The sequence below is a fragment of the Corallococcus sp. Z5C101001 genome (assembly GCF_007352635.1).
In the GTDB taxonomy this organism is placed as follows: domain Bacteria; phylum Myxococcota; class Myxococcia; order Myxococcales; family Myxococcaceae; genus Corallococcus; species Corallococcus silvisoli.
Genome location: NZ_VKLU01000009.1, coordinates 169,596 through 509,371 on the forward strand (window position 1 = coordinate 169,596; position 339,776 = coordinate 509,371).

Consider the following 339,776-nt stretch of genomic DNA (forward strand, 5'->3'; position numbering starts at 1 on the left):
CACGTGGATTGGTGGACGGGGCTGGTGGAGAAGGTTCCGCTGCTGGAGTACTCGCCGCGTGAGCCCGCCTCCCCGGTGTACGACCCGGAGAGCAAGAACGTCATCGCGCAGACGCGCGACGGCTTCATCCACGCGGTGGGCCCGGACGGCCAGGAGCGCTGGTCCTTGCGCACCGGCGCCCGGGCGCTCGCGGGGGCCATGGCCAGCGAGGGCGTCATCTACGCGCCCGGCGGCGACGGCGTCCTGTATGCACTGGACGGCCGCACCGGCGCGGTGAAGTGGAAGTACGCCACGAACGAGTCCCTGGCCACGGTGCCCGTGCTGGCGGACGGGCTGATCCTGGTGGCCACGGACACCGACACGGTGTTCGCGGTGAAGGCGACGGACGGCACGTGGGTGTGGCAGTACCGCCGCGATCCGCCGTCGGGCTTCACCATCCGGGGCGCGTCCGCGCCGAGGGTGGACCAGGGCACCGCGTACATCGGCTTCTCCGACGGCTTCGTCGTCGCCCTCAAGGTAGATGACGGCGGCGTCGTCTGGGAGAAGGCGCTGTCGGGCACCGGGACGGAGTTCCTGGACGTGGACACCACTCCGGCCATCGATTCGGCGGGGCGGCTCTACGTGGCCTCGTACAAGAACGGCCTGTACGCGCTGGAGGCGGACTCGGGCGCTGTCATCTGGAACACCAGCGTGGGCGGCCTGACGTCGCTGCTCTCGCGGGGTGAGGTGGTGTTCGCCAGCGGCGACGGCCGCGTGGACGCCTACCTGGGGGAGACAGGGAAGCTCATCTGGTCGCTTCGCCTCAAGGATAGGACGGCGCTGGCTCCGGTGTTGGCTCGGGGAATGCTGCTGATCCCCAACGAGCGCGCGTTGCTGTTCGTGGACCCGACGACGGGCAAGACGCGCATGTCGTGGAACCCCGGCGTGGGTGTCTCCGCGCCGCCGTTCGTCGTGGGCTCGCGGGTGTACGTGCTGTCGAACAACGCGTACCTGTACTCGCTGGACATGAACAAGGTGAAGCTGGGGCCGCGCGGGTGACGCGCGCCGTGCCCCGGACGGTGCGGGTGGTGGCGGCGCTGATTCCCCGGCCCGGTCCGGAAGACGGCGGGCCGCGGTACCTGGTGCAGCAGCGCCTTCCTGGCGGAAGCCGGGCGCTGCTCTGGGAGTTCCCCGGCGGCAAGGTGGAGGCCGGCGAGACGGACGAGGCCGCCCTGGCGCGCGAGTGCCGCGAGGAGCTGGACGTGGAGCTGTCCGTGGGCCGGCGCCTGTGGGAAGGGCGGCACACGTACCCGGACCTCACGGTGGAGCTCATCCTGTACGCGGCCACGCTGGTGTCGGGTGAGCCGAAGCCCCTGGGCGCGCATCAGCTGGCGTTCCACACGCCCACGCAGATGCAGGCGCTGCCGTTCTGCGAGGCGGACGTGCCGCTCCTGGATGATCTGCTGGCGGGAAGGCTGGGTGCGCTCGATTGATGCTTCAGCACACGTTCCAGCACATCCCGGGCGTGGGGCCGTGGCGCGAGAAGGACCTGTGGTCCAAGGGCATCCGGACCTGGGATGACTTCCCGGACGGCGGCATCGTCATCAGCCGCAAGGCGGACGCGGTGGCCCGCCAGCGCATCGCGGAGGCCCGCGAAGCCCTGGCCCGGAAGGACCTGAAGGAGCTGGCCCGCCTGGTGCCGCCGCGCGAGCACTGGCGCCTGTTCCCGGAGTTCCAGGAGGACGCCGTCTACTTCGACATCGAGACGGACGGCAGCCAGACGCAGGTGCCCACGGTGGTGAGCCTGTTCGACGCCGCGGGGCTGCACGTCTTCATCCAGGGCCGGAACATGGACGCGCTGCCGGAGGCCATGGCGGCGCGGCGGTTGTGGGTGACGTTCAACGGTTCGTGCTTCGACGTGCCGGTGCTGAAGGAGTACTTCGGCGCGAAGCGCTTCCCGGTGCCGGAGGCGCACATCGATCTGCGCTTCGTCACGCGGCGGCTGGGGATGGGCGGCGGCCTGAAGGAGATTGAAGACAAGCTGGGCGTGGGCCGGCCGCCGCACCTGAAGGGCGTCAACGGCTACGACGCGGTGCTGCTGTGGCGCGCGTACCTGCGGCGCGGCGACGTGGAGGCCTTGCGCTACCTGGTGGAGTACAACCTCTACGACTCGTTCCAGCTGCGGTCACTGATGGACCTGTCCTACAACAAGGGCGCGGACGACCTGAATCTGGACGTCCCCCGGCTGAAGGTCTTCGAGCGCGGGGATCTCTTGTACGACGTGAGCCGACTGCTGTTGGAACTGGGCCCCACCGAGCGCGACGTGGACACGCTCGCGCGCGTGCGGGCCATGGAGCAGGATTCCTGAGCGGCCAGGTGGTCCCCTGGGTCGGCCGGCCGCGGCCCGGCGCCCCCTGGGGCATTCCCAGCCGTCGCGTGGCGCTCACCCGGCTCACGGCCCTGCCGGTGACGGACGCGGACTGGGCCGGGGATGGCTTCATCCTGAGCCCCACGGGCGAGGCCCTGGGATTGGCCCTGGGCGCGCGACGGCTCGCGGTGCTGGGGGCCGGGGACGCGTGGCCTCCCGAGCGTTCGCTGGAGCTGCCCCGGACGGCGCAGCTGGTCGCGCTGCATCCGTCGCTCCAGGGCGTGGCGGTGCTCGGGCCAGGGTGGATTGAGATGATGGGCCTGGGGCCGGACGCGGACTCGGTGGGCACGACGGCGCGCACCTGGACACGGCCCACGCAGGCGCTGGGCTTCGATGTTACCGGTCAGGGGTTGTGGACGAGTGACGTGGTGGACGGAAGGGCGTCCGTGCGGGTGGTGGACGCCCGGACGCTGTCGGACGTCGCGGGGATGGAGACGGGGCTCGACGCGCCCCCGCTGGGCGAGGACGACCTGGATGGCCTGCATGAATGGATGCCGCACCCGCGCCTGCCGGTGATGGGCGTGTCGGTGAGCCGGGGGCAGGACGGCACCTGGCTCACGCTGGTGGAGCGCGGCCCGGCGGGGCTGATCCGGGGCGCGGTGGTGGCGTCCGTGGACGCGCCGTTCTATCCGGCGGGCTTCGTGCCGGACGGCTCGGGGTTCATCGGCGTGGGTGGCACCTGGGTGCGGCGCTGGACGTACCCGGAGGGGACGCAGGCGGCCGAGTTCCTGCTGCCGGAACAGGGAACGCTCGCCACGGGGTACTCCGGGTTGGTGACGGCAGGGGCGGTGCTGGTGGCGGTGGAGGACCTGTTGGCGGCGGGGGAGTGGTACCTGCTTCAGCTGGACCCCGTGACGCTGCGGCCCGTGTGCGCGTGGGAGCTGCCGCTGTCCACGGAGACCGTGACGTCGGTGCACCTGCTGCCCGGTGGCTTCATCCTTTCGCCCGAGGATGGCCAGCTCTGGCGCCTGCCCGACGAAGTCCTTTCGGCCGTGTCCGAGCCCGCCACCGTCCTGTGAACAGAGTCCCTGGGGATTGTTCAGGGCCGCGTGGAATGGCCTGGAAGGCTGTCTGTAAGGTCCGGGACCATGAGTGATCCAAACTTCGTGAACGCGCCCCCTGGAGGAGTCCCACCGCCGCCGGAGGCCGAGCCGCCAAAGACGCCTTCGCGCGGCAAGGTGCTGGGCATTCTGGTCGCGTTGATGGTCGTGGCGTTGGCGGCTTCGTATTTCGGCCTGAAGCGCCAATCCGAACCGGAGCCCGTGGCGGCGGCCCCGGTGGTGGACGCGGGCGTGGAGGCGGCACCGCCGGAGGTGCCACTGGCGGAGAGCGACAGCCGGGTCCGGGACGTGGTGGGCAAGCTGTCGGTGGACCCGGAGCTGGCGCGATGGCTCCAGGAGCGTGACCTGGCGCGCCGGTTCACCGCGTCCGTGAGCAACATCGCCGACGGCGAGAGCCCCCGGGCCTCGCTGCTGTTCATGGCCCCCGTGGGGGCGTTCCAGGTGGGCGAGGCGGCCGCGAACGGGCGGTCGGAGATCGCTCCGCTGAGCTACGCGCGCTACGACGTGGTGGCCCGGGTGCTGGGCTCGCTGGACGTGTCCGGCGCGGCGATGGTGTACCGGGAGCTGAAGCCGCTCGTCGATCAGGCCTACGGGGAGATCGCGCCGCCGGGACAGCGCTTCGAGACGGCCTTCGGTCGGGCCATCCAGCACCTGTTGGTGGTGCCGGTGCCGCGGGGGCCTGTCGAGGTGGAGTCCAAGGGCGCGCTCTATGTCTACGCGGCGCCGGAGCTGGAGGCGCTGAGCAAGGCCCAGAAGCACTTGCTGCGGATGGGGCCCGGGAACATGCGGCTCATCCAGGCGAAGCTTCGGGAGGTCCGGACGGCGCTGAACCTGCCGACCCCGGCGCCCGCGACGCCCGAACCGTTGCCGGATCAGGCGCCGGGGCAGTCGCAGACCGAGGAATGACGGCTACTTGTGCTTCTTTTTGCCGCCCTTGGCGGGCGCCGCCGGCGGCTTTGGCTTTTCCTTGTCGCCGGCGATCTGGAACGCGGCCCGGAGGTCGTCCACGTCGCGGCCGCGCGAGTCCTGGAACGCCGTGCCTGTTTGGGCGTCCACGACCAGCGTGTACGAGTAGCCGGTCTTGAGCGGCTGCGGCAGGTGGATGCGGTAGACGAGGCCGTCGTCGGACTCGGTCACGGAGTCGTCGGAGACCATGGCCCGGTCGGCTTCGTCCATCAGCCGGACGCGGTAGTTGCGCAGGGGCAGCGTGCTGCGCAGCTCCAGGTCCGAGGTGGACTCCACCAGGGGTTTTTCCTCCAGGGACAGCGGGATGAGCGCGAGCCCGGCGTCCGGAGCCTGGTACTGGAGCGTGAAGGCCACGGCCTCGGGGGCCGCGTCCGGGGTCGCCGTGGCCCTGGCGGGACCGCCGTCCGCGGTGGCCTGGGGCGTCTTGTCGGGGCAGCCCGTGAGCAGGGCCGCGGTGAGGCCGCAGAGCGCGGCGAGTCCGGTTCGTCGGAGGAGACGCATGGGGCGGCAACGTATGTGCCAGACACGGACTCGGGAAGCCCGAGATCACGAGCCTGAGAGCCCGCCGGGCCGGTTGCGCGGACGTCCACGAAGGCCGGGGGACAGCGCCGGAAGCACCTGGAATCCTTCAGGATGCCCTGGCAATGACGTCTGATAAGAAGCGTTATGTAAACTAAGCCTCTGGGGTCCCAGGGGCGCATTCGTGGGACCACTTCCCCGTTTCCTTTTGGACGGCGTCCCTGCCCGCCGTCGTGTTGGCGCGCGATGGGCGGCATGGGATCCGTTCGCACATGCGGAATCCCGGTCGCCGTGACGTCGTGTCCGCCGTGCTGTTGGGGAGCCTTGGCGTCGCCGCGACCGCCCTTTCCGCGGCGCCCAGGCCCCGGGGAAAGCCGCTGGCGGTCAACGCCACCGAGGACCTGATGCGCGAGCACGGCGTCATCCGGCGCACCCTTCTGGTCTACGACGAACTCGCGCGGCGCCTGCGGACCCCTGGGGAGACCGCTCCTGCCGAGGTGCTCTCCCAGGCCGCGGGCCTCATGGCCCGGTTTGGCGAGGGCTACCACGAGAAGCTCGAGGAAACCGAGGTGTTCCCACCCCTGGTCAAGGCCGGCCAGCAGAAACCGCTCGTCGACGTGCTCCTCGCGCAGCACGCGGCCGGCCGCGCACTGACCCAGGGCTTCCTCGCGGCGGCGAACAGCCCGGACGCCCTATCGAAGCCGGACTCCCGCTCGCGCGTGGCCCAGCAGCTCACGCAGTTCACCCGCATGTACCAGGCCCACGCGGCGCGTGAGGACACGGTGCTCTTTCCCGCCTTCCGGTCGCTCTTCGCGGCGAAGGACTTCGAGGCGCTGGGAGATCGCTTCGAGGAACAGGAACACCGCCTGCTCGGGAGCGATGGCTTCGAGAAGGCGCTCGACGAGGTCGCGCGGCTGGAGCGCGCCCTGGGCATCCACGACCTGGCTGGGTTCACCCCCAGGACTTAAGGCGTCGTGGCCACGGGCTCGCCGGGCGCCGTGTCGTTGCGGTGGATCACGCCCTCCTTCATCACGAAGAGGACCTTCTGGGTGACGCGGATGTCCTGGAGGGGGTTGCCGGGCACGGCGACGACGTCCGCCAGCTTCCCCGGCTCCAGCGTCCCCAGCCGGTCCGACACCCCGAGCAGCTCCGCCGCGTTCACGGTGGCGGTGCGCAGGGCCTCGGCGGGCGCCAGGCCGGCGTCCACCATCAGCCCGAACTCCTCCGCGTTGCGCCCATGGGCGAATACGCCCGCGTCCGTGCCGAACGCGATGCGCACCCCCAGGGAGATCGCCTTGCGCATCACCTGCTCTCGCCTCACATTCACGGCGCGCAGCTTGATGACGGTGGCCGGCGGCAGGCTGCCCTTGTCCGCCAGCTCCTTCACTCCGTAGAAGGCCAGGACTGTGGGCACGTACCAGGTGCCCTTGCTCTTCATCAGCTCCAGCGCCTCGTCGTCCATCAACGTGCCGTGCTCGATGGAGTCCACGCCCGCGCGGATGGCGCGCTTCGCCCCTTCCGCGCCGTGCGCGTGCGCGGCCACCTTGCGCCGGCGCGAGTGGGCTTCGTCCACCACCGCGTCCAGCTCCGCCTGGGTGAACTGCGGGGCGTCCGCGTCTCCGTTGAGGCTCAGCACGCCGCCCGTGGCGCACACCTTGATGACGTCCGCGCCGTACTTGAGGTTCTCTCGCACGAGGGCGCGCAGCGCGTCCGGGCCATCCGCCACGCCTCGGCTGGCGTCATGGGCCATCAGCCCCTTGCGCCAGGAGTTTCCGTGGTCACAGTGGCCGCCCGTGGTGCTCAGGGCGGACGTCGCGGCCAGGATGCGGGGCCCCACGACGGTGCCTCGCGCGATGGCGTTGCGCAGGCCCACGTCGATGAAGTCCTCCGAGCCCAGGTTGCGCACCGTGGTGAACCCCGCCATCAGCGTGGCACGCGCCCGCGGCAGCGTGTTCAACGTCTGCTCGGGGATGGTGCGCTGGAAGTTGTCGATGATGTCCTTGCGCCAATCGGGCCCGGGCTCCGCGCTCAGGTGCGTGTGCGCGTCCATGAAGCCCGGCAGGAGCGTGGCGTCGCCCAGGTCCACGACCGTCGCGCCTTCCGGCACGGGCGCCTTCGGGCCCACGCCCACCACCTTCCCCTCCGCCACCACCACCACGCCCGGGCTGACGATCTTCCCCGTCTTCGCATCGAAGAGCCGCGCCGCCTTGAGGACCTGGGTCGTCGTCCGGGCGGGCTCGGTGGCTTCGGCGGAATGGGACAGCGACAGCAGGAGGGAGCCAAGGAGCAGAGCGGGTCGCACGGTCCGCCGATGCTACCGCAACGCCATCACGGCGTGACCGCCCGGCGGACGGCGGGGCGCTGCGTGTGACGCGTCACGTAGTCCACCAGCCGCGGGTGCCCTTCCAGGAGCTTCAGCGTGTGGGCCAGATGGAGGATCGAAGCCATCACCACGTCGGCGGCCGTGAAGTGCGCCCCCACGAGGAACTCCCGGCCGTCGAGCCGCGAGTCCACGACCGCGAGCACCGCGTTCAACCGCTGCCGGGACAGCGGCGCTTCCGCCTGCTGTCCCTCCGGAAGCCGCGCGTGCCGGAAGAAGTCCAGCACCACCGGCTCCACGGTGTCCTCCGCGACGGCGATCCACTGGTAATACGCGGCGCGTTCGGCGGAGCCCACGGGGGGCGCCAGGTGATGCTCCGGGAACCGGTCCGCCAGGTGCATGCAGATGGCCGAGGACTCGAACAGCGTCACGTCCCCGTCCACCAGCGTCGGGACCTGGCCGAAGGGATTCAGCGCCAGGTACTCCGGCGTCGACGTGTCCCCCTTCGAGGGCTCCACCTTCACCAGCTCGTACGGCACCCCGAGCTCCTCCAGCAGCCAGCGGGCGCGGGTCGCTCGGGTCCTGGGCGTGAAATAGAGCTTCATGGGCGCACCTCCGAACAGGTCCGCCCCGAGTGCTATCACGCGGCCCCGTGTGCGGGTCCACCGCGCAGCCGCTCGAACTCCACCGCGCAGTGCGCGGAGAACACCTTCACTTCGTGCCCATGCGCGCGCACCAGCTCGCGCAGCCGCTCCTGGTTCGCGAGCCGCGCGGCGTTGTCCACCGACCTCAGCCGCTGGAACAGCGCCACGCCCCACGGGCTCCGCGGCGCCACCGGATCCACCTCGTGGTGGCTGAAGTACGCGTCTCCCGCGTGCAGCACCCAGCCCCCGGGGCCCTTCACCGCGACGCCGCAGTGGCCGGCCGTGTGTCCCGCCAGCGGCACCAGCAGCACCTCCGCGTCCAGGCCCGGAATCACCCGGACGGACTCGAAGCCGAACCAGCGCTCGCCGTCCACGGCGTACCGGTTCCACTTCGGCCCGTGCTCCCACTGCACCGGCCGGTAGCCGAACATCGCGCCCGGCTTCGGCGGCACCAGGGCCGCGTCGTGCTCGTCCCCGAACACGTGGACCTGGGCCTCCGGGAAGTCCGCCAGCCCGCCAATGTGGTCCAGGTCCATGTGCGTCGGCACGATGTGCCGCACGTCCCCGCGCTGGAACCCCAGGCGCTCCACCTGGGCCAGCGCCGTCTCGGCCAGCTCCAACCGGGGCGCGTTCCGGGCCACGAACCGCCCGCCCAGCCGCTGCTTCGCGTCCTGGACATCCCGGGTCCCCAGCCCCGTGTCCACCAGGACGAGCCCCCGTGGCGTCTCCAGCAGCAGGCAGTGGCAGACCATCCGGGCGCGCTCGAAGAGCCCGCCGTCGCCCGTGACGAACCGGGCGCTGGAGGGACACAGGGTTCCGCAGTTCAGGTGATGGATTCGCATGCCCGTCACTGTACGAATCCACCCCACGGGCCCGATTGGAGGAATCGGCCAGAGTCCGGTGGCCCGCGCCCGGACCGGGTTGCTGCCCGGGGCCCGCCGCGCCATGGTTGCCGGCGCATGGCCTCCCCGTCCGAGCACACGCTGACCCCGCGGGCCGACCTGTCGCGCTTCGTCCAGCGGGCACGGCTCCTCTGGCGGGGCCCGTCCCCGGACGCCTACGTCCGCCTCCCGGACGGCACCGTCGAGCTGGTGGTCCGCGTCACGGCGTCGTCCTGCGACGTGCACGCGCTGGGGCCCCGGGAGCACGTGCTGCGCAAGGCGCCGTCGGAGGTGCCGCCCGACACGCTGGGCCTCCAGTTCAAGCCCGGGGGCGCGTATCCGTTCTTCGGTGTGCCCATGTCGGAGCTGGCCCGCCGGTCGCTTTCCATCGACACGCTCTGGGGCCGGGCCGACGGCGCGAGGCTGCGCGCCCAGCTCGCGGAGGCCCGCTCCCCCGAGGCCCGCCTGCGCGCGCTCGAGGCCGCCCTCGCGGACCGGCTCCAGCGGGATGACGTCTACGAGCCCGCCGCCGCGTACCTCGTGCGGCGCGGCATCCGCCTGCTCACCGACGCGGTGGAGATTCCCCGCGTGGCCGGCCTGGCCCGTACGCTGGGCGTGAGCGAGCGGCACCTGCGCCGCGCCTTCGACGACGTGCTCGGCATGGGCCCCAAGGCCTTCGCGCGGCTCGTGCGCTTCCACCGCGCGCTCCGGGCCTCCAGTGTCCAGGGCGCACGGCCGGACTGGGGCGCCATCGCGGCCGGTGCTGGCTACTATGATCAGGCCCACCTCATCGCGGACTTCCGGGCCGTCACGGGCAGCACCCCGGGTGCATGGGTGCGGGCCCGGGTGGCCTGAGCCCCCTGCCCGTCCGCGTCGGACGCGGCGCGTCGGGATGCTGCGGGGCGGCGGATCCAGCTGCCTGGTGGGCCTCCTGGGAATCGAACGGGCGGCTGTGCGTTGTGCAGGAGGCGTGGGCGTTTTCCCCGCTTGACCGCCGCAGGGGCATCCCTCACAAACGCCCCGTCCCCGCGGGTCTCCGTTCCCGCGGCCCGAAAGGATCCCATTCATGAAGCGATTGATGGTCATCGCCGCCCTCGTGGGTGCCGCTCCGGCGCTCGCCGACGAAGGCATGTGGACGTACAACAACTTCCCCGCCGCGAAGGTGAAGCAGAAGTACGGCTTCGAGCCGGATCAGCAGTGGCTGGAGAAGCTGCGCCTGGGCGCGGTGCGTCTGGCTGGCGGCTGCTCCGCGAGCTTCGTGTCGCCGGACGGCCTGGTGATGACGAACCACCACTGCGCGCGCGGCTGCATCGAGCAGCTGTCCTCCGCGAAGCAGGACTACCTGGCCAACGGCTTCTACGCGAAGACGCAGGCCGAGGAGAAGCAGTGCCCGGCGATGGAGGTGAACCAGCTCGTCGAGATCACCGACGTCACCGACGCGCTGAACAAGGCCACCCAGTCGCTGTCCGGCAAGCAGTACTCGGACACGCTGAAGGCGGAGATGGCCAAGGTGGAGAAGGCCTGCGCCAACGGCGACGACAAGGTGCGTTGTGACGTCGTCACGCTGTACCAGGGCGGCAAGTACAACCTCTACAAGTACCGCCGCTTCCAGGACGTGCGCCTGGTGTTCGCCCCGGAGCACGCCATCGCCTTCTTCGGCGGTGACCCGGACAACTTCGAGTTCCCCCGCTACGACCTGGACGTGTCGTTCGTGCGCGTCTACCAGGACAAGCAGCCGGTGAAGACGCCGGACTACTTCAAGTGGTCCGAGCACGGCGCCAAGGAGAACGAGCTCACGTTCGTGGCCGGCAACCCGGGCCGCACCTCGCGCCAGCTGACCATCGCGGAGCTGGAGTACATCCGCGACGTGTCCATGCCCAAGTCGCTCATGTACCTGTCCGAGATGCGGGGCATGCTCACGGAGTTCCAGAAGCGCGGCCCCGAGCAGAAGCGCATCTCCAGCAACATGCTCTTCGGCGTGGAGAACGGCCTGAAGGCGTCCAAGGGCCGCCACGAGGCGCTGCTCGACAAGCAGTTCTTCGCGCAGAAGGTCGCCGCGGAGCAGGAGCTGCGCAAGAAGGTCGACGCGAACCCCGAGCTGAAGAAGAAGTACGCCGGCGCCTGGGATGAGATCGCCAAGGCGGAGGGGCAGCTCGTCAACCTCCGCAAGGACCTGAACTACATGGAGCAGGGCCAGGGCCTGTCGTCCTCCATGTACGTCATCGCCCGGACGCTGGTGCGCGCCAGCGAGGAGCTGCCCAAGGACAACGGCCAGCGGCTGCGTGAGTACAACGACGCCAACCAGCCCGCGCTCAAGGCGCAGCTCTTCAGCCCCGCGCCCATCTACCCGGAGCTGGAGATCGCCCGCCTGACGTTCAGCCTCACCAAGCTGCGCGAGGAGCTGGGCGCCAAGCACCCCTTCGTGAAGAAGGTCCTGGGCAAGGAGTCCCCGGAGCAGGTCGCCACCCGCGTGGTGAAGGGCAGCAAGCTGGCGGACGTCAAGGCGCGCCAGGCGCTCTTCGACGGTGGCAAGAAGGCCGTGGAGGCGTCCAAGGATCCGATGATCCAGCTGGCCCTCCTGGTGGACCCGGACGCCCGCGCCATCCGCAAGAAGTTCGAGGACGACGTGGAGTCCGTCATCCGGAAGAACAGCGAGCTGGTCGCCAAGGCGAGCTTCGACATCTACGGCACCAACCAGTACCCGGACGCGACGTTCTCCCCGCGCGTGTCCTTCGGTTCGGTGAAGGGCTACACGGAGAACGGCGCGCAGGTGGCGCCGTTCACCCAGATGGCTGGCACGTTCGAGCACGCCACGGGCCAGGAGCCGTTCGCCCTGCCCAAGTCGTGGGTGAAGTCGGAGAAGGTCATCAACGGCGCCACGCTGATGAACTTCGTCACCACCAACGACATCATCGGAGGCAACTCCGGTTCGCCGGTGCTGAACCAGAACCGCGAGGTCGTGGGCCTGGTGTTCGACGGCAACATCCAGTCGCTGGGCGGTGACTACGGCTTCGACGAGTCCGTGAACCGCACCGTGGCGGTCCACTCGGACGCCATCATCGAGGCGCTCCAGAAGATCTACGGCGCCAACCGCGTGCTGGAAGAGCTGCGCCCCGGTAGCACGAAGGTGACGCCGGTGAAGGCCAACCCGGCGGGGTAGTCTCCCCTTCCGCGGGCTGAAGTCCCCGAGGCTGCCTGGTTCGCGCCAGGCAGCCTCTTCTTTCATCCGCGCCCGCGAGGAGCCCTCACCCTGAACGGGGCTCCGCGGACGCCCTCCGGCTCACTCCCACTCGATGGTGGCGGGCGGCTTGGAGGAGATGTCGTAGACGACGCGGTTGATGCCGCGCACCTCGTTGGTGATGCGCGAGGAGATGCGCTCCAGGATGGGGAACGGGATGCGGGCCCAGTCCGCCGTCATCCCGTCCACGCTGGTGACGGCGCGCAGCACGCAGGTGGACTCGTAGGTGCGCTCGTCGCCCATCACGCCCACGCTCTGCACCGGCAGCAGCACCGCGAACGCCTGCCACACCTCGCGGTACAGGCCAGCCTTGTGGATCTCCTCCTGGACGATGGCGTCCGCGCGGCGCACCAGGTCCAGGCGCTTCTCGTTCACCTCGCCCAGCACCCGGATGGCCAGGCCCGGCCCCGGGAAGGGCTGGCGGGAGACCATCTCGTCCGGCAGACCCAGCTCGCGGCCCAGGGCGCGGACCTCGTCCTTGAAGAGCTCGCGCAGGGGCTCCACCAGCTTGAGCTTCATCTGCTCTGGCAGGCCGCCCACGTTGTGGTGGCTCTTGATGGTGACGGAGGGGCCCTTCCAGGACACGGATTCAATGACGTCCGGGTACAGCGTGCCCTGCGCCAGGAAGCCCGCGTCCTGCACGTCGCGCGAGGCCTCCTCGAACACGGCGATGAACTCCCGGCCGATGATCTTCCGCTTCTGCTCTGGATCGGTGACGCCGGCCAGCTTGGACAGGAAGCGCTCGCGCGCATCCACCGTCTTCAGGGGGACGTGGAAGCGGTCCACGAAGAGGGCCTCCACCTGCGCCCGCTCGCCCTGCCGCAGGACGCCGTTGTCCACGAAGATGCACTGGAGGCGCGGGCCGATGGCCCGGTGCAGCAGCAGCGCCGCCACGGAGCTGTCCACGCCGCCGGACAGCCCACAGATGACCCGGCCCTCCTCGCCCACCTGCTTGCGGATGGTCTCCACCGCCTCGTCGATGAAGCCCTTCATCGTCCAGGAGCCGGTGACCTTGCAGTCGTTGAAGAGGAAGGCGCGCAGCATCGTCTTGCCCTGCGGCGTGTGGACCACCTCCGGGTGGAACTGGAGGCCGTACCAGGGCTTCGTCGCATGGGCCGCCGCCGCGAAGGGCGAATTGCCGCTGCGGCCAATGGCCTCGAAACCGGGCGGCAGCACGTCCACCCGGTCCCCGTGGCTCATCCACACCTGCACCTGGTCGCCCGGATGGAACTCCGCGAACGGGCCGCGCGCGGTGAGCACCTCCACCGCCGCGCTGCCGAACTCCCGGTGCGCGCCCCGGTCGATGCGGCCGCCCAGCAGCTTGGAGATGAGCTGGAGGCCGTAGCAGATGCCCAGCACGGGGACGCCCGCGTCGAAGACGTAGGGGTCGCAGCGGGGGGAGCCAGGGGCCTCCACGGAGGCCGGGCCGCCGGACAGGATGATGCCGCGCGGCGCGAACTGGCGGATGTCGGCGGCGGGGAGGTCGGGGCGGTGTATCTCACAATACACCCCCAGCTCGCGCACCCGGCGGGCGATGAGCTGGGTGTACTGGCTCCCGAAATCAAGGATCAGGATCTTCTCGGAGTGCAGGTCCACCGGCGATTCTCCCAGGGGGCGTCGTTGACGGGTGGGGGCCCTTATCGCTACAAACTTCGGGAAATCAACGCTGAAAGGCCGTCAATTGTTCGTGCGCCGCCTGTCCGCTTCCACTGCAGCAGCCATGCTCCTCCTGTCCTCCTCGGGGTGCGTGAAGGAGATCTCCTCTGACGAACGTCTGGAGAGGGATACCCGCAGCGTCGCCGTGAAGGATGCGCCCGGCGTCACCGAGCTCTCCAAGCTCACCTGTGACGACACCACGGCGCCCCTCAACAAGGCGCGGGACGTCAACCGTCCGGAGTCGGACCGGCTGGTGGACTACGTCCAGCTCTACTCCTCGCTCCGGGAGCGCACCCACACCTTCGAGGACGCGATGGCCCGCAACCCGGACCTGAGCTACCGCGAGGGCAGCCAGAACCTGGTCAACGCCAAGGACACCTGCATCCAGCAGACGGCGGACGTCCGGGTGGAGTTCGAGATCTACCTGCGCGAGCTGGTGGACGTCCCCACGGTGCAGGAGATCAAGGGCGGCAACACCGTCACGGTGGCCCGCCTGGACTTCGGCACCATGAAGAAGGCCATCGAGACGCTGGACCCGGACGACCGCGAGCAGCTGCTCCAGCGCGTGAACGCCGCGGAGAAGCGCGTGTCGGCCGCGCCGGCCCCCGCGGAGGAGACCCCCGCCGGCGGCAAGCGTCGCGGCAAGTAGTCCCTCGCGGGCCTCCCCTGGGTGCGTCCCAGGGGAGCCTCCCCTGCCCCGGAGCTTCCTCCGGGGCGGGAAGCCCTACTCCATGCGGTAGTTGGGCGCTTCCTCGGTGATGATGACGTCGTGCACGTGGCTCTCCTTGAGCCCGGCGGACGTGATGCGCGTGAAGGTGGCCTTCGTGCGCAGCTCCTCGATGGTGGCGCACCCCACGTAGCCCATGCCGCTGCGGATGCCGCCCAGCATCTGGTGCACGTTCATGGACAGGCTGCCCTTGTACGGGACGCGGCCCTCGATGCCTTCGGGCACCAGCTTCACCGCCTCCACGTCGGACTGGAAGTAGCGGTCCTTGGCGCCCTGCTTCATCGCGCCCAGGCTGCCCATGCCCCGGTAGCTCTTGTAGCTGCGGCCCTGGTACAGGATGACGTCGCCAGGGGACTCCTCGGTGCCGGCGAACAGCGAGCCGATCATCACGGAGCTGGCGCCCGCGGCCAGGGCCTTGACGATGTCGCCCGAGTACTTGATGCCGCCGTCGGAGATGATGGGGATGCCGTGCTTGTCCGCTTCGCGGGCGCAGTCATCCACCGCCGTCACCTGGGGTACGCCCACGCCGGCCACCACGCGCGTGGTGCAGATGGAGCCCGGGCCGATGCCCACCTTCACCGCGTCCACGCCCGCCTCGATGAGCGCGCGCGTGCCTTCCGCGGTGGCCACGTTGCCGGCGATGAGGTCGAACCCGCGGAAGTTCTTGCGGGTGTCGCGCACGCCCTCCAGCACGCCCTTGGAGTGGCCGTGCGCGGTGTCCACGACGATGACGTCCACGCCCGCCTTGAGCAGCGCGTCGATGCGGGCCTCGCGGTCGGCGGACACGCCCACGGCGGCGGCGCAGAGCAGGCGGCCCTTCGCGTCCTTGGCCGCGTAGGGGTGGGTGCGGCGCTTCTCGATGTCCTTGATGGTGATGAGGCCCTTCAGCTCATAGGCCTCGTTCACGACGAGGAGCTTCTCGATGCGGTGCTCGTGGAGGAGCTTCTGGGCGTCGTCCTGGGAGATGCCCTCGCGGCCGGTGACGAGCTTCGTCGTCATCACGTCCTCGACCTTCTGGGTGAAGTTCTTCTCGAAGCGCACGTCGCGGCTGGTGACGATGCCCACCAGGCGCTTGCCCTGCACCACGGGGACGCCGGACACGCCGTGCGCCTTCATCAGCTCCAGCGCGCGAGAGAGCGGCGCCTTCGGTTCGATGGTGACCGGATCCACCACCATGCCGCTCTCGAACTTCTTGACCTTGAGGACCTCCAGCGCCTGCTGCTCGGGGGTCATGTTCTTGTGGATGACGCCAATGCCACCTTCCTGGGCCATGGCGATGGCCGTGCGGGCCTCCGTCACGGTGTCCATGGCGGCGGACAACAGGGGCACGTTGAGCCGGATGTTGCGCGTCAGGCGGGTCGTCAGGTCGGCATCACGGGGCGTGACGGCGCTCTCGCCGGGCAGCAGGAGCACGTCGTCGAAGGTGAGGGCCAACCGGATATCGGGGTTCAACATGGGGGCTCCCGGAGGCCCCGCGGGGCACCAGCGCCCGGCGGGTGCGTGTCCATACGGTTTACGCGGCAGCCGCGCAACGGAAGAAGGTTTTTTGCCGCCCGTTCCCTAGGACTTCGGGTGATACTCGGCGTCCCACACACACGACTTGGGACTTGGACCGGGCCTTGGCGGATTCGAATCAAGCGGGGGCGGTCGGGCTGGTGGTGAAGCTGCCCTTCGCCACCCCCGAGGAGTTCCTGGCGAAATACGGGGGCAACATCACCCGGGGGGGCATCTATTTGCGCGCCAAGGCCGTCCGCCCTCCGGGCACGGCCGTCACCCTGGACCTCCGCCTGGCGAGCGGCGACCGGCTCCTCTACACGGCGGCCATCGTCCACTTCGTCACCGGTCAGCAGGGCCAGGGCATCTCCGGGATGGGCCTGAGGTTCGGGGAGGCGGACGCACCGACCCGCCGGTTCCTGGACGCCGCCGTGGCCATCCTCCCCCACGCCCAGTCGGACGTACCGCCCGTGCCCAACGGGGTGGGCCCGGCGGACTTCACCGTCCCTGGCCCCGCCGCCGCCCCCGCCCTCCCCTCCGCCGCGCGCGCCGAGCCCGGCCCTGGCGCCGCCCGGGGGGACGGAGCTGATGTGCCCGGCGCTCCCACCGCACCCGCGCTGGAGATGGTGACGGCGGAGTCGTTGGATCTGAACACGGCCGAGCCACCCCGGGCCGGCCCTGTCATCGGCATCGACCTGGGGACGACGAACTCGTGCGCCGCGTTCGTGCGCGGCAACAAGCCGGGGGTGCTGCCCAGCCGCGAGGGTCACAACACGGTGCCCTCCATCCTGGCGTTCAACCAGCGCGGCAGGCTGGTGGTGGGCCACCCCGCCAAGGGGCAGATGCTCACCAACCCGCGCCAGACCGTGTACGGCGCCAAGCGGCTGGTGGGCCGGCCCTACGCGTCGCCCATCGTCGAGCAGATCAAGGGCCGCTTCCACTACGAGATCGCCGCGGGCCAGGCGGGCGAAGCGGCGGTGCGGCTGGGCGATCGCATCTACTCGCTCCAGCAGATCTCCGCGCTGATCCTCCGGGAGGTGCGCGAGGTGGCGCAGAACCAGCTGGGCCAGCCCATCTCCCGGGCGGTCATCACGGTGCCCGCCTACTACAACGACAACCAGCGGCAGGCCGTCCGCGAGGCGGGCAAGCTCGCGGGGCTGTACGTGGAGCGCATCCTCAACGAGCCCACGGCGGCGGCGCTGGCGTACGGCTATGGCAAGAAGCTCAACCAGCGCGTGCTGGTGTACGACCTGGGCGGCGGCACGTTCGACGCGTCGGTGCTGGAGCTGCACGACACCGTCTACGAGGTGATCTCCACCGGCGGCGACACGTTCCTGGGCGGCATCGACTTCGACAACGCCATCGTCGAGTCCCTGCTGGAGGAGTTCGAGCGGCAGACGGGCCGCGCCTTCCAGGGGGACCGGGTGGCCCTGCAGCGCATCAACGACGCGGCGGAGCGGGCCAAGTGCGCCCTGTCCGAGCGCTCGGAGATGCGCGTGCACGTGGCCTTCGTGACGATGATCGACAACAAGCCGTACGACCTGGACGTCACGCTCACGCGGCAGAAGTTGATCGCCCTGACGGAGAAGCTGGTCGACCGCACGGTCCAGGTCTGTGAAGAGGTGCTGCAGGCCAAGGGGCTGGGGCCCAAGGACATCGACGAGGTGATCCTCGTCGGAGGGCAGAGCCGCTTCCCGCTGGTGCACGAGAAGATCACCCAGTTCTTCGGCCGGCCGCCCAGCAAGGGCGTGCACCCGGACGAGGCCGTGGCGCTGGGCGCGGCGCTCCTGGCGCACAGTCTGGGGCAGCTGGAAGGCGTGGTGCTCATCGACGTGCTGCCCATGGCCATTGGCGTGGGGCTGCCCGGCGGGCGCTTCAAGCCGGTGCTGGAGCGCAACGTGTCGCTGCCGGCCTCCAAGGTCCACACGCTCTCCACGCACCGCGATGGACAGACGGAGCTGGAGCTCACCGTGTTCCAGGGTGACTCCGACCGGGCGCAGGACAATGAGTACCTGGGCACGTTGCGGCTCGCCGGCCTGCCAAAGCGTCCGCGCGGCGCGGTGCAGGTGACCGTCACCTTCGAGGTGAACAACGAGTCGCTGCTGAAGGTGACCGCGCGCGAGGGCACGACAGGTCGCGAAGTGGTCAGCACGTTCACCACCCGCGACACGCCGGAGGCCGTGAAGGCGCGGCTGTCCCAGCCGGAAGCGCCCGCGGTGCTGGTGCCTCCGACGTTGGCACCCGCGGCCTCCACCGGAGGCGCGCACTCCGTCAGTGCCGCGCGCAACCTGGCCGCGGCCGCCGCGCAGGGCGTGACTCCGGAGGTCGCGGGGGTGTCGAAGCCGAAGGGCTTCATGGGGTGGTTGAAGGGGTTGTTCGGCCGCGCTTGAAACTTTCACGCATCCCCGCTTCTTGAGTGAGTGGGTGGGTGATGCGCGCAGGGTCTCGTCACCGAGAGTGGCTGGAGGGTTCGAGCGTCGGGGCTGTTAAGAAGTGTCGACATTGTTTCGACACATGGATGGCCCCCCGTGAACGACTTCTCGCGAACCCTTCCCGGCGTCCTGTTGAAGCTTGCCTCGGGTCCTTCCGCTCAGGTGCCGCGGTACACCTTCCTGGGTGACGCGGAGGGGGAAGAGGCGCATTGGAGCGCAGTCGACCTGGACGCGCGCGCGCGGCGGATCGCCACGGCGCTGCGGGCTCGGGGCGCGGTGGGCGAGCGCGTGCTGCTCCTGTATCCCCCGGGGCTGGACTACGTCGCGGGGTTCTTCGGGTGTCTGTACGCGGGCGCGGTGGCGGTGCCGGCGTACCCGCCGGATCCGATGCGCCTGGAGCGCACCCTGCCCCGCCTGCGCGCCATCATCCAGGACGCGCAGGCATCGGTGGTGCTCACCACGTCTGGCATCCTGGAGCTGTCGGACTTCGTCTTCGAACATGCGCCGGACTTCCGCGCACTGCACTGGATGGCGACGGACGCGCTTCCGGAGGGGGGCGAGCGGGACTGGGTGGCGCCAGAGGGCGTGGGCGCGGAGTCGCTCGCGTTCCTCCAGTACACGTCCGGGAGCACGGGCACGCCGAAGGGCGTGATGCTCACGCACGCGAACCTGCTGCACAACCTGGAACTCATCGCCGGAGCGTTCCAGGTGCGCCGCGACAGCGTGGCCGTCATCTGGCTGCCGCCGTACCACGACATGGGGCTCATCGGCGGCATCCTGGAGCCGCTGTACGGCGGGTTCCCGGCGGTGTGGATGTCGCCGATGACGTTCCTCAAGCGGCCCATGGCGTGGCTGGAGGCGGTGTCCCGCTTCGGAGGCACCCTCAGCGGCGGGCCAAACTTCGCGTTCGACCTGTGCGTGCGCAAGAGCACGCCGGAGCAGCGGCGGGCGTTGGATTTGAGCCGGTGGGAGGTCGCGTTCTGCGGCGCGGAGCCCATTCGTCCGGAGACGCTGGAGCGCTTCGCGGAGGCGTTCGAGCCGAGCGGCTTCCGGCGCGAGGCGTTCTACCCCTGCTACGGCCTGGCGGAAGGGACGTTGATCGTCTCAGGCGGCCAGCCGGCGGCGCCTCCGGTGTTGGCGACGCTCTCCGGGGACGCGCTGGAACAGCACCGCGCGGAGGACTTGGGCGCGGACGAGCCCGGGGCGCGGGTGCTGGTGGGCTGCGGACGCACGCTGGCGGAGCAGCGCATCGCCATCGTGGAGCCGGACACGCTCGCGCGGCGCTCGCCCGGCGAGGTGGGCGAGATCTGGGTGTCCGGTTCGAGCGTGGCGCGGGGCTACTGGGGCCGCGAGGAGGCGACGCGGGAGACGTTCCAGGCGCGCATCGCGCACGAGGACTCGGGGCCGTTCCTGCGCACGGGGGATCTGGGCTTCCTGCGGCCCGACGGTGAGCTGTACGTCACCGGGCGGCGCAAGGACCTCATCATCCTGCGTGGCCGGAACCACTACCCCCAGGACCTGGAGGCGACGGTGTCGGCGGCCCACCCTGCGCTCCGCCCCGGTGGAGCGGCGGTGTTCGCGGTGGAGGTCGCGGGCGAGGAGCGGGCGGTCGTCGTGCAGGAAGTCGACGTGCGCCGGCTGGGAGACCTGCGGAGGCAGTTCGCGGAGGCGGACGCGGCGGCCGGTGCCATCCGGCAGCGGCTGGCGGAGTCACATGAAGTGCAGGCCCACGCGGTGGTGCTCATCGAGCCGGGGAGCCTGCCGAAGACGTCCAGCGGCAAGGTGCAGCGGCATGCGTGCCGTGCGGGCTTCCTCACGGGGACGTTGCAGGAGGTGATGACGTGGCGGGAGGAGCCGCCCGAGCCTCCACGCAGTCCAGGGTCCGGTGCCCCGGGTGCGGTGGACTCCGGTGGTCTGCCCCCTTCCCACGCGGTGGAGGCGTCGAACGGCGCGAGTTCCTCGGCCTCTGGCATGCCCCCAGGCGGTCCACGGTCCGGAGCTTCGGGGACGGTGGAGTCCGGTGGTGTGTCCCCTTCCCTTGCGGTGAATGCATCGACCGGCGCGGACTCCGGCGGAACCCCGACGGCTTCATGGAGGCCATCCGTCGGGCCGTTCTCCGCGACTCACGGAGGGCTTGGGCTGGACGCACCGGCCCTGGCACCGGACGCGGAGGCGCTGGTGGCGTGGCTTCGCGACGTCGTGGCTCGGCATGCGCGCATGCGCCGCGAAGAGGTCGAAGTCCTGGCCCCGGTGACGCGTTACGGGCTGGACTCACTGGGCGCGGTGGAGCTGGCGCACGAGGTGGGCACGGCCATGGGCCTGACGGTGCCCATGGAGTGGCTGCTCGAAGGTCCGAGCATCGCGTCGCTCGCCACGCGGCTGCTCACGCTCCGTGATTCCTCCGGCCACGCGCCGAGCACGCTCCGACGCCGGGACGCGGCGGGCGACCGCGCGGTGTCCTTCGCGCAAGCGCGCCTGTGGTTCATGGACCGGTATGCGCCCGGTGACGCGACCTACAACCTGCCCGCCGCGATTCGACTGGACGGGCAACTGGATGTGCCCGCGCTGGAGGGCAGCCTCGCGGCGCTCTCGGCCCGGCACGACGCGCTGAGGACCACCTTCCGCGAGGAGGACGGCCGGCCGCTCCAGGTCATCGCCCCGGCCGCGACGCTGCCGCTCACCCGCGTGTCGCTGGACTCCCTCCCGGCCGAGGCTCGCGAGGCCGAAGCCTCCCGGTGGGCCCACGAAGAGGCCCGCCGCCCGTTCGACCTGTCGCGCGGACCGCTCGTGCGCGCCTCGCTCCTCACGCTGGATGCGGGCACGCACGTGCTGGTGCTGGTCATGCACCACGCCGTGTCCGACGGCGCCTCCATGGCGGTGCTCGTGCGCGAGCTGTCCTCGCTCTACGCGGCGCTGCGCGAGGGACGGCCATCCCCCCTGCCCGCCCTGCCGCTGCGGTACGCCGACTTCGCCGAATGGCAGCGGGCTTCCTTGAACGGAGCCGCGTTGGCTTCGCGGTTGGACTTCTGGCGTGAGCAGCTGACGGGCGCCCCGCCGCTGTTGGAGCTGGCCACCGACCGGCCACGCCCGGCCGAACGAAAGTCGACCGGCGCGCGGGTGCCGGTGGTGTTGGACCGCCGGCTGGCGGATGCCGTGCGCGCGCTGGCGGTGCGCGAGGGCGTGACGCCCTTCATGGTGCTGCTCGCGGGCTTCCAGGCGGTGCTCGCGCGCCGTTCGGGACAGGACGACGTCAGCGTGGGCACGGCCATCGCGGGCCGAAGCCGCGCGGAGCTCCAGGGACTGGTGGGGCTCTTCGTCAATACGCTGGTGATGCGCACCCGGCTGTCTGGCGCGCCCACGTTCCGGGAGCTGCTGGGCCGTGTCCGGGTGACGGCGATGAGTGCGTATGCGCACCAGGATGTGCCGTTCGAGAAGCTGGTGGAGGCGCTTCAGCCCAATCGCGAGCGCGGGCACACGCCGCTGTTCCAGGTGATGTTCATCCTCCAGGGCGCGCAGGTGGGCGCTCCGGTACTGCCGGGCCTCCAGTCGCGCCTTCTGGACGTTCACACCGGCACCGCGATGTTCGACCTGACGTTGTCCCTGGCCGAGTCCGCCCGGGGCTTCGAGGGCTGGCTGGAGTACGCCACCGACCTGTTCGACGCTGGCTCCGTGATCCGGTTGGCCGGGCACCTGCGCGTGCTGCTCGAGGGCGCGGTCGCGGACCCCTCGTGCCGGGTGGATTCGCTCCCGTGGCTGGATGCCGCGGAGTCAGTACGGCTGCTGCGACTGGCCCGTGGCCCGGACTCCGACTTCGCTTCCAAGGCCACCGCGTCCTCGCTGTTCGCGGCCCAGGCGGCGCGCACGCCGGACGCCGTGGCGCTCGTCGTGGGCGAGACACGGGTGACGTACCGGGAGCTTCTCCATCGCTCCCGGCTCGTGGCGCATGCGCTTCGCCAGCGGGGCGTGGGACCGGAGTCCGTGGTCGGGCTGTGCGTGGAGCGCTCGGTGGAGCTGGCGGTGGGGTTGCTCGGCATCCTCGAAGCGGGAGCGGCCTACCTGCCATTGGATCCCGCATATCCGGCGCAGCGGCTCTCCGCGATGTGGGCGGACTCGGGGGCTCGGGTCCTCGTGAGCATGCGTCACCTGCAGGGCGTGCTCGACGTGCGTGCGTCGCGGCGGCTCTTCCTGGACGCGCTGGACCCCTCGGCGGGCCAGGACCTCGTGGCGCCTCCGCGCGATGCGGGGTCGCTCGCGTACGTGCTCTACACGTCGGGTTCCACGGGGCGGCCCAAGGGCGTGGCGGTGCCGCACACGACGGTGACGAACTTCTTCCACGCGATGGACGCGCACGTGTCTCCGCGTCCGGGCACCTGGCTCGCGGTGACAAGCATCTCGTTCGACATCTCCGTGCTGGAGCTGCTCTGGACGTGGACGCGGGGCTTCCAGGTGGTGCTCGCGCCTTCAGGGCTGGAGCCTGTCGCGCTCGCGGACCTGCTGGAGCGGCACGGCATCACCCACTTGCAGTGCACGCCGTCCTACGCACGGGCGCTGGTGGAGGATCCCCGCGCCCTGCGCGCGTTGGGCAACCTGCACCAACTGTTGGTCGGCGGTGAGGCGTTCCCGGGGGAGCTCGCCGCGCGGTTGCGGACACGGGTTCCGGCGCTGCTCAACATGTATGGCCCCACCGAGACGACGGTGTGGTCGTCGCTGCACCCCGTGGAGGCGGAGTCGGCCGGGACGGTCCCCCTGGGGCGGCCGCTGGCGAACACCTCGCTGTACCTGTTGGACGCGCGCCTCACGCCGGTTCCCGTGGGCGTGCCCGGGGAGGTGTTCATCGGAGGCGAAGGCGTCGTGCGCGGCTACCTGGGCCGGACGGACCTGACCGCCGAGCGCTTCCTCCCGGATGCGTTCCGGGACGAGCCTGGTGCACGGATGTATCGCACGGGCGACCGGGCGCGGTGGCGCGCGGACGGGACGCTGGAGTTCCTGGGCCGTGTGGATCATCAGGTGAAGGTCCGTGGCTTCCGCATCGAGCCGGGGGACATCGAAGCCGCGCTCCGCTTGCATCCGGACGTCCGCGAGACGGTGGTCGTCGTCCGCGAGGACGTGCCCGGTGAGTCGCGGCTGGTGGCCTACGTGGCCCCAGCGACCCTGGAGGCCAGCGCCCTTCGTGAGCACCTGCGCTCCCATGTCCCCGAGTACATGGTGCCCACCGCCTTCGTCGGCCTGGACGCCCTGCCACTGACCCCCAACGGGAAGGTGGACCGCCGCGCCCTTCCCGTCCCCAGCGCCACGTCGGCCGCCGGCTCAAAGGACGGTGCGCCTCGGACGCCCCTCCAGCAGAAGCTGGCCTCGCTGTTCCAGGACGTGCTGCATGTGGAGCACGTCGGCGTGGACGATGACTTCTTCGCGCTCGGCGGGCACTCGCTGCTGGCCACCCAGCTCATCGCCCGTATGGCGGTTCGGTTCGGCGTGGACCTTCCCGTGCGCGCGCTGTTCGACGCCCCCACCGTGGCGCGGCTCGCGGAGCGCATCCAAGAAGTCCCTTCTTCTGGGACGCCTGTTTCACCCATCCCCGTCGTGTCCCGTGTCGGGGACCTGCCGCTGTCGTTCGCGCAGCAGCGCATGTGGTTCCTGGAACAGATGGATCCGGGACAGGCGCTCTACAACATCCCCCTGGCCATGTGGCTGAGGGGCCCCGTGAACGCGGAGGTGCTGCGCCGCGTGTTCGCGGAGGTCGTCCGCCGGCATGAACCGCTGCGCACCACGTTCCATGAGCGCGACGGCGAGCCATCCCAGCGCATCCACCCCACGCCCTCCGAGTGGCCTCTCCCGGTGGAGGACCTGCCGGGAGGCGCGGCTCGCGAGGACGCCCTGCGGCGCCACCTGCGCGACGACGCGGCCCTGCCGTTCGACCTGAGCACCGGCCCGTTGCTGCGCACGCGACTGCTGCGGATCGCGCCCGAAGAACATGTGCTGCTCCTGTGCATGCACCACATCGTCACGGATGGCTGGTCCATGGGCGTGCTCGTGCACGAGGTGGGCAGCCTCTATGAGGCGTTCACCGCGGGCCGGTCCTCACCGCTGCCCGCCCTGGAGGTGCAGGCCGCGGATGTCGCCGCATGGCAGCGCCAGGAGGGAGCGTCGGACGCGACGCGGGCCCACCTGGAGGCGTTGAAGGAGTCCCTGAAGGAAACGCCGGTGTTGGCGCTGCCTGGACAGAGCCTGTCCGGGGCCCGGACGACGCGGGGAGGCAGCCTTGTCTTCACGCTGCCGGCGCCCCTGGTGCGCGCGCTGGAACAGGTGGGCCGTGACCGCGACGCCACGCTGTTCATGGTGCTGATGGCTGGTTATCAGGCCCTGCTGTCGCGCTACTCCGGGCAGGAGGACTTCGCCGTGGGCACGCCGGTGGCCCACCGCTTCCGTCCAGAGCTGGAACCCCTCATGGGCGTGTTCCTCAACACGCTGGTGCTGCGTGCTCGCCTGGACGGCGCCCCGCGCTTCCATGAGCTGCTGGCGCGCGTGCGCGAGTCCTCGCTGGCCGCGTACGCACGGCAGGACGTGCCCTACGAACGGCTCGTGGAGGCGCTGGGTCCGGCGCGCGGCGGCGAGCGCGCTTCGCTGTTCCAGGCGATGTTCGTGCTGCAGAACACCCCGCTGCCCGCGCTCGCGCTGCCTGGGGTTCACATGGAGCGGCTGCCCACCACGACCGGGACGGCGCGCTTCGATCTCCTCTTGTCGCTCACCGCGCGGGATGGCGGGCTGGAGGGAACGCTCGAATACAGCCGCGACCTCTTCTCCCGGGAGGCGGCGGCGCGGTTCGCCACCCACTTCGGGGTCCTGTTGGAGGCCGTGGCGCGCGACGCGATGACGCCCGTGGCCCTGCTGCCCTTGATGGACTCGGCCGAACGCGCACAGGTGCTCGGGACCTTCAGCGCACCGGAGTCTCGGCCGCTCCGGGAGGAAGACACCCTCCTGGGTCTCTTCGCGGCCCACGTCCAGCGGGCTCCTGGCGCCGTGGCCGTCGCGCACGAGGGCCGGAGCCTGACCTATGGGGAGCTGGATGCCCGCTCGAACCAACTGGCGCGGCACCTGCTATCGCGGGGCCTGCGTCCCGAGGGCCGTGTGGGGTTGTTCCTGGAGCGCGGCCTGGACCTCATCGTGGGCATGATCGGTGTCCTCAAGGCGGGCGGTTGCTATGTGCCGTTGGATCCGGCCTACCCCGTCGCGCGGCTCGCGTTCATGTTCCAGGACGCGGCGCTGTCCCTGGTGATCACGGAGCGGGCGCTGCCCCCCACCCTGCTCGGGCAGGGCTGGCCGACGGTGGTCCTGGAGACCGAACGCGCCGCGCTTTCACACGACAGCGCCGCCCCCGTGCGAGCGGATGCGCTGCCGGCGCAGCTGGCCTACGTGCTCTACACGTCCGGCTCCACGGGTACGCCCAAGGGCGTGGGCATCACGCATCAGTCCATCGTGCACCTGGTCCGGGACACGAACTACGTGCGGCTGGGGCCGGACGACCGCATGGTGCAAGCGGGTACGCCCGCGTTCGATCTGGCCACCTTCGAGATCTGGGGCGCGCTGCTCAACGGCGCCCGGCTGGTCATCGTTCCGCGCGAGGTGATGCTGGCCCCGGCGGAGCTGGCGCGAACGCTTCGCGAAGTGGGCGCCACCACGGCCTTGCTCCCCACGGCCCTGTTCCACACCGTCGCGCGTGAGGTTCCGGACGCTTTCGCCACGATGCGGGTGCTGCTCTTCGCGGGTGAAGCGGCGAACGCGGACGCGGCTCGCGCGGTGTTGCGGGCGGGGGCGCCGGGCCGATTGGTGAACCTGTATGGCCCCACGGAGACGACCGTGGGCGTCACCACGCACGACATCGTGGACCTGCCGGAGCACGCCACGTCGGTGCCCATCGGCCGGCCGATGACGCGGGTCCACGCTTATGTGCTGGATGCGCACGGCCAGCCCGTTCCGGTGGGCATCCCGGGCGAGCTGTACCTGGGCGGCGACGGACTCGCACGCGGCTACCTGGGCCGCCCCGCGCTCACGGCGGAGCGCTTCGTGCCCTCGCCGTTTGGCGATGTGCCGGGCGCGCGGCTGTACCGCACGGGCGACCGCGTGCGGTGGCTCGCGGACGGCACGTTGGACTTCCTGGGCCGCATGGACACGCAGGTGAAGCTGCGCGGCTTCCGCATCGAGCTCAGCGAGGTGGAGGCCGTCGTCCGTCAGCACCCGTCGGTGAAGGCCGTGGTGGCCGGCGTGTTCGATGACGGCGCGGGTGATCCACGCCTCGTGGCGTGGCTCGTCCCCGCTTCTCCGGTGGATGACGAAGCGCTCCGTGCGTTCGTCGCCGAACGGCTGCCCGCACCGCTGGTTCCGGCCGTGTTCGTGTCGCTGGACGCCCTGCCGCTCACGCCCGTGGGCAAGGTGGATCGAAAGGCCCTGCCTGCTCCGGTGGCACGCTCGGGCGTCGCGGAGCCCTCGAGGCCCCAGCGGATGACGCCCTTCCAGCAGCGGGTCGCCGGCCTGTTCCGCGAGGTGCTGCGGGTGGCGCACGTGGGGGTGCACGACGACTTCTTCGCCCTGGGGGGCCACTCGTTGCTGGCCACGCGGCTGCTGTCGCGGCTGCGCGCCACGTTCCAGGTGGAGGTGCCCATGCGGAGCCTCTTCGAGGGCGCCACCGTCGCTGATGTCACCGAGCAGGTGGAGGCTCGGCTCCTCTCGCGCAGCGACGCTCCCGCGCTGCCCGCGCTCCAGAAGGTGGCGCGGGACTTCGAGCCGCCCCTGTCCTTCGCCCAGCAGCGGCTGTGGGTGCTGGAACAGCTCCAGCCCGGAGTCACGCCGTACGTCCTGCTTGGCGCCGTGCGGATGGAGGGGGCCTTGGACGCGGAGGCCCTGCGCCGCGCGCTGGAGACGCTTGTCGCTCGCCACGAGGCCCTTCGCACCACGTTCACGCTGAAGGTCCCAGACCCCGTGCAGGTCATCCACCCCGCGAGCGGCTGGATGCTGCCGCTGACGGACCTGGGCGACGTGCCGCCCGGAGACCAAGAGGCGGAGGTGCGGCGGCTGGCGTTGGAGGAGGCGGGACGACCCTTCGACCTGGGCACGGGGCCGCTCCTGCGCACGCGGATCTTGCGGCTGGATGCGACGCACCACGTGCTGCTGCTGGGCATGCACCACATCGTCTCCGACGGCTGGTCCGTGGGCGTGGTGGTGCGAGAGGTCGCCACGGCCTACGCGGCCTTCGCTTCCGGACGGGCCCCCGCCCTGGATCCCCTGCCCATCCAGTACGCGGACTTCGCCGTGTGGCAGCGCGGATGGCTCCAGGGCGATGTGCTCGCGCGGGAGGTGGCGTGGTGGAAGGAACAGCTCGCCGGTGCGCCTCGGGTGTTGGAGCTGCCCACCGACAAGCCTCGGCCTCCGCGGCGCTCCGCGAATGGCGCGCTGTTGCCCGTGCACCTGCCCCGGGCCCTGGCGGAGCGGCTGGGCGCCCTTGCCCGACGCGAAGGGGCCACCTCGTTCATGGCGCTCCTGGCCGCGTGGCAGGTGCTGTTGTCGCGCTATAGCCGGCAGGACGACCTGCTGGTGGGCGCGCCCATCGCGGGCCGCAACCACGACGACGTGGAGGGGCTGGTCGGCTTCTTCGTCAACACGCTGGCGCTGCGTGCGCGCATCCGTCCGGAGGCGTCCTTCCGCGAGCTCCTGGCGCAGGTGCGGGACACGACGCTCGCGGCCTATGAGCACCAGGACCTGCCGTTCGAGAAGCTGGTGGAGGAGCTTCAGGTGCCGCGCGACCTGGGCCGCACGCCACTGGTGCAGGCCGTCTTCGCGCTCCAGAACGCCCCCGCTGGCGTGCTCGAGGCGCCGGGGCTGACGCTGGAGTTGCTGGACGTCGACTCGGGCACGGCGCACTTCGACCTGAGCCTCCTCCTCACGGAGACACCGGACGGACTGCGCGGCGCCATCGAATACAGCACCGACCTCTTCGAGCGCGACACCGTGGCCCGCCTCGCTGGACACCTGCGCGTGCTGTTGGAGGCCGCCGTCGAAGGCCCGGATGTTCCGCTGGCCCGGCTGCCGTGGCTCACGCCTCCGGAGCGCCAGCAGGTGCTCGTCGCGTGGAACGACACCGCCCGCCCCTACCCCGCCGACAGCACCGTGGCGGCGCGGTTCGCGGGGGAGGCCTCGCGGCACCCGGACGCGATCGCGGTGGAGGACGGCGACGAGCGCTTGACGTACGCGCGGCTGGACGCGCGGGCCAATCAGCTCGCGCACTTCCTGCGCGGCCAGGGCGTGGGGCCGGATGTGCCGGTGGCGCTGTGTCTGGAGCGCTCCGTGGGCTTCGTCGTCGCGGTGCTTGGAATCCTCAAGGCCGGCGGGGCCTACGTGCCCCTGGACGCGTCGTATCCCGCGCAGCGGCTGGGCTTCATGCTGGAGGATGCACGGCCGCACCTGTTGCTCACCACGCGCGAGCTGCGCGGACGGTTGCACCTGCCCGACGCATCCCTGCCCTGCCTCTTCGTGGAGGAGCTGTCGCTGGCCACCTGCCCTGTCTCCGCCCCGGTGACGGGCTTGGGGTCACGCCACCTGGCCTACGTCATCTTCACCTCCGGCAGCGGCGGACGGCCCAAGGGGGTGGGCATCGAACAGCGCGGCCTGCTGCGTCTCGTGCACGCGGCGCCGTATTCCCGGTACGGCGCGCGGGACACGGGGCTGCTCTTCGCGCCCGTGTCCTTCGACGGCTCCGTGCTGGAGCTGTGGACCCCGCTGCTTCATGGTGGCCGGCTCGTCGTCTTTCCGGGACAGGTGCCCGCGGGGGACATGGATGCGCTCGCCCGCGTGGTGGAGCGGCATGGCGTTACTTTCATCCACCTGCCGTCCGGCCTCTTCGCGCAGCTCGTGACGCACCGGCCGGAGCTGCTCGGGCGTCTGAACGAACTGCACGCGGGGGGCGACATCGTCTCCGCGCCGCACGTTCGCCGGGCGGTGGAGTCGCTGGGCCGTCCGTTCACCAACGCCTACGGCCCCACCGAGTGCTCCGTGGTCGCCACCACCTTCACGGTCGAGCGGCCGGAGCAGGCGGGCCTGTCGGTGCCCATCGGCGCGCCGCTCGCGAACACATCTGTCTACGTCCTGGACGCGGGGTTGGGCCCGGTGCCGGTGGGGGTGCCCGGGGAGCTGTACCTCGGCGGTGACGGCGTGGCGCGCGGCTATGTGTCCAGGCCGGACCTGACGGCGGAGCGCTTCGTCCCGGATGCGTACGGCTCGAACCCCGGCGCGCGGCTGTATCGCACCGGAGACCTGGTCCGCTGGCGCGCGGATGGGACGCTGGAGTTCCTGGGCCGCGTCGACCATCAGGTGAAGGTGCGGGGCTTCCGCATCGAGCTGGCGGAGGTGGAGGCGGCCCTGCGCGAGCTGCCCTCCGTGCAGGAGGTCGCGGCGGTGGTGCGGGAGGACGTGCCCGGCGACAAGCGGCTCGTCGCCTATGCGATGCCCAGCGCCGGGCAGGTGCTGGAAGCTTCGGCCCTGCGCGCGGCCCTGCGGCTGCGGCTGCCGGAGTACATGGTGCCGTCGGTGTTCGTGACGCTCCCCACCCTGCCCCTGAATCCCAGCGGCAAGGTGGACCGCAAGGCCCTGCCCGCGCCGGACGCCGCGTCCACCGGACGGCAGGGCCGCTTCGTCGAGCCCACCCATCCGTTGGAGCAGCGGCTGGCGTCCCTCTTCGCCCGGTCGCTGGGCGCCGACCGCGTGGGCGTCCAGGACCACCTCTTCGACGACCTGGGCGGCACGTCGCTGTCCGTGGTGCGGCTCGCGGCGGCCCTGCGCGAGGAGCTGGGCCGTGAGCTGCCCGTGGTGTGGCTGTTCGAGCACCCCACGGTGGAAGGACTCGTCCAGCGGCTGGAGCGCGAGGCCCAGGGGCCCGGGTCCACCGCCAGTCCCGTGTCTCAGGAGCCCGGCCACCGCCCTCGCGAGGCCCCGAGGTCGGGCACCTCCGGCGCCATCGCGATCATCGGCATGGCGGGCCGCTTCCCCGGCGCGATGACGGTGGCGGAGTTCTGGCGCAACCTGCGCGAGGGCGTGGAGTCCATCACGCGCTTCTCGCCCGAGGAGCTGGAGCACCTGCCCGGCCTGCCGGACGGGTTGGAGCTGTGGCACCACCCCGGGTTCGTCCCTGCCGCGGGAGTGCTAGACGGCGTGGACAAGTTCGACCACGCCTTCTTCGAGATGTCCCTGCGTGAGGCCCAGTTCACGGATCCACAGCAGCGCCTGTTCCTCCAGACGGCGTGGACCGCGCTGGAGGACGCGGGCATCGATCCGGATCGCTTCCCGGGCGCCATCTCGCTGTACGCGGGGGCCACGGGCTCTGGCTACATGGAGGCCGTGCGACAGGCGATGCCGCTGGACGCCGCGTCGTTCATGGAGCTGCACGGCACCGCCACGCACGAGAGCCTGGCGACGAAGACGTCCTTCAAGCTGGGCCTCACGGGAGAGAGCACGCTGCTGTACACCGCCTGCTCGACGGGGCTGGTGGCGGTGCACATGGCCTGCCAGAGCCTCCGGGTGGGCCAGTCCGACGTCGCGCTCGCGGGGGCGACGCGGCTGTCGCTGCCGCAGCGCACGGGCTACGTGCACCAGGAGGGGTTGATCTTCTCCCCGGATGGCCACTGCCGCGCGTTCGACGAGAAGGCGCAGGGCACGCTTTCGGGCAACGGCGTGGGCGCGGTGGTGCTCAAGCGCCTGGAGGACGCGCAGCGGGATGGGGACGCCATCTACGCCGTCATCCGGGGGTCGGCCCTCAACAACGACGGCCGGAACAAGTCCGGCTTCACCGCGCCCAGCGTTCAGGGGCAGGCGGCCGTCGTGCGGCAGGCGTTGGCGAACGCGGGCGTGGTGCCAGAGGCCATCGGCTACGTGGAAGCGCACGGGACCGCGACGCCGCTGGGCGACCCCATGGAAGTGGCCGCCCTGATGCGCGCGTATGGCCTGGGGCCGGCGCACCAGGGACGGATCGCGCTGGGGTCGCTGAAGACGAACGTGGGCCACCTGGACACGGTCGCGGGCCTCGCGGGGCTGATGAAGGCCGCGCTGTCCCTGCATCACGGCGAGATTCCGCCGAGCCTCCACTTCGAGCGGCCCAACCCGCGCATCGACTTCGACGCGGGGCCGTTCTTCGTCAACACCCATGCGCGGTCATGGCCTCGGGGCGAGACGCCCCGCTTCGCCGCCGTCAGCTCCTTCGGCATTGGCGGTACCAATGCCCACGCCATCCTCGAGGAAGCCCCCATGCGGCAGAGTGGTTCCACCCCGCGTACCCACCAGCTCATCCTGCTGTCCGCGCGCACGCCACAGGCGGTGGATGCGGCGGCGCGACAGTTGGAGTCGCTCGCCGCGGATGGGATGGACACGAGGGCGCTGGCGGATCTGGCCTTCACGCACGCCGTGGGGCGCAAGGTGTTCGAGTACCGCACGACGCTGCTCGTGAAGGACTCGGGCGAGCTGTCGCGGGTGTTGCGCAAGGGGGTGTCGGCATTCTTGAAGAGCCCGCCGCGCGCGCCGCGCGTGGCGTTCGTGTTCTCTGGTCAGGGCACGCAGCGGGTCGCCATGGGACGCGACCTGGCCCAGGCGTCGCCGAGGTTCCGGGCGCATCTGGACGCGTGCCTCGCGCTGATGGAGCGGCCGCTGCGCTCGCGGGTGGAGAGCCTGCTGTCACCTGCCGCGGGCTCGGAGGCGGAGGCCACGGCGGACCTCGCGGACACGCGCGTCGCGCTGCCCGCGCTGTTCAGCGTGCAGGTGTCCCTGGCGCGGCTCTGGATGGAGCTGGGGGTGACGCCGCACGCCGTGCTGGGGCACAGCTTCGGCGAGTACGCGGCGGCGTGTGTCGCGGGCGCGCTGTCCTTGGAGGACGCGCTGCGGCTCGCGGTGGCGCGGGGGGAGCTGATGCACCGCATGCCACCGGGGGCCATGCTCGCGGTGGGGCTGAACCGGGTGCATGTCGAGCCGCTGCTGTCTGGACGGATGACGATCGCGGCCATCAACGCGCATGACCAGTGCGTGGTGTCCGGACCGGTGGAGCACGTGGAGCGCTTGAGGGCGGAGCTGCGGAGCCGAAGGGTGAGCGCGGTGCGATTGCCCGCCCCGCATGCGTTCCATTCGGCGGACGTGGAACCGCTGATGCCGGAGCTGGCGCGGGTGGTGGGGACGTTGCGCCGCTCGGAGCCTGCGGTGACGTACGTGTCCAGCCTCACGGGGATGCGGGCCCGACCGGGGCAGCTCGCGGATCCAGCCTATTGGACGGAGCAGATGCGCCAGCCGGTGCGGTTCATCACCGCGGTGCGCACGCTGCAGGAGCAGGAAGGCTGCGCGTTGTTCCTGGAGGTCGGCCCGGGGCATGACGTGGCTTCGCTGGTTCGCTCGAACCTGATGTTGGATGACAATCGCGTCCATGCGCTGTCCTCCCTGCAACCGGGTGGGACGACGACGGAGCAGCAGTCGTGGCTCCGGACCGTGGGCGCGCTCTGGGAGGCGGGCGTCCCGGTGGACTGGCGCGCGTTCTACGCAGACGAGCAGCGCCTGCGGTTGCATCTGCCGACGTATGCCTTCCAGGATAAGACCGTCTGGGTGGAGCCGCGAGCACGCGCCCTCCCCTCGACGTTCATGGCGCCCTCCGACTCCGAGGACCGTGCGCCGCTCGATGCAGGAAGTCCGGCGCCCGTGGTGGTGAGAACGTCGGTGCCGGTGTCGCCCGACACCGAAGCTCCGACCGGGAGCGCTGCCTCGCTTCCGCCTCCGAGCACGAGCGCCAGGTCCTGGTGGGTGTCGCCGGTCGCCGACTCCACGGCCGATGCGGAGCCCTCCGAAGCCGGATCGGCCGTAGCCGACGCAGCACCTGAAGTCGCGTCCGCCCCGCCTTTGGCGAGCATCGGGGCTCCAGCCCCCACCTCATCGAAACCCGTCCGCGACGACGCTCCTCAAGGTGACGTGGAGGAGCGCGTGGCCGCGCTCTGGCGCGAACGCCTGGGCCTGGAGTTCGTCGGACGGCACGATGACTTCCTGGAGATCGGCGGCAACTCGCTGACCGCCGCCCAGCTCCTCAATCAGGTGCGCGATGCCTTCGGCGTCCAGCTCCCGCTGGCCGCCCTCTTCGAGGCCCCCACCGTCGCGGGTATCGCCGAGCGCCTGGTGCCGCTGCTGCGTCAGGCCCCGCAGGCCGCCGCCTCCGTGGAGCTCCCCCTGGTGCCGCTCGCGCGCACCACCGAGCTGCCCCTGTCCTTCGTCCAGGAGCGCGTCTGGCGCCTGGAGCAGCACCGGCCCGGCCTGTCCGCGTACAACATCCCCTTCGTCCTGCGGCTCGAAGGTGACGTGAACGCCGACGTGCTGGAGCGCGGCATCCAGGAGATCGTCCGGCGCCACGAGGCCCTGCGCACGACCTATGACGCCGTGGACGGTCGCCCCGTGCAGCGCTTCCACGCGCACATGCGCGTCCCGCTCGCCCGCTTGGAGCTCCGGGGGCCACTGGAGACCCGCGAGCCGGAGGCGCTGCGGATCGCCCGCGACGACGCCGCGAAGCCGTTCGATCTCGTCCACGGGCCCGTGCTGCGCACGTCCCTCGTCCGACTGGACACACGGCTGCACCTGCTGGTGGCGTCCATCCACCACATCGTCAGCGACACGCTCTCCATCGCCCTCTTCGTCCAGGAGCTGGGCCAGCTCTACAACGCCTTCCTCGCGGGCCGCCCATCTCCCCTGCCCCCCCTGCCCGTGCAGTACGCGGACTTTGGCGCATGGCAGCGCCGGAGCATCGCGGGGGGCCATCTGCCCGAACAGGACCAGGGCTGGCGGCAGCGGCTGGCGGGCATGCCGCGCCAACTGGAGCTGCCCACCGACCGCCCCCGTCCTCCGGAGTCCCCGCTCACCTCCGCGCGCATGTCGGTGGACTTCCCGCCCGCGCTCGCCCGCGAGCTGATGGCCTTCACGCGCCGCGAGGGCTTCACCGGCTACATGACCGTGCTGGCCGCATGGCAGACGCTGCTGCACCGCTACAGCGGCCAGACGGACATCATCGTCGGCACGCCCATCGCCAATCGCACCCGCCCGGAGCTGCTGCCGCTCATCGGCTATGTGGCGCACTCGGCCGCGTTCCGCACCCGCTTCACGGACGGGCTGACCTTCCGCGAGCTGCTGGAGCAGGTGCGCGGAGAGGTCGCGGATGCGCAAACGCGTCCGGACGTACCCTTCGAGTACCTGCTGGAGGCCCTCCTCCCGGGCCGGGATATCGGCCGGGGGCGGATGACGGACTCGGTGTTCGTCTACCACTCCGGCGCGGGCGCGGGCGCGGAGACGCTGGCGCTCACCGGCATGCGTGGCTCGCTGGTGGAGGTGTCCGGCACGCCCGTGCAATGGGGCGCCACCCTGTCGGACCTCACGCTCGTCCTCTCCGAGGCTCCCGGCCGCGTCCATGGCGCGCTGGAGTACGCGACGGAGCTGTTCGACGCCGCCACCGTGGCGCGGCTCGTGGAGCACTTCCAGGTGCTGCTGTCCGCCGCGATCGCCAGTCCCGAGACCCCCGTCTCCCGCCTGCCCCTGGCCACGGAGGCCGAGCGTCGTGCCTGGCCCGCGCCCCATGTCCCTCGGGGCTTCGCCTCCGTGCCCACCGTCCTCGCGGACCGGCGTGCGCGCCACCCGGACACGCTCGCCGTCTCGCGCGGCGAGACGCAGTGGAGCTGGGCGGAGCTGGGCGCGCGCGTGGACGCACTGGCCTCGCGGCTGAGGGACCTCGGCGTGACGGCCGGGACACCGGTGGCCGTGTGTCTGCGCTCGTCGCCGCAGAAGCTGGCCGCGCTGTGGGCCGTGTTGTCCGCCGGTGGCGCGGGCGTCGCGCTGGGCCCCGCGGACCTGGGGCAGCTGCCGGTCTACGCCTCCGACAGCGCCCGCGTTCCGGTGCTCGTCACCACGCGCGACCTGGTGGCCTCCGTCCGCGTGGAGGCCACGCGTGTCGTGTACGTGGAGGAGGTCGCCCCAGCCGTTGCCTTCATGAGCGCGGCGGTGGACGCGGAGGGCCTCGCGTGGCTCCTGCCTCCGGGCGCGGGGCAGCCCGCGTGGGCCCTGGGCCACCGGGAGCTGTCGGAGTTCTTCGCGGGCCTGGACGCGCGCCTGTCGCCGCCGGATGGGGGCGTGTGGCTGTCCGCGAGCGAGGCGTCGGCGGAGCGGCCGGAGCTGGAGTCGCTGTGGGCGCTCACGCGCGGGCTGCACGTGGTGTACCCGCCGGAGCAGGTCACGGCGCGGCTGGTGGGACTGCACGGCGGGGGGCCGCGCGCGAAGGCGATGGACCTGAGCCTCATCTACTTCGCCAACGACGAGGACTCGCTCCAGGGGTCGAAGTACGAGCTGCTGCTGGAGGGCGCGAAGTTCGCGGACGCGAACGGGTTCTCCGCCGTGTGGACGCCGGAGCGGCACTTCCACTCCTTCGGTGGCCTGTACCCGCAGCCGGCCGTGGTGGCGGCGGGCCTCGCCACCGTCACGCGCAACCTTCAGCTGCGCTCTGGCAGCGTCGTGCTGCCGCTGCATGATCCGCTGCTCATCGCGGAGCAGTGGTCCGTGGTGGACAACCTGTCGCGGGGCCGCGTGGGCCTGTCAGTGGCGACGGGCTGGCACGTGCAGGACTTCACCTTCGCGCCGGGCAACTTCGAGAAGCGGCGCGACATCCTCCTGGAGAAGCTGTCGACGCTGCGCGCCCTGTGGCGCGGAGAGAAGTTCCGGCGTCCGGGCGGCGCCGGCACGACGGTGGAGGTGGGGCTGCGGCCGAGGCCGGTGCAGAAGGAGCTGCCGGTGTGGCTCACCGCCACGGCCAACCCGGAGACGTTCCGCATGGCGGGCGAGCTGGGCGCGGGCGTCCTCACCGGCCTGCTGGCGCACTCACTGGAGGAGCTGAAGCCGAAGGTGGCGCTGTACCGCGAGGCGTGGCGTCGCAACGGCCACCCTGGCCGCGGCCACATCACCTGCATGCTGCACACGTACCTGGGGGATGACGATCAGGAGGTGTTGCGCACGGTGCGCCAGCCGCTGCTCGCCTACTTCCGCAGCTCGGTGGACATCGTCTCGTCGCTGCTGCTCACCCAGGGCTACCAGGGCGACATCCAGAAGCTGTCCCCGGAGGACATCGACGCGCTGCTCGAACACACCTTCGAGCACCACGCGAAGACCACGGGGCTCGTCGGCACGGTGGACGGTGCGCTGCGGCGCCTGCGCGATGTGCGCGCGGCGGACGTGGACGAGGTGGCGGCGCTCATCGACTTCGGGCTCGACACACCGGTGGTGTTGGACGGCCTGCGGCGGCTGGCCACGGTGCGCGAGACGCTGGATGCGGAGGCCGCCGTCCGCCAGGAGCAGGTGCTGGTGGAGGCCGACGCGGGAGTGGAGGGACTGCTGGCCCTGGCGCGCGCGTCGGGCGCGGTGCTGATGCACACGTCGGCCCGGCTGGCGCGCACGTTGACCGAGCTGCCGGATGTGCGCGGGTCCCTGGCCCAAGTGGGCACCCTCGTCCTGGAGGGCGCGTCGGTGGAGCTGGGCTCCGCGCTGCGCCGGGCCGCGGGCGTGGAGGTGCTCCTGTCCGGCGACGCGGGTGAAGGCGCGCTACTGCCCCGAGTCCCCGGAGAGCGCATCCCCGCGGAGCTCCAGGCATGGGTGCTGGACACGGCCGGACAGCCCGTTCCCGCGGGCGTGGTGGGCGAGCTGGCCCTGGCGGGCGCCGGGCTCCCCGGGCGCTTGTGGAAGGCCGGAGCCGACGAGCGCCAGCGCCTGATGCCGCATCCCCGGGAACCCTCCGCGCGGCTGTACCGCACCGGCCGCCATGCGCGTCTGCGCGCGGACGGCCAGGTGGAGGCGCTGACGACGCGAGTGCCCCCACCACCGGCTTCGCCCGTGGCGCGTTCTCCCGTCGACGGCCAGGTGGAGGCGCTGACGACGCGCCTGTCCTCGCTGGCTCCGCCCGTGGCGCGTCCTCCCGTCGACGGCCGGGTGGAGGCGCTGACGGCGCGACCGCCCCCACCGGCTCCGCCCGTGGCCGCGCCCCTCCCCGTCGCGCGCACCGCCGCCCAGGCGGGCCCCAGCGGGCCTCCGCCCATTCCGCTGACGCCCAGGGGTCGGCCGCTGCCGCTGTCCTTCGCCCAGCAGCGCCTGTGGTACCTCCAGCAACTGGAGCCCGAGAGCGGTGCGTACAACAACGCGTCCACGTTCCGGCTCACCGGAGCGCTGGACATCGCCGCGCTCCAGTCCGCGCTGGACGCGCTGGTGGCCCGGCACGAGGTGCTGCGCTCCACGTACGCGCTGGAGGGGGACCAGGCGGTGCAGCACGTCCATCCGGCGTCGGGCGTGCCCCTGACGCTGCTGGACGTGCCAGGGGACTCTCCCGCGGCCCGCGAGGCGGAGGTGATCCGGCTGTGCCAGGCCCAGGCGATCGTCCCGTTCAACCTGGAGCAGGAGGTGGTCCGCGCGAGCCTGCTGCGCGTGGAGCCCCAGGTGCACGTGCTGTCGCTCATGTTCCACCACGCCGTGTCCGACGCGTGGTGCAACATGGTCGTCGCTCGTGAGTTGACGGAGCACTACGCGGCGTTCACGCAGGGGCAGCCGTCGTCCCTGCCTCCGTTGCCCGTGCAGTACGCGGACTACGCCGTGTGGCAGCGCGCCTGGTTGGAAGGCGGCGTGATGGAGGCGCAGGTCGCGTGGTGGAAGCAGCACCTCCAGGGCGCGCCGGCGCTGGAGCTGCCCACGGACCGGCCGCGTCCCGCCATCCAGTCCTTCGCGGGCGCGCATCACCGCTTCGCGTTCCCTGCTGACGTCTCGGCGCCGCTGCTGGCGCTGGGCCGCCGCCAGGGCGCCACCCCGTTCATGGTGATGATGGCGCTCTACCAGACGGTGCTGGCGCGCTACTCGGGGCAGGACGACTTCGTCGTGGGCACCCCCATCGCTGGCCGCACGCGGCCGGAGGTGGAGTGGCTCATGGGCTGCTTCGTCAACACCCTGCCCCTGCGCACGCGGCTGGAAGGCACGCCGTCCTTCCGCGAGCTGCTGGGCCGCGTGCGCCCCCAGGCGCTGGAGGCCTATGCGCGCCAGGACGCGCCGTTCGAGCGCATCCTGGAGACGCTGGACCTGCCCCGGGACCTGAGCCGCATGCCGGTCTTCCAGGTCAGCCTCAACGTCGTCAACACGCCGGAAGCCCGGGCGCAGTTGCCGTCGTTGGAGTTGGGGCCGGTGGAGGTCCCCACCCACACGGCGAAGTTCGACCTGACGCTGGAGGTCCTGGAGAGCCGCACGGACCTCGCCTGCCGCATGGAGTACGCCACCGCGCTCTTCGACGAGGCCACCGTCGCGCGCATCGCGGATCACCTGGTGGGACTCGCGCGAGAGGTCGTCGCGGCCCCGGACGCGCCCCTCGCGACCCTGCCCCTGCTCGGCGCGGGGGAGCGTGAGCAGGTGCTGCGCGGCTGGAACGACACCCGCGCCCGCTTCCCGCGCGGCGCCACCCTGCCCCAGTTGTTCGAAGCCCAGGCCGCGCTCACGCCGGACGCCATCGCTCTCCAGTTCGAGGACCAGCGCCTCACCTACGCGCAGCTGGAGGTCCGCGCCAATCAGGTCGCGCACCATCTGCGCTCGCGCGGCGTCGGCGCGGAGACCCTGGTGGGAGTCTGTCTGGAGCGCTCGCTGGAGATGGTCATCGGCCTCCTGGGCGTCCTGAAGTCCGGCGCCGCCTACGTGCCGCTGGATCCGTCCACGCCCTCGGAACGCCTCGTGGACATGGTGGAGGACACCGGCACGCCCGTGCTGCTCATCCAGGAGCGCTTCCGGAGCGCGCTGCCCGCGCACGTCGAGCACGTCGTCGCGCTGGATGCCCAGTGGGATGTCATCGCGCGCGAGCCCACCGTCCGGCCCCTGCCGCTCGCCGGTGAGGACGCCCTCGCCTACGTCATCTTCACCTCGGGCAGCACGGGACGCCCCAAGGGCGCGATGAATGCTCACGCGGGTGTCGTCAACCGCCTGCGCTGGATGCAGGAGCGCTACGGCTTGTTGCCCACGGATACGGTGTTGCAGAAGACGCCGTTCAGCTTCGACGTGTCCGTGTGGGAGTTCTTCTGGCCCTTGATGGCGGGGGCGAGGCTGGTGCTCGCGCGGCCCGGCGGGCACCAGGAGCCGGACTACCTGGTGGCGCTGATGGCGCGCGAGGGCGTGACGACGGTGCACTTCGTGCCATCCATGCTGCGTGCCTTCGTGGAGGAGCCCGGCCTGGAGGGCCTGACGCGCCTGCGACAGGTGATGTGCAGCGGCGAAGCCCTGCCCGCCGACCTGGTGCGACGGGCCCAGGCCCGCCTGCCCCACGCGACGCTGCACAACCTCTACGGCCCCACCGAGGCCGCGGTGGACGTGACGTCATGGGAGTGCCCGCGCGACGAGGCCGGGCTCCGGGTCATCCCCATTGGACGGCCCGTGGCCAACACGGCGATGTACGTCCTGGATCGCCTGGGCCAGCTGGTGCCCGTGGGCGTCCCGGCCGAGCTGTTCATCGGGGGCGTGCAGGTCGGCCGAGGCTACTGGCGCCGCCCTGGCCTCACCGCCGAGCGCTTCCTCCCGGACGCCTTCAGCGACACGCCCGGTGCTCGCATGTACCGCACGGGTGACATCGCCCGGTGGCGCTCCGACGGCACCCTGGAGTACCTGGGCCGCGCCGACTTCCAGGTGAAGCTGCGCGGCTTCCGAATCGAGCCAGGCGAGATCGAGGCGGCGCTGCTTTCGCACGCGGATGTGCGGGAGGCCGTGGCCGTCGTGCGCGAGGACGCGCCCGGCGTGCGGCGCCTCGTGGCCTATGTCGTCGCCAGCCTGGCGCTGGAGCCGGCCTCGCTGCGCGCGCTGCTGCAACGGCGGCTGCCTGAGTACATGGTGCCCTCCACGTTCATCCCGCTGCCGGCCCTGCCGAGGACCTCCAGCGGCAAGGTGGATCGCAAGGCCCTGCCCGCGCCGGAGGTCCAGCGCGCCTCGAAGCGGGACTACGTCGCGCCCCGCACGGAGATGGAGCGGACGCTCGCGGCGGTCCTGGCGCAGGTGCTGCGCGTCGAACGCGTGGGCCTGGAGGACAACTTCTTCGAGCTGGGGGGCGACTCCATCATCAGCCTCCAGGCCGTCGCGAGGGCGCGGCAGGCCGGCGTGCGGCTGTTCGTGCGCGACCTGTTCCAGCACCCGACGCTGGGGGCCCTGGCGGCCGTGGCGCGTGTCGCCGAGGTCCGCCTCGCGGAACAGGGACCCGTGGTGGGCGAGGTGCCGCTCACGCCCATCCAGCGCCAACTGCTGGAACGCGATGCCACGCACGCCCACCACTTCAATCAGGCGCTGGTGCTCCGGGCGCGGCAGCCGTTGATGACGGCGCAGGTGGAGCAGGCGCTCCAGGCGTTGGTCCTCCACCACGACGCCCTGCGCATGCGCTTCGTGCGCGAGGACGGGCTGCCCCACGGGTGGCGTCAGCTGGACGCGGCGCCCGAAGAGATGGCCCCTGTCCGCCTGCTCCAGGTGGACCTGTCCGCGCTGCCCTCGGGAACGCGCGAGGCGCGGATGGAGGAGGAGGCCCAGCGACTCCAGGCGTCCTTCGAGCTGGCCCGGCCGCCCCTGCTGCGCGCGGCCCTCTTCCACTTCGGTCCTGGGCAGGACCCGCGCCTACTGCTCATCCTGCACCACCTCGTGGTGGACGCGGTGTCCTGGCGGGTGCTCGTCGAGGACCTGGAGGCCACCTACCTGCGGCTGCGCGCGGGACAGCGGCCCGAGCTCCCCGCCAAGACCACGTCGTTCCTGGCCTGGGCCCGTCGGCTGGAGGCCCACGCCCTCTCCGACGCCCTGCAAGCGCAGGCGGCCCTATGGCTCGACGAGGCCCGGAGGGACGTGGCCCCCCTGCCCACCGATGCCACCGGACCCGGCACCGTGGGCTCGCATCAAACCGTGTCCATCCACCTGGACGAGGAGGAGACCCGGCTGCTGCTCCAGGAGGCACCCGGAGCCTGGCGGGCGCGCATCGACGACGTGCTGCTGACGGCGCTCGCCATGGCCCTTCGCCAGTGGACGGGCCAGTCGCGCCTGCTCATCGACCTGGAGGGCCATGGCCGCGAGGAGCTCTTCGCGGACGCGGACGTGTCGCGCACCGTCGGTTGGTTCACGTCGCTGGCCCCCGCCCTGTTCCAGTTGCCGGAAGGCGGCTCCCCCGGGGACTGCCTGCGCGCGGTGCGCGACTCGCTGGGGGCGTGGCCGGACCGGGGCGTCGGTTACGGCCTCTTGCGCCACATGGGGCCCGCGGAGGTCCGGCAGCGGCTCGCGGCCCTGCCTCCGGCGGAGGTGATCTTCAACTACCTGGGGCAGCTCGACCGGGCGACCGGGGCCAGCACGCTCTTCGCCCTGAGCACCGAGTCCCCCGGCATGACGGTGGCGCCCCAGGCCGCGCGCGCGCACCTGCTGGCCGTCGACGGCTTCGTGGTGGATGGCCGGCTGCGGATGGACTTCGGCTTCAGCCGCGATCGGCACCACGCCGCCACCATCGAGTCCCTGGCCCAGGACTTCGCGAGCGCGCTGCGGACCCTCATCACCCAGCGCCACTCCCGTGATGCCCTCCGCAGGACGCCCGGTGACTTCCCGCTGGCCCGTCTCTCCCAGGCTTCGCTGGATGGACTGCTCGCCGCGCAGGGGCACTCGGTGGAAGACCTCTACCCGCTCTCGCCGGTGCAGCAGGGGATGCTCTTCCACGTCCTCTACGCCCCGGACACGGGCGTGTACTTCATGCAAACGTCCTGGTCGATCCACTCGCCCGTGGACATCGGGTTGTTCCAAAAGACGTGGCAGGCGGTGATCGACCGCAACACCGTGCTGCGCACCTCCTTCATCTGGGAGGGACTGGACGTCCCGCTCCAGGCCGTCCACGCGCACGCGCCCCTGCCGTTTGAACAGCACGACTGGCGCCACCTGTCCGCGCGCGATCAGGACGCCGGCCTCGCGCGGCTGGAGTTGGAGGCGCGCGCGCGGGGCTTCGACATCGCGAGGGCGCCGCTGATGCGAGTGACCGCGGTGCGGCTGGCGGACCTCCACTGGCGCTTCATCTGGAGCCACCATCACCTGCTCCTGGACGGCTGGAGCACCGGGCTGTTCTTCCAGGAGCTCTTCGCGCTCTACGACGCCTTCCGGACTGGAGCCACGCCGCCGCCCCTGCCGCGCGCTTCCTTCCGTGACTACATCGCGTGGCTGCATCAGGTGGATCGCTCGGGCGATGAGGCCTTCTGGCGTGGGCAGCTCGCCGGTCTGTCGACTCCCACGCCCCTGCCCTCGGAGCTGTCCGTGGCGGAGCGGCCCTCCGGCGTGGGGGGCCTGTCGGAGGCGTCGCTGGAGCTTTCGGAGGAGCGCACGGCGGAGCTGCAGGCGTTCGCGCGGCAGCACCACCTGACGCTCAACACGTTGGCGCAGGCGGCGTGGGCGCTGGTGCTGGCCCGCCACGGGGCGGAACGAGACGTCCTCTTCGGGACCACCCTGGCTGGCCGTCCCCCAGAGCTTCCGGGATCCGAGGCCATGATGGGGATGCTCATCACGACGCTGCCGGTCCGCGTCACGCTCCCCCCGGAGCACGCGCCCGTGTTGCCCTGGCTCCAGGCGATCCAGGTCCAGCAGCTGAGCATCCAGCAGCATCAGCACCTCCCGCTCGTCACCGCGCAGGGCTGGAGCGACATGCCGCGTGGCACGCCGCTCTTCCAGTCGCTGCTGGTCTTCGAGAACTACCCCGTCGATGAGGCCCTGCTGCGGCGATCAACAGTGCTGGACATGCGGGACCTTCGGAGCGGAGAGCCCACGAACTACGCGCTGCTGGCCGTCGTGGTTCCGGCCCGGAGGCTCCTGCTCCAATTGACGCATGACTCTCACCGCTTCCCCGCAGGCGCGGGTCAGCGGATCCTGGGGCACTGGCGTCAGGCGATGGAGACCCTGGCCCGGCCCGGCATCCGGCTGTCCGACGTGTCCCTCGTCACGCCCGAGGAGCGGACGTGGCTGCTGGCGGCCCGTGGCGACGACGCCGTGGCGTTCGACGCCCGTGCCACGCTGCACGCGCGCATCGAACAGCAGGCCGCGAGGACACCGGACGCACCCGCCGTGGTGTACGAGGAGACGGCGCTCACGTATCGGCAACTCGACACGCGATCCAATCAGCTCGCGTGGCACTTGCGCGCGCTGGGCGTGGGGGCGGAGTCGACGGTGGGCCTGTGCCTGGAGCGTTCGGCGGAGGCCATCGTCGCGCTGCTCGCGGTGCTCAAGGCCGGCGGTGCCTTCGTCCCGCTGGATCCGCGTGTCCCAGCCGCGCGCAAGGCGTCCCTGCTGCAAGCCGCTGGCGCCACCGTGCTGCTGACCACGGAGGCGCTGGCGCGCGCATGGCGGCCCGATGGGGTCCACGTCGTGTGTCTGGAGGTGGCGCAGGACGCCCTGGCGGCGCTCCCAGCGGATCCCCTGCCTCCGGTGGCCCACCCGGAGAACCTCGCCTACGTCATCTTCACGTCGGGCTCCACGGGCATGCCCAAGGGCGTGATGGTGCAGCACCGCTCGGCGCTCAACCTTCATCATTCGCTGAGTCGGAGCATCTACGCTGGACTGCCGCCAGGACAGCGCGTCACCGTCAACGCGCCGTTGCACTTCGACGCGTCCATCGAGCAGGTCCTTCAACTGCTCGATGGCCACTGCCTGTGCATCGCCCCGGAGGACGTGCGCCTGGATCCGGAAGGGATGCTCGGGTGGCTGGAGCGCCAGCGCATCGACACGCTGGACTGCACGCCCTCGCAGCTCCGGTTGCTGTTGGACGCGGGGCTGCTCGAACAGGCCCACGTCCCTGGTTTGCTCTCCGTGGGCGGCGAGGCCCTGGACGAGGCGACATGGCGGCGCCTCGCGGCGACGGAGCGCACGCGCGCCTTCAACGCCTACGGCCCCACCGAGTGCACCATCAACGCGACCACGTGGCCCGTCCACGGCGCCGCCCAGCGCGTGCCCGTCATTGGCCGGCCGGTGGACAACCTGCGCGCCTATGTCCTCGACGAGCACCAGCGCCTGGTGCCCGTGGGGGCGCCGGGAGAGCTGTGCTTCTCCGGCGAGGGCGTCACGCGCGGCTACCTGGGCCAGCCCGCGCTCACGGCGGAGCGCTTCCTGCCGGATCCATTCAGCGCCGAGCCCGGAGCACGGCTGTACCGGACGGGAGACAAGGCCCGGTGGAGGGAGGACGGGACGCTGGAGTTCATGGGCCGCCTGGACTTCCAGGTGAAGCTGCGCGGCTACCGCATCGAGCTGGGAGAGATAGAGGCGACGCTGCGCGCGCACCCGGGAGTGCGGGACGCGGTGGCGCTCGTGCGTGAGGATGTTCCCGGGGACGCGCGCCTCGTCGCGTATGTGGCGACGGAGGTGGACGGCGACGCGTTGCGCGAACACCTGCGCCGGCACCTGCCGGAGTACATGGTGCCGTCCGCCCTGGTTCCCCTGCCCGCCCTTCCGCTGGCACCCAGCGGCAAGGTGGATCGCAAGGCACTGCCCGCGCCGGAGGACTCCTCGGTCACCGGGCGTAAGGTCGAGGCCCCCGCGACACCGACGGAGGCCACGCTCGTGGCGCTCTGGCGTGAGGTGCTGCGCGTCCCCGCGGTGGGGCGGCATGACGCCTTCTTCGAGCTGGGCGGCCATTCGCTGCTGGCCACGCAGCTGGTGTCCCGTGTTCGCGCGCACTTCGGAGTGGAGTTGCCGCTTCGAGCCTTCTTCGAGGGCCCCACCGTGGCGGCGCTGGCCGTCCGTGTCGATGCGCTCCGAAGGCCGGAGGCCGCCGCGACCACGCTGCCCGCGCTGCTCCGGATGGAGAGGCCGGAGGTGCTTCCGCTGTCGTTCGCCCAGCAGCGGCTGTGGTTCATCGAGCAACTGGGCACGGCGGGCACCGCCTACAGCCTCCCGAGCGTCCTGCGGCTGGAAGGCACGCTGGACATCATCGTGCTGATGTCCGCGTTCGACGAGCTGGTGCGCCGTCACGAAGCGCTGCGCACCACCTTCCGCGCGCACGAAGGCACGCCGTTCCAGCTCATCCACCCGCCCTTCCCCATGCCCCTGCGGCACGTGGACCTGACGGCGCAGGAAGCGCGCGAGGCGGAGGCGTCGCGGCTGACGCGGGAGGAGATCCGCACCCCGTTCGACCTGGAACAGGGCCCGCTGTTCCGAGGCCTCCTGATGACGCTGGGGCCCACGTCGCACCTGCTGGTCCTGAACACGCATCACATCGTCTCCGATGGCTGGTCCACGGGAGTCCTGGTGCGGGAGATGGGCGCGCTCTACGCCGCCTTCTCGGACGGGCGTCCCTCGCCGCTGCCGGAGCTGACGGTGCAGGCCGTCGACCACGCGCTCTGGCAGCGCGACTGGCTCCAGGGCGACGTGCTCGATGGACAGCTCGCGTACTGGCGCGGGGCGCTGGACGGCGCGGCGCCATCCCTGGCGCTGCCCACGGACCATCCGCGCCCGGCCCGGCAGTCCTTCCACGCTGGCGTCCAGCCCGTGGCCCTGTCACGCGAGCTGAGCGAGGCGGTGGAGGCCCTGGCGAAGCGCGAGGCCGCCACGCCGTTCATGGTGTTGCTCGCGGCCTTCCAACTGCTCCTGCGCCGGTACTCGGGGCAGGAGGACGTGATCGTCGGCGCACCCATCGCGGGTCGCCGACACGCCGAGGCCGAAGCGCTCCTCGGCTTCTTCGCCAACACCGTCGCGCTGCGCACGCGGGTGCGAGACACGCTCCGTTTCCGCGAGCTGCTTGGCGAGGTGCGAGCCACCACGCTGGGGGCCTACGAGCACCAGGACCTCCCCTTCGAGAAGCTGGTGGAGGCCCTCCAGCCGGAGCGCGACCTGGGCCGCACCCCGCTCTTCCAGGTGACGTTCACCCTCCAGAACGCGCCGCTCCCGGAGCTCGCGCTCCCCGGTCTGCTCCTCAGGCCCGTGGAGGCCGCCCCCGAAGCCATCCTCTTCGATCTGCAATGCGTGTTGGTCCGCACGGCGGACGGGTTCGAGGGAGCTCTCCTCTACAACACGGACCTGTTCCAACCGGCCACGGTGGCCGGCATGAGCGAGCGCCTGCGGATGCTGCTGGAGGCGGCCCTGCGCGCGCCGGACGCGCGGCTGTCCCAGCTCCCCTGGGTCACGGAGGCGGAGCGCCAGCGGCTGCTCATCGAATGGAACGACACGACCCGCGACGCTCGACGGGACGCGTCCGTGCCCGCGCTCTTCTCCGAGCAGGCCGCGCGCACGCCAGACGCCATCGCGCTCAAGGCGGGCGCCTCACGGCTTACGTACGGGGCACTGGACGCGGCGTCGAGCCGGCTCGCGCACCACCTGCGTCGCCAGGGCGTCCGGCCTGGCCACCGCGTGGGCTTGTGCCTGGAGCGCTCGTTCGAGCTCATCGTCGGAATGCTCGGCATCCTCAAGGCCGGCGCGGCCTACGTCCCGGTGGACACGAAGGTCCCCGCGGAACGCATCACCTGGATGCTCCAGGAGGCAGGCGTCGGCGTGCTCGTCACGCAAGAGGCGCTGGCGGATGAGCTGCCGCAGGTGGTGGACCTCCAGGTCTTGATGGACGCGGACGCGGCCCAGCTCGCGAGGCAGCCGGAGACGGCGCTGGACGTGTCGGTGCCAGCGGAGGCGCTGGCCTACGTGATGTTCACGTCGGGAAGCACGGGGCGTCCCAAGGGAGTCTGCGTCCCCCAGCGCGGCATCACGCGCCTGGTTCGCGGCGCGGACTTCCTCCGCTTCGGTCCGGAGGAGGTGTTCCTCCACCTGGCCCCGGTGTCGTTCGACGCATCGACGCTGGAGATCTGGGGCGCGTTGCTGAACGGCGCCACGCTGGTGCTCGCCCCAGCGAAGCCGCTGTCCCTGGAGGAGACGGGCGCGCTGCTGAAGCGCGAGGGCATCACCACGTTGTGGCTCACCGCCGCCCTCTTCGAGCAGATGGTCCTCCGCCAGGGCGAAGCGCTCGCGGGGGTGCGGCAGGTGTTGGCGGGCGGCGACGTGCTGCCCGTCGAGCGCGTGCGTGACCACCTGGGGCGGATGGCTCCAGGCGCGGTGCTCGTCAACGGCTACGGCCCCACGGAGAACACCACGTTCTCCGCGACGCATACGCTGCGCGCGGGTGACTCCGTGGTCGGGTCGGTGCCCATCGGTCGTCCGCTGACGAACTCCACGGTGTGGGTGTTGGACGCGGCGCTCCAGCCCGTCCCTCCGGGTGTGCCGGGGACGCTCCACGTGGGCGGGGACGGCCTCGCCTGGGGCTACCTCCGGCGCCCGGACCTGACCGCCGAACGGTTCATTCCCCACCCCTTCGCCACGGCGCCGGGCGAGCGCCTCTACGACACCGGTGATCGCGTGCGCTGGCGGACGGACGGGACGTTGGAGTTCCTGGGCCGCACCGACTTCCAGGTGAAGCTGCGCGGCTTCCGCATCGAGCCGGGTGAAGTCGAAGCGGTGCTGCGTCAGCTGCCCCAGGTCGAAGAGGCGGTGGTGGTGCTGCGCGAGGATGTGCCCGGCGACAAGCGCCTCGTCGCGTACGTCGTGACCGACGGGGACGGCTTCGATCCGGTCGCGCTGAGGGCCGCTGTCCAGAAGCAGCTACCGGACTCCATGGTGCCCGCGTCGTTCGTGGCCCTGTCGTCGATGCCGCTGTCCCCCCACGGCAAGGTGGACCGCAAGGCCCTGCCCGTCCCGGAGGCCCCGCGCGCTTCCGGCGCGACGTCCTCCGCGCCCCGCGACGCCTTGGAGACGGCGCTCGCGGCCATCTGGTCGGAAGTCCTGCATGTGGACGCGGTGGACATCCACGGCGACTTCTTCGAGCTGGGCGGCCACTCGCTCCTGGCCACGCAGGTGGTGTCGCGCATCCGTTCGACGCTGGGCGTGGAGCTGCCGCTGGGAGACCTGTTCAGCGCGCCCACGGTGGCCTTGCTGGCGGAGCGGCTGATCAACGCCCGGCGCACCCAGGCGCCCCCGCTCGTGCGGACCGCCCGGACGTCCGCGCCGCCGCTGTCGTTCGCGCAGCAGCGTCTGTGGTTCATCGATCAGCTGGAGCCGGGCAGCAGCCTCTACAACATGCCGCTGGCGCTGACGCTCACGGGCGCACTGGACGCGGAGGCGTTGCGCGCGAGCCTGGACGCGTTGATGGCGCGGCACGAATCCCTGCGCACCACGTTCCGCATGGAGGCGGGCCAGCCCGTTCAGGACGTCCACCCAGAGGGCACCGTGCCCTTCGAGGCCGTGGACCTGACGGGCCTCTCCAACGAGACGGAGCGGCGCGCGGAAGCAGAGCGGCGGGGAATCGCCGAGTCCCGCCAGCCCTTCGACTTGACGCGAGGGCCGGTGATCCGCGCCCTGTTGCTGAAGCTCTCCTCCGAAGAGCACGTGCTGGTGCTGCACCTGCACCACATCGTGTCCGACGGCTGGTCGCTGGGCGTGCTGGTGCGCGAAGTGACGGCGTTCTACGAAGCATTCCATCAGGGACGGCCCGTGCCCCTGCCGGAGTTGCCGATCCAGTACGCGGACTACGCGGTATGGCAGCGCGGCTGGCTTCAGGGGGGCGTGCTGGAAGCGCAGGTGGCGTGGTGGAAGCAGCAGCTCGCCGGAGCGCCGCCCGCGTTGGAGCTCCCCACCGACAAGCCCCGGCCCGCGGTGGGCACGCAGCGGAGCGCCACGGTGCCCGTGCGCCTGTCGCGCGTCCTGGCCGAGCAGGTGGAGGCCCTGGCCCTGCGGGAGGGGGCAACACCCTTCATGGTGCTGCTCGCGGCCTTCCAGGCCGTGCTGCACCGTACGTCCGGACAGGAGGACGTGCTGGTGGGATCGCCCATCGCGAACCGCCGTCACGCGGAGACGGAGGGGCTCATCGGCTTCTTCGTCAACATGCTCGTGCTGCGCGGCCGCTTCAGCGACGGGATGAGCTTCCGGGAGCTGCTGGCCCAGGTGCGCGCCACCACGCTGGGCGCATACGAGCACCAGGACATCCCGTTCGAGAAGCTGGTGGAGGCCATCCAGCCCGAACGGGACCTGGGCCGCGCGCCCCTCTTCCAGGCGATGTTCGCGCTCCAGAACGCACCGCTGCCGGAGCTGTCACTGACGGGCCTCACCCTGAAGCCGGCGCCCTTCGACGGCAACGCCACCTCGCAGTTCGAGGTGGGCCTGGACCTGAGCCGTGACGCGGACGGCTTCGCGGGGAGGCTGACATACGCGACGGACCTGTTCGAACGCGCGACGCTCGAACGGTTCGGCGACCACCTGCGGATGCTGCTGGAAGCCGTGTGCGTCCAGCCCGGCACACCCCTGGCGAGCGTGTCCCTCGTCTCCGCGGACGAACATGCGCGGCTCTCGGCGCTGGCGAGCGGCGGAAGCGTGGACTTCGACCGCGACATCCCGCTGCATGCGTGCTTCGAACAGCAGGCCGCGAGAACGCCGGACGCGCCCGCCGTGGTGGACGCGGAGACGACGCTCTCCTTCCAGGAGCTGGACGCGAGGGCCAACCAACTCGCGTGGCACCTGCGCGCGCTGGGCGTGGGGGCGGAGGTGACGGTGGGCCTGTGCCTGGAGCGCACGGCGGAGGCCATCGTCGCGCTGCTCGCGGTGCTCAAGGCCGGAGGGGCCTTCGTGCCGCTCGACCCGAAGGCGCCGGCTGCGCGCAAGACGTTCCTGCTCCAGGACTGCGGCGCATCCGTGGTGCTGACCACCGCACGCCTGGCCGAGGACGGCTGGGCGGGCGGCACCCCCACGGTGTGCCTGGACACGGAGCACGTCGTCCTGTCGACGCAACCTCATGAGGCACCGCCGCCGCTCGCGAGGCCGGAGCACCTGGCATACGTCCTCTACACGTCCGGCTCCACGGGCACGCCCAAGGGCGTGATGGTGCGGCACCGCTCCGTGCTCAACCTGCACCGGGCGTTGAAGCGGACGCTCTTCGCGGGGTTGCCCGAGGGCCGGCGCGTCACCGTCAACGCGCCGCTGTACTTCGATGCGTCCATCGAGCAGGTCATCCAGCTGCTCGACGGGCACTGCCTGTACCTGGTCCCGGAGGAGCTGCGCCGGGATCCAGAGGCGATGATCGCGTGGCTGGAGCGGCACCGCATCGACGTCCTGGACTGCACGTCCGCGCAGCTCAAGCCGCTGCTGGACGCGGGGCTGCTGGAGCGCGCCTGGGTTCCCCCCGTGCTCGTGTCGGGAGGTGACACGCTGGACATGGCGTCCTGGCGCAGGCTCGCGGAGACGACGCGCACGCGCGCCTTCAATGCGTACGGGCCCACCGAATCCACCGTCAGCGCCACCTTGTTCCCCATCCAGGGCACCCTCCATCCGCGGCCCGTCATCGGCCGGCCGCTGGCCAACCTGCGCACGTACGTGCTCGACGCGAGGCAGCGTCAGGTACCCGCGGGCATCCCTGGCGAGCTGTGCATCGCGGGTGAAGGTGTCGCGCGTGGCTACCTGGGCCAGCCCGCGCTCACGGCGGAGCGCTTCCTGCCGGATCCGTTCAGCGCCGAGCCCGGAGCACGGCTGTACCGGACGGGAGACAAGGCCCGGTGGAGGGAGGACGGGACGCTGGAGTTCATGGGCCGCCTGGACTTCCAGGTGAAGCTGCGCGGCTACCGCATCGAGCTGGGAGAGATAGAGGCGACGCTGCGCGCGCACCCGGGAGTGCGGGACGCGGTGGCGCTCGTGCGTGAGGATGTTCCCGGGGACGCGCGCCTCGTCGCGTATGTGGCGACGGAGGGGGATGGCGACGCGTTGCGCGAACACCTGCGCCGGCACCTGCCGGAGTACATGGTGCCGTCCGCCCTGGTTCCCCTGCCCGCCCTGCCGCTGACTGCCAACGGCAAGCTGGACCGCCGGGCACTGCCCTCGCCCGAGGCGCTGCTGCGCGCGTCGCGCACCTACGAAGCCCCCGCGACGCCCGCCGAGGTGGCCCTGGCCGCGCTGTGGGAGGAGTTGCTGAACATCCCCGTCGTGGGGCGCAACGATCACTTCTTCGACCTGGGCGGTCATTCGCTCTTGGCCACGCAGCTCGTGTCCCGCGTGCGCGCCCGCTTCGGCGTGGACGTGGGGGTCCGAGCGCTGTTCGAGTCCCCCACCCTGGCGGCCCTCGCCCAGCGCCTCCCGTCCGCGCCGGCGGCCACCGTGCTGCCGCCGCTCAGGCCGGCCACGTCACCGGGGCCGCACCCGCTGTCGTTCGCGCAGCAGCGGCTGTGGTTCATTGATCAGCTGGACCCTGGCAGCCCGCTCTACAACATGCCCACCGCGCTGCGCCTGTCCGGCACGGTGGACGTGTCCGCGCTCCAGCAGGCTTTCGATGCCCTGGTCCAGCGCCACGAATCGCTGCGCACCACGTTCGTCGCCCACGAAGGCGAACCCCGCCAGCACGTCCACGCCGCGCCCACGGGAGTCCTGTCGGTGGTGGACCTCACGGCGCTTCCCGAGGACTCACGTGAAGCGGAGGCGCTACGGCTCGCGAGCGAGGACGCGCTCCGGCCCTTCGATCTCGCCGTGGGGCCGCTGGCGCGCCTCACCCTGCTGAGGCTCGCGGATCAGGAGCACGTGCTGCTCATGTGCCTGCACCACGCCATTGGCGACGGCTGGTCCGTGGCGGTCCTGGTGCGAGAAGTCACCGCGCTCTACGAGGCCTTCCGCCAGGGCCAGCCGCCGTCGCTCGCGCCGCTGGCGGTGCAGTACCCGGACTTCGCCGTCTGGCAGCGCTCCTGGCTCCAGGGCGAAGTGCTGGAGGCGCAGCTGAAGTGGTGGAAGCAGCAGCTCGCTGGGGCCCCGCTGGCCCTGTCGCTGCCCACGGACAAGCCCCGCCCGCCCCAGCGTTCGTCGCGCGGCGCGGCCTTCCCGGTGCGCTTGCCGTCGGGCTTGAGTGACGCCGTGGAGGCGCTGGCGCGGCAGGAAGGCGCCACGCCCTTCATGGTGCTCCTCACGGCCTTCCAGACGCTCCTTCACCGCTACTCCGGGCAGGACGACCTGCTGGTGGGCACATCCATCGCGGGCCGGCGTCACGCGGAGACGGAGGGGTTGATCGGCTTCTTCGTCAACACGCTGGTCCTGCGCGCGCGGTTCGACGGCCGGCCTTCATTCCGGGAGATGATCGCGCAGGCGCGCACCGTCACGCTGGGAGCGTACGAGCACCAGGACCTCCCGTTCGAGCGGTTGGTCGAAGCGGTGCAGCCCACGCGAGACCTGTCGCGCACGCCGCTCATCCAGGCCCTCTTCGTGCTCCAGAACCTGCCGGAGTCCGAGGTGCGCCTGCCGGAGCTGACGCTGCGCCCGGTGGAGGTGGACCTGCCCACGACGAAGTTCGACCTGGACCTGAGCCTGGTCCGCACGGAGCGCGGCTTCGAAGGCGTCCTCTCCTACAGCACGGACCTCTTCGAGCCCGCCACGGCCCGGAGACTGACGGAGCACCTGCTCCAGCTGCTGGAGGGCGCCGTCGCCGCGCCGGATGCCACGGTGGAGGCGCTGCCCCTGCTGACGGCCGAAGAGCGCCAGTGGGTGCTGGAGGAGTGGAGCGGCGAGACCGCCGACTTCGCGGGGGACATCCCCTTCCACACACGCTTCGAGCAGCAGGTGACGCGCACCCCCAAGGCCCCCGCCGTGGTGATGGGCGATACGACGGTGTCCTTCCACCAGCTCAACGTGCGCGCCAACCAGCTCGCGCACTACCTGCGCACGCTGGGGGTGGGCCCGGACGTGCCGGTGGCGTTCTGCCTGGAGCGCTCGCCGGAGGCCATCGTCGCGCTGCTGGGTATCCTCAAGGCGGGAGGCGCCTTCGTGCCCCTGGACCCGGCCGCTCCCGCCGCGCGAAGGGCCTTCATCCTGGAGAACAGCGGCGCGGCCGTGCTCCTCACCACCCAGGCCCTGGCACAAGCGTGGCAGCCGGCGGTGCGGCATCTGGTGCGGCTCGACGTGGAGGCACGCCGCATCGACGCGCTGTCGCCGGGCAATCCGCGCTCGGGTGTGCAGCCGGGGTGCCTCGCGTACGTCCTCTACACATCGGGCTCCACGGGCATGCCCAAGGGCGCGATGATCCAGCACCGCTCGCTGGCGCACCTGCACCGCGCGTTGATGGAGGACTGCTACGCCCGGGTGCCCCGGGGCATGCGGGTGAGCCTCAACGCGCCGCTCTACTTCGACGCGTCGGTGGCGCAGTGGCTCCTGTTGCTGGAGGGCCACTGCCTGTGCATCGTGCCAGAGGCGGTGCGCCAGGATCCGGAGGCGATGCTCGCGTGGTTGGATCAGCGCCGCATCGACGCGATGGACTGCACGCCGTCGCAGCTCAAGCTGCTCCTGGAGGCCGGGCTGCTGGAGCAGCCGCATGTGCCCTCCATCGCGTTCATCGGAGGCGAGGCGATGGATGAGGTCACGTGGCGCCTCCTCGCGGAGACGCCGCGCATGCGCACCTTCAACGCCTACGGCCCCACCGAGGGCACCGTGGTGGCGACCACCTGGTGCGTACAAGGGGCCCCGCAGGCGACGCCCGTCATCGGCAAGCCGCTGCTCAACGTGGGCGCCTTCGTCCTGGATGCGGCCCTGAACCCCGTGTCCGTGGGCGTACCCGGCGAGCTGTTCATCTCGGGTGAGGGGCTCGCGCGGGGCTACCGGAACCGGGCGGACCTCACCGCGGAGCGCTTCATCCCCCACCCCTTCAGCGCGGAGCCCGGAGCGCGTCTGTACCGCACGGGTGACCGGGTCCGGTGGAGGCAGGACGGCACGCTCGATTTCATGGGGCGCGTGGACTTCCAGGTGAAGCTGCGCGGCTACCGCATCGAGCTGGGCGAAATCGAGGTCATGCTGCGCACGCACCCGGGCGTCCGGGACGCGGTGGTCCTGGTGCGCGAGGACGTGCCGGGCCTGCCGCGCCTCGTGGCGTACGTGGCCCCGGAGGTGGATACCGCGCCGCTCCGGGTCCACCTCCAGCGCGCGTTGCCGGACTACATGGTGCCGGCGGCATACGTCGCGCTGGCCGTCCTGCCACTGACGCCCAACGGCAAGGTGGACCGCAAGGCCCTGCCCCGTCCCGCGGAGGACGTCGTGGGCATGGAGGCCCGAGTGGGGCCTCGCGACGCGCGAGAGGCCTGGCTGGAGCGGATCTGGTCCGAAGCGCTGGGGCTGTCGGCGGTGGACGTGCGGACCAGCTTCTTCGAACTGGGAGGTCACTCGCTGCTCGCGGTGCGCCTGATGGCGGCGGTGGCGCGGGAGACGGGCCGGAAGCTCCCGCTGTCGACCCTCTTCCAGGCGCCCAGCGTCGAGCGGTTCGCGGTCCTGCTGGGCGAGGCCGAGGAAGCGAAGCCCTTCACGCCGCTGGTGCCCTTCACGAAGGACGGGACGGGCGCCGCCCCGCCGTTCTTCTGCGTGCATCCGGTGGGCGGCAACGTGCTGGCCTACGCGGAGCTCGCGCGGAGGCTGGGCCCGGAGCAGCCCTTCTATGGGCTCCAGGCGCGAGGTCTGGACGGCGCGGCCGAACCGCTGGGCACCGTGGAGGCCATGGCCACGAGCTACGTACACGCGCTGAAGGAGGTCCAGCCCACCGGGCCCTACTTCCTGGGCGGCTGGTCCCTGGGGGGCGTCATCGCCTACGAGATGGCGCACCAGCTCCGAGCCGCGGGCGAGGTGGTGGCGCTGGTCGCGCTCGTTGATTCGTATGTCCCGGAGACCGTCCCGGCCCCGGAGCCGGACCTGGATCGCGCGCTGGCGGTGGGCCTGTTCGCGCAGGACCTGATGGGCGTGTCGCTGGAGCACCTGGACGTGGACACCGCGGAGCTGGCGGCGCTGGAGCCCGAGGCCGCGCTCGCGAGGGTGTTGGAGTCCGCGGCCCGGGCTGGCGCCCTGCCACCCGGAGTGGAGGCCTCGAATGCCACGGCCCTCTTCCGCGTCTTCGAAGCCAACCTCGAGGCCGCGCGGCGCTACCACCCGCCCGCGATGGATCAGCGCGTGCTGCGCTTCCAGGCGGCGGACCTCATCGAGGAGGCGAGGACCCTCGATGGCGGCTGGTCCGCGCTCGTCGGGGCGCGGCTGGAGTCGCACCCCCTGCCCGGCACCCACTACACGCTGCTGCGCGAGCCCGGGGTCCAGGCCGTGGCGGACATCCTGGCGAAGGCCCTGCGGGAGGCCTGAAGCACGTAGGCCCGCAACGACGAACCCCGCTCCCTCCAGTCGAGGGGGGCGGGGTCCGGTGTCCGCGGCGGAGGGGGCGCGGCGGCTACTTGTGCGCGTTCAGGTCCGGCTCGGACGGGGGCGCCTTGTCGGCGGGCACGTCGAAGAAGGTGTTGGAGCTGGGCGCGCGCGTCTGCGCCACGCTGTTGTTCTCCAAGGTCTCCGGCACGGGCGGCAGGGTCACCTGCGTCATCTGGGCCTTGGCCGCGGCCTCCGCGGCGAGCTTCGCGTTCCTCCGGCGGCGGTACACGAAGTAGCCCACCGCCAGCACCGCCAGCGAGCCCATCACGACGACCTGGCCGTCCTTCAGCTTGCGGATGACCATGTCCAGCTCGCCGCCGAAGTGGAAGCCGAGCCACACGAACACCGGCGCGGACAGCAGCGCCGCCAGCCCGTCCCACAGGATGAAGCGCCAGTACGCCATGTGGACGGAGCCCGCGGTGAAGTACGTCACCGCGCGCACGCCCGGCATGAAGCGGGCGATCATCACGATCTTCTGGCCGTGCGTGACGAAGAGCGATTCCACCTTCGCGCGCTTCTCCGGCGTGACGATCTTCGCGAAGAACCCTCCCCCCTTCGCATCCGGGTTGCGTCCCAGCCGCGTGCCCAGCCGGCGCCCCGCCAGGTAGATGAGGCTGTCACCCACCAGGATGCCGAAGAAGCCCACCGCCATCATCACGGGAAGGTGCGCCGCGCCCTTGTGCGCCAGGAACCCGCCGAGGATGAGCGAGATGTCCTCCGGCAGCGGCACACCCAAGCCGCATGCCACCAGGATGCCGAACACGGTGAAGTAGGCGAAGAGGCCCTGGGAGTTACCGAGCAGGTTGGTGAGAAAATCTTCCACGCGTCGTTCCGTCCAATCACTTCCCGAAGGGCCGCTCGGCAATCACCCGGGCCTGCCCGTTCAGCACCCAACCATCAACCGGGTGCGGCAGTTGAAAACTCCGGCCACCCAGCATCCCACCTCAAACGCTCCGGCCCCATCACGAAAGCCCTCGGTCCGCCGCCTACCCGCACCCACTGTGTGTTCCAGGGTGGGGCTGCAAGGGAGCATCCGGCGAGACAGTAACCACCTCCCGTACGGGTGGCAGGATCTCTCGTCCTTCCGGCCTCCTGGCAGGAGCCCCGCGACCGCCGCCCGACACCGGGACGGGCTCGGACGGGGGGACGGGCGGCCCCCTCAGCTCCCAGGGGCCCGCGCGACCAGGGTGCGCAGCATGTCCCGGTTGTCCCGCGCCTTCACGCCGAAGTGGCTGACGATGCCCATCAGCAGCTTGATGCAGGCCTGGGGCTTCTGGGCGAGCAGCTTCTGGAAGTCCGCGGCGCGGATCTCCAGCGCCATCACGTCCGTCTGCGCGGTGGCGGTGCACAGCCGCTCCCCCTTCTGCACGAGCGCCAGCTCGCCCAGGGGCTCCCCGACCGTGACCTCACCCAGCGGCACGTCCTCGCCGGTCGGGCTGCGGGCGCTCAGCCGCACGGTGCCCTCGCCGACGATCCACAGCGAGTCACCCGGCTTGCCCTCGGTGAACAGCGCCGTCCCCTTGGGAAAGGCGCGCGACACGGCGGCCGCCGCGAAGATGGAGATGCCAGTGTCGGTGAAGCCCTTGAAGAGCGGACAGGCCTTCAGGGTCGTCTCGGGCACGAGAGCCATGAGGTGTTCCTAACACGCACAACGCGGCGGCGTCAGCGGCTCGCGCGGTGTTCGGAGGCGGTGTGCACGTAGTGGAGGGCGGACTGGATCAAGAACTCGCGCTCGCCGTCGGTGAGGGGGCGCTTCACCTTGCCGGGAGAGCCCACCACCAGCGAGCCCGGGGGGACCTTCGTCCCGGGCGTGAGCAGCGTGCCGGCGCCGATGATGCAGTCGTCGCCCACCTCCACGCCGTCCATCAGGATGGCGCCCATGCCCACCAGCACCCGGTGGCCCACGGTGCAGCCGTGGAGGATGACCCGGTGGCCCACCGTGCAGTCGTCGCCCACCACCGTGGAGTCACCCTGGCTGGTGACGTGCACCATGGTGAGGTCCTGGATGTTGGTGCGCCGGCCAATGCGGATGGAGTTCACATCCCCGCGCAGCACGGAGTTGAACCAGATGGAGGAGTCCTCGCCCAGCTCCACGTCCCCCACCACCTGGGCGGAGTCCTCGACGAAGCAGCTGGGGTGGACGCGGGGGGACACTCCGCGAAACGGCCTCAACGGCATGGTGGAACCCTCCAACGGCGAGAGAACGGCGGGAGGCGTCAGGCCTCCGCCGGGACATGCAGCGGCACGGGCAGCTCCACCGCCGGCGGCGCCACGGTGGGGCCCTGGAGCACCGCCACCTGCCGGCCCGCCAGCTGGTTGGGCGTGGCGCGCTCCACGTGGACCTTCACCACCGAGCCCGCCGGGGCGTCGCCCTCGAAGTTGACGGTGCGGTTCTCCGGCGTGCGGCCGAAGCGCTTGGTGGCGTCGTAGCGCGAGCGGCCCTCCACGAGCACCTCCACGTCCAGCCCCACCTGCGCCTGGGTGTACTCGCCGCTGATGCGCCGCTGGACCTTCTGCAGGCGCTCCAGCCGGGCCACCTTCACCTCGTGCGGGATGGGGCCCCAGTCCTTCTCCCGCAGCGCGGCGCCCGTCTTGGGGCGCGGGCTGTACACGAAGGAGAACTGGTTGTCGTACTTCACCAGCTCGGTGAGCTTGAGCGTCATCTCGAACTCTTCCTCGGTCTCTCCGGGGAAGCCCACGATGATGTCGGTGGTGACGGCGATGCCGGGCCGGGCGGCGCGCAGCTTCGCCAGGCGCTCCAGGTACTGCTCCACCGTGTAGTCGCGGCGCATCATCTTCAGGATGCGGTCGCTGCCGCACTGCACCGGCAGGTGGAAGTGCGGGGCGATCTTCGGCTGCACGCGGAAGGCTTCGATCAGCTCGTCCGACAGGTCGTGCGGGTGGCTGGTGGTGAAGCGCACGCGCTCGATGCCCGGCACCTCCGCGGTGCGCAGGAGCAGCTGCGCGAAGCTGATGCCGCCCTGGTACGAGTTGACGTTCTGGCCGATGAGGGTGACTTCGCGCACGCCCACGCCCGCCAGGTCCGCCACCTCCACGAGCACGTCCGGGAACGCGCGGCTCACCTCGCGGCCCCGGGTGTGCGGGACGATGCAGAACGAGCAGACGTTGTCGCAGCCCTTCATCACGGTGACGAACTCCGTCACCTTGCCGCGGGACGTCTCCGCGTCGGCGCGCGGGAAGACGTACTCCTCGGAGTCCACGAAGGCCGTCTCCACCACCCGCTCGCGCGCGTCCTGCACGCGGGCGATGACCTCCGGCAGCTTCGCGATGTTGTCCGGGCCGAAGACGAAGTCCAGGTACGGGACCTTCTTCAGCAGCTTGTCCTTCTCCTGCTGGGCCACGCAGCCGCCCACGCCCAGGATGGCGCCCCGGCTGGCCTTCACCGCGCGGTAGCGCCCCAGCGCGGACAGCATCTTGTCCTCGGCCTTCTCCCGGATGGAGCAGGTGTTGAGGATGATGAGGTCGGCGTTGTCTGGCTCCGGCGTGGGCACGTAGGACATCTTCGACAACGCCTCGCTCATCCGCAGCGAGTCGTTGACGTTCATCTGGCAGCCGAAGGTGTGGATGAAGTAGCGCTTCATGGGTGGGCCTTGAAGGAAAACGGGCCGTTATGCGACGCCCGGACGCGGAATGCAACCGGGCGGACGGGCCGGGTCATCCCCGGCTGAGGACCTGGGTGAGCCGGGTGTGCAGCGCCACCAGCTCCGCCTCGCGCTCGCGCAGGAGCGCGACCGTCTCCACGCCGTACCGCCGCCCCAGGGCCTCCGTCTCCCGCTCCTGCTTCACCAGCTCGTCCCGGACGCGCTTGCGCACCTCCTCCGCCTCCGGGCCGCTGCGCGCCTCCAGCTCCGCGAGCTTCGAGCGCAGCCGCGACACCGTCCAACGCCGCCCGCCAAAGGCGCGCAGGACGGCGCTCCCCCACTCCGCCGCCTTCACGTCCAGGCCGCTGGCGCCCAGGGCGGCCGCCTGCGCCCGGGCCATGGCCTCCGCGCCGGCCTCCGCCTCCACGTGCGCCAGGAAGGTCTCCTGGTAGCGGACCAGCGCGTCGAGCATCGGCCTGTCGACCGGCCGGGACGCCATGCGCAGCGTGCGGTCGTCGGCGGCGTCGAAGTCCGGGCCGGTCTCCACGTTGGGGACGTCCTGGTAGTCGTCGAAGAGGGACGGAGCCATGGGGCACCTTCGGGCAAAGGGGTTCAGACGGGGACGAGCTGTTCGGCGATGCGGGCCAGGTCGGACACGGAGGTGACGACCACGGCCTGGGAGCAGTGCTTCTCGTAGGTGAGCATCTCGCTGTCGCCGATGCCCCAGTTGCCCCGCTCCTCGGGGCAGATCCACAGCACGCGCTTGGCCTTGCGGCGCAGGTCCTTGAGCGCCCACGCGTTGTTCGCGTTGTAGTTGTTGCGGCCGTCGCCAATGATCATCACGGTCGTGCGGCGCGTGATGCTGCCCAGGTGGTCGCGGCTGAAGTCCGCCAGCGCACGGCCGTAGTTGGAGTTCGCGCTCATGGACACGGTGCGCCCGGTGGTCGCCGCGTCGATGGCCTCGCTCACGTCCAGGTCCTTGAAGTACTGGGTGACCTCCCCCACGTCGGACACGAAGACGAACGAGCGCACGCGCACGAACAGCGACTGCATCGTGTGCATGAACAGCAGCATCATCCGGGACGCGTTCCTCACGGAGTCGGAGATGTCGCAGAGCACGACGAGCTCCGGGCGCTCGGGCCGGCGGGTGCGGAACACGGGCACCATGGGCACGCCGTCCCACGGCATGTTCCGGCGCAGGGTGCGCTGGACGTTGAGCGAGCCCCGGCGGTGCGAGCGCTGCTTGCGGATCATCCGGCTCTTGAGCTTCTCCGCCAGCGTGCGGACGGCGGCCTCCATCTGGTCCACCTCCGCCTGCGTGAGCAGGTGCAGCGGCTTCTCCTTCACGGAGTCCGTGCGGCGGCGGATGCGGGCCTCGGACTGGCGCTTCACCTCCTGGCGCGCGGCCTCTTCAATCTTGCGCATCGCCGCGGCCACGTGGCGCGAGACGATCTCCACGCCCTCGGTGTGGAGCCCGCGCGCCTTCAGCTCGTCCTCCAGCGACTTGAGGTCGGAGCGCGCCCGCTCCATGCCCGCGCCCGCCAGCAGCCGCCGCGTGAAGAACCCCGTCTGGAGCGGGCTCTCCAGCTGGCCCAGGTCCAGCTGCAGCGACGCCTGCCGGAAGAGCTGCGCCAGCCGCGCGCGGTCGCCCGCGAGGATGGCCTGGGCCAGCGGGGACATCTCCGGCGCCAGCAGGTTCATCTGGTAGATGACCATCTTCAGCAGGTCGCCTTCCAGGTAGCCCTCGTCCTCCAGCTGCTTCGCCAGCGACGCGTCAATGGCCTCGAACGTGCGGGCCGCGCCGGAGAAGAAGAAGTCGAACGCGCGGCGGAAGGTCTCCACGTCCAGCTCGCGCTTCACCAGCGTGGTGCGCAGCACGGAGCGGAACAGGGCCCGGTCCGTCAGCCCCACCTCGGCGGTGGCGCGCAGCGCGTCCTGCACCTCGGACGTGCTGACGCGCACGCCGTTCTGGCGAAGCACCTCCGCGAACTCGACGATTCGGGCGTCCATGGCGTCAGGCCTGCCGTTCGAACGACATCACGGCTTCCACGTGGTGCGTCTGCGGGAACATGTCCACCACCTGGAGCGCCACCGGTCTGTAACCCGCGTCCACCAGCCCCGCCGCGTCCCGGGCCAGCGAGGCCGGGTCGCACGCCACGTACACGACCCGGCGCACGTTCAACGCCCGCATCCACTTCGCGAGCCCCGGCGCTCCGGCGCGGGGCGGGTCCGCGAGGCACGCGTCGAACGAGCGCCCCTCCGCCACCAGCCCGTCGCACACCTTGCGCGCGTCGCCCTGGATGAAGCGCACGTTGGCCACCCCACCCTCGCGCGCGCTGCGCTGGGCCAGCTCCACGCCCACCGGCGAGGACTCCACCCCCAGCACCGACCCCGCCGTCCCCGCCAGCGGGAAGGTGAAGTTGCCGTTGCCGGAGTACAGCTCCAGCACGGAGTCCGTCTCCCGGGCCCCCAGCTCGTGGAGGGCGGCGGTGACGAGCCCCACGTTGGCCTCCGCGTGCGCCTGGGCGAACGCATCCGGCCGCAGGTACACCGGCACCTCCGGCCGCAGCGGGGACAGCGAGCGCAGCACCGGCCGGCCGATGAGCCGTGCGGAGCCCTCCTTTGGCACCAGCACCGCGCCCTCCAGCCGCAGGGCGCGCACGGCGGCCTCCGTGGCCTCCAGGTGCCGTGCCGTCACCGGGCCGGAGAGGTTCACCGCGAACGCGGCCTTGTCGCCCTCCGCCAGCAGGAGCACGTCCTCGGTGTCCTTCGTCAGCGGCTTGAGCAGCGGGGCCAGCTTCCCGGGCAGCGCGGTGAGCACCGGCGTGAGCGCGGGGCACACGTCCACCGGGACGCGCTCATGGGTGCGCCTGCCGAAGTAGCCGAGCGCCCCCTTGCCCGCCCCGTGCAGCACCGCGCGGCGGCGGTAGCCCCAGTCCCGGGGCGCCACCAGCAGCGGCCGCACGGTGAAGCCCGAGCGCGGCAGGCGGCCCAGGTGCTCCAGGGTGGAGAGGACGATCTCCTGCTTCGCGGACCGCTGCGCCGGCACGGACAGCTCCAGCCAGTCGCAGCCGCCGCAAGCGTCGGAGAGGACGCAGCGCGACGACACCCGCTCCGCGCCATCCGTCAGCACCTGGCCCAAGAGGCCGCGCAGGACCTTGCCCTGGACCTCCAGGTGGACGCGCACGGTGTCGCCGGGGAAGGCGCCGGGCACGAAGACGGTGCGGCCCTCCCAGGAGGCCACGCCCTCCCCCAGCTGGCCCAGCCGTTCAATCGTCAGTTCAATGGGAGCTTCGGGCAGGGTCGTCGTCATCACAGGCGCACTCGCGGGGGCCGCCTGGGTCGGGCCGCCCTACTTCCGGGTCGCACTGCCACGCTCGTCCGCCGGCAGGGCTTCCCGCAGGCGCTCCACGAACGCTTCGATGCGCGACCGCTTCTCGTCGTCAACGTCCAGGAACTCCACCGCCATCCCCGGCACCTCGGAGCCCGGCGTCCCCTGGGCGTTGGTGCGGGTCACCTTCCCGGACAGGTCCACCGGGAAGCTGGCGCCCGGCAGCGACACCAGGATGCGCACCACCGTGCCCACCGCCAGCGGCTGCGGCGTGTTGATGTAGATGCCGCCGCGCGACAGGTTCACGGCCCAGTCCGTCACGAAGCCGGCCACCGTGCGGTACGCCACGGGCAGCTCATGGTCGATGCGGTGCGCGCGCGGCGCGGGGACGGGCTTCTCCGGGGTGTCGGCCATGGGGGGTGCTCCGCTCCTCGGGGGGAAGGTGGCTTCCGTCCCACCCGAGGCGGCGGAAGCACACCCTAGCACTCCGCGTCAGGCCTGGAACTTCATCTCGCGCAGGTCGGGCGCGATCTTCAGCTTCGGCTCGGTGAGCTGCTGCACCCGTTCCACCGTCAGTCCGGGCGCCAGCTCCCGGAGGACCAGCCCCTCCGGCGTGACGTCCAGGAACGCGTGGTCCGTGACGATGTGGTGCACGCACTTGAGGCCCGTCAGCGGCAGCGAGCACTTCTTCAAGATCTTCGGCTGCCCGTCCTTGTTGGCGTGCTCCATGGCCACGTAGATGCGCTTGGCACCCACGGCGAGGTCCATGGCGCCGCCCATGCCCTTCACCATCTTGCCGGGGATCATCCAGTTGGCCAGGTCGCCCTCCTCGCTGACCTCCATGGCGCCCAGCACGGCCAGGTCGATGTGGCCGCCGCGGATCATCCCGAAGGACAGCGCGGAGTCGAAGAAGGCGGAGCCCTTCACCACCGTCACCGTCTCCTTGCCCGCGTTGATGAGGTCCGGGTCCTCGCTCCCCTCCTCCGGGTACGGCCCGATGCCGAGCAGGCCGTTCTCCGACTGGAGCACCACCTCCACCCCGTGCGGGATGTAGTTGGGCACGAGCGTGGGGATGCCGATGCCCAGGTTGACGTAGAAGCCGTCCTGGAGTTCCTGGGCGATGCGCTGCGCGATCTGTTCACGAGTCAGGGGCATGGCTCAGGACGCCTTCTTGCGGACGGTCCGCCGCTCGATCCACTTCTGGAGGTTCTGCGCCTGCACGATGCGGTGCACGAAAATGCTCGGGATGTGCACCAGGTCCGGATCCAGCTCGCCCGGCTGCACGATGTGCTCCGCCTCCACGATGGTGACCTTCGCGGCCATGCACATCATGGGGGTGAAGTTCCGCGCCGTCTTGTGGAACACCAGGTTGCCCCAGGTGTCCGCCTTCCACGCGTGGACGATGGCGAAGTCGGCCTTGAGGGGCGTCTCCAGCACGTGCAGCCGCCCGTCGATGATGCGCGACTCCTTGCCCTCCGCCACCTGGGTGCCCGCGCCCGTCGGCGTGAAGAACCCGCCGATGCCGCAGCCCCCGGCGCGGATGCGCTCCGCGAGCGTGCCCTGCGGGTTCAGCTCCACCTCCAGCTCACCGGAGAGGAACTGCCGCTCGAACTCCTTGTTCTCCCCCACGTAGCTGGCGACCATCTTCTTCACCTGCTTGTTCTGCAGGAGGACGCCCAGCCCCAGCTCCGTGGTGCCGCAGTTGTTGGAGATGATGGTGAGGCCCTTCACGTTCTTCTTGTGCAGGGCCGTGATGAGGTTCTCCGGGTTGCCGCACAGCCCGAACCCACCACTCATCAGCGTGATGTTGTCCGGGATGTCGGCGACCGCCTCATCCGCGCTCGCGTAGACCTTGTTCATGCGGGCAGGTCCTCAGCGCTCGACCATCAGCGCGATGCCTTCGCCGCCGCCGATGCAGAGCGACGCCACGCCGCGCTTCTTGTCCTGGTCCTTCAGCGTGTGCAGCAGCGTGACGAGCACGCGCGCACCGGAGGCGCCAATCGGGTGGCCCAGCACCACCGCGCCGCCGCGCACGTTCACCTTGGACGGGTCCAGGCCCAGGATGCGGTTGTTGGCGATGGCCACCACCGCGAAGGCCTCGTTGATCTCCCAGAGGTCCACGTCCTTGGCCGTCACGTTCTGCTTCTTGAGCAGCGTGTTGATGGCGTCCGCCGGCGCGATGGTGAACTCCACCGGCTTGCGGGCGGCCTGCGCGTAGCCCTTGATGCGGCCCAGGATGGTGCGGCCCTCGGCCTTCGCCTTCTCCTCGCTCATCAGCACCAGCGCCGCGGCGCCGTCGTTGATGGAGGACGCGTTGGCGGCCGTCACGGTGCCGTCCTTCTTGAACACCGGCTTGAGGCCCGGGATCTTGTCCGGCTTGGCGTTCTTGGGGCCCTCGTCCTCGGAGACGGTGGTGAACTCATCCGGCTTCTTGCCCGGGATCTGGACCGGGACGATCTCCGGCGCGAACAGGCCCTCCTTCTGGGACTGGATGGCGCGGCGCGTGGACTCCAGCGCGAACGCGTCCTGCTGGGCGCGGCTGATGTCCTGGGAGGTGGCGCACTCCTCGGCGCAGTTGCCCATGTGCACGTTGCCGTACACGTCCCAGAGGCCGTCGGAGATCATCGCGTCCTTGAACTCCACGTTGCCCATGCGGGCCCCGCCGCGCATCGTGTGGGACACGTAGGGCGCGTTGCTCATGGACTCCATGCCGCCCGCGACGACCACGTCCGCGTCACCCAGGGCGATGGACTGCGCCGCGGCGATGACGGCCTTCAGGCCGGAGCCACAGACCTTGTTCAGCGTGACGGCGGGAACGGACTCCGGGAGGCCCGCGAAGATCGTGGCCTGACGCGCCGGGGCCTGGCCCACGCCCGCCTGCAGGACGCAGCCCATGATGACCTCCTGCACGGCCTCCGGCTTCACGCCCGCGCGCTCCAGCGCCGCCTTGATGGCGATGGCGCCCAGCTGCGGCGCGGTGAGCTTGGACAGGGCGCCCTGGAAGGAGCCGATGGGGGTACGGGCCGCGCCCACGATGACGACTTCACGAGCCATGGAACTGCCTCCGATTGCGGATGAGCGAACAGCCAGGGTTAACGGCGATGGGCGCACTTATCACCGGGCGGTCCCTGGAGTTCAAGCGTCCTCGCTCGGCGCCCAGGCGCGGAGTGACAGCGACCCGCTCCGGGGCGGACTCCACTGTCCACCCCAGGCCACTGCGGCGGCGGAAGGCGGGCTTTTCCGGGGTGGGCCCGTCCGACCGGTCGGATGGGACGCTCCCCTGCCCGCCCGCGTCAGCCGCGGCAAAAGAAAACGGCCGGGTCCCTTTCGGGAACCCGGCCGCTTCTCACGTCAAGACTGGCGGCCGACTACTTCTTCAGCTTGGAGGCCATGACGTCGCCCAGGCGGGCCTTGGACCCCTCGGCCTGCTTGCGCAGGTACTCGCGGTAGTCCTCGCCCTCGCCGATGAGCGCCTTGATGGACAGGGCGACCTTCCGGTCCGGGGTGTTGATGTCGATGATCTTCACTTCGACATCCTGGCCTTCCTGCACCACGTCGCGGGGGTTCTCCACGCGCTCTTCCTTCAGCTCGGAGACGTGGACGAGGCCCTCGATGCCCGGCTCGATCTCCACGAACGCGCCGAAGTCGGTGACCTTGGTGACCTTGCCCTTCACGCGGCTGCCCACGGGCAGGCGCTCGGAGAGGGTCTCCCAGGGGTCCGGCTGGAGCTGCTTGATGCCCAGGCTGAAGCGCTCGTTCTCGACGTCGATGTTGAGGACCACCGCCTCGACCTCGTCGCCCTTCTTGAACATCTCGCCCGGGTGCTTGATGCGCTGGGTCCAGGAGATGTCGGACACGTGCACCAGGCCGTCCACGCCCTCCTCGACGCCGACGAACACGCCGAAGTCGGTGACGTTGCGGATCTGGCCCTTGATGACGGAGCCGATCGGGTACTTGTCCTCCAGCAGCGTCCAGGGGTTCTGCTCGATCTGCTTCATGCCCAGCGCGATGCGCTTGGCCTTCGGATCGATGTCGAGGACGACGGCCTCCACCGTCTGGCCGACCTCCAGGATCTTGGACGGGTGCTTGAGGCGCTTGGTCCAGGACATCTCGCTGACGTGCACGAGGCCCTCGACGCCCTGCTCGATCTCGATGAACGCGCCGTAGTCCGTGATGGACACGACCTTGCCGGCGACGCGGGTGCCGACGGGGTACTTCTCGTCGGCGCGGTGCCACGGGTCCTCCTGGATCTGCTTGAGGCCCAGGCTGACGCGCTCCTGCGCGGGGTCGAACTTGAGGACGACGACGCGCACTTCGTCACCGACGTTGAACATCTCGCTGGGGTGACCGATGCGGCCCCAGGACATGTCGGTGATGTGGAGCAGGCCGTCGATGCCGCCCAGGTCGATGAAGGCGCCGTAGTCGGTGAGGTTCTTGACCACGCCCTTGAGGACCGCACCCTCCTTGAGGTTCTTGAGGGTCTCCTTCTTCATCTCCTCGCGCTGCTTCTCCAGCAGCACGCGGCGAGAGAGGACGATGTTGCCGCGCTTCTTGTTGAACTTGATGACCTTGAACTCGAATTCCTTCGAGATGTACTGATCAAGGTTGCGCACCGGGCGGATATCGACCTGGCTGCCGGGGAGGAACGCCTTCACGCCGATGTCGACGGACAGGCCGCCCTTCACGCGTCCGACGATGGTGCCCTTGACGATCTCATCGCGCTCGCAAGCGGCGGAGATTTCGTCCCAGATGCGCATCTTGTCGGCCTTCTCCTTGGAGAGGACGACCATGCCGGTGTCGTTCTCGCGGCTCTCCAGGAGGACCTCGACGGGGTCGCCGGCCTTGACCGTGACCTCACCGCGGGGATTGGTGAACTCGGAGATCGGGACCTGACCCTCGGACTTGTAGCCGATGTCCACGATCGCGAAATCCTTCGTCACCTGCACGACCGTGCCCTTGACGATCTCGCCTTCCTTCAGGATTCCGTCGCCGCCACGCTCCTTGAGCGAGGCCTCGAACATCGCCGCGAAGTCTTCGTCACCGCCGTCGATCTGCTGGTTCACGTTCTGCTGCATGAAGTGGAAGTCCTTGGAACGGTACAACTGCCCCCTGTTTGAATGGGTGCGCGGCCGCCTGCGGGGAGCGACGGGAAACCGCGGGTGTCCCTCCGATAGGGACGTAAGGCTGGCTGGAAGCCGCGCACCCTAGACACCGGAGTTTCCGGGAGTCAAGTGGGGCGCCGCCTCAGGTGCTGTTCCGTTTTCTATGAACGCCCGGCAGGGTCCGCACCTCTCCTACCTGTCAGGCCCCCCTGCCCGCCCGCCCCGGGTGGGACAGGCGGAGCGCCTACCCCTGCTGGCGGAAGGTCTCCCGGGCGATGACCATCCGCTGCACCTCGCTGGTGCCCTCGTAGATGGTCTGCACGCGGGCATCCCGGAAGTAGCGCTCCACGGGGAACTCGTCGATGTAACCGTAGCCCCCGTGCAGTTGCACGGCCTTGTCCGCGACCTTGTTGCTCATCTCGCTGGCGAACAGCTTCGCCATGGAGGCCTCGCGGGTGAACGGCTGGCCGGACTCCTTGAGGGCGGCCGCCCGCAGGGTGAGCAGCTCCGCCGCGTCCAGCTGTGTGCGCATGTCCGCCATCATGAAGCGCGGGGCCTGGAAGTCCGCCACGGCCTGACCAAAGGCCTTGCGGTCCTTGGTGTAGGACACCGCCGCCTCCAGCGCGGCGCGGCCCACGCCGCACGCCTGCGCCGCGATGCCAATGCGCCCGCCGTCCAACGCCATCATGGCCAGGCGGAACCCGTCGCCCTCCTTGCCCAGGAGGTGGGCCGCGGGGACTTCGCAGTCCTCGAAGGTGAGGCCCACGGTGTTGGACGCGCGCAGGCCCATCTTGTCCTCGTGCTTGCCCACGTGGAGGCCCTTCGCGCCGCCTTCCACGATGAAGCAGGACAGGCCCTTGTTGCCGGTCCCGCTCGTGCGGGCCCAGACGACGATGACGCCCGCGTACGCGCCGGAGGTGATCCACTGCTTGCTGCCGTTGAGCACGTAGGCGTCGCCGCGCTTCACCGCGGTGGTGCGCATGGCGCCGGGGTCGGAGCCCGCGTGCGGCTCGCTGAGGGCGAACGCGCCGACGATGGCCTCGCCGGAGGTGATGCGGGGGACGAACTTCTCCCGCTGCGCGTCGGTGCCGACCGCGTGGATGAGCTCCGCGCACATGTTGGTGACGGCCATGGCCACGGACACGGAGGCGTCCGCGGCGGCCATCTCCATCATCGCCAGCGCGTAGGAGACGACCCCCGCCTCCGCGCCGCCGTAGCGCCCGGGGAGGTTCACCCCGAGCAGCCCCACTTCCGCCAGGGCCTTGAAGACTTCCGGATCGAACCGCTCCTCGCGGTCCGCCGCGCGGGCATGGGGAGCCACGCGCTCGCGGGCGAACTTGCGCGCGGTGTCGCGGATGAGCGTCTGGGTCTCGGTGAGGTCGAAGTTCACGGGCGCGGGCGTCCTGGGCGCTACTCGATGGCCTTGAGGTTGAACGGGTACTCGATGGGGTGGTCGCGGCCGTCCGGGGGCTTGGGGAAGTCCATGGACGACAGGACGGCCACCACGCAGTCGTTGAGCCCCGCGTCCTTCAGCGTGCTGCCGTGCTTGTCCACCTTGGCGCTGCGCACGGTGCCGTCCGCGGTGATGGTGAAGGTGGTGAGCAGCTTGCCCTCCACCTTCTTGTCCTTCTCCACCATGTGGTCCTCGTAGCACTCCTGGATGCGAGGCATGTGGTGGGCCATCACCTGCCGGATGGAGTCCGGGGTGAAGGGCAGCCGGCTCACGTCCAGCCCGTCGTCCTTCTTCGGGGCGGGCGTCGCGGCCGGGGGGGCCGCGGCCTTCTTCTTGGAGGACGAGCCCTGAGCCAGGGCCAGCGGGGAGCCGAGGCCCAGGGACAGCAACAGCACGGGGAGGAGCGCGCGCTTCATGACCGGGTGACTACTCCTTCAGCAGGTTGGCGGAGATGACGATGCGCTGGATCTCGCTCGTCCCCTCGTAGATCTCGGTGATGCGCGCGTCGCGCACGTGGCGCTCGGCGTCCATCTCCTTGCTGTAGCCCATGCCGCCGTGGATCTGCAGGGCCTTGTTGGCCACGCGGCTGGCCATCTCGCTGGCGTACAGCTTGGCCATGGCGCTCTCCGGGCTGTGGCGCACGCCCTTGTCCTTCATCAGCGCCGCGCGCCACACCAGCAGCCGGGCCGCGTCGATCTCCAGGGCCATGTCGGCGATCATGAACTGGATGGCCTGGTGGTCGCGGATGGGCTTGCCGAACGTCTTGCGCTCGCCCGAGTAGCGCACCGCCTCCTCGAAGGCCGCGCGCGCGATGCCCAGCGCCTGCGACGCGATGCCGATGCGGCCGCCGTCCAGCGTGGACATGGCGACCTTGAAGCCCTCGCCCTCCTTGCCCAGGCGGTACTTCTCCGGCACGCGCATGTCCTCGAAGAACATGGAGCAGGACCAGGCGGCGCTGATGCCCATCTTCCGGTCGGGCTCCGCGCGGGTGAAGCCGGGGGTGTTGGTGGGCACGAGGAAGGCGGTGATGCCCTTGTTGCCGGCCTCCCGGTTCGTCATCGTGATGAGGACGATGGCGTCGGCCTTGGGGCCGTTGGTGATCCAGTTCTTGGAGCCGTTGATGATGTACTCGTCGCCCCGCTTCACGGCGACGGTCTTCTGGGCGGCGGCGTCGCTGCCGGCCTCGGGCTCCGTGAGGCCGAAGCAGCCGAGCTTCTCACCGCTGGCGAAGGGCTTGAGGAACTGCTCCTTCTGCTCCGGGGTGCCGAACTTGGACACCGGGTCGCAGTAGAGCGAGTTGTTCACGCTCATGATGACGCCAGTGGAGGCGCAGCCGCGCGAGATCTCCTCCATCGCGATGGCGTAGCAGACGTTGTCCAGGCCCGCGCCGCCCCACTCTTCCGGCACGGCGATGCCCAGCAGCGACAGCTCCGCCAGCTTCTTCACCGCGTCCGTGGGCCAGGCGTGCTGTTCGTCCCACTTGCGGGCGTTGGGGATGAGTTCCTTGGCGGCGAACTCGCGGCACAGCCGCTGGATCTCGCGCTGGATGTCGGTCAGCTCGAAGTTCATGGTGGACATCCCATAGTACGCGGCCCGTCCCGGGGCTACTTCGAAGACGTCCCGCCCTCCTCCGGTGCGGGAACCCGGGTCCCGAAGAACATCGCCAGCGGGACGGTCACGTCGAGGGACACGTCCGTGCGGGCGCCCGCGTCCGTCCAGGTCCTGCGCACCACCACCGACACCGTCCAGGGTTGGGTGTCCCGGTGCCGTTCAATCAGGTCATAGGTAAGCCCTGCCCCGGCCACCCCGCCCTTGCCGTCCCCTCCCCAGACGCCTGCTCCCTCGGCCAGCACGCCGAAGCGGGACGTGTCCGGGAAGGCGTATACCCGGGCCCCGGCGAGCAGGCGGAGGGTGGAGGGGCCCAGGCGCAGCTGGGGCTCCACGAAGGGCGACAGGATGAGCGTGGGGCCGGGCACGTCCAGGGGCGGGGTGGCCCACGGGTGGACGGGCCAGGAGAGCAGCCAGTGGGCGCCGTCACCCCACTCGCGCCGGAGGTCCGGGATGAGGGGCTCCAGGAAGCACAGCGTGTAGATGCACAGCGTGCGCTTCCAGGACACCAGGGCCGGGGCGCGGTGCTCGGCTGGCGCCTCCGCGTCCGGCTCCGGCTCCGCGCCGGCCCAGGCGGGCGGCGCGGCCAGGAAGCACAGCAGGCTCCCGGCCGCGACCGCGGGCTTCACGTCACTTGCCCTGGAACGCGGCTGGACGCTTGGCGAGGAACGCGGCCATGCCCTCGCGCTGATCCTCCGAACCGAAGAGGACCGCGAAGCCCTGGCGCTCCAGCTCGTTGGCGGCGCGCAGGTCCTGGTCCGCGCCGTACTCCACCACGCGCTTGGCCTGGGCCACCGCGAGCGGGCCGTTCTTGAGGATCTTCTCCGCCACCGCGCGGCAGTGGGCCATCAGCTGATCCGCGGGCAGGACCTCCAGCACCAGGCCGATCTCCTTCGCCTTCGCCGCGTCGATGCGGTCCGCGGTGAAGAGCAGCTCCTTGGCGCGGGCGCGGCCCAGCAGGCGCGTGAGGCGCTGGGTGCCGCCGAAGCCCGGGATGACGCCCAGGGTGACTTCGGGCACGCCCAGCTTCGCCTTCTCCGACGCGTAGATGAGGTCGCAGCCCAGCGCCAGCTCCAGGCCGCCGCCCAGCGCGAAGCCGTTGACGGCCGCGATGGTGGGGATGGGCAGGTTCTCCAGGGACTCGAAGACGTGGTGTCCCAGGGCGGAGAACTCGCGCGCCTGGGCGGCGGAGATGGTGGCCATCTCCGCGATGTCCGCGCCGGCGACGAAGGCCTTCTCGCCCCCGCCGGTGATGATTAGCGCGCGCGTGTCGCCCGTCAGCGAACGCAGCGCGTGGTCCATCTCGTGGAAGGTGGCGGTGTTGAGCGCGTTGAGCGCCTTGGGGCGGTCCACCGTGAGGGTGGCGATGGCGCCGTCCTGGGCGAACCGGATGTTTTGGTAGTCCATGTGTGGGGCTCCCGGGGGTTAGTACTTGTAGAAGCCGCGGCCGCTCTTCTTGCCGTACCAGCCCGCGTCCACGTACTGGCGCAAGAGCGGGCACGGGCGGTACTTGGAGTCCCCCAGGCCCTTGTGCAGGACCTCGGCGATGTAGAGCACCGTGTCCAGGCCGATGAAGTCCGCCAGCTGGAGCGGGCCCATGGGCTGGTTGGTGCCCAGCTTCATCGCGGTGTCGATGTCCTCCGCGGTGCCCAGGCCCTCCATCAGCGCGAAGCAGGCCTCGTTGAGCATGGGGATGAGGATGCGGTTGACGATGAAGCCCGGGTAGTCCTTGGACACCACCGTCGTCTTGCCCATGCGCTCGGCCATGGCGCGGATGGTGGCGTACGTCTCATCGCTGGTGGCCGCGCCGCGGATGAGCTCCACCAACTGCATCACCGGCACGGGGTTCATGAAGTGCATCCCGATGACGGACTCGGGGCGCTTCGTGGCCGCGGCGATGCGGGTGATGGGGATGGAGGACGTGTTGGTGGCCAGGATGCCGCCGGGCCGCACGACCTCGTCCAGCTCCAGGAAGATGCGGCGCTTGAGGTCCTCGTTCTCCGTCACGGCCTCGATGGCGACGTCCACGTCCTTGGCGTCGCGCGCGCTGGTGAAGGTGGCGAGGTTGGCCTCGGCGGCCTGCTGCTTCGCCGCGTCCAGCTTGCCCTTCTCCACCAGCTTCTTGAGGCCGGCCTTGATGCGGTCCGCGCCCTTGGCGAGCCCGTCCTTGTTGACGTCCACCAGCGACACGCGCAGGCCCGCCTGGAGCGCCACCTGCGCGATGCCCGCGCCCATCTGCCCTGCCCCGACGACGACGATGTGTTCCGTTGCCATGGCGACTTCTCCTGTGTCGGCGGCCATAACGCACGCCCCCAGGAGGGTCAACGGCTGGTGGCGGGCAGCCGCAGCTGGCGGACGATGGCCTCACCCTCGCCCACCGTCAGCGGCTCCTCCAGGCGCACCCGGGGCTCCTGGCCCTCCACCTTCACGAACAGCCGCATGCGGAAGCTGCCCTGGGGCAGCCCCACCTTGAACGTCACCTCCGGTGGGGGGCCGCTCGCGAAGAAGCGCTCCTCGCGCTTGAGGATGTGCTCTTCCGGATCCACCACCTGGAGGTCCATGGCACGCGCGCGGCTCCAGCCCTCGCCGTCGAGCTGGAGGATGAGCTGACGCTCGGGCACGTCCGTGGCCCGCCAGAGCCACAGGCCCACCGCGACGATGGCGATGAGCGCCAGCCGCTTGGGCAGCGGGTGCGTGCGCCAGCCCGCGCGGGGCTTCTCCGGGGCGGGCGCGGGGGCCTCCGGCACGGGCTGTTCCGGCGCTTCCGCCACGTCCCTACTCCCGCTTCGAGCGCTTGGAGGCCGGCCGGCGCGCGTTCAGTTCGGTGATGACCACGCGGGTGGTGGGCGGCGCCTCCGCGGACTTCTTGCCCTTCGCGGGGGGCTCCGGCGGCGCTGCTTCCTCCGCCTTCTCCGACGGCACCAGGCGGATCTGCGCCTTCACCTCCACCGTCATGCCGGAGAGCAGCTTGAGGAACTCGTCGCGCAGCTTCTCCGACTGCATGAAGCGGCGCAGCTCCTCCGTGACGACGCGGGAGATGTCGTCCTTCGTCTTCTCCGCCTGGGAGAGGATGAAGCCCAGCGCCTCCTTGGGGAGCTTGAGCTGGCCGGCGAGGGCACGGATGCCCTCCTCGCCCATGAAGATCGCGCCCATCCCGGCCACCGCCATGCGCCGCACGAAATCCGGCACGAAGCCGCCCGAGCGGCTCTCGCGTCCGTGCTGCTGCTCCGAGTCGTCGAACAGCGGATCAGGCGGGAGGTCGTCGTTGCCGGCCGGGGCCATGCGGTCTCCTTCTCTCAGTTGGACCCTACCGGGCCTGCATCACCGGCAGGGGCACGCTCTTCATGGACTGCGCGGACACGCGGCCGGCCACGTTGCGGGCGATCGCCTGGAAGGCCTGGGCCTCCGGGCTGTCCTTGTGCCCCACCACCACCGGCACGCCGGAGTCTCCCGCTTCGCGCACCTTGAGGTCGAGGGGGATCTCCCCCAGGAATGGAATGCCGAACATCTCCGCGGCCTTGTGCCCGCCGCCGTGGTTGAAGATGGGCGTGCTCTTGGAGCAGTGCGGGCAGATGAACTGGCTCATGTTCTCCACGATGCCCAGCACCGGGATGTGCACCTTGTCGAACATCTGCTTGGCGCGCACCACGTCCGCCAGCGCCACGTCCTGCGGCGTCGTCACCAGCACCGCGCCCGCCGCCCGCACCGACTGGGACAGGGTCAGGGCCACGTCGCCCGTGCCCGGGGGCAGGTCCAGGATGAGGTAGTCCAGCTCACCCCAGTTCACGTCGCGCACCAGCTGCATCAGGGCGCCGTGGAGCATGGGGCCGCGCCAGATGAGCGCCTGATCCGCCTCCACCAGGAAGCCGATGGACATGATCTTCAGGCCATGCGCGATCAGCGGATCCAACGTCTTGCCGTTGGGGCTCACCGGGCGCTTGTCCGCGGTGCCCGTCATCAGCGGCACGGACGGGCCGTAGAAGTCCGCGTCCAGCAGGCCCACCTTGGCGCCGTGCTGCGCGAGCGACGCGGCCAGGTTCACCGCCACCGTGCTCTTGCCCACGCCACCCTTGCCGGCGCCCACGAGCAGGATGTTCTTCACGCCCGGCAGCAGCGCCCCGCCGCCAGAGCCTCCGGCGACGCCGCGCACCTGGGCGCCCCACTCGATGTCGAAGGACTTCAGGCCCGGCACCGCCTTGAGCGCGGCCTCCGCGTCCGCCTGGATCTTCCCCTTCATGGGACACGCGGGCGTGGTCAGTTCAATCTTCAGCTTCACCGTGTCGCCGGTGACGCGGACGTCCTTCACCATCCCGGCCTTCACCAGGTCGACGTGCAGTTCGGGGTCGATCACCTTCGACATGGCCGCCATCACATCGGCCTGGGAGACGCTCATCGGGACACCTGAAACCTTTTGAAAACAGGCGCTTGCACGCTTGAAGGGGGGCGGAGATTGCCAGCACTCCGGGGGCTGTCAACGTCGTTTAACGCAGGGGCCCTGGGGGCGCACCCGCCGTTGAACCCGCGGGAGCGCCCCTGGCTTCTGGCCGTCATTCGATGGCCGCCACGCGGTATTCGCCGTCTTCCAGGAGCAGCCGCACCGCGCGCTCCTCGCCCAGGGGGAACAGGGCCTCGCCCGCCGCCACCCGCACGCGGGTGTTGAGGGCCAGACGGGCGCGGCGCAGGCGCTCCTTCGAAAGGGGCTCGCGCTCGAAGTCCTCGCGCAGGCGCTCGGGCGTGTAGCGGGCACGCAGCGGCGAGGCGAGCAGGCCCCACGCTCCCTTCCAGTCGCGCGCGTCCACCGCGTCGAGGAACTTCTTCAGCGCCGCCCGGGGCACGTCCGCCGCGCGCGACTCCACCACGCGCCAGTCCTCGCCCTGGCGGGCCAGGGTGACGGAGGGGGCCCGGGCCTCCAGCATGGCCGCGCCCGAGCGGACCGCGGCGGCCCGCTCGGTCCGGGCGGGGGCGTCGGAGTACTCGTCCAGGAAGGCCACCTCCCCGTCCGGCCCTCCGGTCGTCAGGCGGTAGGCGTCCTGGAGCCGGTTCTCCTCCAGGGCCTTCGCGTACGCCTCCGCCACGGTGGTGGGGTCGCGCGAAGCGGTGGCGCAGGCGGTGCCGAGCAGGAGGAGGCCCAGGGGAGCGAGGCGGGTCATCACTGGCGCGGCAGGGTAGACCCCGTGCCTGGGCCGGGCAATCTCCAGGTGCCCTCCCCCGCCCTCGCTCCTCCGGCGGGCGCCGTCAATGGCGCCGCAGGAGCTGGACGACCCAGAGCACCAGGTCCGCCAGGTCGACGCCGTCCGCCACGTCCTCCATGGAGGGGAGGCTGCTCGGTTCGCGGTTCTTGGGGAGGCTGGAGCCCGCCACGGCGCCCTGGGGCGCGTGCTCGCCGCAGTAGAGGTCGCCGTTCCAGGCCCACGCGTGGGGCACGGACACGGCGAGGCCGCAGTGGACGCACGAAAGGGGCGAGTGCACGCCCCACCCGCCCGACGGGGAATCCGACGGCGGCAGCGGGGCCGTGGCGCCTGGACTCCTCCACGGATCCGCGCCCCCGTCCGTCGCGGGGGCGACCTCCCAGCCCCCCGAGGTGGCCGGTCCCTTCGGCGGCGTCACGGTGGCGTGCTCCAGGGCCTCGAACTTGCCCGCGTCCAGCCACGCGCCACCGCAGTGGGTGCACAGGTCCACGCTGCACACGCGCGCGGACACGAGCCCCAGCCGCGCGCCGCAGCCCGGACAGCCCAGGGGCTCGCTGTCGCAGGTGGCACAGTGGACCTGGGCACGCGGCACCAGGTGCCCTCCCTTGCGGCACCGCGACGCGGCCTGACGCGCCGTGTTCATCAGCGGCTGGAGCGACGGCCGGTCCGGGAAGCGCTCCAGCTCACCGCGGTCGAAGAACAGGCCGTGGCAGCGCGGACAGAGGTCCACCTCCACGTCCGACGCCTGGACGACGTTCAACGGCTGGCTGGGGCACACCGGGCAGGAGCGGGCCATCCCGCCATGCTAGTCGAAGCGCCGCGACGCCGCCCCGAAGCCCCAGAGGCTCCAGGACGCGGTGCAGAAGGCGTAGGTCGCCGGGTGCGCCGCGCCCGACAGCAGCTTGAGCAGCGACAGCCCGCCCCGGGCGCCGCCGTAGCGGACGAGCTCGAAGTCGTCCGACGCGACGCGTGCCTCCTCCAACGCGTGGCGGCAGACCTCCTCGAAGCCGCCGATGCGGTCCACCAGCCCGGCCTCCTTCGCGCGCAGGCCCGAGTAGACGCGGCCCTCCGCGCGCTGGTGGATCTCCTCCTTGGTCCGGCCGCGCGCCTGGGCCACCAGCTCCAGGAAGGACTGGTAGCCCTCCTCCACCTCGCGCTCCAGGGCGGCGCGCTCGTGCGGCGTGAAGGCCCGGGACGAGGAGAAGAAGGCCGCGTTCTCCCCCCGCGCCAGCGTGGTGCGGTGGATGCCCAGCTTCTCCAGCAGCGCGCCGTAGTCGAACTTGCCCATGAAGATGCCGATGGAGCCCACCACCGCGTGCGGCGCGGACCAGATCTCCTTCGCGCCGATGGCCGCCATGTAGCCGCCGCTCGCGCAGACCTGATCCACGTACGCGATGACGGGCTTCTGCTTCGCCACGCGCTTGACCGCCTCCAGGATCTGCTCGGACGCGAGCGCCGAGCCGCCCGGGCTGGACACCGCCAGCACCACCGCCTTCGCCCGTGTGTCGCGCCCCGCCTGGCGCAGCGCCTTCACCACCGAGTCCGCCGCCGCGAACCGGCCCGCGCCGCCGCCCCCGGGGATGATGATGCCCGCCACGTCCACCACCGCCAGCCGCGGCTTGCGCTTGAACCTGCGCCACTTCACCGGCGGGAACGCGAGCGTCTCCAGGTACGCGTCGAAGGTGGGCACCGGCGGCTCCTCGTCCTTCTTCGCCTCCAGCCCCAGGTGCGTGCCCAGGTCCGCCTCGTGGACCAGCCCGTCCACCAGCCCCGCCTCCAGGGCCCGCTTCGCGCTGTAGGGGCCGGCGTCGATGAGCGCCCGCGCCTCCTCGGGAGTCTTGCCGCGGTCCGCCGCGATGGCGGCCACGAGGGCGCCGTAGCGCTCGTCCAGGAAGGACTCCAGCGTCTGTCGCTGGATGTCGGACACCTTGCCGTCCGTGAAGAGCTCCGGCGCCGTCTTGTAGTCGCCGCGCCGGGCGAAGTGGGCCTGGATTCCCACCCGCTCGAAGGCCTCGCCCAGCACCGTGGCCTCGGCGGCGTAGCCCACCAGCTCCACCCGGCCCATGGGGGCGAGCAGCACCTCGTCCGCCGCGGCCAGCACGGGGTACGCGTCCGTGTCCACCATCACCGCCCAGGACACCACCCGCTTGCCCGCGGCCTGGAAGTCCGACAGCAGCGCCCTCAGGGCCTCGCGCCGCGCATCCGGGACGCCCAGCCCCTCCACCTCCAGGAGGATGCCCTCCAGCTTCGCGTCCCGGGCCAGCAGCTTCAGCGCCCGGCCCAGGGCCTCCACCGACGTCACCGTCGCGGGCTCCTCCGGCGCGCGGCCCCACCGGAAGCGCGGCACCGGGCGCGGGCGGTACGGCGGGGTCCCGGAGAGCCGGAACCGGACCCAGGTGGGCCGCTTTCGCCCCGCGATCAGCCGGAAGGGCAGGCCCAGGAGCAGGCGCAGCCCCAGGAAGAGGTTGACCACGAGGAGGAAGGGAAGGCGGAGCATCCGGCGCGCGTAACGCTCCCGCCACGGTGAAGCAACCCCTGTTCACCCGCGCCCGGCGGCTCTGTTAGGCTCAAGGCCCATGTCCTCCCCCTCCCTCCCCCGGCTTGTTCTCGTCCTCGCCCTCGTCTGGGGCGGCGCTGTCCTGGCGCAGCCCCAGCGCAAGCAGCCCCAGGAGTTCCAGACCCGCAAGGAGCTGACCGCGGAAGAGAAGGCCGCCGCCAAGGCGCGCGCCATGGGCAACAACCTCAACGGCTACGGCAAGGACGTGCAGATCAAGGAGACGCCCATCCCGTGGATGGCCATTGGCCTCGTGGGCATCGTCTTCCTGGTCGCCGCGCCCTTCGCCATCCGCGCGTACCGCGGCACCGTGAAGGAGATGGCGGATACCAACACCTTCGGCGCCCGCGGCAACGCCTCCGAGGACGAGGCCTGAGTCGAGGAGGCGCGAGCCTTCCTCCTCCGCCTCACGCTGGACGGACCTCCACCGCTCCGCCCGGCGACACGTCGATGTGAACCGGCAGGAAGCGCCGCAGCACCTCCGCCTGGACCGTCATCGCGCCGGTGATGCGCGCGGCGGTGAAGCGCGTGGTGCCCGGCGTCACCGCCCCCAGCCGCCCCGACGCCAGCAGCGCCGCCGGCAGGAGCAGCTGCTCCGCCAGGTGCTCATCCAGCGCGCCCCCCGTCTGCATGAACCGGGTCAGCGCCTCCGCCGCCTCGCGGCCCACGCCCTCCGCGTCGTGGCCTCCGTTTCCCAGCGAGGTGAAGGCCGCGACGGTGTGCTCGAACTGCGCGAGGATGAACGTCGCCGTACCCTGCGAGCGCGTCACCGGCACGGGCCGGTTGTCGGCCTCCGCCAGGATGCCCCGCTCGCGCAGCGCGGCCACCGCGGCGCGGGACTGACGCTCCGCGATCGCGAAGGGCAGCCCGCCCACGAGCGTCATCACCCGCACCTCGCGCAGCACGCCGCGCGCGGGAAGGTCCACGCGCACCGGCGGCTCCACCGGCGCGCCGATCTCCGCGGTGAACTCGCCCGCGCCCTCCGGGTGGAAGCCCGCGTGCGTGAGCGACAGCTGCACGGGCAGGCCGTACGCGCGCGCCACCGGCAGCCACGCGCCGACCAGGGCGTGGAAGCTGGGGCTGTCGCGCAGGTGCGTGGCGCCGCGCAAGGTGAGCCGGCCGCCCCCCGCGAGCGCCAGCGGATACACCAGGCACTGGAAGAGCCGGGGCGTGCTCCCTGATGCGCCGGCCTCCAGCAGGTAATCCCCCGCGCGCACCGGGCCGGGGGTGAAGTGGATTTCGGAGGCGCCCACGACGGCGCCCTCGCTGGTGCTGGTGCTCAGGGCCTCCGCGCCGCGCACGTACGCCAGGTGCTGCGGGCGCAGGCCGGAGGGCTCCCGGCGCTCGCGCAGCCGGGTCAGCTGGAAGGGACGGCCGGTGATGAGCGACAGACACAGCGCGGAGCGGAGGACGTGGCCACCCCCCTCCCCCATGCTTCCGTCGAGCAGCACCCGCCCGGAGTCGGGCCGGTCGTGACCGGTCATGTCCCTCCCGTCATGGTGTCAGGCGCGCGGCCCTTGAATGGCCGCGGTCCGCGTTGACGGCGCGGCAGCCTAGCAGACGCCGCGCGGGGGGACCGGGGAACTACGGCTCGTCCAGCGCCGGCAGCACATTCACCTTGAGCGCACTTGGCTCCGCCATGGAGTGATGCACCCGGTGCATGGCGCGCACGAAGTCGGTCGGCTTCGCCTCGTTGATGTTGGGCACGAAGGTCTGGGGGTTGCGGTCGATGAACGGGAACCAGCTGGACTGCACCTGCACCATCAGCCGGTGCCCGCGCTGGAAGGTGTGGAACACGTCGTTGATGACGAAGCGCACCTTCGTCACCTCGTTGGGGGTGAAGGCCTTCGGCTCCGAGTAGCTGTCGCGGAAGCGGCCCCGGAACGGCTCGCCGCGCACCAGCGTCTGCTGGCTGCCCCGGTTGTGCTCCCCGGACTGCTCCTGCTCCTTGGTGAAGCCGGGCACCTTGCCGGGGTTCACGTCCACCAGCTTCACCACCCAGTCCGCGTCGCTCCCGGTGGTGGAAACCCACAGCTCCGCCTCCAGCGGGCCCGCCACGGTGAGATCCTTCTGAAGGGGCTCCGTCTGGTAGACGAGCACGTCCGGCCGCCGCGCCGCGAAGCGCTGATCCTCCGTCATGTAGGCCTTGGACCAGCCAGGGCTCAGGTCCTGGGTGTACGGCACCGGCTTCGCGGGGTCGCTCACGTATTCGTCGAACGACGGCGCGGTGGCCGTGGGCGCCTGGAACGTCAGCGCGCCCTGGGGTTGGAAGTACAGCCGCGTCGGCTTCGTGCCCTTGGGCGGCCACGCGTCCAGGCGGCGCCAGCGGTTGGCGCCGCCCTCGAAGACCAGCGCCTCCGGGGCGCCCGCGTCCGGGCCGCCCTTCAGGTGCTGCTGGAAGAAGGCCAGCACCAGGTCCTGGTACGTGGTGCTGGTGGGGAAGCCGAAGTCCGCGTCGCCCAGGGACGTGCCGCTCGAGCGCATCCAGCCGCCGTGGGGCCAGGGGCCCATCACCAGCGTGTTGGCGATGCCGGGGTTCTGCTTCTCGATGGCGGCGTAGGTGTGGAGCGGGCCGTAGAGATCCTCCGTGTCGTACCAGCCGCCGACCACCATCACCGCCGCCTTGATGTTCTTCAGGTGCGGCAGCAGGTTCCGCGCCTGCCAGAAGGCGTCGTAGTTGGGGTGCGCGACGATCTCGTTCCAGAAGGCGATGTCGCCGTGGAAGTGCTTCGCGTCCGCGTTGGACACCGGCCCCAGGTCCAGGAAGAACTGGTAGGCGTCCGGAGTGCCGAAGTCGAAGGGCTTCCAGTCCACGTCGTCGGTGGGCGCGGGGCGCGGCTTGCCGAAGCTGGAGAAGAAGCTGAAGGAGAGCTGGAGGTTGAGGGCGCCATGCCGGTGCATGTCGTCCCAGAACCAGTCCGCGATGGGCGCCTGCGGCGACACCGCCTTGAGCGCGGGGTGTGAGTCGATGGCGCCCGCGGACGAGTAGAAGCCGGGATAGGACACGCCCCACATGCCCACGCGGCCGTTGTTGTTCGGCACGCGCTTCGTGAGCCAGTCGATGGTGTCGTAGGTGTCGCTGCTCTCGTCCACCTCCTTGCCGCGCTTGGTGTCGCGGTGGGGGCGCATGTTGACGAACTCACCCTCGGACATGAACCGGCCGCGCACGTCCTGGAAGGCGAAGATGAAGCCGTCCTTCTCGAACGCGGCGGTCGCCAGGGTCTGTTTGTACTGGCCGGCCCCGTAGGGCCCCACCGAATACGGCGTGCGCATCAGCAGCACGGGGTAGCGCTTCTGGGGGCTGGCGTCCGTGGGGACATAGAACGTCGTGAAGAGCTTCACGCCGTCGCGCATGGGGATGCGCACCTCGTACTTGGCGTAGTGCGACCGGATGTAGGCCGCGCGCTCGGCGTCTGGGTCCGCGGCGGACTTCGGGGGCGTGGCGGATGACTGCGCGACGGCGGTGCCGGACAGGGAGAACAGCGCGAGCGCGGTCAGCAGGCCGCGGGTGCCGAAGGACATGATGCCCTCCTCGGGTGCGAATGCAGGGGGACGCCATCTTGGGCGATGCGGCGCGGGCAAGGAAGCTGGATCGCTCCGCCGGCGCGCGAGAACGTGCAACCGTTGCACGCCCCAGGGCTGGCGCGATCATGCAAACCTTGCATGCACGGCAATCTTTGCTCATGTCCTCAAAAGCAGACATGGCTTGTCGAATAAATCGCGCGCCTCGCGTCTCGTGATGGCAGGGCGCATTCGAGCGCTCCCTCCAGACCGCATCCACGCGGGGGACACGGACACATGATCGGCATTCACAGGACCTGTTTGAAGATGTGGATTGGCGCGGTGATGTTGACCACCGCGAGCGCGTTCGCGGAGCCGCCGGAGCCGCCGGAGCCGCCGCCGACCAACGGCGCGCAGGGCACGCAGCTGCACGGCACGGATCGCTTCGAGTCCATCAACATCCCGCTGGCGTCGGTGGAGCCCTCCGCGCCTCCCGCTGGCGTGACGTGCGCTCCCGCCAAGGCCCTGGCGCTGGGGGGACGGGTGGCGGCGCTCCAGGGGTGCAGCGGAGGCAGTCCGCCGGTGACCTCGCGCTTCCTGGAAGGCCCTGCGCTGGTGGGCACGTCGTTCCGCGCGCCCTTCGAGGGCCGCTCGGTGAAGCTGGTCATCACGGATGCCCGATGTCACGTCCCCATCAAGGGGCCCAGCAAGCCCAACTGCACGCCAGAGGAGATCCTCGATGGCACGGCGTACTGGGAGTACAGCGTGACGGCCTCCACGAATGATGGGACGACCATGCCGCTCTGTCCGCTGGGCAGCGGCTTCGCGCTGCCGGTGCCCAACGCCTGGTCCGCGGGGGGAGCGCTGCTGCCCAACCCGGACTACTTCACCTTCGCGTGCACGCCCAAGAACGAGGGCACGGATGAACTGCCCTTCTTCGTGGGCGGTGGCGTCATCGCCAAGTGCATCGACTGGGGCTACCCACCTTGGGCCGGTGCGTATACGCCGGACCTCGCGCTGAAATTCCACCAGCTGTGCACGCGCATGGCGATGGCGGACTACTGCGGTGAGGGGCGCAGCAACACGCTCGACGGAACGCCGTTGTTCTTCATGGGCGTGCAGAACGCGATCGCGATCAGCACCAACGGGCGCCTGCCCAAGTGGCTGGGGAAGGACAACGGCTACTCGCTGGAGGCCGTGTGGAAGATGAGCGCTTGCGGCGACGTCCGTCCGTTGTGCCTGGGCAAGACGCGCTGGGACAGCCTGCCGCTGGAAGCGACGTGCGTGAATCGCGCCCTCGATCTGCATGAACGGACCCAGCCTTGTGAGGACGTGGACATGGGCGCCCTGGCCGGCACGACGCTCCTCGTGTCCTATTCACTCTTCATCGACCATGCGCTGGTGTCCTTCCGCGCCAACGGGACGAGCTTCGTGACGACGAGCGCGGTGACGGTGGACCTGAAGACGCATTCCTGGGGACCGGACGTGTCCGCGTATGGCCTGGACCTGGATGGGAACGGGGTGGCGGACGTGTCGCCGTTCGTGCCGATGCGCATGGAAGGCCCCCTGCTCTCCGCGAAGCTGCCCGATGAGATCCTCAAGCGCATGGGGAAGCTCATCACGCCGCTGTACCGCTGCTCCGACGGCCTGGGCCACTACCTGCTCACGAACAACCCCGCGTGCGATCCACGCCAGGGCTACACCCGCCTGGTGGTGAACGGAGACCGCGGCATCGAGGGCTATCTGTACAGCGCCGTGGACACCACCAGCACGGGCCAGCGGCGGCCGTTGAAGCTGTGGCATCACCCGACGCTGGGCCTCTTCGCCACGTCGACCGAGGCGCCGGACGGCTACACCTTCGTTCGGGACCTGGGGTACCTGCCGTCGGTGGGGCAGCTGCCGGGACGCGACCTCTAGGTCCCGGGAGTCACGGCGCGGACGCGCACACGCGCATCCCGATGAAGGGGAAGCGTGTGCGCGGTTCGCCGTCGCCGTGGTTGAGGGTCCGGGCGGTGAGCGCGTCCTGGTAGAACGAACCGCCGCCATACGCGGGCGTGCCAGCGGTGTCCGTCACCAGCCACTCCCACACGTTGCCGGACAGGTCCGCCACGCCGAAGGGGCTGTCCGACGCGGGATGCGAGCCCACGGCGTCCGGTCCGAAGGCCCGCGGCTTGCGGCCATAGGTGGCGTCGAAGTTGGCATCATCCGGCGCGAGCACCGGGCCATGCGGATAGTCGCGGCCATCCGCGCCCCGGGCCGCACGCTCCCATTCCCGTTCGGTGCACAGGCGGGCGCGGGGGACCCGGCCGGTGGCATCCAGCCACGCGACGTACGCGCGGGCGTCCTCCCAGGAGATGCCGGACACGGGGAAGCGGCGCCAGTCCTGTTCGGCGCGCAGCTCGCGGTCCAGGTAGCGCAGCGGCTCCCCTTCCCTCGCCTGGTAGGAGATGCCTTCGTGCTCCAGGTGGAAGGTCCAGGTGCCAGCCGGGGCCGGGCGCAGCTCCAGGGTCCCGAAGTAGTTGGTGCCTCGGGGCCTGCGCGCGGCGCGCTCTGGCGCGGGCAGGTCTCGCAGCCAGGCGATCCAGTCCGCGTACGTGACTTCGTGTCGCGCGATGAAGAAGGCCCCCGTGGTGAGCGGGTGCAGCGGGCGCGTGTGCACGATGGTGCGGCGGATGGCCTCGTCGTCGCCGCTGCCGTAGAGGAAGCGGCCGGGAGGCACGTAGACGTAGCCCTCCGGGACCTGTTCGGCGAGCACGACCCGGGCCTGGAAGGTGCCACCGCGCGTGAGCAGCACGGGGTAGCGCACGGGCGGACGGTCCGGGAGCGTGAAGGTCAGCCGGTACGAGCCGGGCTCCAGCGTGAGGCCCGACGTGATGGGCGTGGTGCCGAACGTCCACGGCTTGGACCAGTGCTGGGGGCCAGGGGTGGCTTCCACGCGTTCGACCTGGACGGTGGCGCCGGGGGGATCGCTGTCCAGCTCCATGGAGACGGGGCGGGTCAGCTCCTGGGTCGTGCCGCCGGAGGGGTCCAGTTCTTCCAACTGCTGGGTCAAGGTGGCCTGGACGTCAGGCTTGCGGTCCCGCTCCGCGACGAGGATGCGTTGGAAGAGCACCTCGGCGGCGCGTGAGTCCAACGCCTTGTTCCAGCCCCGGCCCACGCGCGTCCGAGAGGCTTCGAGGAGCTCGCTCGCGTCCTCGTAGCGGCGGGCCTGCTTCGCGCCGAGGGTCAACGCGCGGGCCCAGGCGTCCTCGGCGGCGGCCATGTGGTCGGAGTCGAACGCGGTGAAGGCCTCGGCACGGAGAGCCTCGATCTGGACGTCCATCGCCCGGCACTCCTCGACGAGGGGGGCCGCCAGGGCCAGGGCCTGCTCCGCGTCGCTGCGCCGGGACCACTCCTTGGCCCAGGTGCCGCCGATGAGGATGGCCACCGCAAGGCCTGGGAGCGCGAGCACGCGGGTGAGCCTCAGCCACCGGGGCCTTGGGGGCGCGAGGGGTTCCTGGGCTGGACGCGGGGCGGTGGACTCCAGCGCCTCGCGCAGGGCCTCGGCGGAGTCGAAGCGCGCGGACGGATCATGCGCGAGGCAGCGGGCGACGACCGCCGCGAAGGAGGGATCGACACCGGGAACGATGACGTCCAGCGGCGCGAAGCTCCGGGGCCGCAGCGGTGCTTCCGCGAGCGGCCCGGGCGTGGTTCCTCCGCAGAGTTCGTAGAGCAGGACGCCCAGCGAGAAGAGATCGCTCCGGACCGTGGCCGGTTCCCCACGCCAGACCTCGGGCGCCATGTAGAGCGGCGTCCCGATGCGGCCCGTGGCCATCAGCTCCGGGGGGCCGAGCTGGAGGGGCGGCGAGAGCGGAGAAGCCGTCGCGGTCCGTTGCGCCACGTTCGCGGCAGCGGCGCTCAACGGGTTCGCCGGGATGTGCCGCGTGGCCGCGGGCGCCGCGGTGTCGTCTCCGGTGCTGGGGCCCGGGTGCCGCGGCCCCGCTTCGCTGCTGGCGCGGACGGGCACATCCACCGTGGCATCACCCTCCGGTGACCCGGCTCGCGGGCCCTCCGGCTGGCGCGCGGGCGCGACGGGGGCCAGGGCCACGTCGAGCAGCTTCGCCACGCCGAAGTCGAGCAGCTTCACCTGCCCGTCCTCGGTGAGGAGCGCGTTCGCGGGCTTGAGATCCCGGTGCAACACCCCCTGTCGGTGCGCCGCCGAGAGCCCCTTCGCCAGCCCGACGCCAATCTCCCGCACGCGCGTCCACGGCACCGGCCGCGCCATCTGGTCCAGGCTCGCCCCGCGCAGGAACTCCGAGACGAGATACGGCCGATCCCGCACCTCCCCCACGCGGTGGATGCCCACCACGTTCGGGTGCTGCACCCGGGCGATGGCCCGCGCCTCGGTGCGGAAGCGCTCGCGCTGCACCTCATCCGGAGCGACGCCCGCGATGAACTTCACGGCGACCAGCCGGTCCAACACCGTGTCGTGCGCGAGGTACACCTCCCCCATCGCCCCCCGCCCTAGCGGCTGCAGGATGCGGTACTCACCGAAGGTCGCGGGAGGTTGCCAGGCTGAAGGCAGGTCGCTGCTCATTCCTCCGCCGGGCCCCGGCCTCGCGATGACGGAATGCGGTGCTGCTTCATCTTGAACGCGAATGTGCGCAGCGGCATCCCGATGAGCTGGGCCGCCCGGGTCTGCACCCCACCGGTGGCCTCCAGCGCCTCCATCATCCGCCGCCGCTCCAGCGTCCGCAGCTCCTCCGCCAGGTTCTGGAACACCCGGGGCGAGGCGGCCGTCCCCTCCTCACCCCGCGCGGGCTCCGGCGGCGTCGCCCTCAGCGAGTCCGGCAGGTGCGACGGCTCCACCACCGGTCCCGGCGACATGGCCGCCGCGTACTCCACCGCGTTCTTCAGCTCGCGGACGTTCCCAGGCCAGCCATGCGCGCTCAGGACCTCCATGGTCGCGGCGGACAGGTGCAGCGGTGGGCGCCCCGCCCTGGCGCACGCATCCTCCAGGAACGCTCGTGCGAGCAGGGGCAGCTCCCTCGGCCGGTCCCTCAAGGGCGGCAGCATCACCACCGCCGCGGACAGGCGGAAGAAGAGATCCTGCCGGAACCGCCCCGCCTTCACCTCGTCCGCCAGCACCCGGTGCGTCGCCGCCACCACGCGCAGATCCACGGGCCGCTCGCGCGAATCCCCCAGCCGGGTGATCACCTGTTGATCCAACGCCCGCAGCAGCTTCGCCTGGATGGGCAGCGCCAGCTCCGCCACCTCGTCCAGGAAGAGCGTCCCGCCGCTGGCCCGCTCCAGCAGGCCCGCGCGCGCCCGGTCCGCGCCGGAGAAGGCGCCCCGCTCATGGCCGAACAGCTCCGCCTCCACCAGGCTCTCTGGCAGCGCCGCGCAGTTGAGCGCCACGAACCCCTGCGCCGCCCTCCGCGACCAGTGATGCACCGCCCACGCCGCGTTCTCCTTGCCGGCCCCCGTCTCGCCGTGGATGAGCACGGGCAGTGGGCTCGCCGCCAGCCGGCGCAGCAGTTCGAACAGCTGCAGCAGCGCCGTGTCCGCCACCACCACCGACCGCTCGCCCAGCGCCAGCCGGTACATCGACGGCCCGCTGACCCGCGTCTCCCCGGGCGCCGCCGCCAGCGCCGCCGCCCGGGCCGCGCCGAGCAGCGCATCCCCCTGCATCCCATCCCCTGGCGCGTGCGCCAGCCCCGCCCGCACGCGCCCGGCGAGCGGCGTGAGCACCGACACCAGGTGCGCCGCGGCGGCCTCCGCCTCCTCTCCCGACAGGTCCGGCAGCAGCACCATCCACGTGCCTCCCAGCTGTCCCACGCCATCCATCAGCCGCAGCGCGCCATGCAGCGCCCGCCCCAGCTCCGCCGGCGACACCCACGCGGACTCCACCTCCAGCGCCAGCACGCTCACCGCGTGCCCGGTCGTGCGCACCCGCTCCAACTCCTCCGACAGCCGCGCCCGCAGCCCTTCGGCCTCCAGCGCCCGCCGCTCCGGCAAGGGCCGCTCGCCCCGGTGGAACACCAGCGTCACGTTGCCCAGCGTCACCACGTCCCCGCCGTCCAGGGGACGCGACCCCTGCACCGGCTCGCCGTTGACGCGCACGCCGTTGTGGCTGCCCAGGTCCGCGATGAACGCCTCCCCCTCCGCCACCCCCACCTTCGCGTGCTGGCGGCTCACCGACGCGTCCTCCACCAGCACGTCCACCCCCGCCGCCCGTCCAATCACCACCGCCCCCTCCCGGGGCAGCGGCACCAGCGTGGAGCTGTTCCCCACCAGCAGCAGCAGGTACAGCCGGTCCGTCGCGGCGGCGCGGGAGGCTCCCTTGCGGGGGGCCTCGGTCTCCCTCAGGTCAGGTGGCAGCATTCCCTGAAAGAATGCCCAGGCCCTTGAACCCCGGGCAACCGGCACGTCTGATTTGCGGGTCGGGCCATGCGCGGGGGATGCTCGCTGTCTGGGAGGAGACGGGTTCCATGGCCAAGATGCTGCAAGAAGGGGATGCGGTTCCGGACGTCACGCTGAGGGGGCCGGGCGACGCGCCGGTGCGCCTGCGCGACCTGCTGGGTGACAAGGCGATGGTCATCTACTTCTACCCGCGGGATGACTCCCCGGGATGTACGGTCCAGGCCTGCTCCCTGCGGGACCAGTACCAGGACTTCACCGACGCGGGCGCGGACGTGGTGGGCATCAGCAGCGACACCGCGGAGTCGCATGAGAAGTTCGTCGCCAAGTACCGCCTCCCCTTCCGCCTCCTCAGCGACCCGGACGGCGCGGCGCGCAAGGCCTTCGGGGTGGGCACCAACTTCCTGGGCCTCCTGCCGGGCCGGGTGACCTTCATCGCCGACCGGGCGGGCACCATCCGCTACGCCTTCGACTCGCAGGTCCAGGTGAAGAAGCACGCCTCGCTCGCGCTGGATGTCGTCCGGTCGCTCACGGGCCAGGGCGCGGCTCCCACCCGTCCTGCCTGACAGACGCGCTGGCGTCGCGTTTGCCGGTAGACTGATTCACGGCGTCCTGGCCGTGGGAGCCAGGACGTCGCGCCCCGTTCGCGAGCAACATGGGACACCTGGGTGGGCCGGAGGTCACGTCATGCGGTTTCATTGGATGCTGGGACTGTTGTGCCTGGGCTGCGCCAGCCTGACGAAGGACCTCCACGACGAGAACGCGGCGGGCGAGGAGGAGGTGCCCACCGAGGAGACGGTGTACCTGGTGTCGCTGGACGAGGCCCTGCTCACCATGCGGCACGTCTTCGAGGAGCAGCGCTACGACGTCTTCGAGCGCGAGGGCCACCACGAGCTCTACACCTCCGCGCACGAGCCCGGGTTGAACCTGCCCGGCAACCGCACCTACGAGCGCTACTTCGTGAAGGGCGCGGCGCTGGGCCCCCGCCAGTCCGTGGTCCGCGTCTTCCGCCTGCGCTACCGCGAGCAGGACACCAACATCGAGATCAAGCCCAAGTGGCTCAACGAGCGCATCGAGGACGAGGAGAAGTACCTCGCGCGCAAGACGTTCGAGCGCTTCACCTTCGACGGCGTGCCGGACATGGAGGGCTTCAAGATGGTGCGCGGCACCCGCGACCTCCCGCTGGAGCGCAAGCTGCTCGCGAAGCTGGAGATGGTGCCCTCGCTGGAGCTGGTGGGGGGCAAGGCGTCCGCGCCCGTGCGCTCGGTGCAGGTGGAGGGCTGGGAGGAGGACGTGGCCCACTCCGCGCCCGTGACGTGCGGGGAGCCGCTGCCGGGCGTGGAGCCGCTGCTCACCGCGGGGCACACGGTGCTGGTGTCGGACCCGCTGGGCACGCGCGAGCTGCCAGAGGCCGCCACGCGGATGCTGTGCGACGCGGTGGAGAAGAAGCTGCCGGTGGCGCTCGCGCTGTCGCTGCCGTCGGAGGATCAACCCTCGCTCGATGAGTACCTGGCCTCCGCCGGTGGCAACGAGGACCTGGAGCGGCTGCTGGTGGTCAGCTCCTTCTGGCGCCGCGTGTACCAGGATGGCCGCAGCAGCGGCGCCATGCTGCGCCTCATCGAACAGGCGCGCCGCCTGCGCGCGCAGGGCAACGCCATCACGGTGCTCGCGTTCGACTCCAACTCCGCCTCCGGCAACTCGCGTGAGGAGGAGATGGCCCGGAACCTCATCGCGTACCGGCAGGCGAACCCGGACGCGTGGCTGCTCGCGCTCGCGGGCGACGTGCACGTGCGCACGAAGCCGGTGAGCTGGAACAAGGACTTCGAGCCCCTGGGCTCGCGGCTGCTCCGCGCCCTGCCCGCCTCGCCCGTGAAGGCGCTGGAGGTGGGCTTCGCGCGCGGCTCGCAGTTCTCCTGCCGCTTCAACGTCTGGGAGCAGGTGGAGTGCAACGTCTACGCGCTCAGCCCGTCCGTGGAGGTGCGCCAGGAGCCGGGCACGCCGCGCAAGGTGGCGCTGTTCTCCTCCCCCAGCGACCGGGGCTTCCACGGTCGGCTCTACGTGGGGGCGCTCAACGCCTCTCCGCCCGTCATCCAGCGCGTGACCCAACCGGTGGCCCAGCAGCAAGGGGCCGCGCACCCGCCGGACGCCACGCCCTGAGGGTCTTCACCTGAAGTGTCAGGCTGTGCCGACGGGGACGGCGACGACGCCGACGCGGTCCCCTTCACGAAAGGGGGCAGGACCATGCGGTGGCACTGGACGTTGGGGCTCTTGTGCGTGGGCTGCGCGAGCCTGTCGCGTGGACTGGATGGGGCTCCGGCGGACGCGGAGCCCATGCCCACCGTGGAGAAGGTCTACCTGGTGCCGCTCGACGAGGCGATGTTCGTCGCGCGCCGGCTGCTGGAAGAGCAGCGCCTGGACATCTTCGAGAACAACACCACGCACGAGCTGTACTCCCAGTCCTGGGAGATCGGCGTGAACGCGCGCGGCAACCGCACCTTCGAGCGCTACCTGGTGCGCCCCGAAGCGGTGGGGCCGCGCCAGTCGCTGGTGCGCATCTTCCGGCTCCAGTACCGCGAGGCGGACGACGCCATCATGCAACAGACCCCCGAGCCGGGCAGCCAGAGGGCGAACGACCACACCTACAACCACTTCCGCGAAGCGTTCACGCACGACACCTTCGAAGCCGTCCCGACGATGGAGGGCTTCAAGCTGCGCCGTGGCTTCCGCGACCTGCCGCAGGAGCGGAAGCTGCTGGCCCGGCTGGAGATGGTGCCATCGCTGGAGCTGGTGGGCGGCAAGGCGTCCATCCCGGTGCGGGAGGTGAAGGTGGACGGCTGGACCGCGGAGGCCCCGGACGCGGCCCCCCGCTGCGGCGATCCCGTGGAGGGCGTGGCGCCGCTGCTCGCCGGTGGAACCACCGTGCTGGTGGCGGATCCGCTGGGCACGCGCGAGCTGCCGGACGCCGCCGCGCGGATGCTCTGCGACGCGGCGGAGAAGAAGCTGCCGGTGGCGCTGGCCCTGTCGGTGCCGTCGGTGGACCAGTCCGCGCTGGAGGAGTACCTGGCGAGCGCGGGCACCAATGAGGACCTGGAGCGGCTGCTCGTGCTGAGCGACTTCTTCCGCCGCGTGGACCAGGACGGCCGCAGCAGCGCGGGCGTCATCCACCTGGTCGAGGCCGCGCGCCGCCTGCGGGCCCGGGGGAGCGCCATCTCGCTGGTGGCGTTCGACTCCAAGGAGGCGGCGGGCAACGCGCGCGAGGCGGAGATGGCGGCGAACCTGCTGGCCTTCCGCCAGGAGCACCCGGACGCGTGGATGCTGGTGCTCGCCGGTGACGTGCACGTGCGCACCGGCGGCGTCGGCTGGGACTCGAAGTTCGAACCCATGGGCCGGCGGCTGACGCGGGCCCAGCCCTCATCGCCCGTGCTGGCGCTGGAGGTGGGCTTCGCCCGGGGCGCCCACTACGCGTGCCGCTTCAACGTCTGGGAGCAGGTGGACTGCGACGTGCACGGCATCAACCCGACGGTGGAGGCACGCCAGGAGCCGAACACGCCCCGGAAGGTGGCGATGTTCGCGTCGCGGGGGGAGACGGGCTTCCACGGCCGGCTCTACCTGGGCACGCTGAGCCCGTCCCTGCCCGTCCTCCACCGCGCCGTGCGGGCCCCGGAGAAGCCGGAGGCCGCGCACGGCGAGGCGCAGGGGACTACGGCGCCTTCGAATTGAGCTGGACGCCGCTCACGACGAGGCCGTAGACGGCGTCCACGGCCGGCGTCGCGGTGTGGGCGTCCTGGACCAGCTCATCCGCCAGGACCTCCACCTTCCACGTCCCCGCCCCGGGGTTCGCGATGAGGACGTTCTCCACGGTGTCCACCTTGTTGGAGGCGCCGCCGGCCGTGGAGACGTTGCCCGCCGTCAGGCCGTTGTTGCCCCAGTAGATGACGCCGCTGGGCGCCGTCACGCGCAGCGACAGGTCGTTGATGCGCGCCTGGGCCGCGCCCACGGTGCCCATGGGGTCCTTGTAGGCCAGGGTGACGTTGAGCTCCGGCTCCCCGCTGGCCACGGTGAAGGTGTACGTCTTGGTGGCGAGCGGCGTGAGGATGTCCGTCTCGTCGACGACGAACGTCTTCGCGGCGCGGTCGTACAGGCGCTTCAGGTCGGACGTGCCCCAGCCCTGCTTGTTGCGGTCGATGTCCGCGTTGGCGCCGCCGGCCAGCCAGTTGTAGCGGGCCGCGCCGTTGATCATCAGCGCCTTGGCGGTGGCCATCTTCGGGCGGCTGGTGAAGACGTCCGCCGCGCCGCCGTGGCCGGCCCACACGCCCTGGTGCCACATCTGGTGCAGCAGGCCGAAGTGGCCGGAGGTCTGCGGCGTCGCGGAGCTGGTGCCGCTGAACTCCGTGTAGCTGCTGTCGGTGGAGCCGGACGCGCCGCGGATGCTGTCGTAGTAGAAGGCTAGGTCCGGCTTGATGCGGCCGTCCGCCGCCGGGCCGATGCTCGCGCCCGTGGACCAGCTGTCATCCGCGCGGGTCTGCGTGTTGTAGTGACGGATGCCGCCCACGGACACGATGTTCTTCGCCCACGCCTGCGGGCGTGAGTTGCGCGAGCCGCTGTTGCTCTGCGACTGCGTGCTCAGCAGCGGCGCCTTGAACAGGTAGTCATCCACCTCCGCGGAGATGGTCGTGTACGCGGTGGTCAGCGTGCTGCCCACGCTGGAGGTCTGGAACACCGCGCGGTAGGGGCCGGTGGGGTTGAGCAGCTCCTGGTTCATCGTGTAGCGCGACTTGGTGCCGCCGAACTGGGTGGACTCCGAGTAGAGGAAGAAGATGCCCTGCCCGCCCGGCAGCAGGCCCCGGGCCAGCGGGTCCACGCCCTTGGCGAAGTTGTGGCTGTAGCAGCTGGTCCCGTGCAGGGAGCCGGAGCTCGTGCCCGTGCTGTGGATGATGGGCGCGGTGGGCCACTCGCGGTGGGTGGTGCGCAGCTCGGTGTCGAACACCTCTCCGCGAACGCCCTGCCCGTTCCAGCCCTTGAGCGTCTCGATGTAGTTGGCGCCGCCCGTCTCGCGGACGATGTCCATGTCCACCTCGCCGGGGCCCCCCCAGCGGTCGACGAACTGGACCTCGTTGGCGCGGGCCACCTGGGCCAGCTGCTCCTGGCTGAGCGTGGCCTCCACGCGCAGGCCGCCCGGCTCCACCAGCTCCACCTTGCCGCCCAGCCGCTCCACCAGCGCCGTCACGCGGGCCTGCCGCGCGGGGCCGCCCTCGCCCAGCATGATGGAGTAGCGCTGGGGCGCGAGCGCCGCCGCCCGGCCGAGCAGCGCGTCACGGAGCACCGGCTCCAGGCGCCACTCGGGGTGGTAGTCCCCCACCCAGCGCACCGCGGGCAGCTGCGCGACGCGGGCCTTCACGTCCGCCGGCATCTCCACCAGGTACGTGTGGTCCGACAGGAAGCGCAGCACCTTGCCGCCCGCGTTCTCGATGGCCTCGCGGTACTCCGGCAGCGGCGTGGCGTGGAACTGCACCAGCGACAGCGTGTTGTCCCGGTCCGCCACCAGCGCGTTGCCCAGCAGCGGCGCGTTGCGCGCCAGCGGGTCGAACGAAGCCTCCGCCAGCCGGATGAGGTACGCCTCTGGCTGCACGCGCCCCAGCAGCTCCGTGCCGCCGCGCGTGTACGCGGAGAAGGCCTGCTCCGTGCCGTCCGCCTGCCGCTCGCGCCAGACGTGCAGCTGGACGCCGGTGTCCTTCACCACGTCCAGGGTGCGCAGGGCGCTGACCTGCCGCGCCGTCCGGTGGAACACCAGCCCCGCCGGCGTCGCCAGGGTCTGGCCACCCGCCGGGAGCGTCGTCGCCACCGCCGCGCCCGGAGCCGCCTGAGCGCGCGTGGCCGCCGTGGGGGTGCGCTCCGCCGCGAGCGCCCCCGCCGGAACCACCAGGGTGCACCCCAGCACCAGCGCCGTCACCGGCCGCCAGCCACCACGGGACGTCGAGAACCGCTTCTGCATGCTCTGCATGTCGGCACTCCCTTTAAAGTGAGAAAAACCTGTAATACGTATTAAGGAAGTATTTCAAGTCCTTGCCACTCAGTTGCAATAGGGTGTGCTTTTTTCACTCCTGGTGTCGGTTTTGGGGTGCGTCGAGGTGGTCTCGGGTGCACCCCAGGTGTTCGGAATCGCTCAGACTCCAGGCGCGGTCCGGGACTCCGGTGCGGCGAGCGGGCGCTGGACCGGGCCGGGGGCCTCGTGTTGAAGAGGTCCCCCGCTCCTCCTGCCCGCATGCACGACCTGAACGCCCTGGTTGGCGCCGGTACGCACGACCTGCTCTTCATCACGCTGGACACGCTGCGCTACGACGTGGCCCGCGAAGCGCTGGAGGCGGGCCGCACCCCCACCCTGGCCGCGCTGCTGCCCGGCGGACGGTGGGAGGAGCGCCACAGCCCGGCGAGCTTCACCTACGCCGCGCATCAGGCCTTCTTCGCCGGCTTCTTCCCCACCCCTGTCACCCCTGGTCGGCACCCGCGCCCGTTCGCCCTGCGCTTCGAGGGCAGCGAGACGACGGGCCCGGGCACCTGCGTGCTGGACGCGCCGGACCTCGTCACCGGGCTGGCCGGGCGCGGCTACCACACGGTGTGCATTGGCGGGACGGGCTTCTTCAACCGGAGGAACCCCCTGGGCCGCGTGCTCCCAGGCCTCTTCGCCGAAGCGCATTGGGGCCCGGAGCTGGGCGTCACCGACCCTCGATCCACGGAAAATCAGGCATCACTCTCGGTGAAGATCCTGGAGGCGCTGCCCCGGGAGCAGCGGGTGTTCCTGTTCCTCAACGTCTCCGCGCTGCACCAGCCGAACCGGCACTACGTGCCAGGGGCGTTGGAGGACTCGAAGCAGACGCAGGCGGCGGCGCTGGCGTACGTGGACGGCCAGCTGCCGCCGCTGTTCCAGGCGCTGCGGCGGCGGGCCCCGGCCTTCTGCATCGTGTGCTCGGACCACGGGACGGCGTACGGCGAGGACGGCTACTCGGGGCACCGGCTGGGGCACCCGGTGGTGTGGACGGTGCCCTATGGGGAGTTCGTCCTGCCGGTAGACTCCGGGCCATGACGCGCCTGGAGTCGATGCTCGAAGGGACGCCGTACGTGGCGTACCTCTACGGCTACCCGCACAAGACGGCCTACCGTCCGCTCACGCCCGCGCTGCCGCTGGAGGACGTCTGGGCGAAGGAGCGCCGGGACGCGCTGTTCCTCTACCTGCACGTGCCCTTCTGCGAGATGCGCTGCGGGTTCTGCAACCTGTTCACCGCCGCGGGGCCGAAGGAGGACGTCGTCCAGGCATGGCTGTCCGCGCTGAAGCGCGAGGCCCGCCGGGTGAAGGAGGCGCTGGGGCCGGCCACGTTCGCGCGGGCGGCCATTGGCGGGGGCACCCCCACCCTGCTGGAGGTCGCGGGGCTGGAGGCGGTGTTCGACCTGGCGGCGGAGCTGGGCGTGGATCCGCGCGCGGTGCCCCTGTCCGTGGAGGTGTCGCCGGAGACGGTGGACGCGGACAAGGTCGCGCTGCTGAAGGCCCGCGGCGTGGACCGGGTGAGCATGGGCGTGCAGAGCTTCCTGGAGGCGGAGGTGGCCGCGGTGAAGCGGCCGCAGAAGACGGCCCAGGTGGAGGCGACGCTGGACCTGCTGCGGAGCGCGGGCTTCCCCACCCTCAACCTGGACCTCATCTACGGCATCGAGGGACAGACGGTGGACAGCTTCCTGCGCTCGCTGGAAGCGGCGCTGCGGTACTCGCCGGAGGAGCTGTACCTCTACCCGCTCTACGTGCGGCCCCTCACCTTCCTGGGGAAGAAGTCGCGCGCGTGGGACGACCTGCGCCTGTCGCTCTACCGGACCGGCCGGGACTTCCTCCTCGCGCGGGGCTACACGCAGGTGTCGATGCGGATGTTCCGCGCGGCGCACGCCCCGGCCGCGCGCGGCGCGGTGTACCGCTGCCAGGAGGACGGCATGGTGGGGCTGGGGGTGGGGGCGCGCTCGTACGCGGGCGCCGTGCACTACTCGTCCGAGTACGCGGTCGCGTCGCGCGAGGTGCGCGGCATCATCCAGGCGTACATCGAGCGCGACACGGAGTCCTTCGGCGAGGCGCGCTACGGCTTCGTGCTGGACGCGGCCGAGCAGCGCCACCGGCACCTGGTGCTGTCCCTGCTGGCGGAGGGCGTGGACCCGGGGGTGTACCGCCAGCGCTTCGGATCGGAGGCCCGGGGGGACTTCCCGATGCTCGCGGAGCTGGAGGCGCACGGGCTGGCGCGGGACGTGGATGGCGTGTTCCAGCTCACGGACGCGGGCGTGGAGCGCTCGGACCTGATTGGCCCGTGGCTGGACTCCGAGGCGGTGCGGGCGCGGATGGCGGAGTACGCCTGGCGATGAAGCTCACCGTGCTCTACCGGGGCCCGCTGTCCGGCTGCAACTACGGCTGCGAGTACTGCCCCTTCGGCAAGTGGAAGCAGTCCGAGGAGGAGCTGACGAAGGATCGCGCGGACCTGGAGCGGTTTCTCGCGTGGGTGGAGTCGCGCACGCAGGACACCGTGTCCGTCTTCTTCACGCCCTGGGGCGAGGCGCTCATCTGGCCCTGGTACCAGCAGGCCCTGGCGCGGCTGACGCACCTGCCCCACGTGGAGCGCGCGGCGGTGCAGACGAACCTCTCCTGCCGGCTGGACTGGCTCGCCGACTGCCGCCCGGAGAAGCTGGGCATCTGGGCCACGTACCACCCGGAGTGGATGAAGCGCTCGCGCTTCCTCGCGCAGTGCCACCGGCTGTCGGAGCACGGCGTGCGCCACAGCGCGGGCATGGTGGGCTTCCGGCGCTTCGCGGACGAGGCGGAGGCCCTGCGCCGTGAGCTGCCCGACGACACGTACCTGTGGATCAACGCGGTGAAGGACGGCCTGGACGCGTACACGCCCGAGGACGTGGAGCGCTTCACCCGCATCGATCCGCTCTTCCCCGTGAACAACACCCGCCACCCCAGCCGGGGCCGCGCCTGCCGAGGGGGCGAGTCCGTGCTGTCCGTGGACGGTGACGGCACCGCGTACCGGTGTCACTTCATCAAGGAGCCTCTGGGCAACCTCTACGCGCCGGACTTCGACGCGGCGCTGAGGCCGCGCCCGTGCTCGAAGGACACGTGCGGGTGCCACATCGGCTATGTGCACCTGGAGTACCTGGAGCTGGACCGGGTGTTCGGTTCGGGGCTGCTGGAGCGCGTGCCGGCGACGCGGCTGTGGACGGGCGGCGCTCAACGCAGCGCTTCGCGGATCTCCCAGTCGTAGACGGACAGGCCGTCGCGCGTGAGCCCGGGGAGCAGGTCCCCAAAGGCGTTCGCCTCCAGCACGCGGTGGCCGTGGAAGAAGTCCTCGAACATCAGGTCGATGCCCACGTGGAGGCAGTCGTGCGCGCGGGCCACGGCGCGGCAGCTCTCCATCGCGGCCTCCAGCTCCCGGCGCGGCACCGCCGCGTGGAAGGCGCCCAGGTCTCCCCGGTAGCCGCCCAGGTGCAGGTTGGTGATGGGCAGGCGGCTCTGGCGCACCACGGTGAAGGCGGGCTCGCCGCGCACCGCGAGGACGCGGCAGTCGAACACGTCCCCACCCAGCCGGGCCTTGGGCCGCGCTTCCTCCACCTGGGAGCCCTCGCGCAGGAGGAAGGCCAGCACCGCGTCCACGTCCCGCGCGTCCGTCACCCGGCGCACCTTGAGGGAGTTGAACCAGCCGGTGGGGCCCCGGTGCAGGCTGGTCAGGAGCGAGCCGCCCGACCGCCCCGGCCGGTAGAGGGCGAGGCAGGACGCGGACGAGCCGCAGGACAGCTTCACGAACGCCTCGCGGAAGCCCGCGTCGCGCATCCCCTGTCGCAGGCCCTCCGGATGGGCGCTGGCTTCGTCCAGGTCCAGGAACGGTGGCACGGGGATGCCCAGGGCCGCGTACCGGCGTGACGTGACGCGCTTGTCGAACAGGTCCGCGATGGCGCCGGGCGCGGACAGCACGCGCCACCGGGGACGCAGCGTGAAGCGGGCGGACAGGTCCTCCAGCACGCGAAGGAAGCCCAGGTGGTGCTGCCGGGGGCAGAGCACGCGGCCGTGCTCATCCGGCAGGGCGTCCAGGGGGGCCGGCGCCACGGTGTCGCAGCCCGCGGCGAGGGCATCCGCGTGACCGCGCTTCAGGAAGGCGCGCTCCACGCCCGCGTCCTCTCCCGCCGCGTCGATGCGGACGAACCGCTCCGTGTCAGGCAGGTCCAGGAGGACGTCCGGCGCGCGGGCCACGGCCTCCCAGGCCAGCACGTGCGCGGGAGGGAGCCCCGCGCGGATCAGGGCCTCCTGGAAGAGCGTGACGCGCCGGTTCCCGGGGTTGCCGATGATCAGGAACGGCGGCGCGGTGGGCATTACTCGCCCACGGCGGCGTAGCGGTAGTCCTCTTCGTAGGGCGTGCGCTGGTTGCCCGCCGCCACCGAGCGGGCGGCCTTCGCCACCGCCCCCTGGCCCACCTCCGTGAGGTAGTTCTGGGTGACGTCCAGCGTCCGGAGGTGCTGGAAGGCCTTCGCGTTGCGGGCCAGCGTGTCGGCGCCCGCGTCGGTCATCGTGCCCATGGAGAGGTCCAGCGCCTGGAGCTGGGCGACGACCTTCGCGGTGGACAGCGCCTCGCAGAGCGCGTCCGTGAACTCCGAGTTGCGCAGCCCCAACAGGCGAAGGGCCGGCACGCCTTCGCCGTCGAGCAGGCGCTCGAGGTCCTTCACCCCGCCACCAGCGCCGTAGTTCTCCTGCCCGAACCACACCTCCAGCGCCTCCAGCTTCGGCCACTTCGCCTTCACGATGGACTGCACCGCGCCCAGCGGAAGGCCACCGGTCTCCACGGTGAAGGAGCGCAGCTCCGGCAGGTCGACCACCCCCAGCGCGATCTCCCCGCCGCGCACGCGCAGCTCCCGGAGCTGGGGGTAGGCCTTGTAGAGCGGCTGGAGGTTGCCCACGTCCGTCCAGGAGATCTCCGTGTCGTCCGGGTACTCGAAGTCACCAATGAACAGCGAGCGCAGCGGCGGGGCGGGCTCCGCCTTCGCGAGCACCTTCAGCGTGTCGCCGTACTCGTTCTGCCCGTCGAAGTTGGCCATGCCCAGGGTCAGCTTCTGGAGGAAGCGCGCGGATGGATGGGCCAGCAGCTCGCCCAGCAGCTCCGGGATGTCCTCTCCCGAGTCGTAGTCCACCTGCCCCAGCCGGGCCTCGCGGATGAAGCCCAGGTGCCACTCGAGCTTGAGGGCTTCGTTGGAGACCGCCTCCGTCAGCGCCTCGCCCAGCAGCTCGCCCGCGTGCGTCGCGATGAACTTCGCCGCTCGCTTGTGCATGAGCGCGGCGGCGTCCGCCGCGGCCTCCAGCGTGGCGTGCTGGAGGAGGATGAGCTCGGCGCGGGGATCGCCCTCGCCCTTGAGCCACTCGGCGTACGCGAGGTAGCCCTTGAGGTCATCGGGGTTGGCGAGGATGGCGGCCTCCAGGTCCGGGTTGGAGGCGCCCTCCCCCGTGGCCTCCCCTCCGTCGCCGTCCCCGGCCTCGCCGCCGCCGCTGGCGAGCGTGTAGCCCTTGCGCTCCTTCTCGCGGACCTGGGCGTCGTAGGCCTTCTTCGCTTCCGCCTTGGAGCCGAAGGTCTCCACCTTCTCCTGGCCGTCGGTGCCGATGCGGCCCCAGCGCTTGGTCAGCGTGGTGCCCTCCAGGGTGATCTCCCAGAACTTGCTGGAGCTGCCTTCGGTGAACTCGTAGCGCGGCATGGGGCGACCCTCCCGGGGAACGCCTCGGACGCTAGAAGAGCCCCCCGGCAAGCTCAAGGCGCGACGAGGCAGGGCCCCGCTTCAGCGGCGCAGCAGCACCAGCTCCACGCGGCGGTTGAGCTCGCGGCCGCGAGGAATCAGGTTGGGGGCCTTGGGGCTGCGGTCGCCCAGGCCCACGGCCTCCACGCGGGAGGGGGCCAGCCCCGCGCGCACCAGCAGGTCCGCGACGGCGCGGGCGCGCGCATCGGACAGGCTCTGGCGGGCGGGCTCGGGCACCTCGCGCGAGTCGGTGTGTCCCTCGACGCGCAGGCGGGCCTTTGGCTCGCGCACGAGCAGGTCCACCAGCAGGTCCAGGCCCGCGAGCGAGGCCTTCACGGGCATGGGCTTCTTCTCGTCGAAGCTCAGGGGCCGGGGCAGCTCGACGCGGTCTTCCTGCACCTTCGCGGCCTGGGCGGCCTTGGGCGCGGGCACCAGCGCGAAGGCCACCGACGCGTCAGCGCCCGAGGCCAGCTCCACCTGGCGCGTCTGGGCGAGGAACCCGTCGGCGATGAGGTCCACCGTGTACGCGCCCGCGGACAGGGGCAGCTCCGGGGGCTTGCGGCCGGGCGCCGTGGGGACCGTCAGCTTCACGGGCTCGCCCGCGCCGCGCACGAAGGCGGTGGCGGAGGTGGGCTTCTTCGACGTGACCTGGAGGCGCAGGCGGCTGAGGGCCACGGGCGTGCGCTCCACGGGCGGCGTCACGGAGACGACCGTCGCGGGAGGCTTCACGCCCGCGTCGGGCGGCGGGAGCTGGGCGACCTTCACGGGGCTCCCCGCGTCCGGAGGCGACTTCGCGGCCGTGCCCGCGTCGACGGAGGCGTTCTTCACCGGCGGTGGCGCGGTGGCGACGACGGGCTCGTCCTGCGGCGGTTGGATCATCTCCGCCGTGACGGCGTGGGTGAGCTTGAGCTTGAGGCGCGGATCCGGCGCGTTGGGCACGACGCTGGGCGACGCCTTGACCAGGACGCGCAGCCCGCGCTGGGTCTGGAAGCCGACGGACGCGGTGATCTTCCAGAGGAAGCCGTTGGTCTCGCTGAAGAGGCTCCAGGAGCCGTTGGTGTACGTGACGCGCGAGACGAGCGTGTGCTCCCCCGGCTCCACCTTCAGCACGGCGAGGCGGTGGACGCCCTTCGCGTTGAGCTCCTCGATGGAGGGGACCGCGAGCGGTTCGCCGTCCAGGAGGAAGTCTGTCTCCACGAGGCGGTAGCCGTCCTCGGGTTTGAAGCCCTCGAAGAGCAGCTGCACCTCCGCGGGGGACTCGGGGACCATGGCGCGCAGCTGGCGCTCCAGCTCCGCGCGCACCTGCTCCTCGCGCGTCGGCTCCGCCGCGAGCGCGCCCGGGGCAAGCAGTCCCGCGAGGACCAGTGACCCGATCTGGAGGAAGGAGGAATCCACGAGGCGTCGCGCAGCATGGCACAACGTTTCCCCGGGCGATGCAGGGATACAGCCCTGTAGGGGGAGCAGACGGGCGCCGCGGGGGCCGGGTTGGAGGCTTCCCGGTGAATTCAGCCTTCCAACCAATCCTGGCGCGGAGGGAGCCGGTTGGATCATCCTCGGTGGCGCATGGATCCGCGGCCTGACCCCTCTCCGACGCCCGTTCCCTCTTCCCCCAAGGTGACGCCCCGGCTTTCAAGGCGGGCGTGGGCCTGGAGCGCGGTGGGGGCGGTGGTGACGCTGGCCGTGTTCGCCGCGATGGTGCGGGTGGATCGCACGGCGCGGGGGACGGCGCTGCTGGAGCTGGGCGAGTGGGTGGACGTGCCGGCGCCGGTCGCGGGGCGGGTGGTGTCGGTGGACGTGGGGCTGAGTCAGAAGGTCACGGCGGGCCAGGTGGTGGCGCGGCTCGCGGCGGCGTCGGGAGCGGCGGAGGTGTTCGCCCCGCTGGAAGCCATGGTGGGGCGCGTGTCGGTGAAGCCGGGCGCGGAGGTCGTGGAGGGGCAGCCGTTGATGGCGTTGATGAACCGGAACGTGCTGCCCTCGCTCTACGTGCTCTTCCCGGGGGAGCTCCGCGCGGAGCTGGCACCCGGCATGACTTTCGAATACCAGCTGGCGGGGATGCCCGTTCCCTTCGAAGCGGTCATCGAGAAGGTGGAGGATCCGGAGACGTCGCTCCAGTACGCGCGGGCGCAGAAGGACGCGACGCAGTCGTCGGAGCAAGGCGCGGTGCTGGTGCGGGCGCATGTCCCGTCGCGGAACTACGAGCGTGACGGCATGCGCCGTGTCTACCAGGACGGGATGACGGGGCGGGCCCGGGTGAGGCTGGGAACGCAGCGGCTGCTCGTGGCATGGTTCCCGGGGCTGCGGGGCGCGTTGCCGTGACGGAGGTTCGCGGCGTGATCAACGCCTGACCACGGGTGGAAAGCCGTGGCGCTTCGCCCTCCAGGCGACGAGCAGCGTCGGCACCAGGAGCAGGACGAGCAGCCATGGGAACGCCGTCGCGCCGTGTGTTTCGAGGAGCACTCCGCCCGCGATGCCGCCCCCCGCGATGGCGATGTTCCAGGCCGTGACGACCATCGACTGGGCGACGTCCGCCGCCTCGCCCGCGGCCTTCGCGGACGCGGTCTGGAAGAGCGTCGCCGCTCCGCCATAGGCCAGCCCCCAGATCGCCACGCCGCCGTAGACCACGGCGGGGACGCCACCCCACAGGCCGAGCGCGAACGACACCCCCACCAGGAGCGCCGTGCTGACGAGCACCAGCTCGCGCAGCCAGCGGTCGATCAAGACGCCGATGACCCAGATGGAGGCGAGCGCGAACACCCCGAAGACGAGCAGGACCACGTCGAGGTGCTTCGCCATCCCCGTCGGCGCGAGGAACGGCGCGATGTACGTGTAGAGGACGTTGTGCGCGAGCACGAAGGCGAGCGTGACGATCAACACGGACCGGAGCCCTGGCAGCAGGAAGACCTTCCGGATGGACGTGTGACGCTCCCCGGTCTGGCCCGGAAAGTCCGGGAGCCTGACGAACACCCAGCCGACCAGGGCGAGGGCGAGGACGCTCATGATGCCGAAGGTGACGCGCCAGCCGACGGCGGCGCCCAGGAAGGTCCCGGCGGGGATCCCGAGCGAGAGCGCGAGCGGGATGCCCACCATGGCGATCGCCATCGCCCTGCCCTGCTGGTGCGCCTGCACCATGCGCGCCGCGTAGCCCGCGACGAGGGCCCACAACAGTCCCGCGAACACCCCGGCGAAGAACCGCGCGCCGAGCGTCAACACGAAGCTCGTCGACATCGCCGTCACCGTGTTGACGATGGCGAAGCCCAGGATGGCCAGGACCAACAACGGCCGTCGTCGCCACCCCTGCGTCGCGGCCGTCAGGGGGATCGCCGTCACCAGCGTGCCGATGGCGTAGAGCGTGACGAGCTGGCCGGCCAGTGACTCGGAGACCCCCAGGTCCGCGCTCATCCGTGGCAGCAGCCCCGCTGGAAGCGCCTCCGTGAGCACGGTGATGAACGCGGCCATGGCCAGGGCGAGGAGCCCGGTGATGGGCAGGCGCTGTTCCTCGCCTGTCGTACCGTCAGCGTGTTGGAGTCCGGGCGCGGCCAGGGCGCGTGTCGTGTTCGTCGAAGTCATGATGCCGCCAGTCAGGGAGTGAAGGGACGACAGCCGATGCCGAAGCCCCCGGGCTCGCGAGGCGAGGCGGCTTCCGTCGACGTCGATGGCGACACAGTAGATTCGCGCTGGACTGGCGACCACCACGCTACAGTTCCAAGCACATCGGACAAGAACGTCCGCAATCAAGGTGGCACGCATGGACAGCCTCGGCTCACTCAACGCCTTCGTTCAGGCCGCGGATGCGCGCAGCTTCACGGCCGCCGGACGGCAGCTGGGGGTGTCGTCGTCGGCCATCGGGAAGGCCGTCGCCCGGCTGGAAGAGCGGCTGGGGGTGAGGCTCTTCCACCGCTCGACGCGCACCATCACCCTGACGCCGGAGGGCTCGCTCTTCCTCGAACGCTGCCGGCGCATCTTCTGTGAGGTCGAGGCCGCGGAGCTGGAGCTCGCGCAGACGCAAGGCGCGCCGCGCGGCAAGCTGCGCGTCAGCATGCCCCTGGCCGGCATGTTGATGATGCCGACGCTGAGCGCCTTCATGCGCGCGTATCCGGAGATCGAGCTCGACCTCGACTTCTCCGATCGCATCGTCGATGTGATTGATGAAGGCTTCGACGGCGTCGTGCGCGCGGGCGAGGTGCGCGACTCCCGGTTGATGACGCGGGTGCTGGGCACCTTTCGGCTCACGCTCGTGGGATCGCCCGGCTACCTCGCGCGAAGCGGGACGCCCCGGAAGCCGGAGGATCTGCGTGCCCACGCGTGCCTGCATCACCGCTTCGCGAGCAACGGCAAGCTGGAGCGCTGGCCCCTGCGACGCGGGCGCAAGGAGCTGGAGCTGCCGACGACGGCGGTCGCGAACACCATCGAGCCGCTCATCTTCATGGCCGAACAGGGGCTCGGCATCACCTGCCTGCCGGACTTCGCCATTCGCCGCCAGCTCGCGGACGGCACGCTCGTGACGGTGCTCGAACAGCACACGCAGCACGAAGGCACGTTCCGGATGCTGTGGCCGTCCAGCCGCTACCTGTCTCCCAAGCTGCGCGTGTTCGTGGACTTCATGGCGAAGCACCTCTTCAGCAACAGCCGCGCGCCGGGTCCCTGACGCTCAGGCGCCCTGACGCGCGAGCCTGCGCTCCAGGCGCTCCAGGCGGAGCTGATGATCCAGCGGCGGCTCCTCCGGCGCGGCCAGCCTCGCGTGGTACAGGGCCCGGGGCAGGTCCTTCAGCGAGTGCTCGTAGAGCTTCGTCAGCGACAGGTGCAGCACCGCGCCCTGTCCTGGCTTCGCGAAGGTGAGCGCCCGCTGGAGGTGCGCCACCGCCGCCTCGCAGTCCCCCGCCCTGCGGCAGAGACGTGAGGCCACCACCAGCGCTTCGATGCCCACCGGTCCCCCGCCCTCCGCCGCCGCCTTCGCGAAGGTGAGCGCCCGCTCCGAGTCCCCTGCCCGCTCCGCCACCTGCGCGAAGCCGAGCAGGTCCCTGGGGTCCTGCCGCTCCGTGCCCTCTGACTGGAAGCGGCGCACCAGATCTCCCAGCAGCGCGGCCAACAGCAGCAGGTCCTTCTGGTTGTGCTCCAGCACCGGCACCAGCTCCGAGCCGTCCGTGCCTCGCAGGAAGCGGAAGTACAGCTCCGGGATGAGCGAGCCGTCCACGTCGTCCACCCGGTGATGCCCCAGCACCTTCGACTCCAGGTGCACGAGCCGCGCGCCCTCGCCCCGGTGCTTGAACACGCGTCGCGCGCAGTGCAGCAGGTCCAGGTGGGGCAGCTCCTTCGGCACCGGCACGCGGTTGAGCACGAACCGCGTGCGCAACAGCGGCCAGTCGAAGCTCTTGCCGTTGTACGTGACCAGACACGACGACGACGCCATGCGCTCGGCGAGGAGCCGCAACATCGGCGCTTCTTCGCCCATGCGCCGCAGGAAGAGCTGCTGCACGCGGAGGGAACGGCCCTCGAACCACGCCAGCCCCACCAGGAAGGGCACCGTGCCCGTGCCTCCCGCCAGCCCCGTCGTCTCCGTGTCCAGCATCAGCATCCGCGTGAAGTCCACCGACTCCAGCTCCGGATGCAGCGCGAGCCCCGCCACCAGCCGCGCCTCCACGTCGAGCGCGGCCGCGACCGGCGCCGTTCCGTGATGGTGATCCGCCGCGTACAGCTGATCCGCGACGTGCACCGTGCCGTGCGGCGTCGACCGCGCCTCCACCGGCAGGGCCCGGGGCTCGGGAACAGGGGCCACCGCGCGCCGGGCGGACGACGTGCCCTGCCGCTCCGCCCAGAACGACAGCAGCTTGCGCAGCTCCGCCACGCGCGGATCGCTCGCGCCCTGCGTCGCTTCCGCCTTCCGCGCCGCGAGCCGCCGCCGGGCCTCCTCTCGAAGGTCCACGAGCCCATCCGCCCGGGCCCGCGCGTCCGGAGGCGCCGGATCACGAGTCTCTTCCGGACGAACCTCCCCTTCGAGCGAGGGCTCATCCTCCCCGTCCATCGACAGGCGTTTTCGCAGCGCCTGGACCAGGACCTCCGCGATCGTCGTCGTCCCCGCCTCTTCCACGCGGACGCCCGATGGGGGCGGTGCTGCGTGCGTGCGCGCGGCGGGCGGATGCGTCGCCACGGTGTCCGGGGCCCTCGGCGACACGACCGATGCCGGACTCGCCGCGACGGACGGCGCCTCGGCCGTCGGCGTCTCCGCCACGGTGTTCACCGGCGCCCTGGCCTGACTGCCGGGGCCCGCGCTGGTGAGTCGGGACAGCTTGCGCTTCAGGTCCATGCGCCGCCCGTGCTCCTCACTGCACCCCGGCGACGCCGAGCGCCGCCAGCAGCTCCAACGCCAGCCGCTTGCGCGGATGCGACCCTGACGGCGCGCTCCCCGGCTGCCCACCCGCCGCGGGCCCGATGCATGCGGGGCACCCGTCCTCGCAGGGGCAGGACTCCAGCAGCTTGCGTCCGCGCAGCAGCAGCTCCGCGCGTTGGTCGTACAGCCTCGCGGCCAGCCCCACGCCACCGGGCACGTTGTCGTAGAGGAACAGCGTCGGCTCGAAGCCCACCCCACCCTCCTTGCGCGGCGGACCGTCCGGTTCGTCCCGGCTGCCGAGCGTCCGCCCCAGGTCGCGCGGGTCGCTCATCAGCCCCACGCACGCCACCGTGCGCAGCGCCGAACCCAGGCCTCGCAGCGCGTCGATGACCGCGGGCCTCGGCGCGTCCATCGCGCGCACCACCGTCTCCGGCACCGTCAGCCACAGCGCGGAGGTGTGCATCTGCATCTCCGGCAGCCGCACGTCGCCGTAGCCCACGTTCTCATGCGTGTGGAACTTGATCTTCTTGTAGCCCACCACCTTCTCGATGACGGAGACCTCGCCCAGGCCCGCGTGGAGGGACGGTCCCAGCGGCGCGCCCTGGTCCTCCTGGATGACGCTCACCCGCACGTTCGTCATCGCGTCGGTGAAGTAGTCCGGCGCCACCTTGCGCACGAACGCCTTGTGGTTCTCCAGGTCCAGCAGCTCCACCTGATACTGCTCCGAGTCGTGCTGGTAGATGGCCTGCTCGTGCAGCTGCGTGTGCGCGGAGCGGAAGTCCATCTCCGCCAGCGTCCGGTCGCTGCCCCGCTCGATGACCACCACGTTGTCCCAGCCCACGCTGCGCAGCGACACGTGGTGCGCCGGGTACGCGTCCGACGACCAGTGGAACATCCGCCGTCCGCCCTCCGCCGGCTGCGACGGGTGCACCACCTGGTGCTGCGTGAGGAAGTCCAACGCCTCCGTGGTGTTCTCCACCGGCACGTCCCCGAACGCGTCCCCTTCCTCGAAGGGCAGCTCGAACGCGGCGCACTTCAGGTGCTGGACCAGGATCTCCACGTTGTCCGGATCAATGCGCGCGTGCTCCACCGCGGCGCTCGTGAGCGCACGGGGATCCGCCGCGAAGTACTGATCCAACGGCGCGCTGGAGGTCACCAGCAGCGCCAGGCTCCCCATGCCCCGGCGGCCCGCGCGGCCGAAGCGCTGCGCCAGCGCCGCCACGGAGCCCGGGTAGCCCGCGCACACCACCGCGTCCAACGAGCCGATGTCGATGCCCAGCTCCAGCGCGTTGGTGGCCACCACGCAGCGCACCTCGCCCGCGCGCATCGCGGCCTCCGTCGCGCGCCGGGTGCCCGGCAGGTAGCCGCCCCGGTAGCCCTGGATGAGCGACGGATCCAGCTTCTCCTCCACGAACCGGTCGCGCAGGTACTTGAGCATCACCTCCACGTTGTTGCGCGACTGGCCGAACAACAGCGTGGACACCCCCGCGCGCACCAGGTCCGAGGTGAGCCGCACCGCGCTCTTCAGATAGCTGGCGCGGATGCCCAGCTCCGCGTTCACCACCGGCGGGTTGTAGACCATCACCCGGCGCTCGCCGGACGGCGCCCCGCTCTCCGACACGAGCGCCACCTCGCGCCCCAACATCCGCTCCGCGTGCGCCTTCGGGTTGCCGATGGTCGCCGAGGCCAGGATGAACGTGGGCGACGCCCCGTGGAAGCGCGCCACCCGCTGCAGCCGCCGCAGCACGTTCGCGAGGTGTGAGCCGAAGACGCCCCGGTACGTGTGCAGCTCGTCAATCACCACGTAGCGCAGGTTCGCGAACAGCCGCGCCCAGTTCGCGTGGTGCGGCAGGATGCCCGTGTGCAGCATGTCCGGGTTGGTGAGCACCACGCCCGCCCGCTCACGGGCCGCGCGCCTCGCGTCCCCCGGCGTGTCGCCGTCGAAGGTGATGGCGCCATGCCCCAGCCCCGCCTCGCGCATGAAGGCGCGCAGCGACTCTTCCTGGTCGCGCGACAGGGCCTTCGTGGGGAACAGGTACAGGGCTCGCGCGTCGGGCTCGCGCGCGAAGCGGTCCAGCAGCGGCAGGTTGTAGCAGAGGCTCTTGCCAGACGCGGTGGGCGTGGCGATGACCAGGCTCTCCCCGTCGCGGGCCCGCGCGAAGGCCTCCGCCTGGTGGGAGAAGAGCTGCTCCACGCCCCGCCGGCGCAGCGCGTCGCGGACCTGGGGGGACAGGCCCTCCGGCAGCGGCGCGAAGACCCCCGCCCGGGCCGGCGTCACGGCATCGTGGACCATGTGGGGCCACACCTGCCGGTCCGTCCGCCATCCCTGGAGCACGGCGTCCAGTCCGCGAGCCCCCGACCACGGGGTGCGGCGCGGGCCGGAGAAGGCCTCTGTTTCCTTCTCGGGCTTCATAGGGCCGGGCACTGTACAGACGTGTACCGGGAAGGACAACGCGCCACGTCTCCGCCGCTCGCGCGGACCTGACGCGGCGTGACTGACCCCGCACGCCACAGCCGGGCGCTCTCCTGTAGCCGTTTCCGTCACAGCAGGGCCCAGGCCTGTTCTTGCTGTCCTCTCATGATTTGAGTGGCATTCGCGATGCACTTGCTTTTCCACGTCATGAGCCCGGCCCACGCGCTCCTGCGTTCCCCCGCGGCCCATGGCGAACTCCCACCATGAAGACCCCCGCCTTTCGTCTGTCCGCGCTCGCGTTGGCGCTCGCCACCCAGGGTGCGCTCGCCTACGAGTACAACGTCGACCTGAAGAACACGGGCACCACCACGGCGTACGACGTGGCGGTGGTCCTCAGTGGCAACGAGACCCTCGCCAGCACGTTCAACGGCTACCAGGGGGGGCCGCTCGATGGGTACTTCACCGACGTGCAGGAGTCGCATCCCGCGTCCGGTGACACGATCATCCACTGGATGAACATCGACGGCATGGACTCGCCCATCCCGCCGGGCAGGACCATCCACATCGGCTGGAGCACGCAGGACTGCGACAGCACGGTCAAGGACATGTACTGGACGACGAAGTCCCATGGCCGGCTGGCCAACAGCGTCCTGCACAACGTGACGCACAACCTCACCTACGTGTCGGGCCGCCTGCCCATCATCGACTTCACCAACGTGATGGAGGCGCAGGTGTCCATCCGCCTGCGCGACGTGCGCTTCGCCGTGGTGGATGCCCCGCTCAAGCTGGAGGCGCTCTCGTCCGTGAACGCGGCGCTGATGAAGTCGCTGCGCCCCGTGAAGGAGGGCGTCTTCGTCCTGGCGCCGGGCGAGCGCGTGAGCTTCACGGTCCCCGTGGCGCTCAAGGAGGGCCAGTCCCTCATCACCGTGTACTCCACCGGTGACGCGCTCCAGGGGGCGGCGAGCGCCGTCAACCAGGGTGCCGACTCCCTCCACTTCATGCAGCGTCCCGTTGGCGGTGGCGGCCACGGCAACGGCTGCTAGGCCCCTCGCCGCTGGAGTACCCCCTGGCCCGCTCGGCCGTGTTCGGGAGCGGGCCGTGGGTGGGCCGGGCATCGCCCACGCGTGTGTCGGACGCAGGAGGTTTTCACGTCGGCTGCGGAAATCCCCTGGGAAGAGGGCTAGTGTCCCGCGCCCGTGGCGCTCGCGATCTTCCTCTTTACGTACCTCTTCATCGCCGGGGCGCGTTTGCCCTTCATCAAGCTGGACCGTCCCGGGGGCGCGCTGCTGGGCGCCACGCTGATGGTCGTCGCGGGCGTCGTCACGCCCTCGGAGGTCTTCGGCCACAGCGCGAACCGGGACGGGCAGGCCATCGACATGGACACGCTCGTCCTGCTGCTGGGGATGATGCTGCTGGCCGTGTACCTGGCGCAGGCGAACTTCTTCCGCGTCGCCGGGGCCAAGGCCCTTCGTGTCGCCCACACGCCGCGGCTGCTCCTGGTGGCCGTCACGTTCGTGAGCGCGTTCCTGTCCGCGTTCCTCGTCAACGACACCGTGTGCCTCTTCCTCACGCCGCTGGTGCTGGCGGTGGTGGAGGACGCGCGCCTGCCTCCCGCGCCGTACCTGCTCGCGCTGTGCATGGGCAGCAACAGCGGCTCCGTGGCCACCTTCACCGGCAACCCGCAGAACATGCTGATTCAAGGGGCGTCAGGCCTGGGCTACGCGCGGTTCGCCGGGTACATGGCGCTGCCCGCCCTGCTCTCCACGGCCATCGTCGCCGGGGCGCTGCTGTACCTCTTCCGCAAGCAGCTTCCGGCCGCGCACTTCGACGCGCACCCTCCCCCGCTCGAAGTGGACCGCCGGCTGCTCACGCTGGGACTGGGGGGCCTGCTGGGCGTGGTGGTGGCGTTCTTCGCGGGCCTGCCCATGAGCTGGAGCGCGCTCGCGGGCGGGGTGCTGGTGATGACCCTGTCCGGACACGACTCGCGCGAGGCCCTGGAGCGCGTGGACTGGGTGCTGCTGCTCTTCTTCGCCAGCCTCTTCGTCGTCGTCTTCGGGGTGAACCAGGCGGGCTGGGCGGAGAAGATCCGCCACGTCTTCTCTCCGTTGATGGCCGGGCCCCCGTTGCGTGAGACGCTGGGCTTCGCGTTCCTCACGCTCGTGGCGTCCAACCTCTTCAGCAACGTGCCCTTCGTGATGCTGGCGCGCGCCTGGGTGCCGTCCATGCAGGAGCCGGAGCTGGCGTGGCAGGTGCTCGCGCTGGGCTCCACGCTCGCGGGCAACCTCACGCTGGTGGGCAGCGTGGCGAACCTCATCGTCTTCGAGGCCGCGCGCGGCAAGGTCCGCATGGGTTTCGTCGAGTACCTGCGCGTGGGCGTGCCCGTCACCCTCCTCAGCTTCGTCGTGGGCCTGGGCGTGCTCCTCGCGGAGCACGCCCTGTTCTAATCCCCGCGCCTCAGGCGTCCGGATCCGGCAGCTCGCCGGGGGGCAGCTGGCGCTCGGGCGGGGTCAGCGGCGCCACTGACGCGGGCGTGACGGCGGAGGGCACGGTGTCCGCGGCGGCGCTGCCCGTGGGGGCCGAGCCCTTGCGGTTCTGGGGCGTCAGGTCCTTCACGAACATGTCCGCCACCTTGTCGATGAGGTCCGTCATCGCCAGGCGGAACAGCTCCGGCTCCTTGCCGACCTTGAACGGATCCAGGTGCGGCGCGCCCTGCTCCACCGCGTCCAGGTGGAACGGCCTGCGCCACAGCTCCTTGCGCCCGTCCAGCCGGAACATGCGCCCGTAACCCTTGAGGTAGGCGCCGGCGTGCCCGCCCTCGCTGCGCATGCCGAAGTCCTGGATGACGAACTCCACGATGGTGTCCGCGCCCAGCGGGGCCATCAGGTCGTAGTCCGGCGCGTTGGCGGGCACCTCCTCCACCAGGAAGCTCTCCAGCGAGGACGCCACCCGGGCGGGATCCACCGCGTCCGTCCAGGGGGCCTCTTCGGGCAGGCGAGACAGGGTGGTGACGCGCAGGCGCTCGGAGAGCTCGAAGCGCGTCACCGCCTGTTGCAGCTTCACGGTGAGCCGGCGGTCGGCCTCCTTGGCCTCCAGCTTCTTGAGCTTGCCGGAGTAGGCGCTGTCATCCTGGAACACCCGGCTCTTGGGGCCCGCGCCATCCTCGATGCGGGAGATGAAGGCGGGCCGCTGGACCCGGTCCAGGTCCGCGCCGGAGAGTCGCTGCGAGGCGCAACCGGCGGTGAAGGTGAGGAGGACTGCCGCGAAAAGAAGGCTTCGGCTTCGCACCATGGGCCTCACGCTAACCCATCCCCGAAGCCCTGGCCCGTTTGCGGCCCGCCCCGGAAGCCCTGAAGACGCCTGGGGAACATCCCGCGCTGCTATGCTCCCGGGCGTGAATCCTCCCTCTTCCGTTCCCCCCGGCCCGGGCCCCAACCGCAAGCGGCGGCTGGGAGAGATCCTGATGGATGCCGGGCTGCTGACCGAGTCCCAGCTGCGCACCGCGCTCTCCGAGCAACGCAAGTGGGGCGGCCGCCTGGGGCTCACCCTGGTGCAGATGGGCTACGTGGACGAAAGCTCCATGGTGCACGCCCTGTCGCGGCAGCTGGCCATCCCCACCGTGGAGCTGGACGTGCACCTCCCCGTCCCGTCCGCCCTCCAGGCGCTGCGCGTGGACATCGCCGAGCGCTACACCGTCTTCCCCATCGCCTACGAGCCCGGGACCAAGACGCTCACCGTCGCGACCTCGGATCCCACCAACGTGGAGTCCCTCCAGGAGCTGGCGTTCCACTCCGGCCAGAAGCTCCAGGTGGTGGTGGCGACCGCGTCCTCCATCGAGCGCGCCATCCGGCACCACTACCACGGCGAGGTCACCTCCACGGCCGCCACGCCGCTGAGCTTCGGCATGGAGGAGGCCACCTTCGAGCTGGCCCCGCCGCAGTCGGAGCCGCCGCCTCCCCCTCCCCCGCGTGCCCAGGCCCCGGCGCCCGCGCGAGACCTGGAGCTGGCGTCGAGGGTGGAGGCCCTCACGCAGCAGGTGGCGGACCTGGAGCGCATGGTGGCGCAGCAGGCCCGGGTGATGCGCGCGATGATGGACGCGCTGGAGGCCCGGGGGGCCCTCACCCGCGAGGAGGTCCAGGCGAAGGCCCGGTGAGGACGGCATGACGCTCCCCTTCTCCGAAAAGCTGAAGCTGGAGCTGACCGTCACCGCGGGCGAGCAGGCGTTCCCGATTCCCGGCGGACAGGTGCGGGACTTCTCGCTGCGGATGACGCCCACCGGCTTCCGCTGCACGCTGTCGTTCTGGACGTCGCTGGAGAAGGCGGACGCGGCGCTCTTCACCGCGTTCAGCAAGCCGGACCTGGTGCGGGTGCGCCTGGCCCTGTCGGGGGTGTACGACCCGCCGCCCACGCCGCTCCTGGTGCAGGGCATCGTGACGGAGAAGCGCGTGAGCGGCACCGCGCACGGCCACAAGGACTCCGTGGCCGTGGCCTTCCGCCAGTACACGGTGACGTTCGAGGACCCGGCGCGGGTGCTCTGGACGCAGCACCGCCCCGTGGAGCTGCACACGGCGAAGAAGCTGTCGGAGCTGCTGGACGCGCACAAGCCGGGCGGCCTGCTGCTCGCGTACGACTGGGATGCGCTGGACGCCAGGCAGGCGTTGGTGTGCCTGGGCATCGGGGAGGACGTCCCGTCCGCGAGCTTCTACGACTTCGTCATCTGGTACGTGGACACGCGCGGCGGAGTGCTGACGTACGACAGCCCCACGGACACGTACACCTTCTCCGCGAAGAAGCCGGCGGCGGGCTCCGTGACGGCGCTCAGCCGCAGGCACGTGGAGCGCGTGGACGTGGAGCTGCCGCCGGTCATCCGCCACGGCACGCGGGTGCTCAACGGCTTTGGTGCCGGGGCGACGACGGTGGCGTTGGAGCAGGCGCAAACGGTGGCGGGCATCCAGCACGACGTGCTGGTGCGCACGCCCATCGCGGCGGAGGCGGAGCAGCGCCAGTCGCTGGAGAAGGAGCGCCTGCGCGTGCGCAAGCGGCGCCTGCGGCTGACGTTCCTCGACGTGCCGCCGGTGGCCCTGCATCCGGGCTCGCTGATCAAGCTGGACGGGCCCCTGTGGAGCCCGGACCTGGTGGGACTGGGCGAGGACCTGCGCGTGGCGGAGCTGTCCTTCGAAGGCGCGGGCCTCCAGGCCGGCCCGCATGACGGACAGCAGGAGGCGACGGCGGGCTACGAGGTCACGCTGTCCGTGCTGCTGGAGCAGAAGTCGGATCCGGTGCCGGCGCTGCCCGCGTACCGCCCGCCCCGCTACCCCATCTATGTCGAGGGCAAGGTGCACAGCCCCGGCGGCGAGGCCACGGATCGCATCTACCTCCAGGTGGACGACGCGAAGACGTCGGTGACGAACTACCGGGTGACGGTGCCGCTGTGGAACAAGACGGTGAGCGTGCCGGCGGAGCCCGGCCTGTTCCCGGGGACGTTCTACTTCCCTCCGTACAAGAACGAGCGGGCGCTCATCGCGCTCCACTTCGAGCACGCGGAGCTGCACCGCTTCCTGGACTGGGGGGACGGCGTGCGCATGCCCCAGGACAGCCAGGGCGATCAGATCCTCTTCGGCAAGAACGGCGCGAACCAGACGGCGCTGACGCACGACTTCCAGGACAACAAGCCGGTGTGGAACCTGGGACGGGTGAACTCCAACGACACGGAGATCATCCGCCTCTCCGAGGGCCACCTCCTCATCCAGACGAAGGAGAACCCCGGCGGCGTGGCGACCACGCCCACGTATGACGTGACGCCGCAGGTGGAGACGGCCAAGGGCGACCTCACCGCGGGCGTGGAGGGCGCGGTGGGCGACGCGACGGCGGCCTACAAGGCGTCCACCGCGGAGGTGAACGCGAAGCTGAACGCGGCGACGGAGGAGACGGGCGCGGCCCTCGCCGCGGCGGAGGCCAAGGTGAAGGCCCAGGCCGCCGAGTCCCGCGCGAAGCTGACGGGCGCGCTCAACGCGCTGGATGGACAGGCGGGCGCGCTCTCCGCCTCCGCCTCCGAAGCCAAGGCCGCGCTGGCGGGGTTGAAATGAACGAGCTGCGCGCCACCGTGGCGAAGCACAAGGCGACCGTGCAGGGCTTCGGCTCGGGAATCACGCCGCGCCTCACCACCGCGAAGGGCGAGGTGGAGGCCCTGGTCCAGGGCGTGGTGGAGCAGGTCGCCGCGCTGCGCCCCACCGTCGACGGGACGCTGGGCAAGCTGCTCACCCAGGTGAACGCGGTCAACGTGACGGTGGCGGACCCCTCCTCCCGCTTCCAGGCACTGGCCGCGGAGGTGCAGGGCCACCAGCAGGCGCTGACCGCCGCGAGCACGAAGGCGCGCACGTCGGCGGAGTCGTTGGGCAAGGAGGCCACGGCGAAGAGCCAGGGGCTGGAGGCCCAGGCGAAGGCCTCCGCCGAGTCGTCGCAGGGACAGCTCACCGCGATCCAGCAGCAGGTGGCCCAGCGGTGTGACGCGGACAAGCAGTCCTTCGACGCGAAGCTCGCCCAGCGCAAGGGATCCAAGGCGGACACGGACGCGCGCCGCGCGCAGGGGTACGCGCTCATCGACCAGACGCGCTCGGGGCTCACGGAGGACCTCCAGGGCGTGGGGACGACGATCGCGGCGGCCCTGTCCGCGGTGCTGGTGCGTCTGGCCGCCGCTCGTGACTCCGCCACCGCGCGGAGCACGCAGCTGTCGTCCGCGCTGGACGGCGTGGTGAACGATCCGGTCCGCGCGCTGACGGCGCTGCATGAGGAGATCGTCAAGGCGGGCAAGACGACGAAGGACGCCCACCAGCAACAGCAGGGCGCGCTGGAGACGCAGCGCAAGACGCTGGCGTCCCAGGTGAAGGCGGCGGCCGTGGCGGCGGCCGGCATCGTGGATCCGCTGGACACCCAGGTGGCCCCGTCGCTGACGGCGGGCAAGACGCAGGCGGCCGGGACGCTCGACGCGCTGGGCAAGACGGTGGGCGGTCAGGTGACCAGCGTCACGGCGCAGCTCACGGCGGTGGAGCAGCTCATCGAGCAGGTGCAGAAGAACATCGAGGGCGCCATCACCCAGGTGAGCACCACCCTCGACGGGCTGGTGCAGGGCGCGCTCACGGCGGTGGAGTCCGTCAAGGCGCCGCTCAAGCAGACCCTGGAGGCGGCCTTCGCCACGCTGGACACGTTGGTGGCGAGCATCAGCGCCCTCAAGCAGCAGGTGATGGCGCTGTTCGAGCTCCTGCCCCAGAAGCTGGAGCAGCTCCAGACCCTCTTCCAGCAGCTCGTCGGCTCCCTGGAGGCGCTGCTGGAGCGCGCCATGGGGCTCCTGGAGGCCATCCCCGCGGCGGACCTGCCCAAGCCGCTGGTGAACCCCGCGGTGCAGGGCATCAGCCAGGTGGTGGGGCAGATCACCACGCAGCTGGGCACCCTCTCCTCCCAGGTCGGCACCCAGCTCCAGACGGTGCAGAAGACCATCGTCTCCCAGGTGGAGACGGTGCAGACCCAGGCGCAGACGCAGATCGACACGGCCACGGAGCAGGTCGTGTCACAGATGGGCACGCTGACCCAGTCCATCCTCCAGGGCATCGAACAGGCCAGCGCGCAGGTGGGGCGGATCCTCGCCGCGGCGGTGACGCAGATCGACACCGTGAAGACGCAGGGCGTGCAGCAGATCCAGGCCATGAAGCAGCAGGTGGCCGCCCGGGTGACGCCCCTGGACACGCAGGTGCCTCAGCGCCTCCAGGCCCTGGAGGCCCAGGTGGGCTCCGGCATCGACGCGGCGGTGCAGGCCATGCAGACGACGCGCGACACGGCCGAAGGCCAGGTGACGTCCGCGAAGGGCCAGCTGGATGCGCACCTGAACTCCACGAACACCTCCACGACGGCCGCGCTGAAGTCGCTGGAGACGGCCCGCGCCAGCGCGGAGACGTCGCTCATGTCCCAGGTGGACAAGGCCCTGGCCGCCCTCAAGCAGCGCGCGGAGGGACTGAAGACGGGGGCGCAGGCGCAGGTGGATGCCGTCACGACCAACGCCACCACGTCGAAGCCGCAGCTCCTGTCCCCGCTCGACGCGATTGGCGCCCAGCTCCAGGCGGGGGCCTTCGCGAAGCCCGTGGGCGCCGCGAACGGGCGGGTGACGTCCGCGCTCCAGGCGCTGGGGCCTCGGCTGGACGCGCTCGCCACCTGAGGCGGCGGCCTACTTGGGGCTGGCGAAGGTCGGAGGCTCCGGGGCCTTCGGCGCCTTGGGGGCTTCGGGCACGGCCGGCGCGGCTTCCTGGGCGGACATGTGCTGCGGCAGGTCCGTGCGGATGCGGCTCTCCTGCAGCTCGATGTCCACCGACCGGGGCACGGGCACGTCCAGCAGCGCCTGCCACGCGCCGTTGGGCGTGGTGAACAGGAAGCTCACCGCCACGGCCTGCTCCGGTGGCAGGGGGATCTTCACCTGCTTCGTGCGGCTGGGGTAGATGACCACCGTCTGCAACACGGAGTCGTCCGGGCTGATGACCTTGGCCGCGACGTCCGCGTAGCCCTCCGTCATCGTCGTCTTCGACACCGTGCGGACCAGCATGTACAGCGGCCGGCCCTGGTTGGTGCCCGCGGGCGCCTTGACGTTCACCGTCAGGCTGGGCGCCGCGCAGCTGCCCACCACCACCGCCGTCACGAGTCCCGCCGCCAGCCTCACGACCCCGCCCTTCATGGCACCACCCCACGGAATGGCGCCCACGGCTCACCGCGCAGCCCGAAGCTGATCTCCAGCACCTTCTCGTTCGCCGCCAGGCCCCGGCCCGGCAGCACCCACACCACGTTCGACTGGTCCGTCATCGTGGCGGACTCCAGCAGCCGGAAGCAGTTCCACGAGGACTCGGACATCTCCATGGAGCGGTAGCGCTTGCCGTCGCGCGAGGGCGAGCGCAGCTCCACGCCGATGGACGACGGCTGCGGGCTCCACCAGCTCAGCGGGAAGTCCCCCCACGCCGGCCGCTGGTTGAACCCGAACGACGCCGCCCCGCCGCACTTCAGGTACGACAGCGTGACGAAGCTGTCCGGCGTGGGCGCCGAGGGCAGCGGCAGGGGCCGCACCTGCATCGCGATGGGCCGGGGCTTGCCCTCGTCGTCCCACAGCAAGCGCGACAGGCGGCCGGTCTGTCCCAGCGCCGTCAGCATGCGCGGCGGCAGGAGCAGCCGCGACTTCAAGGGCCAGCGCAGGGACCAGTCCGTCCCGCGCTCCTCCACCACTGGTGACAGCACCTGCGTGACGAACTGCCAGAAGGCCCCGTCCTTGCGCCGCAGGACCTCCAGCTCCACCGGATCCACTTCCTGCGACGCGCTGGGGTTGAACGGGTAGCGCTTGAGCAGCGGCTCCAGCGTGCGGCGGGACTGGTACGCCCACTGCTCCGCGAGGACGCGCTCCAGCTCCGTCCGGCCCCGGTTGCGCACGACGATGAAGGGCTGACGGAACGGCAGCCGGAACTCACCCACCAGGCCGTGCTGATCCAGCCACGCGTCCACCCGGCGCAGGTACGAGTCCTCCTCCTCCAGCAGCATGCTCAGCGCCACCCGGCCCACCGGCGACAGCATCTCCGCGAGCTGCGAACCCCCCGAGGACGCCGTCGCGCCCGCGGGCGCCGCGCCCTCCTTGGGGGCGGCGGGCTTCACCGGCGCGGGCTTCACGCCGGACAGCTCCTGCTGCAGCTGCGACACCAGCGTGGTGTAGGCCGACAGCTCCACGAGCGCGCCGCTCTTGTCCGGCGTCATCAGCTGCACCACCGGCTTGAAGGGCGCCACCGCGTCGCGCATCGGGGCGTAGTACTCGCTCTCCAGCGGGCCCACGCCGGCGCGGACCGCCACGTCGCGCAGCATGGCCTCCAGCGCGGAGGACGGCTGGAGCAGCGCGGACAGGTCGCTGGCCAGGGAGCCCCGGGGCGTGGTGCGGAAGCGGTAGCCGCGGTAGCTGGCGTAGAGGTCCTGTCCGTAGCGCTTCGCGAACGCCTGCACCTTGCCCTGCACGAAGGTCGCCCGCTCCACGGCCTCCTCGCGCGACAGCCGCGACTTGGCGAGCCGCTCGGTGAACTCATCCACCAGCGGGCTCAGCTGCGCGTCGAAGGCGGCCTTGCCCAGCACGCGGCCCACCACCGGGGCCTGCCCGCTGGTGAACTCGGTGTCGTCGTCCCCTGCCCCTTCGTTGGCGACCTCGGAGGTCGTCTCCCCGGTGCGCGGGTTGAAGACGTTGCCGTCGAACGGCGAGCGGCCCGTCTCCTTCAGCGCGCGCAGCACCTTGTCCAGCAGCTGCCGGGAGACGTCCACCGGGCGGAACTCGAAGTCGCGCTTGAGCACCTCCACCGAGTAGCGGGCGTCGCCGTCACTGGGGGCGAAGAGGCCGTCCGCGCGGGTCAGCAGCTCCGCGGGCGTCATCCGGGAGGCGGCGCGCAGGGCGGTGTCCGCCTCGTCCTCCATGCGCAGGATGGACTCCAGCGCCTGGCGGTTCTGGCGCATCCAGTCCAGCGACTCCAGCAGGCTGCCCACGCCCTTGAGCTGGCTGGCGTCCGGCTCCGCGTCCGAGGCGTTGATGAGGTCCATCACCTGCCGCGCGGAGCTGAAGGGCGCGCTCTGCTCCAGCGAGTCCCGCAGGTGCTCGCGGTCGGCGCGCAGGGCCTGCCACCGGACCAGGTCCAGCTCCTTGGCGGCCAGCACGTCCTGCAGCTGCATGAAGTGCTCGCGCCACGGGCCCAGCAGGCCGTCCAGCGTCAGCCACACGAAGGGCCAGCGCGTCCAGGGGACGTTCTCGTCGAAGGGCTTGTCACTGGCGATGACGTAGTTGGCGATCATCGGCTCCGCGAGCCCCATGGCGTCCAGCCAGTTGGGCTCGGAAGCCTCGCCTCCCAGGCTCATGCCGAAGGCCTCCGACGTCCACTTCAGCTGCTTCTTGTGCGTCCCGTGCACGCTGCGCAGCACGAACTGGCCCAGGTTCTCGTTGCGCGAGGCGTAGAGCACGCCCAGCGTGTAGAGCGCCTGCTCGGGCCGGCAGAGCGACTCCTGGTGGCAGCTCTCGTGCTCCGGCGTGGCGGCCAGGGGCATGGCGCGCGTGGCGCGGTTGCTGAAGCTGGGCGCCGGCTGACAGCCGGGGATCCGGCCCGGGCACCGCCGACACTGGTCCTGACACTTCTCCAGCATCGGCTTCAGGTAGGACATCCGGATGCTGCGAGCGAGCCGCGCGCGCAGCTCCTCCCACTCGTCCGTGAAGCTGTGCTCCAGGGGAGGCCAGTAGCGCGTGGCGCCCCAGAGGTCCTCCATGGCCCTCACCGCCTCGGTGGTCTGCGCCTCCACCACGGAGCCGGACACGCTCTGGTTGCGTTCCTCCAGCCGCTGCACCGTGACCTGGAACGCGTCCAGCTTGTCCTGCGCGCGCATCAGCAGCCGGTAGAAGTGGGCGTAGGCCAGGATGACCGGAAGGCACCCCACCGCGACGATGGCCGCGCACCGGCGCAGGTGCGTCCAGCGGTAGCGCGCGATGAGCTTGTCCACCGGCTGGTCCGCGTGCACCGCCAGGGCGCCCGCCGCGCGAGCGTCCTGCGCGGGCGACGACAGATACACGCGCTCGAGCTTCAGCGGGAACGCCAGCGACCCGCTCTCCACCAGCGTGGACACGAAGCGGCCCAGCACCGCGAACGCCTCGCCGCCGCGCGCGTAGAACGCCGCCAGCCGCTCGAAGGCGTCCGGCGCCAGCGACGTCAGGCCCAGCGCCAGGTACTTCTCCATGGGCTGGAGCGCGTGCGCCAGCTCCCCTTCCCTGCCGGGCGGGGGCACGGCCAGCTCCAGGGGCACGCCGTGCTTGCGCAGCAGCTGCGCGAAGTCCGCGTAGCCCTCCAGCTCATCCATGTGCGTGAGGGCCAGGCGCGTCTCCACCGACGCCTGGCACACCTCCGCCAGCAGGTTCACCTTGCCGCGCAGCAGCTGGGTGACGCGCTTCACCTCATCCGGGCTCGTCTCCAGCAGCCACTTCGCCTTCAGGACGATGACGACGCGGCCCACGTGCCGGCGGCCGAAGGTGGCCTTCCACAGCTTGCGCAGCGCGATGCGGGCGTGGCGCGAGTCGTCCTCCAGGACGGGCGCGGACACCTCCTGCACGACGACCTCGGGGCCCAGGAACATCTCGAGCAACGGGTCGTCGGTGTAGCTGGGCAGGAACTGGCGCTCCTGCCGCTTCCAGTCCACCTCCGTCTCGATGAGCTTCGACTTGCCGCTGCCCGCGGGCCCCAGCACCACCAGCGTGGGGAAGTCCCGCACGGACGCGCGGTAGCGCCACGGGAGCCGGCTCAGGAACGTCTTGCGGATGGCGAGCAGCTGCCCGGACGTGAGCGGCTTCTGGCTGCCCGCGCGCGCCGCCGGGTCGCGCCGCTTGCGCCACCAGACCGTCGCGCCCACGCCGATGGCGGTGAGCGCCACCACGACGCCCAGGACGAGCACCCAGTGGGCCTTCAGGGATGCGAGGATGGACTGGAGCGCGCCCACGGTCAGTCGCTTCCCCGTCCGCCCTGGCGCGCGGCGAGTTGAAGCGCCTCCAGCACGTCCTCGGCCTCTTCCAGCGCGGACGTCAGCTTCGCGCGCAGCTTCTCCTGCTCCTGGGGCGACGGCAGCATCCCGTCCCCGGGCGGATCCAGCACCGTCAGCCCCTCACGCACCGAATCCAGCAGCGGCTTCACGCCCTCGCTCAGCGCTCCCAGCTCCGCGCCCACCTGCCGCTCCAGCACGTCCAGAAGCGCCAGCGGCCTGGGCGGGGGCGCCGCGGGTGGGCGGCCGTCGCGTGTCGGGAAGGGCCTCAATTGGAGACCCACCAGAGCAGGACAGGCAGGCCCAGGACGATGAGGGCCGTCACGGCGTAGTAGTGCACCGGGAAGTCGTAGACGGTGGGCGCGCCCTGCTGCACCGCGGGCGTGGGCTGCGGCACGGTGGCGGGCTGCGGGATGCGGTCGGAGATGCGGTCCTTGACCTCGCGGATGCGCTCCGGCTGACCCACGAGGCGGCCGGTGAAGCCCGCGGCCAGGCAGAAGCGGATCATCTCGAAGACGATGGGTGGCGTGTCATTGCGGCGCAACTTCTCTTCCATGAAGTCGTAGAAGAGGTCTCCGCCGGAGTCGACCTGGAACAGGTTCTGCTGCAGGAGCGGCCAGAGCTGTTGCTCCGCGTCCGACAGCCGCCGGAGCACCCACTCATCCAGGAAGAAGACGAACGGGCGGATCAGGTCCTCCACTTCGTCCGGCCGCAGGTCCGCGCCGAACGTGGCGCGCAAGAGCTCCAGCTCCACCAGCAGCGCCTGCTCCAGGTGGCCCAGCGCCTCCTGCCCCACGCGGCTCTGCGGCCGGCGCGCACCCGGGGCGGGCTCGGCGGGCAGAGCCCGGTCGAGGAGCTGGCGCACGCGTCGCTGCGCGGCCAGAAGTGAGTTCCAATGCTCCAGTTTCATGCGCGTGGGTTGTTACGTCGGAAGCTGTAGCGGCCCCAATCCCGCCACCGAGGCTCGCAATTCCACTGATGCCTCATTGTTCCAAGCATCCAGCAGGTCTCGCAGCTGCTCAAGAAAGCAGACGACGACGGGCTCGAAGCTCAGGTCGAAGGGCTCCATCACGGCTTCGTACGCGTGGCGGATCCCCGAACCCTTCAGCGCGCTATCGGGCACCACGCTGAACTTCAGCTCCTTGAGCCAGGGGAGGACGCGGCGGAAGGGGCTCTCCGCGGGGGTCCCCAGATGACCGAGCAAGGCGACCACCTCGTCCCTGCCCAGGGTGGCCTTCGCCTTCCACGCGAGGAACTGCGTCAACGCCTCGACATCATCCCGTAGCACGCTGTCGCGGTGGGGCTGGAGGCCGCCCACCGTCTGCCACTTCAAGCCCTCGATGTGCCTGCCTGGGACGGACACCTCCACCCTGCCCGCCGCCTGCGCGGAGAACTGCGGCTGGTGCCACAGCGCCTCCAGCACGATCTTGCGCGGCGCGGTGAACGCCTCCGGCATGCGCACGATGAGGCTCTGCCGGGAGGTGAGCTTCTCGTCGAAGGTCTCGTCCACCTCGTAGCTGGGCCCCTTGCCGGGCAGGAAGGCCGGCCGGAGCGGAGACAGGCCCGCCTTGGTCATCTCGAAGACGCCCGTCACGGAGTGCAGGCTGAACTCGCGCCCCGCGCTCATGCTGAGAATGGGGTGCTCCGCGCGTGTGCCGTCCGCCACGACCACCTGTGCGGGCTCCGCCTTGAGGTTCACCACCGGGACGGTGAAGAGCTGGAAGAAGTCCGGGTGCAGCGACCGCCCCACCGTCCAGTCCTTGTCCAGGTCCAGGCAGAGGCAGAACTTCATCCACGAGCTGCCGCGCGGCGGCGGCACCTTCACGTGCACGAAGAGCTGCTGCTCCGGGAACTGGAAGAAGGCGCGCAGCCGCTGGAACGGGTGCGCGTAGACGGCGCTGTCGTCCGGCGCGGGGGGATCGCGGTTGAAGGACACCTCGCAGGGGCTGCCCACGGAGTGCTCGTCCGCGGACTCGTCGTACACCACGCTCACCTGCTTCAGGTGCTTGCGCAGCGCGTGGAACACCGCCAGCGACGAGCGGTAGTCGTCCAGGTGCCGCACGTGCAGGCTGAGCAGGTCGATGGGGTCCTTGCGCGCGAAGCGGGACTCGAAGCGGAGGATCAGCCGGTGGCCGCTGCGCACCTGCGGCACCACGTCCGTGCCCTTGAGGAAGATGGGCAGCACGCGCAGGTCGCGCTGGAGCCGGAAGGACCCCGCCACCCCTTCCGCGGGCGTCAGCCGCAGCTCCGTGCCCCGGGTGAGGAGCACCGGCTCCACCATCTTCTCCGTGGGCACGGCCTGCGCCATGGCGGCGGCGGGCACGGGCTCCAGGAGGAAGTCGAAGAAGCCCGCGAAGAGGCGGCGCCAGGTGGAGCGCAGGTTGTGGAGCGTGGCGTGCCGCGTCTGCACGGAGAAGAACGCCATCGCTTCGATGAGGCGCCGCACGTCCGGATCCTCGCGGTCCAGCGGCGCCGCCGGATGGCGCTCCTGGAAGCGCTGCCGGAAGCGCTCCAGCCCGTCCAGCTCCGACAAGAAATCGAGGTAGATCTTCTCCGAGAAATCCTTCACCGCCCGCTCTCCCGCCGTACGTCCGTGCCCATGTGCTTCAGCCCAACTTCACCAGCGCGCCGCCCACGCTGGTGATGGAGCCCTTCAGGTTGGCCATGCCGGAGCTCTCCAGGTCCAGCTTGCCGGAGCCGGACACCTTGGTCATCGCGCCGGACATCTCCGCCTGCGTCTTGCCCGCCAGCTTCAGCGTCACGCCATCCACCTTCGCCTCGCCGCCGGAGGTCACCATCTCCGCGCCCATGTTGCCCTTCATGGCCAGCTTGGACGTGGCCTCGATGTTCACGTTGGCGCTGGAGGACAGCTTCGCGTCGCTGGTGGCCGTCTGCGTGAGCTTCGCGCTCGTCTTGAGCGTCATGTCCTTGGTGCTCTCCACAGTGAGCGTGTCCTGGCTGGTCCACTTCGACACGCCCTTGGACTTCATCGTGAGGGTGTCCGTGTCGAACGTCAGGTCCTTCACCGTGACGACGATGCTGTCCTGCTTCTGGACGATGGTGCTCGTCTCCGAGGAGCCCTTCACCTTGATGGTGATGCTGGTGCCATCCATCACGATGGTCTGGGTGATTTGGTCATCCGCGTTGTCGACCTGGACGGTGATGCCCTTCTCCTTGTCCAGTTCGATCTTGCAAACCAGCGTGCCCATCAGACCTCCCGCCTCAAGCGGACTCTTCCTTCACCAGGATGAGCAGCGAGCCTTCCTTCAGTTCGATCTTCTCCGTGTCGCTGGCGTTCGTGCGCATGAGCCGGAACAGCGGCTTGTTGTCGTCATAGAAGTGCCGCATGGACGTGCCGTTCGTCGTGGTCTTGCCGACGAGCAGGTGCACGCCCTGCCCGTCCGAGGGCAGCCGCGCGCCCGCCCGCCAGTCCAGGTGGCGCTTGAGCCACGCGCGCAGGAAGTCCAGCGCCACCAGCACCCGCGCGCCCTTGTAGGCCGGGAAGTAGAAGTGCCCGGGCAACAGGTTCGCGTTGAAGGGCACCTGGACGATCTGGTTCGCGAAGAGCGGCAGCTTGACCTTGTAGCTGTCCAGCGAGGTGGCGTCGTCGGTGTACGCCTGCCAGGTCTCGTCCTTCTGCTCGCCCACCTCGCTGACGACGAGGCCCTCCACGAAGCGCGGGTACACCGGCGCCGTGAAGGGCGGCAGGTCCACGTGCGGCTCGTCCTTCTTCTCCAGCCGCGTGGTGAAGCTGAAGAGGTAGCGGCTGTCCGGCGAGGGCCGCCGCGCGCCCTCGTCCCCCTCCCCTGCCGGGTCGTCCGGGGGCAGCGGCTCCGCGCGCAGGCTCATCCGGCGCACCCGGAAGGTGTCCGTGGAGGGCACGCCCGCCGCCATCCACCCGGACGTGGAGGGCAGCTTCACCAGCGCGCCCGGCGCGAAGGCCACCGGCGGGAAGCGGTTCCAGTCCAGCTCCACCTCCAGGCCGCGCACCTTGAGGCGGGCGGTCTCCAGCGTCACGCGGGACTGGACGTCGTCCGCGATGTCCGTGCGCAGGAGCACGTCCTGGCGGACGCCGGTGACGGCCTGGGCGTTGGTGATGGCCTGGTTCTTGGGGCTCTCCGCGGCGGCGTTGAGGATGGCCACGTCGTGACGCGCCACCTCCGGGAACACCACCGTCACGCGGTCCACGTCCTCCGCGCGCAGGGGGAGCGGCGTGCCGGTGGCGTCCTTCGCCGCGCGCAGCTGGTAGCCCTGCGCGGTGTAGTCGTACGCCAGCACGCCGTTCTGCGTGTGCACGAACCAGACGACGAAGTCGTAGAAGCTGGCCCCGGACTCGGGTGACAGGCCCAGGAAGATGAGCGGGAGCGTGGCCCCGAGCTTCGCGTCCCAGTCATTGGCGAGCGAGATCTTGTCGCCCTTGTGCGCGTCCAGCACGTCCTGGAGCGTCTTCTGGGTGTAGAGCACGCACGGGTAGTGCTGGGTCCACAGGAGCCGCGCGGGGTCCACGAAGCGCACGGTGTAGTGCCGGTAGGTGATGCCCGCGCCCTTCGCCTGGGCGACGGTCTCCTCGCTCAGCGCCTTGTCCAGCCCCAGCCCCTTGACCTTCAGCGACGTGAAGGTGGGCTTCGTCGCCGTGTCGGAGTGCACGGCCTTCAGCTCCAGCGCCACCTCCACCAGGTCCGGCTTGAGGAAGTCCGCCAGCACCTTGTCCTGCTTCTGGCCGCCGTGCGCCGTCTCGTCGAGGACGCGGAACTCCACCCTCCCCTCGTGCCCCCAGCCGTGCAGGTCCAGCTCGAAGGCCAGGATGTCCGCCGGGGCGATGACGTGCGCCGTCCCGCCGAGCGTGAGCGTGAGCGACAGGTCCAGGCGCTCCGCGTGGGCCGCCATCAGACGTCCTCCGCCTGCACGCGCACCCGGCCGGTGGTGGCGTGGAACAGCAGGCGCAGGTGACACGGCTGTCCGTCGAAGGCGCCCCTGCAGTCGAAGTGCAGCCACAGCGAGCTGTCCCGGCCGCGCAGCTTCACCTCCGGGCCTACCAGCCGGGGCTCGTGCCGGGCCACCTCGTTCTGGATTTCGGCGGTGAGCGCCTCCACCAGCTCGCGCGTGCCCAGCTTCTCCGTGTACCCGCCCAGGCCGAAGTCGTGCATGAAGAAGCCGTAGCCCTTCTTCGTGTTGAGCACGGCCTCGATGTTGCGCATCACGTGTTCCAGGCTGTCGCGCACGTTGGGGCGTTGGGCGCGGGCCGCGAACTTGTCCAGGAAGGGTGCGCGCGCCATGGCGATCAGCTCCTCCGCCAGAACAGCGACGTCTGGGCGCCCCGCAGCGCGGGCGTCACGTAGAAGGCCACGCCGTCCTCGCGCAGCGCGTGCTGCCACTCCTCGCCGCTGCCCAGCAGGTACCAGTCGATCTCCGGCCCCAGCGCATGCGGGAAGGACGGATACGGCACGTGGGTGAAGGGCACGCCCTTCAAGGCCTGACGACGCACCAGCGGCAGCCGCGTGGGGCTGGCCAGCTTCACGCCGTCCAGCGGCGTGCGCTCCCCGGGCTGGGTGCGCTGGACCAGCAGGTACGCCTCGCTGGCGGAGCGGATCTCCGGGGGCAGCGGGGACAGGAGGAACTGGCCGTCCTTCACCTGGAAGGCCTTGTGCGTGGAGCGCGTGGCCTCTGGCTGGAAGCTGCGGGTGAGCAGGCGGATCCACCCGCCCAGGCCCTGGGCCAGGTCCTCGTGCTGGTACACCGGCATCTGCTCGTCCGGGAGCATCTCCAGGTAGCAGCACGCCTCGAAGTACAGCCGGCGCAGCCCGTCGAACAGGTGATACGGGTGCACGTACACCTGCCGGAACATGTCCCGGCGCAGCGCGATCAGCCGCTGGACTTCGAAGAGCGCCCGGCGCGCGTTGGTGAGCCGGTCCGTGCGCAGGTACGTGTCCGAGATGTGCGTGAGCAGCTGCTGGCGCACCTGATCCAACAGGTCATCCAGCGTGCCGAGCAGCTTCTCCAGGAAGGGGTTGGGCCCCACGAGCAGCAGCGCCGGCACCCAGTCCGGGGACGTGCGCCACGCGCCGTCCTCGTCCTGTGACACCGCGGCCAGGCCGAAGGACGCCACCGCCCCGTCCAGCACCGGCTCCGAGGACAGCTGCAGCTTGTTGAGCACGCGCTGGAGCACCGGCGGATCATCCGCGTACAGGCGGATGCCCTCCGCGCTGACGGTCTCCTTCAGCACGTGCAGGTAGATGATGAACTCCGACTTGCCGATGGCGTCCAGCGACAGCGGCGCGATGACCGCGTTGCCGGGCACGTCCAGCAGCTCCCCCGACTTGGTGACGACGGTGAGCGCGGAGATGGACAGGCTGCCGCCCAGCAGGAGCGACTCGTTCCACGCGAGGTTCGCGACCCCGTAGGACGGCAGGCCGGACAGCGTGGCGTGGAGGCGGATCTCCGCGTCCAGCGCGTCCTCCTGCGCGATGAAGTGCTCGGGGAGGAGCGTCTGTCCGACGTGCCAGCGGACCCGTGCCAGCTTGTACCGCTGCATGCGCCTTGCTTTCCTTCCGCCCGCCAGAAGGCCGGGAGCGAGTTTGCTCCCGGCCCGGGCGCGGGACGGAGACCGACGGCCGATGCTAGCTGGCCGTCTCGGTGACGCCCCACTTCTTGGCCAACTTCTTCGTCGAGGACGTGGCCAGGTTCAGCGACTGCTCGGTCGCCTGCGGCTTGACGCCGATCTGGAACGTGTAGTTCTTGGGCGACTGGACCTCGCGGGACTCGTTGTCCGCGACGGACATGTTCAGCTCGTCGCCGTTCTTCTCGAGCAGGCCCTTCATCTCCGCGTCGAGGAAGTTCGACTTGAAGTACTTCTTCCCGATGGGGTCGTACTCGTAGACGACGTACTTGAAGACGACCTCGATGTTGCTGAACTTGCCCAGCAGCATCTCCGCCACCTTCTGCTTGTTCGCCACCGACACCTGGCCGGAGAAGTACATGGCGTCCGTGACGCCCGTGTCCCAGAGGTAGTGGTTGAGGACGGCGACGACCTTGTCCGCGATGGCCGCGTCCGGGTTCTCAGGATCCTTGATGGTCTCCTGGTCCGCCGTCAGGGGCACGCCGCCGATGCTGATGGCGGTGATGTAGCCCACGGGGGTCTGCTTGTCCTTCTTGAAGTTGAAGCCCTGATACACGTCCAGGCTGCGCGAAAACTGGGGCATCTGTCACTCCAGGGTTGAGGGGCAGGCTCTCACCTGCCCCAAGTTGGGATGCGGCTATCCGAGCCGCGACTCGAGCATCAGCTCCACGTTGAGGCCTTCGAACTGGATGTGCGGCAGCACGGCCAGCTTGCAGTCGTACCAGCCGATCTCACCGGGGCGCGGGAACACCGTCACGCTGCTCGCCTTGAACGGGAAGCGGCGCACGGTGAGGTCGTCCGGGTTCGCCACGGTGGTGACGTAGTTGGACAGCCACGAGTCCAGCTGACGCTGGATGTAGTCCGCGTCCGCCGTGTTGCCGATGTTGTCGCGCATGATGCACTTCACGTAGTGCGCCAGCCGCGTGATGGAGAACGTGTAGGCCAGGTTGGTGACGAGCTGCGAGTTCTCCGAGTCCTTGGGGTCCTTGAACGTCTTGGCGACCTTGGCGGACTGGGTGCTGAAGAACGTCGCGTCGCTGGAGCTCTTCCGGTACACGAGCGGGATGAAGCCGGAGCGCGCGAACTCGTACTCGCGGTAGTCCGGGATGGCGATCTCCACCGGGGCCTTGATCTCGTCCTGGCCGCGCAGGGAGAAGGTGTCCACCGGGAGGCCGGTGATGAGGCCGCCGCCCTTGGGGCCGCGGATGGACTGGCACCAGCCGCTGATCTCGAACGCCTTCACCATGTTGCGCGCGAGCAGGATGGCGGAGTTGCCCCAGAGGTACTTGTCGGAGTCGCCGCGCGCCGTCTCGGTGAAGTTGAGGACGTCGCAGGGGTTCTTGTCCGGGTGCCAGGGCAGGCGCAGCACGTAGCGCGGGAAGGTCAGGCCCACATAGGCGGCCTCCTCCGTGTCGCGGAACGCGTTCCAGCGGCCGAAGCGCGGGTGCGCGAGCACGCCCTCCAGGTTCTTGATGGCCTCCATCTCCTCGATGGTCTCGCAGCCGAAGAACTTGTGGCTGACGGCGGAGATGAACGGGGCGTGCGCGGCGTTGGACAGCTTCGCCATGCGCTGCAGCCACGTGAGGTCCGCGGGCGTGGAGGAGAACTCGTAGAGGCCCACGAGCGCGCCGAAGGGACGGCCGCCGTACTGGTCGTACTCCTGGATGTAGACCTTGTCGAAGAGCGCTCCGGCGAAGATGTTGCTGGAGTTGTTCTCGAAGTCCTCCGCCAGCTCATCCTTCGCCACGTCCAGCACGTCGATGGCGATGTTGGCCTTGAAGTTGGTGTGGTTGACCAGGTCCTCCAGGCCGCGCCACGTGGACTCCAGCTTCTGGAAGGTCTCGTTGTGGAGGATCTCGTTCATCTGCGCGTCGATCATGCGGTCGATGCGGCTGATGACGTCCAGCACCTGGCCCTTGTCGAAGCGGGCGGTGTTGTCCGGGCCCTCCACCGGGGCGACGTTCTGGAGCAGCGCGGCGACGCTGGAGAGGAACCGGCTCTCCATCGTGACCTGCTGCTCGTCGACGACCGCACCGAAGTTGCTGAGGATCATCGGCTCGGACGCCTGGGGCGGATCGAGCCGGACACTGGTGAACAGGCGCTTCAGGTAGGTGGTCTCGGCCATGGCTGAGTCCTTTGAAGAAGTCGAAGGGTTGGGAAGGCGGATCAGGAAGCGGCCGGGGGCTTGGCCCCGGCGGCGACGGTGGCGGAGACGGCGGCCGTGGCGGCGGCGGCGCCCGTGGAGGGCTTGTTGGTCGCGGCGGCGGCGGGGGGGGGCGCGTCGGCCTTCGCGGTCTCACCGGACGGCAGGCGCATGCTCTCGTAGCCCTTCAGCTCGTTGAGCAGCTCCTTGAGGGCCTCCGGCTTGGAGAACAGCTCGTAGAGTTCGCGGCGCAGGTCCTTGCGGTTGTCGATGTTGGACTGCATCTCCACGAGGAGCGTCTTCAGCAGCAGCAGCGCCTTGAGCTTCGGCACGTGCTTGACGATCTCATCCGGGTGGAAGGACTTCATCCGGTCGATGGGGAGCGTGACGTCCAGCTCCGACTCCACGTCCGGGTTGATCCGGTTGGGCACCTGGAACTGGGTGGACATCTTCATGTCCTTCATCAGCTCATCCAGGTTGCGCCCGTCCACGGAGCGCAGGCGGCGCGTCTCCAGGTCCGTCTTGCGGTCTTCCGAGGAGCCCAGCGAGAAGTCGCCCAGCACCAGCAGCCGCAGCGGCAAGTTCACCGTCTCCTGCTCGCCGTTGATGGTGGTGCGGTACGTGAGGGTGATGCGGGATTTGGGAAGCTGGTCCTGAATGGCCACGGTGACTCCCTGACAGTCGCAGCGCGTGAGTCCCCCCGTCCTGCTGGAGCCGCCCCGGGAGTACGCCCTGCCGAGTGAACATTTACAGCCTAGGCGCGATCAGGAATACGCGTCAACCAAGCGACATCTCAGGCCTGGCGGGGTTCTGATGATCGCAACTGCGCGGTGTCCCCCGAGAACAAGAGGACCTCCTGGGTCTGCTCCGGTCCTCCTACCAAGGGTTCGTAACCCAGGTGGCTGCCGTCCTGGAGCCGGGCGTGGCTGGACTGATCACGCAGCGCCAGGATCACGGCGAGTGCGAGCGGCGTCTCCGCGAGGCTCGGGAGGATCCGGGCGTTGAAGCGTCGCCGGGCCTCCACGGCCCAGGGGATGCCGGCGCCGGAGTGCGGTTCGTTGAGGAACAGGCGCACCTCCACGCCGCCCGTGGGGACGGTGGCGAAGCCGCCCACGGCGCTGCCATCCCCGAGCGCGGCGGCGCCCAGGCGGATGCCCTTGGACTCGATGCGCTGGCGGCGCGTCTCGCGGCGCACCACCACCTCCGCCTCCGGGAACACCTTGGCGAAGAGCCAGTGCAGGCTGCTGGGGCACGCGAGCCGCAAGAGGCGCAGCCGGTGCGCGGTGGAGTGCTCCCAACCGGGGAGGAGGGACTCGTCGCGGTCCGGGAACTGCCCCGCGAAGCGCGTGCGCAGCAGCAGGTGGTCGAAGTAGCCCAGGAAGTCCGCCATCGCGTCGTGCTCCAGGCGGTCCATGGCCTGGAAGAGGAAGGATGGCAGCGGCGTCTGGACGCCGAGCAGGCCCAGGTTGACGGTGATGACCACGCGCTTGCGCGGCTGACGGGTGAACTCGATGGCGTGCACCAGGTGCTGCTGGTGCACGGTGCTGCGGTGGCTGCGGAACTCGACCTCCGCTTCGCCGTAGCCTTCCTTGGCGAGCAGATCCAGGAGCGCCGGCACGTCGAAGTGGCGGATGCGCTCGCTGATGCGCTCCTCGACGGTGAGCTTGCGGCCCGGCTGTTCGCGGTCGAAGTCCATGCGGGGCTATTCGTCGAATTCGGAGGCTTCGCCCCGGGCGGGGCGCTGCTGGGAGACGAGGAAGGCGTCCAGGTCCACGCGGTAGAGCTGATCCAGCGCGCGGAAGCCCAGCGTCTCCGTGTTGTGAAGCATGGGCTCGATGGCGTCCGCGTTCTGGGCGAGGCCGTTGAAGAACCCGGAGAAGAGCTGGGGCAGATAGACGCGCGGATCAAACCGCTCCACGGTGGCGAGCACGTCCACGGCGATGACGCTCGCCTTGGTGAAGTCCGCGCGCTCCACCAGCGCCTCGAAGGCGGACAGCTTGCGCACGAGCTGGGCGAGCGCGGGTGACATGGGGACGCTCGGCCCCGAGTCCCGGGACTCGGCGTGGGCGGCCTTCCTGCCCTTCGCGGGGCGGGCCTCCTCTTCCTCCCCGTCGTCCTTGTCCTCGTCGTCGTCATCCTCCGGCGCGGCGGCGAGCGCCGGGGCGGGCCGGGCCTCTTCCGGCGGGGGGAGGAACGGCACGCCCTGGGCATGGGAGCGCAGCGCGCCGAGCAGCGTGCGCATGGCGTCCATGCACGCGCTCTTCTGGAGCACGGCGAGGGCGGCGATGAGGGGGTCGCCCATCGCCAGGGCTTCCTCCAGGGGCTCGCGGTTGCCGGGCGCGCACCAGGCCTGCCACTGCGCGTCCTTGAGGCGCGTGTGGTGCTCCAGGGTCTTGCCCATCATCTTGAGCAGCCAGCGCAGGCCGGTGTCCGCGAAGACGGCCTTCTTCTCCGCGGGGCCGAAGAAGTCCCAGTTCTCCGTGAGGGTGCGCGACAGGGAGCGGAACAGGGTGGGCAGCGCCTTCATGCCGTCCGCGAAGAAGTGGCCGAAGAGGTACGGCCCCAGCAGGCGCACGTCGCGCACGCCCTCGCGCAGGAGCACTTCGGACGCGCGGGCCGCGTCCGGGTAGGTGCCGCGGGCGACGAGGCCGGTGATGGCCTCCAGGCGCGGATCCGGTCCCTCGGATTCGTCGAGCGGCACGGGGGCGCTCGTGAGCGCCGCGTCGAGCAGCGTGAAGTCAACGGCTTCGACCGCCAGGGCCGCGTTACCCATCGATGGCCACCATCTGCCCAGGGGAGACGACCTGGATGACCCCGCCGTAGCTGCACATGCACTTCGAGTTGCTCTCCAGGGCCGGCATGTTGCCGATGAGCACCTTGGGGCACCCGGGCACCCAGGGCGCCGCGGTGGCGGGGATGCAGGGCATGGGGGTGAGGACGCCCAGCGCCGCCGCGGTGGCCGCCGCCACCATGGGGTTGGACGGCGTGTTGCACATGCCGAAGGGCAGCACGTTCACGAACGGCTTGCTGTCCATGATGTTCGCCGCGGGCGTGGTGGCCATCACCTTGTTCACGGGGAGGACCATCAGCGACGAGGGGGCTGCCCCGAAGCTGCACTGGAGCATCGCTCCCATCACGACCTGGACACCCATGTGCCGCTCCTTTTTCACCGCGCTGGCGACGGGCCATCATCTCCCGAAGCGCCAGCGCTTTCCAACAAGCGTCCCCGCAGGGCGGTGAGCGCCTGGAACATCGGATCCGTCGCCTTGCGGTGCAGCGCGCCGGTCAGGTACTGCGTGGCGCACCACGCGTCGTCGACCGCGCCCTTCTTGCGGTGGGGGAAGAGCGGAAAGAACTCGATGCGGTCTGGCAGGAAATCCCCGTCCAGGAGCATTTCGATGCGCCGGCGGATCTCCTGCTCGCCGGACGAGGGAGCAGGCTCGGCGCCGGTGAAGGCCAGGAGGATGAAGCGGGAGTGGCTGGCCAGCCCACCGGTGGACACCGGCACCACGCTGGTGCCCACGAGGAAGGGCAGTCCCTCCAGCGCGGCGGTGACCTCCTTCGCGGGGTAGGCGCGGCCATCGTGCCGGAAGCCCAGCGTGCCCCCGTAGTGGTAGCGCTGGCGGATCCGCGCGAGCACGACGTGACCTGGGGGGCGCCCCTTGTCCGGCAGCAGCGTGAAGACGCCCACGTCCGTGGGAGCCCCCTGCCCGCTCTGGTTGGCATCCTTCAGCGCCCAGGCGCGGCCCGGGACGGGGATGACGTCCGTGTGCACGTCCGCGTGGGGATCCGCCACCCCGCGCGACGACACGAGCACCGCGCCACCGGCCGCCGCGTCGATGAGGACGTTGGACGAGGGCACGGACTGGAGGCCGCACTGCTTCACCCACGTCCTCCACGCCTGGGCGTCGTAGGGCTCCTCGGGGTCGCGGAACCAGTGCTGCACGTTGCGCAGCGAGCCGGTGCGTTGGCGCAGGAAGACGTCGCGCAGGCGCGGGGTCACCCCCAGCGCGCGCAGCGGCTGTTCCATCAGCAGCGCCGGGTTCTGCGTCAGGTCCGCCAGCTCCAGGTGCAGGTACGTGGCGCCGCGCAGCAGCGTGGCGAAGAAGAGGGCCGGCAGGTGCTGGAGCACCGGGAAGTCCGGCGCGGCGAGGATGTCCCCCGGCCCCAGGCCAAAGGTGAGCATCCCGTCGCCGAGCGCGCCCTTCCACGCGTTCTCCGCGGTGAGGGGCACGGGCGTGTGCGGCGGATCCACCAGCGGAGAGAAGAGGAGCCCCACCGCGTCCGTGGGCTTGTACGTGTGCGACATGAAGCCGGGCGCTCCCCCACCCCGGCTCTTGAGCAGGCGCTTCTCGTGCCCCTTGAGGATGGGCAGCTGGTGGGGCTCCGCGGCGATGAAGTCCGGCTCCAAGGCCTCCAGCCGGGTGGCCATGGCGCGCGGCCCGGTGGGCGGCAGGAGCGTGAAGCAGCCGCCCAGCTTCAGCGTGGCCAGGAGCGACACGAGCAGCTCCTGCCCCACGCCGTGGACCAGACACACCTTCGCGCCTGGGGCCACGCCCTGCTCCGTCCACTCGCTGGCGCGGCGCGCGGAGAGGTCGTGCAGGGCGCGAAAGCCCACGGTCTGCCAGCCCTGGATGCGGGCGTACGCGCGGAACGCGGGGCGCTCCAGGGCGACGTGGCGCACGACCAGGTCGTGGAAGAAGTCGTACTGCTGGCCCGGGCGGCTCTTGGGTGGCGGAACGCCCCGGCCCGCGTGGGCCTCCGCGAGCGCGGCGGCGAAGCCTTCTGGATCCGCCCAGCTCTCCTGCCACCACGGCGGCGCGCCGGCTTCGGGAGAAAAGCCTGCTTCCAACTGCCGGAGGATGTCCTTCACGTCGAAAGGCATGGGTGTCTAGCGGGAGGGAAAGTCGAAGCCGACCTTCACCATGAAGCGGACCTTGGAGCGCACGTTGCTCTCCGGGGCGTAGGTGCCGACGGTCCCCTGCGGCCGCGACTCGCCCCGCCGTTGCGGCTGTTGCGGCGCGCGCTCGATGGAGGTGGGCACGACGGCGCGCACCAACGGGTGGTGGGACTGGAGCGGCGGCACGTGCATGTCCACGTCGCGGCCGAAGAGCCAGGCGCCACAGCGCCAGAGGACATCGTGCCGCCGGGTGAGCAGCGTCCAGAAGCGGTCGCGCGTCTCCGTGGCCTCGAAGAGGAGGGGCGAGTTCGAGCTGTCCCGACCCTCGCCGGGGGCCGCCAGCAGGGCCCGCAGCTGCTCCGCGACGCGCTCCACCTCGTTCACGTCCTCGGGTGTCACCGGGGAGCGTCCGGCGAGCTTCGCCTCGTGCTCGCGGAACAGCGCCACGAGGCCCAGGCAGTCCCCCACCACGTCGCGGTGGCCCTCCCCGTGGCTCGCGGCGACGTCGGCCGCGGTGAGGAAGGACGCCTCCGCGAGCGCCTCCGCCGTCTTGAGCAGCTTGCGGCGCAGGTGCTGGGCGCGCTCGAACAGGCTTCCAAAGGAGCTGGCCCGCATGTCGCGCTGCACGCGCAACGCGGCGAAGGCCAGCGCCTGCGCGAGCAGCGGGAGCGCTCTCAGCTCGTCGAGCTTCACGCCCGGGAGCGTGGCGATGTCCGCTTCGCGGGCCAGCACGCTGTCCACGCCGCGCTTCGTGTTGTGGAACGCGAGCGCGATGTTGCAGCGGCACTCGTCCACGGGGCCATCGAGTGCTCGGGCCGCGGAGAGGAACACGTCATAGCCGGGCTCGGAGCCAAGGGCTTCCAGCTCGGCGATGTCGTCGGGCCCCAATCCCGCTGTCGCGTGTGGCGCCCCGCCCTGGCCTCCAGCCATGCCGGTCAGGATAGCGGGCACCCCTGGGTGTCACAACCTACTGCCCTGCCCTGCTCCCTGGTGGATCCGTCCGGTCGTCCGACGTGAGACAGACCGGGGCGCACGCCGCGTCTCATTCCTGTGTTTCAGAGGATGTGTCAGGTGGTGGCTGAACCGTGGAACCTGGAAGGTATGTCGTCAGACGAGGATGAGGTCTTCCTCGTCGCCTTCCAGGGTGGCGCCCGCGGCGTCCAGGACATGCTGGGTGCGACGCAGGCGCTGGTCGCTGAGGTCGGCGACGAGCATCAGGACCTGCGGGTGGCTGGAGATGAGCGAGTCGAAGTCCTCGCGCGGCAGGCGCAGCAACGTGGTGTGCCGGGCGGCCGCGACCGTGGCCGTGGCGGGCGTCTTCTGGAGCAGGGAGATCTCTCCGAAGAGCTCGCCCTCCTTCAGGCGCGACAGCACGTGCCCGCCCTTGTGGACCTCCACCTCGCCGGAGAGGACGACGTAGAGGCCGTCGGTGGGATCGCCTTCCCGGATGATGACGTCTCCGCGTGAGACATCTCGCGCCCGGAAGCGCTCCACGAGGCCGCGCCGGTCCTTGCGGTTGAAGGGGCGGAACAGCGCGGAGCTGCTCATCACGTTGGCGAGCAGGCGCTCGCGGCAGAACTTCTTGAGGGCCTTCGCCACGGGCGGGTGGCTGCGCGACAACGTCGCGAGCACCGAGGCGGAGATCTCCAGCACCTGGGTGTCGTCGGACGCGGACTCCACGGACGCGGCGCGCGGGGCGCCGGACAGCAGCGCCATCTCTCCGAAGAAGGCGCCACCTTCGAGCGTGGCCAGGTCCTGCTGGCGGCCGTCCTCCTCTCGGAAGACGCGCACGCGTCCCTCGCAGATGACGTAGAAGGCGTGGCCGTGACTGCCCTGCGCGAGGATGCGCTCGCCGGGGCCGAACCGGCGCAGCGGACAGCGTTCAAAGAGCTGGATGAACGCGTCGCGTGGCAGGTCGGAGAAGAGCGGGATGGCGGGCAGCGTGTCCCAGGTGCCTGGGGTGGGCTCCGCCTCCTCGGTCAGCTCGAGGACCTGCTCGTCCGCCTCGGGCGCGTGGTCCGCGAGTCCCCGCTGGGCCGCGAGCTCCACCGCGTGCAGCAGGGAGTCCGCTTCGATCTCCAGCTCCGTGAAGCTGGAGACGCGCAGGGACGCGCGCCAGGGCTCCGGGGCTCCGGAGGTCGTGGGCACCACGGAGGCACCGGCCGCGGTGGCGGTGCTTGGGGGCTTGGGCGGCGCTTCGGTGGTCGCTGACGCGGTGGAGGCAACCGCCGCGGGTGCGTCCGTACGGCGCGGGCGCAGGCCCGGGGGCGCGGCCTGGGCGGGGGCCTTGGGCTCAGATGGATCAGTGTCCGCGATGGGCGGCGCCAGGGCCTTCCATCGTCCGCTGGGGGTCCGGACCTGGGGAAGCTCGGGCATCGAGGCGAGGGGCGGCGGCGCCACGCGGGTGGACAGACCCGGTGGAGTGGCTTCGGTCGGGGCTGCGGTGGGCCTCGCCTCGCTGGGGCTCGCGAAGGCTTCGGGCGCACGTCGGGCGTCGGCGGTCGGACGTGGGCTCGTGGGCGGAGGGGTTGCCTGCGGGGATGCGCTGACTGGCGCGTGGTCCGCGCCCCGCGCTGTGTTCGCGCCCGGAGCCTCGGGGGCATCCTGCCGGGGGGCGACCTCCACCTCGACGGAGATGACCACTTCACCGTCATCCGCGACGGCCGCTGTCGGCATGGTCAGCTCTGGAGGGAGCGAATCCGACAGGTCGACGGGCGCCCCTTCCGCCTCGAGAGGTTCGGGGCGCTTCACCTTCGGGTCCCCGCCCTCCGCGTCTGGCGGCGAGGGAGGGACTTCTCTGTGGGTGACGAGGCTCGTGGGGGCGCGCGGGGCCGTGGCGTCACCGGGCTTCGCCCTGGCCGTGGCGGGCGTGCCCCTTCGCGCATAGAGATCCGCGAGCATCTGCTGCACACCCTGGTGCGCTGGATCCAGCTCGAGGATCAGCTTGCTCGCGGCGATGGCGCGCGGCAGGAATCCTTCCCGCGCGAAACCCTCCGCGGCGGAGTGGTAGGCGGAGACCGCTCGGTCGCGCTGTCCGGCCTTGGCCCACGCGTCGCCCATGCGCAGGCGGCTCTGGTGATCCTTTGGCTCCGCCTGGCAGTAGTCCGCGTACAGCTCGGCGGCCTTGGCGAAACGGCCCTTGCTGAAGGCCTCCGTCGCCTTGTCCTTGAGCGCTCGGGACTCCATTCACTGCGCCCCGCCGGCCGCCGTGCCTTCCTTCGTCAGGTTCGCGCCCGCGGCGACGCGGACCTCGCGGAAGTAGTCGCCCTTGAGCGCGTCCAGCGGCTCCGCCTCCGCGCCCGAGTTCATCTTGCGCAGCGCCGTGGCCGCCGCGGCGCGGATCTCCGGCAGGTCGTGGAACAGGTCCCGCCCGACCACCTCCGCCGACTTCGCGTCGCCAATGGCGCCCAGCGCCAGCAGCACGTCGCGCCGGGCCACGCTGTTGGAGTCATCCAGCGCCTTGAGCAGCGTGGGCACCGCGTCCTTCGCCCCCATCCTGCCCAACAGCTGCGCCGCGAGCGCCGCCTCCGCCCCACCCTCCTTCACCACGCCCTGCAACGCCTCGGACGCCGACGCGGGCGGCGCCCCGACGCGGGACAGCGCATCCAGGACCACCAGCTTCTCGCCGCCCATCTTCGGCAGCGAGGCCACCAGCGCGAGCTGACCGCTCTCGCCCTGCTCCGCGAGTGCCAGCGCCAGCGTCTTCTGGAGCTCACGGTCGGGCTCCAGCAGCGCCGTCCGGGCGATCTCCACGCCCTCCGGCCCCAGGTACGCGAGCCCCACCAGCGCCGCCGCGCGCAGCACCGGGCTCGCGTCATCCGAGTAGCCCTTGAGGATCTCCAGCGCGCCGGGCGCCTTGAGCGCGCCCAGTCCGGTCAGGAGCGTGGCCAGCGGCTGCAACTTCGCGGGCTCCACGTCGTCGCTCAGCTCCGAGGGCACGCGCGGTGGCACCACCACCCGCCCGGCCTCCTTCGCGCGGGCCGCGTTCAGCGCCTGGAGCCGCTCGAAGAGCTGCGCGTGCTTGGTGGAGCGGGCGTCGTCCTTCCCCTTCGCCGCCGCGGCATTCGGGGCCGATGGATCCAACGCGGTGCCGTACTTCTGGGGCAGCGCCTGCGGTATCCAGTCCGCGCGCAGCGCCGTGAGCCCGGCGACCTCCTGCTCGTAGAGCTTCTGGAGCGCGGGCGCGACGGACGCATCGCCCACGTGGGTCACGGCTTCGACCGCGAGCGTGCGCAGCGCGACGTCCGGCTGGTTGAGCCACGGCGTCACCTTGGGGAGCAGCGCCTGCGCCGCCGGTCCCAGCCCGGTGACGGCCTGGAGCCCCGACGCCGCGGTGGCCGGCCGCGCGAGCCGTTCCGCGATGGGCTCCGCCGGGCAGCCGCCCCGCGCGCGCATCGCACGTCCGGCATCCAGGGCCTCGTCGCGCGCGCCATCCAGCGCGATGGCGCACAGCGCGGCGTCGGTGGCGGGCGTGCGCGGGAAGGTCAGGATGGCGTCGGTGGCCAGCGGGCTCACCGAGCTCTTCTCCACCGCGACCGCCTGGAGCTTCGTGGCGGCCGTCGGGTCCTGCAGCTTCATCAGCGCGCCGATGGCCGACTCGCGCAGCTCCGGGAAGCTCTCGTCGAGGAGCAGCGCGATGGGGGCCACCGCGCGCGTGTCACCCGCATCCCCCAGTCCGCGCACGGCGGCGGCGGCGAGGATGACCTGGCTGTCGCGCACCATGGGCAGCAGCCGGTTGACGGCCTCGACCCGGCCGCTCTTGCCCAGCTCCTCCGCGGCCCCCACGCGTTCGGGGAGCGCGCCTTCCGTGAGGGCGAGGAGGTTCCTCTCCCAGAGGCCCTTGGACTCGGCCGCGACGACGGAGGCCATGGCGCCGGGGACGTTCGTGCTCTTGAGGGCCTGGACGATGACCTTGCGCGTGGCGCGGCCCCGCCGTCCGTACTGGAGCGTGAGGTACGCCTTGGCCTTGTCGTTCTTCACCTTGGCGAGCGCCAGGGCGGCCTGCCCTTGCACGGCCTCGTCCGAGTCCTCGAGCAGTTCGCCGAGCAGGTCCACCACGCGCGGGTCCTGGCTTTCGCCGAGCGCGCTGGCGGCCTCGCCCCGGACGATGGCGGAGAGGTCCTTCGCCGCGCGGGTGAAGAGGACCAGGTCGTCCGCGTTGTTCTGCGAGGCCAGCTTCTTCACGGCCGCGGCGCGGATCTCCGGGCGGGGGTCCTGGATCTCCGCGAGGAGCTGATCCCGGTTGCCGTTGCACCCGACGAGGAGGGTCAGGGCGAGGAAGAGGGGTCGCACGCGGATTCGCATCGTTCTCCCGGAGCGGCGGACGCTGGAGGTAGGCGGCGGTTATATCAACGCCCCCCCGGGCCGCCCACCGACGGCACGACCCGGGAGGAAGGGTGGCTCAGCGAGGACGGCGGGGACCACCGCGCGGGGCCGGGCGGCCTGCCGCTCCCCGAGGCGCCTTGCTGTTCCAGCGCGGCTCGGAGTCACGCGTCTTTCGCTCTTTCCAGTCCTTGAAGCTGGCGCCCTCGCCCGGGGGGGCCTTCTTCACGCCCGCGCGGACGATGCGCTCGCCGGAGGCGCTGGCCGAGGGTTCACCGCCGCCACGAGAGGCGCCCCGGCTGCCGGAGCCCTCCGCGCGAGGCTTCCACTCCCGGCGCTCCGGACGGCCCGCGCCGCCGGCGGACTCGCCGCGAGGCTTCCATTCCCGACGCTCCGGACGGCCTTCGCCGCGCGAAGCCCCGCCCGCGCCGGCGGGCTTGCCGAAGCGGGCACCCCCGCGCGCGCCACCCTCGTCACCGCCGAAGCGGCCCGCGGGCTTGCCGAAGCGGGCGCCACCGGCGGGCTTGCCGAAGCGGGCGCCACCGGCGGGCTTGCCGAAGCGGGCACCCCCCCGAGGAGCCCCACCTTCGGCTCCGCCGAAGCGGCTTCCACCGGCGGGCTTGCCGAAGCGGGCGCCACCGCGCGGCGCGCCCCCTTCGTCCCCACCCCGGCCGGCGGGCTTGCCGAACCGGCCGCGCGGAGCACCGCCCTCGTCACCGAAGCGGCCCGCGGGCTTGCCGAAGCGGGCACCCCCGCGCGCGCCACCCTCGTCGCCGAAGCGGCCGGCGGGCTTGCCGAAACCACCGCGACGGGCACCGCCTTCGTCGCCGAAGCGGCCGGCGGGCTTGCCGAAACCACCGCGACGGGGACTCTCGTCACCGCCGGGCTTGCTGAACCGGCCACGCGGCGCGCTGTCGTCACCGCCACGGCCCGCACCGGCGGGCTTGCCGAATCGCCCACCCCCGCGAGCAGCACCCTCGTCGCTGCCGAAGCGGCCCGCCGGCTTGCCGAAGCGGGCGCCGCCACCACGCGCGCCGCCCTCGTCACTGCCGAAGCGGCCTGCCGGCTTACCGAAGCGGGCACCACCCCCGCGCGCGCCGCCCTCGTCACTGCCGAAGCGGCCTGCCGGCTTACCGAAGCGGGCGCCGCCACCACGCGCGCCGCCCTCGTCACTGCCGAAGCGACCTGCGGGCTTGCCAGACCGGGCGCCACCGCTTGCGCCGCCCTCGTCACTGCCGAAGCGGGCACCCCCGCGCGCGCCACCCTCGTCACTGCCGAAGCGACCCGCGGGCTTGCCGAAGCGGGCACCCCCGCGCGCGCCACCCTCGTCACTGCCGAAGCGACCCGCGGGCTTGCCGAACCGGCCACCGCCGCGTGCCCCGCCCTCGTCACTCCCGAAGCGGCTCGGGCCTCGCGCCGTCGCACCAGCAGGCTTGCCGAACCGGCCGCGCGGGGCTTCATCACCGTCACGGCCCGCACCAGCAGGCTTGCCGAACCGGCCGCGAGGCGCCTCGTCACCGCCACGGCCCGCACCGGCAGGCTTGCCGAACCGGGCACCCCCGCGCGCACCGCCCTCGTCGCCGAAGCGACCCGCGGGCTTGCCAAACCGGCCGCCACCGCGTGCGCCTGCCGCATCGCCACCCGCCGGCTTGCCGAAGCGGCCACCCCCGCGAGGCGCACCGCCCTCGGCGCCACCCGCCGGCTTGCCGCCGCGCGAGGCACCGCGAGGCGCACGCTCACCTTCGGGCTTGCTGAACCGGCCCGCGCCGCGCGCGGCCTTCCCGTAGGTGGCTCCCTCCGCGGCGTCCGACTCCGTCATCTCCTCACCGTCGTCATCGAACGACGGCACGTCCGCGTCGAGATCCGCGTCGTCGTCCGTGGCCAGCGTCGCCCCGCGCTTCGCGAACTTCGGCGGACGCGTGCCTCCGTCCTGCACGCCCTTCCAGTCCTTGCGCTCCGGACGCGCCTCGCGCGTCTTCACGCCGCTCGCGGGCTTCTTGTCCGCACGCTCCGCCTTGCGCGGCGCCACGGGCGCGTCGTCGTCCATCGACAGCTCGGCCTCGTCGTCGTCCGCTCCGTTGAAGCCCGGCGCGTGACGCCCATGCCGGCGCGGCGGCAGCCGCAGCTCCGCGGCCGACGGCTGCGCGCGGCCGTCCGCCACCTCGTTGAGCTGGTTCACTTCAGCGACCTTCAGCGGCCGAAGCTCGCCGGGACGCAGCCCCTCCACGCCCACGCCCGCGTAGGCCGGACGGAACAGGCGCACCACCGGGTGCCCCACCGCCGCGCACAGGCGCTTGATGAGGTGAGGACGGCCTTCCGCCACCACGATCTTCAGCCAGGTGTTGCGCTCGGCCTTCTCGAAGATGTCCACCGACACGGGCGTCGCCATGCCGTCTTCCAGCCGCACGCCCCCGCGCAGCTTCTCCAGCGTGGGCATGTCCGGCACGCCCTTCACCTTCGCCAGGTACGTGCGCGGCACCTGGAAGCTCGGGTGCGTGAGCTTGTGCGCCAGCGCCCCGTCATCCGTGAAGAGCAGCGCCCCTTCGGCGTCGTAGTCCAGACGGCCCACGGGGAACAGGCGGCGGCCCGTCTCCTCCACGTAGCTGGCCACCGTGGGCCGGCCCTGCGGATCCGACAGCGTCGTCACGACGCCCACGGGCTTGTAGAGCAGGTAGTACGACGATTCTTCCGGCGGCGTGACGAGCTTCCCATCCACGGTCACCAGGTCCGTGCCCGGCTCCACCCGGCTGCCCAACTCCGTCACCGTCTCGTTGTTCACTCCCACCCGACCACTGGTGATGAGTTCTTCCGCGTGCCGGCGCGAAGCCACTCCCGCGCGAGCCAGGTACTTCTGCAAACGTTCCGCCGCCATGCCTTGCCTTCTTCCAGTTGCCGCCCGTCACTCGGGCTTGGGGCCCTCGCTATCACCCTTCTCGGGCGATGGGGGGCTTTCCAGGATGCTGGAGCTGACCTTCTGGCTGCGCTCCGCCGCCGCCATGGCCTCCTCCAGTTCCTCCAATGCGGCCTCGCTGGCCGCCTCGTTCTTCTCCATCCGCTTCGTGAACCCCGGGTCCGACAGCGCCGCCACCGTCCCGGACGCGGGCGGTGCCGGCGGCGCCGCCTCCTTCTCCACGATGTCCCGGTGCTCCTGGGTCAATTCATGGAATTCCCGGAGCGTGGGCAGCGCGGACAGGTCCTTCAGCGCGAAGAACTCCAGGAACTCGCGCGTGGTTCCATAAAGAATGGGGCGGCCGACTTCTTCCCGCTTGCCCAGGATTTTCACCAGCTTGCGGTCCATCAGCGCCTTGAGCACCGCGCCGCAGTCCACGCCGCGGATGTCCTCCAGCTCGGGCCGGGTGACGGGCTGGCGGTACGCGATGATGGCCAGGGTCTCCACGGCCGCGCGGGTGAGCCGCTGCGGCTTCACCCGGAGGTAGCGCCGGACGTACTCCGCGGAGTGAGGGTCCGTGCGGAACTGCCACCCGCTCGCCACCTCGTACAGCACGACGCCGCTGATGCCCTCGCGGTGGATGCCGGAGAGCTGATCGAGCGCCACGGGGATGGCGTCCCGGGAGATGCCGGTGGCCTGGTAGAGCTCGTCCACGGACAGGGGCCGCTCCGCGACGAAGAGCACGCTCTCCAGCACGGTGCGGATGCGGTCCGCGGACAGGTTGCGGCTCTTGGAGACCAGCTTCTCGAAGGAGCTCTGGAGGTCCGGGACGCTGTCGTCCGAGTCCTCCTCGATGGCCGCGGGCTCCACCCCGTCCAGCTCCGCCTCGTCGGGCCCGGGGCCGGTGACGGCGGCGATCTCCTCCTCGGAGAACTGTCCGGGGCCTCCGGGCGTGCCGGGGGCGGGCATTTCGTCACCGTCGTCGGGACCGTTACCGGTAGTCACTCTCGTCGACCTCCGTGGGGAGCAGCTTCTCCAGCGCGTCCCCGTTGGGCGTCACCTGGATGGGGCCCAGGGGCTCCTCCTGGAAGACCTTGATGAGGCGGCGCTTCACCATCTCCAGCATGGCGATGAAGGTGATGACCACCTCCTGGCGCGTGGCCGCCTCCGTGAACAGCGCCTCGAACACCACCTGCCCGTCCTTGCGCACCCGGTCGGCCAGCCGGAGGATGGCCTCGGACAGGCTCACCCGCTCCAGCACCACCTCGTGCTGCACCTTGGGCGTCAGGCGCTCGAGCACCCGGTCGAGCGCCTCCACCAGCTTCAGGACGCTGATCTCCTGGAGCCCCACCTCGTCCTCGGGGATGGGCACGGCCTCCACGGGCACCTTCCGCGCGAACACGTCGCGGTCCAGGATGTCCTGCTTGGCCAGGTGCTCCGCGGCGTCCTTGTACTTCTGGTACTCCAGCAGCCGGCGCACCAGCTCCGCGCGCGGGTCCTGCGCCTCCTCCACCGCCGCCAGCGCGTCCGCGCCTTCCGGGACCTGGGCCGCGTCCTGCCGGGGCAGGAGCATGCGGCTCTTCAGGTGCGCGAGCGTGGAGGCCATCACCAGGAACTCCCCGGCGATGTCCAGGTTCAGGTCCCGCATCCGCTCCAGGTATTCCAGATACTTGGCGGTGATGAGGGCCAGCGGGATGTCGAAGATGTCAACCCGGTGCTCCTTGATGAGATGGAGCAGCAGGTCCAGCGGGCCCTCGAAGTTGGGCAGCGCCACCCGGAAGGCATCTCCGGGCGTGCGCGGCAGTCCCTCCCCGTCGGGGTCCGGCGGGAGGTCGTCCGGCGGTGGGGGCTTGCGACCTTCGCTCACCGGCCGGCGTCCTTCTGGGAGAGGGGCTTCGTCATGCGAAAGGGCCCGAAAATCCGGCCTTTAGCAGCATGCGCCGGGGGGACAGACCTCCTTAGCAATGCCTCCCAGGTGGGTCAAACATTTGAACAGGAACGGGTGTTCAGGGGATTCCCACGGCCCGCCGGACCTGGTCCATCAGGCGGGTGGCTTCCGCCCGGGCGCGCTGGGCGCCGTCCTGGAGGATGCGCTCCAGTTCCCCCGGGTCGGCCAGCAGCTCCGCGCGGCGCTGGCGGGCGGGGCCGAAGGTGGCGTGGAAGGCCTCCAGGAGCTTCTTCTTGTAGTCGCCGTAGCCCTTGCCACCGGCCTTCCAGGACGCGTCCACGTCCGCGAACTCCGAGGCCGGGAGCATCAGCTTGAGCAGATCGTACAGCGGCGCGTCCTGGGTGGGCTTGGGCGCGTCCACCGGCGTGGAGTCCGTCTTGATGGACATGATCCGCTTCTTGATGTCCTTGTCCTCGCCGAACAGCTCCAGCGTGTTGCCGTAGGACTTGGACATCTTCTGTCCGTCGATGCCGGGCACCGTCGCGGCGAACTCGTGCACGTGGGCGGACGGCAGCTTGAGGATGCCGGGCGCGTGGCCCCGCTCCTTCCCTTCCGGATCCGCCGGGTCGTAGCCGGGGACGTACTGGGTGTTGAACTTCACGGCCCAGTCGCGCGCGAACTCGATGTGCTGGATCTGATCCTTGCCCACCGGCACGGAGTCCGCGCTGTAGAGCAGGATGTCCGCCGCCATCAGGACCGGGTACGCGTAGAGGCCGAAGTCCGGGCTGATGCCGCGGGCGACCTTGTCCTTGTAGCTGTGGGCGCGCTCCAGGTGGGCCTGAGGCACCACGGTGCCGAGGATCCAGTTGAGCTCCAGCACCTCCTTCACGTCGCTCTGCCGGAAGAGGACGGCCTTCTTCGGATCCAGGCCCAGCGACAGGTACGTGAGCGCCGCGTCGCGCGTCAGGTCCAGGGCGAGCTTCGGATCCCGCACGGTGGTGAGCGCGTGGTAGTTGGCGATGAAGTAGTAGGCCTCGCCCTGGTCCTGGAGCTGCACGAACTGGCGCAGCGCCCCGTAATAGTTGCCGATGTGCAGCCTTCCGGACGACTGGACACCTGAGAGAATCCGCATCGCGATTGCGCTCCCCATTGACGGGTAGAGGACACGGCTCGTTCGCATACCCGCCGTCCCCCTGCAACCTTCCGTTGCGGCTGGCCCCCCGTCTTCAATGCCTGACATCCGCCTGCCCGGCCTGCCTGGAACATTTCGCCCGGACAGGAAAAGCCCAGCAGTTCCGGGGGGTTGAGGGGGCTCAGGTCCGACGGTACCCTGGTGGGCGACGCAGCACGTGGCCTGCCTTGGAGGGCGCCAACGGATGGAAGCGTTCACGGGAAACCTGGCCAGCTACCGGCTCCAGTTGGTGATGCCCGCGCTGTTCACGGCGCCGGGGGTGGAGGGGACGCTGCGGGTGGAGCGGGGCGCGGTGCGCCGGGAGTTCTACCTGCGGGACGGGCACCTGGTGGGAGTGGCCTCCACGGATCCGCGCGAGCACCTGGCGCAGGTGCTGGTGAACCTGCGCATCCTGGACGCGCCCCGGGCGGCGGCGGCGTTCGAGGCGGCGGAGGGCGCGAACCTGCCCTATGGCACGTTCCTGGTGCAGCGCTGCTTCGTGGCGCTGCACGAGCTGACCGAGGCGATGGAGCACAAGGCGCGCGAGGCGCTCTTCGACTGCTACGCCTGGGAGTCGGGCGCGGTGGAGTTCACGTTGGGGCTGCCGTTGCCGGGCCGGGCGGTCGGGCTCCGGCTGCCCCTGGGCACGCTGCACCGGGACGCGGTGGCGCGGCTGCGCGAGTGGTCCCTGTTCCGGGAGATCTTCCCCCGGCTGGACATGACGTTCCGCGTGTTCCGCGAGTTCGCGGTGGAGACCTTCTCCGAGGAGGAGGACGTGCTCCTGGACCTGGCCACGGGGGGCGCCACGCTGGGCGAGCTGCTCGCGAGCGCGAAGGAGACGCCCCTGTTCGCCGCGCGCTGGGTGCTCCACCTGTACCGGAGGGGCGCGCTGGCGCCGCACCGTTCGACGGGCCCCACGGTGGGCGAGTCCACGGAGTTCACCGAGCTGTTGGCGCTGGTGCGCGCGTTCCTCTCCTCGCGCAAGTACGACCTGGCGGTGGCGCTGGCGGCGCAGGTGCTGGAGCGCGGGCCGGTGCCGGAGGCGCACGCGCTGTACCGCGAGGCGGAGGTGGGGTTGACGCTGGCGTTGAGCGACGCGCTGTTCGCGTTGGACGGGCGGCTGGTGTTCGAACCCATCCCCCGCCCTGCCCCGCCGGACCTGACGGCGGACGACCTGTACCTGTACTCGAAGCTGCGGGGCAGCCGGAGCATCCGTCAGGCGCTGCGCACGGCGGCGATGGGCGAGCTGGCCGCGTCGCGGTCGGTGGACCGGCTGAGGGCGGCCGGACTCATTCGCGTGGCCCCCATGGCCGAGGGGACTCCGGAGCCCTCGCCCCGGCGCACCACCACGGATCCGTATGGTTTGAACCTGGGGGACCTGGGCGGGAGCTGAGCTCCGGGGCCCGGCGCTCCCGCGGCCGGGACTCCAATGCCAGACAGAGGGAGTTGATCGCGCGGCGCACCCGGCCCGAGCGCCAGACCCGCGGGCGGACCCCCTCCCCCGAACGTCACGAGGCGGAAGGGCGCTTCCTCGCCGGAGGCTTCGGCTTGAAGGCGTCGCTGCGCGGGTGGAACTCGTCGTAGACCTTGCGCAGCCGGGCGCTGTTGACGTGCGTGTAGATCTGCGTGGTCGCCAGGTCCGCGTGGCCCAGCATCTGCTGCACCGCGCGCAGATCCGCGCCCCGCTCCACCAGGTGCGTCGCGAACGAATGCCGCAGCTTGTGCGGTGACAAAGGCTTCAAGATGCCGGCCTTCAGCGCGTAGCGCTTGAGCAGCTTCCAGAAGCCCTGCCGGGTGAAGCCCTCACCGCGCGGCGTGACGAACAGCGCCTTCGCCTCGCGCTTGCCCAGCATCTCCGGCCGCGACAGCGACAGATACGCCTGGACCTGCTCGATCGCCACGCGGCCCAGGGGGACGATGCGCTCCTTGGAGCCCTTGCCCTTGGTGACGAGGTAGCCCGACGTGAGCTGCACGTTGTTGAGCTCCAGCGTGCACAGCTCCGTCACGCGCAGGCCGGTGGCGTAGAGCACCTCCAGCATCGCCTTGTCGCGCAGGCCGGTGACGGTGCGCGGATCCGGCGCGGCGAGCAGCTGCTCCACCTCCTCCAGCGTCAGGAACACGGGCAGCTTGCGGGGCGACTTCGGGGTGTCCACGTCCTCCGTGGGGTCCTTGTCCGCCAGCCGCTCCGCGACGAGGAACCGGTGGAAGACGCGGATGGCCGCCAGGTGCCGGGCCTGGCTGCGGCGGCCCAGGCCCTGCTTGCCCAGGCTGACCAGGTGCGCGAGCACGTCCTCCTGGGTGACGCGGGCCGCGTCCTCCCGTCCGCGCGCGCGCAGGTCCGCGAAGTACACGGTGAGGTCCGCCGCGTAGGCGTCCACCGTCTTGCCGGACAGGCCCCGCTCCGCGCGGATGAAGGCGATGAACGCGTCGAGCAGTCCTTCCATGGTCCCTGGAGGGTAGCGAAGACGCCCCCCAGGGCAACTCCCTGGCGGTGGAGTCCACCACGACCGGCTGGCGGGGGAAGCCCATCCCACCCAGCACGCCGTTGCCTTCGGCCGGAAGCGCGGCCAGCCTCTGCCCTTCCCTGAACCAAGGAGCAGCGATGACGCACGCACGGACCTGGATGTGGATGGCGGTGCTGACGCTGGGCAGCGTGGGCACCACGTCCCTGGCCCAGCCAGCCGCCCCCGCGACGACGGCCGCGAAGACCCGGGAGGGCAAGGTGAGGAGCATCACCGGCGCCAGCATCCAGTTGGAGGGCGCCACCGCGGCGGCCCCTCCGCTGACCTACGTGGTCGACACGTCGAAGCCGCAGCTCAAGAAGACCCTGGAGGGCCTCAAGTCCGGCGACTCCGTGCGCGTCACCTACGCGCCCAATGACATTGGCGTGAAGGTCATCACCCAGGTCGAGAAGCTCTGAAGTCGCCCCGTCACGCCGTCCCCACGTCGCTCAAGCGTGGGGTTCGGCGGCGGCCTCCTGCGCGTGCGCGCGCTCCAGCGCCTCCACCACCCACGGCCAGCCCACCAGGATGTTGCCCGGCGAGCGCAGGCACGCGTCCGCCACCGCCAGCACCTCCGCGGGCCGCGAACGCACCGCCAGCGCCAGGTGGCGCCCCAGGAACGGGTGCGGCAGGTAGCTCAGGTTGTGGTGCCGCACCGGCACCCAGCGCAGCGTGGGCCGCCCCGTGAAGCGCTCCACCGCGTACGCCATGGCCTGCGCCAGCACCTCCAGCGCGTAGAACGGCAGCCGGAAGGCGCACGCCAGGAAGGCCACCAGCGCGCTCGCGGCCACCGCGCCCGCGAAGGACACCGACGAGGCGCCGCTCCACACCAGCATGGGCACCAGGCTCGTCGCGATCGCCGCCACCTGCACGTTGCGCACGGACGGCCCCCGCCCGCTCGCGAGCCCCCCGATGCTCCCCGCGGACAGGCCCGACACGATGCCCAGGCAGATGCCCACCACCATCGCCGCGGAGCCCCCGGACTCCGGCCCAAAGGCGCCGCCCGCCGTCGCGTGCAGCCCCGCGAGCATCGACACGCTCGCCAGCGACCCCAGCATCACCCCCGACGCGAGCCCCGACACCAGCGCCACCACCAGCCCCACCGTGGTGCACAGCGCCGCGGAGATGATCCAGAGGCCCCGCATCGGCACGCCCAGCACGCGAAGCCCCAGCCCCGCGACCACCGTGAGGCCCGGCGACAGCACCACCAGCAGCCACAACATCCGCCGCACGAAGGCCCCCGCCGCGCGGCCCCCTTCCGCCTGCTCGCGCCACAACTGCCCGATGCGGCCCGCGGGCGAACGGATGCCCGCCTCACGCAGGCGGTAATGCAAATCAATCGGCCGGAGCACCAGCAAGCCCAGCAGCGCGAGCGCTCCCGGCACTCGCTCCGGTAAATCAACGACTGGCGTTGATGGACAGTCCTCCTCAGCCAAGACTTCCCCCTCTGGAATGGATTTCAGGACTCCAGACTACCCTTGCCTTGCCTCAGGATTTCAAGCGTATCGCCTATCAGTGAAATCACCGTGGACGGCTCGTTCAGGGTCACGCCACCGTCAAGGATGAGTTCCAGCCCGTGCCCCAACGCCGTCTTGATGTCCCGGGCGTCTGACAAAACCGTACCGTCGGTATGTGTGGCGGAGGTGGTGATGAGCGGGCGGCCGAGCGCTTTCGCCAGCTCGCGAGGCAGGGCGGCGTCCGGCACGCGGAGTCCCACCTGCTTCTGCTTGGTCATCATCACCTCCGGCACCAGGCGGGTGGCCTCCAGGATGAAGGTGAAGGCCCCGGGGGTGAGGCCCTTCATCGCGCGGTAGGCGAAGTTGCTCACGTGCGCGTAGCGGGCGACGTCCGACAGGTCCGGGCAGAGCAGCGACAGGGGCTTCTTCTTGTCGCGGCCCTTCAGCTGGTACAGGCGTTCAATCGCCTTCTTTGCATTCAAATCACAGCCAAGTCCGTAGTACGTGTCCGTGGGGTAGGCGATGAGGCCGCCCTTCTCCAGCACCTCCACCGCCCGCGCGACATGGCGCGGCGACGGATGATCCACGTCCACCTCGAGGATGGGGGCGACGGCGGCGGGCATGATGGAAGGGAACTCCTGGAAGGCGCGCGGGTGGCGCGTCCCTGCACTATGCGCCGCCGCCTGCCTCCTCCGCACGGATTTCGCCACTGCCCATCAGCGCGCGCCGGGTCAGCACCGGCCCCACCAACTCGTGCGCGGTGATCATCGCGACGATGAGCACCTCCACCTGGGGCCCGAACGACGGGAAGGTGCGCGACACCAGCGCCGCCAGCCCGAACGTCACGCCCGCCTGGGAGATGAGCCCCATCCACAGGTAGCGCTTGAGGCGCGGGTCGTCCGCGGGGGCGAACCTGCGGCACGCGGCCCAGATGGCCAGTCCGCGCAGCACCACGAGCAGCAGCGCCGCCGGCCCCACCGTCACCAGCGCATCCAGCTTCAGCCCGGCCCCCGCCGCCGCGAAGAAGAGCGCGAACACCGGCAGGCCCGCCTGGTTGATGGCCTGGTGGATGCGGCGGCCCTCGCGCTCGTCCAGGTTGGCGATGAGCGCCCCCGCCGCCAGCGACACCAGCAGCGGCGACAGGTGCAGCCGCGCGCCGCCCTCCGCCGCGGCGAACGACAGGCCCACGAGGAACAGCGGCAGCTCGCGGTTGACGCCCCGCATGTACAGGAGCATCGCCACCGCCAGCAGGCACCCCACCCCCACCGAACCGAACAGCTCCCACCCCACCCCGCCCACCAGCGCGGGCAGGTCCAGGCCGTTTCCAAAAGTCGCCCGGGTGATGCCCGCCGCCAGGCCGAAGGCCACCATCACGAACAGGTCCCCGATGATGACCAGCGCCATCAGGAACTCCGTGAAGGGCCCCCGCGCGGACGTCTCCTGCACGATGGCGATGGTCACCGTGGGGGAGAACGACACCACCACCGTGGACAGGAGCGCGCTCACCGCCAGCGCCTGGGGCACCGTCATGGGCGCGAGGAACGGCAGCACCGGCTTGAGCGCGAACGTCGCCCCGAAGCACACCGCGAACGTTACCCCGCACACCGCCGCGCAGAGCAGCGCCACGCGCGCGCCCACCCGGCGGATGAGCCCCAGGTGCAGCTCCGTGCCCGCGACGAGCGCGATGAGGCTCACCGCCAGCCCCTTCACCAGCTCCAACCCCTTCACGCCCGCGCCGGGGATGAAGCCCAGCGCGTAGGGCCCCACCGCCACGCCCACCAGGATGTAGCCGGTGAGGCGCGGCAGGCCCATGCCCTTGGCCACCTTGCCCGCGAACAGGCCGCACAGCAGCAGCGCGCCCGCCGCCAGCAGCACGGGCGTGCCCGCGTCCGCGCGCACCGCCTGGGCCTGGGTGATGGCCGCGAGCAGGGCCATCAGCAGGAGCAACCTGAAGACGGACCCCTTCATGCCGCCACCCCCGCGTCACCGGCGGGGGGCTCCGCCTGGGTCGGGGGGGGCGGGGGCTCCGCGGCCAGCACCTGCCGGAACGCCCCGTGCGCGAGCATCTCGTTGACGACCGCGCCCACCGCCACCACGTCCAGCACCCGCTGCGACATGGAGCCCGGCACCAGCAGCACGTACTCCGCCACCAGGCACAGGGCCAGGCCGCCCTGGGAGATGAGCGCGTAGCCGAAGCGCGGCGGCAGGTCGAGCACGCCCTGCGTGAGCCGCTGCGCCACCCGGCCTCCCAGCACCTTGCCCAGGAAGCGCAGGCCCACGAACGCGGGCAGGAGCGCCCACGCCGACAGGTCGCGCGCGTGAATGCTGCAGCCCACCATGAACACCAGGACCAGGTACGTGGGCCGCTCCACCCGCGCCAGCGCCCGGGCCACGCGCTCCACCGTGCGGCCGCCCATCAGCGCCAGCGTCGCCCCGCAGGCCACCCCGGCCAGCAGCGCCGACAGCCGCAGGTACGCCGCCGCGCCGCCCACCAGCGCCACCATGCCCAGCGTCACCGTGGTCTGCTCCGCGGGGTCCTTGAGCGAGCGCGTGAGGAACGCGAGCAGCGCCCCGCACGCCACGCCCAGGAGCAGCGCCAGCCCCAGCAGGCCCAGGCCCTGCGCCGCGTTGCCGGTGGCGCCCAGCACCAGCCCCAGCGCCAGCACGCCCAGGCCCACCGCGTCGTCCATCATGGTGAGCAGCGCGACGCCCAGGCCGCGCGCGCGCTCCAGCCGCCCGTTGCGGTAGCCCAGCACCGCGAAGTGCCCCGACGACAGGCTCGCCGCCGCGCCCAGGAGCGCCGCCGCGCTCACCGCCATCAGGGGGCGCAGGCCGCTGGACAGCATCAGCGGCACCAACAGCGGCAGCGCCACGAAGAGGAACGCCGTGCCCGCGTGCGCGAGCGCCGCCGCGTACACGGGCCTTGGCAACAGCCGCAAGAGCCGCGGCTCCAGGTTGAGGCCCAGCAGCACGCCCCCCGTCCCCAGCCCCAGCGCGATCAGCGGCCGGAGGGAGTCCAGGTTGCGGGCGGTGAGCACCCCCAGGCCGGAGGGCCCCAGGAGCACGCCGAAGATGAGGAACAGCAGGCCGCTGGCCGCCAGCTGCGCCAGCGCGGGGAAGCGCGCCGGGTCCAGCAGCGAACGGCTGGACGCGAGCAGCGACAACGCCGCGACGATGAGGAAGACGAGCAGCGCTTGCACGATGAGTGCTTACACCCGCCCGCCCCCGCGCGTCATCAACGCCGGTGCGTGGGCGCCGCGATCACGGGCAGGGCCACCAGCCGACCCATCGGAGGGTCGTCCGCGTCCATCTCCAGCTGGACGCGCTGGATCATGCGCTCCAGCTCCTCCTGTGGGAGCGCGGGCAGCACGCTCACGAGCACGATGCGATCTTCATCCGCGCCCAGGGCCAGACTGCGCAGACCGGCGAACACCGGGACCTCCGCGGACAGGGCCGCGGCGGCGCTGCGCGCCCGGATGACCAGCGGTTCCGGGATGCCGAACTCCCGGAGCCGGCGGATCGCCCGCTCGGTTGTTTCCACCTGCTCGAGGAACGTGAGGACCAGGTACACGCGGCCGTCATACCGGAAGACCGCGCGTCCTGTCCCCCGTTACTCGTTGTTGCCCGGCTGGGCGGGCTCGTCCGGGGCGGCGGCCGGCGCGGCGGTGCCCTCCGGGGCGGGAGCCGTCCCCGACTGGAGCTCCGCGGCGGCGCGGGCAGCGCGCTTGCCCTCCTCGATCAGCTTCTTGACCTTCTGCCCGCCCTTGCGGCCGATCTCCTCATAGAAGTTCGGTCCTCGGGTGGCCTTGACGCGGTCGCCACCCTTCTTGCCGATCTCCTCGTAGAACTTGGCGCCGCGCTCGGCCTTCACGGTCTCGCCGCCCTTGCGGCCGATCTCCTCGTAGAAGGAGCGTCCGCGCTCGGCCTTCACGGTGGCGCCGCCCTTGCGGCCAATGGTCTCGTAGAACTCGCGGCCCCGCTCGTTGCGGACGGTCTCCCCGCCCTTACGACCCGCCTCCGCGACCGTCATGCTGCCCTTGTTGTCCTTGTCCGACATGTCCGTGTCTCCTCTCGTGACTGCCCAACCCCGTCCGCGCCTGGGTGTCCCTTGCCTGAAACCTTGGGACGGAAGCGCCCCGATGCAAGCAAGCTCCGTACACCGCCAGCCGTTCTCTCCAGACATTGCATGCATAATCCCCAAGGATTTCGCGCGCTTGTCGGGCCTGCTGGGCATCCGGACAGGACGGGTGATTGCCCGGCAGGACGCTCTCGGTGTTCACAACAATTCATGTCACGTTGCCGATTCCCTGCTCGGTTCCCACCTTGTGCGCAACGCCTGACACATCGGTCTGGCGCGCCTGGGGGAGGCTGCGGTGGCGAGTGGCGGCAGGAGCGGACTGGCGACATGGCTGCGGATCCTCGCGCCGATGCTCGTCTCCATTGGCGGTCTGGTGATGCTCCGGCTCCTGGGGCCGGACTTCATCGATCAGCGCACCATCCGGGAGCTGCTGCTCCCACTGGGGGACTACGCCCCCGTGGCATATGTGGCCTTCCTGGCGATCCGGCCCCTGTCGCTGCTGCCAGGCCAGGTCGTCACGGCGGTGGGGGGGATGATGTTCGGAACGCTGGCCGCCACCCTCTATTCACTAACAGGCAGCTTCCTGTCCGCCACCCTGCTCTACTTCGTGGCGCGGAAGCTGGGCACGCGGCCCATGCAGCGGCTGACGGGCAGCAAGTACCCGGCGATCGCGAAGGCGGCGCGGCGGCACGACTTCCAGTTCACGTTCCTCGCCTGCCTCAATCCCTTGTGCCCCACGGACATCATGTTGATCGCGGGCGCGGCGAGCGGCGCGCGCTTCTGGCCGTCCGTGCTGGGCGTGGTGCTTGGCACCATTCCAGGCACCTTCCTCACCGCGCAGTTCGGCAGTGGGCTCGCGCAGGGACGCACGGTGATGACCGCCGTGTCCGCGGCGGGCATGCTCGTGTCGCTGATCCTGGGGGTCGTCTTTGGCCGCCGGTTCTACAAGGAGATCAGCGACGCGCCCGCGGAGCGGACCGTTCCGTCGGCGGACGCGCGGGACGTGGAGGACCGGCCCCTTCCCGTTTGAAGGTCCTCCTCCCCCCCGCCGTGGGGCCTGGGCCATTTGATGCGGTGAAACGCAACTTCCCGGGCAAGGCGCGGATAACCTACCTGAGCCTACGTCCCCCGGTGGTTGGAGGTTTCCCCCATGAGCACGATCGACCGCACCCGTTCCCTCGCCGTGCCGCCGTCCACCGCGAAGCCCTCCGCGGAGCCGCTGGCGAAGAAGCCCGTGGCGCACGTGCCGGCCTTCCAGAAGTCCTCCTTCGAGCAGGCGCCGACGCGGCAGAACGCCGTGTCGCCGGGGGCCACGGCCCGGCTGACGGGCGCGGCATCCGAGCAGGCCGGGGCGGCCAACAAGGGCCTGCTGGGCGGCATCATCGACGCCGCGGTGGGGGGCATCCAGGACATCCCGCGCTTCATCGAGATGGGCCTGGACGTCTTCAACGCCACCACGGTGCGGGAGGTGACCAGCCTCTTCGGCGGCCCCAAGCCGGACCGCGCGCAGGACGGCATGTTCGTGGGCGCGGGCGGCAAGACGTTGCCGGCGTCGACGAAGCTGGGCGACGTGCCGGGCGTCACGCCGAAGAACAACCCGAACCCGGACAAGACGCTGCTCTACGTCAACGGCATCATGACGCCGACGGACGGCCAGCTGAAGGAGATGCAGGCGCTGGCGGACAGCTCCGGCGCGAAGGTGGTGGGCATCCACAACGCCACGGAAGGCCTGGTGAAGGATCTGGGCCAGTGCATCACGGACAAGCTGGACAAGGGCAAGAACCCCGCCGTGGACACGCTGGCGGACACGCTCTACTCGGAGCTGAAGGCCGGCCGTGACGTGCATCTGGTGGGCTACAGCCAGGGGGGCCTGATCACCGCGCGCGCGCTCAATGACGTGGCGAAGCGGCTGCGGGTGGAGGACGGGCTGTCCGCCGCGCAGGTCGAGGCCAAGATGAGCCACCTGCAGGTGGAGACCTTCGGCGCCGCGTCCACGAAGTACCCGGACGGTCCGCAGTACGTGCACTACGTCAACAACGCGGACCCCGTGCCCACGCTCACCGGCCTGGGCGGCGACGTGGATCCGCTGGCCTTCCTCAAGGACGCGGGCAAGGGCGCGGTGGTCCACCGCTTCACCGACGGCAACCTGAACCCCATCAGCAATCACATGCTGGACACGCTCTATCTAAAGCACCGCGTGGATTTTGATCAGGCCCGGCAGAACCACTTCTAGGTCCCTCGCTCGGGTCGACGACCCGGTGTCCCCTGGACGCGCGCGTACTTCGCGTCGGGGGACGGGCGGGTGAGGCGTCGTCTAGGATGCGCCGCCCATGACGCCCTTCCCTGTCGCTACCGCCCTCACCATCGCAGGCTCCGACAGCGGTGGTGGCGCGGGCATCCAGGCGGACCTCCGCACCTTCTCCTTCCACCGCGTCCACGGCACCAGCGCCGTGACGGCCATCACCGCGCAGAACACGCGCGGCGTGTCTCGTGTGGACCTGCTGCCCCCGGAGTCCGTCACCGCGCAGGTGGACGCGGTCGCCGCGGACATGCGCGTGGACGCGGTCAAGGTGGGCATGCTGGCCCACCGCGCGCTCATCGAAGCCGTGGCGGATCAGCTGGCGCGGGTGGCGATGGGCCCCCTCGTGGTGGATCCCGTCATGGTGTCGCGCGCGGGATCGCGGCTCATCGACGACGCGGCCGTGGAAGCGCTGCGAGGGCGCATGCTGCCCATGGCGGCGATCCTCACGCCCAACCGCCATGAGGCGCGGCTGCTCGCGGGCATGGACATCGAGACGCTGGAGGACATGCGCGAGGCGGCACGGCGCATCCACGCACTGGGTCCCCGCGCCGTGCTCGTCAAGGGCGGCGGCATGGCGGGCGCGCTGCGCGGCACCGACGTGTGGTTCGACGGGGCGCGGATGGAGACGCTCTCGGTCGAACCCGTGGAGACGCCCAACACCCATGGCACGGGGTGCACGCTGTCTGCGGCGATCGCCGCTCGGCTCGCGCTGGGAACGGCGCCCCTGGAGGCCGTGCGGCTGGCCAAGGAGTACGTCACCTCGGCGCTGCGCTACCCGCTCGCGGTGGGGCGCGGGAATGGGCCCATCGGGCACTTCTTTCCGCTCCTCCAGGGATAAAGACAGACATTGAATCAATTTCATGTCTGTCTTATTTGTTTACATGTATTTGTTTGTTTCACGCCCTTCTGTGTATTCATGGGGGTGTTGGATGACCTACTGCTCTCTTGAGCATGTGGGCATCCCATGTTCTGGGTCGCGAGTGTGAGCGGTTGAACTCATTCATCCGCGCACCTGCTCACTCTTTCATGTGGGCATGGCCGATCAGAACACCCGGACTGTTCGATTGTTCAGTCTGGGCTGGCGCGAAACTGCCTCAATGTTTGTTCAGTGTCGGTTCAGGTGCGCGAAAGCCCCGTGAAAAAACCACGGAAAGACTGTTCAGTGCTTTTGAGCGTCGGAATCCAGGCCGCCGATGCCCGGCAGCCGCTGCGCGAGCAGGCCCAGCAGCTCCTGGGTGGAGAGGCGCGCCGCGGCGTCCTTCCCCTCCAGCACGCCCGCCACGAGGGCCCGCTTGTGCTCATGGAGCGAGAGCATCTGCTCCTCGATGGTGCCCTTCGCCACCAGCCGGTACACCGTGACGGGGCGCTGCTGGCCGATGCGGTGGGCGCGGTCGGACGCCTGGTCCTCCACGGCCGGATTCCACCAGGGGTCCAGGTGGATGACGCTGGTGGCGGCCGTCAGGTTGAGGCCGAAGCCGCCCGCCTTGAGTGAAATCAGGAACAGGGGCGCGTCTCCCTCCTGGAAGGCGCGCACGCGCTCGGCCCGGGCCCCCGCGGGCGTCTGCCCATCCAGGTATTCGTAGGCGATGCCCTGCGCATCCAGCACCTCGCGCACCAGCGCGAGGTGGGACGTGAACTGGCTGAACACCAGTGCACGGTGGCCCTCCTCGCGCAGCTCCTGGATGAGCTCCATGAAGCGCTCCAGCTTGGAGGACTCCAGCTTCGACGCCGCGTCGTACAGGCGGGGATGCGACGCGAGCAGCCGCAGCCGCGTCAGCGCCGCCAGCAGCTCGATGCGCCGCTCCTGGTCCTTCATCTTCTCCCTGCGCGTCTCCAGGTCGGACAGGGCCGCCAGGCGCGCGTCCTCGTAGAGCGTCCACTCCTGCGGGGACAGCACGACGGGCACATGCACGTCCGTGCGCGGCGGGAGCTGGGCCTCCACCTGGGCCTTCGTGCGGCGCAAGAGGAACGGCTGGAGGACCCGGGCCAGCGCGGGCGCGGCGGTCGGGTCCACCTGCTTCTCGATGGGCGCGGCGAAGCGCGCGCGGAACGCCTCCAGGCTTCCCAGCAGCCCCGGGAAGACGACGGCGAAGAGCGCCCACAGCTCACCCAGGTGGTTCTCCAGGGGCGTGCCGGACAGCGCGAACCGGAAGTCCCCCTGGAGCGCCCGCGCCGCGCGGAAGCGCTGCGTGACGGCGTTCTTCAGCGTCTGGGCTTCGTCGAAGACGAGCGTGGAGAAGCGCAGGGCGGACAGCCGTTCGATGTCCCGCACCAGCAGGCCGTAGCTGATCACCAGCACGTCCCGGGGCCCCAGGCGCTCCAGCGTGAGCCCCCGGTCCTCCGCTTCGGAGAACAACGTCACCTTGAGCGACGGCGCGAAGCGCTTCGCCTCGTCCCTCCAGTTGAAGGCCACCGACGTGGGCGCCAGCACCAGCGCGGGTCCCAGCTTCGCGCGCTCCAGGAGCACCGCCAGCGCCTGCACCGTCTTGCCCAGGCCCATGTCGTCCGCGAGCACCCCGCCCGCGCTCCACGACGCCAGCCGCGTGAGCCAGCGGAAGCCCTCCAACTGGTAGTCGCGCAGCTCCGTCTTGAGCGTCGCGGGCACCCGGGGCTTCAGCTCCTTCGCCGCGAAGATGCGCTCGACCAGCGACTTCCAGGACGCGTCCGCGTCGATCTCCGCGCCCGCGGCGCCCAGCCCCGCCAGGGCCTCCGCCGCCGCGGGGCCCACCTCCAGTCCGTGGCGCGATGCATGGGTGTGATCCGACAGCCGCTCCAGGTGCTCGCGGAGCGCCGCTTCGATCTCCACCCACGTGTGCGCATCCACCTGGACGAAGCGCTCCTTGCGCCGGGCCGCGTCCAGGAGCCGCGCCAGCTCCACGCGCTCGCCCTCCACCGACAGGCCGCCCAGCACGCCGAACCAGTCGCGCTTGCGCTGGAGGATGACCTTCAGGTCGTGCGCGCCCCTGCGCGGCACCAGCCGCATGGAGGTGCCCACCCACTCCAGCTCGGGTCGAGGCTCCAGCTCCGCGCACGCGGCCAGCACCGCGAGCCCTCCCTGCGCGCTGTGGAACTGGAAGCAGAACGGCAGCTCCTGGGGCTCCGCGGTGTGCAGGGGCAGCCGGGCCTGGAGCGCGGCGGCCGCCGTCAGCTCGCGCCCGAAGTCGCGCACGGCGTGGAAGGAGCGCGCGTCGCGCCGCACGTACACGTCGCGAGGGCCCTCGCCTGGCAGGAACGCGGGGCCGTCCGGCAGCGGGCGCAGGCGCAGCTCCAGCCGCACCTCGCCCCCGGGCTGCCCCTCCAGCCGCAGCACCGGGAGCTGCTGGGGGAGCACGGACTCGCCCATCACGCTGCGGGGCATGGCCACCGGCAGGCGCAGCGAGAACCGCGAGAGCTGCTCCAGGAGCGCGCCGTGGCTCTCCGGAGGAAACACGTTGCCGTGCCGGTGGAGCACCGTGGCGAGCGCGCGCATCTCCGGGCTGATGTCCAGCACGGTGAGCACGTTCGCGCCCTCGTCCCAGAGGAACACGGCCTCCTCCGGCTTCGACTTGCGCACGCGCTCCAGCAGGGACGGCGGCAGCGCGGTGCCGTCCACGCCCGCGTTCACCATCACCGTGCCGCCCCGGTCCTCGGCGACCAACCCCACCTTCTCGCGCTCGACGCGCACGGGCAGGTCCTGTGTGCCCTCCAGGGAGAGGCGCGGATGGTCGATGAGCTCGAACAGCAGCGCGCGCGAAGCCGGGGCCACGGAGTCCGTCAGCAGCGCGGCGATGCGCGCGTCCGCCGCGCCAAGCTGCGAGCCGTACTCCTGCAACAGCTTGCGCCGGCCGACCTTCGCGCCCGTCGTGCGCTGGCCCTTCTTCGTGCGCCGGTGCACGTAGGGCGCGACCTCCACGCCGTAGCCTTCGATGACGTCCAGGCGCCAGGAGATCTCCACGCCCCCCGTCCCGCCCGGGCTCTCCTCCACCGCCCGCTCCAGCGCGCGCAGCGTGCGCGCCCACGGCGGCCGCACCAGCTCCTCCAGCGTCTCGCCGAACGCCTCCGTCCAGCGCTGCCGCAGCCAGACGAGCGTGGTGTCCACCGCCGCCAACTGGTGCACGCAGACCGTCGCGCCGCACGTGCAGTCCACCGTCACCGCCGAGGGGCTGAACGTCAGCCGCGCGTCCGGCAGGATGAAGCCGCTGCCCGGCGGGGACACCGGCAGCTCGGAGATGCGCGTCTCCTTGAGGCGGAAAGCCCGGCAGGTCCGGCTCCTCCACCAGCGCCTCCAGCGACAGCGCGCGCGCCGGACGGGGCGCCACCCCCGCGGGCACCCGGGAGCGCCACGCCATCAACATCCCGTGGACGACGTGGGTGCGCGCCTCGGCGGGGGGCACGAGCCGGTCGTTGATGGAGGCCCGCGCCTCGATGGCGCCCTGCCGCTCGTCCTCCGCGTAGCGCCAGGCGAGCTTGGGCAGCAGGTCCCGCATGCGCGGCGTGGGCAGCACCTCCGCGGTCCAGCGGTCGAGCGTGTCCTGGGCCAGCAGCTCCACCAGCCGGCGGCGGGAGATGACGGCGCGCACCTGCGGCAGGTACGCGGCCTCCACTCGAGGGGTGAGCAGCGCCAGGCTCAGCCGCGCCAGGTGCTCCAGGCCTTCCGCCTGGAGCCACGCGCGCAAGGCCGCCTCCGTCTGGAACGGGGGCGTGTTGGGATCCTGCGGGGACTGCTCGGCCATGGCGACGACGGGGTCGTCAATCTACCTTGGCGACGCGGCGGCGATCACCGAGGAACTCTTCCACTCCCAGCACGATGTTTTTCGCCACCTCGTCCTGGAAGCGCTCGGACGCCAGGCGCTTCTCGTCCTCCGCGTGCGACAGGAAGGACGTCTCCACCAGGATGGCCGGCATCTTCGCGCCCAGCAGCACGTAGAACAGCGCTTCCTTGTGGCCCAGGTCCTTGATGCCGTCGTACTGGCCCGACAGGCCCGACACCAGGCTGTGCTGCACGGCGTTCGCCAGCCGCGACGACTCCTCCGTGTTCGCCTTGGTGGCCAGGTCCGCCAGGATGAACTGGAGGTCGCTGATGCCCTTCTCGGACGACGCGTTCTCCCGCGCGGCCAGACGGATGGAGTAGCGGTCCGCGGACGTGTTGAGCGTATACGTCTCGATGCCGCGCAGCTTCTGCGTCGCCGCCGAGTTGCAATGCACCGAGATGAACAGGTCGCCGTGCGCCTCGTTGGCCAGCTTCGCGCGCTCCTCCAGGCGGATGAACGTGTCGTCGTCGCGGGTGAGCACCACCTCCAGGCCCTTCTCCCGCAGCCCGTCCGCGACCTTCTTGGAGATGGCCAGCGCTACGTCCTTCTCCATCGTCCCCGCCTTGCCCACCGCGCCCGAGTCGTGGCCGCCGTGGCCCGGGTCGATGACCACGCGCCGCACCTTCAACCCCAGCTGCTCCGCCAGCGTCAGCTCCGCGTTGCGCGTCTGCTTCGCCACCGCCTTGAGCCGGGCCTGCGCCACCTGCGCGTCCACGGGCGCCGTCACCGGGCGCGGGGCCTCTGGCATGGGCGCCACGGCCACCGCGCGCGGCGGCTTCGACACCGCGACCTCCGGCTCGGCCGGCTTCGGCTCGCTCCGGGACGCCGTCGCCACCGGGGTGCTGTCCACCGCCGGAGCGGACGGCTTCGCGGCCACGGCCGGGGCCTCCGGCTTCACCGCCGGCGGGGTGCCGCGGGAGGAGGCCACGGACTCGGTGTGCTTCGTGTCGCCCGCGCCCTTCGCGGAATCCTTCGCGTCCAGGGCCCGGTCGGCGACGGTGGGCGCGTCCTTGATGACCGGGGCCGCGTCCTTGGTGTGGCCTGGACCGGAGGCAGGGGCGCTCGGATCCAGGCGCGGCAGCACCGGGGACGGCTCGCGCGCGAGCTTGGTGATGGCCTCCACCAGGGCGGAGCGGTCCTGTGGCGTGGCCTCCGCGACGGCGGTGTCCGCGGAGCCCTTCACCACGGGGGGCAGCGGCTTCACCGTGGGCTTGGCCGGGGTCGGCCGGGTGGCCGGGGGCAGCGAGGCCAGGAGCGCCTTGATCTCCTTGTTCTGGTCGCCCTTGGGGTTGGTGGACAGCGACTCGGTGAGGACCTTCCGGGCGGCTTCCGGCTTGTCCAGGCGGTTGACGTGGATGCGCGCCAGCGCCAGCGCCGCGTCGTCCGCGAGCCGGTGCTTCGGGTGGGCCTCCACCAGCTTCGAGTAGTCCGTGATGGCCGACTGAAGGTCCTCCTCCACGAAGGAGATGCGGCTCAGCTCCTGGAGCAGGTCGCCCGCGGTGAAGAGCGCGTCCGGCGCGCGGTCGCTCTTCGGGAAGCGGCTGGCCACGGACTCGAAGCGGTGCACCACGTTGAGCCAGTGGTGGCGCAGCTTGCGGCGGGCCGAGTCGTCCTTCAGCGCGTAGTACGCGCGGCGGGCCTGCTGGTACGCCTCCTCCGCTTCGTCGCGCTTGCTGGCTCCGACGGCGCTCGAGGCCGTGAGCAGCAGCACGGGCAGCACGAAGTGGGAGAAGCGTACGCGCATGAAAGCCTCCGGACGTTGCAGCTAGCTACAGGCGTGTGTCACACGGCCCCCGGGGGCCGGCAACTTTTCAGCCCCACCCGGACGTCCTTCAGCGCACCCAGCCCAGCTTCCGCGCCAGCTCCTCGTCGATGACGCGGCACCAGCCCGGCTCGCTCGGCACCACCGCCGCCAGCACCTTGCCGCCGTTGCGCACGGGGGCCCGCTGGGGGCGGCAGCGCGCCCGCACCCCGATTTTCACGTCCTGGCGGAAGAAGTGCCCGGGGAACTCCGCCTCGCCCTTCCCTTCCGGCAGGAACCCGTCGTCCGGCGTGAGCCACACCAGCGCGCCCAGCCGCAGCGGGACCACCTCCCGGCGCCACAGCCGCCGGACCTCCCAGGCGAAGCCGGCCAGCGCCACCAGCGCGCCCAGGCCCAGGCCCCAGGGCAGCCACCCCACCCGGGCCGCCCGGGCCCTCGCGTGGGCCGCCTCGCGGGGGCGCCCCGGCTGCGACGGATCCACCAGCAGCATCACCCGCTCGCCGTGCCCCAGGGACGCCGCGGTGTCCAGGTGCGTGCGCACCCCCGCCACCGAGTGCTCCACGTCCGCGAACGTGTAGAGCACGTCCAGCGTGCCGTCGGCGTCCTCGGGCGCGTTCGGAGGCGGCAGGTGGCTGCGGTCCACCAGCGCCTCCACCAGCTCCGCGCGGGCCGCGAAGCGCTGCTCCTCCACGAAGTAGCGCCCCACGAAGCCCGCGCCCAGGCCCAGCAGCGCCATCACCGCCAGGCCCAACAGCACCCCTCGCGCGAGCCGCGCCATCGCCCCCGGAACCTGGGCGAGGCGGACGCGGCGAGGGGCATGGGGGATGGCGAGCTGCATGCGGGCATGAAGCCTACTTCACCCCCGCGACGCGCGCTTCATTCGCGCCCCGCCGTCCCCACGAAGCGGAGGCCACGAAGCGAAGGCCACGCTCCCGGGCGTGGACTCCGGCGAGGACGACACCTCCAGCTTGGGGCGCTTCGCCGCGTCCAGGGCCCCATGGCTCTCGTCTCACGGGCAGGGCGGACTCAATGTGTATTCAGGAAGAGCTCAGCTCCTGCTTCAACTTCGCCAGCAGGTTGAGCGCATCCAGCGGCGTCATGCGATCAATGGAAGCATTTCTCAATGCTTCAAGGACCTCCGCGTGCGCGGGAGGTGTCGCGGGGGCGGCGGCCACCGGAGCCTGCGGCGGCGCGGCCCCGAACAACCCCAGCTGCCCCGCGTTCGAGGGCGCGCGCTTGGTGGAGCGCACCGCCACCCGGGGACGGCCCGCGTCGTCCAGCTCGCCCGACTCCAGGTTCTGGAGCAGCTCGCGGGCCCGCGACACCACCTCCGGCGGCAGGCCGGCCAGCTTCGCGACCTCGATGCCGTAGGAGCGGCTGGCCCCGCCGGGCACCAGCTTGCGCAGGAAGATGACCTTGCCGCCCTGCTCCTTCACCGCGACGCACAGGTTCTTCACCCGGGGCCGCTCGCGCGCCAGGTCCACCAGCTCGTGGTAGTGCGTGGCGAAGAGCGACCGCGCGCCCACCTTGTCGTGGATGTGCTCCGCCACCGCCCACGCGATGGAGAGGCCGTCGAACGTGGACGTGCCACGGCCAATCTCATCCAGGATGACCAGGCTCTTGCGCGTGGCGTGGTGGAGGATGTGGCTGGTCTCCGTCATCTCCACCATGAACGTGGACTGCCCGCGCGCCAGGTTGTCCGCCGCGCCCACGCGCGTGAAGATCCGGTCGCACAGGCCGATGCGCGCCGCCTTCGCCGGCACGAACGAGCCCGCCTGCGCCATCAGCGCCGTCAGCGCCACCTGCCGCATCACCGTGCTCTTGCCCGCCATGTTCGGGCCGGTGATGACCAGCAGCTGCGCGTCCTCGGGATCCAGGCGCACGTCGTTGGGCACGAACGAGTCACCCGCGCCCAGCATCCGCTCCACCACCGGGTGCCGGCCGCCGGTGATGCTCAGCCCCTCGCTCGCGTCCACCTGGGGCCGCGTGTAGCCGTACTCCGCCGCGCACCGCGCGAAGGACACCAGCGCGTCCGCCGTGGCCACCGCCTCCGCCGCGGAGCGGATGCCCGGCGCCGCCGCGATGACCTTCGCCCGCAGCTCCTCGAAGAGCTGGAGCTCCAGCACCACGCGGCGCTCCTCCGCCGTGAGCACCTTCTCCTCGTACTCCTTCAGCTCCTCCGTGACGAAGCGCTCCGCGCCCACCGTCGTCTGCTTGCGGATGTAGTCCTTGGGCACCGCGTGCAGGTTCGCCTTCGTCACCTCCAGGTAGTACCCGAAGACCTTGTTGTAGCGGATCTTCAGCGACCCGATTCCCGTGCGGTCCTTCTCCCGCTGCTCCAGCTTGAGCAGGTAGTCCTTGCCGGTCGTGGACAGCGCCACCAGGTCGTCCAGCTCCGCGTGGAAGCCCGGCCGGATGAAGCCGCCCTCGCGGATGACCACCGGCGGCTCGTCCGTCACCGCCCGCATCAGCAGGTCCGCCAGGTCCGGCAGCGCGCCCAGCGGCCCGGACAGCGACTGGAGCAGCGCCGCGTCGCACCGCGCGAGCGCCGCGCCCAGCCTCGGCAGCTGCGCCAGGGACAGCCCCAGCGCGCGCAGGTCCCTCGCGTTGCCCGCGCCCAGCGACAGCCGGCCGCACAGCCGCTCCAGGTCGCCCACCTCCTTGAGCGTGGCCACCAGCTCCTCGCGGTACACGCTCTTGCCGGACAGCTCCTCCACCGCGTCCAGCCGCGCGTGGATCTCCGGCAGCGAGTACAGCGGCGCGGACAGCCAGCGCGCCAGCTTGCGCGCGCCCAGGCCGGTGGCGGTGCGGTCCAACACGCCCAGCAGCGAGCCCTTCCGGCCGCCGTCGCGCAGGCTCTTGAGCACCTCCAGGTTGCCCCGCGAGGACTCGTCCATCACCAGGCAGCCCGTGCGCTCCTGACGCGACAGCCGGTCCACGTGCGCCGCCGCCGTCTTCTGCGTGTCCTTCAGGTAGCGCAGCGCCGCCCCCGCCGCCCCGGTGGCCAGCGGCGAGCCGTCCAATCCGAACGCGGACAGCGACTGCACGTTGAAGTGCGAGCGCAGGAAGGCGGACGCCCGGGTGTGCTCGAAGGCCGCGCCCTCGCTCTCCGCCACCGCCGGCGCGCGCGACAGCCGCTGGCACACCTGCACCACCTCCGGCGCGTCGCGCTGGCCCTGCGGCACCAGCAGCTCCCGCGGCTCCACGCGCGACAGGCCCTCCACCAGCTCCGACAGCCCCTGCGCCTCGAAGGTGTAGAACTCGCCGGTGGACGCCTCCAGCAGCGCCGCGCCGAAGCCCGCCTCGCTCCAGCACACGGCCGCCAGGAAGTTGCTGGCCTGCGGCTCCAGCACCTCGTCGTCCAGCACCATGCCGGGCGTGATGACCCGCGTCACCTCGCGCTGCACGATGCCCGGCCCCGCGCCCGGCTCCGTCACCTGCTCGCAGATGGCCACCTTCAGGCCGTGCTCCACCAGCTTCGCGATGTACCGGCGCGACGAGTGGTACGGCACCCCGCACATCGGGATCTTGTCCGAGCCCTTGGCCCTCGCCGTCAGGGTGATCTGCAGGAGCTCCGAGGCCTTCACCGCGTCCTCGAAGAACATCTCGTAGAAGTCACCCAACCGGAAGAAGAGCACCGTGTCCGGATGGAGCGCCTTCACCTCCAGGTACTGGCGCATCATCGGCGTCAGGGAGGCGATCTCCCGCGCACCCGCGGGCGCCTCACCCGTCCCGACGTCCGGCGTCGTCTCTTCCTCGGGCAGCACCACCGCCGCTGCCTTGCCTGTCTTCGTCTGCTGCGTCACCGACATCCCCGACCTTCTCGCATGGGCTTCCAGCCGGATCAACGAACCGGTGCCCCTACCCACCGCGTATGCCTACCACCGCTGTCCGACATTTCGGCAGGGCCCTTTCCGAAAACGGTTTGCAGCCCCCCCGGCCCCCGGCAGGCTGCCCGCCGACATGGCGACCTCCTCCAACATGAACCGTCCTCCCGTCCCCGCCCTGTTCAAGGTCGCGCTCGCGCCGGTGCAGGCCTTCTTCCGGCTGGAGGCCAGCAGCGGCATCCTGCTGGCCCTGTGCGCGGTGGCCGCGCTCGCGTGGGCCAACTCCCCCTGGGGGGCCACCTACGCCGCGGTGTTCGACGCGCCCCTGCGCCTGGAGATCGTGGGCCACGGCGGGCACTTCACCTTCCGCGAGTTCATCAACGACGGCCTGATGACGCTCTTCTTCTTCCTCGTGGGGATGGAGATCAAGCGCGAGCTGTCCTCGGGGGAGCTGCGCACCTTCTCCCGCGCGCTCCTGCCCCTCATCGCCGCGCTGGGGGGCATGGTGGTGCCCGCCCTGCTCTACGTGGCCTTCACCCACGGCACGCCCGCGCAAGGGGGCTGGGCCATCCCCATGGCCACCGACATCGCGTTCGCCATTGGCTGCCTCACGCTGGTGAAGGCCCGCGTGGGTCATGGGCTGGTGGTGTTCCTCACCGCGCTCGCCATCTTCGACGACATCGGCGGCATCCTGGTCATCGCGCTGTTCTATGGCACCGGCCTCCACGTCGAATGGCTGGCGGTCGCCGCGGGGCTGGCGGCGGTCCTCTGGGGGCTCAACCGCTTCTACGTGCGCAACGGGCTGGCGTACGCGCTGGTGGGGCTGGGGCTCTGGTACGCCATGCACCACGGCGGCATCCACGCCACGCTGTCCGGCGTGGTGCTGGGCCTCGCCATCCCGGCGCTGCCCACCCGGCCGGGGCGCGAGGTGCTGGAGGAGCTGGCGGAGTACATCCGCGGGCTCGTGTCCCAGCCGGACGACGAGGGTGAGCGCGCCGCGCAGCTGCTCCACATCGAGGAGGCGCTGGAGGACATCGAGCCGCCGCTCAACCGCTTCGTGCACCTGTGGCACGGCTACGTGGCGTACGGCATCGTGCCGCTGTTCGCGCTGGCCAACTCCGGCGTGGACGTGTCCGGCATGTCGCCGTCCGACCTGCTCAAGCCCCTGCCGCTGGGCATCATCACCGGCCTCTTCGTGGGCAAGCAGGTGGGCATCTTCCTGTTCACCTGGGCGGCGGTGAAGGCGGGCGTGTCCCCGCTGCCCGCCGGGGCGAGCCTCGCGCAGCTGCACGGCGTGTCGGTGGTGGCCGGCATCGGCTTCACGGTGGCCCTCTTCGTGGGCGGACTGGCCTTCGCCGGACAGCCGTCCCTGCTGGCGGAGGCGAAGCTGGGCATCCTGACGGGCTCGCTGCTCTCCGCCGTGGTGGGCTACGTGCTATTGCGCTACGTGGCCCGTCCGCTCCAGCCGGCGGTGTCCGCTCCGTCATGAACCTCCAGGACCTCAACCGCATCCGGCAGATCACCCTCATCGCCGCCCGCCACGGCTTCGGCGAGGTGGCCGAGCGCGCGGGCGTGTGGCGCATGCTCGGCGGCCGCAAGGAGAAGGTGGAGGTTTCAGAGGAGGCCCGGCGCGCGTCCACCGCCCGCCGCTTCCGCCTCTTCCTGGCGGAGCTGGGCCCCACCTTCATCAAGCTGGGGCAGGTGCTCTCCACCCGCGCGGACCTGCTGCCCGCGGAGTTCGTGGACGAGCTGGCCACGCTCCAGGACCACGTGGAGGCCATCCCGCTGGAGGAGGTCCAGGCGCAGATCCGCGAGGCGCTGGGCAAGGACGTCCAGGAGCTGTTCGCGCAGGTGGACCCGGAGCCGCTCGCCGCCGCGTCCATCGCGCAGGTGCACCGCGCGGTGACGCTGGACGGCGAGGAGGTCGTCATCAAGGTGCAGCGGCCCGGCATCGCCCAGCGCATCGACGCGGACCTGGGCGTGCTGCGCTCGCTCGCGCGCCTGCTGGAGGCCGTGGTGGAGGAGACGGGCATCTACACGCCCTCCGGCATCGTGGACGAGTTCGACCGGGCCATCCACGAGGAGCTGGACTTCCTCAACGAGGCCACCAACATCCGGGCGTTCCTGGAGAACCACAAGGACCGCCCGTACCTCAAGATTCCGCGCGTGCACGCGTCGCTCTCCAGCCGCACCGTGCTCACGATGGAGTTCATCCGGGGGGAGAAGATCAACCCCGCCGCCCTGGCGGAGGCGGACCGCAAGCAGGTGGCCCAGAACATCCTGGAGGCCAGCTTCCGCCAGCTCTTCGACGACGGCCTCTTCCACGGCGACCCCCACCCGGGGAACCTGCTCCTCTTGGAGGACAACCGGCTGGCGCTCCTGGACTTCGGCGTCGTGGGCCGGCTCACGCGCCCCATGCAGGAGACCCTGGTGATGCTGTGCCTCGCGGTGGCGCTCAAGGACAGCGACTCCGTGGCGCGCATCCTCTACCGGGTGGGCGTGCCGGACGCGCGCGCCAACCTGATGGGCTTCCGCAACGACATCGAGTCCATCCTGGGCCAGCACCTGCCCACCACGCTGGGGCAGGTGGACGCCCGCACGCTGCTGCGCGACCTGCTGGACCTGGCCGTGAAGTACCGCATCCGCATCCCCAAGGAGTACGCGCTGCTGTCGCGCGCCTCCATCTCCACGGAGGGCATGCTGCGCGGCCTCTACCCGGAGCTGAACATCATCGAGGTCGCGCTGCCCTACGCGAAGGAGCTGATGGCGGGCAGGTACGATCCCACCCAACTCCAGGGCGGGCTGATGCGCACGCTCCTGCGCTTCCAATCCATGGCGCAGGATCTGCCCACGCAGCTGTCGCAGATCCTCCTGGACCTGGAGACGGGCAAGTTCAGCGTCACGGTGCGCGCGGAGCAGTTCGACAAGCTCAACGAGAACCTGCGCAGCGTGGCCGTCATCGCCTTCCTGGGCCTGTGCGCCTGCGGCTTCATCGTGGGCGCCTTCATCGCCTTCGCGCCCCGGCCGCCCATGTACGGCAACGTCCCGGTGCTGGGCATCGTGGGCATCGCGCTGTCGGCGGCGCTCTTCGGCGCGGTGCTCACCTGGTACCTGTTTGGGGGGCGCTTCGGGAAGGTCAGCGTCAGCCGCTTCCTGAAGAAGCGCCGGTAGCCCGGGCCGCCGTGCCCGACGACGTGGTGGGTGTGACACCGGCCCACCCATGGGCAGACAGGCCAGGGGGCGCATGTCACGAGAGCAAGAACCCATCCGTTGAGGGGTGCACAGTCGCGCGCGGCCCGGCTAGGCTGCGGGGCTTCCCGTTCTCCCCTCTAGCCCCCGTGCTCGAATTGTTCGCGAACCCATCCGCCGCCCGTCGTCCGTACCGCGCCCCGCTGGCCACGTTGTTCGCGGCCGCGCTCCTCGCCACCACCGCCGGCTGTGCTGGCGGGCTCGATGATCCCGAGCGCTTCACCGGAGGGACCTCCTCCTGCGCGCCCGGCACCACCGCCACGAGCCTCATCCAGGCGCAGTGCTTCGCGTGTCACTCCACTGAGACGAAGAACATCGGCGCGAACCTGGACCTCCAGGCGGCCGGGTTGCCGGGGCGGCTCTACACCACCACCGCGTCGTGCAACGCGGCGCCGCTGGCGGACAGCGCCAACCCCTCCCAGTCCTTCTTCCTGAAGAAGCTCTCCGCGTCGCCCGGCTGCGGCGCGCAGATGCCCCAGGGCAATCCGCTGAACGCGGCGGACACCGCGTGCATCTCCGAGTGGCTCATCGCCGGAAAGCCGAGCTCCCCGTGAAGACGCGCGCCCCCTACGCCCCGGCCGCCGCCCTCCTCGGCGCGGTGCTGCTCCTGGCCCCCGCGGCCCACGCCGCGCCGAAGAAGACGGCCCGGACGTCGCAGTCCTCTTCGAAGAAGTCGAAGGCCTCCACCGTGGCGGAGGCCCGCCGCGTGGCGGTGCTCGCCTCCGGTCCGCACGCGGACGCCGCGCGCGACGTGCTGGAGGCGGAGCTGGCCCGCCGCCCGGCCCGCTACGAAGTCGTCCCGGAGTCCGCGGTGCGCGCCGCCGCGTCGCGCCTGGGGCAGGACCCCACGCAGCCCGCCGGCGCCGCCGCCGTGGCGAGCGAGCTGGGCCTGAGCGCCGTGCTCGTCGCGGACACGGCCACCGTGGGGAAGAAGCAGCAGGTGCGCATCACGGTGCGCAACGGCAAGGACGGCAAGGCGCTGGCCTCGCCCGCGGCGGCCCGCCCCGCGACGGAGAAGCTGGTGCCCGCGGCCGTGAAGCGCCAGTGGACCGCCCTGGAGCGCGGCCTGCTGAAGTCCCGCGCGCCGGAGACCGCGGCGGTGGCCCCCACGCCGCCCAAGCCCGTGGAGCCGGAGCCGTCGGTGAAGCCCGCGACGCCCATCGCGGAGACGCCCTCCACGACGCCGTCGGCCACGACGCCGAAGACGCCTGACACGGGGCCTTCCCGCAAGCCGGTGGCCGCCGCGCCGAAGCCGGACGAGGCGAAGGCGCCGGAGGACGGCGCCCCCACGCCTCAGGAGCTGCACTCCGCGCCGCTCGTGGAGGGCGCGGTGGGCCTGCGGCTCTTCGGCCGGTCGCTTCGCTACAAGGACGACGTGTTCGGGGTGCTCCGGCCCTACACGCTGGGCGCCGACGTGGGCGGCTTCGCGCTGCCGGGCGCGCCGCAGGTGTCGGGTGACATCACGGTCTACCCGCTCGCGCGCTTGAAGACGGGCGCCCTGGCGCGGCTGGGCATCACCGGCGCGATTGATCAGTCCTTCGGCTTGAAGTCCACCGGCTCCACGGGCGCGGTGTCGTTCCCCACCGTCGCGCGCGAGTGGCAGGCGGGGCTGCGCTACGTGGTGCCCTTTGGCGCGCGGGACCGGTACGGCTTCGAGATCACCGGCACCTACGGGATGAACACCTTCCGCGTGGACGCGGTGGACGGTGAGCGTCCGGTGGACCTGCCCAACGTGGAGTACAAGACCGCGGGCCTGGGGTTGGGCTTGAGGGCGGAGCTGACGGAGAAGCTCGATTTCAACTTCCGCCTCGGCTACCTGCACCCGCTGGACTCGGGCGAGCTGTCCTCGGACGCCTGGTTCCCCCGGATGTCGGCGGGCGCCGTCACGGGCAGCGCGATGGTGGCGTACCGGCTCAACCGCTTCCTGGACGTGCGGTTGAAGGCGGACCTGCGCCGCTACTTCTTCAAGTTCAACCCCGAGCCGGGCGACCCCTACGTCGCGGGTGGCGCGGTGGATCAGTATCCCGGCCTGTCGCTCCAGCTGGGCTTCCGCTACTGACCGTGCCCTCCCGTCGGTCCGTGTCACGCACGGACCGGCGGTGTGGGGGCTGGGTTCTCGATGCGCTCCGCTCTCTTCGCCCTGTTCGCGGCCGTTGGCGTGTTGCCCCTGGGGCCCGTGGCGCTCGCGGCCAACCCGCCCCTGCGCAGCTCGAACTACGCGATCGACGTGTTCCAGGGACCGGTGCTGGCACCCGTGCGGGTGTCGGGGCTGGCCGGCGCGTACGCGCCCCTCGCGGAGGGCGTGGAGGGCATCGGCGTCAACACGGCGGCTCCGGCGGCGCGCTCGCTCTATTCGACGAAGTACGTCGACTATGACCTGTCGCTGGGCTTCACGTTTCCCAACTCGCTGCGCGACACCGACTTCGACAACAATGGCTCGGTGGGCTTCGCCTACAAGGACTTCCTCTTCACCCAGATGGGTGGGCTGATCCAGTGGGGCCCCTGGGGCGTTGGGGGGCTCGCATCCCTCCAGAACTACACGCTGGGCCTGGACGCGAACGGGCAGCTCCTCCAGCTGAGCATGACCCGCTTCCAGCTCCAGCTCGCGCGCGCGCTGCTCGATCGCGAGCTGGTGGTCGGTGTCGGCCTGCGCGCGGTGTCCCTGGGAATCGACGCGGGTGAGGAGACGAAGAGCAACCTCGCCAGCATGTTCGGCATCAACGTCGAGGCAGGCGCCCTCTGGACCCCGCTGGCGCTGCCGATGCGCGCGGCCCTGTCGCTCCGCGCCCCGGTCCAGGGGCGGCTGCTGCCGGGCAGTCCAACCCCCGCCGATGCTGACGGCAACGTGAGGGTCGCGGGCCTCTATCTGCCCTCCTCGGTCAAGCTCCCCTGGGAGATTGAAGCAGGGTTCGCCTACCAGTTCGGCCCCCGCCCTCTCCAGATCGCGTGGGGCCCGGACCGTGAAGAGCAATACAGGACCCTGCCGCGCGGGAAGCTGCTGCTGACGGGCTCGGTGCTCATCAGCGGCGCGGTGTCGAACGCCATTGGCTTCGAGTCCTTCCTGTCGCAGCAACTGGAGCGGTCCGGGCGCCGGGTCGTGTTCTCGCCGCGCGTGGGGGCGGAGATCGAGCCCATCGAGAATCGGCTCCAACTGCGCCTGGGCAGCTATCTCGAGCCCAGCCGCTTCGTTGGCATCCAGCCGCGCCTGCATGGCACCGCCGGGGTCGAGCTGCGCCTGTTCCGGTGGTCTGTCTTTGGCCTGACCTCGCCCGAGACCTCATGGCGCATCAACAGCTTCATCGACGTCTCCCGCCTCTATCTCGCCTGGGGCGTGGGCGCCGGCATCTGGCACTAGTCGAGCCGGATTGGCCGCCGTCCAGGACGGGGCCCGACAGCGTTCGTTCAACCTGGACAGGCACAAGGCCTTGCGTGGCACGGCCCCCTTCGAGAGAACCAGTCGTAAATCTGGATAGCTAGCTTTAACAGCAAATGCCGGTAGGCTATACGTGGTCGCAGGCTCCGTCCGGCGCCAAGGGCAGGACCTCCCGTTGAAAGGCCGTGCACCCGGTCATGACGCCTCCTCGACGCATCAGCCCCAAGGCGGGCCTGCTCCTGTTCATCCCGTTTGTCTGTCTGACCCTGGCGGTTCGGAGCGTCGCGTTCGCGCCGCAAGGCGTGGACCTCGACTTCAGCGCGTATTGGGCGGCGGCCCGGATGGCCTTCTCCCACCAGACGAGCCCCTACAACGGCGAGACGCTGCGCGCCGTGGGAGGAGAATGGCTTCCAGGGCGACAGCCCGTACCGCCCTTCATCTACACGCCAACGGCCCTGCTGCCCTTCGGGCTCATCGAGCACCTGGAGTTCGTCACCGCGGCCCGGGTCATGCTCGTCATCAACCTCCTCGCCAGTGCGGCCATGTTTGCCTTCATGGCCTCCGCGCTTGGACTGACGAGAAGCCGGCGAACGTTCAGGTATGGGATTGTCTACACCCTGCTGTTCGCCCCCATCTACTCGTCGCTGGGCATGGGCCAGGTGAACCCGGTGTTGCTCCTGCTGGTCTGCGTTGTGTGGCACGTGCACCGGAGCGGGCGGATGGCGGGGGTGGGAGGCCTGGCCGGAGCGGCCGTGGTGTTCCTCAAGTTCCACTTCGGCCTGTTGCTGCTCCCACTCCTGTTGCGGCGACAGTGGCGGATCGCGCTCTGGGGCAGCGCGTTCCTCCTCCTGGGCGCGGGCCTGTCCTGGGCGCTACTGCCATTCGACGGCTGGAGCCAGTGGCATGAGCACGTCGTGCGGGCCAGCTCGCTCACCCAGTTGCCCAAGGGGCTCAGCGGGGTCACGGATCCGTCCAATCTGAGCGTGCCTGCCCTGACGGGACGCTTCCTGCTGAAGAACCCGGCGTTTCCAAGCAACCCGGTCCCGCCCTGGTTCGCCGCCGCGGTTCCCATGGTGTTGTGCGGCGCCATCGCGAGCATCGCGGTCGGAGTCCTGTGGCGCCTCAGCCGGACGCCCTGGACTCCCGAACGCGCAAACCTGGAGATCTGCCTCGTGCTGGCGACCATCTTCGAGGTGTCGCCTGCCTCGTGGGGCTCGCAGTTGGTGTTCCTGCTGCCGGTCATCTACCTGCTGGGCTGTGAGGTGGTCGCGTCGCCGGAGGAGCCTTCCGCGCGGCGGCTCCTGCTGGGCGCCGCGATGTGCGTCGTGGCCGTGCACCCCATCTTCTTTCGGCTCCAGGCCTCCGGTGCCGTCCTGGGCGTGGCCACGCTGCGATCCCTGGCGCCGCTGCTGTTGTGGGCTTCCCTGGTGATGTGGGCGCTGCGCCACGCTCCTGTGCGCGAGCCCGCCGAGGTGTCCCCCGTCACCACCGCGCCTGCCGTCTGAAGCCGCGCATTCGTCGCGTGGGTTCGCAAGCGCCTTGTCGCGCGCGGTCCCGCGCGTTTGACTCGAGGACCATGGCCCCTGTGCTTCATCGACTGTTCCTCGTGGGTGTCCTCCTCGTCATGGGCTGTGGAGGGCTGCGCCGGTCCCTCGCCGAGGAGGGCTATCTGCGACAGCAGCTGTATGACTACAGCTACGACGTCCCACTGGATGCGCTGTGGGGAGAGGCGGTGGCGGTGACGGCGCGGGCGGCCAGCGCGAAGGAGTGGACGGAGGGCACCCGGAGCGCGGAGGGGGTGCGGACCTTCTCGGTGAACTTCCCCGGGGCCAAGACCGAGCCGCTCGGCGAGACGGGGCTGCTCGTCAGGGGCTGGGAGGCGGAGGGACGCAGCCACCTCCACATCTTCCGCGTGTCCCAGCGCCGGCCACCTCCCCCCTCCGATCTGGGCTCGCGCGCCGAGGACCTGGAGATGAAGGTCCTGGAGCGCTTCCGTCCGGAAGACGCGCGGAGGTTCCAGGAGGGCGCGAAGCAGGCGGGCCAGCGCGCCCCGTAGGTGTCTGTCAGTTCATCGGCACGACGAGCACCTGGGGCCGCCGCGAGACGACGTCCACCTCCCGCACCTGCTCGTTCGAGCCCAGTTGGATGCGCACCGAGTGCCGTCCCGTCGGGAGCGACAGCCGGGCCACCTGGAACTCCGCGGGGAGGCTGAGCCAGCCCTGCTCCATCCGGGTGCCCACTTCGATGACCCGGCGGGAGAGGAGGACCCCGGCCACGGGCGGCAGGAGGATGTAGCTCGCCACCAGGCCCGTGTTCACCGCGATGGACCCAGCCCGCTCCGTATCGGAGAGGACCCCCAGCCCACCGCGGCGCAACAGCAGGTTCTCCAGGGAGGTGACGGTCTCGAAGGGCCACGCGTGGCCCCCGACCTCCACCGCGGCCCGCGCGTGGGACCAGTCGCGGGCGCAGACGGACCAGACGGATTCCATGGAGTTGGGCAACACGCAGCGCTGGGGAATCCTCCCCGCCTCCACGATGACGACCAGCTCCCCGTGCGAGTCCTGCGCGCCGGTCTCCTGCTCCCCCACCCCGGGGAGTAGACGCTCCAGCTCCGCGCGCTCCACGCGTTCCAGGCGCCGCGACTCGGCGAGGAGCTTCGGCTCCAGGTGCTTCAGGTGGGACGGCGCTCCGGGGGGCGCGCGCCGGGTGACGCGCCACGCCTCCAGGTAGTCGAGGAACGCCGACTCCTCGTTCCCCGCCAGCTCGTGCGCCAGCCCGCTGACGTACAGGCCGATGGCGCTGCGCTCCAGGTACGCGCGGAAGTCCTCGTCGAAGGGCACGAGCATCAGGTGCTGCTCGAACCGGGCGCGGTGCACCTTCTCCAGGTGCTGTCGCAGGTGCAGCGCGTTCGTCAGGCGCGCCTCCACGGCGGCTTCCTCGGGGCGTCCCAGCTGGAGGTAGTTGAGCGCGTTCAGCGTGTGCAGCGCCTGTCGCTCCAGCGTCCCCATGCGCCAGGGGGCGCTCCCGAAGAGCTCCTCGGACAGCCTCACCGTCTCGCGAGCATCCGCGAGCGCCGCCGTTTCGTTCAGGGCGCGGCTGCTCGCCTCCCACGCCCCCGCGCGGTGCAGCAGCCCGCCCTGGTCCGCGCTGACGAGCAGGGCATCCAGCGAGGCGCGGCTCGCCTCGGCGTCCAGCTCCTTCAGCGCCTCGGTGTACTGGCCCGCCTCCGCCAGGGTGCGCACCTGCGCGGTGTGCAGCACATAGCTGGGGGTGCACGCTGTCAGCAGCGCGAAGAGCGACAACCCCAGGCGGACGCTCGGGACGTGAGGATGCATACGGGCCGTGAGCGTAGAGCGTGTCCGCGAGAGAGGCGAGGCCTGCCCTCGGGGGGCCTCCGCCCCGGGACGCGCCTACCGGTAGACGGGTTGGATGACCGCGCCATCGTCCAGCTCGGCCGGGAGGTCGCTCGCGACGAGCTCGCCGGGCTTCAGCCCCTCCTTCACCTGGATGCGGGTGCCGTCACTCGTGCCAATCGAGATGGGGACGAGCCGGATCTTGTTGTTCTCCACGACCGCGGCGCGGACCTGACCCGAGCGCACGATGACGGCCGCGTCAGGAACGGTCGGGAACGGCGGGGTGGTGACGTTCACCTCGACGTGCACGAACGTCCCCGGCAGGATCCCGACGTTCCGGTTGTCGAGCCAGATCTCGGACAGCATCGTGCGCGTGCGCGGCTCCAACTGGCCCGAGATCCGCGAGACGCTCGCCTGGAGTCGGCGGTTCGGCTGGTCATCCGTCCAGACGACCGCCGGGTCTCCGACGCGGATCGACGTCGCGGCGTCCTGGCCGAGGTACACCGTGATGCGCAGCGTGCTCGTATCCGCCAGGTCGACGATGGGCTGCGCCGCCTGCGTCGAGCCCGTCGCCGCGGGAATGAGCGCGCCCGGGTCGGCATAGCGCGCCGTCACCAGCCCGGAGAATGGCGCTTCGATCACCTGGTAGCTGTGCAGCTCGCGCGTCCGCCTCAGCGTCTCCATCGACGTGCGCAGCTGCGCGTCCGCGACCTCGTGGTCCTGGCGCGACATCACCCCCACCCGGGCCAGCTCCTCGGCCCGCGCGGCCAGCTGGCGGCGCAGGTTGAAGTCCGTCTCGGCCGCGCGCACGTCCTGCTCCGTCTCCGGAGACCAGAGGATCGCGAGCACGTCGCCCTTCTTCACGCTCAGGCCCTTGTCGGTGTTGATCTCGCGCAGGTAGCCCGGAATCTTGGCGTACAGCGTCGTGGACAGGAACGGCCGCGCTTCTCCGGGCAGCGTGAGGCGCCGCGATGCGCCCCCTTTCTCCACCTTCGTCACCAGGACCGTCGGGCCGAGGTTCGCCGCGCGCTGGCGCTGGTCGGCCCCTGCCCGCTCGCTGGCTCGCCGATGCAGATACAGCACCGCGACCGCCGCGACGGCGACGAGCACGAAGACGGCGCCGACGAGCTGGGTCTTGCGGCGGCTCACGGCAGCGGCTCCATTTCCTTCTTCAGGCGGGCGTCGTGGAGGTGCTTCGAGGGCTCCTTGCGCCGCAGGAGGGCGTAGACCAGCGGCACCACGAACAGCGTGACGAACGTGGCGACCAGCAGCCCGCCAATGACCGCCCGCCCGAGGGGCGCGTTCTGCTCGCCGCCCTCGCCCAGCGCGAGCGCCATCGGGAGCATGCCGAGGATCATCGCGAGCGCGGTCATCAGCACTGGGCGCAGGCGCGTCTGTCCGGCGACGACCGCCGCGTCGAGCGCATCGAGGTTCCGCTCGACGCGGATGTCGTTGGCGAAGTTCACGAGCAGGTTCGAGTTCGAGACGGCGATGCCAATCACCATGATGGCGCCCATCAGCGACTCGACGTTGATGGTCGTGCCCGTCGCCGCGAGCATCCACACCACGCCCATGAGCGCGCCGGGAATCGCGACCATGATGATGAACGGGTCGAGCCAGGACTGAAGCAGCGTCGCGAGCAGCAGGTACACCAGCACGATGGCGACGATCATCCCCAGCGCCAGCGCGGAGAAGGAGTGGAACATCGCCTGGCTCTGCCCGCGCAAGGCGATGCTGGCGCCGGGCGGCAGTGTCTTGGTGACCCGCTCGATCACCCGGTTGACGTCGCGCGCGACGCCGCCCAGGTCGCGCCCCTCGACGCTGGCCTGGATGTTGAGGAGCGGCCGGGCCGTGTACTGGTCCAGCCGCGCCGCGTTGGTCGTCAGCGTCGTGGTCGCGATGGTCCCGAGCGTGGGCGCGATCCGCGCCATGGACAGGGTGCCCGCGTACGTCCCGGCGTTCGTCGTCTGCGTCGTCGTCGTGAAGGCCGCGGAGGCGGACAGAGGGGTGGACGAGACACCCATGACGTCCCGGATGTCGAGGACGGGCGTCTGCACCACCACCGGGTAGTTCACGTTGTTCTTCGGGTCGACGAAGAAGTTGGGGTTGGACAGGCTCGTGCCGGTCAGCGACGTCAGCAGGCTCGACGCCGCGTCTTCAATGCTCAGGCCGATCTGCATCGCCCGCGAGCGGTCGACGTTGACCGCGAACGCGGGGTGCTCCAGGACTTGAGGAATGCGCACGTCGGCGATCCCGGGAATGACGCGGATGTCGTCGAGCATGCGGCGCGCGACGGCGTACAGCGGTTCGATCTGCTGTCCCTGGAGCTGGACGTCGATGATCGCCGATGAGCCGAAGTTGAGGGCCTGGGTGATCACATCGCCTGACTGGAAATAGAGGACCGAGCCGGGGAAGCGGGGCACCACCTCGTCGCGGATGCGCTGCCGGTAGAGCGCGCTCGGGCGGTGCTTGGGGGCGAGCTGGATGAGGATGTCGGCGTCCTGCTCGCCGATGCTGTCGCTCTGCACGTAGGCCAGGTTGACGGGGATGGGGACGCCGATGTTGTCGTTGATCGTCACCAGCTCCTCGGCGGGGATGACCTTGCGGATCTCCTGACCCAGCTCCGCGACCAGCCGCTCGGTGTCCTCGATGCGGCTGCCGATGGGCGCGCGGAAGTGGATCTTGAGCTGCCCGGTGTCCACCGTCGGGAAGAAGTCCAGGCCGACCAGCGTGGCGAGCGCGCCCGAGGCCAGGAACAGCAGAAAGAAGATGAGCAGGACGAACACCGGCAGGCCGAGCACCGTCTTCAACACCGAGGCATAGCCGCGCTCCAGGCGCTCGAAGGAGCGGATGCGCCACGCGTTGAAGCGCTGCCAGCGGGAGGGCTTCCTCGACGGATCGAACTGCTCCGACTCGGGCGGCTCCTTGCCCAGCAGCAGGTGTGACATGGCGGGGACGAGCGTGCGCGACAGCAGATACGAGGCGAGCATCGCGAACACGACCGACAGCGCGAGCGGCACGAAGAGGAAGCGCGCCGGCCCCGTCAACGAGACCACCGGGCAGAACACGATGCAGATCGTCAGCGTCGTCGCCAGGGCTGGCATCGCGACCTGCCGCGCGCTGTTGAGCACGGCCACCGCCAGCCGAGGCTCGTGGACGCGGTTGCGGTTGATGTTCTCGATCTCCACGGTCGCGTCGTCGACCAGCATGCCGATGGCCAGCGACAGCCCGCCCAGCGTCATCAGGTTGAGCGTCTGGCCGGTCAGGAAGAGGCCGATGATGCTGCTCAGGATGGCCAGGGGGATGGACGTGCAGACGACGAGCACGCTGCGCCAGGAGCCGAGGAACCCGAGGGTCATCAGCGCGACCAGCAGCGCCGCGGTCGCGCCCTCTCGGACGACGCTCCACACCGCCGCCCGCACGAACACCGACTGATCGAAGTCGATGCGGAGCTCCATCCCATGCGGCGCCGCGGCCTTGAGCGTCGGCAGCATCTCACGCACCGAGTCCACCACCACCAGCGTCGAGGCGGTGCTCTTCTTCAGGATCGCGAGGTAGGTCGCGCGCCGCCCGTTCACGCGCACCACGTTCTCCTGGACCGCGTAGCCAGAGTGCGCGATCGCGACATCTCCCAGGTACACGATCGCGCCGTCGACGAGCTTGATGGGGATCCGGTTGAAGTCCTCGTAGCTCGTCGGGCTGGAGTTGAGCAGCACGTCGAACTGCCGCCGCCCGATGCGCGCCGAGCCGGCCGGCAGGATGACGTTCGAGGTCAGCACCGCGTTGACCACGTCCTGCGGGGAGAGGCCCTTGGTGGCGAGCTTCACCGGATCGATGTCGACGCTCACCTGACGCGTGGCACCCCCATAAGGCGGCGGCACCTGGAGGCCTGGGATGGTGAACAGCCGCAGGCGCAGGAAGTTCTGCGCATAGTCGAACACCTCCAGCTCCGACTGGTTGGAGCTGGAGAGGGTCAGCTGCGCGACGGGGATGTTGGAGGCGTTGAACTGCAGGATGTTGGGCGTGGTGATGCCCGGCGGCATGAAGCGCAGCTGCTGCTGCGTCTGGGCGGTGATCTGCGCGATCGCCGCGTTCACGTTCACGTCCCGCGCGAAGTAGAGCTTGATGATGCCGGTCCCGAGGATGGACTCCGCCTCCATGTGCTCGATGCCGTCGACGGTCGTCGAGTACCCGCGCTGCGCGACGAGCAGCACGCGGTTCTGCATGTCCGACGCGGTGAGGCCCGGGTAGTTGTAGACGACGATGACGACGGGGATGTTGATGGCGGGCAGGACGTCCGTGAGCATGCCGCGCACGGAGAGGAACCCGAGCAGCACGATGACGATGCAGAACGTCGCGACCGAGTACGACCGCCGGAGCGCCAACAGGACCAGCCACATGCGTCATCCCCCTAGGGCAGCGATCCGGTAGGAGGGAAATGCCCCGTGGCGTTCAGCAGATCGAGCTGCGCCTGTCGCTCGTCGTTCTCCGCCAGCGCCGCGGAGATCTCCGCGTTGCGCGACGCCAGCTGTGCGTCGATGACCTGGAGGTCGTTCGAGAGTCCGGTGCGGTAGCTCACGGTCGTGAGGCGCAACACCTCCGTGGAGAGCCGCGCCGCCTCCCGCGCCAGCTCCAGCGCGGTGCGGGCGCGCTCGAGTTCGACGAGCGCGGTCCGGACATCGGAGCGGACCTGCCGCACCGTGGCGCCCAGCCGGACCCCCGCCTCGCTCTCCAGCGCGCGGCGCTCCTTGAGCAGCCCGTACCGAAGGCCGCCGTCGTAGACGGGGAACGCCACCATCACCAGCAGCTGCCAGCTCTCGGTGGGGAGGGTCTGCGTCGGCGGGGTCTGGTATTGGACCTCGAAGCTGGCGGACGCGGACGGCATGAAGTCCGCCCAGGAGTCCCGACGCACCTTCGCGGTGGCGAACAGCCGCTCGCGCGCGAGGCGCAGGTCGCTGCGGAGCCGGTCCGCGTCCTCGAGCGCGCGCCGGAGGTCGGACGGCGCCGCCGGGAGTTGGATCTCCGCGGAGACGTCCACGGGGGCGCTCTCCCCGAGCAGGATGCCCAGCTGCTCCTGCAAGCGAACGAGGAGGAACCGGGTGCGCTCCAGCTGGGCGCGGTCGGTGAAGTAGAGCGCGGAGGCGCGCTGGAAGTCGACCAGCGTCCCGTTGCCCGCGTCGAGCCGCGTGCGGGTGTAGTCGACGTGCGCCTCCGCATTCCGCACGGCGTTCTCGTCGGCCTGCACCAGCTTCCGCTGCACCAGCACCGAGAGGTAGACCTGACTCACCGTCACCGCGAGTTGCCGGCGCACGTCTTCGGCCCCGAGCCGCGCCACGGTGACGTTGTCGCGCGCCTGGGACCATTGGACCCAGCGCCGGGGGTCGAGCCCGATCCCCACGGTCCCCGCGGCGTTGAAGCCGATCCTCGGCAGGATGACGCTGGTCGGGGTGCCCGTCGTGAGGCGTGCGCTGTTGAGCTGGGTGTAGGTCGCGGCCAGCGTCCCCGTCGGCAGGGACCCGGCGCGGACCTGCTCGACCACGGCGCGCGCCCGAGCGATCTCCTCCGAGGCGATGAGTGCGTCGGGGTTTCGGATGAAGACCCTGCGCAGCGCCTCGGTGAAGGACAACCGGATGGGCTCGGTCCCTGGTTCTGGCCAGGCGCGTGCGGGCGCCAGCAGTGCGAGGCATGCCCCGACCACTGCCAGCTGCCGGTGATGGCCCGCCCCGCTCCCTGGCTTGCGCATCTGCTCACGCCGCTCCAACCCGCCAGCTCACCCACGACCGAGGCGGCTCAGCGCAACGTCTCCCGAACGACCGGATGAAATGTCGCCCCCCTGGGCTTCCGTCTGGATCACGGCGGAGGAGGAGGCCGCCGACATGATAGGCCTGACGTGAGGTGGAATAAGCAGTCCGGCGGGGCCGGGCATTGTCCTGGGGAGGGCAATGCCCGCGGCAGCCGAGCCCGCGGCGCTGACAGCCTCCGGGCGAGCGTGAGGAGAGGGATTGCCAGAGGCAGGGGGCGCATCCCAGGTTTGGCTTCTACGTACGAACGAAGAGCACGGATGGTGGAGGAGGACGGGGCGCGCGGGCGGGCAAGCCACTGCTGTGTTTCGACGGAGGTTGCCATGCCGAATCAACGCGACTCCCTGAGCCGCCTTCCGCGTCTGCGCGCGGGGCTGCTCCTCGCCGCGCTGTCCGTGACAGGGTTGATGGCCGCGTCGCAATGCGGGGGCGGAGGTGGAAGCTGCCAGGCCTGCCGCGACGACTGTGAGCGCAATGGCATCCCCGCCAGCCAATGCAATTGCGAAGGCTGCACGCAACGCTAGGGGCTCGCCATGCCAGGACTCGCGACCCGTCTGGTGATCGCCCGGCGCGCGCTGGATTCACTCAAGGCGGCGGGTGCGCCCGAGGCCGCCGTCATCGAGGCGAACCCGGAGTGGTACCACCTGGGGGCGCTGGGCCCGGCGCTGGGGGACTTCGTCCCGTTCGAGACCACGGCCGGGTTGGGAGGGGGCCGGGCGCCCTACTACAGCCTCTGGGTGGAGGTCCTTCGGTTCGCCGTGGGGGACCCCACGGACGGCACCCCGGGCGTCGTGCCGGTGCTGCGCACGTTCCAGGAGTTCCTGTCGCGCGTGACGCGGCTCGTGAAGGACCATGACTTCGATGGGCTGGTGGCCTTGAGGGACAGCGGTGGGCTGGACGTGGTGCAGCAGGCCTCCTCCGACCTGGGCCGGGTGATGAAGCGGTTCTCCGACAAGGACAAGCTCGCGGACATCGGCAGGAAGATGGGGCGCAACAGCAAGCCTCCCCTCCTCAATCCCACGACCCTGATTCCGCCGCGGCAGTGGAACGGGCGAGACTGGCTGCACTGGAAACGCCCGGGGACCTTCGCGACCCGGCTGCGAGCCCAGGCCGAGGCCAGCGGCGATCCGCGCTTCATCGCGTACGCGCTGGGCTGGACGGTCGCCTACGCCTCGCTCGCGTGCGGCACGGGCTTCATGAACTCGCTGGTTGGCTCCAGCTACCGGAACCACTGGTGGCGCACGCGCTTCATCGGGCACTTCGTGGATGCCTGGGTCTGGGGCTTCTATGGCGCGGACGCGACGTTGGACGCCACGGGCGCCCCGACGCCTCCCTTCACCGCCTGGCCGGGCCTCTGCGCCGCGCGGCTGCACACCCTGGTGGACGTCGCGGGCGGACTGGACGCGGAGCAGCTGGGCCGGAGCGTCGTCGCGGATGAAGCGCTGCCCCACGTGCTGCCCCCGGCGTTCACGGCCTTCTGGATCAACGCGTGGACGGAGGCCTACGGGTCCCACGAGGGCCCGCTCTTCACCGAGGAGCGGCTCCAGGTCGCCTACCTGCTCCTGTGGATCCAGCTCTGGTTCCAGACCTCCGGGGACGTCATCGGCTGCAATCCCATGCCCCCGGCGGACCCGCCGGATGCGTGTTCGGACAAGACGCCGCCCGTCTGGGTGGACCCCACCCTCATCGATCCCCAGACGAACGCGCCCTTCAAGGCGCCGCCCCCGAACGCCAAGCATGATCCGGACGTGGGGGAGATCGTCTCCGGCATCATCCTGGCGTTGGCGGGGGTCGTCTCCTGCGCGCTGGGCGGCTTCGCGGTGGGCGCGGGCGCCATCGCGGGCGGAGTCGCGATGATGGTCGACGGCGAAGAGACGCTGAACTGGGATGAGCTGGAGTGCCAGCTCCACTGGACCTCCGTCTACCTGTTCAACGGGCTGGACGCGCTCCACAAGCTGACGGTGTTCGCGGGGCTCCAGCCCCCCTTCCCCGCCGAGTTCGATCTGCCCTCGCGGCAGCTCACCTTCACGGACAACCTGCCGCTCTCGTACCTGAGCGCCGCGAGCGTCTGCCGGAGCCGGGGCATGGAGGGGTTGCACGTGCCCTGGACAGGCACGCTCAGCACCTGGAACACCTACCCGGATGGGACCGCGACCGAGCAGCCCATGAGTGATGTCTGGCCCTTCTCCGGGCTGTGGCCCTCCGCGATCGTCGACGACGCGGCCGCGAACGCCGCGACGGAGGACCTGGCCCGGCCGCCCGCGAGCTGGCCCGGAGGCATCCACGGCTCGTTCGGCCCCGCCGTGCAGGCGGGGGTCCAGCTCATCCAATCCCACGCACCGCTGCCGGACTGGAACCTGGACAACGACCGGGGCCGCGGGTGGCTCACCTGGGAGCTGTCGGCGCCCTACACGGACCCGGTGAACGCGGTGCCAGAAAGCGAGGGGTGAGCGATGCGCCGGCAGGACGAGAACGAACCCTGGCCCGAGGGACTTGAAGCGGTCCCCCAGGGCGTCTGGCTCATCGCGCCCCATGGCGACGCGGACGAGGGACTCCGACCCGTGCCCGCGGGCCAACCCTTCTGGGAGTCCCCCTACATCTGGATGCGGGACGCGGAGGGCCAGCTGCTGACCCAGGCCGTCGCCGGTGAGCCGGTCTGGGTCTTCGCGAGGATCCGCAACCGCGGGACCCTGACGTCCTTCCCGACGCACATCTCCTTCGCGTTCATCGACGCGGCGCTCGGCATTCCCCCGAGCGCTCCGAAGGTCTTCGGCGAGGTCCGCACGAACGTGCCTCCGAACCAGCTGGGGCCTGGGGTGGTGGACGTGGCCTGTCCCGTGCCGTGGGTGCCCGGTGCGTACAGCACGCACGCGTGTCTGCTGGTGATGAGCGACGGCGAGCTGTGGGACCGGCCGACGGTGCCCTGGAACCCCCAGCTCGACCGGCACGTGGCGCAGCGCAACGTCACCATCACCGCCGCGAGCCCCGGACAGACGCTCGTGCTGCCGCTCCTCGCCACGCCGTTCATGGAGGGGGCGGAGACGCTGGCCTTCGCCGCGCAGGCCGCCTGGGTCCAGGCGCGCGAGCCGGCCCAGGCCCTGCGCTACGTCCCGGAGGGGCGCGAGCCTCGGGGAACCCAGGTCGAGCCCGGGGTGCTGAAGGAAGCCCTCCGGTGGGAGCGCATCGACGTCGTCGACCGCCGGGAGGAAGGGACCGTGAGGTTCCCGAAGCTGGAGGGCGGCGAGGCCCCGGGCTACGTCACCGTGGGCGAGCGCTTCGAGTCCCGCCCCCTGGAGGTCTGGCGCGTGGACGCCGGCTTCACGGTTCCCGCGCCTCCGGATGACTCCCCTTTCCTGCTCCTGCGCATCGCGCAGACAGAGGACGGCCTCATCACGGGGGGCTACACCGTGCTGCTTCAAGTCCGCGAATGAGCCGCCGGACGGCGCCCGGTCCACGGGCGCCGCGCGGGGCCACGCGTCCGTCACACGGGCCGGCGGAAGAGGTCGCCCAGGTCGGCCGGGAGCTGGGACGCCACCGCCGCGACCTCCTGTTCGGGGATGCGGTCGCGCACGGCGGTGAAGACGGCGGTGACGACGCGGAAGGCCTGATCGGGCTTGATGTTCAGGTGGTCCGCCACGTCGGTGATGAACTCATCGCGGCCAATGCGCTTCGCGCGAGACGGCCCCCGGTGCACCGCGCAGGCGCCCAGGATGGCGCCGATGCCGCCGGTCAGCGAGCGGAAGAGCTTCACGTCCTCGCCATCCGACAGCCGCCGGGCGAGCGAGCAGAACACCGCGCTGGCGGCCTCCCGGGCCTCCAGGCCCTGGCTGTGCATGACCGCGTCCCCCTGGATCTCGTCCAGGAACGGCTGGAGCTCGAGCGACTCGTCGCGCTCCTTGACGGGCACGTTGTGGGTGTCCTGCGAGGGAGGAAGGTGCGAGGCCATGGGCGCGTCTCCGAAGGTTCAGGGGCCCCGGAAACGGGGCCGTGTCCGGGAAGACGCTGCGCATGCGCGGGAATGCCTGCATCGTCCCGGGCCCGCCATGCCCGGCCGCCCGCCTCCTGGGAGCAGGCCCGTCACCGGGGCCGGGTGACGAGCTCCCTGCGCCCGATGGGGCTGATGCCCTGGGCCAACAGCCGCCGGGCCGCGAGCACGGACACGCAGTCATCCGTGCTGTGGATGTCGCCATAGAACGTCAGCAGCGTGGCGGGCTCCACCACCCGCATGTCCCCCACCTGCACGGAGGGCACGCTCCGGACGAACACGTCCAGGATGACCTTCGCGCCCTCCAGGTACTTCGCGTACCGGTAGAAGTTCCTGGAGGTCGCGTCGAAGCGCGTCCAGATGCGCGCGAAGCCCCGCGTCCCGAGCAGCCCCACCAGCTCCGCGAAGCGCTCGGGGGCGACGAAGAGGTCCACGTCCTTGTGGTCGTGGTCGATCTTCAGCTCGTCATGCGGTGGGGCCATGAAGTGCCAGGCCCAGCCGCCGGAGAGGGTGACGAGCGGGGCCAGGGCGCGCAGCTCCACCTCCGCGATGCGGAGGCGGTCTGCTTTCCAGGGCTCATCCGCCCGCTGTGGATTGCGTGGGTCGCCCATGGCGTCCTCCCGAGTGGCGCGGAAGGACGCGGCGGAACGACCAGCCTGACGGCTACGGGTGCGTCACCGGGTGGGGCGCGTCGTGGACGGGCGCCTCGTCGCCCCCGTCCCTGCCCCCGCGCAGCCGGTTGCCCAGCCGCGTCTTGATGCGGTCCGCCACCACGTAGAAGGCGGGCACCACGAGCAGGCTCAGCACCGTGGACACCGACAGGCCGCCCAGCACCGCGATGGACATGGGGGCGCGCGTCTCGCTGCCCGCACCCAGCGCCAGCGCCGCCGGCACCGCGGACATCATCGTCGCCGTGGACGTCATCAGGATGGGCCGCAGGCGCACCGGGCCGGCGCGCAGCATCGCCTGCATCGCGTCCAGGCCCAGCTCGCGCTGCTGGAGCGCGTAGTCCACCAGGATGATGGAGTTCTTCTTCACGATGCCCATCAGCAGCAGCAGGCCGATCATGCTGAAGATGTTCAGCGTGTTCCCCGTGATGAGCAGCGCGAACGACGCGCCCGCCACGGACAGCGGGAGGATGGTCAGCACCGTCACCGGGTGCAGGAACGAATTGAACTGCGCGCCCAGCACCATGTACGCCACCGCGATGCCCAGGAAGAGCGCGAAGAGGAGGCTGCTCATCGAGTCGCGGAACGCCACGCTCGCGCCGCCCGCCACCACGCGGATGCCGCCGGGCAGATCCTTCCCCAGCCGCTCCACCGTGGCCAGCGCCTCCTCCTGGTTCGACCCTGGCGCCACGTTGGCGTACAGGCTGATGGCGCGCTCGCGGTCGCGCCGGGTGATGGCCTGCAACGCGGGCAGCTCCTGCTGCGACACCAGCGACGACAGCGGCACCAGCGTGTTGTTCGCCGTGCGCACCTTCAGGAGCGCCAGGTCCTCCGGCCGCGAGCGCTGGCTCGCGAGCAGCCGCATGCGCACGTCGATGCGCCGCCCGCCGCTGCTGTACTTGCCCACGCGCACCCCGCCCACCAGCGCGTTCACCGTGGACGCCACCGCCTGGATGGGCACGCCCAGGTCCGCCGCGCGCGCCCGGTCCGGGGTGATGCGCAGCTCCGGCTGGCCCAACTGGTAGTCCGTGTCCAGGTCCACCACCTTGCCGGACGCCTGGAGCTGCTCGCGCAGGTCCTGGCTCGCCTCCACCAGCTTGTCCCAGTCCGAGCCGCGCACGCTGAACTCCACCGGGAAGCCGCGCTGCGCGGTGAAGCCCGCCTGCGACAGGTCCTGCACCACCGCGCGCAGGCCCGGGTAGCTGTTCAGCTCCTTGCGCAGCACCTGCGCGAACTCCGCCTGCGACATGCGCTGATCCGTCGGCACCAGTGTCAGGTTCATGTTGCCCGCGTTGACGCTGGACCCGCCGCCCACCACCACGAACACGCGCGTCACCTCCGGACGGCTGGCGACGAACGCCTCCGCGCGCTTGAACAGGCGGTTGGTCTCCTCCAGGCTGCTGCCCACCGCCGTCTGCAGGCGCACGGACATGCGGCCCTGGTCCTGCGACGGCACGAACTCACCGGGCAGCGCCTTGAACGCGAACGCGCTCAGCACCAGCATCGCCACCGCGACCAGCAGCACGCGGTAGGGCCGCACCAGCCCCCAGCCCAGCACCCGCGCGTACAGCGCCTCCAGCTTCGAGAACGCCCGGTCCACCACCACGCCCACCCGGCTGCGGTGCTCGCGCGACGTCTTGAGCAGCTGCGCGCACCGCGCGGGCGCCAGCGTGATGGCCTCCACGTAGGACAGGAGCACCGCCACGCACAGCGTGACGCCGAACTGGAGGAAGAACTTGCCGATGATGCCCTTCATGAAGACGACGGGCAGGAAGATGGCCACCACCGCCAGCGTCGCCGCCAGCGCCGCGAAGGTGATCTCCGCGGTGCCCTCGCGCGCCGCGCGCACCCGGTCCTTCCCCTCCTCCGCGTGCCGGAAGATGTTCTCCAGCACCATGATGGCGTCGTCCACCACGATGCCCACCGCCAGCGCCAGTCCCAACAAGGTGAACGTGTTGAGCGTGAAGCCCAGGAAGTAGATGACCGCCACCGTGCCCAGCAGCGACATGGGGATGGCCAGGACGACGTTGAGCGTGCTGGACAGCGAGCCCAGGAACACCCAGCACACGAACGCGGTGAGGATGCACGCGAGCAGCAGCTCGAACTCGATCTCGTGCACGCTCTCCTCGATGAACTGCGTCGAGTCGAAGTTGATGCTCGCGCTCATGCCCTGCGGCAGGTCCTTCTGCAGCTGCGCCAGCACCTGGCGCACCTCCTGGGCCACCGCCACCGCGTTCGCGCCGCGCTGCTTCTTGATGCCCAGCGCCTGCGCGGGCTCGCCGTTGACGCGCGCCAGCCGGCGCTCGTCCTCGAAGCCGTCCTCCACGATGGCCACGTCGTGCAGGTACACCGGGCGGCCGCCCTCCTCGCGCACCACCACGTTCTGGAGCGTCTCCAGGTCCAACGCCTCGCCCATGAAGCGCACGTTGACCTCGCGGCCCTCCGTCTCGATGCGGCCCGCGGGCAGCTCCACGTGCTCGCGCTGGAGCGCGGCGATGACGTCGGTGACGGTGAGCGCGTGCGCGTCCATCTTCTGCGCGTCCACCCAGATGCGCACGTTGCGCTCCAGCAGGCCGCCCAGCATGACCTCGCCCACGCCGGGCACCGTCTGCAGGCGCTCCTTCACGCGGTAGCGGGCGAAGTCGCTCACCACCTGCTGGGAGAAGGGGCCGGACACGCCCAGCCACATGATGGGCTGGTCCTCCGGGTTGGACTTGGAGACGACGGGCGGATCGATGTCCAGCGGCAGCCGGCGCTGGGCCTGGCTCACCTTGGTCTGCACGTCCTGGAGCGCCAGGTCCACGTTGCGCGACAGGTCCAGCTCCACCGTGATGTTCGCGCTGCCCTGGCGCGCCGAGGACGTGATGCTCTTGACGCCCTCCACCTGCGTGACGGCCTCCTCGATGGCCTCGACGACGTCCGACTCCACCGCCTCCGGGTTCGCGCCCTCCCACGACACGGAGATGTTGATGGTGGGGAAGTCCACGTCCGGGAACTGGCTGATGCCGATGCGCTGGGCCGCCACCAGTCCGAAGATGATGGTCGCCGCCATGATCATCCAGGCGAACACCGGCTTCTTGATGCAGACGTCGGTGATGCTCATGGACGGCCCTCCGCGCCCGCGCCGCCCTCGGTGCGGGCCTCTCGCGGCGGCTGCTCACCGTTGAGCTGGGGCTTGGGGCTCTCCGTGGAGACGCGCACGGCGACGCCGTCGCGCAGCGCCTCCGCGCCGCGCACCACCAGCGTCTCACCGGGCTTGAGCCCCTCCTTCACCTCCACGCGCCCGTCGGACGTGCGCAGCCCCAGCGCCAGGATGCGCTCGCGCGCCTTGTTGTCCACCACCACGAACGCCAGGAAGCCGCGCTCGCTGGGGCGGATGGCCGTCTGCGGAATCACCGGGCTGCCCCCGCGCGACTCCACCGGCACGCTCACCGTGGCGAACGCGCCGGGGCGCAGCTTCTGGGCCGCGTCCCCCGTCACCTCCGCGGTCACCGCCACCATGCGGCTCTGGTCGTCCGCGCTCGCGGCCACGTAGGTGATCTTCGCCGCGTACGTCCCCCCGTCGGAGCGCACCGTGAAGCGCGCGCTCATCCCCGGGGTGATGCGCGTCACGTCCGCCGCGGGCACGTTGAAGCGCAAGAGCAGCGGCTCGCGGCGCAGCAGCGTGGCCAGCACCACGCCCGGCTGCACGTACTGGCCCGTCTGCACGGTGCGCGTCTGGAGGACGCCGTCCATGGGCGCGCGCACGTACGCGTCGCGCTGGTTGAGCTGCGCCTGATCCAGGAGCGCCTTCGCGGACGCCACGTCCGCCTGGGCGGTGGCGGCGCGGGCCTGAAAGGTTTCCAGCTGTTCGGCGGGCAGCAGGCCCGGGCTCTGCGCGTTGACCTCCGCGCGGCGCTGGGCGCCGGCCTTCGCCTCCACCAGCGAGGCCTGGGCCTTCTGGAGCGCGGCCTCCGCGCTCCGCACGGCGATGGCGTAGCGCGCGGGTTCGATCTCCGCCAGCGTGTCGCCCTTCTTCACCGCCTGGCCCTCGCTGAAGTTCACGCGCTCCAGGGCGCCCGGCACCCGCGCGGTGATCTGCACGCGCTCGAAGGCATCCACCGCGCCCACGGCGCTGACCGCGTACTCCACGTCGCGCGCCTCCACGGGCGCGACCTCCACGGGGAACTGGAGGGGGCCGCGGCCGGACACGCCGCTCTTGCCGCCGCCCTGCGCGGGCGCGTCCTTCTTGCAGCCGGGAGCCAGGGACAGCACCGCCAGCGACAGGGCCAGCATTCCAGTGCGTTGCATTGCCTTCACGGTTCCTTCCCAAGGGGATTGAGTCCGACAGCGGCCCGGAGGCCCAGCAGGGCCACGCCCAGGCTGTAGCGGTTCTGCGCCAGCGCGACCTCCGCTTCGAAGAGGCTGAGCGACGCGTCCGCCAGCGTGAGCGCGGTGGACAGGCCCTGGCGGTAGAGGATGCCGGTCTCCGCGGCGTTCTTCCGCGCGGCGAGGGCGGCCTGCTCGCTGCGCGCGAGCGCCGCCCGGGTCGTCTCCAGGTTCACCCGCGCCTGTTCGATGTCCACCGGCACGCGCCGGGTGGCGGCCTGGGTGTTCAGCTCCGCGGCGTTGGCGTTGGCCACGCGCTCGTGGCGCTCGGCGTAGCGGGTGCCGCCATCGAAGAGGGTCCAGGTGAGGTCCACGGCCAGGAAACCATCGCCGACGTTGCCGTTGAGGCCCGCCTCGTTCGTCAGGCGGTACTGGGCGCTCGCACCCAATGAGGGCAGCAGGCGGGCCAGGGGCTCCTTCGCGTTCTCCCTCAGGGAGCGCACGCGCAGGCGCGCGGAGAGGATGTCCGGCCGCCGGTCCGTGGCGCCCTGGGTGAGCAGGTCGAGGGGGGGCGCGGGGCGCACGGCGTCCGCGAGCAGCGGCTCCGGCGGCGCGAGCTGTCCCTGCACGGGCTCCACGAGGAGGTAGCCCAGCTCCAGGCGGCTCGTCTCCGCGGTGCCCTGGGCCGCGGCCAGGTTGGACTCCGCCGTGGCCAGCTCCAGCTCCGCGCGGGTGACGTCGTTGGTGCTGGCGAGCCCCGCGTTCGCGCGGGCCCTGGCGTCCTCCAGGCTCTGGCGCGCGTAGGACAGGCGCTGCTCGGCGGCCTGATACACCTGCTGGTTGGCCAGGGTGACCAGGAACGCGTTGGCGGCGCTGAAGGCCACCTGCCGCCGCGCCTCCACGGCGTCCAGCTTGGACGCCTCGCTCTCCAGCTTCGCGGCCTTGTAGAGCGGGAAACCGCGCGCGTCGAAGAGCGTCACGCGGCCAGTGAAGGCGGCGCCCAGGGCGTTGAACTTCTGGAGGACGACGGTCTGTCCGCCCACCTCTCGCGTGGACTCACGCAGGCGGCGCGTATAGGTGCCACCGGCGGTGAGGGTGGGCAGGAAGAAGGCGCGGGCGCGGGCGACGCGCGCGTGGGCGGCCTCGGCGACCTGGCCCGCGGCGAGGACGGCCTCGTTGCGCTCGGAGGCGAGCTCCACGGCGCGCTCCAGCGTCATGGGGGCGGCGCCGGAGTCCGGGGGCTGGGGCTTGGGGAAGGCGCTCGCGGGCGACTCGATGGCGGGGCCCAGGTCCGCCCCGGGGGGCGTCTGGGCGAGCGCGTCCGGGGCCCATGCGCAGAGGCATGCACCCAGGGGCGCGGCGAGGAGGGCACGGCGGACGGTGGGCATATGTCGTGCGATGGAGCGGGGCCGATGGGGCGGGGCCAATGTTGAGAGGTCAGCGGCCCTAGCACGGAAGACGTCATCCGGGGGGCAGATGGCGGAGCGTGTCTGGACGATGCCTCCGCGGCGCGTTTAAAGGTCGAGAAGAAGGCTCTTGGGTTCAACTGCCGACGGTGGCGACAGTCGCCCCACTCCGGGTGTGGGGGGCGCGCCCCAGAATGCGTGTCCGATGCGTTTATTCCTGCTCGCTGTGCTGGGTGTGGCCTGGGTGGGGTGCTCCAAGGGCGATGACCTCAAGGCTGGGGCGCTGAGCATCAAGATCCATTACGAATCATTTCGTCCCGGCTGCGTCACGCTGGAGGCCAGCGACCGGGACGACGTGGCGCGCCACACGGTGGCGACCGTGAAGGTCCCCGCGGGCCAGCGCCAGGGCACGCTGTCCGTGGCGGTGTTCCGGCAGTCCGGCTGGAGCCAGAACGTGCGGCTCCGCGCCGTGGCGCGCGAGCAGGGCTGCGACGGCGCGCAGGTCGCGGAGGCGGTGGCGGATGCGGAGATTCCGGGAAAGGGCGTTTCCGATCCCGTGGAGCTGACCCTGCGCGCCGTGGACGCCGATGACGACGGCTTCGTCAGCACGTCCAGTGGCGGCACGGACTGCGACGACCAGAACGGGGCCGTGGGCGGGCCGAAGGTCTGGTACACGGATGAGGACGGCGATGGTTATGGCAGCCGGTATCTGCCCCCCTCAGAGCCGAGCTGTCAGCGGCCCGCGCTGACCAGCGCCTCCCGTGCGGGGGACTGCGATGACCGCGACAGGCTCGTCCACCCGGACCAGGAGGAGTTCCGGTGCGACGGCAAGGATGACAACTGTAACGACCAGATCGACGAGGTCTTCGCCTTGGGCGGCGAATGCAAGAATGCCTTCGCGTGCCCGGGAGCGAACACCTGCGACATGACGGATGGCGGCGTCACGTGCTTCAGCACCATCCAGCCCACCGCTTACTTCTTCGATGAAGACGGGGATGGGGAGGCGGGCGCGGATGGCGGCGTGACGTGCGGACCGCCCCCGCCGGGCACGACCGCGGAGTACACCGACTGCGACGAGAGCTCCGTGTACATGGCGATGGGGAAGTTCGATGTCTGCGACCGGATGGACAATGACTGCAACGGCACCGTGGATGACGGGGCCCCTTGCAAATTGGACTGGCAGGGAGTCCCGGGAGGGGGCAGCGGTCAGCCCAAGTGGAATGCCATCGCCGTGGGACAGGACATGGCCTGGCTCGCGGGCGATGGCGCGTTGGCCGACGCGGGCAACGTGCTGAAGATCCAGGGTGATGGCGGCACGTCCCTCTCCCTCTGCTCTGGCTCATGGTCGACGGCCTGGGTCAGTGCCTCGGGACAGGTGTTCCTTGGGGGCGGGGCTGGCAAGCTGGCCAGCAAACTGCCAGAGCAAGCGGACTGCACCCTCGAGTCCACTCCCGACGCCCTCGCGACGATCACAGGCATCATGGGGTTCAACGCAAGCGATGGTGGCTCCCCGACGCTCTATGCCGTGTCGAGCGGTGGAGTCGTCTACCGTTGGATTCCTCCCGCCGCCCCGGTCCAATTCGCCACCCTGGGCATCAACCTCCGCGCGGTGCATGGAACGACCGCGACCGAACCGCTGCGGGTGGTGGGGGCCCGGGACTATAATCTCCCGGTGAAGGAGCCCCATGTGTTCCGAGTCAGCGTGGCGGATGGCTCGTATGTGGATGAGCCGCTCCCAGCCGCTGTCACGGGCATCTACTTGACGGGCGTGAGCGTGGTGAACGCGCGCTTCGCCTATGCCGTGGGGGACAACGGCGTCTTCCTGGAGTGGACTCAGGGGAAGTGGCAACAGCGCACCGCGGCGCCCGCGAACGTGAATCTCACGGACGTGGTGGCCTTCGGGCAGAAGGCGATCTACGCGACGTCCGTGACGGGAGAAGTCTTGTTCTTCAACGGGACGAACTGGACGACCGCCTACCTGGGTTCACGTGCGATGCGATCCATCGACGCCACGTCGCCCACGAGGATAGGCGCGGCGGGAGTTCAGGGCACCTACCAGTTCTTCAACCGTCCCTAGGTCATGGACCTGCGCGCCGAAGCCCTCGGTCTCCGCTACGGCGCCAGGACCGTGCTGAAACCCACGGACTGCCATCTGCCTCCGGGCACGCAGGCGCTGATCCTCGGGCGCTCGGGTTCGGGCAAGACGACGCTGCTCAAGGCCTTCGCGGGCCTGCTGCTCCCCTCCTCCGGCCGCGTCACATGGGACGGTCAGGACGTCGCGAGGCTCACGGCGCAGGAGCGGCGCAGGCAGCAGGCGTCGTTCGGCTTCGTGTTCCAGACGGACGCGCTCTTCGACTCGCTGACGGTGCGGCAGAACGTGATGCAGCCGTTGCTGCGCAGGCACGTGCCGGAACCCGAGGCCCGCGAGCGCACGGACGCGGTGCTGCGCTCGGTGGGCCTCGCGGACGCGGCGGACACGCTGCCGGAGCGGCTGTCCGGAGGCATGAAGAAGCGCGCGGGGCTCGCGAGGGCGCTGGCGGCGAGGCCCGCCGTGTTGCTGGCGGATGATCCGTTCGCGGGCCTGGATCCGGGGACCGCGAGGCAGGTGGCCCGCGTGCTGCTGGAGGTCGCCGGCCAGGGAACGCTGCTCGTGGCCGCGCCGGAAGCACCCGTGGATCTCCCCCTGCCCCGCTGGCTGTATCTGCGAGGCGGCGGACTGGTGCACGATGGGGCCCCGGCGCCGGAGCTCGAGCAGGCGCCGGACGAGGCCCTTGCATGAGTCCCCCATGGCGTCACCCGTGAGCACCGCCGCCCTGGCCTGGCTGGGACGCTCGGCGATGCGCGCGGTGGGCGGAGTGGGCGCGCTGGCGCTGGTCGCGGGCCGGACCGCGTGGGGGCTGCGGAGGCTGGAGCGCCGCGAGCTGGCGCGAGGGCTGGTCCAGTTCGGCTACGAATCGCTGCCCCTGGCCACGGCGACGGCGGCGCTGGCGGGCGTCATCGTGGTGGTGCAGGCGGTGCTCTACATCCAGCGCTTCGGGGCGCGGGCGTTCCTGGGCTGGGCGGCGGGGTATGGCGTGCTGTGGGAGTTCGGCCCGCTGCTGCTGGGGCTGATCATGTCGGCGCGCATCGGCGCGAGGAACGCGGCGGAGCTGGCCACGCTGAAGGTGGGCGGACAGATTGAAGGCCTGCGCGGCATCGGCCTGGATCCGTTCGCGCTGCTGGTGGCGCCCCGGGTGGTGGCGATGGAGGTGAGCATGCTGGCGCTGAGCACGTTCACGTTCCTGGTGGCCATCCTCTGCGAGGCGGTGGCGGCGAAGCTGACCCTGGACCTCCCGGTGCGGGTGTTCTTCGGGACGTTCGCGGACCTGCTGAGCCCGTCCGACATCCTGGGGGGCGTGTTGAAGACCGGGGCCTTCGGGCTGGCCATCTCGCTGGTGTCCACGGCGGTGGGCCTCCGGGCGAAGGGAGGGGCCCGCGCGGTGGGCGAGGCCGCGGCGAGCGCGGTGGTGCTGGGCTGCGCGGCCATCTTCCTGTTGGACTTCCTGCTGACGACGGTCCTCTCCCGGTGGCTGTCATGAGGCGCGTGCTGTCCTTCTTCGGCGCGCCGGGGGTGATGCTGGCGCGCACGGTCCGGGCAGGCACGCGGGAGGGCGTGCCCCTCCGGGAGGTCCTGGCCCAGGTGCACGAGCTGGGCGGGCGCAGCGTGTGGCTGGTGACGTCCGGCATGGCCTTCTTCGGGGCGGTGCTGGTGATGATCGCCAACGCGCAAGCCAAGAAGCTGATCGGCAACGTGGCGGTGCTGGGGCCGGCCTACTTCGAGATGCTGGTGCGCGAGCTGGGGCCCGCGGTGTCGGCCCTGCTGACGGCGGCGCGAGCGGGGGCCAGCCACTCGGCGGAGCTGGCCACGATGAGCGTGAACGAGCAGGTGGAGGCGCTGGAGATGTCCGCGGGGGATCCCTACGCGGACCTCGTGGCGCCCCGGGTGGTGGCGGGGGTGGTGGGGGTGCCGCTGCTGGGCGTGCTGGGAACGCTGGCGGCCACGGCGTCGGCGGTGCTGGTGGCGAGCCTGGCGTTGGGCATCGACGGACGGGCGTTCATGGACGCGAGGTACGTGGATGGCTGGGATCTGCTGGTGGGAGGACTGAAGGTGCTGGGGTGCGGGCTGTACATCCCGCTGGCGGCGGCGGTGGCGGGGCTGAAGGCGCGAGGGGGCGCGGAGGCGGTGGGGCACGCGACCACCGAAGGCGTGGTGGCGGCCAGTCTGGGATGTCTGTTGATTGACCTGACGGTGTCGCTTGCGTTCCAGTTCGTGCGCCTGTGAGCGATACCGGTCCGGACACGCTGGTCTTCGAGGACGTGGCGATTGCCTTCGAGCAGGGCCGCCCCGTGCTGCGGGGGCTGAGCGCGGAGGTGTCCACGCGCGAGCTGACCTTCATCGTGGGGGCCAGCGGCACTGGAAAGAGCGTGCTGTGCCGGCTGGCGGTGGGTCTGCTGAAGCCCGACGCCGGGAAGGTGACGCTGTTCGGGGAGCGGGTGGACACGCAGGCGGAGCGGACGCTGGTGGGCATCCGCCGACGGGCCCCGTATCTGGTGCAGGGCCCCGCGCTGTTGGACTGGCGGACGCTGCGGGAGAACGTGCGCCTCGCGGCGCCCAGGGCCCCGGAGGACGCGGTGGAGGCGGCGTTGGAGCAGGTGGGGCTGAAGGAGTGGGCGGACCGGCTGCCGCCGGAGCTGGGCCCCGGGGCGAAGAAGCGCGCGGCCATCGCGCGGGCGTTGGTGCTCGAGCCGCGCTACCTGTTGCTGGACGAGCCGACGACGGGGTTGGACCGGAGGGCGGCGACGCAGGTGGAGGCGGTGTTGGCTTCGCTGAAGGCGCAGGGCCTGGGGGCGCTGGTGGTGTCACATGACTACCGGCAGCTGAGGGAGATCGCGGACCGGGTGCTGGTGGTGGCGAAGGGGCGGAATGCGTACCTGGGGAGCCCGGAGGGCTTTCTCCGGTCCCCTGCCCCGGAGCTGCGGACCCTGACGGCGCCGTTCATGGAGGGCGCGACGGATGGATGAGCAACGGCTGGAGTTGAAGGTCGGGGCGCTGGTGCTCGCGACGGTGGTCGGCGTGCTGGTGCTGTTGTGGTTGATGGGGGAGCTGACGTTGGGCCGGGGCGGAAGGCTGGAGGTGGACTTCGCGCACACGGGCAACGTGGTGAAGGGCGCGCCGGTGAAGCTGGGCGGCGTCCAGGTGGGCAAGGTGGACGCCATCCAGTTGCTCCCGGAGCGACGGGACGCGAAGGGAGTCCCCCTGCCCGTCCGCATGGACCTGTCGGTGGAGCCCGCGGCCCGGGGCGCGCTGCGCCGGGATGCCCGCGTGACGGTGGCGACGGTGGGCCTGTTGGGTGAGCCCTACCTGGAACTGAATCCAGGCAACGCCGCCGCGCCCCTGCCCGAGTCGGAGGCCGTGCGAGGCGTGGATGCGCCGCGCCTGGACCTCTTGTCGGAGCAGCTCTCCCGGTTCGTGACGATGTTGTCGGAGATGCTGGAGAAGGATCCGGAAGCGGTGACGGGGCTCGCGGCCAACGTGTCCAGGCTGGCGAAGACGCTGGACGAGGTGCTGAGCGAGAACAAGGGCGACGTGAAGGTCCTGGCCTCGGAGCTGGCGGCGGCCTCCAAGGACCTGCGGCAGCTCGCGCAGCTGGCCAAGGAGTCGATGCAGCCCGGAGGCAAGGGAGCCCGCCTGTTGGACGATGCTTCGGCCGTGGCGGCGGTGATGCGAAAGGACCTCCCGGGGCTCACGAAGTCCGCCGGAACGACCCTGGACGGGCTGGCGGCGGTGACGGGGCCCCTGACCCCCGAGGACGGCCAGCAGGTGAAGCTGGCCCTCCAGCGGTTCACCGTGGCCGCGGGGCAACTGGAGCAGATCGCGGCGAAGGCGGACCGGGTCCTGGGACGGCTGGACGCGGGCGAGGGAACCGGCGGCGCCCTGCTCAAGGATCCCGCGCTCTATGACGAGCTGCGCACGCTCGTCACCGACCTGCGCAAGCACCCCTGGAAGATGCTCTGGAAGGACTGAGGAGCGCCGACGAACCGGGGTCCGTCGGCGCTCGACGCCGGGACCGCTACTGGCTGGCCACCGCCGTCCGCGTGCGGGCGATGAGGATGTAGATGGCCGGCACGAAGTAGAGCGTGAACAGCGTGCCCACGGCCATGCCCGTCACCAGGACCAGCCCGATGCTGTTTCGGGCCGCCGCGCCCGGCCCCGACACCAGGACCAGCGGGAAGTGGCCCGCCACCGTCGCGACGGTCGTCATCAGGATGGGACGGAGCCGGCCGGACGCGGCCTCCTTCACGGCCTCGATCTTCGTCCTCCCCTCCTCCTGGAGCCGGTTGGCGAAGTCGACGATGAGGATTCCATTCTTCGCGATCAACCCCACCAGCGTCACCAACCCCACCTGCGAGTAGATGTTGAGCGTGGTGGTGAAGCTGTCCGTGAAGAACGGCATGGTCGGGTTCGGCATCCGCAAGAACGTGGTCAACAACGCCCCGAAGAGCGCCAGCGGCACCGACCCCGCGAGGATGATGAGCGGATCCCGGAAGCTGTTGAACTGGGCCGCGAGCACCAGGAAGATCAACACCACCGCGAGCATGAAGGCCGGGAGGAACTTGTTGCCCTCCACCCGCAGCTGCCGGGACTCCCCCGTGTAACCGAGGCTGTAGCCCTGGGGCAGGATCTTCGCGGCCTCCGCTTCGAGGTAGCCGAGCGCTTCATCCAACGGCCGGATCGCCACGCCGCTCAGCTTCACCGCGTTGAGCTGCTGGAAGCGGTTGAGCGACCGGGGCGCCACCGTGTCCCGGAGGGTGGCGAACGACGAGAGCGCCACGAGCTGTCCGTCCGGCCCGGTGACGTGGATGTCCTGGAGCTGTTCGGGGTTGAGCCGTGAGCCCCGCTCGACCTGCGGGATGACCTTGTAGCTGCGTCCGGCGACGTTGAACCGGTTGACGAAGTTGCCGCCCACCGCCGCGCTGAGGTCCTGCCCCACCGTCCCCAGGTTCAGCCCCAGCTGCGCGACCTTCTCGCGATCGATCTCGACCTCCGACTGGGGCTGGTCGAACTTCACGTCGATGAGCGGCGGGAAGGCGAACAACCCGCTCTGCGCCGCCTTCGCCTGGAGCTGCTCCGCGAAGCCCAGCAGCTCCTCCGCCTCCGCCGTGGAGGCGATGACGACCTCCACCGGGAAGTTGCCGCCGCCCGGCAGCGCGGGCGGGAGGATGGCGAACGTCTGGACGCTGGGGAGGACGGACACCCGCTCCTGCGTCTCCGCCAGCACCTCCGCCGAGGAGCGCTTGCGCTGCTCCCAGGGCTTCAGCACCAGACCCCAGAACCCGCTCCCGGGGCTCATGATCTGGAAGATGAACGCCCCTTCCGGCATCTCCATCAGCGTCTTGCTCACCTCCCGGATGGAGGGGGACAGCTGCTCCAGCGTGGAGTTGGACGGCGTGTTGACGATGCCGAAGACGATGCCCTGGTCCTCCGTCGGAGCAAGCTCCTGCGGAGACTGCGTGAACATCAGGAGCGCGAGCAGGCTCAGCACCGCCCACGCCGCGTAGACCGGCCCGCGGGCGCGCAGGGTGCTCTCCAGGGTGCGCGCGTACGCGGCCCGCAGCCGCTCGAAGGTGCGGTTGATCACCCCCGCGAAGCCCTGGTCCTCGTGGCCCGCGCGCAGGAGCGTCGCGGACATCATGGGCGACAGCGTCAGCGCCACAACGCCCGACAGCGTCACCGCCCCCGCCAGGGTGAGCGCGAACTCACGGAACAGCGAGCCCGTGAGCCCTCCCTGGAAGGCGATGGGCGCGTACACCGCGGCGAGCGTGAGCGTCATCGCGATGATGGGCCCCACCAGCTCCTTCGCGCTCAGGATGGCGGCGTCCACCGGGCTCAAGCCCTTGCGCAGGTGGCGCTCCACGTTCTCCACCACGACGATGGCGTCGTCCACCACCAGCCCCACCGACAGCACCACCGCGAGCAGCGTGAGCAGGTTCACCGTGAAGCCGAAGACCTGCATCAGGAACACCGTCCCGATGAGCGACACCGGGATGGCCACCACGGGCACCAGGATGGAGCGCGCGGAGCCCAGGAAGAGGAAGATGACCAGCACGACGATGAGCAGCGTCTCGCCCAGCGTGCTCACCACCTCGTCGATGGCGTTCTGGATGTACTCCGTGCCGTCGAAGGCGATGCTCGCGTGGAGCTGCTCCGGGATGTCCCGCTGAAGGGCCGCCAGCTCCACCCGGATGCGCTGCATGACCTCCAGCGAGTTGGCGTTCGGGAGCGACCAGATGCCGATGAAGGCCGCCGTCTTCCCGCTGAGCGTGACGTCGCTCTCGTAGTCCTCCGCCCCCAGCACCACGTCCGCGATGTCCGACAGGCGCACCACCGCGCCGCCATCCCGCCGCACGATGAGCTGCCGGAACTCCTCCACGGTGCGGAGGTTCGTGTTCGCGGTCAGGTTCACCTGGACGAGCGAGCCCTTCGTCTGGCCCACCGCCGCCAGGTGGTTGTTCGTCGCGAGCGCCTGCCGGACCTGCGTCGGGCTGACGTTGAACGCCGCCATCCGCTCCGGCTTCATCCACACCCGCATCGCGAACGTCCGCGCGCCGAGGAGATCCGCGCGCTGCACGCCCTCGACCGCGGACAGGCGCGGCTGCACGACGCGCACCAGGTAGTCGGACATCTCGTTCTGCTGCAGGACGTCCGACGTGAAGTTGAGGTACGCGACGGCGAACTGGCTGTCCGCCGACTCGATGTTGAGCACGGGGACCTGGGCCTCGGGAGGCAGGTCGCCGCGCACCTGATCGACCTTGGAGCTGATTTCACTGAGGGCGCGGTTGGCGTCCGCGTTGAGCTTGAGCCGGGCGCGGATGATGGAGACGCCCTGGAGGCTCTGGGACTCGAGATAGTCGATGCCGTCCGCGGAGGCGATGACCCGCTCCAGCGGCGTGGTGATGAAGCCACGGACCAGCTGCGCGTTGGCGCCGACGTAGGCCGTGGTCACGGTGATGTCGGCGTTCTCGCTGCGCGGGTACTGCCGCACGTTGAGCGCACGGACCGCCTGCAGGCCCGCGATGACGATGAGGAGGTTGACCACCAGCGCCACGACCGGGCGTCGGATGAAAAGGGCGGTGAAGTTCATGGGTTCGCCGTCCGATCCACTACGGGTTCACGACTTGGGGCGCGGACTCGATGGGCGGCGCCAGCGCGTTGTTGACGATGACCGCCGCGCCGTTGCGCAGCTTGAAGACGCCGCTGCTGACCACGGACTCGCCCCCATTCAGCCCCGACATCACCGCGACCAGGTCTCCCCGCCGCTCCCCCAGCCTCACGAACCGCTGCCGCGCCACGAGGCCCGGCTTGCCCGCGGCGTCCTTGACCTCATCGATCACGTACACCGAGTCCCCGTAGGGCGCGAAGAGCACGGCCGTGGACGGAATCGCCACCACCGGACGGCGCTCTCCCGCGACGACCTCCACCCGGGCGAACATCCCCGGCATCAGGCGCCCGTCCTCGTTCGGCACGGTGGCGCGCATGCGCACGTTGCGTGAAGAGAGCTCGACCTCCGGGTTGATGGTCGTCAGCTCCCCCGTCCACGTCTCCCCCGGAAACACGTCGACATGGACGCGCACCTTCTGGCCCGACTTCACCTCCGCCAGCACCTGCTGCGGGAGGAGGAACTCCACCAGCGCCGGGGTCATGGAGTGGAGGGAGGCGATGGGGCTCCCCGGGGAGACGATCTGCCCCAGCTCCACCTGCCGGATGCCGATGCGGCCATCGAATGGCGCGCGGATGATCTTCTTCGAGATCAGGACTCGCAGGTTGGCGACCGTCGCCTCGGCCTGGACCGCCCGCGCCTCGGCGGACTCCAGGTCCGACGGGGTGTTGGCGCCCTGCTCGTGGAGCTTCTGGATGCGAGCACGCGTGCTCCGGGCCAGCACCGCCTCCGCCTCCGCGCCCATCAACTGGGCCGCCTCGCTGGAGGCATCCAGCTCCACGAGCACCTGCCCCTTCTTGACCCAGGCGCCGTTCTCGAAGCGGATGTCGCGGACGATGCCGGACATTTCGGAGCCCAGCGTCACCGCGCGCAGCGCGAGCACCGTCCCGACCGCGCTCCGGGTGGCCTCCCAATCCAGGGGCTCCGCCTTCGCGGAGGTGATGGCTTCGGGAGGGGCCGCGAACGAGGCCCCCGCCTGGATCATCGCGCCGATCTGCGCCGCCTTGATGCCGGCGAGCACGCCGACCACCGCGAGCAGCCCCAGGATGCCGAGGATCCACCGCTTGCGGCTGCTGCCACCGGGGGCGGGAGAGGGGGGGAGGACTTCAGGGGAAGGGTCGGTGACGGAGGCACGCATCGAGTCCGCTCAAGGGAATGGAGTGCGCGGCCGTGTAGCGGATTCACCCGAGACATGCGCTCTTGAAAATGCATTCGCCCTGTGGACTCTCCGCGTCGGGTTCGAACGCAAGGGATTGTCAGGGGAAACCAGGAAGAAGGCCCTGGATTCCTTGTCAAACGAGACACTGGTTGGGGGTCCGCATCACCAGGAATACGGAGTCGTGAACTCGCCTCTTTTGGATGCGGATGTCGGATGCCCCGCGGGGCCCGTGTCACTCCGCCGAGACCACGGTGCCCTGCGCAATCGCACACAGCTTCTCTTCGCCATCCTTGACGGCGAAGATCTCACACTGGCAGACGGCCTGCCGCTTTCCGGCCCCCTTCGCGTGGGCGCGGGCGATGAGCAGCGACCCGACGGCGGGCTTCAGATAGTTGATCTTGTATTCCGACGTGAGCGCGTTGCCCTTCAGCGCCAGCCCTCCCGCGAACGTGATGGCGTTGTCCGCGAGGTAGCTGAGCACGCCCCCGTGCACGAAGCCGTGCTGCTGCTTCAGGTGGTCCACGATGGGCAGCCGGAGCTCCGCGGTGCCTGGCCCTGAACTCGCGAGCCGCGCTCCGAGGAACTGGCTGAAGGGCTGGGATGCGAACACCTGACGTGCGAACTCCTGGAGGTCGTCCACTGCGTGCTCCTTGAACCGCGAAGGGGGAAATCCCGTCCGGGATCTTCCCCCCTGGGGCGGTCGGCGCCACCCAAATCATCCGGGGGGCCGGGCTACCCCTGCACGGGCGCGGGCGCGTTCACCGGCGGAGGCGGCTCCACTGGCGGCTTCACGATGAGCTGGCCCAGCGTGGGGCGCTTCGGCTTCTCGAAGGGGGCCAGCTTCACCGGCCGCCCCGTCCGCCCCGACTCCTGCAGCGCCGCGATGACCCGCACGTCCGCCAGACCTTCGATGCCGTTGGGCTCGGGCTCCCGGTCCTCCAGGACGCACTTCGAGAAGTAGATCAGCTCCGGCGCGAACTGGTCGCTGCTCTTGAACGTCCGCCGCTGCGTCTCCCCTCCCACCGTGAGGACATGCTCGATGTCCGAGCCGTAACCGAAGCCGTGCAGCACCAGCAGGTCCCCTTGCGTCCCCACCAGCCGGTAGCTCGACACCGCGGAGGCTTCGTGGCTGATGCCGAAGGTGGCCACCCTCCCCTTCGGGAAGCGCATCATCGCGAACGCGGACGCGTCCACGCCGTGGAACCTCCCGTCCCGGCCGCCGCTCGTGAACGCGAACACCTCACGCGGCTCGTCGCGGAACAGGAAGCGCGCGGCGTTGATGGGATAGGGCCCCTCGTCCAGCAACGCCCCGCCGCCCAACTCCACGCTCCTGCGGATGTCGCCCTCGCGCAGCTGCTGCGTCAGCGTCCCCGAGAACAGCAGCGGGTCCCCCAGCTTCCCGGTGCGCACCCACTCGATGGCGTGGAGGTTCGCCTCCTCGAAGTGCAGCCGGTAGGCGATCATCAGCCTCACGTCGTTCTCGTTCGTGACGCGGATCATCGCCTCGCAGTCCTGCACCGACGTGGCCATCGGCTTCTCGCAGAGGACGTGGACTCCCGCGCGCGCGGCGCGCTCCGTGAACGCCCGGTGCAGCGTGTTGGGCAGCGCGATGTAGACCGCGTCCACCTTCGCGTCGCGCAGCACCTGTTCGAAGTTCTCGTAGCCGGCCACCTGCTGGAGGCCGTAGCGGGCCTGGAGCGCATCCCGCTTCGTCTTGTCGGACGAGAGGACCGCCACCAGCTCGGAGTTCTCCGCCGCGTGCTGGAACGCCGGGAGGATGGCCACCTGCGCGAGGTTGCCCGCCCCGACCACCGCGTACCTCACGCGCCTGGATGTCCCCTGTGCCATCATGCACCTCTCCCGTGGAGTGACCCTACGCTGGTGACGCGGCGGGCCACGCCGCAAGCCGCGCCCCTTCCTCCGGTGCGCGGGCCGCATGAAGGGCAGGCAGGCGGGCCCCCACGGCTTTCGCCGAGCCCACCCCCGTCCTATGTCGTCCCCTGTTCGCCCATCCCCGAGGAGCCCATGGCCTTCAAGAAACTGCTCGCCCGCATGGGAATCGGCAGCGCCCGCGTGGACACGCGCCTGGAGCACGACACCGTGCGCGCCGGAGGCGACCTGCGCGGGCTCGTCTTCGTCCAGGGCGGCCACACGCCCCAGCGGATCGACCGCATCGAGCTGCACCTGATGGCGCAGTACCTCCAGCGGGACAATGACCGCCGCAGCGCGCTCAACGCCATCGTGCGCACCTGGCGCATCGCCAACCCCTTCACCCTCCAGCCCCGCGAGGAGCGCGAGCTGCCGTTCTCGCTGCGCGTGCCGGCCCACACCCCCATCACCGAGCGCGGCGCGCCGGTGTGGATCAAGACGGCGCTCGACATCGACAACGCCCTCAACCCCGAGGACAGCGACCGGATCCACGTCCTGCCCCACGCGTTCCTCCAGACCGTGCTCGACGCCGTCCAGCAGCTGGGCTTCCAGTGGAGGAACGCCTGGTGCGAGGCCGGCCCCCCGCTCGGGCGCGACGAGCCCTTCGTGCAGGAGCTGGAGTTCGACGCGGGCCCCGCGTGGCAGGGGCCCCCGCGCACGCTCGCCCTCCTGCCGTTTCCCCAGGAGGACGGCTTGGAGCTGATCCTCGACCTGGACCGCGGCCCCCGGGGCCTGACCTCCCTGCTGGAGGGCATGTCCCCCCAGGACGGCCGGCGCGAGCACCTGCGCCTGTCGTCCACCGAGCTGTCCCAGGGGACGGACGCGGTCGCGGAGCGGCTGGCGGCGCACCTGGGCTCCCGGGCCTGAAAGCCGGAAGGCCCGGCGCCTGAGTACGGCCCTGAACGGACCTGACGTCCCAAGTCCGCCGCCCGGGCGCGGAAGTGGTACAAGCCGCCCTGTGAAAGCTCCCCCGCCTCCCGCTGCCCCTGAAACCCCCACCTTCGACGCCCTCGGGCTCAAGCCCGAACTCGTCGAGGCGCTGACGTCGCTCGGCTACGAAGAGCCCACGCCCATCCAGGCCGCCGCGCTCCCGCCGTTGCTCGCGGAAAAGGACCTGCTCGGCATCGCCGCCACCGGCACCGGCAAGACCGCCGCCTTCTCGCTTCCGCTCCTCCAGCACCTCGTCCCGGGCGCCGCGACGCCCCACAGCACCTCCGCGCTGGTGCTCGTGCCCACGCGCGAGCTGGCCATGCAGGTGTCCGAGGCCATCCACCGCTACGGCCAGAAGCTGGGCGTGAGCGTGCTGCCGCTCTACGGCGGCCAGGAGATCGGCCGGCAGCTGCGCGTGCTCAAGCGCGGCGTGGACGTGGTCGTCGCCACCCCGGGCCGCGCGCTGGATCACCTGCGCCGCAAGACGCTGAAGCTGGACCAGGTGCGCACGGTGGTGCTGGACGAGGCCGACGAGATGCTCGACATGGGCTTCGCGGACGACCTGGAGGCCATCCTCTCCGAGACGCCCGAGGGGCGGCAGACCGCCCTCTTCTCCGCCACCCTGCCCCCGCGCATCGCCAGCATCGCGGAGCGCCACCTGAACGAGCCGGTGCGCGTGCGGATCGCGAAGGAGAAGCTGGAGGCCGGGGAGATGCCCCGCGTCCGGCAGACCGCCTACATCGTGCCGCGCGCCTTCAAGATCGCGACGCTGGGCCGGGTGCTGGACCTGGAGTCCCCCGCCGCCGCCATCGTGTTCTGCCGCACGCGCACGGAGGTGGATGAGCTCACCACGTCCCTCAACGGCCGTGGCTGGCGCGCGCACGCCCTGCACGGCGGCATGAGCCAGGAGCAGCGCGACCGGGTCATCAAGCAGTTCAAGTCCCAGGCGGCGGACCTGCTCATCGCCACGGACGTCGCGGCGCGCGGCCTGGACATCCCCCGGCTGACGCACGTGGTGAACTTCGACGTGCCCAACGCGCCGGAGGCCTACGTGCACCGCATCGGGCGCACCGGCCGCGCCGGGCGCGAGGGAGTGGCCATCACCCTGCTGGAGCCCCGCGAGCACCGGCTGCTGCGCAACATCGAGCGGCTCACGGGCCAGCGCATCGAGGTCTCCGCGGTCCCCACCGTGTCGGACCTGCGCGCCCGCCGCATGGAGATGATGCGCTCGTCGCTGCGCGAGGCGCTGGTCGGCGGGGAGCTGGAGGCCTTCCGCGGGGTGGTGGAGGACCTGTCCACCGAGTTCAGCGTCATGGACGTGGCCGCCGCCGCCATCAAGCTCCTCCAGGAGAAGGAGGACGAGGGCAAGGAGGCCACCGAGCAGGACATCCCGCAGGTGCAGGCGCCGACGGAGCGGAAGTTCGCGGCGCGCCCGGAGCGCTCCGGGCCTCCGGGCCGGGCGGGTGACCGTCCCGACCGGGGTGACCGCCCTGCGCGGGCGCCCCGCGCCGACCGGGGGGAGCGCGGAGACACGCGGGCCGCCGCGCGAGCGCCGGAGTGGAACGTCACGCGCCTGTTCATCGGCGCGGGCCGCACCGCGGGCATGCGGCCGGCGGACCTCGTGGGCGCCATCGCCGGCGAGGCGGGGCTCGACTCCTCGCGCATCGGCGCGATCCACATCGCGGACATGTACTCCATCGTGGAGGTGCCGGAGCCGGATGCCGCGCGCATCATCTCCGCGCTGAAGGGCTCCACGCTGCGCGGCCGCAAGGTCACGGTCCGCCGCGACACCCGCGACTGAAGCACCGCCTGCTCACCGGCCCGCGTCCAGGGCCGGTGGGTTCGCCAGGGCTCAGGGCGCGTCCGGATCCATGTCGGGCGCGCGCCCCAGCAGCAGCGGTGACGCGAGCCGGCTCTCCGGGTGCATGCGCAGCAGCGCGTGGATGACGCCGCCCAGCCCCGCCATCAGTCCCGGAGAGAACGCGTCGCGGGCCAGCCCCGCCACCGGTCCGCGGGCCTCCAGTCCGGAGAGCAGCTCCGCGTCCAGCCCTTCCCGGTCGGGCGCCTGGGGATCAGGAGCGACGCGCCGCCCGGTCTCCAGCAGCTCCCACAGTCCCAGGTCGCCATGGCACAGGGTGTGGGTCCAGCCGAAGCCCTCACGCAGGCCCGCGCTCCGGGCGCGCTGGAACAGCGACTCGTAGCGCGAGGCCCCGGTGCGCGCGAAGAGGTCCGCCGCCGCCAGTCCAATGCCCGTGCTGCCGTGGCACCAGGTGGTCAGCTGATCCGTGGCGTCCGGGCGCCGCAGGTCCGTCCAGAGGCCGGGCTCCGGCCGGTACAGCCCCTCCACGAAGTCGAAGGCGCGCTCGGCCAGGCTCCGCCACCGCCGCCGGTCCGCCGCGGAGCCCGCGGCGCTCAATCCCAGACGCGCCAGCGCCCAACCGATGCCCACCGCGCCATGCGCGAAGCCGCCAATGGGGTCGGGGAACATCGACGTCGCCCATCGGGCGTCCCCCGTGGCGCTCGACGCGGCGTCCTCCAGCCGCCGGCCCGCGTGCGCCGCGATGTCCAGCCACCGGGACTCGCCTGTCTGGTCCACCAGGTTGAGCAGCGGAACGATGGTGCCCGCCACGCCGCCCAGCACCTCCAGCAGGCCGTCACCGTCGAGCACCTCGCGCGTCAGCGCCGCCGCGCGTGAGCGGGCCCGCTCCAGCGCGCCAGGGACCGTGCCCAGGTCGTGCAGCGTGGACCAGATCCACACCTGGGACGCGAGCCCGGAGAAGCCACCCGGCTGCTTCACGGGGACCCGGTCCTCCGTCGCGCGCAGCACCGCGAGCGTGCCCTCCAGCGTCTGGGCCAGATCCTCCACCGGCTCCGCGCGGCCGTGGTGCACCTCGCGCTGGTATTGGGCCAGGACCACCGCGACGCCGCCCTGGCCGCTGTAGAGCTCCGCGGAGAGCGGCCGCACCGCCCAGCCAAACTCGGCGAGGACCGGGCTGATCCACGTGACCGTCCCGTCGGGTCCGCGCACGGCCGCGTCGCGCACGCGGCGGACCAGCGTGGACAGCAGCGCCCTCCTGCGAGAGTCCAGCTGCTCCCGGCGCGCGGGCGTGGACGGCGCCGGGACGCGCGGCGGCAGGGCCTTCTCATTGAGGTACGCGCTCACCAGCGTGCTCTGGATGGTCATCTCCTCCAGCGCCACGTCCACCGAACGCCAGGCCGCCACGGTGGTGTCGATCAAGCCGCGCGACACCGGCACGGTGAACACGGGGATGTCGCCGGCGCTCAGGTCGGCGATCTCCTCGTCGATGAGGGACACCGCGGAGGGGGCTCCGGGAGAGACCTCGGCGTTGCGGCGCATCACGTCCCGCGCCCGCGCATGGGCCTTGGGCGCGTCGTGCAGCGAAGCCGGGTGCCAGAGCATGCGCATCAGCTCCGCGTAGGTCTGCGTGGGCCGCAGGATCCGCCGCACCACCGCGCCCGCGAACGGCTCCAGCAACGGGCGGAGGTCTCCGTGCGCGTCCAGCGACTTCATCCGCGCGGTGAGCTCGCGAAAGCCCTCGACGACCTGGTCCCAGTGGCGCGCGAGCACGGGCTCGGGGCTGGGGTGGTTGCTCGAAGGGGGGCGGTCCACCCGCGTCATGCCCAGCCGGGCCCCGTCCGTGCCCCCATCCACGATGGTGGGGACGGAGATGCGCGGCTGCTGTCCCGGGAGCGAGCCCGCGGCGGAGATGTCCAGGCCTCCCAGCCCCGGTCCCCCGCTGCGCACCGGCAGCAGCCCGGTCCGCAGGACGGTGCCCCGGATGGCCTTCGCGGCCAGGTCCACCGCCAGCCCGCGCTCGGACAGAGGCACCGGGGGATCCGGCGTGAAGAGGCTCTCCACGTCCACCACCACGGGCACCGGCCCGTGCGCGATGAGGTTCTCCGAGTGCAGGTCCGTGCCTCCCAGCAGCCGCATCACCGCGAGCCAGTGCCCCAGGTTCCGGTAGAAGCGCGCCAGCTCCGCGGGGCCCTCGCAGTAGCGATGCGACACGAACTCCGCCCAGCCGTAGCTGGAGCGCACGAGCACCTCGGGAACGCGGATCCGCGTGGCCTCCGCGTCCGGCGCGAGCAGCCGAAGCAGCAACCCCGTCAGCGCGCGGTCCACGCGCACGCACCGGGGCTTGTAGAGCACCGTGCCGTCCTCCAGCTCCACCAGCGCGACCGTCTGTCCGCCCCGGTGGGCATCCCCCTGGCCCAGCCGCAGGCCCTTGAGGGCGCCCCGGGGATGTCCGGGGAGCGTGGCCAGGGCCTCCCGGTCCGCGACGAACCGGTCCGCGAGCCGCAGCACCGCCTGGGTCTGGAGCCGGCCCACGGTGGCGATCCGGTCGAGCAGCGGTGGATAGCGGGCGCGCAGGTGCGCGTGGAAGCCCGAGCTACAGGCCCGGTCGAGGAACTGGGCCCAACGACCCTGCGTGTCCGTGGCGTCGAGCCGGCCCTCCAGCCCCGCCGCGTGCAGCTCCAGCAGCAGCACCCGGTTGAGCTTGAGCTGGGCACTGAAGCCCAGCGCTTCGCGAGCCGCCGCCTCCACCACGTCGCGCTCCGCGGATGAGAGTCCGTCCGTCCGCGACAGCCGCTCCGCCAGCGCGTCCAGGTGCGGCGCCAGCAGGACATTCACGGGGCGCGCGAGCCACCCGGCAGGGGGGACCTCGGCGACCATCGACGCTTCCTCGTGCACCATGTGGGGGGCTCCCTGGGGGATGGGGACCGGCGGAAGGGACGCGGGGATGGGCCCTCCGGCACCCGGGGCAGGCGCCGGAGGGGAACTTCAGGCGGACGAGGGGTGTCCGCCGCGGATCAACAACAGAAGACGTGGGCGGAGGCGGTGCAGCTGCTGCAGCCCGTGTCCGCCACCAGGTTGGATTCGGTGAGCGCCTGTTCCGTTCGCGCACCTCCCACGAACACCGGGCCCGCCGGGTTGGTCATTCCCTGGGACTCCTCATCACCGGACAGCCAGCCCTTCACCACATCCTGGACCTCGGGCTTCTTCGTCATGAGCGTTCTCCCTTTGCGGCCAGCCGCGCGTGGCGAGGGGTGCCATCACGCCGGACGCGAGGAACACTTGAACACAGACGTTCTTCGCAATGCCAGACGCAGCAGGACAAAGACAGATTATTCCGGAATGACTTTCATTGCCACGCCATGACTCCAGGTCTGCGCGAATGGGATGTAAGGGATTGCCACCACGCCCCTGCCCCGTGGGGCGAGTGGGCTGTGGACTGCGCGACAGCCAGCCCTGCGGGCGGAGCCCAGGGTCTCCCTCCCGACCCTCTGTCCATAGCGAAAGCCCTGGGGCCGACAGCCCGGCTTCGTGTCCGCTCTCTCCTGGTGGGAGGGGACGTTTAGGATGAACGGACGAGGTGAACGTGGAGCGCCCGATTCCCAGAGCGGAAGACCCGCTGATCCTCAACGGCATCGATGGCGTCACGGGCCAGTATCTGGTGCCGCCCATCGCGCTGCCCGCGGCCGCGGAGGTGGCGGAGCCTCGGGCGGAGGCCGAGTACTTCGAGGCCTGGAAGAAGTGGCTCCAGCACCTCCCCATGCGGGTGTCCTTCGGGCTGCCGCCGGACGCACCACCAGAGGACTACACGCAGTCCGGCTGGGGCGTGGTGTTCGCCGCGTCGGTCCCGGAGGCGGTTCGCCGGGGGCTGGAGCCGCTGATCGACCACCGCCGTGGCCGCGCGGAGGCGGATCGGTTCCATGTCCTCACGTACCAGCCGGGAGAGACGGCGCATCAGTTCCTCGAGCGCCACGGCGCGCCCATTGGCGACGTGGAGCCAACGGCCGTGCCCTACTACCTCCTGCTCGTGGGAGGACCGGACGTCATCCCGTTCGACGTGCAGCACTCGCTGTCGCTCTCCTATTCCGTGGGCCGCCTCTCCTTCGACACCCCGGCGGAGTACACGCGATACGCGGAGAGCGTCGTGGCATATGAGACCGGCGCCTCCGTGCCCAACCACCGGCAGGTGGTGGGCTGGGGACCCAAGCACCTGGGGGACCGCTCCACGGAGCTCAGCGCCGACAGCCTCGTCGCCCCGTTGTTCCGGGGCGCTCCCGCGGATCAACCTCCGCAGATCGCGAAGACGGTGGCCGCGAAGCTCCGCTACGCCAGCCGTGACGCGCTCGAGGACGACGCGACCAAGGAGTGGTTGCTCGCCGCGCTCCACGGCCGGGAAGCGCGGCCGGCGGTGCTCTTCACCGCGTCCCACGGCGTCGGGTTCAAGGCGTGTGATCCGCTCCAGCTCCAGCATCAGGGCGCGTTGTTGAGCCAGGACTGGACGGGCTTTGGCGGGATGGCGCCCGCGCACTACGTGGCGGCCTCGGACATCCGGGATGACGCCCGGCTCCACGGGCTCGTGGCCTTCTTCTTCGCGTGCTTCGGCGCGGGCACGCCCGCCCAGGATGAGTTCCCGCTCACGGCCGCCCGGAGTGGCGAGGCCCTGGCCGCCGCGCCCTTCGTCGCGGCCCTGCCCCGCCGGCTGCTGGCCCATCCCAACGGCGGCGCGCTGGCGGTCATCGGACACGTGGAGCGGGCCTGGGGCTTCTCCATCAAGCCGCTCCAGATGGCGCAGACCACGGTGCACCCGTTCCGCAACACGCTGTGGAAGATCATGGCCGGCATGCCCGTGGGGCACGCGCTGCGCGACTTCCGCGACCGGTTCTCCGCCGCGAACAACATCCTGCTGACGCACCTGGATGCCAACACCTCCAATGGCAAGCTGGCCCCCCGCGAACTGCTCCACCGGTGGATCGAGCGCAACGACGCTCGCAACTACGCGGTGCTCGGCGACCCCGCCGTGAGCCTCCGGCACAACGACCTGCAGGCGCTTCCCTGAAAGGAGCATGGACCGATGCGAACGCTCATCCTCAGCGACCTCCACCTCGGCAACGGCGGGCCCTACGACATCTTCGCGGGCGCCGCCGAGCTGCCCGCCCTGCTCGACGCCTCCGCCCAGCCCCCCACCCACGTCGTCCTCAACGGGGACACCTTCGACTTCCTGCTCAACGACGACCCGCTCGCGGTGGACTCCCAGCGCGCGGTGGAGCAGGCCCGGGCCCTGGTGACCGCCGCGCCGACGGCGCCGTCGCTGAAGGCGCTGGGGCGGGCCCTGGCCGCGGGGGGGCGGGTGACGATGGTGGTGGGCAACCATGACCTGGAGCTGGCCCTGCCCGACGTGCAGGCCGTGGTGCGCGCGGCGCTGGGGCAACCCGATTCCGTGACCTCCCGGTTGGAGTTCCGGGATGGCACCGCGCCGCTCCAGCTGAGCGTCGGCGGCGCCCGAGTGCTCGTCACCCACGGTGAGCACACCGACGTGACGAACCGCATCGACTACGACGCGCTGCTGTCCTCGGAGCGCGCGAGCCGGTTCCATTACCCACCGGGCTCGGTCCTGGTGAAGACCCTGCTCAATCCGCTCAAGCACCAGCATGGCTTGCGGTTCATGGACCTGCTGAAGCCAGACTTCCAGGGCGCGGTGATGGTGGGGCTCGGCGTGAAGCCGGAAGCGCTCCGGGTCCTGTTCACGTCCGGGACGCTCACCGTCATCCGGCGCCTGCTGGAGAACCGGGGCCTGGCCCCATCCTTCGCGTTGGAGCCCATGGACGCGGTGGGCCCATCGGACGCGGACGGGCACCTGGCGCGCACGCTCGCGCGGGTGGACCTGAGTGACGATGAAGTCGACGCGCTGCTGTCCGCGCTCGACGCGGAGAACCTGGATGCCTTCGACACGCCAGGGGCTCTGGGCCGCGCCCGGCTGAAGCTGGCCCGGGCGGGCTTCGCGCTCTACGCGCACCTGCACCGCTCGGTCGCGGGAAGCACCGGCTCGGTCTACTTCGGGCTCGAGCCTGGGAAGGACGAGCTCGCGGAGCTGGAGCGGCTGGGCAGGAAATACAGCCCCCAGGCGGTGGTGATGGGCCACACCCACGCGGCCCGCTGGCACGAGGGCCCTGGCCCCGTCTACGCCAACACCGGCACGTGGATCTCGCTCTTGCGGCTTCCCTCCCCGGACGATTCCGACGCGGACTGGGCGGAGTATCTGGCGGAGCTCCAGTCCAACCCCGCGCTGGAGCCAGCGAAGCAGCAGCGGGCCCGGCTGGAGCACCGCTTCACCTGCGTGGAGGTCGTGCCGCGGGCCTCGGCGCCGGGAGCGACGCTGCGGCTGGCGCAGTGGACGGCGCAAGGCCTCCAGACGCTGCGAGCCGCGGAGCTCCCAGCCGGCGGCTGAGCCACACGGCGTGCGCGGTCAGCGCGTCGCGGTGCGGTCGGCCACGGCGGACAGCACGCCGTGCACCACCGCCAGCACGCCAGCACAGGCGACGAGGAATGGCGGCAGGAGCGCCAGTCCCCACCGCTCCGCGATGAAGCCCGCGAGGCTGGGGAGGGCCGCGACGCCCATGGTGGCCGCGCTCACCTGGAAGCCCACCGCGTGTCCGGAGACGTCGGTGCCCACCCGGCGCGGTGTCTCCGACATCAGGCCCGGGAAGATGGGGGCCAGCGCGAACCCCAACACGACCAGCCCCACCACGGGGGGCACGCTGGGGAGCGTGAACAAGAGCACGCCCACCACCGCGAGCACGGTGCAGACCCGCAGCATCCGCACGGGCCCCAGCCGCTCCACGATGAAGCCGGACAGGATCCGCCCCACCAGCAAGGCGCCCCAGTAGAGGCTCACGAAGGTGCCGGCCACGGAGGTGTGCAGGCCGCGGCTCTCGGTGAGCACCGTGTAGCTCCACTGACCGGCCGTGACCTCCACGCCGGTGTAGAAGAAGAACGTGGCGATCTGCAGCCAGACACGCGGCCGGCGGACGGCGTCGAGCGCTGAGCCGGTGGGGTGCCCGGCATCCACCTCACCGTCCGCCCTCGCCGGCCCATCCCACTGTCGGCGCGTGAAGAGGAACGTGATCGCGAGCACGCCCAGCGTCGCCCCGATGACGGCATATCCGGACCGCCACCCCGCGCCCCGAGTCAGCAGCGCCGTCATCAGCGCGGGCCCCAGCGCGGCGCCGACGCTGTACGCGGCATGCAGCCAGTTCATGTGCTTGGGCCCGAAGTTCTGGGCCGCGTAGTTGTTGAGCGCGGAGTCGATGGCGCCCGAGCCGAACCCGATGAAGCACGCGGCGAGCAGGAAGAGCGCGAACAGCGGCACCGTCGCGTACCCCGCGAGCCCCAGGGCCACGCTCCCCGTGCTGAGCGCCAGCAGGAGGCCCAGCTTGAGCGCCCGCATCAACCGGCCCGCGAGCAGGCCGGAGAAGAAGTACGCCACCGCCGCCGTGGAGAGGATGGCCCCCATGCCTGTCTGCGGCAGTCCGAAGGTGGCGCGCAGCGAGGGCCATGCGACGCCCAGCACGGCATCCGGAAGCCCCAGGCTGATGAAGGCCAGGTAGGCAAGCACGAGGAGCGCGGGGCGGGGCTTGAGGACGGACGGGGCGGAGGTCACGGGCGCGCAACCTAGACCGCGCTCGGGCATTCCCTCGTGCATTTCGGTGGCATTCCATCTGGCCCTTGACGTTGCCACTGGTGTCAGGCCGTAGGGTCCGTTCCCAGGAGAGCAGGATGAACATCGGAGAACTCGCTCGCCGCACGGGTTGCAGTGCGCGCTCCATCCGCCATTACGACAAGGCAGGGCTCGTCGCCTCGCACCGCCGCGACAACGGCTACCGGGACTTCGGCGAAGACGCGGTGCCCCAGGTGATGCAGGTGGCCCGGATGATCCGCCGGGGCTTCTCGCTGGAGGAGATCGCCACCTTCCCGCCCTGCATGCTCCGTCAGGTCACCGACTCCATCTGCCCGGACGCGCTCGCGGCCCACCGCGAGCGTCTGGCCGAGGTGGACCGGCAGCTCTTCGACCTCGCGCGCCTGCGGGAGCGGCTGCTCGCCGTGCTGGACGCCAACGCCTCCCCCGACGAAGGAACACCCCATGAACCGTCGTGACGTGATGAAGACCGCCGTGCTGGGCACGGGCCTGCTGCCCACAGGAGTCGGCCTCGCCGCCACTCCCGCGAACGCCGCGCGCAAGTCCCGGACGTTCCTGCTGGTGCACGGCGCGTGGCACAACGCCCTGCATTGGACGCGCGTCTCGGAGGCCCTGTCCGCCCGCGGGCATCAGGTGGTGGCCATCGATCTGCCCGGCCACGGCCTCAACGCGCGCTTCCCCGCGTCCTATCTCACCGGAGACGCGGCGCGCTTCGCCGTGGAACGCTCGCCCCATGCGGAGCTCACGCTGGACGACTGCGCCTCGGCGGTGGTCGCGGCGCTGGAGAAGCTCCAGGACGGACCGAAGCCCGTGCTCGTGGGCCACAGCGCGGGGGGCACGGTCATCACCCGCGCGGCGGAGATGGCCCCGCACCTCATGGGACGGCTGGTCTACCTGAGCGCCTACGTCCCGCTGCGCCTCCAGAGCGCCAGCGCCTACGGCGCCCTGCCCGAGGCGCGCACCGGCCACGGCGAGAGCCTCTTCATCGGCGACCCCGCGAAGCTGGGCGCGGTGCGGATCAACCCGCGCGGCGACGCGGCGTACCGGGAGGCGCTGCGAGCGGGCTTCTACCAGGACGTGGACGAAGCGGCCTTCCTGCCCTTCGCGCTCACCCTCACCCCTGACATCCCGCTGTCCCTGTGGATCGGCAAGGTAGGCGCGACGAAGGAGCGTTGGGGACGCGTCCCCCGCAGCTACCTTCGCTGCTCACGGGACCGCGCCCTGGCCCCTGCCCTCCAGGACCTGATGATCCGCGAGGCGGATGCCTTCACGCCGGGCAACACCTTCACCGTGGACACGCTGGAGTCCTCGCACTCGCCGTTCGCGTCCCAGCCCCGGCGACTGGCCGACCTGCTGGACGGCCTGCGCTGACACCCCATCTCAGAAAATGGACAGGCCGGTCAGCGTCGTGAACCGGTCCAAGGCCTCCACGCCCGCCACCGAGTTGCCTCGCGCATCCAGGCCGGGGCTCCACACGCACAGGGCACACCGGTTGGGGATGACGGCGATGATGCCGCCCCCCACGCCGCTCTTGCCTGGCAGGCCCACGCGATAGGCGAACTCGCCCGCCGCGTCATACGTGCCGCAGGTGAGCATCACCGCGTTGACCTGCTTGGCCTGGCTGCGCGTGAGCAGCCGTGAACCATTCGCGAGCTGGCCATGCCGGGCGAGGAAGCCGCAGGCTCGCGCCAGGTCCGCGCAGCTCATCGCCAGCGAGCACTGCCAGAAGTAGTGCTCCAGCACCTTCGGAACCGCGCCTTCCATGTTCCCGTAGCTGGCCATGAAGTGCGCCAGGGCGCGGTTGCGGTGGCCGTGCTCCGCCTCCGACGCGGCGATGACCGGATCGAAGTCCACGGACGGGTTGCCGCTCTCCGCCCGGAGGAAGTCGCGCAGCGTGCCGCGCGCATCCCCGGTGAGGTGTTGCAGCCGGTCGGTGATGACCAGCGCGCCCGCGTTGATGAACGGGTTGCGAGGGATGCCCTGCTCGTACTCCAACTGGACCAGCGAGTTGAACGGGTTGCCAGAGGGCTCCTTGCCCACGCGCCGCCACAGCGCGTCCCCATCCCGCGACAGCGCGAGCGCCAGCGTGAACACCTTGGAGATGCTTTGGATGGAGAAAGGCTCACGCCAGTCGCCGACGCCGTACAGGTCGCCTTCCACCGTCGCGAGCGCCATGCCGAAGCGGCGGGGATCCACCGCCGCCAGCGCCGGGATGTAGGTCGCCACGCGCCCCTGTCCCAGCACCGGGCGCACCGCGTCCCACACGTCCAACAACACCGCCTGGTAGTCCATGCGCCCTCATCCTCGTCTGGAAAGCGGGTTCGGACTTCCAGAAAATCCGCGCCACGGTGTCTGCTGGAGCATGCGCCTCCTTTCGACCACGCTGCTGGCCCTGGCCTTCCTGGGCTCGTTCCCCACCGCCTGCTGCAGCAAGCCCAGCCCGTCCGCGAACTCCTGTCAGTCCCCGGACGACATGCCCACGGACCCGGGCACCGTCCAGGTGACGCAGCTGGGCTCGGGCTCGCTCGACGCCGCGGGCCAGACGTGGCCATACCAGCTCCTGCGGCTGGAGGTGCCCGGTCGGGCGGCCACCTATGCGCAGTGGTTCCCTCCCCGGAAGCCGGGCGTGTCGCCCATCGTGGTGCTCACCAAGCCCTACGACGGCATCGCGTGGACCGGCGAGACCGTGGACGCGAAGTGGGCCGCGCGCGGCAGTGGCCTGCACCCCGATGACAGCGAGCCGCACTTCGGACCGGGCTCGTCGTCCATCGCCTACACGCCCACGACGCCGGAGCTCGTCGCGAGCGAGTCCTTCGTCTACCTCTTCCATGACTTCGGCGTGCTCGCCGTCTTCGGCCGCTTCTACGCGGGCGGCGACCTCCAGAACGACCGCGACGACATGAACGCGGGCATGCGCTTCCTCGCCCAGGCCCCGAACGTGGACACCACGCGCATCGGCATCTTCGGGGGCTCCTGGGGTGGCTACGAAGCGCTCTATGCCGCGGCGGACGCACCCGCGACGGTGGTGCCCAGCGTGGGCGTCGCCCTCTCGCCCTTGTCCGACTTCGCGCAGGAGGTGGACTACGTGAGCCGCGTCGTTCCCTCGCGCGTGAGCGACGCTGCGCTGCGGTCGCGCTACCAGCAGTTCTTCGAGCCCTACTTCCGACGCATCTACGCCACCACCGGAGGCGACCCGCTGTCGTCCGGTACGGACTACACGCGCTGGACGGCCGCCCACCTGGCCGCGACGGTCCAGACGCCGTTCCTCATCCTCCACGACGACTGGGACACCCTCATCCCCGTGGAGCACACGCGCGCCCTGGTCTCCCAGGCGCCCCATCGCTTCACGCCGATGTACTTCCAGAACACGGCCGCGGTGGACTGGAACACGCTGCCGCCGGACCACGGGCCCCTGCTCTCCACGCACGGCAACGTCATCATCACGCTGAGCCTGGGACACCTCCTCGTGAAGCTGGGAGGCGCGGAGCAACCCCTCTACATCCCCTACGGGGCGGGCACCGTGGGCGCGTGGCTTCGGGGTGTGCGCGCCAGCCAGGAGCAGGACCGCGACGTGAGCGACGTGGCGCCACGCCTGCTGGAGCTCACCGACCCGCGCGTGCAGATGCTGGAGGCCACGCAGGGGACGCTCCAGCCGGGCGCCGCCTTCGTCGCGGAGCAGGTCAACGCCATCTGGGGCACGTCCTTCACCGCCGCCACCGTCCGGACAGCGCTCGAGCCCGGCCTGCCCACACCGTGATCAGCGCACGCCCGCGCGCTTCGCCAGCTCCTGGGCGAGCGCGCGCAGCTCCTCCGCGCCGGGAGCGTTCGGGCTCACGTCGAAGACCACCTCGTAGCCCAGCCCCGCCTGGTTGATGGACTCCGAGCGCGGGATGCGCGTGCGCAGCACCGGCACCGTCACCTCCTTCAGCGCCTCCTCCATCGCCTCGTTGGTCGCGGGCGTGCGCCGGTCCCAGAGGTTCACCGCGGCCACCAGCTGGCCGCCGTCCTCGCGCACCTCGCGCCACGCCGTCTCGATCTCGCCCAGGCCCTGCAACGCGAACGCGCCCGTGGGCACCGGCGCCACCACCACGTCCGCGAAGCACAGCACGGCCTCCGTGAACGCGCCGATGCTCGGCGGCGTGTCCACGATGATGACGTCCGGCGTCCACGACAGCGTCTTCAGCGCGCGAGGAATCGCCTGAAGCCGGTGGCCCCAGCCGAACAGCTCGCGCTCCAACGCCGCCATGCGCGGCGCCCCCGGCGCGATGAACAGCCCCGGCCGCTTGGGCGACGCCACCACCACCTCGTCCAGCTTGTGCTTCGGTCGGGCCCCGAAGGCGTCCGCCACGCACGGGCCCTCGCGCGACTCCAGGCCCAGCACCAGCGATGCGTGCGCCTGCGGATCCAGGTCCAGCAGCAACACCCGCCGGCCCGCGTCCGCCAGCGCCGCGGCCACGTGCGAGCACAGGGTGGTCTTCCCGACGCCACCCTTGATGGTACAGAACGCGATCGTCGGCATGGCCCTGGGGTCTACCAGGATTCCGCCGCCCCGAGGACCGCCCCGGAATGGACCGCCCGCCCGATCCAGAGCGCCCCGAAACGGAGCGGTCCGTCCTTCCCCGCCCCCCCCCACTCCAGTGATTCCAACCCCTTGGCGCTGGCACTCCACGTGCTGTGTCCCCCTCACGTCAGGGCGCCTCCAGCGGGTGCCGGAGCATCAGGAGAGTCACCATGGAAGTCCGGTTCTTCGGGGTTCGAGGCAGCATCGCGGTGTCGGGCTCGCGCATCGGCGGCAACACGGCGTGCGTGGAGGTGACGAGCCAGGGTGAGCGGTTGATCCTCGACGCGGGCACGGGCATCCGCACGCTGGGCGAGGTGATGCTGCGCGAGGGCGCGCCGCGGAAGGCGACGATGTTCTTCTCACACCTGCACTGGGATCACGTGCAGGGCTTCCCCTTCTTCACGCCCGCCTACCTGCCCACGACGTCGCTGACGCTGTACGGCCCGGGTGCCAACGGCGCGCAGGCGTTGGAGTCCACGCTGTCGCAGCAGATGCGCCCGCCGCAGTTCCCGGTGCCCCTGTCCACCATGCGCTCGAAGATGGCCTTTGGCGCCGCGGTGCACGGCCGCACGGTGGAGGTGGGCCCCTTCAAGGTGACGCCCATCGACGTGCCGCACCCGGACGGGTGCATGGCCTACCGCGTGGAGGCGGACGGCCACTCGTTCGTGTACGCGACGGACGTGGAGCTGCCGGAGCGCCTCACGGCGGACGTGGCCCACCACTTCGAGGGCGCGGACGCGCTGTGCCTGGACGCGCAGTACACCCCGGACGAGTACGAGGGGAAGACGGGCCTGTCCAAGAAGGGCTGGGGCCATTCGACGATGATGGACGCGGCCAAGGTCGCCCGTGACCTGAACGCCGGGCGGCTCTTCCTCTTCCACCATGATCCGTCCCACGCGGACGAGCTGCTGGAGGACATGGCGCAGCAGGCGCGCGGCCTGTTCCCCTTCACCGACCCCGCGCGCGAGGGCCAGCGCATGCTCCTGGGCCGCGCGGCGGGCGCATGAGCCTGCCGAGCCAGGAGCCCTGCGCTACACTGCCACGCGCGTCCTTCACGCTGCCGCCGCTGCCCGCCGCCATGCCCTCGTCCCCGCCGGATGTGTCGTCCCAGGTCCTGCTCCCCCTTGGCGGCCTCGTCGGGCGCGAGGTGGACCTGGACGCCTTCCTCCAGGCGCTCGTGGACCGCATCGCCATCACGCTCCAGGCGGACCGCGGCACGCTGTGGCTGTTGGATCCGGTGCGCCGCGAGCTCTTCAGCCGCGCCGCGCACCTGCCGGAGGTCGCGCAGATCCGCGTGAAGCTGGGCCAGGGCGTGGCGGGCTACGTGGCGGAGGCCGGGGAGCCCGTGCACGTGCCGGATCCGCGCGGCGAGCGGCGCTTCTTCGCGGACATCGACCGGATGACGGGCTACCGCACCATCAGCCTGGCCGCGGTGCCGCTGCGCGACGCGGCGGGCGCCGTGTACGGGGTGCTCCAGGTCCTCAACCGCCTGGGCGGCGGTCCCTTCACGGAGGACGACACCCGGAAGCTCACCGACATCGCGGCCCAGGTCAGCACCGCGCTCCAGACGACCAGCCTCTACCAGGAGCTCCAGCGCGCCAAGGATCAGCCGCAGGCCCCGGTGGGCTACTTCTTCAACCGCATCATCGGTGAAGCCCCGCCGCTCAAGGCCCTCTACCGCCTGGTGCAGAAGGCCGCGCCCACGGACGCGACGGTGCTGCTGCGCGGAGAGAGCGGCTGCGGCAAGGAGCTGTTCGCGCGCGCCATCCACGTCAACGGCCCCCGGCGCGACAAGCCCTTCGTGAAGGTGGACTGCGCGGCGCTGCCCGCCGCCCTCATCGAGAACGAGCTGTTCGGCCATGAGAAGGGCGCGTTCACCGGCGCGGACCACCGCGTGCCCGGCAAGTTCGAGGCGGCCGACGGTGGCACCGTCTTCATCGACGAGCTGGGGGAGCTGCCCCAGGCGGTGCAGGGCAAGCTGCTGCGCGTCCTCCAGGATCGCGAGTTCGAACGCGTGGGAGGCACCCAGGCCGTCAAGGTGGACGTGCGCATCGTCGCGGCCACCCACCGCGACCTGCCGCGCATGGTGGCGGAGGGCCGGTTCCGCGAGGACCTCTACTACCGCATCAAGGTCGTGGAGCTCCTGCTGCCCCCGCTGCGCGAGCGCGGCGCGGAGGACATCGAACGGCTCGCGCGCCACTTCGTCGCCACCGCCGCGAAGCGCCACCGGTTGCCCCCGCCCCGCCTCAGCGCCGCCGCCCTCGCGCGGCTCATGCGCTACCGCTGGCCCGGCAACGTGCGCGAGCTGGAGAACTGCATCGAGAGCGCCGTCGTGCTCTGCGAAGGCGAGATCCTGGAGGAGCACCTCCCCCTGCCCTCCCTGGACCGCGCGCTGTCCCCCGCGCCGTCCGTGCAGGAGCCCGCCCCCGCGCCGGAAGCCCCGCTGCTGCTCCCGCTGGCGGAAGTGGAGCGCCGCCACATCTTGCGAGTGCTGGAGGCGGTGAAGGGCAACCGCACCGCGGCGGCGCGGGCGCTGGAGATCGGCCGTAACACGCTGGCCCGGAAGCTCAAGGAGTACGGCCTGGCGGACGAGGGCTGACCCCCGTCCCGCTCTCGGTGACGGGGCCTCCTGCCCCCACGAGCGGCCGAGGAAGCGGAGTCCCGGCTGGGGGTGCCCTCCAGTGTTCAGGGGGGGCACCTATTCACAGGGCCGTTGTGCGAACCGCGAGGGCCGGACACCGGGAGGCGAACCCCCTCCCCCGGTTTCCCCCGTGCAGGACGTGCCCCTTGGGAAAGGAGCACGTCATGGCCGATATCCTGGATGTCCCTGCGGGCAGGCACCCCACCGCGCAGCCGGAGACGCACACAGGTCACATCCTCGTCATCTCCGTGGTGGCCGCGCTGGGTGGCTTCCTCTTCGGCTTCGATACGTCCGTCATCAACGGCACGGTCGGAGCGCTCCAGACGCAATTCGCGGCGAGCAGCCTGGCGCTGGGGCTCGCGGTGTCGTCCGCGCTCATCGGCTCCGCGGCCGGCGCGTTCCTGGCGGGCCACGTCGCGGACCGGTACGGCCGCAAGCGCACCATGCTCATCGCCTCCGGCCTGTTCACCATCAGCGCCATCGGCTCCGGGTTCGCGTTCTCCCTGTGGGACCTGAGCTTCTGGCGGCTGGTGGGCGGGCTGGGCGTCGGCGCCGCCAGCGTCGTGGCGCCCGCGTACATCGCGGAGATCGCTCCGGCGCACCTGCGCGGACGGCTCGCGTCGCTGCAACAACTGGCCATCGTGGTGGGCATCTTCATGGCCCTGCTCGGGGACTTCGCCATCGCGAGATCCGCGGGCTCCGCCTCCAACCCCGGCTGGCTCGGCATGACCGCGTGGCGGTGGATGTTCTTCAGCGGTCTGCCTCCCGCGATCCTCTACGGCGTGGGCTCGCTCTTCATCCCCGAGTCCCCCCGCTATCTCGTGGCCAAGGGGCGTGAGCAGGAGGCGCTCGGCGTCCTTCGCGGCATCGAGGGAGACACCGCGCCGTCCAAGGTCGTGGAGATCCGCAACTCGCTGCGCACCAACTACACCCCGCACATGGCGGACCTGAAGGGCGGCCGCTTTGGCTTCCTGCCCATCGTGTGGATTGGCATCGTGCTCGCGATGCTTCAACAGTTCGTGGGCATCAACGTCATCTTCTACTACTCCAGCGTCCTCTGGCAGGCGGTGGGCTTCTCCGAGCAGAACTCGCTGGCCATCACCGTCATCACCAGCGTCACCAACATCCTCACCACGCTCGTCGCCATCGCGTTCGTGGACAAGATCGGCCGGAAGCCGCTGCTCATCATCGGCTCCGTCGGCATGGCGCTGACGCTGGGGCTCTTGGCGTACCTGTTCGGCACCGCCCCCCTGGACGCCGCGGGCAAGCCGGTGCTCCAGGGCGCGGCGGGCACCACGGCGCTCATCGCGGCCAACCTCTACGTCGTCTTCTTCGGCTTCTCGTGGGGCCCCGTCGTCTGGGTGCTGTTGGGGGAGATGTTCCCCAACCGCATCCGCGCGCTCGCGCTCTCCATCGCGGCCATGGCGCAGTGGCTGGCCAACTTCCTGGTCTCCGCCACCTTCCCGTCGCTCAAGGCCCTCGGGTTGGGCTGGGCCTACGGCCTGTATGCCGCGGCGGCCGTCTTCTCCATCTTCTTCGCCGCTCGGTACATCAAGGAGACCAAGGGTCGGGAGCTGGAACAGATGTAGCCCGGCGAGGCAGGGTCACACCTGGGAGCCCGTACACCTGTACGGGCTTTCTCCATTTACACGCGCCGACTGGGTTGGAAAACACCTGATCCATTTGACACCCGGGGTCAGGGCCTTCCAGCATCTGCTTCATGCTGAAACATTCCCCCGCTCGGACTCGACTGGCGAGCATCGTGCTCGCTTCCTTCCTCCTCGCCCTGACTGCCTGCTCCGGCACCGACGATCCACCTCCTGATGGCGGCGTCACGCCCGGTACGGATGGCAGCGTCATCGAAACCGACGGTGGGACGGATGGGGGCAGTGACACCCTGCCCGACGGCGGCCCGTACGATCCGGGCCCTGCCGTCTGTGGCGACGGCAAGCACCAGAAGGGTGAGGCGTGCGACGACGGCAACACCACGTCCGGCGACGGCTGCAAGGCGAACTGCCTGGAGGTCGAGGCCGGCTATGCCTGCCCGACGCCCGGCCAGGCGTGCGTGAAGACGGCGGCCTGCGGCAACGGCCTGCTCGAGGCTGGCGAGATCTGTGACGACCGCAACACGGTCTCCGGCGACGGCTGCTCGGCGGACTGCAAGACCGTGGAGTCGGGTTGGACGTGCCCCCTCCAGGGCCAGCGCTGCAAGGCAGCGCAGTGCGGTGACGGCATCATCGCGGGTGAAGAGGAGTGCGAGGACGGCAACGCCACCAAGGGCGACGGTTGCAGCGACACCTGCCGCCTGGAGCAGGGCTACAAGTGCGACGTGCTGGGCCAGCCGTGCACCAAGACGGTCTGCGGTGACGGCAAGAAGGAAGGCACCGAGCAGTGCGACGACGGCAACCACGACATGGGCGACGGCTGCTCGCCGCTGTGCGTGCTGGAGCCCAAGTGCGTGAACGGCACCTGCGAGGCCCGCTGCGGCGACGGCGTCATCCTCCCGGGTGACACCACCGAGGAGTGCGACGACGGCAACCTGCGCGCCAACGACGGCTGCTCGCCGACGTGCAAGCTGGAGCCGGGCTTCGCTTGTGTTCGCATCACCGAGTCTCCTCCTGACGTGGTGGAGATCCCCGTCGTCTATCGCGACTTCTGCGGCATGGGCGGCGGACAGGGCTGCAGCGCTCCCGCGACCCGTCACCCTGACTTCGAGGATGCCAACGGCGCGGAGCAGGGGATCGTGGGCGCGAAGTACGGGCCGCTTGGCTCGGATGGCAAGCCCATCTACGCCAAGGGCGCCACCGGCAACGGCGGAGTCACCCATGGCAAGACGGCCTTCGACCAGTGGTATCGCGACACGCCGAACGTCAACGTCACGGAGGTCAGCACCCTGAAGCTCAGCAAGCAGGGCAATGGCTCCTACCTGTTCAACAACCAGACCTTCTTCCCGCTCGACAACGGCGGCTGGGTGAAGCTGGGCAAGGAGAACAAGCTCAACGACGGCAGCGGCGTCCCGCGCAACTTCAGCTTCACCAGCGAGACGCGCTACTGGTTTGAGTTCAAGGGCACCGAGGAGCTGACGTTCCTGGGTGACGACGACGTGTGGGTGTTCATCAACGGCAAGCTCGCCCTGGACCTGGGTGGCGTGCACGGCGCCACGTCCGGCACGGTCTCGCTGGCGAATGGGCCCACCGTCACGGGCCTGGGTCTGGTGAAGGGCAAGATCTACGAGGTCGTCGTGTTCCAGGCGGAGCGCCACACGTCCGCGTCCTCGTACAAGCTGACCCTGAACAACTTCGAGACGCAGCGCACCGAGTGCAAGTCCACCTGCGGTAACGGCACCCTCGATGCGGGTGAGCAGTGCGACCAGGGCAACAACAACGGCCCCGGCTACGGCAAGTGCAGCCTGACCTGCATCTGGAACGCCCGCTGCGGCGACGGCATCATCCAGGCCGACGATGGCGAGGAGTGCGACGACGGCAACACCACCGCGCGCGACGGCTGCAGCCCCACCTGCCGCGTCGAGATCGGCTGATGCCGTCCGCCCCGGCGCCTTCCCGGGCCGGGGCCCTCCGTCCGGACCTCACAGGGTCCGGGCGAGCATGACCCCGGCGGCCAGGGACAACACCCCGGCCGCCGCGAAGTGCCTCCAGGCCCGGCGGGACAACTCCCCGCCGGTGCCCGCGGCCTCTTCCCCCAGCACCACCTGCGCCGGACGCCCCCCGCGCCCGCGCAGCTCGTAGGTCCCGTCGAGGAAGCCCCGCCGCAGCTCCCCCACCACCAGACACGCCTCACCGGGCGCGCCCACGCGCTCCCAGGACAGCGCCTGTCCGGGAGCACCCAGCAGCTCCGCCCGAGTGAGCGCGGGCACCGTCACGCACCGGCGGACCTCCACCGGCGCCAGGAGCGCGGAGGGCACGAAGCCCACCGCCGCCCGCGTCCGCTCTCCCCTCAGCAGCAGCATCGGCGCGTACGCGCGCTCCCGCGACAGGAGCGGGCCCTTCTGGCCTTGCTTTCCCACCGCGTGCACCGCCGCGTCGTAGAAGGCGCAAGGCACGCCGCCCGGCGATGTCAGTGTCTCCAGGCACTCCAGCCGGCCCCGGTACACCCCGAAGCCCGGAGGCCGCCCCGCGCGCAGGGCCTCCACCGCCTCATCCAGGGACCGCGGCGCGGCGCCACGCAAGGTGTCCGCCCGCAGACGCATCCGTGCCCCCAGGGCCGACGCGCCCGCGGCGAGCACCAGCAGCCCTCCACCCACCGCCTTCACGAGCACGTCCGGCGACACGGGAACCAGCGGCGCTCCGCGCATCCACGGGACGAAGAGCACGAGCCCCAGGGCCAGGGCCCCGAAGCCCCCCAGCAACCCGCACGGCCGGGAGCCAGCTGGCGCGCGCCCCAGGGTGAACGTCGCCCAGAGCAGCAGGGCCAGCCCCACCCCGCAGAGCGGCAGCAGCAGGACGCGTCCCAGGTCCATGTCCATCTCCCCCACCCGCGCGCCGGGCGGCCCCGCGACGGCGGAGCCCGGCGGGAGCAAGGTGGGAACGCACGGGCGGAGCGGCAAGCCCCACCCGCGGGGACGGACTACTCGCCGGTGGCGACGCGGCGCACGGGGCGCTCCTGGAGCCGCCCCACCACCTTCAGGTCATCGAAGGTGCACTTCAGGTTGCGGCATCCCAGGGCCAGCTTTCCCACCCGGCCCTCGAAGCCCGGCAGCACCTTGCTGGCGAAGAGCTTCTTGTTGAGGAAGGCGTCCACCCGCACGCCGCTCTTCTGCTTCTTCAGCTGGAGGCGCACCAGGAACGGGCCCTGACGGGGCACCGGCATCTCGTCCTGGACCAGGTTCTTGGTGTCCTCCGCGCTGTTGCCAACAATCTCCCGCCCGTCGTCCGGCGAGAAGTAGCGCCACGACAGGCGCATTCCCGCGTCCGGGATGGCGAAGACGGACACCTGCACGTCGCGGATGCGGAACGCCAGCTCCCCGAAGTGCTGCCCGTCCTCTTCCACCGACCACTCGCGGCCCAGCGGCCTCACGTCCATCAGCACCTCGGCCGTGAAGTCGTCGCTGCTGAAATAGCGGTGGGCCAGGTACGCGCGCGGCACCAGCTTGCCGTCCGCCTCCATCCCGGCCTGGATCACCTGCAGCTCCTGGTTCTTCATCTCCCAGGAGCCGCTGTGGACGTTGAACTCCTCCTCGCCCGGCTCGAAGCCCACTTCCAGGGTGGAGGTGTCCGAGCCCGGCGCGGGCGGGGTGAGCTTCAAGCCGGCGAACACCTCCCCTTCCGTGTTGGGCGGGAAGTGCTGCGCGGTCTGCACCGGCTTCTGGCGGCCCAGGCCGTACTCCTCGTCACCCAGGCGCAGGCTCACCGGGCCCACGAAGGCGCGCACCGCGAAGCCCAGCAGCGCCAGGCCGCCCACCACGGACAGGCCGGTGCGCACCCGGCCCCAGCCCGCGTGGAACTTCTCCAGCATCACCGCTTCGGGCCGCGACGCGAGCCTCCTGGCGTCCGCGTGCGAAGGCTGCGCGCGCGCCAGCTCCGACGCCGGCGCCACGTGCGGCGACGACGTGGTGGAGACCAACACTTCCAGCGCCTCGCACACCTCCGTGGCGGTGGCGTAGCGGGACTCGCGGTCCGTCTCCAGCAGGCGCTCCACCACCGGATCCAGGCGCGGATCCAGGCCGCGCACGCGCTGGGACGGCAGCTTGAAGCGGCCCACGGGCAGCTCCCCCGTGAGCGCCTCGTACATCATCACGCCCAGGGAGAAGAGGTCCGCCCGCCCATCCACGTTCTTCGCGTCCCGGCGCTGCTCCGGGGCCATGTAGTTGAGCGTGCCCATGGCCACCGCCGTCGCGGTGAGGTGCTTCTCCGAATCCGGCTCGCGGATCCCCGCGAGGCCGAAGTCCGCCACCTTCGCGTGCAGCCGCCCGTCCAGCAGGATGTTCTCCGGCTTCAGGTCGCGGTGGATGATGTTCTTGGCGTGCGCGCACTCCACGGCGCGCGCCACCTGAAGCAGCACCTTCAGCGCCTGCGGGGGCGCCAGCGGATCGCGCCCGCCCAGCGCGTGGCGCAGCGACTGGCCCTCCACGTACTCCATGACGAAGTAGTAGTGCTCGCCCGCCACGCCCCGGTCGATGATCTGCACGATGTTCGGGTGGGACAGGGTCGCCAGCGCCGTGGCCTCCTTGTCGAAGCGCGACACGAACTCCGCGTCCTTCGCCAGCCGGGGCGGCAGCACCTTCACCGCCACCGTGCGGCCCAGGGACTGCTGGCGCGCGAGCCACACCTCGCCCATCCCGCCGCGCCCCAGCACCTCCAGGAGCTCCAGGCCCGGCAGCTGGGGCTTCGCGCCCGACAGCACCGTCTCCGCCGTCTCCACGCGAACGGACGTGTCCACCGGAGCCCGGGGCGCACGCACGCCCGGCGTCGCTGAGCGCACCAGGGTGGCTCCGTCCATCACCGCCTCTGGCTCCGACGAAGGCAGCGCCACCCCCGAGGACTGGGCGCTCACGCCCGCGGCGGCGGGTACCCCCCCCGCGGCGACGTCGCCCTCCTCCCCCTTCCCCACGCCATCCGGTCGCGGGATGTTCATCTCGGTTCCCCCTGGGACGCTGGAGCCGGCCCTCATCTCCTGTCCCACCGTGTCCTCCCTGTCCGTCCCAACACCGGGAGCGGCGGAAGGTGACATCGATTCTGGCGGATCATCCGCCGTGCGCGGCACGAACGTCACCGCGGCGCCTGCTTCCTCGTCCGCCGGGACGGCCATGCGGAGGCCCGACACGTCGGCTGGACGGATGCCCGACACGTCCGCGCGGCGGACCTCGAACCGGATGCCGCAGCGGCACGTGACCTTCTGGCCGCTCACGTACACCCGGGTGTCGTGCACCGTGCCGCAGTTGGGGCACGACTGCGTGGGCATCAAGGACGAGGAGCGCACCGTCAGCGCACCTTGCGGGAGGTGGAGGTGGTCAGCTCCGCGCCGTGCACGCGGAAGGTCTGCACGCCCTTCTCCTTGCCCTTCACCTGGAGCACCGGCAGCTCCTCCACGTCGAAGCCCGGACCGGATTTGCGCACCGTGACCTCCGACGCGAGCACCTCGCCGCTCTTCGCGATGCCGCACAGCCGCGACGCGGTGTTCACGGTGTCGCCAATGGCGGTGAACTCGTGCCGCTCCGCGCTGCCCATGTAGCCCACGACGGCCTGCCCGGTGTTGACGCCAATGCCCACCTCGATGGGCTTCTTGCCGTCCAGCACGCGCTGCCGGTTGAGCTCCGTGACGGCGTCCTGCATCTCCAGCGCCGCCCGCAGCGCGCGGGCCGGATCATCCGGGTGCGACGACGGCGGTCCCCACACCGCCATCACGCAGTCCCCGATGAACTTGTCCAGGTTGCCCTCGTAGCGGAACACCACGTCCGCCATGGCGGTGAAGAAGCTGTTGAGCATCGACACCACCTCCTGCGGCGAGTCGCTCTCCGCCAGGGTGGTGAAGCCGCGGATGTCCGCGAACAGGCAGCTCACCTCCGCGAGCCGGCTCTGGCGCAGGTCCTCCGTGCCGCCGTTGATCACCGCGTCCGCCACCGCCTTGGACAGGAAGCGCGACAGCTCCGCGCGCGTCACCGCCTCGTTGCGGATCTGCTCCGCCAGGGCCGCGTTCTCCAGCGCGATGCCCGCCTGCGCGGCGATGCCGGACAGGATGGTCAGGTCCTTCTCCGAGAAGGCGTTGATCTGCTGCCGGCTGTCCAGGAAGAGCACTGCCTGGATGTCGCCGTTCACCATCAGCGGCACCGCCATGGCGGAGCGGATGCCCTGCGCCACGATGCTCTCCGCCGCGGAGAAGCGCTCGTCGATGATGGCGTCCGCCGTGAGCACCGCCTTGCCCGTCTCCACCACGCGCTTGAGCACGGTGTCCGACAGCATGACGTTCACCTGCTTGCCCTGCCGGTGGTGCACCGCGGCCGGGATGAACTCCCCCTCTGGCCCCACCTTCAGGATGACGCCGTGGTCGGCCGCCAGCAGCTCGAAGGCCACCTTGAGGATCTGCTCGAACAGGTCGTCCTGGTTGCCCTTGAGGCTCACCTGCCGGTGGAACTCGTGCGCGATGCGCAGCTTCTCGTAGTCCCGGCGCAGCGCCGCCGTGTCCGTCACCTGGTCGGACGGGCGGAAGTTCTGCGGCACCTGGTCCATCTGGGCCAGGAAGGCCGGCATGGAGACGGCGTTCGCCACCACCGTCACGCCCGGCAGCGTGGGGGGATTGGCCCCGCCCGCCGCCGCCTCTCCGCTGTGGAAGACGAGCCGCGAGGAGCCCAGGGCGATCTCGTCCCCGTCGCGCAGCCGCATCTCCCCCGTCACCCGGCGGCCGTTGATGAACGTGCCGTTGGACGAGTTGAGGTCGCGCAGGACGAAGTCGCGCCCCACCTTCTCGATGGTCGCGTGCTCCTTGGACACTTCCCGGTCCACCAGCCGCAGCGTGTTGGACGGGTGGCGGCCAAGCGACGTCGTCGCGCCCAGGGGAAACTCCCCCAGCGTCCCGTCCGCGAACCGCCCCGTCAGGTGCGGCCCGCGCGGGTGCGACCCGGACCTGGGCGGGAATGGGGCGGGTGCCTGGTTCACGCGCGAATCCTCACCGGCGCGGACACTACCAGAGCCTTCCGCCCCAAAGGAACGCTCGCGTCGGCCCCTGGGAGGACGCCCGGCGTCGCCCTGCACGGCCGGTCAGTCCCCGCCTCGGCGTCGCCACCCCCACCTCTCATGGAGACGGCGGGGCCACCAGCCCCGGGGCGCCGGGCGCCGGGACGGCGGAGGACCGGCGCTCGGGCGAGCGGAAGGCCAGACCGATGGACGGCAGGAAGGTCAGCCCGCCCAGGTCCCGCCGGGCGCCGAAGACGTTCGGCTTGCAGAAGACGTACCCCCCCGTCAGCTCGGCGTAGAAGTGCACGTAGCGGTACCCCACCGCGAAGCCCACCGTGGAGCCCACGAAGTGGCTGTTCACCTCGGTGGGCAGGCTCACGTCGAAGCCCGTCACCGGCGTGCCCCCCTGGGAGATGTCCACCAGCTGCGGGTCCATCCGGGTGTGGCTGAAGACGTACTTGGGGGCGCCGTAGAGCTTGAACACGTCGCCGTACTCCGCGCTCAGGTACAGCGGCACCTCCACGTCCCAGCGGTCGAAGTCGCCCAGGTGCACCACCTCCAGCACGTCCAGCGCCGCCCCGGAGAACAGGTGCTTGGACACCCCCAGCCCCAGCGCCAGGTCATAGGAGCGGCGCGAGTCCCCGCCTCCGTGGGCAAGCCGCGCCTTGCCGTCGAAGCGCAGCGAGTTGCCGCTGTAGCGCCCGCCCAGGTCCAGCCCGTCCAGCACGCCCACCCGCACCATCAGCTCCGGGTTGGTGCCCGGAGGCGCCACCACCAGCGCCAGCCCCGCCGTCAGCAGGCGCTGCTGGTCCTCCTCCGTGAGGGTGTAGGGGCGGCCCTCGTCCACCGCCCGCTTCGCCTCCCGCCCCTGGTCGATGCCCACATCCACCACCGTCGCGAGCGTGCCCACCGGGATGAACACCCCCATGCTGCCCGTCACCTGGACCTGCCCGGGCGACAGCGTCTTCGCCGTCTGCATCGTGGACAGCGGGGTCGCACACCCCACGAGGAGGCCCAGCGACAGGAGGGGAAGAGTTCTCATGGGGTTGCAGGTTATGCCCATTTCGGGCGCGAACGCTTCATTCCGCGCGCCCACGCTGCTAAGGGGGCTGTCGTGCGAATCAAGCAAAAACCCGAGGACTTCTCCGTGAAGGAGTCCTACCGCTTCGACGAGGTCGCCAGTGGGCGGCATCGTGTCTACCTCATGGACAAGCAGAAGCTGTCCACCTTCGACGCGGTGAACCGCATCCGCGAAGCGTTCGGCCTCAAGCCGGGCGCCATCAGCTACTGCGGCCTGAAGGACAAGCAGGGCCGCACCGAGCAGATCATCGCCGTGGACGGCGCGGACGTGGACATGCAGGAGGCCGACCTGCGCCTGAAGTTCCTGGGCCGGACGGACAAGCCGCTGTCGGCGCGCAACATCACCTCCAACCGCTTCTCCGTCACCGTGCGCGCCCTGACGCACGACTCGCTGGCGCCGCTCAACCTGGCCGCCGCGGAGGTCAACCGGCTGGGCGTGGTGAACTACTTCGACAGCCAGCGCTTCGGCGCGCTCAAGCACGGCCAGGGCTTCATCGCCAAGGACATCATCCGGGGCGACTTCGAGGCCGCGCTGCACAACTACTTCGCCCGCCCCTCGGATCTGGACCGCACCGAGGACGCCAAGGTGAAGGGCTTCTGGCGCGACAACTGGGGCCGCTGGGACGCGCGCGTGCCCTTCGAGGGCGCGAAGAAGTACCACCGCATCCTGCGCTCCCTGCGCGACAACCCGGGCGACTGGCTCAAGGCGTTCCTGCAGATCGACTCGGACTACCGGGCGATGATCCTCTTCGAGTACCAGAGCTTCCTCTGGAACGAGGGCGTCCGCCGCTACCTCCAGCTGATGCTGCCGCGCGAGCACATGTTCCCCATGCGCTACCAGGCCGGCACGCTGCTGCACTTCCGGGACGCCGCCCCGGACGTGCTCCACACCCTGCGCGAGAAGACCTTCCCGCTCGTCGGGCCGGACTCCACCTTCGAGGACCCCAAGGTGGCGGAGGCCATGACCTGGGTGCTGGGCCGGGAGAAGCTGAAGCTGGCCGACCTGCGCATCAAGGGCGCGGAGCGGATGCTCTACTTCAAGGAGGAGCAGCGCCCGCTGGTGATGTTCCCGCACAAGCTCGTCGTGGGCCGCACGCAGAACGACGACGTGAACCGGGGCGACATCAAGGTCAACGTGGCCTTCACGCTGCCCCCGGGCGCGTACGCCACGCTGGTCATCAAGCGCCTGTTCCACTTCGAGTACACGGAAGACACCAAGGAGGACGTGCGCGCCTCGCAGCGTCCGCGCCTCGTCACCGCCGAGCGCGAGGAGGCTCGGGGGGACACCGCCGCCCGGAGCGCCGCGCGTGAGGCGGAGGGGCCCTCGCGCCACCGCGCCCTGGCGAGCAAGCGCCTGCCCGCCGCCCCGGCCCGCGAGCCGCGTCCTCCCAGCCGCATTGGCCGTCCGGCCCGCCCGGGCCGCGAGGCGTCGCCGGAGGTCCATGAGTCCAAGGAGCCTCGGGAGTCCCGGGTCCGCACCGACCGCGCCGAGCGTCCTGCCCGGGCCGCCGCGCCCGTGGCCACGTTCACGGCCCCCGCCGCGCCGGAGCCGGAGATTCCGCTGGGCTTCCGGGCCAAGCAGAAGCAGCGCAAGCAGGTGAAGGCCGAGAGCCGGGCGGAGAAAGCCGAAAAGCAGCGCCTGGCCGCCGCCAAGTCCGCGAAAAAACAGAAGCGGAAGTGATGAAAGGGTGCGGCGCAATGGCCTTCCGTCACGCCCGTAGTCCAGGGCGTGACCGCTCTTGCCCTCGACTCGCTCCCCGTGGCCATCGGTATGCTGATGGCTGAGGACGCCGCCCCGCTCCCCTGGAAGGCGGACGTGCTGGCCGCCCGCAAGGGGGATCCGTCCGCTTTCGAAGCGCTCGTGCGCAGCGTGCAGCGCCCGGTGTACGGCCTGGCGCTGCGCCTGCTCCAGACGGAGGCGGAGGCGGCGGAGGTCGCGCAGGAGGCCCTCTTGCGCGCGTACCAGAACCTCCACCGCTACGACGAGGCGCGCCCGTTCGATCTCTGGGTGCTCGCCATCACGCGCAACCTCTGTCTGGACCTGCTCCGCCGCCGCACCAAGGTGCGCACCGAAGAGCTGGAGCCCATGAAGGAGGTGCTCCCCAGCCACGAAGCGTCCCAGGAGGAAGGGGCCATCGCGCGCGAGGAGCGGCAGTCGCTGGAGGCCGCCATGGAGACCCTGTCCGTGGACGACCGTGAAGTGCTGGCGCTCTATTACGTCCAGAAGCGCACCACGAAGGAGATCGCGCAGATCATGGGCTGCGCGCCGGGGACCATCATGGCGCGCTTGTTCCGCGCCCGTGAGAAGCTCCGCAAGAAGATGGCGCCCGCCGAGGAGGAGACGCGATGACCCCCACCCCCTGCCCCGACCTGGACGTCCTCTTCGCGGAGCTGGAAGCCGGTGAGGGCCCCGCGCTGGACCACGCCGCGGAGTGCGCCGCTTGCGCCGCGCTGATGGAGGACCACCGACTGCTGGAGCAGGACCTGTTCCGGCTGGCGGATCCGCTGCCGCCCCCTTCGCTCGTCGTCAACGTGATGGCGCGCGTCGCGGAGAGCCCCGTGCCGCAGCGGCGCGAGGTGTGGACGGGCCTGTCCATCCTGCTCACGTCCCTCTTCGCGGGGCTGGGCTTCCTGCTCACCAACGACCGGGCGCTCGGCCGCATGGGCACCGGGTTCGCGTCCACGGTGGGCTACACCCGCGCGTTCGTGGAGGGCCTGTCCAGCGGCGCGCACGCCCTGTGGAGCACCGCGGGGTTGGCGGTGGCCTGCTGCATCGCCCTCGTCGTGTTCTCCTCGCTGTTCGGCTTGAAGCGGCTCGTCGGCTCCCCTCCTCAGTCCCTCTCCGAAGCCTGAGCGTGTCCATGAAGATCCTCCCCCGCCTGCTGCTTCCCACGCTCCTGCTCGGCGCCCCCCTCGCCCTCGCGGAAGCCCCCCCGGCTCCGACCGCCGCCTCCGCCGCCGCTCCCGCCCGCACCATCGACGTGAGCTTCCGTGGCTCCCTGCGTGACGCGCTCAAGTCCATCGCGGAGAAGGGCGGCTTGAACCTCGTCGTCACCGGCGACCTGGACACCCCCGCGGAGGTGCGCCTGCGCGGCATCAGCGCCGAACAGGCCCTGCGCACCGTGGCCCGCGCGTACTCGCTCCGCTTGGAGCAGGACGGCTCCATCTTCACCCTGCGCCCGCTCACGGCCCGGGAGAAGGAGGCGGGCACGGCCACCGTGAGCGCCCCGCCGGCGCCAACGCCCCCGGCGGTGGCCGCCACGCCGCCGCCCCCGGCGCCGGACACGTCCGCCGCGGACGCGGAGTCCGACGAGTCCGAGGACTCCGCCGAGGACCTTGCCCAGGCGCGCGAGGAGGCGAAGCAGGCCGCGAAGGAGGAGGCGGAGGCGGCCAAGCAGCGCATCCGCGAGGAGCTCCGCAACTTCCGCGACAACTACCGGCATAAGCGGAGCAAGCGCGGCGCCAGGGACGTGGTGGCGCGCGGACAGAACCTGGAGGTGAAGCAGGGCGAGTCCGTGGAGAGCGCGGTCGTCTACGGCGGCAACCTCATCGTCCGGGGCACCGTGGAGGGCGACGCGGTCGCCTTCGGCGGCAACCTGGAGATCCACGGCCGCGTGGACGGCGACGCCCACTCCTTCGGCGGCAACGTCATCCTGGGTCCGGACGCGGAGGTGGACGGCGACGTGTCCGCCTTCGGCGGTCAGGTGCAGAAGGCGGACGGCGCCAATGTGTCGGGCAGCTTGGAGTCCTTCGGCGGCGCGGGGCTGGGCCGCATGTTGAGCGGAGAGATCAAGCGCGGCCTGCGGGACAGCCGGAGCCACGACGCCCCCGCGCGCGATAACGACGACGATGACGACCATGACGGCGGAGGCAGCAGCCTGGCCTGGTTCATCCTCGAGTTCGCGCTGCTCTTCGGCCTGGGCTTCCTGGGGCAGATGTTCTTCCCGGCGCGCATGAAGGAACTGGGCGAGGAGATCCGCGCCCGCCCCAACAAGAACCTCTTCGTGGGGGTGCTCGGCTCGCTGGCGCTCATCCCGCTGACCGTCGTCCTGTGCGTCACCCTCATCGGCATCCCCGTGGCGCTCGCCCTCCTGATCGCCTCCACGCTGGGCACGGCGCTGGGCTACGCGGCCCTCGCAAGCGAGCTGGGCACGCATCTGCCGGTGATGCGCGGCCGGAAGACGCAGGCGCTGGTGCTGGCCCTGGGGTTGGGGATCCTCCTCGTCGTCAGCCACATCCCGGTGGTGGGCATCCTTCTCAACCTTCTCCTCATCCCGCTGGCCTTCGGCGCCGTCATCCGCTCGCGCTTCGGCTACCGCCCCCCGGGCATGCCAGAGCCGCTCTTCCCCCGGCGCGAAGAACCGGTTTGACGCACCCGGCCTCAAGGCCACCCGGAATTGTCACAGCGCAGCATCGTTTCTCTCGAAGCCCCGCTCCCCGCGCACCGGGAGTGGGGCTTTTCCTTCTCCAACAAGTGCCGGGCGCGCGCGCCATCACCTGCGCTGTCAGGTGGAGGGGTTGGCGGCAGGCGTGCGGCCGTGGACAGGCTTTGACCGCTCCCGTCCGGTGCGCCATTTTGCGCGGCACCCATGCGACGCCTCCCAGACGCAACCCCGCGCGGCAGGGCCATCACCGTGGACCTCGAGGGCGAGAGCATCCCCGCCATCGAAGGTGAGCCGGTGGCGTGCTCCCTCATCGCCGCGGGCGAGAACGTCCTCTCCCGCTCCGTGAAGTACCACCGCCCGCGCGGGCCGTACTGCTTCGCCGCGGCCTGCTCGCACTGCCTCATGCGCGTGGACGGGCTTCCCAACGTCTACACCTGCCGCACCCCCGCGAAGGAGGGCATGCGGCTGGAGCGGCAGAACGCGTACCCGTCCGCGAAGGTGGACATCTTCGAGACCATCGACTGGTTCTTCCCCAAGCGCCTGGATCACCACGAGATGTTCGCGGGCGTGCCGGTGGCGGAGGACGTGATGGCGCGCGTGGCCCGGCAGCTGGCGGGCCTGGGCCTGCTTCCGAAGGAGACCGGGCCGGAGCCGCTGCCCTCGCGCACCTTCCACACCCCGGTCGCGGTGGTGGGCGGAGGCGCGGCGGGCCTGGAGGCGGCGCGGGTGCTGGCCGGCCAGGGCGTGGCCTTCATGCTCTTCGAGCGCGACCCGGCGCTGGGCGGACGGCTCGTGCACGGCGCGCCGGAGGACGGCGCGCCCTTCGTTCCAGAGGCCACCGCGTTCCCGAAGGGGAGCATCGTGTGCCAGGCCACCGCCATCGGCTTGTATGACGACGAGCATGGCCGCTACCTCGCCGTCGCGTCACAGGAGGCGGGGAACCTGCGGCTCCTGAAGGTCTACGCGAAGCGCTTCCTGCTGACGGTGGGCGGCCATCCCCCCACCCTCCCCTTCGAGAACAACGACCTGCCCGGCGTGTTCGCGGGCCGCGCGGCGAGCCTGCTGCTGCGCCGCCACGACGTGGCCCCGGAGGTCGCGGCGCTGGTGGGCCACGGTCCGGAGCTGCACGCGCTGGCGCACCTGTTCACCCAGCGCGGCGTGGAGATCGCGGCGGTGGTGGACCTGAAGGGCCCGCTGCCCGCGAACGCGCACCCGAAGGCCTGCGTGGGCGACGGGCTCAAGGCCCACGGCCTGCGCGCGGTGACGGCGTTGAGCTTCACGCCGCAGGGGGGCCGCAAGCAGAAGGTGGCGTGCGACGCCCTCGTGGTGTCGGTGCCGGTGACGCCGGGGTTCGAGCTGGCGCGACAGGGCGGCGCGAAGGTGGAGTTCGACGCGAACGCGGGCCACTTCCATGTGGAGGCGGACGCGGACGGACGCACGCAGGCCGGTGACGTGTTCGTCGCGGGCGACGTGGCGAAGCCGGGCTCGGCGAAGGACGCCGCGGCCATGGGCGCGCGGGCGGCCCAGGCGCTGATGGGAGGGCTGTCATGAGCAAGGCGCTCGTCTGTACCTGCGAGGACGTGACCGTCACCGACGTGGAGCACGCCATCGAGCGCGGCTACCACGACGTGGAGTCGGTGAAGCGCTACACGGGCTTCGGCACCGGCATCTGCCAGGGCAAGAGCTGCCACTCCGCGGTGGCCGCGCTGCTCCAGCGGAAGGCCCAGGCGCTGAAGCCGGAGGCGGTGGTGCCCTTCACGCCCCGCCCGCCGCTGTACCCCACGGAGCTGCGCCTGCTGGCGAGCGCCCCCGTGGATGAGTCCGTCCCGCCCATGGGCGGCGTGCCCCAGGAGCTGGAGCACTTCCCGTCCGCGCTGCGCCCGGCGGGGCCGGTGCCCCAGAAGGCGAAGGTGGTCATCATCGGCGGCGGCATCATGGGCCTGTCGCTGGCGTACAACCTGGCCCTGCGCGGCGAGACGGACGTCGTGGTGCTGGAGCGCGGCTACCTGTGCGCCGGCGCGTCCGGCCGCAACGGCGGCGGCGTGCGCATGCAGTGGGGCACGCCCGCGCTCATCGAGCTGGCCAAGCGCTCCATCGACCTGATGAAGGGCTTCGCGCGCGACCTGGGCGTCAACGTGTGGCTGCGCCAGGGCGGCTACCTCTTTCTCGCCAAGCGCAAGGACACCGCGTACCGGCTGGAGCGCAACGCCGTCCTCCACAACAAGTACGGCGTGCCCACGCGCATCATCACCCCGGACGCGGCGCGCGACATCGTCCCGGGCCTGACGCTGAAGGACTGCGTCACCGCGGCCTACAACCCGGAGGACGGCGTCATCTTCCCCTGGGCCTTCCTGTGGGGCTACGCGCAGGGCTGCGTGAAGCGCGGCGTGAAGGTGGAGACGTACACCAACGTCCTCGGCTTCGAGACCAGCAACGGCCAGGTGCGCAAGGTGAAGACGGACCGGGGCGACATCGCCTGCGACACCGTCGTGCTCGCCTCCGGCGCGTGGAGCCCCCAGGTGGCGAAGCTGGCGGACGTGACGCTGCCCAACGAACCGCACCGGCACGAGATCCTCAGCACCGAACCGCTCAAGCCCTTCCTGTCGCCCCTGGTGTCCGTGCTCGACACGGGCCTCTACTTCAGCCAGTCCATGCGCGGAGAGATCGTGGGCGGCATGGGCGACCCGAAGGAACCCTCCGGGCCCAACATGGGCAGCACCCTGCGCTTCGTGGCGCGCTTCGCCCGCGCCCTCACGGAGCAGCTGCCCCACGTGGGCCAGGTGAAGGTGCTGCGCCAGTGGGGCGGCCTCTACGACGTCACCCCGGACAACAACCCCATCCTGGGCCGCACCCCCGGCCTGGACAACCTGCTCCAGCTGTCCGGCTTCGTGGGCCACGGCTTCATGATGGCCCCCGCCGTCGCCGAGCGCATGGCCCAGTGGATGACCTCCGGCGCCTCCGACGACCTCTTCACCCGCTTCAGCCTCCGCCGCTTCGAGGAAGGCACCCTCGAGCGCGAGGACATGATCATCGGCTGAAGCGCCCCACCCGCCCCGCCCTGTCTCCTCTCGCGACAGGGCGGGTGCCGCTTGTCCGCGAAAACTCCACTTCCTTGAAATTCACGCAAACCCCCGGGATGGCTGGGGATTCGCGCGGGGATGTGACGTTTCTTTACAAACGCAACCGGGTTGCGCGGAGCATCCACGCACCACCCGTGCGCTCGCGTGACGGCGGCCCTCCTCTGGGACGTGCCGTGGCACGCGTCGTGCCTTGGCCTCCGCCGCGCAATGCCGCGCGAGGAGGTTTCGGATGGTCGCGAAGAAGCTCGTGGGTGCGATGCTGGTGATGGGCCTGACGGCGTGTGGTTCCATGGAGCCCCTGGACGTGCCGAACGCGGAGCCGAAGGGCCCGCTGGCGTCGCAGGAGTCGACCGTCATCGTCGGGTCGCTGAACTGGGTGAGCGCCACGTCCCTCACGGGCACGCAGCGCGCGAAGTCCCTGCCGGTGGGCTACCTCTCCATCCCCGCGGCGGGCACCCGCTGCACGGCGTGGCTCGTGTCCAACGACGTGGTCATCACCAACAACCACTGCATCGGCAGCAGCGCGGACGCGGTGGGCGCCCGGGTGTCGTTCAACTACGAGGACGGCGTCGCGTCCGCCTCGCGCGTCTGGTACCCGTGCGCCACGTTCATCAAGACGTGGAGCGGTGATGACATGACCGCGCTGCGCTGCTCGGCCGTCGACGGCCAGCTGCCCGGCCAGGTGTACGGCTTCCTCACCGTCTCCAGCACCAACGCGGCGACGAGCAGCACCGTGTACGTCATCAACCAGAACTGCGACTACTACACGGACAGCACCTGCGTGCCGACGAAGAAGTCCTCGCCGGGCAAGGTGCTCAACGGCAACTACAGCACCACGGACATCTCCTACGACGCGGACACGCTGGGCGGCTCGTCCGGCTCGCCCGTCCTCTCCACGTCCACGAACCAGGTGGTGGCGCTGCACCACATTGGCATCGGCGGCAATTCGCAGGGCCGCGGCACGGCCAACACCGGCGTGAAGGCCACGCGCGTGAAGGCCCGCCTCGCGGAGATCGGCCTGTAGGCCGTCCTTCGCCTCACGTCGCCGACGAGGGCTCCCCCCCGGCCAGCAGCACCGGCCGCGGGGGCGCGCCCTTGCCGGGCTCGGAAGGATTCAGCAGCAGCCTGCGCCGCAGGCCGCCCAGGGCCAGCCGCCCCAGGCCGCGCTTGAAGGAGCGCGGCAGCAGGCGCAACAGCCGCATCACCCACCGGTGGCCCAGGCCCGGGTACACCAGCGCCTCGCCCCGCTCGAAGCCCGCCAGGGCCTCGCGGGCGCACTGGTGCAGCGACAACTCGAAGAACGGCGGCAGCTCGCCCTCCAGGTGCGGCCCCAGCGCCAGCGGGCCCGGGGCCACGAAGGTGACGGGGATGCCCGCGTCCTTCAGCTCCAGGCGCAGCGATTCGCTGAAGCCGTCCAGGAAGCGCTGCGTGGCGGCGAACGCCACCGCGCCCGGCAGGAACAGCCGCGCCGCACCCGAGCCGATGGTGAGGATTCCGCCCCGCCCCCGCTCGAGCATGGGGCCCAGCAGGCGGTGCGTGAGCATCGCGGGGGCCAGGACGTTCGCCTGCACCAGCTCCTCGATGCGCTTCCAGCGCTCGTCCACGTACAGCCCGCTGGAGGCGTAGTCCGCGTTGTTGATGAGCACGTCCACGCGGATGAAGTGCTGCTCCAGGTGTTCGAACAGCGCGTCCACGGCGCGCGGATCATCCAGCCGGCAGGCCTGGAGCATCACCCCCAGGGTGGGGTTGCGGGCAAGCAGCTCGTCGCGCAGCGCGCCCAGGTCCTCCACGTCGCGCCCGACGAGCACCAACGTCCGGACGCGGGGAGAGAGCAGCCGGGCAAGCTCGCGGCCGATGCCGCCAGCAGCGCCGATGATGAGCACGGTACCGTTGTCGATGGGAGGGCGCATATGGGGGCAGAACCTCTGACTGCCTGGAAGGTGTCCACGCCCGGGCGACCTTGCGTGCCCGCCCCGTCGCCTGGCCTCCCCTGAGCGCCTGCTTGCCCCCGGGCAGGGCAATCACTACCTGTTCATTGTCGTCGCAGGAGGAGGACACCCATGGCTGGCCCGTCACGCATCCTCGTGCCCGTAGACCTGAAGGACGGGTCCCGGTCCATCGTGGACTACGCGCTCCAACTCGCCCGGCCCTTCGGGGCGACGGTGGACATCATCCACGCGTGGGAGCCGCCGCAGTACGTGGCGCCCGACCTGCTGGTGGCCTCGCCCGGCTGGGACGCGAACGCGCTGGAGTCGATGGCGCGCGACACCGCGGGCAAGGAGCTGGAGGCGCTGCTGCGCGCGGTGGACGGCAGCGCGCCGGTGGCGCTGGCCCACCGGGTGGTGATTGGCGAGGCGGGCAACGTGGTGCTGGAGGAGGCCGAGCGCGGGAAGTACGACCTCATCGTGATGGGCACCCACCAGCGCAAGGGCCTCACCCGCATGCTGCTGGGCAGCGTGGCGCAGAAGGTGGTGGGCCGCGCGGTGTGCCCGGTGCTCACCCTGCACGTCACGCCGCGGTAGCCGGCCTCAGGGCTCCGCCCATTGGCGCAGGAGGTTGTGGTACACGCCCGTGAGCATCACCAGCGCGGGGCTCTTCGGCACCTCGCGGGTGAGCTGCATGATGGACGTGTCCATGTCGAAGAGCAGCGCGCGCTGGCCCGCGTCCCGCACCATGCTCTGCACCCAGAAGAACGACGCCAGCCGCACGCCGCGCGTCACCGGGGTGACGTGGTGCAGGCTGGTGGACGGGTAGACGATGAGGTCCCCCGCGGGCAGCTTCGCGGAGTGGTTGCCGTAGGTGTCCTCCACCACCAGCTCCCCGCCGTCGTAGCTGTCCGGCTCGCTGAGGAAGAGCGTGGCGGACACGTCCGTGCGGATGCGCAGGGAGGTGCCCGCCAGCGGCCGGATGGCGTTGTCCACGTGCGAGCCGAAGTCCATGCCCGGCTCGTAGCGGTTGAACAGCGGCGGGAAGACGCGCTGGGGCAGCACGGCGGAGATGAAGAGCGGGCTCTGCTCCAGCCCGGCCAGCACCAGGTCCCCCAGCTCCCGCGCCGCGGGGCTTCCTTCCGGAAGCTGGAGGTTCTTCTTCACCTGCGCGGACTGCTTGCCGGCGGTGGCGCGGCCGTCCTCCCACGCCGCCTTCTGGAAGACGGCGCGGCAGTGAGACACCTGCTCGGGCGTGAGGACCTGCGGGATGTGCACCATCATGATGAACGTCCTCCTGGGCCCGGGCCGGGCGGCGCCGAGGCCTCTAGAATCGCACGCGCGCGGACAGCAGCGCCGAGCGGGCGTCCGCCGGGGTGGCCTGTGCGGAGTAGTAGGCGTCGTAGTAGAGCGCGTCCGTGAGGTTGTAGACGTTGAGCTGCACGTCCACCTTCGTGAACGCGTAGCTGGCGAACGCGTCGAAGCGCCAGAAGTTGGGCACCTTGTTGAGCACCGCGGTCTCGTTGGCCGGGTTGTTCACCGCGGTGACGTCCTGGTAGACGGCGCCGCCGCCAACGGTGAGCGCGTCCGTGATGCCGTAGGTCGTCCACAGCGACACGCTGTGCTTCGGGGTGCTGGGCAGCCGCTGTCCCACCAGGAAGGCGTTGGGGTTGTCGCGGATCTCCGAGTCGAGGAACGTGTAGTTGGCGAACACGTTCCAGCGCGGCAGCACCGTGCCCGCGATGCCCGCGTTGAAGCCCTGCACCCGCTGCGCGCCCTCCAGGATGGTGGCGGGGCCGGTGGGGTCGGGGTTCGCCACGCGGGCGTTCTTCTTGTCGGTGCGGAAGATCGACGCGCTCACCGACAGCCGTTCGGCGACGACATCCGCCTTGGCGCCCAGCTCGAAGGTCTCGTTCTTCTCCGGGTCCAGGCGCTCCTGGCCCGAGCTGAGCGTCCCCACCTCCGCGGACGGGTTGGAGGACGTGCCGTACATCGCGTAGATGCTCGTCTTCTCCGCCGGGTGCGCCACCGCGCCGACGCGCCAGTTGAACAGGTGGTCCTTGTTCTCCAGCCGCGTGGACTCCTGCGCGGCGTTCACCGACGTGTAGTCGGTGCGGAAGATGTCGTAGCGCAGCGAGCCCAGCACTTCGAAGAAGCGCGACAGCTCGATCTGATCCGCGGCGTACGCGCCCACCGTCCACTGCCGCGTCTTGCTGGACGAGCTGAACGTGGTCGACACGGCGGACAGGTCCGGCCGCGGATCCGGATCATAGAGGTCCGCGGGGACGTTCGGCCCGGTGGGCAGCCCGCTGGCGCGCAGGTTGTTGCGGTACTGGTCGCGGAACTCCCGCGTCAGCTCCAGGCCCACGTTGGCGGTGTGCTTGAGGAAGCCGGTCTGGAAGACGCCGCGCAGGTCCGTCTGGTTGGCCAGGTACGTGTTGTCCGTCGACGTCTCGTAGCGCTCGCGGCCGATGGTCGTGGGGGCGTTCGCGGGCGTGAGGCCGCGCGGCGAGGTGGGCCGGGAGAAGCGATCCACGCCGCCGTAGCGCAGCGTATTGGTGAGCTGCGAGCCCCCGCCGAACAGGTAGAGGAACCGGCCCGTGCCGATGTGGACGTTCACGCGCTCCCGGTCGGAGCCCTCCACGCCGTACCAGGCGCTGCGCGGCACATCCAGGCTGGTGGAGACGGGCGCCCCGTTGAAGTACGGGTGGCCGTAGTCCGGGATGCTGTGCTCACGCTGGTAGAAGTAGTCCAGCTCCAGGGACGCCTTCTCGCTCAGCGCGACGCGCACCGACGGGGAGATGCCCGCCCGGTTCTCCTGCACCACGTCGCGGCCCGCCACGTCCGCCAGCTGGCCGGTGGCGCTCACGCGCACCTGCACCGTGTCGTTGAGGGCCTCGTTGATGTCCGCCTCAATGCGACCCGAGGGCGCCGTTCCGGCCGTCAGGCGCAGGTCCTGGAAGGACGTCTTCTTCGGCTTCTTCGTCACCAGGTTGATGGCGCCGCCCGTGGAGCCGCGGCCGAACACCACCGACGACGGGCCGAAGTAGACCTCCACGCCCTCCAGGTTGAAGGTGTCGCGCGTGTACCAGCCCAGGTCGCGCACCCCGTCACGCAGCGTGTCCGTCTGGGCGGAGAAGCCGCGCAGCGAGAAGGAGTCACCCTGGCGGCCACCCTCGCCCACGGTCACCGTGATGCCCGACACATTGCGCAGGGCATCGCGCAGCGTGGTCGCCTGCTGCTCCTGGATGACCCGCTCCGGCACCACCGTGATGGTCTGCGGCGTGTCGACAATCGCCTTGGGCAGGCGGGTGACTCCCGGCTGCGTGGCGTTGTACTTCGACGCCTCGCCCTCCACCGACACCTCTGGCAGCACGTAGGCGTCATCCTCGCCAGCCGGAGCCGCCGCGGTGGCGGGGACCGGCTCCTGCGCGGCGGGCGGCGCCTCCGCCGGACGAGACTCCTGCACCGGGGCCGCGGATTCGCCCGCCGCCGCTGCCGGCTCCTGCGCCACCGCGCTCCCCGCGGCCAACGCGGACGCGAGGCCGACGGCGGCGGGCCCCCAGGGCCACAGCGCGCCGCGCACGCCTCCAGGGTTGCCATGCGCTGAGCGGATACCAGTACGACCGGGCTTGGATGTGGGCACGTGTCCCCTCGGGAAGAAGAAATCCTAAATGAGAATGATTCTCATATGCAGGATGCCGATTTGCGTGACAAGAATTTTCTTCCCTTGCGATGACTGTGATTGGCCTCCAGAGGATGTGTCGGACACTGCGATGTATCAGCAGGGCGAATGCCACACGCCCTGGAGTGAAAACAGCGGGACCCGGATCCGCTCTCGCGGTCCGGGCCCCGGACTCATCGGTGTTTCATGAGAAATGTCTTAGGCAGACAGGGGGCCGGACTCCCGCCGGGAGCTGTGTTTCATGGGCGGTGATTCATGCGGCGTGTGTCTTGGACTCCTCTGGCGCGGGCACCGCGACGGTGGGGGTGGCCACCTGGGCGCGGCGGCGCGGGACGAAGCGGCGCCAGGACAGCGCATAGCCGGTGTAGACGAGGAAGACCGCGCCGAACGACGCGAGCGCGGCGACGAGCTGGCCCACCCACCCCAGCGCCTCGCCCGTGTGCAGGAAGCGCAGCCACGTGCGCACCTTGCGACCGCTGTTGAAGTCGGCGTACGTCTCCGTCCGCAGCGGCTGCGCCGTGTAGGGATCCAGCGACACCGTCTTGGAGGAGAAGAGCGGCCACCGGTCCTGCTCGCGGACGGTGAAGGCGCTGGCCTGAGGGGCGCCCTTCCCTGCTCCGCCGCGTCCTTCGGGACGGCCCTCGCCTCGCGGTCCCCCCTCGCCTCGCGGTGCGCCTTCGGGGCGACCCTCGCCTCGCGGTGCGCCTTCGGGACGGCCGCCCTGGGGCCCACCGCTGGGCGGCGTGGGCAGCTTCAAGGTGATGGTCTCCCAGGGACTCACCTGGTTCATCACCACCGCGAACTGGGCATCCAGGCCTTGGGGCGTGGCATCCGGCGCGGGCGTGGGCACCGCCACGGGCGGCGAGGCGATGGGCCCCTGCGCGGGCGGCGGCGGGTTGCCGGTGAGCGTGAAGACGAGGTTCGAGGCCCACTTGTAGGAAATCACCGCGCCGGAAGTGGTCAGCACCAGCAGCACCGGCAACGACCAGAAGCCGATGACGTTGTGCCAGTTGAAGTCGCGCGCCTTGCCCTTGAGCCCCTGGCGGAACCACAGCGTGGGTCGCATGGAGCGCAGCGTCCACTTGCGCGGCCACCACAGGAACAGCCCCGTGATGCCCAGCAGCAGGAAGGCCAGGTTGCTCACGCCGGTGATGCCCTTGCCCACGGCGCGCTGCTCGCCAGAGGTCGCGAGCCAGCGGTGCAGGTCCTCCATCGTCTGGAAGAACGCGCGCCAGCCCTGCGCACCCTGTTCGCGCACCTCGCCGGTGTAGGGGTGGACGTAGACGGCGACGTTGCGGCCCGTGGCCACCGCCACCACGCTGTTCGCCTCCGGGTAGACCGTCACCGCGGAAGGCTGCGCTCCGGGCCGGGCCTCCTTCACCTTCGCGAGCAGCTCCTCCAGAGACAGGCGGGGAGTCGCCGGCTCGGGCGGGGCGGCGTGGCGGGCGTCGCGGTCCGCCCAGTCGACGATCTGCGACTCGAACGCGAGCGCCACGCCGGTGAGGGACATCACCCCGACGACGAGCCCGACAACGAGCCCGGACACCAGGTGGATCCAGAAGAGAATCGAGCGGAGCTTGGGATTCATGAAGGCTTCGGTGAAGGAACTGCGCTGACGAACGAAGGAACTACCTCAGGGCGAACTTCACGGGGATCACGACCTTGACGCGCACCGGGCCGCCGTCGTGTCCCAGGGCCGGGGAGAAGCGCCACTGCGCCACGGACTCGAGCGCGGCCTCATCCAACCCCGGCACCGAGCGCTGGATGCGCGGCGAGCCCTGCTCCACCGCGCCGTCCACGCCAATCACCACCATCACCATCACCACGCCGGTGATGCCGTCCTCGCGCGCGCGGCGCGGATACTCCGGCTTGCCGGACAACAGCACCGGCAGCTTCATCACCTCGCGCGGCGAATAGATGGGCGGCGCCGAGCCCTGCCCGCCCACCCTGCCACCCACCAGCCCGCCCACCACGCCACCGACGACCCCGCCCACCGCGCCGTCCGGCACGCCCGGGCCCGCGGGCGCCTGCGACGCGGCCGTGGTCACCTCCGTGGCCGGGGCCTCCTCCACCGGCGCGGGCTTCTCCTGCACCGGCTCCGGCACCTTCGCGGGAACCACCAGCTCCTGGGGCTTCGGGCGAGGCTTGTGCGCCACCGGCTTCACGGCCTTCGAGGGGGGCTCCTTCGCCTGCGTGCCACCGCCCAGCGGAGGCGGCGGTGGCGCGTACGCCATCAGCACCAGCTCCGGCTCCGGCGGCTTCACCACCGTCGGCGTGCTGCTCACGATCGTCACTCCGACCAGCACGGCCACCACGTGCGCCGCGGTGGCCCCTACCATCGCCCCGCTCCACCGGCCCCACGCGCCCTCCGCCGTGGCGTCCACGGACTGGAAGAGCCCGGGAGGACGGCGCATCGCATCAACACGCGCCGTCCTGGACGGCGGCGGCGGCGGAGTCGCGCCCAGGTCCTCGTCGAAGTTGAGAATGGTTCTCATTTTCACGTGGATGAAGGGGATACCGCCTGGAAGGTAGGAACGTCAATCTGTAGGTCGGCTGAAATCATCCGGGTGCGTCAAAGGCGGACGAATTCGTCGCCAAGGGCGTGATTTTCCGGGGTGCGTGGAGAGGTCGCTGCGTATAAAGGCCCTCCGCCGACGTGGTTTTTCGACGTGCACCGGGTATCACACCCGCTGCGACATGCTTATCCCCCGCCCCCATGACGCAGGTCCCCGCCAACACCGGGCGTGAAGCCCTCCGTGAGTCCAGGATTGCCCTGGCGGCGGTCGTGTGCGCGGTGCTCCTCGCCGGCCTGCTGGGCCTGACGGGAGCTCGGACCGGGTCCTCCCCTGTGTCAGGAGGGAGGGCGGCGTCCCGGAGCGCGGAGGCCACGCGAGCCCCCTCTGGTCTGAAGGCACGATGGGAAGCGGGGCTGCTCCATGCGTCCCACGTCGGGGCGCCGCAGCCTGCTTCGCGCGATCAGGTGGACCCGGGAGGGGTGGGCGCCCGGACGCCGACGCCGTTCGTCCCCCGGCTGGACACGCTGCGCGCGCTGTTGGCGCGCTACGACGCCCGCGTCCTCGCGCACGCCCAGCGCCTGCTCGCCCGCGCGCTTCCGCCCCGGCTCACGCCCCTGGCGGATCGCCCCCGGACCGTGAACTGTCCGTCCCAGGGCCCACCCTCGCGGGGCTGAGCGCTCTTTTTCGCATCCCGTCTTCGCGGGCCCGCGCCCGAGCGTTCCTGGTGTGACCTCCGGGAGCCCGAGCGAGCGGTCCCTGCCTCCAACGCAACCCTTCTCCTGGCACGCCCACCCATCGTGGCGGCCCGAGGCCTCTTTCCATGTCGTCGTCCCCGAACCCCGAACCCACCTCCACCCCGCCCTCTCAGGGCGGCGCCACCCACGATCAGTGGCAGGGCGCGCGCCTGCTCTGGAGCGGTCTGCTGTGTCTGCTCATCATCGGTGGGGCCATCGCCTTCGAGCGATGCGGTTGAGCCCGCCCTAACTTCCAGTGGATCCGGCCCCGCGCGTTGAAGGCGGGGCCGGGCATCGCGAGCCCGGAGGTCCCGTGCATGTGCGCGGGATTTCCCCATCCCCAGAGGCGCCCCCCATGCACGACGCCCACGCGTTCCTCCAAGCCCTCGCCACCGTCTTCTGTGTCGCGGCGGTCACCACGGTCCTCTTCCAGCGCCTGCGCCAACCCGTGGTGTTGGGCTACATCCTCGCGGGCTTCATCATCGGACCGCACGTGCCCATCCCGCTGGTCGCGGACCCAGGCATCGTGCAGACGTTGTCGGAGCTGGGCGTCATCCTGCTGATGTTCTCGCTGGGGCTGGAGTTCAGCCTGCGCCGGCTCTTCCAGGTGGGGCCCACCGCGGGGCTCACCGCCGTCATCCAGTGCAGCGTGATGGTGTGGCTGGGGTTCATCACCGGCCGCGCCTTCGGCTGGACGATGCTGGAGAGCCTGTTCACGGGCTGCTGCATCGCCATCTCCAGCACCACCATCATCGCGAAGGCGTTCGACGAGCAGAACATCCGGGGCGCGCTGCGGAGCATCGTGGTGGGCATCCTCATCGTGGAGGACCTCATCGCCATCCTGCTGATGGCCATGCTCACCGCGGTGTCCACCGGCTCCGGACTGTCCGCGGGCGACCTGGCGCTGACCGTGGGCAAGCTGGCCGCGTTCCTCGTGGGGCTCGTCGGCATCGGGCTGTTCGTGGTGCCTCGGGTGATGCGCTCCATCACCCAACTCCAGCGGCCGGAGACGACGCTCGTCGCCAGCGTGGGCATCTGCTTCGCCATCGCGCTGCTGGCGCAGTCATTCGGCTATTCGGTGGCGCTGGGCGCGTTCCTCGCGGGCTCGCTGGTGGCGGAGTCCGGTGAGGGCAAGGAGATTGAGCACCTGGTGCAGCCGGTTCGCGACCTGTTCGGCGCGGTGTTCTTCGTGTCGGTGGGCATGCTCATCGACCCGGCGCTCATCCGGGAGCACTGGGCGGCCATCGCGGTCCTCACCGCCGTGGTCATCGTGGGGAAGATCCTCAGCGTGGCGCTGGGGGCGTTCTTCACGGGCAACGGCACGCGCACGTCGGTGCAGGCGGGCCTGAGCCTGTCGCAGATTGGCGAGTTCTCCTTCATCATCGCGGGGCTGGGCCTCTCGCTGAAGGCGACCGGGGCCTTCCTCTACCCCGTGGCGGTGGCGGTGTCGGCCATCACCACGCTGACGACGCCGTGGTTCATCCGCGCGTCGGGTCCCATCGCCAACTGGGTGGACCGCAAGCTGCCAGCGCCGTTGCAGACGTTCGCGTCGCTGTACGGCAGCTGGGTGGAGAACCTGCGCACCTCGCCGCGCCAGAAGACGGTGGGCGCGCGCGTGCGGCGCATGGCCCTGTTGATGCTGCTGGACGCGGCGTTCATCACCATCATCGTGATCGGCACGTCGGTGCTGTTGCCCCGGGTGACGGCGTTCATCGAGGAGCGCATGGGCTGGGGCAAGGCGCTGACGCCGATGATCGTCATCGGGCTGGCCGTGGCGCTGGCCCTGCCCTTCTGCGTGGGCATCATCCGGATGGGGCGGCGGCTGGGCGTCGTGCTCGCGGAGGGCGCGCTCCCGGCGGCCGCGAACGGCAAGGTGGACCTGGCGGCGGCGCCGCGCCGCATGCTGGTGGTGGCGCTACAGCTGGCGAGCGTCTTCATGGTGAGCGTGCCGGTGGTGGCCATCACCCAGCCGTTCCTCCCGGGCGTGCCGGGCGCGGTGCTGCTGCTGGTGTCCCTGGCCGTGATGGGCTTCGCCTTCTGGAAGAGCGCCACGCACCTGCAGGGGCACATGCGCGCGGGCGCCCAGGTCATCGTGGAGGCGCTGGCGGCCCAGTCGCACGCGAAGGGCGGCGAGGACGAGGAGTCCTCGGACGTGCTGCACGGCGTGCGTCAATTGCTGCCGGGCATCGGGGAGCCGGAGTCCGTGGCGCTCGGCGAAGCCAGCGCGGCGGTGGGCCGCACGCTGGCGGAGCTCAACCTGCGCGGCATGACGGGGGCCACGGTGCTGGCCATCCGCCGGGGCACCGAGGGCGTCCTGGTTCCCAGCGCGCAGGAGGTGCTGCGCGCGGGGGACATCCTGGCGCTCGCGGGGACGCACGAGGCCATCGACGCGGCGAAGGGCGTGCTGGGCTGAGCAGGGGCCCCGTCCGGGAGCCGGGATGCAATCGGGGGCGCGGCGGGCCGTAGGGAGGGCATGCCGCTCCCCTTCCGCGTCCCGGAGGTCTCCCACATGCGCCGCCCGATGCTGCCGACCCTGCTCCTCGCCTGTTCGCTGGCCGTGCCCGCCCTGGCCGCGGAGCCCGCGAAGGCGCCTGCCCACCGCATCTGCATCAACGTCAAGGATGGGAGCAAGGCGGTCCAGGGCACGAACCTGGTCATCGAGCCCGGAGAGAAGATCAAGGACGCGGTCGCGGTGGACGGCGACGTCATCGTGAAGAAGGGCGCGGTGGTGGACAACGACGTGGCCGCCGTCCGGGGCCGCGTCATCCTGGAGCCCGGCGCGCGGGTGAAGGGCGACGTGGTGTCCATTGGCGGCGAGGTGCGGGTACCCGCGGGCGCGCGCGTGGACGGTGACGTGGTGGCGCTGGGGGGCAAGCTCAAGTTGGACAAGAAGGAGGACGTGGGCGGCGAGCAGGTCAACTTCTCCCTGGTGCTCAACGGCGAGGACCTGGTGAAGGAGTTCATTGGCAAGGCGCTCGACAAGGATCAGAAGTGCCACATCCTCGATGACGACGACGACAAGGGTGACAAGGACGTCTGAGTCTCCCCTGTGGGAGGACGGCCCCCGTCACTTCCCTTGGGACGGGGGCCGGCTGGCAGTGCCCCCGGCCGTTCAGGCAACGGCGGGACGCCTCACCGGCGGATGCGACGGGGCCTCCACATGAGCCCTGCCATGAGCCACCCGCCGAGGACGACAGGAAGCGCGGTAGCGCCAGCGCTGCAACCTCCGGACTCGTCCTCCATGGGGGATGGCACCGTGCCGGCGTCGTGCCCGGAGCCTGCATCCAGCCCGGGTCCTGCGTCCGCCTCCGCTCCTGCATCCACCCCACCCGCGTCGCCCCCGGTTCCCGCATCCACGGACATGCCGGCGTCGGCGTCAGGCAGAGCCCGCACGGTGACGGTCACGGCTCGCGACTCGAGGCCCAGGGCGGACACCGTCAGCACGGCGGTATCGTCCGTGCTCGTCGCCGGGAGCGTGGCCGCCACCGTCACGGTCTTCGGCGTCTCCCCCTCGCCGGGCGCGAACGTCAGGGTGGCACCCTCGGGGAAGGACACCTCCGCGTCCCCCGAAGTCCTCGCCACGGTGACAGTCACGGGAACGGTCGTCGCGTAGGCCAGGGCCACGGTGAAGGCAGCCTGCGCCCCCTCATCCATCGCCAGCGATGACTCGGAGACCTGGAGCGACTGGGTTTCAGCCTCCACGGTGCGGGCCTGGACCGTCACGGCGGGAAACGCCTGGGTTGGCGTGAACGTGAAGCTGGCGTGCTCGACGTCCGCGTCCGCGTCCCGCGCCGCGCTCAAGGTCACGAACTGGGGAACGCTCCAGTTCTCACGAGTGAAGCGAAGAGAGCCGCCCTCCGCCACCGTCAGGTCTCCCTCGCCCCCTTGAACATCCACCTTGACCCAGACATCCACCGTCGGCGGCATCGCGAGGGACACCATGACTGTCTTTGTTTCACCCTCTGGAATGGAAAGGTCGAGGGGAGACACGATCAGCGCTTGAGCTACTGGCACAGGGGTTACCCGGAGAACCCCTCCTTGGTAGGACAGAAGATACAACGCGCCATCGGGCCCTTCGTTCACATCGACGAAGCCAGCACTAGGCTCACGATTCACGATGATGTCCTCCGTGGCCACGGAGCCATCCGCAGCGAATCGGATTCGATGAAGCATTCCGCGGAAGTCCGTGAAGAGATAGTTTCCGCGATAGCTTTCGGGGAAGCGCAAGCCCTCATAGAACATGCCTCCCATGATGAACTCGCCTTGTGACCTCCGCAGGAGGCCGCCACCGCCGCTCACTGCGTCAGGCTCCGGCTGGTCCACGGTGAACGTCCGGCTGTCGGGATGCCCCGTGACATAGAAGTCACCATTGAAGCTCGGGTCTTCCACGTCGACGATCGTGAGTCGAGTCCCCTTCCGGTAAGCGTAGGACTCATAATAGGTGCCCCCCAGCGTGAAGGTCGCGACGCCGTTCTGCCGCACCGCGCCCGCCTGCTGCGCGAAGGGATACTCGTCAAAGACGCCATTCGGGAGGTACGAATGCACTGGCGCGAGATAGCCTTCGGGCTGGTTGTTCTCATACGGGCCCCAACCTCCGTGATCGCCCCGGCTTACACTGAAAATCTGATTGGCCATCCGCCCCGAGACGTTGGCCCAGAGGCGCCCCGTCCCCGGTTGAAAGGCAAGCCCGTAGAGGTTGCGGAAGCCCCGTGCCCAGGTGCTGTCCACGTTGGGGCCGTCCCCGTCGTAGAAGGGATTGTCCGTGGGGATGGTGCCATCTGGCCGCACCCGGTGGATCTTGGAAGTCGGCTGGGTCAGATCATCCTCGGGCCCATAGCCATGCAGGTCACCGACTCCGAAATACAGCATGCCGTCCGGGCCGAAAGTGAGACCGCCGCCATCATAATCAAGGTCCCCTGCTGGGATGTCCGCCACGATGACAGTGCGGTCCACGCCTATGCCGCCAGCGTCGGTATAGCGGAAGATCTGCAGCTTGAAGTTCGGCAGGGCCGCGAAGAAGTAGACGTAATGATTGTTCGCGAAGTCCGGATCGAATGCGATCCCCAGCATCCCCTGTCGTTCGTAGTGATTCAGGTGCTCGGAGATGAATGACGTGGGGGACTCCACGCCATTCACTATCACGCGGACCTCGCCGCGCATGGTCACGACAAACAGGCGACCGGAGTCATCCGGGGCCCATGCCATCCGTGTAGCCCCATAAATCGATTCGGAGATGTAACAGAGCGCAACTTCAAGATCGGGCGAGTCCTCCTCAGCTTGTGAAGATGTCGCCGCCAGCACTGACAGAGCAAGCAAGGGAAGGAATGATCGCATGGGCCACAACCTATCGTCATTCCTCGCTGGGCCGTCATGACTGTTGCGTGGTGAAGATTCTTGCAAATGCAAGGGCCGACTGGCGGGGGCTCATTGCCCTGGTGGCGCTGGACGAAGAGATGACTGGGGCCTTTTAACCCCATGTCTGCGTTATGATTGGCTCCGCCGATTGAGCGTCACGCCCCAGATACCCACCTTGCCGTCGTCCATTCCCCAGCACACGGAGCGTCCGTCGGGAGAGAAGTTCGCGGAGCTCCCCTGCAGGTCGTCCAGGTCTGAATAGTCAAAGAGGCGGCGCCCATCCCGGACGTCGATGACCACGAACGCGCTCGTATCGGGACTCGCCGCCAGCAGGGAGCCCTCCGGATTGAACTCCAATTGCAGCGCCCCCGAGGCAGGGGCTTCGACGACCCGCACGGTCTCCAATCCCGGGAGGCTCAGGAACACCAACTCCCCCGAACTCGTCGCGGCGACCAGCGCGTCTCCCGTTGGCGTGAACGCCACGGCCCACGTCCGCTGGGCGTCGAAGGTACGGGCCTCCAGCAGCCGTCCACTCCTTCCGTCCCAGAGGCGCAAGGACGCGCGCGTCGCTGCGCCGTCCCGCTCCTCCGCGAGCCCCACCGCCGCGAACCGGCCATCCGGCGAGAGCGCGCAGCCGTAGTGGTACGCAGGGTCTTCCTGGCGCCACGCCAGCCAGCTCCGCTCCAGGTCCCAGAGGAGGACGCGTCCCTGGTAGGCCGTCAGTAACAATCGCGTTCCATCCGACGACAGGCACGCGCTGGAGACAGACCCTCCAGTCTCGGTCGAGGACAACAACCGGCCCTCCGCCACCGACCAGGTCTGGAGCGTGCCCCGAGAGGTCACGGACAGCAGGCGCTGGGAGCCAGGCAGGAACCACGCGGCCACACAGCCAGACACGGCGCGCGAGACAAGCGGTGCGGTTTCTTCCGATTGGAGATCCCACCAACGCAGCGGCGTGCCACCCTGCCGTTGAACCGAGACCAGGTAGCGCGAGGTCGCATCCCAGCGCAGCCACTGCCTCCGCGAGTACGGGGACAGCTCCGGTTCGCCCAGCGTCCGCAGCAGCGACAGGTTCCGTGCGGTGTCCGGTGTCAGCGGGGAGGAAGGCGTGAGCATCGCGAGGTGCCGCGCGGGGAGTTCGGCCGGCGCGAGGCCGGCCCTGGTTAGCACCCTGGCCATGCTTCGGCCCAGTGCGGCGTGCTTGGTGCCGCGACGAACGGCCGGTGGCGCGGAGGGACTTGAGTGACGCGGGACACTGGCCCTAAGACGCGTCCGCCCCGCCCCAGGGGTTCGGTTCCGAGGACCTCCATGTTCAAGAAGATCGCCATTGGCTTCGCCGTCGCCCTACTGCTGCTGGTCGGCGTCATCGCCACCCGCCCCTCCACCTTCACGCTGTCGCGCACCGCCACGGTGCCAGGAACGCCCGACATCGCGTTCGCGCTGGTGAACGACTTCCACCAGTGGGGACAGTGGTCCCCTTGGGAGAAGCTCGACGCCAACTTGAAGCGCGTCTACGGCGGCGCCGAGTCCGGCGTCGGCGCCACCTACGCCTGGGCAGGCAACTCCGATGCCGGCGAGGGCCGGATGACCATCGAGGAGAGCAAGACCGACGAACTCATCCGCATCAAGCTCGAGTTCATCAAGCCCTTCACCGCCACCAACACCGCGACCTTCGCGTTCAAGCCCGTGCAGGATGGCGTCGCCGTGACGTGGTCCATGTCCGGTGAGAACAACTTCATGAGCAAGGCGTTCTCGCTGTTCTTCGACATGGACAAGCTCGTGGGCAAGGACTTCGAGAACGGCCTCGCCAACATGCGCACCGCCGCGGAGGCCGAAGTCGCGAAGCGCGCGGAGGCCGAGGCCGCACGGAAGCTCGCCGAGGCCAAGGCCGCTCAGGAGGCCGCCGCTGCCGCCGCCGCCGCTGCTGCCGCTGCACCGACGGAAGGCGCTCCCGCCGTCGCCGCGCCCACGCCGTAGCCCGGAACAAGAAAGGGGCGGCCGTCGTCCGGCCGCCCCTCCCCTTCAACTCAACCCCTCACCACTACTTCGTGAAGGTGATGGGCCCCGACGACAGCGTGGTGTTGTTCGCGCCGTCCACCGCGCGCACTCGCCATGTATGCGTGCCCGTGGCCAGGCCGTTCACCGTCGTCTGCTCCGTGCCCACGCCGTAGACCTCGAACTCCCACAGCGAGTAGCCGTAGGCCGTGGCGCGCTGCACACCCCGCATGCGCACGTAGCGGCCCACGCCAGCCACCGTCCAGTCGTCGATGCCGCCGTCGCCAGTGTCCACTGTCTTCAGCGCCACCCAGTTGGTGCTGCCATCCAGTGAGGCCTCCAGCACGTAGCGTCGGCCGTAAGCGGCCTCCCAGTTGAGCACGATCCGCTTGAGCGAATAGATGGCACCCAGGTCCACCGTGATGGACTCGGTGTCGCCCGTCGTCGCCGTGCCGACGCTCGACCAACGCGTCGTCAGGCTGCCGTCCACCGCGTCGTTCGCGCTGCCGAACTCCACGGACGAGGCATACGCGTTCTTGCCCAGCGCCAGGTTCGTCCCCGCCGCCACCGGCGTGCTGCGCAGGATGGAGGGGCTTCGGTCCGCGCCGTCCACGATGAGGACGTACTCGGCCACGCCCGCGCCCACGTCCGTCGTCTGCTCCCAGATGAAGCGCGTGGACGTGCCGGGCACCGCCTGGCCCGCCGACGGCGACAGCGCCGCGAAGGCCGACGGCGGCGTCGTGTCGTTCAGCGTGAAGGTGAACGTGGAGGACTGCGTCACCCCGTTCGCCCAGTTGAACGCCTTCACGAACCAGGTGTGCGTCCCGTTCGCCAGCTTCAATCCGTCCAGCGCCGCCGACGGCGTCTTGGTGATGGCCACCGGCATCGCGCCACCGTCCAGATACACTTCGTAGCGCTGGATGCCCGTCTGCGGGTCGCTGCTCGCCGTCCAGGTGAACGCCGGACGCGTGCCGGTGATGACTAGGTTGTTCGACGGCGTCAGCAGGTTGAACGCCACCGGCGGCGTTGCGTCCGTCAGGCCAAAGCCCTGGATGCCGGAGCCGTACTGGAACAGCGGATTGCCATACGTGGGAGGCACCGGCAGGCCCGCCGCGATCTTCTGGCGGATGGCCGTCCGCTCCGCGTCCGTCGCGCCCAGGTCGAAGGGAAGGTCCCACCTCTCCAGCTGGCCGCTCTCCACGTCCGTGCCAATCTGGTTCATGCCGCGCGGCAGCTGCCACGGCGTCTTGCCGCGAGGCAGCACGTCACCGAACAGCACGTCCGCCACCGCGTAGCCCCCCATGTCGCCGGGGCGGTACGCGATCATCAGCGCGTTGGAGATGGGCATGACGTTCGTCAGCACGTAGGGCCGGGGCATGATCATCACCACCGTCGTGGGGATGCCCCGCGACTTGAAGCTGTTGATGATGCCGAACTGGTCACCCCACTTCGCTTCGTGCGCCGGGCCAATCGGGTCGCCCGGCAGGTACGGCTTCTCCTTGTCCCACTCGGTGCCGTGCGTGAAGTAGCTCTCGCCCACCACCACGATGGCCGCATCCGGCGTGACGCCTCCGGGGGCGTTGTCCTTGTAGACCGTCAGCCCCGCGGCCTCCGCGCGCGCCTTCACCGCCGCGTAGATGGTCGGGTCGCCGAACTCGGTGCCGTGGAAGTCCGAGCGCCAGGTCACCATGCAGGACATGTCGTCCGCGCGAGGGCCCGCGATGACCACCTTGCCGCCCGCGGGCAGGCGGATGGGCAGCGCGCCATCGTTCTTGAGCAGCGTCATGGCCTCCTGGGACGCACGGCGCACCGCGGCCTTGCTGTCCGCCGTGTGCCACTGGGAGGTGCCCGCGGGGCCCTGCTTGTACGGGTCCTCGAAGATGCCCAGGCGGAACTTCAGGTCCAGGATGCGGCGCACGGAGTCGTTGATGCGCGCGACCGGCACCTCGTTCTCGAAGTTCGCCATCGCGGACGGCGTGGCGCCGCCCATCACGTCCGAGCCCGCCGTCGCCGAGCGCACCCACGAACCCGACGGCAGCCAGTCCGAGCAGATGACGCCGTCGTACTTCAGCTGGTTGCGCAGGTAGTTGAGGATGCCCGGGTTGTCACCCGCGCCGTAGCCCTCCGGCCCCAGCAGCCAGCTGCCGGCGTAGCCCGGCATGATGCCGCTGGTGCCCGCCTCGATGGCCGCGTGCCACGGACGCATGTGGTAGTGGATGGTGGTGCCATCGTAGGTGATGCCCGCCTCGCCGCCGGCGCCCTGGCCCGGCCAGTGCTTCGTCGTCACCCAGATGGAGGACGGGTTCACCTCCGGACCGCCCTGGAGGCCCGCGATGAGCGCGCGGGTGATGCCCGCCGCCAGGTCGGCATCCTCGCCATTGCCCTCCTGGATGCGCGGATAGAGGACCTTGGTGTTCACCTCCGCCAGCGGGGACAGCGTGCCGCGGCTGCCAATGGCGAGCTGTTCCTTGCGCTGGATGTCGCCCATCTCGTGGATGGTGTCCAGGTCGCGCGACGCGGCCAGCGCGGGCTGCGTGGGCCAGCTCGTCTTGTACCCGTGGATGGAGTCACCCGCGTCGATGTGCGGGATGCCCAGCCGCGTGGCCGCGGACGCCTTCTGGAACATCGGGATGTCGGTGGGCGACAGCGGCCCCATCTGGAAGCCCGCCTCCGGGTACACCTTGGCGTCGTAGAACATCTGGAGCGCCTTCTCCCGCAGCGTCATCCGGCCCAGCAGGTCATTCACGCGCACGGAGATGGGGTTGTGCCAATCCTCGTACGGCTCGATGGTCCCATTCTTGTTCAGGTCGCGCATGCCATTGATGAGGTTGACGCCGTCCGCCTGCGTCTCCACCACCGGCAGGTACACGCTGAAGTTGCCGATGTCGGAGCGCGACGTGGCGCCGCCCGACAGCGTCGCCACCACGTACCACTTGTACGTCCAGCGGTCCGGCAGGTCCTCCGTGAAGGTGAACGACGTGCCCGTCTGTGACGCCACCTGCGTGTACCGGTCCAGCAGGTTGCCCGCCGCCATCCAGTCGTAGTCGTTGCGAGTGAGGTTCACGTAGAGCTTGTAGTTGGTCGCGCCCGTGACCGTGGCCCAGGACAGCGTGGGCTTGCGCGTCGCGGTGATCATCGCGCTGTTGGCTGGCGCGGTCAGCCGGAACGCCCCCGCCACCGGCAGCGGCGCCGGCGCCACGTACGGGTCCGGGATGATGGTCGGGTCGCGAGGATCCTGGCCACCGCCGCCCGTGGAGTAGATCTCCACGTTCCAGTCCGCGCCCTGGACCGCCAGCGCCGTGACGGACTGGGCGCGCTGCTGGGTGCCATTCACATCCACCACCGCCAGCCGGATGTCCGTGTTGGGCTGGGTGGGAGAGAACTGGTTCTTCGACAGCGTCACCGTCGTGTTGGGCGGGAACGTGAGCTGGTAGGTGAACGGCCCGGGCGGGTTGCGCACGGACGGCGTGGTGTTGCCTTCCTCCGGCACCGGCGTCACGGAGAGGGGCGCGGGCGATACATTGATCTTCGCATACGCCAGCTCCGGGAAGTTCAGCTTGATGGTCTGGTTGGTGGTCTGCGTGGGCGGCGGAGTCGTGCCCCCGGACTGGTAGACTTCAAAGGACCACAGCGAATAGCCATAGCCCGTGCCGCGCTCCGTGCCACGCATGCGGATGTAACGGTAGGTGCCGGAGACAGGAATCTCCCGGCGGCCGATGGCGCCGTTGGTCACCGTGTTGAGCGTGGTCCAGCTGGTGTCGTCGTTGGAGCCGTCGATGGTGTACGTCTTGCCGTACGCGCCCTCCCACTCCAGCACCACCTTGCCCACCACCTGGGGCGTGCCCAGGTCCACGCGGATCCACTGCGGATCCACGCCCTGCACGGAGGCCCAGCGCGTGTTGATGTCGCCGTCGAACGCGAAGCCCGGCAGGAGGTACACGGAGTTACCCTCCACGCTGGACGCCGTCGCGGGCTTGTTCTTGGCCAGGTCGCCCGTGGTCGTGCCGCCGCCCGTCTCATAGACAGCGAACTCCCACAGCGAGTAGCCATAGGCGGGCAGCGCGCGGGTGACGCCCTGCATGCGGACGTAGCGGCCCGTCGTGCCAGCCGGCAGTGTCAGGTCATCCACCCCGCCGTCGCCATTGCTCACCACCAGCGCGTCGGTGAAGGTCGTGTTGTTGTTGGAGACCTGGATCTTGTAGCCCGTGGCATAGGCGGGCTCCCAGGTCAGCACCACGCGCGCGATGGTTCGCGTCTGGCCCAGGTCCACGGTGATCCATTCATTCTCCGTGAAGCCGCTGGACCACCGCGTGCCACCGTCCCCATCCACCGCGTACTGGCCCAGGAAGGGCCCTTCCGCGGACGACGTGAAGGTGGGCCTGTTCAGCGCCACGTTCGTCTGGGCATGGGCTTCGGAAGCACCCAGGGTGGACAGCAGCAGCAGCACCGCCGCGAACGCGTTCAAGAGCCAGACGCGCGGTGCTGGTGGAAGGCATGGGCTGACGCCCCTGCTTGACAATTGCGATGAATATCCAGACATTGGGGGACGACTCCTTGAGTAGGAACACGGCGACACACGCGTTCGCGCGCACGGCCAGGGCGCGCGGCGGACGCAGGGAACTGCCCGGCGGGAGTACTGCCTTCCCTGCCCTGCCGACACCGGGCGCGGGGGCGCGCTGGTGTCGTCAGGACAAAGCTCGGGCGCTCCGGCTGTCACACGACGACAGCCGGCCCACCCTTCCTGGCACTGCGTTCCTGCCTAGTTCGCGGTGAAGTACAAGTTGTCGAGCAGGAGAGACTGCCCCGTGGCTCCACCTTCGGCGCCGAAAGTGAACGGGGATGAGACGTCATTGAGCTTCAGGCCCGCCGCGACGAAATCCGCGACGGGGATGGCCAGATGGTGCCACGCGCCGTCATTCGCCCAGCCGTAGCGGGTCGCCGCGAGCGGATAGCCCTTCTCGTTCGTGCCCACGCCGGAGGACATTCCAAGCTTCACGTTGGCGAAGCCGGCATCCGTCGACTTCATGCTGACGTGGAGCGTCTTCCACGCATCGAAGTTGCGCGACGTCTTCCAGTGCACGCCGAAACCCAGCCACGCCTTGTTGTTCCACAGGATGCGGCTTGCGATCTTGCCCTCCACGCGGTCCGCGTCGTCCTCCACGTAGACGGTGTTGTCGTAGAGGTAGAAGTTGGTCTCCGCGTTGTCGAGCAGCACCTCTTCGGAGCGGCCCATCTCGTAGAAGATACCCACCATCATCCGGCGCTGCCCCGCGACGTAGGGGTCGGGCCCGGGCAGCAGCTCCGCCGCCGGGTCCGAGCCTCCGTCAGGGTTGCCCGGCAGCTCCTGCCCCGTGTAGTCCGCCGGGCCCGGATCCGGGCGGCAGGCAGCGAGCAGCAACAACAATCCCCACGCAGGCTTCTTCATGGCTTCACCGCCCGGTCCGCACCACTGGAGGTCTTCACCATCACCCAGCCGCCGCTGACGCTGCCGCCCAGCTCGACGACGCCCTTGTAGGAGGGCGTCGCCAGCTCGTAGGCCACCGTGCCGGACGCGTCGTACGTCACCGCGTCCGGGAAGTTGTCGAGCACGGACTGGAAGGCCTTCACCGCCATCTCCCGCGCCTTCGGCAGGCTGGCTTGATCCGCCAGGCCCCGCTGGTAGATGGCCGTCAGGTTGAGCGCCGTGTAGTACTGCGCCTCTCCATACGGGCCGTTCGCCAGCACCGTGGCCCACGCGTAGTAGGCCGCCACCGGATCCGCCCCGGACTGGATCTTCCACTTCGTCTCCGTGCCCACGCCCGAGCCCGCGAAGGGGTTGTTCGGGTCGTCCAGCACGGACGTGTTCGGGTAGATGCCCATGGCCGGGTCGGTGACGGTGAAGGTCAGTCCGTCCAGCGACTTGCCATAGAGGATGGTCGGGTCGTCGTAGCAGCCGGACAACGAGGCCACGGCGGCGGTCAGCAGGAAACCGGTCCTCATGATGCGTGTTCCCTCAGAGAGAAAGGATGGCATACGCGCCCACCTCGTATTCGCGACCCTTCAGGCCCTCGGTGAGGCCCCGGTCGTTGAGACCTTCGGAGTACTCGTCGAGCATGCGCACCAGCCCGCGCAGGCCGAACCGGGTGGACACCGCGCCCAGCACCGGCTTCTTCAACCCGTAGGACAAATCCCCGCCCAGCTGCACCGGGTACGTGAGGTTGAAGACCCGGTGGTAGTCGTAGGGTCCCCAGTCGTTGAAGTGCAGCTGGGCCGCGAGCAGCAGCGTGTCGTAGAGCACGGAGCCATCCAGGCCGAAGCGGTGGACCTGCCGGCTGTCCTCGCCGGAGGACTGGTTGCTGCCCACGAACGCCGTACCGAACAGTCGCAGGGACTGTGAGGGGTTGCCCACCAGGCGCAGGGACGTCTCCCATTCATCGCGGGGCACCGGCGCGCTGCCGAAGGCGATGGTGCTCCCATCCGCGAGGATGGCGATGCCCGCGTCGCGCGACGTGGGCTGGTGGCGGTAGACGATGTCCAGGCCCGCGGCGAACGGCGCGTCCTCGCGCATGTCGCGGTCCCAGGACCAGAACCAGGTGGCGGGCGTCGGGTCGAAGGTGATGAGCAGCTCGCCGCCCAGCGTCTCGCGGTTGTCCAGCACGCTGAACGCATCCGACAGCACGCTGCGCGGACGCACGCCCGCGTAGTAGCGGCCGGTGTCTGGATCGTAAGCGTCCTGGATGGTCGGGTTCGGCCCGACGAGGGGCTTCTGGTACAGGAAGTTGGGCGACACCTGGAGCATCCCCAGCTGCACCGCCGCGCCCAGCTGGCCGGAGTAGTGATTGCCGCGTCCGCTCTCCCGCAGGCTCCACCCGGTGATGATGTTGGCCTGCTCCGGCCCGCTGTCCGCCACGAGGCCGCGGATGGAGGACTGGGCGAGCCAGCGCACCGGGCCCATGTCGTAGGTGAGCCGCGCCTTGGCGCCCAGCGTGTCCAGGAACTGCACCTTGTCCTGGAGCACGTCGTAGCCGCTGTTGAGATAGCTGGGGGCGCCGTCCGGCGCGGCGCGCGTATACGTGAACGTCTCCCCGATGCGCTGGGGCGCGGAGAAGAGGCCGCCCACGTCCAGCACCATCTTGCCGGTGGCGTACTGGAAGTTGAGCGCCGTCCTGCGCGCGATGCGCTCGCGCACCACGGAGGCCGTGGACGAGGACGCGCCCTGCGCCAGGTCCTCCTGGTGCACCAGCGTCACGTTCACCGGCCCCACGCGGTTGCGGTACTTGGCCACCACGGAGGGGTTGGCCCCCCAGTACAGCTCCGGCCCCACCGCCACCTTCAGCCCTTCGATGGCGCGCTTGCCGCTGAACACCACGCCGAACGGCGCGTTGCCGTGGTAGATGTCCAGGTTTGGCCCGTAGTTCGCCTCGCGGTAGAGGCCGAAGAAGTCGCCCTCCTCGCCCCAGTGGTAGTGGCCGGTGCGGTAGTAACCCTCGAGCGCGAAGTCCGTCCGGTCCAGCTTGAACTCCGCCTGGTACAGGGCGAAGCGATCCAGCGGCGACTGTTCGCGCACGGGGGCGCCAGGGCCCACGGGGACCGCGTTCGCGCCCGGCGTGGAGGGCGTGCCGCGGTTCTCGTAGAACAGGTTGTTGAGCCGGTTCTGCGCCACGTTGCCCACGACGTTGAACGACGCGCGGCCGTAGACGCCGCTGGACGGCTGGAGCGCCAGGTCGAAGAAGATGGACTCGGTGTGGTCCGCGGAGCTCTGGTTGGGCCGCACCGTCGCGATGCTTCCGCGCGACAGCGAGCTGTCCAGGAGCAGCCGCAGGTTGGACACCCGCACCGCGCCCAGCTCCTCCGTGCGCGCCAGCGCCACCGACGACGTGTAGCCGCTGGTGAGCGCGGACGGACGGATGTTCCCGAAGTAGTCGCGGATGACGTCCGGCGTGGTGGTGGCCGCGTACGGGTCCAGACGGAAGGCGGCCTGGAGGACGTAGTAGGCGGTGCGCGGCTGGATGCCGCTGATGCCGTTCGCGTCCGGCGGGCCCAGGGCCGCGATGCCGAACCACTCCTCGTTCATGTTGTTCTGGCCGGGGACGAAGTCCGCCGTGTAGCCCCCGTTCGGCCACGACGCCGTGGTGTCGTGGATGGACAGGTTGGACTCCTGGCCCATCTTCCACCAGCCATCCACCCACTGGAACACGAAGCCACCCAGGGCGGTGCCCGACAGGCCATGGCCGTAGCCCTCCAGGTAGATCTGCTCCCACTGCGTGCGCAGGTACTCCGCCTGCGCCACGTGGTCCTCGCGGCCCGCGCGGGCGTCGTACGCATCCGCGCCGAACTCGGAGAAGAACACCGGCTTGTTGAGCTTGGCCTTCACCTCCGCGAACAGGTCGCGCGCGGTGGCGCCGCGGTAGACGTTCGTGCCCAGCACGTCCAGGTCCTGGCAGTGCTTGGCGATGAGGTCGATGTACTGGAGGTCGCCGTTGGCGATGGACACGGGGTGGTTCGTGTCGCGCTTCTTCACCGTGCGGGCCGCCTCGCCATACAGCGAGTAGAGCGACTCCGCGCGCGCGGCGTCCTCATGGCCCGGCAGCGCTTCGATCTCGAAGGACGTCCAGTGCAGGCCGTAGTTGTTCTCGTTGCCCAGCAGCCACATCAGGACGCCGGGCACGTCCCGGTAGACCTCCACCTTCTCGGCCAGGGCGCCGAGGATGGCCTTGCGGTGGTCCGGGTTCGAGTAGTCGATGTTGACGACCATGACCCCGTTCACCGGGTGGCCATAGCGTCCCATCAGCGGGTTGAGCATCGTGTAGATGCCGTAGTTCCGGTGGATGTACTCGACCCAGACGGGCGGGATGTCATCGAACTGGCGGATGGCGTTGATGCCCGCGTCGCGGAGCATCCCCATCTCCTTCGCCAGCACCTGCTTGATGAAGTCCTCCGGCTGTGTCCACAGCGAGTACCGGTAGTTCTCGCCAATGGGCGTGTAGCCCCAGTTGACGCCATGGATGGGGAAGTCCTTCCCATCCACCTGGAGCTTGAAGCCGCGCTCGTCGTGGTACACGCGCGTCACCGTGGTGCGCGGGGCGCTCGAGGGTGCGGCCGCCTGGGTGGCGGGCATCAGCGGCGCCCTGGGGGCCGCGGGCTCCGGCGCGGGGGCGGCTGGGGCCGGCACGGGCGCCGCGGCGTCCACGGGGCCCGCGGAGGGCGGCGACTGGACCGGAGCACCGGCCCCGGACACCTGGGCCAACGCCTGGGGGCCGCAGAGCGCCAGACACGTCGTCAGGAAGAGCCTTTTCAAGCGGCCTGCTCCACGTCCAGCCCGTTCTGGGCCACGACGTCGCGATAGAGGTGGGCACTGTCCTTCGGGATGCGCTGTTGGGTCGCGTAGTCCACCCACACCAGGCCGAAGCGCTTGGTGTAGCCGTAGCCCCATTCGAAGTTGTCGAGCAGCGACCACGCGAAGTAGCCCGCCAGCCGCACGCCCTGGCGGATGGCGTCACTGCACGCCTCCAGGTGCGTGCGCAGGTAGTCCACGCGCTGGGCGTCGTGCACGCGGCCATCCGCGCTGGGGGCGGTGGCGTACGCGCAGCCGTTCTCCGTGATGTAGATGGGGCCGGGGTCGTATTCGGTGTGCAGGTGCGTGAGCAGCCGCGTGAGGGCTTGCGGGCACACCTCCCAGTCCATGTCCGTCTTGTCCGGGCGCACGTGCACCGTGCGGGGCGCGTTCTGCTCCTCCGGGATGCGGTTGCTGCGCAGGACGGCGCGCGAATAGAAGTTCACGCCCAGGAAGTCGGTGGGCGTGGCGATGGTCTCCAGGTCCCCGGGCTGGATGAAGTCCAGGTGCGCGGACGGGATGCGCCCCGCCTTCACGTGGTCCTCGATCACATCCTTCGGGTAGCCCCGCCCGTAGAGCGGATCCAGGAACCAGCGGTTGAAGCCGCCGTCGAAGTCCCGGCATGCGTCCGCGTCCTCGGGGCTGGGCGACGCGGGCTCGCCCGGCGTGAGGTTGAGCGTGATGCCCACCTCCGCGCGCTGCACGTTGGCGCGGATGACCTTCACCGACTGGCCGTGAGACAGCAGCAGCGTGTGCGCCGCGGCCAGCATCTTCGACCAGTCCTTGTGGCCCGGGGCGTGCTCGCCGTTGCCATAGCCCAGGTAGCTGATGCACCAGGGCTCGTTGTGGGTGATCCACCGCTTCACGCGGTCGCCCAGCGCGCGGGTGATGACATCCGTGTACTCCACGAAGGCGTCACCGGTGGCGCGCGCCGGCCAGCCCCCCTGGTCCTCCAGCACCTGCGGCAGGTCCCAGTGGTAGAGCGTGACGAAGGGCTCGATGCCCGCGCCCAGCAGCGAGTCCACGAGGCGCGAGTAGAAGTCCACGCCCAGGCTGTTCACCCGTCCCCGCCCCTCCGGGAGGATGCGCGGCCACGCGATGGAGAAGCGGTAGGACTTCAGCCCCATCCAGCGCATCAGCTCGATGTCCTCCGGCCAGCGGCGGTAGTGCTCACAGGCCACCGAGCCGTCGGACTTGTCCTGGATCTTCCCAGGGGTGGCGGAGAAGCGATCCCAGATGGACTCACCCCGGCCATCCACACGGGTGGCGCCTTCAATCTGATACGCGGAGGTGGCCACTCCCCACAGGAAGTCAGGAGGAAACTGACGCATCGGAGGTAACTCCTTTCGAAACTTCGAGGTGGCAGCGAACGAGGTGGTTCGCGGCCGGCAGGACGTCGGGAGGCGTGAGGGTGGAGCAGCGCGGCTCGGACACCGGACAGCGCGGCGCGAACGGGCAGCCCGTCAGCGGTGGCAGGCCCGTGGCGGGGCGCACCGGCAGCGCGGACTGGAGGAAGTCGTCTCCGTCCGGCACCGCCGACAAGAGCAGCTTCGTGTAGGGGTGGCGCGGGTGGCGCAGCACCTCGTCCGCCCTGCCCGCCTCCACCACGGTGCCCGCGTAGAGCACCAGGATGCGGTCGGCCAGGTGGCGCGCGCTCGCCAGGTCGTGGGTGATGAACAGGATGCCGATGCCGCGCTCCTGCGTCAGGCCCCGCAAGAGCTGCAGCACGCCCTTGCGCGTCGACACATCGAGCATGGACGTGGGCTCGTCCGCGATGATGACCTGCGGCTCCACCGCCAGGGCGCGCGCGACCGCCACGCGCTGGCGTTGGCCGCCGGACAGCTCATGCGGGTAGCGCCCCGCGAATTGATCCGGCGGCGTGAGGCCCACCGACTCCAGGAGCGACAGCACCTTCGTGCGCAGCCCCGACTTGGGGACCCGGCCGTGACGCACGAGCGGCCGCTCCAGGTGATAGGCCACCGTGTGCACCGGATTGAGCGACGCGAACGGATCCTGGAACACCATCTGCACGCGCTTGCGGTAGTCGAGCGACGCCTGCGCGCTGCTGTCCGTGAGCACGTCGCGTCCCGCGAGCCGCAGGTGCCCCGCGTCGGGCATGTCCAGCCGGGCCAGCAGGCGCGCCAGGGTGCTCTTGCCACTGCCGGACTCGCCCACCAGCGCGACGATCTCCCCCGGCTGGAGGGAGAAGGACACGCCCTTGATGATGGGCCGGCGCTCGCGGGAGAAGAAGCCGCCCGTGACGAAGCCACGGGTGAGCCCTTCCGCCTCCAGCAGGGGCGCGCTCATCGGTGACCTCCGGGAATGGCGGCGACGCGCGTGGACGGCCGGGACACGGGCAGCTCGGGGGCCGGCGCCGGCTGGGGCGCGGGGGCCGCGTCACCCGCCGCGAGGTGCGGGAACGACGACAGCAGCAGCTGCGTGTAGGGGTGGTGGGCTCCGGCGCGCAACGCGGCGGAGGTGCCCACCTCCACCAGCTTGCCGGCCTGGAGCACGCCCACGCGGTCCGACAGCGCGAGCAGGAGCGGCAGGTCGTGGGTGATGAAAAGGACGGCGAAGCCCAGGCGCTGCTTGAGCTCCACCACGCGCTGGAGCAGCTCCTTCTGCACCACGACGTCCAGCGCCGTGGTGGGCTCGTCCATGATGATCAGCCGGGGCTCCAGGGCCAGCGCCAGCGCGATGCCCACGCGCTGCCGCATGCCGCCGGAGAGCTGGTGGGGCCACGCCGTCACCAGGTCCGGCGACAGGCCCACCATGCCCAGCAGCTCCCGGGCGCGGGCGTAGGACGTGGCGCGCGACACGCGGCCGTGCGCCGCGAGCGTGTCGTGGAACTGCTCGCCCAGCGTGAGCACCGGGTTGAGCGCGCTCATCGCGCTCTGGAACACCATGGACACCTGGCGCCAGCGGAAGGCCCGCAGCCCCGCGCCCTCCAGGGCGGTGACGTCCATGCCGTTGAAGAGGATGCGCCCCTGCGTGACGCGCGCGGAGGCAGGCAACAGGCCCAGCAGCGCGGAGCCGATGGTGGACTTGCCGCTGCCGGACTCGCCCGCCAGACCGAAGACCTCGCCGGGGGCCAGGTCGAAGGACACCGTGTCCACGACGCGGGAGGCGCCCTTCTCCGTCGCGTAGTCGATGCACAGGTCCTGCACGCTCAGGAGCACGCCCGGCGAGGGCCGGTCCACGTGCACGGGCAGCACGGTCCCCGGCGGCAGCGGCGCGGGCTTGTGCACGCGAAGCGCGGGGTTGGTCATCTCGTCCACGGCGGAGCTGAGCAGCGTGAGCGAGAAGCCCACGAGCGCGATGCACATGCCCGTGGGCACGAAGATCCACCACGACCGCGTGAGCAGCGCCGCGTCGTTGCCGGCCCAGTAGAGGTTGGTGCCCCACGTCACCTCGCTCACGTCGCCCAGCCCCAGGAACTCCAGGCCCACCTGGGCGCCCACCGCGTAGAGCGTGTTGCCGATGAAGGACGCGCCCAGGATGGACGCCATGTTGGGCAGCAGCTCCCGCGACACGATGCGCGAATGGCTCTCCCCCGTCACCACCGCCGCGGACACGAAGTCGCGCCCGCGCAGGGACAGCGACTCCGCGCGGAACACGCGCGCGTTCCACGCCCAGCCGGCCACCGTCAGCACCGCCACCATGCGCAAGGGGCCGGAGGGCAGGTAGGCCCCCAGCACGATGGCCAGCGGCATGCCGGGGATGACCAGGAACACGTTGGTGGCGAGCGACAGCACGTCGTCCACGCGGCGGCCCAGGTAGCCCGCGGTGACACCCACGAGCGCGCCCACCAGCGTGACGAGCGCGCCCACCGCGAAGCCCACCGCCAGCGTCCGCCGGGCGCCCACCACCGTCTGGGCGAGCACGTCCTGGCCCTGCCCCGTGGTGCCGAACCAGTGCGCCGCGGACGGCGGCTGGTGGGGACGGCCGACGAGCTCGGACGGGTCCATCACGAAGAAGGGCCCCACCACCGCGAGCAGGAGGAAGCACAACAGGAGGCCGCCGCCCACGGCCGCCTTCCGATGGCGGAGCAGCCTTCGCAGGGAGTCACGCATGGGCGCGGGTCCTCGGATCCAACCAGAGGCAGATGAGGTCCACGGCGAAGTTCGCCGCGAGCACCGCCAGGGTGATGGCCAGGAACAGCCCCTGCATCAGCGGGTAGTCCTGGTTGCGCACGGCGAGGATGAGCAGGTAGCCCGTGCCCGGATAGGAGAAGACCATCTCCGTGAGCAGCGAGCCGGAGAGCACGAAGCCCACCGCCATGCCGAAGCTGGTGATGTTGGGCAGCAGCGCGTTGCGCGCGGCGTAGCGCAGCATCACCTGCCGGGGCGGCAGGCCCCGCGCGTGCGCCAGCCGGATGGAGTCCGTGCCCAGCGTGGCGACCATGGTGTTGCGCATGCCCAGCATCCATCCGCCCAGCGTGGCCACGACGATGGAGGACGCGGGCAGCACCGCGTGGCGGGCCACGTCCGCGGCGAACGCGAACGAAAGCCCCGGCTCCATGTCGTGCCCGTACGCGTGGCGCAGCGGGAACCACCCCAGCACGAAGCCGAAGAGGTAGAGCGCCAGCATCGCCAGCCAGAAGTACGGAAAGGCCCCCAGGAACGAGAGCGCGGGAGCGAGCCCCGAGTCCAGCCACCCTCCCCGGTTCCACGCGGCGAGCACGCCCAGGAAGGACCCCACCACGAAGCTGATGATGACCGCCACGCCAGCGAGGCCCACCGTCCACATCAGGCCGGTGCCGATGACCTCCGTCACGCGCGAGGGGAAGTACGCGTACGACATGCCCAGGTCACCCTGCGCCAGGTGCTTCAGGTAGGTGAGGTACTGGGCGTGGAGCGGAGCATCGGTGAAGCCGAAGGCGGCCTTCAGCGCGCCCATGGCCTCCGGCTGCACCTTTCCCTCGAAGCGCGCGAACATCGCCGCGGCCGGATCGCCGGGCGCCAGGCGCGGGATCACGAAGTTGAGCGTGAGCGAGGCCCACGCGGCGATGAGGTAGAAGCCCAGTCGCCGGAGGATGTAGCGGCCCATGTTCGTTAGCGCTCCCTGGGGGACAGCTCCGTCAGCACCAGCAGGCTGTCGGGCTCCGCGTGTGGCGCGAGCCGCGCGTAGGGGTTCTGTTCGGTCGGGAAGCCCGTGAAGCGCAGGCTGTTGGACTCGCCCCAGGAGGGGTTGGGGAACAGCGGGATGGCGGGCGCCGTGGCGGAGAAGCGCTGCTGCACCTGGGACATCAGCGCGTGCTGCTCCTCCGGCGTGCCGGCGCGCTCGAAGCGCACGAGCAGCTCATCCGCTTGCGCGTCCCCCATGCGGTGCCAGTTGGCCGCCGCCACCTCGCCCACCGGCCGGACGGTGCGCGGTGACAGCAGCCACTTGTAGAAGTTGTACGGCGTGGGCCCATCCAGCGACCAGGAGATGGCCATCTGGAACTCGCCTTTCTGGAGGCGCGTGAACCAGGTGCCGAACTCGTACGTCTTGAGCTGCACGGAGATGCCCAGCTTGCGCAGGTCGCGGCCCACCACCTGCCCCGCCCGCACCCAGTCCGACCACCCGCTCACCACCTCCAGGTCCAGCGCGAAGGGCTGTCCCTCCTTGAGGCGGCGGAGACCATCCGGGCCGCGCGTCAGGCCCGCCTCGTCCAGGAGCTTGTTCGCCGCGTCCAGGTCGTAGTGGGTCCACGCGTCCTTCGCGACCTCCGGATCCTTCCAGCCGGAGTACGCGTCATTGAGGGCGGTGGCGTCCGCGGGGCGCGTGTAGCCATACATGGCCACCTCCACCAGCTGGTCGCGGTCCAGCGCCATGCTCAGCGCCTTGCGCACGCGCACGTCGTCCAGCGGGGGCCGCGTGGTGTTGGGATAGAGGAAGACCGTGCTGCCGTAGAGCGGGAACCACCGGGCGTGGTGCGCGGGGTCGCGCGACACGAAGGTGCGGTCCACCGCCGGCACGAAGTTGCCCGCCCAGTCCACCTCCCCCTCCACGAGCGCCATGTTGGCCTGGTCGTTGGTGGGGAACGCCAGGAAGCGCAGCGCGGACACCTTGGGCTTGCCGGGCATCCAGTAGTGCGGGTTGCGGCCCAGCTCGTAGACCTGATTGCGGAACAGTGTCACCTGGGTGAAGGGCCCGGTGGCCACCGGCTCTGGATTGGTGAACGTCACCGGATCCGCGACGTCCTTCCAGATGTGCCGGGGCACGACGATCTGGTGCGCCAGGTCGCTGAACCCCGGCAGGTACACACGCGAGAAGGAGAACACGACGGTGTCCCGGCCTTCCGCCTTCACGTCGGCGAGGAAGCGCCACACGCCGCCCGCGTCCAGCGCCGGGTGCTGCTTCAGCAGGCCGAAGGTGAAGACGACGTCGTCGGCGCTGAAGGGCTTGCCGTCGGACCAGAGGACCCCGTCGCGCAGGGTGAAGCGCAGCGTGCGCTGATCCTCCGACCATGCATGGCCCGTGGCCAGCCACGGCACCCACCGGGCCTGCGCGGAGCTGAAGATCTCCATGCACTCATACACGCCCGCGCGCGTGGGCCAGCGCGCACCGGCGCCCGCGAACAGCGGGTTGAAGTTGCGCACCCACGCGCTCTGCTGCTCCACGGAGACGAAGAGCACGCCCGGCGGCCGGGGCCGCGGCTCCGAGGAGCACGCCACCAGCAGCACGAGCGGCAAGAGCGCGCGGGCGAACCTCACTGCGCCGCCCTCTCGTAGACGCGGACGTAGTCCACCTTCATCGTCTGCGGGAACACCGTCTTGGAGTCCGGCGGCCCCACGAACGAGCCGCCCACCGCGACGTTGAGGATGATGAAGAACGGATGGTCGTAGACCCACTTCTTCCCGGCGGGCAGGTTGTCGGGCGTGGCCTCGAAGTAGACGGTGTCGTCCAGGATGAAGCGCATCCGCTCCGGCTCCCACTCCACCGCGTAGACGTGGAAGTCCGCGGCGAGCGGCGGGCCGGAGGCGGCGTACTCCCGGCCTACGTTCGCGCCGCCGGAGTAGCCCGGCCCGTGCAGCGAGCTGCGGATGATGGAGGGGATCTGCCCCCGGTGCTCCATGATGTCGATCTCGCCGCACGCGGGCCACGGAACGGTGTTGACGTTCGCGCCCAGCATCCAGAACGCCGGCCAGATGCCTCGGCCGGTGGGCAGCTGGATGCGCGCCTCGATGCGGCCGTAGGCCTTCTCGTAGCGGCCCTTCGTCGACAGCCGCGCGGACGTGTAGTCGTTGTTGCCGTAGCGCTCACGCCGCGCGGTGATGGCCAGGTGGCCCTCGCCGTCCAGGGACGCGTTCTCCGCCCGCGCGGTGTTGTATTCGTACTGGCCGTTGCCCCACCCGTCCCCGCCCACCTCCGCGCCCCAGCGCTCCTTCGAGGGCAGCGTGCCCGCGGGACCGTCGAACTCGTCCTGCCAGACGAGCTCCCAGCCCGTGCCCGGCTGCTCCGCGATGGGCTTCGGTTCCTCGTTTTGCTTATTATCCAGACCCGCAGCCGGGTCACACGACCCCAGTCCCAGGCCCGAGAGGGCCAGGGCGAAGACGAACCGACGCGATGTCATGCGGTCCTCCCGACGTTCTGCGTGGGAAAGAGGGTGCGGTCGCGCAGGGCCGCCTGGAGCACCAGGGTGGCCGCGCCCACGGCGATGGCGCGTTCTCCCAGGGCCGACGTGACGATGCGCGTCTCCGCCATGGACACCGACAGCGCGCGCTGCCGCACCGACGCGCGCAAGGGGTCGAGCAGCATCTCGCCCACGGAGGAGATCTCTCCGCCCAGGACGACGATGGCTGGGTTGAGCAGGTTGAGCAGGCCCCCCACGGCGATGCCCAGGTAGGCGCCCATGCCGTCGATGATCTGCTTCGCGGCGGCATCGCCCGCGCGGGCGCCGTCCACCAGGTCGCGCACCGTGGGGCCCTTGCGGCCCCGCGTGCCCATCAGCTCGCGCGCGCGTTCGGTGAGCGCGGTGGAGCCGATGAGGGTGACGAGGCAGCCCCTGAGGCCGCACACGCAGAGCGGCCCGTTGGAGTCCACCGCGATGTGGCCGATCTCACCGGCCGTGCCTCCGGCGCCCCGGTAGACGTCGCCGTGGATGATGTGGCCGGCGCCGATACCGGTGGCCAGCTTGATGTACGTGAGGTCCTCGCCCCCGGCGCCCGCGCCCCAGAAGCACTCCGCCAGGGCGCCGAGGTTCGCGTCGTTGTCCACGAACACCGGCATGTCGAAGGCGGTCTCGAACCACTCCCGCACGTCCACGTTCTTCCAGGCGGGCAGGATGAGGGGGGACATCTTCCCGGGGGCGGCTGGGTGCACGGGGCTGGGCACGGCCACCCCCATGCCGACCACGGAGCGGCGCGGGACGCGCTCGGCGTCCAGGCACTGCTGGATGAGCTCCCGGGCCTTCTGGAGCGACCCTTCCGGATCGCCGCGGACCGCGTGGCTCGCCTTGCTCTGCGTGCGCACGCGGCCGCGGAGGTCGGTGAGGACGACGGTGACGTGGGTGGCGCCCAGTTCGACGCCCACCAGGCTGAAGGCCTCGTCGCAGAAGCCGATGAGGGTGGGACGGCGGCCCCCGCGGGAGACCCCGGCGCCGATGCTGCGCACCAGGCCCGCCTGCTCCAGGTCCGCGACGATGGCGGAGACGGTCGACGGGCTGAGCTCCGTGCGCCGGGCGATCTCCGCCCGGGAGATCTGACGCTCGCGCCAGATCATGTTCAGCAACAGGCCGCTGTTCTGCGCGCGCATGCCCGCCGCATCGACCGTCAACACCGCCGTTCCCGCTCTCATCGTCCGCTCACGTTCCGTAGTTGGAGCGCCTAGCGCTCCAGTGAGAAATCAATGCCACTGGATGTCGTCGATGAACAACACGAGGGGCTTGACGTCCAGTCCACCCGCCGACCATCCGAAGCCCGCCCCAACCTCCGTGTAGCGGACCCTGCTGATGTCCAGCGTGTACTGCTTGGGTTGGTTGGTCAGCGTGGCGGTGATCTTCTTCGTGAAGCCGTCCTTCGTCTCGTATCCCACGAAGAAGTCGACGGTCTCGCCGCCCGCCTCGCTCCAGGCATAGAAGGTCACGGACTTCGCGCCGTCCGGCACGAGGAAGCCCGGACGCGGGTCATCCGCCCAGGCGCCTTCGGGGAACTGCCAGAACACGCCCGCCCAGGCGAAGTCCCCCTTCTGGGTCGCGGTGAACTTGTGGCAGTTGCCCAGGCCCGCGCCCGGACGGGGCGTTGCGCAGATGGGCTCGTCCACCAGGCCGTTCGGCTGCCCGCCCGCTCCCATGTAGCCGCTGGCCGCCCACGTGCCATCCACCGCGAGTGGGAGCCCCGTCTGTGGGCCGGCGTCGGGGGTGCCCGCATCGGTCTGCGTGCCAGCGTCGGAGCCCGCGTCGGTATTGTTGCCGGCGTCGGAGCCCGCGTCGGTGTTGCCGCCGGCGTCGGTGGTGCCACCGGCGTCGGAGCCCGCATCCGTCTTGGTCCCGGCGTCGGACTGGGGGCTGGGGGCCGGCGTCTCGTCCTCGGGATCACATGCGCCAATGAGCCCCGCGACCGCGAAAAGTCCGGCGGCCGCCCACGTCCACGCGAAACGCTTGTTGCGATGCATGCGATCACTCCTGGTTGTCTTGCTGAATGACTTCGTTCTTACGTCGAAGAAATCAAAAGCCACTGGAAGTCGCCGCTCGCATGTCGCAATGCGTCACCCGCGCCACCGTCCGCCAGAGGAGAGTCTGCGTCTCCCGCCGACGGAGCCCCTGCTGTCTGGAGCTGTCCTGCGTCCCCGCCCATCACGAACACATGCGAGTTCGTTCGATTGACGAAGAAATACCAGCCCCCTTGACCCGTTTGCAAGGGCGTGACCGGGCACTCCTCCGTGTCAATCCGTTGATGCAGTGCGCCGTTTTGCAGTCTGGCGGTCGGAAGATGTTGGGGATGGAGATGGAGGGGAAACGGACTGCGACAGGCCGACCGCACCGCGCCAGCATGCGCGGGGTCCAGGCCTCGAAGCTGGAGTGAGACGATGACTTGAAGGGGCCTGTCTCAGCGCAGGTGGTCCACGCGAGGACGCACAGTCTTGGCCTGGAGTTCCAGTGTCATGGCGCGACGTCTGCCGATGCTTCCACCGATAAGCATCCCGACGATGCCCCCCAGCCAGATGATAGCCAGTCCAACATCCGTTTCGGTGCCGCCGATTGCTCCGCCGCCCCAAGCGCCGACGAGGAAGCCGAGGAATCCATACAGCAATACGCTCAAGGAGGCTTGCCGGTTGAGGCCCTCCGCGTGCTGCTTGATGGCGAATGGGGCGTAACGCAATGTCAACGGAGAGCCTCCTTGCGTTGCCTGACGGGCCGCGACTCTCGGAACATCGCACGGACTTCTCAGGACTGCAGGAAGTTCTCCACTTTCACCTCGTAGCGAGTGACGGGACGGCGGAAGCAAGCCTCCTACGCTACGCCACGGCCCTTCAGAGCTTGAAAAACAACAACAGGGCCATGGTGAATCCAGAAATCTGAATCCCTTCAAAAATGAGACTGTCCATCGTCACGTTGATGCCCGCCCGCCCTTGACGCAGAAGCAGGGCGCGTCGAGCCAGATAGGCTACGAGAAGAGCGACATGGACACCCCATGCATACCAGAAAACAACAACCCCCTCGAAAACCCCACCGCTCGCGATGAATGCAAACACAGCCGCAATGGCGCCCATGAAAGCAAGAAGGACCGCCCATTCCCTGAGGGTCGAGGGAATCGTCTCATTCGCTTGGTCACCATTGCCAACCCGCCCATGTCCGGGTTTGGCGCATCAAACCAGGACCTGCCGAACCGAGGGGGCTACGGAGCTCGCGGTCCAGCACCGACGATGCGATGGACCACGGCGAGCAGTTGGTCGATGTCGAAGGGCTTGGGCAGGAAGCCGGCGCACGGCAGGTGCTGCCAGAACTCCGGTGGACTGGCGCTCATCATCACCACTGGCACGTCGCGCAGGCTTGGATCCTTCAACATCGCATCCAGCACGCCCGGCCCGTTGAGCATCGGCATCATGTAGTCGAGCAACACCATCGACGGGCGCTCGCGCGCCATCCGCTCCAGCGCCTCGCGGCCGTTGAGCGCGGTGGCGGTGGGGTAGCCCTCGTCGGACAGGAGGTCCCGGACGGCCTCCACGATGCCGAACTCGTCGTCGACGATGAGGACGGGCCCCATGATTACGTCCCTCGGCGCTTGCGGACGTTCCGGCGCGGCTTCGACGGGGTGGCCTTGGCCGAAGGCGTGTCCTTGCGTGGCTTGCGCCGTGGCTTCGGCAGCGGGGCCGGCTCCGGCGTGCGCGCCAGACCCGTCATCAGCATCTGCCCCTCCTCGAACGGCTGCCCCACCTTGATGCCCTTGGAGGTGATCTCCAGCTCGCGCAGAGCCGGGTCGTAGCCGCTGTTGCGGACCTTCAGCGCCGCGATGAAGCGCCGCAGCCCGGAGTGCAGCTCCACCATGCGCAAGAACAGGATGTTCTCCGCCACCATGGAGATGCCCTTGAGGGGGAACCGCACCTCCGGCCCGAAGGCCGCGGTGGCCTCCGCGCTGTAGACGAGCGTCACCTCGCGCACCCGGCACTCGTTGACGAGCGCCGCCAGGAACCGCGCCACCCGCGCGTTCCGGGTCGAGGCACGGCGAAGCGCCTCATACCCATCCAGGAAGATGCGGCGCACCCGCCCGCTCCGGATGGTGGTGAGCAGCTCGGTGCCCAGCTTGTCGAGGATGTTCTCCGTGGGCGGCCGGAAGCTCACCTCCAGGTCCCCCCGCTCCATCAGGGGCTGCAGGTGAAGGCCCACCCCGGCCGCCTGGGCCAGCATCCGCTCCGGCGCGTCGTAGAACGCGAAGTAATGGCCGCGCTCGCCCCGCCGCGCTCCGTCCGCCAGGAAGCTCAGGCCCAACAGCGTCTTTCCGCTTCCAGGAGGCCCCAGGAGGATGGTGGTGGAGCCCGCCGGCACGCCACCGTGCAGCATCGCGTCCAGGCCCGCCACCCCGAAGGCGTCGCGCTCGCGCTTCGCCGCGCCGGGCACCAGGTTCCCGTCCACCATGGACTCGAGGCGGGGGTAGACCGTCAGCCCGTCGCCGGTGATCTCAAAGCCGTGCTGCCCCAGCTTGTAGGCGCTGCCCCGGAACTTGCGGACGCTCAGCTCGCGCAGCGTGCGCACCCCGAAGGAGCGCTGCCGCAGCAGCAACAGGCCGTCCACCATCGTGTGCTCGGCGCGCAGCCCCTTGTCGCCCCCAGTGGTCAGCACCACCGTCGTGCACCCGATGAGCCCCGTCACGACCTGGAGGCCATGGATGAACTTCTTGAGCGCCTGGCGCGATGGGGCCAGCTCCTCGGCGGCCAGCAAGCCGTCGAGCACCAGCAGGGACGCCTTGTGCGACTTGATCTCCTTGCGCACGAGGTCCGCCAGCGCCTCCAGTCCCCCCTGCTCCAGGATGGTGAAGGCGCTGAGGTAGCTGATCTTCTCGGGCACGAAGGCCGGGTCGAAGAACGACAGCGTCTGGAGGTTGCTCACCAGCTCCGTGTGCGACTCCGCCAGCAGCGTCAGGTAGAGGACGCGGTGGCCCTGGGCCGCCTGATGGAAGCAGATCTGGTTGGCCAGGATGGTCTTCCCTGCCCCCGGCAGCCCCAGGACCATGTACATCCGGCCCTTGCGCAGGCCACCGCAGAGCACGGTGTCCAGGCCAGGGATGCCCGTGGACACCCGCTCCGCCTCACGTGGACCTCCCGGGGTCATCTCGCGCTTCCTTCCTCGGCGCCGTGCGCCGGGTCAGGGCCGTGGGAGACGGTCCTGATCCCACCTTTAATCCAGCCAATCCGAGAGGGAGCAACAATCTGGGGAACGACCGGTACTGAACGGCATGCCCCTGCCCCTCCGGCCGCTCACGGGCCCGCGTGGGTGTCCGTCGCTGGCGCGAGTGCCGTACCGCCCGTCAGCGGCTTGAGCGATGCGCGCAGGGCTTCAATCTGGGCGCGCGCCTGGGTCTTCAACGTCTCCACGTCGTCCAGGGTCATCCCCTTCGTGGAGATGGGCGTGCCCACCGTCACCAGCCCTCGCGACGTCGCGAAGCGCCACGAGTGCTTGGGCAGCGCGAGCCGCGTCCCGCTCACCGCCAGCGGCAGCACATCCGCCTGCATCTCGATGGCGAGCCGGAAGGCGCCGTCCTTGAAGGGCAGCAGTTCGTCCGTCTTGGAGCGCGTGCCCTCCGGGAAGATCATCACCGGCATCCCCTTGAGCATCCATTCCTTGCAGCGCGCCATGGCGCCCGTGGCCGAGTCGCGGTCGCCGCGCTCCACCGGGATGTCGCCCGCGATGCTCATCATCCAGCCCACCACCGGGACCTTGAAGAGGCTCTTCTTGCCCAGCCACTTCATCTCCCACGGTAGGTGGGAGATGAGGAAGGGATCCGCGTTGGATTCGTGGTTGCTCACCACCACCGTGTTGGGGGCCACGCGCTCCGGCAGCTTCCCGTGCACGCCGAAGCGCCAGTAGGGCGTGAGCTTCGCGGCGGTGACGCCCACCAGCCGGAAGCACCGGCCGACCACGTAGCGCCGCTTGTCGAAGAGGCCCGTGAAGATCAGCAGGAAGAGCTGGACGAAGAAGCCCACCAGGGCCACCAGGCCCACCTCGACCCAGGTCCAGATGGAGAGCAGTGCGTTCATTGGGGGTGTCCCTTGGGGATGAGGGGGTTCAGGAGAGGACCTCGGGGTCCAGGTCCACGCTCACCGGGCAGTGATCGGATCCATGGACGTCGGGATGCACGGAGGCCTTGCGCACGAAGCCGAGCGCCGCCGGCGTCGCCAGCACGTAGTCGATGCGCCAGCCGATGTTCTTCTCACGCACGCCCGCGCGCTGGCTCCACCACGAGTAGTGGCCGCCCGCGGGGTTGAAGTGGCGGAAGGTGTCCACCCAGCCGGCACGGAGCCACCGGTCGAACTCCTCGCGCTCCTCCGGACGGAAGCCGCTCGTCTCGCGGTTCTCTCGCGGGCGTGCCAGGTCGATGTCGCGGTGCGCGGTGTTGAAGTCGCCCATCACCAGCACGCGCTGGTTGTCGCGCAGGGCCTTCTCCAGCCGCGCGAAGAGCCGCCGGTAGAAGTCCAGCTTGAAGGGGATGCGACTCAAGTCCCGGTCCTTCCCGTTGCCATTGGGGAAGTAGCCGTTGACCACGGTGAGCTTGCCGAAGCGGGCGAACTGGAGGCGGCCCTCCGCATCCACCTCCGGCGCGTCCAGGCTGGTGGTGAGGTCCTCCGGCTCGTGCCGGCTGTAGAGCCCCACGCCGCTGTAGCCCGGGCGCTCGGCGGCCACGAAGTGGGTCTTCCAACGGCGGGGCGCGCGTACCTCCGCGGGCAGCTGCTCCACGCGGGCACGCACCTCCTGCAGCCCCACGATGTCCGCCCGGGCCTTGGAGAGCCACGGGAGGAAGCCCTTGCGGTGGATGGAGCGCAGACCGTTGACGTTCCAGGAGACGACTCGCACGCCCCCGCTTATGGCGAAAGCGCGCGGGTATTTCCAGCCCCCACCGTCCCTGGATGGACGATGGGGGCCGGTCACTTCACTGCTCAGTGCGTCACGGCGTCTCGAGCGGGCTGGCCTTGTTCTGCGGGCCACGCGTGCTGCGGATGATGAAGTCCGCGCTGTTCACGTCCGAGTCGTAGCCATTGCCGGCGTCCTTGTCGACGCCGCTCTCCATGGTGGCGGCCGACGAGGTGACCTTGGCCTTGCGCTCGTAGCTGCCGGCGGCGGCCGGGGTCCCGGTGACGGGGCTCTTGCCTTCCGCGGAGTCGGCCGTCGAGCCGTAGCCCACCCAGTCCACGGCGTTGGCATCCGTCAAGCCAGTGCCGATGCTGGGCTTGCCCAGGCGGATGTGGCCCGCGGTGCCGGACAGCTGGATGGTGGTGCCGGCGGACGCGTCACTCGCGGCCGTGCTACCGCTGGAGTAGGTGCTGCCCGTCACCAGGTAGAAGCCGTGAGCGGCGATCGTCGCGCCCGTGGGGAACGTGAATGCGGCGGTGTTGTAGGTCGCGCCCGTCGCGCTCTTGTACTGGAGCTTCCAGCCCGCGATGTTCACGTCCGCATTCGTCGGGTTGTAGAGTTCGATGAACTCGTCGTTCGCGCCGGCGGGGCCCGCGGCGGCGAACTCGCTGATGACGATGTGGTTCGTCGTGGGGGCGGAGGTGACCTTCGCCTGAGCGGACACGGACTGGCCGTTGAGCGTGGCCACGATGGTGCCCGTCGCGGCTGCCGACGCACCGGTGAAGGTGAACTTCGCGGAGATCTGGTTGGCCGGCACCGTCACGGTGGCCGGCACGGAGCCCACGCTGCCCGTCGTCGAGAGCGCCACGGCCGTGTCCGCCGCGGGCGGCACGTCGAGCGTCACGGTGACCAGCGCCGTCTGGCCGGAGGACACCGCCACCGTCTCCGGCGACAGGAACGCCAGCGAGGCCACCTCGGTCGCGCCGAGCACGCGCACCGTGGCCTGGCGCGTGTCCGCGCCCAGCGTGGCCGTCAGCGTCGCCTTGGCCGAACCCGCCGCCGCGTCCGCCGTCACGACCACCGGCGCGGTGCGCGAACCCGCATGCACCGTCACCTGGCCGCCGTTGGCCACGACCACCGAGGCGCTGGACGACGTCACCTGCACCACCACGTCCGTGGTGGCGTCGGTGCTCAGCGTCACCTCCAGCGGCTCCGGAATCGTCTCACCCGTGGTGCCCGAACGCGCGAACACCGCGGCAGGCTCCAGCGCGCTGAGCGTCGCGGTGCTGGTGCCGGCATCCGTGCCCGCGTCGACCGTGCCGGCGTCCGTGCCCGCGTCGATCGTGCCGGCATCCGTCTCCGTGCCGGCGTCCGTGCCCGCGTCGGTAGTGCCGGCATCCGTGCCCGCGTCGATCGTGCCGGCGTCCGTGCCAGCGTCGATCGTGCCAGCATCCGTCTCCGTGCCGGCATCCGTGCCCGCGTCGATCGTGCCGGCATCCGTGCCCGCGTCGATCGTGCCGGCGTCCGTGCCCGCGTCGATCGTGCCGGCGTCCGTGCCCGCGTCGGTCTCCGTCCCAGCGTCCGTGCCCGCGTCGATCGTCCCAGCGTCCGTGCCCGCGTCGATCGTGCCGGCGTCCGTGCCCGCGTCGGTAGTGCCGGCGTCCGTGCCCGCGTCGGTCTCCGTCCCAGCGTCCGTGCCTGCGTCGGTCTCCGTCCCGGCATCCGTGCCTGCGTCGGTCTCGGTGCCCGCGTCGGTGCCGGCATCCGTGCCCGCGTCGGTCGCCGGGGTGTTGACCTGACAGCGGTTGTTGCAGCGATCGTTGTCGACGCGGTTGCCGTCGTCGCAGGCTTCGCCAGTCTCGACGATGCCGTTGCCGCAGACAGGATCCTTCGCGTCATCACCACCGCACGCCGACAACACCAACAGCACCGCTGACAATGGGACCAGCAAGTGCCGGGAAGACCAGGACATGGAGACTCCGTGTTGAGTACTGAGCCTCCTGCAAACCACAAAATTACAGGGCGACGCAAACCCGTCCGGTCACTTTTGGCCGTGCTGTTACGCGGCTCCTGAGCCACCGGTTTCTTAAAACCTGACAACCTGGGGGGAGGGGCTCCAGCGACGCTGTTTCAGCTCGAGATGACAGGCGGTTGCGGGGATGCCGAAGCCTCCAGATCGTGAGCATCCAGGAAGCCCCGAACAGCCTGGGCGATCTCCGTGCCCGCCTCCAACAGGCCCGCGTGGCCCGCGTCGTCCACCTGGAGCCAGTCGGCCTGGGGCAATGCGCGGTGCAGCCGCTGCACCTCCGACAGGGGCACGAGGAGGTCGTCTCTCGCGGCGATGATCTGCACGGGCACGCGCACGGACGGGAGGACATCCCAGGCGTGGCCCTCCGTGAGGCCTCGCAGCGTGCGCCAATAGGCCTGGGGACTCATCCGGTGGAGCGCGATCAGGAACTCGGCGATGTCCTCGCGCGGCGCCCTTGCGCGCAGCGCTCCCACGGCCCGGGCCAGCGGATCCGCGAAGCGGCTGGCGATGACGGCCTTCACCGCGGGCGCCACCACGGGCACCCACGGCGTGCCGGCGCGCAGGGCCTGACGCGCCGCGGACAGCGCGACCCGGGAGCCCCAGCGCGAGTCCCCTGACCACGGCACCCCGGCCGTCCCCGCGATGAGCGTCATGGACGGCACCAGCTCCGGGCGTCGGCGGTACAGCTCCAGCAGGATGCGCACGCCCATGGAGAAGGCGATGTGGTGCGGCGGCCGGCCATCCCCGCGCGCCATCGCCGCTTCGGTGACCCGCTCCAGGTCGTCCACGTGCACCGGCACGCGGTAGTCCCCGCCGCTCGAATCGTCGCTCCCGCCGTGGCCTCGGTAGTCCCAGTGCACCACCCGGTGGTCCTGCTCCAGGTCGGCGACGATGTGACGCCAGAAGTTCTCCGACGTGCCGATGCCGTTGGTCAGCAGCACCGTCGGCCGAGCCGCGAGCGCCGCGTCCCGTGCGGCCTCCGGCAGGCCCGCGCTGTGGGTGTGGACCGCCACCCGGGTGCCATCCGGGGCGGAGACGAGGAGCGTGTCGCGGCGATAGGGCATCCACCGTCCACCATGCGACCGGGCAGGTTCGGGTGCAAGGGTTCCCGACCCCTCCCGGTGGGATGCCCGCCCCGCCCTCTCCGCACGAGGGCTTTGACGCCCGCGCCACGCCGGGCGATCTTGGCGTGGATGCTGAGTGTGGAGGCCGAAGGGTTGGACGTGGGGGCGGTGCTCGCCCACTACGAGGCGCAGGGTTTCGCACGCCTGGGTCGCGTGCTGGATGACGCGGGCGTGGAGTCCCTGCGTGAGCGGGCGGACGACCTGATGCTCGGCCGTGTGGTGTACCCGGGGTTGTTCTTCCAGCCGGACGCCGCCTCCGGGCGCTACGAGGACGCACCCCTGGGGTTGGGCTGGCAGGGGCCGTCCCTGGAGTACCGCAAGCTGGAGAAGCTGGAGAAGGACCCGCGCTTCCTCGCATGGGTGGAGAACCCGCTGTTCGAGCGGATCGCCCGCGCGCGCATCCCCGGCGACATCGTCCTGTACCGCGCCATCCTCTTCCACAAGGGCCCGGCGGGCGGCAGCAACCTGCCCTTCCACCAGGACGGCGGGAAGCTGTGGGGCCTCACGCGGGAGCCTGACCTCCAGATCTGGACCGCGCTGGACGACGCACCGGAGGGCGGCGGCTGCCTGGAGGTGATCCCCGGCAGCCACCGCGAGGGGCTGGTGACGGCGCTCGGCGGCGTGATTCCACCAGACCGCGTGGCGGCGGCGGACGTGGAGGCGCGCGTGGTGCCCCTGCCCGTGCGGGCCGGGGAGGCGCTGCTCGTCCACAACCACGTGTGGCACCGCTCGGGACGCGGCCGGCCCGGGCAGCGGCGGCGCGCGTTCTCCGCCTGCTACATGAGCGCGGACACCACCTGCGTGCGCAAGAAGAAGGCCCCGCGCGTGTTCCCGCCGGTGTTCCGCCACCCGGTGCGCGGCGGCTGAAAGGCCCTATCATCCCAGGCGTGTCCGGCCACCCTGGAGTCCTCGTCGCGGAGCAGCCCCACTACCTGCCGTGGGTGGACTTCTACGAGCAGGTCGCGCGCGCCGGGACGCTGGTGGTGCTGGACGACGTGCAGTGGCTCCGGCGCGGCTGGCAGCGCCGCACCCGCGTCGCCCTGCCCGCTGGAGTGCCCACGCCACCGCCCACGGAGCCCGGCTTCCAGTGGCTGTCCATCCCCTTGGAGGATCCGCACCGCGACACGCGGATCCGCGACCTGGCGGTGGACGCGAGCCAGCCGTGGGCGCGCAAGCACCTCCAGGCGCTGGTGACGCTCTACGGAGGCCGGCCCCACTTCCGCGCGCAGGTGCTCCCCCTGTTGGAGCCCTTCTACGACGCCGCGGCGCGCGAGTCCGGCCCGGGCTCGCTCCTGCGCGTGCTGCTCTCCAGCATGGCGCTCTTCCACGCACCGCTGGGCCTCGCGCCGAACATGGTGTGCTCCTCCACGCTGGAGCGCCGGGGCGAGGACAAGACGCAGCGGCTGGTGGAGTACTGCCTCCAGATGGGGGCTCACACCTACTACTCGGGGACGGGCTCCACGGTGTACCTGAAGCCGGAGCGCTTCCGCGCGGTGGACGTGCGCCTGTTGTGGCAGCGCTTCCGGCATCCGGACTACGCCCAGGGACGCGAAGGGCGTTTCGTCACGGGGCTGTCCATCGTCGACGTGCTGGCCAACGTGCCCGTGGAGACGGTGCGCATGTGGCTCCAGCCGTCGCCGTGGGGGCCGTTCGCGGGGGACGGCCCCCAGCCGCTTCAGCGCGCCGACGCGGAGGTCGGCGCGGACGGCTCGGGCTTGTCGAAGCGCACGAAGTAGCTGCGCACGGCGGCGTCGAGCAGCGCCGGATCCAGGCGCGGCGTGGTGCCCTGGTAGTTCGCCATGTCGATGACCTGATCCAACAGGTCGCGCGGCTGACACGCGGCGAAGGGCCGGTGGGCCGGGCGGTAGTGCTCGTCGATGAGGTAGTCGACGGCGCGCGCGTCGTACGGCACGCCGCGCTTCTTGCACATCACCTGGAAGATCTCATGGAACTGCTCCTCGTCCGGGCGCTGCACCTCCAGCTTGTAGCGGACGCGGCGCAGGAACGCGTCATCCACGAGGGCGCTGGGGTCCAGGTTGGTGGAGAAGGCCGCGAACACGTCGAAGGGCACCTGGATCTTCTTGCCGGTGTGGAGCGTGAGCATGTCCACGTCGCTCTCCAGCGGGACGATCCACCGGTTGAGCAGGTCCTTGGGGGACACCTTCTGCCGGCCGAAGTCGTCGATGAGGAGCATGCCGTTGGTCGCCTTCATCTGGAACGGCGCCTCGTAGTACTTCACCTCCGGGGTGTAGACGAGGTCGAGCATCTCCAGCGTCAGCTCACCGCCCACCACCACGAGCGGGCGGCGGCAGCGCACCCAGCGGCGATCGTACGAGGGCATGCCGGGCTCGTCCTCGACGGCGCGGTGGATGTTCGCGTCGAACATCTTCACCACGAAGTCGTCGATGAGCAGCGCGTGGGGGACGAAGATGTCCCCGTCGTAGCAGTTGACCATGCCCTGGCAGATGGCCGTCTTGCCGTTGCCCGGGGGGCCGTAGAAGAAGATGGCGCGCCCGGAGTTCATCGCCGGACCGATGCCGTCGAAGATGTAGTCGCGGATGATGAGGTCGCCGAACTTGTCCTGCATGCGATGGCGCGTGATGCGGTTGCCGCGCACCGTCTGCTGCTTCACGGCGGCGACCCATTCGTTGAAGGGCACCGGCGCCGGGCCGTTGTAGCGGTTGCGGTCGAGGATCTGCCGCAGCACGTCCGTCACGAAGGTCGTGAGCTGGTAGATCATCGTGGAGCGGCCGACGCCGGAGGCGCCGCCACCGCGGATGTCGATGTACTTCTGGCGGCGCAGGCCCTCGATGACCTCGTCCACCAGGGCGGTGGGCAGTTGCAGGCGCGTGGCCACGTCCATGCCGCGCATCTCGCCCGCGAAGAAGATGGCCTTGAGGACCAGCTCCTCCACGAACGTCGTGTTCAGGCCGGCCTCCTGGAGCGTGCGCGGCTGCGTGGGCCAGAAGCGGTTGGTCGCCGGGGCATCCGAAGCCTCGCCGCGCCGGAAGCCGCGCCGCTCCGGGCCCACATATCCCTGGGGCGGAGGAGGCGCGGCCCCGCCGCGGCGATCCGCGCCGCTGGGGCTGGGGCCACGGCGGTCGCCTTCCGGGGCCGAGGCCCCCCTGCGCTCCGCGTCCGGCCCACGCCGGTCCGAGGCGGAGGCCGCGGGGCGCCCCTCCGAGGGCGGAGGGGCGCCAGGGGGCGCGGTGCGCCGCTCCGTCTGCACGTCCAGGTTCTCTTCGTTGAAGGGCGGCGGCGCGCCCGGCGGCGGCACGCGGGGGCGCGGCATCGGGTCGAAGATGACGGACGGCAGCGGCGCGGACTGCGCGGGGCGTGCGCGGGCCGACACCTCCGACGGGGTGGCCGCGATGGGCTGCCCCGACGGGGCGAGCGGTCGGGCGCGGGGAGGCGCCGCCAGGACGGGGTTGGCCGGCGCGGCGGGCGTCTCCAGGGGGGTGATGTTGCGATTCAGGTCCTGCTCGGCGTCGGGGGAAGACGGACCTGGGCCAGGAGGGGGCCTGCGAAAGAAGTCGGTCATCACGGCTCCGGCGGAGGGGGAGGCCACTCTACCCCACCGCCCTGTGCGAGGTGTTAACTTCGGGCCATGAGCTTCTTCCAGGCGCCCCCCGGTCTTGGCAACCAGTACGACGATGACGCGTTCCTGCAGGGCTATCTTGCCCGCACCCTTCCGGAGGACATCCTCCGTCCGCTCACCGATGACTTCCGGGAGCTGGGTGAGCTGAGCGGCAAGCACTTCTACGAGTTCCAGCAGCGCGACCGGCTGAACGAGCCCGTGCTGACGCAGTGGAGCCCGTGGGGGCAGCGCATCGACCACATCGAGGTGTCCCCGCTGTGGAAGGAGGCGGAGGCGCTGACGGCGCGCAAGGGCCTGATCGCGACGGCCTACGAGCAGAAGAGCGGCGCGCTCAGCCGGGTGCACCAGTTCGCGCTCAACTACCTGATCCAGCCGTCGCTGGACGTCTATTCGTGTCCGCTGGCGATGACGGATGGCGCGGCGCGCTCGCTGCTGTCGCTGGGCAACCAGGCCCTCATCGATCACGCCCTGCCCCGCCTGACGTCGCGCGATCCGGCGACGTTCTGGACGTCGGGCCAGTGGATGACGGAGCGCACGGGCGGCTCGGACGTGGGTTTGACGCTGACGGAGGCGCGCCAGTCGCCTGAGGGCTGGCGGCTGTACGGGACGAAGTGGTTCACGTCCGCGACGACGGCGCAGATGGCGCTGACGCTGGCGCGCCCGGTGGGCAACGGCCCTGGCGGCAAGGGGCTGGCGCTCTTCTTCGTGGAGACGCGGGACGCGGCGGGCCAGCTCAACCGCATCCAGATCAACCGGCTGAAGGACAAGTTCGGGACGCGCAAGGTGCCCACGGCGGAGCTGACGCTGGACGGGACGCTGGCGGTGCCGGTGGCGGGGCTGACGGACGGCATCCGCAACATGGCGATGATGCTCAACGTGACGCGGACCTGGAACGCGATGGGCGCGACGTGGAGCATGCGGCGCGCGCTGGCGCTGGCGCACGACTACGCGAAGCGCCGGGTGCAGTTCGGTGCGCCGCTGTCGGAGAAGCCGCTGCACGTGGACACGCTGGCGGGGCTGGAGGCGGAGTTCCAGGCGGGCTTCCTGCTGGCGTTCCGCGGCGTGGAGCTCTTGGGCAAGCTGGAGACGCGCACGGCGACGGAGCAGGAGCAGCTGTTGCAGCGGCTGGTGACGCCGCTGGCGAAGCTGACGACGGGCCGGCAGGTGGTGCACGTGACGTCGGAGGTGACGGAGTCCTTCGGCGGCGCGGGCTACGTGGAGGACACGGGCCTGCCGCGCATCCAGGCGGACGCGCAGGTGCTGTCCATCTGGGAGGGCACGACGAACGTGCTGTCGCTGGACTCGCTGCGCGCGCTGGCGAAGGAAGGCACGCTGGAGGCGTTCTTCCACGAGGTCGAGGGCCGGCTGTCGAAGGTGACGGACACGGGCCTGCGGCCGTGTGTCCAGACGGCGCACGACGCGCTGGAGCACGCTCGGGCCTGGGTGTCCGGCGCCATGGCGAACCCGACCACGATGGAGGCCGGGGCGCGGCGCTTCTCGCTGACGCTGGGGCGCACGCTGGAGCTGGCGCTGCTGAGCGAGCACGCGCAGTGGTGCCTGGAGCACGGGCACGGGCCGCGCAGCCGTGCCGCCGCGCGGCGGTTCCGGCAGAACGGCGTGGACCTCATCCAGGATGAAATCGACCTGGATGAGTCGCGGCTGCTGGGGTGAGCCGAGCGCGGGGACAGGTGCATGTGGACCGCGCGCCCATTATGAAGCGTGCGCCATGTCCGTCCTGAGCCCCGAGCAGTGCCAGCGCTTCGCCACCGATGGGTATCTCGTCCTGCCGTCCTTCGTGGACGGCGGGACTTGCGAGCGGATGCGGGCCGTCATCCAGGAGCAGTTGGCGACCGGTGAGGGCCCGGTGGAGTACGAGGCCGACGTGGCCTACCCGGGTTCTCCGGCGAGCCGGACGGATGAGGGCGGCCGGACGGTGCGCCGGTTGTTGAAGGCCCACGGGCGCTCGCCCCTCTTCGCGGCGTGGTTCGACGACGCGCGGATGGTGGAGGCGCTGGGGCGGTTGCTGGACGGCCCGGTGGTGCAGGCGCGGGCGCACCACAACTGCGTGATGACGAAGCAGCCGCGCTATTCATCGGACACGGGGTGGCACCAGGACGTGCGCTACTGGGCCTTCGCGCGGCCGGAGTTGATCTCCACGTGGCTGGCCCTGGGCGCGGAGACGCCGGAGAACGGCGGCCTGAAGGTGCTGCCCGGGACGCACCGGATGGCCTTCGCGGCGGAGCGCTACGACGAGCGGCTGTTCCTGCGGCCGGAGCTCCCTGAGAACGCGGCGCTGATCGCGGAGACTCGGTACGTGCGGCTGGCGCCCGGGGACGTGCTGCTCTTCCATGCGCGGCTGTTCCACGCGGCGAGCCGGAACCACACGGCGGACACGAAGTACTCCGTGGTGGCCACGTACCGGAGGACCGACAATCCGCCGGCCCCCGGCTCGCGTTCCGCGCGGGAGTAAGCGCGGGGAACGGATGCCTCAGGGCGAATAGGGATATCGCTCGATGAGTTTTCCGTCGGGCGAGACGGCATAGAGTTCGAACCAATCGAGTTCGAAGTTCCCCCCGGGACCGATTCCCTCACAGGCGTCGACGCGACGATTCACCCGAACGCTGTATAGGACGCCAGAATGGCGGGTCCATCCAGCGTCGCCATGGGCTCCACGTCTTCAGGCCACTCAAAGGGTGACGTGGCTGTTCCTCCAGCGCCCGTCCCTGCATCCACGTCAGGAGCAGGACGCGTCCGCACAGGAACTCCTGCATCTGGCTTCGATTCATTCCGCGGCGGAGCTGACGTTCCCGCGTCCGCGAGCAACACGGTCAGGACCAGCAGTGGACGCAGGATCACGAGTGTGGGGCGCGCCGCGCCTGGAGGATGAAAGGCGCGGCATACCGTTCAGCAGGACTACTTCGAGGCCTGCGCGAGGGCGTCTTCCACGTAGCGGACGCCCTTCGCGGTGATGGCCTTGCCCTTCTTCGTGTCCTGCGCGTACCCCGCGTGCAGGCGCAGCGCCTTGGCGGCGTTCGGCGCGGCGTACGTCACGCCCAGCCCGCTCCAGAAGCGCGACGTCGTGCCCGACGTGACTTCCACGTCCAGGGACTTCGCCAGGTACAGCGGGATCAGCGAGCGCAGGAGCTGGTCCTTCTCCTTGCCAGCGGAGACCAGGTCCTTCTGGCGCGCATGGCCTCGCAGCGCGGTCTCCAGCACCGCCACCGCGTCCTCGCTCGCCGGCTGCGCGGCCTTCTTCGCCGCGGGCGCCTTCTTCGCCGCCGTCTTCCTGCGCGCGGGCGCGGCCTTCTTCGCCGCCGGGGCCTTCTTCTTCGCGGCGGCCTTGCCGGCGCTCTTCTTCGCCTTGGGGGCCGTCTTGCGACGGGCCGCGGGCGCCAGCTCCATGCGGCCTTCGAAGGGCACTCCCACCACCGTCGCGTCCACCAGCCGCTCGGGCATCGCGTTGCGGAGGGACTCGATCACCTCGTGCATGGAGGCACGCGGAGGCTCGGAGTGCACCGGGCGGGAGACGCGGGTCGGCTGCGGCTCGCTCGCGGGCGGCTTCCCCTGCGCGTAGTACCGCACCCAATCGCTTGCCTCCTCCACCACGTCCTTCAGGCCCACGCGATCGAGCAGCGACCCCAACCACCGAAGACTGTTGCGCACTTGGAGAACCCTCCCGTTCTGATCCACGCTACTACACTCCAGACGGACGCAATCTATATCGCCAGCAATACGGGTTGTTCCATGCCCCCGTGGGTCTTCACTGCACTCCTCCCTCCACCCACCGGGTGGATCAGGGAACAGACGTGCAGATGTAGCGCCGTCAGGCCAAGCCTCACTGCCGCACCGACACCACGCTGCGCGCCTTCACGTTCGTCACCTTCCCCGAGCGCTCCAGCATCCCCTCCCCCACGAGGAACAGCGCGCCGTGGATCTCCTGCCTGCACCTCGCGTACACCTCCGAGGGCACCACCAGGTTCGCGATCCCCGTCTCATCCTCCAGCGAGATGAAGCAGATCCCCTTCGCCGTCGGTGGCATCTGTCGGCAGATCATCATTCCCCCCACCCTCACCCTCCGACCCGCGGACACCCGCTTCAACCCCTCCGCCGTCACCGCCCCCATCCGATTCAACGTGGGCCGCAACAGCTCCAGCGGGTGCTTCTCCAGCGACAGCCCCACCGTGTCGTAGTCCGCCACCACCCGCTCCTGGACGCCCATGGGCGGCAGCTCCACCGCCGTGCCGTCCATCGCCATCCCGAAGAACAGGTCGTCCGCGTCCAGCGGCCCCAGCGCCTGGATCTCCCACAGCGCCTGCCGCCGCGCGCCGCACAACGACGCCAGCGCCCCTGACAGCGCCAGCCGCGTCAGCTCGTGCCGGGGGATGCGCGCCCGGCGGGCCAGGTCTCCCACGCTCGCGTAGTCCCCCTCCCTCGCGGAGGCCACCGCCCGGCCCGCGGACTCGCCCAGCCCCCGCACCATCCGGAACCCCAGCCGCACCGCCCCGTCCTCCAAGGTGCAATCCCAGTCCGAGCGGCGCACGTCCACCGGCCGGACCTCCACCCCGTGCCGCTGCACGTCCGCCACCAACGTATGCGGCGCGTAGAACCCCATCGGCTGCGAGTTGAGCAGCGCCGTCGTGAACTCCGCCGGGTAGTGGCACTTCAACCAGCTGGACGCATAGGCGATCAACGCGAAGCTCGCCGAATGGCTCTCCGGGAACCCGTAGTGCGCGAAGCCCCGGAAGTGATTGAACCACTCCTCCGCCTGCTGGCGCGTGTAGCCCCGCGCCTCGCAGCCCTCCACGAAACGGCCCCGGTACGGGAGGATCCGCGCCTCCGCTTGCTTGTGGCTCAACGCCCGCCGGAGCCCGTCCGCCTCCCCCGCGGAGAAGCCCGCCGCCACCATCGCGAGCCGCATCGCCTGCTCCTGGAAGAGCGGCACGCCCAGCGTCTTTCCCAGGATGCCGCGCACGTCCTCGCTCGGGTACGTCACCGGCTCCTGGCCGTGCCGCCTCCGCAGATAGGGGTGCACCATGTTGCCCACGATGGGCCCTGGCCGGATGAGCGCGATCTGCACCACCAGGTCGTAGAACTCCCGGGGCCGGAGCCGGGGCAACATGTTCATCTGCGCGCGGCTTTCGATCTGGAACACGCCCACCGTGTCCGCCTCGCACAGCATGTCGTAGACCTTCGGATCCTCCGGCGGCACCGTCGCCAGTGACAGCTCGCGGCCATGGTGCTTCTGGATCAACGCGAAGCACCGCGACAGCGCGGACAACATGCCCAGCGCCAGCAGGTCCACCTTCAACAGCCCCACCGCGTTGATGTCGTCCTTCTCCCACTGGATGACCGTGCGCCCCGGCATCGCCGCGTTCTCCACCGGCACCAGGCCCACCAGCGGCTCGCGCGTCATCACGAAGCCGCCCACGTGGATGGACAGGTGGCGGGGGACGCCCTCCAGCTCCTTCGCCACCGACACCGTCCGGAGCACGCGCCCGTCCGACGGCGACAGGCCCGCCTCCAGGAGCACCTCCGGCGTCACCTGGAAGCCGTGCGAGGAGGCGACCCTCGACAGCCGGTCCACCTGATCCAACGACAACCCCAGCGCCTTGCCCGCCTCCCGGAGCGCGAGCCGTCCCCGGTAGCAGATCACCTCGCACACCATGCCCGCCTTCTGACGGCCGTGCTTTTCGTAGACGTACTGCAGCACCTCCTCGCGCCGCTCGTGCTCGAAGTCCACGTCGATGTCCGGCGGCTCCCGGCGCTCCATGCTGAGGAAGCGCTCGAACAGGAGCCCCATCCGCACCGGATCAATGGCGGTGATGCCCAGCGCGTAGCAGACCGCCGAGTTCGCCGCGCTGCCCCGCCCCTGACACAGGATGCCCCGCCCGCGCGCGAACATCACGATGTCCCACAGCGACAGGAAGTACCCCGCGAAGTCCATCGCGGCGATGAGCCGCAGCTCGTGGTCAATCTGCTTCGTCACCTCCGGCGGCACGCCTCCCGGGTAGCGCGTGCGCAGGCCCGCCTCCGTCAGCACCCGCAGGTGCGTATCCGCCGTGCGCCCTTCGGGCAGGTCCTCTTCAGGAAAGTGGTACCGCAGCGCGTCCAGCGAGGCCCCACAGCGCGACGCCAGCTCCACCGTCTGCTCCAGCGCCTCCGGCCGATCCGCGAACAGCCGCGCCATGTCCCCCGGTGACTTCAGCGTCCGCTCCGCGTTCGGGAACAGCCGCGTGCCCGCCTGATCCACCGGCACCCCGTGGCGGATCGCCGTGAGCACGTCCTGCAGGGGTTGCCGCTCGCGGTGGTGCGTGTGCACGTCGTTGTGCACCACCAGCGGCACGCCCAGCGCGCGGGCCAGCGCCTCCGCCCGGGCCTCCCGGGCCGCGTCCCCCGCGGACAGCGAACGGCTCAGGCCCACGTGGAAGCCGCCGGGAAACGCCTCCGCCAGCGGGGCCACCGCCTCCAGCGACGCGGGGCCCGGCAGGAGCGCGAGCAGCCCCGACGCGTGCTCGGCCAGCTTGCGCCAGGGCAGGCCCGCCTCGCCCTTGGGGTGCGTCATCCGGCTGTGGGACACCAACCGGCACAGGTTCGCGTACCCGCCCGCGTCACGGGCGTACACCACCACCGGGGGGCCGTCCTCCAGCGTCAGCTCCGCGCCCAGCAGCAGCTTCACCCCGTGCTCCTTCGCCGCGAGGTGCGCCTTCACCGCGCCGTACAACCCGTCCCGGTCCGTCAGCGCCAGCGCGGACAGCCCCAGCCGCGCCGCGGTGGCCACCAGCTCCTCCGGATGGGAGGCGCCGTGCAGAAAGGAGAAGTGGGACCGGCACACCAGCTCGGCGTAGCTCACACCGGATTAAGACACTGAGCGGGCGTTCAGGCGCTAGATTGGATCTCCGCTTGGAGACAGCGCAACGTCGTGGGTTGTCGCCGTGCGGCATTGAAGACAAACGTTCTCCAGTTCCCACTGCCTTGTCTCGACGTTTGATTTGTCTTTACTCGCGATGGCGTCTCCACCGCCGCCCCGAAGTTCCCCGGCCCCATGCTGGGATGACCGGCACCGCGTCCTCGGGCACCGTGCGCAGGTCGATGGCCGGGCCGCCGGGCGGAGGCTCGCTCCGTCCCTGCCCCGGGGGGCTTGGACGGTGCAGCGGAAGTGCCGCCTCGGGGCTTCCGCCTGCCGGCGGAACAGGGGGGCGGCCCACGAAGGATCGTGGCCGAAGCGCACCGGTTCCCCCCTTCCTCCCGTGCCCTCGTAGTACAGTCGGGCGCCAGGAAGGGCGAAGGACGGCATCGGCTTTTCCCCTGGCTTCAGACCCTTTAGGTCCTTGCCGGGAACCCACCCTCCTTCGGACGGATTCCTGATGCCCAGGCCGCCCGGTTTGACAGGAAGCCGAAGCGGCTGCCAAACAAGGACCTCATGGACACCACCGCCTGGCAGCTCTGGTTGATTGCCGCGATCGTCCTGGGGGCGCTGGAGATCAAGCTCTCTGGCTTCGTGACCCTCTGGTTCGCCGTGGGCGCGCTGATGGCGTCGCTCACCGCCGGCGCGGGGCTGGGCTTCAACGGCCAGCTCGTCGTCTTCACGCTGGTGTCCGCCGCCCTCTTTGGCGCGTCCCGCACCATCTTCAAGCACGTTTTCATGCGCGACGCGGTGCATTTGAAGACGGGCACCGAGGCGATGCTGGGCCAGGAGGCCGTGGTGACCGAGGCGCTGTCCGATCCGCACGGAGGCACCGTGCGCATCAACGGCGAGCTGTGGATGGCGCGCTCCCTGTCGGGCCCCCTGCCCGAAGGCGAGCGCGTCACCGTGGAGCAGATTGAAGGCCTCAAGTTGTGGGTGCGACGCCCGTCGGCGTCCCACGAAGTCGCGCTGCAATCCGCGCAGCAGAAGAAGGAGACGGCAGGATGGGACTGACCATTGTTTTGCTCTTCGCGGCGGCCGCCGTCGTGTTCGGGCTTGTCACCGGTGTGCGCATCGTTCCCCAGGCCAAGGTGATGGTCGTGGAGCGGCTGGGGAAGTTCCACCACGTGGCCTCCAGCGGCCTCAACATCCTCATCCCCTTCATGGACAGCCCCCGCGCCATGGAGATGCGCGCGGGCAACCGCTTCACGCGCAACACGCTGGTGGACCTGCGCGAGCAGGTCATGGGCTTCGAGACCGTCCAGGTCATCACCCATGACAACGTCAACATGGAGGTCGGCTCGGTCATCTACTACCAGATCGTCGACCCGGGCCGCGCCCTCTACCAGGTGGAGAACCTGGCGCTCGCCATCGAGCAGCTCACCATGACGAACCTGCGCAACGTCATGGGCGGTCTCACCCTGGACCAGACGCTCACCAGCCGCGAGACGGTCAACTCCAAGCTGCGCAACGTGCTGGACGAGGCCACCGAGAAGTGGGGCGTGAAGGTCACCCGCGTGGAGCTGCGAGAGATCGAACCGCCCCAGGCCATCAAGTCCGCCATGGCCAAGCAGATGACCGCCGAGCGCGAGCGCCGCGCGGAGGTCACCAAGGCCGAGGGCGACAAGGCCGCCGCCATCCTCCAGGCCGAAGGCGAGAAGATCTCCCGCATCCTGCGCGCCGAGGCCGAGCGCGACGCGGAGATCGCCCGCGCCGAGGGCCACAAGCGCGCCGTCATGCTGGAGGCCGAAGGCAAGGCCGAGGCCACCCGCCTCACCTTCGAGGCCATCCACACCGGCCGCGCCACGCCGGAGGTGCTGGCGCTGCGCTACCTGGAGACCCTCCAGGAGCTGGGCAAGGGAGACAACAAGATGTTCGTCCCCTATGAGGCCACCGCCGCGCTGGGCTCCATCGCCACGCTGAAGGAGGTGTTCGCCAAGGACGACGCCCCGGCCGAGGCCCCCCGGGCCCCTGCCCGCCCGCCCTCCGCCGCCGCGATGAGCGCCCAGGCCCTGGCCCGCAGCGCCGCGGTCCCGGCCCCCCTCCCGGCCACCCGCCGCGTGCAGCCGCCGCCGTCGGACGAATAGCCGCCTCCCGCGGGAATCGTCGTCAGGGCACCGGCGTTTTCCCGTCGGTGCCCGCGTCCGCGCGCAGGTCCGGGCTTGCAGTCCGCCCGGGCCTCGCCGCATGCTCCCCCTGAAGCATCCGCTGTCCACGTGGGAAGACGTCACAGGCCTTCCCCTGCACGAGGTCCGCATCCCCTTGAAGCTGCACGCCTGAAACCCCGGTCCCTGGCTGTACCCCGCCGCCGCGCGTCCCTTGAGGGTCGTGCGTGCTGGCTTCCGGATTCAGGAGTCGCTTCATCATGCCCTCGTCCTCCGTGCGCGCGCACCGCGCCTGCTTTTCGTTCACCGATGTCGTCCCCGTCCTCACCGACGTGGAGTTCCACCTCGCCCCGGGCTGGACGGGCCTCGTCGGCCCCAACGGCGCTGGCAAGTCCACCCTGCTGCGCCTCTTGTCCGGGGAGCTGATCCCCACGTCCGGGCAGCTCCAGTTCGAGCCTCCATCGCCCCTCGTGTGCCTGTGTCCGCAGGGCGTGGAGGCGCTCACGCCCGACATCCTGGCCTTCTCCGAGTCCTGGGACGCGCTGGCGCGCAGGCTCCAGGGACAGCTGGGCCTGGACGTCACCGCGCTGGCGCGCTGGCCCACCCTGTCTCCGGGGGAGCGCAAGCGGTGGCAGGTGGGCGCGGCGCTCGCCCGCGAGCCGGACGTGCTGCTGCTGGACGAGCCCACCAACCACCTGGACGCGGAGGCGCGCGCGTGGCTCGTGGCCGCGCTGCGCCGCTTCCGGGGCGTGGGCGTCGTCGTCTCCCATGACCGCGAGCTCCTGGAGACGCTCACCCAGGCCACCCTGCGCGTGCACGGCGGGGGCACGCACCTGTACCCGGGCCCCTACTCCACCGCGCGCGGACACTGGGAGGCGGAGCGAGAGGCCGAGGTCGCCTCGCACCAGCAGTCGAAGGCGGAGCGCGACCGCGCCGCCCAGCTCCTGGACAAGGCCCGGCGCGAGCACCAGGGCGCCACCCAGTCGCGCAGCACCGGCCGACGGATGCGCAACAAGAACGACAGCGACGCGCGCTCCATCATGGCCTCCACGCTGGCGAGCTGGGCCGAGTCCCGTCTGGGCCAGCAGGTCACCGTGAAGCGCCGCGAGTTGGAGCGCGCCGAGGCCGCGGTGGGCGCCTTCACCGTGGACAAGACCGTGGGCCGCTCCGTGTTCGTGGACTACGTGCGCTCCCCCAACCCGTGGCTCTTCACGTTCGACACGCCGGGCCTCAGGGCCGGCGACGTGGAGCTCCTGGGCCCCACGCACCTGGACGTGGACCGCGAGGCGCGCATCCGCATCGAGGGCCCCAACGGCGCCGGCAAGACGACGCTCCTGCGCGCGCTGCTGGAGCAGGCGCGCGTGCCTCGCGAGAAGATCCTCTATCTGCCCCAGGACCTGGGCGAGACCGACGCCCGCGCCACGCTCGACGCGGTGCGTGAGCTCCCCCCGGAGGAGCGGGGCCGGGTGCTGTCGCTGGTGGCCGCGCTGGGCGTGGACCCCCACCGGCTGCTCGCGTCCGGGCAGCCGTCACCCGGCGAGGCGCGCAAGCTGGCCATCGCGCGCGGCCTGGGCCAGCACGCCTGGGCCCTGGTGCTGGACGAGCCCACCAACCACCTGGACCTGCCGTCCATCGAACGGCTGGAGGCGGCGCTCGGCGACTACCCCGGCGCGCTGCTGCTCGTCACCCATGACGCACCCTTCGCCCGCGCGTGCACCACCACGCGGTGGCTCGTCGACAACAGACGTGTCGCGGTGGATTGAGCCTCCCACCCCCAGGGGTGGAGTAACGGCAGACCTCTGTGTGAAAAACCTGAAACTCTTTTTTACACGGATGTTTTGCTCCTAGAAGGACGGTCCGGGGCCGGTCGATGTCACACCGGTCCTGTATGTCTCAGCGCCTTCACCCCCCACACCAGGAGTCCGTATGTCACGACGTTCGCCGTCATGGCGGCATTCGTGTCTGTTCATCACGGGAGCGCTCACGCTCGCCGGCTGCACGGGCGCGTCCACTCCGGAGGAAGTGCCTTCTCCCCAGCAGCAGTCCAGCGCGCTCGCGTCCGGGCCCGACCTGCGCATCACCGGGTTGCAGGCCCCCGACAGCGCGCGTCCGGGCGAAACCTTCACCGTCACCGCGAGGGTTTGCAACACCGGCAACCAGCCCGCGTATGTCGCCGGGAACACCCTGCAGGTGTATTTGTCCACCACCGCGACCCAACAGGTGCCCGCGCCGGGTGCTCCGCCTCCGCCGCCCACGAGTCAGATCACCCTGGGCCAGACGGACGTGGGGCCGCTGGACGCGGGCCAGTGCGTCTCGCGCTCGCTGAGCGTTCCGGCCAACCCGCCCTCGGGCTTCATGGGCAACGGCGCCTACTACCTGGGCGCGAGCGTCGACACGCAGCAGGTGGTGGCGGAGACGGATGAGACGAACAACGGCTTCGTCCGGGGGCTCTTCGGCGTAGGCAACCAGCCCGACCTCGTCGTCACCCGGGTGGACGCGCCCGCCAGCCTGAACCCGGGCCAGCCCTTCACCGCGTCCGCGACGGTGTGCAACGTGGGCACCCTGGAGAGCCCTGGGACGTTGGTGGAGCTGTACCTGTCCACGGTGAACGGGCTGACGCTGCCGTCCGGTCCCCCGCTCACGACCCAGGCGATGGTCGCGGGCGCGACCCTCGGCAGCCTGTCCCCGGGCCTGTGCCGCACGGTGTCGCTCAACGGCTACGCGCAGCCGCCGCCCGCCTCGCCGCCGAACGAGCCGCTGTACCTGGGCGCCATCGTCGACCCGCAGCGCGGCGTGACCGAACTGCGCGAGGACAACAACACCTTCGTGCAGGGCCTGGTGGGCGTGGGTTCCCGCCCGGACCTGACCATCCGCTCCGTGACGGGTCCCGCGAGCGTGCGCATGGGGGACTCCTTCCCGGCGACCGTGACGGTATGCAACGCGGGCACCGTGGCCTCGAATCCGGCGGACGTGCAGGTGCTCCTCTCGACGGTGCCCTCGCTGGCGGCCCCGGGGACGATGCCCCGTCCGACCACCGAGGCCCCGGTGGCGTCCTTCAGCGCGCCGCCGCTGGGGAATGGCCAGTGCATCACGCGCACGGTACAGGCCTATGCCATCCGCCCGCCCATCCCGCCGTCCGAGGACCCCCTGTATCTGGGCGCCATCGTGGACCTGCCCCGCAGCCAGTTGGAGCTGCGCGAGGACAACAACACCCGCGCGGACACGCTCCTGGGCGTGGGCTCGCGGCCCGATCTCACCATCGCGACGCTGGACGTCCCGCCCACGGTCGCGCCGGGTCAGCCGTTCACCGCCACCGTGAAGGTGTGCAACGTGGGCACGGTGACGTCCCCCAACGCGCCCGTGGAGGTCTATGTCACGTCCGAGCCCACGCTGAGCGTGGTGAGCGGTCCACCGCCGATGTCCCGCATGTTGGCGGGCACGACCTTCGCGCCGTCGCTGGAGCCGGGTGAGTGCGCGACCCGCCCGGTGAATGCCTCCGCCTATCCTCCGCCCGGGACGCCCCTGCCGAACGCGACGCTGTACGCGGGCGCCATCGTGGATCCGACCGCCTCCGTGCTGGAGCTGCGCGAGGACAACAATGTGTCCCCCCTGCCGCGGATCAACCTGGGCACGGGCGCGGACCTGGTCGTGCGCTCGCTGACGGCGCCCGCGAGTGTCCGGCCCGGCAATCCCTTCCTGATGGACGTGACGGTCTGCAACGAGGGCAACCAGTTCGTGCCGTCGTCCACCGTGGGCCTCTTCATGTCCTCCACGCCCACGGTGACGGCGCCGCCCTATACCGGCTCGCCGCCGCCGACCCAGGTGCAGGTGGGAACGGTGGCGGTGTCGTCGCTCGCGGCGGGGGCCTGCGCCGTCTCCTCGAAGACGCTGACCGCCATCCCTCCGCCCGAATCCTCGCCGGCGCAGCCGCTGTACCTGTCCGCCGTCGCGGACCAGCCCTATCAGGTGGCCGAGCTGCGCAAGGACAACAACGTGCGCACCTCCGGCCCCATCAGCGTGGGCTCCGGACCGGACCTCGTCGTGAGCAGCATCACGGGCCCGAGCAGCGTCACCCCGGGCGGCGCCCTCGCGCTGTCCGTGCAGGTCTGCAACGTGGGCACCGAAGCCGCGGCGCCCTCGCAGGTGATCGCCGTGGTGTCGACGGAGGAGACGCTGGCCCAGGACCTCCCATCCCAGGCCCCCCCCACCGAGGCGCCCGTCGGCATGGCGCCCACGCCCACGCTCGTCGCCGGCCAGTGCATCACGGTCTCCGTGAACGGCTATGAGTCCCCGCCGCCCTACACCGAGCCCGGCAGCCCCCGCTTCCTGGGGGCGCGCGTGGACCCGGCTCGGCAGGTGGCGGAGCTGCGCGAGGACAACAACACCCGCGTGACGTCGCGCCTGAGCGTGGGCAATGGACCGGATCTGGTCATCCAGTCCGTGACCGCGCCCACCGGCGCCCCGCAGGGCGTCCCCTTCGTCGCGCAGGTGAAGGTCTGCAACGTGGGCTCCGCGCCCATGAGCGGTTCCGTGCCGCTGGACCTGCTCATCTCCACGGAGCCGTCCGCCTATGTGCCCGCGCAGGGACGCCCGCCGATGACCCAATTGCAGATGCTCGTGGGCGGCTTCAACCTGTCCCCGCTCAGCGTGGGCCAGTGCACCACGGTCCCGGTGCAGGGCACCGTGATGCGGCCTCCCGCGGCCACGTCCGGACAGCCCCTGTACCTGGGCGCCATCGTCGATGCGCCGGGCGCCCTCCCCGAGCTGCGTGAGGACAACAACACCTGGATGGGCGGCGTCTTCACCCAGGCGCAATAGGCCACACGCGGCGGGGCCGGCCCCCTTCAGCAGCGAGTCGTCGGCTGGGTACGTATCCACCCGGCCGGCGATTGTCTTTTCCGCATTCGCGACGACAGCAGGATTGTTTGAATTTCATCGGCTTCGCGCCGTTGAAGACTTCCCACGAATGTCCTCGCGGCGTCGCGCCGGGCCTGGCGGCGGGCGCTTCGTGGACGGCATCGCCACACATCCCAAGGAGAACACACATGTCACGGCTATCGCCGTCATGGAGACACACGTGTCTGCTCATCACGGGCACGCTCCTCATCACCAGCTGCGGAGGTGACAGCGCGCCCTCCGACGCGGCCCTCGCGAAGAGCCAGGGCCATTCGCTCAATCAGGGGGCGGACCTGGTCATCACCGAGCTGCGCGCGCCCGAAAGCGTCCGCGACGGGGAGGCCTTCACCGTCAACGTGAAGGTCTGCAACCCGGGGTCCGCGCCCGCGTACCCCAACGGCGGCCCGCTGATGCTTCAGGTGTACCTGTCCACCACCGCGACCCAGCAGGTGCCCGCGCCCGGGGCTCCGCCCACATCCCAGCAGATCACCGTGGGCGAGGTGGACGTGGGGCCGGTCGACGCCCAGCAGTGTCTGACGCGGGCCGTGAGCGCCTCCGCGATCCGGCCCCCAGGGGCGCCTCCCGCGACGGCCTACTACCTGGGCGCCAGTGTCGACACCTCGCAGCGGGTGCAGGAGCTCAATGAGACCAACAACGGCTTCGTGCGCGGCCTGATGGGCGTGGGCAACGGGCCGGACCTCGTGGTCTCCGACGTGAAGGCGCCCGCCAGCGCGCGGCAGGGAGAGGCCTTCCTGGTGGACGTGCGCGTCTGCAACGTGGGGACCGCCTCCGCCCCTTCGTCCCGCGTGGGGCTGTACGTCTCCACGCAAGCCCCCTTGAGCGTCCCGCCCCCGGGTGCGCCGCCCCCGACCCTGGCGCCAGCGGGCGACGCGTTCGTCCCGCCCCTGGACGCGGGCGGCTGCGTCTTGGTCCAGACGCAGGCGTTCGCTCAGCTTCCCCCCGCGGCCACCACGCCCGGGCAGCCGCTGTACCTGGGCGCCATCGCCGATCCGGACCTGTCGATCACCGAGCTGCGCGAGGACAACAACACGCGCGTCGCGGGCCGCCTGGGCATCGGCTCCCTGCCCGACCTGGTGATCACCGAGGTGAAGGGGCCGGCCAACGTCCGGCCTGGGGATCCGCTCTCCGCCTCCGTGACGGTGTGCAACGTGGGCACGACCCTGGCCGCTGACGTGCGCGCGGAGGTGCTCCTGTCCACGCAAGTCACGGTGTCCCCCACGCCGAACCCCAGCCCGACGGAGTCCCCCGTCGGTCAGGCGCAGGGGCGTGCGCTCGACGCCGGACGCTGCGTCACCCTGCCCGTGCAGGGCTTCGCGTACCCGCCCCCCGCCTCGCCGCCGGATGCGCCGCTGTTCCTGGCCGCGCGCGTGGACGGGATGCTGAACGTCCCGGAGCTGCGTGAGGACAACAACACCTTCGTGAAGGGGCTCGTGGGCGTGGGGTATGGCCCCGACCTGGTGATCCAATCGCTGAAGGCGCCCGCCAACGTCGGGCAGTCCTCGCCCTTCACCGTCGAGGCGAAGGTCTGCAACGTGGGCACGGGCCCTCAGAACAACACCGCCCACCTGGAGCTGTTCCTCTCCACGGAGAACCCGGTGACGGCCCCGCCGCGCAATGGTCCCCTGGCCACGCGGACCCAGGTCCCCGTGGGGGGCGCGGAGGTTTCCTATCTGAACGCCGGCCAGTGCCAGACGCTGTCGGTGACCACCTACGCCCAGACACCCGCGGACGCCCTCCCCAATCAGCCCTTGTTCCTGGGAGCGGCCGTCGACACCTTCGGGAACGTCTCGGAGCTGCGCGAGGACAACAACGCCTTCACCCTGGGGGTGCTGGGCGTGGGGTCGGCGCCGGACCTGGTTGTCACCGATGTGCGCACCGCCGCGAACCTCCGGGACGGTCAGCCCTTCACCGCGACCTTCACGGTCTGCAACCAGGGCCTCGGCACCGCGTACGCGTATGGACTCTCGCTGTTCCTCTCCGCGGACGCGGCGCCGCCCGTGTCGCGACCCGCGCCGTTCCCCCCGCCGTACACGAACTTCCTGCCTGGATACGCTTTGCAGGGACGTGCCCTGTCGAACGGCGCCCTGGCGCCCGGGCAGTGCACCCCGCAGCGCGCCACCTTCAACGCCCTGCGTCCGCCTGACGCAGGGTCCATGCCCATCCCGAGGCCCTTGAACCTGAGCGCGGTCGTCGACTACCAGGGGACCGAGCAGCGCCTGGACAACAACGGCTTCGCGGTGGGGCTCGTGGGCGTGGGGAACGGACCGGATCTCGTGGTCTCCGAGCTCCGCGGCCCTGCCAGCGCGCGGCCCGGTGAGTCCATCACCAGCACCGTGAAGGTCTGCAACGTGGGCACCCAACCGTCGAACACCTCCACGCGCGTGGCGCTCTACCTGAGCACGGACACCCCACTGCAGGGGCCGAATCCGCTGGGCGGCCCGATCCTGCCCAACGGCTCACAGCAGCTCGTGAGCGAGGCGGACGTGCCCTCGCTGAGCGTGGGAGCCTGCTTCACGCGGGACCTGCTCGGACCGGCGTCGCCGCCTCCCAACGCGCTGCCGTCGCAGCCGCTGTACCTGGGCGCCAGCGTCGACCCGGGGGCGACGCTCCAGGAGCTGCGCGAGGACAACAACACCCTCGTGGCGGGCATCCTGAGCGTGGGCAACGGGCCGGACCTGGTGATCACCGCGCTGGAAGCGCCCGGCACCGTCGCGCCGTGGGAGCCGTTCGCCGCCAGCGTGCGCGTCTGCAACGTGGGCACGGAGGCGTCGACCTCCAGCGAGGCGGCGGTCATCGTGTCCACGGAGGAGACCTGGACCCTGCCTCCGCCGGGCGGGCCGATGCCCTTCCCGTCCCCCCCTCAGTTCCTGGCGGGCATGCTCAACGTCGCGCCGATCCAGGCCGGTCAATGCACGAGCGTGCTGGGGATGATGTCCGTCTCCACGCTGCCCGGGACTTCCCCGGAGCAGCCCGTGTACTTGAGCGCCGTCGTGGACCCGTTCCAGAACCGCGCCGAGCTGCGTGAGGACAACAATGTCTTCCTGCGGGGACGGCTGGGGGTGGGCTTCGCGGCAGACCTGGTCATCACCTCGGTGACGCCGCCCGCCAGCATCTCGGCGTCGAGGCCCTTCACCGTGACCGTCACCGTCTGCAACCAGGGCGCTCAGGACACGATGTCCGGGCCCCGGGTGACGCTGCACCTGTTGACGGGCTCCTCGTTGTCCCTGCCTCCCCAGGGTGCGCCCCCGGTGCCGCCCGGCGAGTTCCTGGGCGAAGCCTCCCTGCCGCCACTGGGAGCGCATGCCTGCGTCTCCGCGCCGGTGACCGGGAGCTTCTCTGGATATGTCCAGACCGGGCCGGAGCAGCAGACGTACTCCGTGGGCGCCAGCGTCGACCGGACCTGGAGCATCCAGGAGGTGCGCAAGGACAACAACACCTTCGTCGGGCCGCGCGTCGGCGTGGGTGAAGGGCCAGACCTCGTCATCACCGCCCTCGGTGGACCGGCCAACGTCCAGCCCGGAGCGCAGATGCAGGTGCCCGTCACCGTCTGCAACCAGGGCACGCAGTCTTCCGACTCCCGGGTCGTGGACTTCTTCCTCTCCCTGGAGCCCACCCTGCCGGAGCCGGCCTTCCCGGGAGATTCCCTCCCGCCGTCCCCCAGCCAGGCCCTGCTGGGCTTCGTGGAGATCCCGCCCCTGCCCCAGAGCGCGTGCGCCACGCGCGAGGGCTCCGTCTCCGCCGTCATGCCGCCGGGCGCGCCACCGGACGCGGCGCTCTTCCTGGGCGCCGCCGTGCGCCGCGGCTCCTTCTCCGCGGAGCTGCGCGAGGACAACAACACCTTCGTGCGAGGCCGCATCGGCGTGGGGTACGCACCGGACCTGATCATCACGGAGGTGACCGCGCCCTTCTCCGTGCGCGGGGGGGATTCGTTCTCCACCACCGTGAAGGTCTGCAACCAGGGCACCGCCGACACGGGCCCGAACGGCGGCCGGCTGGAGCTGTTCCTCTCCACCCAGCCCGTCCTGGAGTTCCCGGGCGCGGGGCCGATGTCCTCCAATCAGGTCATCCTGGGGGGACTGGACGTGGGCTCGCTGCCCGCGCAGCACTGCACGACGCGCCAGCTCATCACGACCGCCCAGACGCCGGCCTCGGCCCCGGGCTCCGGGCTGTTCTACATCGGCGCGCTGGTGGATTCGCGACGGGGCGTGATGGAGCTGCGCGAGGACAACAACGCCTTCGTGCAGGGCTTCCTCGCGGTGCTGCCGTAGCCTTCAGCCACGGGCGGTAGGACGGCGGGTGTCGGCCGGGGCCTTCACGAGCCCTGGGCGGCACCCGCCGCCGTTCCAGGGGCTCAGCGCTCCATGACGCGCCATGCGCGGTACCACGCCACCAGCCGGGCCACGCCCTCGTCCACGGACACGCGGGGGCGGAAGCCCGTCTCCTGCTCCAGCCGCGAGGTCTCCGCCCAGGTGGAGACCATCTCCGCGGGCCCGGCGGGCACGGACTTCACGCGGGCTGGCGCGCCCCAGTGCCGCTCCAACAGCGCGACGAAGTCCCCCAGCGCCACCGGCTCGCCGTGCCCCACGTTGAGCAGCCGGTGCGGCGGGCTCCCCGCTGGAGGCCGGTCGAGCACCCGCAGCACCGCCTCCGCCACGTCATCCACGAAGGTGAAGTCGCGCCGCATCCGCCCATCGCCGTGCAGCGTCAGGGGTTCGCCTCGCGCCAGCGCGCGCAGGAACAGGAGCGGCGCCATGTCCGGGCGTCCCCAAGGCCCATACACCGTGAAGAAGCGCAGGCCGCTGGTGGGCAGCCGGTGCAGATGGCTGTAGGCGTGCGCCATCAGCTCGTTGGCGCGCTTGGTGGCGCCGTAGAGGTTGAGCGGTTGATCCACGGGCGCGTCCTCGCGGAACGGAGCGGGCGTGGCCGCGCCGTACACGGAGCTGGAGGATGCGTAGACCAGATGCGCGACCCGCGCCTCGCGGCACGCCTCCAGCACGCGCACGAAGCCCGTCACGTTGGTGTCCGCGTACGCGGGCGCCTCGCGGTCCGGGGCCCGCACGCCCACCCGCGCCGCCAGATGCACCACGCCCTCCGGACGCGCGCGCTCGAACGCCTGGCCCAACCGGGCCGCGTCCGTGATGTCGCCCGGCAGGAAGGTGAAGCCGCGAGCGCCGGACAGCCGCTGGAGTCGCGATCTCCGGAGCGCTGCGTCCCCGGGGGCCGCGTCCAGGGCGTCCAGCGCCACCACCGTGTCGCCTCGGGAGAGGAGCCGCTCACAGACCTGGGCGCCGATGAAGCCCGCCGCGCCCGTCACCAGGATCCGCATGCCCCCCTCTTCACGCGCTCGGGAGGAAGGGCCATCACGGCACCAGTTGCACCGCGTCGACGACGGCCCGGCGCAGGAACGAGTTCCAGTCCGACTGCGACTGGTAGACGCTGACGATGGGCTGGGAGCGCACCGTGTCCGTCCAGAGCACCTGCCCCTCGGGGTCCACCACGCCCAGCCGCAGCACCACGTCCACCCGGCCCAGCACCGCCGCGCCCGACGTGTCCAGCCAGTCCAGGATGACCACCACGCCGGCCTCGGCCTTGTTCTGCTGGATGAAGGACGTCACCTCGTCGGTGAGCGGCACCGGGGCCTGGGACTGACGCGTGGCCACCACGTCGAAGCCGCGCGTGGCGAGCACCGACTCCGTCTGGCGGGCAATCACCGTGCGCGGATTGCTTTCGCCGATCAGGTCCTGGCGGAACGAGCCGGACGGCAGCACCTCCACGCGTGAGCCCGCCACCACCACCACCTTGCGGATGCTCCCCTGCGGGCGCACCTGCGGGGCGGCGCAGGCCGAAAGGACCAGGGACACGAGGAGGGCCGGAAGGATTCGTGCGGAGCGCATGGCCTCACGCTAGGCCACAAGCGCCGGGGCCTCCACCGGGACCGCGCCCGCCCACCCCTCAATCGAACAACCCCTGCAGGTAGAAGCCCCCATCCCGGCCGTCCCGGAACACCCAGGCGGGCCCCAGCCCCTCGAAGTGCACGCGGTAGTAGTCCCTCTGGTACGGGGTGTCCGTCCACCACTCGCCACCCAGCCGCTCCGGCCCGGCCATCGCCGTCACCCGGTGCCGCCGTCCCGCGAGCCGCGCCGCCAGCAGCTCCCCGGACGCCGCCAGCTCCGCGTCCAGCCGGGCCGGCTGGGCCAGCAGCCGCGACGGACGCTCCCGGGCCGCCCCCGCCTCGCGCCAGACGGTGATGGGCGCCGCCGGATCCGCCACCGGGGACAACAGCCCCCGCCGCGCTTCCGGAGGATGGAAGGCCCTGGGCGCATGCGCGGACTCCGGCCGGTGCACCGCTTCCAGGGACGCGGAGAACAGCGCCTCCTCGCCCAGCGTGGTCGCCAGCCGCGACAGCACCCCCTCCAGGGCCGCGTCCCCCTCCGGCGCGTCCCCCAGCGCCAGCTGCTGGCCCAGGTCCAGGTCGTGCGCGTCCACCCGCACCGCGACCTCCGCCACCGGGCGCTCCAGCCGCAGCTCCCCCAACGCGTGCCGCGCCAGCTCCAGCAGCGGCTTCGCGCGCGCCGTGGGCCGCGCCAGCAGGAGCGGCACCTGGGCCTCGCCGGTGGGGTCCAGGCGCAGGACGAAGGTGAGCCGCACCGCCGCCCGCCGCCGTCCGGACAGCCGGGCCCCCAGCCGGTCCAACAGCGTCTTGAGCGCGAACTGCACGGGTTCGAAGGTGTCCGAGGGGGCGTCCAGCACCACCCGGTCCTCCAGCGCCTCCTCCAGCGGCTCGGGGGTGAAGGGCGTGTCGTCCACGCCCCGGCACCGCGCGTGCGCCCGCGCCGCGCCCGCCCCTCCGCGCGCCGTCACCGCTCCGGCCGGCAGCGCCGCCACCTGCCCCAGCGTGGTCAACCCCAGCACGGCGAAGGCCCGCGCCGCGGCGTCCTCCAGCGCGCCCAGCGGCAGGGGCGACAGCGCTCGCGCGCCCTGCCCTTCCGGCACCACCTCCACCCGCTGGGAGCCATGCCGCGCCAGCAGCCGCGAGGTGAACGCCTCCGACGCCACCGCCACGTGCGCCCGGTAGCCCTGCCGGGCGCAGACCTCCAGCACGTTCGCGCCCAGCGCCGGTTCGCCCCCCACCAAGTGCGCCGCGCTCGCGTCGAACCACAGCCCGTCCGGCGCGTCGCGCTGGAAGCCCGGACACAGCCCGAGCAGCGACTCTCCCAGCGCGCCCAGGGCCCGGGCCTCGTCCGCGGGCCGGTAGGAGAAGTGCCGCAGCACGGGCTCCAGCGCCGTCGCCGCCGTCAGCGTCATCCCCGGGCGCACGCCGGCCTTCAGCGCGCGCGTGGAGGCGAAGGCCACCCGGCGCTGGCCGCGCACCTCCTCCACCAGCGCGAGCGGCTGGCCCGCGAGCGAGGGCGCTTCGATGACCTTGCGCTGCACCGGGAAGCGCGTGACGTGCAGATAGCCCCTCCGCATGGCGCGTCCCCCTTCAGCAGGTGCCCGGCGGCGGTAGCGCCTCGCCCAACGAGGGCATGGGCGCGTCGCGGCCAGGCCGCTGCCCCAGGATGCCCAGGCCGTTGCGCACGCGGTCGCCCGGCTCGCGGTAGAGGCCCGGCCCCGAAGCCCCGGGTGCCACCGCGTCCGCGTCCAGCAGCGGCGCCCCGGCATCCAACCCCACCTCCGGGTACAGCTCCCGCCAGGGGCGCACGACGCGCGCGCCCACGCCCCCGCCCCGGCTGCGCTCCAGCTCCACGGACCAGCCCTGGATGCCCAGGGCCTCCAGCCGCAGCCGCGCCAGCCCATCCGCGGGGGCCTCCGGGGACGTCAGGAGCAGCACCAGCGCCCCGCCTCGCGCCGCGGCGTCCGCGAGCTTCCGCGCCTCCGGCAGGGACAGCCGCGCCGGGCGCCCCGCCGCGCCCACGCCGTGCGTCAGGTCCACCACCACCGCGGTGAAGGCCCCGCTGCGCGCGAGCTGCACGGCGGCCCACACCCGCTGCGCGAAGGCCCGGGGCCGCACGACGAGCAGCCGCTCCAGGTCCACGCCCAGCGCCGCCGCGGCGGGGGGATAGAGCTCCTTCGGGCCGTCCACCCACGCGCACAGACGCAGCTCCCGGTGCGCGGTGGCCACCGCGCGCAACGCCAGGCTCGCGCGCCCCGACGCCGCCTCCCCGCACAGCTCCACGGAGTGCCCCAGCGGAAGGCCGCCCAGGGGCAGGAGCGCGTCCACCGCGTCCACCCCCGTGCGCAGCACCGACAGCGCGCGCCGGGGCGCCGCCTGGAGCTGGCGGATCCGTTCACGCAGCTCCTCCACCACCCCCACCGACGACCGCTCCACCGCCGCGCCCATGTCGACTCCTCGCCTCCGCAACCCCCGCCACCGATGCGGGTGTGAGGCCAGTATGCGAAGCCGTCTGACACCCCAGCAGGCGGCATTCCGAGCGCGTGGAACCTGTCGCGTCGGGCCCGTCACTCGACAGAGCGAGGACGGATCCACGCGCGTCCCCCGCTCCCTCGGCGGACATGACGGGTCACGCGCGCGGAAACGAAGAAGGGCCCCGCGTGCTGCTCGCGGGGCCCTTCGGGATGCGCGTGCGGATCAACGGCGGGCTAGCCGGCGCACAGCACCTTCACCTCCACCTTCGTGTCGCCCACGCGCCGCAGGCACGGGCCCAGGAAGAACAGCCGCGCGGAGCGGTCCTCGCCGGACGGCGCGTAGCGGATGTCCCCGTTGGCCACCGTGCACGTCTGCACCGAGCCATCCGCTCGCGTGACGTAGACCACGGCGAGCCGCGGATCCGGCAGGTTCACCACGTCCACGCTCTGCGCCACCGTGGCCATGTCCGCGATGTCCAGCAGCGTCCGCTGGTAGCTGCTCTTGCAGATGGAGTCCAGGTTCGCCCGCGTCGCGTCGAACGCCTGCGCCATGTCGCTCTGCCGGTACCCGGGCCCATAGGAGGTCGGGCAATCGACGTTGCGCACGTAGGTCGTGCCGCCCACCGTCTCCGTCGTCAGCTCCGCGCGCTTGTCCGTCAGCGCCACCGGCCCGATGGTCGCCCACAGCACCTCGCGCGAGGCCCCGCGACTGTCATGCAAGGCCTGGAAGTACTGGTAGTACGTGCTGACGGGGGTCAGCTTGTCCCCCTGGGCGGTGCAGGCGTCCACGGACGGGTCCAGGGTCAGCGTCACCGGGGGCGGCCGCACGGTGGAGCTGCAGTCCTCCTCGTCGGACACCACCACCACCAGCAGGCGCGCCCCGTCGCGGAGGAAGCCCCCGTTGCCCCCTTCGGCCAGGGGCTGGGTGGCCAGGGGCGAGGCGACGGCCAGGCGCACCGCCTCGAAGGGCGTCTCCTGGCCGCTGCCAGAGGTTCCCTGGTTCACCAGACGCTGGAACTTGTCGAGGAGCAGCGGGTCCGTGCCCTCGATGAAGCGCTCGGCGGTGGGCTGACCCGCTTCGTCCTTCACCGGCTGGAGGCGACCTTCCTGATCCGGGAATGAACGGGTGCTGTCCGTCCCGTCCGGCAGGAGCAACCGCTGGTAGACGGAGGTGGTGATGACCCCCACGCGGAAGTCCTGCGCCACGCCGCTGCCTTCCTTCAGCGCGGCCAGGAAGGCGGGCAGCTCCGTCGCGATGCCCTGCTGCTCCTCCTGCATGGAGCCGGAGTTGTCGATGACGAAGAGGATGTCCGTCTTCTGGGGCGCGACCACCGGAGGGGTCGCCTCGCAGGTGCCTGGGACCGTGGAGCCGGCTTCATCCACGGGGGAGTGACAGCCGAGCGCCAGGAGCGCGGACAGCGACAGCAGGTGGGCGCAGGTGTGGAGCTTCACATCGGCCTCCAGTGCGGGGACGCGCTCGCGCACCGCATCAAGCGAAAAGAGGGGGCAAGCATGCCCCACCCCCCTGCCGGACGCGAGACTTCTGGGCCGTTAAGAGAGGAGCGTCGTACAGCCGACGAGGCACGGAAAATACGCACATCACGTTTGCCATGTCCGGTTTGGTTGTTACGTTGGTTCATCCGTCGCAGAAATCAACCGGATGGTTCACCGGCCCGGCCGCTTGCTGACCGGGTTCAAGCAAGGAAGAGGCCGAACTCCATGTCTGACGAGAAGAAGAAGGGCACCGCGGCCAGCGCCATGCCCACCGCGATGGCCCCTCCGGGGCTCATCAACAAGGAAGACATCCCGCAGGTGCTGCCCATCCTGCCCCTGCGCAACAGTGTCTTCTTTCCCGGGGGCGTGCTGCCCCTGGCCGTCGGCCGCCAGAAGACGATCGCGCTGATCAAGGACGCCGTTCGTGACGACCAGGTCATCGGCGTCGTCACGCAGCGCCGCGCCGAGGAAGAGGATCCGGGCGCGTCCGACCTGTACACGATGGGCACCGTCGCCCGGATCGTGAAACTTCTGAAGATGGGCGAGGACAACTATTCGCTCGTCGTCCAGGGCCTCGCGCGCTTCCGCGTGATGGAGCTGGTGCAGGAAGCCCCCTACCTGAAGGCCCGCGTCGACGCGGTGGAGGACAAGACCTCCTCCGAGAACGTCGAGGTGGAGGCCCTGGGCATCAACCTGAAGAAGCTGGCGCGCGAGGTCATCGAGCTGATGCCCGAGCTGCCGGCCGCCGCCACGGAGCTGGTGGAGAGCATCACGCACCCGGGCCACCTGGCGGACCTCATCGCCGCCAACGTGGACGTGCCCATCGAGGAGAAGCAGGCCGTGCTGGAGACGGTCGACCTCAAGGCGCGCATGAAGCTCGTGCTGGAGCTGCTCAACCGCAAGCGGGAGATCCTCAAGCTCTCCAACAAGATCGACTCCGCTGTGAAGGGCGAGATGTCGAAGACCCAGCGCGAGTACTACCTGCGCCAGCAGCTCAAGGCGATCAAGGAAGAGCTGGGGGAGATGGGCGAGGAGGAGGAGGAGCTGGACGAGCTCCAGGAGCGCCTGAAGAAGGCCGCCCTGCCTCCGGAAGTGGAGAAGGTCGCCCAGAAGGAGCTCAACCGCCTGAAGACGATCCCGGCGGCCTCCAGCGAGTACACCGTCGCGCGCACGTACCTGGATTGGATCGCGGACCTGCCGTGGTCGAAGGTGTCCGAGGACAACCTGGACATCGAGAACGCGCGCCAGCAGCTGGACAAGGATCACTTCGGCATCAAGAAGGTGAAGAAGCGCATCCTGGAGTACCTGGCCGTCCGCAAGCTGAAGAACGACATGCGCGGGCCCATCCTGTGCCTCGTCGGTCCCCCGGGCGTCGGAAAGACGTCGCTGGGCCAGAGCGTGGCCAAGGCCACCGGCCGCAAGTTCGTGCGCCTGTCGCTGGGCGGCGTGCGTGACGAGGCGGAGATCCGGGGCCACCGGCGCACCTACGTGGGCGCGCTGCCGGGCCGCTTCATCCAGAGCATGAAGAAGGCCGGGACGAAGAACCCGGTCATGATGCTGGACGAAATCGACAAGCTGGGCGCGGACTTCCGCGGCGACCCGAGCGCGGCGCTGCTGGAGGTGCTGGACCCGGAGCAGAACAGCACGTTCAGCGACCACTACCTGGACGTGGCGTTCGACCTGTCGAAGGTCATGTTCGTCGCCACGGCGAACCAGCTCGACCCCATCCCCGGGCCCCTCCGGGACCGCATGGAGATCATCGAGCTGACGGGCTACACGTTCGAGGAGAAGCAGGCCATCGCCCGCATCCACCTCGTGCCGAAGCAGCTCCGCGAGCACGGCCTCAACGGGGACCACATCGAGGTCCAGGACGAGGCGCTGCTCATCCTGACCACGTCGTACACCCGCGAGGCGGGCGTGCGTAACCTGGAGCGCCGCATCGCGGACATCTGCCGCGCGGTGGCGGTGGAGGTGGCCGGCGGCAAGCTGGAGAAGCAGGTCATCGGCGCGGAGCGCGTGAAGGAGATCCTCGGGCCCGAGATGTTCTACTCGGAGGTCGCGGAGCGCACGGAGGTCCCCGGTGTGGCGACGGGCCTCGCGTGGACCGCGGCGGGTGGCGACCTGCTCTTCATCGAAGCGACCAAGATGGCGGGCAAGGGCGGCATGACCCTCACCGGCCAGTTGGGCGACGTGATGAAGGAGTCCGCCACGGCGGCGCTGAGCTACCTGCGCAGCAAGGCGGAGTCGCTGGGCATCAGCCCGAACTTCCTCGAGAAGACGGACCTGCACCTGCACTTCCCCGCGGGCTCCATCCCCAAGGATGGTCCTTCGGCCGGCGTCACCATCCTGACCGCGCTCACCAGCCTGCTGACGGGCATCCGGGTGCGGCACGACACGGCGATGACGGGCGAGGCCACGCTGCGCGGCCTGGTGTTGCCGGTGGGCGGCATCAAGGAGAAGGTCCTGGCGGCGCACCGCGCGGGCATCAAGCGCGTCATCCTGCCGGAGCGTTGCCGCAAGGACCTCATCGACGTGCCGGATCAGGCGAAGAACGAGCTGGAGTTCATCTTCGCCACGCACATGGACGAGGTCCTCAAGGCCGCGCTGGAGACGTCTCCGTTCAAGGAGGGCGCCGCGATTCCGGCCCCTGCCACGGACGCGCCTCCGGCGGAGGTCCGGGCGTAACGGCGGACCGCCGCCGCTGAAGTGACTCGGGCAGGTTCCCCTTCATGGGGGACCTGCCCGTTGTCTTTTCCCGGGCCCCCTGCCCCGCTTTGGGTTGATGCGCTCGCGCCTGGGGGGCATACGCAGGGAGCGGATGGAGCAGGCACCTGACGGGCGGCCCCGCGCCGGGCACGCCACGGACACGCGAAGGAGCGCACCATGAAGTACGCCAACCTGGGTCACACGGGCCTGCGGGTCTCCCGCATCTGCCTGGGCTGCATGAGCTACGGCACGCCGAAGTGGCGCCCGTGGGTGCTGGACGAAGAGGCCGCGCAGCCCTTCTTCCGCCGCGCGGTGGAGCTGGGCGTCACCTTCTTCGACACCGCGAACATGTACTCGGACGGCGCCAGCGAGGAGGTGACGGGCCGGGCCCTGCGCAAGTACGCGAAGCTGGACGAGGTGGTGCTGGCGACGAAGGTCTACTTCCCCACCGGCAGCGGCCAGAACGAGCGCGGCCTGTCGCGCAAGGCCATCACTCAGGCGTGCGAGGCGAGCCTCAAGCGGCTGGGCGTGGACACCATCGACCTGTACCAGATCCACCGGATGGATCCGAACACGCCCATCGAGGAGACGCTGGCCGCGTTGGATCAGCTCGTGCGCCAGGGCAAGGTGCGCTACCTGGGCGCCAGCTCCGCGTACGCGTGGCAGTTCATGCGCGCCCTCGGCGTGTCCGAGCGCAACGGCTGGGCGCGCTTCGTGTCCATGCAGAACCACTACAACCTGGTCTACCGCGAGGAGGAGCGGGAGATGCTGCCCCTGTGCGAGGCGGAGGGCGTGGGCGTCATCCCCTGGTCCCCGCTGGCCCGGGGGCTGCTGGCGGGATCGCGCAAGTCGCTGGACGACCGCGAGGCCACGACGCGCGCCAGCTCCGACACGCTGTCGCCGGTGCTCTACAACCAGCCCGGGGACTGGGACGTGGCGGAGGCCGTGAAGCAGGTAGCGGACGCGCGCAAGGCCCCGCCCGCGCAGGTGGCCCTGGCGTGGCTGTTGTCCAAGCCCGTCGTCACCGCGCCCATCGTCGGCGCGACGAAGCTCCAGCACCTGGAGGACGCGGTGAAGGCCGTGGACCTCAAGCTCACGTCCGAGGAAGTGAAGGCGCTGGAGGCCCCCTACAAGCCCCACGCCGTGCGGGGGCTGTAAGGCTCACGGGCCGCGCGCGGCGGGGGCTTCCGCCGCGCGTCAGCTCTCCTTGGCGAGCGAGTCCACCTTCTTCTGGAGCGGCGCGGCCTCCTCGAAGAAGGAATCCATCGAGTGCGCGGGCGCCACGCGCAGCACGGGCGGCAGGAGCGACCGGGGGAACTCCAGCGCCTCGCTGAAGGCCTCGTTGCCCAGCAGCTGCGTCACGTTCGTCAGCACCAGCACGCCCACCGACGCGATGACGAGCCCGCGCACGAGCCGCTTCGCGCGCCAGCGCGTCACGTAGCGCAGGTGCCAGTAGAGCCCCCACCCCATCAGCGCCAGGATGGCCAGCGTGCGGACGAAGCCCAGCCCCGCGCCCAGCGAGAAGCTGAAGCTCAGGAGCGCGAACAGCGGCGGCGCCACCGCGAAGCCCAGCAGGAGCAGGGCGCCCAGCGTGGCGTGCACGCGGAAGTGGAAGCTGCGGCGCGCGATGCGGCTCGCCAGCGACCAGCCGCCCGCCCACAGCAGCGCCAGCCCCAGGGGCAGCACGCTGGACAGGATGAGGTCGCCCCAGTCCGTCTTCTGGAACTGGGTCATCCGCTCGGAGAGGAACGACACCACCACCAGCGCCTGCATCGCCAGCGCGAAGGCCCGGGGGCGCTCGAAGAAGTGTTCGCGCGGCGCGGCGGGGGCCTCGTTGACGACGGTGTCCTCCACCACGAAGGTGCGCGGACGGAAGCGCAGCACCGTGTCCCCCACGGACACGCGCGCGTCCGGGGTGATGACCAGCTCCTTCAGCGCCGCCCAGGGCTCCACGCTGAAGGTGCCGTTCACGCTGCCCACGTCGTGGAGGACGACCGCGCCGTCCTCGCGCCGCTCCAGGCGCAGGTGTTCGGCGGACACCTTCGGGTCGTCCAGGATGATGTCGTTCGCGTAGCCGCGCCCCACCGTCACCGGCAGCGTGTCCAGCCGGTGGCGCGCCTGGACCGCGTCGCCTTCCAGCACCTCCAGGAAGATCACTTCGTCCACGACAGCCCCTCCAGGTAGCGGCGCGCCAGCTTGCGGGCGTTCTCCACGGAGAAGCCGCCCAGCGTGAGGCTGGTGTCCACGCCGTGCGTGGTCGCGTTCAGCGTGGCCGCGCGCAGCACCAGGTCATAGAGGCCCGGGAAGCGGCGGTAGGCGCGCAGGCAGAGGGCCGCGCGCACCGTGAGGCCGTTCACGTCCACGAACTCCGACTTGCAGCGGAAGTTGGTGACGTCCTCGCGCGTGGCGGCCACCGGATCCGGATCCTGCGAGAAGATCGTGCTGTAGAGCGCGGAGAAGCGCATCGCGCCCAGCTTCTGGCTCGTCACGTGCTGGTGCAGGTAGGCTACCACCCCCGTGCGGTGGCTGGAGGACAGGAAGATGTCCTCCTCCGAGGAGCACTGGTAGCTCGTCACCGTGTAGGGCGTCTCCGGATCATGCGGCGTGTCGCCCCAGCACTTGAGGAACGGGTTCCAGCGGCCGGGGACGCGGTACTCGCCCAGCGCCTGCTTCGGCAGGTCCGCGGCCAGCAGCCGGTCGGTGATGCGCTGCTGGTTGGCGAGCAGCTGCTCTCGCACGGACGCCATCAGCGCGGCGGAGTCCGGCGGGGCCTCCAGCGCCAGCGCCCGGTCGAGCAGCGCCCGCGCGCGGGCCACCGGGACGAGGAAGCCCACCTGGTTGCCCATGGTGGCCACGTTGACGCCCACGACGCCGCCCTCGCCGCTGAGCGTGGGCCCGCCGCTCATGCCGGGGTTGATGGCGCCGGTGAAGTGCACGCGCTCGTAGAGGGCGTCGCGCACGAGGCCGTTGTAGGTGCCCTCCACGATGGTGGTGCCCAGGTCGCGCGGGTTGCCCATGGCGAACAGGCGCGTGCCCTGCGGCGGTTCGTGCTCCTCCAGCTTGAAGAAGTCGCTGACGGGGGTGTCCACCTGGATGACCGCCACGTCGCTCACCACGTCCACCGCGAGCAGGCGCACCGGCACCGTCGCGTCGCCCCGGTCCAGCTCCGCGGTGTAGTCCTCCGGGTGGAGCACCAGGTCGGAGACCACGTGGTAGTTCGTGAGCGCGTGGCCCTTCGCGCTCACGAAGAACGCGGAGCCGATGGAGGACTTCGTGCCGGAGCGGCGCTCGATGATGCGCACCTGCGCGACCCGGCCCTGGATGCGGCGGAAGAGGTCGTGGGTGGCCGGGGGCAGCGTGGCCACCGGCAGGGGCGGCACCACCGCGTCCGCGACGCCGGCATCCGGCGCGGGGGGGGCCGGCGGCGCGGGGGGCGCCATGGGCCCCTGCGCGAGCACGGCGACAAGAAGGAGGGAGAACATGAGCGGCGGCACCGTATCCCAGCGAGAGCCCGGCCGGGGGACGCCGTGGAGGCGGCTGGAAGCCCCAAGGCTACGGAGACGCTGGCCCGTCCTCCATCCGTCGGCGGCGCCAGGCCGCATAGGACACGACCAGGGCTCCGGCCAGGGCCCCCGCCAGCGCCCCCGCGAGCCGCTTGGGGATGACGCCCGCCACCGGGGCCTCCATGCGGAAGGTCTCCAGCGAGGCGCGCACCCCGGGGGCCAGGGCGTCCCAGCGGTCGGCTGGCGCGCTGACGGTCACCACGGCGTGGCGGCCCTCGGAGGCCAGCCCTGTCACCAGCACCGTGCGCACCTGTCCCGCCTCACGCAGCGTGCCCAGGACCTCCACCCGGGGCACCGGCCCGCCCACCCGGTCCACGCGCTCCGGCGTCAGCGCCAGCCCCAGCTCACGCTGGAAGTGCTGGACCACGGCGGTGGAGAACGCGTCCCGCTCCGACGGGCTGGCGGAGAAGCCTCCGTCCACCACGGCGATGAGGAACGTGGCCGCGTCCGGCCCCTCCCCGTCCGCCAGCGCCGCGGACAGGCCGCGGGTGCGGACGCCATCCTCCGACACCGCGCCCGCGTGCGAGCCGGCATAGCGCTCCCAGCGCGTCATCCGGAACGCGTCCGGCGGGCGGAAGCTGTAGCCGTCCCGCCGCAGCTCCGTGCCGAGCGCGCCGGACAACGTCAGCCAGAGACCGGTGAGGACGGGCAGGAGCACGGGCCCCGAGGATAACCCCGAAGCCCACGCCGCGCCCGCTCCCCTGCCCCGGCGGCTACCCGATCTTCTTCTTCGCGTCGTCGACCGGCGCCGTCTGGGAGCCGATGCGGGCCTGGAGCTCCTTCGCCACGTTCGTGATGAGCGGCTTGCGCATCATCGTCATGTGCGAGCCCGGCATCTCCACCACCTCCACGCCGCTGGTGACGAGCGCCTCCCAGCCGTGGTGCTCGCGCGTGTCCGGCCGCTGGCTGGCGCGCAGCAGCACGAGCGTCCCGTCGTGCGGCTTCGCGTCGTACTGGGTGAACGCGCGCGAGGTGGACTCGAACACCCGGTACAGGTTGCGCACGCGGTCCACGCCCACGTCGGCGATCTGCGTGTCCTCCTGGCTGCCCACCTCGTAGAAGTAGGCCACCCGCTCCGGCTGCGTCATGCGGGAGATGCGCTCGCGCAGCTCCGTGGGATCGCGCCCGGTGGTGGCCGCCAGCATCATGGTCAGCTCGGAGGTGAGCATGTCCTCCAGCACCTGCTCCGGCGTCTTGTCCGGCACCATGTGCTGCACGGTGTACGCGTCGATGCTCGCCAGCAGCGCCACCTCCTCGCCCCGCGCGCGCAGCTGCCGCGCCATCTCGAAGGCGATGATGCCGCCCAGCGACCAGCCCGCCAGGTGGTACGGCCCGTGCGGCTGCACCTCGCGCACGGAGTCCAGGTACAGCGCGGCCATCTCCGCCACGGTGCCCAGCGGCTCCTCGCCCTCGGTGCCTCGGGCCTGGAGGCCGTAGCACGGCTGATCCGCGTCCAGCTCGCGCGCCAGATCCACGTAGCAGAGGACGCCGCCGCCCGCGGGGTGGATGCAGAACAGCGGAGGCTTCGTGCCCTCCGGCTTCAGCGCCACCAGCGGCGACCACGCCTTCGCCTCCTGCTCCAGCAGCGCGGACAGCTGCTCCACCGTCGACGCCTGGAACAGCGACGCCAGGGGCAGGTCGCGGCCCGTGAGCTGCTGGATGCGGCCCATCAGCTGCACCGCCAGCATGGAGTGGCCGCCCAGGTCGAAGAAGTCATCGCGGATGCCGATGGGCGACACCCCGAGCGTCTCCTCCCAGACACGGACCAGCTGCAGCTGCAGCGGCGTGCGCGCCACCACCAGGGCGGCGGCCTCCGCGCGCGTGGTGTCCGGCGCGGGCAGCGCGCGGCGGTCCACCTTGCCGTTCGACGTGAGCGGCAGCGCCTCCAGCGGCACGAAGGCGGACGGCACCATGTACTCCGGCAGCGTGCGCCGCAGCTGCTCGCGCAGCTCCTGGCTCCCCGCCACGCCCTGGCCCGGCGCGCCCACCAGGTACGCCACCAGGCGCTTGTCGCCCGGCACGTCCTCGCGCACCAGCACCACGGCCTCGCGCACGCTCGGGTGCGAGAGCAGACCCGCCTCGATTTCACCCAGCTCGATGCGGAAGCCGCGCACCTTCACCTGGAAGTCCGCGCGCCCCAGGTACTCCAGCGTGCCGTTGGGGCGCCACCGCGCCAGGTCACCGGAGCGGTAGAGCCTCGCTCCGGGCCGCGCGCTGAACGGATCCGGGAGGAAGCGCTGCGCCGTGAGCTCCGGCCGGCCCAGGTAGCCACGGCCCAGGCCCGCGCCGCCCACGTACATCTCCCCGGTGACGCCCGGAGGCACCGGCTGTCCGTGCGCATCCAGCACGTACACCTGGAGGTCGGGGATCGGCACGCCCACCTCGCTGCCGCGCCCTCCCTCCGCGTCCGCCGCCTTGAGCGCCCGGTAGGTGACGTGGACGGTCGTCTCGGTGATGCCGTACATGTTGACGAGCACCGGAGCGGTGTCCGCGTGCCGCGCGTACCAGGGCCGCAGGCTGCCGAACTCCAGCGCCTCGCCGCCGAACACCACCGTGCGCAGGGACAGGCCCTCGGAGTCGCCCGTGCGCTCCTCGTGCTGGATGAGCTGACGGAAGGCGGACGGCGTCTGGTTGAGCACCGTGACGCCCTCGCGCTTGAGCAGCGCGTGGAAGTCCGCCGGCGTGCGGCTGACCTCGTAGGGCACCACCACCAGCTTGCCGCCGTACAAGAGCGCGCCCCACATCTCCCAGACGGAGAAGTCGAACGCGTACGAGTGGAACAGCGTCCACACGTCCTTCGCGCCGAAGTCGAACCACTGCTTCGTCCCGTCGAAGAGGCGCACCACCTGGGCGTGTTCGATCTGCGCGCCCTTGGGGCGGCCCGTGGAGCCGGACGTGTAGATGACGTACGCCAGGTGATGCGGCGCCACCCCGCTGTCCGGCGTCGTGGTGGGCGCTGAGGCCCACGCGGCGGCGTCCGCGTCCAGGCACAGCCGCTTCGCCGCGCCCGACGGCACCACCTCCAGCAGATGCTGCTGGGTGAGCACCACCGGCACGCGCGCGTCCTCCACCATGAACTCCAGGCGCTCGCGCGGGTACGCCGGATCCATGGGCAGGTACGCGCCGCCGGCCTTGAGGATGGCCAGCAGGCCCACCATCAGCTCCAGCGAACGCTCCACCGCGAGGCCCACCAGGACCTCCGGTCCCACGCCCAGCGAGCGCAGGTGATGCGCCAACTGGTTGGCCCGCGCGTCCAGCTCCCGGTACGTGAGGCGCTGCTCCGCGTAGGTGACCGCGACGGCGTCCGGGGTGCGCGCCGCCTGGGCCTCGAACAGCGAGTGCAGGCAGGCATCCACCGGGAAGTGGGCGTTGGCGTCGTTCCAGCCCGCCACCACCTGCCGGCGATCCTCCGGCGTGAGCAGCGGCAGCTGGTGCAAGCGCGCGTCCGGATCCGCCGCGACGCCCTCCAGCAGCACGCCCAGGTGCCGGGCGAGCCGTTCGGCGGTGGCCGCGTCGAACAGGTCGGTGTTGTACTCGAGCCCGCCCTCCATGCCGTTCGCCGTCTCCGTCAGGCCGAGCGACAGGTCGAACTTCGCCGTGCGGTGCTCCACCTCCACCCCTTCCAGGGTGAGGTCGGTCAATGAGAACGCCCCTTCCGGCGCGTTCTGGAGCGTCATCGACACCTGGAACAGCGGCGTGCGGCTGGTGTCGCGCGTGGGCGCCAGCTCCTCCACCAGCTTCTCGAACGGCACCTCCTGGTGCGCGTACGCGCCCAGCGTCGTCTCCCGCACCCGGCCCAGCAGCTCGCGGAACGTGGGGTCGCCGTCCAGCTTCGTGCGCAGCACCAGCGTGTTGACGAAGAAGCCGATGAGCCCCTCCGTCTCCGCGCGCTGCCGGCCCGCGATGGGCGTGCCCACGCTCACGTCGTCCTGCCCCGAGTAGCGCGCGAGCAGCGTCTGCCACGCGGCCAGCAGGACCATGAACGGCGTGGTGCCCTCCTGGAGCGCCAGGGCCTTCAGCGTCGCCGTCAGCTCCCGGCCCACCTTCACTTGAACGCTGGCGCCGTGCGACGTCTGCACCGCCGGGCGCGGACGGTCCGTGGGCAGCTCCAGCGCGGCGGGCGCGCCGGACAACTGCTGCTTCCAGTACGCGAGCTTCTTCTCCAGCACCTCGCCCTGGAGCCAACCCCGCTGCCAGCCCGCGTAGTCCGCGTACTGAACCGGCAGCTCCGGCAGCGACGGCGTGCCCCCGGAGGCGAAGGCCTCGTAGGACGCGGCCATCTCGCGCACCAACACGCCCATGGACCAGCCGTCCGAGACGATGTGGTGCATCACGAGCAGGAGGATGTGCTCCTCCTCGGCCAGCTTGAGCAGCTTCACGCGCAGCAGCGGACCGGTGGCCAGCTGGAACGGACGCACCGCCTCTTCGTCCGCGAGGCGGCGGGCCTCGTCGTGGCGCTCCGGCTCCGAGATGTCGGAGAGGTTCACCACCGCCAGCGGCAGCGACACCGCCGGGTGGATGACCTGCGTGGCCTGTCCGTTCTCCAGGTGGAACGACGTGCGCAGCGATTCGTGGCGGCGCACCAGCTCCGTGAAGCTCTGCTCCAGCGCCATCACGTCCAGCGAGCCCTTCAGGCGAAGGACCATGGGCACGTTGTAGGCCGGGCTGGACGCGTCGAGCCGATGCAGGAACCACAGGCGCTGCTGCGCGAACGACAGCGGCAGGCGGCCCTCGCGGGGCAGCGGCACGATGGCGGGCGCCTGGGTGCCCGCGCCGGCCTGGAGCGCCTGGTCGATGAGGACGGACAGCTTCTGCACCGTGGGCGCGTTGAAGACGTCCCTCAGCTGCAGGTCGATGCGGAAGATGCTCCGGACGCGCGACAGCACCTGCGTGGCCAGCAGCGAGTGGCCGCCCAGCTCGAAGAAGTCATCCGTCGAACCCACGCGGTCCACCCGCAGCAGCTCGCTCCACGCTCCGGCGAGCAGCTCCTCGGTGGGCGTGCGCGGCGCGATGAACCCATCCGCCTCCGCGCGCTCCTCGCTCGGCGCGGGCAGCGCCTTGCGGTCCACCTTGCCGTTGGACGTCACCGGCAAGGCCTCCAACACCACGAAGGCGGACGGCACCATGTACTCCGGCAGCGTGCGCTCCACGTGCTCGCGCAGGCCCTGGCGGTCCAGGGACTCCACGTCGCCCGCGACGTACGCCACCAGCCGCTTGTCGCCGGCCACGTCCTCGCGCACCACCACCACGGCTTCACGTACGCCGTAGGCGCCCATGAGGGCGGACTCAACCTCCCCCAGCTCGATGCGGTAGCCGCGCACCTTCACCTGGTGGTCGACGCGGCCCAGGTACTCCAGCGTCCCGTCCGCGCGCCAGCGACCCAGGTCGCCGGAGCGGTACAGCCGCGCGCCGCCGTCCGGGTCGAACGCATCCGGGATGAACTTCTCCGCCGTGAGCTCCGGCCGGCCCAGGTAGCCGCGGCCCACCTGCACGCCGCCGATGTACAGCTCACCCGGCACGCCCACCGGCACGGGTTGCAGGTGCGCGTCCAGCACGTACATCCGCGTGTTGGGCAGCGGCCTGCCGATGCGCACCGCGCCGGAGCCCGCGTCCTCCGGGGCCACGACGTGCACCGAGCAGCCCACCACCGTCTCCGTGGGGCCGTACTCGTTGATGAGCCGCGTGGCCGGCGCGTGCTTGCGCCAGAACGCCAGCTCCTCCGCGAAGAGCGCCTCGCCGCCGATGACGAAGGCGCCCGTGCGCCCCGCCGCCGCGTCCGCGCCCAGCAGGTCGGACAACAGCCGCAGGTGGCTGGGCGTCAGCTTCACGAGGCTGAAGCCCGTGCCGTCGCGCAGCACGTCCCCCAGGCCCTCCACGCCCCGGGCCTCGGACACCATCACCACGCCGCGCCCGGCGACCAGCGGCGCCAGCATGCTGGTGACGGTCAGGTCGAAGGCGAGCGAGGAGTGCACCGGCGCTCCCGCGCCCGAGTCCAGCCCGTAGGCCGAGAGGCACCACGTCAGGTAGTTGGACACGCCGCGGTGTTCAATGGCCACGCCCTTGGGGCGGCCCGTGGAGCCGGACGTGTAGATGACGTACGCCAGGTTGCCGGCCGTCACCGCCGTCACGGGCGCGTCCTCGCGCTCGCGGGAGATGCTCCGCTTCCAGTCGCCATCCAGGCTGATGAGCTGCTGGGTGGTGACGGGCAGCTCGTCCGCCAGCGAGTCCTGCGTCAGCACCACCGGCACCTGCGTGTCCTCCAACATGAAGGACAGCCGGTCCAACGGGTACTTCGGATCCAACGGCACGTAGGCGCCGCCGGCCTTGAGCACGCCCAGCACGGCGATGACCATCTCCAGCGAGCGCTCCAGGCACAGGGCGACCTTCACCTCGGGCCCCACGCCCAGCCGGCGCAGGTGGTGCGCCAGCTGGTTGGCCTTCGCGTCCAGCTGCCGGTAGGTGAGGTGCTCGCCCTCGAACGTCGCGGCGAGCGCGTCCGGGGTGCGCGCCACCTGCGCTTCGAAGCGCTGGTGGATGCACGCCTCCCGCGGGAAGTCGGCCCGCGTGTCGTTCCACGTCTCCAGCAGTTGATGGCGCTCGCCGTCGGTGAGCAGCGGCAGGCGCTGGACGGGCACATCCGGCTGGGACGCCACGCCTTCCAGCAGGACGCGCAGGTGCTCCAGCATCCGCTCGGCGGTGCCGGCGTCGAACAGGTCGGAGTTGTACTCCATGGCGCCGCGCAGCTCGCCGTCCACTTCGGACAGCGTCATGTTCAGATCGAACTGCGCGGTGCGGTGCTCCAGGGGCACGGCGCGCAGCGTGAGTCCCTTCACCTCCAGCTCCGGCACCGGCGCGTTCTGGAACGACAGCAGGACCTGGAACAGCGGCGTGCGGCTGGTATCGCGCGTGGGCGCCAGTTCCTCCACCAGCTTCTCGAACGGCACCTCCTGGTGCGCGTACGCGCCCAGCGTCGTCTCCTTCACCTGGGCGAGCAGCGCGCGGAAGCTCGGGTTGCCCTCCAGCTTCGTGCGCAGCACCAGCGTGTTGACGAAGAAGCCAATGAGCCCTTCCGTCTCCGTGCGGCCGCGGCCCGCGATGGGCGTGCCCACGCTCACGTCGTCCTGCCCCGAGTAGCGCGCGAGCAGCACCTGCCACGCGGCCAGCAGCACCATGAAGGGCGTGGCGCCCTCCTGGAGCGCCAGGGCCTTCAGCGTGTCCGTCACCGGCTTGCCGACGCGCAGGTTCACGCTGGCGCCCCGGTAGGTCTGCACCGCCGGACGCGGACGGTCCGTGGGCAGCTCCAGCGCGGCGGGCGCGCCGGACAGCTGCTGCTTCCAGTACGCCATCTGCTGGGCCAGCACGTCCCCCTGGAGCCAGCCGCGCTGCCAGCCCGCGTAGTCCGCGTACTGCACCGGCAGCTCCGGCAACGACGGCGCGCGGCCCGAGGCGAAGGCCTCGTAGAGGGCCGCCATCTCGCGCACCAGCACGCCCATGGACCACCCGTCGGAGACGATGTGGTGCATCGTCGCGAGCAGCACGTGCCGCTGGGCCTCCAGCTTGAGCAGCTTCACGCGCAAGAGCGGGCCGTTCGCCAGATGGAACGGACGCTGCGCTTCCTCGTTGGCCTGCCGCTGGGCCTCGGCCTCGCGGACGTCCTCGGGCTGACCGGACAGGTCCACCACCGGGAGCGACAGCGCCGTTGCGGGCTGGATGACCTGGGCGGGCTGGCCCTCGCGCATCGGGAAGGTGGTGCGCAGCGACTCGTGGCGGCGCACCAGCTCCGTGAAGGCCCGCTCCAGCGCGGAGATGTCCAGCGTCCCCTCCAGCCGCACCGGCAGCGGGAGGTTGTAGAAGGCGCTGTCCGGCTCCAGCTGGTTGAGGAACCACAGGCGCTGCTGGGCGAACGACAGCGGCATCCGCTCCGCGCGGGGCAGCGCCACCAGCGGCGGCGCCCTCACGCCCCGGCCCTGCGCCACGAGCGCGTCCACGCGCCGGGCGAGGTCCGACACCGTGGGCGCCTCGAAGAGCGTCCGCAGCGGCAGCTCCACGTCGAAGGCCTCGCGGATGCGCGAGGCCAGCCGCGTGGCCATGAGCGAGTGGCCGCCCAGCTCGAAGAAGTGATCCTCCGCGCCCATGCGCTCCACGCCCAGCAGCTGCGCGAAGAGGGCCGCCAGCAGCTCCTCCGTCGGCGTGCGCGGGGCCACGAAGCTCCGCGTGCGCGACACCTCGCCCGTCGGCGCGGGCAGGGCCTTGCGGTCCACCTTGCCCGCGGGCGTCATCGGCAGGGCCTCCAGCACCACGAAGGCCGACGGCACCATGTACTCCGGCACCTCGCTCCGCAGGTGACGGCGCAGCTCCACCACGTCCAGCGGCCCCGCCTGCTGGGCCACGACGTACGCCACCAGACGCTTGTCGCCCGGCGAGTCCTCGCGCACCACCACCGCCGCTTCGCGCACCTCCGCGTGGTGCAGCAGCACGGATTCGACTTCGCCCAGCTCGATGCGGAAGCCGCGCACCTTCACCTGGAAGTCGATGCGGCCCAGGTACTCCAGCTCCCCCGTGGACTGCCACCGCACGCGGTCTCCCGTGCGGTACAGCCGCATGCCTGGGTCGGTGCTGAACGGGTTCGGGATGAACTTCTCCGCCGTCAGGTCCGGCCGGCCCTGGTAGCCGCGTGCCAGGCCCACGCCCGCCACGTACAGCTCACCCGCCACGCCCACCGGCACCGGCCGGAGCGCGTCATCCAGCACGTACACCTGCACGTTCGCCCACGGCTTGCCAATGGTCAGCCGGTCCGGCTTCGCGCCATCCTCGGTGAGCGTCGCGCAGACGGTGGCCTCGGTGGGGCCGTAGGCGTTGATCATCAGGCGCCCTGCCCCCCACTTGCGCGCCAGCTCCACGCTCAGCGCCTCACCGGCGGAGATGACCGTGCGCAGGCCCTCCAGCCCCTCGGTGCCCAGCTGCGCGAGCACCGAAGGCGTCAGCGTGACGGCGTTGATGCGCTGCTCCTTCAGCAGCGCGCGCAGCGGTTCATCCGGCAAGAGGCGGTCGCGCGGCGCGAGCACCAGCGTGGCCCCGGCGACCAGCGTTCCGAACACCTCGCACACGCTGGCGTCGAAGCTGGACGCCGCGTACTGCAACACGCGGATGCCCGGCGCGTAGCGATGCGCGCGGCCCGCCTGGAGCGCCGTGTTCACCAGCCCCTGGTGCTGCAACAGCGTGCCCTTGGGGCGGCCCGTGGAGCCGGACGTGTAGATGACGTACGCCAGGTTGGCGGAGGTCATCGCCACGGTCGGCGCCGTGGTGGGCAGGGCCTGGAGGACGTCCCGCACGTCGTCCAGGTGGAGCCCTTCACGCCCCTCGGCGTGCAGGCCCGGCATGGGCTCGCCGCGCGTCACCAGCACCGTGGCGCCGCTGTCCTCCAGCATGTAGTCGAGCCGGTCGATGGGGTACGCCGGGTCCAGCGGCACGAAGGCGCCACCGGCCTTGAGCACGCCCAGCATTCCCACCACCAGGTCCAGCGAGCGGTCCAGGCAGAGCGCCACGCGCACTTCCGGCCCGACGCCCCGGGTGAGCAGGTGGTGCGCCAGCTGGTTGGCCTTCGCGTCCAGCTGCGCGAACGTGAGCGACGTGTCCTCGTGGACGAGCGCCACCGCGTCCGGCGTGTTGCGCGCATGCGCTTCGATGAGCGACGGGATGCACGCCTCACGCGGGAAGTCCACGCGGGTGTCGTTCCACACCACCAGGACCTGCCGCGCCTCGTCCTCCGTCATCAGGGGCAGCGCCATCACGCGCTGGCCCATGTCGGTGGCGATGCCCTCCAGCATCATCACGAAGTGCTGCACCAGCCGTTCGGCGGTGGCGCGGGAGAACAGGTCGGAGTTGTACGCGAGCCGGCCCAGGAAGCCCTCGGCGGCGTCCGCCAGCGACAGGGACATGTCGAACTTCGCCGTGCGCGCTTCCGCCTCGTAGGTCTTGAGCGTGAGGCCGGCCACGGACACCTGTCCTGACAGCTCCTCCGCCTGGAGCACGAACATCGCCTGGAAGAGCGGCGAGCGGCTGGTGTCGCGCACCGGGTGCAGCTCCTCCACCAGCTTCTCGAAAGGCACCTCCTGGTGGACGTGCGCCGACAGCACCGTGTCACGCACCTGGAGCAGCACGTCGCGGAAGGTGGGGTTGCCGGAGAGCTTCGCGCGCAGCACCAGCGTGTTGACGAAGAAGCCGATGATGCCCTCCGTCTCCGAGTGCCCGCGGCCCGCGGCCGGAGAGCCCACGCTGATGTCGTCCTGGCCCGCGTGGCGAGCCAGGAGCACCTGCCACGCCGCCAGCAGGAACATGAACGGCGTCACGCCCTGCTCGCGGCACAGCGCCTTGAGCCGCTGGGAGAGCGGCTGGGGCACCTTCACCGCCACGCCGCCGCCCGAGTACGTCATCACCGCCGGTCGCGGGAAGTCCGTGGGCAGTTCCAGTCCGGAGGGGGCGCCGGACAGCTGCTGCCGCCAGTACTCCACGTGCTTGCCCATGACGTCGCTGCGCAGCCAGTCGCGCTGCCAGCCGGCGTAGTCCGCGTACTGCACCGGCAGCTCCGGCAGCGGCGACGGCTTGCCCTCGCGGAAGGCCGCGTAGAGCGTGGCGATCTCCCGGACGAGCAGGCTCATGGACCAGCCGTCCGTGATGATGTGGTGCAGCGACAGGAGCAGCACGTGCTCCGTCTCCGACATGCGGAGGATGAGGGCGCGCAGGAGCGGCCCCGTGGCCAGCCGGAAGCCGCGGTTGGTCTCCGCGTCGGCCAGGCGCTTCGCCTCGGCCTCGCGCTCCGCGTCCGGCAGGCCGCCCAGGTCGACGACCTGGAGCGACGCGGGCGTGGGCGCGTGGATGCGCTGCACGGGCTGATCGCCTTGCGCGTGGAAGGTGGTGCGCAGCGATTCATGGCGGCGCACCAGCTCCGTGAAGGTCCGCTCCAGCACGCCCAGGTCGAGCGCTCCCTCCAGCCGGACGGGCAGCACGATGTTGTAGAACGCGCTGTCCGGCTCCATCTGGTCCAGGAACCACAGCCGCTGCTGGGCAAGGCCCAGCGGCAGCGAACCCTCGCGCGGCAGCGGCACGATGGGCGGGGCCTGGAGTCCCTGCTCCGAACGGACGGACTGGTCCACCCGCTGGGCGAGGTCCGCGATGGTGGGCGCCTCGAAGAGCGCGCGCAGCGGCAGCTCCACGCCGAACGCCTCGCGGATGCGCGAAGCGACCTGCGTGGCCAGCAGCGAGTGCCCGCCCAGCTCGAAGAAGTTGTCGCGCACCCCTACCCGCTCCACGCCCAGGATCTCCGTCCAGACCGTGGCCAGCAGCTCCTCGGTCGGCGTGCGCGGCGCGGCGAACTCCGCCTCGCTGCGCTCCGTGCGGGAGTCGGACGGCGCGGGCAGGGCCTTGCGGTCCACCTTGCCCGCGGGCGTCATCGGCAGGGCCTCCAGCACCACGAAGGCCGACGGCACCATGTACTCCGGCACCTCGCCCTTCAGGTGACGGCGCAGCTCCGCCGCGTCCAGCTCGCTGTCCTCCTGCGCGACGATGTAGGCGACGAGCCGCTTGTCGCCCGGCGAGTCCTCGCGCACCACCACCGCCGCCTCACGCACCTCCGCGTGGTGCAGCAGCACGGATTCGACTTCGCCCAGCTCGATGCGGAAGCCGCGCACCTTCACCTGGAAGTCGATGCGGCCCAGGTACTCCAGCTCCCCTGTCGCCAGCCACCGCACGCGGTCCCCGGTGCGGTACAGCCGCGCGCCCGCGTCGGTGCTGAACGGATGCGGGACGAACTTCTCCGCCGTCAGGTCGGGCCGGCCCTGGTAGCCGCGCGCGAGGCCCACGCCCGCCACGTACAGCTCGCCCGCCACGCCCACCGGCACCGGACGCAGCGCGGCGTCCAGCACGTAGACCTGCACGTTCGCCCACGGTCTGCCAATGGTCAGCCGCTCGGGGTTGACGCCGCCCTCCGTGAGCGTCGCGCAGACAGTGGCCTCGGTGGGGCCGTAGGCGTTGATCATCAGGCGGCCCGCGCCCCACTTGCGCGCCAGCTCCACGCTCAGCGCCTCACCGGCGGAGACGACGCTGCGCAGTCCGTCCAGCCCTTCGGTGCTCAGCTGCGCGAGCACGGAAGGCGTCAGCGTGGCCGTGGTGATGCGCTGCTCCTTCAGCAGCGTGCGCAGGGGCTCGTCCGGCAAGAGCCGGTCGCGCGGCGCGAGCACCAGCGTGGCGCCCGCGGCCAGGGTGCTGAAGATCTCCCAGACGCTGGCATCGAAGCTGGACGCCGCGTACTGCAACACGCGACTGCCCGGTCCGACCCGCTTCGCCTCGGCGGCGCGCAGGGCCGTGTTCACCAGACCCTGGTGCTGCAACAGCGTGCCCTTGGGGCGGCCCGTGGAGCCGGACGTGTAGATGACGTACGCCAGGTTGCGCGACGCCACGCCCGAGCGCGGCGCCTCCTCCGGCATCCGTTCGATGGTGTCCCAGTCCAGGTCCAGCTGGAGGGTGAGCCGGCCGTCCGTGGGCAGCGAGTCCATCAGCGACTCCTGCGTCAGCAGCACCGGAGCGCCCGAGTCGGACAGCATGTAGTCCAGGCGCTCGACCGGGTACGACGGATCGAGCGGGATGAACGCGCCCCCCGCCTTGAGGATGCCGAGCATCGCCACCACGAGGTCCAGCGAGCGCTCCAGGCAGAGCGCCACGCGCACCTCCGGCCCGACGTACCGGCGGCGCAGGTGGTGCGCCAGCTGATTGGCCTTCGCGTCCAGCTCCGCGTACGTGAGCGACGTGTCCTCGTAGACGAGCGCCACCGCGTCCGGCGTGGCCTCCGCGTGGGCCTCGATGAGCGAGTGGATGCACGCCTCGCGCGGCAGCTCCGCGCGCACGCTGTTCCACCCCACCAGCACCTGGTGCCGCTCCTCCGCGGACAGCAGGGGCAGCTCGCCCACGGCCGCCTCGGGCCGGGCGACGATGCCCTCCAGCAGCACGTGCAGGCGCGCCATCATCCGCTCCGCCGTCGCGCGGGCGAACAGATCGGAGTTGTACTCCAGGCGGCCCACGAAGCCCGGCGCCGCGTCCAGCATGGACAGGGCCAGATCGAACTTCGCGGTGCGCGCCTCCGCCTCGTAGGCGCTCAGCGTGAGGCCCGGGACGGACAGCTTCGCCGCCAGCTCCTGGTGCAGCACGAACCACACCTGGAAGAGCGGCGAGCGGCTGGTGTCGCGCACCGGCTGCAGCTCCTCCACCAGCTTCTCGAACGGGACCTCCTGGTGCGCGTGCGCGCCCAGGACCGACTCACGCACCCGCGCGAGCACCTGGCGGAACGAGGGCTCCCCCTCCAGCCGGGTGCGCAGCACCAGCGTGTTGATGAAGAAGCCGATGAGCCCTTCGGTCTCCATGCGGCCACGGCCAGCCACGGGCGACCCCACCGTGACGTCGTCCTGACCCGCGTGGCGAGCCAGCAGCACCTGCCACGCCGTGAGCAGCAGCATGTACGGCGTCACGCCTTCCTTCAGCGCCAGCGCACGCAAGGCATCCGACAGCTCGCGCGGCAGCGTGAACGGCAGCGTCTCACCCCGGTACGTCTGCACCGCCGGACGCGGGAAGTCCGTGGGCAGCTCCAGCGCGGAGGGCGCTCCGGACAGCTGCTGCTTCCAGTAGCCGACCTGCTTCTTCAGCACGTCCCCCTGGAGCCAGCCACGCTGCCAGCCCGAGTAATCCGCGTACTGCACCGGCAGCTCCGGCAGCGGTGAGGGCTTGCCCTGGCGGAAGGCCTCGTAGAGCGCGGCCACTTCCCGCACCAACACGCCGCGCGACCAGCCGTCGGACACGATGTGGTGCACGGTGAGCAGCAGCATGTGGCGCACGTCCGACAGCCGCACCAGCGTGGCGCGCAGCAGCGGGCCCGTGGCGAGGTTGAAGGGCCGGCCCGCGTCCTCGTCCGCCAGCCGCTGCGCCTTCGCCTCGCGCTCCGCTTCGGGCAGGCCGGTGAGGTCCACGAGCGGCAGCGGCATGGGGGCCGCCGCGTGGACGACCTGCACCGGGTTGCCACCCTCCGCGCGGAAGGTGGTGCGCAGCACTTCGTGTCGGCGCACCAGATCCGTGAAGGCCTGCTCCAGCGGAGCCACTTCCAGCGCGCCGTCCAGCAGCACCGGCGCGGCGATGTTGTAGAAGGCGCTGTCGGGCTCCAGCTGATCCAGGAACCACAGGCGCTGCTGCGCGAACGACAGCGGCAGCGTGTGCTCGCGCGACAGCGGCACGATGGCCGGCGCCTCCAGACCGAAGCCCTGGCGGACGGCATCGTCGACGCGGGCCGCCAACGTCTCCACCGTGGTCGCCTCGAAGAGCGCGCGCAGGGGCAGCTCCACCCGGAACGCGCTCCGGATGCGGGAGATCATCTGCGTGGCCAGCAGCGAGTGACCGCCGAGCGCGAAGAAGTCGTCCTTCACGCCCACGCGCTCCACGCCCAGCAGCTTCAACCACAGCCCGGCGATCAGCTCCTCGGTCGGGGTGCGCGGCGCCACATGGGCGCGGCCCGCCTCGGTCTCCTGCTCCGGCGCGGGCAGCGCGCGGCGGTCCACCTTGCCATTGGGCGTGAGCGGCAGCGCGCCCAGCGTGACGAAGGCGGACGGCACCATGTAGTCCGGCAGCCGCGTCTTCAGGCCCTGGCGCAGCGCACCGGCCTCCAACGTGTGGCCGGGCACCGCGACGACGTAGGCCACCAGTCGCTTGTCACCCGGCACATCCTCCCGCGCCAGCACGACGACTTCCGCCACGCCGGGCAGGCCGCTCATCGCCGCCTCGATCTCCGGCAGCTCGATGCGGAAGCCGCGCACCTTCACCTGGAAGTCGACGCGGCCCAGGAACTCCAGCGCGCCGTCCGGCAGGTAGCGCACGCGATCCCCGGTGCGGTACACGCGCGCGCCGGGCTCCGGGTGGAACGGATCCGCGAGGAAGCGCTCCAGCGTGAGGCCGGGCTGTCCCAGGTAACCACGGGCCACGCCCGCGCCGCCGATGAACAGCTCGCCGGGCACGCCCACGGGGACGGGCTGCATCGCCGCGTCCAGCACGTACATGCGCGCGTTGGGCAGCGGCCGTCCCAGCGGCACGGAGGCGGTGGCGGGCAGCGCCGTGCCCCGCTCCACCTTCCACGTCAGCACGCCGACCGTCGTCTCGGTGGGGCCGTAGTGGTTGAACACCTCGCAGCCCGGCACGAGCGCGTGCACGCGCGCCACGAGCGCGGGGTCGGAGGCCTCGCCGCCGAGCACCAGCCGCTTGCGCGGCAACACGCGCTCGGGCGACGGCGACGACAGCAGCGCCGTCAGGTGCGAGGGGACGATCTTCAGGCAGTCCACCGCGTGGCGCTCGAAGTAGTCACCCAGCGCGGCCGGGTCGGAGGCCCGGTCGCGGGAGATGAGGTGCAGCGTGCCGCCGCCGCTCAGCGTCGGGAAGACGGCGGTGTGGCCCAGGTCCGCGGCCAGCGTGGACACCGACGCGAAGCTCGCCGCTGGGGGCAGCTCCAGCCGGAGCGTCACGCCTTCCACGTAGTGGTTGAGCTGGCGGTGCTCGATGGCCACGCCCTTGGGCCGGCCCGTGGAGCCAGACGTGAAGATGACGTACGCGAGCGAACCCGCGTCGCCCAGGCGGGGCGGATCCTCCTCACGCTCGCGCTGGAGAAGCGCGGCGTCGGAGTCCAGGCACACGAGCCCCTTGGCGGCGTCCACCACGTGCCCCGCGAGCGAGGCCTGGGTGACGACGAGCGAAGCGGCCGCGTCCTCCAACACCGTGCGCAGGCGCTCCGGCGGATGCGACGGGTCCAGCGGCACGTACGCGCCGCCCGCCTTGAGGATGCCCATTACGCCGACGATGGCGTCCGGGGTGCGCTCGGTGAGCAGGCCCACGCGCGCATCCGGTCCCACGCCGCGCGCGCGCAGCCAGTGCGCGAGCTGGTTGGCCTTGCGGTTCAACTCCCCATAAGTGAGCTGGCCGTCATCGCAGACCACCGCCACCGCGCCCGGCGTGCGGGCCGCGTGGAGGGCGAAGCGCTCATGGACGCACGTGTCGCCCGCGGGCGCCGCGCCGGTGGCGTTCCACTCCACCAGCAGCTTCTGGCGCTCGGCGTCCGGCAGCAGCCGCGCGTGCTCGTGGCGCGCGTGAGGGTTGGCGGCGATGGCTTCCAGAGCGCGGAAGTAGTAGCCCGCCAGCGCCTCTGTCTGGTCCGCGTCGCGCTGCGTGCCGTTGGTGCGCAGCACCAGCATCAGCGCGCCGGTGTCCGGACGCTGGAGGAACAGCGTGCTCAGCGGCAGCTCCATCCACGCGGTGGACGGCGTCTCCTCCAACAGGCGCACGCCTTCGAGTTGCGACAGGCCTCCGGCCACGTGGAAGTGGACGAAGTTGAAGATCGTGTCGAACAGCCGCTGGCCGCCCAGCTGCTGCTGGAGCCGGCCCATGGGGTAGCGGCGGTGCGGCCAGATGTCGCCGTCCGCGCGCGAGACCTGGCGCACCAGGTCCAGCCACGATCCATCCTCCAGCGTCACCGGGAACGGGATGCTGTTGAGGAACAGGCCCACCATCCGCTCACTGTCGGCCGTCTCCGGACGGCCGTTGGAGACCACGCCCGTCACCACCGAGCGGCGGCCCTCCATCAGCGAGCGCACGCGCAGGTGCGCCGCCAGCAGCACGGTCTTGAGCGGCACGCCGGCCGCCTGCGCCACGCGCTGCAAGCCTTCCTGGAGCGCGAGGGGCACATCCAACTGCCGCATGCTCAGCACCGGCTCCTGACCGGCGGGCAGCGGCGCGCGGGGCGCCGGACGATCCACTTCCGCGAGGCGCGACCTCCAGAACTGCTCGCCCTCTCCGGAGGTGAGCGACTGGTGCTCCAACGCGACGAACTGGCGGTAGGTGACGGCCAGCGGGGCCACCTCCGCGACGGGCGTCCCGCGCAGGAGGTTCACGTACCCTCGGAACAGCTCCGAGAGCAGCGTCGCGAGGCTCCAGCCGTCCAGGATGGCGTGGTGGAAGATGAGTGAGAACTGGAGCGTCTTCTCCGTGCGCCGGTAGAGCGCGAAGCGCAGCAGCGGCGCGCGGCTCCAGTCGAACGGACGGCAGCGGTCCTCCTCCACCCGCTTGCGCAGCAGCGCGTCCTGCTCCGCGGCGGGCACATGGCGCACGTCATGGAGCTCCAGCGGGACCTGGGCCTCTCGGTGCACGAGCTGCAACGGCTGCTCGTAGCCGGTGAGGTCGAACGAGGTGCGCAGGATGGCGTGGCGCCGGGCCAGCTCACCCAGCAACTGGTGCAGCTTCGGCGCGTCCAGCGCCATCTCCAGGTGGTAGCTGGTGGCGTCGTGGTACATGCCGGACGCCTGATCCAGCTCGCTCTGGAAGAGCATGCCGGCCTGGAGCACGGCCACCGGGTACGCGTCCTCCACGTCGGCGGGCAGCCGCGCGCGGTCCGCCTCGGACAGCAGGCTGAAGGGCTCCGAGCCAGGGACGGCCCGCGCCGCATCCTTCGCCGGCGCCGCGTGCACCAGGTTGCCCAGCGCGCGGATGGTGGGCTGGCGCAGCAGCTCCACCATGGGCAGGTCCAACCCGCGCTCGCGCAGCTTCGCGATGAGCTGGATGCTGCGGATGGAGTCACCGCCCAGGTCATAGAAGCTGTCGTCGATGCCGACGCGCTCCACGCCCAGCACGTCCGCCCACACCTCGCACAACGCGGTCTCCTCCGCGGTGCGCGGCGCGGCGTAGGCGGTGGCCATCTGCGGACGCTCACTGCCTGGGACGGGCAGCGCGCGGCGGTCCACCTTGCCGTTGGGCGTGAGCGGCAGCGCGTCCATCGCCATCAGGGCCGCCGGCACCATGTACGCAGGCAGCTTGTCCTGGAGGAACGAGCGCATCGTGTCCACGCCCAGGGGCTCCGCGCCCTCCTCGGTGACGACGTAGGCCACCAGGGCCTTGTCGCCCGCGACCTCCTGCACGGCCACGGTGACATCGGCCACGGACGGGTGGCCGCGCAGCGCGGTCTCAATCTCTCCCGGCTCGATGCGGAAGCCGCGCACCTTCACCTGCTGGTCGATGCGGCCCAGGAACTCCAACGCGCCGTCCGCGCGGAAGCGGACTTGATCGCCGGTGCGGTACAGGCGCGAACCCGGCTGCTGGCTGAACGGATCCGGAATGAACTTCTCCGCCGTGAGCTCCGGCTGGTTCAGGTAGCCATGCGCCAGACCATCGCCGCCCGCGAACAGCTCGCCCGGAGCGCCCAGGGGCACGGGCTCCAGCGAAGCGTTGAGGACATACACGCGCGTGCCGTTGATGGGACGGCCGATGGGCACGGAGATGCCCAGCGCGCCCGCGCCCTCCACCGGGTAGCACGCGGTGAACGTCGTGTTCTCCGTGGGGCCATAGCCGTTGATGACGCGGCAGCCGGGCAGCTGCTCCATCACGCGGAGCACGTGCGCGGGTGAGAGCACGTCACCGCCCGCCAGCAGCTGGCGCACGGGCCGCAGGCCCTCCAGGTTGCCGTCCACCATCTGGTGGAACAGGCCCGCGGTGAGCCACAGCGTGCTCACGCCTTCGCGGGCGATGACCTGCCCCAGCTCATCCAGGGTGGGCGCACGCGGCGGGAACACCGCGAGCTTCGCGCCGTTGAGCAGCGCGCCCCACAGCTCGAAGGTGGACGCGTCGAACGCGAGCGGCGCCAGTTGGAGGAACACGTCCTGCGGCGTCAGGCGCACCCACTCCGGGCCGCACACCAGACGCACCACGGCGCGATGGGGCACGGACACGCCCTTGGGGCGGCCCGTGGAGCCGGACGTGTAGAGGACGTACAGCTCGTCCTCCGCGCCCGGGGCGGTGTCGAGGTCCGCGGACGGACGCTTCGCGAGCGCGGCCGCGTCGTCATCCAGGCAGACCACCTGGAGCCACTGCGCGGGCAGCTCGTCCGCGAGCGCGGAGACGCTGACGAGCGCGGACAGCCCCGCGTCCTCGATGAGCAGCGAGAGGCGCTCGGTGGGGAAGCTGGGGTCGAGCGGGACGTAGGCGCCCCCGGCCTTCACGATGCCCAGCACCGCGACCGCGAGGTCCAGCGACCGCTCCAGGCAGATGCCCACGCGCTTGCCGGCCCTGACGCCCAGGGCCCGCAGGTGGTGCGCGAGCTGGTTGGCGCGTGCGTTGAGCTGGGCGGCGGTGAGCGAGTCACCCTCGAAGGTCACGGCCACCGCGTCCGGGGCGCGGGCCACCTGCGATTCGAAGACGCGCGACACGGGGAGTCCGTGCGGGTACGTCCGGGCGCGGTCGTTCCACGCGGCGAGCGTGTGCCGCTCATCGGGCGTGAGCAGCGGCAGCGCGCCGATGCGGCGCTCGGGGTCCTCCACGACGGCGCGCAGCAGCGACTCGAAGTGGGCGAACAGCCGCTCCACCGACGCGCGGTCGAGCACGTCCGTGTTGTGCTCCACCGTGACGGTGAGCCCGCCCTGCCACGGGAAGACGACGACGAGCAGGTCCCACTTCGCGGTCCCGTTGGTCTCCGCATCCAGCAGGCTCAGCTCCAAGCCGGGCAGTTGGAGCGGCGGCAGCGGCGCGTTCTCCAGCACGAACTTCACGTTGAAGAGCTGGCCACCCGGTTCACGCGGGGGCTTCAGCGCCTGCACCAGCGTGCCGAAGGGCAGGTCCTGGTGTTCGTAGGCGTCCAGCGTCCCCTTGCGCACGCGATCCAGCAGCGCGCGGAAGGACAGGTCGCCTGTCACCTGCGTGCGAAGCACGAGCTGGTTGGTGAAGAAGCCGACCAGGGACTCCAGCTCCTCGCGGGCCCGGTTGGCGATGTCCGTGCCCACGACGATGTCGTCCTGGCCGGTGCGGCGGTGCAGGAGCGCGTCGAACGCGGCGAGCAGCACCATGAACAGCGTGGCACCCTCGCCCCGGCCCAGAGCCTCGATCCGCGACGTGAGGTCCGGAGACAGATGGAAGCGACGGCTGTCGCCGTGGAAGCGATCTCCCGCGGGACGCGGTGCATCCGTGCGCAGCGGGATGCGCGGCGCGCCAGCGAGCTGCTGCCTCCACCAGGCGATCTGCTGCTCCAGCACGTCGCCGCTCAACCACTGGCGGTGCCAGAGGGTGTAGTCCGCGTACTGCACGGGCAGCGCGGGCAGCGGCGAGGGTTCGCCGCGCAGGAACGCGGTGTAGAGCGCCTGGAGTTCGTGCATGAAGACGCCCACGGCCCAGCCATCCACCACGATGTGGTGCTGGACGAGGCACAGGACGTGCTCACGCGCGCTCAGCCGCAGGATCTGGGCCCGCAGCAGGGGGCCCTGCACGAGGTCGAAGGGCCGCGCGGCCTCCTCGTTCAAGCGCTTCCGGGCCTCGGCCTCCACCTGTTCAGTGGGCAGGGTGGACAGGTCCACCAGGGGCAGCACGAACGGCCGCGCCGGCAGGACGACCTGCATGGGCGCGCCCGATGCGTCCTGACGGAAGACGGTGCGCAGCGCTTCGTGGCGCCGGACGATCTCCTCCAGGCCACGGCGGAGCACTTCGACCTCCAGGTCCCCGCTCAAGCGGGCCGCGCTGGGCACGTTGTAGATGGGCGTACCCGGCGTGAGCTGTTCGAAGAGCCAGAGGCGCTCCTGGTCGAACGACAGCGGCAGCGCCCCGTCGCGGGGCGCGGGCTTGAGCGGCGGCGTCTTGAACTCGCGCTCGGCGCTCGCGGCTTCGTCCACGCGAGCGGCCAGGGCGGCCACCGTCGGGGCCTCGAAGAGCGCGCGCAGGGGCAGCTCCACCTGGAACTCGCCACGCAGCCGGGACACGAGCTGGGTGGCCATCAGCGAGTGGCCGCCCAGTTCAAAGAACGAATCCTCGGCGCCCACGCGCTCCACGGTGAGCACGCGTGAGAAGAGGGCCGCCACGCGCACTTCCGTGGAGGTGCGCGGGGCCACGTAGGCATCGGGACGCGCGAGCGCGCCCGTGGGGGCTGGCAGGGCCTTGCGGTCCACCTTGCCCGCGGGCGTCATTGGCAGCGCGTCCAGCATCACGAACGCCGACGGCACCATGTACTCCGGCATGCCGTCCTTCAGGTGCCGACGCAGACCGGCGGCATCGAGCGCCGCTCCCGCATGCGCCACGACGTAGGCGACGAGTCGCTTGTCGCCCGGCGCGTCCTCGCGCACCACCACCGCCGCCTCGCGGACCCCCGCGTGGCGCAGCAGCACGGATTCGACCTCGCCCAGCTCGATGCGGAAGCCGCGCACCTTCACCTGGTGGTCGATGCGGCCCAGGTACTCCAGCTCGCCGTGGGCCAGCCACCGCACGCGGTCTCCCGTGCGGTACAGCCGCGCGCCAGGATCCTGGCTGAACGGATCGGGGACGAACTTCTCCGCCGTCATGTCCGGCCGTCCCTGGTAGCCGCGCGCGAGTCCTTCGCCCGCCACGTACAGCTCCCCGGGCACGCCCACCGGTGCCGGGTGGTGCAGGGCATCGAGGACATACACGCGCACGTTCGCCAGCGGCTTGCCAATGGTCAGCCGCTCCGCCTTCGCACCGCCGTGCGTGAGCGTCGCGCAGACAGTGGTCTCGGTGGGGCCATACGCGTTGATCAGCGTCCTCCCCTGCCCCCACTTGCGCGCCAGCTCCACACTCAGCGCCTCACCGGCGGAGACGACGGTGGACAGTGCGTCCAGCCCTGCCGTGTCCAGTTGCGCGAGCACCGACGGTGTCAGCGTCACGGTGGTGATGCGCTGCGACTTCAGCAGCGTGCGCAGCGGTTCATCCGGCAGCAACCGGTCGCGCGGCGCGAGCACCAGCGTGGCTCCCGACACGAGCGTGCTGAACACCTCCCACACGCTGGCGTCGAAGCTGGACGCCGCGTACTGCAACGCGCGGCGCCCCGTTCCCAGTCCCTTCGCCGCGGCGGCCTGCCGGGCGGTGTTGTTGAGGCCCCGGTGCGGCAGGAGCGTGCCCTTGGGACGGCCCGTGGAACCGGACGTGTAGATGACGTACGCCAGGGTGTCGGCGTTCGCGCTGGATGCAGGTGCGCTGTCCGACGGCAGCGTCTGGAGGTGCGCCGCCTCACGGTCCATGCACACCACGCGCAGGCCGTCGGTGGGGAGCTGCTGGTGGAGCGAGTCCTGCGTCACCAGCACGGGCGCGCCGCTGTCCTCGAGCATGAAGGACAGGCGATCCCGCGGATACGACGGATCCAACGGTACGAAGGCGCCACCGGCCTTCTGGATGCCGAGCATCGCCACCGCCAGGTCCAGCGAGCGCTCCACGCAGAGCGCCACGCGCACCTCGGGCCCGACGCCCAGGGTGCGCAGGTGGTGCGCCAGCTGGTTCGCCCGTGCATCGAGCTGTGCGTACGTCAGCGAGGTGTCCTCGAACACCAGCGCTTCGGAGCCCGGCGCGCGACGCACCTGGGCCTCGAAGAGCGTCGGGAACGTCACATCGCCAGAGACGTCTCCACGCGTGTCGTTCCACGCCACCAGCACCTGCTGGCGCTCCTGTGCGCCCATCAGCGCCAGCTCGGAGAGCTTCGCCGAGGGCCGGGCCACCACGGACTCCAGCAGCACCCGCAGGTGCTCCGT

At 70.9% G+C, this 339,776-nt stretch carries 218 protein-coding genes (1 of these 218 only partly in view); 81 read left to right on the plus strand and 137 right to left on the minus strand.

All coding sequences use genetic code 11. The annotated features are described in order from the left end of the window. The 5 genes from FOF48_RS21305 to FOF48_RS21325 all read left to right on the plus strand — a co-directional run. Positions 1 to 1,038: the 3' portion of a PQQ-binding-like beta-propeller repeat protein gene (locus FOF48_RS21305; RefSeq protein ID WP_143904565.1), read on the plus strand. The gene continues 141 nt to the left of window position 1, outside the view; only the last 1,038 of its 1,179 coding nucleotides appear in the window; its start codon lies off the left edge, out of view; its stop codon occupies positions 1,036 to 1,038. Then, positions 1,035 to 1,472 carry a (deoxy)nucleoside triphosphate pyrophosphohydrolase gene (locus tag FOF48_RS21310; protein ID WP_143904567.1) on the plus strand — a complete coding sequence of 146 codons (438 nt, stop codon included), beginning with the start codon at positions 1,035 to 1,037 and terminating at the stop codon, positions 1,470 to 1,472. The genes FOF48_RS21305 and FOF48_RS21310 overlap by 4 nt, the downstream gene beginning before the upstream one ends. After that, on the plus strand, positions 1,472 to 2,347 hold the full coding sequence (locus FOF48_RS21315; RefSeq protein ID WP_143904793.1) for a ribonuclease H-like domain-containing protein: 876 nt from the start codon (positions 1,472 to 1,474) through the stop codon (positions 2,345 to 2,347). Before FOF48_RS21310 ends, FOF48_RS21315 begins: the two co-directional genes overlap by 1 nt. 8 nt (positions 2,348 to 2,355) lie before the next feature. Continuing rightward, positions 2,356 to 3,426: a hypothetical protein gene (locus FOF48_RS21320; RefSeq protein ID WP_143904569.1), complete on the plus strand. Its 1,071-nt coding sequence runs from the start codon at positions 2,356 to 2,358 to the stop codon at positions 3,424 to 3,426. A gap of 69 nt (positions 3,427 to 3,495) precedes the next feature. Further along, entirely contained in the window at positions 3,496 to 4,374 is an 879-nt protein-coding gene (locus FOF48_RS21325) for a DUF3014 domain-containing protein (RefSeq protein ID WP_143904571.1), read from the plus strand. A gap of 3 nt (positions 4,375 to 4,377) precedes the next feature. Here FOF48_RS21325 and FOF48_RS21330 read toward each other — a convergent pair whose 3' ends face one another. Further along, entirely contained in the window at positions 4,378 to 4,935 is a 558-nt protein-coding gene (locus FOF48_RS21330) for a hypothetical protein (RefSeq protein ID WP_143904573.1), read from the minus strand. Positions 4,936 to 5,225: 290 nt separating this feature from the next. Here FOF48_RS21330 and FOF48_RS21335 point away from each other — a divergent pair, with 290 nt between their 5' ends. After that, positions 5,226 to 5,921, plus strand: coding sequence for a hemerythrin domain-containing protein (locus FOF48_RS21335; RefSeq protein ID WP_143904575.1), 696 nt, complete (start codon positions 5,226 to 5,228; stop codon positions 5,919 to 5,921). Here FOF48_RS21335 and FOF48_RS21340 read toward each other — a convergent pair. The 3 genes from FOF48_RS21340 to FOF48_RS21350 are packed head-to-tail and all read right to left on the minus strand — an operon-like array spanning position 5,918 to position 8,759. After that, positions 5,918 to 7,255, minus strand: coding sequence for an amidohydrolase family protein (locus tag FOF48_RS21340; protein ID WP_143904577.1), 1,338 nt, complete (start codon positions 7,253 to 7,255; stop codon positions 5,918 to 5,920). The two genes, FOF48_RS21335 and FOF48_RS21340, sit on opposite strands and share 4 nt — an antisense overlap. A gap of 26 nt (positions 7,256 to 7,281) precedes the next feature. Then, a complete protein-coding gene (locus FOF48_RS21345) occupies positions 7,282 to 7,878 on the minus strand; it encodes a glutathione S-transferase family protein (protein WP_143904579.1) in 597 nt (198 codons plus the stop codon). A 35-nt stretch (positions 7,879 to 7,913) separates the two neighbouring features. Beyond that, a complete protein-coding gene (locus FOF48_RS21350) occupies positions 7,914 to 8,759 on the minus strand; it encodes an MBL fold metallo-hydrolase (RefSeq protein WP_143904794.1) in 846 nt (281 codons plus the stop codon). A gap of 117 nt (positions 8,760 to 8,876) precedes the next feature. Here FOF48_RS21350 and FOF48_RS21355 point away from each other — a divergent pair, with 117 nt between their 5' ends. Further along, positions 8,877 to 9,653 (plus strand): AraC family transcriptional regulator, encoded by a 777-nt coding sequence (locus tag FOF48_RS21355; protein WP_143904581.1) that lies wholly within the window; start codon positions 8,877 to 8,879, stop codon positions 9,651 to 9,653. A gap of 211 nt (positions 9,654 to 9,864) precedes the next feature. Further along, complete coding sequence (locus tag FOF48_RS21360; RefSeq protein WP_143904583.1) at positions 9,865 to 11,958, plus strand: S46 family peptidase; 2,094 nt, start codon at positions 9,865 to 9,867, stop codon at positions 11,956 to 11,958. Positions 11,959 to 12,078: 120 nt separating this feature from the next. On the opposite strand, the gene guaA is transcribed toward FOF48_RS21360, so the two are convergent. Beyond that, positions 12,079 to 13,632, minus strand: a complete 1,554-nt coding sequence (gene guaA, locus FOF48_RS21365; protein ID WP_143904586.1) for a glutamine-hydrolyzing GMP synthase — start codon at positions 13,630 to 13,632, stop codon at positions 12,079 to 12,081. 124 nt (positions 13,633 to 13,756) lie between these two features. On the opposite strand from guaA, the gene FOF48_RS21370 reads away from it, so the two are divergent. Beyond that, positions 13,757 to 14,341: a hypothetical protein gene (locus FOF48_RS21370; RefSeq protein WP_143904588.1), complete on the plus strand. Its 585-nt coding sequence runs from the start codon at positions 13,757 to 13,759 to the stop codon at positions 14,339 to 14,341. 75 nt (positions 14,342 to 14,416) lie between these two features. Here FOF48_RS21370 and guaB read toward each other — a convergent pair whose 3' ends face one another. Continuing rightward, the gene (guaB, locus tag FOF48_RS21375; RefSeq protein WP_143904590.1) at positions 14,417 to 15,874 is read right to left on the minus strand and encodes an IMP dehydrogenase; all 1,458 of its coding nucleotides are present in this window, start codon (positions 15,872 to 15,874) and stop codon (positions 14,417 to 14,419) included. 164 nt (positions 15,875 to 16,038) lie between these two features. Between guaB and FOF48_RS21380 the strand changes: the two genes are divergently transcribed. Both FOF48_RS21380 and FOF48_RS21385 read left to right on the plus strand, forming a co-directional pair. Continuing rightward, positions 16,039 to 18,303 carry a TIGR02266 family protein gene (locus FOF48_RS21380; protein ID WP_143904592.1) on the plus strand — a complete coding sequence of 755 codons (2,265 nt, stop codon included), beginning with the start codon at positions 16,039 to 16,041 and terminating at the stop codon, positions 18,301 to 18,303. A gap of 138 nt (positions 18,304 to 18,441) precedes the next feature. Next, positions 18,442 to 55,533, plus strand: a complete 37,092-nt coding sequence (locus FOF48_RS21385) for a non-ribosomal peptide synthase/polyketide synthase (RefSeq protein WP_143904594.1) — start codon at positions 18,442 to 18,444, stop codon at positions 55,531 to 55,533. A gap of 85 nt (positions 55,534 to 55,618) precedes the next feature. Here FOF48_RS21385 and FOF48_RS21390 read toward each other — a convergent pair whose 3' ends face one another. From FOF48_RS21390 to sppA, 24 genes are all read right to left on the minus strand, one after another. Then, complete coding sequence (locus FOF48_RS21390) at positions 55,619 to 56,416, minus strand: DedA family protein (protein WP_143904597.1); 798 nt, start codon at positions 56,414 to 56,416, stop codon at positions 55,619 to 55,621. Between the two features lie 336 nt (positions 56,417 to 56,752). Further along, entirely contained in the window at positions 56,753 to 57,223 is a 471-nt protein-coding gene (locus FOF48_RS21395) for a cyclic nucleotide-binding domain-containing protein (protein ID WP_143904599.1), read from the minus strand. A 32-nt stretch (positions 57,224 to 57,255) separates the two neighbouring features. Continuing rightward, on the minus strand, positions 57,256 to 57,771 hold the full coding sequence (locus FOF48_RS21400) for a gamma carbonic anhydrase family protein (protein ID WP_143904601.1): 516 nt from the start codon (positions 57,769 to 57,771) through the stop codon (positions 57,256 to 57,258). A 38-nt stretch (positions 57,772 to 57,809) separates the two neighbouring features. Continuing rightward, positions 57,810 to 59,195, minus strand: coding sequence for a tRNA (N6-isopentenyl adenosine(37)-C2)-methylthiotransferase MiaB (miaB, locus tag FOF48_RS21405; RefSeq protein WP_143904602.1), 1,386 nt, complete (start codon positions 59,193 to 59,195; stop codon positions 57,810 to 57,812). A gap of 73 nt (positions 59,196 to 59,268) precedes the next feature. Next, positions 59,269 to 59,784 carry a hypothetical protein gene (locus tag FOF48_RS21410; RefSeq protein WP_143904603.1) on the minus strand — a complete coding sequence of 172 codons (516 nt, stop codon included), beginning with the start codon at positions 59,782 to 59,784 and terminating at the stop codon, positions 59,269 to 59,271. Between the two features lie 23 nt (positions 59,785 to 59,807). Further along, positions 59,808 to 61,205, minus strand: a complete 1,398-nt coding sequence (locus tag FOF48_RS21415) for a VWA domain-containing protein (protein WP_143904604.1) — start codon at positions 61,203 to 61,205, stop codon at positions 59,808 to 59,810. Between the two features lie 4 nt (positions 61,206 to 61,209). Beyond that, complete coding sequence (locus FOF48_RS21420) at positions 61,210 to 62,508, minus strand: class I SAM-dependent RNA methyltransferase (protein ID WP_143904605.1); 1,299 nt, start codon at positions 62,506 to 62,508, stop codon at positions 61,210 to 61,212. A gap of 39 nt (positions 62,509 to 62,547) precedes the next feature. Next, the gene (locus FOF48_RS21425; protein ID WP_143904606.1) at positions 62,548 to 62,940 is read right to left on the minus strand and encodes a TIGR02266 family protein; all 393 of its coding nucleotides are present in this window, start codon (positions 62,938 to 62,940) and stop codon (positions 62,548 to 62,550) included. 78 nt (positions 62,941 to 63,018) lie between these two features. Next, positions 63,019 to 63,681: a CoA transferase subunit B gene (locus tag FOF48_RS21430; protein ID WP_143904607.1), complete on the minus strand. Its 663-nt coding sequence runs from the start codon at positions 63,679 to 63,681 to the stop codon at positions 63,019 to 63,021. Positions 63,682 to 63,684: 3 nt separating this feature from the next. Then, complete coding sequence (locus FOF48_RS21435; protein WP_143904608.1) at positions 63,685 to 64,386, minus strand: CoA transferase subunit A; 702 nt, start codon at positions 64,384 to 64,386, stop codon at positions 63,685 to 63,687. Between the two features lie 12 nt (positions 64,387 to 64,398). Further along, positions 64,399 to 65,580 carry a thiolase family protein gene (locus FOF48_RS21440; protein ID WP_143904609.1) on the minus strand — a complete coding sequence of 394 codons (1,182 nt, stop codon included), beginning with the start codon at positions 65,578 to 65,580 and terminating at the stop codon, positions 64,399 to 64,401. Positions 65,581 to 65,894: 314 nt separating this feature from the next. Then, positions 65,895 to 67,601: a 30S ribosomal protein S1 gene (locus FOF48_RS21445; protein WP_143904795.1), complete on the minus strand. Its 1,707-nt coding sequence runs from the start codon at positions 67,599 to 67,601 to the stop codon at positions 65,895 to 65,897. Between the two features lie 271 nt (positions 67,602 to 67,872). Then, positions 67,873 to 69,018 (minus strand): acyl-CoA dehydrogenase family protein, encoded by a 1,146-nt coding sequence (locus tag FOF48_RS21450; protein WP_143904610.1) that lies wholly within the window; start codon positions 69,016 to 69,018, stop codon positions 67,873 to 67,875. 20 nt (positions 69,019 to 69,038) lie between these two features. Further along, positions 69,039 to 69,497: an AgmX/PglI C-terminal domain-containing protein gene (locus FOF48_RS21455; protein ID WP_143904611.1), complete on the minus strand. Its 459-nt coding sequence runs from the start codon at positions 69,495 to 69,497 to the stop codon at positions 69,039 to 69,041. A gap of 10 nt (positions 69,498 to 69,507) precedes the next feature. Beyond that, positions 69,508 to 70,650 (minus strand): acyl-CoA dehydrogenase, encoded by a 1,143-nt coding sequence (locus FOF48_RS21460; RefSeq protein ID WP_143904612.1) that lies wholly within the window; start codon positions 70,648 to 70,650, stop codon positions 69,508 to 69,510. Between the two features lie 35 nt (positions 70,651 to 70,685). Continuing rightward, complete coding sequence (locus FOF48_RS21465; protein WP_143904613.1) at positions 70,686 to 71,318, minus strand: hypothetical protein; 633 nt, start codon at positions 71,316 to 71,318, stop codon at positions 70,686 to 70,688. 1 nt (position 71,319) lies between these two features. Continuing rightward, positions 71,320 to 72,096, minus strand: a complete 777-nt coding sequence (locus FOF48_RS21470; protein WP_143904614.1) for an enoyl-CoA hydratase-related protein — start codon at positions 72,094 to 72,096, stop codon at positions 71,320 to 71,322. A gap of 18 nt (positions 72,097 to 72,114) precedes the next feature. Then, entirely contained in the window at positions 72,115 to 72,963 is an 849-nt protein-coding gene (locus FOF48_RS21475) for a 3-hydroxyacyl-CoA dehydrogenase family protein (RefSeq protein ID WP_143904615.1), read from the minus strand. Positions 72,964 to 73,010: 47 nt separating this feature from the next. Continuing rightward, complete coding sequence (locus tag FOF48_RS21480) at positions 73,011 to 73,460, minus strand: hypothetical protein (RefSeq protein WP_255442500.1); 450 nt, start codon at positions 73,458 to 73,460, stop codon at positions 73,011 to 73,013. 4 nt (positions 73,461 to 73,464) lie between these two features. Then, positions 73,465 to 73,971 (minus strand): hypothetical protein, encoded by a 507-nt coding sequence (locus tag FOF48_RS21485; RefSeq protein WP_143904616.1) that lies wholly within the window; start codon positions 73,969 to 73,971, stop codon positions 73,465 to 73,467. A gap of 25 nt (positions 73,972 to 73,996) precedes the next feature. Continuing rightward, a complete protein-coding gene (gene apbC, locus FOF48_RS21490) occupies positions 73,997 to 75,082 on the minus strand; it encodes an iron-sulfur cluster carrier protein ApbC (protein ID WP_143904617.1) in 1,086 nt (361 codons plus the stop codon). Positions 75,083 to 75,236: 154 nt separating this feature from the next. Then, entirely contained in the window at positions 75,237 to 75,839 is a 603-nt protein-coding gene (locus tag FOF48_RS21495) for a hypothetical protein (protein ID WP_143904618.1), read from the minus strand. An 85-nt stretch (positions 75,840 to 75,924) separates the two neighbouring features. Then, positions 75,925 to 76,674: a zf-TFIIB domain-containing protein gene (locus FOF48_RS21500; protein ID WP_143904619.1), complete on the minus strand. Its 750-nt coding sequence runs from the start codon at positions 76,672 to 76,674 to the stop codon at positions 75,925 to 75,927. A 9-nt stretch (positions 76,675 to 76,683) separates the two neighbouring features. Next, positions 76,684 to 78,375, minus strand: a complete 1,692-nt coding sequence (gene sppA / locus FOF48_RS21505) for a signal peptide peptidase SppA (protein ID WP_143904620.1) — start codon at positions 78,373 to 78,375, stop codon at positions 76,684 to 76,686. Positions 78,376 to 78,454: 79 nt separating this feature from the next. Between sppA and FOF48_RS21510 the strand changes: the two genes are divergently transcribed. Continuing rightward, positions 78,455 to 78,808 (plus strand): hypothetical protein, encoded by a 354-nt coding sequence (locus FOF48_RS21510; RefSeq protein WP_143904621.1) that lies wholly within the window; start codon positions 78,455 to 78,457, stop codon positions 78,806 to 78,808. Between the two features lie 31 nt (positions 78,809 to 78,839). On the opposite strand, the gene FOF48_RS21515 is transcribed toward FOF48_RS21510, so the two are convergent. Then, positions 78,840 to 79,916 carry an RNA 3'-terminal phosphate cyclase gene (locus FOF48_RS21515; RefSeq protein WP_143904622.1) on the minus strand — a complete coding sequence of 359 codons (1,077 nt, stop codon included), beginning with the start codon at positions 79,914 to 79,916 and terminating at the stop codon, positions 78,840 to 78,842. Between the two features lie 100 nt (positions 79,917 to 80,016). Then, positions 80,017 to 81,954, minus strand: a complete 1,938-nt coding sequence (locus tag FOF48_RS21520) for a CocE/NonD family hydrolase (protein ID WP_143904623.1) — start codon at positions 81,952 to 81,954, stop codon at positions 80,017 to 80,019. A 324-nt stretch (positions 81,955 to 82,278) separates the two neighbouring features. Here FOF48_RS21520 and FOF48_RS21525 point away from each other — a divergent pair, with 324 nt between their 5' ends. Beyond that, positions 82,279 to 83,850 carry an ADYC domain-containing protein gene (locus FOF48_RS21525; protein WP_143904624.1) on the plus strand — a complete coding sequence of 524 codons (1,572 nt, stop codon included), beginning with the start codon at positions 82,279 to 82,281 and terminating at the stop codon, positions 83,848 to 83,850. Between the two features lie 10 nt (positions 83,851 to 83,860). On the opposite strand, the gene FOF48_RS21530 is transcribed toward FOF48_RS21525, so the two are convergent. Beyond that, positions 83,861 to 86,509: a bifunctional serine/threonine-protein kinase/formylglycine-generating enzyme family protein gene (locus FOF48_RS21530; protein WP_143904625.1), complete on the minus strand. Its 2,649-nt coding sequence runs from the start codon at positions 86,507 to 86,509 to the stop codon at positions 83,861 to 83,863. Next, complete coding sequence (locus FOF48_RS21535; RefSeq protein ID WP_186002009.1) at positions 86,506 to 88,296, minus strand: sigma 54-interacting transcriptional regulator; 1,791 nt, start codon at positions 88,294 to 88,296, stop codon at positions 86,506 to 86,508. Before FOF48_RS21535 ends, FOF48_RS21530 begins: the two co-directional genes overlap by 4 nt. Positions 88,297 to 88,403: 107 nt before the next feature. Between FOF48_RS21535 and FOF48_RS21540 the strand changes: the two genes are divergently transcribed. The 3 genes from FOF48_RS21540 (at position 88,404) to FOF48_RS21550 (ending at position 92,052) form a co-directional block, all read left to right on the plus strand. Then, positions 88,404 to 88,898, plus strand: a complete 495-nt coding sequence (locus FOF48_RS21540; RefSeq protein ID WP_143904626.1) for a peroxiredoxin — start codon at positions 88,404 to 88,406, stop codon at positions 88,896 to 88,898. Between the two features lie 121 nt (positions 88,899 to 89,019). Then, positions 89,020 to 90,489 (plus strand): hypothetical protein, encoded by a 1,470-nt coding sequence (locus FOF48_RS21545; protein WP_143904627.1) that lies wholly within the window; start codon positions 89,020 to 89,022, stop codon positions 90,487 to 90,489. A gap of 84 nt (positions 90,490 to 90,573) precedes the next feature. Further along, positions 90,574 to 92,052: an erythromycin esterase family protein gene (locus FOF48_RS21550; protein ID WP_143904628.1), complete on the plus strand. Its 1,479-nt coding sequence runs from the start codon at positions 90,574 to 90,576 to the stop codon at positions 92,050 to 92,052. Here FOF48_RS21550 and FOF48_RS21555 read toward each other — a convergent pair. Then, positions 92,033 to 94,333 carry a S8 family serine peptidase gene (locus FOF48_RS21555; protein WP_143904629.1) on the minus strand — a complete coding sequence of 767 codons (2,301 nt, stop codon included), beginning with the start codon at positions 94,331 to 94,333 and terminating at the stop codon, positions 92,033 to 92,035. The genes FOF48_RS21550 and FOF48_RS21555 overlap by 20 nt on opposite strands. Positions 94,334 to 94,594: 261 nt before the next feature. Here FOF48_RS21555 and FOF48_RS21560 point away from each other — a divergent pair, with 261 nt between their 5' ends. The 3 genes from FOF48_RS21560 to FOF48_RS21570 are packed head-to-tail and all read left to right on the plus strand — an operon-like array spanning position 94,595 to position 97,619. Beyond that, positions 94,595 to 95,413, plus strand: a complete 819-nt coding sequence (locus FOF48_RS21560; RefSeq protein ID WP_143904798.1) for an STM4013/SEN3800 family hydrolase — start codon at positions 94,595 to 94,597, stop codon at positions 95,411 to 95,413. Further along, positions 95,410 to 96,723 carry an STM4012 family radical SAM protein gene (locus FOF48_RS21565; RefSeq protein WP_143904630.1) on the plus strand — a complete coding sequence of 438 codons (1,314 nt, stop codon included), beginning with the start codon at positions 95,410 to 95,412 and terminating at the stop codon, positions 96,721 to 96,723. The genes FOF48_RS21560 and FOF48_RS21565 overlap by 4 nt, the downstream gene beginning before the upstream one ends. Beyond that, positions 96,720 to 97,619 (plus strand): STM4011 family radical SAM protein, encoded by a 900-nt coding sequence (locus tag FOF48_RS21570; RefSeq protein WP_143904631.1) that lies wholly within the window; start codon positions 96,720 to 96,722, stop codon positions 97,617 to 97,619. Before FOF48_RS21565 ends, FOF48_RS21570 begins: the two co-directional genes overlap by 4 nt. Here FOF48_RS21570 and FOF48_RS21575 read toward each other — a convergent pair. From FOF48_RS21575 to FOF48_RS21585, 3 genes are all read right to left on the minus strand, one after another. Next, positions 97,586 to 98,722 carry an STM4014 family protein gene (locus FOF48_RS21575; protein ID WP_143904632.1) on the minus strand — a complete coding sequence of 379 codons (1,137 nt, stop codon included), beginning with the start codon at positions 98,720 to 98,722 and terminating at the stop codon, positions 97,586 to 97,588. The genes FOF48_RS21570 and FOF48_RS21575 overlap by 34 nt on opposite strands. Next, the gene (locus tag FOF48_RS21580) at positions 98,722 to 100,089 is read right to left on the minus strand and encodes a WGR domain-containing protein (RefSeq protein WP_143904633.1); all 1,368 of its coding nucleotides are present in this window, start codon (positions 100,087 to 100,089) and stop codon (positions 98,722 to 98,724) included. The genes FOF48_RS21575 and FOF48_RS21580 overlap by 1 nt, the downstream gene beginning before the upstream one ends. Positions 100,090 to 100,170: 81 nt before the next feature. After that, positions 100,171 to 101,523, minus strand: coding sequence for an OmpA family protein (locus tag FOF48_RS21585; protein ID WP_255442503.1), 1,353 nt, complete (start codon positions 101,521 to 101,523; stop codon positions 100,171 to 100,173). A gap of 168 nt (positions 101,524 to 101,691) precedes the next feature. Here FOF48_RS21585 and FOF48_RS21590 point away from each other — a divergent pair, with 168 nt between their 5' ends. Beyond that, complete coding sequence (locus FOF48_RS21590) at positions 101,692 to 102,444, plus strand: hypothetical protein (RefSeq protein WP_143904635.1); 753 nt, start codon at positions 101,692 to 101,694, stop codon at positions 102,442 to 102,444. A gap of 18 nt (positions 102,445 to 102,462) precedes the next feature. Here FOF48_RS21590 and FOF48_RS21595 read toward each other — a convergent pair whose 3' ends face one another. Beyond that, entirely contained in the window at positions 102,463 to 103,695 is a 1,233-nt protein-coding gene (locus tag FOF48_RS21595; RefSeq protein ID WP_143904636.1) for an MFS transporter, read from the minus strand. 178 nt (positions 103,696 to 103,873) lie between these two features. Here FOF48_RS21595 and FOF48_RS21600 point away from each other — a divergent pair, with 178 nt between their 5' ends. Then, positions 103,874 to 104,773, plus strand: a complete 900-nt coding sequence (locus tag FOF48_RS21600; protein ID WP_143904637.1) for a LysR family transcriptional regulator — start codon at positions 103,874 to 103,876, stop codon at positions 104,771 to 104,773. Positions 104,774 to 104,776: 3 nt separating this feature from the next. On the opposite strand, the gene FOF48_RS21605 is transcribed toward FOF48_RS21600, so the two are convergent. Continuing rightward, entirely contained in the window at positions 104,777 to 106,429 is a 1,653-nt protein-coding gene (locus FOF48_RS21605; RefSeq protein ID WP_143904638.1) for a ribonuclease H-like domain-containing protein, read from the minus strand. 16 nt (positions 106,430 to 106,445) lie between these two features. After that, positions 106,446 to 108,866, minus strand: coding sequence for a DEAD/DEAH box helicase (locus tag FOF48_RS21610; protein WP_186002010.1), 2,421 nt, complete (start codon positions 108,864 to 108,866; stop codon positions 106,446 to 106,448). Positions 108,867 to 109,129: 263 nt separating this feature from the next. Here FOF48_RS21610 and FOF48_RS21615 point away from each other — a divergent pair, with 263 nt between their 5' ends. Further along, the gene (locus FOF48_RS21615; protein ID WP_143904639.1) at positions 109,130 to 109,909 is read left to right on the plus strand and encodes a hypothetical protein; all 780 of its coding nucleotides are present in this window, start codon (positions 109,130 to 109,132) and stop codon (positions 109,907 to 109,909) included. Positions 109,910 to 110,062: 153 nt separating this feature from the next. Beyond that, a complete protein-coding gene (locus FOF48_RS21620; RefSeq protein WP_143904640.1) occupies positions 110,063 to 111,310 on the plus strand; it encodes an SLC13 family permease in 1,248 nt (415 codons plus the stop codon). Positions 111,311 to 111,320: 10 nt separating this feature from the next. Here the strand turns inward: FOF48_RS21620 and FOF48_RS21625 are convergent, their stop codons facing one another. Next, positions 111,321 to 112,154, minus strand: coding sequence for a hypothetical protein (locus FOF48_RS21625; protein WP_186002011.1), 834 nt, complete (start codon positions 112,152 to 112,154; stop codon positions 111,321 to 111,323). 103 nt (positions 112,155 to 112,257) lie between these two features. Here FOF48_RS21625 and FOF48_RS21630 point away from each other — a divergent pair, with 103 nt between their 5' ends. From FOF48_RS21630 to FOF48_RS21640, 3 genes are read left to right on the plus strand one after another with little or no spacing between them, the layout of a single operon-like run. Next, a complete protein-coding gene (locus FOF48_RS21630) occupies positions 112,258 to 113,016 on the plus strand; it encodes a general secretion pathway protein GspE (protein ID WP_255442507.1) in 759 nt (252 codons plus the stop codon). Between the two features lie 7 nt (positions 113,017 to 113,023). Then, a complete protein-coding gene (locus FOF48_RS21635; RefSeq protein ID WP_143904641.1) occupies positions 113,024 to 114,949 on the plus strand; it encodes a hypothetical protein in 1,926 nt (641 codons plus the stop codon). Then, positions 114,946 to 117,069, plus strand: coding sequence for a hypothetical protein (locus FOF48_RS21640; protein ID WP_143904642.1), 2,124 nt, complete (start codon positions 114,946 to 114,948; stop codon positions 117,067 to 117,069). The genes FOF48_RS21635 and FOF48_RS21640 overlap by 4 nt, the downstream gene beginning before the upstream one ends. Positions 117,070 to 117,078: 9 nt before the next feature. On the opposite strand, the gene FOF48_RS21645 is transcribed toward FOF48_RS21640, so the two are convergent. The 23 genes from FOF48_RS21645 to trpS all read right to left on the minus strand — a co-directional run bounded on the left by FOF48_RS21645 (position 117,079) and on the right by trpS (position 146,321). Beyond that, the gene (locus FOF48_RS21645) at positions 117,079 to 117,579 is read right to left on the minus strand and encodes a type VI secretion lipoprotein TssJ (RefSeq protein WP_143904643.1); all 501 of its coding nucleotides are present in this window, start codon (positions 117,577 to 117,579) and stop codon (positions 117,079 to 117,081) included. Beyond that, positions 117,576 to 121,391, minus strand: a complete 3,816-nt coding sequence (locus FOF48_RS21650; protein ID WP_143904644.1) for a type VI secretion IcmF C-terminal domain-containing protein — start codon at positions 121,389 to 121,391, stop codon at positions 117,576 to 117,578. Before FOF48_RS21650 ends, FOF48_RS21645 begins: the two co-directional genes overlap by 4 nt. 2 nt (positions 121,392 to 121,393) lie before the next feature. Further along, positions 121,394 to 121,702, minus strand: coding sequence for a hypothetical protein (locus FOF48_RS21655; protein WP_235685720.1), 309 nt, complete (start codon positions 121,700 to 121,702; stop codon positions 121,394 to 121,396). After that, a complete protein-coding gene (locus FOF48_RS21660) occupies positions 121,699 to 122,340 on the minus strand; it encodes a DotU family type IV/VI secretion system protein (protein WP_143904645.1) in 642 nt (213 codons plus the stop codon). Before FOF48_RS21660 ends, FOF48_RS21655 begins: the two co-directional genes overlap by 4 nt. Before the next feature lie 12 nt (positions 122,341 to 122,352). Then, positions 122,353 to 123,999: a type VI secretion system baseplate subunit TssF gene (locus FOF48_RS21665; protein ID WP_143904646.1), complete on the minus strand. Its 1,647-nt coding sequence runs from the start codon at positions 123,997 to 123,999 to the stop codon at positions 122,353 to 122,355. A 37-nt stretch (positions 124,000 to 124,036) separates the two neighbouring features. Next, positions 124,037 to 124,639 (minus strand): hypothetical protein, encoded by a 603-nt coding sequence (locus FOF48_RS21670; RefSeq protein ID WP_143904647.1) that lies wholly within the window; start codon positions 124,637 to 124,639, stop codon positions 124,037 to 124,039. 13 nt (positions 124,640 to 124,652) lie between these two features. Continuing rightward, positions 124,653 to 126,317, minus strand: a complete 1,665-nt coding sequence (locus FOF48_RS21675) for a hypothetical protein (protein WP_143904648.1) — start codon at positions 126,315 to 126,317, stop codon at positions 124,653 to 124,655. After that, positions 126,317 to 126,706 (minus strand): GPW/gp25 family protein, encoded by a 390-nt coding sequence (locus tag FOF48_RS21680; RefSeq protein WP_143904649.1) that lies wholly within the window; start codon positions 126,704 to 126,706, stop codon positions 126,317 to 126,319. The genes FOF48_RS21675 and FOF48_RS21680 overlap by 1 nt, the downstream gene beginning before the upstream one ends. Positions 126,707 to 126,711: 5 nt before the next feature. Then, on the minus strand, positions 126,712 to 127,962 hold the full coding sequence (gene tssK / locus FOF48_RS21685; RefSeq protein WP_143904650.1) for a type VI secretion system baseplate subunit TssK: 1,251 nt from the start codon (positions 127,960 to 127,962) through the stop codon (positions 126,712 to 126,714). A gap of 85 nt (positions 127,963 to 128,047) precedes the next feature. Beyond that, positions 128,048 to 128,629: a hypothetical protein gene (locus FOF48_RS21690; protein ID WP_143904651.1), complete on the minus strand. Its 582-nt coding sequence runs from the start codon at positions 128,627 to 128,629 to the stop codon at positions 128,048 to 128,050. A gap of 54 nt (positions 128,630 to 128,683) precedes the next feature. Further along, on the minus strand, positions 128,684 to 130,171 hold the full coding sequence (gene tssC / locus FOF48_RS21695; RefSeq protein WP_143904652.1) for a type VI secretion system contractile sheath large subunit: 1,488 nt from the start codon (positions 130,169 to 130,171) through the stop codon (positions 128,684 to 128,686). Positions 130,172 to 130,212: 41 nt separating this feature from the next. Then, a complete protein-coding gene (gene tssB / locus FOF48_RS21700; protein ID WP_143904653.1) occupies positions 130,213 to 130,854 on the minus strand; it encodes a type VI secretion system contractile sheath small subunit in 642 nt (213 codons plus the stop codon). 128 nt (positions 130,855 to 130,982) lie between these two features. Continuing rightward, a complete protein-coding gene (locus FOF48_RS21705) occupies positions 130,983 to 131,885 on the minus strand; it encodes a type VI secretion system baseplate subunit TssG (RefSeq protein WP_143904654.1) in 903 nt (300 codons plus the stop codon). 6 nt (positions 131,886 to 131,891) lie between these two features. After that, positions 131,892 to 132,962 carry a type VI secretion system protein IglI family protein gene (locus FOF48_RS21710; RefSeq protein WP_143904655.1) on the minus strand — a complete coding sequence of 357 codons (1,071 nt, stop codon included), beginning with the start codon at positions 132,960 to 132,962 and terminating at the stop codon, positions 131,892 to 131,894. Next, the gene (locus FOF48_RS21715; protein WP_143904656.1) at positions 132,955 to 133,341 is read right to left on the minus strand and encodes a DUF4280 domain-containing protein; all 387 of its coding nucleotides are present in this window, start codon (positions 133,339 to 133,341) and stop codon (positions 132,955 to 132,957) included. The genes FOF48_RS21710 and FOF48_RS21715 overlap by 8 nt, the downstream gene beginning before the upstream one ends. A gap of 14 nt (positions 133,342 to 133,355) precedes the next feature. Next, positions 133,356 to 135,074, minus strand: a complete 1,719-nt coding sequence (locus FOF48_RS21720) for an AMP-binding protein (protein ID WP_143904657.1) — start codon at positions 135,072 to 135,074, stop codon at positions 133,356 to 133,358. 6 nt (positions 135,075 to 135,080) lie between these two features. Further along, a complete protein-coding gene (locus FOF48_RS21725) occupies positions 135,081 to 136,040 on the minus strand; it encodes a hypothetical protein (protein WP_143904658.1) in 960 nt (319 codons plus the stop codon). Positions 136,041 to 136,196: 156 nt separating this feature from the next. Next, positions 136,197 to 138,275: a cyclic nucleotide-binding domain-containing protein gene (locus FOF48_RS21730; protein ID WP_143904659.1), complete on the minus strand. Its 2,079-nt coding sequence runs from the start codon at positions 138,273 to 138,275 to the stop codon at positions 136,197 to 136,199. Then, a complete protein-coding gene (locus FOF48_RS37775; RefSeq protein ID WP_143904660.1) occupies positions 138,276 to 140,393 on the minus strand; it encodes a HEAT repeat domain-containing protein in 2,118 nt (705 codons plus the stop codon). It abuts the gene before it with no gap. Between the two features lie 97 nt (positions 140,394 to 140,490). Next, positions 140,491 to 143,283, minus strand: a complete 2,793-nt coding sequence (locus FOF48_RS37195) for a pseudouridine synthase (RefSeq protein WP_255442511.1) — start codon at positions 143,281 to 143,283, stop codon at positions 140,491 to 140,493. Between the two features lie 27 nt (positions 143,284 to 143,310). After that, the gene (gene scpB, locus FOF48_RS21745; protein WP_143904661.1) at positions 143,311 to 144,306 is read right to left on the minus strand and encodes an SMC-Scp complex subunit ScpB; all 996 of its coding nucleotides are present in this window, start codon (positions 144,304 to 144,306) and stop codon (positions 143,311 to 143,313) included. Next, positions 144,293 to 145,105: a segregation/condensation protein A gene (locus tag FOF48_RS21750; protein ID WP_201756230.1), complete on the minus strand. Its 813-nt coding sequence runs from the start codon at positions 145,103 to 145,105 to the stop codon at positions 144,293 to 144,295. Before FOF48_RS21750 ends, scpB begins: the two co-directional genes overlap by 14 nt. Before the next feature lie 202 nt (positions 145,106 to 145,307). Next, positions 145,308 to 146,321, minus strand: a complete 1,014-nt coding sequence (trpS, locus tag FOF48_RS21755; protein ID WP_143904663.1) for a tryptophan--tRNA ligase — start codon at positions 146,319 to 146,321, stop codon at positions 145,308 to 145,310. Between the two features lie 244 nt (positions 146,322 to 146,565). On the opposite strand from trpS, the gene FOF48_RS21760 reads away from it, so the two are divergent. Continuing rightward, a complete protein-coding gene (locus tag FOF48_RS21760; RefSeq protein WP_143904664.1) occupies positions 146,566 to 147,753 on the plus strand; it encodes a DUF4388 domain-containing protein in 1,188 nt (395 codons plus the stop codon). A gap of 115 nt (positions 147,754 to 147,868) precedes the next feature. Here FOF48_RS21760 and xerD read toward each other — a convergent pair whose 3' ends face one another. Beyond that, a complete protein-coding gene (gene xerD / locus FOF48_RS21765; RefSeq protein ID WP_143904665.1) occupies positions 147,869 to 148,804 on the minus strand; it encodes a site-specific tyrosine recombinase XerD in 936 nt (311 codons plus the stop codon). Between the two features lie 158 nt (positions 148,805 to 148,962). Here xerD and FOF48_RS21770 point away from each other — a divergent pair, with 158 nt between their 5' ends. Continuing rightward, complete coding sequence (locus tag FOF48_RS21770; RefSeq protein ID WP_143904666.1) at positions 148,963 to 149,280, plus strand: hypothetical protein; 318 nt, start codon at positions 148,963 to 148,965, stop codon at positions 149,278 to 149,280. A gap of 30 nt (positions 149,281 to 149,310) precedes the next feature. Here the strand turns inward: FOF48_RS21770 and FOF48_RS21775 are convergent, their stop codons facing one another. The 6 genes from FOF48_RS21775 to FOF48_RS21800 form a co-directional block, all read right to left on the minus strand. Beyond that, the gene (locus FOF48_RS21775; protein WP_255442514.1) at positions 149,311 to 150,246 is read right to left on the minus strand and encodes a hypothetical protein; all 936 of its coding nucleotides are present in this window, start codon (positions 150,244 to 150,246) and stop codon (positions 149,311 to 149,313) included. A 74-nt stretch (positions 150,247 to 150,320) separates the two neighbouring features. Further along, a complete protein-coding gene (locus FOF48_RS21780) occupies positions 150,321 to 150,941 on the minus strand; it encodes an L-threonylcarbamoyladenylate synthase (protein WP_143904668.1) in 621 nt (206 codons plus the stop codon). A 46-nt stretch (positions 150,942 to 150,987) separates the two neighbouring features. Continuing rightward, on the minus strand, positions 150,988 to 152,286 hold the full coding sequence (locus tag FOF48_RS21785; protein ID WP_143904669.1) for a cation:proton antiporter: 1,299 nt from the start codon (positions 152,284 to 152,286) through the stop codon (positions 150,988 to 150,990). Next, positions 152,283 to 153,518 (minus strand): sodium:proton exchanger, encoded by a 1,236-nt coding sequence (locus FOF48_RS21790; RefSeq protein ID WP_143904670.1) that lies wholly within the window; start codon positions 153,516 to 153,518, stop codon positions 152,283 to 152,285. The genes FOF48_RS21785 and FOF48_RS21790 overlap by 4 nt, the downstream gene beginning before the upstream one ends. 35 nt (positions 153,519 to 153,553) lie before the next feature. Next, entirely contained in the window at positions 153,554 to 153,889 is a 336-nt protein-coding gene (locus FOF48_RS21795) for a hypothetical protein (protein WP_143904671.1), read from the minus strand. A 39-nt stretch (positions 153,890 to 153,928) separates the two neighbouring features. Beyond that, complete coding sequence (locus tag FOF48_RS21800; RefSeq protein ID WP_143904672.1) at positions 153,929 to 154,375, minus strand: general stress protein; 447 nt, start codon at positions 154,373 to 154,375, stop codon at positions 153,929 to 153,931. Positions 154,376 to 154,745: 370 nt separating this feature from the next. On the opposite strand from FOF48_RS21800, the gene FOF48_RS21805 reads away from it, so the two are divergent. The 3 genes from FOF48_RS21805 to thiD all read left to right on the plus strand — a co-directional run bounded on the left by FOF48_RS21805 (position 154,746) and on the right by thiD (position 157,536). Further along, complete coding sequence (locus FOF48_RS21805; protein WP_235685719.1) at positions 154,746 to 155,426, plus strand: TVP38/TMEM64 family protein; 681 nt, start codon at positions 154,746 to 154,748, stop codon at positions 155,424 to 155,426. Between the two features lie 120 nt (positions 155,427 to 155,546). Beyond that, the gene (locus tag FOF48_RS21810) at positions 155,547 to 156,629 is read left to right on the plus strand and encodes a hypothetical protein (protein ID WP_143904673.1); all 1,083 of its coding nucleotides are present in this window, start codon (positions 155,547 to 155,549) and stop codon (positions 156,627 to 156,629) included. A gap of 97 nt (positions 156,630 to 156,726) precedes the next feature. Further along, on the plus strand, positions 156,727 to 157,536 hold the full coding sequence (thiD, locus tag FOF48_RS21815) for a bifunctional hydroxymethylpyrimidine kinase/phosphomethylpyrimidine kinase (protein ID WP_143904674.1): 810 nt from the start codon (positions 156,727 to 156,729) through the stop codon (positions 157,534 to 157,536). A gap of 321 nt (positions 157,537 to 157,857) precedes the next feature. Here thiD and FOF48_RS21820 read toward each other — a convergent pair whose 3' ends face one another. From FOF48_RS21820 to mutS, 4 genes are all read right to left on the minus strand, one after another. Next, positions 157,858 to 160,893: a DEAD/DEAH box helicase gene (locus FOF48_RS21820; protein ID WP_304503229.1), complete on the minus strand. Its 3,036-nt coding sequence runs from the start codon at positions 160,891 to 160,893 to the stop codon at positions 157,858 to 157,860. A 533-nt stretch (positions 160,894 to 161,426) separates the two neighbouring features. Then, positions 161,427 to 163,232, minus strand: a complete 1,806-nt coding sequence (locus tag FOF48_RS21825) for an N-acetylmuramoyl-L-alanine amidase (protein ID WP_143904675.1) — start codon at positions 163,230 to 163,232, stop codon at positions 161,427 to 161,429. Between the two features lie 88 nt (positions 163,233 to 163,320). Next, complete coding sequence (locus FOF48_RS21830; protein ID WP_143904676.1) at positions 163,321 to 164,088, minus strand: DUF3592 domain-containing protein; 768 nt, start codon at positions 164,086 to 164,088, stop codon at positions 163,321 to 163,323. 199 nt (positions 164,089 to 164,287) lie between these two features. Continuing rightward, positions 164,288 to 167,062 (minus strand): DNA mismatch repair protein MutS, encoded by a 2,775-nt coding sequence (gene mutS, locus FOF48_RS21835; protein ID WP_143904677.1) that lies wholly within the window; start codon positions 167,060 to 167,062, stop codon positions 164,288 to 164,290. Positions 167,063 to 167,213: 151 nt separating this feature from the next. Here mutS and nhaA point away from each other — a divergent pair, with 151 nt between their 5' ends. The 7 genes from nhaA (at position 167,214) to FOF48_RS21870 (ending at position 175,755) form a co-directional block, all read left to right on the plus strand. Next, complete coding sequence (gene nhaA, locus FOF48_RS21840; RefSeq protein WP_186002012.1) at positions 167,214 to 168,566, plus strand: Na+/H+ antiporter NhaA; 1,353 nt, start codon at positions 167,214 to 167,216, stop codon at positions 168,564 to 168,566. Continuing rightward, the gene (locus tag FOF48_RS21845; RefSeq protein ID WP_143904678.1) at positions 168,563 to 170,248 is read left to right on the plus strand and encodes an AarF/ABC1/UbiB kinase family protein; all 1,686 of its coding nucleotides are present in this window, start codon (positions 168,563 to 168,565) and stop codon (positions 170,246 to 170,248) included. Before nhaA ends, FOF48_RS21845 begins: the two co-directional genes overlap by 4 nt. Before the next feature lie 167 nt (positions 170,249 to 170,415). Beyond that, complete coding sequence (locus FOF48_RS21850) at positions 170,416 to 170,880, plus strand: hypothetical protein (protein WP_143904679.1); 465 nt, start codon at positions 170,416 to 170,418, stop codon at positions 170,878 to 170,880. Then, the gene (locus tag FOF48_RS21855; RefSeq protein ID WP_143904680.1) at positions 170,877 to 172,385 is read left to right on the plus strand and encodes a hypothetical protein; all 1,509 of its coding nucleotides are present in this window, start codon (positions 170,877 to 170,879) and stop codon (positions 172,383 to 172,385) included. Before FOF48_RS21850 ends, FOF48_RS21855 begins: the two co-directional genes overlap by 4 nt. Before the next feature lie 60 nt (positions 172,386 to 172,445). Then, on the plus strand, positions 172,446 to 173,681 hold the full coding sequence (locus FOF48_RS21860; protein ID WP_255442522.1) for a hypothetical protein: 1,236 nt from the start codon (positions 172,446 to 172,448) through the stop codon (positions 173,679 to 173,681). A 215-nt stretch (positions 173,682 to 173,896) separates the two neighbouring features. Next, positions 173,897 to 175,204 carry a glycosyltransferase family 87 protein gene (locus FOF48_RS21865; protein WP_143904681.1) on the plus strand — a complete coding sequence of 436 codons (1,308 nt, stop codon included), beginning with the start codon at positions 173,897 to 173,899 and terminating at the stop codon, positions 175,202 to 175,204. A gap of 71 nt (positions 175,205 to 175,275) precedes the next feature. Then, positions 175,276 to 175,755: a hypothetical protein gene (locus FOF48_RS21870; RefSeq protein WP_143904682.1), complete on the plus strand. Its 480-nt coding sequence runs from the start codon at positions 175,276 to 175,278 to the stop codon at positions 175,753 to 175,755. Positions 175,756 to 175,762: 7 nt separating this feature from the next. Here FOF48_RS21870 and FOF48_RS21875 read toward each other — a convergent pair whose 3' ends face one another. From FOF48_RS21875 to FOF48_RS21890, 4 genes are all read right to left on the minus strand, one after another. Next, on the minus strand, positions 175,763 to 177,034 hold the full coding sequence (locus FOF48_RS21875; RefSeq protein WP_143904683.1) for a hypothetical protein: 1,272 nt from the start codon (positions 177,032 to 177,034) through the stop codon (positions 175,763 to 175,765). Positions 177,035 to 177,109: 75 nt separating this feature from the next. Beyond that, positions 177,110 to 178,201, minus strand: coding sequence for an efflux RND transporter periplasmic adaptor subunit (locus FOF48_RS21880; protein ID WP_143904684.1), 1,092 nt, complete (start codon positions 178,199 to 178,201; stop codon positions 177,110 to 177,112). Beyond that, positions 178,198 to 181,452, minus strand: coding sequence for an efflux RND transporter permease subunit (locus FOF48_RS21885; protein ID WP_143904685.1), 3,255 nt, complete (start codon positions 181,450 to 181,452; stop codon positions 178,198 to 178,200). Before FOF48_RS21885 ends, FOF48_RS21880 begins: the two co-directional genes overlap by 4 nt. Before the next feature lie 11 nt (positions 181,453 to 181,463). Next, positions 181,464 to 182,678: a TolC family protein gene (locus FOF48_RS21890; RefSeq protein WP_161665463.1), complete on the minus strand. Its 1,215-nt coding sequence runs from the start codon at positions 182,676 to 182,678 to the stop codon at positions 181,464 to 181,466. A 708-nt stretch (positions 182,679 to 183,386) separates the two neighbouring features. Between FOF48_RS21890 and FOF48_RS36515 the strand changes: the two genes are divergently transcribed. Both FOF48_RS36515 and FOF48_RS21900 read left to right on the plus strand, forming a co-directional pair. Further along, positions 183,387 to 185,303 carry a hypothetical protein gene (locus FOF48_RS36515; RefSeq protein ID WP_186002013.1) on the plus strand — a complete coding sequence of 639 codons (1,917 nt, stop codon included), beginning with the start codon at positions 183,387 to 183,389 and terminating at the stop codon, positions 185,301 to 185,303. Positions 185,304 to 185,306: 3 nt separating this feature from the next. Then, complete coding sequence (locus tag FOF48_RS21900) at positions 185,307 to 186,284, plus strand: hypothetical protein (protein ID WP_143904687.1); 978 nt, start codon at positions 185,307 to 185,309, stop codon at positions 186,282 to 186,284. A gap of 50 nt (positions 186,285 to 186,334) precedes the next feature. Here FOF48_RS21900 and FOF48_RS21905 read toward each other — a convergent pair whose 3' ends face one another. The 5 genes from FOF48_RS21905 to FOF48_RS21925 form a co-directional block, all read right to left on the minus strand. Next, positions 186,335 to 186,799: a DUF2267 domain-containing protein gene (locus tag FOF48_RS21905; protein ID WP_143904688.1), complete on the minus strand. Its 465-nt coding sequence runs from the start codon at positions 186,797 to 186,799 to the stop codon at positions 186,335 to 186,337. A gap of 131 nt (positions 186,800 to 186,930) precedes the next feature. After that, positions 186,931 to 187,449 carry a hypothetical protein gene (locus tag FOF48_RS21910; RefSeq protein WP_143904689.1) on the minus strand — a complete coding sequence of 173 codons (519 nt, stop codon included), beginning with the start codon at positions 187,447 to 187,449 and terminating at the stop codon, positions 186,931 to 186,933. Between the two features lie 52 nt (positions 187,450 to 187,501). Further along, on the minus strand, positions 187,502 to 190,609 hold the full coding sequence (locus tag FOF48_RS21915) for an efflux RND transporter permease subunit (protein WP_143904690.1): 3,108 nt from the start codon (positions 190,607 to 190,609) through the stop codon (positions 187,502 to 187,504). Continuing rightward, positions 190,606 to 191,796 (minus strand): efflux RND transporter periplasmic adaptor subunit, encoded by a 1,191-nt coding sequence (locus tag FOF48_RS21920; RefSeq protein WP_186002014.1) that lies wholly within the window; start codon positions 191,794 to 191,796, stop codon positions 190,606 to 190,608. Before FOF48_RS21920 ends, FOF48_RS21915 begins: the two co-directional genes overlap by 4 nt. A gap of 5 nt (positions 191,797 to 191,801) precedes the next feature. Continuing rightward, positions 191,802 to 193,202 (minus strand): TolC family protein, encoded by a 1,401-nt coding sequence (locus FOF48_RS21925; RefSeq protein WP_143904692.1) that lies wholly within the window; start codon positions 193,200 to 193,202, stop codon positions 191,802 to 191,804. Between the two features lie 223 nt (positions 193,203 to 193,425). Here FOF48_RS21925 and FOF48_RS21930 point away from each other — a divergent pair, with 223 nt between their 5' ends. From FOF48_RS21930 to FOF48_RS21955, 6 genes are read left to right on the plus strand one after another with little or no spacing between them, the layout of a single operon-like run. After that, a complete protein-coding gene (locus FOF48_RS21930; RefSeq protein WP_143904693.1) occupies positions 193,426 to 195,297 on the plus strand; it encodes a putative metal-binding motif-containing protein in 1,872 nt (623 codons plus the stop codon). 51 nt (positions 195,298 to 195,348) lie between these two features. Then, complete coding sequence (locus FOF48_RS21935; RefSeq protein ID WP_255442525.1) at positions 195,349 to 195,999, plus strand: ATP-binding cassette domain-containing protein; 651 nt, start codon at positions 195,349 to 195,351, stop codon at positions 195,997 to 195,999. Positions 196,000 to 196,006: 7 nt separating this feature from the next. Further along, positions 196,007 to 196,798, plus strand: coding sequence for an ABC transporter permease (locus FOF48_RS21940; protein WP_143904695.1), 792 nt, complete (start codon positions 196,007 to 196,009; stop codon positions 196,796 to 196,798). Next, positions 196,795 to 197,541, plus strand: a complete 747-nt coding sequence (locus FOF48_RS21945; protein WP_143904696.1) for an ABC transporter permease — start codon at positions 196,795 to 196,797, stop codon at positions 197,539 to 197,541. Before FOF48_RS21940 ends, FOF48_RS21945 begins: the two co-directional genes overlap by 4 nt. Continuing rightward, a complete protein-coding gene (locus tag FOF48_RS21950) occupies positions 197,538 to 198,281 on the plus strand; it encodes an ATP-binding cassette domain-containing protein (protein WP_143904697.1) in 744 nt (247 codons plus the stop codon). The genes FOF48_RS21945 and FOF48_RS21950 overlap by 4 nt, the downstream gene beginning before the upstream one ends. Beyond that, a complete protein-coding gene (locus FOF48_RS21955; RefSeq protein ID WP_143904698.1) occupies positions 198,274 to 199,284 on the plus strand; it encodes an MlaD family protein in 1,011 nt (336 codons plus the stop codon). The genes FOF48_RS21950 and FOF48_RS21955 overlap by 8 nt, the downstream gene beginning before the upstream one ends. A 46-nt stretch (positions 199,285 to 199,330) precedes the next feature. Here FOF48_RS21955 and FOF48_RS21960 read toward each other — a convergent pair whose 3' ends face one another. The 4 genes from FOF48_RS21960 to FOF48_RS21975 all read right to left on the minus strand — a co-directional run bounded on the left by FOF48_RS21960 (position 199,331) and on the right by FOF48_RS21975 (position 205,460). After that, positions 199,331 to 202,402 (minus strand): efflux RND transporter permease subunit, encoded by a 3,072-nt coding sequence (locus tag FOF48_RS21960; protein ID WP_143904699.1) that lies wholly within the window; start codon positions 202,400 to 202,402, stop codon positions 199,331 to 199,333. 19 nt (positions 202,403 to 202,421) lie between these two features. Beyond that, positions 202,422 to 203,615, minus strand: coding sequence for an efflux RND transporter periplasmic adaptor subunit (locus FOF48_RS21965; protein WP_143904700.1), 1,194 nt, complete (start codon positions 203,613 to 203,615; stop codon positions 202,422 to 202,424). Between the two features lie 253 nt (positions 203,616 to 203,868). Then, entirely contained in the window at positions 203,869 to 204,276 is a 408-nt protein-coding gene (locus tag FOF48_RS21970; RefSeq protein ID WP_143904701.1) for a PaaI family thioesterase, read from the minus strand. A 92-nt stretch (positions 204,277 to 204,368) separates the two neighbouring features. Further along, positions 204,369 to 205,460 (minus strand): Gfo/Idh/MocA family protein, encoded by a 1,092-nt coding sequence (locus FOF48_RS21975; RefSeq protein ID WP_255442526.1) that lies wholly within the window; start codon positions 205,458 to 205,460, stop codon positions 204,369 to 204,371. Between the two features lie 201 nt (positions 205,461 to 205,661). On the opposite strand from FOF48_RS21975, the gene FOF48_RS21980 reads away from it, so the two are divergent. After that, on the plus strand, positions 205,662 to 206,432 hold the full coding sequence (locus tag FOF48_RS21980) for a sporulation protein (protein ID WP_143904702.1): 771 nt from the start codon (positions 205,662 to 205,664) through the stop codon (positions 206,430 to 206,432). A 91-nt stretch (positions 206,433 to 206,523) separates the two neighbouring features. Continuing rightward, positions 206,524 to 208,296 carry a DEAD/DEAH box helicase gene (locus FOF48_RS21985; protein WP_143904703.1) on the plus strand — a complete coding sequence of 591 codons (1,773 nt, stop codon included), beginning with the start codon at positions 206,524 to 206,526 and terminating at the stop codon, positions 208,294 to 208,296. Between the two features lie 51 nt (positions 208,297 to 208,347). Here the strand turns inward: FOF48_RS21985 and FOF48_RS21990 are convergent, their stop codons facing one another. Together FOF48_RS21990 and FOF48_RS21995 are read right to left on the minus strand one after the other, a co-directional pair. Beyond that, positions 208,348 to 211,212, minus strand: a complete 2,865-nt coding sequence (locus FOF48_RS21990) for a type 2 lanthipeptide synthetase LanM family protein (RefSeq protein WP_143904704.1) — start codon at positions 211,210 to 211,212, stop codon at positions 208,348 to 208,350. Between the two features lie 116 nt (positions 211,213 to 211,328). Further along, positions 211,329 to 211,526, minus strand: a complete 198-nt coding sequence (locus FOF48_RS21995; protein WP_143904705.1) for a DUF6229 family protein — start codon at positions 211,524 to 211,526, stop codon at positions 211,329 to 211,331. A 371-nt stretch (positions 211,527 to 211,897) separates the two neighbouring features. Here FOF48_RS21995 and FOF48_RS22000 point away from each other — a divergent pair, with 371 nt between their 5' ends. Both FOF48_RS22000 and FOF48_RS22005 read left to right on the plus strand, forming a co-directional pair. Then, complete coding sequence (locus FOF48_RS22000) at positions 211,898 to 213,367, plus strand: hypothetical protein (protein WP_143904706.1); 1,470 nt, start codon at positions 211,898 to 211,900, stop codon at positions 213,365 to 213,367. Between the two features lie 15 nt (positions 213,368 to 213,382). Beyond that, positions 213,383 to 214,756: a metallophosphoesterase gene (locus FOF48_RS22005; RefSeq protein WP_143904707.1), complete on the plus strand. Its 1,374-nt coding sequence runs from the start codon at positions 213,383 to 213,385 to the stop codon at positions 214,754 to 214,756. An 18-nt stretch (positions 214,757 to 214,774) separates the two neighbouring features. Here the strand turns inward: FOF48_RS22005 and FOF48_RS22010 are convergent, their stop codons facing one another. Then, on the minus strand, positions 214,775 to 215,968 hold the full coding sequence (locus tag FOF48_RS22010) for a sugar MFS transporter (RefSeq protein WP_255442529.1): 1,194 nt from the start codon (positions 215,966 to 215,968) through the stop codon (positions 214,775 to 214,777). A gap of 116 nt (positions 215,969 to 216,084) precedes the next feature. On the opposite strand from FOF48_RS22010, the gene FOF48_RS22015 reads away from it, so the two are divergent. Next, positions 216,085 to 216,462, plus strand: coding sequence for a MerR family transcriptional regulator (locus FOF48_RS22015; protein ID WP_143904708.1), 378 nt, complete (start codon positions 216,085 to 216,087; stop codon positions 216,460 to 216,462). Then, positions 216,449 to 217,375 carry an alpha/beta fold hydrolase gene (locus FOF48_RS22020; RefSeq protein ID WP_143904709.1) on the plus strand — a complete coding sequence of 309 codons (927 nt, stop codon included), beginning with the start codon at positions 216,449 to 216,451 and terminating at the stop codon, positions 217,373 to 217,375. The genes FOF48_RS22015 and FOF48_RS22020 overlap by 14 nt, the downstream gene beginning before the upstream one ends. Positions 217,376 to 217,384: 9 nt before the next feature. On the opposite strand, the gene FOF48_RS22025 is transcribed toward FOF48_RS22020, so the two are convergent. Next, positions 217,385 to 218,296 (minus strand): glutaminase, encoded by a 912-nt coding sequence (locus tag FOF48_RS22025; RefSeq protein WP_143904710.1) that lies wholly within the window; start codon positions 218,294 to 218,296, stop codon positions 217,385 to 217,387. A 70-nt stretch (positions 218,297 to 218,366) separates the two neighbouring features. On the opposite strand from FOF48_RS22025, the gene FOF48_RS22030 reads away from it, so the two are divergent. Beyond that, the gene (locus tag FOF48_RS22030) at positions 218,367 to 219,761 is read left to right on the plus strand and encodes a S9 family peptidase (protein WP_143904711.1); all 1,395 of its coding nucleotides are present in this window, start codon (positions 218,367 to 218,369) and stop codon (positions 219,759 to 219,761) included. On the opposite strand, the gene FOF48_RS22035 is transcribed toward FOF48_RS22030, so the two are convergent. Then, positions 219,762 to 220,523 (minus strand): ParA family protein, encoded by a 762-nt coding sequence (locus tag FOF48_RS22035; RefSeq protein WP_143904712.1) that lies wholly within the window; start codon positions 220,521 to 220,523, stop codon positions 219,762 to 219,764. Between the two features lie 212 nt (positions 220,524 to 220,735). Between FOF48_RS22035 and FOF48_RS22040 the strand changes: the two genes are divergently transcribed. The 4 genes from FOF48_RS22040 to FOF48_RS22055 all read left to right on the plus strand — a co-directional run bounded on the left by FOF48_RS22040 (position 220,736) and on the right by FOF48_RS22055 (position 226,744). Then, entirely contained in the window at positions 220,736 to 221,572 is an 837-nt protein-coding gene (locus tag FOF48_RS22040; protein WP_143904713.1) for an MBL fold metallo-hydrolase, read from the plus strand. Further along, a complete protein-coding gene (locus tag FOF48_RS22045) occupies positions 221,569 to 223,164 on the plus strand; it encodes a sigma-54-dependent Fis family transcriptional regulator (protein WP_143904714.1) in 1,596 nt (531 codons plus the stop codon). The genes FOF48_RS22040 and FOF48_RS22045 overlap by 4 nt, the downstream gene beginning before the upstream one ends. A gap of 206 nt (positions 223,165 to 223,370) precedes the next feature. Continuing rightward, positions 223,371 to 224,795, plus strand: a complete 1,425-nt coding sequence (locus FOF48_RS22050) for a sugar porter family MFS transporter (RefSeq protein WP_143904715.1) — start codon at positions 223,371 to 223,373, stop codon at positions 224,793 to 224,795. 131 nt (positions 224,796 to 224,926) lie between these two features. Continuing rightward, positions 224,927 to 226,744 (plus strand): DUF4215 domain-containing protein, encoded by a 1,818-nt coding sequence (locus FOF48_RS22055; protein WP_143904716.1) that lies wholly within the window; start codon positions 224,927 to 224,929, stop codon positions 226,742 to 226,744. 48 nt (positions 226,745 to 226,792) lie between these two features. Here FOF48_RS22055 and FOF48_RS22060 read toward each other — a convergent pair whose 3' ends face one another. From FOF48_RS22060 to FOF48_RS22075, 4 genes are all read right to left on the minus strand, one after another. Continuing rightward, positions 226,793 to 227,683, minus strand: coding sequence for a hypothetical protein (locus tag FOF48_RS22060; RefSeq protein ID WP_143904717.1), 891 nt, complete (start codon positions 227,681 to 227,683; stop codon positions 226,793 to 226,795). Positions 227,684 to 227,790: 107 nt separating this feature from the next. Then, positions 227,791 to 230,124 carry a serine/threonine-protein kinase gene (locus FOF48_RS22065; RefSeq protein WP_255442546.1) on the minus strand — a complete coding sequence of 778 codons (2,334 nt, stop codon included), beginning with the start codon at positions 230,122 to 230,124 and terminating at the stop codon, positions 227,791 to 227,793. 20 nt (positions 230,125 to 230,144) lie between these two features. Further along, a complete protein-coding gene (locus FOF48_RS22070; protein WP_143904718.1) occupies positions 230,145 to 231,815 on the minus strand; it encodes an adenylate/guanylate cyclase domain-containing protein in 1,671 nt (556 codons plus the stop codon). 136 nt (positions 231,816 to 231,951) lie between these two features. After that, on the minus strand, positions 231,952 to 232,875 hold the full coding sequence (locus FOF48_RS22075; RefSeq protein ID WP_143904719.1) for a hypothetical protein: 924 nt from the start codon (positions 232,873 to 232,875) through the stop codon (positions 231,952 to 231,954). 72 nt (positions 232,876 to 232,947) lie between these two features. On the opposite strand from FOF48_RS22075, the gene truD reads away from it, so the two are divergent. The 7 genes from truD (at position 232,948) to FOF48_RS22110 (ending at position 241,402) form a co-directional block, all read left to right on the plus strand. Then, the gene (gene truD / locus FOF48_RS22080) at positions 232,948 to 234,594 is read left to right on the plus strand and encodes a tRNA pseudouridine(13) synthase TruD (RefSeq protein ID WP_143904720.1); all 1,647 of its coding nucleotides are present in this window, start codon (positions 232,948 to 232,950) and stop codon (positions 234,592 to 234,594) included. 96 nt (positions 234,595 to 234,690) lie between these two features. After that, complete coding sequence (locus FOF48_RS22085) at positions 234,691 to 235,263, plus strand: RNA polymerase sigma factor (RefSeq protein WP_186002015.1); 573 nt, start codon at positions 234,691 to 234,693, stop codon at positions 235,261 to 235,263. Continuing rightward, positions 235,260 to 235,766, plus strand: a complete 507-nt coding sequence (locus tag FOF48_RS22090) for a hypothetical protein (protein ID WP_143904722.1) — start codon at positions 235,260 to 235,262, stop codon at positions 235,764 to 235,766. The genes FOF48_RS22085 and FOF48_RS22090 overlap by 4 nt, the downstream gene beginning before the upstream one ends. An 8-nt stretch (positions 235,767 to 235,774) precedes the next feature. Next, a complete protein-coding gene (locus FOF48_RS22095) occupies positions 235,775 to 237,283 on the plus strand; it encodes a polymer-forming cytoskeletal protein (RefSeq protein WP_143904723.1) in 1,509 nt (502 codons plus the stop codon). A 219-nt stretch (positions 237,284 to 237,502) separates the two neighbouring features. Next, complete coding sequence (locus FOF48_RS22100) at positions 237,503 to 238,849, plus strand: 2Fe-2S iron-sulfur cluster-binding protein (RefSeq protein ID WP_143904724.1); 1,347 nt, start codon at positions 237,503 to 237,505, stop codon at positions 238,847 to 238,849. Next, entirely contained in the window at positions 238,846 to 240,336 is a 1,491-nt protein-coding gene (locus FOF48_RS22105) for an FAD-dependent oxidoreductase (protein WP_143904725.1), read from the plus strand. The genes FOF48_RS22100 and FOF48_RS22105 overlap by 4 nt, the downstream gene beginning before the upstream one ends. Before the next feature lie 271 nt (positions 240,337 to 240,607). Then, the gene (locus tag FOF48_RS22110) at positions 240,608 to 241,402 is read left to right on the plus strand and encodes a serine protease (RefSeq protein WP_143904726.1); all 795 of its coding nucleotides are present in this window, start codon (positions 240,608 to 240,610) and stop codon (positions 241,400 to 241,402) included. 13 nt (positions 241,403 to 241,415) lie between these two features. Here the strand turns inward: FOF48_RS22110 and FOF48_RS22115 are convergent, their stop codons facing one another. After that, positions 241,416 to 242,288 carry an SDR family oxidoreductase gene (locus tag FOF48_RS22115; protein WP_143904727.1) on the minus strand — a complete coding sequence of 291 codons (873 nt, stop codon included), beginning with the start codon at positions 242,286 to 242,288 and terminating at the stop codon, positions 241,416 to 241,418. Positions 242,289 to 242,438: 150 nt separating this feature from the next. Between FOF48_RS22115 and FOF48_RS22120 the strand changes: the two genes are divergently transcribed. Then, entirely contained in the window at positions 242,439 to 242,900 is a 462-nt protein-coding gene (locus tag FOF48_RS22120) for a universal stress protein (protein WP_143904728.1), read from the plus strand. Positions 242,901 to 242,906: 6 nt separating this feature from the next. On the opposite strand, the gene FOF48_RS22125 is transcribed toward FOF48_RS22120, so the two are convergent. The 4 genes from FOF48_RS22125 to FOF48_RS36520 all read right to left on the minus strand — a co-directional run bounded on the left by FOF48_RS22125 (position 242,907) and on the right by FOF48_RS36520 (position 248,483). Next, positions 242,907 to 243,587 carry a Fe2+-dependent dioxygenase gene (locus tag FOF48_RS22125; protein ID WP_143904729.1) on the minus strand — a complete coding sequence of 227 codons (681 nt, stop codon included), beginning with the start codon at positions 243,585 to 243,587 and terminating at the stop codon, positions 242,907 to 242,909. 43 nt (positions 243,588 to 243,630) lie between these two features. Continuing rightward, entirely contained in the window at positions 243,631 to 245,889 is a 2,259-nt protein-coding gene (locus FOF48_RS22130; protein WP_255442537.1) for a TonB-dependent siderophore receptor, read from the minus strand. A gap of 352 nt (positions 245,890 to 246,241) precedes the next feature. Continuing rightward, positions 246,242 to 247,576 carry a PepSY domain-containing protein gene (locus FOF48_RS22135; RefSeq protein ID WP_143904731.1) on the minus strand — a complete coding sequence of 445 codons (1,335 nt, stop codon included), beginning with the start codon at positions 247,574 to 247,576 and terminating at the stop codon, positions 246,242 to 246,244. A gap of 40 nt (positions 247,577 to 247,616) precedes the next feature. Beyond that, positions 247,617 to 248,483 (minus strand): TonB family protein, encoded by an 867-nt coding sequence (locus FOF48_RS36520; RefSeq protein ID WP_161665437.1) that lies wholly within the window; start codon positions 248,481 to 248,483, stop codon positions 247,617 to 247,619. A gap of 500 nt (positions 248,484 to 248,983) precedes the next feature. Here FOF48_RS36520 and FOF48_RS22150 point away from each other — a divergent pair, with 500 nt between their 5' ends. The 4 genes from FOF48_RS22150 (at position 248,984) to FOF48_RS22160 (ending at position 252,278) form a co-directional block, all read left to right on the plus strand. Further along, on the plus strand, positions 248,984 to 249,178 hold the full coding sequence (locus FOF48_RS22150; RefSeq protein ID WP_143904733.1) for a hypothetical protein: 195 nt from the start codon (positions 248,984 to 248,986) through the stop codon (positions 249,176 to 249,178). A 146-nt stretch (positions 249,179 to 249,324) separates the two neighbouring features. Beyond that, complete coding sequence (locus FOF48_RS36525) at positions 249,325 to 249,477, plus strand: hypothetical protein (RefSeq protein WP_186002016.1); 153 nt, start codon at positions 249,325 to 249,327, stop codon at positions 249,475 to 249,477. A gap of 116 nt (positions 249,478 to 249,593) precedes the next feature. After that, a complete protein-coding gene (locus FOF48_RS22155; RefSeq protein ID WP_143904734.1) occupies positions 249,594 to 251,651 on the plus strand; it encodes a cation:proton antiporter in 2,058 nt (685 codons plus the stop codon). A 96-nt stretch (positions 251,652 to 251,747) separates the two neighbouring features. Continuing rightward, entirely contained in the window at positions 251,748 to 252,278 is a 531-nt protein-coding gene (locus tag FOF48_RS22160) for a polymer-forming cytoskeletal protein (RefSeq protein WP_143904735.1), read from the plus strand. A 92-nt stretch (positions 252,279 to 252,370) separates the two neighbouring features. Here FOF48_RS22160 and FOF48_RS22165 read toward each other — a convergent pair whose 3' ends face one another. After that, positions 252,371 to 254,572, minus strand: coding sequence for a sorbosone dehydrogenase family protein (locus tag FOF48_RS22165; RefSeq protein ID WP_143904736.1), 2,202 nt, complete (start codon positions 254,570 to 254,572; stop codon positions 252,371 to 252,373). Between the two features lie 150 nt (positions 254,573 to 254,722). Beyond that, positions 254,723 to 255,709: a WD40 repeat domain-containing protein gene (locus FOF48_RS22170; protein ID WP_143904737.1), complete on the minus strand. Its 987-nt coding sequence runs from the start codon at positions 255,707 to 255,709 to the stop codon at positions 254,723 to 254,725. 192 nt (positions 255,710 to 255,901) lie between these two features. On the opposite strand from FOF48_RS22170, the gene FOF48_RS22175 reads away from it, so the two are divergent. Then, the gene (locus tag FOF48_RS22175; protein WP_143904738.1) at positions 255,902 to 256,570 is read left to right on the plus strand and encodes an SRPBCC family protein; all 669 of its coding nucleotides are present in this window, start codon (positions 255,902 to 255,904) and stop codon (positions 256,568 to 256,570) included. A gap of 64 nt (positions 256,571 to 256,634) precedes the next feature. On the opposite strand, the gene FOF48_RS22180 is transcribed toward FOF48_RS22175, so the two are convergent. The 20 genes from FOF48_RS22180 to FOF48_RS22275 all read right to left on the minus strand — a co-directional run bounded on the left by FOF48_RS22180 (position 256,635) and on the right by FOF48_RS22275 (position 283,482). Continuing rightward, on the minus strand, positions 256,635 to 261,128 hold the full coding sequence (locus FOF48_RS22180) for a discoidin domain-containing protein (RefSeq protein WP_143904739.1): 4,494 nt from the start codon (positions 261,126 to 261,128) through the stop codon (positions 256,635 to 256,637). Between the two features lie 219 nt (positions 261,129 to 261,347). Continuing rightward, on the minus strand, positions 261,348 to 262,013 hold the full coding sequence (locus tag FOF48_RS22185; RefSeq protein ID WP_143904740.1) for a hypothetical protein: 666 nt from the start codon (positions 262,011 to 262,013) through the stop codon (positions 261,348 to 261,350). Next, positions 262,010 to 262,567, minus strand: a complete 558-nt coding sequence (locus FOF48_RS22190; RefSeq protein WP_186002017.1) for a hypothetical protein — start codon at positions 262,565 to 262,567, stop codon at positions 262,010 to 262,012. Before FOF48_RS22190 ends, FOF48_RS22185 begins: the two co-directional genes overlap by 4 nt. Positions 262,568 to 262,580: 13 nt before the next feature. Further along, positions 262,581 to 265,865, minus strand: coding sequence for a glycoside hydrolase family 2 TIM barrel-domain containing protein (locus tag FOF48_RS22195; RefSeq protein ID WP_143904742.1), 3,285 nt, complete (start codon positions 265,863 to 265,865; stop codon positions 262,581 to 262,583). After that, entirely contained in the window at positions 265,862 to 267,232 is a 1,371-nt protein-coding gene (locus FOF48_RS22200; RefSeq protein ID WP_143904743.1) for a GH1 family beta-glucosidase, read from the minus strand. Before FOF48_RS22200 ends, FOF48_RS22195 begins: the two co-directional genes overlap by 4 nt. Beyond that, positions 267,213 to 268,208: an ABC transporter ATP-binding protein gene (locus tag FOF48_RS22205; protein WP_143904744.1), complete on the minus strand. Its 996-nt coding sequence runs from the start codon at positions 268,206 to 268,208 to the stop codon at positions 267,213 to 267,215. The genes FOF48_RS22200 and FOF48_RS22205 overlap by 20 nt, the downstream gene beginning before the upstream one ends. Then, entirely contained in the window at positions 268,205 to 269,974 is a 1,770-nt protein-coding gene (locus FOF48_RS22210; protein ID WP_143904745.1) for a dipeptide/oligopeptide/nickel ABC transporter permease/ATP-binding protein, read from the minus strand. Before FOF48_RS22210 ends, FOF48_RS22205 begins: the two co-directional genes overlap by 4 nt. After that, a complete protein-coding gene (locus tag FOF48_RS22215; RefSeq protein WP_143904746.1) occupies positions 269,967 to 270,950 on the minus strand; it encodes an ABC transporter permease in 984 nt (327 codons plus the stop codon). The genes FOF48_RS22210 and FOF48_RS22215 overlap by 8 nt, the downstream gene beginning before the upstream one ends. A 5-nt stretch (positions 270,951 to 270,955) precedes the next feature. Continuing rightward, a complete protein-coding gene (locus tag FOF48_RS22220; protein ID WP_143904747.1) occupies positions 270,956 to 272,599 on the minus strand; it encodes an ABC transporter substrate-binding protein in 1,644 nt (547 codons plus the stop codon). Beyond that, complete coding sequence (locus FOF48_RS22225; protein ID WP_143904748.1) at positions 272,596 to 273,459, minus strand: family 16 glycosylhydrolase; 864 nt, start codon at positions 273,457 to 273,459, stop codon at positions 272,596 to 272,598. The genes FOF48_RS22220 and FOF48_RS22225 overlap by 4 nt, the downstream gene beginning before the upstream one ends. Next, positions 273,456 to 274,682 (minus strand): ROK family transcriptional regulator, encoded by a 1,227-nt coding sequence (locus FOF48_RS22230; protein ID WP_143904749.1) that lies wholly within the window; start codon positions 274,680 to 274,682, stop codon positions 273,456 to 273,458. Before FOF48_RS22230 ends, FOF48_RS22225 begins: the two co-directional genes overlap by 4 nt. Positions 274,683 to 274,730: 48 nt before the next feature. Continuing rightward, positions 274,731 to 275,498 carry a hypothetical protein gene (locus tag FOF48_RS22235; protein WP_143904750.1) on the minus strand — a complete coding sequence of 256 codons (768 nt, stop codon included), beginning with the start codon at positions 275,496 to 275,498 and terminating at the stop codon, positions 274,731 to 274,733. Between the two features lie 434 nt (positions 275,499 to 275,932). Beyond that, the gene (locus tag FOF48_RS22240) at positions 275,933 to 276,211 is read right to left on the minus strand and encodes a hypothetical protein (protein ID WP_143904751.1); all 279 of its coding nucleotides are present in this window, start codon (positions 276,209 to 276,211) and stop codon (positions 275,933 to 275,935) included. Positions 276,212 to 276,356: 145 nt separating this feature from the next. Beyond that, complete coding sequence (locus FOF48_RS22245) at positions 276,357 to 276,596, minus strand: hypothetical protein (protein WP_143904752.1); 240 nt, start codon at positions 276,594 to 276,596, stop codon at positions 276,357 to 276,359. Between the two features lie 125 nt (positions 276,597 to 276,721). Further along, positions 276,722 to 277,090 (minus strand): two-component system response regulator, encoded by a 369-nt coding sequence (locus tag FOF48_RS22250; RefSeq protein ID WP_143904753.1) that lies wholly within the window; start codon positions 277,088 to 277,090, stop codon positions 276,722 to 276,724. Between the two features lie 2 nt (positions 277,091 to 277,092). Next, complete coding sequence (locus FOF48_RS22255; protein WP_143904754.1) at positions 277,093 to 278,652, minus strand: ATPase domain-containing protein; 1,560 nt, start codon at positions 278,650 to 278,652, stop codon at positions 277,093 to 277,095. A gap of 146 nt (positions 278,653 to 278,798) precedes the next feature. Beyond that, a complete protein-coding gene (locus tag FOF48_RS22260) occupies positions 278,799 to 279,578 on the minus strand; it encodes a 1-acyl-sn-glycerol-3-phosphate acyltransferase (protein ID WP_143904755.1) in 780 nt (259 codons plus the stop codon). A gap of 28 nt (positions 279,579 to 279,606) precedes the next feature. Continuing rightward, complete coding sequence (locus tag FOF48_RS22265; protein WP_143904756.1) at positions 279,607 to 280,392, minus strand: exodeoxyribonuclease III; 786 nt, start codon at positions 280,390 to 280,392, stop codon at positions 279,607 to 279,609. 91 nt (positions 280,393 to 280,483) lie between these two features. Then, a complete protein-coding gene (locus FOF48_RS22270; RefSeq protein WP_143904757.1) occupies positions 280,484 to 282,361 on the minus strand; it encodes a lamin tail domain-containing protein in 1,878 nt (625 codons plus the stop codon). A 158-nt stretch (positions 282,362 to 282,519) separates the two neighbouring features. Further along, the gene (locus FOF48_RS22275; RefSeq protein WP_143904758.1) at positions 282,520 to 283,482 is read right to left on the minus strand and encodes an alpha/beta fold hydrolase; all 963 of its coding nucleotides are present in this window, start codon (positions 283,480 to 283,482) and stop codon (positions 282,520 to 282,522) included. 129 nt (positions 283,483 to 283,611) lie between these two features. On the opposite strand from FOF48_RS22275, the gene FOF48_RS22280 reads away from it, so the two are divergent. Continuing rightward, on the plus strand, positions 283,612 to 284,409 hold the full coding sequence (locus tag FOF48_RS22280; RefSeq protein ID WP_143904759.1) for a phytanoyl-CoA dioxygenase family protein: 798 nt from the start codon (positions 283,612 to 283,614) through the stop codon (positions 284,407 to 284,409). Between the two features lie 20 nt (positions 284,410 to 284,429). Further along, positions 284,430 to 285,278, plus strand: coding sequence for a WbqC family protein (locus FOF48_RS22285; protein WP_143904760.1), 849 nt, complete (start codon positions 284,430 to 284,432; stop codon positions 285,276 to 285,278). On the opposite strand, the gene FOF48_RS22290 is transcribed toward FOF48_RS22285, so the two are convergent. Next, entirely contained in the window at positions 285,218 to 287,083 is a 1,866-nt protein-coding gene (locus FOF48_RS22290) for an ATPase (protein WP_186002018.1), read from the minus strand. The two genes, FOF48_RS22285 and FOF48_RS22290, sit on opposite strands and share 61 nt — an antisense overlap. A 66-nt stretch (positions 287,084 to 287,149) precedes the next feature. Between FOF48_RS22290 and FOF48_RS22295 the strand changes: the two genes are divergently transcribed. Further along, the gene (locus tag FOF48_RS22295) at positions 287,150 to 288,811 is read left to right on the plus strand and encodes an acyl-CoA dehydrogenase family protein (protein WP_143904761.1); all 1,662 of its coding nucleotides are present in this window, start codon (positions 287,150 to 287,152) and stop codon (positions 288,809 to 288,811) included. A gap of 55 nt (positions 288,812 to 288,866) precedes the next feature. Further along, positions 288,867 to 289,610 (plus strand): phytanoyl-CoA dioxygenase family protein, encoded by a 744-nt coding sequence (locus FOF48_RS22300; RefSeq protein WP_143904762.1) that lies wholly within the window; start codon positions 288,867 to 288,869, stop codon positions 289,608 to 289,610. Positions 289,611 to 290,053: 443 nt separating this feature from the next. On the opposite strand, the gene FOF48_RS36530 is transcribed toward FOF48_RS22300, so the two are convergent. Then, positions 290,054 to 290,803 (minus strand): hypothetical protein, encoded by a 750-nt coding sequence (locus FOF48_RS36530; RefSeq protein WP_186002019.1) that lies wholly within the window; start codon positions 290,801 to 290,803, stop codon positions 290,054 to 290,056. A gap of 172 nt (positions 290,804 to 290,975) precedes the next feature. Then, positions 290,976 to 293,990, minus strand: coding sequence for an error-prone DNA polymerase (locus FOF48_RS22310; RefSeq protein ID WP_143904763.1), 3,015 nt, complete (start codon positions 293,988 to 293,990; stop codon positions 290,976 to 290,978). 570 nt (positions 293,991 to 294,560) lie between these two features. Here FOF48_RS22310 and FOF48_RS22315 point away from each other — a divergent pair. The 5 genes from FOF48_RS22315 (at position 294,561) to FOF48_RS22335 (ending at position 305,334) form a co-directional block, all read left to right on the plus strand. Continuing rightward, positions 294,561 to 295,058, plus strand: a complete 498-nt coding sequence (locus FOF48_RS22315; protein WP_143904764.1) for an NfeD family protein — start codon at positions 294,561 to 294,563, stop codon at positions 295,056 to 295,058. Beyond that, a complete protein-coding gene (locus tag FOF48_RS22320) occupies positions 295,049 to 296,131 on the plus strand; it encodes an SPFH domain-containing protein (RefSeq protein WP_143904765.1) in 1,083 nt (360 codons plus the stop codon). Before FOF48_RS22315 ends, FOF48_RS22320 begins: the two co-directional genes overlap by 10 nt. Positions 296,132 to 296,409: 278 nt before the next feature. After that, positions 296,410 to 297,912: an ATP-binding cassette domain-containing protein gene (locus tag FOF48_RS22325; RefSeq protein ID WP_143904766.1), complete on the plus strand. Its 1,503-nt coding sequence runs from the start codon at positions 296,410 to 296,412 to the stop codon at positions 297,910 to 297,912. Positions 297,913 to 298,075: 163 nt separating this feature from the next. Then, positions 298,076 to 300,967 carry a CARDB domain-containing protein gene (locus FOF48_RS22330; RefSeq protein ID WP_143904767.1) on the plus strand — a complete coding sequence of 964 codons (2,892 nt, stop codon included), beginning with the start codon at positions 298,076 to 298,078 and terminating at the stop codon, positions 300,965 to 300,967. A 227-nt stretch (positions 300,968 to 301,194) separates the two neighbouring features. Continuing rightward, a complete protein-coding gene (locus FOF48_RS22335) occupies positions 301,195 to 305,334 on the plus strand; it encodes a CARDB domain-containing protein (protein WP_143904768.1) in 4,140 nt (1,379 codons plus the stop codon). 83 nt (positions 305,335 to 305,417) lie between these two features. On the opposite strand, the gene FOF48_RS22340 is transcribed toward FOF48_RS22335, so the two are convergent. The 5 genes from FOF48_RS22340 to FOF48_RS22360 form a co-directional block, all read right to left on the minus strand. Next, entirely contained in the window at positions 305,418 to 306,392 is a 975-nt protein-coding gene (locus tag FOF48_RS22340) for an SDR family NAD(P)-dependent oxidoreductase (protein ID WP_143904769.1), read from the minus strand. Positions 306,393 to 306,426: 34 nt separating this feature from the next. Then, a complete protein-coding gene (locus tag FOF48_RS22345; protein WP_143904770.1) occupies positions 306,427 to 306,960 on the minus strand; it encodes a hypothetical protein in 534 nt (177 codons plus the stop codon). A 58-nt stretch (positions 306,961 to 307,018) separates the two neighbouring features. Further along, positions 307,019 to 308,536, minus strand: coding sequence for a DNA polymerase Y family protein (locus FOF48_RS22350; protein WP_143904771.1), 1,518 nt, complete (start codon positions 308,534 to 308,536; stop codon positions 307,019 to 307,021). A 13-nt stretch (positions 308,537 to 308,549) separates the two neighbouring features. Then, the gene (locus tag FOF48_RS22355) at positions 308,550 to 309,407 is read right to left on the minus strand and encodes an ImuA family protein (RefSeq protein WP_143904772.1); all 858 of its coding nucleotides are present in this window, start codon (positions 309,405 to 309,407) and stop codon (positions 308,550 to 308,552) included. 260 nt (positions 309,408 to 309,667) lie between these two features. After that, positions 309,668 to 310,885: a VWA domain-containing protein gene (locus FOF48_RS22360; protein WP_143904773.1), complete on the minus strand. Its 1,218-nt coding sequence runs from the start codon at positions 310,883 to 310,885 to the stop codon at positions 309,668 to 309,670. A 267-nt stretch (positions 310,886 to 311,152) separates the two neighbouring features. On the opposite strand from FOF48_RS22360, the gene lon reads away from it, so the two are divergent. Next, positions 311,153 to 313,612, plus strand: coding sequence for an endopeptidase La (gene lon, locus FOF48_RS22365; protein WP_143904774.1), 2,460 nt, complete (start codon positions 311,153 to 311,155; stop codon positions 313,610 to 313,612). A gap of 198 nt (positions 313,613 to 313,810) precedes the next feature. Further along, positions 313,811 to 314,791: an aldo/keto reductase gene (locus tag FOF48_RS22370; protein ID WP_143904775.1), complete on the plus strand. Its 981-nt coding sequence runs from the start codon at positions 313,811 to 313,813 to the stop codon at positions 314,789 to 314,791. Between the two features lie 39 nt (positions 314,792 to 314,830). On the opposite strand, the gene FOF48_RS22375 is transcribed toward FOF48_RS22370, so the two are convergent. From FOF48_RS22375 to FOF48_RS22390, 4 genes are all read right to left on the minus strand, one after another. Next, on the minus strand, positions 314,831 to 315,799 hold the full coding sequence (locus tag FOF48_RS22375; RefSeq protein ID WP_143904776.1) for an FHA domain-containing protein: 969 nt from the start codon (positions 315,797 to 315,799) through the stop codon (positions 314,831 to 314,833). Further along, positions 315,787 to 317,115 (minus strand): serine protease, encoded by a 1,329-nt coding sequence (locus FOF48_RS22380; RefSeq protein WP_143904777.1) that lies wholly within the window; start codon positions 317,113 to 317,115, stop codon positions 315,787 to 315,789. The genes FOF48_RS22375 and FOF48_RS22380 overlap by 13 nt, the downstream gene beginning before the upstream one ends. 70 nt (positions 317,116 to 317,185) lie before the next feature. Further along, positions 317,186 to 317,854: a hypothetical protein gene (locus FOF48_RS22385; RefSeq protein WP_143904778.1), complete on the minus strand. Its 669-nt coding sequence runs from the start codon at positions 317,852 to 317,854 to the stop codon at positions 317,186 to 317,188. A 55-nt stretch (positions 317,855 to 317,909) separates the two neighbouring features. After that, positions 317,910 to 339,761: a non-ribosomal peptide synthetase gene (locus FOF48_RS22390; RefSeq protein WP_255442542.1), complete on the minus strand. Its 21,852-nt coding sequence runs from the start codon at positions 339,759 to 339,761 to the stop codon at positions 317,910 to 317,912. Positions 339,762 to 339,776: the final 15 nt, after the last annotated feature.

What these genes read in the sequence shown, in the direction of transcription:
- FOF48_RS21315 (WP_143904793.1), top strand. Translation starts at nt 1,472, where the DNA reads ATGCTTCAGCACACGTTCCAGCACATCCCGGGCGTGGGGCCGTGGCGC.
- FOF48_RS21325 (WP_143904571.1), top strand. Translation starts at nt 3,496, where the DNA reads ATGAGTGATCCAAACTTCGTGAACGCGCCCCCTGGAGGAGTCCCACCG.
- FOF48_RS21330 (WP_143904573.1), bottom strand. Translation starts at nt 4,935, where the DNA reads ATGCGTCTCCTCCGACGAACCGGACTCGCCGCGCTCTGCGGCCTCACC.
- FOF48_RS21335 (WP_143904575.1), top strand. Translation starts at nt 5,226, where the DNA reads ATGCGGAATCCCGGTCGCCGTGACGTCGTGTCCGCCGTGCTGTTGGGG.
- FOF48_RS21345 (WP_143904579.1), bottom strand. Translation starts at nt 7,878, where the DNA reads ATGAAGCTCTATTTCACGCCCAGGACCCGAGCGACCCGCGCCCGCTGG.
- FOF48_RS21350 (WP_143904794.1), bottom strand. Translation starts at nt 8,759, where the DNA reads ATGCGAATCCATCACCTGAACTGCGGAACCCTGTGTCCCTCCAGCGCC.
- FOF48_RS21355 (WP_143904581.1), top strand. Translation starts at nt 8,877, where the DNA reads ATGGCCTCCCCGTCCGAGCACACGCTGACCCCGCGGGCCGACCTGTCG.
- FOF48_RS21360 (WP_143904583.1), top strand. Translation starts at nt 9,865, where the DNA reads ATGAAGCGATTGATGGTCATCGCCGCCCTCGTGGGTGCCGCTCCGGCG.
- FOF48_RS21370 (WP_143904588.1), top strand. Translation starts at nt 13,757, where the DNA reads ATGCTCCTCCTGTCCTCCTCGGGGTGCGTGAAGGAGATCTCCTCTGAC.
- guaB (WP_143904590.1), bottom strand. Translation starts at nt 15,874, where the DNA reads ATGTTGAACCCCGATATCCGGTTGGCCCTCACCTTCGACGACGTGCTC.
- FOF48_RS21395 (WP_143904599.1), bottom strand. Translation starts at nt 57,223, where the DNA reads ATGGCTCTCGTGCCCGAGACGACCCTGAAGGCCTGTCCGCTCTTCAAG.
- FOF48_RS21400 (WP_143904601.1), bottom strand. Translation starts at nt 57,771, where the DNA reads ATGCCGTTGAGGCCGTTTCGCGGAGTGTCCCCCCGCGTCCACCCCAGC.
- miaB (WP_143904602.1), bottom strand. Translation starts at nt 59,195, where the DNA reads ATGAAGCGCTACTTCATCCACACCTTCGGCTGCCAGATGAACGTCAAC.
- FOF48_RS21410 (WP_143904603.1), bottom strand. Translation starts at nt 59,784, where the DNA reads ATGGCTCCGTCCCTCTTCGACGACTACCAGGACGTCCCCAACGTGGAG.
- FOF48_RS21415 (WP_143904604.1), bottom strand. Translation starts at nt 61,205, where the DNA reads ATGGACGCCCGAATCGTCGAGTTCGCGGAGGTGCTTCGCCAGAACGGC.
- FOF48_RS21420 (WP_143904605.1), bottom strand. Translation starts at nt 62,508, where the DNA reads ATGACGACGACCCTGCCCGAAGCTCCCATTGAACTGACGATTGAACGG.
- FOF48_RS21425 (WP_143904606.1), bottom strand. Translation starts at nt 62,940, where the DNA reads ATGGCCGACACCCCGGAGAAGCCCGTCCCCGCGCCGCGCGCGCACCGC.
- FOF48_RS21430 (WP_143904607.1), bottom strand. Translation starts at nt 63,681, where the DNA reads ATGCCCCTGACTCGTGAACAGATCGCGCAGCGCATCGCCCAGGAACTC.
- FOF48_RS21435 (WP_143904608.1), bottom strand. Translation starts at nt 64,386, where the DNA reads ATGAACAAGGTCTACGCGAGCGCGGATGAGGCGGTCGCCGACATCCCG.
- FOF48_RS21440 (WP_143904609.1), bottom strand. Translation starts at nt 65,580, where the DNA reads ATGGCTCGTGAAGTCGTCATCGTGGGCGCGGCCCGTACCCCCATCGGC.
- FOF48_RS21445 (WP_143904795.1), bottom strand. Translation starts at nt 67,601, where the DNA reads ATGCAGCAGAACGTGAACCAGCAGATCGACGGCGGTGACGAAGACTTC.
- FOF48_RS21455 (WP_143904611.1), bottom strand. Translation starts at nt 69,497, where the DNA reads ATGAAGCGCGCGCTCCTCCCCGTGCTGTTGCTGTCCCTGGGCCTCGGC.
- FOF48_RS21460 (WP_143904612.1), bottom strand. Translation starts at nt 70,650, where the DNA reads ATGAACTTCGAGCTGACCGACATCCAGCGCGAGATCCAGCGGCTGTGC.
- FOF48_RS21470 (WP_143904614.1), bottom strand. Translation starts at nt 72,096, where the DNA reads ATGGACTACCAAAACATCCGGTTCGCCCAGGACGGCGCCATCGCCACC.
- FOF48_RS21475 (WP_143904615.1), bottom strand. Translation starts at nt 72,963, where the DNA reads ATGGCAACGGAACACATCGTCGTCGTCGGGGCAGGGCAGATGGGCGCG.
- FOF48_RS21485 (WP_143904616.1), bottom strand. Translation starts at nt 73,971, where the DNA reads ATGGCCCCGGCCGGCAACGACGACCTCCCGCCTGATCCGCTGTTCGAC.
- apbC (WP_143904617.1), bottom strand. Translation starts at nt 75,082, where the DNA reads ATGAGCGTCTCCCAGGCCGATGTGATGGCGGCCATGTCGAAGGTGATC.
- FOF48_RS21495 (WP_143904618.1), bottom strand. Translation starts at nt 75,839, where the DNA reads ATGACCCGCCTCGCTCCCCTGGGCCTCCTCCTGCTCGGCACCGCCTGC.
- FOF48_RS21500 (WP_143904619.1), bottom strand. Translation starts at nt 76,674, where the DNA reads ATGGCCCGCTCCTGCCCGGTGTGCCCCAGCCAGCCGTTGAACGTCGTC.
- sppA (WP_143904620.1), bottom strand. Translation starts at nt 78,375, where the DNA reads ATGCTCCGCCTTCCCTTCCTCCTCGTGGTCAACCTCTTCCTGGGGCTG.
- FOF48_RS21510 (WP_143904621.1), top strand. Translation starts at nt 78,455, where the DNA reads ATGTCCTCCCCCTCCCTCCCCCGGCTTGTTCTCGTCCTCGCCCTCGTC.
- FOF48_RS21515 (WP_143904622.1), bottom strand. Translation starts at nt 79,916, where the DNA reads ATGACCGGTCACGACCGGCCCGACTCCGGGCGGGTGCTGCTCGACGGA.
- FOF48_RS21520 (WP_143904623.1), bottom strand. Translation starts at nt 81,954, where the DNA reads ATGTCCTTCGGCACCCGCGGCCTGCTGACCGCGCTCGCGCTGTTCTCC.
- FOF48_RS21525 (WP_143904624.1), top strand. Translation starts at nt 82,279, where the DNA reads ATGTTGACCACCGCGAGCGCGTTCGCGGAGCCGCCGGAGCCGCCGGAG.
- FOF48_RS21530 (WP_143904625.1), bottom strand. Translation starts at nt 86,509, where the DNA reads ATGAGCAGCGACCTGCCTTCAGCCTGGCAACCTCCCGCGACCTTCGGT.
- FOF48_RS21535 (WP_186002009.1), bottom strand. Translation starts at nt 88,296, where the DNA reads ATGCTGCCACCTGACCTGAGGGAGACCGAGGCCCCCCGCAAGGGAGCC.
- FOF48_RS21540 (WP_143904626.1), top strand. Translation starts at nt 88,404, where the DNA reads ATGGCCAAGATGCTGCAAGAAGGGGATGCGGTTCCGGACGTCACGCTG.
- FOF48_RS21545 (WP_143904627.1), top strand. Translation starts at nt 89,020, where the DNA reads ATGCGGTTTCATTGGATGCTGGGACTGTTGTGCCTGGGCTGCGCCAGC.
- FOF48_RS21550 (WP_143904628.1), top strand. Translation starts at nt 90,574, where the DNA reads ATGCGGTGGCACTGGACGTTGGGGCTCTTGTGCGTGGGCTGCGCGAGC.
- FOF48_RS21555 (WP_143904629.1), bottom strand. Translation starts at nt 94,333, where the DNA reads ATGCAGAGCATGCAGAAGCGGTTCTCGACGTCCCGTGGTGGCTGGCGG.
- FOF48_RS21560 (WP_143904798.1), top strand. Translation starts at nt 94,595, where the DNA reads ATGCACGACCTGAACGCCCTGGTTGGCGCCGGTACGCACGACCTGCTC.
- FOF48_RS21565 (WP_143904630.1), top strand. Translation starts at nt 95,410, where the DNA reads ATGACGCGCCTGGAGTCGATGCTCGAAGGGACGCCGTACGTGGCGTAC.
- FOF48_RS21570 (WP_143904631.1), top strand. Translation starts at nt 96,720, where the DNA reads ATGAAGCTCACCGTGCTCTACCGGGGCCCGCTGTCCGGCTGCAACTAC.
- FOF48_RS21575 (WP_143904632.1), bottom strand. Translation starts at nt 98,722, where the DNA reads ATGCCCACCGCGCCGCCGTTCCTGATCATCGGCAACCCCGGGAACCGG.
- FOF48_RS21580 (WP_143904633.1), bottom strand. Translation starts at nt 100,089, where the DNA reads ATGCCGCGCTACGAGTTCACCGAAGGCAGCTCCAGCAAGTTCTGGGAG.
- FOF48_RS21590 (WP_143904635.1), top strand. Translation starts at nt 101,692, where the DNA reads ATGGATCCGCGGCCTGACCCCTCTCCGACGCCCGTTCCCTCTTCCCCC.
- FOF48_RS21595 (WP_143904636.1), bottom strand. Translation starts at nt 103,695, where the DNA reads ATGACTTCGACGAACACGACACGCGCCCTGGCCGCGCCCGGACTCCAA.
- FOF48_RS21600 (WP_143904637.1), top strand. Translation starts at nt 103,874, where the DNA reads ATGGACAGCCTCGGCTCACTCAACGCCTTCGTTCAGGCCGCGGATGCG.
- FOF48_RS21605 (WP_143904638.1), bottom strand. Translation starts at nt 106,429, where the DNA reads ATGGACCTGAAGCGCAAGCTGTCCCGACTCACCAGCGCGGGCCCCGGC.
- FOF48_RS21610 (WP_186002010.1), bottom strand. Translation starts at nt 108,866, where the DNA reads ATGAAGCCCGAGAAGGAAACAGAGGCCTTCTCCGGCCCGCGCCGCACC.
- FOF48_RS21615 (WP_143904639.1), top strand. Translation starts at nt 109,130, where the DNA reads ATGAAGACCCCCGCCTTTCGTCTGTCCGCGCTCGCGTTGGCGCTCGCC.
- FOF48_RS21625 (WP_186002011.1), bottom strand. Translation starts at nt 112,154, where the DNA reads ATGGTGCGAAGCCGAAGCCTTCTTTTCGCGGCAGTCCTCCTCACCTTC.
- FOF48_RS21635 (WP_143904641.1), top strand. Translation starts at nt 113,024, where the DNA reads ATGACGCTCCCCTTCTCCGAAAAGCTGAAGCTGGAGCTGACCGTCACC.
- FOF48_RS21640 (WP_143904642.1), top strand. Translation starts at nt 114,946, where the DNA reads ATGAACGAGCTGCGCGCCACCGTGGCGAAGCACAAGGCGACCGTGCAG.
- FOF48_RS21645 (WP_143904643.1), bottom strand. Translation starts at nt 117,579, where the DNA reads ATGAAGGGCGGGGTCGTGAGGCTGGCGGCGGGACTCGTGACGGCGGTG.
- FOF48_RS21660 (WP_143904645.1), bottom strand. Translation starts at nt 122,340, where the DNA reads ATGAAACTGGAGCATTGGAACTCACTTCTGGCCGCGCAGCGACGCGTG.
- FOF48_RS21670 (WP_143904647.1), bottom strand. Translation starts at nt 124,639, where the DNA reads ATGGGCACGCTGGTTTGCAAGATCGAACTGGACAAGGAGAAGGGCATC.
- FOF48_RS21675 (WP_143904648.1), bottom strand. Translation starts at nt 126,317, where the DNA reads ATGGCGGCCCACGCGGAGCGCCTGGACCTGTCGCTCACGCTCACGCTC.
- FOF48_RS21680 (WP_143904649.1), bottom strand. Translation starts at nt 126,706, where the DNA reads ATGGCGCGCGCACCCTTCCTGGACAAGTTCGCGGCCCGCGCCCAACGC.
- tssK (WP_143904650.1), bottom strand. Translation starts at nt 127,962, where the DNA reads ATGCAGCGGTACAAGCTGGCACGGGTCCGCTGGCACGTCGGACAGACG.
- FOF48_RS21690 (WP_143904651.1), bottom strand. Translation starts at nt 128,629, where the DNA reads ATGCCCCAGTTTTCGCGCAGCCTGGACGTGTATCAGGGCTTCAACTTC.
- tssC (WP_143904652.1), bottom strand. Translation starts at nt 130,171, where the DNA reads ATGGCCGAGACCACCTACCTGAAGCGCCTGTTCACCAGTGTCCGGCTC.
- FOF48_RS21705 (WP_143904654.1), bottom strand. Translation starts at nt 131,885, where the DNA reads ATGGACTTCGACCGCGAACAGCCGGGCCGCAAGCTCACCGTCGAGGAG.
- FOF48_RS21710 (WP_143904655.1), bottom strand. Translation starts at nt 132,962, where the DNA reads ATGGGTAACGCGGCCCTGGCGGTCGAAGCCGTTGACTTCACGCTGCTC.
- FOF48_RS21715 (WP_143904656.1), bottom strand. Translation starts at nt 133,341, where the DNA reads ATGGGTGTCCAGGTCGTGATGGGAGCGATGCTCCAGTGCAGCTTCGGG.
- FOF48_RS21720 (WP_143904657.1), bottom strand. Translation starts at nt 135,074, where the DNA reads ATGCCTTTCGACGTGAAGGACATCCTCCGGCAGTTGGAAGCAGGCTTT.
- FOF48_RS21730 (WP_143904659.1), bottom strand. Translation starts at nt 138,275, where the DNA reads ATGGAGTCCCGAGCGCTCAAGGACAAGGCGACGGAGGCCTTCAGCAAG.
- FOF48_RS37775 (WP_143904660.1), bottom strand. Translation starts at nt 140,393, where the DNA reads ATGCGAATCCGCGTGCGACCCCTCTTCCTCGCCCTGACCCTCCTCGTC.
- FOF48_RS37195 (WP_255442511.1), bottom strand. Translation starts at nt 143,283, where the DNA reads ATGGCGGCGGAACGTTTGCAGAAGTACCTGGCTCGCGCGGGAGTGGCT.
- trpS (WP_143904663.1), bottom strand. Translation starts at nt 146,321, where the DNA reads ATGCGGATTCTCTCAGGTGTCCAGTCGTCCGGAAGGCTGCACATCGGC.
- FOF48_RS21760 (WP_143904664.1), top strand. Translation starts at nt 146,566, where the DNA reads ATGGAAGCGTTCACGGGAAACCTGGCCAGCTACCGGCTCCAGTTGGTG.
- xerD (WP_143904665.1), bottom strand. Translation starts at nt 148,804, where the DNA reads ATGGAAGGACTGCTCGACGCGTTCATCGCCTTCATCCGCGCGGAGCGG.
- FOF48_RS21770 (WP_143904666.1), top strand. Translation starts at nt 148,963, where the DNA reads ATGACGCACGCACGGACCTGGATGTGGATGGCGGTGCTGACGCTGGGC.
- FOF48_RS21780 (WP_143904668.1), bottom strand. Translation starts at nt 150,941, where the DNA reads ATGCCCGCCGCCGTCGCCCCCATCCTCGAGGTGGACGTGGATCATCCG.
- FOF48_RS21785 (WP_143904669.1), bottom strand. Translation starts at nt 152,286, where the DNA reads ATGAAGGGGTCCGTCTTCAGGTTGCTCCTGCTGATGGCCCTGCTCGCG.
- FOF48_RS21800 (WP_143904672.1), bottom strand. Translation starts at nt 154,375, where the DNA reads ATGTCGGACAAGGACAACAAGGGCAGCATGACGGTCGCGGAGGCGGGT.
- FOF48_RS21805 (WP_235685719.1), top strand. Translation starts at nt 154,746, where the DNA reads ATGCTCGTCTCCATTGGCGGTCTGGTGATGCTCCGGCTCCTGGGGCCG.
- FOF48_RS21810 (WP_143904673.1), top strand. Translation starts at nt 155,547, where the DNA reads ATGAGCACGATCGACCGCACCCGTTCCCTCGCCGTGCCGCCGTCCACC.
- thiD (WP_143904674.1), top strand. Translation starts at nt 156,727, where the DNA reads ATGACGCCCTTCCCTGTCGCTACCGCCCTCACCATCGCAGGCTCCGAC.
- FOF48_RS21825 (WP_143904675.1), bottom strand. Translation starts at nt 163,232, where the DNA reads ATGCGCGTACGCTTCTCCCACTTCGTGCTGCCCGTGCTGCTGCTCACG.
- FOF48_RS21830 (WP_143904676.1), bottom strand. Translation starts at nt 164,088, where the DNA reads ATGCAGCTCGCCATCCCCCATGCCCCTCGCCGCGTCCGCCTCGCCCAG.
- mutS (WP_143904677.1), bottom strand. Translation starts at nt 167,062, where the DNA reads ATGTCGGTGACGCAGCAGACGAAGACAGGCAAGGCAGCGGCGGTGGTG.
- nhaA (WP_186002012.1), top strand. Translation starts at nt 167,214, where the DNA reads ATGGCGACCTCCTCCAACATGAACCGTCCTCCCGTCCCCGCCCTGTTC.
- FOF48_RS21845 (WP_143904678.1), top strand. Translation starts at nt 168,563, where the DNA reads ATGAACCTCCAGGACCTCAACCGCATCCGGCAGATCACCCTCATCGCC.
- FOF48_RS21860 (WP_255442522.1), top strand. Translation starts at nt 172,446, where the DNA reads ATGCGCTCCGCTCTCTTCGCCCTGTTCGCGGCCGTTGGCGTGTTGCCC.
- FOF48_RS21865 (WP_143904681.1), top strand. Translation starts at nt 173,897, where the DNA reads ATGACGCCTCCTCGACGCATCAGCCCCAAGGCGGGCCTGCTCCTGTTC.
- FOF48_RS21870 (WP_143904682.1), top strand. Translation starts at nt 175,276, where the DNA reads ATGGCCCCTGTGCTTCATCGACTGTTCCTCGTGGGTGTCCTCCTCGTC.
- FOF48_RS21875 (WP_143904683.1), bottom strand. Translation starts at nt 177,034, where the DNA reads ATGCATCCTCACGTCCCGAGCGTCCGCCTGGGGTTGTCGCTCTTCGCG.
- FOF48_RS21885 (WP_143904685.1), bottom strand. Translation starts at nt 181,452, where the DNA reads ATGTGGCTGGTCCTGTTGGCGCTCCGGCGGTCGTACTCGGTCGCGACG.
- FOF48_RS36515 (WP_186002013.1), top strand. Translation starts at nt 183,387, where the DNA reads ATGCCAGGACTCGCGACCCGTCTGGTGATCGCCCGGCGCGCGCTGGAT.
- FOF48_RS21900 (WP_143904687.1), top strand. Translation starts at nt 185,307, where the DNA reads ATGCGCCGGCAGGACGAGAACGAACCCTGGCCCGAGGGACTTGAAGCG.
- FOF48_RS21905 (WP_143904688.1), bottom strand. Translation starts at nt 186,799, where the DNA reads ATGGCCTCGCACCTTCCTCCCTCGCAGGACACCCACAACGTGCCCGTC.
- FOF48_RS21910 (WP_143904689.1), bottom strand. Translation starts at nt 187,449, where the DNA reads ATGGGCGACCCACGCAATCCACAGCGGGCGGATGAGCCCTGGAAAGCA.
- FOF48_RS21915 (WP_143904690.1), bottom strand. Translation starts at nt 190,609, where the DNA reads ATGAGCATCACCGACGTCTGCATCAAGAAGCCGGTGTTCGCCTGGATG.
- FOF48_RS21920 (WP_186002014.1), bottom strand. Translation starts at nt 191,796, where the DNA reads ATGCAACGCACTGGAATGCTGGCCCTGTCGCTGGCGGTGCTGTCCCTG.
- FOF48_RS21925 (WP_143904692.1), bottom strand. Translation starts at nt 193,202, where the DNA reads ATGCCCACCGTCCGCCGTGCCCTCCTCGCCGCGCCCCTGGGTGCATGC.
- FOF48_RS21930 (WP_143904693.1), top strand. Translation starts at nt 193,426, where the DNA reads ATGCGTTTATTCCTGCTCGCTGTGCTGGGTGTGGCCTGGGTGGGGTGC.
- FOF48_RS21940 (WP_143904695.1), top strand. Translation starts at nt 196,007, where the DNA reads ATGGCGTCACCCGTGAGCACCGCCGCCCTGGCCTGGCTGGGACGCTCG.
- FOF48_RS21945 (WP_143904696.1), top strand. Translation starts at nt 196,795, where the DNA reads ATGAGGCGCGTGCTGTCCTTCTTCGGCGCGCCGGGGGTGATGCTGGCG.
- FOF48_RS21955 (WP_143904698.1), top strand. Translation starts at nt 198,274, where the DNA reads ATGGATGAGCAACGGCTGGAGTTGAAGGTCGGGGCGCTGGTGCTCGCG.
- FOF48_RS21960 (WP_143904699.1), bottom strand. Translation starts at nt 202,402, where the DNA reads ATGAACTTCACCGCCCTTTTCATCCGACGCCCGGTCGTGGCGCTGGTG.
- FOF48_RS21965 (WP_143904700.1), bottom strand. Translation starts at nt 203,615, where the DNA reads ATGCGTGCCTCCGTCACCGACCCTTCCCCTGAAGTCCTCCCCCCCTCT.
- FOF48_RS21980 (WP_143904702.1), top strand. Translation starts at nt 205,662, where the DNA reads ATGGCCTTCAAGAAACTGCTCGCCCGCATGGGAATCGGCAGCGCCCGC.
- FOF48_RS21990 (WP_143904704.1), bottom strand. Translation starts at nt 211,212, where the DNA reads ATGGTGCACGAGGAAGCGTCGATGGTCGCCGAGGTCCCCCCTGCCGGG.
- FOF48_RS21995 (WP_143904705.1), bottom strand. Translation starts at nt 211,526, where the DNA reads ATGACGAAGAAGCCCGAGGTCCAGGATGTGGTGAAGGGCTGGCTGTCC.
- FOF48_RS22005 (WP_143904707.1), top strand. Translation starts at nt 213,383, where the DNA reads ATGCGAACGCTCATCCTCAGCGACCTCCACCTCGGCAACGGCGGGCCC.
- FOF48_RS22015 (WP_143904708.1), top strand. Translation starts at nt 216,085, where the DNA reads ATGAACATCGGAGAACTCGCTCGCCGCACGGGTTGCAGTGCGCGCTCC.
- FOF48_RS22020 (WP_143904709.1), top strand. Translation starts at nt 216,449, where the DNA reads ATGAACCGTCGTGACGTGATGAAGACCGCCGTGCTGGGCACGGGCCTG.
- FOF48_RS22025 (WP_143904710.1), bottom strand. Translation starts at nt 218,296, where the DNA reads ATGGACTACCAGGCGGTGTTGTTGGACGTGTGGGACGCGGTGCGCCCG.
- FOF48_RS22030 (WP_143904711.1), top strand. Translation starts at nt 218,367, where the DNA reads ATGCGCCTCCTTTCGACCACGCTGCTGGCCCTGGCCTTCCTGGGCTCG.
- FOF48_RS22035 (WP_143904712.1), bottom strand. Translation starts at nt 220,523, where the DNA reads ATGCCGACGATCGCGTTCTGTACCATCAAGGGTGGCGTCGGGAAGACC.
- FOF48_RS22040 (WP_143904713.1), top strand. Translation starts at nt 220,736, where the DNA reads ATGGAAGTCCGGTTCTTCGGGGTTCGAGGCAGCATCGCGGTGTCGGGC.
- FOF48_RS22045 (WP_143904714.1), top strand. Translation starts at nt 221,569, where the DNA reads ATGAGCCTGCCGAGCCAGGAGCCCTGCGCTACACTGCCACGCGCGTCC.
- FOF48_RS22050 (WP_143904715.1), top strand. Translation starts at nt 223,371, where the DNA reads ATGGCCGATATCCTGGATGTCCCTGCGGGCAGGCACCCCACCGCGCAG.
- FOF48_RS22055 (WP_143904716.1), top strand. Translation starts at nt 224,927, where the DNA reads ATGCTGAAACATTCCCCCGCTCGGACTCGACTGGCGAGCATCGTGCTC.
- FOF48_RS22060 (WP_143904717.1), bottom strand. Translation starts at nt 227,683, where the DNA reads ATGGACCTGGGACGCGTCCTGCTGCTGCCGCTCTGCGGGGTGGGGCTG.
- FOF48_RS22065 (WP_255442546.1), bottom strand. Translation starts at nt 230,124, where the DNA reads ATGCCCACGCAGTCGTGCCCCAACTGCGGCACGGTGCACGACACCCGG.
- FOF48_RS22075 (WP_143904719.1), bottom strand. Translation starts at nt 232,875, where the DNA reads ATGAGAACTCTTCCCCTCCTGTCGCTGGGCCTCCTCGTGGGGTGTGCG.
- FOF48_RS22085 (WP_186002015.1), top strand. Translation starts at nt 234,691, where the DNA reads ATGGCTGAGGACGCCGCCCCGCTCCCCTGGAAGGCGGACGTGCTGGCC.
- FOF48_RS22090 (WP_143904722.1), top strand. Translation starts at nt 235,260, where the DNA reads ATGACCCCCACCCCCTGCCCCGACCTGGACGTCCTCTTCGCGGAGCTG.
- FOF48_RS22095 (WP_143904723.1), top strand. Translation starts at nt 235,775, where the DNA reads ATGAAGATCCTCCCCCGCCTGCTGCTTCCCACGCTCCTGCTCGGCGCC.
- FOF48_RS22100 (WP_143904724.1), top strand. Translation starts at nt 237,503, where the DNA reads ATGCGACGCCTCCCAGACGCAACCCCGCGCGGCAGGGCCATCACCGTG.
- FOF48_RS22105 (WP_143904725.1), top strand. Translation starts at nt 238,846, where the DNA reads ATGAGCAAGGCGCTCGTCTGTACCTGCGAGGACGTGACCGTCACCGAC.
- FOF48_RS22110 (WP_143904726.1), top strand. Translation starts at nt 240,608, where the DNA reads ATGGTCGCGAAGAAGCTCGTGGGTGCGATGCTGGTGATGGGCCTGACG.
- FOF48_RS22115 (WP_143904727.1), bottom strand. Translation starts at nt 242,288, where the DNA reads ATGCGCCCTCCCATCGACAACGGTACCGTGCTCATCATCGGCGCTGCT.
- FOF48_RS22120 (WP_143904728.1), top strand. Translation starts at nt 242,439, where the DNA reads ATGGCTGGCCCGTCACGCATCCTCGTGCCCGTAGACCTGAAGGACGGG.
- FOF48_RS22125 (WP_143904729.1), bottom strand. Translation starts at nt 243,587, where the DNA reads ATGATGGTGCACATCCCGCAGGTCCTCACGCCCGAGCAGGTGTCTCAC.
- FOF48_RS22135 (WP_143904731.1), bottom strand. Translation starts at nt 247,576, where the DNA reads ATGAATCCCAAGCTCCGCTCGATTCTCTTCTGGATCCACCTGGTGTCC.
- FOF48_RS36520 (WP_161665437.1), bottom strand. Translation starts at nt 248,483, where the DNA reads ATGAGAACCATTCTCAACTTCGACGAGGACCTGGGCGCGACTCCGCCG.
- FOF48_RS36525 (WP_186002016.1), top strand. Translation starts at nt 249,325, where the DNA reads ATGTCGTCGTCCCCGAACCCCGAACCCACCTCCACCCCGCCCTCTCAG.
- FOF48_RS22155 (WP_143904734.1), top strand. Translation starts at nt 249,594, where the DNA reads ATGCACGACGCCCACGCGTTCCTCCAAGCCCTCGCCACCGTCTTCTGT.
- FOF48_RS22160 (WP_143904735.1), top strand. Translation starts at nt 251,748, where the DNA reads ATGCGCCGCCCGATGCTGCCGACCCTGCTCCTCGCCTGTTCGCTGGCC.
- FOF48_RS22165 (WP_143904736.1), bottom strand. Translation starts at nt 254,572, where the DNA reads ATGCGATCATTCCTTCCCTTGCTTGCTCTGTCAGTGCTGGCGGCGACA.
- FOF48_RS22170 (WP_143904737.1), bottom strand. Translation starts at nt 255,709, where the DNA reads ATGCTCACGCCTTCCTCCCCGCTGACACCGGACACCGCACGGAACCTG.
- FOF48_RS22175 (WP_143904738.1), top strand. Translation starts at nt 255,902, where the DNA reads ATGTTCAAGAAGATCGCCATTGGCTTCGCCGTCGCCCTACTGCTGCTG.
- FOF48_RS22180 (WP_143904739.1), bottom strand. Translation starts at nt 261,128, where the DNA reads ATGTCTGGATATTCATCGCAATTGTCAAGCAGGGGCGTCAGCCCATGC.
- FOF48_RS22185 (WP_143904740.1), bottom strand. Translation starts at nt 262,013, where the DNA reads ATGAAGAAGCCTGCGTGGGGATTGTTGTTGCTGCTCGCTGCCTGCCGC.
- FOF48_RS22190 (WP_186002017.1), bottom strand. Translation starts at nt 262,567, where the DNA reads ATGAGGACCGGTTTCCTGCTGACCGCCGCCGTGGCCTCGTTGTCCGGC.
- FOF48_RS22200 (WP_143904743.1), bottom strand. Translation starts at nt 267,232, where the DNA reads ATGCGTCAGTTTCCTCCTGACTTCCTGTGGGGAGTGGCCACCTCCGCG.
- FOF48_RS22205 (WP_143904744.1), bottom strand. Translation starts at nt 268,208, where the DNA reads ATGAGCGCGCCCCTGCTGGAGGCGGAAGGGCTCACCCGTGGCTTCGTC.
- FOF48_RS22210 (WP_143904745.1), bottom strand. Translation starts at nt 269,974, where the DNA reads ATGCGTGACTCCCTGCGAAGGCTGCTCCGCCATCGGAAGGCGGCCGTG.
- FOF48_RS22215 (WP_143904746.1), bottom strand. Translation starts at nt 270,950, where the DNA reads ATGGGCCGCTACATCCTCCGGCGACTGGGCTTCTACCTCATCGCCGCG.
- FOF48_RS22225 (WP_143904748.1), bottom strand. Translation starts at nt 273,459, where the DNA reads ATGACATCGCGTCGGTTCGTCTTCGCCCTGGCCCTCTCGGGCCTGGGA.
- FOF48_RS22230 (WP_143904749.1), bottom strand. Translation starts at nt 274,682, where the DNA reads ATGAGAGCGGGAACGGCGGTGTTGACGGTCGATGCGGCGGGCATGCGC.
- FOF48_RS22235 (WP_143904750.1), bottom strand. Translation starts at nt 275,498, where the DNA reads ATGCATCGCAACAAGCGTTTCGCGTGGACGTGGGCGGCCGCCGGACTT.
- FOF48_RS22245 (WP_143904752.1), bottom strand. Translation starts at nt 276,596, where the DNA reads ATGGGCGCCATTGCGGCTGTGTTTGCATTCATCGCGAGCGGTGGGGTT.
- FOF48_RS22250 (WP_143904753.1), bottom strand. Translation starts at nt 277,090, where the DNA reads ATGGGGCCCGTCCTCATCGTCGACGACGAGTTCGGCATCGTGGAGGCC.
- FOF48_RS22255 (WP_143904754.1), bottom strand. Translation starts at nt 278,652, where the DNA reads ATGACCCCGGGAGGTCCACGTGAGGCGGAGCGGGTGTCCACGGGCATC.
- FOF48_RS22260 (WP_143904755.1), bottom strand. Translation starts at nt 279,578, where the DNA reads ATGAACGCACTGCTCTCCATCTGGACCTGGGTCGAGGTGGGCCTGGTG.
- FOF48_RS22270 (WP_143904757.1), bottom strand. Translation starts at nt 282,361, where the DNA reads ATGTCCTGGTCTTCCCGGCACTTGCTGGTCCCATTGTCAGCGGTGCTG.
- FOF48_RS22275 (WP_143904758.1), bottom strand. Translation starts at nt 283,482, where the DNA reads ATGCCCTATCGCCGCGACACGCTCCTCGTCTCCGCCCCGGATGGCACC.
- FOF48_RS22280 (WP_143904759.1), top strand. Translation starts at nt 283,612, where the DNA reads ATGCTGAGTGTGGAGGCCGAAGGGTTGGACGTGGGGGCGGTGCTCGCC.
- FOF48_RS22290 (WP_186002018.1), bottom strand. Translation starts at nt 287,083, where the DNA reads ATGACCGACTTCTTTCGCAGGCCCCCTCCTGGCCCAGGTCCGTCTTCC.
- FOF48_RS22295 (WP_143904761.1), top strand. Translation starts at nt 287,150, where the DNA reads ATGAGCTTCTTCCAGGCGCCCCCCGGTCTTGGCAACCAGTACGACGAT.
- FOF48_RS22300 (WP_143904762.1), top strand. Translation starts at nt 288,867, where the DNA reads ATGTCCGTCCTGAGCCCCGAGCAGTGCCAGCGCTTCGCCACCGATGGG.
- FOF48_RS22315 (WP_143904764.1), top strand. Translation starts at nt 294,561, where the DNA reads ATGGACACCACCGCCTGGCAGCTCTGGTTGATTGCCGCGATCGTCCTG.
- FOF48_RS22320 (WP_143904765.1), top strand. Translation starts at nt 295,049, where the DNA reads ATGGGACTGACCATTGTTTTGCTCTTCGCGGCGGCCGCCGTCGTGTTC.
- FOF48_RS22325 (WP_143904766.1), top strand. Translation starts at nt 296,410, where the DNA reads ATGCCCTCGTCCTCCGTGCGCGCGCACCGCGCCTGCTTTTCGTTCACC.
- FOF48_RS22330 (WP_143904767.1), top strand. Translation starts at nt 298,076, where the DNA reads ATGTCACGACGTTCGCCGTCATGGCGGCATTCGTGTCTGTTCATCACG.
- FOF48_RS22335 (WP_143904768.1), top strand. Translation starts at nt 301,195, where the DNA reads ATGTCACGGCTATCGCCGTCATGGAGACACACGTGTCTGCTCATCACG.
- FOF48_RS22340 (WP_143904769.1), bottom strand. Translation starts at nt 306,392, where the DNA reads ATGCGGATCCTGGTGACGGGCGCGGCGGGCTTCATCGGCGCCCAGGTC.
- FOF48_RS22345 (WP_143904770.1), bottom strand. Translation starts at nt 306,960, where the DNA reads ATGCGCTCCGCACGAATCCTTCCGGCCCTCCTCGTGTCCCTGGTCCTT.
- FOF48_RS22350 (WP_143904771.1), bottom strand. Translation starts at nt 308,536, where the DNA reads ATGCGGAGGGGCTATCTGCACGTCACGCGCTTCCCGGTGCAGCGCAAG.
- FOF48_RS22355 (WP_143904772.1), bottom strand. Translation starts at nt 309,407, where the DNA reads ATGGGCGCGGCGGTGGAGCGGTCGTCGGTGGGGGTGGTGGAGGAGCTG.
- lon (WP_143904774.1), top strand. Translation starts at nt 311,153, where the DNA reads ATGTCTGACGAGAAGAAGAAGGGCACCGCGGCCAGCGCCATGCCCACC.
- FOF48_RS22370 (WP_143904775.1), top strand. Translation starts at nt 313,811, where the DNA reads ATGAAGTACGCCAACCTGGGTCACACGGGCCTGCGGGTCTCCCGCATC.
- FOF48_RS22380 (WP_143904777.1), bottom strand. Translation starts at nt 317,115, where the DNA reads ATGTTCTCCCTCCTTCTTGTCGCCGTGCTCGCGCAGGGGCCCATGGCG.